Here is a 452,777-nt window from a genome sequence, read left to right on the forward strand (position 1 = left end):
CGTTCAATGTGGCATCGCGGTTTTTGCCTAGAATATGCGCCGCAGCGCCTTCTTCGATGCCGAGGCATCCGAAATGACGACCGGACCAAGGCGGAAAATCGCGGCCGCCATTTGAATGCCAGAGCATTGTCATGGGAAGCGCCGTCGCGCGCTTGAGCGAGATGAACAAGTCGCCCTCGACCGGTCTGGTTACCGCTGTCCATCCCAATACCTGATCAGCCATGTCGATGCCCACGACAAAGTCTTCATGGTTTGGAAACCAAGGGTATCGCGTTAGATCTGCGGAGCCTTCTCGCGCGGGGAAACTTTTCGGGTCCTCGCTGGAGGCTGGGTAGATCAGCCCGGATCGACCGCGTTTCGGATCGGATTCCTGTGGTGTTTCAGGCGTCATCCAGCGGGATTTGGGCGAGGTCCGAATTAGGCCGCCATTGGGTATTGAGATATTTGCGTGGTTGGCGACTGGAACTGAGCCGCTACCGCCAACGAAGGTATGTTTTTGGTAGACAAACGGATGGCTTGGGCGAAGCCAAAGTTCCTTGTGGACTTCTGCATCGTTAACGCGGTGGTCCAGACGCGCCGACAATCGATCTGGCAATTGGTCGGCGATTGACCAAGGCGCGTTGGCGGGCCAGCCGTGCAGGGGAGCCCCGTCTTTTTCCTGACCGAACGGAGCGCAGAAAAAGTCGCCTCCAAGCTTGTGCAAATGCGGCGCAAGCCCATCGGGAAGATCTTCGTCTACTCCGACCCATGGGGCGCGGTGCAGCGGCGAAATCTCGGTGCCATCGTCGAAAACAGTGAAGCATTTGATCATGCCGATGCTGGCGTCGAACGACAGCCGGATGCCATCTGTGCTTAGATTGATCATTTCATCGGGCATTGGGCTACCTGGCTGATACTCTGATCTCGGTCGGTTCGCTTGCTTTGTATCCGGTGGAGATTCCTTCAAACAAGAACGAATACGCGGCCGTTTTCGACCTTGGTTTGATAGGTGCCGAGCTTATCGCAAGCCGGGGCGCGCAGCGCGTTACCCGAGCGGTAGTCGAAAAGCCCGTTGTGCCTGGGGCATTCGATCTCGTAATCCATCACCAAACCATCCCCCAGATGAACGTGTTCGTGGGTGCAAAGACCGTCGGTGCAAAAGAACTCACCTTCGGGGCTGCGGACGATCGCAAAGGTCCGATCCGCGTGATCCCAGCGAACGACGTCTTCTTCTTCGACGTCATCGATTGCGATTGCTTCGATCCAAGGCATCTCGACCTCCTGCCAAATGAGTTAACCGTCACTGCTCCGATCAGGCACATGTGAATGCAAGTGTTCTTTGTAAGGCTGTGCGGTAGGTGGAAGCGTTCGTCTAAGCACATATTCCGGATCGCTCCGCTGCCGCATTACGGCCCCCATCATCTCGGTGTAGGCACCCCAGATCGAGGCGTTGGGGGCGGGAAGATCGTCCTTGATTTCCTCGTGCAACGCCGGAAGTGCGTAATATGGCACCATTGGGAACATGTGGTGTTCCACGTGGTAGTTCATGTTCCAGTAAAGCCAGCGACTGATCGGGTTCATGTAAACGGTTCGGGAATTCAGACGGTGGTCAATGACGTCTTCGGGCAAGCCGCCATGTTGCAACAGGCCTGTCATGACAAAATGCCAGCACCCGTAAACGCGTGGGCCGCCGATCAGCAGGATGGGGATTGTCGATTTCCATCCCATCCCGCCTGCAAGCATCAAGCCGGATAGCAGCAATACTGCCGCGTAGATTAGCATATGGATCCGGGCCCAAAACACGGCCTTTGGCCACTCGGTTTCGGGGATATAGTCCTGTTCATCGGGCGACAAATGCCCGAGCGCATTGCGAAACAATACGCGCAAAGACAACCAGGTGTCGTAAATTCCGATAAATGCGAGGGCCTTGAGAACAAGGTTGATCGGGTGCATCCAGGCGATTTCTGGGTCCCGACCCACGATCAGAGTGTCGGTGTGGTGTCGTGCGTGGCTCCATCGCCAGTTCACGGGGTTTCGCATGATCTGAAATGACGCGATATGATAAACGACATCGTTCATCCAGCGTGTGCGAAACGCGGTGCCATGCCCGCACTCATGCCAGCGGCTGTCGCAGGCCGAGCCGTACACCACGCCGTAAGCCAGCCAGAACGGGACCGCGAGCCAGCTTCCCCAGAAAAAGATGCCCCCGGCAGCAAGAATGATGTGAAGCCCGATCCACAGTGCCGTATCTCGCAGGGCAGGGGCATCCCGGCGTTTCATCAGGGATTTCATAGTTTTACGCGGGATGTCGCTGTGGTACCACTCCGCCGCTGCCAAGCCGATGTCGACGGCATTTTTACCGATCTCGCCGGTCAGGGAGTAATCTCGGACCGTTTTCGGTCGAGGCCTATGCTTAGGCGTCTGGGTCATCGGTCTGTGTGGCGTCGCATAATCAATTCCGGTTTTTCTGGGTGCTATGCACCGCTTGAATTGGGTGGGGCAGTGCTAGCGCGTTCGATCAATTCGACCGGAACGGGGGCCTCTGGTTCTCCTGTAGCCAATCCTGACGCGAGACGGTCAAGCAGCAGTTTGGCCGCGCGTTGCCCCAACAGGTGCCTGTTCTGACGGATCGTCGTCAACGCGGGCACATAGTATTCCGACATTTCGATGTCGTCGAACCCGACAACGGAAATATCGGCTGGCACGCGAACGCCACCAGCCTGCAACCCGGCGATCAGTCCAAACGCCACCATATCTGCCGAACAGAATACAGCCGTGGGCCGATCCTGCATCGCCAAGATGCGCGCGGCGGCCTCGTATCCGGATTCAAGTGAGAAATCGCCTCGGATGATCCATTCGGACGGTGCAGGCAGGCCAAGGCGTGCCCGTTCCGAAACCATGCCTTCCCGGCGCGCGGTTGTCAGAACATTCCCCTGGGGCCCTGTGACATGAGCGATTTTTTGGTGGCCAACGTCGTGCAGATGGCGGATCGCCAGCCGCGCACCTTCTATGTTGTCGCTCTTGATGACCGGAAAGGTCTGGTCTTCGACCCACTCACATAGGAAAACGATCTTTTCTTTTGCACCGGCCTGAATGCACCTGCTTAGGACTGTTTCCGACAACTGCCCATCCAGGGAAATCGCGCCATCGATGCGCCCATCAAGGAAGTACTCGGCCAGGGTGGAATCGTGAATCGGGTTGCTTTCTGTGTCTGTGATCAGCACCGCGTAACCGGTGCCCGCAAAAGCCTCGCTGATACCTGCAAGAATGCCGGAATAGAACGGTTTGCCCAAATTTGGGACAAGGGTCAGAACCGCATTCGCCCGCTGCATCCTGAGATTTCTGGCGGCCTGATTGACCCGGTAACCTGTGCTTTGGATCGCAAGCATCACGGCATCCTTGGTGGATTTTTTGACAAGGTCCGGATTGGATAAAACCCGGCTGACCGTAGCGGTGGAAACGCTGGCCTCGCGGGCGACATCCTGAATGGTTGCGGGTTTCTGGATCATGGGTCCTGGTTGCAAAGTGAGATTTCAGTTGACTCGAATCTCTGGTGCTGTCGATTATGTAATCGATTTCATCTCTTGAAAAGGGCGAATATCCAAAGATGTAATCGTTTGCAGACGCAAGAATCGCAACTCGGGGGAGTGCAATGATCCGCGCCGTCAAAGCTGCCAGAGGCAAGCCATTGACCTGGTGGACGGTTTGACCGCCACCGCTCAGTTTGACTATTCCGGCGCGCGGGTCACCGTAGTCGGAGCAAGCCGCGGCGGTATCGGGGCGGCCATCGCGCGCGCCTTCAAGGACGCTGGCGCCGAGGTCGAGATCACTGGGGTCGAGGCAGAATGCCTGCCCGAAGACGCTGCCCGGTTCCCATACACCCAGCTTGACGTGGTGGATACCGATGCAGTCGAGGCATTTGGACGAGAACGCGCCGAGCTGGATGTGCTGGTCAATTGTGCGGCGATCACGCGGCGCGGAGGGGAAATGGAGCCCGGCTTTTTCAGCCACGTGCTGGATGTCAATCTGGTCGGAACCATGCGTTGTGCGCGCGCCTTGCATTCCGCTTTGCTCGCGCGCCGGGGGCGGGTGATCAACATCGCGTCGATGTATGCCCGTTTCGGGTCTCCGCGTAACCCGGCCTATGGCGCCTCCAAGGCGGGTGTTGAGCAATTGACCAAATCCCTTGCAGTGGCCTGGGCATCAGACGGCATTCGCGTGAACGCCATCGCGCCGGGATTCATCGTGACCGAGCAATCGGCAAGGGCGAGGCAGGATCCGGAATTTGTCGATGCGATCGAGGCGCGAACACCAATGTCCCGGTGGGGGATTCCAGCAGATATCGTTGGCGCAGCGCTGTTTCTTGCCTCTGACGCCGCCGCATTTGTAACCGGCATCTGTATGCCCGTCGACGGAGGGTACTCGGTTGTCTGAAGGAGGGAACGATGTCTGACGTCTCGACCATCCGCGCTGCGGTGATCGGAACCGGTTTTATCGGAACGGTTCATGTTCAGGCCCTGCGCCGCCTTGGTGTCCAGGTTGCGGGCGTGCTTGGGTCGTCGGCAGAGCGCGGGAAAGAACGGGCCGCAGAAATCGGTGTGGCCAAAGCGTATTCGTCGTTGGACGCCTTGCTGGAAGACCACGCTGTGGACGTGGTTCATGTCACGTCCCCGAACCACGCCCATTTCCCACAGGTCATGGCGATCCTCAAAGCTGGCAAACACGTGATCTGTGAAAAGCCACTGGCGATGACCAGCGCACAATCGGCAGAAATGGTGGATATGGCGGCCGCGTCGGGGAAAATCTGCGCGGTGTGCTACAACATCCGGTTTTATCCTTTGAACCAGCAAGCGCATGGAATGGTCGAGCAAGGAGAACTCGGGCATATCCGCTTCGTGACCGGTCACTATCATCAGGACTGGCTGGCAAAGCCCACGGACTGGAATTGGCGGTTGCAGTCCGAAATGGGCGGCGCTTTGCGCTCGGTCGGGGATATCGGCACCCATTGGGTCGATCTGACGAGCTTTATCACTGGTTTGAAAGCCAAATCCGTTTTTGCTGATCTGACGACGTTTCTTCCTGAGCGACAGCGACCAACGGGCCCGGTTGAGACGTTTTCCAGTGGCGAAGGCTCGACCGAAGCTGTCGCCGTGGACACCGATGATGCCTCGGCGATCATGATCCGCTACGAGGGTGGTGCAAAGGGCGTGATGACCACGTCTCAGATCAATGTCGGGCGCAAGAACTCGCTGGTCTGGGATGTTGCCGGCAGCACCGCCAGCGCGGCGTGGAACAGCGAGACTCCGGATCACCTGTTCGTCGGGCATCGGGATGCCGCCAACCAGATTTTGATGCGTGATTTCACTTTGATGAATGCAACCGGCACGCGGGCCGCGACCTTGCCGCCCGGCCATGTCGAAGGGTTCGCGGACAGCTTTCTCAATTTCTTCCGCGCCGTCTACACCGACATCTGCGCGGGTAAACGCGGACCAGACAGCACCTGGGCGACGTTTGAAGACGGTCACTATGAAATGCGGTTCTGCGATGCCGTTGTGAAGTCTGCGCGCGAAGACCGCTGGGTCGATCTGGACGAGGTTTGAGGGAACGAAATGAAACTTGGACTACTGACCGCACCATTTGAAGATACGGAGCTGATGGATGTTGCCGCTTGGGCGTCAGGCAACGGGTTTGCGGCGTTGGAGATTGCATGTTGGCCGTCCTCCGGTGGCGAACAGCGTCGTTATGCGGGCACGAGCCACGTCAATGTCGACGGCCTGACGGTCGCGCAGGGCAAGGACATAGTGGATGAATTGACCGGCAAGGGCATCGAGATATCCGGTCTGGGATATTACCCCAATCCGCTGCATGTGGACGCTTCGCACCGCGATGAGGTGATCAAGCATCTGAAAAAGGTGATAACGGCAGCGGGTACCATGGGGCTTTCTGTCGTCAACACCTTTGTGGGGGGCGACAAAAGCCTGAATGTTGACGAAAACTGGGCGAGGGCGCAGAGCATCATCTCTCCGATCGTCGATCACGCCCGAGGGCAGGGTGTACGCCTGTGCTTTGAAAACTGTCCGATGATCTTCAGCTACGATGAATGGCCTGGCGGTCATAACATCGCCTATTCACCAAAGATCTGGCGCAGAATTTTCGAGGAATGGGGCGACGATGTCGGAATGAATTTCGATCCGTCTCATCTGATTTGGCAGTTTATCAATCAGACAAGGTTCATCAAAGAATTCGGGCCGCACATCGCGCACGTCCATGCCAAGGACCTGATGGTGGATCATGACGGGCTGTATGAACACGGGATCATGTCGGCAGGAATGGGATGGCAGGTGCCACGACTCTGCGGTCTGGGCGATGTCGACTGGTCCGACTTTTTCTCGGGCCTCTACCGGGTGGGGTATGACGGCCCCGTCATTATCGAACACGAAGACAGGCTGTTCGAGGGGACGGACGAAAAGATAAAACGCGGGTTTCTACTGGCACGCGACGTGCTGCAACCGTTCATCAAATAGAAGGGCGGAAAGCCCCGAGCGTATCAATGTTGTTCAAATGGGAGGTACTACTATGAAAAATCTACTCACAGGTGCGGCGACCATCGCCATTGCGGCTGCGTTCACGCCAGCGGCATTTGCTGCCGATTACACGATTGGTGTGTCCAATACCGTGCAAGGCAACGGATGGCGGGAACAGATGATCTGCGCCATGCGGGCTCAGGCCTTGGTTGAAGAGGATGTGTCGAATCTGATCGTCGCCCATCGCAATACCGATTCAGCCGGGCAACTGGAGGATATCAACAACCTGATCGAAGCTGGCGTCGATGCGATCGTCCTGAACCCGTCAAACCCGGACGCATTGAATTCGGCGCTGGATGCGGCGATGGAAAAAGGTATCGTGGTCGTTGCTGTCGATGCAGGCGTAACGGCGGACGGCGCATATATCCTGTCGAACAACCAGGAAGAATACGCCTATCTCGGCGCGAAATGGCTGTTCGAACAGTTGGGCGGCTCGGGTGACGTCGTCTATATGCGCGGCATTGCTGGGGTCTCGGCCGATACCGACCGCGACAACGGCTTCAAGCGCGCCTTGGCGGAATATGACGGCATCAATGTCGTGCACGAGGTGTTCACCGGCTGGCAGCAGGACCAGGGCAAGCAGCAGATTTTTGATTATCTGGCCACAGGTGTTCCGTTCGATGGTGTCTGGACCAGTGGAATTGACAACGTCATTGTGGATGCTTTTGTGGAATCCGGTGCGCCACTGGTTCCAATCGTCGGCGCGGATAATGCCGGGTTTGTCCAATACTTGACCGAAGTTGACGGTCTTCAGGGCGCTGCAGTCACCAACCCGGGGTCTGTCGGCGGGGCCGGGATCGCCTTGGCGGTCGACATTCTGAATGGCAACGCGCCTGACAATAAGACCGTTCTTGTAGATCCTGTGCTTTGGGAAAACGCTACGGACGAAGGCGTTGCCACCATTACCGCTGCGCAAAACCCGAACCTTGATCCCGAATGGCCGGTCTCGGTCACTGTTCCCGGCTGGACGGATTACACGATGGAACAGATCATCGAATGTAAGGGTCCGGGCGACAGCTGAGATCATTCGTAATTTGCAGGCATTCCCTCTGCCCGGTTGGGCAGGGGGTGGATTAAACTGGAATAGCGGGCACCGATGACCGAAACACATCTCCTCGACGCTTCAGGGATTGCCAAGAGCTTCGGTGCTGTCCGTGCTTTGACCGACGCCAATCTTTGTGTTTCCAAGGGCGAGGTTGTTGCCCTGATGGGGGCAAACGGGGCAGGGAAATCCACATTCGTGAAGATCATCACCGGTGCTTTGAAACCGGATAGCGGTGAGGTGCTGATCCGCGGGCAATTGGCGCGCGTCGGTAGTCCGGCAGAGGCGCGGAAGTCGGGTCTCGTCCCTGTGTATCAAGAGCCCTCGCTGATCCCCGATCTGGATGTGGCCGATAACCTGCGTCTGACGGACACCCCGCTTGAGCCGTTCAGGCATTGGGTCAGCGAACTCGGGATTGAACAGCTGAACTTGTCGGACATGATCGGCGAATTGCCTCTGGCCACGTTGCGCATACTCGACCTCGCGCGGGCGCTGGCATCCGAGCCTGATGTGGTTTTGCTGGATGAGATGACGGCCGCACTGCCCACAGATCTGGTTGAGAGGGTTCTGAGCGTCGTGCGTTCGCAAGCAAACCAAGGCATGGGCGTCATCTACGTGTCGCATAGGTTCAGCGAAATTTCTGAACTGTGTGACCGGGCCTCGGTCTTGCGGGACGGGATGACCGTCGGTGATTTGACAATTGAGCCTGGCGTCGAAGAGCGGGCAGTGGAACTGATGCTGGGGCAAAAACTGGACCTGGGCGATCGTGGAGATTCTCATGCCAACGCCGTCGCGCGCGATAAACCGCGCCTGTCCGTCAGGAACCTCGCGATTGCACCGAAAGTGTCGAATATCTCATTCGACCTCTTTCCGGGCGAGGTGCTTGGCGTGGTCGCGCTTGAGGGGCAGGGACAGGATGAGATGTTCGAGTGTCTGGCCGGGTTTCTGCCGCCAACCGCGGGTGTGATCGAGGTCAATGGCTCGCAAGTCGGGTTCAGGCATCCAGCGGACGCCATCGAAGCCGGATTGACCTTTGTTCCGGGTGATCGCGCCGATGCGCTATTGGCGCAACGCTCGGTCAAAGAGAACATAGCCCTGCCATTTTCAGCGCGTTTGCGGGATTGGGGCCAACTGAAATTGCGACAGGAACGAGACCGCGTCGACTACGCCATCGAGAAGCTACAAATCGATACGCGCGCTCAGGGTGAGGTTCAGCGACTATCGGGGGGAAATCAGCAGAAAGTAACCATCGGCCGGTGGCTCGCCACGGGTGTCGAGACATTGTTGCTGTTCGACCCGACCCGCGGGATCGATGTTCGGACGAAGCGCCAGATTTACCCTCTGGTGCGGGAACTGGCGCAAAACGGGGCCTCGGTCCTGTTTTACACCTCAGAGCTGGAAGAGGTTCCGCTGGCTTGTGACCGGGCGCTGGTCATCTTCAACGGTCGCGTCGTGGACGTCATCGACGCAAATGATGCGGATGAGCAGACCTTGCTGCGCGCAGCCTATGGCCTGACGGAAAATGAGAGCGCGGCGTGACTAAGATACTTCGCAAAAATTCCTGGCTGCTCGGTCTTGTCGTGTTGCTGCTGGTTCTGTTGGTTCTCACCAAACTCATACAACCCTCTTTTGGCGCGTCCGGCCTTGAGAGCATTGCGCGCGCCGCGCTGCCCTTTGCCTTTGCGACGGCTGGTATGGCTGTGGTGGTGATTGTTGGCGGGATTGATCTGTCGGTTGCGTCGATGATGGCGGTTTGCGCTGTTTCTGCTGCTGTGTTGATGGAACGGATGGCGGGCCTTCCGGCTATCGTGATCGTGTTGGGCATTGGCTTGGCGATGGGGTTGATCAACGGCGCCCTGATCGTATTGACGCGCGTCCCTGATATCGTGGTAACGCTGGCGATGCTGTTTGTCTGGGAAGGGACCGCTCTTTTGATCCTCGAAACTCCGGGCGGATCGACAACCGGCTGGGTCCAGCAGAGCATTCGCGGCAGTATCATTCCCGGCCTACCCAGCGCTCTGGCAATAACGATCGGTTGCATTGCGTTGGTGTGGCTACCCCTGCGGCGATCCAAACTTGGCATTTCAATCTACGCGGTCGGATCGGACGAACGCGCGGCGTTCAGGTCGGGCGTCGCTGTAGGTCGCGTGAAAATTGTCGCCTACGGAGTTTGTGGGCTGTTCTGTGCCTTCGGTGGCCTAAGCCTCGCGGCATTGACCGGGATCGGCGAGCCGGTGCCCGGACCCTATCTGCTGGCATCTGTTGCAGCCGTTGTTCTGGGCGGCGTCGTTCTGGGCGGCGGGCGCGGCGGGTTGCTTGGACCGATTGTCGCTGTGTTCATCCTGCGAATTGTTCGTACGATCCTGACATTTCTGGCCGTGGACCCCAACGTCACGACCATCATCGAAGGTACGATCATGGTCGCCGTCGTGTTGCTTGGCACCGCGGCCTCTGCGCGAGGTGCGAGACGATGAGTATGGCCGTGAATGACCCAACCGTAGTTCGCATCGGTCGATACTTGCGCGACAATCCCGTGATACCGCTTTTGGTCTTTTTGGTTCTGCTGATCGCCGTTTTGGAGTTTATGCGACCCGGAATAGTCACTCCATTCCGTGCAGGGCGCGACGGGCTGATATCGACCTTTTGGGTCGGCAATCTGATCAAGTTTGCAATACCGCTTGCGATGCTGGCTGCCTGTCAGGTTCTGACCATGCTGACAGCCGGGATCGATTTGTCGGCAGGTATAGTCGCGACCGTCGCGGCCTTTGTCTGTGCAACCCTGACGTCACTTTGGGGCGTGACCCCGGCGGTGCTGGTTGCGTTGGCGTCCGGTTTGGTTGTTGGAGTGGTCAACGGCCTTGGGGTCGGACTGGTGCGGGTGCATCCGCTGATCATGACGCTGGGGACCGGGCTGATCGCCACGGGGTGTCTGCAGGTGTATCAGCGGCTGGTGATCAATGCCGGCTCCGAGATCCCTGCGTTTCTGACATGGCTTGGAACCGGGCGCACTTTGTCCATGCCCAATGGGTTGTTTCTGTTCGTACCTTTCGCGTTGTTCATCTTCTGGCTGATGCGGTTTACCGGATTTGGCAGATTGCTGTTTGCACTGGGCTCGAACGAAAACGCGGCCAAGCTTTCGGGCGTCAAATCCTGGCAGGTCTATCTTGCACTTTACGCTCTGTCCGGAGTGATCGCAGCAGTCGCCGGATTGCTGTATCTTGGAATGATCCGGCAAACGTCGCTGAGTCTGGCCAATCCGCTTTTGCTGCCCTCGGTCGCGGCTGCGGTGATCGGCGGTACTTCGATCTTCGGAGGACGCGGGAGTTTCGCGGGCGCCATCGTGGGCGCGTTGATCATCAGGGTTCTCGATACGATGCTGACGCTGATGCAGATGCCCGAAGGCGCCAGAACAGCCCTGTTTGGTCTGATCATTCTCGCAGTGACCGCCATTTATGTCAGGATCACGGGAAACCGGTAGAACGGAGGAAGCCCATGTTTCGGATTGTTGGAATTAGCTTTGACCACATGCATATGGGCGATCTTCTTCGCATGGTGCATGATCACCCCGACGCGGAAATTGCCGCGATATATGATCCTGATGTGTCCAAGATGGCATCGGCGATCGAGAATTTTGACCTTCCGCAAGACCGGGTGTTTACCGATTTCGATGCCTGTATGGCAGCCGGTCCCTACGATATGGCCATTCTGTGCGTCGCCACAGCGGATCACGCCACGTACACCGAAAAACTCGCGGCACATAATCTGCACGTCTTTGTCGAAAAACCATTCGCAGCTTCGTCCGAGGATGCGCGCCGCATGATCGCCGCGATGGAAGGGACCGGGAAGCAGCTAATCATCAACTGGCCATTGCGGTGGGTGGAAAGCCACGTCACTGCCAAGCGCCTGATCGACGAAGGACTGATCGGCGAGTTGCGAGAGGTGCATTTTTACGATGGCAACCGCGGCCCGCTGTTTCACCTTGCCGACAAGGTCGAGGTTAGCCCGGAAGAGGTCGAGCAGCAGAAACCAAACTCTTGGTGGTACAAGAAATCGTCCGGTGGTGGATCGTTGCTGGACTACCTGGGTTACGGGGCAACGCTTGGAACCTGGTACTTGGAAGGCGAAGCACCGATCGAGGTGACCTGCACGGTCGATGAAACCCCCGGCATCGAAGTCGAGCAGCATGCCATCGCTGTCTGTCGCTATGCGCGTGGCCTGTCCAAGATGGAAACCCGGTGGGGGACATTCACCGACCCCTGGACCACGCAACCGCAGCCCACCTGTGGGTTTGTCTTTGTCGGAACAGACGGAACGATCTCGTCCCCTGACTACGCAGATCACCTTACGGTTCAGACCCGCGCGCGACCGGAGCGGCACAAGATCGTCGCCGAACCGCTGCCCGAAGGGGAGGCCAATGCGATTGAATACGCCCTGGGCTGCATTCGTCGCGGTGAAACAGTCGCGGGGCCTTTGAGCCCACAACTGTGCCTGACGGCACAAAGGATCGTTGATACCGCTGTGCAGTCGGCCGCTGAAAAACGCACTCTGGAGTTGCTGCCATGAGCGAAGATGCCGCCGACACAGACACTTACGCGTTGAAATCCAAGGATTTACCGGAAATCGACGCGCCCGAGGTCGACTACCAACCGCCAAACCCTCGATCCTATCGTCCGCGGATCGGTATGATCGGGACCGGTGGCATTTCAAACAGCCACCTTGATGCCTATCGCTCGGCAGGTTGGGACGTTGTGGCGCTTTGGAATCGAAGCCGGGCAAAGGCAAAAGAAAAGGCAGCGGAGTTCTACCCAAATGCCCGCATCGAAGACAGCTATCAGGACCTATTGGATGACAGCGAAATCGACGTCATCGACATCACATTGCCAACCGACATTCGTGCGCCAGTGATCGAGGCGGCCCTGAAAGCAGGCAAACATGTGCTGAGCCAGAAACCCTTTGTGTCCGACCTGAAAACCGGAACAGCTCTGGTTGAACTGGCTGACCAGCACGGCGTGAAACTTGCCGTGAATCAGAATGGACGCTGGTCGCCGCACATGGCCTGGATGCGCGAGGCGTGCCGCGCCGGTCATGTCGGAGACGTGCAATCGGTTCACACTGCCATTCACTGGGACCATGGCTGGACGGCGGGGACGCCATTTGACGAGATTGAGGATCTGATACTTTACGACTTCGGAATTCACTGGTTCGATTTTGTCTCAACTATTGTCGGGGATCGGGCGAGGTCCGTGTTCGCCAGCGCCTCTTGCGCGCGGGGTCAGGCCAATAAAGTGCCGCTTCTGGCGCAGGCAGTGATCAAATTGGATCAGGGGCAGGCCAGTCTTGTGTTCGATGGCAGTACGCAACACGGGCCGATGGATACGACTTACATTTCCGGCACCAAAGGCAGCATCTGCTCGACAGGACCTGATCTGGGACAGCAATCTATCACCTTGACGACTGCAGACGGGTCGGCCCGCCCAACGTTACGCGGTACGTGGTTCAACGACGGGTTTCAGGGGGCAATGGGTGAATTGCTTTGCGCCATCGAAGAAAACCGCGCACCCGACAACTCGGCCCGAAACAACCTGAAGTCACTGGCATTGACCTTTGCCGCGATCCAGTCGCAGCGCAGCGGCCAACCGGTCGCGATTGACACGCTGATGTAAGTTCCTTGCGCTTCGGCACGGTAATCCCAAATGCACGTCTTAAGGCGAACAGGGCGACCGGAGGCGGTTTATTCGGTACCACTGTCCCGCCTGCGGCCCAGCGAAGATGCCAACTCGGGCCGGTAACGATCCAGGATACTGTCGCGCAATGTGACAAGGACCAGTTTGCGTTGAGGAGACGCCTTGGCATCCAGAGTCACCAAATCCGGTGCGCGGTATCGCTCGACATCAGGGACGGGCAGAAGCGTAAAGCCCAGCCCGGCGGAGACGCACTCCATGATGGCCTCCAGGTTATCAAGCACAACGGTCTTGGCCTGCGACGGTCGTTCATGGCGGATCATGACATGGGCAATCAACTTTCCAATTCCGGTGTCTGGCATGAAGTGAAAAAACACGCCTTCGGACAGCAGTTTGGGTGCTCCTTGGTCAAGGAGGTCTTTGTGCGCTGCAAAGACCAGCGGTTCTTTCCGCAAAACCTCCGAGGCCAGTTCGCTGGGCAAGCCGTCCGCGTCGGTGATGATCGCCGCGTCCAGCAACCCGGTCAGGACTTTCTGTTGCAAGTTGGCAGACAAACCGGTCTCGAACTCGAACGAGGCATGGGGCAATTCGCGAGTGGCGGTTTGAAGGAATCCGGGAAGCAGGCGAACTGCCGCAGTTGTCACGAAGCCCATACGGAATTTACCGGCCAACCCGCCACCTTGCCGACAGATTTCCACAAGATTGTCTTCGTGTCGCAGTAAAGGAACCGCTTCTTCGACAATTGCGCGCGCGATTGGTGTCAGGCGTGGTGGTCTGACCGAGCGATCGAATAGCTCGGTCCCTAAGGCTTCTTCCAATGATTTCATCTGCATAGACAGCGCCGGCAATGTCATTCCCAGCTGTTCTGCCGCATCGCTGAAAGATTGGACGCGCGAAATTTTGACGAGGCTTTTCAGAGATCGTGTCTGCATAAGTTCAGTATAATTGAATAAGATATAAAGTTTAAGTTTGTTTTTCTGAATAACTACTTCTGCTATCCTGGCATTATCACGCCTTCGTGAAGTGTTTGTTGGGAGTTCCTGTGATGTCTCGTCGATTGCTCGAAGCAGCCAAGGACCTTGCGCCTGAGTTTGAAGCACGTGCTGCCCACTGGGACAAAACCCGCAGCTACTGCTGGAGCAACGTCGCGTCCCTGACCGACGCCGGGATCATGGGCATGACGATCCCGAGGGAGTTTGGCGGTCAGGGGGCAAATTTTTCCGAGGTTGTCGAGATTGTCGAAGAGATCGCAAAGGTCTGCACATTGACGGCTCGCATCGTTGTCGAAGCGAACATGGGCGGTATCAGCGCGGTCATGGCCTATGGTACTGAGAAACAGAAAGCATTCTGCGCGCGTCATGTTCTGGCAGGGGACAAACCAGCGATCTGCATTACCGAACCGGATGCGGGCAGCGCCGCGACAGACATGCAGACAACAGCCCGCAAGACCGGAGACACTTATGTCATAAACGGTCGCAAACACTGGATCACGGGCGGCGGCGTTTCGAAACTGCACCTGATTTTTGCCCGGGTGATCGATGAAAACGGCGACGAGTTGGGTATTGGAGGGTTTATCGTCTTTGCCGATCCGTTGAACGCTTACCTGCCCGACGGGTTTGAGGTCGTGGGCCGAGAAAACACATTGGGTCTGTGCGGTATGCCCGAGGCGGAGTTGAAGTTCACGAACCTCGAGGTACATGAGGATTGGCTACTGCAACCACCTTCCGGGCTAAGGCGCGGGTTTGCAGATTTGATGGCGGCGTATAACTCGCAAAGGGTGGGTGCGGGTACGATTGCGATGGGCGTGGCAGCGGGTGCGCTGGAACGTGCGAAACAGTATCTGCGTGAGCGCGAGCAGTTCGGTAGACCTCTGGCCGAGTTTCAGGGGTTGCAATGGATGGTGGCTGACATGGATACGCAGGTCCATGCAGCACGTCTTATGTTGCACGACGCCGCAAAATCTACTGGCGGAAGCCAAGGAGAATTTCCCGACATGGCCAAGGCAGCGCGCGCCAAGCTCTTTGCGTCAGAGATGGCAATCAAGGTCGTGAACGACGCGCTTCAGATGTTTGGTGCGCGCGGCTACAGTGACCGGGAACCACTGGAGCGTATGTACCGCGATGTTCGGATGTTCACGATCGGCGGCGGAACAGCGCAGATTCTGCGCAATCAGATTGCCAGTTCGGTTTTGGGGATCAAAAGCCTGCAAACGAGGGACGGGTATCTGGCGCAGGCAGTTTCTAGGCAAAACCTCGCTGCTGAATAATGCCTGTGGCTCAGCGCACGTCGCGGTGCCACGCGATATTGCCGAACCGATAGTTCAGGCCGGTTGCGTCGGGCTGAGGTCGTTCTGGTAACCGAACAGTGCAGGCAGTCCGCCTGTATGTATCATCACCACCTTTTGCCCTTGCTCGATCTGCCCATGCTCAACCAAATCAAGCAGGCCTGCAAAAGTCTTGGCGGTGTAGACGGGATCAAGGAAAATCCCTTCGGTCCGCGCCATCAATTCCAGCGCTGCCCGGGTCTTTGGACCCAGTTTGCCATAGCCGGGGGCCAGTGCTTTGTCCCAGGTCAGGACATCAGGCACAACCATCGCCGGATCACTACCCAATAGATCTGACAGCAACTCAAGGACTGTCACCATCCGGTTTTGCTGCAACTGGCTGTTTCGACGAACACAGATGCCAAAGACCGGGGCGGACACGCCCGAAGTTCTAATGCCCGTCAGCAGACCCCCGTGCGTCGCCCCGCTACCGGACGGGACAACGACGGCGTCGAAATCCTGCATCTGCTCGCAAAGCTCTTGCCCTGCGGCAACGTAGCCAAGCGCACCCAGCGGCGGGTGGTGCAGGCCCAGATGAATGACGTAAGGGGTGCGACCTTGTGCTTTCAACTCCTCGGCCCGGGCGTGCAGGGCTGCGTCCGCTCCGGCTTCGTCTTCGCCGACGGGATAGCTCATGTGTTCGGCCCCGAGGATCTTGGCCAATAACACGTTGCCGGATTGATAGTATTCCACCCCCATATCCGGGACACGCTCTTCCAATTGCAGGACAGATTTCATTCCAAGCCGCGCGGCGGCGGCTGCAGCGGACCTGACATAGTTGGATTGAACCGCCCCGGTAATCAGGATCGTATCCGCACCCTGAGCCTGCGCCTCACCAAAGTAGAACTCAAGCTGCCGCGTTTTGTTGCCGCCAAAGCCGAGCCCGGTCAGGTCGTCCCGCTTGAGCCACAGGTCGATCCCCAGCTTTTCTGACATCCGGTCCAACCGCTCAATCGGCGTGGTGCCGGACATGAAGTGGGCCCTTGGAAACTTGGAGAGAAGATCTTTTGACATCGTTTTCGACCTCTGAAATTCAAGCGACAAGGTATGCGCGTTGAAAAAGCACAAAGCAGGCCGCCAACGAGATTACGCGGATCGCAGCCCTGACAAGGGGTTGGGGCAGGTGCGATCTGACCGCGCGCCCGATCAAGCTGCCGACAAATGCGATGCCCACAAAACCCCAAAGCTGGGACCCAAAGGGAACTGATTGCCAGTCAGAAATCCCGTGCAACAGAAACGCAGACCCATAGGCGACAAGCGCGATGGGTTGAACCAGAACGGCCACGTCCCGGGCTTCAAAGCCTCGCGCAATCAGCCCAAAGACCATCAGCGGCCCGGGTGTTGCAGCCCACACCGTTGCCAGGCCGGATAGCCCGGACACTGCCCCAAAACCGGTCGCACCAATCGCGTTCCGCATTGGAAGAATGGTCGTGATCACGCCAACCAGCAAAAGCAAACCGGTCAACGCCAGAACGAAGGATTCACTGAGCCACGGGTAGACCATCAGGCCGGCAACGATTCCGAGCAGGCAACCGAATATCGCCGTAGATAATGTGCGCCGCTCAGTCGTCACGACGCTCCAATCCGTTGCAACAACAGAAACGATTGTATTCAATAGCAAAAGTGCGGGAACCGCTGTTGTAGTTCCCAACAGGATCATCATCGGCGGACCGGCCAGAATGCTGAATCCGATGCCAATTCCAACCTGTAGCAGCGCACCCAGAAGAACGGCGACCATCAACAGGGACAATCCCAGGGACATATCATACATCTCGTGTCACGCTCATCCCCTTAGCTGACCAAAACGCCCAAACAAACGTCTAGTTCGGACTTGGGCGAAAAGCGAGCGCTGCGATTGCTGTGGATGATCAAGCCCAAGGCATGATGCCACCGTAAGGTGCCCGTGCTGACACCGCGTGGGCCATCTGCGCCAGCGTCGTCAGATCAAAGACCGGCAGCCTAAGCTCTTCCTGAATCCGTGCGGCATAGGGCGGCAAATCCGTGCATTCCAATACCAGCGACCTGATTTCTGGTGCCTCACGTTTCAACTGATGCGCGGCCTGCAACACTTCGGCCTCGACCAGATCCGTATCCATGCGCGTTCGAGTGTTCCGTAAGATCACTTCGGCGAATTCCTCGGTGTCTTCCAATCCTTTCACGGCGACGGGAACGTTTGCGGCCCCAACGCCTTCGAAATGCCTGGGCGTCAGCGCCGAAGCATCTGCGGTCAAGACACCTACGGGCGCATTGGCCCCGGTCATGTTGAACGCCAGCGGCACTTGTATCAGGCTCGAGGCGAACACCGGGACCGAGACGCAGGCTGCCAGTTCCTTTTGAAACAAGGCGAGGAAACCGCAACTGCCCGTGATGGCGCGCACGCCCTCGGCTTCCAGCCTTTGAGCGCCCTTGATGAAAGGCTGCAGCAGTTCGGGTCTGGGGTCGTTCAACAAGTCCGGCACGGTCACGCCGTCGATCATTTCGTACAGTACGGGGAAGGGCAGGCTGGACGGGTTCTTGATGTGGCCAGGCGGTTTGGGGAAGTAGCTTTCCAAACACAATACGCCGATGGAGGCACCGCAAATATTTTGTCCACCATCATAAATCGGCATGCCTTTTCCTTCCGTTAACAAGTCCTTGGCGCGAATAGAACGCCTAAAACCGATCCAGCGAATACGGATCAAGTTCAATATTGAGTCGTCGATCTGACAGAAGATCGGCCACAAGCTCTCCGGTTTTTGGGGCCATCATCAATCCGTAGTGGGAATGCCCGAAAGCTGCGTAGAGACCCGACTTGCCGTTCACCTGACCAATCGCTGGAAGACTGTCGGGAAAGGAGGGCCGCCGCCCCATCCAAAAGCGCGCGTCCTGCGTGTTCAGGTCCGGCATCATCGCCTTGGCCTGTCGAGTCAGCAGCGCCTTTTTACGCGGGTCTGGCGGTGCGTCAATCTCTGCAAACTCTGCCGTCCCCGCGACTCTGAGGCCATCCAGCATGGAACTGGCGACAACTTTTGCCTCAACGTCCATAACCGAATTGCTAAGTGAGCTTTGGGCATCCGGGAACTCGACGTGATACCCGCGCTCGGCCACCAAAGGCACTTTGATCCCCATCGGCTTTAGCAGATTGGCCGACCATACTCCGGCTGCCATGACGATATGTTGCGCCTGTATCGTTTCGTCCGAGGTCGTCAATTCCCAACGGCCATCCGCGCTTTGCGACAGGGACCTGACCTCCGCTTTCACGATCTCAGCGCCCTGCGCTTGTGCTTTCTTGGCCAATACAGCGCCAACGCGCCCCGGGGAGAGTATGCGCGCCTGTCCCTTGATCAGCACGGCGGCTTTGAACTCTTCGGACAATGCCGGTTCGATGCGACGAAGCTCGGCGCCATTGACACGCTCGATTTGCGCACCTTTTTCTTCGCGGATTTGATAGTCCAATCCGCCGAGGTTTGCATTCTCGGAACGGCGGAACGCGTGCACATAATAGCTGTCGGTGATCAGGTCTTCGTGCCCGGTCCCGTTCAAATGCTTGCGGTACAATTCGATGGAGGGGCGGCACAGCATCTCCATTGCGTCCGACGTTTTCCGAACCTTGCTTTCGTTCGAATTGCCCAGGAACCGCAGGCCCCAAGGGATCATCTTGGGCCAAAAGGCGCTGCGCACCGATAACGCGCTTTTCGGGTTCAAAAGCATTGCGGGCAGTTGCTTCCAAATACCGGGCATGGCCTGCGGGATGATCGACCATGGCGACACCACGCCCGCATTCCCGAACGAGGTTTCCTGCCCCGGCTCGCCTCGGTCGATCAGGCGCACGGGAATACCGCGTTCCTGAAGCGACAGGGCGCAACAAATGCCGACGATCCCTGCGCCGATAATGGTCACGTGTTCTGTCATCGCATCAGGCCGGAGAGTGGGTGCGATTGCGGGCGATCAGTTGGGTGACGATAACGGGTGCAGCCACCGCGAGCGCGATCAGATCAGCGGTCAGGCTTGGCGCAACAAAGATCACACCAGCGATGGCCATCAGGATACGTGACACCATGTTCAGAGGTTTCAGCCAATAGCCGACCACCGCTGCGGACAGGGCAACGACGCCCGCGATACAGCTTGATGCGGTGTAGGTGAACTCCCACAGATTGAACCCGGTCGAAGACACGAACAACAGGACCGGCGCATAGACAAACGCCATCGGTGCGATCACCTTGCCCAGCCCGAGCGTGAAGGCCGACAAGCCGGTTCGGAACGGGTTCGAGTTGGCGATGGCCGCCGCCGCATAAGCGGATGTACAGACAGGCGGCGTAATCTCGGACACCACGCCGTAGTAGAGCACGAACAGGTGGCTGGCGATTGGCGGGACGCCAAGCTGAGCCAGCGCAGGCTGCGCGACCGAGACCAGCATGATGTATAGCGCCGTGGTCGGGATGCCCGCGCCCATCAGGATGCAGACGATGGCAATGAAGACCAGCGAGATGAACAGCTGCAGGTCTTCCATCGCAAACAGCTGGAAACTGCCGAACGAGATCATGTTGTAAAGATCTGACGCCAGATTACCCGCGCCCTGCGTAACCATAAAGCCAATGCGGAAACCGATGCCGGTGGTGTTGATAACACCGACCACGATGCCGACAGCAGCGGCAGCGGCACCTACCGCCAGCGAGTATTTTACACCCAGTTCAATCGCTTGCAGCATCTCGGGCACTTCAATGCGTTTCTGCGGATTTAGTGTTGCGATCAGCGACAGGCTGCAAAGTATGGCTGTCATGGTCAGATCAAAGCCGCCGTCCGAGAACTTCCAAAGCACAAAGGCCAGGAACGCAGCCGCATAGATCAGCGTTGGTGGCTGTTTCAGCCGCGACATGCCCGCGATGACCGCCAGTGATATGCCGCAGAACGCCGACATGAATGGGGTATAGCCGGTGAACAGCACGACAAGCAGCCCGATCAGTGGGACGATATTGGCCCAACCCTCGGCCCACACTGCCTTGAGCTGCGGCAGTTGCTCTTTCGCCAAGCCTTTCAGGTTCAGCTTGCGCGCCATCAGGTGCACCACGGCGAAAACGCCGACATAGTGCAGGATCGCCGGGAAGATCGCCGCGATGACGATGGTGGTGTAGGGCACCTCGAGGAACTCGGCCATGATGAAGGCAGCGGCTCCCATGATGGGCGGGGTGATCTGGCCACCGGCCGAGGATGCGGCTTCGACCCCACCTGCAAAATGGCCGGGGTATCCAAGGCGCTTCATGTTGGGAATTGTCAGCGCGCCGGTTGAAACGGTGTTGGCCACCGAGGAACCCGAGATCGTGCCGAAGAAGGCCGAGGATACCACCGACACTTTTGCCGGACCGCCAGTGTAGCGTCCCGCCAAAATAGTAGCGTTGTCGATGAACAATTGCCCCAATCCGGTGCGCTGCGCGATCACGCCAAACAGCACGAAATGGAACACGATGGTGGAAACCACCCAAAGCGTGACGCCATAGATGCCTTCTTGCGGGAAGTACATCGACGACACGAAGGTTTTGAAGTTCACGCCGGGATGTTGCAGCAGGCCGGGGAAATACGGTCCCAGCAGGGCGTAGGAGATGAATACACAGATGATCAGCGGCAGCACCCAGCCCAAAGTGCGTCGCGCGATGTCCAACACCAGCAGGATGATGATTACACCTAATATCACGTCATAGGTGTTGGGGTTGCCCATGCGGAACGTCTGTTCCTCAATCCCCAGAAACGGAATGCCGCGCCAGGCAACGCCAACATAGAGGGCAGCAACGATCCCCAGCGCCATGAAAACCAGGTCATAAAGAGGGATGTTGCCGATGCGGAACCGGCTGACCTTAAGCGCATAGAGGCTTTTGGCGCCGATAACCGGGATTGTCGCGTAGACCAGAATGAACAGTAGGGCCAGATAGATGCCCATATGCCAATGGTCGGCGGGCAAGCCGAACCCGGCAGTGAAGAATTCATAAAATGCAAGGATCAGGGCAACGACGCGCAGTACCTTGCCCGCAGTGGGCGTGACCTGCCGTACGGCGGCACCTTCGTCGAACTGTTCTTCGATGGCCGCAAGTTCTTCGGCCGTCAGTTCGTGGTCATCAAGTTTCTGGGTCTCGGACATGATGGCCCCCTGATTTCGCATAGTTCCAGAGTGCGGTGCCCCGGAACAGGGGGCACCGGCGATACGGTTCTGTCAGTAGCGGTTACTGAAGAAGGCCAGCTTCTTTATAGAACTTTTCGGCACCCGGATGCAGCGGGACACCCAAAGCCTCAACGCCGTCCAAGGCCGTTTCAGCCGTAATCTGCTTGCCTTTGGCGTGGCCATTGTCCAGCAGCTTGCGTGTATTGTCGTTCCACAGTGCCTTGGTCAGACCATATACCAGATCATCGGACAGTTCTGACGAGACAACCAGCATCGCACTGACCGCGGGGGTCTTGGTTTCACCGTCGATGCCTTCATAGACGCCGCCCGGAATGGTCGAGGGGATATAGGCCGGGATGATCTCGTTGATCTTCGCCATATCTTCGTCGGTGAAAGAATGTAGGTTCATGCCCTTGGTAGACGACAGCTGAACCATCGCGGCAACCGGCCAGCCAGCTGCGTAGAAATAGGCGTCAAGCTGACCGTCGGCCAGACGTTCGGCGCTCTGGCTGTTGTTCAGTTCGGCCTCGTCCATGTTGTCGCGGTTGACGCCCCAGGCGTCCAGCATCTGCAACACGGCAACCTGTGTGCCCGAACCGGCCTGCGCGATACCGACACGCTTGCCTTCCAGATCGCTTAGATCGTTGATGGTCTGACCAGCGGGCAGAACCAGATGCAGATCTTCGGGGAACAGGTTCGCGACGATGCGCAGGTTGGGGTGAGGCTTGCCGTCGAATTTGCCCTCACCAAGGTACATCGAGCGGGTCACGTCGGCTGCGGCGAGACCGGCCTCAAGCTCTCCATTTTGTACTGCGGCGTTGTTGAATACCGATGCGGTGGTGGATTGCGCAATCGCAATCAGACCCGGAACACCGCATTGGCCACCTTCTTCACAGGGGCGCGAACCCGGAGGGGCCGAGATACCGTTTGCAATGGTGCCGCCAATGGGGAAATAGGTTCCACCAGCACCACCGGTGCCGATGCGGAAAAAGGTCGGATCCTGCGCCAGCGCCGGGGCGGCCAGCGCGCCAGCCAAAGCCAGACCAGTCAGGCATTTCACTAGTTTCATCGTCGTCTCCGTTGTTGGTTCGTGGGATTCGGTTTGACCGAACCTCGATCCCAAAAGCGTAAAGACAAATTTCATAAAAACAAATTTGTTATATTTCACAAAACTAAAGTTCGGCTTATAGGTTGGGGATGAACCTAACGCAGCTCACAGTCTTTCGCGAGGTGATGGAAACCGGCTCGATCTCGCAGACGGCCCGAAAGCTGAACCGTACCCAGCCAGCAATCAGTCTGGCATTGAAAAACCTTGAAAGAACCCTTGGCCTGACTTTGTTCGAGAGAAAAGGCAGGCGTCTGGTTCCGGTGCCCGAGGCACATTACCTGTTGGCTGAAACGACAGGTATTCTGGACCGCCTTGCAACGATTTCCAACACCATGGAGGGGTTGATCAAAGGGCACTCGGGCAGCCTGAACATTGCAACAATGCCGGGGCCCTCGGCCTTTCTGTTCCCACGCTTCATCAGCCGGTCGGTCGGAGAGAGCCCGGATATCCGCATAACCTTGTCGACGCGCAGTTCACCACAGATCATGGAACTGGCGGGGACGCAGAATATCGATTTTGGGTTTGCTGATTTTGACTTTTCGGTTGGCAAGGAATCTCAATACTCTGTCGAGGTGATTCAGGCCGACTGTTTCTGTGCGATTGACCGGGAAAGCCCGTTTGCCTCGCGTGAAAGCATCTCGATCTCTGATCTCGACGGGGTTCCGATGGGCGGTCTGCACGAGACGCACCCGTTCCAGCACAAGATCCGAAGTAAATTTCAGGACGTAGCCGCCAGCTACAATTCGACAGTAACCTGTCAGTACTTTCTGCCTCTCATCCCTTTCGTAAGTTCCGGCCAGTGTTGCACGATCGTGGACCCTTTGACGGTTGCGACCGAGCGTGAACTGAAGTTGTCGGCGGGCAAGGTGGTGTTCCTGCCTTTCGAAGACCCTCTCAGGTATGAATATGCGATACTCGAGCCGGAACATCGGCCACCGTCCCAATTGGCCCTAAAGATCAAGGCAGGCTGGAGGGCTGAGATCCTGAAGATGCTTAAGGACGTTGAGGCTCATCCAAGTGTCAAAATGGCTGCAGAAGAGAGTGACGCCTGAAAATATGAGGACCAGGCTTTGGCCGGTTCGAGTTGATTCAGATGCGTGACCGTTTTCCTGCCCTCAAAAACCGCATGTGATCCACCCTTGCCGCATCGGCGTCTAAACGTGCAGGGTGGTTCGACGTTGGGGCACGGGGAATCATCATCGAATGGCGGATCAGTCCAACAGCACCGCAGTATTTCTGACGGGTAGTCTGATGCGGCATGTGGTGCGCATGTCACTGACCACCAGCATTGGCTTGATGGCCATCTTCGCCGTCGATTTCGTCGATATGGTTTTCATATCGATGTTGGGCAATGATGCCCTGGCCGCAGCCGTCGGGTATGCGGGAACGTTGCTGTTCTTTACCAACGCCGTGAATATCGGCCTGTCCATTGCAGCGGGTGCCCTCGTCGCGCGTGCGCTTGGCGCAGGACGGTCGGACGAGGCGCGGAAATATGCTTCGAGCGTGGGCGTTCTTGGGATCAGCATCGGCATTCTGGTGTCGTTGCTTGTTCTTTTTAACGTCGAGTTCCTTTTGTCTCTGTTGGGCGCGCAGCAAGAGGTTCTGCGGCTGGCGGTCCGGTATGTTTCGATCATTTTGCCAACCATGTGGGTCATGTCAGCGGCGATGACGGCGATGGCGGTGCTGCGGGCGCATGGCGACGCGCGCCGATCGATGATGGCCACGATCTACGGCGGTGTGGTCAATGCGGTGCTGGATCCGATCCTGATCTTTGCTGTCGGGCTTGGGTTGGATGGGGCCGCCATTGCCTCGGTCCTGGCGCGGGTTACGATGCTGGCGGCGGCGTTAATACCGGCGTTGCGCGTGCATCGTGGGTTCGCGCGCCCGTCCGTAAGGCAGGTCGCGCAGGATTTCCGGGCGGTGAAAACAATCGCGATCCCTGCGATTCTGACGAATGTAGCCACGCCAATCGGCAATGCCATCGTCGTGCGCGAGATTGCCGAATACGGCACCGACGCGGTAGCAGGCATGGCGGTGATCGGGCGCCTGCTTCCGGTTGCTTTTTCGGTCATTTTTGCGCTGTCCGGCGCAATCGGACCGATCATTGGTCAGAATTTTGGCGCCGGACGATACGACAGGGTCCGATCTGCGTTCTTGGCCGGGATCAAGTTCACAGGCACCTATGTGCTGATTATGGCCGCGGTCTTGTTTCTGCTGCGAGTACCGATCGCGGACCTGTTTGACGCGCAAGGCGAGACGCGGACCCTGATCTATCTTTTCTGTGGCCCGCTGGCGCTGGCCTCATTCTTCAACGGCGTGATTTTCGTCACCAATGCCAGTTTCAATAATCTGGGCCACCCGGTCTATTCGACCTGGATCAATTGGGGGCGGCATACCGTCGGAACCTGGGTGTTCGTCGTGATTGGTTCTCATCTTGCCGGGGCCCAGGGGGTCCTGCTGGGGCAGGCATTCGGGGGTGTCATCTTTGCGATAGTCGCCTGGTTGCTGGTGAACCGTGTGGTGGCGCACCTGTCGCGCCCAAGTCCGGCCGAACCATTCACCGAACAAGGTCGCATTCATTCGCTTTTCGGACGTCGTGGCTGGTGAAAACCAGCGCCGCGACGACGCGCAAACACAGGTTGGCTCAAAACCGTTAACAAAACTGTCATTTTGATATAACCTTGCAGTGTTATTGCAAATTACGAGCCGGTTAGAGTTGTGAGTCAGACGATCTATGAGAAATACGGCGGGTTCAAAACCATCAGCCGTATTGTGATGACCTTCTACGAAATGGCACTGGATTCCGATGAGATCGGTTTTCATTTCGAAGACATTGATCTGCCCCGATTGATCGACCACCAGACCAAGTTCGTGTCCTCTCTGGTGGGTGGTCCGGCGTCGTTCAGCGATGACCGGATCGAGGCGGTGCATCGACACCTCAATATTTCGCACGCGCATTTTGACGAGATGGCGGCATTGTTCAGCGAAGCTCTGGAAATGCACGGGATGTCCGAAGGAGATATCGACATTGCCCTTGCAGCCATCGAGTCGAAACGGTCCATCATCGTCGCGCGGGACGCCGCATGAGCATTCTGGCCATCAACGAACACCTTCTGCGCGCAATCGGAGTAGGGGTCGCGGTGCTACGCGCGTCCGATCTGACATTTGTGTTTCACAATGGACCATTTGCCGATTGGTTCGGTACCCCGACCGAAGGGCAAACCCTGCTGGACCTGCTGCCGGATCTGGATGCCAAGGAACTGGATGACGTCAAGCAGTCCGGTCTGCGCTATTCCGTTGAATTGCAGATCAAACCCAAGCGCCGGACACTGATTTTTGCCACATCGGTCTCATTGGCCAATGGGCTCGAGGAACAGGTGCTGGTGGTGGAATGCCAGAATATCACCCGCATCCGCGAACTTGAAAGCATGATCGACAGCTACTCGACCATGGTTGAACGGAACACGCGTGAGCTGGAGCGCGAAAAAGAGCGGGTTGAGCGATTGCTGCTGAACCTAATGCCGCGCGCTGTGTACGAAGAGTTCAAAACCTTCGGGGTTGTCACGCCCCAACTGTTCGATCAGGTCTCGGTCGTGATGCTGGATTTTGTTGGTTTCACCGATTTTGCCGCCAAGACCGATCCGACGGTCACGTTGAGCGAATTGAACGACATCTTCACAGCCTTCGACCGGATCGTTGAGCAGTTCGGGTGCGAGCGGATCAAGACCATCGGGGACGCCTATCTGGCTGTTTCGGGCATGCCGGACGCAACGCCGGATCACGCCACCGCCGTGGCCCATTGCGCTGTCAGATTCCTGCGATACCTGGAACGACGAAACGAAAGCCATCCGCATAAGTGGCAGGCTCGGATTGGGCTGGGCATGGGGGCCGCAGTTGGGTCGGTCGTCGGTATTCAGAAATACGTCTATGACGTCTTCGGACCCGCGGTCAACATTGCTTCACGTTTGCAAGTCTTTGCGAATCCGATGAAAATTGTGGCACCGGAAGAGATGAAATACGCCCTGATCGATGAGTTTCAGATCACTGATCTGGGCGCAGTTGATATCAAGGGGATGGGGCAGATGGAGTTGATCAACGTCACCTCACGCCTGACCACGCCGAAGCCCAGCCGGGTGTTCTAGGCCAGATCACTCGTCCGGTGCGACCAGTCCTAATCCGCGCAGGTAGATTCCGATTCCGGATTCCAGCAGATCTTCGGGCGGAAATGGGGATGTGGCCCCGGTGTTGCGGGCGTAAAGCTCGACCACCCCGTGACTCATCGCCCAGATATGGGCGCTGAACATCGAAGCTGGGGGCCGCTTTTCCGGGGGAATGTGGCGCGACAGGTCGGCGGCAGCTTTCTCCAGCACTTCCTTCGCCCGGTTGGCCGCCATTGCCAGTTCAGGAGTGCGGTTCAACGAAATGCCGCTTTCGAACATCGCGATGTAATGTCCGGGATGCTTGCGGGCAAATGCCAGATAGGCCCGCCCGGTTGCCTCGAACGCGGCGAGCGCAGAGGGTTGCCCCTTGTTATGTGCGAATTGCATCAGGTCGGCGAACATCTCGAACCCTTGCCGCGCGGCTTCGGCGATCAGGTCTTCGCGCCCGTGGTAGTGTCGGTATACCGCCGCAGGGGTGACCCCGGCGGTCTTTGCGGCCTCGGACAATGTGAACCCGGTCGGGCCTTTCTCTTCGATCAGGGAAAGCGCGGCTTCGATCAGAGCCTGCTTCAGATTTCCGTGGTGATACCCGCGCTTTGACATTCCGGCGTTAGCTACCTTTTGCTAGAGGCCAACAGATAGACCAAAGATGGGGGCGCGTCCAATTTGAGAAAAGTGGTGAGGCATCAATACCCTATGACTCCCAGATATCCGGGCCACCGCAAATTGCAGGATCCGGGGCGCCCAGGGCCTTTTCGTCCTTCTCGTCATAGTCGAGCCGGGTCAGAACGGTCCGAATGGCGGCAAGCCGCGCGCGTTTCTTGTCGTCCGAGCGTACGATCGTCCAGGGGCAATGTTCCGTGTGGGTGCGGGTCAGCGTCTCGGATATGGATTGCGAATACTCATCCCACTTTTCCAGACCGGCAATGTCGATCGGGCTGAGTTTCCACTGTTTCAAGGGATCGCTCTCGCGCGCTAGAAAGCGGTTCAACTGCTCGGCGCGACCGACATTCAGCCAGAATTTGAACAGTTCGATACCATCATTCACCAGCCCGGTCTCAAGTGGCAGCACCTGACGGAAGAACCGTTCGCGTTCATCGGGCGTGCAAAACCCAAAAACGTTTTCTACGACCCCGCGATTGTACCAGCTGCGGTCGAAAAACACGATTTCTCCGGCAGATGGCAAATGTTGAACGTAGCGCTGAAAGTACCATTGGCTGCGTTCCGCATCTGATGGTTTGCTGAGCGCGACGTTGCGCGCCCCGCGTGGATTCAGGTTCTCGCGAAATCGTTTGATCGTTCCGCCCTTACCAGCAGCGTCGCGGCCTTCGAATACGATCGCCACCCGTCGACCGGTTTTTTTGATCCACGATTGCATTTTGACCAGTTCGATCTGCAACGCTTCCATTTGCGCGGCATAATCCTTGGATTTCATCTTTTCCGGGTAGGGGTAGGTCGGGTTGACGATATCGCCTTTCTTTGCGTCCTCGATCGCTGTGCGAACAGATTTGGGGGCGTCGTTGCGAAAGTAGCTTTCGATCGCGCCAGTTTGAGAACGGGTCATGGGCGGCCTCGCAATAAAATCCGTAACTTACTATGGATTACAGACAGGTTTAACGCAAACCTGCGCGTTGTGCCGCGCGGTCAATTGCTGCGGCAACCCCGGGCGCTGCGACGACCTGCGGCATATGGCCGATGCCGTCCAATTCGATCAGTTCAGCGCCCGGGATCTGTTCGGTCAGCGGTTGCGAATGCCAGTCCACGCCCACGGTTGTGTCCGCAGTGCCGTGGACGATTTCCGTAGGGACCGAGATTTCCCCATATCGCGGCTGAAGCTCGGTGACCTCGGCCAACAGGTTTGCGCGTTGTTTGGCATTAGCATGCATGGACGCGCGCCTTTGGGTCAGGCCGGGACCGAAATGCTCTGCATACCCTTCTGGCGTTTTCTGAGGTGCAAACACCGCATCAAGTGTCTTATCAACAAACCAATCCGGCACAAAGGCCGAGATCAGAGGCAGGGCGAGGGCGTTGCCAGCACCCGTGGCGGCGATGGTGTTGAACGCATCCAATGGTGTCTCCCATGGGATCGCAGCAGGCGCTATCAGAACGAGGCCTGACAGATCCTCAGGACGGGTCACAGCCCAAGCAAGCGCAACCGAACCGCCATAGCTTTGACCCGCGACAATAGGCTTGTCCGCGCCAAGTTTCGCCGCCGCCGCTTGCAGGATTTCTGCTTGTTCAACAATCGTTTCTCCGTCCGGGTTAAAGCTCTCAGAATAGCCCAGACCGGGACGATCAAAGACGATGACGCGGTAGGTTTTGGCCAGTATCGGTGCCAGCGCAAAAGTCATGTCGCGAGTATTGCCGCTAGAGCCGTGGATCAGCACAACATCCGGTCCTTCGCCCATCACAACCGCATGAACCGCGATACCATCGATATCCAAAAGCTGGCCGTCGGGCGGGAATGCGGCTTCGGTCCGGGTTTCTGTCCTGGCAGCGCGCCATGATGCAGCGATCCAGATTATCGCGAGAACAATCAGAAGGATGAGGCCGAAACGCACCATCGCGACTCAGGCTCTCAGATCGGTCATGTCTACGCCGATGCGGTCTATGTCGAACGGCGTCGTTTCATAGATCTCGCTGATCCAGTTGCCATAGAGCAGATGCCCATGGCTACGCCAGCGGTTCTGCGGCATCTGCGAGGGATCGTCATCCGGGTAGTAGTTCATCGGCACATTGATCGGCGTGCCATTGGCAATGTCGCGATCATATTCCTGTTTTAACGTATCGCTGTCATATTCAAAGTGGTTGAAGATATAGAGCGCCCGGTGCGCCTGATCTTCGATCAGACAGGGGCCAACCTCATCACTGCCCAGCAGCGTATTCAGGCCGTCGGTTGCGTCAATCTCGGCCTGTTTCATTTCGGTCCAGCGGCTGACAGGAATTACGCAATCATCAGAGAAACCGCGCAAAAACGGTGACGCAGGAGCAAGGTTGCGGTGTCGGAAACAGCCAAAGGCTTTGGCATCCAACATATGCTTTTTGACGTCGTGAAAGTGGTTGATCATCGCCATTCCACCCCAGCACACGCCAAAGGTCGAATGCACGTTGGTCTGGGTCCATTCGAACACTTCACGGATCTCTTCCCAATAGGTCACATCCGCGAAATCCAGATGTTCGATAGGGGCACCGGTGATGATGAGACCGTCGAACTTTTCGTCCTTCACCTCCTGAAACGGGCGATAAAACTCGGCCATATGCGCGGCGGCGGTGTTCTTGGTCTGATGCTCGGTCATGCGGATCAGCGACAGCTCGATTTGCAACGGCGTTGCACCGATCAGGCGAGCGAACTGGTTCTCGGTCTGTATCTTTTTGGGCATCAGGTTCAACAGACCGATCCGCAAGGGGCGGATGTCCTGACGGGCCGCGTGATCCTCGGCCATGACCATAACACCCTCGCGGCTCAGGACGTTAAAGGCAGGCAGGTCAGAGGGGATCTTGATAGGCATAGGGTCACGCTGATGAAGGTGTTGCGGAATTCTGGAACTTAGGCCCGGCTGGCGCGGTTCTCAAGGGCACGTTCGATCACGTCATCGAAATCGACGGAATCGCGGACATTGCTGATGTCATCCGCCGAAACGGTCAGGCCCCAATTCGCAGCCATCGCTTCATATCTGGGTTTGCGATGGGCAAGGGCACGGGCATAGGTCCAGCGAATAAAGTCGTCCGGGTTTACCTCGGCGCTGGCGAAGCCATGCTGTTGTAGATAGTCGGCCCAGACCCGCTCAAGAAACTCGGCCTGATAGGACATCGGTTTGGGGGCTTTGTCGAACCGGCGGATCAACTCGGCAGTATGCGCCTCGTCGCCTTCGATCCAGATCATCAGTGTATGGCGGGACAATTCGGTCAAAATCTGGTCGTTGGGATCGTTCGGGTCCACCCATTCGCAGATCGACCCGCCAGTGTCGCAGATAAAGTTCGGGTATTGGTACAGGCGCTCGGCGCGGTCGATGAAGTATTTGGTGTCCAGTAACGCATGTATTTCGGCAAGCCGGAACTGTTCCTGCCGCCGTCGATACTCGGCGATCTCCAGCCCGCCCTGATCGGGATTGCCGGGCTTGCCCAGATAGGTCGAGACCGGCGTGAGGTTGTTGAACGAGATGTTCGAGCCGATATAGATCGAATCCGACAAAAGAAGATCGCGCAGAAACGGCACTTTCATCGCCTCGGTCTTGGCGTTGTCAGTGATGTATTCACCCATATAGCGGGTGCCGATGCGGTAATCGATGGAATAGTGAAACCAGTCTCCGGCATCGCGCAGGATGTTGGAAACATAGGTCTTGCCCAGACCGGACATGCCGAAAAACAGCACCTTCTTGCGCGCCGCGTCGCGCCAGTCCTTTGCCGAGGAATAGATCATGTCTCGCCGTCCCTTGTTTTGCCCTAGCTAAAACGGGCCGAACCCGGCGTCAATCGCGTCTGGTGGCGCGGTTGAGGATGATCAGCCCGATGGCAAGGACGGCGAACCCGGCAAAGGCGCTTGGCGGCAGGGATTCGTCGCGCACAACACTGCCCAAAAGGATGGCAACCGGAGGTATAATCAGCGTGACCAGCATGAGGTTGCCGCTGCCCGCCAGGGCAAGCACGCGGTAATACAGCAGATAGGCCCCCGCGGTTGCGATGATCGCATAGTAGGCAATCGCCGCCCAGGTTTGCCAAGGCAGCACCAGATCGGGGACGCCATCCACCGACAGCGTCAACGGTAGCATAACGATGGTCGAGGCCGTCAGCATACCGGCGGCTGCAATTTGCGGTGGCAGGTCCCCAAGGTAGAGACGGGCCCAAACGGCGGCAAAGGCGTAGCACAGGGTGCCCGAGAGGATCGCCAGCTGACCCAGGCTGCCCGGATTCAGGGCGGTGAAGTTTCTCAGGCCAATGGCGATCGCCACCCCTAGAAACCCAAGACATATGCCCAAAAGACGCATCGGGTTGAGGCGTTCGTCCTGAAAAAACAGCGCGGCGATCAGAACTCCGAACACGGCAGTTGCAGCATTCAAGATCGAGGTCAGACCCGTTTCCACATAGAGCTGCCCCCAGGCCATCAGCGAAAACGGCAGGACATTGTTCAAAAGCCCCATGACAAGAAATGCCCCCCAGACGCGCGGGTCGCGGGGGATCGGCAGCCGTTTGGCAAATATATAGACCCACAGAACCAGCGTGGCCCAGAACACGCGATGCAGTACCGAGGTCATGAACGGGATCGTGTCCAGCGCGATACGGATGGACAGGAAAGAGGCGCCCCAGATTACGCCCAACAGGGTCAGCTCGGCCCAGGCGCGAGGTGTTAGTGTTTTTTGCGTCGTCATGAGGTTTTCATGTCATGCCGCATTGCGCAGAGCGACCCGTTTCATGCGAAAAACCCCGCCGGTTGGCGGGGTTCTCAAAATCGCATTCGTGCGGGCGATCAGTCCAGAGCGTAGGTGATCTGAAGTCCGACGCTCCATGCGCTGTTGCCTTCGAACGTGGCGCGGTTGTCCGGTCCGGTTCCGTTTGCGGTGGCATCACCGATATCGGTATAGCGGATACCGCCCGAGATTTTCGCCTTCTCAAGCGAATAGGTGCCGCCCAGGCCAATGCTCCAGAAACCGTCGGTCGGGCCGAGGTTCGAAACCGAATTGCCTTGCGACGATTCATACCCAAAGGTCACGGCGCCCGAGAACTCTTCGGTGAATTGATAGCCAAGGCCAAGCGAGTAGGTCCAGGTGGCCTCTTCATAGTCCACAAGGTTGATGCCGGTCAGGCCGGTGTAGACCGGCGGCGCGTAAACGGTTTGCGGCCAATCGACCCAGCGAACCGATCCGAACAGCAGCGTTCTTGGCGCGACACCGGTCTGGAAATCCAGGTTGACCGACTGCGGGGTCACGACCTCGGTCGAGGAATCGGCGCTTGCGCGGGTCACTGTCGGGAACGGGGTGAATGCCAGCGAGTCATTGGCTTCGGACTGCGACAGATCATGAGTGATCTTCGAGTTGTAAGTTAGCGCCACGCGGGCAGCGATGTCGGGTCTTTCCCAAGCAACCCCAACGACATAGCCAAAGTCGATTTCCGCATCGGTTTCGACCCGGTACCCGCCCTGCGGGAACGGCGTAGATCCGGCACCTGCAATCGGAACCGAAACGCTGGCTTTCAGACGTTGAGCGCGGACACCGCCTATGACGCTGAAGCCGCCATCGAACTTGTAGCGCAACAACGCGGTGATTGCGTCCGTATCGGCCTTGGCGCGCAGAACGTCGGTGGTTGCGCCGGGCAGACCCTGCAGCGCCAGAACGTTCTGAGACAGCGGGTAATTCGCGGCATAGGCGATGTCTGCTCCGAACGGCTGGTCATAGACAAGCGCGAAGTCCAGTTCTTCGGTCAACGCAGTCTTGTACGCCAGGTGGGGCGTCCAGAAATCGTTGGTTACATCGCCGGAATCGATCGTCTCACCAAAAGTGGGGCTGACCGGTATCTGATCCTGCATGGATCCGCTTACGTCGGGATCGGTGTATCCCAGACGGAACTGCACCACCGAACCTTCTTCAAAAAGGATGTTGACGCCCTGACCACTACGATCAAGACCACCCGCTTGCACCGTGGTTGCCCCGACACACACAGCGCACGCTTGTAACAGCGTTTTTTTCATTTCCTCTCCCTTTCACTGTCCGATCGCCTGTTTGTTACGCTTTGTGCGTACATCCGGCTTCGTTACCGGGTTGTTACTTTCTTAAACCTTAATTAATCGTCAACCTGTGACCGAACGTTACCTCGGCGACGTGTCTTGGCTGAGTGTTGCCGATTGGCTACGTTTTTCCGACAGCACGTTTAGAAAGATCCCCGAGAAAATCACGAACGCGCCCAGCAGGGTCCAGTGATCCAGCGGCTCGTGATAAAGCAGCATGCCAATGATTGCGATCGTTGGAAGGCGCGCAAAGTCGAACGGGACAACAACCGTTGCCGGAGCAATTACCAGCGCATTGGTAATGCAGAAATGCGCCAGCAGACCAGCCAGCCCGACCAGCAGAAGATAGGGTGCGGTCGCTGACGTCGGAAAGGTAATCTGACCATCCAGACCCGAGGCGAAGAGACCAAGCCCGGCCTGCATGACGGTCAGCCAGAACAGGATGCAACCGGTGCTGGCAAACCGGGTGAGAGATTTCGTGGTAATTGTTGTTAATGCGAAGAAAATGGCCGACGCGGCGGCCGCGAACATACCGGCCCCCAATGGTACCGCACCGGGGCGCGTGACGATCAGAACCCCTGCAAAACCAATCAGCGCCGAGAGTACGCGCACCGAGGTCAGACGCTCTTTCAACAGCAGCGGTGAAAGCAGGATGACCCAGATCGGCTGGGTGAATTCCAAGGCAAAGACCTGCGCCAGAGGCAAGACGGCGACAGCATAAAACCAGAGGTTTTGTCCGGCGAAATGCATGACATTTCTGATGCCATGCAAACCCAACCGTTGGGTCGAAACCTGGTGCCAGGTTCCCGACAGCGTCAGAACAAGCGCAACCACGCAAATGCCCACCAGGCTTCGGAAAAACATGATTTCGAACGTATCATGCGTCACGCTCAGCTCGCGCCCGGCAACGGCCATGGCCGAAAACGACGCAATCGCCCCGGTCATCCACAGCGCCGCTTTACCGATCTGCGCTTTGTCGCTCATGTTTTCCCCAGCAAGGATCGCCGATTAATATTCTGCTTTCGAACAGATTTCTTAAACAAATCAAGAAAAAAAGACCGGGCAAAAGCCCGGCCTGTATCATTCCCACTCAATCGTGCCCGGAGGCTTGGAGGTGATGTCATAGGTACATCTGTTGATGCCTTTGACCTCGTTGATGATGCGGGTTGCGGTCTCACCCAGGAATTCATGGCTGAAGGGGTAATAATCGGCGGTCATGCCGTCTACTGACGTTACGGCACGAAGTGCGCAGGCATAGTCATAGGTTCGGCCATCACCCATCACGCCCACGGTTCGCACGGGCAGAATCGCGACAAATGCCTGCCAGATGTCGTCGTAAAGACCGTGTTTGCGAATCTGATCGATATAGACCGCGTCCGCTTCGCGCAGAATGTCCAGCTTTTCGCGCGTGATCTCGCCGGGGCAGCGGATTGCAAGGCCGGGGCCGGGGAATGGGTGGCGGCCGATAAAGCTGGCGGGAAGCCCAAGTTCGCGACCCAGCGCGCGGACTTCGTCCTTGAAAAGTTCCCGTAGCGGCTCGACCAGCTTCAGGCCCATTTTTTCGGGCAGTCCGCCGACATTGTGGTGCGACTTGATCGTCACCGATGGCCCGCCTGAAAACGAGACGGATTCGATCACATCCGGATAAAGCGTGCCTTGGGCCAGAAACTCGGCCCCATCTATTGTGTCCGCATGTTTCTGGAACACGTCGATGAACAGTTTGCCGATGATCTTGCGTTTGGTCTCTGGATCGCTTTGGCCTTCCAACTCGCCCAGGAACAGCTCGCTTTCATCCGCGTGGATCAATTGGATATTGTAATTGTCTCGGAACATGCCGACCACTTCGTCGGCCTCGTTCTTGCGCAATAGGCCGTGATCGACAAAAACACAGGTCAACTGATCGCCAATCGCCTCGTGAATCAAGATCGCCGCGACCGAGCTGTCGACACCGCCGGAGAGCCCGCAAATGACTTTCTTGTCGCCAACCTGGTCGCGGATGGACTGGATCATCTGCTCGCGATAGGCACCCATGGTCCAGTCGCCGGTGAACCCGGCCAGCCTTACAAAGTTCTCGTAGAGTTTTGCGCCGCGCGGGGTGTGATGCACCTCGGGGTGGAACTGAACAGCGTAGAAATGGCGATTTGCGTCGGCAGTGATCGCATAAGGCGCGTTTGGCGATGTGCCGAAAACCTCGAACCCGGGCGCAATTTCGCTAACGTGGTCGCCGTGGCTCATCCAGACCTGTTCGTCACCATCGGTGAACCAGCCATCCAGAATGTCTAGCCGCCCTTTGGGGGTTACGAAGGCGCGACCGAACTCGGCCGTGCCGTGCCCGCTTTCGACCTTGCCACCCAACTGGTGCATCATCACCTGCTGACCGTAGCAGATGCCAAGGATCGGAACCCCGTAGTCAAATATTTCCTGCGGTGCGCGCGGTGAACCGTCTCGGGTCACGCTGTCCGGGCCGCCCGAGAAGATCACGGCGCGTGGTGCCAGCTTGCGCACGAAGTCCATCGTGACGTTCTGATAGGGGTGAATTTCGCAATAGACATTCAGTTCGCGCAAGCGACGTGCGATCAGCTGCGTCACCTGGCTGCCAAAGTCGATGATCAGAAGGCGGTCATGGGTGTCTTGGGTCATGCGGTCGCTTTATGCCGCCTATGGCGACAGCGCAAGGGTTTTGCAGACGCTGCAAAACAGTTCGTTTTTTTGTTACACTATTGGCATTGTTTGAGTGATTGATGGGTGGGTTGTTATGCCTGAACAAACCGGCTTTGGCCTTGGCGGGACGCAAAAGGTTCTTCGTGACCGGCATCCTGTGCAGAACCATGCGGGATCCTCGAAAAGACCGAAATGCGGGTGTGGGTCCTGGCTGAACCACTGGAAGATCTATACCGGCAACGATAAGTCGAATCCGTCCTGTTCTTACATGGGGTGTTCGTCCCCGGGGAAGCACGGGGCGCATGTCCGGTTTGTTAAGATCGACAAAACCAGGAAAGACCGGAAGGGGAACTTTGTCCCCAAGCCCTATGGGCAGTCATTTATTGTTCCAATGTGCGAAAAGCACAATAACCCCAGGTTCAAAGGGGCTTTCTTCATTGCCAAAGACCGTTGGGCTGTCGACGACAAGGCGCGCGAAGAATGTAAGACAGCGACTTATCGCCTGAACCGTCAGAACTATTTTCGGATGAAAGTGATATCGCTGTCCGGGAAGCCGAAATGCGGCTGTCCCAGCTATTTTCAGCACTACCGCAATGTCAGCAAAAGCGGCCGCAAGAAATGCGTCGCGATGGAATGCGGGGCGAATGCCAGCCTTGCCGTCGCGATGAAGTCGCAGGATGGGCGAACCGATTACGACAAATGGATGGCGCCAGTTTGCAGAAAGCACGCAAAATCGGGGCTGGAAATCTACATCAAACGCCAGGCAGACGTCGTCACACCGAAAAAGACGGATGAGTGCGGCTGACGGCGGGGCATGTCGCTTTTATGTTCCAATGGCCGTTATCTTCCATTGGTCACACAGGTGGACAGGGTAAACAGTAGTCAATCTGGAATACCTGAACACGGGGAACACACATGGCTGAAGCATCAGCACGTCGCCGGAGTCGCGGTGGGGGCGGGGCCGCCCGTAGGGCCGAGCGCACCGCCGTCGTCATCGAAACCGCGAAATATATCGAGCGCAACATTCCAAATTTCGAGGTCCTGAACGAAGAGGCCCTGGAATTGATCGAAGCCAACGCGGAAACCGTGCTGGCCGAAGTTGGCGTCAATTTCGTCGACAATTCCGGCGCGCTTGAACGTTGGCGCGAAGCGGGTGCAGATATTGACGGCGAACGGGTGCGCATTCCGCGCGGTCTGGCACGGCAATTGATCAAAACCGCTCCATCCCAATTTACGCAGCACGCGCGCAACCCCGAGAAGTCGGTGGTGGTTGGTGGCCGTAACATGGTTCTGGCCCCGGTCTATGGCCCGCCCTTCGTGCGGGATGCGCAGGGTGGACGCCGCTACGCGACGATGGACGATTTCAACAAGTTCGTGAAATTGGCTTATATGTCCAAATGGTTGCACCACTCGGGCGGCACCGTGTGCGAGCCGACCGACGTTCCGGTTAACAAGCGCCATCTGGATATGCTGATGGCGCATATGACCCTGTCCGACAAACCCTTCATGGGATCGGTGACCGAGCCCAGCCGCGCGCAGGATTCGGTCGAGATGTGCGAGATCCTGTTCGGCAAAGAGTTCGTCCAGGAAAACACGGTGATGACCTCGCTGACCAACATCAACTCGCCGATGACATTCGACGATGTGATGATGGGCTCGCTGGAAGTCTATGCGCGCAATAATCAGGCGTGCATCATCTCACCCTTCATCGTCGGTGGTGCGATGGCACCGGTGTCCGTTGCGGGTACGTTGACGCAGGTTCTGGCCGAAGTTCTGGCGGGCGTTGCCTACAGTCAGCTTGTGCGCCCCGGCGCCCCGGCAATCTTTGGTGCGTTTGTCTCGTCGATCGACATGAACTCGGGCGCGCCCACATTCGGCACGCCCGAGGCCGCGTTGATCACCTATGGCGCGGGCCAGTTGGCACGTCGTCTGGGGCTGCCATACCGCTCGGCGGGATCGTTCTGCGGTTCGAAACTGCCCGACGCGCAAGCGGCCTATGAGACTGCGAACTCGCTGAACATGGGTCTGATGGCGGGCGTGAACTTCATGCTGCACTCCTGCGGCTGGCTCGAAGGTGGCCTTGTGGCCGATTTCGAAAAGTTCGTAATGGATGCCGATCAGCTCGGTGTGCTTCATGGGCTGGCAAAAGGCGTTGCATACGACGAAAACGCGCTGGCGTTGGATGCCATTCGCGAGGTCGGGCCGGGCGGTCACTATCTTGGATGCGACCACACGCAGGCGAACTTCAAGGAGGCGTTCTGGAAGTCCGAGCTGTTGGACTACAAGCCGTTCGAAACCTGGGAAGAAGAGGGCGGTCGCGACACCCGCACGCTGGCGACCTCGCGGGTCGAACATCTGCTTGCGAACTACAAACAGCCGCAGATCGACCCGGATACCAAGGCAGCACTGGACGCTTATGTTGCCGAGAAGAAAGCGTCCATGCCGGATGCGTTTACCTGATCACTGAAGGCGCGCGGCGCGGCTGGCATAGTACAGCTGCGCCTCGCCAATCAGGGCGATCATCAGATCCAGATGGCGCACCAGCGAATACGCGGCGTCATCCTCTTGGCGCTGCGCGTTGAGATCCCGCTCAAGCTCCATCAAGCGGATCAGTGCAGCGCCTGAAGCGGGCAAAGATCCATAGCCCAGAACACGTTGCAGGTGCCGGTCGCGGTCGTAATCCTGCGCCCCGATCTTTGCAGCCCGGGTCAACAGGCGTGGGCGGCGGAGGGTCGCGATCATTGTCATCAAGTCCTGCACGTTGTGTTCCTTTCCATTCGATGTCGTTGGGAAAGGTGTGACACAACTTTAACGGGTGTTGCTTCGCGTCACTTCGCGCCGAACGTTGGCTTCACGACTGTTTATCTTTTTGAATCAAATCTGGTCCTTGTCGTCTGTGATTAACGAACAAGTAACAAAACCGATTCTAGTTAGAATTGGTTAACTAAAAATCCGACGACGAACAGAGACGGTTTGTTTGGTCGACAAGGGCGAATAATGATGGAAAACAGCATGGCTTTCACTGTTCCTGCATGGGTCCCGGAAGGGGCGCAGCGATATCTGGATCACACCGAGTCCGGCAGATCCATACGCGATATCGCAAGGTCGGTAGGATGCCATGCCTCGACCATCCTCAGACAGATCCGCCGGATCGAAATGCGCCGGGATGATCCCCTTGTCGATGCGGCCTTGCAATCGCTGGCGCAGACGCATTTCCCGTCCGCTGGGAGATCGGCCATGCCTGTGCAAAGCAATCGGCAAGCGGAGGAGGCGCAAACTCCGGGCGAGGTCGAATTCGACCGCGAGGTTCTCCGCATCCTTCGCCGCCTGTGCGAGACGGGGGCGGTTCTGGCAGTTGCCGAGGATATGGACAAGGCCGTTGTCGTGCGTGACAGCGGTGACAATGGCACAGCACGAACCGCCGTCGTGGATTGCTCGATCGCGCAGGCTATGGCGTTGAATGACTGGATTAGCTGCGACAACCCGGGCCGAGTATCGCGCTATCGCATTTCGACATCGGGACGAGCGGCGCTGAGCGTTCTTGTGGCCAAATCCGAAAACCAGGCGCGGTCGCGTAGTGAATTCGGCATGGCCGAAGCGCCCGCGGCGTTTCAGCCTTGCGCTGCGGATACCTCGGGCGATCAACGGCAGCGGCGGGTGCGCTACAGCGCCGCTGAAAGCCCCCTGATCGCCTTGTCCCGGCGGCGGGACCGTCAGGGCAATCCGTTTCTGGATGAGTCCCTTGTCGCGGCAGGCGAGCGATTGCGCGAAGATTTTGAACTCGCGCAAATCGGACCTCAAGTCGCGCAGAATTGGGAGCGGTTTTTGACCGGCGGTGGTCGGAGTGGCAGGGAACCGGATGCATTTTCTGGTCAGGGGTCGTCTGATGCGCGCGGACGCGTGGCGTGCGCGTTGTCCGAACTTGGCCCCGGGCTAAGTGATGTGGCCCTGCGCTGTTGTTGCTATCTAGAAGGGTTGGAGCTTGCGGAGAAGCGCATGGGCTGGTCAGCGCGGTCAGGAAAGATCGTTCTACGGATCGCGCTGCAGCGGCTGAAGAGGCACTATGAGGATCAGGCCGAGCGGGACCGGATGATCGGCTAGTGGATTTACGTTCTGCCATTGGTTTTCATTGCGGTTTTGGTGGCAAGTGATAATCAGTGGTTATGAATTTTACCCTCAGACAGTTGCAATATTTTCAGGCGGTTGCTGATCAACGGAATTTTGGTCGCGCCGCGCAGGTCTGCCATGTCTCGCAACCGGCCTTGTCGGTTCAGATCAAAGCTTTGGAGGATGTTATGGGCGGGCCGCTGTTCGAGCGGCAAGCCCGCGACATTCTGCTGACGCCATTGGGTCGGGATGTTCTGGAGCGCGCAAGGCAGGTTCTGAATGCGGCCAGTGGGCTCGACCGGTTTGCGCGCGACCATTCGGGTGGTCACAGATCATTGTCGATCGGCATCATCCCCACAGTTGCGCCGTATTTGCTGCCCGGAGTTCTGGCAGGGCTTCGCGCCGGAGATGTCTCGCTAAGGGTTCAGATTCGCGAGGCCCCAACCGAGCGGCTTTTGTCTCTGCTGCGCACGGGTGAGATCGACGCGGCGGTTCTGGCTCTGCCATCCGGAAGCAATGATCTGTACGAAGAGCCACTGTTCGAAGACAGGTTTCTGCTGGCTGGAAGTCCGGACCGTGTGGCGCGGATGGGATTGAACCCGGATGCGCTGCGCCCGGTCGACCTGAAGACCGCACAGTTGATGCTGCTTGAAGACGGCCATTGCCTGACGGATCAGGCGCTTGAGGTCTGTGGCAAGGACCGGACCAGCGGTCAGATCAATATGGGCGCTTCATCTTTGGCAACATTGTCACGTCTGGTGGCCGAAGGCTTCGGCCTGACCCTGATGCCCGAACTGGCCGCGAGATCTGAGACCGAGGCGGTGCCGGGTTTGCGGCTGTTGCGCTTTGGCGCGCCTCAGCCCTCGCGCACCATCGGTTTGGCGCGCCGCGCCTCGACAACGGATGAAGGCTGGTTCGCCGGGCTGGCGCAGGTGATCCGCGAAGTTGGAGAAGGGATCGTAAGCACGGCGCGGGTATGAAACGGCCCGCCAGTGGCGGGCCGGAACAGGAGCGTTAGGGGCTCAGGCCAGCGCAGGCTCGCGCGCCTCGTCCAGATGCTTCATCAGGTTTTCAGGCGACGATACGCCATAGGGATCCTCGGGGCAGTTGTCCATCAGACCAGGCTCTTCGAACCATGCTTCGACAACACCATCATTGACGATGGCCGCATAGCGCCACGAGCGCATGCCAAAACCCAGATTGTCCTTGTCGACCAGCATGCCCATCTTGCGCGTAAACTCACCCGAGCCGTCCGGGATCACCTGGACATTTTGCAGGCCCTGATCCTGCGCCCATTTGTTCATGACAAAGCTGTCATTGACCGACATGCAATAGATCGCGTCGATACCTTTGGCTGCGAAATCGGCATGGCCATTTTCGAATCCGGGCAGCTGATAAGTCGAACATGTGGGGGTAAATGCGCCGGGCAGCGAGAACAGAATCACGCGTTTGCCTGCGAAATAGTCGGCAGTGGTCTTGTCTTCCCAACGGAAAGGGTTCGGACCTTCAATTGCTTCGTCGCGGACGCGAGTGTGAAAAGTAACTTGTGGAAGCGTCGTGCCGGCTTTCATGAATAAACTCCTGTGATTCACATGTATTCCGGGCGCTAGTTAAAACGATTCTAAATCACCTTCAACAACGGAAATTCTGCGCACGCAAATACTCTGAAAGCCATGCAGTGCGTTAAGAAAATTGCAAAAAAGTAAAATTTTGCATACGGTTTTCTGCGTTCGCAAAGAACCTGCACATGGCGGCTATGCGCTGCTGCTATGGAGACATCGAAGAAACTGTGTTAGGCACGAATAAATTGACCCAAAGTCAGGAAAGCCGCCCGTGCGTGATCTGAAAATTCCCGAGCAACGTCATCCTGAAAAGGCTCATCGCCCAGATAATGCCCAACCCAAAAAGCCCAAATGGATACGGGTGAAGGCGCCTGGCGGCAAAGGCTATGCCGAAACGCATAAGATCATGCGTGAGAACAATCTGGTCACCGTCTGCGAAGAAGCCGGGTGTCCCAATGTTGGCGAGTGCTGGAGCCAGGGCCACGCCACCATGATGATCATGGGCGAAATCTGCACTCGTGGATGCACCTTCTGCAACATTGCCACCGGCCGTCCGGATACGCTGGATGTGTTCGAGCCCGGGCGTGTGGCGCATGCGGTTGAAAAGCTGGGCCTGAATCACGTCGTTATCACCTCGGTCGACCGCGATGATCTTGAGGACGGCGGTGCCGAGCATTTTGCGCAGACGATCCGAGCGGTACGACACCGTTCGCCCAAAACAACCATCGAAATCCTGACGCCTGATTTTCTGAAATGTGATCCTTCGGTTTTGGAAACAGTGGTCGAGGCAAGGCCGGACGTTTTCAACCACAACCTCGAGACGGTGCCGGGGCTCTATCCGCAGGTCCGTCCGGGCGCGCGGTATTTCCATTCGCTGCGCCTTTTGCAGCGCGTGAAAGAGATGGACCCGTCGATGTTCACCAAATCCGGCATCATGGTCGGTCTGGGTGAGGATGAGCAGCAGGTCCGGCAGGTGATGGACGACATGCGTGCCGCGGATATCGATTTCCTGACCATTGGCCAGTACCTGCAACCCACGCCCAAGCACCACGGTGTCGACCGGTTTGTCACGCCCGAAGAGTTCGCGGCCTATGAAAAGGCGGCGTTCGGCAAGGGCTTTTTGATGGTCTCGGCGACCCCGCTGACGCGGTCGTCCTATCACGCGGGCGATGACTTTGCCCGCCTGCGGGACGCGCGTCAGGCAAAGCTGAACCAAAGGTGACACCGCAGGATCTGGCGTGGCTTACGGCGCGCCGACAGGAACTGCACCAACACCCTGAGCTGTCCGGGGCCGAGCAGGCCACCGCTGCGACCATACGCGATTTGCTGCGCGACTGCGCGCCGGATCGTATCCTGACCGGTATCGGCGGGCATGGAGTGGCTGCGATCTTTGACGGTGACCAGCCGGGGCCGATGGTGGCGATCCGCTGCGAGTTGGACGGGCTGCCGATTCAGGAGGTCTCGGACCTGCCTTATGCTTCAAAGCGTCCTGGCAAAGGGCACCTTTGTGGACATGACGGGCATATGGTCATGGTTCTTGGCGTTGCCCGCACCTTGGCAACGGCTCGACCAGCAGCTGGATCGGTCGCATTGATCTTTCAGCCTGCCGAAGAAATCGGCAAAGGCGCCATAGCCTATCGTGACGATCCGCAGTTCCTTTCGATTGCACCGGATTATGTGTTTTCACTGCACAATTTGCCGGGGCTGGAGCTTGGGGCGGTTGAGCTGTGCGAAGGCCCCGCCAATTGCGCCTCGCGCGGGATGCGCGTTGAATTGACCGGCAAGACCTCTCACGCAGCCGCGCCGCAGGATGGTGTTTCACCGGCGCAGGCTTTGGCCAGGCTGATTCCCGCGATGGCCGATCTGGGGCAGGGTGGCGCGCTGGATGAAGCCTACGCGCTGACAACCGTGACCCATGCCAGTCTGGGCGCGGCGACCTTTGGGGTGGCTCCTGGTCAGGCGACGTTGTGGGTGACGCTGCGCACGGTCACGGACACGCGCATGGCCGACCTTGTCCGTTCGGCCGAGGCGCTTGTCATGCAGGAGGCGCAAATTGAAGGTCTTGGCGTAACCATAGAATATGATGACACCTTTGACGCCTGTGCCAACAGTTCTGTAGCGGTTGAAATGCTGAAGAACGCGTGTTTGGCGCAAAACGTCTCATTGCGACTGTCTTCTAAGCCCCAACGGTTCTCCGAGGATTTTGGCCAGTTCGCAAAAAGTGCCGAAACGGCGATGTTTTGGCTGGGGGCCGGTGTAGATCACCCGCAATTGCACAACCCGGACTATGACTTCCCCGATGCCTTGATCCCTGTGGGTACCGGGATTTTCCTGTCTGCGATTGCGCAGGTGCTTGGGCCGCTTAGTCCTCGATAAATCGAACTTTGCCAATGAACGGCAGGTTGCGATTGCGCTGCGCGTAGTCGATGCCGTAGCCAACGACAAATTCATCAGGGATTTCAAACCCGATCCAATCCGAGCGGAAGTCGACTTCGCGCCGACTGGGTTTATCCAGCAAAGCGATGGATTTCAGACGTTTGGGTTTGCGACTGCACAGCAATTTGGTCACGTGGTTCAGCGTATGCCCGGTATCGACGATATCTTCGACAACCAACACATCGCGCCCTTCAATTGCGCCCCGTAAGTCTTTGAGAATGCGAACTTCTCGGCTGCTTTCCATCGCGTTACCATAGGATGATGCCTCAAGAAAATCGACCTCAATCGGCAGGTCCAGCTCGCGCACCAGATCGGCGATGAACACGAAGCTGCCGCGTAACAGACCGACGACAACCAGTTTGTCCGTCTCTCCGAATTCGGCGGTGATTTCCCTGCACAGCTCTTCGATCCGGGCCGCGATGGCCTTGGCCGAGATCATCTCATCTATCACATATGCGCGGTCGCTCATCACTGCCCCCTTGATCTTTGGCGCGCAACATACGACATGACGCGCCATTGTCACCTCAAAATGCCCGAAGTCATGCCAACTCATTCCGAAACCAGACATCTGCCCTATACCGCCCAGCAAATGTACGATCTGGTTGGTGATGTGGCGAAATACCCCGAGTTTCTGCCCTGGTGCGCGGCAGCACGGATCCGACGCACCTATCAGGCCGGTGAGGGCAAGGTGCTCGAGGCGGATCTGGTGATTTCCTTCAAGGTCTTCCGCGAACGCTTCGGCAGCCGCGTAACGCTGTTTGATGGGCAAAAGAAGATCGACACCGAATATCTGGACGGCCCGTTCAAATACATGCGTTCGGACTGGCAGTTCGAGGACGCGCCCGATGGCGGTTGCAACGTGTCCTTTCACGTTGATTTCGAGTTCAAGAACGCGGTGCTGCAAGGCATCATCGGCGTTGTTTTCAACGAAGCGATGCATCGGATTGTCCGTGCCTTCGAACAGCGGGCAGCCGCACTTTACGGCTGAGGGTTTACCCCCGCTCCGCGCGCGCTAGACTGCGCCCCATGACCGATCTTACCTCAGCATTGGCTGCATTCGCCGCAGGCCCCGTTTCAACAACGGCGCAGGTCCGTATCGTGACCTCTCTGTCCGCCCTGGACTGGCTCGCCGTTGGGCGTGCGGGCGTGGATGAGCCCGTATCGCGCATAATCCGTGATCTGGTCCTGTCCGAAGGCGGGGCCGAGCAGGCACAACTGTTCGGTGGCGGTGCCGCACCGCTGCGGGCGGCGGCTTTGGTGAACGGAACCGTATCGCATGCGCTGGACTATGACGATACGCATTTTGCCCATATCGGCCACCCGTCGGTCGCCGTGTTTCCAGCGGTACTTGGTATCGCTGCCTATGAAGACAAACCCATCGTCGACGTGCTTGAAGCGGCGTTGATCGGCATGGAACTGTCCATTCGAATGGGGCTCTGGCTGGGGCGCGGCCATTACCAGTTGGGCTTCCATCAGACCGCCACGGCGGGCGCATTTGGTGCCGCGGTTGCGGCGGGCCGAGTTATGGGCTTTGACAGCGATCAGATGCGCAAGGTTCTGGGCCTGACGGCCACATGCGCTGCGGGTCAGAAAGCGCAGTTCGGCACAATGGGAAAACCATATAACGCGGGTCTGGCGGCCTCGAACGGGGTTGAGGCGGCGCTGCTGATCCGCGAAGGCTTTGCACCCAATGCAAACGCCATCGAGGGCCCGTTTGGGTTCGGCGCAACACACGACGGGGCAAACGACACAGATGCTGCGCTGGATGGGCTGGGAGAGGGCTGGGTATTCGAGCAGGTCAGCCATAAGTTTCACGCCTGCTGCCACGGGCTGCACGCCGCGCTCGAGGCGGCGCGCGATCTGGATATCGCCGAACCCGAAGTGGCCGAGATCAGGATCAAAACGCATCCACGATGGATGAGCGTGTGCAACCAATTGGCGCCAACCACCGGGCTGGGGGCTAAGTTCTCGTACCGTACCGTGATTGCGATGCAGGCGCTGGGATATGACACCGCGTTGCCCGATAGTTTCTCGGATGAGGTCTGCGCAGACCTACGCCTGCAATCCCTGCGCGACAGGATCACGGTTCAGGCGGATGACACCTTGTCCGAGACGCAGGCACATCTGTCTCTTTTGCGCCGCGATGGCGCACGGCGCGAGGCCGATCACGATCTGATGACACCGCTTTCGCTTTCCGTACGCGAAGACCGCGTGCGCGAAAAGGCATCAAAGCTGATTGGGGGCGATACGTCGGACGCCATTTGGTCGATGCTGCGCACCGGCGGGCGCGCAGCGGATCTGGCCGCCCGGATGAGCGCCTAAGCTACGCGCCAGTGCAGCGGGAAACCGGGATCGAATACGGTGACAGGACCGTCGCCGGATTCGATTTTGGTCGGGTAGTTCACCGGTTCGCCCTTGGTCAGCGTGATCGTCCCGTCGTTCACCGGCAACCGATAGAAGGCCGGGCCGTTCAGCGATACAAACGCTTCCAGAGTGTCCAGCGTGTCAGCGCGGTCGAACATCTCGGCAACCAGAGACATTGTGTTGGTCGCCGTAAAGCATCCCGCGCAACCGCAGGCCATTTCCTTGTTGTCGTCGGTATGCGGGGCGCTATCGGTGCCAAGAAAGAACCGGCTGTCGCCCGATGTTGCTGCTGCAACAAGGGCCAGGCGATGCTCTTCGCGCTTGGCGACTGGCAGGCAATAGTAATGTGGTTTGATGCCCCCGACGAGGATGTGGTTGCGGTTAATGATCAGGTGATGCGCCGTGATGGTTGCGCCCAGATCGGTCTCGTTCGCCTTTACATAGTCAACGCCGTTTGAGGTTGTGATATGTTCCATCACAACGCGCAGACCGGGTGTCGTCCGGCGGATCGGATCCAAAACACGATCGATGAACACGGCCTCACGGTCAAAGATATCGATCTCGGCATCCGTGACTTCGCCATGAACGCACATCGGCAGGCCGATCTCGGCCATCTTTTCCAGCACCGGTCGCACATTGTCGAAATTGCGTACACCCGAGGCTGAATTGGTCGTCGCCCCGGCCGGGTACAGCTTGACCGCTTTGACCAGACCGCTCGCATGGGCGGCGGCGACGTCTTCGGCGTCGGTATCCTCGGTCAGGTACAAGGTCATCAATGGCTCGAACGTCATACCCTCGGGCAGAGCGGCCAGAATGCGGTCGCGATAGGCGGCAGCCTGATCGCCCCGCACGACGGGCGGCACCAGGTTCGGCATGATGATCGCGCGGCCAAAATGGCGCGCGGTTTCGGGCAAGACGGCCTGCAACATTGCGCCATCACGCAGGTGCAGGTGCCAGTCGTCGGGGCGGCGGATCGTCAGGGTATCGGTCATGGCCCCCGCTAGCACAGCCATTGCCAAAGACCAACCGGGGCTGTCCTTCCGAAAGAAAAAACTTGTCAACCTGCCGGATCGCCGTAGCTCTGACCGGGGGTGAGGGCTTGACGACCATGCGGTTGCATGACCTGTTAACCGGAACAGAGACGAGAGACCCATGTCACAGCCAGATTCCATCGACGCGGTGCAGCAAATGCTTACAGAACAGGGCTATGTTTGTGGCCGCGCACTGGCGACAGTTGTCTTCCTGTCGCTAACCCTGGGCCGACCCTTGTTCCTGGAGGGCGAAGCAGGTGTTGGCAAAACCGAGATCGCCAAGGCACTGGCCGCCGGGCTGAATCGCCGCCTGATCCGGTTGCAGTGTTACGAGGGGCTGGATGCCTCCTCGGCGGTGTACGAGTGGAACTTTCCGGCGCAGATGGTTGCCATTCGCACAGCCGAAGCTTCGGGCAACGCCGACCGCGGGGCCTTGCAGACCGAGCTGTTCTCGGATGACTACCTGATCGAACGCCCGCTTTTGCAAGCGATGCGCCCCGATGAAGACGGCGCGCCGGTTTTGCTGATTGATGAGCTTGACCGCACCGACGAACCGTTCGAGGCGTTTCTGCTCGAAGCGCTCAGCGACTTTCAGGTTACGATCCCGGAACTTGGTACCATCTCAGCGCCCCAGCCGCCAATTGTCATCGTGACGTCAAACCGCACGCGCGAGGTGCATGATGCCCTCAAACGCCGCTGCCTGTATCACTGGGTCGACTACCCGGATTTTGACCGCGAGATCGATATCCTGCGCGCCCGTGCGCCCGAAGCAGCCGAGGCGCTCAGCCGTGAGGTCGTAGCCTTTGTTCAGCGCCTGCGCACCGAGGATCTGTTCAAAAAACCGGGTGTCGCGGAAACGATCGACTGGGCCAAATGCCTGCTGGCGCTGGACGTGCTCAACCTGAGCCCCGAAGTGATCGGCGATACTCTTGGTGCGGTCCTGAAATATCAGGACGACATCCAGAAACTTCAGGGGGCCGAGGCCAAGCGCATTCTGGACGAAGCCAAGGCCACGCTCGAACCCGCGTGATGCTTCTTCTGTTCAAAAATACCTCGGGGGTATGGGGGCAGCGCCCCCATGAAGGTTGATGGCCGAGCAACTCCCGCTGGACATTCCCGACACTCCCAAACTGGCACAGAACATTACTCATTTCGCCCGGGCGTTACGCAAGGCCGGTTTGCCGATTGGCACCGGGCGAGTCGTGGACGCGATTCGGGCGGTTCAGGCCGCAGGCTTTACCGAAAAGCGCGATTTCTACTGGACTCTGCATGCCTGTTTCGTCAGCCGCCCTGAGCACCGAACGGTATTTGCGCAGGTCTTTCGCCTGTACTGGCGAGATCCACGCTATCTGGAACACATGATGGCGATGATGTTGCCTGCCATTCGCGGCGTGCAGGACGAGCGGCAAGCAGATGCCGCCGAGAAACGCGCCGCCGAGGCGCTGCTTGACGGTGTCGAACGGGACCAGCCCGATGTCGCTGAACAGGAGGGTGAAACCGAGATCGATATCGACGCGACCCAGACCGCGTCGTCCGAGGAGCGCCTGCGCAGTCTCGACTTCGAACAAATGAGCACCGATGAGGTCGCGCAGGCCAAACGTATGCTCGCGCAGCTGACTCTCCCGGTTCAGGCCATCCCTTCACGTCGTGGGCAAGTCAGCCATCTGGGCCACCGTATCGACCGAGCACGTACCCTACGCAACGCCATGCGTCAGGGCGGCGAGCTGCATCACATCGCCCTGCGTCAGCCGAAACCGCGCTGGCCCAATCTGGTGGCGCTCTGCGATATCTCGGGATCGATGAGCCAATACAGCCGCATCATCCTGCATTTCCTGCACACGGTTTCGAACGCCAAAGGTGCGGGCTGGGCCAAGGTTCACGCGTTCACCTTCGGCACTCGCCTGACCAATATCACCCGCCATCTGCACCAACGCGACGTTGACGCAGCACTGTCAGCAGCAGGGGCCGAGGCGCAGGATTGGGAAGGTGGAACACGGATCGGCGATTGCCTGCATCAGTTCAACCGCGATTGGTCGCGCCGCGTCATGGGGCAGGGGGCGGTTGTCCTGCTGATCACCGATGGGTTGGAGCGGGGCGCGCCCGAACAGCTTGAGAAGGAGGTCGAACGCCTGCACTTGTCCTGCCGCCGATTGATCTGGCTGAACCCGTTATTACGCTGGGATGGCTTTGCGCCCCGGGCGCTGGGGATCAAAACGATGCTGCCGCATGTCGACAGTTTCCGCGCCGGGCACTCGATTGAATCGCTTGAAGATCTGGCCGCCGTCATTTCTCAGCCCGACGACCAGGGGCAGAAAGCGCGGTTGATGACCGCGCTCTCCGATTGAGCCTCAGGAAAGTTGCTCTTCGTTGCACTTGCGGGCCATTTCCATGGCCTTGTAGGTGCCGGTCAGATCGACGGTGAAGGCGAAATCCTTCTCGGGGAACACGATCATGACTTCTTTCTTAGCGAGATCATCGGCAAACTGAGGATCATCCGACAGCACATAGCCGCCCGAATAGCCCTTGGTAATGTTGCCTTTCATGCCAGTGGCTTCGCCGACATAGATGTTTTCGCCCAGCAGAATGGCAACTGCCTCTTTCTCGCCGCGCTTGATATCAGTTTTGGCTTTGGTGAATACACCAACATAGCCGACGCCGCGATCCTCGGTCAGGCCCATCTGGACAACGTTCTCGGCGTCATCGACAGCTTCGATCAGGCAGGATTTCTTGTCTTCGTCGATAAAGACCTTCCAGCCCTCGACCTCGCCATAGCGCAGAAATGTGTCCGCCGAAACAGCCGAAGCAGCGGCCAGGCCGAGTGCGGCAGCGATTGGGAAAATGCGTTTCAACTCTTTGTCTCCGTTTGAAAATATCAGGGGGTCATGCAGATGCAGCCGCGTCTGCCCGTGCAGGCTAGAACCCGGATCAAACATAATCAATGCTTTATCTGTTTGAATGTGAAATGGGCTGAAAACCCGCATTACCGCTGCCATTTTGCTATTCGCGCATCCCCGATACGAAAGGGCCGCTTTTCATTGCCACAAAGCTCCCTATGTTTGATTGCAACACCGTCAGAGGTCTCGATGAACAGATTCGACAGCAGCCCGGAAACCGCGCTAGATTGGTATCGCAACGGCAAAGGGGCAGCCCTTGCCACCGTTGTGCAGACCTGGGGCAGCGCCCCTCGGCGTGTGGGCTCGCAACTTGTGATTGGGGCGGATGCGCAGATCGAAGGTTCGGTGTCGGGCGGGTGCGTCGAAGGGGCAGTGATCGTCGAGGCACTGGAAGCGATCGAAGAAGGTGAGGCACGTCTGCTGGAATTTGGTGTCAGCGACGAAGACGCCTTTGCTGTGGGTCTGGCCTGTGGCGGTACCATTCGGGTGCTGGTCGAGCCGGTGGGCAAGGTGCTGCCCGAGGCGATGCTGGCCGAACTGGTCGCTGCCAGGGCTGAACGTCAGCCAATTGCCTACGAGGTCAATGTCGAAACCGGCCACCGTGCCCTGCGCCGCAATGCCTATGCCGACCGCCTGCGGATGGACCGGTCGGGCTTTGAGGACGATGGTCAAACTTTCGTGGCGGTCCATAACCCTCCGTTGCGGCTGATCGTCGTCGGCGCAGTTCACATCGCTCAGGCGCTGGTGCCGATGGCGCGCATTGCAGGCTATGATCCGGTCATTGTGGACCCGCGCGAAACCTTTGCTTCAGCCGCGCGCTTTCCGGGGGAAAAGATTCTCACTGACTGGCCTGACGAAGCCGTGGCACAACTGGGATTGGATTCGCGTACAGCGCTGGTTCTGCTGACGCATGACCCTAAACTGGACGACCCCGCATTGCAGGCCGCCCTGAATGCCAACGTGTTCTACCTCGGCGCGCTGGGGTCTACCCGCACCCACGCCAAACGGATCGAACGTATGGCAGAGGCCGGATTCACCGACGCGGAAATCGCCCGGATACACGGCCCGATTGGTTTGGATATCGGCGCAGCGGATCCATCCGAGATCGCGGTCGCGATTCTGGCGCAGATGACCGCCGTGTTGCGGGGCAAGGCGTGAAATTCGGCGCGGTCCCGATCGCGCAAGCCGAGGGCGCGATACTGGCGCATTCGGTCAAGCTGGGCGATCGTAAGTTGCGCAAAGGTTTATCGCTGACGGGTGAGCACATCGCGTTGATGGGGCAGGCTGGCCTGACCGAGATCACCGTCGCGCGGCTGGAGACCGGCGATTGTCACGAAGATGAGGCCGCCCAACGTCTGGCTTCCGCATTGGTGCCGGATCCCTCTGCGGCCAACCTGCGCGTGACCGAAGCCTTTACCGGACGTGTGAACCTGCTGGCAGAGGGGCCCGGCGTGGTCGTGCTGGATGTCGCTGCTTTGGAAGAGTTCAACCGCGTCAACCCGATGATCACCGTCGCTACAGTTCCGCAACATCAGCAGATGAGCGCAGGCGGTATGGTGGCAACGATCAAGGTGATCTCGTACGCGGTGCCCGGCGCCGACGTATCACGGGCGGCAGAGCTGGCACGCGCCGCGATCCGGCTTGCAACGCCCGTGGTCAAGTCTGCGGGTCTGGTTGTCACGGATATTCCCGGTGGTCCGCCCAATGAAAAGGGTATCGCTGCGATCAGGGGTCGAATTGAGGCGCTGGGGATGCACCTGACGGATGTAAAGGTCGTTGCGCATCGCTCCGAAGTTCTTGCGCGGGCGCTGACTTCTCTCCAGGGCGAGGTGGCGATGATATTGACCGGATCGGCGACCTCGGACCCGCACGATGTCGCGCCCGAGGCAGTACGCATCGCTGGCGGCAAGGTCGACCGATTTGGGATGCCGGTCGACCCCGGAAACCTGCTGTTTCTGGGATCGTTGCAGAACCGTTCCGTGATCGGTCTGCCCGGTTGCGCTCGGTCGCCGGCGCTGAATGGGGCGGATTGGGTTTTGTCCCGAGTCGTGTGCGGGATCGAAACCTCGGGCGATGACATTTCAGCGATGGGTGTCGGTGGGCTGCTCAAGGAAATTCCGTCCAGACCGCAGCCGCGCGCCAGAAAACGCATATGACGCAACGGCACTTTTGCCCTTTGTGCCAATCAGTACATGTTCTGAGTGTTTGACCGGGAAGCTGCGGAAATCCCGGACAAAAAATTTGTTCTCAAAGAATAATTACCGTGTTTAACTCGACCCCAAGGGAGAAACACAAAAATCGGGAGGAGCTTATGACACAGGTCTCAATGACCGTGAACGGGAAATCCGTGAGCGGTGATGTCGAGGGCCGGACATTGCTGACCAGCTTTCTGCGGGATCACCTGTCGCTGACGGGAACGCATGTGGGATGCGATACAGCGCAATGTGGGGCGTGCGTTGTCCATGTGAATGGGCAGGCGGTCAAATCCTGCAACATGCTGGCCCTTGAGGCCGATGGCGCGGATGTGGGCACGATCGAGGGGCAGGCGAATGCTGATGGCTCACTGAACGTAATCCAGCAGGCATTTCAGGATCACCACGGGCTGCAATGCGGGTTCTGTACCCCGGGCATGGTGATGAGTGCTGCGGCATTGCTGAAAGACAATCCGCGCCCGACCGAAGCCGAGATCCGCAAATATCTGGAAGGCAACCTGTGCCGCTGCACCGGCTACCACAACATCGTCAAGGCGATCATGGCCGCATCGGGCCAGGACACCAGCAGCATCGCTGCCGAATGATGCCACTGCGGGCGTAAGAGGAGAGACGCCCGTGGGATGAAAAAGGGTGCATCAGCATCCGTTTATGGGAGGAGAACAAGCAATGCCCAAAGACAGTGGCATCGGAGCCAGTTCCAAGCGGCGCGAGGACGTGCGCTTTCTGACCGGAGCGGGCAATTACACCGACGACATCAACGTACATGGCCAGGCCTATGTACATTTTCTGCGATCAGATATTGCGCATGGACGGATCAATTCCGTGGATACAGCGGCCGCCGAGGCCATGCCCGGCGTGGTCAAAGTTTTCACCGGCAAGGATTTCGAAGGCGTGGGCGGCATGCCCTGCGGCTGGGAGGTGACCGACAAGCACGGCGCACCCATGCAAGAGCCGCCGCATCCGATACTGGCTCAGGGTAAGGTGCGCCATGTGGGCGATCCGATTGCCGCCGTCGTGGCCGACAGTCTGGAACAGGCCCGCGACGCGGCTGAGGCAATCGAGGTCGACATCGAAGAACTGACCGCTGTGATCGATATGAAGGCTGCGGCGCAGGATGGCGCGACGCTGGTCCACGACGATCTGAAGAATAACATCTGCTATGACTGGCAGTTGGGTGAGGCCGACGATGCCAAGGTCAATGAGGTGTTTGCCAATGCGGCGCATGTCACGACGCTGGATCTGGTGAACAACCGTCTGGTCGCAAACCCGATGGAGCCGCGGGTGGCGGTGGCCGAATACGCCCGCGCAACCGAGGAATATACGCTATACACCACGTCGCAGAACCCGCATGTGATCCGGTTGCTGATGTGTGCCTTTGTGTTGGGCCTGCCCGAGCACAAGGTCCGCGTCGTCGCGCCGGATGTGGGCGGTGGATTTGGCACAAAGATTTTCCACTATGCGGAAGAGGCGTTCTGCACCTTCGCCGCCAAGGCGTGTGGCCGTCCGGTCAAATGGACCTCAAGCCGGTCCGAGGCATTCATGTCGGATGCCCATGGCCGCGATCATGTCAGCAAGATCGAATTGGCGCTGGATGCGGACAATAACTTCATCGGTCTGCGGACGAATACTTACGCCAATCTGGGTGCGTATCTGTCGACTTTCTCCAGTTCGGTACCAACCTGGCTGCATGGCACGCTGATGGCGGGCAACTACAAGACGCCGGTCATTCAGGTGAATGTGAAGGCGATGTTCACCAACACGGTGCCAGTTGATGCCTATCGTGGCGCAGGTCGTCCCGAGGCGACGTTCCAACTGGAACGCGTGGTCGACAAGGCCGCGCGCGAGCTTGGGGTCGATCCGATCGCGTTGCGTCGTCAGAACTTTATCACACAGTTCCCATACGACACGCCAGTGGCTCTGACCTATGACACCGGCAACTACAATGGGACAATGGACAAGCTTGAAGCCGCTGCAGATATGGCTGGCTTTGCCGCGCGTCGTGCGCAAAGCGAGGCGAATGGGAAACTGCGCGGTCTCGGCATAAATTGCTATATCGAAGCTTGTGGCATTGCGCCCTCGAACATCGTCGGAATGCTGGGCGCGCGCGCGGGGCTCTATGATGCAGCGACGGTGCGGGTGAACGCGACCGGTTCGATCAGTGTCATGGTTGGTGCACATAGCCACGGGCAGGGGCATGAGACCGCCTTTCCGCAGGTTGTGGCCGACATGATCGGCATCGATGAATCAATGGTTGAGATCGTGCATGGCGACACCTCGAAAATTCCGTTTGGCATGGGCACCTATGGCTCGCGCTCGCTGGCGGTCTGTGGCTCGGCTATGGTCAAGGCGACCGAAAAGGTGATCGAAAAGGCCAAGCGGATTGCAGCCCACCTGCTGGAAGCGTCCGAGGCGGATATCGAGTTGAAGGACGGTCAGTTCAGCGTTGCCGGCACCGACAAGTCGGTGGCCTGGGGCGACGTGACCCTGACGGCCTATGTGCCGCATAACTATCCGCTGGAGGTCGAGCCAGGGCTGGAGGAAACCGCGTTCTATGACCCGGCCAACTTCACCTTCCCGGCAGGGGCCTATGCCTGCGAGGTAGAGGTTGATCCGGAAACCGGTCAGGTCAGCATCGAGAAGTTCACGGCGGCGGATGACTTTGGCAACATCATCAATCCGATGATCGTGGATGGTCAGGTGCATGGCGGTATCGGTCAGGGTATCGGTCAGGCTCTGCTGGAGAACTGCGCCTATGACGAAAACGGCCAGCTGCTGAGCGCGTCCTATATGGATTATGCGATGCCGCGTGCGGACGATGTGCCGTTCTATGCCGTGGACCATTCCAGCCAGACCCCCTGTACACACAATCCGCTAGGCGTGAAGGGCTGTGGCGAGGCTGGTGCGATTGGATCGCCACCTGCGGTGGTCAATGCGGTTCTGGACGCGCTGAACTCGGGCGGCAAGGCGGTGGATCACATCGACATGCCGGTGAGCCCGTCGCGCGTCTGGGCGGCGATGAATGGTTGAGGCGTTGGCGTGCGAGGGGCCAGCCCCTCGCGCTCCCCGGAGTATTTCCAAAAAGATGAAGGGCGGATCGGTGCCTTTCGGAAAGGAAGAGCGAAATGTACAATTTCGAGTTTGAGAAACCCTCGACCATAGCTGACGCGGTTGCGGCGTTAGGCGGCGAGGATGCGCAGGCGTTGGGGGGCGGGCAGACCCTGATCCCGACATTGAAGCAGCGATTGGCGGCACCGTCTTCGCTGGTGTCCCTTGGTGGGATTCCCGAGATGCAGGGCGTATGTATCGAGGATGACGGTTCGGTTTCGATCGGCGGTGCGACGACCCATGCGTCGGTCGCGTCTGAGGCTGCTGCCAGCTATCCGGCGCTGGCGGCGCTGGCCGGTCAGATCGGTGATCCTGCGGTGCGCAACCGGGGCACCATTGGCGGGTCGATTGCCAACAACGATCCGGCGGCCTGTTATCCGGCAGCCGCGCTGGGGTCAGGGGCGGTTATTCGGACCAATAGCCGCGAGATCGCGGCGGATGACTTTTTTGAGGGAATGTTCAGCACCGCACTCGATGAGGGTGAGATTATCACCACTGTCCGGTTTCCAGTGCCGCAGACGGCAAGTTATCAGAAATTCCTGCAACCGGCCTCGCGTTTTGCGCTTGTCGGTGTGTTTCTGGCGCGGTTCGCGGGTGGTGTTCGTGTAGCGGTCACCGGTGCAAGCGAGGACGGCGTATTCCGCTGGACCGAGGCTGAGCAAGCGCTGAGCAACGCTTTTGGCCCTGATGCCCTGATGGATTTGCACGTAAACCCGATGAACATGATCGCGGATCTGCATGGTAGCAAGGACTATCGCGCACATCTGGTCAGCGTCATGACCAAACGGGCTGTTCAGGCCTGTATGTGATGTCTTTTGCAGACCTCTGGCACTTAGCCGGGGGTTTTCCTGATCTTAGGTGGTCTTGACGGTTGCCAATAGGCTCCGCTGTCTTCGCGCGCCTTCAGATGGCGTTCGGCCCGTTGGCGCGCGGTTGGGCCGCCAGATGTCGTGATGTGTCCCAGCAGACATTCCAGCACCGCCATCGCACCGGAAAAACTGGAGAAATGGTGCAGCGACCGCGTGCTGATCGGCAGGATCACGTCGGGCGAAAGGCCCGGTGCGATCACGTCGCTGTCGGAAAGCAGGACGATCGCAAGGCCCTGTTCCTGCCCAAAGCGTATGGCTTGAATGGTGTCGGCAGAATAGGGGTGAACAGTTATTGCGAACAGGCAATCCGCATCGTCTGCATCCAGCAGATCGTCCGCAGCTGTTCCCACATGCCGCGGAATGAGTTGAAGGCCGGGATGCGCCATGCGCCCGGCATAGTGAAAATAGTAGGCGAGCGCGTAGCTTGCGCGCGAGGCGGTGATGAAACAGCTTTTTGACCCCATAATGAGTTGGGTTGCCTGTTTGACCTTGCCCGGCTCGAGCATGCGAAGCGATCGGGTCACCACGTTCAGTTCATTCCTTGCGTGGTTCGCCTGCGCAACACCAAGGGTATCTTCCTGCCGCATACTGTTCAGCCAGTCCTGATTAAGCCGGTCCTCACCGTCAGTAACCAGCGCGTCACGAAAGGGAAGGCGAAAGGCGTCATACCCGTCGAACCCCATGCGCTGCGCGAGGCGAACCAGAACATTTGAACTGACGCCAATTTTTCCAGCCGTTACGCGAATGGGGTCGAGGCCGAAATCGCCCGGGTGATCGATGATGTACTTCGCTGCTGCCTGCAATTGGGACGGCATCGCGTCGATCCCGCGGCGCAGGCGATCGGTCAATTGATTTAGGCGTTGTGTCATGTGGGTAAAAAAACAAATGTTCTGAAAATAACAAGTTGAAAACGCTCTGCGAGCGAGTAGATCGGTTTCAGATCTAGAAAGAACTTCACATGACCGATTTGAATGACACTCAAGGTATCAAGACGCGGCCCGCGTACGTTCTGGTTGCCCCGAATGGCGCAAGGCGCGGGCGCAAAGATCACCCGGAATTACCGGTGACAACCACGCAAATTGTAGCCACTGCAGATGCTTGTCATGCAGCAGGGGCGCAGGGCATACATCTGCACGTGCGCGATGATCAGGGGCAGCATTCGCTGGACGCCGGGCGCTATCTTGAAACGATCGCTGAATTGCGTCGCGTGGTTCCGACGATGGACGTGCAGATCACGACCGAAGCCGCTGGTGTGTTCGACGTTGACGCTCAATTTACCTGCCTTAAGACTGTGCAGCCGAGTTGGGCGTCGATTTCTGTGCGTGAGATTGCGCGGCGACCCGAACTTGCCGCGCGCGTGTATGCGCTGTGCGAGGATCAGGGCACGCGTGTGCAGCATATCCTGTATGATGCGACCGACGCCGAATTGTTGGCGCAGTGGCGCAAAGATGGGGTTGTCGCACCGTCTCAGGTGGATCGCTTATTGGTTCTGGGGCGCTATGCCGAGGGGCAGGAATCGGCGCCAGAGGATCTGGATCGATTTCCGGCAGAGGCCTCGCCCTGGATGGTCTGTGCTTTTGGGTCGCAGGAACATGTCTGTCTGCACCGGGCGGCGCAGCAAGGCGCAGATGTCCGGGTCGGGTTTGAAAACAGCCTGACCGGCCCAGATGGACAGCAATGGGCAGATAATGCCGCGTCGGTCGCGGCCTTGGTGGCCCGGATGAAAAGGAAGCCAGAATGAGTCACGTTTTTCCACGCCATGCCAAATCGAACCTGCCTGTCGCAGCTGGAGGGGATGGGTGTTACCTGATCGACGATCAGGGTCGTCGGTTTCTGGATTGCGGCGATGCGGCGGTCTCGTGCCTGGGGCATTCGAACCCGGCCGTCATCCAAGCCGTTCAGGAGCAAGTTGAAAAGATCGCATTTGCGCATACCGGGTTCATGACCTCAGAACCGGCCGAGGCGCTGGCCGGTCTGTTGATCGAACATGCGCCCGGAGATCTCGATCGGGTTTATTTCGTCTCGGGCGGGTCCGAGGCGACTGAGGCGGCCATCAAACTGGCGCGGCAATATTATCTTGAAATCGGACAGCCCGAGCGGCGGCATGTGATTGCACGGCGTCAAAGCTATCACGGCAATACTCTGGGCGCGCTGTCTGCCGGGGGCAATGCGTGGCGGCGGGCGCAGTTTGCACCGATGCTGATTGAAATGACCCATATCGCCGCTTGCTATGAATACGCTGAAAAACCGGATGACGAGAGCAGCTTTGACTATGGCCAGCGCGTTGCAAACGAGTTGGAGACCGAGATTTTGCGCTTGGGCCCCGACACGGTCATGGCATTCATGGCAGAACCGGTTGTTGGGGCGACTCTAGGGGCGGTTCCGGCGGTCGGGGGGTATTTCAATCGTATCCGTGAAATCTGTGACCAGTACGGGGTCTTGCTGATTTTGGACGAGGTCATGTGCGGCATGGGACGCACGGGGCATTTGTTCGCCTGTGACCATGACGGCGTCTCGCCGGATATTTTGTGTATCGCCAAAGGGTTGGGGGCTGGTTACCAGCCGATCGGCGCGATGCTTTGTACGGATGCAATCTATGACGCCATTCGCGATGGGTCGGGATTTTTTCAGCATGGGCATACCTATATCGGCCACCCGGTTGCCACCGCAGCGGCGTTGGCGGTCGTTACGGAGCTGACCGAAAAGAACCTGCCAGCTCGTGCAGGCGCGATGGGGCAGAAATTACAGTCCGCGCTTGAAGCCGCCTTTGGGCAACATCCCAATGTCGGCGACATTCGGGGGCGGGGCTTGTTCCGGGGGATCGAACTTGTCGCGGATCGGGATAGCAAAACGCCGTTTGACCCGGCAAAAGGCGTGGCTGGTCGCATCAAAAAAGCCGCTTTGGATGAGGGACTGATCTGTTATCCGATGTCCGGAACGCGGGATGGCAAAAACGGTGATCACATTCTTTTGGCACCACCGTTCATCATCGAAGACGAGCAGATAGATGAGTTGGTGACCAAGTTGAAGCGTGCATTAGATGCTGTGATCTAACGAAAAAGGGCTCCTGCCAAACGGCGGAGCCCTTTTGCAATGAATGCTGATCGATTTACTTCTGAGGAAGCGGGCCGATCATCATGATCATCTGTCGACCTTCCATCTTGGGCATGTTCTCGACCTTGCCCAAATCCTTGATGTCTTCGGCCACACGCTCCAGCAGCTCACGGCCCAGGTTTTGGTGCGCCATCTCACGACCGCGGAAGCGCAGGGTGACTTTGACCTTGTCGCCTTTTTCCAGAAACTTGAAGACGTTCTTCATCTTGACGTCATAGTCATGGGTGTCGGTGTTGGGCCGGAACTTGACCTCTTTCACCTCGATGACTTTCTGTTTCTTGCGCGCTTCGCTTTCGCGTTTCTGCTGTTCGTATTTGAACTTGCCGAAATCCATGATCTTGCAGACCGGCGGGTTCGCGTTTGGCGAAATCTCAACCAGATCGAGGCCGGCATCAGCGGCGAGTTGCATGGCTTTGGCGGGATGAACCACCCCGACATTGTCACCATCGGCGCCGATCAGGCGAATTTCGGGGGCACGGATTTTATCATTTACGCGCGGTCCGGTATCTCTCTGCGGTGGCGCGTTATGGGGTCTGCGGGCTATGGGTTCATTCCTTTGATGATTGCAGAATTTCGAGCCCGGAATTTAGACCGCCACGCGCGCTGATTCAAGCGGCATAACGGCCAGATAGCCCGAAATTCCCGGGTTTTGTCAGGGGTTTTGCGGTGGCCGGACCAATTTGAGCCCAGCCACAGAGCCCCTTCAGCCGACAAAGGCTTTTTCGACCACGAATTCCTTGGGTTCGGAATTTGCACCTTCGCGCAGGCCGAAACCTTCGAGAATCTCTTTGATGTCGTGGTTGAAGGCCAGCGAACCGCAAACCATTGCGCGATCCGTATCCGCCTTGATGCCACCCTCGATCCCCAGATCGGTGAACACGGTACCATCTTTCAACAGCTCGGTGATGCGGCCCATCTTGGGACTGTCCTCCCGGGTTGTCGTCGGGTAATAGCGGATCTTGTCGGCGAAACCTTCGCCCATCAGTTCGGCCAGCAGTTCATCCTGACGGATATTGTCGATCAACTGACGGCCATATTCCAGTTCCGCCACTTCGCGGCAGGTGTGGGTGATGATGACCTCGTCGTAATCCTCATAAGTCTGCGGTTCGCGCAGCAGCGAGGCAAAGGGGGCAAAGCCGGTGCCGGTGGCAAAGAACCACAGGCGTTTGCCGGGCAGCAGGGCGTCATGCACCAGCGTTCCGACCGGCTTGGGCCGCAGAATGATCTGATCCCCGGGTTTGATGTGCTGCAATTTCGAGGTCAGCGGGCCATCTTGAACCTTGATCGAGTAGAACTCGAGCTCTTCGTCCCAGGACGGCGAGGCGATCGAGTAGGCGCGCAGCAGCGGCTTGCCGTTGTCACCCAGCAGTCCGATCATCACGAACTCGCCCGAGCGGAACCGCAAGGATGCGGGGCGCGACACCTTGAAGGAAAACAGGCTGTCGGTCCAGTGTTTGACGTCCGTCACGGTCTGGGCGTCGGGCAGGACGGGGGCCTTTACGGCGGTTGCTTCGGTCACGGATTTCATCTCTGTCATCGTTTCACTGCCGGTCTGCTTAACCGACATCTCCGTTTAATCTTTGATCCAGGTCAGGAAAAGGGGCAGATTGCCCCTTTCGTGTCACAAGCTGGCGATTGGCGGGATCAGCCGCGCAAGCGGGCCTGATAGTTGTGTTCTTTCCAGTCGGCGCGGGCAAGCCACTGATCCTCGGGCTGGCGGTCGGCCAGCGCGTGGTCAATTTCGACTTCGTCGAACCCGCTGCGTCGCGCCATGGCGTATTGGTCGGCAAGCACGTGCCCTTTGGCGCGCAGGCGGCCGGTATAACCCTTGAGCCGCAAAACCCGCGCAATGGTAAAGCCACGGCCATCGGCTGATGACGGGAAATCCACCCGCACCATCTGGGCACTGCCCAGGCGGTCAATCAACTCGTCAGGGTCGGTATCCGAAGCCACATCCAGCGCGACCACATCATTGGCGGCATCTTCCAGCGTGACATAGCCGTCGGTCCAGTCATCGGGGGCAAACCCCTCATCCGTTACGATTACGTTCATGTTTTCTCTCCGGCGCGCACCATCTTGCCATCGACAAAATGAATGCCGCATTCTTCTTTGTTCTGATCGCGCCAACGTCCGGCGCGGGGGTCTTCGCCCTCTTTGACCGGCGAGGTGCAGGGCGCACAGCCGATCGAAGGGTATCCTTTGGCCACCAGCGGGTGCCGGGGCAGGTTGTTCTCGTCCATATAAGTGCGCACGTCTTCGGGCGCCCAATGAGCCAGCGGGTTGACCTTGATCCGGCCGGTACCGTCCTCGACCTCAAAGAACTCGAGCGCGGCGCGGGTGCCGGACTGGAACCGTTTGCGGCCGGTCACCCAACCTTCATACCCCGCCAGTGCCTTTTGCAGCGGGAAGGTTTTGCGCAGGTTGCAGCACGCATCCGTATCACGCAGTTGCAGCGCGCCGTAAGGGTCGTCGCGTTCGATATCTTCATCCTCGGCGCGGATGATGTGAACATTCTTGAGGCCCAGACGCTCGCTCACATCTTGCTGATACTCCAGCGTTTCCGTGAACAGCATTTGCGTGTCCACGAACAGTACAGGGGTCATCTTGTCGACAACCGCTGCCATGTGCAGCAACACAACCGATTCCGCCCCAAAGCTTGAGACCAGAGCAAGCGCGTCGATCTCTTCAATGGCACCGTGCATCACATCGTGGGCGCTGTGATGGCGGAACCGGGCATTCAGCGCCTCGACCCGTTCGGTCAATTCTGCGCGGTCTTTACCCAGTTCCGTCTGGATCAGATCAAGCGGCATTCGCCTGCGCCTCGGGGTAGAGAGCGGCCTTGAAGGGGGCCATGCCAACACGGCGGTAGGTCTCCAAAAAGGTCTCTTCGGCGCTTTCGCGTTGCACCAGATAGGTGTCGACGATGCGTTCGACGGCGGGCACGATTTCGTCATAGGCAAAGCCCGGTCCCGTGCGGTCACCGACAGCTGCGGTTTCAGTCGCGTCACCGCCCAGCGTGATCTGGTAGTTTTCGACGCCTGCGCGGTCCAGACCCAGAATGCCGATATGTCCGACATGGTGGTGTCCACATGCGTTAATGCAGCCCGAAATCTTGATCTTCAGGTGACCGATATCATGCTCAAGCTTCAGCTCATCGAAACGGGTCGCGATTTCCTGCGCGACCGGGATCGAACGCGCCGTCGCCAGCGCGCAGTAATCCATGCCGGGGCAAGCGATGATATCACTGATCAAACCGATATTGGCGGTGGCCAGTTCGTATTCCTTCAGCTTGGCATGGATCGCGGGCAGGTCCGATTTGTGGACATGCGGCAGGATCACGTTCTGCTCATGGCTGATACGCAGCTCGTCATAGGCGAACTCTTCGGCCAGATCGGCCATGACGCGCATCTGCTCGGCAGTTGCATCACCCGGCGTCTGGCCGTGCTTCTTGATCGAGATCGTCACGATCGCATGGTCCGCATCCTTGTGCGGCGCGATGTTGGTGTCGACCCAAGACCGGAAGACCGGATCGTTGGTATAGGCGCTTTCGAACGACGCAACCGAACCTTCGCGGAAGGCGGGGGGCGCAAAGTGACCCTTGATCTCTTCCAGCAGGTTCATGTCTGCGCCCTTGAACTGCGGGCGGACCTGCAGGAAGCGCTCGTTCACCTTGGCGCGGATAGCGTCGATGCCATGCTCATGCACGGTGATCTTGATACGTGCCTTGTACTTATTGTCGCGGCGTCCGATCTGGTTCCACACGGAGACGGTGGCTTCCAGATACGCCAACAGATCGTCAAAGGCGACGAATTCAGACAGCTCTTTGCCGATCATTGGCGTGCGGCCGAGGCCGCCACCGACGATGACGCGAGCGCCCAACACGCCGTCACGCTCGACCAGTTGCAGGCCAATATCATGCGCCTTGATCACGGCGCGGTCATTTTCGCTGCCGGTGATCGCGATCTTGAACTTGCGCGGCATGAACTGGAATTCCGGGTGGTCAGTCGACCACTGGCGCAGCAGTTCCGCATAGGGGCGCGGGTCTGCGACCTCATCCGCGGCGGCACCGGCGAAGTGGTCGGCGGTCACGTTGCGGATGGTGTTGCCCGAGGTCTGGATGGCGTGCATGCCAACTTCGGCCAGCGCGTCCAGCATGTCCGGCACGTCATTCAGTTTCGGCCAGTTATATTGGATGTTCTGGCGGGTGGTGAAGTGGCCATAGCCCTTGTCCCACTTTTCCGCCAGCAGGGCGAGCTGACGCATCTGCGCACTGGACAGCGTGCCGTAGGGAATGGCAACCCGCAGCATGTAGGCGTGCAGTTGCAGGTACAGGCCGTTCATCAGCCGCAGGGGTTTGAATTCATCTTCGGTCAGTGAACCGTCAATACGGCGCTCGACCTGCGCACGGAACTGGGCGTTGCGTTCTGCCAGGAATGCTGTGTCGAACTCGGAGTAGCGATACATGTCTAGCTGTCCTTAATTGCAGCCCCGAACCAAAAGGGGCCTTGATGGGGAGATAGAGGGCCAGTGATCAGGCCCGGGGCTGCGGGGAGGATTCCTGTTTGCCGTGGGCATAGTTGGACGGACCAGTCCGGCGGAAATCCTCCCGAAAATGGGTGGGTTCAGGGCCGTTGTCGCCGGCGATCGCATCCGCCAGATAGGCGCCGACGATCTTGTTGGCCTGACGCGCCGCGTCCAGCAAGCGAACCTGCGCGTGTGCTTCATCGGTGATCAATTCTGCGTCGGATAGATCCCGAGACCAGCGGTCATCCTCGGTCTGATAGATCACGTCGCCTTCGAGAAGATCATTGGCGGTGACAACTTTGGGGGTAAAAGCGCGGGCCATCAGGCAAGCTCCTTGTTGAATTCTGTCGCGGCCAGGGCCGCTTCGCGCGGGGCAAGGCCGTAAAATGTCAGGGCAGGGCCGTCGAGTTCGGCGGCAGCCAAGTCGGTTGGCAACCGACCGAGGGTCGTCGCCACAACGCGTTGATCAGGGCGCGAGGCGTTTTCCACCAGTGTGACAGGTGTCGCGCGGTCGGCACCGTGCATGATCAGACGTCCCTGGATGAAGCGGGCCGATTTCTTGCCCATGTAAATCGCGGCCACCGATCCGGCCTGCGCCAGTGCGGTCCAGTCGTGATTAGCAAAGCCTTTCATGTCGTGCCCGGTCAGGAAACGCACCGACGCATTGCGGCCGCGACGGGTCAGGCTTTGGCCTATTGCGGACACGGCAGCCGAGGCAGCGGTGATGCCTGGCACGATCGACCACGAAATGCCTGCGGCCTCGACGGCCTCGATCTCTTCGTCGAGCCGGCCAAAAACCGTCGGATCACCTGATTTCAGACGAACGACGCGCTGACCCTTCAGGGCATGTTCGACCAGCAGGGCATCGATGTCGCTTTGTTTCCAGGACGGTCCAAAACCAACCTTTCCCACGTCAACCAGCGTTGCGCGCTTACCGGCCAGCAGCAGAACCTCATCGCTGATCAGTCGGTCATGCATTACGACATCGGCCTGCTCGAATGCCAGCAGGGCCTTGACGGTCAAAAGCTCTGGATCGCCGGGGCCTGCGCCGACGAAATCGACGTGGCCGGTATCACCTGTTGTTCTTGAACGCAGCATTTCTGGGTCTCGGGGTTTGTTTGACTTGCACTCCAATATAGGAAATATTCCCGCATATGCGCCATATCGCGCGGAAAATAAGAACGTTTGTTCCGGTTTTTGAGGAAAGTGGAACGACGGTTTTGAAAGATGAGGGAAATTGGAATGTCGGTGCGAATAGACGCCACAGATCAGAAAATTCTGGCCGAGCTGCAACGCGATGCCAGTCAATCGCTGGACGAAATAGCGGCTCGCGTCGGCAGTTCCAAGACGCCCGTCTGGAATCGCATTCGCAAGTTGAAAAGCGCCGGTGTCATCGGACAGCAAACCGTCTTGCTGGACGCCGAGGCGCTGGGGTTCGAGGCGACGTTCTTTGTGTTGATCCGCACATCCGAGCACGAGGCCGAATGGCAACGCAAGTTCCTGAAAGCGCTGCGTGACCGCCCCGAGGTACAGGAGGCGCACAGGTTGGCCGGGGATATCGACTATATCCTGAAAGTTAGGGTGCAGAATGCCCGCGCATACGACGCGTTTTATCAGAACCTCATCTCAGAGGTTCGGGTCCACAACGTGACAGCACTTTTGTCGATGGAAGAGATCAAGTCGACAACCATGCTGCCACTGACATCGCTGGCGGGCAGTTAAGCGTTGGCTCTGGCCCGCGTTTGAACCTCAAGCCGCGTCAGGCCGTGAAAATGGTAGCTGTCGGAATAAACGGCGGGCTGTGTCAGGCGCAAATCTGGGCATCGTTCGAACAGGATGGGCAGTGCGGCACGCATCTCCAGTCGTGCCAGCGGGGCACCGACGCAGAAATGCAGCCCGGCCCCAAAACTCGTGTTCATCGCGATCGGTCTGGTCGGATCAAACCTGTTGGGCTCTGACCAGACCGCCGGGTCGCGATTGGCCGCGCCCAGCAGTAAGGCAACCTGTTCCCCGCGCGCGAAGCGGTGGCCAAAAACATCAACCTCTTCATAGGCATAGCGGGTAAACATGTGCAACGGTGGGTCGTAGCGCAGCACCTCTTCGACCGTCTGATCAATGGTGTTTTCTGCGAGTGAAGGCATATTGCTTGAGCTGCTCAACAGCGTCTTCACCCCGTTCCCCAGACTATGCACTGTCGCCTCATGACCGGCGTTCAGCAGCAGGATGCAGGTCGAGATCAACTCGTCGCGATTCAGTTTCTCGCCATCCTGTTCGGCTTGTATCAGACGGGTGATCAGGTCGTCGCGGGGGTTCTTGCGACGCTGGTCGATATAGGCTGTCAGAAAATCGGTGAAGTCCCGCGACGCCTGCGCGGCGGCATCCTCGGTCTGACGGGTGCGACCGGTCTGATACATGGCGACCATCGCATGCGACCAGCGCAACAGATCCGGGGCCATCTCCTCGGGCACGCCTAACAGACGGCAAATGGTTATGACCGGGACCTGGGTGCAATAGGCGGAGAGTAAGTCAAATGGCGCTGTCGGGAATTCGTCGATCAGGTCGTGGCACAGCCGCGTAGTATCTGGCTCCAACGCCGCAATCGCGCGCGAAGTGAACGCCCGCAGCACAAGCGAGCGCAGCCGCGTGTGGCGAGGCGGTTCCAGTTCCAGCATGGAATGCGCTTCGACCGCCAGCCAGGGCGCCAGATGTGTCGGGCCGGGCGCGGCAAGCTCGGGCGGAACTTCGCGCCCGAACCGGCGATCTCGCAACAGTGCGTACACCGCCTGGTGCGATACCGCAGCGGCCATTCCGTAGTCCTCCCAAAAGAACAGATCGCCATGGCTGCGCGCCGCGTCGTAGAACGGGTAGGGATCCTGTACAAAAGCTGGGTCGGTCGGAGATTGCGTCAGTTTCTTCATGTGTCGCACACTTGCCATCGGGCGCAGTGAATGCAAGACCCTTGGTCATGCAACGTGTTTTGGTCATTCTGGCTTTCCTCTGTGCGGTCGCGCTGTTGTCAGCGGCTGTCTGGACCTATGGGTATCGTCAGGCTTTGACGCAGCTGAGCGACAAGGCCGAAGCCGATCTGGAACTGGCAGCCGACCGGCTGAGCACTCAGATGCAGGTCTATCAGGAACTGGCGGTTCTGATGGCAGATCACCCGGATCTGGATGAGCTGGACACTCCAACCCGCCAGCGCGCGGCCGAGGCCGTCTTGTTGGACGTGGCCGATAAAACTGCTGCGGTGAACGTGATGTATCTGGATCGAAACGGTCATGTTTTGGCCGCCGCACAGCCTCTGCCTCGCTCGAATTTGGCTGGTCATCCGGCCTTTGCCCGCGCGTTGCAGGGGGCGATGGGCAGCGCGCATGGAGCATTTCCCGGCAGCGGAGAGAGGACCTATTCTTACGCTGCCCCATCTTTTGGTCCAGACGGGCAGGTCCAAGGCGCGCTGATGGTGGTGGCCGATGTACAGGATGTGGAACAAACCTGGCGCGGCAGTACCGAGGCTGTGTTCTTCACAGATGCCGACGGGGTGGTCTTTATTTCGAACCGGTCCGACCTGCTGTTTTGGAACCGTGCGGACGGGCAACAGGGTCTGACGCCTCCGGGTGGTAACACGGTTGATTTTTCTTCGGATATGGTTGGTCCTCACGAATTGTGGAGCATGGGCTGGGGACGCTACCTGCCGCAGCGCGCGCTGCATCTGATGCTGGATTTGCCGGTGATCGACATGACGGCCGAAGTGCTGGTTGATGTCGCCCCGGCGCGCCAGTTGGCCGGATTGCAAGCGGCGACGGTTGCAGCGCTTTGCCTTGCGTTTGGCGCGCTGCTGTTTCTGGCCACCGAACGCCGGCGTACATTGGCGCAGGCCAATGCGGTGCTGGAAAGTCGTGTGGCCCAGCGTACCCGTGCCTTGACGGTCGCCAACTCGGCCCTGCGTCGCGAGGTTACCGAGCGTGAGGAGGCCGAAGCGGCACTGAAACAGGCCCAGGCCGATCTGGTTCAGGCCGGTAAGCTGAGCGCGTTGGGCAAGATGTCAGCAGGGATCAGTCACGAACTGAATCAGCCGCTGATGGCGATCCGGCAGTTTGCCGACAACGGCTCGGCCTTTCTGGCGCGCGGGAATGAGGGCAAGGCGGGAGAAAACCTGGGGCGGATCTCGGATATGGCTGCGCGTATGGCGCGGATCATCAAGAACCTGCGCGCCTTTGCCCGCAACGAAAGCGAGCCGATGGGGCGGGTCGATCTGGTTCAGGTCCTGAACTCGGCCGTTGAACTGATCGAGACCCGATTGCGGTCCGAAGACGTTGCTCTGGACTGGACGCCACCAAAGGCTCCGGTCTGGGTGTGGGGGGGCGAGGTGCGACTGGTTCAGGTGTTCGTCAACCTGATCAGCAACGCCGCCGACGCGATGGCGGGAAGAAAAGATGCGCGTGTGACGATCACGCTGTCCGATCAGGGCCGGCCAAAGGTGTCGGTCCGCGACACCGGCCCCGGTATCGAAGACCCGGACCGTGTGTTCGAACCGTTCTATACCACCAAATCGGTCGGCAGTTCCGAGGGGATGGGCTTGGGCCTGTCCATTTCCTATGGTCTGGTGCAGAGTTTCGGGGGTGACATTCGCGGTTCAAACACACCCGATGGCGCCGAGTTCACGGTCGAGCTTGACCCCTGTCCCAAGGAAAAAGCCGCATGACCCGCAAGGTTCTTTTGGTCGATGATGATGCTGCGGTACGAGAAGCGTTGGCACAGACGTTGGAGCTTGCGGAATACGAGCCCGTGTCCGCTGGGTCTTTCGTGGCCGCAAAGGACCATATTCGCCGCGATTTCGACGGGGTGATCGTTTCGGACATCAGGATGCCGGGTCGGGACGGCTTTCATCTGTTGACCTACGCGCGCGAGACTGACCCGGAATTGCCCGTCATCTTGTTGACCGGTGAAGGCGACATTCCGATGGCGGTCCAGGCCATGGGGCAGGGTGCTTTCGATTTTCTGGAAAAACCTTGTGCGGCAGAGGATCTGTTGGCGGTCCTCAGGCGCGCGCTGACGGCACGATCCGAGGTGTTGGGGCAAAGGCGGCAAAAGCGGGAACTGGAACGCGGCGACCCGGCCGCGCGTCTGTTGTTTGGTTTGTCGCAAAAGGCCGCCGACCTGCGCACCCGCGTACGCTCGGTCGCGCCGACACGCGCCGAGGTGCTGGTGACCGGACCGGTCGGCAGCGGGATCTCGAAAGTTGCCGAGGTTGTCCATCTGATGTCGCCGGACGGGCAGGGACCCTTTGTCAAACGACCCGCTGCTGGGCTGACAGCCAGTGACCTGACGCAAAGTTGCGAGGACGCGGCTAGGGGGTCCTTGTTTCTGGACGAGGTATCGTCGATGCCCGACGCCACCCAGTTCGCGGCGCTGGATTTGATCGAGCAGGGTGCGCCGGCGCGGATCATTGCCGGGTCAACCGCTGATCTGTCGGCGTTGTCGGAGAGCGGTCAGTTCAACGCGGATCTGTTTTATCGGCTGGATGTCATGCGTGTGCGCATTCCCTCGCTAGCGGAACGGCCCGAGGATATTCCGGTGATTTTCCGCCACTATGTTGCGCAGGCGGCGGAACAGGCGGGGATCGGCGTTCCAGAAATCTCATCGGATCATCTGGCGGCTTTGATGGCGCAGGATTGGCCGGGCAATGCCCGATCGCTGATGTCGGCTGCCATGCGCTTTGTGCTGGGCATGCCCGAAGAGGCCTCAAAGGCCAGTGATTTGGGCCTGAGCGAGCAAATGGCACAGGTCGAGCGGTCGCTGCTGATCGCAGCATTGGGACGGCATAACGGCAAGGCATCAGACGCGGCCAAGGCGCTGAAGCTGCCCAGAAAGACGTTTTATGACAAGCTCGCGCGTTATCACATCAGACCAGAGAATTATCGCCGATAGGTGCTCCCGCCGGTTTACCTGCATTGTCATGCAGGACACCGTTGGGCCGGGCAGCCCGCCGGTGCGGGCTGCGGTCGGCGCTTGCTTTGCCAGTACCGATTCGCCGCATTGATTCGATAAGTGTGCGAAATTTCGCACACGGGCTGGTTTTAGCTGTGCGGATTTTCGCACAGAATTCGGCAGCGGATTCAGAATGATGCAAAATTGTCCGATAAGGTGTTGTTTCTAAACGATAATAAGTCTTATCCGACTTTCCCAAACAAATCGTTGAGGCAAGACCGGCGATTCGTTTCACTTCGCCCAATGCTCACCATCACGAGCGTTCCTTAGTGATTTCAAAGACGTCTGGGAGGAAGAGACAAATGAAATTCCTGACTACAGCCGCCACTGCGCTGGCGCTTAGCGCGACAGCCACCGCTGGCTTTGCGGCCTGCGATGACGGCGAGATCGTCGTCAAGTTCGCGCATGTGACCAACACCGACAAACACCCCAAGGGTATTGCCGCCTCGCTGCTTGAACAGCGCGTCAATGACGAGATGAACGGCGTCATGTGCATGGAGGTCTATCCGAACTCGACACTCTACAATGACGACAAAGTGCTTGAGGCGATGTTGCAGGGCGACGTGCAACTGGCCGCACCGTCGCTGTCTAAGTTTGAGAAGTTCACAAAGCAGTTCCGTCTGTTCGACCTGCCGTTCATGTTCAAGAACATCGATGCTGTGGACGCGTTCCAGGCCTCGGTTGACGGTCAGGCGATGAAAGACAGCATGCAGCGCCGCGGCCTGCAGGGGCTGGCCTTTTGGCACAATGGCATGAAGCAGATGTCAGCCAACAAGCCGCTGGAAACCCCAGCGGATGCGGATGGTCTGAAATTCCGCGTGCAGTCCTCGGACGTTCTGGTGGCCCAGATGGAAGCCATCGGTGGCAGCCCGCAGAAGATGGCGTTCTCGGAAGTTTATGGCGCGCTGCAGCAAGGTGTCGTGGACGGGCAGGAGAACACCTGGTCGAACATCTACGGCAAGAAGTTCTTTGAAGTGCAGGACGGTATCACCGAAACCAATCACGGCATCATCGACTATCTGGTCGTGACATCGGTCGACTGGCTGGACAGCCTGGACCCCGAAGTACGCGACCAGTTCCTGACCATTCTGGGCGAGGTTACCGAGACCCGGAACAAAGAAGCTTTTGCCGTGAATGAGGCTGCCAAAGCCTCGATCACCGATGCGGGCGGCATCATTCGCGAATTGAACCCGGAACAGCGTCAGGCTTGGGTCGATGCGATGAAGCCGGTCTGGGACAAGTTTTCCGATGACGTAGGTCAGGACAAGATTGACGCCGCGCAGGCGATCAACGCCGGGTTCTGATCCCGGTTCAGGCCACGCGTCCGGGGACTGGGGAGTTATCGACGCGTGGGCCGGGCGGGCCGTAAAATGGCCCGCCACCTTAACTCTCATCAATATCGACTCTCATTACAAATTGCGGGGACAGAGAGATGTCTGGTGCGAATTCCGGCCAGGGCGGGCTGGTCGACCATATCGAAGAGACGATGATCGCGTTGCTGTTGGGTTTGATGACGGTTGTCACCTTCGCCAACGTGATCGCGCGGTTCGTTTTCAACTCTAACATTCTTTGGGCGCTGGAGTTGACGGTTTTCACCTTCGGCTGGCTGGTGCTGCTAGGGGCCTCGTACGCGGTTAAGAAACACGCGCATCTGGGGGTGGATGCCATCCTGAACATGCTGGCCCCGGCACCGCGTCGCATTCTGGCGCTTATTGCGGTGGCTTGCTGCCTGGTGTTTTCGCTGCTGCTGCTCAAGGGGTCCTATGATTATTGGGCGGTCTTTGCCGATCTGCCGCCCACCTCGGGCCGCTGGTTCCCCACCGGCTTCGATACCGGCGCGCGCAGTCAGAGCTTTTACGAGGTCGACGACATCCCGATGGTCGCGCCCCTGCGGTTTCTGGAGGACCTGATCAACTACGGCGAGGGGTACGAGAAGCTGCCCAAGGTTATTCCGTATCTGGTGCTACCGGTTTCGATGTTGCTGCTGGTGATCCGCTTTGCACAGGTCGCTGTTCAGATCTGGCGTGGCGAGACCGACCGCCTTGTGGCCAGCCACGAGGTCGAGGACGAGATTGAAGAGGTTCGGGCCCAACAAGGAGGGCACAACTGATGGACGTCGTACTTCTTTTCTCGATGGTCATCGGCCTGCTGCTGATCGGGGTTCCGATTGCGGTCGCGCTTGGCCTCAGTTCGACCCTGTTTCTGTTGATCTATTCCGACAGTTCGCTGGCGTCGGTCGCGGGAACACTGTTCGAAGCCTTCGAGGGGCACTTTACCCTGCTGGCGATCCCATTCTTTATCCTTGCGTCATCGTTCATGACAACAGGTGGCGTGGCGCGGCGGATCATCCGGTTCTCGATTGCCTGTGTCGGGCATCTGCCCGGCGGTCTGGCGATTGCGGGCGTGTTTGCCTGTATGCTGTTTGCGGCGCTTTCGGGGTCATCACCGGCCACCGTGGTTGCCATCGGTTCGATTGTGATCGCTGGCATGCGTCAAGTCGGTTATTCGAAAGAATTCGCCGCCGGTGTGATCTGTAACGCGGGCACGCTGGGCATTTTGATCCCGCCCTCGATTGTGATGGTGGTCTATGCCGCCGCGGTCGAGGTCTCGGTCGGGCGCATGTTCCTTGCGGGCGTCATCCCGGGCCTGATGGCCGGGCTGATGCTGATGGTCACGATCTATGTCATGGCCAAGGTCAAGAATCTGCCCAAGGGCGACTGGAAGGGCTGGGGCGAGGTCTTCACTTCGGCGCGCGAGGCCGGTTGGGGCCTGTTCCTGATCGTGATTATTCTGGGCGGTATCTATGGCGGGATCTTCACCCCGACCGAGGCCGCAGCGGTTGCCGCTGTCTATGCGTTCCTGATCGCCAGCTTTGTTTACAAGGACATGGGGCCGCTCAGCACCGATGGGGATGCGCAGAACATTCCGCTGATCAAGAAACCCTATGCGCTGGTCACGGCCTTTTTCCACCCCGATACCAAGCACACGCTGTTTGAGGCTGGTAAGCTGACCGTTACGCTGCTGTTCGTGATCGCCAACGCGCTGATCCTGAAACACGTGCTGACGGACGAGCAGGTGCCGCAGCACATCGCCAGCGCCATGCTGTCGGCGGGTCTGGGGCCGGTGACTTTCCTGATCGTGGTAAACGTGATCTTGCTGATCGGCGGTCAGTTCATGGAACCCTCGGGACTGCTGGTCATCGTGGCGCCACTGGTGTTCCCGATCGCAATCGAACTGGGTATCGACCCGATCCATCTGGGCATCATCATGGTGGTCAACATGGAGATCGGGATGATCACGCCTCCGGTCGGGTTGAACCTCTTTGTCACCTCGGGCGTGGCCGGGATGCCGATGATGGGCGTAGTCAAGGCGGCGCTGCCGTTCCTGGCGGTCCTCTTCGTCTTCCTGATCATGGTGACGTATATTCCGTGGATCTCGACCTTCCTGCCCAATACGTTCATGGGGCCCGAGATCATAACGAACTAGCCTGTGTAAATGGGTGCAAGCCGGGCGTTTTTCAGCGCCCGGTTTTTTTGTGTCTTGAATTTACTTAATGGCCTCTTATCTCAGGCGCTGAGGACGACCTCTCCACAATGGATGATCATTCGGGACGACCCGAACTGACATGAGGTGCCTCAATGTCCTGGATATATCTGTTGTTTGCCGGCCTGCTGGAAATTGTCTGGGCTGTTGCGATGAAGCAATCGGCGGGGTTCACACGTCTGTGGCCGACATTGGTGATGGGCGTGTCGATGATCGGATCGTTCGGTCTGCTGGCTTTGGCGATGCGCGCTTTGCCATTGGGCACGGCCTATGTGATCTGGACCGGAATCGGAGCCGTCGGTGCGTTTCTGGTCGGCATCACGTTTTTGGGTGAGGCCGTGACCGCCGCACGTGTCTTTGCGGCGGCCCTGATCGTGGCAGGAATGATCACGATGAAACTGGCCTGAGCTTTCAGACGCTCTCGAGCGCGGAAATAATGCCCGAGAAGTCGGCAGCCTTGAGGCTTGCGCCGCCAACCAATGCGCCGTCGACATTCGACACGCCAAAGATCTCGGACGCGTTCGAAGGTTTCACCGAACCGCCATAGAGCAAGCGGACCGACCGGCCCACGCCCTCGCCGAACCGGCGTTCGAGGCGGGCGCGGATGAAGTCGTGTACTTCACCGATCTGATCCAGCGTTGGCACCTTGCCGGTGCCGATGGCCCAGATCGGTTCATAGGCAACGACCAGGTTCTCTCCGGTCGATTGATCGGGGATCGATCCGGACATCTGACCGCCAATGATGTCCAGCGTGTTGGCGGCCTCGCGCTGTTCAAGGCTTTCACCGACGCAAATGATTGCCGTCAGCCCGGCATCCATCGCGGCGCGGGCCTTGGCCCGGATTGCTTCGTCCTGTTCGCCATGATCCTGACGGCGCTCGGAATGGCCAAGGATCACATAGTCCGCGCCCGCATCCTTGAGCATGTCGGCGCTGATGTCACCTGTATGCGCACCCGACGCTTCTGCGTGGCAATCCTGGCCACCGGTCGCAATGCCGCTGTCTGCAAGGCTAAGCCTGGCCCGATGCATCAGCGTCGCTGGGGGGCAGATCAGGATATCGATCGGCGCTGAAGGATGCGCTTTGGAGAGAAGTTCCAACTTGGCCAGCGCGGCCCCGGTTCCGTTCATTTTCCAGTTGCCCGCTGCAAGTTTGCGCCGCATCTTCGCCTCTCTGATATAGTGGTATGTCCCGTTCCAGTTAACATCCCCGACAGACGCTTACAATTCCGCTTGCGAAGCCCGGAGCGGACAGGCAGGTAATGCGCGCAACAAACGGGCGCGACATGATCGAAAACCTCAACCTCCGGAAACTTGATCAACGGGATCGGGCCGAACTGGCCAAACTGGCGCAAAGCGTGCGGGATGTCGGGTTTCTGACCGTCAGCGAGACGGGGCTGGATGCGGATCGGATCAATTCGGTATTCGATGCGTATCGCGCTTTTTTTCGGTTGCCCGAAGCAGAAAAGCGCATTGTCGACATGTCCCGGACCGGAGCGAACCGGGGCTGGGGCGCCAAGCAGTCTGAGCAGGTCGATCCGAATGCCAATCCCGACTTCAAAGAGGTATTCGACTGCGGTTTTGAGTTGCCGGCCCATCACTCATATGCAGCGCGTGGGTTAAGCGTCTATGCCCCGAACCTTTGGCCCGATAGCCCGGTGGGCTTTCGCGAGACGATACAAGCTTACTATGCAGATGCCTGCGGCGTTGCCATGCGTGTGCTGCGTTCCATTGCGGTGGCGTTGGGCAAAGACGCGGGCAGCTTTGACCGGGCTTTTGATGCGCCGATGGCGCTGTTGCGCGGCAACTATTACCCGAAAAGGCCGTACTGGGCCGGAGAGAAAGATTTCGGGATCGCGGAACACACTGATTATGGCTGTCTGACGCTGCTTGCAACCGATGGAGCACCGGGGCTTGAGGTCCGTATGCCGGACGGGTCATGGCAGTCGGTTCTCGCCGCGCCGGGCCGGTTCGTTATCAATTTTGGCGAAATGCTCGAGTTCTGGACTGCGGGGCAGGCCAAAGCAACGCTCCACCGCGTCAAAGGCGGCGCGCAAGAGAGGTTGTCGATCCCGCTATTCTTCAACCCGTCCTATGACACGAACGTGGCCCCGCCAGATACCGGCCAGATGATCGCGGCCGGCGAACATCTGACCCGCCGGTTCAATGAGACCTACGTTCATCTGAAAAAGGCGTCTTAGCGCTGGGGTGCAAGGCTTTCGTCGAATTTGATGGATTCACCACAGCCGCACGCATCAACCACATTGGGATTGCGGAACTTGAAACCGGATTCCAGCAGCGAGACTTCGTAGTCGATCTCGGTCCCGAACAAGAACATCTGCGCCACTGGGGCAATTATGACCCGGGCACCATCCTGTTCGACAACCTCGTCATTGGGGTCTGCCTGATCGACATAGTCCATGGTGTATTCCATGCCTGCACATCCGCCCTTCTTGACGCCAATGCGCAGACCGGCATGGCCGCCTGATTGCATCAGGCGAACAATCTGCTCGGCGGCCTTGGGTGTCATGGTCACGGCCTGCTTGCCGGGAATGCCAAACATTAAGAGACTCCGTTTTCTCGCGCTGACACCTAATCTAAGGCCGACAGCGGGCAGGCTCAAGAGAGGGGCGGCCAAAGCACGCAACAATTCTGCGAGGATACGCGCCGTTCGACTTGCCTCAAACCCGTGAATGACCATAGCCTGCCAAAAGTTTCGAACCCTTTTCAATGACCAAGGTGGAGTGATGATGGCTATCCTAAAACGAGCGTTTAACGCCTTTGCGGCCGCAACTGTCGGGCTGGTGGGCCTGACACAACCCGTGATCGCAGAAACCGAGCGGCACCCCGTTAATTGCTCGACCGCGGAGGGCGATTTGCGCGCTATCGCAGCCGAGAAGAAACATGCGGAAGATCAGCAGGTTGAAAGCGTTATCTCTATCACTCCGGCTGGTGCGCTGCTTGGATTGGCGACAGGGACCGAGAACAAGCGGCTCAAGATGCTGTCTGGCGACTATATCAAGCAGCTGGACGACCGCGCGGCAGAGATCAAATCGACCTGCAACGTGAATTAGCGCGCAGCATGGTCGGGATTTTGGCATCGATCCAGCCCAAGATGCGGCTCTTGCCAAAGAAAATGGACCGCCCTCGGGCAAGGGCGGTCCAGGATGGGCCAAGCTTTCATGGGGGCGGCTTGTTTATAGGCCCATGCAGTTCGCGTAGTAGGTGACTGTCGCGGGCCAGTCCGAGAAAACGCCCTCGACGCCTACATCCTGTGCCAGCACGTGCAGCAATTGGTAATACATGCTGTCATCCGCTGTCACATCCGCAAGCGACTGGAAGTACCAGCCACCGCCGGTTGACAGCGGCCCTGAGCGTTCCAGCGTCCAGGTGATCAGTTTCAGACCGGCCTCTTTGGCTTGCTTCGCCCAGACCGAGGGAACAATCTCACCGTTTTCCGCCGTGACCAGCATCCACATCGGCGGCGCGATATAGTTGACACCTTTGGCTTGTAATTCCTTGAAATCATGCGGAAAGGTCGCCGGGTCGTTGGGGGCGAAGCCATCAATATTGTATGAGTCGTCCAGGAAAACGGCCTGCTTTCCGAACTCTGGCTCGGCCTCGATCCAGTACAAAACATCATCAAGGTTGAAGCTTTGCGCCCAAACATCCGAGGCGGGGATACCGGCGGCCTTGTATTCGTCAACCAGCTTTTGCGCATAGTCCTGCTGGCTGAACCCGTTGAACGGCATTTCAACCGATGGCGATTTCAGCTCAGGCGTAAATTTGACCCCCAGATCGCGGAACAGTGCGATGGATTCGGCGTGGGTCATGGTGCGGGCGTCATCCACAAACAAGGTGGTGCGCCAGCCCGCGACACCTGCCTGATAGTCTTGCGGAGTTGTGGCGGATTTGTCGGCACTGTCCATTTTTGGGGTCAGCGTTCTGAACTGTGCCAGTGTCAGGTCAGATGTCCGGCATTCGGCCTGTGCCTCGGTCTCTCCTTCGGCGGGCGCGAATGGAACCACGCAGGTATCAGCCAGATCGCTGGTCAGAATATTTGTCGTTGTATGAAGGTCGTTCTGCGCGTGGCGGCAGACCAGTTCGTGATCCTTGGTAAAGGTCACGTCGCATTCCAGAATTCCGGCCCCCATACGCGCTGCTGCAACGTTGGATTCGACCGTATGTTCCGGGAACAGCAACGGCGCGCCGCGATGGCCGATCGAAAACTCCGAGGCTTTCGGAGTCTGAGCGGCGCAGGCTTGCAGCGTCGATTTCAGCTCACCCTCGGGCAGTTTGTCGATCAAGTATGCCGGGCGCGGGCCATAGCTGATCTGTGGGGCGACACCGTTGGCCACAGCGATCGTGGGCAGCAATAGGGCGGCGCAAAAGGTTGGTAAACGCATCATAATCTCCGGTCAGTCTGCGAGGGCGTTCTGGCCCAGCAATGTGACGTCCCGAAAACGGTTGCGTAACAATCAACACACTGTTTTGTAACAGCGAAGCGAATTCTGTGGATAAGTCTGGATTACATGAAGCCCAGTTCAAGCCGGGCTTCGTCCGACATCATTTCCATGCCCCAGGGGGGCTCCCATGTCAGTTGGACGTCAACCTCTTTGACGCCAGCAACAGGTTCAACTGCCTCGACGATCCAGCCGGGCATCTCACCCGCAACCGGGCAACCCGGTGCGGTCAGGGTCATGATGACCTTCACGGCGTTCTCATCGCTGATCTCGATGGTGTAGATCAGACCCAGATCGTAGATATTGACCGGAATTTCGGGGTCAAAGACCGTGCGGCAGGCGTCGACGATCGAATCGTACAACGGGTGTTCGATCGTTGAAGGTGCAATCAGGGGCGTGCCTTCAAGATGTTCGCTGGGGTGAGTCATTGATGCCTCGGGTCTGTTACCTGACGGATTATATAGGGAAAGCATCCACCAGCGTCCAGAGGTGCGGTGGCGCCTTGTAGCAGGCACCAACCGCGCTTAGTCGTTTATGTCACGGTCGAAGGTTTTTACCTGACCGTGGGGTGAGGCAAACATCCGGCGCAGACACAGCCATGCAGCCAGCGACAGTATTGCAAAGATCAGCATCAGTGCCGGTAGGACAGGCGTTACGCCCGGGATCAGCAGCAAGATACCGGTGATGGCCGCGCCGATCGCAAAACCCAGAAAGATGAAACCCGGCAGCACCACCTCGAGGATCGCCAGAACCAGCGCTGCCGCCAGCCAGATCCACCAGGTCAGCCAGTAGGGATCGGCCATTACTTGTTTCCTTTCAGCATGTTGAAGGCGTTTCCGAAAGCTTCGATCGCGTTGGCAGGAACAACGATGGTCTGTGATCCCGATCCGCCGCCGAGCGCGTTCAGCGATTCAACCTGTTTCAGGGCGACTTGGTATTGCGCGGCCTCAAGGCCGTTGTCCTGAATGGCCTTGGCGACCACTTCGGTGGCATAGGCCTCGGCTTCGGCCTGAATGCGGCGGGCCTTGGCGGTCTGCTCGGCGGCATAAAGCTCGGCATCGGCCTGAAGCTCGACGGCGCGTTTCTGGCCCTCAGCCTCGGTCACCTGCGCGCGGCGCGCGCGTTCGGCGTTGAGCTGTTGCAACATGGCGTCACGGGTGGCCTGATCCAGATTCACGTCCAGAATTTCGGCGCGCGTCACCTCGATGCCCCAATCATCAACGGCGGTCTCGACACTTTCCTGGATGCGTTCGATCAGTTGGGCGCGGTTGGATTGCACCTCGTCCAGATCCATTTTGCCGATCTCGGCGCGGACGATACCGGCCACAGTGGTGGCAATAGCGCCGTCAACGTCGCGGATACGGTACACCGTCTTTTCGGGTTCCAGAATGCGGTAAAAGACCGAGGTGTCGATCTGCACCAGAACGTTGTCCTTGGTGATGGCGTCCTGTGTCGCGTTAGGAAGCTGGCGTTCCAAAATGGATATCTTATGGCGTGCAACATCCAGAAACGGAACGATAAAGTTGATGCCAGGGCCAAGAACCGAGTGCAACCGGCCGAACCGTTCAACCACGTATTTCTCGGATTGCGGTACGATTTTGATGCCTTTGAAAATGACGGCGATAATGAAGGCCGCCGCAAGCAAATATATAATGTTCGAAGTAAGCAGGCCGATAATCTGTTCTTCGGTCATTTCTGTCCTCTGTTATTGTGTACTGTGGTATACATGTGGGGATTGAGTCGCCCGATTTCAACTCTGGTATGGCGTGCGGTGCTCGCGATGCAAACTTTTGGGACCGCCGACGCGGCCTTAATTGGGCGCTGTGACCGCTTTGCACCCTGTTTCGACGCCCCGCAACGTGTGTCTGACGGGTTGCAATGCCCGGGCGGATCAGGCAAATGCTGCCCGGTTCCGCGACCCGAGGCGTATAGATGACCGACCGTTTCTCGTTTGATCTGAAAGCAACCGATGGCAAGGCCCGTACAGGAGTGATCCATACGCCGCGCGGGGATGTGCGCACACCTGCCTTTATGCCTGTGGGCACCGCAGCCACGGTAAAGGCAATGATGCCCGAAAGCGTGCGCGCCACCGGTGCTGACATCCTGCTGGGGAACACATACCATCTGATGCTGCGCCCAACGGCCGAGCGGATTGATCGTCTGGGTGGTTTGCACAAGTTCATGAACTGGGAGCGGCCGATCCTGACCGACTCGGGCGGGTTTCAGGTGATGTCGCTGGCCGGGTTGCGTAAGCTGACCGAGAAGGGCGTGACCTTCAAATCGCACATTGACGGGTCCAGCCACGAACTGACGCCGGAACGGTCGATGGAGATTCAACGGCTTTTGGGGTCGGACATCGTCATGTGTTTTGACGAATGCCCGGCACTGCCTGCCGACCGCGACCGCATCGCCGAGTCGATGCGCCTGTCGATGCGGTGGGCGGAACGGTCGCGCGAGGCATTCGGCGATCGCCCAGGCCATGCGCTGTTTGGCATCATGCAGGGCGGGCTGGAGCAGGATCTGCGCGAAGAAAGCGCTGAGGCCCTGAAATCCATCGGGTTCGAAGGCTATGCCGTCGGTGGTCTGGCCGTGGGCGAGGGGCAGGAGGCCATGTTCGGCTGCCTCGACTATGCGCCCGATTATCTGCCGAGCGACAAGCCGCGCTATCTCATGGGTGTCGGCAAACCCGATGATATCGTCGGTGCCGTTGCGCGCGGGATCGACATGATGGACTGCGTATTGCCGTCGCGTTCGGGCCGAACCGGGCAAGTGTTCACGCGTCACGGTGTTGTGAACATCAAGAACGCGCGCCACGCCGACGATCCGCGCCCGCTGGACGAAAGTTGTTCATGCCCGGCTTGTTCGAACTATTCCCGCGCCTATCTGCATCATGTTTTCCGCTCGAACGAGATGATCTCGGGCATGCTACTGACCTGGCACAATCTGCATTACTTCCAGGAAATCATGCAGGGAATGCGTGACGCCATCGCGGCCGGAACGTTCGCAGATTGGCAGGCCAATTTTCATGCGCAGCGCGCTCAGGGCGATATCGAGCCTTTGTAGGCCGGTGACAAAATTTTCGAATTTTGCTAGTCTCAGCGGATTAGATCAGTGAATTTGCGTGTGTCAGGAGGATATTGTGCCTCGCTTGATTGTTTTGTTTTCCATTTTTTTCGCCCCGTTCGCATATGCAGATGTCTGGACGTTTGAAACGCCGTCCGAAAACATCCAATGCGTTGTCGGCCACGGACCATCATCGTCGGATATCGAATGCAGAATAATCGAACGTCACGGTGCCCCGGCCTTGCCGCGCCCGGCAAACTGCGCTTCGGATTGGGGTCACTCTTTCCTTATGTTCGACACTGGCCCGGTTCAGATGCTGTGCCAGCCGCTCAGCCGCGATCGCAGCGGTTATGAGCGAGCCGAATATGGCGTGACCGGAGAGTTTGGCGGCTTTGTCTGTCACTCGTCCCGAAATGGACTGGATTGTCGCAACCGGGACGGGCACGGGTTCTTCCTGTCTAGGGCGGTTCAGAGGGTATTCTGACGCGATGAAGGCGAACTCTGTATCGCTGTGACATAAAATCGGTGGATATGTTTGCGCGACGCCTTGCAGTCGCCTGTGCCTCGGGTCATTCTGATCCGCGAATGATGATGGTGAGGTTGAAATGTGGTGCAAACCGCCCCACCTTTGCCGTCCAAGACAGGAGACAGCCAATGGTTGCCTGAACAGGGACCTGCGCCGTCTTGCCAATGATAAGGATTGAGCATGCAAGAGCCTCTGAATTCCTCGTACCCCGTCCTGCCGCTGCGCGACATTGTGGTGTTCCCGCATATGATCGTGCCGCTGTTCGTGGGCCGTGACAAATCGGTCCGCGCGCTGGAAGAGGTGATGCAGGATGACAAGCAAATTCTGTTGTCCAGCCAGATCGACCCCGGCGTCGATGACCCGGAAATTGACGGTATCTACCGGTCCGGCGTTCTGGCCAATGTGCTGCAACTGCTGAAATTGCCCGATGGCACCGTCAAGGTGCTGGTCGAGGGGCAGGCGCGGGTACAGATCACGGAATTCCTTGAAAACGAAGATTTCTTCGAAGCCCGCGCCGAGTATCTGACCGAGATCCCGGGAGACGTGACCACAACCGAGGCGCTGTTGCGAACCGTCGCGGACGAGTTCGAACGCTATGCCAAAGTGCGCAAGAATATCCCCGAAGAGGCTTTGGCCGCCGTTGGCGAGACCACCGAGCCAGCCAAGCTTGCCGATCTGGTCTCGGGCCATCTGGGCATCGAGGTCGAACAAAAGCAGGAACTGCTTGAGACGCTTTCGGTCAGCGAGCGGCTGGAAAAGGTCTATGGGCTTATGCAGGGCGAAATGTCGGTTCTGCAGGTTGAGAAAAAGATCAAGACCCGCGTCAAGTCGCAGATGGAGAAGACCCAGCGCGAGTACTATCTGAATGAGCAGATGAAGGCCATTCAGAAGGAGCTTGGCGATGGTGAGGACGGCAGCAACGAGGTTGCCGAACTGGAAGCCAAGATCGCCGAGACCAAACTGTCGAAAGAGGCGCGCGAGAAGGTTGAAGGCGAGCTGAAAAAGCTCAAGAACATGTCGCCCATGTCTGCCGAAGCAACGGTTGTGCGCAACTACTTGGACTGGATTCTGGCTCTGCCATGGGGCACCAAGTCCCGCGTTAAAAAGGATCTGGGCCGGGCGCAGGACATTTTGGACGCCGATCACTATGGGCTTGAGAAGGTCAAAGAGCGGATCGTCGAATATCTGGCGGTTCAACAGCGTTCGAAAAAGCTGAAAGGCCCGATCCTGTGCCTTGTTGGCCCTCCGGGCGTGGGTAAAACCTCGCTGGGTAAATCGGTTGCCAAAGCCACGGGGCGGGAGTTCATTCGCATCTCGCTGGGCGGCGTACGCGATGAATCCGAAATTCGAGGCCACCGCCGGACTTATATCGGTTCGATGCCCGGTAAGATCATTCAAGCGCTGAAAAAGGCAAAGACCACCAACCCGCTCATCCTGCTCGACGAGATCGACAAGATGGGACAGGACTTCCGTGGCGATCCGGCCTCGGCAATGCTCGAGGTGTTGGATCCGGAACAGAACAATACGTTCATGGACCACTACCTGGAGGTCGAATATGACCTTTCGAACGTGATGTTCCTGACCACCTCGAACAGCTATAATATGCCCGGCCCTCTGCTGGACCGGATGGAAATCATCCCGCTGGCCGGCTACACCGAGGACGAAAAGCGCGAGATCGCCAAGCAGCATCTGATCAGCAAACAGATCAAGAACCATGGCCTGAAGGCCAAGGAATTTGAGCTGACCGATGAGGCGTTGCAATCGATCATCCGTACCTACACTCGTGAGGCAGGTGTACGGAACCTTGAGCGTGAGATTGCCAAAGTGGCGCGGAAATCTCTGACAAAGATCATCAAGAAAGAGGCGGAAACTGTTGAAGTTACGCCGGAAAATCTTGATGACTTCCTGGGTGTGCCAAAGTTCCGCTATGGTCTGGCCGAGCAGGACGATCAGGTTGGAGTTGTCACCGGTCTGGCCTGGACTTCGGTGGGCGGCGACCTGCTGCATATCGAGGCTCTGAAACTGCCCGGCAAGGGGCGGATGAAGACCACCGGCAAGCTGGGTGACGTGATGAAGGAATCCATCGACGCGGCGTCGTCCTACGTGCGGTCCATTTCGCCTCAGATCGGAGTGAAACCCCCGCAGTTCGACAAGATCGACATCCACGTGCATGTGCCCGATGGCGCCACGCCCAAAGACGGCCCATCAGCCGGTCTGGCGATGGTGACGTCGATCGTTTCGGTCCTGACCGGCATCCCGGTGCGCAAAGATATCGCCATGACTGGCGAGGTCTCACTGCGTGGCAACGCGATGCCGATTGGTGGTTTGAAAGAGAAACTGCTGGCAGCTCTGCGCGGCGGCATCAAGACGGTTCTGATCCCCGAGGAAAACGAAAAGGACCTGGCGGAAATCCCGGATAACGTCAAGGAAGGTCTCGAGATCATTGCCGTCAAGCATGTCTCGGAAGTTCTTGAGCATTCTCTGGTCCGCGAGCCTGAACCGATTGAGTGGGACGAGGCGGCCGAAGAGGCCGCCGCAGCAGCGGCCAAAACGTCTGAAAGTGCCGGTCCTTCGGCCACGGCGCACTGACCTAAGCTGAACTCTTCAATAGCTGAACACATCAAAAGGCGGGGTATTCACCTCGCCTTTTTCTGAGGGCATTTCGGAGCGAACTCATTTAGGCGACAAACGTTCTCGTTAAATTTAACATACTACACTTCGGAATTGAAAAGCCTTTTCATCGCGGAAAAGAAAGAAAGTCGGGAACTAGACGGGCGAAGAGAATTTAGCCAGTTTCTAGTTTTCCTGTCCAATTGTACGTCATTGGCCAAAAGGCCTCTGATCAAATTGCCAAGACGATCTTGATCTATTGAGACTATGTCAGAAACGTCACCGCTGAAATCGGGCTTGTCTGCAAGTTCGCCACGTTCAAGTCGGCCATAGTCGTATTCCGGAAAAACGATCCCATAACGGTGACGGAGTTCGAGCGATCCGATACTATTGTAGTTTGCATAGTCGCGTATCGCTGGCTGCAATTCTGGTTTTGGAAAATCGCCGCTTTTCTCAACTACGCGTAGCGCTTGTATTATGCTAGAAGTTTGCTTGTTAAAGATATCATCTTGATCACTAAAGAACCTTCTTCGAAATTGTTGCAGGAATAGCATACTTTCGGCGGATATAGATTCATTACTAGTTTTGCGCGTGGACAGCGGAAGGTCCTCAAGCGCGATTTTAGGCACAGCCTGAGACATGAAGTCTGAAAAGATATCCTCCCCCACCAGGAGTTTCCTGTCGAACAACCGGACTGAAATCTTGGAGTCGGGAAACGTGGCGGCATAAGCGTCCGGTATCTGGTGAAACCCCATCGCAACGGGTGGATGAACAAGCGAAGATGCTTTCAGTCTCTGCTACACTCCCGAAAGGTAGTAGTTCGAAGGAGACCGAACATATCCAATGAAACTTAAATCCTCGACTTTAAATCGCCTAAAGAGCTTAGCGAGCGTTTCGAGCCAACATTGCTTGCTTCCAACCGCCCATAGGTACTCAGAAGAGAGGATGAGGTACTTTGCTCTTCGATTTGAGATTTGCCATTCTAGTTGGTTGAGAAAGGCCGTAACCCGGGCGTTGTGTTCCGCTTCGGTAAAACGTCGAAAACTTCGTGGTCCGACATCGTATGGGCGTATAGCACCCGCCAGGAGACCGTGATTAAATCCTTTCCCTATGCCCGGGTCAGGAATTGGATAAAGAATACCATGTTCAAAGAGCCTTTCCTTTGTATCAAAGAGCTGGTTTTGAAGAGCCGTGCTGCCGGTTTTCGGCATTCCTATGTGGACTATTGTTTTCATGCGCGAAAGGTTATTACATCTTTGAATTCGCAGACCTTCTGAGCCACGTCTTCATTTGATCGCGAGATCAAATAAGCGGAGCAAACATGTTGGCCAAGAGCTGCATTAATTGCTGGCAATTTGTTATTCGCAGACTGAAAGCGATTTGCGTAATAAACTACTTGTCTTTCGTCAGTTTGTCACTCTGAATCAAAGTGTTCCGATTGAATGGTGGGTGATAAGAGATTTGAACTCCTGACATCTTCGATGTGAACGAAGCGCTCTACCACTGAGCTAATCACCCGTGAGGCGGGGTCTTACAGGCTCTGACCATTCGCTGCAAGGGGGGTGAGCATGATTGATGGGCGCAAATCCCTGCATCAAAAGCAGGGGCGGCAGGAAAAATTCGAAAAGCGGAAAAAACTTGAAAACGCCGCTTGACGCTGCCCGAGCGTAGCCATAATACACCCCAACGTTCCATCGGGAACGGGCAGCGGGCGGTTGTAGCTCAGTTGGTTAGAGTACCGGCCTGTCACGCCGGGGGTCGCGGGTTCGAGCCCCGTCAACCGCGCCATCGCTGCAATCCTTGGTCCAGGGCAAAGGCCACAAAAAAAGATGCGCGGTTGTAGCTCAGTTGGTTAGAGTACCGGCCTGTCACGCCGGGGGTCGCGGGTTCGAGCCCCGTCAACCGCGCCATTTTTCCCAAAGATTGCCCAGCCTCAATGCCTCTGCGATTTGGCTTCGGTGTTGGCTGTCAGTAGGTGTCGGCAATAAACCGTTCGTTCACACTTTGTTCTAACTTTTTTGTTGGAGACTCAGCGCGGCTCGCCTATTTCTAGGGAACTTGTTTGTTGGGGGCCGAAATGGCTGAGCTGAAGAATATCGAGGTACGCGGCGCGCGGGAACACAACCTCAAGAACATCGACGTAGATATTCCACGCGATCAGCTGGTCGTGATCACTGGCCTGTCCGGATCGGGCAAATCTTCGTTGGCTTTCGATACGATCTATGCCGAAGGGCAACGCCGCTATGTCGAAAGCCTGTCGGCCTATGCGCGGCAGTTTCTGGACATGATGGAAAAGCCCGATGTGGATCATATCAGCGGGCTTTCTCCGGCAATTTCGATCGAGCAGAAGACAACCTCGAAGAATCCGCGCTCGACGGTGGGGACCGTCACCGAGATTTACGACTACTTGCGTCTTTTGTTCGCACGCGCGGGTACGCCCTATAGCCCCGCGACCGGCCTGCCGATTGAGGCGCAGCAGGTGCAGGACATGGTCGACCGCATCATGACGATGGAGGAGGGGACGCGTGGGTATCTGCTTGCTCCCATCGTGCGTGACCGGAAGGGGGAATATAAGAAAGAGTTCCTTGAATTGCGCAAGCAGGGTTTTCAACGCGTCAAAGTCGATGGCGAGTTCTACGAGCTGGATGAACCGCCCACGCTGGACAAGAAATTCCGCCACGATATCGACGTTGTCGTTGACCGTCTTGTTGTTCGCGAGGGTATGGAAACCCGTCTGGCCGACAGTCTGCGCACGGCATTGGATCTTGCGGACGGAATTGCGGTTCTGGAAACTGCGCCGCGCGAAGGTGACGCCGAACGCATTACGTTCAGTGAGAATTTTGCCTGCCCTGTCAGCGGCTTCACCATCCCCGAGATTGAGCCGCGCCTGTTTTCATTCAATGCGCCGTTTGGTGCTTGCCCGGATTGTGACGGGCTTGGGGTCGAGCTGTTTTTTGACGAACGTCTCGTAGTGCCTGACCAGACGCTGAAACTGTACGACGGTGCTCTGGCCCCGTGGCGCAAAGGCAAGTCGCCCTATTTCTTGCAAACCATTGAAGCCATCGCGCGGCATTTTGAGTTCGACAAGAACACGCCGTGGAAAGATCTGCCCAAGAAGGTGCAGCAGGTATTTCTGCGCGGCTCGGGCGATGAGGAGATTCAATTCCGCTATGACGAAGGCGGGCGGGTCTATCAGGTCACGCGCAGTTTCGAGGGCGTTATTCCCAACATGGAGCGGCGCTATCGCGAAACCGATAGTGCGTGGATTCGAGAGGAGTTCGAGCGCTATCAGAACAATCGCCCCTGTGGTACCTGCGAAGGCTACCGCCTGCGCCCCGAGGCGCTGGCAGTAAAGATCGCTGGGCTACACGTGGGGCAGGTGGTCGAGATGTCGATCCGCGAGGCGCTGGCCTGGATCGAGGACGCGCCGAACCATCTGAGCGCTCAAAAAAACGAAATCGCGCGGGCAATTCTGAAGGAAATTCGCGAGCGACTCGGGTTCCTGAATAATGTGGGATTGGAATACCTTACGCTGTCACGTTCAAGCGGAACGCTGTCTGGTGGCGAAAGCCAACGCATCCGCTTGGCCAGTCAGATCGGTTCGGGGCTGACCGGGGTTCTCTACGTTCTTGACGAACCCTCCATCGGGTTGCACCAACGCGACAACGACCGTCTGCTGGGGACGCTCAAAAACCTTCGGGACCAGGGCAATACGGTTATCGTTGTAGAACATGACGAAGAGGCCATACGCGAGGCTGATTACGTCTTTGACATTGGTCCCGGCGCAGGGGTTCACGGCGGGCAGGTGGTCAGCCATGGCACGCCCGAGGTGATTGCCGGCGATGCGGCCTCGATCACCGGGCAGTATCTGGCAGGAACGCGCGAAATTGCGGTGCCTGCGGAACGCCGCAATGGCAAAAAGCATAAGGTCACAGTGGTCAAGGCAACCGGGAACAACCTAAAGAACGTCACGGCAGAGTTTCCTCTGGGCAAGTTTGTCTGCGTTACAGGTGTTTCTGGCGGTGGCAAGTCCACCTTGACGATCGAGACGCTGTTCAAAACCGCTTCGATGCGTCTGAATGGCGCGCGGCAGACGCCAGCGCCCTGCGAAACGATCAAGGGGCTGGAACATCTGGATAAGGTCATCGACATCGACCAGCGTCCGATCGGGCGGACTCCGCGTTCGAATCCAGCGACTTACACCGGGGCCTTCACCCCGATCCGTGACTGGTTTGCCGGACTGCCCGAGGCCAAGGCGCGGGGGTACAAGCCCGGCCGGTTCAGCTTTAATGTCAAGGGCGGTCGGTGTGAGGCCTGCCAGGGCGACGGTGTCATCAAGATCGAGATGCACTTCCTGCCCGACGTCTATGTCACTTGCGAGACTTGCAAGGGCGCGCGGTACAACCGCGAAACGCTTGAGATCAAGTTCAAAGGCAAGTCGATCGCGGATGTGCTTGATATGACGGTGGAAGACGCGCAGGAGTTCTTTAAAGCCGTGCCCTCGATCCGGGATAAGATGGATGCTCTGGCGCGGGTCGGATTGGGTTATATCAAGGTTGGCCAGCAGGCGACGACCTTGTCGGGGGGTGAGGCGCAGCGGGTGAAGCTGTCGAAAGAGCTCAGCAAGCGATCGACCGGGCGGACGCTGTACATTCTGGACGAACCGACCACGGGTCTGCATTTCGAAGATGTGCGCAAGCTGTTGGAAGTGCTGCATGAATTGGTCGATCAGGGCAACACCGTTGTGGTGATCGAACACAATTTGGACGTTGTCAAAACCGCAGACTGGATCATCGATATCGGTCCCGAGGGCGGTGATGGCGGAGGTCAGATCGTGGCCGAAGGAACGCCCGAAGACGTGGCGCAGGTCGAGCGCAGCCATACAGGGCGATATCTGAAGCCAATGCTGGATGGGCGCGCCGTAGCCGCCGAATAGATTTTTACGTCTGGTTTCGTCCGGTTGATCACAACGCTTGCGGTTCAATCGTCCGGAAAAGTCAGGGCGTTCTGTCCCAGCGGTTCCAGCATCCTGGAAACTGCGTCCGCCGGAACATCGCCGCCGGAATACTTCCAGTTCGGATTGCGATCCTTATCGATGATCAGGGCGCGGATACCTTCCATTATGTCTCCGTGCTCCATCGACCGGTATGTGAATCTGTATTCCATGCCCAATGCGGTCCGCAAACCGAACGCTGGTCCACGCAATCTGCCCAGCATTTCGATTGTGCATGCCATTGAAAGCGGGGAGTTTCGATGCATGGTTGCCAGAGATTGGGCGGCGAATTCGGTATCCAGCGCGCGGAGGGCGCCCATGGCTTCCGCCAAGGTTTCGCCTTTGAAACAGTGGTTTATGTCGTCTTGCATACCCGCAAGATCGCCATCCGGTGGTGTTTGCGCATGCTCTGCGATGAAATCCGCTTGGCCGGACGCTTCGAGTATCTCGATCAGGTCTGGCCATTCGGACTGAGGCACAAAGTGATCCGCAAACCCGGCCAGTATTGCGTCTGCCGCGCCCATTCTGTGACCGGTTGTCCCCAAGTATTCGCCCAGACGTCCGGGTGCCTGCGCCAGCATCAACGTACCCCCGACATCCGGGACCAGCCCGATTGCGCATTCTGGCATCGCTATCCGAGAGGTCTCGCCCACGATCCTGTGGCTGCCGTGGCACCCGATGCCAACACCACCGCCCATCGTGAACCCTTGCAAGAAGGTGATCACGGGTTTGGGGTATTCGTAGATCAACGCGTTCAGGCGGTATTCATCGCGCCAGAATTGTCGACCGTAGGCAAATTCGCGTTTCATGCCTCTTTCATAAAGCTCGGCAATATCGCCACCGGCACAAAAGGCTTTGTCGCCCTCGGCGTCCATTATGACCAGATCGACTGCATCATCCTCGCGCCAGTTGCGCAATGCGCTGTCGATGGCCATGCACATATCATAGCTCAGCGCGTTCAGGGCCTTGGGGCGCGTCAGTGTGATGCGTCCGGCGCGTCCGGTCGTGCGAATGTCGATGTCGGGCATGGGATCCTCAGCGATGGGTCAGCATCTGTCGCGCAACGATCACGCGCATGATTTCATTTGTGCCTTCCAGTATCTGATGCACGCGCAGGTCGCGCACAAGCTTTTCGATGCCATAATCAGCAAGGTATCCGTAACCCCCGTGCAATTGCAGGCACTGATCCACGACCTTTGATCCGGTTTCGGTGACAAACTTCTTGGCCATAGCGCAGAACTTGGTCGCATCCGGCGCCTGGTTGTCCAGTTTCCACGCTGCCTGCCGCAGAAAGACTCGCGCGGCCTGAAGTTCGATCTCCATATCCGCCAGACGGAATTGCAGCGCCTGAAACTGATCAATGCTCTGCCCGAATGCCTTGCGTTCGGACATGTATTGCAGCGTCGCATCCAGACCCGCTTGCGCGGCGCCCAAAGAACACGAGGCGATGTTCAGGCGACCGCCATCCAAACCCATCATGGCGTATTTGAAACCGTCGCCTTCGACGCCAAGCAGATTGCCGGACGGGATTTTACAATCATCGAATTGAACTTGCGCGGTAGGTTGGCTTTTCCACCCCATTTTCTGCTCCAACGCACCAAAGCTGAGGCCCGGGGTGCCGTCTTCGACATAGACCGTCGATATGCCCTTGGGGCCGTTTTCACCAGTCCGCACCATGCAGATATAGGCGTCAGAATATCCACCGCCCGAGATAAAGGCCTTGGTTCCGTTTAGAGTGAACCCCTCATTCGTTCGTTCGGCCCGGGTTTTTAGCGCCGCAGCGTCCGAGCCCGAACCCGGCTCGGTCAGGCAATAGCTGAGGACAGTGTTCAGACCCAGCACGTCCGGCATGATCCGCGACTTCAGGTCGTCATCCGCGAAACTGTCCAACATCTTGGCGCACATGTTGTGGATCGACAGAAATGCCGCGACCGAGGGGCAGGCCATCGACAGGGCCTCGAACACCAGCGTCGCGTCCAGCCGGGAAAGCCCGGACCCTCCGCCATCCTCTGATACGTACAGCCCGCCGAACCCCAGCTCTCCGATCTTGGGCCAAAGTTCTTTCGGGATCGTGCCATCGGTTTCCCACTGGCGGGCGAATGGGGCGATGTGGTCCTGTCCAAAGGCATAGGCCATGTCGAATATGGCTGTCTGTTCCTCGGTCAGCGCGAAATCCATGGCGGGCGATCCCTGTTGGCTGTGGAATTGAACAAGTGTTTTATTCCGCAATTCTTACAGAAGTTTTGCAGCCCGGCAATTGGTAGTAAGCGCTGTTGGCAATTACAGGTCGGCGTGAAATTCCCCGATCAGATGTTCGACCACGGCCTTACCGGGGTCCGCGCCGCGGGCTGCAGCCTCGGCATAGACGCGTCTTTGCCGGGTCGCCGAGGTGCCGTTTTCGGCAATCTGACGCAGCCGGGCCAGTTCGGTCATGGTGCCCAGGGCTTCGGCATCTTCGGCCAGCATGCCCATCAGTTCGCCCATCAGATCCGCCATCGGTGTGATCGAGCGGTCGCCGAAATCGATCAGACCTTCGCCCACGCCATAGCGTTGTGCACGCCAACGGTTTTCGCCGATCAGAAAGCGGTCATATTGCCGCCAACGCAGATTGCGGTCCTTGAGACGGCACAGCATCCGGGTCAGCGCCTGCGTCAATGCGGCGAGGGACAGGGTATGCTCCATCCGGGGCTGCACATCCATGATCCGCGTCTCAAGCGTTGGAAAGCGATGCGACGGGCGCAAGTCCCACCAGATTTTCGAAGTATCCTCGATCACCCCAAGTTCGACCAGAATTCCGGTCGTTCGCTCATATTCCGCCCAACTTCCGAAAATGGGCGGCAGACCGGTTCGGGGCAGGTTGTCGAACACAGTCAGGCGATACGAAGAAAGCCCTGTATCCTCGCCATTCCAATACGGGGACGAAGTGGACAGGGCCAGGAGATGTGGCAGGAAATAGGCCAGTTGCGGTATCAGATCAGCGCGCAATGCGGGGTCCTCGACCCCGATGTGTACATGCATGCCGCAGATCAGCATACGGCGCGCGACACCGCCCAGCGCATGTTGCAGCGCGTCATAGCGTTCTTTCCGGGTGTGGGTCTGGTCCTTCCAATTGGCAAACGGATGGCATGAGACCGCGATGGGGGCAAGATTGTACTCGGCGGCGCGTTGGGCGACGCAGGAACGCAGCCGCTTCAGGTCTTCACGCGCGCTTTTGATCGTTGCGTGGGGGCGGGTGCCGACCTCGATCTGGCATTGCAGAAATTCCGGGCTGACCTGACCCTGAAAATCGGCTTGGCAGGCCTCCATCAGCGCATCCGGGGCCTCGGCAAGCTGCAGACTGTCCTGGTCGACCAGCAGATACTCTTCTTCGATGCCCAGCGTAAATTCTTGCTGCATGGTGTCCCCCGTCGTTCAGGTTGGACCAGTGAATACGGAATTTTTCAGTTTGCCAAGGGTTTGGCACGGTACCGCTTGCGAAGCCCCGGCAAGCGGGGGTATGGATCGCGGCAACAACAACTCTTGGGAGCGGACCGCGTGAAACCCAGAAAATTCCCCCGGATTAACGCCATTCTGGATCGATTTGGCGTCAAGCTGATCGACAAGGTGACCGAGCGGGACGAGCGCGCGCGGCTGGAAGCCTTTGAAGCGGCAGGTGGCCTGACCCGTCCTGCCTATGCCCTGTCCCCGGGCATGGAAGAGTTCGACCTGACGCAACTGACGGCGGAGTATCAGCAACACGCAGCCGCGCTGGAGGCGCTGAAAGACCCCGCGCGCAATCAGACCGGATATCGGATCGGCAATGGCTATTATGACAGCCCGGATGCGGATGCGTTGTACCTGATGATCCGTCGATTTCAGCCCAAGCGCGTGATCGAGGTCGGCTGTGGCAACTCGACCCGCGTGACACGACAGGCTATCATCGACGGCGGCTTGCAGACCCGGATCACCGCGATCGACCCTTACCCGCGCGCCGATATTGCGCATGTTGTCGATGCCTTCGAACAAAAACGTCTGGAAGAGGTCGATCCTGCGCTGTTCGACCAGCTTGAAGCAGGTGACGTCTTGTTCATCGACTCAAGCCATGTCGTGCGGATGAGCAACGATGTAGCCCATCTGTTCTGCCGGATCATCCCGACGTTGAAACCCGGAGTGGTGATCCATGTGCATGACGTTTTTTTACCCTATGAATATCCCAAGCGTTTCTTCTATGACTGCCCCGGATGGGCCGAACAGTACATGCTGCATGCGTTGCTTCAATCTGGTTCGTTTTCAATGCTTTGGCCCGGATACTATCTGCAACAGGCGCGACCTGAAGCTGCTGAATCTTTACCCTTTCTGAACGAGGGTCGGGCGCAAAGTATCTGGGTGCAGGTCAAATAACTCTGATCCCAAAGTGATCCGCTATCAGCAACCTGCCGTACCCCTTTCCATAACCAACCGGAGAGGAGAAGACAGTTATGTTTCGCCGCACATTCATGGGCGCCGCCGCCGCCATGGCGTTTGCACTGCCGCTCAAGGCCCAGGCCGCAGATATCGTCGATACCGCAGTATCGGCAGGATCATTCAACACACTGGTCGCCGCCGTCCAGGCTGCAGGCCTTGTCGACACGCTGAAGGGTGATGGCCCGTTCACCGTATTCGCACCCACGGATGAGGCCTTTGCCGCTTTGCCCGAAGGCACGGTTGAAACGCTGCTGAAGCCCGAAAACAAGGACCAGCTTGTGTCGATTCTGACCTACCACGTTGTCCCGGCCAAGGTGATGTCCGGCGACATTGCAGGCAAGCGCGCGAAAGTTCTTACAGTTCAGGGTGACCGGCTGAGCGTGAATGCCAGAAACGGCGTCAAGGTGAACGATGCAAAGGTGATTCAGGCCGATATCGAGGCCAGCAACGGCGTCATTCACGTGGTCGATGCAGTCATCCTGCCCGAATAAATTCGTCATGACCCCCTGACGACAAAGCCCCGGTCCAAATGGCCGGGGCTTTTCTTGTTGGATCCGGTCTGGATCAGACCAGACGCACTTGGGTTCCGACCTGTACCAGCGGATAGAGTTCCTCGACATGCTGGTTGTAGAGGCCGATACATCCCGATGAGCTTTGGCGGCCGATCTTTCGGGTGTCGTGGGTGCCATGAACCAAATAGGCCGGCCATCCCAGATACATCGCGCGGGTGCCCAGCGGGTTGCCCGGGTCGCCACCCTCCATCCGTACAGGCAGGGATGGGTCGCGTTCGCGCATCGAGGCGGTAGGCGTCCAGCTTGGATTCTCGGTCTTGCGGACCACTTTGGTGTAGCCGCGCTTGGTCAGTTCCTCGCTCATCGGAACCGAACTTGGGTACAGCTTATAGGTGCCGTCTGGTGCCCAATAGTGCACCGCGCGGCTGGTGATATCGGCCAGCAAACATCCGACACCGATCTCGTCGAAATGATCCTGCCAGTTCTGCTGCGAGAACGAAGAGGTGTTCCGGCGTACCGGCAGTTGCGTACTGATTGCCTCTTCGTCTTGCGGAAATGCATCAATGCTTTGCGCCCGGACAAGGGCAGGGGTCGCCAGCAGGGACGTCACGCCCAGCAGGGCAGAGCGGCGGGTCATGCGGGAATTGGACAAGGCTGCCTCCGAAGGAAAATCTGCTCGTAATCTGTAGTTGGCGGCAAAATATTATTCCGCGCCTTGTTTTACTAGGGGGCGGAGGCTGAATTTCTCGTGATTGCGTGTGCTAGGCTGTATTTTGCAATAGGCCCGACCCCAAAACGGGGCCGGGCCTTTGTGATTTCGATGGCGATCGATCAGTCCATTGCCTTGAAGTTGAACTCGCCACCTTCCTTGATGCCCGACGGCCAGCGTGCGGTCACGGTTTTGGTGCGGGTATAGAACTTGAAGCTGTCGGGTCCATGCTGGTTCAGGTCACCAAACATGGATTTCTTCCAGCCGCCAAAGGTGTGATAGGCCAGCGGAACCGGGATCGGGACGTTGATGCCAACCATGCCGATGTTCACGCGGCTGGCAAAGTCGCGCGCCGTGTCACCATCGCGGGTGAAGATTGCGGTGCCGTTTCCGTATTCGTGATCCATTGCCAGTTTCAGGGCTTCTTCGTAGGAACCGGCACGAACCGTGCTAAGGACCGGACCAAAGATTTCCTGCCTGTAGATGTCCATGTCGGGCGTGACGTGATCGAACAGGTGCGGGCCGACGAAGAACCCGTTCTCATAGCCTTGCATGCTGAAATCGCGGTTGTCGACGACCAGCTTTGCGCCTTGCTCGACACCCGAATTGATCAGGCCCAGAATGCGTTCCTTGGAGGCTGCAGTCACGACCGGCCCCATGTCGACATCGTCACCGGCGGTATAGGGACCAACTTTCAGCTTTTCGACCCGTGGGATCAGCTTTTCGATCAGCGCGTCTGCAGTTTCTTCACCAACCGGCACCGCAACCGAAACCGCCATGCAGCGTTCGCCTGCCGCACCGAAACCGGCGCCAACCAGCGCATCTGCGGCCTGATCCATGTCGGCGTCAGGCATGACGATCATGTGGTTCTTGGCGCCGCCAAAGCACTGCGCGCGTTTGCCGTTCGCCGTCGCGCGGCTGTAGATGTACTGCGCCACCGGGGTCGAACCAACAAAGCTGATGCCTTGGATGATCTCGCTGTCCAGAATGGTGTCGACGGCCTCTTTGTCGCCATTCACAACCTGGAACACGCCTTTGGGCAGACCGGCCTCGACGAACAGTTCCGCCAGCATCAGCGGCACCGAGGGGTCACGCTCGGAAGGTTTCAGAACCACAGCGTTACCGCAGGCCAGTGCCGGGCCGACGTGCCACAGCGGCATCATGGCCGGGAAGTTGAACGGCATGATCGAGCCCACAACGCCAAGCGGCTGACGCATCGAATACATGTCGATGCCCGGACCGGCGCTGTCGGTGTACTCGCCCTTCAACATTTGCGGCGCACCGATGCAGTATTCGATCACTTCCAAACCGCGCTGCAAGTCGCCCTTTGCGTCGGGGATGGTCTTGCCGTGTTCACGGCTGAGAACCTCGGCCAGTTTGTCCATGTCGCGATTCATCAGCGCGACCATCTTCATCATCACGCGCGCACGTTTCTGCGGGTTGGTTGCACCCCATTCGACCTGCGCGGCGGCAGCGTCTTCGATGGCCGCAGTGGTTTCGGCTGCACTCGCCATCGGGCACTTGTACTGCACTTCGCCGGTCGCCGGGTTGAAGACATCATCGAAACGGCCGGATGTGCCCGCCACCATTGAGCCGTTCAGGAAATGGGTCAGATCGTTCATTTCAAACTCCTCTGGAATATTTGCGCGCAGAATAGAGTTGCAAAAATGGCTTGAACAGAGGCATCTTCTCAAAGATGTTTTGCAAAAATGCAAAGGCGGTTAAGTGAATCCAAATTGGGACGACATGCGGGTGTTTCTTGCCGTCGCGCGCGAAGAAAGCCTGTCGGCGGCGGGGCGGTTGCTCAAATTGGATCCGGCAACGGTTGGTCGTCGGATTTCCCGGCTCGAATCCGATCTGAAGGCGACGCTTTTTACGAAATCGCAACAGGGATACGTTCTGACCTCGGTTGGGGAACGGCTTCTGGATCACGGCATGCAAGCAGAAGAAGCGATGCGCGCGGCAGCCGGGGCGATGGCAGGATCCTCGAAAACGCTGAGTGGGCAGATCCGCATCGGCGCACCCGATGGCAGCGCGAATTATTTGTTGCCGCAAGTCTGCGGCAAAATCAGTGATGCCAATCCCGATCTCGACATTCAAATTCTGGCGCTGCCTCGCGTCATCAACCTGTCGCGGCGCGAAGCCGACATGGCGGTTACGGTCAGCATTCCCACTGGCGGTAAACTGCTGGTGCAGAAAATCTGTGATTACAAGCTGCACCTGGTGGCAACAGCCGAATATCTGAGCGCTCACGACGACGTGCGCTTGGTTTCGGACCTGAAGGGCCACCGAATGATCGGGTACATACCAGACATGATATTCGATCGCGAGTTGGACTATCTGGTCGATATAGGTGTCGACCGTGTCGCATTGGCATCAAATTCGGTCTCAGTGCAGCTGCGTCAGGTCAGCTTTGGAACCGGTATCTGCGTCGCGCATGACTTTACGCTTCCGTTTCACTCGAACCTCAGAAAAATCCTGACGGATCAGGTCAGTCTGACCCGCAGTTTCCACCTGGTGCGCCATCAGGGAGATCAGCGAAACGAGCGATTGAATCGATTTGCTCAGGCTTTGACGCATGGCCTGCGCGAAGAAGTCGCACGGCTGGAAGCCCAAGCTTCACCTTGACAGGTACCGGCATTCCGGCAACCTTTTGGAAAACAGTACGTTATTTCGGAGGTTTTTTTGTATGCTTGTTCAAGCCATTCTTAAATCCAAGGCGACAGAAGGCGTGGTGACGGTCGAGCCGACCGCGACGGTTTCGGAAGCTGCGAAAATTCTGGCCGAAAGACGTATCGGGACGGTTGTTGTCTCCAAAGACGGTGGGCAGACGGCAGAAGGGATATTGTCGGAACGCGATATTGTTCGCGAACTGGCGGCGAGCGGCAGCGGGTGCCTGACAAAAGCTGTCGAAACATACATGACGCATGACCTGATAACGGCGACGTTGCAGGATACGGTGCAGGACGTTCTGTCGCAAATGACCGAAGGCCGTTTTCGTCACATGCCGGTGCTGGAGAATGGCCAGCTGGTCGGCATCGTGACCCTTGGTGACGCCGTCAAAGCGCAGTTGGCCGAACTTGCGATGGAAAAAGATGCGTTGGAAGGCATGATTATGGGGCACTGAGACCCCAACGCGTCGTGACTGCCTCTTGCGCCAGCGGTGAAGTTATGTTTGCTTGCGCAGAAATTTTGTTGCGCGGGAGCACCTGATGCGCGTTGGATTATATCCCGGAACCTTTGATCCCATAACTCTGGGCCACATTGACATCATTCGCCGCGCCGCAGCGCTGGTGGACAAGCTGGTGATCGGTGTTGCAATCAACCGGGACAAGGGACCGCTGTTCACGCTCGAAGAACGCGTCGGCATGATTGAGGCCGAATGCGCGCACCTGTCGGATCAGACCGGGACTGAAATCGTGGCGCACCCATTCGAAAATCTTCTTATCGACTGCGCGCGCGACGTGGGCGCTCAGATCATCGTGCGCGGTCTGCGCGCGGTTGCAGACTTTGAGTACGAATTTCAGATGGTTGGCATGAATCGTGCGCTGGACAACTCGGTCGAGACGGTATTCCTGATGGCTGAGGCCAAGCATCAGGCGATCGCGTCGAAACTGGTCAAAGAAATTGCGCGGCTTGATGGCGATGTGTCGAAATTTGTCACCCCCAGCGTCAATGCAGCTCTGCGCGAAAGACTGGGTTAGCGATCACCGCCAGAAAGCGAGCCAATCGAGGAAATCGTAGAGTTTCTTGCCCAGAAACAACAGATGTTCGGTGCCGACCAGGGCAACGTCCAGCATCACGCCTCCGAGGATGAGAACACCAAGCCATATGGCGATTTGATTGGTCATCGGTTGCCCTGAACGAAAATGCCCGCCCAGATAACCTGAGCGGGCAAACGGGTTCAAGCAGAGTCGGTCAAGTCAGTTAAGACGACCCATTGCAACCGCGACATCTGCCATTCGGACCGAGAAACCCCATTCATTGTCATACCATGCCAGAACGCGCACCATGCGGTTGTCAACAACGCGGGTCTGGTCCGGCGCGAAGATCGAGCTTTCTTCGGTATGGTTGAAATCGGTGGATACCAGCGGTGCCGGTTCAAAACCCAGAACGCGCTGCATCGGGCCTTTGGCGGCCTCTTCAACGATGGCGTTCACTTCTTCGACGGATACGTCGCGCGATGCGCGGAAGCTTAGGTCAACAGCCGAGACATTCGGGGTAGGTACGCGGATGGCCGATCCGTCCAGGCGGCCTTTGAGGTTCGGCAGAACCTCACCCAGTGCCGCAGCGGCCCCTGTCGAGGTCGGGATCATCGACATGGCAGCAGCGCGGGCGCGGTACAGATCGCTGTGACGGCGGTCAAGAGTTGGCTGGTCGCCGGTATAGGCATGGATCGTGGTCATGATGCCGTGTTCGATGCCGATACCTTCGTCCAATACCTTGGCAAGCGGAGCCAGGCAGTTCGTGGTGCACGAGCCGTTCGAGACCATGTTGTCATTGGCGGCCAGGGTGTTGTGGTTCACACCGAACACGATGGTTTTGTCGACATTCTTGCCGGGGGCCGACAGAAGAACCTTACGTGCGCCACGTTCCAGGTGGGTCTTTGCCTTAAGCCCGTCGTTAAACTTGCCGGTGCATTCCAGAACGACGTCGCAGCCTTCCCAGTCCAGTTCATTCATATCGTAGGTCGAGAACATCTCCATCGGGCCACGGCCCAGATCCATGGTGCTGCCTTCGATCGAGATATCGCGCGGGAAACGTCCGTGGATGCTGTCATACTTCAGCAGATGCGCCGAAGTTTCCAGTGGGCCGGTCGCGTTGACCTTGATCACCTCGATGTCGTTGCGGGCCGAGGCCGCAATATGCGACAGCGTACAGCGGCCAATACGGCCAAAACCATTGATACCGACCTTGATGGTCATGTGACGTCTCCAAATCCGCTTGCTTTACCGCGCATATAACGGCGAAACCGGAATCTCAAAAGGGCAAAAACGGCATATTTTTAAGGTGTTAGCGCAAACCTCGTCCGGTTGCGCTAACGCTTGCGCTAGCCGTTGGATCGGTTAGGGTCCGATAGCGACGGATGAAAAGAAAGGAAGCGCGATGAGTGGTCTTTTGGCCCTTTTGGACGATGTGGCAGGGATCGCCAAAGTTGCAGCCTCATCCGTTGACGATGTTGTCGCGGCTGCGGGCAAAGCAGGGGCAAAGACCGCAGGTGTTATCATCGATGATGCCGCCGTGACGCCGAAATACGTGCAGGGATTTGCCCCGGCGCGCGAGTTGCCAATCATCTGGCGCATCGCGCGCGGCTCGATATTCAACAAGATCATCCTGCTATTGCCGGTGGCTTTGCTGTTGGCGAATTTTGCACCCTGGCTGATTACGCCTTTGTTAATGATCGGCGGGTCATATTTGTGTTTTGAAGGTGCTGAAAAGATCTTTCACGTGCTGTTTCCCCATGGCAGCCACGTCATCGACGAGGACATGAAGATCAAAGACCCAGGCCATCTGGAAGAACAGAAGGTCAAGGGCGCGATCAAGACCGATTTTATCCTGTCGGCTGAGATCATGACCATCGCTTTGGCCGCGATCGAGGCCCCGAATATCTGGATGCAGGCGGCGACACTGGCGGTTGTGGGAATTGGGGTGACGGTCGCCGTTTATGGATCGGTGGCTCTGATCGTGAAGATGGATGATGTGGGTTTGTACCTTGCGCAGAACGCACCGACGCCGGTCGGGCGCGGATTGGGCAGGGGCCTTGTCCGGGCGATGCCAGGTGTGATGAAAACGCTTTCTGTTGTTGGCACAGCTGCAATGTTGTGGGTCGGTGGGTCTATCGTCATTCACGGAATGGAGGTTTTGGGCTTTGGCTGGTTGGGGCACCATATCCACGACTGGGCCTATGCCATCGGTCATTCGGTCGCGACGCAATGGGTCGCGGCCGTGGAGTGGATATCCAAGGCCACAATGGACGGAGTCTTTGGTCTGGCCTGGGGATTGGTGCTGATACCGGTGGCGACGAAGGTGATTGGGCCGTTGATCTCAAAGTCGTCTCACTCAAACGGTTCTCACTGATTCACAAACGGAGCATCAAGGTGGATGCTGATCAACCCATCATTCGTCTTGTAGCAAAACGCCGTAAAACCAAGGCATCCGGTCTAACGAGCGGCGGGTTGTCTTCGATGTTGTCGGCACTCAGCATCGCTGCGGAAGAAATGCCGTTTGACAAGGACGAGCTGTTTCGGTTCCTGCACGTTCGCATTCACACTGCGCGCTCTGCGCGGCGTCGAGCAAGCTGGATCGGTGGCCGGATTTTTAACGCTTTGTCCGGTCAGTCTGCGGAGTACGTTCCGTTGACAGGTACGCATCTGCGACAAGCTTTGTCTTGCATCGGATTGCAAGCACCGGAGCAGGTGTTGGTTCAGGGGCGCTATGAGTTGCGATTGGATTACGCCGAGCGCGCGTATGATCGGCTTAAGACAGAGGCAGGTAAATCCAATTGAAAAGGGCGGCCAAAGCCGCCCTTTGCTTGATGCTAAGTGCCGTGGCTCACTGCCCCAACAATTCCTTGACCTTGGCAACTGTCGCCTCAGACGTGATGCCGAAATGCTTGTAAAGCTCGCCTGCGGGCGCTGAGGCGCCAAAGCTGGACATGCCGATGAAACCGGCTTTGGCTTCGCGGCCACGCTCGCCCAGCAACCAGCGGTCCCAACCTCCGGCGCGGACGGCGGCCTCGATGCCGACGCGGACGGGGCCACCGGGCAAGACGCGCTTGCGATAGGCTTCGTCTTGTTGCGCAAACAGTTCCATGCAGGGCATCGAGACGACGCGGGTGCCGATCCCTTCGGCCTCGAGCATCGCCTTTGCTTCCATAGCCAGCGATACCTCGGAGCCGGTTGCGATCAGGATCGCCTGACGTTTGCTTTCGGCTTCGGCCAGAACGTAGGCACCTTGAGCGACCAGGTTCTTGGTCTTGTGATCCTTGCGCACCGTCGGCACGCCCTGACGGGTCAGCGACAGGACCGAAGGGCTGTCTTTGAAGGTCAGCGCCAGTTCCCACGCTTCGGCGGTTTCGACCGTATCAGCAGGGCGGAAGACATAGGTGTTCGGCGTCGCGCGCGAGATCGCCAAATGTTCAACCGGCTGGTGAGTCGGTCCGTCCTCGCCCAGACCGATCGAGTCGTGGGTCATCACGAACACGCTGGGCACTTTCATCAGTGCAGCGAGACGCATGGACGGGCGGGCATAATCGGTGAAGGCCATGAACGTGCCGCCATAGGGGCGGATGCCGCCATGCAACGCCATGCCATTCATCGCCGCGGCCATGCCGTGCTCGCGAATGCCATAGTGAATGTAGCGACCCTTGCGGTTTTCCGGCAGGAAGACGCCCATATCAGCCGACTTGGTGTTGTTCGATCCGGTCAGGTCGGCCGAGCCGCCTACGGTCTCGGTCATGATCGGGTTCACGACGTTCAGAACTTTCTCGGACGAGGCGCGGGTGGCCAGCTTTGGCTGTTCCTCTGAGATCTGTTTCTTGAAGGAACGGATCGCTCCGGCCAGCTTCTTGGGGGTGTCAAACGCGTAGGCGCGGTTGAATTCGGCCTGCTTGCGCTCGGACAGTTGTGCAAAGCGCTCGTCCCAGGCCGCACGCTCGGCTGCACCACGGGCCCCGATGGCTTCCCATGCGGATTTAACATCTGCCGGAATGTGAAACGCCTCATGCGGCCATCCATAGCCTTCTTTGGCGGCTTTCAGTTGATCCTGATCGGTCAGTGCACCGTGACCTTTCGAGGTGTCCTGAGCGGCGTGACCCAGCGCGATATGGCTTTCGCACGCAATCATGGTTGGCTTGTTCGACTTTTTCGCCTGGACGATGGCGGCGTCGATTGCCTGCGGATCATGTCCGTCGATCTCGATGACCTGCCAACCGGATGCGGCAAAACGCTTCACCTGATCAGTGCGATCGGCCATGTCTACCGTGCCGTCGATGGTGATGTTGTTGTTGTCCCAGAACACGATCAGTTTGCCGAGTTCATGACGTCCGGCCAACGTAATCGCCTCTTGGCTGACGCCTTCCATCAGGCAGCCGTCGCCTGCGATCACGTAAGTATAGTGGTCGACGACCTTCTTGCCGTAATGCGCGCGCTGGATTTCTTCGGCCATGGCGAAGCCAACGGCGTTTGAAATGCCCTGACCCAGTGGCCCGGTCGTGGTCTCGATCCCGTCAACCAGGAAGTTTTCCGGGTGACCCGCTGTTTTTGCGCCCAACTGGCGGAAGTTCTTGATCTCGTCCAGTGTGACGTCAGCGTGGCCGGTAAGGTAGAGCAGCGAATAGACCAGCATCGAGCCGTGACCAGCCGACAGGATGAACCGGTCGCGGTCCGGCCAGTTCGGCGCGGAAGCGTCGAATTTCAGGTGCTTTTCGAACAGGACGGTCGCGACATCGGCCATGCCCATAGGCATGCCGGAATGGCCGGAATTGGCGGCGGCGACGGCATCAAGGGTCAGGGTGCGGATGGCCGCCGCTTTGTCCCAGTGTTCGGGGTTTGCATTGCGCAGCGCAGTCAGGTCCACGGGCGTTGTTCCTTTGGATTACAAGCAGATTGTGGGCTGCATACCATTCACCCCCCAAAGTGCAAGCGGAACCGGGCCAAAGGGCTTCAGACCGCTTCAAGAGCGCGGCCCAAGTCTTTGAAAGCAAACAGTGGGTATTTTCCGCAACATTCCGTTAGACTAAGGCTGAGAGCCGCCGTCCGTGATTCGGTCAGGCGTGCAGCAGAACGAACCTTGGTTAAGAGGTGACAGGGGCATGAGCCAAATCGAGGAATTGCAGCGCCGTATAATGGCGGCAATGGAACGGATCGGGTCTGGGGTCGAATTGTTGGGAACCGCGAGCCGGCCAGAAGGCGAAGACGGCTTGCGGGCGGCGCTGGAAGATGAGCGCGTAGCCAACGCGCAATTGGAAGAACGCCTGAAATCGCTCAAGGATCGCCACGATCAGGAAATCGACGCGATGCGCGCGGATCTGGATGGCTTGCGGGCCCAACCGACACAGAACGCCGAAACGGATCAGTTGCGGGCGCAATTGGCCGAGGCAACCGCGCAGCTTGCGACGGTCGAAACTGCCCGCGCGGATTTGGCCGAGGCCAAGGCCGCATTGGAAAACAGCAGCGAAGTCGAGGAGTTGAAGGCTGAGATCGAGCGGCTTGCTCCTCTTGCGAACCGTGCCGGTGCACTCGAGGGTGAACTGTCTGCGCTACGGGCCGATATGGCGGACACGGAACGGCTGGGTGACTTGAACGCCGAGCTTGAGATGTTGCGCGCCGAACGTGCCAGCCATGGCGCAGCGATGTCTCGGTTGGATGATGATCTGCAACGTTTGCGCAAGGCAAATGACGAATTGCGCGGTGCCGTTGAGGAATTGCGGGCGGCGGCTGAGGCGGGCGTGCCCGACGCGGATATGCTGAACCGCGCCACCGCCGCCGAACTTGAAGCGACGCGTGCGGCGCAGGCATCGGACGCAGCCGAAGCGCGTGCGGTTCTTGCGCGGCTCGAGCCATTGCTGACGCAGGCCAATCTTGCGGAAGGAGAGGTAGAATAATGCCCGAATTGACGATCAATATCGGTGGGCGGGGATTTGATGTGTCCTGCCGCGAAGGGGAAGAGGAATTTCTGCAAGCCGCCGCCAAACTGTTGGATGACGAGGCGCAGGTCCTGTCCGATCAGATGGGTCGGATGCCGGAATCGCGAATGCTGCTGATGGCTGGCCTGATGCTGGCGGACAAGACTGCAGGTCAGGAAGAGCGTGTGCAGGCGGCCGAAGCGCGCCTGGCCGACGCCGAAGCCGAACTCAACCGACTGCGCAACGCGCCGCAACCCGAGCCCGAACGGATCGAGGTCGCGGTCGTGCCGCCTTCGGTTACTGACACTCTGGCTGAGATGGCCGCACGCGCCGAAGCGATGGCTGCGGTTATCGAAGAAAAGGCAAAAGGATAGGCGGTATGCGCATCGTCCTGACCACAGCTATTTTCGCAGCTATAGGATCGGTTGCGGCGGCCGAAATCGATATCTTGTCGGTGACCTTCACCTGCGAAAACAATACGCAGGTGCCAGTGTCCTATTTCAACGCCGCAGATGGGTCGGGTGCTGCGGCGATGCTGATCGACGGCCAGCTTGTGGCGATGCGGCAGGCACCAAGCGGGTCCGGTATCCGCTATCTCTCGGAAGGAGGGGTAGGGACGTACACTCTGCGTTCGAAGGGATGGGACGCTTCGATTTCCTATCAAGGCGAAAGCAGCACAGCCCCCGAACAGCTTGTGTACGGGGATTGCACCAGCAAATAGGTCGATCAGGCGTTGGCTTCGCGGATCTTGTCGGCGGCGTCCTTGTCATAGCCGACGCCGTTTTCGTCAAACAGCGTATCCAGTTCACCCGACAGGGTCATTTCGGTGATGATGTCGCATCCACCGACGAACTCACCTTTGACGTAGAGCTGTGGCACGGTCGGCCAGTCGGAATAATCTTTGATGCCCTGCCGGATACCTTCGTCAGCCAGAACATTCACATCAGCATAATCGACGCCCATGTAGTTCAACACTCCGGCGACGCGGGACGAGAAGCCACACTGGGGCATCTCTTTGGTGCCTTTCATGTACAGCACTACATCGTTGGCTTTGACGGTTTCGTCGATCTGGGTTTTGACGTCAGTCATGTCGCGTTTCCTTTGCTCTTCGGCATCATCGCTTTGGCGTAGTCTTTCGGATTCTTGGGAATATTGGTCTGCGCCGAGCCAATCGCACCGTCGTGTGAATTGTAGGAGGAATGCAGAAGGTGTTTTCCCCGCCCGGGAGGCGATCCTCGTCTTGTATTGCGTCTAGCCTTTGAATGGTTCCACGCTATGAGCGCGATCAGCAAAGCAAAGACAGAAACCGCAATTAAGATGATGATCGCGTGTTCCATATTACTCCGGCACTTTGGTCGTCAGCGCCAGCGCGTGCAGCTCACCATCTGGTCCATCCATCTTGCCTTTTAGGGCCGCATAGACCGCGCGTTGCTGTTGCACCCGGTTCTTACCTCGAAAGCTTTCGTCCACGACCATGGCGGACATATGCACGCCATCGCTGCCGCCAACCTGAATTTCCGCGTTGGGAAAGCTCTCGCGCAGCAGGGTTTCAATCTCGTGGGCGCTCATCGGCATGTAGGTTCACTCCTGAAGGTCTTTCCCAAGATTTAGAGCGCCGGGAAGGGGCGCGCAAGGTGCGGCGGGCGCAACTGAAACAAATCCTGCACCCGGTGTCGCATGCAGGATATTGTTTCGGGGACTTCGGCGCACATCGACCGTCAGGCGACGGCCTGAGCAAAGCTGCTGCGGAACGTGTCGGTCAATTCGGCAAGCGGCGCCTCTGAGCTGCCGATCTTCACCGCATCGCCGGTAAACCGCCCGACCGAAACCAGGGGCACGCCAACCTGACCGGCTGCGATCATCAGTGCCTCTGCCTGATCAAAGTTGCATGCGACCAGATAGCGGGCCTGATCCTCGCCGAACAGAAACTCGGTCGCGGCATCATCAAGCTGCACTCCGACGCCCGCAGCCTCAGCCAGTTCGAACGCGGCCAAAGCAAGCCCGCCGTCGCCAAGATCGGTGCAGGCCTTGATCATGTTGCGGTTGGCGCGGATGAACTCGCCATTGCGTTTTTCAGCGTCCAGATCGACATGCGGCGCGTCACCGTCTTCGCGGTTGAACACTTCGGCGAGCAGGGCGGACTGGCCAAGATGGCCATTCGTTTCCCCGATCACCAACGCGACATGACCTTCGCGCACTTCGTTGCCGATGATTTCGTCCGTGTGTGTCAGCAGACCAACCGCGCCGATTGTGGGCGTTGGCAGGATCGCCTGACCGTCTGTTTCATTGTAGAGCGACACGTTGCCGGACACGATGGGCATATCCAGCGCGGCGACGGCTTGACCGATACCCTGAATGGCGCCGACGAATTGACCCATGATCTCGGGCTTTTCGGGGTTGCCGAAATTCAGATTGTCGGTTGTGGCCAGCGGTTTGGCCCCAACAGCGGTCAGGTTGCGGTAGGCTTCGGCCACCGCCTGCTTGCCGCCCTCGATCGGGTTTGCGCGTACATAGCGCGGGGTGACATCGCTGGTGAAGGCCAGTGCCTTGTCGGTGCCGTGCACGCGGACCATGCCAGCGCCCAGTCCCGGTGTGCGCGCCGTGTCAGCCATAACCATAGTGTCGTATTGTTCATAGACCCATTGCTTGCCGGCATAGTTGGGTGACGCCAATAGCGCGCGAAGCCCGTCAATCGGGTCAATCTGCGGGACCTCGTCCAACTCGCCAGCTTCGGGCGTGGGTTCCCACGGGCGATCATATTCAGGCGCGGTCGACGAGAGTTTCGAGAGGACCAGATCCGCCTTGACCTCACCATTGTGGACGATCAGAAAGCGGTCTTCGGCGATGGTTTCGCCAACGATAGCAAAGTCCAGGTCCCATTTTTCGAACACGGCGCGGGCCTCGGCCTCAAGCTCGGGCTTGAGGACCATCAGCATGCGTTCCTGAGATTCTGACAGCATCATCTCATACGCGGTCATATTCTCTTCGCGTTGGGGTACGTTTTCCAGATCCAGACGCACGCCCAGACCGCCCTTGTCGCCCATTTCAACGGCAGAACAGGTCAGGCCCGCAGCGCCCATATCCTGGATCGAGATCACGGCACCGGTCTGCATCAGTTCGAGCGTCGCCTCCATCAGGCGCTTTTCGGTGAAGGGGTCACCTACCTGAACGGTGGGGCGCTTTTCCTCGATCGTGTCGTCGAACTCGGCCGAGGCCATGGTCGCACCGCCGACGCCGTCGCGGCCGGTTTTGGCGCCCAGATAGACGACGGGCATGCCGACGCCCGAGGCGGCCGAGTAGAAAATCTTGTCGCTGTCGGCCAGACCAGCGGCAAATGCGTTAACAAGGCAGTTGCCGTTATAGGCAGGGTGAAACCGCACTTCGCCCCCGACGCAAGGTACGCCGAAACAGTTGCCGTAGCCGCCGATGCCTTCGACCACGCCGTTGACCAATTGCCGGGTCTTGTTGTGGCCGGGCTCGCCAAAGGACAATGCATTCATCGAGGCGATGGGCCGCGCGCCCATGGTGAACACGTCGCGCAGGATACCGCCCACGCCGGTGGCAGCGCCCTGATAGGGCTCGATATAAGACGGGTGATTGTGGCTTTCCATCTTGAACACCACGGCTTGCCCGTCGCCGATATCCACCACGCCTGCGTTTTCACCGGGGCCGCAAATCACCTGGGGTCCGGATGTGGGCAGAGTGCGCAACCATTTCTTGGACGACTTGTACGAACAATGCTCGTTCCACATGGCCGAAAAGATGCCGAGCTCGGTAAATGTCGGCTCACGCCCGATGATCTCGAGGATCATGTCGTATTCGTCGGGCTTAAGCCCATGTGCGGCAATCAGATCCGGGGTGATGGCGGGCTCTTGCATCGTCTGTCCTTGTCCAGGGTGGCCGAATTTGCGGGCCTTTTACGGCAAGGGCGCGCCGGGGGGAAGGGCCAAGACAGCGCAAGTCAGCGCACCGCCCTGACCGATGCAAAAAAGAACCGGGCGTTTGCCCGGTTCGATCTTTGTTTATGCAGGGCCCTGTTCCGGGTTGGTCTGCGCGCTTGCGGCCGCCCCGACCGCCGCTTTCTGCTGATCGGTCAGGTTCTCGGACTCATCCAGTCCCGGGATCGCGACGCGGACCTCGCGGCGGGCAAAGTCGATGCCGTTTTCCTTGAATGCCGCCTTGACCCGGTTGAAGATTTCCTTGCGCAGGGTGAACTGCTTGCCCGGTTTGGCCATGAACTTGCCGCGGATGATCATGCCCACATCGTCAAAGTCGAACACGCCCTGCGATTTGAACGGTTGCAGGAAACCATCCTTGTGGGTCTCGTCCTCCATCATCTCGGCACCGATCTTTTTGAAGATCTTCTTGACCTTGTTGGGATCGGTATCGAAGGGCACGGTGAACTTCAGCTTCATGATCACCCAGTCACGGCTGTAGTTGGTCAGCTTCTGAATCTCGCCATAAGGGATCGTGTGAACCGGCCCGCGATGGTGGCGCAGTTGCATCGAACGGATCGAGATTTTCTCGACCGTGCCGGTAGTACCACCCACATCGACATATTCGCCAACGCGGAAGGCATCGTCGATCAGGAAGAATATGCCGCCAACGATATCCGACACCAGTTTCTGCGCACCAAAACCGATGGCCAGACCCAGAACACCGGCACCCGCCAGCAGCGGAGCGATATTGATCCCCAACGCACCCAATGCCAGCAGGGTGAAGATCACCGCAATCGTAACCTGAGCGGTGACGCGCAGCAGCGGCAGGACCGTGGTCAGACGCGACCCGCCTGCGCCACCGCCTTCGCCGGCCTCTTCATCGGGGCTTTGTTCCGATGCGGTTTGTTCTTTCGCCAGACGACGGTTGATCCACAGCGAGACAAGCTCGTTGATGATGTAACCGATCGCAGCGATGATGAAGAACTGAATCAGCTTGCTGCCAGATTCAGCACTGCCGCCCGCGATTTCCTGAACATCGAGGTCCCAGGCCCGGGCAATCATCAGGATCACGAAGATACCGGCAACGACCCGTCCAATACGGATATAGCTGCGTTTGGTCGATTTATAGGCGCGCTCGGCCACCGGCCCCATGCCTTGCATGGGTGGCTGCAGATGGCGCACCAAACCACGGATCAGCGTGTCCAGAGCGGGCGCGCAGAGCAGCCAGAACATCGTTGCAAAATGTGCGCCATTAACCAGCAAAGCGAGAGTCGAAGGATGGCGTTGCGCCACCAGAAACTCGACCAGCAACCAGATCACCGCCGACACGCCGATCGCGAAATAGGGGTAGTAGCGGGCCACTTCCTCATCGAATTTGGTGTGATCGGGGTCGGTGCCCAGCATCATCTGCGACAGACCTTCGCGCGCTTTCCAGGCGATCACGGCGATGTAGATGTGAATTCCCGCATTCAGCCAGAAGCCGATACGCGTTTCACCACCGGTGATCCCGTTGAGCCGGTTAAAGTGCAGCAGGAACAAGGTGAAACCAATAAGGATCAGCAGTCCGATAATGTTGCGATGCAGGTACTTTGCCCAGTGATCGTCGATGTTGACCAGACGGTAGTGCGGCTTTTTGGGCGCAAGCACGAAACGCGAAGCGGCCGCACCCAGTCGCGGGATCCAGATCAAATAGAAGACAAACGGCGCGGCATATGTGATTTGCTCTGGTGTCAAAAGGCCGCGACCGACTGCACGAATGACAACATAAAAGACAACGAGCCCGGCGATTTCGCGGCAAAAACGTCCAAACAGATAGCGGACAGCGCCCCAAAGATCGTTCTCGTCTTCGGCTTCGCTCTGTACGTGCCAACGGCGCGTGAGCAATTCAAACAACTTTTCCGCGACCAGGCCAACAACCAGAACACTCAGAACCAGGCCCATCAAGGTAAACGCGCCGGCTGTTCCGAAAGTTCCTGTGAAATTGCTTACAGCCTCGACCTGCGCGTGGAAGATATTTGGAACGGTCATAATGACCTGGGTCCACGAGGTCACCATTTCGGCCCAGATCTCATTGAGCTCGGTAATCGGGTCCTCGCGCTCTTCGGCTTCAGCCGCGTTTTTCTCGGCGACGGCATCCAGGCGTTCAAGAAGAATGGACCGGACCTGATCGTCGGACATGCGCGCAACCAGATCATCGACCTGTTCGGGGGTCAGATCCTCGGGGATTGAAACGGTTGCTGATGTTGAACTGTCCTGTGCGAGTGCCGGTAGTGCCAGCAAAATCGCTGAAACCAGCGCCAGAACAAGGCGGAGTGGGTGGAACATGGATTTGCCCTCAAATACGAAATTTTGATCGTTTTTTCCGCATCATAGGAGCAGCGACGCAAATTTGACAGCGTGTTGTGCGGGAAAAGGCAAAAAACCAAAAAAAAGGCCGAGCACTAAGCTCGGCCATAGTCCAACAGGGAGGTATGAAGATGATGAGCGTTTCAGCATCACCGCCTTCGAGTGCTCATTTAGGGATCACTTTGTTAACGATCAAGGGGTTTTCATTAAGTTTGATACATGTCCGCTATGCGAATTTTGCATAGCTAGATTTTCCCCATTTGCCTCAACTGCTTACGGTGCAGGATGATCTCGTCCTGAACGAAGTCGCGAAAGGCGGCAATACGCTTGGAATGGCGCAATTCCTCGGGGTAGGCGAGGTAAACGGGGACATCCGCGCCGCTGATATCGGTCGGCACATGTACAAGATCGGGGAAGTCCTCGGTCACGTAGTTCGGAAGCACGCCGATACCCAAGTCATGCAGCACACCCTGCAGAACGCCGAAATAGTTGTTCACGGTCAGCAGCGAGCCCGGGTTGTAGGTCATCAACTGCCGTACCAACGCCGCGCTGGCCGAAACCTGCGCTGCCGATGGGGTTTGACAGATCAATCTGTGTTTGGCGATATCCTCAAGCGTTTCTGGCGGGCCGCCATGTGTGTCCAGATAGGTGCGGGTCGCATAAAGTTGCATCTGAACCGTCATCAGCCGTTTGCGCACCAGATCGGCCTGGCTGGGCTCTTTCATGCGGATGGCCACGTCGGCCTCGCGCATCGGCAGGTCCAGCACACGCTCTTCAAGCATGAGGTCGACGTTGATGTCGGGGTATTGTTCGTAAAGCTTGGGCAGGCGCGGGGCCAGCCACAGGGTGCCGAACCCAAAGGTCGTGGTGACGCGAAGAACGCCAAAGACCTCATCCTCGCTGTCGCGGATGCGGGCGGCGGTGGCATCCAGACGTTTGGACATGGCTTTGGTGGCATCGAACAGCAACTCGCCCTGTTCGGTGAGAATCAACCCGCGCGCATGTCGGTGAAAAAGGGTCGCGTCCAGCGATTCTTCCAGGGCGCGAATCTGGCGGCTCACGGCGGATTGAGACAAGTTTAGCTTGTCACCCGCATGCGTGAGGCTGCCCGCATCGGCAACCGCGTGAAATATTCTGAGTTTGTCCCAATCCATCGACGCAACTTTCGTTATCCGTTTGCAGCCCTATATGAAAGACGTAACAAATTCCACATTCGAACCGGCGAAATCGTTAGATAATAGGGGAAAATGCTATACAGGTCAGCAATCGTGACCTAAAATGAATAAATATAGAGCACACTAATCCGACGAGGGGAGACGTCAGATGAGTCAGCCAAAAGTATCCCTGAATGACAGGTTCGATCTGTCGAAAAGTCCGGTTCTGATGAACGGCACGCAGGCACTCGTGCGCCTGATGCTGATGCAAAAGGCACGCGACACGGCGGTGGGGTTGAACACGGCGGGTCTGGTGACCGGGTATCGCGGATCGCCGCTTGGGGCGGTGGATCAGCAGATGACCCGCGCCCAGAAGCAGCTTGCCGAAAGCGACGTTACCTTTCAGTTCGGATTGAACGAAGATCTGGCGGCAACGGCGCTATGGGGCAGCCAGCAAGCCGGTTTGCGCGGAGACGGCAAATTCGATGGCGTCTTTGGTCTGTGGTACGGCAAAGGTCCCGGGGTCGATCGGTCCGGCGATGTAATGCGTCACGCCAATATGGCGGGAACCGCCGAACATGGTGGCGTGTTGGTCGCCATGGGCGACGATCATACCGGGGAAAGCTCGACCGTGCTGCACCAGTCTGAATGGTCGCTGGTTGACATGTACATGCCGGTCGTCAGCCCGGCTGGCGTGCAGGAAATTCTGGATTACGGCGTTTACGGCTTTGCCCTCAGCCGGTTTGCCGGGGTCTGGGTTGGTCTGAAGACCATGAAGGACACGATCGAAGTGACCTCGGTTGTTGATGGTGCGATCGACCGGATGCAGCTGATAACACCTGATTTCGACATGCCCGAAGGCGGCCTGAATATCCGGCTAGGTGACACTCCGCATCTGCAAGAGGCGCGGGTGATCGACTATAAGCGCTTCGCGGCAGAGACATTTTCACACGCGAACAAGCTGGACAGACGGATCTGGGGCAAGCCCGGGGCCAAGATCGGCATTGTCGCGGCGGGCAAGAACTGGCTGGATCTGGTTCACGCGATGTCGCTGCTGAACATCGACGCGAACGAGGCCGAGCGGCTGGGGATAACAACCTACAAAGTTGGCCAGACTTTTCCCTTGGATATGAAAGGGTTCCACGACTGGGCTGAAGGGCTGGACCTTATCGTTATCGTTGAGGAAAAGCGCAAACTGATCGAGGTTCAGGTCAAAGAGGCGATCTTTGACGATCGGCGCGGCCGGCGGGTCTATGGCTGGTACAAGGGCGGCGCGGGCACTTTGCATCGCGAGGAACTGTTCCCGACACGCGGCGCGCTGGACCCGATCATGATCGCCGAAAAGCTTGGCGATATTCTGATCGAGGAAGGGCGGGATACCGACGGAGTGCGGGCCGGTCTGGCAAAACTGTCCGAGGCGCGTCGCGCCGACAACGCCGAAGAAATAGCCGAGCGTCTGCCCTATTTCTGTTCGGGTTGCCCGCATAACAGCTCGACCAAGGTGCCGGAAGGCAGCCGCGCCTATGCCGGGATCGGGTGTCACTACATGGTTCAGTGGATGGATCGCGAAACCACCGGCTTCACACAAATGGGCGGCGAGGGCGCGAACTGGATCGGCGAAGCTCCTTTTTCGACAACAGAGCATGTGTTTCAGAACCTCGGCGACGGCACTTATAACCATTCGGGTGTGCAGGCCATCCGCGCGGCGCTTGCGGCCGGAACCAACATCACCTTCAAGATCCTGTTCAACGATGCCGTCGCCATGACCGGCGGACAGGAAAACGACGGCGACCTGTCAGCCGAGCGTATCGTGGCCGAGGTTACGGCCATGGGCGTGCAGCATGTCGCGCTGGTCTATGATGAAAAGGAAGATGTGAACCTAAATGCGCTGCCATCAGGTGTTGAAGCGCATGAACGCGCTGCGCTGATTCAGGTTCAGAAAAAATTCCGTGAAATTAAGGGTGTATCGGTCATTGTTTATGTTCAGACCTGTGCCGCAGAAAAGCGCAGGCGACGCAAGCGTGGTACATTTCCTGACCCCGACAAGCGTGTGTTTATCAACCCGGACATCTGCGAGGGCTGCGGAGATTGCGGCGAACAGTCGAACTGTGTCTCGATCGTTCCGAAAGAAACGGAACTGGGCCGTAAGCGGGCGATCGATCAGTCTAGCTGCAACAAGGATTTCTCGTGCGTGAACGGGTTTTGCCCGTCTTTTGTAACTCTGGAAGGCGCGCAAATCCGCAAGGAGGCGACAACTCAGATTGACCTGCCGGATCTGCCTGACCCGGTGCTGCCCGAAATCGATGGGACGCATAACGTGGTGATCACGGGTGTAGGTGGCACCGGTGTCGTCACGCTTGGTGCGATTCTTGCACAGGCGGCGCAGATCGACGGCAAAGGGGCTGGCATGATGGAAATGGCCGGGCTGGCGCAAAAGGGCGGAGCGGTGCATATCCATTGCCGGTTGGCGAATTCACCGGACGACATAAGTGCCATTCGGGTCGCAACAGGCGAAGCGCATGCATTGATCGGGGGCGATCTTGTGGTGTCTGCCGGGGCTAAGACTTTGGGCCTGACCGAAACCGGACGCACAGGCGCAGTGGTCAACAATCATGAGATCGTAACCGGAGATTTCACCCGTGACACTGAGTTCAGAATTCCCGGCGACCAGTTGGAACTGGCCTTGCAAGCCAGGTTGAAGGATCGGTTGGACCTGTTCGATGCCAGTGCCTTGGCGCGCGTCGTGATGGGGGATTCGATCTATTCCAACATGATGGTTCTGGGCGCGGCGTGGCAGCGCGGTCTGATCCCGATCCGACATTCAGCAATTCAGCAGGCGATCGATCTGAACGGGACTGCGGTCGAACGCAACAAGCGGGCATTCGAAGTGGGCCGCTGGGCCGTTTTGCATCCCGACGCGGTGACTGGAATTTTGGGTCAGAACATAACCGAACTCCCGAAAACACTGGACCAGATTATCGCCTTTCGCGCCGATCATCTGGTGCAGTATCAGGGCAAGGGGCTTGCGAAACGATATCGTAAGATGATCGACGCCATTGAGGACGAACAAGTCCGCGAAGCCGCTGCAAAAGGGTATCATAAGCTGTTGTCCTACAAGGATGAATATGAGGTCGCACGTCTGTTGATGCAAACTCGTGACATGGCGCAGGCAGAGTTCGACGGCGACTTCAAAATGACTTTCCATTTGGCGCCGCCGTTTCTGGGGGGCAAAGAAGTAAATGGGCGTCCGCCAAAACGCGCGTTCAGCGAAAGGTTCCTTCGGGCTTTCGGACTCTTGGCACGGTTCAAGATGCTTCGCGGCACGCCATTTGACCTGTTTGGCTACAGTGCCGAACGCCGGATGGAGCGCGCCCTGATCACGCAATATGAAACGGACATGAAACAGGTTTTGCCCAAGTTGAACGCTGATACGCGCGATGCCATCACGGCGCTGGCCCGTTTGCCCTTGGACATTCGCGGTTTTGGCCCGGTGCTCAAGGCGAATGAGGCAAAAGCTGCGAAACGGCGCGAGGAACTGCTTGCAGTCATTCGCGATGGTGGCCCCGACATGCGGGCTGCGGCGGAGTGAAGCGTTACGCGCCTGTAATGTTTTTTGGGTAAATCTGTTACCTAAGTTCTGAATGCAGGCAGCAAACCGGAGAACCTGATGCCCTCGCGCCGCCACGTCGCACGTGACATTTCCTATGCTCATTCCGCCGAAACCAAAGGTGGGCGAATGGTCATAAAGCTGATGGAGAACACGACCGGGCGTCTGTGCCTGATCAAACGCGCCGACGGGTACGAACGCGAGGTGGCCAATGGGCGCGACTTCTGGGGCGTCATGGTCGACCGTTACGGGCTGTCGCTGGATGTTGTCGGTGGCGCACTGTCGAATATTCCCAAGGACGGCCCGCTGATCCTGATAGCCAATCACCCTTACGGGATTCTGGACGGGCTGATGATGGGCCATATCCTGTCTCAGACGCGGGGCGATTTCCGTATTCTGGCCCATCGCGTTTTCCGCAAGGCCGAAGATCTGAACCGGATCATCCTGCCGATTTCGTTTGATGAGACCAAAGAGGCGATGAAACTCAACCTCGCAACGCGGAAGACGGCATTGAACTATCTGGGTGAGGGGGGTGCCATAGGTATTTTTCCAGGTGGCACCGTGAGTACAGGTATCAAGCCTTTCGCCCACCCAATGGACCCCGGCTGGCGGGGATTTACGGCGCGGATGGTGGCGAAATCGAATGCGACGGTTGTGCCGGTATTCTTTGACGGCCACACTTCTCGGTTATTCCAGATCGCCAGTCACCTGCACAACACGTTGCGCATGGGCCTTTTGATCAAAGAGTTCAAGAAACGGGTCGATACCCCGGTCCGCGTTGTCGTTGGCGACCCGATCGGGCGCGATGTTTTGGACCCGTTGTCCAAAGACACGCGCAAGATGATGGATTTCCTGCGCAAAGCCACGTATGAGCTGTCTCCAACGCCGTTGAAGTCCTATGACTACGGCTATGAATTCGAGGAACGGCATCGCGCCTGAAGGGCAAATGGCAGTAGGTATCTTTGATTCCGGATTGGGCGGGCTGACCGTCCTGAACGCCGCGCAGAAACGTCTGCCGGACGTTGATTTTCTGTATTTTGCGGACAGCGCACATGCGCCTTACGGCGTGCGTGACGCCGAGGATATTTTTAACCTGACGCGCGCAGCCGTGCGGGATCTTTGGGATCGCGGATGCAATCTGGTGATTCTGGCCTGCAACACAGCCAGCGCTGCGGCGCTGCGGCGGATGCAGGAAGAAGGCGTGCCCGAAGGCAAGCGGGTTCTGGGCGTCTTTGTTCCTTTGATCGAGGCGCTGACTGAACGGCAGTGGGGCGACAACTCGCCTCCGCGCGAGGTCGAGGTGCAGCACGTGGCGCTGTTCGCCACCCCTGCCACCGTGTCCAGCCGGGCCTTTCAGCGTGAACTTGCGTTCCGGGCGATTGGTGTGGATGTCGAGGCGCAGGCCTGCGGCGGTGTTGTCGACGCCATCGAGGACGGCGACATGATTTTGGCCGAGGCGTTGGTGCGGTCTCATGTGGACGCTCTGAAACGCAAGATGCCGGAACCGCAGGCGGCAATCCTTGGCTGTACGCATTACCCGTTGATGGCTGAGACCTTCCAGCAGGCGCTGGGGGCTCAAGTCACGGTCTACAGCCAGGGGGACCTGGTGGCCGAAAGCCTTGCGGATTACCTTGTCCGTCATCCAAATATGCTGGGTGAGGGCGAAAGCGGCTACCTGACGTCCGGAAAACCCGGTGTCGTCAGCGACCGCGCAACCCAGTTCCTCCGACGACAAATCACCTTTGAGGCTGCCTGACTTAGGTCAAGGACGGCCATCTACCGCTTCCCTATCCAAAGACCGTCGCATCGGCGGTCGTGACATGTGACATACAAGTGAAAGAGGTCTGACATGACCCATAAAATCGCAATTCTGGGCGCATCCGGGTACACCGGCGCCGAACTGGTGCGGCTGATCGCCGAGCACCCGAACATGGAAATCACCGCCCTTGCCGCCGAGCGTAAAGCAGGCATGACCATGGCGCAGGTTTTTCCGCATCTGCGGCATCTGAACCTGCCGGTGCTGTGCAAGATATCTGAGATCGACTTTTCCCGGATCGATCTGTGCTTTTGCGCGTTGCCGCACAAGACCAGTCAAGAGGTGATCAGCGCGCTTCCGAATACGCTGAAAATCATCGACCTGTCGGCGGATTTCCGGCTGAGCGATCCCGACGAATACCAAAAGTGGTATGGCAATCCGCATGCCGCGCTGGCGCATCAGGAAGAGGCTGTATATGGCCTGACCGAGTTCTATCGGGACGATATCCGCGACGCGCGGCTGGTTGCTGGCACAGGGTGCAACGCAGCAACCGGGCAATATGTGCTGCGGCCTCTGATCTCGGCGGGCGTGATCGATTTGGACGACATTATCCTTGATCTAAAATGTGCGGTTTCGGGCGCGGGACGGGCGTTGAAGGAAAACCTGCTGCATGCGGAACTCAGTGAAGGCGCAAACGCCTATGCGGTTGGTGGCACACATCGGCATTTGGGGGAGTTTGATCAGGAATTCTCAAAGCTTGCGGGTCGGACGGTGCATATTCAATTCACCCCGCATCTGATACCGGCGAACCGTGGAATTCTGGCGACGTCTTACGTCAAAGGCGACCCGCAAAGCGTCTATGAGACGTTGCAGGCAGCATATGCGGAAGAGCCCTTCATCCAGGTGCTACCTTTTGGTGAAACGCCTTCGACCCATCATGTGCGGGGCTCGAATTTTTGCCATATTGGCGTGGTTGGTGATCGGATCGAACGCCGTGCCATCGTGGTTGCGGCTTTGGATAACCTGACAAAAGGTAGCAGCGGGCAAGCCTTGCAGAACGCCAACCTGATGTTAGGTGAACAGGAAACCCGGGGGCTAATGATGGCTCCGCTATTCCCGTGAGGACGGTATGAAAACGCTCAAGAAACGTCGTCGAGTACAGGTCATTTTGCTGGCCGTTGTGGCCTTGGTTCTGGCGACGGTATTGATTGGGTACGCCATGCGCGATGGCATCAACTTTTTCCGCTCGCCAAGCCAAGTGATTGCTGAACCGCCTAAACCGACCGAGGTGTTTCGCATCGGTGGTCTGGTCGAGGAAGGCTCGATCGTGCGCGGGCAGGGCGAAACCGTGCGTTTCGTCGTGACCGATGGCGGCGAGAGTGTTTCTGTCGCCTTTACCGGGGTTCTGCCCGATCTGTTCTCGGAAAATCAGGGTATGGTCGGCACGGGCAGCTATGTGAACGGTGTCTTTGAAGCTACTGAAATTCTGGCGAAACACGATGAAACCTATATGCCGAAAGAGGTTGTGGACGCGTTGAAAGAACAGGGCGTGTACAAAGAGAACACCGACGGCTGAAAACCAGTCATGAAAGCGACTCGAAAGGGCGTTGCGCGCAATAGGCGGGCAGCGCCCTTTGTCTTATGCCAGACTTAACGGCTTTGCCTGACGGTTTGCCTTGCCAAGCAAAGGGAAGCGCCATGAAGACCGTGCAGCAGATTGCTCGTGAGATCGTTGACCGCGAAGGCGGGTTTGTGGATGACCCGGACGACCCCGGCGGTGCCACGAAACATGGCGTGACCATTCACACGCTGCGCCGGTTGGGAATGGATTTGAACCGCGACGGCGCGGTTGACCGTGCGGATGTTCAGGCTTTGACGCGGCAGCATGCGGTTGAGATTTTTGTAGAGCATTACTTCGAAAAACCTCGCATCGGATTGGTCCCCAAGACTTTACAGCCGTCGTTGTTCGATATGTATGTCAATGCAGGCGCGCAGGCTGTTCGAACACTTCAGGCTTTGCTGTGTGAGATGGGTTTTGATGTAGCAGTTGACGGCGCGATCGGTCCCCAAACCGGGGCGGCAACACATGCAGCAGCAGACCCGATTCCCGAGATACTGAGGGATGCGTATGGCGTCGCACGACGCAATTATTATTTCCGGCTGGCGGACGGACGACCACCGCTGCGTAAATTCGCGCGGACCCGCGCTGGCGGCAAGGGCGGGTGGATAAAGCGCGCGGAAGAGTTTCTGTCGCCGAAATATCACCTCAGCCAGGCAGAGTTCAGCAAACGGGTGTCGGCATGGGATTGATCTCGGGGATTCTGGGACTGTTGTTTGGCGGCGGACGGAACGTGGTCCGCGACACTGCCGAGGTGTTTCGCGAAAATGCCGATACGGCAGCGGCGCGGTCTGTGGCCTTGCGCGAACAGGCGATGATTCAGTTCGGTGCCGAGTTTCAAGCGGCGCATAAGGGTGGATTCGATCGGTTCATGGACGGATTGAACCGTTTGCCGCGCCCGGCGATGGCATTGGCAACGCTGGGGCTATTCGCGGCGGCGATGGCGGACCCGCTTTGGTTCGCCGCTCGGATGCAGGGCATCGCATTGGTGCCCGAGCCGCTTTGGTGGCTGCTGGGTGTGATCGTGTCGTTCTATTTTGGCGCGCGCCATCAGGCCAAGGCACAGGACTTTCAGCGCGAGGTCGGCGCAACGTTGCTGCACGCACCGACGGTCATGTCCAATCTGGACGCGCTTGAGGCGATGCGCGCTGACACCCCGACACCTGCTGCCATGCGGTCGGAGCTAACAGACCCAAACCCGGCTTTGGATGACTGGAGGCGCAAGCGAAAGGGCATTGCCGCGACATAATGTGCGCCGTCAACAGGCGAATGTGAATGGCGCAGGCTGCGTGCGGGCGATATATACGGGGCATGATTACCGAGCTCGGCCATTTCGCACTGATCCTAGCCTTCCTTGTCGCCATCGTTCAAAGCGTGGTGCCCCTGATCGGGGCTGCCAATCGCTGGGCAGGATGGATGGCGTTTGCTGAACCGGCAGCGATTTCGCAGTTCTTGCTGACGGCGTTTTCGTTCGGAGCGCTGGTCTGGGCCTTCACTTCATCCGACTTTTCATTGCGGATCGTGGTGGAAAACAGCCACTCACTGAAACCGATGCTCTACAAGATCAGTGGCACTTGGGGAAACCACGAAGGGTCCATGTTGCTTTGGGTCCTGATCGTCACGATTTTCGGCGCAATGGCAGCATTTTTTGGCGGCGGCCTGCCGCCAACGCTCAAGGCGCGGGTGCTGGCTGTTCAGGGAGCAATCGGGGTGGCGTTCTTTGCCTTCATCCTCTTCACCTCGAACCCTTTTGACAGGTTGCCGGTCCCCCCGTTCGACGGACGCGATCTGAACCCCTTGCTGCAGGACCCCGGCTTGGCCTTCCATCCGCCATTCTTGTATCTGGGCTATGTTGGGCTGAGCATGGCCTTCAGCTTTGCTGTGGCTGCGCTGATTGAAGGGCGCGTTGATGCGGCTTGGGGGCGTTGGGTGCGGCCCTGGACGCTTGCAGCCTGGATATTCCTGACGATCGGTATCGCGCTGGGATCGTGGTGGGCCTATTACGAGCTTGGCTGGGGCGGGTTCTGGTTCTGGGACCCGGTCGAGAACGCAAGTTTCATGCCATGGCTTCTGGCCGCCGCGCTGTTGCATTCTGCAATCGTCGTCGAAAAGCGTGAGGCTCTGAAAAGTTGGACCATTCTGCTGGCCATCATCGCCTTTGGCTTTTCGCTGATTGGCACTTTCATCGTGCGGTCGGGGCTGCTGACCTCTGTTCACGCCTTCGCGAATGATCCCGAGCGCGGGGTCTTTATCCTTGTCATCATGGTGATCTTCATTGGCGGTGCGTTGACCCTGTTCGCCGCACGCGCGCAGGCAATGGAGGCCAAAGGCGTCTTTGGTGTGGTCAGCCGCGAAAGCGCGTTGGTGTTGAACAACATCCTTCTGGCTGTCAGTTGCTTTGTCGTGTTCTTCGGAACCATGTGGCCGATCGTGGCCGAGATGGCCTTCGGCCGGAAACTCTCGGTCGGCGCGCCATTCTTCAACGCCGCTTTCACGCCGTTCATGATCGCCTTGGGGATCGCCTTGCCGATCGGATCGATGCTGCCGTGGAAGCGCGGCAGGCTGGGCCGTGCGGCTTGGTCCTTGCGCTATGCGTTCGTGCTTGCGGTTGCATTGGCGGTTCTTGTCTGGGTTCTGCAATCGGGCCGCAGCGCCCTGGGGCCGGTAGGCCTTTTCCTGGGGGCGTGGGTCACGTTTGGCGCCATTGTCGACCTTTGGGGTCGTACCGGCCGCTCGGGCAGCGTTGCGCGTTTGTTCCGATTGCCGCGCGCCGACTGGGGTAAGGCCGTGGCCCATACCGGTATGGGCGTCACCATGTTCGCCATTGCCGGACTGACCGCGTGGGAGGTTGAGGATATCCGTGTGGTCCAGCCCGGTCAGCCATTCCAGGTGGTGCAGTTCACATTGACGCTGCAAGACGTGCGCAGGGTTCAGGGGCCGAATTACTATTCGACAATGGCGGATGTAAGCGCCGAGCAGGGCGGCCTGCACGTCGCAACACTGCATCCCGAAAAACGTGAATATCCGGTGGCGCGCATGCCCACGACCGAAGCGGCCATCGACTACCGTTTCTTGCGTGACCTTTACGTCGTGATCGGCGATCAACAGGCTGACGGGGGCTGGGTGATGCGCACCTATATCAAACCGCTTGCCAACTGGATCTGGGGCGGTTGCATCCTGATGGCATTGGGCGGCGCGCTCAGCCTGTCGGATCGGCGCTTTCGTGTGGCAGCTGGTGCGCGCAAGTCGCCCAAGACCGGAGTGCCAGCGGAATGAAATGGCTTGCCTTCATCTTGCTTTTGCTTGCGTCCCCGGTCCTTGCCGTGCAGCCGGATGAGGTTCTGGACGACCCGGAATTGGAAGCGCGCGCGCGCGATCTCAGCGCCGAGCTGCGCTGTCTGGTCTGCCGCAACGAAAGCATTGACGAAAGCAACGCAGAACTCGCCCGTGATCTACGCATCCTGCTGCGCGAGCGTCTGGTGGCGGGTGACACCGACCAGGAGGCCGTGGATTTCATCGTCGCCCGGTATGGCGAATATGTCTTGCTTAAACCGACAACCTCGGGCGCGAATATTCTGCTCTGGCTTGCAGGCCCTGTTATGTTGCTGATTGCCGGAGCAGTCGGGTTCAGCTTTGTTGGTCGGCGCGCGCGGTCGCAAATCGCGGGCGAGGCGGATCGGTTGACCAAACAAGAGCAGGATCGTCTGAGGCAAATTCTGGAAGACTGACGCCCAGTTAGGCTTTCCCTTGGTTGGGATTTGCGTCAGGGTCTTGGACGACTCTGTGCAGGCGAGGTTTTTCATGGAATACGAAACCGTCCATCTGGACATCACCGATGGTCTGGCCGTCCTGACCCTGAACCGGGCGGACAAGATGAACGCGCTGACCACACGCATGCGCGCCGAGATTACCCATGCAATGAAACACGCGGGCCAGAACGCCCGTGCCGTCGTGTTGACTGGTGCGGGGGCGGCGTTCTGTTCGGGCCAGGACCTTGGAGATGCCTCAAGCACGGGCAAGATCGACCTGGGACGCGCTCTCAGGGACGAATACGAACCGATGTTGGAGTCGGTCTATGACTGCCCGGTACCGACCATTGCGGCGGTTAACGGACCGGCAGCTGGGGCAGGGGCCAATCTTGCGCTTTGCGCCGATGTGGTGATCGCCACCGAAAGCGCGTATTTCCTGCAGGCATTCGCCCGGATCGGCCTGATCCCGGATGCGGGCGGTACTTGGTTCATGCCGCGTCAGATGGGGTTTGCCAAGGCGATGGGGGCCGCGCTGTTCGCCGACAAGATCACCGCCCGACAAGCCGATGATTGGGGGCTGATTTGGGAGGCCGTCGCAGATGACGATTTCGACGCGCATTGGAGAAAACGCGCCACCTATCTGACCAGTGGACCGACTGCTGGGTTCGCGGCAATCAAGCAGGCCATTCGCGGCACTTATGACCGGACCTTGCCGCAGCAACTGGCAGCCGAAGCGGATTTGCAGGAAAACTGCGGACGCACCCGGGACTTTGCCGAAGGCGTCGTTGCATTTCTGGAAAAAAGGCCCCCGAGATTCGAGGGCCACTAAGCGCTGATAGCGTCAAGCGCGGCGGCGACGCCTACCGCGCCGTTCGGGCTGGGCAGCAGTCTCTTCGGTCCCGTCGAATTCGGATGAGAACGGGCCCAGCGCAGATGTGATCTGGTCCAGCGACGGGCGCGTGCCGCTAGGGGCGCTGTCCAGCGCCGCACGCATTTCGCGCAGATGCGCAGGCATGGTTCCGCAACATCCACCAATGATCGTCGCTCCGGCGTCGCGCGCCATGACGGCATACTGACCCATCAGCTCGGGCGTGCCGTCATAGTGAATGTGACCGTCAACATATTTCGGGATACCTGCGTTGCCCTTCGAGATCAGGGGACGCTCGGTGCCTTGTGCCGAAAACCCCAGCACCGTTCGCAAAATATCCGAAGCGCCGGTGCCGCAATTCGCTCCGAACGCGACCGGCGGGTTTGGCAAGGTTTCGACGATCATTGCCAGATCAGCCGAGGTCACGCCCATCATCGTGCGGCCTGCGGTGTCAAAACTCATCGTGCCGCACCAGGGCATGTCGGCCAACGCGAATGCTTCGGCCGCGGCGCGAAACTCTTCGGGGGCACTGATGGTTTCCAGCCAAAGAACATCGACGCCGCCCTCTTTCAGCGCTTCGGCCTGTTCGTGGAACATCTCGACAGCTTCGGAATGCGACAGGCTGCCGACCGGCTCCATGATTTCGCCAGTTGGACCCACCGATCCGGCGACGATGACGGGACGCCCGGCCTGATCCGCGACCTCACGGCCTAACTCGGCGCCGATCCGGTTCAACTCTCCGACGCGATTCTGCGCGTCGTGCAGTTTCAGTCGGGCGGATGTTCCGCCGAAAGTGTTGGTCAGAAACAGATCGCTGCCAGCGTCGACCGACCCTTTATAGAGGGCGCGGATCTTGTCTGGTGAGTCTACGTTCCAAAGCTCGGGCGCATCGCCTGATTGCAGACCCATGTTGAACAGGTTCGTTCCTGTCGCCCCGTCTGCCAGAATGGCATCTTTCGACTCCAGAAGTTTGCTGAGCGCGTTTGTCATTGAGCTATTCCAATATTGGCCAAATGGGCCGAAAATACAGAGACGCCCCGTGTCTCATGACCGGGGCGTCAAATCAAATTCATAAAACTCATGAAGATCATGAGGTCGCTTTCAAGTGCCTCAAATGTCGGCCTCGGCCATGACCTGTTCTTTGGCTTCGACCAGAAGCTCGGCCATCTTTTCGCGAATCTTGGCCTCGTCTGCCAGATCACCCAGATAGCTTTTGACCGCCTCGACAACGTCGTTTTCGCTGACGTTTTGAAGGTCGGTATGGACAAGTTCCTGCCCGTATTTTCGCGCCTGTTCGACGGTTTCGCCTTTCAGGGTCGAGGCCCAGACGGCCATGAACCGGTTGCGGCGCATCCGGGCGATGAATTGCATTTTCTCATCATGCGCAAATTTGTTCTCAAACGCGGCTTCACGCTCGTCAAATGTGGTCATTGGTTGGGGACCTCTTGGGTTACACATCGTTTCCTGATGATATGACTGTACAGCGCTTCCGGTTCAAGGGATTTGCGCTGCGTCAAACTCCTTTGGTGCGGTGAACTTGCGGGAAGGCGGGGCTTGCACTATGAGGGCGCCAACGGAGAGGGACTCATTTCCTCGCCCCGGACTGGAAAGGTCGCTTATGGCGCGTCGCAAGAAAATCTACGAAGGCAAAGCCAAGATTCTGTATGAAGGCCCCGAACCGGGCACGATCGTGCAGTATTTCAAGGATGACGCCACCGCGTTCAACGCCGAGAAAAAAGACGTGATCGACGGCAAGGGCGTGCTGAACAACCGCCTGAGCGAGTTTTTCATGAACGGTCTGACACAGATCGGCGTACCTAACCATTTCATCCGTCGCCTGAACATGCGCGAACAGCTGGTGCGCAATTGTGAGATCGTGCCGCTGGAAGTGATCGTTCGGAACTATGCTGCGGGGACAATGTCCAAACGTCTGGGCATTGCAGAAGGCACTCAGTTGCCGCGCCCGATTGTTGAATATTGCTACAAGGACGATTCTCTGGGTGATCCTCTGGTCACGGAAGAACATATCGCCGCCTTCGGCTGGGCCAGTCAGCAGGACATGGACGATATCCTCAGCCTGGCGCTGCGCGTGAACGATTTCATGAGTGGCGTGATGCTGGCTGTCGGAATTCGACTGGTGGATTTCAAGATCGAGATCGGGCGGGTTTTCGATGGTGACTATCAACGTCTGATCGTCGCGGACGAGATCAGCCCGGACAGTTGCCGCCTTTGGGATATCGAGACCGGTCAGAAACTGGACAAGGACGTCTTCCGCCGCGATCTGGGCAGCTTGACGGATGCCTATTCCGAAGTCGCGCGTCGTCTTGGCGTTCTGCCAAAAAGCAATGTGGCCAAACCGACGCTGATCAATTGATACGGGCCCGCATTGGCGTGGGTATTGGAACAGGTCTGGCGGGGCATCCCGCACGCAAAGAAACGGGCTGGCAATCGGTCCCAGAGTGGAGTTCTCGAATATGAAGGCACGGGTGCATGTGATGCTCAAGAACGGGGTGTTGGACCCGCAGGGCGAAGCGGTGCGGCACGCGTTGGGTGCGATGGGCTTTGATCAGGTCGAAGGTGTCCGTCAGGGCAAGGTGATTGACCTGGAACTGGCCGAAGGCGCGACCGAGGCAGACGTTACCCAGATGTGCGAAAAGCTCTTGGCCAACACGGTCATCGAACGCTACGAAATCGAACTGGTCTGACCCTTTTTCCGGAGGCCCCGCCATGCGCGCTGCTGTTATCGTATTCCCAGGGTCCAATTGCGACCGCGACCTTGCCGTTGCTTTCGAACAGGCCGGTTTTCAGGTCGATATGGTCTGGCACAAGGATGCCTCGCTGCCCGAGAGCGTTGACATTGTCGGGGTTCCGGGCGGGTTTTCCTATGGAGACTACCTGCGGTGCGGGGCTATTGCGGCGCAATCACCGATCTGCAAAGCAGTCGTCGAACATACAGAACGTGGCGGCTATGCCTTTGGGGTCTGCAACGGATTTCAGGTTCTGACTGAAACCGGCATTTTGCCCGGTGCATTGCTGCGCAACGGTGGGCTGAAATACATCTGCCGGACGGTTGGACTGAAAGTTCAGACCAGCAACAGCGCCTTTACCGAAGGGTACAACGCGGGTGATGTGATCGACATTCCGATCGCGCATCATGACGGCAACTATTTCGCCGATGACGAAACGCTCGCGGAACTGAAAGATCAGGACCGCATCGCCTTTACCTATACCGAGAATCCCAACGGCTCGCGCGAGGATATTGCAGGCATTCTATCGCACAACCGCCGCGTGTTGGGGATGATGCCGCATCCTGAACGGGCGGCGGATTCAGGCCATGGAGGCACCGATGGGGCGGCGCTCTTCCGCGCATTGTCGGGTGTGCTGACGCCGGCGTGACTTGAGGTCACGGTCGCGGGCGCGTAGCGTCGTGGGATGAGTTCAGACGCTAAATCAGACGGCTCCGGTCTCCTGAACCGGCTCCGCGTGTCGCCACTTGGCTGGCGCCTACGTCTGGCTATTGTCGCGTTGCTGGTCGTTACGGTTGCAACGGTCTGGGTCACCAACAGCCTTTTGACCAGCCGGTTCACCGAATCAACGCGCAACAGGGCCGAGCTACGGCTGGCGCTATATTCCGGCAACTTGCTGAGCGAACTGCGCCGCAATGCGATCGTGCCGCAGTTGCTGTCACGCGACCCCACTTTGATCTCGGCATTGCAGTCGAGTGACTATACACTGTCCAGCCAACGTCTGATTTCGTTTGTCGAGGAGATCGGCGCCGCGTCGCTGGTGTTGTTGGACAAAGACGGGCTGACCCGCGCAGCAACAGACAGAAATCGTTTGCAGGAAAGCCACCGCAATACCGCGTATTTCATTGATGCGATCCGCTCGAACGCGACCATCTTTTCAGTGATCCCACGGGAATCGGGCGGTTACAGCTTTGTCTATTCGCGACGGATCGACGCCAATTCCGAGATGCTGGGTGTGATCGTTGTCGAGGTTGATCTACAGAAATTCGAGCGTGCTTGGGCCGGAATCTCGGACGCGGTCATGGTCACCGACAGCACCGGCACGATCATCCTGTCCACCGAACCGCAGTGGCGCGGGCTCGATGAAAGCGCCGCATTGCTGCGCCAACCCCCACAGGGCGCGATTCAGCGCGCGATCCGTGCCACCACGGATTGGACCGCCTTGCCCCCCGATGCCTATCTACAGGGCGAGGCGGTGATGCGAATGGAAACGCGAATTCCGTTTCGAGGATGGCAGATGACGTCGTTCACCACCTATTCCTCGATCCGGGAGCGGGTGAACAGCGTTTTGGCGCTGGAAATCATGGCTTTTGCGATTCTTCTGGCGCTGGCCTTCTATGCGCTCAGCCGCAGAGCCACGTCGCGCATGACGCTGTTCCAACGCGAGTCGGCGGAGCTTCGCGCATTGAACGCAAGGCTACAGCGAGAAATTGCTGAACGCGAACGGGTTGAAAAGACGCTGGAAGTTGCCGAGCAGACGCTTGCTCAGAGTTCCAAACTGGCGGCACTGGGCGAGATGTCTGCTGCGGTCAGTCACGAGCTGAATCAGCCGCTGGCGGCGATGAAAACCTACCTCGCCGGGGCGCGTCTTTTGCTGCGCCGGGACCGTTCGGAAGAGGCGCTGGCCAGCTTTGGCCGCATCGACGGTCTGATCGAGCGCATGGGCGCGATCACCCGGCAGCTCAAATCCTATGCGCGCAAGGGGGCGGATGCGTTTTCCCCTGTAAATCTTGGCGAAGCGCTGGCCTCAAGCCTGTCGATGATGGAACCTCAGTTGCGGCAGCGCCATGTAAAGATTACCCAGATTTTGCCCGAAGAACCTGTTATAGTGATGGGGGATCGGATGCGAATTGAACAGGTTATGGTCAATCTCTTGCGCAATGCGCTGGACGCCACCAAATCTGTCGAAGAGCCGGATGTCGAGATCATCCTCGCGGCAGGCGATACTGCGGTTCTGACGGTTCGGGATAACGGCTATGGAATCGAAGATATCGAAAACCTGTTCGAGCCGTTCTACACCACCAAGCGACCCGGTGACGGGGTCGGGCTGGGGCTTGCCATCTCGTCGGGGATCGTGAACGACCATGGTGGACGGCTGACCGCACGCAATGGACAGCATGGGGGCGCTGTGTTCGAAATGCAGTTGCCGATACTTGGAAGCGACGGCCTTGAGGCCGCGGAATAACGAGGAATGACTATGGCACAGGCCATGAAGATCGCCATTGTGGATGACGAACAGGACATGCGCCAGTCGATCAGCCAGTGGCTGGCATTGTCCGGATACGATACCGAGACCTTTTCGAGCGCTGAGGATGCGCTCAAGGTTTTGGGCCCCGAATATCCCGGGATCGTGATTTCGGACATCAAGATGCCCGGCATGGACGGCATTCAGCTGTTGAAAAAACTGATGGGGGCCGACAGTACGCTACCGGTTATCATGATTACCGGTCACGGCGACGTACCGATGGCGGTCGAAGCCATGCGTGTCGGGGCGTTCGACTTTCTTGAAAAGCCGTTCAACCCGGATCGCATGTCAGAACTCGCCAAACGTGCCAGCAACGCGCGGCGTCTGACGCTGGACAACAGGGCCCTACGGCGCGAGCTATCGGGCGGTACGCAGATCATGAACAAACTGATCGGCGCCAGCCCGGTGATGGAGCGTCTGCGAGAGGACATTCTGGATCTGGGTCAGGCCGACGGTCACGTCCTGATTGATGGCGAAACCGGCACCGGCAAAACGTTGGTGGCACATGCGCTGCACGCTGTTGGTAGCCGGGCGGGCAAGAAGTTTGTCCTCGTGTCCTGCGCCGCATTGGAAGAGGACGCGTTGTCGAAACGCTTGTTTGGCCCGATGATGCCCGAAGACACGCAACTGCCCGCGATCGAAGAGGCGAGGGGCGGCACGCTGGTCCTTGAGGATGTCGAGGCGCTAAGCGACACGTTGCAGGCCCGTCTGCTGAGCGTGATGAATGAACAGGGGACACCCGCAGAAACACGGATCGTCGCAATCTCAAACCTGCAAGAAGCTGGCAAGACCAGTGAAGATGTTTTGCGCCCCGACCTGTTCTATCGCCTGGCCGCGCTGCGCATCACCATGCCGCCGCTGCGACAGCGCGGAGAAGATATTCTGACGCTGTTCACGCGCCTCAGCGAGCAGTTTGCCGAAGAATACGGATGTGACTCGCCGCAGGTCAGTGCTCAGGAAGCGGCACAACTGCTGCAGGCCCCGTGGCCGGGCAACGTGCGTCAGTTGATCAACATTGCCGAGCGCGCCGTTTTGCAGTCGCGCCGAGGCTCCGGCACGATTGCATCGTTGCTGATGTCCGATCACGAGGAAATGCAGCCGGTCATGACGACCGAGGGCAAACCTCTGAAAGAGTATGTCGAGGCGTTTGAACGGATGCTGATCGACAACACGATGCGCCGCCACAAGGGCTCGATCGCGTCTGTGATGGATGAGCTTTGTCTGCCGCGTCGGACTTTGAACGAGAAGATGGCCAAATACGGATTGCAGCGCTCGGACTATCTGTAAGGGCAGAGAGGGGGCCAGCCCCCTCTTGAGCCGTAGGCTCGATTCTCACGCCGGGACATTTTTGGCCAGATGAAGGGATTCTGCGTCGCGTTCTGATCGCGCGATGCAGTTTGCCCATTGTCTTTTCCACAAGACTGCTTTTATTGTGTCCGGACGGGTCGGGCATTTTTTTGCGCCCATAAGTCCCGAATCTTTGAGTTTCGCTGCATCGCCACATGTGATGAACACCCCGATGGCTTTGCAGACCGATTGTGCCCCACGCGGGCAACAGAGCACCTGAGCCCGACCAACGGGCGAAAGGAATAAATGGGCAGGTTGCGCATCGCCGCGCCTGTCGGAGAAGAACCGCGATGACGCGCGCGCAACGATTGAGACAACGGGCAGGGGGCCACAGCGCCGAACCCTGCCGCGCGCCGTCCGATATCGCCCTGACAAGACACCACCCCAAAAGCGCCTGTCCACCCGGACGGGTCAGGACGACGCGTTTGGCGCGGTGCACCAAGGACACATGGCTAAGAAAATGCTTATCGATGCCACCCACGCGGAGGAAACCCGCGTCGTGGTGGTCGACGGAAACAAGGTCGAGGAGTTTGACTTTGAATCCGAAAACAAACGTCAGCTTGCCGGAAATATCTATCTAGCAAAAGTTACGCGGGTCGAACCCTCGTTACAGGCGGCATTTGTGGACTACGGCGGAAACCGGCACGGGTTCCTGGCGTTCTCGGAGATCCACCCCGACTATTATCAGATACCGGTTGCAGATCGCGAAGCGTTGATGGAAGAAGAGCGCGCTTACGCTGAGGCGATGAAGGCGCGGGACGAGGCGGAAGAGGCCAAGCCCAAGAAACGTCGCTCGCGCTCGCGCAGCAAAGCTGCCGATGTGAAATCCAACGACGCGGTGGAAACGCTTGATGTGGCATCCGAACCGACGGGCATGGAAACCATCGATCTGGACGACGGCGACGAAAACGACGACGCCTCGGTGCCGGAAGGTACGTCTCCGATGGAGATGGTTGCTGAAACACCGGTGGAAGAGCCTGTCGATACCCCAGAGGACGCAGGCGAAGACGCGGTAAGTGAAGATCAGCCTGAAGAAGCTGCCGCCGAAGTTGTCGAAACTTCGGAAGAAACTGAAGCGGAAGCAACCGAAGAACCTGCCGCTGATGAGGTCGCGCAAGCTGAGACTGCGGACGACGAATCTGAACCTTCGGAAGCCGTCGAAACCACGTCTGAGGATGCTGAGGCATCGGACGATGAGGGCGACGACGAGGCAGAGGGCGAGCAGGCCGGATCGAAAGCGTCGGACAAGGACGAGACCATCGAATCCGTCGCTGACGAGGATGACAGCGAAGACATCCGTCCACCGCGCAAGCCGCGCCCGCGCCGGTACAAGATTCAGGAAGTGATCAAAGTCCGCCAGGTCATGCTGGTGCAGGTCGTAAAGGAAGAACGCGGCAACAAGGGCGCCGCTCTGACCACCTACCTGTCGCTGGCAGGCCGGTATTGCGTTCTGATGCCGAACACCGCCCGGGGCGGTGGTATCAGCCGCAAGATCACCAATGCTGCCGACCGCAAGAAACTGAAGGATATTGCCGCCGAGATTGACGTTCCGACCGGAGCAGGCCTGATCGTGCGCACCGCAGGTGCAAAGCGCACCAAGTCCGAGATCAAGCGGGATTATGAATACCTGCAGCGTCTGTGGGAGCAGATCCGCGAGCTGACGCTGAAATCCATCGCGCCGGCAAAAATCTATGAAGAAGGCGACCTGATCAAACGCTCGATCCGCGATTTGTACAATCGCGATATCGACGAAGTTCTGGTCGAGGGCGAGGGCGGGTACCGCATCGCCAAGGACTTCATGAAGATGATCATGCCGTCTCATGCCAAGAACGTGAAACGGTATGAGGATGGATTGCCGCTATTCGCGCGCTATCAGGTGGAAAGCTATCTGGCAGGGATGTTCAACCCGACGGTTCAGCTGAAGTCCGGTGGCTATATCGTGATCGGCGTGACCGAAGCGCTGGTGGCAATCGACGTGAACTCGGGCCGGGCGACCAAAGAAGGCTCGATCGAGGAAACCGCGCTCAAGACCAACCTTGAGGCGGCCGAGGAAGTGGCCCGTCAGCTGCGCCTCCGCGATCTTGCGGGGCTGATCGTCATCGACTTTATCGATATGGACGAGCGCAAGAACAACTCGGCGGTTGAAAAGCGTCTGAAAGAAAAGCTTAAAACCGACCGGGCGCGCATTCAGGTTGGTCGTATCTCGGGTTTCGGCCTGCTGGAGATGAGCCGTCAGCGCCTGCGCCCCGGCATGATTGAGGCGACGACGCAACCGTGCCCGCATTGCCACGGAACCGGTTTGATCCGGTCGGACGACAACATGGCCTTGTCGATCCTGCGTCAGATCGAAGAGGAAGGCACTCGCCGTCGCTCGCGCGAGGTATTGGTACGTTGCCCTGTCAGCATCGCAAACTTCCTGATGAACCAGAAGCGCGAACATATTGCGCAGATCGAACAGCGCTATGGCCTGTCGGTTCGGATTGAAGGCGACGTGCATCTGGTCAGCCCTGATTTCTCGATGGAGAAATTCAAGACCGCCAGCCGCAATGTGCCCGAAGCGACCGCTCCGGTCGTGTCCGTGGATGCGTCGCTGATGGACCTTGTTGACGCTCCGGAAGACGAAGAAGAGGTCGCGGACGACGCCGGTCAGGCGGAAGAAGAGGCCAAGCCCAAGCGCAAACGTCGCCGCCGTCGCCGCAAGAAGAATTCCGGAAACGGAGAGACAAACGACGCTGCAGCGACGGACGGCGAGACCGCGCCAGAAGAAGCGGCCGAGGATAGCCAATCCGCCGAAGAGAACCCCGAGGCGGGAGAAGAGGCAGAGAAACCTGCCAAACCCAAGAAACGCCGTGCGCCGCGCCGCCGCAAGAAAGACGCCGAGGCCGAAGAGGCCGAAGCAGCGCCGCAAGAGGCCGATCCGGTTCAGGCTGAAGCTTCGGAAGAGCAAGCGGAGGCCAAGGCCGAACTGGTGGTCGAGCCCGCGCAGGATAGCGTTGCTGAGACTGCGGATCAGCCGGATGAACCAGTTGCCGAAGAGACGACTGCGGCAGCCGAGGAACCAGTAGCGGTCGCCGAGGAGGTCGCGGAAGCACCCGAGGCAACCCAAACAACGGAAGAACCGACAGCGGAAGAACCCGAAGTGGCGCAGGCCGCAGACGCGGCGGACGTTACGCAGGCGGCGGAAGAACCCGAGCCGGTCGACGCGCCAGCGGAACCCGTTCTCGAGACCGTCACCGAAGAACCGGAACCAGCACCCGCCAAGCCCAAGCGGCGCGGTTGGTGGTCATTGGGTCAATAATCTGATCAGAAACAAGAAAAGGCGGGCTTTCATGCCCGCTTTTTTCTTGGTGCCGCGGGACGTTATCCGGATTTCCGGATCACATAGACTTGATGGTCCGCTGCCTGCTCCTGCGAGACCAGTATGTGCCCGGCCTCGGCGCAGAAATGCGGCACGTCGACAATCGCTGCAGGATCATCCGCCAAAACGCGCAAGACAGCCCCTGCAGGCAAGGATTTCAGGCGTTTTCGCGCTTTCAGGACGGGCAGTGGGCACAGCAGCCCAAGCGCGTCGAGTGTTTCTGTCGGTTCGCTCATGTCCTTGGGGATAGGTGTTGCGCCCGGGACTGTCCAGCGGGCAACCACGAGGATGTGACCGTTTTGCCCCGTGACGAAGCCCGCGCGATACCATATGTGCAGATCCATGTTCGGAATTGATATCATCGATGCGGGCCTGCTGCCTGCCATGCTCATCGCCATGATCGGCGGGTTGATCAGCTTTCTGTCGCCCTGCGTGCTGCCCATCGTGCCGCCCTATCTGGCGTATATGAGCGGCGTGACGATCAACGAGATGCAGGACGAGGCACGCGCGCGGCGAAAGGCAACGCTTTCGGCGCTGTTTTTTGTGCTGGGACTGTCGACGGTCTTTTTGCTGCTTGGGTTCACGGCCTCGGCGTTTGGGGCGTTTGTGCTGCAAAACCAGGTTCTGTTCGCTAAATTGTCCGGCGCGGTGGTCATTGTCTTTGGTCTGCATTTCCTGAACGTGTTCCGTATTCCGCTGCTGGACCGCGAAGCCCGTGTGGAAACCGGTGATTCTGGCGGTTCAGTGTTTGGCGCGTATATTCTGGGACTTGCTTTCGCCTTTGGATGGACCCCGTGTATCGGGCCGCAGCTGGGTGCGATCCTGTCTTTGGCAGCGTCCGAAGCGTCAGTCGCACGCGGAACGTTGCTGTTGGGCGTCTATGCGGCGGGTCTGGGTATTCCGTTTCTGCTGGCAGCCATGTTCCTGAACCGCTCGATGACCGTGATGAACCGGATCAAGCCCTATATGGGCACGATCGAGAAAGTCATGGGGGGCTTGCTGCTGTTTGTCGGTATCATGCTGGTCACCGGGCTGTTTACGGAATTCAGCTGGTGGCTGCTCGAGACTTTTCCGGCTTTGGCAACGCTTGGTTAACGATCCGGCGATTTAGTTGGGCCGCAGAGGGTGCGGGTCTTACCATGGCCGTCGCGCTGCGCTAACCTGCGGGACAAAGGCCAGGGCATGAGCAGTCAGAAACGCCATCCGCAGATTTTCAAACGCCGGGTTTTCTATATTCCCGGCTTCGACCCGTTTCCGCCGCGCCGCTATCGTGAGCTCTATCGGAGCGAGGGCCGCGCCCAGGCCGAGATTTCAGGCTATTCCGTTAGTGTTGCGGGCCGGACCGGGCCGGGGCCTTATGGTTGGCATGTCACGTCCTTGCAGGAAGATACTGAAATCCAGACGGAATTCGAGGTTCTGGCCTGGTCGGATATCGTGCGGGACAGCATGGCGCAATCTATCCCGGCGACCTTTTGGCAACTGGCTCGAACCGCGTGGATCTACGGATCGACCGGAACGCTCAGCCGTTTGGTGCGCCTGCGCAAAGGACCCGTTATCGCCGCGCTATACCCGGTCGCAATGCTGCTGTTGCAACTGTTGGCGGCGGTGTTGGTTCTTTGGGTGGCGACTGCGTTACTGACACCTCTTCTTGGGGCGCTGGCTTTTGTGCCGGGGGCGCTGACCGCTTATGGTTTGTTGGTTGGGTTTCGCCGTTTCGATAACCGGCTCTATGCTTATTACCTGATGTTGGACTACGCACATTCTGCCCACCTATATGGCGCTATTTCTGCGGAACTCAACGAACGCCTGAAGCAGTTTGCAGACCGGATCGAACAGGCGCTTGCTACGGATGTGGACGAGGTGCTGGTCGTCGGCCACAGCTCGGGCGCACATCTGGGGGTAATGGTCCTTGCGGATGTTTTGCGCCGAGGCGCGGTTTCCGGTCACAGACCCGCGTTATCATTTTTGTCGTTGGGGCAGGTCGTGCCAATGGTGTCGTTCCTGCCAAAGGCAGACCGACTGCGGTGCGACCTTCGCGATCTCTCGACCAACCCGGAACTCACCTGGGTGGACGTTTCCGCGCCCGGTGACGGTTGCACCTTTGCCTTGTGTGATCCGGTCGGGGTCAGCGGCGTGGCCGGTCCGGATCAGCGATGGCCTCTGATCCTGTCCGCAGCCTTCACCCAGACCTTGTCGACAGAGCGATGGAACACACTTCGCTGGCGGTTCTTTCGGCTGCATTTTCAATATCTTTGCGCGTTCGACCAACCCGGAGATTATGACTATTTCCGGATCACGGCAGGGCCGCTGACTCTGGGTCGGCGTTTTGAAGGGCGCGCGCCCTCACGATCGCGGATCACGCATGCGGTGTCCAAATACAGGTCGGTGCAGGTATGAAGCCGCCCAAACCAACGCCGCGCGCTGATAAGGTGTCGTTGCTGAGATATGCCAAGCTGTTCCGACAAGATCTGCTGTCGGCCCAACCGCAACGCCTGTACCGCGCCTGGATGGCCGAATTTCGCACGCCGTTCTTTCGGTCCTACATGATCAACCAGCCCGAGTTGATAGATGTGGTGCTGAAACAACGCCCGGACGCCTTTCCAAAATCCAATCGGATCAGCGAAGGGTTGCGCCCTCTGTTGGGAAATTCGGTGTTCCTGACCAATGGTGCGCAGTGGAAACGGCAGCGGCGTGTCATCGACCCGGCCTTCGCGGGCGGACGCCTGAAAGATACATTCCCCGCCATGGTGGGGGCGGCTGATCAATGCGTCGCGCGTTTGGGGCAAAACAGCGCTGCTGAGATTGAGGTCGAGGAGGTCACCAGCCACGTCGCGGCCGACGTGATCTTTCGGACCTTGTTCTCGGTCCCGATCGAACATGAAATCGCCGCGCAGGTCTTTGATAAGTTCAAGGCCTACCAACGTGAACAACCATTGCTGAACCTTGCTGCCTTTTTGCCATTGCCGCAGTGGGTACCCCGCTTTCATTCTCGGAAAACCCGCGAAACAGCGCGTGATATTCGCGATCTGATCGGGCGTCTGACCCGGGACCGGGCTGATTTGATTGCGGCTGGACAGGCCCCCGACGATCTGGCGACCAAAATCATGACAACGCCCGACCCAGAGACCGGACGCTGTTTTGACACCGACGAGATGATAGACCAGGTGGCGATCTTTTTTCTGGCAGGACATGAAACCAGCGCCTCAGCGCTGGCCTGGTCGCTGTACCTGTTGGCGCTCTATCCTGAATGGCAGGACAAAGCGGCGGCCGAGGCGCAGGCGGTGGGCACACCGGATTTTGCCTCGCTGTCGCAACTCCAAATCTGCCGCGATGTGTTTCGCGAGGCGTTGCGGCTGTACCCTCCGGTGCCGATGATGGTGCGCGAAACGACCTGCCCCGAGACCTTCCGCGGTCGGGCAATCGGAAAGGGGGCACAGATTGTGCTCAGCCCCTGGCACCTGCACCGGCACGAGCGTCTGTGGGACCGCCCGGACGAATTTGACCCCGCGCGCTGGCAGACCAAAAACGGCAGGGCGTGCCAGAGGTCGGCCTATATGCCGTTCTCGGCCGGTTCCCGCGTGTGCACAGGTGCCGGATTTGCCATGGTCGAGGGGCCGCTGATTCTGTCGCAGCTGTTGCGCCGCTTCCGCTTCGAAACAATACCGGGTCAAAACCCGGTACCGGTCGCGCATCTGACTGTCCGCGCAAAGGATGGGATTTGGTTGCGCCACAGTGGGCGCTAACAATCTACCATCCTCGAAAACCTTGCTGTATTCGGGTGGGGAAAGCGGAATCATTTTTTGAACGGGATTGACTCATGTCCAATGCAGAACAACGCGCGCAGATGACGAATGGCGCAGGATTTATCGCAGCGCTGGATCAAAGCGGCGGGTCGACGCCCAAGGCTTTGGCTTTGTATGGGGTTGATGCGTCACAATATGGATCGGACGAAGAGATGTTCGGTGAGATCCAGAAAATGCGCGCCCGTATCATTCTGGCAGATGACTTCACAAAGGACAAAGTGATCGGTGCGATCCTGTTCGAACGCACTCTGTCCGAAGAGATCGAGGGTCGCAAAGTCGCGGACTACCTATGGTCGGTTAAGGGCATCGTTCCGTTTCTGAAGATCGACAAAGGTCTGGAAGACACCGCTAATGGCGTACAGGTGATGAAACCGATCCCCGGACTGGCCGATACTCTGGCCAAAGCCGATGGCGTGTTTGGCACCAAGGAACGCTCGGTCATTCATGAGGCCAACGCCGAAGGGATCGCAGCGGTCGTGGCGCAACAATTCGACGTGGCCCGCGAAGTAACCGACGCAGGCATGGTTCCGATTGTCGAGCCCGAGGTCAACATTCATTCCGAAACCAAGGCCGAGGCCGAGGAAATTCTGAAGACCGAACTTCTGAAAAACCTGGATCAGTTGGCAGAAGGGCAGGAGGTTATGCTGAAGTTGACCATCCCCAGCCAGGCCAACCTGTACGACGAAGTCGCCGATCATCCGCGCGTGCTGCGGGTTGTGGCCCTGTCGGGTGGTTACTCCACCGAAGAAGCCTGTGATCTGCTTGGGCAGAACGGCAAAATGATTGCATCGTTCTCGCGGGCGCTGACCGAAGGGTTGTCGAAACAACAATCGGATGCCGAGTTCAATGCAGCCCTAGGCGGCAATATCAACAAAATCCATCAGGCCTCTGTCTGAGCCTAAGTCGGCTTGATGAACGAGCGGCGCAAACGCGCCGCTTTTTCACGCATGGTGCAGCCATGGGCGTGGTCGTTGACCAGCCCCATGGCCTGCATGAACGCAAAAACCGTTGTTGGCCCGACGAATTTCCAGCCACGTTTCTTTAACTCTTTCGACAGGGCCACCGACTCGGGTGAAGTCGATACGGTTTGTGGCTCCGGCGCTGTCTCGGCTTCATATCGCCAGACAAATGCTGCCAGAGATCCTTCGGCGCGCACAAGTTCCTGCATTCGGCGTGCATTGTTTATGACGGCTTCGATTTTTCCACGATGACGGACGATACCTGCATCCTGCAAAAGCCGTTCGACATCGGCCTCGGTAAATGCCGCGACCTTGTTATGGTCAAACTGGCAGAATGCCTTCCGAAAATTCTCGCGCTTGGACAGAATGGTGCGCCAGCTTAGCCCTGACTGAAAGCTTTCAAGGCACAGTTTTTCAAACAATCTCTGATCGTCGGAAACGGGATAACCCCATTCATTGTCGTGATACTCAAAGAACTCAGGCGCGGATCGGCACCAGACGCAGCGTGGCTTGCCATCTGGTCCGAGAACGGTATCGGTCATGCGTGTACCCCTTTTGTTCCGGTCAGATTAACCGTCAGACACCCGACAGCGCAAGAGGCGTTCAGCGTTCTCGATACCAGTTGAGAATGAACACCCGAATGGCAGAGGCTAACCCTGTTTCCGGGTCCCGGTCGACATCGATTTCGGCTGCCAACACATTGATTGGGATGCCTTTTTGTTTTGCGATGTCGCGAAACGCGCCCCAAAACTCATCTTCAAGCGACACGGATGTCCGGTGCCCTTTGAGGGTCAACGAGCGTTTGACCGGGCGGCCACTCATTCGTCGAGCTTGTGACCATCAAGATCACGGCGCTGTTTGTTCTGCTGCTGCTCTGCCATTTGTTTCTCGCCCTTGGTGCGCCCAAAGGTGACAGCGTTCTGGTCGGCGCGGGCCTTTTTTTCTGCCCGCGCCTTGTCTTTGCGAAACCGGTTCAGATTGACCGGCTTGCCCATCAGTCTTTGGGCCCGATCATGTGTTCCGGGCGTACCACGGCGTCGAAGGTTTCCTCGTCAACGAAGCCAAGTGCGATGGCTTCTTCCTTGAGGGTCGTGCCGTTCTTGTGGGCGGTCTTGGCGACCTTGGTGGCGTTGTCGTATCCGATGGTGGGCGCCAGTGCCGTGACCAGCATCAGCGATTCTTTCATCAGCTTGTCGATGCGTGGTTCGTTAGCCTTGATGCCCAGCAGCATCCGTTCGGTAAAGCTGTCGGTGGCGTCGCCCAACAGCTGGATCGATTGCAGCAGATTGTAAGACATCATCGGGTTATAGACGTTCAGCTGGAAATGCCCCTGCGAACCTGCAAATTTCATCGCTGCATCATTGCCCATCACATGCGCGGCCACTTGGGTCAGCGCCTCGGCCTGGGTCGGGTTGACCTTGCCGGGCATGATCGACGATCCCGGTTCGTTCTCGGGCAGGATCAACTCTCCAAGACCCGAACGCGGGCCAGAACCCAGCAGGCGGATGTCATTGGCGATTTTGTAGCAGCTGCCGGCAATTGTCGCCAAGGCACCGGACAGGAACACCATGGCATCATGCGCGGCCAGCGCCTCGAACTTGTTGGGCGCTGTCACAAAGGGCAGGTCGGTGATATCGGCCATGTTCTTGGCCACGGCCTCGTCCCAACCGTTATGCGTGTTCAGACCGGTGCCGACGGCTGTGCCACCCTGCGCAAGTTCGTATATACCGGGCATCGAGGCCTTGACCCGGGCGATTCCTTGTCGGATCTGATGTGCGTAGCCGCCGAATTCCTGCTCAAGCGTCAGCGGGGTCGCATCCTGCGTATGGGTACGGCCGATCTTGATGATGCCTTCGAATTCTTTCGCTTTCTGTTCCAGTGCGCTCGCGAATTTCTCGAGACCCGGCAGCAGCACGTCCCGCACGCTCATCGCCGTTGCGATGTGCATCGCGGTGGGGAATGTGTCATTCGAGGACTGACCCATATTGCAATGATCGTTCGGGTGAACCGGGTCTTTCGATCCGATTTCGCCACCCAGAATCTCGATTGCGCGGTTGGCGATAACCTCATTCGAGTTCATGTTCGACTGTGTGCCAGATCCGGTCTGCCAGACCACCAGCGGGAAGTTGTCGTCAAACTTGCCTTCGATGACCTCACCAGCCGCCTGAATGATTGCATCGGCGATTTTTGCGTCCAGCTTGCCAATCGCCTTGTTTTCCATGGCGCAGGCTTTCTTGATCACACCCAGCGCACGAACGATCGCCACTGGCTGTTTTTCCCAGCCGATCGGAAAGTTCATGATTGAACGTTGCGTCTGCGCGCCCCAGTATTTGTCCGCAGGGACTTCTAGCGGGCCAAAACTGTCGGATTCGGTGCGGGTCTGAGACATTGGTCACTCCGTTTGGTATGCAGTCGTATGCCGTTTAACCTCGGTGCGGTTACAAAGCAACATGCCACTTTCGCGCACCATAAACTCTGACCCGTCAAAGGTATAGACGAGGGACAGCGTCAAATAATCGACGTTAGCGAAAACAGTGCCATTGTGCCTGACCGGGCTAGAGTTAAGATAAGAGAGCAACCGCGACGGAGTCTTTCATGCGCGCATCCTCCTTTGACCGCCCTTTGCATGTCATCGCATCCGCGCTGGCCCTGGTTTTCTGTCTTCTCGTCACCGTTGGGGCCGTACAGGCAGCGGATATCGCACCTTTTGTCGGCGATTATACGGGATCGGCGGATGTCGTCGATGCGGACGGCACCGAAACGCCTCGGGATATGAGTGTGTCAATCCACGAAACCCGCGGTGGGTTCAATGTAAGCTGGTCGACGACCACCTATAAAGGCGACGGTCGCGTGAAGGAAGAAAAGTACTCGGTCGACTTTCAGTCTTCGGCCAGGCCCGAGGTTTTTTCGGCGGCGATGAAGCGCAATGTGTTTGGGCATGAGGTGCCGTTGGATCCGATGGCCGGAGAGCCGTTTGTTTGGGGCCGGATCGACGGCGACACGTTGACAGTGTTCTCGCTGTTCATCGATGAAAACGGTGGGTATGAATTGCAGCAATTCGACCGGACCCTGGCCGAGGGTGGGTTGAATCTGTCCTTCTCGCGCTTTCGCAACGGCGAAAAATCGCGATCAGTCCAGACATTCCTGAAGAAAGAATAAACCCCGCACCGGGCGGGGTTTGCGTTATTTGCGGAAACTGTCCAGCGACACCACATCGGCGTCGTGATGAGGTTCATCCTCCTCGGGCTCGACCTCGATGCTTTCTTCGGGGATGAAATCCGCCTCATCCTCGTCTTCGGGGCTTTCAAAGCGCAAGCCGAATTCAACCGACGGGTCAACGAAGGTCTTGATCGCCATATAGGGAATATACAGCGGTTCCGGCGCGTCGCCGAAGTTCAGCGTGATCGAGAATCCTTCGTCACCGACTTCAAGGTTCTCGAACCAATGCTGCATGACGATTGTCATTTCTTCCGGGTAGCGGTCGCGCAGCCAATCGGCAATGTCCACCCCTTGTTGCTGCGTGTCGAAAGTGATGAAGAAATGATGCGCGCCCGGCAGGCCGTTTTGGGCAACACCCGTCAGCACGGTCTTGATCAGACCGCGCATGGCCGTGTGCATCAGGTTCCCATAGTCGATGTCTTGCGACATGTTTGATCCTCGAAAGTGGTGGCTCTCAGCATAAGGGATTTGAACGGAAACGAAAGGCTGGGATGCGGGTGATTGATTACAAAATCTCAAACACCAGCCCGGCCAAACTCATCACGATCAGTGTCACCGCTAAACCGGATTTCAGATGGAATATCAACAGGCTTGCGGCCAGTGTCAGCACAAGCGCGCGCGCATCCAGCGTCGAAAGCTCGGGCAGGGGCATGGATACCGGACCCCAGACCCCGGCATTCACGTTGCCGAAAAGAACGTTCATGCCGAACCACACGGACAGGTTGAGAATCACACCCACCACAGCAGCTGTAATACCCTGCATCGCCGCTGCCAGACGCGGGCGCGCGGCGATTTTGTCCAGATAGGGACCGGCCAGAAAAATCCACAGGAAACAGGGAACAAAGGTTGCCCACAGAGCAACAGCCCCGGCGGCAAAGCCCAGCGCCGTGCCGCCCGATTGCTGGCCTGTCAGCATCGCAACGAACTGTGTGACCAGGATCAATGGGCCGGGTGTCGTCTCGGCCAGACCCAGTGCGTCAATCATCTGATCGGTGCTGATCCACTGATAGGTGTCGACCACGGTCTGCGTCATGTAGGCCAGCACCGCATAGGCTCCGCCAAATGTCACCACGGCAAGACGTGCAAAGAACCACCCCAGATCCGCCAAAAGAGACTGCCCCGCCAGTTCAAGCGCCAGAAGCGGTGCCAGCCAGAGTGTCAGCCAGATCGCCGCCGTCCGCACCGGTCGCGCCAAAGCCGGAGAGCCGGATTGTACCGGAACCTGCGTGTTTTTCGCAGTCGCATAGCCCCAGGTGGCCGCCGCCAGAATGATCAAAGGAAACGGAAGGTTAAGCGCAAAGATAGCTAGAAAACCCAATCCGGCGATGATCTGGTAACGTTGCTCGGTCAGCGCCTTTCGGGACAGATTGCGCACTGCCTGAATGACGATGACAATCACCGTCGCCTTGATGCCCAGAAACCCGGCCTGAACCAGAGGCAGTTCGCCATAAGCCGCATATAGCCCGACCAGTACCGCGATAACGAACGCACCCGGCAGCACGAAAAGAGAGCCCGCGATCAGACCGCCGACAACGCCCCTGAGCCTCCAGCCCGCATAGGTCGCCAATTGCATCGCCTCGGGTCCCGGCAATAGCATGCAGAGCGACAGAGCGCGCAAATAGGTCTGTTCATCAAGCCAGTGTCTGCGCTCGACCAGTTCCTGGTGCATAAGCGAAATCTGGGCCGCCGGGCCGCCAAATGACAGTAATCCTATGCGCCCGAATACGCGGCAAAGCTCTTGCAAGGATGTGCTCATTGGCCATGTCCCGCCGGCCAGTCATGGCTTTCCTCGAACCCATCGCGCGCCCAGCGGTAAAGCGCGTCGTAGAGGTGCAACCCGGCGGAGAGTTGCTGCTGGTCATCTTTGTACTGGCGCGACAATCCAACCGAAATCGCCAGAAGACCCGCCGCCTGCGGGGCATCTTCATGCTGATTGGTGTCTGCAGCGCGGATGATCGCGGCCATACGGTCCAGTGGTTTCGATCGGATGCCGAACGCGTCCAGCATTGTATCAAACGTGCAGCCGTCGTCCCGGTGGCCAAAAAACGCGTCACCCACATCAAATGGCGTAGCGCCGAAATTGTCGGCCACGCCCTGAACTTCGGTTGGCGCGACAAACAGAAACCGCGCCTTTGTGTCTACGAAGCGCCTGATCAACCAGGGGCAGGCGATGCGGTCGATCTTAGGGCGATGCCGCGTCACCCAGAGCGTGCCGCCATCGACCGGCGCGGGCAGGGCGGTGAGGTCGGCAAGCAAAGCGTCCGGTGAATCGCGCCAGGCAAAATGCCCGCCCTCAAGAAATTCCGCGCTGCACCCGTCGGCTTGCAGCCAGGACACCACGCCCTGGCTCAGTTTCTTGCCTTTCTGGCAGATGATCACGCCCGACCCGGACCCGATCAGGTACTTGAGCCCGCCGATATCGTCATGCGAATGCCGGATCGATCCCGGAATGATCCGTGGATCATCTGCGAAATCCGGCGGCGTCCGTATATCGATCAGAACCGGCGCGTCGGGTGTTCCGATCAGCCGGGCGAGTTGTCGTGGTGTAATAGCGTTGGGCGCAGCCATGGCATGTCTCCTGCGTGTCTTCGGATCCATGCGAAACTTGGGCTTTCGCCTCACGGGGTGTTCGCAAGCTTACCCCATGAGGGTGTGCTAGCGCGGAACCAAGGGATGGGTCAAGCTTGCGAAATTTCAAGCTATGACCAATCCAGCCGTTGTCCGGTCATGCAGACCGGTAGAGTATCCTGTGGAAACTGCCCCAGCTGTTCGAATAGCGAGATAAAGTCGAACTGATTATACGCCTCGACCATCTTGTCGCCCTTGAACCGCGCCATGACCTGCCCCGTGACCTCGAGCGGGGCGCCGTTGTCGGCGCGAAAGGTGCGCACGTGCAGGATCGCGGATACCCAGTCGTCGTGTTCTACGATTTTGGGCAGATCGACCTTGATCTCACCCAGAATGTGCCGGAAGGCCATCACCAGATCACGGAAATCATCGGCACCGACCTGCATCTCCGGAATAAGACCTTCGGCCATCGTGTCAGGGGCAAAAAACTGATCAATCGCTTCGGTGTTGCCGTTTTCCCAAACTTCCGAATACCACGCGCGCAGTGTGTCTGTATTAGTCATCCCGACTCTCCTGTCCTGTCAGGGCAGGATGCGCATCAAACGTGAACAAACTCTGAACACGCGTTAAATTGGCGGAAAACATCAGACATAATTTTGGAAATGCAGGTTTCTGTTGCCAGGTACCTGCGAACCCCGCCTTACGCGGCTAGGCGTAAGGGCTTAAGTTTCGGTCTTGTTACTGCTTACGCAGCAACTGCAACCGGAGCACGATTGTCGTTTGCAATTGTACTATTTTCGCCGGTAACGGTGGCAGACAGCCGAGACAAAGCTAACCCCTTTAGACGTTCGTCGATCCTATTTCGGCCCCATGATCTTCAAACGAAAGATTTTGGTGGAGCCGCCGGGTACCGCCCCCGGGTCCGATCCGCTTATTACGAGCGCGTTTATGTCCATAGTCCCGAAGGACATTACCTATATAGGTGAGCAAGGGGCAGGATGCAAACTGGGATTTCTGGGTTACGTTTGCATTCAAAACAATGGTTTACGCGGCTCTGTTGATGTTCGCCAAAATAAGCCAAAGCGCAAGTGCCAATTCGATTCCGCCAAATGTCACTGCTTTGACCAGCGGCGGGTTGTCCAGAACGACGGAAACAAACCGACCCAGCGCCGCGCCCGCGTAGACGACACCCAGCATTGCGTAAGCCATCGGATGGTTCAGCCACAGCACCGCCAGACCGGTCACCACGAACAGCCCGCCGACCGAGGCGCGCATTTCGCTCAGCCCCATATTGCTGTCAGTTGGGGCCAAATCCAGCGCTTGTGCGGTAAAAGCGGGGGCCAAAAAGCCGAACAGTCCGAACGCAATTGTCAGCGCGGCGGCCATTATGTTCAGCGTTGATACCATCTGTGCTCCTCCGCTCAGGCGGCGTAGGCCGCATCAAAGAACTCCCGTTCCAGTTCAACCGCGCGATTGAACAGGCGCGTCACTTCGGCCTGCGCGGATGGGTCCAGTGTGGGCCAAACTGCATCCAATTGACCACGCAGATATGCGACGACGCCCTCGAACCCTTCGCCCGCATGTAGCGTGATCCATTCCGCAAACCAGAACGGCAGGTCAGGCGAGGGCGGATTTACCGGTGTGGCCCAAGTCAGATAGACCCATTCGGCAACCACCAGCACCGCCAGCATGTTCTCATACCGGCCCGAGGCGGCGGCTTCGGCCATCAATTCCTGAAACGCGCGTGTCTCGGGGGCCGGGTCCGAGATCGGCTGGGTGCCCATCGCCTCCATCGCGCGTAGGAAATAGGTGTTCTCCGGGCCGGTGATAACCGCCAGAAACTGCGCAGCGGGCACGCTGTCAGCCAATGTGGGAGCCTGCGCGATGGCGCTGGCCAGCAGGCGGACAAATCCATCAACAAATTGGTAATCCTGTTGCAGATACCATCGCATCTTACGCGCAGGCAGCGTACCGTCGGCCAGTTCGCGGGTGAAGTCATGGGCGGTGGCAGCCTGCCAATCCTGCAATTTGCCAAGTCGCAGAATTTCGGTCGGGCGGGCGCTGTCCAGCATGCGGAGACTCCTTGGTTTTTCCTGCGCAGACAAAGCCTGTTTCGGGACAAAGCGCAAGGTCAACATGCCTACGGTATCAAGCGGGTTTGCGGTGGCGTTCGGCCACATCAGCGGCCAGTTGGCGCGTATATGTCTCTAACTCGGCCAAAGCCGCGTCAACCGTAACTGCATCGCGGGCTTCGAGCGCGTCGGCGATTTTGCCATGCAGCACAATGATCGCCTCGCGAGAGCGGGCGGTGAAGGTGATCATGTTCATCAACGGTTGCATCGCCTCGACGGCACCTGCCAGTTGGTAGGACAGCACGGGATTGCTTGCTCCGTCCACCAAAGCGCGATGAAAATTCACGTCCGAGGCGCAGAATGCCTCGTCCGTAAGACCGGGCTGCGCCTGTCTGTGGATCTCGGCCCGCATGGTCGCCAGTTGATCCGCAGTCCTGCGCTGTGCGGCCAGCACGGCACAGGCGCGTTCCAAAGCAAAACGCGCCTCGCAAGCCGTGTCGAAACTGACTGCATTCATCGACAGCAACAGGGTCGACGTCGTGATTTGCTGGGAATAGGCGTCCTCGAAACTCAACCGGTTCACGAACGCACCGCCGGTGGCGCCACGCTGCGTGCGGATCAGAGATTGCGCCGCAAGGCGTTTCAACGCTTCGCGCACGGTTGGGCGCGAAACCTGAAACTGATCCGCAAGCTCGGCCTCGGAGGGCAGGCGTTCATCCACGATCAGATCCCCCGAAACGATCGCGTCGCGGATGGCATGCGCAATCTGTGCCGACAGATCAGAGCGGTTCCGGGGGTCGATTTTCATATTCACGGGCCTGCAGGTCAGATTTTATTTGTCTGACATTTAAAAGTCTGACATTTGAAAAGCAAGGACCGAGTCGGGAGGAAAGCATGAGTCGCGCCGTTCTACGCAGTGCCGTGTGGCTGGGTTTTTACGCCGCGATCCTGTGGGCGTGGTGGATCATGTTCTCGATGAGCCGCGAAATGGACCTCGACTGGCTCGGTCGCCCCGGGCCGATGGGACAGGCCATGGCCGCGATGGATCCGCGGATGGACATGTACATGCCGATGGCGGAGTTCGGTCCGCTGTTCTGGATGTGGGCGATCATGATGGCGGCGATGATGCTGCCAACGCTGGTGCCAACGTTGCGCAGCTATGACGACCTGATCCACAGCGCCGACGGAACCCGAGCCGGCTGGGTTGGCGTTCTGACGGGGTATTTCGTCGTGTGGGTCGGTTTTGCCGCAGCGATAACCGGGTTGCAGCTGGCACTGTTATTTGGCGGAGCGGTTGACATGTTGGGGATCGCAAAATCCCCCTGGCTGGCGGGCACGTTGTTGATCGTTGTAGGCGCGTTCCAGTTCAGCCGCACGAAAGAGGTCTGCCACGGGGTCTGCCACGCGCCGATGACCTATTTCCTGGGGCACTGGAAAACCGGCTTTGCGGGTGGTTTGCGAATGGGATTGGGTCTGGGCGCGTATTGCGTCGGCTGTTGCTGGGGCTTCATGGCGCTTGGATTTGTCGGCGGGGTCATGAGCTTGCTGTGGATGGGCCTGGCGACGTTGTTCATGGTTCTCGAGAAACTCCCCCAGATAGGTCACGCAGTAACACGCCCGATGGGGTTTGTATTGATCGCAGGCGGAGCAATTCTGCTAGCGCATCACATTATTTACGGAGGATAACGCAATGGCAAAAAACAGAAAACCTGATGCCGACAAGCTGCCGGTGAGCCAGCGGATCGACAGCCGGATGCCGAACCCGAAACGGCGCGAGATGAGCCCAACGGACTGGGCCATCAAGGGTGAACTGATCCTGAACTGTTCCTGCGATGTGTTTTGTCCCTGTGTTGTGTCCTTGGGCGCGCATCCTCCGACCGAAGGCCACTGCCATGCCTGGATGGGCGTGATCATTGATGAAGGCCATTACGAGGGCGAGGACCTGTCGGGCCTGAATGTCGGCCTTCTGGTCGATATCCCCGGTCGAATGGGGGAAGGCCAGTGGAAAGTTGCGGCCTATGTGGACGAGCGCGCCAGCGGCAAAGCCTATAACGGACTGCTCCAGATCTTCAGCGGACAGGCAGGGGGCACCACCGGATTGTTTACCATGCTGGTCAGCGAGATCATCGGGGCCGAGCGTGCTCCGGTGCAGATCGAACGTGACGGCACCAAGCGCCGGATTGTCATCGGGCGGAAAATTCAGGGCGAGATCGAGATGCTGGCAGGTAAAGATCCGGAACACCCGGTGATGGTGTCGAACTCGAAATACTGGATGGGTCCGGACATCATCGTTGCGCGCGGCACCAAGTCCAAAGTGCGAGACTATGGCCGCGTCTGGGACTTTGGCGGCAAATCCGCAGAAATCTGCCCGATCAATTGGCACGGACCAAAATAAGCTAATGTTATCGGGATATTGCCCGGAAAAGATCAATCTGCCTGAAGGACGTTGAGATGGCAGTCATCACTCCCAACCGCCGCGTGCGGAAAACTCCGTTTACCCCGGGTGTCGAAGCAGCGGGCGTCGGCGGCTACACCGTCTATAACCACACGCTGCTGGCGACGTTCTTTGAAAGCGTTCAGGCCGATGCGGCGCATCTGAAACAGCATGTTCAAGTCTGGGACGTGTCCTGCGAACGACAGGTGCAGATCAAGGGGCCGGACGCGCTGCGCCTGATGAAGATGCTCAGCCCGCGTGACATGGATAAGATGCGGGCGGATCAATGCTATTACGTCCCGGTCGTCGATCATCTGGGCGGAATGCTGAACGACCCGGTGGCGATCAAACTTGCGGATGATCATTATTGGCTGTCCGTTGCCGACGGAGATCTTTGGCAATTTGCCTTGGGACTTGCCATCGCGTTGGATCTGAATGTCGAAATTATTGAACCTGATGTTTCGCCGCTTGCAGTCCAAGGGCCGAAGGCGGACGACCTTATGGCACGGGTTTTCGGCGAAGACGTGAGGGACATTAAATTCTTTCGCTACAAACGGTTGCGCTTTGAAGATAAAGAATTCGTCGTTGCGCGATCTGGTTGGTCGAAACAGGGCGGTTTCGAGATCTATGTCGAAGGGTCAGAATATGGCATGCCGCTTTGGGATACGCTGTTTGCCAATGGTGCGGATCTGAATGTTCGCGCCGGCTGCCCCAACAATATTGAGCGCGTCGAAAGCGGATTGCTTAGTTTCGGGTCCGACATGCGCCGCGAGAACACGCCTTATGAATGCGGTCTGGCACGGTTCTGCAATTCACCATCGGATTATATCGGCAAGGCGGCGCTGGCCGATCAGGCCCAGAACGGACCACCGCGCCAGATCCGACCTTTGGTGATCGAAGGAGAGATCGGGCCTTGCACGGGGTCCTGGCCCTTGATGGCGGGCGGTGGTCAGGTCGGGCAGGTGGCCTCGGCCGTGTTCTCGCCCGAGTTTGGGGTCAATGTGGCGATCGGCATGGTGGATCGCGCTTACTGGGATCCCGGCACACGTATCGAATTGATCACCGAACACGGCATGCGATGGGCAGAAGTGCAGAAGGAATTCTGGCGCTAGCCCGAAATGACACACCAAACCCGGTTTAAGGAGACGAGATTATGTTCAAGGCGTTAGTTGTTGAGAAAGATGAGGAAAGCGGTCTGGCAAATGCGGCGATCAAGGAATTGTCGGCAGACGATTTGCCAAATGGAGAGGTGACGGTCGCTGTTGAATACTCAACCGTCAACTACAAGGACGGTCTGTGCATGTCGCCCAAGGGGGGTGGGCTGGTGCGCAGCTATCCTCATGTGCCGGGGATCGACTATTCGGGGACGGTCGAGGCATCCTCGGATGATCGCTACAATCCCGGTGACAAGGTTGTTTTGACCGGCTGGCGCGTTGGCGAGGCGCATTGGGGAGGCTATTCGCAGAAGGCCAATGCATTGGCCGATTGGCTGGTGCCGTTGCCGGACGGGTTGACCACGCGACAGGCGATGGCGGTCGGTACTGCAGGTTTTACGGCCATGTTGGCCGTCATGGCGCTGGAAGATCACGGATTGGCCCCTGGACACGGACCGGTTCTGGTCACGGGGGCCGCAGGGGGTGTCGGGTCGGTCGCAACGGCCATTCTGGCGCATCTGGGTTACGAGGTCGCAGCGGTCACCGGGCGCCCTGAAACGGGCGACTACCTGAAATCGCTGGGTGCAACCACCATCGTGCCGCGCGAGGAGCTGAACGAAACGACCAAACGCCCGCTTGAAAGCGAAACCTGGGCTGGATGCGTCGACGCCGTTGGTGGCGAGATGCTGGCCCGCGTTCTGGGTCAGATGAAATACGGCGCTTCGGTCTCGGCAGTTGGTCTGGCAGGCGGGGCAGGGTTGCCAGCTACGGTCATTCCGTTCCTGCTGCGTGGGGTGAACCTTTTGGGGATCGACAGCGTGATGCAGCCCTATGAAAACCGGGTTCGCGCCTGGCAGCGGGTGGCAACCGATCTGCCTATGGACAAGCTAGAGGCGATGATTCAGCCTGCGGCATTGGACGATCTGCCGAAACTGGGGGCCGATATCCTGAAGGGTCAGGTCAAGGGCCGGGTCGTGGTCGACCTGAACGCCTGAACCCGAGATGCCGGATGACGGTCGGGCAGGGTCCGGCCGTCGCGCCAAGCCGACCGGCGCAAAAAAGAACGTCCAAACCTCTGGTCTTCGTCACAATTCGCAATCATGATTGCTATACAACCCAATTCCGATGGCTTATGACCCACCGGAACAGCACCTGAAGACGGGGAGTGAGCAGAATGTCTGACGATTTCGAACTGGACACCGATGATCTGAAACGCCGCATGGACGGCGCGATGGCCAACCTCAGAACCGAATTCGCCTCGTTGCGGACCGGGCGCGCCTCGGCCTCGATGCTCGAGCCTGTCATGGTTGACGCCTATGGTTCGATGACGCCGATCAATCAGGTCGGAACGGTGAACGTGCCCGAACCGCGGATGGTCACGGTAAATGTCTGGGACAAGTCCTTGGTCGGCAAGGTCGAAAAGGCGATTCGTGAAAGCGGGTTGGGGATCAATCCTCAGCTGAACGGAACGATCATCATGCTGCCGATTCCCGAACTGAACGAAGAGCGCCGCCGCGAACTTACAAAAGTTGCCGGGCAGTATGCCGAAAGCGCCCGCGTTTCGATCCGCAATGTGCGCCGCGATGGCATGGACCAGATCAAGAAGGGCAAGGCGGACGGCTTGTCCGAAGACGACCAGAAGCTGTGGGAGAGCGAGGTTCAGGACCTCACGGATGAGATGATCAAATCGGTGGATGAGGCGCTGGAAACCAAACAAGCCGAGATCATGCAGGTCTGAGAGCGTCTGATGCCAAAGGATCCCGATACCGAAACGCTGCAAGGCCCAAGGCACGTTGCCATCATCATGGATGGCAATGGCCGTTGGGCACAGGCCCGGGGACGTCCGCGGTTGTTCGGCCACCACGCCGGAGCGCGCAAGGTGCGCGAGGTGGTCGAAGCCTGCCCGCGATTGGGGATCAAATATCTGACGATCTTTGCTTTTTCGACTGAAAACTGGAAACGGACGCAGGTCGAAGTCGCCGGTCTGATGAGCTTGTTCAAGCGCTATATCATCAAGGAAACCCAGACCCTGAAGGACAACGGCATCCGGGTTCGTTTCATCGGCGATCGGGTGCGCCTGGACAGCAAACTGACCGGGCTGATGGACACGCTGGAACAGGAAACCGAGGGTAACGATCTGGTTCACCTGACAGTTGCGCTGAACTATGGCGGTCGGGACGAGGTCGCGCGCGCCACGCGCCGTCTTGCACGCGACGTTGCTGAGGGTCATTTGCATCCCGATGAGGTGGATGAGGAAACGCTGCCAAAATACCTCGATACGCGCGTTTTACCCGATCCTGATCTGGTCATTCGCACCAGCGGCGAAGCGCGGATTTCGAACTTTCTTTTGTGGCAGTCCGCTTATTCGGAATACGAGTTCATCGATACGTTGTGGCCGGATTTCACCGCCGCTGAACTGGAACGCCTGTGCCGCAATTTCGGTGCGCGGGATCGCCGGTTTGGGGCTGTTCCGGCATGAGCGATGGCCGATGGTCTGATCTGACTGCGCGGGTTCTCTCGGCGGCGGTTCTGGTCGCCGTTGGCGCGGTTGAAGTCTGGCTGGGCGGCCTTTGGTTCGAGGCGTTCGTCGCCGCTGCCTGCGCCATCATGACTTGGGAACTGGTGCGCATGGTCGATCCGCAGCGCAATGGGATCGCCTTGCAATTGGCTATTCTCACTGCCGTTGCGGTGGTGATCAGTTACCATTTGCCGTCGGGTTACAAGTTGCCGATCTTGTTGGTCCCGGCTGTGGTCGGGGCGGCGCAAATTACGCAACATCGCGGTCTGTTTGCAGCCTTTGCCATCTGGATCGCCGCGTCCGGGCTGGGCTTTATCACGATCCGAGAAAGTATGGGCTTTGGCTGGATGGTCTGGCTGATCGCGGTGGTTGTTGCGACGGATGTGGCCGGGTATTTTGTTGGAAAATCTATCGGAGGCCCTAAATTCTGGCCAAAGGTCAGCCCGAAGAAAACCTGGTCCGGAACGGCCGGAGGATGGGCAGCGGCAGCTTTGGTAGGCGCGATTTTTGCCTATCACGCCGGATTCGGAATTCTGTTCGTTCTTGTCTCGGTGGTGACGTCAATGGCCAGCCAGGCAGGGGACATCGTGGAAAGCGCCACCAAGCGAAAGTTGGGGGTCAAGGACAGTTCGTCCCTGATCCCGGGCCATGGCGGGTTCCTTGACCGGTTCGACGGTATGATGGGGGCCGCGTTTTTTGTGCTGATCGCTGGGCTGGTTTACGCGCCAGGGGGAATGTGATGCGCAAGGTTTCCATTTTCGGTGCAACCGGATCAATCGGGCAGAACACCATCGACCTGATTGCGCGTGATGCCTCTGCGTATGACGTCGTCGCACTTACCGGCGGCTCGAACATCGCGCAACTGGCTGAGGATGCCCGAAAGCTTGGCGCACAGTTGGCTGTCACCGCGCATGAAGATCGGTTGCAGGACTTGCGCGATGCTCTGTCCGGCAGCGGGGTCGAGGTTGCAGCAGGGCAGGCTGCCCTGACCGAAGCCGCAAGTCGTCCCGCCGATTGGGTCATGTCGGCCATTGTTGGATCAGCCGGGCTGGCACCCGGGCTTGAAGCGTTGAAACAGGGCGCAACACTGGCACTGGCCAACAAGGAAACGCTGGTCTGTGCGGGTCCCCTGGTGCTCGAGACCGCGCGGGCGCACAACGCGCGCCTTTTGCCTGTGGACAGTGAGCATTCGGCGGTGTTTCAGGCTCTGACAGGTGAGGACATGACCGCGGTCGAGCGGATTGTCATCACCGCCAGCGGCGGTGCGTTCCGCGATTGGCCATTGCCTGATCTGGCCCGCGCGACGGTCGAACAGGCCTCGAGCCATCCGAACTGGGACATGGGGCAACGAATCACGATTGACAGTGCATCCATGTTCAACAAGGCGCTCGAAGTCATAGAGACCAAAGAGTTTTTTGGCGTGTCGCCTGAAAAGATCGAGGTTTTGGTACATCCGGAATCCATCGTGCACGCCTTGGTCGGTTTTCGGGATGGCGCCTTGATGGCCCATCTGGGGGCGCCGGACATGCGTCACGCGATCGGGTATGCGTTGCACTGGCCGGAACGCCGCGATTTGCCGGTGCAAAGACTGGATCTGGCCGCCTTGGGTCAATTGCGCTTTGCAGCGCCTGACGAGGCGCGTTATCCCGCGCTGCGCCTTGCGCGCGAGGTTATGGCGCGCGGTGGGCTGTCAGGAGCCATATTCAACGCCGCCAAGGAACGCGCGCTTGATCTTTTCATCCAGCGCCAGATCGGATTTCTGGACATGGCCGACACCGTTTCGGCGGTACTCGAGCGATTTGAGGGCACAGATAGCCTTATTGACGCCGAATTGACCCTTGATAACGTCCGGCAAACGGACCATCTGGCACGTCATTGGGTCGATGAAGCCGTACTGAAAAGAGCAGGATAAGTTTTTTGGACATTTTTTCTCTGATCCCACAGTTTGGCGGGCTGCTGTACACGATTGCGGCCTTTGTTGTGGCGTTGTCCGTGATTGTCGCGGTGCATGAATATGGCCACTACATCGTGGGGCGTTGGTCCGGCATCCATGCCGAAGTGTTTTCGATCGGGTTCGGCCCTGTATTGTGGAGCCGAATGGATAAACACGGGACCAAATGGCAGATCGCCCTGTTACCGTTCGGAGGCTATGTCAAGTTCTTGGGCGACGCCAATGCCGCGTCCGGCAAGGACGAAGACGCGATGGCAGAGATCCAGGAACAAAGTCCCGAGGAACTGCGCCGCACCATGCACGGCGCGCCGTTGTGGGCGCGGGCCGCAACTGTTGCAGCGGGACCTGTGTTCAACTTTATCATGTCCATTCTGGTGTTTGGGCTGATTTTCTGGTCGCAAGGCGTGTCGCGCGAACCGCTGACCGTCGATACGCTCAAGCCGCTTCCCGGGACCATCCAGGGGTTGCAGGATGGCGACGAGATCATCGCTGTGGCCGGTATCCCGACGCCAGACTACGACAACGCCGTCACCTGGTCCGACTTCACCGATGCGCTGCCGGTCGAGCCGGTGCTGGATTATACGGTTGTTCGCGATGGCCAAACCCTTGACGTTCAGGCGCCTTGGCTGTTTCCGCCGCTGATCCATCAGGTCGCGCCACGCAGCGCGGCCATGGATATCGAATTGCAAGCGGGCGATGTGATTACCGCCGTGGACGGAGACCCGATCTTTGCATTTGAGCAGCTCAAGGAAAAGGTTGAGGGATCGAATGGCCGTGCGCTGCTGCTGAACGTCTGGCGAGACGGATCCGAGCTTGAGTTTGCGCTGGTTCCACGCCGCACGGACGAACCAAAGCCGGATGGCGGCTTTGTCACCCATTGGCGCATGGGGATTGTTGGCGGTATGATGTTGGAACCGGCGACCGAACCTGCTGGCCTTTGGGACTCGTTGACTGGTGGCGTCAGCCAGACCGTTCGCATTATCGAGGGCTCTTTGTCCGGCATGTGGCACATGATCACCGGCGCGATCAGCACCTGCAACATATCGGGACCGATCGGGATTGCGGAAACGTCGGGTGCGATGGCCAGCCAGGGCGCCCAGAACTTTATCTTCTTCATCGCTGTTCTGTCCACGGCGGTCGGGTTGCTTAACCTGTTCCCGATCCCGGCGCTGGATGGTGGGCATCTGGTGTTCTATGCCTATGAGGCTGTCGCCGGGAAACCGCCCAGTGACAAAGCATTGCGGGTTCTGATGGCGATTGGCATCACGCTCATTCTGTCGCTCATGATATTCGCGCTCAGCAACGATCTGTTCTGCTAAATAAGGCAGGCGCGGCACCGCAAGGACGCAAAATTGCCTCAATTCAGGGTTACGGTGTGTACCGAGTTTAATCGGGACACGCCTGCGATGACCAAAGCCCTTAGAAAATCCTATCAGAGTTTCAGCACGCTTTTTGTACTGAATTGGGACATGCTGCTCAGCTTCGGCATCACGGCTTTGGCGATGGCGCTTGGCGCCTATCTCGTCGGTTTGTGATTCTTCCCAACAGCGATGCGAATTATGAAAGCGGCCCGTCGGGCCGCTTTGCCGTTTTGCGCTTTTGACAAGACCCCTCAATCCCGCTACTCAGCACGTAAAGTCTGAAAATTCTGGGTAGTGAAAAAAATGAATGACAGCAGGGGCACGGGCACATTCTGCGGCTCTGACAAGCCGCGAGGCAATATTTTGTGGCAGGCACTAACGTTCTTTTTTCTCTTTGCAACAGTGGGTTTTGTGGCAGCGCCACAGGTCGCGCAGGCGCAGACCTATACGATTAATTCGTTCGAGGTTGAGGGAAATCGCCGCATCGAAACGTCGACGATTATCGCGCGAACGGGAATCGAACCCGGGCAGACGGTTACTGCCGGGCAGTTGAACGACAGTTTTCAACGTTTGCTTGACAGTGGTGTTTTTGAAACAGTCGATCTGACGCCGCGTGGTTCTACGCTGGTGATTTCGGTCGAGGAATATCCGACGATCAACCAGATCAGCATCGAAGGAAACCGCCGGATCAAAGACGACGTGCTGCTCGAGGCGATTTCGTCACAGCCTCGCCGTGTCTTCACACCGCAGGTCGCGGAAACGGATGCGGACCTGATCGCTGATATCTATTCGGCGCAGGGACGGGTTGCCGCAACGGTTATCCCGCGCATCATCCGCCGCAGCGACAACCGCGTCGATCTGGTGTTCGAAGTTGCCGAGGGTTCGGTGATTGAGATCGAGCGCGTCAGCTTTGTCGGCAACCGTGCCTATTCTGACCGGCGCCTGCGTCGGGTTCTGGAAACCAAGCAGGCCAACATTCTACGGACATTCCTGCGCGGTGATACGTTTATTGCCGATCGGATCGAGTTCGACAAACAGGTGATCCGCGACTTCTACCTATCACGCGGCTATGTCGATTTCCGTGTCAACAGCGCAAACGTTGAATTCACGCGCGAACGGGATGCGTTCTTCCTGGTGATGAACATCACCGAAGGGCAGAAGTTCTCATTCGGACAAATCTCGACCGTCAGCGAGATACCGGGAGTTGATCCGGCTGCCTATCAGGCGGCGCTGAAGATCAAACCGGGCGTTACCTATTCTCCGTCGCTGGTCGAAAACTCGATCGCGCGTCAGGAACGTCTGGGCCTCAAGCAAGGCGTCGACTTTTTGCGGGTTGAGCCGCGTGTGACGCGCAATGACCGTGATCTTACGCTGGACGTTCAGTTTGTACTGACCCGTGGGCCGCGCATTTTTGTGGAACGGATCGATATCGAAGGCAACACGACCACGCTTGACCGCGTGATCCGCCGTCAGTTTGATACAGTCGAGGGTGACCCGTTCAATCCCCGCGAAATCCGTCAAAGCGCCGAACGTATTCGTGCGCTTGGGTTCTTTGCGGTGGCAGATGTCGAGCCGCGTGAAGGATCGACGCCGAGCCAGGTCATCGTCGATGTCGACGTTGAAGAACAGCCAACCGGATCGCTGAACATTGGCGGTAGCTACTCGGTCTCGGACGGTTTCGGGGTTGCGATCGGCCTGCAGGAAAGCAACTTTCTTGGCCGGGGCCAAACCCTCGGGCTGTCGCTGTCTACGGCTCAGGATTCCGAACGGTATACGATCAATTTCACCGAACCATACCTGCTGGGCCGTCGACTGCAGTTCGATTTGGGGCTGGGTTTGACGACGACAAACTCCAGCTTTGCCAGCTATGACACCAAAAGCGTGTTCTTCAATCCGCAGCTCAGCTATCGGATTGGCGAGCTGTCTTCGTTGCGGTTGCGCTATGGTTGGGACCGCAGCGAAATGACCCAGCAAAACAATGATGTGAACGGTGCGGTGATTTCGTCAGAGATCGATCAGGGAAAGCGCACGTCCAGCACGCTGGGTGTGTCTTACGTCTATGACAGCCGCCTGGGCGGGTTGAACCCGAATGCCGGTGTTCTGTTCGAAGTCGGTGTGGACGCGGCCGGATTGGGTGGCGACAACGAGTTCGTCAAGACCACCGCCCGTGCCATCGCACAGCAGCGTGTTCTGAACGAAGAAGTCGTCCTGCGCGCGACACTGGAGCTTGGCGCACTGAACTGGACCGGGAACGACTTCAGCCGCACCATTGACCGCTTTGTTCTGGGGCCGAACACTTTCCGGGGTTTTGAGCCTGCGGGTCTGGGACCGCGCGATCTGTCAGAAGGTCAGGACGATGCGATTGGCGGTAACTACTATTGGGTGGCACGGTTCGAATCCGATTTCCCTCTGGGTCTGCCCGAGGAATTCGGCCTGCGGGGCGGTGTGTTCTATGACGTCGGAAACCTGTACAACATCAGTAACGTGAACACGGCTGGTGCGGACATTGTCGGGGCCGACGGATCGATCCGGCACGTCCTGGGTGTCTCGGTCCTGTGGACCACACCATTCGGACCGCTGCGCTTCAACTTCTCGAAGGCCCTCAAGAAAGAGGACTTTGACAAAGAGCAGAACTTTGACCTGACCATTCAGGCCAGGTTCTGATCTTCGGATGGAGAACAGATTCAAGCTGTTCATGCAGGGCCCGATCCGGGCCCTGTGTGTTTTGTTGGGGTTATGGGTCGCATCGCCGGTAATGGCGCAACAGTTGGGTGTGCCGCAATCGACGATCCTGACGATATCCAGCGACCGGCTGTTTGCCGAATCCCAGTTCGGCCAGCGTGTGTTTCGTGAAATCGAAGCCGAAAGCGCCCTTTTGGCGGAAGAAAATGAGCGCATCGTCCAGGAACTCAGCGATGAAGAGAGGGACCTGACGGAAAAACGCGCCGAACTTGACGCCGAAGCGTTTCGACCTCTGGCCGAAGCCTTTGATGAAAAGGTGCAATCCCATCGCGAAAGCCAGCGCGCAAAGCTGGACACGCTGGCCCGGCGCTCTGAACGGTCGCGCGCGATGTTCATCAATCTGGTCGAGCCGGTGCTAATCGACCTGTTGCGCGATACCGGCGCCTCGGTGATCCTCGAGCGGTCGGACGTTTTCCTCAGCCCCGATGCGCTGGATATTACCGATACCGCGATTTCCCGGATCAATGCCGCGATTGGCGATGGCGAGGAATTGCAAACCGAAGACGGTGAATAGGTTGCCTTGCCCTTGAAGGGCAGTATTGCTAACCACGCCAGTAAGAAACATCAGACACAGGACTTCTGCTTATGACCACGGAAACCCAGAGTGCCGACATTCAGCTGATTCAGCGGATATTGCCGCATCGCTACCCGTTTCTGCTGGTCGACAAGGTGGTTGATATTTCGGGCTATCACTCTGCTGTCGGTATCAAGAACGTCACCATGAACGAGCCGCATTTTCAGGGCCATTTCCCTGGCACTCCGATCATGCCCGGTGTGACAATCGTCGAGGCCATGGCACAGACCGCTGGCGTGATGTTGGGCGTTGGCATGGATGTCATCGACAGCGATCTGCTGATCTATTTCATGAATATCGACAAATGCAAATTCCGCCGCAAAGTCGTGCCCGGCGATGTGCTTGAGATGCATGTGGAAACCGTGCGCGGCAAGAAGGGCGGAAAGATCTTCAAGTTCAGCGGCCGTGCAACGGTCGATGGCGAGGTGGCCGCCGAAGCCGAGTTTTCGGCCTATGTCGACTGGGACATGGAAAAAACGACATGAGCAGCATTCACCCCAGCGCGATAATCGAAGACGGCGCGCAAATCGGGGCTGACTGCAAGATCGGTCCTTTTTGTTTCGTCGGTCCTCAGGTTCGGCTCGGGGACCGGGTGGAGCTGAAATCGCACGTTGTGGTAACCGGCGATACCTCGGTCGGAGAAGACAGCGTCGTGTTCAATTTCTCGGTCATCGGGGAAATTCCGCAGGATCTGAAATTTGGCGGTGAAAATACGCGGCTAGAGATCGGTAAGCGCAATCGTATCCGTGAGCATGTGACGATCAACACCGGCACTGATGGTGGCGGTGGCGTAACGCGGATCGGTGACGATTGCCTGCTTATGGCGGGGGTACATGTGGCCCATGACGTGCAAATTGGCGACCGCGTCATCATGGTGAACCACTCGGGTGCGGCGGGCCATTGCGTTGTTGGTGATGACGCGATCATCGGTGGCATCTCGGGATTGCACCAGTTTGTGCGCGTTGGTCGCGGGGCGATCATCGGGGCCCTGACCATGGTGCCAAAAGATGTCATTCCCTACGGTTTGGTTCAGGCCGCGCGCGGCGAGCTGGACGGCCTGAACCTTGTGGGCCTGAAGCGTCGCGGCGTCTCGCGCGAGGATATATCTGCGCTGCGCGCCGCCTTCCGCGAGCTGTCCGAGGGTGACGGTACCTTTATGGATCGCGTAGACCGGCTTGAAGGCGCAGAAAGCGATTACGTCCGCGAGATTCTGGACTTTGTCACCGGCGCGTCGGATCGGTCGTTCCTGACGCCAGGGAAGTAACGGCATGCTGGCTTTGATCGCGGGTACGGGCGCTTTGCCGGACGAGGTGGTGAGCCAACTGGACGAGCGCCCGCTGGTGTGCGCACTGGAAGGGTTTCAACCCGACACTCTGACCCCGGATATTGTGTTTCCGCTGGAGCAGCTCGGCAGTTTTATCGCCGACCTCAAGGCGCGCGGGGTGGATGAAATTTGCATGGCGGGTGCGGTGCGCAGACCTGCCGTTGATCCTGCGCGGATCGATGCGGCAACGATGCCGCTGGTTCCGATCTTGCAGCAGGCCATGATGTCCGGTGATGACGGCGCGCTGCGGGCGGTCATCGCTATTTTCGAACAATCGGGCCTGACGGTGCGCGCCGCGCACGAGATCGCGCCCGGGGTTCTTCCACCTGTTGGATGTTTGACGCAGGCGCAGCCGTCCGGGGCCGATCAGGCCGACGCGGACCGGGCTGCGGGTATCCTGCGTGCGATTGGGGCCGCCGATATCGGTCAGGCGTGTGTGGTCCAGAAAGGGCAGGCTTTGGCGGTTGAAGGGATTTATGGCACTGCATGGATGCTGCAATCCCTGACCCAGCGCCCCGATGCTGGTGGTGGCGTGCTTGTCAAGGGCCCGAAGCCCGATCAGGACCGCCGTGTAGACCTGCCCACCATCGGCCCGGACACTGTGACCGAAGCGGTCGCGGCCGGTCTGACAGGCATCGTTATCGAAAAGGGCGGCGTCATCGTTTTGGACCGCCAGCGCGTGGTGGCAGAATGCGAACGGTTGGGCCTGTTCCTGCTTGTGCGTGAGCGGGCCGTCTGATGCGTGTCTTTCTGGTCGCCGGAGAACCTTCGGGCGATCGGCTGGGCGGCGCGTTGATGGAAGGCCTGAAAACACTGGTCCCGGATGTCGAGTTCGACGGTGTCGGTGGCCCGCTGATGCAGGCGCAAGGGCTGGTCAGTCGCTTTCCGATGGCCGAACTCAGCGTTATGGGGCTGGTCGAGGTTCTGCCCAAGTTCTTTCACCTCAAGCGTCGTATCGCCGAGACGGCTGAGGCCGTGCTCGACACGCAGCCGGATGTCTTGATCACGATTGACAGTCCCGATTTCTCGCTGCGCGTGGCCAAGATCGTAAAAGCGGGCAGCAAAATCCGCACGGTCCATTACGTCGCTCCAAGTGTCTGGGCGTGGCGACCGGGCAGGGCGGACAAGATGGCAAAGGTCATCGATCACGTTCTGGCGCTGCTGCCGTTCGAGCCGCCGTACATGGAACGCGCCGGCATGGAGTGCGACTTTGTCGGTCACCCGGTCGTCAATGAACCCGTTGCAACTGACGAGGACATACAAGAGTTCCGGCAGGCCCATGGGTTGGGGCAAAGCCCGGTTATTCTGGCGCTGCCGGGATCGCGTCGGGGCGAAGTCGATCGGCTTGCGCCGGTATTCGGTGAGGCTCTGCGTCTGTTTCTGACTGGTCGACCCGAAATGCGGGTGGTCGTTCCTGCCGTCGCTCACATGGTCGAGACCGTGACCGATCACGTGCAGAACTGGCCGGGCTCTCCGGTCGTTGTCGATCCGCGCAATATCCCTGCAGATCTGGCGGTTCAGCAGAAACGCGCAGCCTTTGCTGCCGCGGAATTGGCCTTGGCCGCATCGGGCACCGTATCGCTTGAACTGGCCGCGCAGGCGACACCGATGGTCATCGCCTACAAGCTCAGTTGGCTGACCCAGAAAATGGCCGAACGAATGGTCAAGCTGGACACGGTGACTCTGGTCAATCTGGTATCCGACACGCGGTCGGTTCCCGAGCGTTTGCTGAACGATTGCGTCCCCGACAAAATCGCAGCCGCGCTCAAAGATGTGGCGGCTGATCCGGAGGCGCAGCGCGAGGCGATGACCATGACAATGGACCGCCTGGGACGCGGTGGAGAAGCACCGGGTTTGCGCGCAGCCAAGGCGGTGCTAAAACGACTGCCAAGCCAACATGATTGAGCATATCCTGTTCGCCGTGTCGGCCGGGATCGTGACGATCTCGACCAATCTGGACAATCTGGTTGTCTTGTTCGGCCTGATCATGGTGATGGAAACACGGCGCGCAGTTGCGGGGTTTGTTGTAGCGCAGGTGATCATCCTGACTCTGGCAATGGTGATCGCCAGCGGACTTGATCAAACCGGGTTTCTGCGGTGGGTCGGCTATCTTGGGATCATACCCATGTCTTTGGGCCTCTACGGTATCTGGCAACAGCTTTCAGGTGCCGAAGGCCGTAAACTGCCGGATACGGGTGCGATAACATCGACCGTTGTGCTGTTTCTAAGCTTGTCGTTCGACACTTTGGCAGCCATGACGCCACTATTTGCGGATTCGACCCCGGCATTTCGTTTGACGGCCTTGATCGGAGCTTTCTCTGCACTCGCGGTTCTGAGTGCGGTGGCAGCCTGGGGCGCACCGCGTGCGCAGGTTCTTGGGCCGCGATTTGCCCGACTCGACAGGATTGCGCCTTACATCATGGTGTCAGTGGGGCTGTATATTCTGGTCAACAGCCCAACGGACGTTCTTTAGCCTGGTATTCCGGCTTCAGTAACCGCGCCAGATCCAGCCGCCGCCAAAGATGCGGCTGCCCTCATTGGCGTAGAACACACAAGCCTGTCCGGGCGAGATACCTTCTTCGGGCGTCAGCAATTCAACCTCGGCCGTCGTATCGGACAAGGGACGGATGATCGCCTCGCGCGGGGGGCGGGTCGATCGGACTTTGACCGACAGGTGCCATTCGTCTAGCGAAGTGAACGGCGCATCGCCCAGCCAGTTGATCTCGCGCACGGGGATGGTCCGCGTGGCCAGCAATTCCTTGGGGCCGACCACGACCTGTTTTTTGTCCACATCCAGCTTCACCACATAAAGCGGCTCACTCAGGCCACCGATGCCCAGACCACGGCGCTGTCCGATTGTGTAGTGAATGACGCCATTGTGCTGGGCCAGCACCCGACCATCTGCATGCACGATCTCGCCGGGTTCGGCAGCGCCGGGACGCAGCTTTTCGATCACGCTGGCATAGTTGCCGTTGGGCACAAAGCAAATGTCCTGACTGTCAGGCTTGTCGGCAACCGCCAGACCGTATTGCGCCGCCATCTCACGTGTTGCGTCCTTTGAGGGCAGGTGGCCCAGAGGAAAGCGCAGATAGTCCAACTGCTCTGGCGTGGTCGAGAACAGGAAATACGACTGGTCGCGATTGGCGTCTTCGGCGCTGTGCAACTCAGGTCCGTTTGCGCCCATCTTGCGCTGAATGTAATGACCGGTCGCCATGCAGTCAGCTTCAAGGTCCTTGGCGGTTTCCAGCAGGTCCTTGAATTTCACGCGTTCATTGCAACGAATGCAGGGGACGGGTGTCGCGCCAGCCAGGTAACTGTCGGCGAACTCGTCGATCACGGCGTCCTTGAAGATGTTCTCGTAGTCCAGCACGTAATGCGGAAATCCACGTTCCTCGGCCACGCGGCGCGCATCGTGGATATCGATCCCGGCGCAGCACGCGCCTTTCTTGGCCAGTGCCGCGCCGTGGTCATAAAGCTGCAGCGTCACGCCGACCACGTCATAGCCCTGTTCGGCCAGATAGGCCGCAACGACTGAACTGTCGACACCACCCGACATGGCAACAACCACCCGCGTTTCCGAGGGCGGTTTGGCAAAACCAAGCGAATTGAGTTTGGTCTCGGCAGCGAGGGCCATGGCGATTCCAGTCCGGGTTAAGAAAGACCGGCAGAATATAGGAAAATTCTACACACTCTCAAGGGGTGGTTTCACCTCCTTTTAAGTAGGCTGGGGGCAGCTTTGTCGCAGTTGAAAAAGGGGCGAGAGATGTATTTGCACAAAGTGGAAGGACCGCGGTCAATTACATTACCGGACGGAACCATCCTGACGCGCGCTGATTTGCCGTCTGCCGACACAAGAAGATGGGTCGCGTCCCGAAAGGCGCTGGTCGTCCGGGGGGTGCTGTATGGGCTGATCACCTTGTCGGATGCCAAGAAACGCTATGGCATCAGTGATGAAGAGTTCAACACCTGGGTCGCAGCCGTGGCCGAGCACGGTGTCGACGCTTTGAAGGTCACCACATTAAAAAAATATCGACAACTTAAAGAAGAGCGTGAATAAATGATTCAACGGTAACGTCAGATTAACCATTTTTATTCAGGCTCAATTCAGTTGAAGAACTTGACCCAAATTGGAGCAGTAATATGCGAATACTTCTTGTCGAGGATGATCCAACAACGTCCAAAAGCATCGAACTGATGCTAACTCATGCAAATTTGAACGTTTATGCGACAGATCTTGGCGAAGAAGGCATCGACCTGGCAAAGCTCTATGATTACGATCTGATCCTGCTGGATCTGAACCTGCCCGACATGAATGGTCACGAGGTTCTTCGCCAGCTTCGCATTGCGCGCGTGGAAACGCCGATTTTGATTCTGTCCGGCGCAGATGACACGGAAAGCAAGATCAAAGGTTTCGGCTTTGGTGCCGACGACTATCTGACCAAGCCCTTCCACCGAGAAGAACTGGTGGCCCGTATCCACGCTATTATCCGTCGTTCCAAGGGTCATTCCCAATCGGTCATTCACACCGGACGGGTTGCAGTCAACCTGGATGCCAAAACGGTCGAGGTCGAGGGCAAGACTGTCCATCTGACCGGCAAGGAATACCAGATGCTCGAATTGTTGAGCCTGCGCAAAGGGACGACCCTGACAAAAGAGATGTTCCTCAACCATCTTTACGGCGGCATGGACGAACCGGAACTCAAGATCATCGACGTGTTCATCTGCAAGCTGCGCAAGAAACTCAGCAACGCTACGGGTGGCGAGAACTATATCGAAACGGTCTGGGGCCGGGGATATGTTCTGCGTGATCCGCAGGCGGCGGCAAACTCGGAAACTCGTTTGGCCGTTGGCGCCTGACTGAAACACTGCCGCCGTTGGTCCAGGGCGGCACCTCCACTCACGGTACAGCACAACACTGGACCTCGCTTCGGCCTCGCCCTATCACTGGGTTTCAGAACGACGTGACAGGGCGAGGCCATGAGCGAAATTACCCCCGTATCCGAGCTGACGCAGGATGAGGCCCGCGCCGAGTTAGAGCGGCTCGCCCATGTCCTGCAACGGGCCAATCGACTATATCACGCAGAAGATGCGCCCGAACTTTCGGATGCGGACTACGACGCGTTAAAACGTCGAAACGCCGATATCGAGGCGCACTTTCCGGCACTGAAGCGCAGCGACAGTCCGACCGATCTAGTTGGTGCGCGGGCGGCTGACGGGTTTGCCAAGGTCTCTCACGCGGTCCGGATGATGTCGTTGGGCAATGGTTTTGACGATACCGATATCGCAGATTTCGACCGTTCAATTCGGAAATATCTGGGGCTGAGTGACGACGCGCCGCTCTCATACACCGCCGAACCCAAGATCGACGGCCTGTCCCTTTCGCTGCGCTACGAGCAGGGCGTTTTGGTCCAGGCGGCGACGCGCGGCGATGGAGAGGTCGGCGAGAATGTCACCGCCAACGCGCGCACTGTTGCGGATATTCCGCAGCAGATCGAGAACGCCCCGGACATCCTGGAGGTGCGCGGCGAGGTCTATATGTCGCACGCGGATTTTGACGATCTGAACGCGCGCCAAACGGCAAGCGGCGGCAAGACCTTTGCCAACCCGCGCAACGCGGCTGCGGGGTCGCTGCGTCAGCTGGATGCCACAATCACCCGCTCCCGGCCTCTTCGGTTCTTTGCCTATGCGTGGGGAGAGCTCTCGGCGCCAATCGCGACCACACAGATTGATGCCATCGAACGTTTGCACGCCTTCGGGTTTCAGACCAACGAGTTGACGCGAAAATGCGACTCGGTCCCAGAAATGCTGAACCATTACCGCGATATCGAAGCGCAGCGGTCGACCCTCGGATATGATATCGACGGCGTTGTCTATAAGGTCAACGATCTTGCCTTGCAGGCGCGGCTTGGCTTTCGCTCGACCACGCCGCGTTGGGCGATCGCCCACAAGTTCCCCGCTGAATTGGCCTGGACCCGGTTGGACGGGATCGACATTCAGGTAGGGCGCACCGGAGCACTTAGCCCGGTTGCACGGTTGCATCCCGTCACGGTCGGGGGTGTGGTCGTCTCGAACGCCACGCTGCATAACGAAGACTATATCGCGGGCCGCGATGCCAAAGGCGGTGTGATCCGGGGCGGCAAGGATATCCGCGTCGGGGACTGGGTGCAGGTTTACAGGGCCGGAGATGTCATTCCCAAAGTGGCCGATGTTGACCTGACGAAACGTCCGGATGACAGCGCACCCTATGAATTTCCGACGGCTTGTCCCGAATGTGGTAGCGACGCCATTCGCGAGGACGGCGATGCGGTCCGGCGCTGCACGGGTGGGCTGATATGCCCGGCTCAAGCCGTTGAAAAACTGAAGCATTTTGTATCGCGCAAAGCCTTTGATATCGAGGGTCTGGGTGCCAAGCAGATCGAGATGTTCCATGGTGACACGGCTCTTCCGATCAATACCCCCGCCGACATTTTCACTCTGCACGAGCGCGACGCAAAAAACCTATCGCGGCTCAAGAACCGGGACGGGTGGGGTGAAACATCGGCCAGCAATCTGTTCGCGGCCATCGACGAAAAGCGGAAGATCGAGTTTGGGCGCTTACTGTTCGCCTTGGGCATTCGCCATGTCGGTGAGGTTGGCGCGCGGGACCTTGCGCTGCACTTTCTCGATTGGGATGTGATGGCGCAAGCGATTGACACGGCCCGTCCAGCGGCCCTAGCCCAACGACGCGCAGACGCCGCGGAAGAGGCCGAACGGCAAACCGCAACGCAGGAAGGTCGCCGCGCTCGGGTGAAAGAGGCGCGGGACGTCGCCATTGCCAATTCCGATGTACCTTCGGCCGCTGTTTCGGCCTGGTCGGACCTGATTGGCATTGACGGGATTGGCACCACATTGGGCCTTTCCCTGTCGGACGCATTTGCAAACGCTGATGAGCGCCGGGCCTTCGATGACCTCCGGCAGCACCTGACGATCATTGCGCCGGATCTGCCAGCCGCTGACAGCCCGGTTGCGGGTAAAACGGTTGTGTTTACCGGAACGCTGGAAAAAATGACCCGGGCCGAGGCAAAGGCAAGGGCCGAGGCGCTGGGGGCAAAGGTGTCGGGCTCGGTCAGCCAGAAGACCGATCTGCTGGTGGCAGGTCCAGGTGCGGGCTCCAAAGCAAAAAAGGCGGCGGATCTGGGGATTGAAACGCTGGACGAAGATGGCTGGCTGCAACTGATCGGGGATGCATGAGCAGCCGTCCGGAGATCCTGTTTCCGCTGTTTGCGGGCCTCGAGACGCTGGACGGTGTAGGCCCCAAAACCGCGCAATTGTTTGGGCAATTGGGGGTCGAAACACCACGGGATGTTCTGTTTGCGTTGCCTTACGCGGTGATTGACCGGCGGCGGCGAGACACGATCAAAGGGGCTGATCTGCCGACGACGCTGACTGTTGAGGTTACCGTCGGCCCGCATCGTCCTTCTCGCAATCGGGGCGGGGCTTACCGCATTCATGTTGAGGATAGCCAGGCGGATTTCCAGCTCGTGTTCTTCCACGCGCGCGGTGACTATCTGAAAAAGATCCTCCCGCAAGGATCGTGCCGTGTGGTTTCTGGTAAACTTGAATTGTTCGACGGTATGGCGCAGATGGTTCACCCGGATCATGTTGTTGCCCCAGCGGATGTCGCCGAACTGCCAGAGTTTGAACCCGTCTACCATCTGACCCAAGGGGTGACACAGAAAACCGCGTACAAGGCGGCGCAAAGTGCGCTGGACCGCGTGCCCAACCTTCAGGAGTGGATTGACCCCAACCAGATCGCCCAGAAAAGCTGGCCGGGTTGGGCGGCGGCGGTCCGCGATGCGCACCATCCGCAAGGTGCGGATGATGTCGCGCCATTTGACCCCGCAAGGGAGCGGCTGGCTTATGATGAGCTGTTCGCGCATCAACTCACCCTTGCGTTGGCCCGGCAGAGGGAAAAAAAGGCGCGCGGAATTGTCAGTGTTGGAACCGGGGCGTTGCAGGGGCGAGTACTGCAATCCCTGCCGTATCGACCGACCGGAGCGCAAGAGCGCGCGATCCAGGAAATCACTGCTGATATGGGCTCAAATACGCGGATGAACCGTTTGTTGCAGGGTGATGTGGGTGCGGGCAAAACGCTGGTGGCGTTCATGGCCCTGCTGGTCGCGGTTGAGGCCAAGGGGCAGGGAGTCATGATGGCCCCCACCGAGATCCTTGCCCGCCAACATCTCGAAGGACTGCGCCCGCTGGCCGAAGAGGCTGGCGTCGTTCTGGAGATTCTGACGGGCCGCGATAAGGGGGCCGAGCGAAAAGCCAAGCTTGCCGCGCTGGCGCGAGGGGACATTCACATTCTGGTCGGCACGCATGCCGTGTTCCAAAGCGATGTTGAGTTTCAGGATCTGCGTCTCGCGATCGTTGACGAGCAGCACCGTTTCGGTGTGCGTCAGCGGATGGAGCTATCCGAAAAAGGGCAGGGAGCGGATGTTCTGGTCATGACCGCCACACCGATCCCGCGCAGTCTGGCGCTGGCGCAATATGGTGACATGGACGTATCGGTGCTGGATGAAAAGCCGCCGGGTCGTAAGCCGATCAAAACCGCTATCATCAGCACGCAGCGCATGGACGAGGTGGTCGACCATCTGCGGCTTGCGATCGGTGAGGGAAGGCAATGTTACTGGGTCTGTCCTTTGGTGGACGAATCCGAAGTCTCGGACCTGACAGCGGCCGAGGAGCGGTTCAAACGGCTGCGGGCCTTGCTGGGCGACGGTACTGTCGGGCTGGTGCATGGCCAGATGCCACCGGCGGAAAAGGATGCCGCGATGGCAGCGTTTCAATCCGGGCAGACCAAGGTGCTGGTCGCAACAACAGTGATCGAGGTCGGTGTCAACGTGCCGAACGCCACGATCATGGTGATCGAGCGCGCAGAAATCTTCGGCCTAGCGCAGCTACATCAGTTGCGTGGTCGGGTCGGACGTGGCGAGGAAGCCTCGACCTGCTTGTTGATGTATCAGCCGCCGCTAAGTGAAGGCGGTCGCAAACGTCTGGAGGTTCTTCGTGAAACCGAAGACGGGTTTCGCATTGCCGAAACCGATCTTCAGATGCGCGGCGCCGGAGACCTGATCGGAACCGCGCAGTCGGGCCTGCCAAAGTTTCGGATTGCTGATCTGGAACGGCAGGCCGGATTGATGGCTGTAGCGCAATCTGACGCGCGGAATCTGCTCTCCGGTGACCCGAAACTCACCTCTGAACGGGGGCAAGCCGCGCGTGTTCTGTTATGGCTGATGAAGCAGGATCAGGCGATCCGTTTGATATCAGTGGGTTAGACAGAAAGTTCCGGTGAGTTCACAAATGTTCTCAAAAAGTTCTTTACCGACTCGGGAAAATATGAGAACAAAAGGTCAACAAAGGATTAAACCCTGACCGGAGGTGAGACCATGCTGACCCAAATCAAGACCGCATTCAGCCGTTCGCAAGCCACGATTTTGCAAGACGCTGCGGGTGCCGTGTCCTTGGTTGTGATGCTGGTGGTTGCCCTTCATTTGCCGCTGGGGTTCTAAGCCTTTCTGCCTGCGATCTCGTGCCGTTCAACCCGCGTATGTCATCCCCATTTCAGTCAAGGGTGACCTGCCTGTCCCAAACCCCTTGAGGGGCCTGCCTCGGCCCCGCGCGGAATTCCGGATCCCACGCGAGAAACGCAATACCTGCCGCCGCCCTTTCCGCCCGGAAGGTGCGGCGGTTTTTTCTTACAATTGACCCGTCTTCATGATCTCAAGGATCGCTGAAAGCACGGAATTGACTGCGACAGAGGCCAGGATCATGCCCATCACGCGGCTGATGATGGCAGCGCCCGAATGGCCGATCAGCCGAATGATCGGCTCGGCCAGCAGCATCAAGACAAAGGCAATCGCGATGACCAAAAGCATGATCAGCGCGGTGATACCCTGATCCGCAGCGCTAAATCGGTTGTTGTCGGTCAAAATGACGATCGCCAGCATCGCACCGGGCGATGCAAGCGAGGGCACCGCCAACGGGAAGATCGCTGGATTGGATTGGTGAATCTTGTCTTCCTGATCTTCTTCGGCCTGGCGCTGCTCGATATCCTGCTTGCTTTCGCCAAAGATCATTGTCAGCGCGAACAGAAACAGGATGATGCCGCCGGCAACCTGAAACGAGTTAAGGCCAATATCCAATGCCTCGATCAGCAGCTGTCCGAAAACAAGGAAGAACAGCAAAACTCCGGCGCTGATGAATGCTGCAAGTAATGCCGTACGACGGCGGGCAGAAGCCTCGATACCGGCGGTAACGGCGATGAATACCGGGATCGTGCCGATCGGGTCAATCACCACCCAAAGGGTCACGAAATGTTCAAGCAGATTGTTCAAACCGCGACCCCCTCAGGACTTTCGCGCGAGGTTATTCGGCGTCCGTACAAAAGGCCAAGGTCAGGCGCAATTGGCCTGTTCGGCTTGTCCCATCGCCTCGGCGGTGGCCTCCAACGCCAGCAGGATTGAGGCGTGACGGTTCTTGTAATCCCGCGCGGGCATCAGAACTTCGAGCCCGTCAAAGGGCGCATCCGGGGCAGGGCCGTCTTTCTTCAACATGGCAGCGAGCTGATCGCGGGCGGCCTCCACCTGTTGACGCGTCGCTCCGATAACTGCGTCACCAACGACAGAGGCTGACGCCTGGCCAAGCGCGCAAGCTTTAACATCCTGTCCATATTCGGCAACCTTGCCGTCGCGCAGCGTTACATCGACCGTCACCGTCGAGCCGCACAGAGGCGCGCGCTTTTTGACGGTGGCATCGGGGTTTTCCAGACGATCCAGATGAGGAATATCCGCCGCCAGCGCAAGAATGCGCCCGGAATACAGCTTGATCAGGTCAGTTTCGCCGGACATGGGTTTCCCTCGGTAGCGGTTCCCAATACATAGTGACCAAACCCGGCGATGCAAAAGGTTTTTTGGAATGGCACAGACAGTCGCGTTCGACCCATCGACGCTGAAATTCAACGAGGCGGGTCTGATCCCAGCCATCGCTCAGAACGAGAGCACGGGCGAGGTTCTCATGATGGCCTGGATGAATGTCGAGTCGGTTTCGCGCACACTTGAATCGCGGCGGGTAACCTATTGGTCGCGCTCGCGTAAGTCGTTCTGGGTCAAAGGCGAAACCTCGGGTCACGTGCAAGAACTGGTCGATTTCCGGGTCGACTGCGACCGCGACTGTCTGTTGGTCTTGGTGCGTCAGCAAGGGCCTGCCTGTCACACGAACCGGCGCTCTTGCTTCTACACCGCTGTTCGCGAAGGCGAAGAAGTCGAATTGATGAAACCGATGGAGTGAACATCCGGTGCGTGGTAGTTAACGTGCTTCGTCGCTAAGGGGTGGATTTGGCTTTGATGCCAATCATTCGCCGGATATCATCAGGGCTGGCACCTTCTTCACGGTATTTGGCGATCGCGCGCGCATCGTCGCGTTTGGCCAGACGCTTACCCGCCTCATCGCGGATCAGGCGATGATGCGTGTACTGCGGGGTCGGAAGGCCAAGCACCGCTTGCAGTAAGACGTGAATTCGCGTTGCCTCGAACAAATCCTTCCCGCGCACGACATGCGTGATGCCCTGATCGGCATCATCCAGCACTACCGAGAGGTGATATGACGTCCCCATGTCACGCCGGGACAAGACGACATCCCCGATGGTCTGCGACAAATCCTGGGGCGACAGTGAGATCGTCCCAGTCTCACCGTTTGGACCTGACCCTAATTCGTGAAACCCCGGCGCGCGGGCCTGAACCAATTGTGCTGCCTTGGCGATATCGAGCCGCAGCGGAATATCGATTGGCCGCGCCCTGCTAGCAGGATCGCCGTGTTTCCAACGTTCCCGGCAAGTGCCGGGGTAAATGAGACCATCAGGACCATAAAGCGGCGCACCTTCCTGCGGTGCACTGGCTGCCGCGGCGATGTCTTTTCGGTTACACGTACAAGGGTACAACAGACCCTGCGCCCAAAGCTGATCCAAGGCGACCTGATAGGCAGGCAAGCGGTCCGACTGGCGCATGACAGGCTTGGGCCAACGCAGGCCCAGCCATTCAAGATCATCATAGATCAGATTTTCCCACTTTGGGCGCGCGCGGGATTGATCGATATCTTCGATCCGCAGCAGGAACTCTCCGCCCTGTTCACGCGCCAAATCATGGGCCAGGATCGCCGAATAGGCGTGACCCAAGTGTAGTGGCCCGGTTGGAGACGGCGCAAAACGGGTCCTGAAAGTCACGCTTTTTCAATCACGTAAACGTCTGATCTCATGTCCATGCCGCGCAGGTGGGGGCCGTTCTCGCGAAACAGAAGACGGGCATGCCCCATGTCCAGCCAATCACCCAAACGCGTGGTATAGCTGCGTTCTGTAAGCGTCAGGTCATTGAACGAAAACGCCAGCAGACCTTTCTTTGGCAAGGCGTGCATCAACATATCCAGTGTTTCCGGCGGTGCGGCACCTGTGCCGATCACACCAATGGCTGTAATCACCGAATAGGAACTTGACTTGACCGGAGCAGGGTCAGTGATATCGAACTCGGTCAGGGTTCGGTATACGCCCTTAGCTTCAGCCCCTTGCAACATCTCAGAGGTCGGGTCCATGCCATCAATCACCCGATACCCGACAGTGTGCAGAGCTTCTCCGGACAGACCCGTGCCACAGCCATAGTCCAGAATAGGGACATCCGCCTGCGGTTTTTTCGACCACAAGGCCTCGGCCACGCGTCGCGGTGTCACATAGCCTTGCCCGCCAACCTCGTCGTCATACGAGGTTGCCCATTCGCGGTAATGGTCCTGCGTTTCCTGCACAGACCCAAGCCCATAGACATCCTTGAGAAATTTTTTGCTCATGCAAGCATGTTAAGCGGTCGCAGGGGTCATCGTCCAGCCAGCCACTCGGTCCAAGCCGCTTTGGCGCGATCGGTATAGGCTTTGTAGCGGTCCTTGCGCCCACGACGCCCGCCTTTCAGGCCCTCAACGGGGCGGAACAGGCCGAAATTTACGTTCATCGGCTGAAAGGTTTTTGCCTCGGCACCGCCGGTGATGTGGTGGATCAAGGCCCCCATCGCGCTGTCCTGGGGAAGCGGTGGAAGGGGGCGATCCTGAATCTCAGCCGCAGCAAACCGCCCGGCCAGCAATCCCATCGCGGCGCTTTCCACATAACCTTCGACCCCGGTGATTTGGCCGGCAAAGCGTATGTTGGGACGCGATTTCAGACGCATCTGCGCGTCCAGTAGTGTCGGAGAGTTGATGAATGTATTGCGATGAATGCCGCCCAACCGGGCAAAACTGGCATTCTCAAGCCCCGGGATCATGCGAAACACATCGGTCTGCGCACCGTATTTCATCTTGGTCTGGAAACCCACGATATTGAAAAGTGTGCCCAGAGCGTTGTCGCGCCGCAATTGCACCACCGCATAGGGCTTGTCGTCCGGATTGTGCGGGTTGGTCAGGCCAACTGGTTTCATCGGTCCATGGCGCAGCGTTTCGCGGCCACGTTCCGCCATAACCTCGATTGGCAAGCAGCCATCGAAATATCCTGCGGTTTCACCTTCATGAAATTCGGTCTTGTCTGCCGCCAATAGGGCATCAATGAACGCCTCGTATTGATCACGGTCCATCGGGCAGTTCAGATAAGCAGTGCGCTCTTCCTCGGTCTCGCCCTTGTCATAGCGCGATTGCATCCACGCCTGGCTCATGTCGATGCTGTCAGCATAGACGATCGGTGCAATCGCATCAAAAAACGCTAGCGCTTCGGCCCCGGTTTCGGACTGGATCGCAGCGCCCAGATCAGCCGAGGTCAGCGGACCTGTGGCAAAAATCCATTGACCGTCTGACGGCAAAGACGTGACTTCTTCGGCGGTAACCGACACGCGCGGGTGAGCGTGCAGCCTGGCCGTAACCGTTTCGGCAAAAGGATCCCGGTCAACCGCCAACGCGCCGCCAGCGGGCAAGCGATGTGCGTCTGCTGTGGACATGATCAGCCCGTTTGCGGCGCGCATCTCCCAATGCAGCAAGCCAACGGCGTTCTGTTCGTCATCGTCCGAACGGAACGAGTTCGAGCACACCATTTCTGCCAGATTGCCGGTCTGATGCGCAAACGTGCCCACCTTGGGGCGCATTTCGTGGATAACGACATCCACACCCAATTCAGCAGCCTGCCAGGCGGCCTCGGACCCGGCCATTCCGCCGCCGACGATATGCAATCTCTGTGTCATGAGACGCCACATAGGGCAGGGCGCGTGAATGCGCAACGTGGGTTTGCGGTGTTATTTCAACGACGCGAATATCTGGGAAGTCTTGGGGTCGCCGCTGCGGGAATGTCGACGCCGGTGAGAGAAACCAGCTTGGAGGGACCTTCCGCCCACGGCGACCCAAAAGTGTCTTTCAGGCCATGGCCTTGTCCCACCTTTGCCACAGTGTCGCCGCTTTGAAAAGTGAAAAATTGCGAACAGTTTGTAAAATTGTGCCGAATAATCGCTTCATTGCTGCCAATTTGGAGGCCGTTTTTCGATGAATGCGTTTATTCCTTCTTCGGTATCGCGATGCAGCATATTCTGCGCCATTACCTCGGCGGTATAGGCATATGCCTGATCGGTGGGCAGTTGAAGTTGTTGATAAAACGCCTCTTTCCCGACTTTGACGGCCGATCCCAACTTGTTTGCCAGTTGTTCGGCCAGCGCCTTGGTTTCTTCTTCTAGCCTGGTTTCCGGTACGACGCGATTGATCAGGCCAAGCTCGGCGGCGCGCTCGGCCTGGATGAAATCGCCAGTTGTCAGCATTTCGAACGCGAGTTTGCGCGGGATATTGCGGCTGAGCGCAACCATCGGTGTCGAACAGAACAGGCCAATATTGACACCGTTGACCCCAAACCGGGTTCCTTCTGCGGCGATGGCCAGATCGCAGGTCGCAACCAATTGGCAACCTGCGGCGGTGGCAATGCCGTGGGTCTGGGCGATTACTGGCTGAGGCAGGGTTTGTATCGACATCATCATTTTGGCGCAGCGGTCGAAGAGGTCCTGAAAATAAGCTAGCCCTCGGTCGTTTGCCTGCCGCCCGTTTGTCATCTGTTTCAAGTCATGACCTGCGCAGAATGCCTTGCCAGCACCCGACAGGATCACCGCGCGAATCGACCGGTCGTCGCGCAGCGCGTCGAGTTCCGCTTGCAGAGCACCAAGCATCTCGTCGCTGAGGGCATTGAGACGCTCGGGCGCGTTCATCGTCAGGCGGGCGACGGCGCCCGTGTCGTTACGTTCCAGAATTGCCATATTGCCCTCCCGCTGGCTGTGGGCCAACTCTAGGGCGGCACGGCAAGGAGGAAAAGCATGTCATTGGCGCTGACGAAAAAAGAATTGTCTGACTATCTGGTGCAGGTCTTTCCGCAGGTCCACGCGGATTTCGTCATCGAGGACCTGACCGAGACGTCGATCACCGTGCGCCTTGTTGTAGCCGAGCGTCACTTGCGCCCGGGCGGTACCATCTCGGGGCCTTCGATGTTTGGACTGGCGGATGTAAGTGTCTATGCCATGGTTCTGGCCCGCAAAGGCCGTCAGTCTCTGGCCGTCACCACCAATAGTTCGGTCGACTTTTTGCGCAAACCCGTTGGTGGTGCTGATATGATCGCCAAATGCCGGTTGCTGAAACTCGGGCGCAGCCTGGCTGTGGGGGACGTACTTATGTACTCGGAAGGATATGACGAACCAGTTGCGCGCGCCACTATGACCTATTCGATCCCGCCCGAAGGGTCGGCTGCGGCAAAGTTCGGATAAAAAAGGCCGGGGACAAGCCCCGGCCCAGGAAGAGGTCCCAAAAAATGGGACTGGGGATAACTTAGTTCATCCAGAAATATCGGCTGGTTTCGCCGCGCGATTGAAACCGCGTCAGCCCGACGTCGCGCAGCAGGCGATCATCCAACCGGCCGAGGTTCACGCGACTGCGGCGGCGTTGCTCCCATTTGGTGACCGTCGCTGCAAACTGCACGGCCAGCGCTGCGATTAGCGGCAGCCGGGGGCTGTCGGTCAGCAGGGTAAGGGCGGGTGTGTGCATTGCGCGTGTCATCTTGGGTATCCTTTCAAATTGTATTGACACAAAGCGTAGATGTTCGGTACAAGGCGTTGATACATTCAGGATTGTGTCAAAATCAAAGGAAGAATTGTAATGGATACAATTTGGCCAGAGGCGCTGCCGAAATCCAAAAGTCCTAAATATGCCATTGTGGCCGACACGATCCGAAAAGCGATAGATAACAACATGCTGGAGGTTGGAACCAAGCTGCCTCCGGTGCGTGAACTTGCGTATCAGTTACAAATCACGCCAGGTACGGTCGCGCGTGCGTATACAATCCTGACGGATGAGGGATTGTTACAAGCCGAGGTCGGGCGTGGTACATTTGTCGCCCCGCCCAAATCTCCGGTTCCGGATGATGTCTGGGCGCGAGAGCTGCATCTGCAGGATGACAAATACGATGCCAATGTCAGCCTTTTCAGCCCAAGGCTGGCGGATGTGGGGCAGGTGTCTCTGATCCGCGAATGTCTGCAAAAGGTGTCTCAGGCCAATCCGGGCCTGTTTCTGAACTATCCGACACGCGACGCTTACCAGCCGATGCGGCAATCGGTGGTCGATTGGTTGTCGGACCTGCAGTTGGGGCCTTTGACACATGACGATATCGTGCTGACACACGGAGGACAGAACGGCTTGTGCCTTGTGTTTCAGACGATTCTGCACGGTCCGAAGCCCGTCGTTCTGGTCGAAGACCTGTCCTATGCCGGATTTCGCCGGGCCGGGGAATTGATGCGGGCAGACATCGTGGGCGTGAAGATGGACAATTGGGGTTTGGACCCCAAAGCGATGGAGCATTTGCTGCGGCAGACACCGGCGCAGGCGGTTTGCGTTTCGCCCGAGGTGCAAAACCCGACCGGCTCTCATACACCGCTCGAACGCCGCAAAGAGATCGTCGAGGTCGCCCGGCGCTTTGATGTGCAGATCATCGAAGACGATTGCTATCGCATGGGCGACGCCCGCGAACCGAGCTATCGCGCACTTGCACCAGAACGTGGATGGCATGTGTCATCGATTTCGAAAATCCTGACGCCAGCGCTGCGTGTCGGATTTGCCATCGCCCCGCGCGAGCGCAGCGTCGATCTGCGCCGCTCTGCCGAGTATGGGTATTTCGGCCTGGCCCAACCGCTGGCCGAGGTGACACGGCTTTTGTTGTCTGACCCACGGACACGGGAAATTGCCCGGGATGTGCGCGTCAGGATGGGGGAATATGTTCGGGTGGCGGTGAACGCACTGGGTGGTTTCGACCTGAATTGGGCGCCGGATGTCCCCTTTGTTTGGCTCAGCCTGCCCTCGGGATGGCGCGCGGGGTCTTTCACACGTGCAGCCGAGCGTGAGGGGATACAGTTGCGGTCCGCCGATGAATTCGCCCTGCGCGACGGGCGCGCGCCGAACGCCGTTCGAATTGCGATGAATGGCCACGTATCGCTGGAGCGTTTCGAGGACGCGATGCAGCGGCTGAGGGCGCTTTTGGACAACCCGCCGGAACAGATCAGCGTTTGATCGTCAGCTCAAAGGGGTAGGGTCACCAAAGAACCCGGCCAAGTGCGCGATCTGTCCGGCCTCGTTCAATCGCACAAAATCGTGCCCGGCGACCATGACACCGCCGTCTTGACCGATCATATGCCAGGTGAAGTGAACGACGTCATGGTGATTTGAGGGTTCGCTGGTCAATTCAACGCGCCCGCCAGAACCCTGCAACACCTCTCCGATATGATCACAGAGGTTGGAACGCCCACTCACCTCCGCAGTTGGATCCACATATTGCCCGTTTTCCGCGAAACACCCGGTCAGCAGAGCAAGACGTTTGACTGCATCCTCTTCTTGCCAGGCCAGCCCATAGTCCGCGATTGTCTTTTGCCAGTTCATTTTGCAACTCTCCGTTGGCCCGCGTATCCAATGGCAGTATAGCGGTCTTTGTGACATGCGCGAAGGCCCGCAAATTATGGGGTAAAATAATACCTATTTTGTAACATGTTGATTTGACACGTTAAAAACATGATCACATGTATTGACCCGCAAAACCAGTAGGTCTAAACCCCGTGCATCGAATTCGGACCGGTCTGCATTCAGGCCGGTCTTTCACATCAAACAGGACTATCCTGCCATGAAAACCTTTTCTGCAACACCTGCAGACATCGACAAGAAATGGATCCTGATCGACGCCGAGGGCGTTGTTCTGGGCCGTCTCGCCTCGATCGTCGCCATGCGCCTGCGTGGCAAGCACAAAGCGTCGTTCACCCCGAACATGGACATGGGCGACAATGTTATCGTGATCAACGCTGACAAAATCCAGATGACCGGCAAGAAGCGCGAAGAGAACTTCTACTGGCACACTGGCCACCCGGGCGGCATCAAGTCGCGCACCAAGCAGCAGATCCTCGAGGGTGCACACCCCGAGCGCGTCGTGACCCAGGCGGTCAAGCGCATGCTGCCGGGCAACCGTCTGGCGCGCCAGCAGATGACCAACCTGCGCGTTTACGCCGGTGCCGAGCATCCCCACGAGGCGCAAGCGCCCGAAGTTCTGGACGTGAAGTCCATGAACAAGAAAAACACCCGGAGCTAATGACCGATGGCTGATCAGATCAATACTCTCGAAGAGCTGAGCGCCGTCGCAGGCGTTGAAACCGTGGCTGAAGAAGTTGTTGCACGTGAACCCGTGCGCGACGAGCTGGGTCGCTCGTATGCCACCGGCAAGCGTAAAGACGCTGTTGCCCGCGTGTGGATCAAGCCGGGTTCCGGCAAGGTCACCGTGAACGGCAAAGATCAGGACAAGTATTTCGCGCGTCCCGTTCTGCAGCTGATCCTGCGCCAGCCGTTCCAGGTTGCCGGTGTCGAAGGTGAGTTCGACGTTGTTGCAACCGTTAAAGGCGGTGGCCTGACCGGTCAGGCCGGTGCGGTCAAGCACGGCATCTCGAAAGCGCTGCAACTGTATGATCCCAACCTGCGTGGTGCTCTGAAAGCCGCTGGTTTCCTGACCCGCGACAGCCGCGTTGTGGAACGTAAGAAATACGGTAAGCGCAAAGCGCGTCGTTCGTTCCAGTTCTCGAAGCGCTAATCCCGCTGCTGGATCGAAGAAAAAACAAACGGCCGCAGAATGTTGCGGCCGTTTTTTTATGTACAACGAAGGGGACCGATCGGTCAGGGCGTGATAATGACCTTGCCGTCGCTCTTCTTCAGCGCGTCAGCCAGATCTGGCACCACCTCGCGAAGGGTCAGACGTTCTGAGATATCGGTCTTCCAGCGGCCGTCGGCAAATCGCGCCTGCACCTCGCCGACCACGCGCATCTGGTCAGTTGGTGGCGTGGACATCATCCACTCTGTCAGCCAGAAGCCCTCGATCCGTTTGCTCATGAATATCAGCTGGCCGGTCTGTGTGAGCGTTGGCAGGTCAGGGCTCAGTTTTCCATAACACACCCAGCGCGCGCGATTGGGCATCGCGCAGAAGATCTGTTCGGACAGTTGATCCGCCACCGCATCAAGGAACACGCGCGGTTTCAGGTTGGCGCTGATGGATGCGAATTTCTGAGCAACATCAGGGTCCGTTGTCACCAGAACCTCGGCAGCGCCCAGGTTCTTTAGGGTGTCGACCGTTTCGGCCCGACGGACCAACGCAATCGGGCTCAACCCTAGATCGCGTCCAAGACTACACATCAGCTTGCCCAATTGGCTGGTCGCAGCAGAGACCACAAACGCATCCCCGTCGCCGCGCGCGATATCGACCATCGCCATAGCGGACAACGGGTTGACGATTTGCGCCGCACCATCCTCATCCGAGATTTCAGGGCGCAATGGGATGCACATCTGGGCCGGTGTCAGGGCATATTCCGCCCATGCGCCCGAGCCAGAGGCGACAAAAGCCACGCGTTGGCCCAACAGTGCCTCGACCCCGTCGCCCGTTGCAACAACATCGCCGCAGCCTTCGAAGCCTGCGGGCGCGCCTTTGACCCGGGGCTGGCCATATTCGCCTTTGATGAAGTGGATGTCGGATGGGTTTACCGAAGCGGTGCGCAAGCGGATCAGGACTTGTCCCGGGCCGGGTTTGGGCACCGGTATTTCAGCCGCCTCCAACCAGGCGGACGCGTTGTCCAGCGTGGGACCGGATGCTGATCCCGAATAACCATCCTGCGTCTGAATGACTGCGAACATTGTGGCTGGTAGGTCTGTCATGGGTTTATTACCTGTTTTCTTAACGACGCCGACTCAGCCGAGCTAAAGCGGGCCGCCCCATCGGACGGCCCCGCGTTCATCATTGCTGCGTCAGCAGTGTGCGCAGTTCCTGGATTTTCTGCACGACCGTTTCGGGCGCGGCTTTGATCTCATCCAGTATGGCGACTGCCTGGGTTTTGATGTCTTGCGACAGGGTGCTCTCCTCTACGGCTGCGACCATGGTGTCATAGTCGAATTGTTGCGCTGTCAGCTTGCCGTCTTCAACCCATGAATTGAACAGGTCCTGACCCTGATCCACAAGCGAGGCAACCTGATCGCCTGCCTCAGATGCGGCTTCGTTTGCCTGATCCGCCACGGACGAGGCGGCTTCGCTGGCCTGTTCGGTCACCGAAGACGCTGCCTCGGACGCTTGTTCAGCGACTGCGTTAGCAGCGTCCGCTGCCTGCTCAGTTACCGCATCAGCGGCATCACTTGCGGCTTCTTGCAGGGCCGAGGCCGCTTCGCCTACTGCGTCGCCAGCATCCTGTGCTGCGGTCTCCAACTGCTCGGCCGGGGTGGGTTCGGGCTGATTCAGATAGTAATACGCGCCGACGCCAATCGCGGCGACGATAACAATAAGCAATACACGGGACATGAGGGTCTCCTTCTCAAAAAGATATGCGCCCGAGATGGGGTGAATCAATTGAGTCGAAAAGGGGGAAAACCGGGGTATTTCGGTCATTTAACGGGCATGAGCCAGCCGACGCTGATAGCAACCATTCAGGATGGCGGGTTCATGCCGCTTAACGTCCCGCGCGACAAAACCTGTTGCCGGACAAAGGGCGTGAACCAGCCACAGGATCATGAACCGCAGCCGGCAAGCAGGGGTTCATGGCGTCGGGTTCAGCGAACCCGCAGCTTTCATTGCATTGATCAGGGCATCGACCGGTTCAGGGGTGGAAAAGGCGCGTCTTTTGACGGCCTCCAAAGGGAAATTGGGCCAGGTTTCATTGTAGACGCTGGCAAGCCGGCGCGCTTCTGCTTGTTCCCCATTCTCCCAGTGTGAGGCCATGAGATAGGCGGCAGAGATTGGGCCGAACGGTCCCCCGCGTGAAATGGTCGTCTCATAGGTCTCGATTGCGGCTGCATAATCACCAGTGTGAAACTGGGCCGACCCAAGCGCGTTCTCGAAGACAAGGCCGCCGCTGGATTTGGCCAGCTCTCGGAAGTGGTCTGCCTGTCCAAGGAGCTGATCGAACTGTGAAGTGTAGAGCAGGATCAACGCATCGAATTCCGCGATGTGGGCATCCATCGGCCGCAGTTTGACGGCCCGATCCGAAAGCGTCAGCGCGGAATCATAGTTGCCTAACCCAAGTTCCAACCACGCCCGCGCGGACAATGCCCAGGCATCGCTGGGGGCAAGCTCCAGCGCGCGGCGGCTGTTTTTGTCAGCAGCTTGCAAAAGCCTTTCCGTGTCGGGTTTTTCCGGCTGAAGAATTGCAAACATCGTCTCGATCTGAGCCGAACCGGCATAGCCGCAAAAATAGTCCGGGTCCCGCTCAATCGCGGTTTCAAATATCTGCAATGCGGGGCGCAGTCTTGCCAAGGTGACGACCGGAAAGATCAACTCACGTCCAGCGTTGCACAGGTTGATCGCCTCGATGCGCGCGGGGGCTACATCATAGATCATCGGACGACCCATTTCTGATTTTTCAGATGAGGAACGGAGCCAAAAAAAGGTCCCTACCAGCACCGCGCATAGCGCCAAAGAAACTGTTAATAACAACGCGGCGGGCAGGGGTGCTCGCTGCCCATTCCCGGCGGTTGTCCGGCGTTCAAAAACTGGAACATAGCTGCCAACCGGCAGCGATATGACAACCGGATCGGAGGTACCAACCCCTTCGTAATACGCGTCAAGCTTTCGGCGAACGCGACCGGCATCGACCCTGACGACACCCTCGCGTCTGGACAAATCCTCGACATCGTACCCGTAAACGTCCATCGCGATTGTCTTCGCGCGAATGTTGTCGGCGCGACCTGAAATCGCTTCGGTGACAACATAGGTCAGAAACGACCGCATCCGGGACGATCCGCGGAATTCATCGGATCCCAGCACGCTTTGCAAGGCGGTTTCGATCTCGGAATTCGAGGCCGATCCCGCGCCATCCTTTCGTGTGTCACCTTCCGCCGCTGTCACGAACTATCCTTTCGTCACAGGGATTTGACCCCGTGTTGCTACGGTAGCATGCGCGGTTTTACCTTCAAGACATATTCTTCGCAGCGCATGCTTGGTGGGCAAGTTTATGGAATTTGCTGCCCATGACCGAGGATGACTTTTTCGATGCGCAATTTCCCAGATCAGCATCCCTGCTGACCGAAATGCGCGCCGCTGACACGGAACTCGATCGGATCTGCAAGGATTATCGCGATCTTTTTGCAGAGCTGTCTCGACAGCGGCAATCAGCTGACGTTCCGCCGTCCCGCTATATCGCGGATTTGGCGGAAAGCCTGTCGGATCTGCGTAGCACGATCGAAAGGCGGCTGCGCAGTCGTGAAACCCAAATGGCCGGCAAGTTTAACCAGATTGGAGAAACCTGACATGTTGTTAAATCGTATCCTGCCCGCGCTTCTATTGTGTGCGAGTCCAAGTCTGGCTCAGGACAGCCCAATCATTCACGATGGCGAGTTTGAGTATCTACGCGCCCAGTTCGGAGACGCGTGGGATGCGCAAGACGCGGAAATCGACGCCAGACTGGCCGAAATACGCGAAGCGAATGGCGGGAAGCCTCCGAATTTCCTCTATATTCTGATCGACGATATCAGCTTTGGTCACATGGGGGATCGCAAGCTGAACTACGTCACCGGGATCGAAACGCCGAACATCAATCACTTTGCAACCGAGGGGCTGTCGCTGATGCGTATGTATACCGAACCCTCGTGCACGCCGACCCGAACCGCGATGCTGACAGGGCGTCATCCGGTGCGCGCAGGTGTTGAAGAGGTCAAGGTTGCGCTAGTTGGTGAAGGCCTTCCAGCCAGCGAAGTAACTCTCCCCGAAATACTGAAAGAAGTCGGCTATTCGACCACGCATGTTGGCAAGTGGCATCAGGGTGATATCGAAGAAGCCTATCCGCATAATCAGGGTTTCGACTGGGCCGCATTCCCGCTGCATCAACAAGTGCAGCTTAGCCTCATGACCCCCGAGGCGATGCGGTCCAACAACATGTTGGGTTACGTGCCAGAGGGCCAGAACAACCAGTTTCAGATCGATGAACGGTTCAAGCCGTATGGTCTTGTCACAGGCGTTGAGGCCGTCGCCGGCGGAACGGCGTCAGAGGTAGAAATGGCCGCAGGCGAAATCTGGACGCAGGCCAAATATGAAGAGATGAATGAACGATATCAGCGACAGGCACTGGAACAGATCGAACGTGTGGCCGCTGACGATGCGCCGTTTTTCCTGCAGTACTGGCCCTTGTACCCGCTGAACTTCGTCTATGCGGATCAGGCGATATCCCGAAATGGCGGGTTCCACGCTGACAAGCTGCAATTGCTCGACGGTTGGATCGGGGAAGTGCTGGCCAAGCTGGACGAAACCGGTGCGGCTGAGAACACCATCGTCATCGTGATGGCGGATAACGGCCTGATGTATCACTACGAGGGCGTCTCGGGCCTTAATCAGTTGATCTATCGCGGCGGCAAGACGCAGCATCTGGAAGGCGGTGTGCGCACCGATGCGTTTATCCGCTGGCCCGGCGTGATCGAGGCCAACAGCGCCGCCGGCGACATCTTTCACGTCTCGGACATTTACACCACAATGGCACGCATTGCCGGTGCGACAGACTACATCCCTCGTGATCGTGTGATTGACGGCATCGACCAGACGGCACTGCTGTTGAACGGCGAAGGCAATGGGCGGCGCGACTATGTGTATGTCTACGAAGGTCCTGTTCTCAGGTCGGTTGTCAAACAAGAGTTCAAAATGCATCTACCAGCGCCGGGCCAACCGGGCGCGGCAGCCCCGACCTATAACATCTACCGAGACCCGCGCGAGGAACACCCGCTGGTAGGATACTCACTTTGGGCCGGTGCTTCGTTTCAGGACATGATCAAACGTCACCAGAAAACGATCGCAAAATACCCGCATTCCGAGATTGCGAAGGGCATTCCATATGGGGGAATCGACAACCTGCGCCCGGAGTCAGAACTGACCCGCGATGTCTTCATGAGTTGGCAGTAAGGACAAACAACACAAAGCGTAAAAATATGCTAATGTTTCAATGTGAGGGGCTTGGCGCATGAGTTATTGCACGTCGCCCAGCAAAGGGATGAGGGGTTTGGGATGAGGATTTCCAAGGTACTGGTTTTGTCGGCAAGCTGTCTGGCGACTGCCGTGTCGGCTCAGGATGAGCCCATTCAACACGATGCGGAATTCTATATTCTAAAGGCTCAGCACGGCCCGCAATGGGTTCAGGATGATGCCGCAGTAGATGACGCATTGGCTGCGTTCCAAGAAGCCAATAACGGCAATCCTCCCAATATTGTCAGTGTTCTGATCGACGATCTGGGGTTCGGCGACATGGGGATACCGGAGCTGAACGCCGTGCGCGGGTATGAGACGCCAAACATCAACGATTTTTCCGACGAAGCCATGCGCATGGTACGCATGTACACCGAACCGTCTTGCACTCCGACGCGGGTCGCGCAGATGACAGGGCGTTTGCCGGTTCGCATGGGCATGGGGGACACGACGGTCGACATCGCTGGCTTTGGTTTGCCCGCAGACGAGGTGACGCTTGCGGAAGTTCTGAAGCAGGCGGGGTATGCCACAAGCCATGTCGGCAAATGGCATATGGGCGACATTGCCGAAAGCTGGGCGATGAATCAGGGCTTCGACTATGCCCAAATGGCAGTGCATCAGCAGGGGCAGCTGACGATTTTCAACGACGACGCGATCAAGGAACAAGTCTCGGTCGCGATCCGCGACTATGATGACAAATACACGTTGGACGACTGGTTTCGCCCCGATGCCTCGGCGATGATGACGGTGATCGAGGGTGAGGCAGGCGGGCCGATACGCGAAATCCGGATGCAAGAAGGCGAGCGTTGGAACGCTGCCAAATACGATGAAATGAACGAAGCTTTCCAGAACAAGACACTGGAAGAGCTGGAGCGGCTAAGCGGCGGCGCGGAACCGTTCTTCCTGCAATACTGGCCGATGATCCCGCTGGACAACACACGCGCTGGTCGCAGCGGACCCGAAAGCGCCAATGGCGGGCTTTATGTGGACAAGATGCAGCTGCTGGACCAGTGGCTGGGCGATCTGTTTGAGAAGATGGAAACGCTGGGACTGGCCGACAATACGATTGTCATCGTCATGGGCGACAACGGGCACTTTACCAAATACGCACCGCAATCTGGCTTTACGCCGATGATCTATGCTGGCGGCAAGGGCGATACCACCGAAGGTGGCGTGCGCGTGGATGCCTTTATTCGCTGGCCCGGAATGATCGAGGCCGATGGGATGCTGAACAGCATCATCCATGTCTCGGACCTTTACACAACGCTGGCGCGGTTTGCGGGGGCTGATCAGCACATTCCTCGCGACCGTCTGGTGGACGGGGTCGATCAGTCGGCAGCCCTGTTGTTCGCCGATGAATCCAAAGCGCGGCGCGATCACGTGATCATCTATTCGGTCGCAAAGCCCGAGGCGATCGTGAAAGATCAACTCAAGCTCAAACTGCCTGGGCCGGGGGAAAGTGCAATTCTTGCTAAGTTCTTCGATCTTTATAGAGACACCCGCGAGGAATATTCGGTTTCAACAGAAGTTGGTTCTTGGGGTGGGCAGGAGTTCGTACGCATCCTGGGACGCCACAAGGCGCGCAAAGAGAAATTCCCCGATACGCCCCCAGCTTATGGAGTGCCGTATGAGGGGATCGAGAACATACGCCCTGAGACCCAGAAAGCCGTCGAGGCTTTCGCAGTCAAACGCCAAGCGCCACAGCAATAGGACCGTGTTCGCCGGGTTTTAGCTACAGATACTGGGATTGACCGCATGTTTGGAACCATCGTTTTCGCTCTTGGCCTGATGGTCTCGCTAGGGATCGGCTTCGTCTATTTCCGCGACCTCGGGGATGTCTCGCAAATGCTATTGAAGGTTAAGCGCGAGAATATGGTGCGTTTCATCCGCAACGAATATCGCCTGATTGCAGTCGGGCTGGGCGGGTTTGTGGTGGCAACGCTGGCTCATTTTATATTCGGCGGCGCGCCAACCTGGCTGTGGGTCGTATGCGCTGTGCTGGTCGTGTTCCTTTATGGGTTTCCATATGTCTGGGTTCACCTTGGACTCCGCAATCAATTGAATGACGCATATTACGTCTCGATTGATGAGGCGCGGAAATTTGTCGGTCCCACCGCTCCGGTCATCGTCATCGACAACAACGGCCATGCCCGCGCGCATCCCGATGCTCAGATCATGCGGCCGCATCTGGCCGGGGATGCGCAGGGGTTGGGCGGCGAGGACGTGGTAATGACCTATTGCGCCATGGCCAATCTGGGGCAGGGCTATACGCCCCGGATCGAAGGCAAGCGTCTGAACCTCGAGGTTTTGGCCCAGCACGGCAACAACCTGATCCTGCGCGACAACGACACGGGCGAGCCCATTCAGCACATCTATGGCTTTCGCGAGGCCGACCGAGACCCGAACACTGACGGACCTGCCTGTCCGATCCGGCCCGAGGCACAAATGACCCCGTGGCCCACCTATCGAATGACGTTCCGCGGGTTTCAAAAGGCTTTCCCGAATGGCGAGGTCTATCTGAACAGGCCTTCGCCAAATCCGCTGTTGCGACTGTTGGACATGGGGACCGAAATAACTTTTGGCTGGGGCATCGGTCGTCAGCATCAGGAAGACGCGCCGGTCATGGATAACATGGATCGTTCGGACAATCGGCTGCCGAACAAAACCTATGTCTGGGGGATCAGCATCGGGCAAGACGCTGCCTGCTGGACCGATGATTTCGTCGTCGACAACAATTGGATCGTGAATGCCCGCGTCGGCGGGCGCGACGTCGTTGTCAGCCTTGATCCGAAATACGAGAGCCTCGGCGTTTGGTACAATGACAGCGGGCAGCCGGTGTCCCACTGCGATTTCTGGGGAAAGTCTGACCGCGGGCAGTTGCAACGGGTCGAAACCTTGCGGGCTGGGGTTTTCTGGCACGTCTGGTCCGAGTTTTTTCCAAACTCTGACATCAACCGCGTCGGCAACAGCGCAGCGCAATCTGAGGAAACCGCTGCATGAACTGTTTTCGCGCGGCGGAACAAAGGACGTATTCAATGGTTCTGATGAAGCTCAGGGCAATGTATTTTCAGGGAGTTAACTAATGGCTACGGCAACAAAACTTGGAACCGCCTTGGGGTTGGCTTTGACAACCGGGATGGCGACATCCGCATTGGCGCAGCAATCCGACTGGTCTTATGAGGCGTCGATCTATCTGTTTATGCCCGAGACGGACGTCTCGCTGGGAACACCTCGCGGCACGTTGAGCGGGACCCTTAGCTTTTCCGACGCACTCGAAAATCTGGACCTTGCTTTTATGGGGGCCTTTTCCGCCTCGAATGGGCGTTGGCTGGTTTTGGCAGACTACAACTATACCGATTTGTCATTCAGCAACGATACGCCGGGTCCGGCCAGTTCCGGCCTGGAAACCTCGTTCACGGTTCAATACCTGAGCGGCTATGTCGGCTATCGCGTTTACGATGCACCAACCGTTAGCGTCGATCTGGCTGGCGGTTTCAGATGGTTCAGCACCGATACCGAATTTGACCTACGGCCCGATACCGCGCCCGGGCGTCGGACGACCGCAGATGACAGCTGGACCGACCCGGTCATCGGCGCACGCGCTCGCGTGCAGTTTTCGGACAAATGGTCCGGGACCGGGTTTGTTGACTATGGGGGCTTCAGCAGCGACAGCGAAACCTGGCAGGTCTTACTGACCGCAGATTATGCGATCAACGACCGGTGGTTGCTGCGAGGCGGATATCGGTTCATCTCGTTCGATCACGAGATCGACGGCAATGACTTCAAATTCGAACAATCCGGCCCCCTGTTTGGCGCCACCTACCGCTTTTGAACGGGCGTTAGCGCTGAGTTGCCGGCGCTGAAGCGCAAGACGCGCGACTTACTGACGCCGCAAACCGAAATAGCCTCGAATCTGCGCAATAACAGTTTGTTTGGAGTGTTAGTGGCGGAGAGACAGGGATTCGAACCCTGGGTGGGCTTGCACCCACAACGGTTTTCGAGACCGCCCCGTTCGACCACTCCGGCACCTCTCCGCGGGGGTCTGTGAGGGGGGGATTTAGTGAGGATTGGGCAGGGGTGCAAGCAGAAAATTCCCGATTCCGGCCTTGCCGGGATTTTCCATTGCCTGCGGGCGGAAAACACCTAGGCTGACAGGCATGACCTACTTAGCAAACCGTCTGTTTTGGCCGGGCCTGTTAGGCCTGATCGCCGCCTGTCTGACAGCGACCGCCGCCTTATCGTCCAACCGGGACCGGATCGAGGCGTTTTTGACCACAACCGGGTTCGACGTAGCGCTTGAGAGCATCGCGCTGTCCTCGGCCTCGGCCCCAAGGATGTTGGGGATTGATCCCGAAGGTTTTGGTTCGGATTGGGCGCGCCTGACCGAAGAAGTGTTCGATACCGCCGAAATGCACGAGACTGCCGTAGGCATTCTGGAGCAAACTCTCAGCGACGAAGCGTTAGGCCATGCAGTTGAGTTTTATGCCTCGGACCTCGGCCAACGTTTGGTGGTCGCCGAGAACGCCGCGCATATGGACGAGGACGATGCCGCAAGGCAGGAGGAGGGGCAGCGGATTGTCTCGGACCTGATCAAGCAGGGGTCGCAGCGTGTCGAAAGCCTGAAACGGATGAACCGTGCGGTTGATTCAAGCGGCACGTCGCTCAGGGCGTTGCAGGAAATTCAGCTTCGGTTTCTGTTGGCCGCAAGCGCCTCGGGCGTGATCGATTTGCAGTTGGGCGGCGATGAGCTGCGCGAGTTGATGAAGCTGCAAGAGCCTGAGATGCGCCGCGTGTTACAATTGTCCGCTCTGGCAGGAGCTGCGCAGACATATCAGGAGTTCTCTGACGCGGATGTAGACGCCTACGCCACCGCGCTGGAACACCCGCTGATGCAAGAGGTGTATGAACTGCTGAATGCCGTCCAATACGAAATCATGGCAATGCGGTTCGAGGTTCTGGCGGCCCGGATGGCTGAATTGCGACCCGCGCAGGATATCTAATGCGATTACTGGCCCTTGCCATTTCAGGTTTTGCGCTTTGTGCGGCGCCTCTGGCGGCCAATGAACGGGTAGCGCGCCTGATGCAGGCGATGCAGGTGCACGAGGTCATGGCGATCATGGGGCAGGAGGGGCGCGCGCAAGGCGATGAGCTTAACGAAAGCGTACTGAACGGCACCGGGGGCGCCTATTTTCGCGCCCAGGTCGCGGAGATCTACGACCCTGACTGGATGCAAGAGCGGATAACGCGCACCGTCGGAGAAAAAATGGACGACGGCCAGTTGGAAAAAGCCGCCCTGTTCTTCGAAAGCGAATTGGGACAAACAATTGTCGCGCTCGAAAACTCCGCTCGAAACGCCCTGAGGGACGACTCAGTTGACGAATTGGCGCGTGAAACTTACCTGGAATTTGACCGAGACACTGCGTTCTTCAAGCTCATCGACGAATACGTGCAGATCAACGATCTTGTCGATTTGAACGTTCAGGGATCGCTAAGCGCTGACTACAACTTTTATCTCGGCATGTCCTCGGGCCAGGCGTCGCCTGTCGATGCGGATGCCATTCTGAACCAGCTTCTGACCCGGAAACCCCAGTTGGCCGAAGAAACCGAGACCTGGATCTATGCCTTCCTAATCATGGCCTATCAGCCGCTGAGCGAAGCGCAGATGCGCGAGAACATCGCGTTCTCGCGGACCGAAACCGGGCGCGCGCTGAACGAGGCGCTGTTCATCGGGTTTGACGACATGTTAGATGCAATTTCCTATCGCTTGGGTGAGGCCGTCGCCCACGCCATGAACGCTTCGGATTTATGACCCGAAAAGCGGTTGACTTTTGATCGCAATATTTGGATAAGCCCGCATCCCGGCCGGAATCTCCGCGCCGGGTATCGTTATTATTTGACTTCAGGGTTCGCCCGAGGTCGTCACACAGCCCGAAAAGGGCGCGCTGTTCGAGGTGGCTTCGGCCGACAACACCCGATTGGGGACCACAGAACGCGGTTAGACAAAGGAAAGACGCATGTTTGCGGTCCTCAAGACTGGCGGCAAGCAGTACAAGGTTCAGGCGGGCGATGTGCTCCGTGTTGAAAAGCTGGCTGCCGACGCAGGTGAAACAGTTCAATTCAACGATGTTCTGATGCTGGGCGGTGACGCTCCGGTTGTTGGCGCACCTTTCGTTGAAGGCGCAGGCGTACAGGCCGAAGTGATCGAACAGATCAAAGGTGACAAGGTCATCAAATTCGTCAAGCGCCGTCGTAAACACAGCTCGAAGCGTACCGTTGGCCACCGTCAGAAACTGACTCTGGTCAAGATCACCGACATCCTGTCGTCGGGCGCTGACAAATCGGGCATCAAAGCTGCAACCGGTTCGGTTTCTGCGGCGGCTGTCGAAGCGGCTGCGCCCAAGAAAGTACCGGCTAAGAAAGCTGCCAAAGCCGAAGCTCCTGCTGCTGACGCAGGCGCGGACGATCTGAAGAAACTGTCCGGTGTTGGCCCCGCGCTTGAGAAAAAGCTTCTCGAAGCCGGCATCACCACCTTTGCCCAGATCGCGGCATGGACGGATGATGACGTAGCTGCTATGGACGAGAAACTGTCGTTCAAAGGCCGGATCGAGCGTGAAGGCTGGATCGAACAGGCCAAAGAACTGGCTAAAGGCTAAGGAGAGAGAGAATGGCACATAAAAAAGCTGGCGGTTCCTCCCGTAACGGTCGCGACTCAGCAGGTCGCCGCCTTGGCGTGAAACTCTATGGTGGCCAGGCGGCCATCGCGGGCAACATCATCGTACGTCAGCGCGGCACCAAGTTCTGGCCGGGCGAAGGCGTAGGCATGGGCAAGGATCACACCATCTTTGCAACTGTCGATGGCGCCGTTAAGTTCCATAAGGGACTGAAAAACCGCACCTTTATTTCGGTCCTGCCAGTGGCGGAGGCCGCAGAGTAAGCCGAAACCCAGAAGGTTTAAGAAAATTTCATGGGGGACCGGCAGAAAATGCCGGTCCCCTTTCTCGTTTTAACGCAGTTGTGAAGCCACGAAGCAATGACAGTCGCGACCACCAGTTTCCTGATCTTTGCCGCCAGTCAGGTCGGCACGCCGGGACCGGCCAATATGGTCCTGCTGGGTACTGGCGCGCGCTATGGTTTTCGGGCGGCGCTGCCATTTGTGGCGGGCGTCATTCTGGGCAAGCAATTGATCATCTGGCCGGTTGGTTTCGGACTGATGCAGATGGCAGAGCAGGCGCCGATGGTTTTTGCGGTGCTGAAATATGCCTCTGCCGCTTATATTTGCTGGCTTGCTTGGAAGATCGCCAACCTGAGGCTGTCGCGTGAAAGTGCCGGGGGCAAGGTTCCGGGGTTCTGGGCGGGGCTGATCGTGCATCCGCTCAATCCCAAGGCCTGGGCCATGATTATCGCCGGGTTTACCGGCTTTGTCGCCGCAGGGACGTCAAGCTTTAACGCCACGTTAACAATCGCTCTCTGTTTATTGTTTTGCCAAGTGATTCTGCACCCGATCTGGACATTTGCTGGGGATAGAATTGCCCATGCGGTTGAAGGTCGGCCTGCGGAAAAATATCTGATGTGGACGTTAGCGAGTGTCACTGTTGCGTCCGTACTTTTTGTGTTGTTCGGAGGAGGAACGCACTCATGAAACTTGAGACAATAATAAACCAGCCGGTCATCGAAACCGAGCGGTTCGATCTGCGCCCGTTGCGTCGGTCGGATATGGGTCTCATCGAACATTATGCAGGCGATGAGCGCGTTGCGCGTATGACCACGTCGATCCCACATCCGCTGCCGCCCGGCTCGGTCGAGGCGTTTGTGGCACGGTCGATGTCGGAAGACCGGGACGAGGACGTCTGGGCATTGGATGCCACCAAGGATGGCGGTCCGGAGCTGATCGGCTTGATCTCGCTTGAACGGCTGGATCGCAACCAGTCCGAAGTAGGCTATTGGGTCGCGCCAGTCTATTGGAACACAGGTGTTGCATCGCTGGCGGTCGAAGCGTTGGTACTGGCGAACCCGCTTGAAAACTCGACCATGTTTGCCAGCGTGTTTCAGGACAACCCGGCCTCGGCGCGGGTGCTCACGCATTGCGGGTTCCAGTATTTGGGTGATGCCGAAAACTATTCGGTGGCGCGCGATGCGAATGTGCCCACCTGGACGTATAGCAAAAAACTCTGACTTGTGGCCGATGGGGCCTTTGCAGTAGGGGACACTTATGAAATTTCTCGATCTTGCAAAGGTCTACATCCGGTCCGGGGCCGGAGGTAACGGCTGCGTCAGCTTCCGGCGCGAAAAATATATCGAATACGGCGGCCCCGATGGCGGGGACGGTGGCAAAGGCGGGTCTGTCTGGGCCGAGGTTGTGGATGGGCTGAACACCCTGATCGACTTTCGTTATCAGCAGCATTTCTTCGCCAAGAACGGTCAGCCCGGCCGCGGTCAACAGCGCACCGGCAAGGATGGTGACGACATCATCTTGCGCGTGCCCGTCGGCACCGAGGTTCTGGACGAGGACGAAGAGACGGTCATTTGCGATCTCACCGAGGTCGGGCAGCGGTATCTTCTGGCCAAAGGCGGCAATGGCGGCTTTGGCAACCTGCATTTCAAATCCGCGACCAACCAGGCCCCGCGCCGGGCAAACCCGGGGCAGGCGGGCATTGACCGCACCATCTGGCTGCGGCTGAAACTGATTGCGGATGTGGGCCTCTTGGGACTGCCCAATGCCGGGAAGTCTACATTTCTTGCAGCGACGTCCAACGCACGGCCGAAGATCGCAGACTATCCGTTTACCACGTTGCACCCAAATCTGGGTGTTGTTGGTGTAGATAACGTGGAATTTGTCGTGGCTGACATTCCCGGACTGATCGAAGGCGCGCATGAAGGCCGGGGGATCGGGGACCGTTTTCTCGGCCATGTGGAACGCTGCGCGGTTCTGTTGCATCTGGTCGACGGCACATCCGAAACCGTGGCCGAGGACTACCAGACGATCATCACAGAGCTTGAGGCGTATGGCGGGGAACTGGCCGAAAAGCCAAGGCTCACCGTGCTCAACAAGATCGATGCGTTGGATGCAGACGACCTGGCGTTGAAAACGGCCGAGTTGGAAGATGCGGTGGGCGGCCCGGTGATGACCATGTCTGGTGTCGCTCATCAGGGCGTGACTGAGGTACTGCGCAGTTTGCGCGCTCGGATCGACGACGGCCGGGTCCGCCAAAAGCCCTCTGAGGAGGCCCAGCCTTGGCAACCCTGACGTCCGCCAAACGCCTTGTCGTCAAGATCGGGTCGGCGTTGCTGGTCGATCGTGAAACAGGGTTGTTGCGATCGGATTGGTTGCGCTCTTTGGCGCTGGATGTGGCCTGGCTGAAAGGGCAGGGCACAGACGTGATTCTGGTCTCGTCCGGGTCCATCGCCCTGGGCCGAGGCGTGCTGAACCTGCCGATGGAGGCTCTGGCACTCGAACAATCTCAGGCCGCCGCTGCGGTCGGGCAAATTCGACTGGCACGGGCCTATGAAGAGGCTCTGACGCCGCACAAGATCAAGACAGCGCAAGTTCTGGTGACGCTTGAGGATAGCGAAAACCGGCGGCGTTACCTGAATTCGCGCGCAACGCTGGAAACTCTGCTGGGTTTGGATGTGGTGCCGATCGTCAATGAAAACGATACGGTGGCCACGGACGAAATCCGCTATGGGGATAATGATCGCTTGGCGGCACAAATCGCGGTAACGGTCGGCGCCGATCAGCTGGTGCTGCTTTCGGATGTCGACGGTTTCTACACCGGCAATCCGAACGAGGACAGCACCGCGACCCGCTATGATGTGATCCGCGAGATCACGCCCGAGATCGAAGCGATGGCGGGCGATGCGGGCTCTGGCTTGTCAAAGGGCGGTATGAAGACCAAGCTGTTGGCCGCCAAGATGGCAACAGCAGCAGGGTGTGACATGGCAATTACCGAAGGGTCGATCCTGAACCCTTTGAAATCGCTGGAAAATGGCGCGAACAGCACCTGGTTTACGGCGACGCTGGACCCACATGCGGCACGCAAACGCTGGATCTCGGCCATGAAACCGCGTGGTGAAATAGTCGTCGATAACGGCGCGGCACGGGCTCTGGCAAACGGCAAGAGCTTGCTGCCAGCGGGGATCGTCAAGGTCACCGGAGATTTCGGTCGCGGCGATCCTGTTGCTATTCTGGATCCTGAAGCACGGCGGCTGGCGCAGGGCCTGAGCCGTTATACCGCGCAGGAGGCGGACGCGATCAAGGGGCGCAAATCCTCGGAAATCGAGGCGACGCTGGGTTATCCGGGCCGGGCTGCGCTGATCCACCGGGACGATCTGGCGCTGTGACGGCGTGATTTGATAAGTTGGAACAAGAAAGGCAGATGAGATGAAGGACTTTGACACCATTCCCGCCCTGATGGCCGATCTTGGGAAGCGGGCCAAGGCTGCGTCTCAGGACCTTGCTTTTGCGACTGCAGAACGCAAACACGCCGCGCTGATTGCTGCGGCTGAGGCCGTGTGGACCAACCGCACCCAGATCATTGAGGCCAACAAAAAAGACCTGGAGTTCGGCCGCGAAAAGGGCCTGAGCCCGGCGATGATGGACCGGCTGATGCTGGACGAAGCGCGCGTTCAGGGCATGGTCGATGGGCTGCGCACAGTTGCCGATCAGGCAGACCCCGTGGGCGAAGTTCTTGCCGAATGGGACATGGCCTCGGGGTTGAATATCCAGCGGGTCCGCACTCCGCTCGGTGTCATTGGCGTGATTTACGAAAGCCGCCCGAACGTGACAGCCGATGCGGGGGCGCTGTGTTTGAAATCCGGCAATGCCGTGATACTGCGCGGCGGGTCCGAGAGCTTTCATTCCTCCACGGAAATCCACGCCTGTCTGGTCGAGGGGCTGAAGGCTGCGAACCTGCCCGAAGATGCGATCCAACTGGTTCCGACCCGCGATCGTGCAGCGGTTCAGGAGTTGCTGACCATGACGGATTACGTGGACGTGATCGTACCGCGCGGCGGTAAGGGCCTTGTGGGGCTGGTCCAGCGCGAGGCACGCGTGCCGGTGTTCGCGCATCTTGAAGGGATCGTGCATATCTACGTCGACAAGGACGCTGATCCGCAGAAAACGCTGGACGTGGTGCTGAATGCCAAGACGCGTCGCACCGGTATCTGCGGGGCCGCCGAATGCCTGCTGATCCATCAGGATATCGCTGACACGCTGGGGCGCGATCTGATCGCAGCACTTATTGCGGCCGGCGTTGAGGTACATGCCAATGGTACATTGGCGGTGGAAGGAAGCCACGCGGCCACTGAAGCGGATTGGGGCAAGGAATTCCTCGACAGCATCATTGCCGCCAAACCCGTCGCTGATATCGACGAGGCGATCGCGCATATCCGTCAGTATGGCTCGAATCACACCGATTGCATCATGACCGAAGACCCCGCAGCAGCGGCCCGGTTTTTTGAGCGTCTGGACAGCGCAATTCTGATGCACAACGCCTCGACCCAATTCGCGGATGGCGGAGAGTTCGGAATGGGGGCAGAGATCGGAATCGCTACCGGCAAAATGCATGCGCGCGGCCCGGTTGGCGCCGCGCAGCTGACAAGTTTCAAGTACCTTGTGCGGGGAAACGGAACGATCCGAGATTAGAACCGAAGAACAACGCGGGTTGGGGCCGTTTCAGCTGCAACCCGCCGCCCGAGTGCGCTTGCAGCCTGCGGCAGTAACGCAAACTGGACCTGAGCGGGCGTGATCTTTTGGGGAAACCGGCCTGTGGTCACGTTTTTCCACAAATCGCCATCAATATTCAACTTGCCTGCGTTACCGGTGACGACCCAACCATCGCCCTGCGCCTCGACACTGGCCTGACCGCCCATGGGCATGGCGTTTTCGCAGCACATTAGCGCCAGAAACACCAACTTTACCTGATCACGCGGAATGGCTTCGCTCAGCGGCCAAACCACGCGCAAACGCCCGGCCTTTTCAACGTCTTGCAACAGGCCGTTAACCTCGGTCCGCCCCAGCGGCTGATCGCTTGCCGCCCCGAAAGCCACGCGAAAGAACCGGATTTTGGCTGCGGCGCTTGCCACACTGCCGGTGATCAGGTCCATCTCGGGGCCTTGCATCGACCCCACCATCTCCAACAGTTCCAATCCGTTGGTAATCGCCCCGATAGGGCTGATCAGGTCGTGACAAATCCGGGACCCGACCAGCTCGGTCAGGTTGACGTCTGTGCCGCCCATGCGTACCTCCTGCTGCATCTGCCGCCGGACCGGAGCCCATGCATGACAGACCTCAATGCCATTCTTGCACCGGGCATGTATGTCCGCCACCCGGATTTCCCCGACTGGGGCGTCGGACAGGTCCAGTCCAACATCGCAGGTAAGATCACCGTTAACTTTCGCGAGCAGGGGAAAGTGGTGATTGACGGGACACGCATTGCCCTGGTGCCGGTCTTTGATCCGTGAAACTGGTTTAGGAAAGGTTAACAACCTTGACCAGAGTCGAGTTGTTGCCTTGCCCCGGAAATCTGGGGTATCAGCGCACGACACGAACAACGGACAACCCGAATGCCCGACCCAGGCCCATCCTTCACTATAAAGCTCGCCGAAACCGACGCTGAACTCAAAGCCGCGCAACGGTTGCGCTATGACGTGTTTGTGCGCGAGTTGGGCGGCGGTGGAGAGATGGTTGATCACGAGGCAGGTCTGGAACAGGACCGGTTCGATCCGGTGTTCGATCACATGCTGGCCTATGACGACGCTACTGGCGAAGTCATCGGTGTTTACAGGCTGTTACCGGGCGAACGTGCAGCGGAAATTGGACAGTTTTACTCTGAGGACGAGTACGATCTGACGATTCTGAAACAATCCGGGCGCAAACTGCTGGAGCTTGGCCGATCCTGCCTGCACCCGGATTATCGCGGTGGCACGGCGATGTATCACCTGTGGAACGGGCTGGCGGCCTATGTCGCAGAACGCCAGATCGAGGTGTTGTTTGGTGTGGCCAGTTTCCACGGCACCGATGTGCAGGCGCTGGCGCAACCGCTGTCGATGCTGCACCACAATCATCTGGCCCCTTCCGACCTGAGGGTCCGCGCGCAGCCCGACGTGTTTCAAAGCATGGATATCGTAGCGCCCGAAAACCTGGATCGTCGCGCCGCGATGGTGCAGGTGCCCGCGCTGATCAAGGCCTATTTGCGGCTTGGTGGGTTCGTAGGCGAGGGCGCTTTCATCGACCACGCCTTCAACACAACTGATGTTTGCCTGATCCTGGACACCAAACGCATGAACGAACGGCAACGGCGCATTTATGGCGGAGCGTAACGCTGTGAGTCAGTCATCTTGGCAGAGCGACGAAGCGCCCGATCCCATCGAACTGGGCTTCTTAGGGTGGTTGCTTGTCTTCCTGCGCGGTATTCCTTTGGCGACGCTTGTCTTTGGCGGGCTGTTTATCCTGTTGCTTATCCGGCTGGTCGAACGTCCTTTCTTTGGCGTGCGTCGTCCGATTACCCCTTTCATTGCGCAATTTGTGTGTCGGAACGCTTTTCGCATTTTGGGCATTGTCTTCCGAACCTCTGGCGAGTTGATGCGGGAACGCGGGGCCGTGGTTGCGAACCACACATCCTGGCTGGATATCTTCGCGCTCAATTCGCGAAAACGGGTTTATTTCGTTTCCAAAGCCGAAGTGGCGAACTGGCCCGGCATCGGCTGGCTGGCCCGTGCAACAGGAACCGTGTTCATCGAACGGAACCCCAAAAAGGCGCAAGAACAAACCCGCATATTCGAAGAGCGGCTGAAAGCCGGGCACAAGCTGTTGTTCTTTCCCGAGGGAACGTCGACCGACGGATTGCGTGTTTTACCTTTTAAAACAACACTTTTCGCCGCGTTCTTTGCAAGAGAGTTGCGCGATTTCATGTATGTGCAGCCGGTTTCGGTTGTTTTTCACGCGCCTGAAGGGCAACCGGATCGGTTCTACGGATGGTGGGGTGATATGGATTTCGGGCCGCATCTTTTGAAAACCCTGGGCGCACGCAAGCAGGGCTCGGTCGAGTTGATTTACCACGCGCCGGCCAAGGTCAGCGACTTTGCGAACCGCAAGGCGCTGGCCGCGCATTGCGAACAGGCCGTACGCCACGCTCATTCGCTCGCGCGGCTTGAAAAATAAGGGCATTAGGCCCTTGCGCAATAGGAAAACCTGCCGTATACGCGCGCCATTCAAACCCGCAGGCGGGGTTTGGGCTTTGTAGGGGAGACATCCCTATCTGGCCCGCCGGTTGGAGCATCCGCTTCTTTCACCCCCGCCGAGGCGTAAACCGGAAAAGGAAAATAGCATGGCTCTTCCCGAGTTCACCATGCGTCAGCTGTTGGAAGCTGGCGTTCACTTTGGTCACCAGACACAGCGTTGGAACCCCCGCATGGGCCCGTTCATCTACGGCTCGCGCAATGGCATCCACATCATGGACCTGACCCAGACCGTTCCGATGCTGGACCAGGCTCTGCAGGCCGTTCGTGACACCGTTGCAAAGGGTGGCCGCGTTCTGTTCGTTGGTACCAAGCGTCAGGCAGCCGGCCCGATCGCAGAAGCTGCTGAAAAGTCGGCTCAGTACTACATGAACCACCGCTGGCTGGGCGGCACGCTGACCAACTGGAAAACCGTTTCCCAGTCGATCAACCGTCTGAACCAAATCGACGAAGCGATGGAATCGGGTGCCGAAGGCCTGACCAAGAAAGAGCGTCTGGGCATGGAACGTGACCAGGGCAAACTGCAGGCATCGCTGGGCGGTATCCGCGAGATGGGCGGCGTTCCTGATCTGCTGTTCGTCATCGACGTCAAAAAAGAAGCGCTGGCGATCGCAGAAGCCAACAAGCTGGGTATCCCGGTTGTGGCTGTTGTCGACACCAACTGCTCGCCCGACGGTGTTGATTACATCATCCCCGGCAACGACGACGCAGCCCGTGCAATCGCTCTGTACTGTGACCTGGCCGCACGTGCTGCTCTGGACGGTATGACCGCTCAGATGGGTGCTGCTGGCGTTGATCTGGGTGCGTTCGAAGAAGCTCCGGTTGAAGAAGCCGTTGCAGAAGAAGCCCCCGCCGAAGCAGAAACACCAGCCGAAGCGTAAGCTGCCCGTCACGTAAATGACATATGGGGCAGGGTAGACCTGCCCCAATTCCGTTTGAATTGAGGAGAGCCTAAAGATGGCAATCACAGCAGCAATGGTTAAAGAACTGCGCGACGCAACCGGCGCAGGCATGATGGACGCAAAGAAGGCACTGACCGAGACCGAAGGCAACATGGACGAAGCCGTTGATTGGCTGCGCACCAAAGGTCTGGCCAAAGCGGCCAAGAAATCGGGCCGTACCGCAGCCGAAGGTCTGGTTGCTGTTCACGTAAATGGCGGCAACGGTGTTGCTGTCGAAGTGAACTCGGAAACCGACTTTGTCGCCAAGAACGCTGAATTCCAGGAAATGGTCGGCAAGATCACCTATGCAGCCGAAGGCGTCGACGATGTCGAGGCTCTGCTGGCGGCTGATCTGGGCGGTAAAAACGTTGCAGACACCCTGACCGACAAAATCGCCACCATCGGTGAAAACATGTCGGTGCGCCGCATGTCGAAACTGTCGGGCGACACCGTTGTGTCCTACGTCCACAATGCAGCCACCAATGGCATGGGCAAGATCGGCGTTCTGGTCGCTCTGTCGGGCGGTGACGAAGCGATTGGCAAGCAGGTTGCGATGCACATCGCAGCTGTAAACCCGGCGGCTCTGTCCGAGGCGGACATGGACCCGGCCGTTGTCGAGAAAGAAAAACAGGTTCAGATGGACATCGCCCGCGAATCCGGCAAGCCGGAGCAGGTGATCGAGAAGATGATCGAGGGCCGCATGAAGAAATTCGTCGCAGAATCGACTCTTTTGAACCAGCAATTTGTCGTGAATCCTGACCTGACCGTTGAAGCGGCAGCCAAGGAAGCAGGCGCGACCATCACCGGATTCGTCCGCATGGAAGTTGGCGAAGGCATCGTTGTCGAAAAAGAAGACTTCGCAGCAGAAGTTGCCAAAGCCGCCCAAGGCTAAGACAAAGTCACGACCCCCAGTGGGTCGTGAACGCTCAGCCGGTCACGGAAACGTGGCCGGTTTTTTTGTTTTTTGTCAAACGACTTGAACGATTTTAGGACGTATTGAAATGAGGGACCCCGCATGATGGGGATGGACAGGGTCCCTCAAATTTCCGACTGACAGACGCGGACGAATAGACGCCTCTCATTCAGAGTGACCGGAGAGCTTTGGTATTGCAAAGATCCAATCAAATCGTTCCCTGGCTAAAGCCACCACTCACGGAACAGTATCAATTTGCGATTTTTTGCGCGGAAAGGGAAGTAATGTTTTCCTTACCTATGGTAAACTGACGCAATTTAGCGTCAAAAAACCGTTACGCTTCCATGACAAACATCTGATTCTGCAGTGATGCCTTCAACACGGCCTGCGCCGTGGTTTCGACGCTCAGAGCTTCACGTGCAAGGCGCAGATGCTTTTCAACGGTGGCAGCAGTCAGCCCCATCAGCAGCGCGATATCCTGCGTCGTCTTGCCGTCGCCGACCCATTGCAGCGCCTCGCGTTGCCGCTTGGTCAGGGCGCGGTTTGGCGCACTGTATGGCAGCGTCAGGATCTTCAAATGCGCCATGTTGTTCATGAGCAGGATGTCTTCTCCGTGCGCGTCCCAGACAGCGTCAATTTCGTCCTGGGTACGACCACCGATACAGGCCATCGAGATCGCGCCCTTGGATCGCACGGAAACCGAGTTGAAACTGACCGTGAATCCAACGGTTATGTTTTTGGATCTGTTGAATTCATATACTTGTCGTTCCTGCTCGGTCATGGTGCCGGTCGACATCATCTCTTGGATCATTCGCCAACTGGCCGCGCCCTCATTTTGAAGCGCCCATTTCAGCATGGGCGCATGGAAATACAGGCCGGAATGCAGGAACCCGTTCAAATAGTCGTTGCAGTGGTTGGTCAGGATCACAAAGTCTTCGGGGTCCCCCAAAGACGTTTCTGTACGGTATTGCGTGTGACCGTACAGAAGGCGGTCGAACCCGTATTTCGCCATTTGGCGACAGTGGGCATCCCAAAGCTCTTCCAGGGTTTTGGTGTAGCTGATGAAGTTGAGGTATTCGTTCAAGTTCAAACGGTATCCTCCCCAGAAAGATGGTCTGCAAGCGCGTCCATGGCCAGGACGTAAACCTGTCCACCGAACCCGCAGATTTGTCCGATGCAGACGGGCGCGATATACGAGTGATGGCGAAACGTTTCGCGCGCATGAATGTTTGACAGATGGACTTCGACTACGGGCAGGTTTACCGCCGCGATCGCGTCCCTTAGGGCCACGGAAGTGTGGGTATAAGCGCCGGCATTCAAAACGATCCCGTCCTGCGTGCCACGCGCCGCATGGATCGCGTCGATCAGCGCACCTTCGTGATTGGATTGCACATGCGTCACGGTCTGACCCTGCGCCTCGCCGTGCGAGACACAGCGATCCACGATCATGTCCAGCGTCGTATGGCCGTAGACCTCGGGCTGCCTGGTGCCCAAAAGGTTCAAGTTCGGGCCGTTCAGAACCAATATTCTCGTCATCTTCAATCCATCCCCGTTACGTTGTGATAAACCCGAAACGAGGGGGCGTCCACCCGACTATTTGTTCACGAAACAAAGTTTCGCCGAGAATGTTCTGCGATTGCATCAAGTGAGATTGTTCCAGTACTCAGGGCGCTCCCATCGTGACCACGACTTTGCCCAGGACCGAGCGTTCTTCGAGCAATCTCAACGCTTCACCGGCGCGTTCCAATGGGAACCTTGCGCTGATCCGGGGCCTGATTTTCCCGGCCCGGTACATCGCAATAAGCTCGGCCATGTTCGCGGCGTGCCCTTTGGGATTCCGAAACACCGACGCGCCCCAGAATACGCCGACGATCTGGCACCCTTTGAGCAATGTCAGGTTCAGAGGGATACTGGGAATGCCAGCGGGAAAACCGACCACTAGAAACCGTCCGTTCCACGCCATCGCGCGCAACGCCGGTTCTGCATAATCGCCACCGACCGCATCATACACAACGTCCACGCCGTCGCCGCCTGCAATCTGCTTGATGGCTTTCGAAAGGGATTTCTGAGCGTCACGGTCCAACGCGCGCGGGTAAATAATCGTTTCATCTGCACCGATATCTTTACAGAACGCGGCCTTGTCGTCGGACGACACCGCGGCGATTACCCGCGCACCTGCGGCCTTCGCCAGTTCGATCGCAGCTGACCCGACACCTCCGGCGGCCCCGAGAATCAGCACTGTCTCACCGGGTTTCAGATCGGCTCTGTCCTTGAGCGCGTGATACGATGTGCCGTAGGTAAAGATGAAGCAGGCCGCCTCTTCATAGGGCATTTCATCTGGGATTTTCACTGCAGTGTCGGCCTTCAGCGTCAAATGAGTGGAAAATCCTCCTTGCCCGACCAATGCAAGCACCCGATCGCCCGCTGAAAAGTGCCGAACTTTTTCACCAACTGCGATCACGTCGCCCGAAACCTCGCCGCCGGGGGCAAAGGGGCGGGGTGGCTTCATCTGATAGAGATCGCGGATCATCAGCCCATCAGGAAAATTCACGCCCGCAGCACGGACGCGCAACAGGATCTCGTCCGGCGCGGGCACTGGGTCGGGCAGGGTGGTCAGCTCTAATGTATCGGGACCGCCTTTTGTGACGCTGAGTAATGTCTGCATGTGCCCATTGCCTCTTGCTTTGCCAGATGTGAAGTCGTTGGATTGCAGGCAACCGTTGTCAAAAGACATGCCAGATGCAACCCCTTGGACAAGGTGCCTGGGGGTTAGGAGAACCCATGACGCCCGAATCCCTGTTTTCGTTGCCCGGAAAAACCGCCCTCGTGACCGGAGGTGCAACCGGGATCGGCCGGATGGCGGCCGAAGCGCTTGTACGCGCAGGGGCTCATGTTCTGATTGCATCGCGCAAGTCGGATGCGTGCAAAGCGGTTGCCACCGAGCTGAATGCGCTGGATGCGCCGGGGACTGCGGAGGGTTTCGCGGGTGATGTGAGTACGGAAAGCGGCGTAGATGCGCTGGTTGAAGACGTCAGAAGCCGTACGCAATCTCTTGATATTCTTATGAACAATGCCGGAATCGCTTGGGGCGCGCCGCTCGGGCAATTTCCGCACGCGGCATGGGACAAGGTCATGTCAGTGAACGTTTCAGGCGGTTTTGACCTGACCCAGAAATTGCTGCCTTTGCTCACGAAATCAGCGACGGATGACGACCCGGCCCGCGTTGTAAATGTGGGCTCTGTCATGGGCGAGGTGCCAATGGGCGATGGCGCATACAGCTATTCGGCGTCCAAAGCAGCCGTTTTGCATCTGACCAAGATCATGGCGAAGGAACTCGCGGGGCGGCGGGTCACGGTCAACGCGCTCGCGCCTGGCCCGTTTGTGTCCCGGATGACGGAATTTGCAACAGGCGACGCGGACAAACGTGACAGGGTCGGGCAATCTGTTCCGCTCGGTCGCGTTGGACGACCCGAAGACATCGCAGGTTGCCTGCTGTTTCTTTGCGGTCGTGGCGGAAGCTATGTTACCGGTGCGGTCATTCCGGTTTCCGGCGGAATCAACGTTCAGACCGGCGGCGATATTTTTGCTGCGGCGAACTGAGCGTTTCCGAGAAGGGTTGAGCCGTGGAACACGAAAAACAATCATTTAGTATCAGCGATGTAAAAGAGTATCTTGATGCTCATCTCGAAGGGTTTTCTGGCCCGCTTGAGGTTCATAAATTCGCTGTAGGACAATCAAACCCGACCTATCTTTTGCAGACACCGGATCAATCCTACGTGCTGCGGCGCAAACCGCCGGGTGTACTTTTGAAGTCCGCTCATGCGGTAGATCGCGAATATCGGGTACAATCCGCACTGGCTGGAAGCAATGTGCCGGTACCCGAAATGTACCTGTTGTGCGAGGACGACTCGGTCATCGGCTCCGATTTCTATGTGATGGAATATCGCGAGGGCCGGGGCTTTACCGATCCAACCATGTCGGGCGAAAGCAACGCGACACGCACCGGCATCTTAGACGAAATGAACCGGGTTCTGGCCGAGCTGCACTTGGTGGACATTGACACCGTCGGTCTGTCTGACTTTGGGCCGCCGGGCAACTATTTCGAGCGCCAGATTTCCCGTTGGACCGGACAGTACAGGGCTTCGGAAACCGAAAACGTCAAGGAAATGAACCTCTTGATTGAACAGCTTGAGGTTCAGCTGCCTGCCGATGACGGACAGCGGACACTGGTTCACGGGGATTATCGGATCGACAACCTTCTGTTTGCCAAAGACGGAACAGACTGTGTTGCGGTCCTCGATTGGGAATTGTCCACGATCGGCCATCCCTACGCGGATCTCGCTGCCGTCATCATGCAGTGGCAGTTGCCTCCGGGGAACGAGGGCCGTGGTCTGGCGGGTGTTGATCGCGATGCGCTTGGGTTGCCGTCGGATCGGGCGTTCATCGAGCAATATTGCGCGCGTACCGGTCGTGCGGGGATAGAGAATTTCGGCTTTTATCTTGCGTTCAATTTCTTCCGGATGGCTGCGATCTTGCAAGGAGTTTACAAACGGTCGCTGGACGGCAACGCGTCGGACCCGGTCCGGGCCCAGGCCTTTGGAGCTTACGTTCCGGTATTCGCCCGGCACGGATTAGACGCGTTGGGTCATTCCTAAGCTCGGCGGAAATCACTTGGGTTGTTTTAGTTCAAGTTCGAGATTGCCAAGGCTGTTCTTGCCAAAGAACATCTCGGGGCCAGCAAATATTGTGGGTACGCCGAATACACCGCGACGCACAGCGGCTTTGGTTTGATCTTTCAGAGTCTGCTTGATCTCGGGGTTGGTCGCCGCCTCGCGGATTTTTCTGGCGGGCAAGCCCGCTTCATCGACGACATCAGTCAGGACGTTCAATTCGTCAAGCTTTTGACCATGCACCCAAATGGCATCAAAAACTGCGTCTATGTATTTGCTTTCCCATGGTTTACCTTGCGCAAAGCACGCGCCACGCATGGCGAATTTCGTATTCAGCGGAAAATGCGGGCTCATGTGGAAACTTATGCCTCGCCGACGGGCGTATCGGTGTAGATCATGCGTAAGATAGGCCGTTTTCTGACGGTTCTCGGAAAACGCTTCAAACGGGCTTTGGTTGTGAGTCGCCTTGAACACAACACTCAGCAAGACCGGATTAAAACTCAACTCGGCTTCACGCCGTTTGGCCAGACCCGGTAGAACCTTATGGGCAAGAAAGGCGTTCGGGCTGCAAAAATCGTAAACGAATTCAATTTTCTTCGCCATCTGTCCGCTCCATCATTGCAGGCATCCAGGGCGGGAATCAAACCCACCCAAGGTTGAGTGTGCCGATACCATAGCAGCTTGCCCGGTTGGTAAACGAAAATCGTTTGCTACCTTCGGATTTTTCTGTTGTTCCTCGTTTTTGCGCTGCAAGATCGGATCCAGGGTTCAGCAACCGGGACACAAGATGAAATTCGACACAGCGCGATTGGCTCGCATTCAAATCTGGATGCAACGCTATGTAGATCAAAGAAAATACCCCGGATGCTCGGTGTTGGTTAACCAAAATGGGAATGAGGTTTTCTTTCATTCTTGCGGATTGCGTGACGTCGAGAACGGCTTGCCGTTCGACCGCGACACAATGGTGCGAATCTATTCGATGACAAAACCCGTCACCTCGGTCGCATTGATGATGTTGGCCGAGCGCGGATTGTTCCACCTGGACGCACCGTTATCGGATTTCCTGCCCGGGTTCGACGCAATGCGGGCGCTGGTGCCCGAGGCGACTTCGATCGACCAAACCGAACCCGCACCGACACCCACGTTGCACCAGTTGCTGACGCATACCAGCGGTCTGAGCTATCCGTTCAATCCGGGAATTTTGCCGCAAGCGATGGACGCTCGGGATCTGATCTTCGCGCCCGACCAGGGTCCGTTGAGGGAACGGGTTGATCTGTTGGCCACATTGCCTCTGGCCTTCCAACCTGGAATGCGTTGGGAGTATTCCGTTGGCATTGACGTCATCGGACGTGTGATCGAGGTCGTGTCGGGCCAGCCACTGGACCGTTTCTTTGCCGAGCAGATATTTGAACCACTTGGGATGCACGAAACCGGGTTTTCGGTGCCGACAGGGGCAGGGGCCCGGTTTGCCTCGCTCTATAGCCCGTTAGAAGGCGACGCGATGGCGCTGAATGCTGCCAAATCAGGCTCCGATACATTAAGGTTGGTCGACAGCGCAGGCTCCTCGCCTTTTGAACATGCAACCACCTTTTCCGGTGGCGGTGGACTTGTCAGCACGATTGACGATTTTGCGTCCTTTTCCGAAATGCTGCGTAACAAGGGCGCGACGGCGGCGGGTCGGTTGCTGGGGGCATCGACCGTCGATTTCATGATGCGCAATCACTTGCCGGGTGACATCGCTTCGATGGGACCGCAGAGCTTTGCCGAGCAGCCGATGGATGGCACAGGGTTTGGTACCGGCGGCGCAGTTATACTTGATCCGGCACGGGCGCGCGCACCGGGGTCGGTGGGTGATTTTGGTTGGGGTGGAATGGCGTCGACCTATTTCTGGATCGACCGCAAACACGATATGTCGGTCGTTTTCTTTACACAACTTTCGCCGTCCAGTTCTTATCCTTCGCGGGCCGAGCTCAAGGCATTGGTTCACGGGGCGCTCATTGAATGATCCTTTCGCAAATGCTAGGCGGCTGTCGCGGCAAGCGGAGACAGAACCATGACCGAAGCGGAACGTATCCTGTTGGATTTGCTCAATATCGAAGCGCTGGAGGTCGATCTTTTTCGCGGCGCCGGTTCGGGAGGCGAAACACCGACCCGGATTTTCGGAGGTCAGGTCATCGCACAGGCTCTCGCAGCCGCATACCGAACCGTTGATGATCGGCTGTGCCACTCGTTACACGCATATTTCATCCGTGCAGGCGATCCGTCCATTCCAGTGATATATCAGGTTGACCGGGCCCGGGACGGCGGGTCATTCACAACCCGTCGCGTGGTTGCGATTCAGCATGGCAAACAGATTTTGAACCTCTCCGCATCATTTCATTGCCAGGACGAAGGCTGGGACCATCAGCATCCGATGCCGAAGGTTGTCGGTCCGGACAATCTGGCGACCCGGAATGAACTGCGCCACAGTTATCTCGACCGGGTGCCCGAGAAGTTTCATTCAGAGCTGCTGCGGGAACGCCCGATCGAAGTCAGCGAGATCGAACCACTGGATTTTCTGACCCCGGACGTGGCCGACGACAAACATTACCTGTGGTTCCGCATGACGGCCGCGGCGCAGGCTGATCCGGTGATGCAGCATCTGCTGCTGGCTTATGCCTCGGATATGGATTTGCTGAGCTCGGGCCTTCGACCACACGGCCTCAGCTGGTTGTCGGGACAGGTTGACGGTGCCAGCCTTGATCACGCCATCTGGTTTCACGCACCGATGCAGTTTCAGAACTGGCATCTTTACTCCATGGAATCTCCGTGGACCGGGCAGGGGCGCAGCTTTAATCGCGGCTCAATCTATTCTCAGGACGGAACGCTGGTGGCGTCCATCGCCCAGGAAGGTTTGATGCGAAAGCGGAAGACGCGTTAAAGGTCACCGCTATATTGTTGATTTAGCGATGACATTCCGTCCAGCCATCGGTCATAGTCGGCGGATTTGAACTGCATATAATCCAGAACCTTTTCGTGAGGCAGCACCAGAAAGCGTTCGTCACTAATGGCTTCAAAGCAGGCTTGCGCGATGTCTTCCGGGTCGAGAATGCCATCTATGGCGGCAACCGAATCCTCGTGACCGCTGATCATATCCGTACGCACAGCCTGTGGGCACAGAACTGAAACGCGAATACCTTCGTCTTTGTAAGTCAGTGCCAGCCATTCGGAAAAGCCGACAGCGGCGTGTTTGGTCACTGCATAAGGTGCTGCGCCGGGTTGGCTCAGCAATCCGGCAGCGGAAGCTGTGGCCAAAAAGTAGCCGCCACCGCGCGCGACCATGCGCGGTATCACGTGTCTGGCCGCCCAGACATGCGACATCACGTTGATCTTCCAGATCCGGTCCCAATCCGCGTTCGGCACCTCAAGCCCGCCAAGCGTCAGAATGCCGGCGTTTGCACAGAACAGGTCAATTGCACCGATACGGGCTTCAGCGGCTTCAATCATCAAGCGCGTCGAATCCTCGCTGGACACATCACACTCAATTGCATGGCCACCGATTTCTTCGGCTACGGATTGAGCGCTCACGATGTCGATATCCGCACAGACGATCTGCGCACCTTCGGTTGCAAAGCGCTGCGCCAATGCTTTTCCGATGCCACGAGCGGCACCGGTAACAACAACAGTTTTACCGCTCAACTGCATGAAAAGGCGATCCTTTTAGATTTTCGTCGGCCGTCTGGGTTAACGCCTTCGCACAAGTCTTAATTACATAATACCGATTATGCGGATTGCTCCGCCACTTAATAGAACGCCTGCAATCCTGTTTGCGCGCGCCCCAAGATCAGCGCATGAACGTCATGCGTCCCCTCGTAGGTGTTTACAGTCTCCAAATTGATCATGTGACGCACGACCTGAAATTCCAAAGAGATTCCGTTCCCGCCGTGCATGTCGCGCGATTGCCGTGCGATCTCCAGTGCTTTGCCGCAATTGTTCCGTTTGATCAACGAGATCATCTCGGGCGCGGCTTCCGCCTGATCCAGCAGACGCCCGACACGCAAGCTGGCCTGCAAACCCAGAGCTATCTCGGTCTGCATGTCAGCCAGTTTGCGCTGAAACAGCTGTGTCTGCGCCAAGGGCTTGTTAAACTGCTTGCGGTCCAATCCGTATTGCCGTGCCGCGTGCCAGCAGCTTTCTGCTGCGCCCATGACACCCCAACTGATGCCATACCGAGCGCGGTTGAGACATCCGAATGGACCCTTCAAACCCTGTACATTTGGCAGCAATGCCTCTTCGGGCACCTCGACGTTATCGAGAACGATCTCACCTGTGATCGAGGCGCGAAGGCTCAGTTTTTTGTCGATCTTCGGCGCGCTCAGCCCTTTGGTGCCTTTGTCCAGGACAAACCCGCGGATCTTTCCATCATGCGCGTCGGATTTGGCCCAGATTACAAACACATCGGCGATCGGAGAGTTCGAAATCCACATCTTGCTGCCATTCAAACGATAACCGCCATCGATTTTCTGGGCCCGGGTCTTCATTCCTGCCGGATCTGATCCCGCGTCCGGTTCGGTCAGACCAAAACAACCAATCCATTCGCCGCTGGCCAGTTTCGGAAGGTATTTGCGCCTTTGATCCTCGCTTCCATAGGCGTGAATCGGGTACATAACCAGCGAGCTTTGTACTGACATCATTGAGCGATAGCCCGAGTCGACCCGCTCGATCTCGCGCGCGACAAGGCCATAGCCGACATATCCGGCCCCTAGCCCACCGTATTCCTCGGGGACTGTTATGCCCAGCAGGCCCATCTCACCCATTTCGCGGAAGATCTCGGGGTCGGTTTCTTCGTTTTCGAAGGCCTCGGTTACGCGCTGCTGCAGCTTTTCCTGCGCGTAAGCGCGGGCGCTGTCGGAAATCATGCGCTCGTCTTCTGCCAACTGGTCCACAAGACGAAACGGATCGTCCCAGGTAAACGCGCCAAGTTCCGGGGCATCCTTGGCGCGCAGCATCGGTTTTTGATCAGGAGCGTTCATGGCATTTCTCCGCAAATTCGAGAGGTTTGCTGAAACCTACCCGGACCCGAGCGCAAAAAACAGCAAGACTTTATCAAGAACGCATGACCAATTCGCATAGCGATATGCGGGAATGGGCACCCTGCCCCGCAATGCATTACCCCAGCGCGTAGCCCGCGCCCCGGACCGTGCGCACCGGATCGTCGCCGCCATGCTGCGTCAGCGCCTTGCGAAGACGGCCAATGTGGACGTCGACCGTACGCGTATCCACATAGATGTCGCGCCCCCAGACCCGATCCAGCAATTGCTCGCGGCTCCAGACCCGGCCTGGTTTTTCCATGAAGGTGCTCAGCAAGCGAAATTCGGTCGGACCCAGTTTTAGCGGCTTGTCATTGCGACTGACCTTATGAGTTTCCGAATCGAGAATGATATCGTCAAACTCAAGCCGCAATCCTACGGTGGCTGGACGAACGCGCCGCAGTTGCGAGCGCACGCGGGCCATCAGTTCGACGACCGAGTATGGCTTGACCACATAGTCATCCGCGCCCGTTTCCAGACCGCGCACCTTGTCGACCTCTTCGGACCGCGCCGACAGCATGATGATCGGGATCGACCGGGTGTCTGGTCGCGTCTTCAGCCGTCGACACACCTCGATCCCGCTGAGATTTGGCATCATCCAGTCCAGCACAATGATATCCGGGCAGTCTTCATCGACCAGCAGCAGGGCTTCGTCACCGTTGGCGGCCTTGGATACGCTGAACCCTTCGGCTTCGAGGTTGTAGGCCAGCACTTCACGCTGTGCCAATTCATCCTCTACCACAAGCACGGTTGGTTGATCGGCGGACATCTTCGGTTACTCCTAGGCCGTTTGCGATGTCACGTCCGCCTTGGGACGTGCATCTGCGGGGCGCTCTCCGGTGACAAGATAGACGACCTGTTCAGCGATGGATGTCACGTGATCGCCCATCCGCTCGATGTTCTTGGCGATGAAATGCAGATGCATACAGGACGAAATGTTACGCGGGTCTTCTGCCATGAAGGTCAGGAACTCACGGAACAGGCCATTATACATCTGATCAACCTCTTCGTCGCGATTGATGACATCCGTCGCCAGTTCCGCGTCGCGTTGAATATAGGCGTCCAGAGCGTCACGCAGCATCCGTTCAACCTCGCGCGCCATGCGGCGCAGGGCTGCTGCGCTGCCGCTGATTTCACCCGCATTGACCAATACCGTGGTTCGTTTGGCGATGTTTTTGGCGTAATCGCCGATCCGCTCAAGGTTTCCTGACACTTTCAGGACCGACAGCACAAGACGCAGGTCGCTGGCGGTTGGTGCGCGCAGCGCAATCAGTCGTGCGGTTTCTTCGTCGATCAGCTCTTCCAGGGCGTCGATGGCTTTGTCGCCGCGCCGCACCTCTTGCGCCAATTCCTCGTCGCGGGTTTCCAGCGAGCGCGCCGCGCCGATGATGGCGGCCTCGACCAGCCCGCCCATCTTCATGATATGCGCCTGAATGGCCTCGAGGTCGCGGTCGAAGGCGGATGCAATATGTTGTTCGGTCATATCTGAATACCTGTGTTCAGCCGATGCGGCCGGTGATGTAGCTTTCGGTGCGGGGATCTTCAGGGTTGGTAAAGATCTGCCCGGTCTCACCAAATTCGACAAGGTTGCCAAGGTGGAAGAACGCGGTCTTCTGGCTGACCCGCGCGGCCTGCTGCATCGAGTGGGTCACGATCACCACCGAATAGCGCGAGCGCAGTTCATCGATCAGTTCCTCGACCTGCGCGGTTGCGATCGGGTCCAGCGCCGAGCATGGCTCGTCCATCAGCAGAACCTCGGGCTCGGTTGCCACAGCGCGCGCGATGCACAGGCGCTGCTGCTGGCCGCCAGACAGGCCGGTGCCTGGGGCGTCCAGACGATCCTTGACCTCATCCCAGATCGCACCGCGGCGCAGGGATTTTTCCACGATTTCATCCAGTTCCGCCTTGTTCTTAGCAAGGCCGTGGATGCGAGGGCCGTAAGCGACGTTGTCATAGATCGACTTCGGGAACGGGTTCGGCTTTTGGAACACCATGCCCACCTTGGCACGCAGCTGTACCGGGTCGACGCGCTTGTCATAGATGTCTTCGCCGTCCAGCAAAATGTCGCCCTGCACGCGGCAGATATCGATCGTGTCATTCATTCGGTTCAGACAGCGCAGGAACGTGGACTTGCCGCAGCCCGAGGGGCCGATGAAGGCGGTCACGGTCTTGTCTTCAATCTCGACATTCACGTCCTTGATGGCGTGGGTGTCGCCGTAATAGACCTGTACCTTCTTGGCGCTGATCTTGATGTCTTTGGAGTCCACGTTTCTCTCCACTCGTGTCATGTCATTCATGTTAGCCCCCTTTTACCAGCGGCGTTCAAAGCGGCGGCGCAGGATGATCGCGATGATGTTCATCGTCAGCAGGAAGATCAAAAGAATGATAATCCCGCCCCAGGCTTTTTCATAGAAGCCAACATCCGCCCGGGCCGCCCAGGTATAGATTTGCGCCGGCATCGCCGAGTTCGGCTCGGTAAATCCGGCAAGGAACCCGTCGGGGTAGCCGCGCGCCACAAAGCCAACCATGCCGATCAGCAGCAGCGGCGCGGTTTCGCCGAGCGCCTGCGCCAGACCGATAATGGTTCCGGTGAGAATACCGGGCGCGGCCAGCGGCAGAACGTGGTGGAACACCGCCTGCATTTTCGAGGCCCCTACCCCCAGCGCTGCATCGCGGATCGACGGCGGTACCGCCTTCAGCGAGGCTCGGGTCGAGATGATTATGGTCGGCAGCGTCATCAGAGTCAGCACCAGTCCGCCAACCAACGGCGCCGATTGCGGCAGGTGCATGAACTGGATGAACACGGCCAGACCAAGGATGCCGAACACGATGGAAGGCACCGCCGCAAGGTTTGAAATATTTACCTCGATCAGATCGGTGAACCTGTTCTGCGGCGCAAATTCCTCGAGGTAGATCGAAGCTGCCACGCCGATGGGCAACGACAGGGCCAGCACAACCAGCATCATGAAGAACGACCCGACGACCGAAGCGCCGATGCCAGCGCCACCCGGGTTGTCGACGCCCGAATCCGAGCCGGTGATGAAGGGCCAGTTGAACGCCTGCTTGATAATTCCGGCCTCTTTCAAGGCATCAACCAGATCCAGGTCGCTTTTCTGCAAAAACCGGCTGTCCTGCATGGAGTCGCGAGAAACACGACCCTTGAAGTACCCATCAACCCGGCTGGAAGCCGCCAGATCGAATTCGATCGGCTCACCGATCTTGTCGGGATTCGCTTTGTAGAATTCGCGGATCGTGCCGCCGATCTTGCCCAGAATCCGTTCGATCGCGGCTTCATCGAAATCCACACTGATCCCGCTTTCTGCAAGGTCTTCGTTCAGTTCTGCAATGAAGAGGTTGGAATAGGCCTTGGTCTTGAACATCGTCCCTTCGGCTTCTTCGAACTGTGGTTCAGTCAGCGTGAACTCAACGCTGACCACGGTGCGCGTGAACGCGGGTATCCCCTGCGACAGGATCGAGGCGAACAGCACCAACAAAAAGAATAATCCGGTGGCGATGGCCACAATCCCATAGGCGCGGAAACGCTTTTCGGCGTTGGCGCGTTTGCGGGTATGTGCGTCTGAGGCCATCAGAGAGCCCGAGCGGCGGTCCGCTGCGGGCGTTGGCATGCTGGCGTCGGTCATTCGTACTGCTCCCGGTATTTGCGCACGATGTAGAGGGCAAAGATGTTCAGGCCCAGTGTGAGGATGAACAGGGTCATGCCAAGGGCGAAGGCAACCAGCGCCTCGGGTGAGGCAAAGTCGGCGTCGCCGGTCAATTGGCTTACGATCTTGGCGGTGACGGTTGTCATGGCTTCGAACGGGTTCAGGCTCAGGCGGGCTGCGGCCCCTGCCCCCAGAACCACGATCATCGTCTCACCAATGGCGCGCGATGCGGCCAGAAGGATGGCTCCGACGATCCCCGGCAACGCAGCGGGCAGAACAACCTGACGGATGGTTTCCGATTGGGTGGCCCCAAGGCCATAAGACCCATCGCGCATGGCCTGCGGCACCGCATTGATAATGTCGTCGGACAGCGAAGACACAAACGGGATCAGCATGATGCCCATCACCAGGCCGGCGGTCATCACAGCGGTGCCCGCCTTCATCCAGCCCAGACCGTCAGCACCGAAAACGCCCAGTAGCAGCGGACCAACGGTCAGCAGCGCAAACAGACCGTAGACGATGGTCGGGATACCGGCCAAAACCTCGAGCATGGGCTTGGCGATCGAGCGGACCCGAGGCGATGCATATTCACTCAGGTAGATCGCGGCAAACAGACCGATCGGCACAGCCACCAGCAAAGCGACCAGCGAAATGTAGAACGTGCCCCAAAGCAGTGGGATGATACCCAAAGCCGACGATCCCCCACGGCCCGAAAAGCTGGGCGACCATGTCAGGCCAAAGAAGAACTCGGATGCCGGGTAGAGCTTGAAGAACTCCCAGGTGTTGAACACCAGCGACAGGACGATGCCAACAGTTGTCAGAACCGCGACCGAAGCAGCGGCAAGAAGAAGCATACGAACGCCCTGTTCGACCACATTGCGCGCCCGATATTCGGCTTGTGTCTGCCACCAGCTGATCACGGCACCGATCAAAGCGACAAGAATAACCCCAGCCGACATGATGGCATAACCGGTTGCATTCATTGCCCTGTAACGCTGCGCCGCGTTCAAAATAGGCTGTGTGATTTCAGCCGTCACAACCTGCCCGGCATCTTTTAGCAATTGGGTGATCTCGGCGATGTCGGCTTTGGGGTTTGCGGCAGTGGCTTCGGTCAATTGGCCCTGCGCCACCGCGTTGTCTAACCCGCTGGCCGTGCGGCGTACTTCGGCCATAACAAGGCTGCGCGACGAACCCTCCTTGATGGCAGAGTCGGGCACCATCTCGGATACCTGAGAATTCACGTATAGTGGCTGAACCAGCAACCAGACGATCAAAAGGCCGATCGCAGGAACCACCGTCTTTAGCGCGACGTTCGCGCCGTAAAAGGTTGGGAGAGAATGCAGGTTCCGGCTATCGCCCCCGGCGCTTTGCAAGGCGCGCGCACGCCCAAGCACGTATCCGACTGCAGAGACCGTGACAACGATCAGAAAGAGCCAAATTATCGGCATAACACCCCCACGGGTCTTGATCAGGAATTCAGAAGTACTTGGGGGCGACACGCCTGGCCGCCCCCAATCATCGGACCAATGTCAGGATTAGCTGCCCGAGCCAAGCGTCTCTTCGTTGGCAATCGCTTCCTGTGTCTGTGCCAGCTCAGGATCAGCAACCAGGCCATAGTTGGCCAGCGGACCCGATCCACCCGCGATTTCGTCATGGGTGAAGAACTGAGCGTATTCTTTCAGGCCAGGGATCACGCCGATATGCGCTTTCTTGACGTAGAAGAACAGCGGGCGCGACACGGGGTATTCACCCGAAGCAATGGTCTCGGTCGACGGAGCGACATCACCCATGGTGGCAACCTTCAGTTTGTCGGTGTTGTTCTCGTAGAACGCCAGACCAAACACGCCGATGCCGTTGGGGTTGGTGTCGATACGGGCCAGAGTTTCAGTATAGTCGCCATCGATGTCGACCGACTTGCCGTCTGCGCGCACATCCAGGCATGCGTCTTCGGCGTCGTCCTCGCTCATACCGCCTGCAACCATGGCCTCCATGGCGCCGGTTGCTTCACAACCTGCCAGCAGAACCTTGTCTTCGAATACTTCACGGGTGCCGTGCTTGGTACCGGGGATGAACATGGCGATTTCAACATCCGGCAGATCGCCGTTGAACTCGGCCCAGCTGTTAAAGCTGTTGTCGACCAGCGCACCGTCCTTCATGACTTTCGAGCCGATGGCGTTGTAGATGTCGGCGGGCTGGAACGCGGTGAACGCGGGGCCGGATTGCTGGCTGGCAAACACGATGCCGTCGTAGCCGATGCGGACTTCCATGATGTCGGTTACGCCGTTTTCGGCGCAGGCTTTGATCTCTTTTTCGCGGATGGCGCGGGATGCGTTTGCAACGTCGATGGTGTTTTCGCCAACGCCTTCGCAGAAACGCTTCAGACCGGCCGAAGAGCCGCCCGATTCCACAACCGGTGTCGGGAAGTCGGTGTTTTCACCAAACAGTTCGGCAACGATGGATGCGTAAGGCAGAACGGTCGAAGATCCAGCAACCTGAACGTTGTCACGAGCAGCAGCAGTGGTCGCCGATACGGCAGCAATCGCCAGCGCAGAAGCCGACAGTTTTACAAAGGACATCTCAGTCTCCTTGAAAGTACATTATGTGATCACCCCCATGATGATCTTGACGGCACCCCTAAGGACCGCGCGTAAGCCTTTTGTGACAGGTTCGTAACGGTTTTATGACAACGTGGAGATTTCTTAATATTATTTAAGTTGACGCCACGGTGGTCTTAGGCGCTGCCGGATCAGCGCGGCAGGATCACGGTAAAGACCGTTCCCTTGCCAAGCTCACTTTCCACCCGCAATCGTCCACGATGACGGTTTACGATATGCTTGACGATCGCCAGCCCCAGCCCGGTCCCGCCCAGTTCGCGCGACCTGTGACTGTCGGCGCGGTAGAACCGTTCGGTCAGACGCGGCAGGTGAACCGCATCGATTCCCGGCCCTTTGTCGACGATCTGCACGCGAACCGCAGGACCGCGCATTGCGGTGTCTCGCTCGGATGGCTGAACGCGCACATCGACGCGCCCGCCGCTGCCACCGTATTTTATAGCGTTTTCAATAAGGTTGGTGAAAACCTGACGCAATTGATCGCTGTCACCGGGCAGCATCACCGGATCGTCAGGCGCGTCCAAAGACAGCGTGACCTCAGCATCATCCGCCAGCGGGCGCAGCGTGTTCAGCGTCGACTGGATCAGCCCCGACAACTCCAGTTGCTCTTTCGGGCGCACGCGCTCTTCGCTTTCGACGCGGTTGAGCGACAACAGATCGCCAACAAGGCGGTTCATCCGGTTGGCTTCATCCGTCATGATTTGCAGAAACCGGTCGCGGGCGGCCTCGTCGTCCCGGGCGGGGCCGCGCAGGGTTTCGATGAATCCCATCAGCGCTGTCAGAGGCGTCCGCAGTTCATGGCTGACATTGGCGACAAAATCGCGACGCATGTGATTGGCCTGTTCCAGATGGGTCACATCCTGAAACACCACCAGAACAGCGCCGCCGGACACCGCCCCGACACCGTTCATATATCTGCATTCGACATCAAAAGTGGTATCCTGCGCCCCGTCTTTCGACAGGTGCCGGGTCCTCGTCGGCGCCTTGTCACGCAAGCTTTGCTCGATCGATTCGATAACCTGAGGCTGCCGCAGAAAAGTGGCAAAGTGGCGCCCCTGAATACTGTGTCCCAGCAGGGTCTTGGCGTCCGTGTTGGCCGCAATAATCCGCTCGGTCTGATCGACCATCAGCGCAGGCAGCGGAATGGCCGAAACAAATTCTTCGATCAGCTCGGTAGACATGATGCGGCCTTTGCTGGCTAACCGCCTGTTGAAACCGGCACCAACCGATCCCGGAACCTGCGCATATTGTCCTGATAGTGCAATGCACTGAGCGTCAGCTTTTTTACAGTTGCATCATCCAGTTGCCGAACGACCTTGCCGGGCGAGCCCATGACCAGAGAATTGTCGGGAATTTCCTTGCCTTCGGTAATCAGCGCCCCTGCTCCAATCAGACAGTTCTTACCGATTTTCGCACCATTGAGAACAATCGCCCCCATGCCGATCAGGGTGTTTTCACCAATTGTGCAACCGTGCAGCATAACCTTGTGGCCGATGGTGCAGTTCGGCCCGATCGTCAGCGGATAGCCAGCGTCGATATGCATGACGCAATTCTCTTGAACATTGCTGCCCGCACCCACCCTTATCTCTTCGTGATCCGCGCGGATGGTGCAACCAAACCAGACCGAGGCACCCTGCTCGAGCACCACTTTGCCGATGAGATTTGCGTCCGGCGCGACCCAGGTGTCTTCGTGGATCTGCGGGGCATCACCGCCCAGAGCGTAAAGGGTCATGACAAGGCCTCGAATTCGTTTTGCAACTTGCGAACATGCTCTTGCAGCTTCGGTTGCTGGATGCGGCGCATTCTTTCGGCGCTGACGATTGCCTTGAGTTTCTCTTCGGTCGCATCGAGATCATCATTGACCAGAACGTAGTCGTAGTAACCCCAGTGACTGATCTCATCCCAGCTCTTCTGCATCCGTTTGGCGATCACGTCGGCACTGTCCTGCCCGCGACTTTCCAGTCTGCGGCGCAATTCTGGGATCGAGGGCGGCAGGATGAAGATCGACAAGGCGTGTTTGCCGAGATCGGAATTGCGAATCTGCAGATCGCCCTGCCAATCCACATCGAACAGGACATCCCGACCGTCATTGATAGACTCGCGCACCGGCGCGATGGGCGATCCATAGAAATTCCCGAACACATGCGCGTGTTCCAGCATCTGGCCGTCAGCGACCTGTTGCTTGAACGCGTCTTCTGACAGGAAATAGTATTCACGCCCATGTTCCTCACCCGGGCGCGGCGCGCGGGTTGTGGCCGAGACCGAGAACTCCAGCCCGCTGTCCCATTGCATCAACCGGCGGGCCAATGTGGATTTCCCCGCACCCGAAGGCGAGGACAGAATGATAAGTAGGCCCCGGCGATCTGCCATGTTGTTGTTCCCGTCTCTATTCCACGTTCTGCACTTGCTCGCGCATCTGATCGATTACGGCCTTCAACTCAAGCCCAACCGACGTCAGATCGGCGTTTTGAGATTTCGAGCACAGCGTGTTGGCCTCGCGGTTGAACTCTTGCGTCAGAAAATCGAACTTGCGCCCGACCGGGCCGTCTTGTGTCAACAGCGTGCGCGCCGCATTGATATGCGCCTTTAGCCTGTCGAGTTCCTCGGTGATATCAGCCTTGACCGCAATCAGAGCCAATTCCTGCGCGACACGGTCCGGGTCCGCACCCTGAGTGTTGTCCAGGACGCGCGCAAGGTTTTCGCGCAGAGACTGCCCCATTTCGTCGCGTCGTTGCTCGGCCAGTACCGACGCGCGACCGGTCAGCGTCTCGACACTGTCCAATTGCGCGTTCAGGATTTCGGCCAATGCCTGACCCTCGGTCTTTCGCATGTCCAGGAATGCGTTCAGCAATGTGGCAAATTCCGACCGGAGTTGTTCTACCAGCGGCGCCGCATCGTCCGCCTCGGCGCTAGCTTCGACCATTCCCTTCAATGCAAGAAGGTCGCTGGCTTTCGATGGTGCTAACGTCAGACCCTGATTTGTCGCCAGCGCTTCGGTCTGCGCAAGGGCCTGCAAGGCCGCCTGCATCGCCGGGACGTTCAGGCTTAGATCCGACGCAGTCTCTTCCCGGCTCAGCCTGAGGGACAGGGTCACGTTGCCGCGCGCAAGTGCCTTGGACAGGTCTGACCGAAGCGCCGCCTCGAGCCCGGTCAGCCAATCTGGCACGCGCAGGCGCAGGTCCAGCCCCTTGCCGTTGACGCTGCGCAGCTCCCAACTCCAGCTATGAGGGCCATGCGCCCCTTTGCCCGAGGCGAACCCGGTCATGGATTTGATCATGCCTGCCCTTTCAAATCTGCCTTCCGCACCTAATGCCATCCGCCAGTCGGGGGCAAGACCTCGCTTATTCGTCAATTCATATGCGGAAGTTAACCAATCGTTAAAGAATTCCTCCAAAATTGTATTAACCCGTGCCAATCTTTCAGACACAAGGTCTGGAAGGCCGGTGATCTGCCCAATAGTTGGCATTTTACGAAAATCGCGGCTGATCGGCGTTAGGGTGATGAAAATGAAAAGCTTTTTTGGAATTGGTTCCAGCTCGGGTTTTGGAAAGATCGTCGCAATGGACCGCTTTGACAGTGGGCGCAGCCTGTCCCCGATCCGTCAGGCCGAAGCGTATTGGACCGCGCTGCTGGATGGCAGCGAGGTTCCGATGCGTTCGCAAATTGATCCACGCGGACTTGAGAATATTCTGGAATATACCTTCATTCTCGAACGGATCGCGCCGGGACTGGCCCGCTTTCGGCTGGCTGGCAGCCACCTGAACAAGATTGCCGGCATGGAAGTTCGTGGCATGCCCGTGACCGCGTTTTTCGAACCCAGCGCGCGCAGCGACATGACGGAACATCTGAATCGCGTGTTTTCCGAACCTGCGGTGGCCGAATTGAGCCTTGTCTCGACCGGCAAGATGGGCCGGGCGCGGATGCAGGCGCGGATGTTGTTGCTGCCGCTGAAAAGTGATTTGGGCGATATCAGCCGCATCCTTGGCGTCTTTATCGGTGACGGCGCGATTGGCGCAACACCGCGCCGCTTTAGCATCGCGGATACACGTATCAAGGCGGTGCGCGAGGTTCAGATGCAGCCCCAGCTGCGCGAGCACGCCGGGTTTGCCGAAGATCAGACCCAGTTCAGACCCTCAGCCTCGCATCTCAGACTGGTCTCATCGCGCGACGACTGATCCAAAGAAAAACGGCGGGCACTGGGCCCGCCGCTTTCAAATTCTGTGCTCCGACGATCAGCTTGCGGCGCGTTTTGCCCCGTTTCGGCGCAGGTTCGTCAGCTCTTCGGCGACCAGGAAAGCCAGTTCCAGCGACTGTGTTGCGTTCAGGCGCGGATCGCAGGCCGTATGATACCGGTCCGACAGGTCTTCTTCGGTCACCGCACGTACACCGCCGGTGCATTCGGTGACGTCCAGGCCGGTCATCTCAAAATGAACACCGCCCGGAATTGTCCCTTCTGCCTGATGCACGCCAAAGAAATCGCGAACTTCACGCAGGACTGAATCGAACGGACGGGTCTTGTAGCCCGTGGCCGACTTGATCGTGTTGCCGTGCATCGGATCGCAGACCCAGGTCACAGTGGCGCCTTCTTCCTTGACGGCCTTGATCAGGCGCGGGAGATGCTCGCCCGCATTTCCTGCGCCAAAGCGCGCGATCAAGGTCAGGCGACCTTCTTCATTTTCCGGGTTCAGCTTGGACATCAGAACCTTCAGGTCTTCCGCTGTCGTGGTTGGGCCACATTTCAGGCCAATCGGGTTTTGAACGCCACGGCAGAACTCGACATGCGCACCGTCGGGCTGACGCGTGCGGTCGCCGATCCAGATCATGTGCCCGGAACCGGCAAGCCAGTTGCCTGAAGTCGAGTCCAGACGCGTCAGCGCCTCTTCGTATTCCAGCAACAGGCTTTCATGGCTGGTGTAGAACTCGACGGTCGAGAACTCATGCGTCGTATCCGCAGTGATCCCCGCCGCGCCCATGAAGTCGATCGTATCCTGAATGCGGTCCGCAATCTCGGAATACTTCTGAACATCCTGCTCGTCGGTAAAACCAAGCGTCCAGGAATGAACACGGCTCATATCGGCGAAACCGCCGGTCGAGAATGCGCGCAACAGATTCAGCGTCGCCGCGGCCTGGGTGTAGGCCTGTAGCATCTTGGCCGGATTCGGAATGCGCGCTTCGGGCGTGAATGCCAATTCGTTGATGATATCGCCACGGTAGCTGGGCAGTTCCACACCATCGACCACTTCGGTCGGCGCGCTGCGCGGTTTGGCAAACTGGCCCGCCATGCGACCGACCTTCACCACAGGCACTTTGGCACCATAGGTCAGCACCATAGCCATCTGCAGCATGACTTTGAATGTGTCGCGAATTGCGTCTGCGCTGAACTGTTCAAAACTTTCGGCGCAATCCCCACCCTGCAAAAGAAAGGCTTCGCCGCGACCGGCGGCACCAAGATGTTGCTTGAGACGCCGTGCTTCGCCAGCAAAAACCAGCGGGGGATACTGCGAAAGCTGAGCCTCGACTTTGGCCAGCGCGGCCGCGTCGGTATAGTCGGGCATCTGAACTCGGGGCTTGTTGCGCCAGTTCGATTTTTGCCACTCGGTCATAGCTTTGATCTCCGCTGAGGTAATTCAGGCTGTCTCTATACAAAAAGCTTTGAAGAGTGACCATATCCGATTTGCGCCTCTTGACGCCGCAAACAAGCTTTGAGCATGGTTGCGGCCACATCAGCGACCGGGGATGTTTCCGGCCAGCACCGAATCAAGGACAATTCGCCATGCAAGAGCAACGCCAAGTTGTCACTGTGGACAGCGATACCACAAAGCCGAAGCACTTTGTTTTCGTCTTGCTCGACAAGTTCTCTCTGCTGTCCTTTGCCTCGGCACTGGACAGTCTGCGCATCGCAAACCGCATGGCCAATCGCGAGCTGTACCGCTGGACGCTGGCGGGCGAAGGCGGAGATGTCGTGCAATGTTCGGCGGGGACCACATTCAAGCTGGACAGCGATTTGCAGGAATTGCAGCGCGATGACGTGGTTCTGATCTGCGGCGGAGTCGACGTGCAGGCGGCAACGACCAAGCGTGCTCTGAACTGGGTCCGGCGCGAAGCGCGCAAAGGGCTGAAGATCGGCGGCTTGTGTACGGCGGCCTATTCGTTGGCCAAGGCAGGGTTGCTCGACGGCAAGCGTGCCACGATTCACTGGGAGAACTCGGACAGTTTCTCGGAAGAATTTGACTCGGTCGAATTGACCAAGGCGGTATTTCAGATCGACGGAAACCGCATGACAACCGCCGGTGGAACGTCTTCCATCGACCTGTTGCTGAAACTGATCGCAGATGATTATGGCGAGGAATTGGCCAACGCCGTCGCGGATCAGATGATCTATTCCTCGATCCGAACCGATCAGGACACCCAGCGCCTGTCGACGCCGACCCGCATCGGGGTCCGCCATCCCAAGCTGAGTCAGGTCATCCTGATGATGGAAAAAAACATTGAAGAACCGATCTCACCGTCGATTCTGGCCAAGGATGTGGGCATGTCGACCCGGCAACTGGAACGTCTTTTCCGCCGCTACCTGAGCCGCTCGCCCAAGCGCTATTACATGGAACTGCGCCTGCACAAAGCGCGCAACCTGTTGATGCAGACCGACATGAGCGTCATCAACGTGGCACTCGCCTGCGGCTTTGCCAGCCCGTCGCATTTCTCGAAATGCTACCGGGCCCATTACAACACCACGCCCTATCGTGAGCGTGGCGCGCAGGCCGGGCGTTTGTCGGTCTAAAAGATCAATAAAGTTTAAACAGTTCTTCGGAGCTTGTGTTCATGTTGAACCGCAGAACCAACACGCCATCTTCGCGCTCGTGGACAAGCGCATAGTAGAAGAAATAGCTGTTTTTGTCGTTCCAAAACGCGCGCATTTCGTGGGAAAAGCCATTGGAAAGCTCAACACGCTCCATAATGGCAGTGTCTGTCAGATAATAGGGCACAGCGTCACGCAGTTGATTCTGTATGACCCTCAATTGTTCGGGCGTGAATTCGTCGGCTCCGCCCAAACGCAGAACGACATTCGTAAACTCGCGATTTTTTATCTTCTGTTCAATGTAGTTCTCGTAGTCCTCGTAAGAGCTGAAAGCTTCGTCTGCGAAGGCAGGTAACGCACCGAGCGCAAGTAACATCTTGGCAAGAAATAGTTTCACAGAATTCTCCGTTGGATTGTCGTAAATCCGTTCTAGGGTTGCGGCGACATCCTGTAAACCGCGCCCCGCCCCACAGAAATGAACCAGATCGACCCGTCCGGTGCCTCAACAATGTCACGGACGCGTTCAGTTTCACCGCCCTTTATCTGTTCAATTTCACGCAAGGGCTGACCGGTTAGCCTTGCGATGTAATCGAACTTTAGCGAGCCGACAAAAAGGCTGCCCTTCCACTGCGGCCAGAGCTTGCCGGAATAAACCAGCAGACCGGAAGGGGCGATGGACGGGTCCCAATAGTGCCGGGGCTGTTCCATGCCCTGCTTCGTTGTCCCTTCGCCGATCTTTTGCCCCGAGTAATGGACGCCATAAGAAATGACAGGCCATCCGTAGTTCGCCCCTGGACGCACCATGTTCACCTCGTCGCCTCCGCGCGCACCGTGTTCGGACACCCACAGCCGACCGCGCGCATCCAAGCCTGCGCCCTGCGGGTTGCGATGACCATAGCTCCAGATTTCAGGACGCATGCCGGGCTGGCCGATAAAGGGGTTGTCCGCCGGGACCGTACCATCTCGGTTGATCCGAATTACTGTTCCCATATGGTTCGACCGGTCCTGCGCCTGCGGTCGGTCACCTCGGTCACCAATTGTAACAAATAGCGCACCATCCGCCGCCTCGACCACGCGCGAGCCGAAATGCCGACCGCCGCTGCCGCCCGGAATGGCCTCGAAAATCACGCGCAGATTGGTCAACCGGTCGCCGGATTCGGACAGGCGGGCAACTGCAACGGCAGTTCCGGCACCACCCTTCTGAGGCTTGGAAAAAGACAGAAATACCTCGCGGCTTGTTCCGAAGTCCCGCGCGACGGTCACATCGAGCAGACCGCCCTGCCCTTTGACGGCTACTTTGGGCACACCTTTGACGCGGTGCGATTTACCATCTTTGATGTACAGCAAGTCCCCATCACGCTCGGTCACCAGAAAACTGCCATCAGGCAAAAGACCAATGGCCCATGGTGTATCCAGACCCTTTACCATCGGCGTTACCTGAATCGGCCCAACCGAGGTTTCAATGACTTGGGCATTGGTCAATCCGCCCCAAAGCAGAAGGATCGCAAGGGTGCAGGTTCTCAGCATGGTAACACTCCCAATTTTTGGCCCAATTTTCTGGTCCAAACCGCTGGTGATGCCGCCAGATCGGCAACAAATCCATTAAAACAAATAGGATTGCTGCTTGGGAAAGCACAGTTGCGTTAGCACTTTTCTTTTCCGGGCAGCTTGCCTAGGGTCGTGCCCAGAACGAAAACGTTCAAAACAGGGAGTAACCAAATGAAAAAGCTGCTTACTGCAACCGCAGCAACCGCTCTGCTGGCCGGTACCGCCATGGCCGACGACGTAAAACTGGGCATTCTGTTCGGCTTCACCGGCCCGATTGAATCGCTGGCGCCTGCGATGGGCTCGGGTGCGGAATTGGCGATGGCCGAGGTCACCGAATCCGGCAAACTGTTGGATGGTACGTCCGTCACCGGCACGCGCGCTGACACTGGCTGCATCGACAACGGTCTGGCAACATCGAATGGCGAACGCATGATCGGCGACGGCGTCGCGGGCATCATTGGCGGCGATTGCTCGGGTGTGACGGGTGCGATTTTGCAGAACGTCGCGATTCCGAACGGCATGGTCATGATTTCACCTTCGGCGACGTCGCCGGGCCTGTCGACCATGGAAGACAATGGCTTGTTCTTCCGCACGGCACCGTCGGATGCGCGTGAAGGTCAGGTCATGGCTGACATCCTGAACGACCGCGGCATCAGCTCGATCGCTTTGACCTACACCAACAACGATTACGGCAAAGGCCTGGCCGACGCGATCCAGTCGTCCTTTGAGGCTTCGGGTGGCGAAGTGACCATCGTTGCCGCGCACGAAGATGGCAAGGCGGACTATTCGGCCGAAGTTGGCGCGCTGGCATCAGCTGGTGGCGACATCCTGGTTGTTGCGGGCTATCTGGACCAAGGTGGTTTGGGCATCATCCAGTCTGCCTTGGACAGCGGTGCGTTTGACACCTTCGGTCTGCCCGGCGGTATGATCGGTGACTCGCTGCCCGCAAACGTCGGTCCTGACCTGAACGGCTCGTTCGGTCAGATCGCAGGATCAGGCGGCGAAGGTGCCGAGAAGTACTTTGCCATGGCCGAAGCGGCCGGTTTCGACGGCTCGTCGCCCTATTCGCCTGAAGCCTATGACGCCGCTGCGCTGTTCATGCTGGCGATGCAGGCAGCGGGCTCGGCCAACCCGGCCGACTATGGTTCCAAGATCATGGACGTTGCCAACGCTCCGGGTGAGAAGATCTATCCCGGCGAACTGGCCAAGGGTCTGGAACTGCTGGCCGCAGGTCAGGAGGTTGACTATGTCGGTGCATCCGGCGTTGAACTGATCGGCCCCGGTGAAAGCGCGGGATCCTACCGTGAGATCGAAGTAACCGACGGCGAAAACAAGACCGTCAACTTCCGTTGATCAGACGCGAACAGTCATAAAAACAAGCAGCCCGGGCCTTGTGTCCGGGCTGTTTCAATGACAAAAGGCCGCACCCTGCTTGGGGATGGGACTATAACGCCTAAAAATTGGCGGCTGGGGGAGAAAAATGATCGTCGTCGAAGACGTGCACAAGCATTTCGGCGGGTTTCATGCGGTGGATGGGGCATCGCTGGAAATCCAAAAAGGGTCAATCACCGGACTGATCGGGCCGAATGGCGCGGGAAAAACCACTCTGTTCAACGTGATCGCAGGCGTTCTGCCGCCCACCTCGGGCCGCGTTTTCATGGATGGCGAAGAGATCACCGGCCTTCCGCCGCACGATTTGTTCCACAAAGGTTTGCTGCGCACGTTCCAGATTGCGCATGAGTTTTCGTCCATGTCGTGCCGCGAAAACCTGATGATGGTGCCCGGCGCGCAATCTGGGGAATCGCTGTGGAACACATGGTTCGGACGCAAGCGCATCGCCGATGAGGAACGCGCGCTGAAGGCCAAGGCCGATGAGGTGCTGGAGTTTCTGACCATCGAACATCTGGCCGACCACAAGGCCGGTCAGGTCTCGGGCGGTCAGAAAAAGCTGATGGAACTGGGCCGTACCATGATGGTCGACGCCAAGATCGTGTTTCTGGATGAGGTCGGCGCGGGTGTGAACCGCACTCTGCTTATGACCATCGCCGACACGATCCTGCGCCTGAACAAGGAACGCGGCTATACGTTCGTGGTCATCGAGCATGACATGGATTTCATCGGCAAAATTTGCGACCCGGTCATCTGCATGGCCGAAGGCAAGGTTCTGGCCGAGGGCACTCTGGACGAGATCAAAGCCAACGAGCACGTGATCGAAGCTTACTTGGGCACCGGCCTGAAGAATAAAGACAAGCTGGAGGCGGGCGCATGAGCGACAACCCCTACCAGGACGACAAGGGCAACAAGGACGCTTCGATCACCAATACGCATGGGGTTGGCACCATGACCCCCGCCCACCGTAAAAGCGGTCAGACGCATCGAGTTGAAGGCGGGCCCTTTTTGATTGGCGACACCATGACAGGCGGTTACGGCAAAGGACCGGACATCCTGCACGACTGCACCATAGCGGTCGACAAGGGTGAGATCGCGGTAATCGTCGGCCCCAACGGCGCGGGTAAGTCTACCGCGATGAAGGCAGTGTTCGGGATGCTGGATGTTCGCCAAGGGTCCGTGCGGTTGGATGGTGAAGACATCACCAATCTCAGCCCACAAGACCGTGTGGTGCGCGGAATGGGCTTTGTACCCCAGACCTCAAACATCTTCACCTCGATGACGGTGGAAGAGAACCTTGAGATGGGCGCTTTCATCCGCCGCGATGACATCAGCCAGACGATGGAACAGGTCTATGACCTCTTCCCCATCCTGCGTGACAAGCGCAATCAAGCCGCCGGAGAGCTGTCGGGCGGTCAACGCCAACAGGTCGCCGTGGGCCGCGCGCTGATGACCCAGCCCAAAGTGCTGATGCTGGACGAACCCACCGCCGGCGTCTCGCCCATCGTGATGGATGAGCTGTTCGACCGGATCATCGAGGTTTCCCGCACCGGGTTGCCGATCCTGATGGTCGAACAGAACGCCCGTCAGGCGCTGGAGATAGCGGACAAGGGATATGTGCTGGTTCAGGGACGCAACGCCTATACCGGCACGGGCAAGGAACTGCTGGCCGATCCCGAAGTGCGCAAGAGTTTCTTGGGAGGGTGAGGATGAAAGTTCTGTTCCTCACAGCACTTCTGTCGGTCGTTTCCGGTGGGGCCACAGCAAAAGAAATCACAAAGTGTAAGATGGATTACACGTGTGCCAATATCGATGCTTGTCAGTCAACCAAGACGGGTCAAGGTGTTGATTTTGAGTTTGTACTTTTGCCCGACAACGAGCTTCGTCTTGATCTCGGAGATGGTGGGTTGCCGTTACTGAAAGTCCAGCAAGTGACCGACGACCTGATGACAGCACATGGCTGGGATTCCGATCGCTCAGCCTCATACACCTTCAGCTTATTCGCTGATGGGATTGTCGCTTACACGACCCACGTCTTTGTGGGCAAAGGTATAAGCCTGACCGGCCTTGGCCGCTGCGAGGTAAATGGCTAATGGACTTCCTCAACGCCCTTGTGGCGCTCTCCAACTTCGTCCTTGTTCCCGCAATCGCCTATGGCAGCCAGTTGGCGCTGGGCGCTTTGGGGGTGACGCTGATTTATGGCATCCTGCGGTTCTCGAACTTCGCCCATGGTGACACGATGGCTTTTGGCGCAATGATTGCCGTTTTGGTCACGTGGGGCCTGCAGGCTGCCGGGGTTAGTTTCAGCCCGTTGCCGACCGCTCTGCTGGCCCTGCCCTTTGCCATTCTGGGCTGTATCGTTCTGGTGCTGATCACCGACCGGCTGGTTTATCGGTTCTATAGGGAACAAAAGGCCAAACCGGTCATTCTGGTGATCGTGTCGATGGGCGTGATGTTCATCATGAACGGGCTGGTGCGGTTCATCATCGGACCGGATGACCAGCGCTTCTCGGACGGAGCACGCTTCATTGTCTCGGCGCGGGACTTCAAGGCGATGACCGGGCTGCGCGAGGGGCTGGCGATCAAGACCTCTCAGGGCATTACCGTGATCGTGGCTGTTGTCGCCGTGGCGCTGTTGTTCTGGTTCCTGAACAAAACCCGCACCGGTAAATCGATGCGCGCCTATTCGGATAACGAGGACTTGGCGCTGCTGTCCGGCATCAACCCCGAGCGTGTGGTGATGATCACATGGATCATCGTCGCAGCACTGGCGACCACGGCGGGTGTGCTTTACGGCCTCGACAAAAGCTTCAAGCCGTTCGTCTATTTCCAGCTTCTGCTGCCTATCTTTGCCTCGGCCATCGTCGGTGGCCTTGGCAACCCGATTGGGGCGATCGCGGGCGGGTTCATCATCGCGTTCTCAGAAGTCACCATCACCTATGCCTGGAAAAAGGTGCTGACCTATCTGGCACCGGAAAGCCTTGAACCATCCGGATTGGTGCAGTTCCTGTCCACCGATTACAAATTCGCAGTCAGTTTCGTCATCCTGCTGATCGTGCTTCTGTTTAAGCCCACGGGCCTGTTCAAGGGGAAAGTGATATGAGCGAGACGGTCAAAAATACGCTGCTCTTTGTCGTCGTCGGCGCGCTGATCTTGCTCACGGGATTCATGCAAAGCTGGAACGCTGCGATCCTGATCCTGAACATGGGTCTTATCTCGGCCATCATGTCGATTGGGGTGAACCTGCAATGGGGTTTTGCCGGCCTCTTCAACGTCGGTGTCATGGGCTTTGTCGCGCTTGGCGGACTGGCGGTTGTGCTTGTCTCGACTCCACCGACGCCCGGCGCCTGGTCAAGCGGCGGTTATGGTGTCATCCTGGCGCTGCTGCTGGGGGCTGCAACAGTGGTTGCGGCCGTGATGGTGGCGCAGAAGATGCCCAAAGGGCGTACTCAGACCCTTGCGATCATCGGGATTTTGATCGTCGGTTTCTTTGTCTACCGCGCCCTTTTCGATCCAAATGTCGCCGCAATCGAGGCGATAGATCCTGCCATTGCCGGCAACATCGGCGGCCTCAATCTACCAGTTCTGCTTGCGTGGCCTGCCGGCGGGTTGTTGGCCGCAGGTGCAGCTTGGCTGATCGGTAAAACTGCGCTGGGTTTGCGCTCGGACTATCTCGCGATTGCCACTCTGGGCATCGCCGAGATCATTATCGCGATCATGAAGAACGAGGATTGGTTGGCGCGTGGCGTCAAGAATGTCTATGGCATTCCGCGCCCCGCGCCGGTGGTCGGCTATGAGGTGGATCTACAGCAGGACCCCTCGTTCCTTGCGCGTGCCGATTGGCTTGGGCTCGACCCTGTAATCGCGTCGACCCTGTCGGTAAAGCTGGGATATTCGCTGCTGTTTTTGATCGTCCTGCTGGCGCTGCTGTGGATGGCGCAGATGGCGCTGAAAAGCCCCTGGGGCCGTATGATGCGCGCCATTCGCGACAATGAGGTCGCGGCCGAGGCGATGGGCAAAGACGTCACCCGTCGTCATCTGCAGATCTTTGTACTGGGCTCAGCTGTATGTGGCATTGCAGGCGCGATGATGACCACGCTGGACGGTCAGTTGACGCCTGGTACGTATAACCCATTGCGCTTTACTTTCCTGGTTTGGGTGATGGTGATTGTTGGCGGCTCGGGCAACAATTTCGGCGCGGTTCTTGGCGCTTTCCTGATCTGGTTCTTGTGGGTTCAGGTAGAGCCAATCGGTCTGTGGCTGATGAGTCTAATCACAGCCGGATTGCCCGATGGCAGTGCGCTGAAGGCCCATCTGGTAGAGAGCGCTGCACATATGCGCCTGTTCACCATGGGACTGGTTCTGCTGCTTGTGCTCAGATTCAATCCAAAAGGTCTGATTCCGGAAAAATAGCCCGCATTCAGAGGGGAATTTTGGGAACCGCGCCTCAGAAACGGCGCGGTTTCTTGCCTGAAAGGTAAATATTTTGTAAACGCCGGGGTCACCACTCACCTAACCGAAGCGTCCCGCGATCATTGCATCATGGGTGTCTCTGGCGGGATTGGGCGAAGTCTCTTGTTAACCATTGCAGGACGTTAGTGAACCCGATGAAACTCAGTATCAAAACCGTATTGATCGCGCTGCCACTTGCCGCGACGCTGGCCGGTTGTATCCCAACCCCCGAAGATCTTGAGACCACTCCGGTCAAAGTGCAGACGCCAAAAGGTGTGGTGACCTGCCAGTTGTACCGGCAAAACCGGGTAACGTGGGACCGAGCAATCGACTTCCCGGCAACCAAGATGTCGGTGCCCGAAGCGGATGGTTATTGCCGACAGGAAGGTCAGCGCCGTCTGAACCAGTGACCGTCGGAGCGCCTTGCCGTTGTGTGCAAGGCGTCCTTTCCAGGCGATCAGCGGTTCTTGAACAAGCTGCCCAATATGCCCCGGACCATGCGGCGACCGGTCGTGCCTTTCAATTCCTTGATCACCGCTTCGCTCATGGCTGATGCGAACGTGTCCTTGCGCCGGGTGATCCGAGCCGAAGACCGCCCGACCCGGCTGCCGGAAAACCGTCTGGCGGCGCTGAACTCGCGTTCCATCGGGGACTGGCTGGCCAGAACCTCTTCGGTTTCCGCCTGCTCTGCGGCTTGCGCTGCTGCTTGGGCACGGGCTTGAAGGATTTCATAGGCGGATTTGCGGTCTACCCGTTCACCATATTTCGCAGCCATCTCGGACGCCGCCACAAACGCCTTTCGCTCGCTCGCTGTGATCGGCCCGAGTTGAGACCCGGGTGGCCGGATCAACGTCCGTTCGACCACCCCCGGTATCCCATTTTTCTCGAGCATCGAGGTTACAGCCTCGCCCACACCAACCTCGCGAATGGCTGTTTCCGTGTCGAAGGCCGGGTTTTCGCGATAAGTTTCGGCGGCCAGTCGCAGGTTCTTGCGATCCTTGGCGGTGAATGCGCGCAGGGCATGCTGTATCCGGTTGCCCAACTGGCCCAGAATATCTTCGGGGATGTCGGCCGGGTTCTGCGTGATAAAATAGACCCCGACCCCCTTGGAGCGGATCAGGCGCGCGACCTGCTCGACCTTGTCCACTAGAACTTTTGGGGCATCATCGAACAGCAGATGCGCTTCGTCAAAAAAGAACACCAGCTTGGGTTTGTCCGGGTCGCCAACTTCGGGCAGTTCCTCGAACAGTTCGCTGAGCAACCACAGAAGGAACGTTGCATACAGGCGCGGCGCGCCCATCAGTTTGTCCGAGGCCAGAATGTTCACCATCCCCTGCCCGTTTTCGTCCACACGCATCAGATCGGACAGATCGAGCGCAGGTTCGCCGAAAAGATTGGTGCCGCCCTGGTTTTCCAATACCAGCAGGCGACGTTGAATCGCACCGATCGAGGCGGTCGATACATTGCCATAGCGCAGTGACAGCTGCTCTCTGTTCTCGCCGATCCAGACCAGAAGAGCTTGCAGGTCCTTGAGGTCCAGCAACGGCATGCCTTCCTCGTCCGCGACGCGGAAAGCTATGTTCAGGATGCCCTCTTGCGCCTCACTCAGTTCCAACAAGCGGGACAGCAGCAGCGGGCCCATTTCGGTAACAGTCGTACGAACCGGATGGCCCTGATCCCCGAACAGGTCCCAAAAGGTCACCGGGCAGGCTGCGTAGGAAAACGCATCAAAGCCGATCCGGGATGCCCGGTCCTGAAACGCCTGATGCAGCTTGTGATCTGCACTGCCGGGTTTTGCGAGCCCCGACAGATCGCCTTTGACATCAGCAAGGAAAACCGGAACGCCAGCCTGCGAAAACCCCTCGGCTAGGATTTGCAGTGTCACGGTTTTGCCCGTTCCCGTGGCCCCGGCAATCAGACCATGCCGGTTTGCGTAATCCAGCGCCAGACCCTGTGGCTGACCATACTCGGTTCCGCCACCGCCAACGAATAACTTGTTTTCCATCTGATACCTGTCCCAACTTCTACCGATCTGTCCAAAGCATACAAAGTTAACCTTTGGGTGCGATAGTCAATCTGCTTTCCAAGCGGTGTTCCGGGCGGAAAGCGACTTCCTCCCTGTCGACTGGCCGTGCCTTCGGGCACGGCTCTTTTTGCGTCTTTGATGGTTTATCGAAGGAAATGCATCACTTTTTCAGGTTAACAGTTGACCACTGGGTTCGCCTTTCGTAACGTCGCGCCATAACTAAGTCGGCCAGTCCGACGGGGAGAACCAAAACGTCAAGGGAGCCGATGTACCGGCTCCCTTTTCTGTTGTGTTGACGCATTGAAACTCCACTCAAACGGCGGAAATCCGACAATTTAAACTTTGGTGCGTCGGTTTGAACCTGACAGTCTCAAGCAAGGATGATAGACGGATCAAAAAGCTGGATCAGCAACACGAGGCATTCATGATCAAGAACCTTCTCACCTTCAACGTCGTCGCCGCAGCGTTGTTCAGCAGCGCGGTTTTCGCACAAGAAGCGGCCCAAGAAGAGCAGACCGAAGCACAGGTCCCGCAAACCGAAGCCGGGTCCGATCTGGATCTGGGCGAAGAAGGTCCGCGCGTTGGCGAGCAATATGTCAAAGAAGAAAGCGGCGATTGGAATATCACCTGCCTGAAAACCGAAGATGGCAACGATCCCTGTCTTCTACGCCAGGTTCTTTTGGGCGAGGAGGGTCTGCCCTTTGCAGAGATTTCCGTCAACAAACTGCCCGAGGGAAACGCGGCTGTTGCCGGTGCAAGCCTGATCGTACCACTTGAAACCATGCTTCAGGCACAGGTTGCTCTGTCCATCGACGGCGCACCGGGCAAGCGTTACGACTATCACCATTGCAACCGGGTCGGATGTGTCGCGCAGCTAGGCTTCACCCAAGGCGATATTGACGCGATGAAAGGTGGCACCACGGCGACTATTTCTCTGGTGTCAATTCTTGCCCCCACTCAGTTGCTCGAGACTGAAATGTCCTTGGCGGGCTTCACCAGTGGCTTTGACAAGTTGATACCGCTCGAGAACTGAACCGAGCGGAAACAAATGCGCCGCTGGTTCCAACCAGCGGCGTTTTTTTGGGCGTTACCACGCTTCAGACGCGTTTCAGTGCCAGAACAGCATTCAACCCACCAAATGCGAAGGCATTGCTAAGTGCGACGTCGATTTTCGCATCGCGCGCCTCGTTCGGAACCACGTCCAGGGCACATTCGGGGTCGGGTTCTTCATAGCCGATTGTCGGCGCAATGACCCCGTCGCGCAGGGCCATGATACAAGCCAACAACTCGACCGCGCCGGTGCCGCCGATCAGATGACCATGCATCGACTTGGTCGATGAAATCATCAGATCATCGGCGTGTTTGCCAAATACATCTGCAACAGCCGCGCATTCGGTCTTGTCATTGGCCGCGGTGCCCGTCCCGTGCGCGTTGATATAGCCAACGTCGCTGGCGTTCAGCCCGGCATCCGCCAGTGCCCCGGCCATCGCGCGCGAGGCGCCCTGTTTGCTGGGCATCACGATATCTGCCGCGTCCGAGGACATTGCAAAGCCGACCACTTCGCACAGGATGTCAGCGCCGCGCGCCCGAGCGTGATCATATTCTTCAAATACGAAGACGCCAGCACCCTCGCCTTGCACCATGCCGTTGCGATTGGCGCTAAAAGGTCGGCAGGCGTCTTTGGACATGACGCGCAACCCCTCCCACGCCTTGACGCCGCCAAAGCACAACATCGATTCCGAACCGCCAGTGAGCATCGCCGGCGCGGCGCCACTGCGGACCATTTGAAACGCCAGCGCCATGGCGTGGTTCGACGACGCGCAAGCGGTCGAAACAGTAAAACTGGGGCCCTTGAGGTTGTGTTCCATCGACACATGGCTTGCCGCTGCGTTGTTCATCAGCTTGGGCACGACAAAAGGATGCACGCGGTTCTTTCCGTCCTCATAGACGGACCGGTAATTGTCATCCCAGGTCGAAACCCCACCACCAGCTGTCCCCAGAACCACCCCAGAGCGCGCGGCCACGTCGCCGTGAAATTCGATCCCGGATTGCTGGATGGCCTCTTTCGCGGCGGTCAGCGTGAACTGCGTGAACCGATCATACAAGGTCATCTGCTGGCGGTTGAAACGGCCTTCAGCCTCAAACCCGCGCACCTGCCCACCGATTTTGATAGCCAGTCTCTCGACATCACGAAACTCCAGTTCAGAGATTCCGCAACGCCCCTCGCGCATGGCTTCCAGCGTATCGGGCACCGAGTGGCCCAGTGAGTTGATTGTACCGGCCCCGGTAATGACGACGCGCTTCATGAGATTATGTCAGACCTTTTCCGACACCAGCTTTTCGATACCCGCGATGATCTTCGCGACATTCGATATGTCAAAATCACTGGCAGTTGGCTCATTCGCATTGAACGGCACCGAGATGTCAAACTCTTCTTCGATGGCGAAAATGCTTTCGACCAGGCCCAGGCTGTCGATACCCAGATCCTCGAGGGTGCTGTCGGGTGTGACATCCGATGGCTCCAGCACGGCCTGCTCTGCAATGATTGCGATGACGCGGTCGCTGATGCTCATATCGTTCCCCTGATTGTCGCGTTGGGGATGATTTAATCGCTCGGAGGCTGTTTGGAAACAGCCTTTTTCAAAGCCGCTACGTCGCTGGCCAATCGGGGCAGACGACGCTGCGCTTTGTATATCTCGGTATGGCTTTCCATTTTGATGCCGGGATAGCCCATAATGACACGTCCGGCAGGAACGTTGGACAGTATCTTGGTGCCGCCGCCCGAGATCACGCCATCGCCGATGAAAATGTTGTCTACAACCCCGGTCTGGCCACCCAAGACCACGTTGTTGCCTATTTCAACCGAACCGGAAACACCTGTCTGGCCGCATAGCAGACAGTCATTTCCGACCCGCGTGTTGTGGCCCACATGCACGAGGTTATCCAGTTTCGACCCGCTGCCGATCACCGTGTTGCGGATCGTGCCATTGTCGACAGTGCAGTTTGAGCCGACCTCGACATCATCTCCGATCTCGACCGCGCCGAGCGAGTGGATGCGCAGCCAGCTTTGCGCCTTGGCCTCGCCCTGATCCCCAAGGGTTTTGCGGGCATTTTCGGCCCCTGACACTTCGGGTGTCACAAAGCTGAAACCGTCCCCTCCGATACGCGCTCCGGGTTGGGCGATGAATCTGTCACCGATCTGACACCGCGCGCCGATGCTGACCATTTCGCGCAATACGGCGTTTTCACCGATTGAGGCATCCATGCCGATCACACAATGCGACCCAATTACCGAGCCTGCCCCAACCCGCGCACGCGCACCGATCACGGCCAGAGGTCCAATTGATACGTCAGCACCAATCTCCGCGGTGGGGTCTACAACTGCCGACGGGTGAATGCCCTCGGCGACACCCTGCCCCCGGTCCAACATCGACGTTATCCCCGCCATCGCCATTCGGGGACGTTTCACAAAGATCGCGGCATCTAGGCCAAGGGCCTTCCAGTCCGCTCCTTCCCAAAGAACAGCGGCCCGTGCGCCGCCTGTTGAAAGAGCCTCGGCATACTTTGGTGCCATGGCCATTGCCAGATCGGTTGGCCCCGCATCACCAGGCTCCGCTGCGCGCAGTATCGTCAGATCGGTTTGTCCCTCGGCTTCGGCACCAAGAGACTGAGCGATTTGCTGAATAGTGAACTGCATGTCGGGCTTCCTTATTGCAGGATTTGCCCCAGTGATTACCCCTGAACGTCCGGCAGGACCACCCCTGCCTTCTGCAGCGCGTCCCAGATTTTTTGATCCCGTTTGTAAACGTCGCGACGATACTGGACCTCACCCTTGGGGCCGATATACGCCGTGCGGTAGATCAGATGCACCGGAACCGGTTTCTCCAGATTGACCTTGGTCTCTTTGCCGGTGTTCAGGACACGATGGAAAAATGCCTTGGGGTCCTCTTCCTGCCGGGCCAGCAGCGCATAAGCGAACTCAAACGGTTGGGCCAGTCGGATACAGCCATGAGAGAAAGCCCGCACCTCACGCGCAAACAGACTTTTCTGTGGCGTATCATGCAGATAGATGTTGTGCTTATTGGGGAACATGAACTTTACCAGCCCCAGTGCATTGCTCTTGCTGGGGGGCTGGCGCATCGAAAACGGGAAATTTCGCGCGGTGAACTGATTAAAGTCCACCGCCCCGCGGTTCACCTGACGCCCGCGCCGATCCGTGATCTGGATGTGACCCACCGCGTTCGGGTTCGCGCGCAGCTTTGGCAGGTATTCCTTGGTGATGATCGAGCGTGGCACATACCAGCTTGGATTGATCACCATATGCTCCATCTCATCCGAGAACTCGGGGCTGCGGCGGTCATGTACGTTCTTGCCGATGACCGCGCGAGTTTCAAATGTCACCCGACCATCGTCGACGATTTTGGCCGAGAAATCGGCCTGATTGACCAGAACATGCCGTTCGCCGCGCTCCTCCGGCAGCCAGCGTTCCCGCTCTAACGCCACCAGAACGGCCTTCAGCCTGTCCGATGCCGGGCGATTCAATTCGGTGATGGTGCCCTTGCCAGCAACACCATCTGCTTCAAGTCCGTGCGCTGCTTGGAAAGCCTGAACTGCCGCGACCAACGCGTCGTCAAAATCGGGACTCGCCGTGGGTTTCAGATACCCCATCGTAACCAACCGATTGCGCAACTTTACGACGTTCGCACCGGAGTCACCCCTCTCCAGTTTGGTGACGGGCACAGTCGCCCCCCAACCGCCTTGGGCGATCAGATCCTGAAGGGCCATCTTCTGCTTCATCAATGCGCGGTATTGCGGCGAGTCCGGACCAAGCTGTTGGATATAGCCCCCAGGATGACCCGCGACGAGGCGCTGCAAATGGTCTGCTGCCGGACGCCGCTCGACCTCACGCACAAGCCCATCGTCGATTTGCGATGGCCTGACAGTTCCGGCCTGCAAGTCGCTGGCATATTTCACAAAAACCCGGCTCAACTGCGCCTCAACCGCACCCAGGTCGCGCGTGGTTCGCGCCTGTTCCATCTGGTCGATGAGGGACTGTACGTCATAACGCGCCGCAGGCAGACCGTGGCGATCGGTATTCGACAACGCCTGAACCAAAGCTGCCCGACGCGCTTTGTGTTCGGGCGCGGTTCCGACCCAAACGGGCTGATAAGCGTTCTGGCGGTAGTACGCCGAAATAGCCGGGTTCGATGCGGTGTTTTCCGCCAGCGCCATCTGGAACGCGGTCGAACTTGTGTCCCCCTTGGCAAAGGACGCGGACAAGGCAAAACCCAGCGCAAAGAGGAAACGGGTACTGGTACGGGCAACAGGCGACATGAGATGACCTTGGTTATTCAATGACTTGAGCGCCTCAAACAGGGCGTAAGGGAAATAATGTTCGTTCACTGCAGACTTGTCTATTCACAAATGTATCACCAATCCGCATCTTTTGCGCGCTGATGCGCGTTTGCATCTCGCTTTTGGGCGCCTGCTCACTTTCGTGACTCGTCTGCGTCAATTGCGCAAAAAACTGCCGAAAATTCCCCCTTGAAAGCACCTGAGCGAAACACTGCTTGGCTCACGAATCCGGCTGTGTCATAAAATCCGCATCTGGGATGGGAAAAAATTAAGACAGCATGCGTAACATCGTGTGCAGGCAGGAACAGTACGGGACGAAACAAAAATGACCAAGAGCAGTAGTTCGGGTTTGACCCGACGTGCCCTATTGGGCGCATTTGCCGCTACGGCAGTGATCGCGGCACCGACTTATTCCAATGCAGCAGGGTTTCTTCGCGGCGGTGGCGATATTCGTCGTATCCGCATGTATTCCGGACGCACCGGCGAACGGATCGACATGGTCTATTGGGTCGATGGAAAATACATCAAGGACGCCGTCAAGGAAGTGAACCACTTCATGCGTGACTGGCGCAATGATCAGGTCATGAAGATGGACCTGCGGACGATCGACATCATGGCCGCCTCGCACAATCTTCTGGATGTCAGCGAGCCCTACATGCTGTTGTCGGGCTATCGTTCACCAAAGACCAACGCGATGCTGCGGTCGCGGTCTCGCGGCGTGGCGCGGAATTCGCTTCACATGAAGGGACAGGCTGCGGATCTTCGGCTGGGGTCTCGGTCGGTATCTCAGATGGCAAAGGCCGCCATGTCTTGCCGCGCGGGCGGCGTGGGCCAGTACTATCGCTCCAATTTCGTGCATATGGATTGCGGCGACGTCCGTACATGGCGCGGCTGAACGGCACCAGATACGTCCCAGACAACAACTGCCCAGTTCCAACAAGACATTGCCGCGCGTTTAGCGCGGTGAAACATATACTTTATTTTTCTTTCGTAATCGCTCAGGCTGCAGATGCTCTGGGACCGCGATTGAGTTGATCACTCTGCGGCTCATAAAGCCAAGCTTTGATGATTTAACGATTGCGATGCCATGAAAATATTGTCTTTCAAACCTGGTCATGACGGTACGATTGCAGGCATAGACACAACTTCACGACGATTGCTGTTTTCATATGAGGCCGAAAAGGGCGGCTTCCCACGCAATGCCGCCGTAACACCGGATACTTTTATTGACGCAGGCCTCTGGTTCAACCAACTACCGGACGGGATCGCGCTGAGTGGCTGGTCCATACCGCAATCGGATCATGCCACCGTCTCGGGCGCAGGATATCGCGGCGTTGGTCCGGGGTCAGAGCAATTCAGAAAGACGACATTTTTCGGCAAGACGCTGGACTATTATTCCTCGACGCATGAGCGGTCGCACTTGTGGGCAGCCTACGCACTATCGCCATTCCCGCAGGGCGAACCCTGCTATGCCCTGGTATGGGAGGGCGTGTTGGGCGATTTCTACGAGATCGACAGCGCTTTGAATATTCACCATCTGGGCCAGGTTCTCAGCGCACCTGGTCACAAATATGCGTCACTATATGACCTGGCCGACCCGGCCTACAGGCCATCCGATGGTTCGTTCCGCAAAAGCAACGCCGGCAAACTGATGGCGGCAAGTGCCATGGGTGATGCGAGCCGTGTGGACAGGGATGCGGATGCGTTGATCGAAGCCATACTGGACTGGGATTCCGATACGAAGCCGCTGAAAAAAAGCGACTTTTCTTCTTCGCGCTTTTTTAACATAGGTACAGATAGTTCGCAGTTTTATGATCTGGCAGCCAGATTCTCGGATGCTCTGTTTGATCGGTTCCACCGATTTGCCGAGGCAAATTTGACAAACGGGTATCCGTTGCTGATTTCCGGCGGCTGTGGATTAAATTGCGACTGGAACACGCGCTGGAAGAACAGCGGTTTGTTCCGCGATGTTTTTGTGCCGCCCTGTACCAGCGATTCCGGCAGCGCGATCGGGACCGCCGTGGATGCGATGCGGCACTATACTGGGCAGGCAAAACTGGACTGGGACGTGAACTCCGGACAGTCGTTCATCGACGATCAGATCGATCTGGCGGATGTCAGCATGTCAGAGTTGAACCTATCGGACGTCGCGGCCGCCTTGCGTGAGGGTGCAGTTGTCGGTTGGGCCACTGGAAACTGTGAGATCGGACCGCGCGCGTTGGGGAACCGATCAATTCTTGCCGCACCGTTTGATGCTGCAACTCGAACCCGGTTGAACCGTATCAAGGGACGGCAATCAAATGCGCCGATCGCACCGGTTTGCCTTGAGGAAGACGTGTCAGAGCATTTCGATTGGGACGGCCCATCGCCCTACATGTTGCATTTTCAAAGGGTCACCGACCCCAGATTGAAGGCGGTCGAGCATCTGGACGGGTCGGCACGTGTGCAAACCGTGAACCGGCAACAAAACGCGCGGCTTTACATGTTGCTGCAAGAATACAAAAAGCTCTCTGGTGTCGGAGTGCTTTGCAATACGTCTCTGAATTTCCAGAACTCTGGATTCATCAACAGAACCAGCGACTTGAACCGCTACGCGCGCTCGGCCGGGTTGGATGCATTCGTGGCCGGAATTTCATTTTACCGGTTCAAATAGTGGCTGCGAAGTCTCTCGGACTATTACAAAAGGCCCCCTAACCCAGGAACACAGACCTCTGGACGCAGCATTGAGGATGGCGCACCTGAGAGGATTCGAACCTCTGGCCTCTGCCTTCGGAGGGCAGCGCTCTATCCAGCTGAGCTACAGGTGCGTTGAGCGTTAGCTATCGTTCTTCGAAACGGCGTGCAACTGAAAATGCGCTGTAATCAGTTGGTTTCCGACCGGTTCACGCGAACAGGTCGTGTGCCAGTTCCAACGCATCGATCAACGTGTCGACCTCGTCCCTCGTGTTGTACAAACCAAAGCTGGCGCGGCAGGTAGCGGTCACGCCAAGGTGGTCCATCAAAGGCCCGGCACAGTGGTGGCCAGCACGCACGGCAACACCTTTCTTGTCCAGAATGGTCGAGACGTCATGAGCGTGCCCTGCCCCATCCAGAGTAAAGCTGAATATCGCTGCTTTGGTTGCAGTCGTGCCCTGCACCTGAAGCCAGTTCAGACCGGCAAACCGCTGCATGGCATAGTCGCGCAATCCCGCTTCATGCGACGCGATCGCGTCCATTCCCAGTTCCATCATGTAATCCAGCGCAACGCCCAGACCGATCGTCTGAACAATACCGGGCGTTCCGGCCTCGAACTTCATCGGCGGGTCGTTGTAGATGACCTGTTCTTTCGAGACCTCTTTGATCATGTCGCCGCCACCGATAAAGGGGCGCATTTCGGCCATGCGGTCAGATTTGATGTAAATCGCGCCCGACCCTGACGGACCATACAGCTTGTGGCCCGTGATGGCATAGAAGTCGCAGCCAATATCCGGCACGTCGACCGGCATGTGAACCGCACCTTGGCTGCCGTCGACCAAAACCGGCACCCCCTTTGCATGCGCCCCTTCCGTGATGGTTTTGACATCGACAACGGTGCCCAGAACGTTCGAGCAATGGGTGACAGCAACCAGCTTGGTGCGCGGGCCGATGGCGTCGATCACGGCCTGCGGGTCCAGATGACCGGTCGCATCGACATCCACCCATTTCAGCACGACACCTTGCCGTTCGCGCAGGAAATGCCAGGGCACGATATTGGCGTGATGCTCCATGACGCTCAGAACAATCTCGTCCCCTGCTTCCAGTCGCGGCATCGCCCAGCCATAGGCGACCAGATTGATCCCTTCGGTGGTGCCAGAGTTCAGGACGATCTCATCCTCATTGGGCGCGCCCAAAAAGCGGGCGACTGTTCCGCGAACGGCCTCGTACTTCTCCGTGGCGAGGTTGGACAGATAATGCAGCCCGCGGTGTACATTGGAGTATTCATGCGCGTAAGCCTGTGTCACTGCATCGATCACAGCCTTCGGCTTTTGCGCCGAGGCGCCATTGTCCAGATATGTCAATGGCTTGCCATTCACCTCTCGGGACAGGATCGGGAAATCTGCACGGATTTTCTGAACATCATACATTGGCGGGAATTCCCAGCATCGGCCCACCGACAAGAGACAGCAGGACAGTGACAACAACGGCGATGGCCAGCGCCGACAGCACAATCACACCCAACGCCTTTAACGGAGAACCAAAGCGATGAGCCTGATCGATGAAATGAACGGTGATGTAGAGGCCCAGCAAGAACACCGCAACAGCCACAATGGTAAGCAACCCGGGCATGACGATCAGCACGACGATATTGGCTGCCTGCACCAAGACGCGCAGGAACTGCAACCACACCATGACGATCATAATGTCATCGAATGACGCGGTTCCGCCCAGCTTGCGACCGACCTGATAGAAGGCCGCGATGCTCAGGATCAGACTGCCGCCGACAACAACAAAAAAGACCACCAAAGAGTTGCCAATTCCTTGCAGATCCGGGTCCTGGATTGGGGCCAGAACGTTGGACAGAACGTGCATCAGCGCATTCAGAACAACGGCCAAAGCCAATCCCAGCCACAAGGTTTCGCGGCCCGGTTTCAACGCCAGCAGCTGACGCGCTGCCAGGGCGGGGTTTGTCACTGTCGTAACCATCAGGGAACGCAGGTTAATCTCAGTCATGCGGTGCGCCCTTCTGCTCGGATCAACCCTGACATCCAAAACCACAAAAAGACGATGAACCACAAGAGGCCCGTAGCGGTTTGTGTCGGTCCCGGCCCGATAAACCCTGCCACCAGCCCGTTCAACAGGATTAAAGGGGCCGAGGCCAACAAGGCCCAGAACAGCGACAGGCGCGCACCGAACCAGTCCCCCTTACCGCCAAGCGCGCGGGCAATCAGATGCGTCAGGCCAGCAATAAGGTAAAGCACAAGCGGCATGCAGATCAGCCAAGCGAACAAGCCGCCTGCCAATAGTGCATTCAGTTCCTGTCCGGTTACGTAGGCTTCGCGAGACAGGCGCGGCGTGTCGGCGACAAACACGATGGCACAGCCGATCATGACGAAAGCCAGCGCGCGATCCTCGCGCTGGCCCATGTCAAGAAGCCGCCCGACAACACGGCCTGGGCCGCGATACGTGGCCACTATGTCCTGTGTGACAGGCATCAGCGGCGGCGTGCCAGCCAATCTTGCAGACGCGAGACGATCACACCGGCCAGTTCCTCATCCTCGATCTCTTCCACCGCTTCGGCCAGAAACGCCAGCGTCAGCATGTCGGTGGCATCATCGGTCGGAACGCCGCGCGAGCGCAGGTAAAACAACGCCGTTTCATCAATCGCGCCCGAGGTCGATCCGTGTGAACACGCGACATCGTCGGCATAGATCTCAAGCTCGGGTTTGGCGAGAAACTGGCTGTCATCGTCCAGCAACAGCGACTGGCTGATCTGATAACCATCCGTCTTCTGTGCGCCTTCCTTGACCAGGATCTTGCCCTGAAACACGCCCGTTGCACCGTTGCGCAGCACTTTCTTGAACACCTGACGGCTTTCGCAGTTTACCGCGTCATGCGTGACAAAGACCGTGTCATCGTGATGGAAATCCCCGTCGCCGACGCAAGCCCCGGCAACATGCGCAACTGCATCGTCACCGGTCAATTCAACGACCTGTTCGTTGCGCGTCAGAACACCGTTCACCGTCAGCGTGAAGGATTTGTAGACAGATTCCTGCCCCATCCGAGTGAACATGTGCGTGGCCGCCCGCCGCTGATGGTCGCGGCCTTGCGCCCGAATGTGATGCAAAGTGCCATGATCGGCGATATCGATCTCCATGCACTTGTTGAAGCGCGATGCAGCAGGACCGTTTTCAAGGATCGTCGCCTCAGCACCGCTTTCGACCCGCACGATATGATGCAGGATCGCATCCGAGGTCTCGGACGCGTGGCGATAAATAAGGCTGATCGGTTTCGACGGTTTTCCGGTCACATGGATCGCCACACCGTCAGACGCAAACGCGGTGTTCAGCGCGGCCAACGGACGCTGCACCGGGGTCTGACCTCGTGCCTCAAGAACGCCGTATAACTCTTTGGCCCAATGAATATCTTTGCAGCAGATGTCCTCAAGCCGGTCAATTGTGACACCTTCCAGCTTAAGATCATCCGATTGTTCAGGGCTGAACACGCCGTCGATGAACACGATCTTCAGACGATCGAATTCATGGAACATCATTGGCTCATCGGTCTGAAACAACGCGGCCGAGGGGGCCTCGGCCGAGACCAGCGTGTCAGGACGGGTGTATTTCCAATATTCATCCCGCCGCCCGGGCAGGCCCATTTCACGTACCCGGACCAGAGCGGCCTCGCGCGCTTTGCGCGTGCACCCGGCATCAGGCATGGTCAGCGCTGCCAACCTTTCCTCGGTCGCCGTCTGTTTTGCTTGGGGCAAAGCCATCAGTTCACCTCGGCCAGAATGTCGGCATAGCCATTGTGTTCGACCTCCAGCGCCAGCTCGGGACCACCGGATTTCACGATGCGGCCATCGGCCATGATGTGAACGACATCGGGTTTGATGTGATCCAGCAGACGCTGATAGTGCGTGATGACAAGGAAACTGCGGCCTTCGTCGCGCAGGGCGTTCACACCTTCCGAAACCAGCTTCATCGCATCAACATCGAGACCCGAGTCCGTCTCGTCGAGGATACACATTTTGGGTTCCAGCATGGCCATCTGCAGGATTTCATTGCGCTTTTTCTCGCCGCCCGAGAAACCAACGTTGACCGGGCGCTTGAGCATATCCGCGTCGATCTTCAGCGATTTGGCTTTGGCGCGGATGATCTTCAGAAAATCTGCCGCCGACAGTTCGTCCTGGCCGCGCGCCTTGCGTTGAGCGTTCACCGCGGTGCGCAGGAACGTCATGTTGCCAACGCCGGGGATTTCAACCGGATATTGGAATGCCAGAAACAGGCCCGCCGCAGCGCGCTCTTCCGGTTCCAGTTCCAATAGGTCCTCGTCATCCAAAGTCGCCGAGCCATTGGTCACTTCGTAGCCATCGCGGCCCGACAACACATAGCTGAGCGTCGATTTCCCCGACCCGTTCGGCCCCATGATCGCATGCACTTTTCCAGCCTCGACCGTCAGGTCCACGCCCTTGAGAATTTCCTTCTCTTCTTCCTCAAGTTTGACGTGCAGGTTTTTGATTTCCAGCATTTTTTGTCCTTCTGCGTATCGCACGGGACCACCCGGCCCCCAATTTTCATATTCAGGAGAGTGCAGGCTTATCCCACCGAACCTTCAAGGCTGATTGCCACCAATTGCTGCGCTTCCATCGCGAATTCCATTGGTAGTGCTTGCAGGACGTCCTTGCAGAACCCATTGACGACCAGCGCCACGGCTTCTTCCTCGTCCATGCCGCGCTGACGGCAGTAGAACAGCTGATCGTCGTCCACCTTGGACGTCGTCGCCTCGTGCTCCACGCGTGAGGAGTTGTTGCGGACCTCGATGTAAGGCACTGTATGTGCGCCACATTTGTCACCAATCAGCAAACTGTCGCACTGCGTATAGTTGCGCGAATCCTTGGCTTTGGGGTGCATCGACACCAACCCGCGATAGGTGTTCTGCGCCTTGCCCGCACTGATGCCCTTGGACACGATGCGCGATTTGGTGTTCTTGCCCAAATGCACCATCTTGGTGCCGGTGTCGGCCTGCTGATAGTTGTTGGCAATCGCGATCGAATAGAACTCACCCTGACTGTCATCGCCACGCAAAATGCAGGACGGGTATTTCCAGGTCACTGCAGAACCGGTCTCAACCTGCGTCCACATCACTTTGGACCGGTCGCCCCGGCAATCGGCACGCTTGGTCACGAAGTTGTAGATACCGCCTTTGCCGTTCTCGTCCCCGGGGAACCAGTTCTGGACAGTGGAATACTTCACCTCGGCGTCTTCCTCGATGATGATCTCGACGACGGCGGCATGCAGCTGCGCGGTATCGCGCTGCGGAGCGGTGCAGCCTTCCAGATAAGACACGTAAGAGCCCTTGTCGGCGATGATCAGCGTGCGTTCGAACTGTCCGGTGTTCTCCGCGTTGATGCGGAAATAGGTGCTCAGTTCCATCGGGCAACGCACGCCCGGCGGGACATAGACGAAAGATCCGTCCGAAAAGACAGCCGAGTTCAGCGTGGCGTAGAAGTTATCCGAGACCGGAACAACGGTACCAAGATACTTCTTCACCAGTTCAGGATGTTCGCGGATCGCCTCGGAAATCGAGCAGAAGATGACACCGGCCTTCTTCAGCTCTTCCTGAAACGTTGTGCCAACCGAAACCGAGTCGAAAACGGCATCCACCGCAACCTTGCGACCTTCCGCAGGAGCGTCCTCAGCGCCTTCAACGCCAGCTAGAATCATCTGTTCTTTCAGCGGGATACCCAGCTTTTCGTATGTGGCCAGTAGTTTGGGATCGACCTCGTCCAACGACTTCGGTTTCTCCTCCATCGATTTCGGACGGGCATAGTAATACTGATCCTGAAAATCGATCTTGGGATAGCTGACCATAGCCCAGTTGGGCTCTTCCATCTTGGTCCAGCGCTCGAACGCGGCCAGACGCCATTCGGTCATCCATTCGGGCTCATCATTCTTGTCCGAGATCAGACGGACGATATCCGGGTTCACGCCTTTGGGCGCGTATTCCATCTCGATATCGGTTTCCCAGCCATATTTGTAGGTTCCGACCTCGCGCACCGCGTCAACGGTTTCCTGATCGACACCTTCTTTTACCTGGGTCTGGTCCAAAGCGGCCATAAGACACCCTCCGTCAGATCACGCGGCACGCGCGCGATGCTTTTTCTGTTTTTCAAGCCACGTTTCGGCGAAACGCAGCACATCTTCTTCCGTCGTCTCCGGGCCAAGCGATACGCGGATCGCGCTGGCTGCGGTCACTTCGTCGTAGCCCATTGCGCTCAGCACGGCGCTGGCTCGCACCTTGCCACTGGAGCAGGCCGAGCCCGCGCTGATCGCGAAACCTGCCAAATCCATCTGCATGACCTGTGTTTCGCCTTTCCAGCCCGGAGTCGCAAAGCACAGCGTATTGGGTAGGCGTTCCCGCCCTTTCCCGACAAAAATAGTCGCTTCCGATCCAGCCTCAAGTGCCTTTTCTAGAATATTTCTAAGTTCCGCAACCTTTTCCCAAACACCATTGGCAAGATCTGCTGCCGCCGCTTGAGCAGCGGCTCCGAACCCTGCGATTCCAATGACATTTTCCGTTCCGGACCGGCGGCCCATCTCTTGACCACCGCCTTTGATCTGCGCGGCCAGATCGGTGCCACGTTTCATCACCACTGCCCCAATGCCTTTAGGACCGCCCAGCTTATGAGCCGAGACCAGAGCGATTTGCGCACCCAGCCAGTTGAACGCCACCGGAAGCTTTCCAAACGCTTGTGTGGCATCCGTGACCGCCAAACCCGAGGGCAGTTCCTGTACGACGCCGGTTTCAGAATTGGCAAGCTGCAAGACCGCGTTTGAAGGGTCTGAAATTGCGACCAAACCATCAGCAGAAACCGGCAAAACCTCGTTTGTCCAAGCTCTTACGGCGTCATGCTCGATCGCTGCACCTTGCAAGTCGCGCCCGCTCAGCACCAGGGCAGCCCCTTCGGTCGCGCCCGATGTAAAAACCACATCGGCACCGTCTGCGCCGAATGCACTCGCTACTTGCGCTCGTGCCTTTTCGATCAACGCCTTGGCCGCGCGCCCTTCGGCGTGCACCGAAGATGGGTTGCCGCACACATCCATTGCCGCAAGCATAGCTGCCCTGACCTCGGGCCGCAGCGGCGTGGTGGCGTTATGATCAAGATAAACACGTTTCATGGATTCATCTTTTTAGGCAAGTCAGCAAATGCGGTGTTGGTCCCATGGTTTTCCATCACCTCAGTCGTCCACCACGGCAAACAGGTTGGGGACCGCAGGGCAAGGTGCCAGATCGTTGCGGATCACGTCCGACAGGCGGGTTTGATGCAGGAACACATAGACATGTGCGCTGAGCCCTTCCCACAGACGATTCGTAAGGGATTGCGCACGGCTGCCCGACGATCCGCCCGAGGCACCTGCCCCTTTGTGCATGGCGTCCACAGTTTCGTCGACCGCCGACAAGACCTCGACCACGCGAATGTCCGATGCCGCACGCGCCAGACGATACCCGCCACCCGGGCCACGCACCGAAGCGACCAGATCGGCACGCCGCAGTTTGACAAACAACTGTTCCAGGTAAGGAAGAGAAATGTCCTGCCGCTCGGAAATCTCGCCCAGTGTGACCAGCTTATCCGCTGGCTGCAAAGCGATATCTGCCAGAGCAACCATTGCATAACGGCCTTTGGTCGACAGCTTCATCTTCTATCCCCACGGCAAGATTGGCGCGAAAACATTGACGCCGCCGCAGCCAGTGCGTATCTCCCACTGACAGCGCCATCGCGCAATGTGATTGCAATTAGAACCGTTCTAAAGTGCCCGAGGATAACCGTCAAGTATATCCGGGTGCCGACGAGAAAAAGACAGGACCAAAGCCCATATGCCCGAGGTGATTTTTCCCGGACCCGAAGGCCGCCTGGAAGGCCGCTACCACCCCCAAAAGGAAAAAGACGCACCGATCGCCATCGTTCTGCATCCGCACCCTCAGTTCGGCGGGACCATGAACAACAAGGTGGTCTATAACCTGCACTATGCGTTCTACAACATGGGTTTCACCGTGTTGCGGTTCAACTTTCGCGGCGTTGGTCGCAGCCAGGGCGAATACGATCAGGGCGTAGGTGAGCTGAGCGATGCAGCCTCGGCGCTGGATTACCTGCAATCGATGAACAACAACTCCAAGCACTGCTGGGTCGCCGGTTTCTCATTCGGCGCGTGGATCGGCATGCAGCTGTTGATGCGGCGCCCCGAGATCACCGGGTTCATCAGCGTTTCGCCTCCGGCCAACATGTACGACTTTTCGTTTCTGGCGCCCTGCCCGTCTTCGGGCCTGATCATCAACGGGAGCGCCGACCGCGTCGCGCCGCCTGCAGACACCACTGCTCTGGTCGGCAAGCTGCACGAACAAAAAGGCATAACCATCACCCATAACGAGGTCGAGGGCGCGGATCACTTCTTCCAGGAACGGCACATGGACACCTTGATGACCGATGTGACCGATTATGTGAAACGCCGCCTGACCGAGACCACACGCTGATGTCCGATACCATTACCACCCTGGCGTCCAAGCTTGCCGAAGACACGATGAAGGTAATGGACGAAACCGGCGAGGATCGTTTCTTTGTCGAGGTTGGCGAAGTTCTTGGTGCAGCCTCCCAATCTCTGGAAGAGGCATTTCTGACCGAAATTCGTGTGCGCATGGCAGAGCGCAAGGCACGGCTATTCGTTGTCGAACGCCTCAGCCGGCACAGGTCAAAGGTCAAGGCGATCGAAAAGAAATAGTCGCCCGCCAACATTGAAGTCAGGCACAAAAAAAAGGAGCTGTGCAGCTCCTTTTTTTGTGGTTTCGGCCGGGCTGGCGTTTAAGCCGGAATACCCAATAGCCGCTCGACACTCTGGGCTGCATCCATGTCGACGGACCCCCCGTCTGCAAGCCACCCCAACGCCGCGATCAGAACCGAAACCACAATGACGGTCTTCGCAAATGTCGTCATTTTAAATAACTCATAAATCAGAAAACAATTAACACGAGACCCTGTTACACGCATTCTGGGACTTCGAATAGTCGGGTTTACCTGACCTTTGCCGAAACAACGTACTCTGGCCGCGGCCCGAATTTCCTTGCCCGACCGCTGATTTGGGTGTTCAAGCGACACGTAAGTTTGCGTCAGGAATCCCGCCGTGCCCAAGACATATCTGATCCTACTGCTTGCCGTGGCAGCAGAAACCATCGGGACCACAGCCTTGCAAGCCAGCCAGCAATTTACCCGGTTCTGGCCGTCAGTCCTTGTTCTGGTCGGTTACGGGCTGGCGTTCTATCTGCTGGCATTGACTCTCAAGGTGATGCCGGTTGGCATTGTCTATGCCATCTGGTCAGGTTTGGGGATCGCATTGATAGCGCTGATCGGGTATCTGGTTTTTGGTCAGCGTCTCGACTGGCCCGCGATCATAGGTCTGGCGATGATCTTGGGCGGAATTCTGGTTATCCATCTGTTTTCCGCAACAGCGGGCCACTGAACGCGCGATAGGGCTGGTATCTTTGGCCATGCCGCGTTATGCGCCGGGCCAACTTCCCGTTCAAAGGCTGACCTCTCATGGACCTGCGCAACATCGCAATCATCGCTCACGTGGACCACGGTAAAACGACTCTGGTAGATGAGCTGCTCAAACAATCCGGCGCATTCCGGGAAAACCAGGCCGTGGCCGAGCGTGCCATGGACAGCAACGATCTGGAGCGCGAGCGCGGCATCACCATTCTGGCAAAGGCCACCAGCGTCGAATGGAAGGGCACGCGCATCAATATCGTCGACACCCCCGGCCACGCCGATTTCGGTGGTGAGGTCGAGCGGATCCTCAGCATGGTTGACGGCGTCGTCCTGCTGGTGGACGCGGCCGAAGGTCCGATGCCGCAAACCAAGTTCGTGACCTCCAAGGCTTTGGCGCTTGGGCTGCGTCCGATCGTAGTGCTGAACAAAGTCGACAAACCTGATGCCGAACCCGACCGGGCGTTGGACGAGTGTTTCGACCTGTTTGCAAATTTGGGCGCCGATGACGACCAATTGGATTTTCCAGCCATGTACGCCTCGGGTCGTTCGGGCTGGGCGGATATGGAGTTGGACGGACCACGCAAAGACCTGACCGCCCTGTTCGATCTGGTGGTCGACCACGTACCCGCCCCGCAGCAGGCCGAGCGCAAGGACGAACCCTTCCGTATGCTGGCCACCACGTTGGGCAGCGACCCGTTCATTGGCCGCATTCTGACCGGCCGCGTGGAAAGCGGAACGCTAAAAGCGGGCGATAGCCTCAAGGCGCTCAGCCGCGATGGGACATTGATCGAGAATTTTCGCGCCTCGAAGATTCTGGCCTTCCGAGGTCTGGCACAACAGCCCATCGATGTGGCCGAAGCCGGTGACATCGTGACCATCGCAGGTATGAGCAAGGCCACTGTTGCCGACTCTCTGGTCTCACCCCAGGTCGACGAAGCCCTACCGGCGCAACCGATCGACCCGCCGACCATCACAGTGACCTTCGGCATCAACGACTCGCCTCTGGCCGGTCGGGACGGCAAGAAAGTTCAATCGCGCGTCATCCGGGATCGTCTGATGAAAGAGGCCGAATCCAACGTCGCCATCCGCATCAGCGACACCCCCGGTGGCGAAGCCTTCGAGGTTGCCGGCCGTGGCGAATTGCAAATGGGCGTTCTGATCGAAAACATGCGTCGCGAGGGGTTCGAACTCAGCATCTCGCGCCCGCAGGTACTGTTCCGCGAGGAAGACGGGCAGCGTCTAGAGCCGATCGAAGAGGTCACCATCGACGTTGATGATGAATTCTCGGGCTCGGTGATCGAAAAGATCACCGGCGCGCGCAAGGGCGAGCTGGCCGAGATGCGCCCCGCCGGTGCAGGTAAGACGCGGATCATCGCGCATGTGCCCTCACGTGGGCTGATTGGCTATCATGGCGAGTTTCTGACCGACACGCGCGGCACCGGGGTTCTGAACCGCGTGTTCCATGGCTGGGCTGCGCATAAAGGCCCGATCCCGGGACGCCGAGCAGGCGTTCTGATCTCGATGGAAAAAGGCCAGGCCGTGGCCTATGCCCTGTGGAATCTGGAAGAGCGCGGCCGGATGTTTGTCGGCCCCCAGGCGGACGTCTATCAGGGCATGGTGATCGGTGAGCATTCGCGCGACAACGATCTAGAAGTGAACCCGTTGAAGGGTAAGAAGCTGACAAATGTTCGGGCAAGCGGCTCGGACGATGCAGTCCGCCTTACGCCACATGTCCAGTTTTCACTGGAAGAGGCAATCGCCTATATCGATGACGATGAACTGGTCGAGGTCACGCCGAATGCAGTTCGCTTGCGCAAACGTTATCTCGACCCCCATGAGCGTAAGCGTATGTCCCGCGCCGGATAATTTTGTTTCCAAGTCGCAAACAATGCCATGTTTGTGACATTTTTGCGCCCCTGCCGAAAATTCGCACTAATCCCAAACCCGGCCTCGCGCCGGGTTTAACTTTTGTTTTTGTTGCGAGTTCTACCTGAAGAAGAGTCAATTTACTGTCGATCACCTTTGGCCAATCTTGTAAATCCGGCCGCAGAAAGGTCTATTTATGTCCAAACTGTGACGTTGTTCACTGCCAACTAGAATCACAGGGTCTATAAACAGACCGAGTTAGTAAAGAGTATCAAGGAGCAGCGCTATGCGCATCAAGTCCAATATCTTATATGCAGCCTTTGTTTCCGCATCGTTGCCATTCATCAGCGCAACGTCCGCCAGTGCGATGTGCACCGTCGCGACAGCGAAACAATCCGTATCAGCCAACACGCTGTGCGCCTGTGATGTCGTCAGCTCTCGGATGCTGAAATACATCCAGCGTCGGGCGGATTTCGAGAGCATCCTGGAAAAGACGTTGATCGAGTGCCCCGGTTTTGCGGCGGTTCTGACCGACTTCCCAACCGCTTCGATCGGCCTGGCCGAACAGCGCTCTGGTGACGGATCGGCGGACGAAAGCACCGAACGCGAAGATCCTCCTGGAACAGATGATACACCAGAGGATAACCCGCCGAACGATAACCCGCCGAACGATAATCCGCCGCGGGACAACCCTCCCAAGGACAACCCTCCCAAGGATAACCCACCGAAGGACACTCCTCCGAAGGACACGCCTCCAAAAGACACACCTCCGAAGGACACGCCGCCGAAGGACACGCCGCCGAAAGACACACCTCCGAAAGGTGATTACCCATCGCCCAAGGATCTTCGTGAAGACGCCAAAGCTAAGGCCGCCGAAGCCAAGGTTGTCCGCGAACTGGCCAAGCAATACGCCGAGGACGCCAAACGGTTCAAGGAAGAGGGTTACATCGAAGGCGCACGCGAAAGAAGAAAGGCCGCCAAGGAACTGCGTGAAAAAGCACGCCGGCTCCGCGAAGAGGCCAAGGAACAGCGCGAAGCCGCGAAGGAAGCCAGAGAGAACAACAAAACGCGCAACGAAGACGACATGGGCCGGTAATCTAGACCGACTGAGTAGTCTTACTTGTGAGCAAAAACGAAACAGGGCGGCGCATTTGCGACCGCCCTTTTTCATTGGCGCATCTGGCCGATTGTTCTCTGGAAAAAATCAGCTGCGACCGTATACGCCTACCCAGTTCCGAGGCTGCTTGGGGTCTTGCATCCGAAGGAACAGGTAGCGGGTCGCATTCCAAGGTTTGATGCGATTCGTGAGGTTATCAAGAACAAGATCGCCCTGGCTGGAACGATAAACCAAAACGGCGTGTGGGTTCTTGCGATTGTCCAAAACCGTGGCCAGCAACAATTTGCGCGGATCGATACCGGCCTGAATCAAATCGCGTTTCTTCAAAAGGGCGAAGTCTTCGCAGTCGCCCCCCATCGAGGTTGGCAATGCCCAGAACTCTCGCGTTTTGTATTGCAACTGATCTGTGACTTCGCGTGTGGACCGATTGACCCTATTATTGATCTGTTTGACCAGTCGCAATTCCTGACTGCTGGACAGCGACACGGACGCCTTATGAGCGCAGGCCCAGGAATACTGGCGGCATAGCTGTGCTGCGCCCGAGGGCGGCGGCGAGGCGGAGACGCCAGCGATAAAGGCTGACCCGGTGGCTGACGCTGTAGAACCGAACAGAAGCGAACTGCCCAGCACGGCAGATGCCACGACGGTACGCCAGCGGAGTGATACAGCGCGCTTTGACAAAGCGTTCAGTGTGTTCGCAACGGTTTTCATGCCTGTCCCTCGATCCTGTGACATCCCAGAGATTGGCGTACTCAGGACCATAACCGGTTTTTGGAAACTATCCGTAAACCCGGGCCAATACGCAATCTCAGGTCAAAGTGATGGGGAAAAACGGCGGAATTTCGTCACTTTTGGTGGCCATTTCCGTGCAACAAAGTGGCAACGCAGAACACAATTGCCATTGCGTAAAGGGCAAAAGCGTGGCCTGCTAGAGGGTAACCATTTGTAAATAAACTGCTTTTTGAAACGCTCACTCAGTTCGCCCACGAACCAAGACTTGACCGGGGCGCCTCGTCATCCCAAGCGCCATGACCCTACGTAACGTGCGGAAGTGATTCTTATTCGGTGATTTCGACCACGACCAATTCCCGCTCGCTGGCACCCCGAGCGTGGTCCAAAGCCGCCTGATATTCTGCCGAGTTGTAGCACTCGACCGCCGCCTCGACAGATGGAAACCGCGCAACCACATTGCGCGGCCGTTCCTTGCCTTCAAGCTGAACATACCGCGCTGCGCGGGCGATAAACTTGCCGCCATGTGCGGCAATCGCCGGGCCGGCCAACTCGGCGTATTTTCCATATGCTTCGGCATCGGTCACCGAAACATGCGCGATCCAGAGTGCTGCCATCTTATCCTCCCAAAACCTGCTCTGCGGCTTTTATTGCGGCCTCAGCGTTCGAAGCATCCCGGCCACCGCCCTGCGCCATATCGGGTCGACCGCCGCCGCCCTTGCCACCCAGTTCTGAAACAGCGGCGCGGACCAGATCGACGGCCGAAACCTGGCCCGTCAGATCGTCGGTCACCCCTGCTGCAACAGCCGCCTTGCCACCTGTATCCGCGATCAAAAGCACCGCGCCCGAGCCGATGCGGCTTTTGTGTTCGTCGATCAGCGCAGGCAAGTCCTTGCCCGAAACGCCAGACAGCGCCTGAGCCAAAAAAGCGACGCCATTGACATCCCTTGCCTCGCCGCCGCCGCCCTGCCCGGCGCCTCCGGCCATCGCAAGGTCCCGACGTAGTTGCGCGACTTCGTTCTGGAGCGCTTTCCGCTCATCCAACAGGGATCTGACCCGGTCGACCACGGTTTCCGGCTGCGCCTTCAGCTCAGTGGCAACCTGCGCCAAGCGATGATCCTGCGCCGACAGATAGCGGAACGCTTCGTCGCCAGTCAGGGCTTCGATCCGGCGGACGCCAGCGCTGCTGGCGCTGTCGCCCAGAACAACAAAGGTCCCGATGTCGCCGGTTTGGCGGACGTGGGTTCCGCCACACAGTTCGATCGACCAGGTTTCACCATCCTGACCCTTGCCGGTCGGTGCCTTACCCATCGAAACAACGCGCACTTCGTCGCCGTATTTCTCGCCAAACAATGCCTGCGCACCCAGTTCGCGTGCATCATCGGGTGTCATGATGCGAGTCTCAACGCTCGAGTTCTGGCGGATGAAGTCGTTGACCTGACGTTCAACTGTCTGGATCTCGTCCGGTGTCAAACCTTTCGAATGACTGAAATCAAACCGAAGCCGGTCGGCAGCGTTCAACGATCCGCGCTGCGCGACGTGATCGCCCAACGTTTCACGCAGGGCTTCGTGCAACAGATGGGTTGCCGAGTGATTTGCGCGTATGGACGTTCGGCGGGCGTGATCTACTGCAAGCTCGACCGCATCGCCTTTGGACAATGTGCCCTGACTGACGATGACACGATGTGCATAGACTTTGCCCTCGGCAAACTTGCGCGTGTCATCGACCTGCGCGACGTCCTGCATATTCTCGAGGCGCCGGATTTCGCCGGTATCACCAACCTGACCACCCGCTTCGCCGTAGAACGGCGTCTGGTTCGTAACAGCCCAGCCGCTGCCCCCGGCGTCGATCTTGTCGACCAGAGCACCATCAACCACCAGCGCCAAAACCTGGCCCTCGGCCTTTTCGGTGTCATATCCCAGGAAATCGGTCGCACCGGCCGTATCCAGAACGTCAAACCAGACAGCCAAGTCTGCGGACTCGCCAGAACCCGCCCATGCGGCACGCGCCTTTGCCTTTTGCTCGGCCATTGCCGCGTCGAACCCGTCGGTATCCACGGTCCGGCCCTTCTCGCGCAGGGCATCCTGTGTCAGATCAAGGGGAAATCCGTATGTGTCATAGAGTTTGAATGCGGCATCGCCCGGCAGAGCTGCGCCGTCAGGCAGGTCCGAGACTTCGTCATCCAACAGCTTCAGGCCACGATCGAGTGTTTGCTTGAAGCGGGTCTCTTCCAACAGCAGAGTTTCTTCGATCAGGGCCTGCGCCTGACCCAATTCGGTGTACTGCGCGCCCATCAGTTGTACCAATGTGGGCACCAACCGATGCATGACCGGATCTTTCGCACCCAGCAGATGCGCGTGGCGCATGGCCCGGCGCATAATCCTCCGCAGCACATAGCCGCGACCGTCATTGGACGGCATCACCCCATCCGCAATCAGAAACGATGTCGAGCGCAAATGGTCGGCAATGACCCTATGATGGACATTCTGATCCCCATAGGGGTCGACACCAGTTGCGTCGGCCGACGCCTCGATCAACGTCTTAAACAGATCGGTGTCGTAATTGTCGTGGCTACCTTGCAGAAGCGCGCCGATCCGCTCCAGCCCCATGCCCGTGTCGATCGACTGCATGTCGAGTTCCACCATCGAGCCGTCTTCGAACTGTTCGTTTTGCATGAAAACGATGTTCCAGATCTCGATAAACCGATCCCCGTCCTCTTCGGCAGATCCCGGAGGGCCGCCCCAGATGTGATCACCATGATCATAGAAAATCTCGGTACAGGGACCGCAGGGGCCGGTCGGGCCCATCTGCCAAAAGTTGTCGTGGGTTGCGATGCGGATGATCCGGTCTTCGGGAACCCCGACCTTTTTCCAGATCTCGAACGCTTCGTCATCGGTGTGGTAGACGGTCGTCAGCAACCGGTTCTTATCGATGCCGAATTCCTTGGTGATCAATTCCCATGCAAACGGGATCGCCTCGGGCTTGAAGTAGTCACCGAACGAGAAATTTCCCAGCATTTCAAAGAAGGTATGATGACGCGCGGTGTAACCGACATTGTCCAGATCGTTGTGCTTGCCGCCTGCGCGTACGCATTTCTGAGCCGTCGTAGCGCGCTGATAGTCGCGCGTTTCGACACCGGTGAACAGGTTCTTGAACTGCACCATGCCCGAGTTGACGAACATCAATGTCGGGTCATTGCGCGGGACCAAAGGGCTGGACGCAACCACTTCGTGCCCCTGCTTGGCAAAGTAGTTCAGAAATGTCGATCGGATGTCGTTCAGCGTGGGCATAAGGCTCTCTCGGCGCGCAGTCGTTGTGGTCAGCAAAGGTTTAGCCGCACCCCCGGGGAGTGTCCACAGCATTGGCCGGTCTGAGACGAAACAAGGCGGTCCCAAGAGACCGCCCTGTTCCAGGTATTCTCAGCACCTTCGGGGTGCCGGGGGATTTCTGCTGTTCCCGTCAGCGTGCGTTAAGCTTCGAGGATGTCGTCCTCTTCCGCTTCGGGCGGCATTTCAAAGTCCAACCCATGGGCGGCGCGGATCTTATCCTCGATCTCCAGCGCGGCACGACTGTTGTCGCGCAGATATTGCTTGGCATTCTCACGACCTTGCCCGATCCGCTCGTCGCCATAGCTGAACCACGAGCCCGATTTCTCGACCACACCGGCCTTGACGCCCAGATCCAGCAGCTCACCCATTTTGGAAATGCCTTCGCCATACATGATGTCGAATTCCACCTGCTTGAACGGCGGCGCCACCTTGTTCTTGACCACCTTCACGCGGGTCTGGTTGCCAACAACCTCGTCCCGGTCCTTGATCGCACCGATGCGGCGGATGTCCAGACGGACCGAGCTGTAGAATTTAAGTGCATTACCACCGGTGGTGGTTTCGGGGCTGCCGAACATGACGCCGATCTTCATCCGAATCTGGTTGATGAAGATCACCATGCAGTTCGAGCGGCTGATTGATCCTGTCAGCTTGCGCATCGCCTGGCTCATCAGACGGGCCTGTACGCCCACATTGCTGTCGCCCATGTCGCCTTCAAGCTCGGATTTCGGCGTCAGTGCCGCAACCGAGTCGACCACGACCATATTCACCGCCCCCGAGCGAACCAGCGTATCGGTAATCTCAAGCGCCTGTTCGCCGGTATCGGGCTGCGAAATCAGCAACTCGTCCAGATCGACGCCAAGTTTACGGGCATATTGCGGATCCAGTGCATGTTCTGCGTCCACGAACGCACAGACACCGCCGCGCTTTTGCTGTTCAGCAATACAATGCAGCGTCAGCGTGGTCTTACCTGAGCTTTCAGGACCGTAGATCTCGACAATCCGCCCCATCGGCAAACCGCCGATTCCCAGCGCAATGTCCAGCCCCAGCGAACCGGTCGAGCTTGCATCGATGTCCTGCTTGGCATCCTCGCCCAGCTTCATGATCGAGCCTTTGCCGAACTGCCGTTCGATTTGTGCCAGCGCGCTGTCGAGCGCCTTTTGCTTGTCTGCGTTTTTCTTGTCGCTCATCGTCAGAAGATCCGCCATTGTCCTGTCGCCTTCCCTTTTGTCACACCCTTGAACGGGCGGCAATCGCTGCTTTGTTCGCCTCTTGTTCCTTATGGGACCAAAAAGAGAACATTTCAACAAAAACTTACAGAACTTACAGTTCTTCAATTGTGTTAAAGAGTCGTTTACGACAATCTGAATTCCAGAAATAGCCGCAGGTTCAGGACTAAATGCTTGTTTTTTATGAAGAGCGCCTTGCGTTTCTTTCGGTTCCCAAAACCGGCAGCACAGCGTATCAGGCCGCGCTTCGCGATCGTGCGGATCTGGTGATTGCCAACCCTCCCGAGTTGAAACACGCAACAGTTCGCCGCTTTGATCGGTTCTTTCAGAACATGTTCCGCAAGATGTTCAACACCGAGATGGAGATCATGGGTGTTGTGCGCGAACCGGTCGACTGGCTGGGTAGCTGGTACCGGTATCGCAGCCGCCCAGAACTGCTCGGCCATGCGAACGCAACACACGACCTGAGTTTTGACGACTTTGTTCTGGCCTATCTGTCATCGCCCCGCCCCGCTTTTGCGGATATCGGCAGTCAGGTCGAGTTTTTTCAGCCCCGCAGCAACGGCAAGGCGGCGACGTATCTATTTCGTTACGAAAACCAAGACCAGATACTCGCGTTCCTGCAGGACCGGCTGAACTGTTCGATCAGCCTTCCACGCCTGAACGTCTCGCCCGAACGTTCCCTGGATCTAAGCGATACTGTTCGTCAAAAATATCTGGCCGCGCACGCGGACGAGTTCGAATTGCATGAGGCGGCGAAATAGCACCTCAGCTGAGTTGTTGAAACACAGCCTCGGTCAATTGCGTCAGTGAGAACGGCTTTGGCAGAAACGCGGAGTTCGGGAACTGCGGCCCTGAATCTCCAAAAGCCCCTTCAGTGTAACCGGACATGAAAATCACCCTCACATCAGGGCGCGTCAGCAATGCCTTGCGCACCCAGGTCGGGCCATCCATGCCGGGCATGACAACATCTGTGACAAAGACGTCAACGGTCAGGTTTTCATCCTCAAGCAATCGCAATGCCTCTTCGGCTGAATCCGCTTCGAGGACCGTGTAACCCTTTAACCGCAGCGCCCTGGTGGCGAAGGCGCGAACAGGCGCTTCGTCTTCGACCAGCAGTACAACGCCCTCACCCTGACGCGGGCCCTGCTCGGGCGGCATCTCAGAAGGTTCGGGGGCCGGGGAATTGGACTGCGCACAGACCGGCAGGTAAACCGAAAATTCAGTTCCGTGGCCCTGAATACTGTCGACGAAAATGAACCCGCCGGTCTGTTTCACGATACCATAGACGGTGGACAGGCCCAGACCGGTCCCTTCGCCGGTCCGCTTTGTTGTATAGAACGGTTCGAACACCTTCTGCAGCTTGTCAGCAGCGATGCCGAGGCCGCTGTCGATCACTTTGACGGTCACATACTCTCCAGGCTGAACCGTCGCGCGATCGCGCGTGATCGGCTGATCCAGAACCAGAACTTCGGTCTCGATCCTGATTTCCCCACCCTCGGGCATCGCGTCACGGGCGTTGACGACAAGGTTCATCAAGACCTGTTCAAGCTGTCGTTTGTCGGCTCGTACAGGTTTCAGCACCGGATCGTGGCTGAGATTAAGCTGGACCTTTTCGCCAACGAGACGATTCAGAAGGTGGATCAGATCGGAAATCGTGTCGCGCAAATCAAGCACCTCGGGGCGCAGGTTTTGCTTGCGCGAGAAGGCCAGCAACTGACTGACAAGGGCAGCCGCGCGGTTGGCGTTCTGGTTGATCTGCACCAGATCCCCATAGTTAGGGTCGTTTTGGTCGTGTCGCAGCAGCAGCAGGTCGCAATGACCAGAAATTGCCGTCAGCAGATTGTTGAAATCATGCGCCACACCGCCCGCCAACTGCCCCACGGCCTGCATCTTTTGTCCCTGCACGAACTGAGCTTCCAACGTTTTCAACTCGGTCGCGTCGTTCAGAACTGCTACAAGCACGACTTGATCATCGCTGACAAGCCTCGAAAGGGTCACTTGTACAAAGACCTCCTGATCCTTGCGGGACAGACGCAGAAACTCTGACTGCGGCGGCAGGTTCTGTTCGGCCGTTTGCGCAAGCCAATCTTCGATCGGCTGACCAAGACCGTGCATAATATCTGCTATATCCGTTCTGCCGGACAGGTCCTCGCCCACCAGCCTTGCCGCCAAGGAATTCATTTCCAGAACTCGGCCCTTCGGGGAAAGGCACATGATCGGAACCGGCAGATCTTCGGTCGATCCACCGATATGCGAGCCCGCGCAGCCATCCAATGGCAAAATGACAAGATCACGTTCGGCGCCGCTGCGCTGCAACGTCGAAGCCACCGACGGGCGCGAGCCGTTGCGTGTATGCACGGGCACTATGCGACCTTCGCGGTGCACATCCTGCGATATCACGTCGGTCAGCTTCGCCGGACGCTGCCCCAACAACTGCTCGGCTGCGTCATTGATATCCAGAACGATATCGTTTCGACCCAAAGACAGCACCGGCACAGAAACCGATTTCCAACGGGGTTCGATCTCGGGACCGATGCGCCAGAAAAACAGATCGCCTTCAAGGGCGGTAACACTGAAGGGGATCACCCGGCCCCGGGTGACAACGTCGTCCCGCGCGCCACCCTGCCCCTGGGCCTGTGATTGCAAGCGTAGTAATATCGCAGGCGGGTTGGCAAAATGAGTTCGAAGGCAACGATCCAGCCGTGTGCCCTGCCCGGCGCGAAACCGCGTTCGGGCGTTCTCGTTTGATACAAAGATTTCACCCAAGGAATTGGCAACGAAGCAGGCGTCGGCTTCCTGTTCGGCAAGCGCGGACAAAGCTTGGTGTATCCGGCGTTCGGACAAACCGCTGATCACTGAGAACAGGCTGAAGACGACAAAAACTGCAAAAAAGCTTAGGCCCACCGCTAAGATCCCGGAATTCCAACCGGCAGGGACCATGTTGAAAACCGGCAGAAGGCACAGAAACGCCGCGACAACCGCAAGAACCGCAATACGTTGCCATCCAGTCCGCCCGGGGCGTGACGGTTCAAACGGAAATTCAAAAGTTTCAGACATAAATTGCTCGGATTAAGGTCTTTTTTGCCCAGTCATGAGCATTATTAGTTAACGACCTATTAACCTAACAAGAGTGTTTTTCTATTTTAGGTTGTGGCGCCTATTTTTCTTTCGCCAGATGAGCCGAATAAAACCCGTCAGTCCCCTGCGATACCAGCCATTGCTTACGCCACTTCGACCGCCAATCGGGGTTTTCGGACAGAAAAGCATCAACAATCGCGTCATTTTCGACGTTCAGCATTGAACATGTCGCGTATGCCAGAAGGCCGTTGGCAGTAACCAAAGGCGCAGCGTCGAGAAGAATCTGCAACTGGGTCCGCCCAAGGTCGGCCAATTTGTCGCGGGTCAACGCCCATTTCCCAGCGGGCGCGCGCCGCCATGATCCGCTGCCTGAACACGGAACATCTGTCAGAACCACGTCAAAAGCAGCAAGTGATGTCAGCCGATCTGTCGTGACAACTTCGATCCGAGCCCCGGCGCGTTCCGCCCGTGCGGGCAGGTCACGCATTCTGGCGGGGTTGGCGTCATGGGCAAAGACCTCAATATTCTCGGCCCGTGCTGCCAGAGCCAAAGCCTTGCCACCACCCCCTGAACAATAATCCAACACGCGCATGCCGGATCGCAGAGGCACCGCTGCCACAACCGCCTGACTTGCGGCGTCCTGCAGCTCTACGATGCCAGTGCGATATGCCTCACTTTGCGCCACCCGTCGCGCGCCTTCGGTGACTTCCAACGCCGTATCGCAGGCCGGATGTGCGTGCGCCTTAACCCCATCCTGTTCCAATGACCGAATGGCCTGCGCCCGATCCGCCTTGCTAAGGTTGACGCGTATATGAACCGGCGCGCGCGACCGCAGCGCGTTCGCTGCGGCTTGGGCTTCTGCGCCCAGCGAGGATTGGAATTCGGGCCAGAGCCAGTCGGGAATGTCCAGCTGCTCGGCTTCGGACCTAAATTCGCGCGGGGTTTCGTCGGCGCGCAGCACATTCGGTGCATGACGATCTCCGGTAAACAACTCGGCAGGATCAGCACCTGCCGAACGTTGCGCGCCGATCATCAGTCCGCGCCCGGTATCCGCCCCGCCCAAAGCCGCGAAGGAGAGGCGACACCGCAAGGCGTCGAACACATGATCCCGGATCGCCGCGCGGTCTTTGGACCCTGCAAACCGGCTGCGCCTTGCCCAACCGGTCAGAGCCTTCTCGACCGGCACGCCTGCCAAAATCTCGTCCAGAATGTCGATCGAAGCCTGAACGCGCGCGGCGGGTGTCATATTGCTATCCGGTCCCAAAGGGCGGTCCAATCAATCGACCGGACCCGCCTGTTTTTCGATCGATCACATGACCCGGTAGTTCGGGCTTTCTCGGGTGATCTGGACGTCATGCACGTGGCTTTCCTTCAGCCCGGCACCGGTGATTTTCACGAAGTTGCAGTTGCGGCGCATTTCGTCGACTGTAGCACATCCGGTATAGCCCATGGCTGCGCGTAGACCGCCAACCAGTTGGTGAATCACCGCGCTGGCCGAACCTTTGTAGGGCACCTGCCCTTCGATCCCTTCGGGCACCAGCTTGTCACTGGCTGCGTCCTTCTGGAAATATCGGTCTGCCGATCCGCGCGCCATCGCTCCAAGACTACCCATACCGCGATAAGATTTGAACGAACGGCCCTGATACAGGATCACCTCGCCCGGGCTTTCATCGGTGCCCGCGATCATCGATCCGACCATCGCACAAGACGCCCCTGCGGCAATCGCCTTGGCAAAATCGCCCGAGAATTTGATACCGCCATCCGCGATGACCGGAACGTCTCCGGCCGCTGCCGCACAATCCATGATCGCCGTCAATTGAGGCACCCCGACGCCCGCAACCATCCGCGTGGTGCAGATCGAGCCCGGCCCGATTCCGACCTTGATTGCGTCGGCACCGGCATCAACCAGCGCACGTGCTGCGTCACCGGTCGCCACGTTACCAGCGATGATCTGAACCTCGTTCGACAAAGATTTGACCCGCTTCACGGCGTCCAGCACGCCTTGCGAGTGGCCGTGTGCGGTATCGACGACGATGATGTCGACGCCGGAATCCACCAGTTGCTCGGACCGTTCAAAACCCGCATCCCCAACCGAAGTTGCCGCCGCCACGCGCAGGCGGCCAAGATGATCCTTGCAGGCGGTGGGGTTCAGAACGGCCTGCTCGGTGTCCTTCAGCGTCAGCAGGCCGGTCAGCTTGCCTTCACCATCGACGACCAGCAGCTTTTCGATCCGGCGCGCGCGCATCAGGCTTTTGGCCTCCTCCAGATCAGCGGGCTCCTGTAGCATCGCCAGATTGTCCGAAGTCATCATCGCCATGATCGGCGTATCGTCCGACGTGGCAAAGCGCATATCGCGGTTGGTCACGATGCCGACCACGCGACCGATGTCGTCAACCACCGGAAACCCAGTGAAATTGTAGCGCTCGACCAAGGCCTTCGCATCAGCCAGCGTCTGATTGGCGCGCAACGTAACCGGATTGTAAACGATGCCCGATTCGAACCGTTTGACGCGACGCACTTCGCGCGACTGCTCTTCTACCGAAAGATTCTTGTGTACGACGCCGATGCCACCGGCTTGCGCCATGGCGATGGCCATCCGGGCCTCGGTCACCGTGTCCATCGCCGAGCTGAGCAAGGGGATATTCATGCTGATGGCCCGCGTTACACGCGTGGTCGTATCCGCCGTTGCAGGCAGCACCGAAGATGCGCCTGGAACAAGAAGAACGTCGTCAAAGGTGAGTGCCTCACGAATCTGCATCTGACTACCCCATGCAAAAGCCCGTTTGGCGGTGACCCTATTGCATGGAATTGCCCCGAGGAAAAGCCCCAGCCGCCAAGTTGTTGTCCTCCGTGCGCGGATGCCGCGCCGGAAAACGACGCAAGCTGTGCAAATCGTGCCGCTGACAGCCCTTTCCCTTTCTGCGCAAAGCCATATCTTGCGCGCAACACGCGCGAACACAAAAAGGCAGGCCTCAATGACCACCGACCCTCTTGTCGTCTTTACCCCGTCCGGCAAACGCGGCCATTTTCCGGTCGGCACTCCGATACTGACCGCCGCCCGGCAGTTGGGCGTCGATCTGGATTCGGTTTGCGGTGGGCGCGGGATTTGCTCAAAGTGCCAGATCACGCCCAGCTATGGCGAGTTTCCCAAGCACGGCGTGACGGTGTCTGAGGACGCGCTGAGCGAATGGAACGCGGTTGAACAGCGCTATGACGACAAGCGCGGGCTGAAACCGGGTCGGCGTCTGGGCTGTCAGGCGTCGGTGCAGGGCGATGTGGTCATCGACGTCCCACCTGAAAGTCAGGTGCACCGGCAGGTCGTCCGCAAGGCCGCCGCTGCGCGCGCGATCACCATGGACCCGGCAACGCGTCTGTATTTCGTGGTCGTCGAAGAACCTGACATGCATTCGCCCACTGGCGATCTGGAACGGCTGGAACGCGCCTTGCGCGAACAGTGGAAGATTGACGCGATCACCGCCGATCTGTCCCTGATGTCCAAGCTGCAACCCGTCCTTCGCAAGGGCAAGTGGGAGGTTACGGTCGCCGTTCACAAAGGCCACAAGGATGAGGTTTCAAAGATCGTCGAGATTTGGCCCGGCCTGCATGAAGGCGGTCTCTATGGTTTGGCCATCGACCTCGGTTCAACCACCATCGCGGCCCACCTGACCGATCTTGAAACCGGTGAAGTCAAAGCGTCTTCGGGCCTGATGAACCCGCAGATCCGCTTTGGCGAAGACCTGATGAGTCGTGTCTCTTACGCAATGATGAACCCCGGCGGAGACGCCGAGATGACCAAAGCCGTGCGCGAGGCGATCAACGACCTGACAACCTCGATCGCGGATGAGGCCGGAATTGATGCCTCGCTGATCGTGGAAACCGTGTTTGTCTGCAATCCGGTGATGCATCACCTGCTGCTGGGTCTGGACCCGGTCGAGCTGGGGCAGGCTCCGTTTGCGCTGGCGACATCGGAAAGCATGTCCCTGCCCGCGCGCGACATGGACCTGACCACTATGAACCCACGTGCGCAGGTCTATATCCTGCCCTGTATCGCCGGTCATGTGGGGGCGGATTGCGCCGCGGTTGCCTTGTCCGAAGAGCCCGGCAAGTCAGACGATCTGGTTCTGATCGTCGATGTCGGCACCAATGCCGAGATCCTTTTGGGCAACACGCACCGAGTGCTTGCATGCTCGTCGCCTACTGGTCCGGCGTTTGAGGGCGCCCAGATCAGTTCGGGTCAACGCGCCGCGCCCGGTGCCATTGAACGAATTGAGATCGACCCGGTCACCAAAGAGCCCCGGTTCCGCATCATCGGGTCCGACAAATGGTCCAACGAAGAGGGTTTCGATCTGGACGTCGCGACAACCGGCATCACTGGCATCTGCGGTTCGGGCATCATCGAAGCGGTGGCGGAGATGCGCATCGCGGGATTGCTCGACGAAAGCGGCCTGATCGGATCGGCAGCCCAAACCGGCACCGAACGCTGCGTACCCGAAGGGCGCACCCATTCCTACCTGATCCACGATGCCAGCGCCGACGGCGGGCCCCGGATCACGGTGACGCAAGGCGACATCCGTGCCATCCAGCTGGCAAAATCCGCGCTCTACGCCGGTGCGCGCCTGCTGATGGACGAAATGGAAGTCGACAAGGTCGATCGCGTGGTTCTGGCTGGCGCGTTCGGCGCGCATATCTCGACCAAACACGCGATGGTTCTGGGAATGATTCCCGACGCGCCGCTCGACCGTGTTTCTAGCGCCGGGAACGCCGCAGGCACCGGGGCGCGGATCGCGCTGTGCAACATCGGATCGCGGGCCGAGATCGAACGCGTTGTGCGCGAGATCACCAAGGTTGAAACCGCCATCGAGCCAAAGTTTCAGGATCACTTCGTCGCCGCCAATGCGATTCCGCACAAGACAGACCCGTTCCCGGAACTCGGTCAGGTCGTCACGCTGCCTGCGCCGTCGTTCAACACCGGTGGCGGAGACGAGGAAAATTCAGGTCGCCGTCGTCGCCGGCGATCGTAATGACAGACTGAGAAAACCTAAGCGGTTGTCTTGCAATGATCGTCCTGAACTGATTGGATCGGTTCAGGGCCTCATTCCGACTATTGTCGTGAATCCCTGTATCAGTGCCAGTGGGCAAACCGGCAAAGGCTGCCGCTTTTGCCTGCCCGTTTGACGGTTCCGAGGCCATCGATTCCCCCCTAATTTTGAACGCCAAGGAAGGTCGTTGTCCGATGCCTTTTCCAAATCCCCCGTATGATGGAACCTGCCTGTGTGGAGCCGTCCGGGTTCACGTCAGTGCACCACCTCTTTTGACATTTGCATGCCATTGCAGCGATTGTCAGAAACTTTGCGCTAGCGCCTATTCACTCACGACCATGTTTCCGCGCGACAGTTTCACCTGTACGGGTGAGTTGATCAAAGGTGGATTGGGCAAGCCCGGACGCGCGCATTTTTTCTGTAAGTCCTGTAAATGCTTTGTGTTTTCTCTGATCGGCGACCCTGCACAACGGGCCAACCTGCGAACAACAATTTTGAACGATGCGGCGTCCTTCGCTCCGTTTGTCGAACTCATGACAGACGAAAAGATGCCGTGGGTGAACCTGCAAACCGCACACAGTTACCGCAAGTTCCCTCAGACCCAGGAAGAGTTACAATCGCTTATGAATGCCTATGGCGATCGCTGACGGTGTTTGCTGTCGTGGTCGCGAAATTCTGCCCCCAACACCAGGTTACCGACCGGGGTGGCGAACACACGGACCACCTCTGCCGAAACAAAAAAAGAAGAAGATTCCGGATAGATGCCGATGTTGTGATATAAGAAATGCACATTATTTTGGCGGGAGGATGTCGTGGACCAACAATTGCACGACTGGCTAAGCGCCCTTGGCTTGGAACGTTACGCGGCGACTTTTGAAGAGAACGACGTCGACCTTGAAACGTTGAGCCATCTGAACGACGAAGACCTGAAAGAGCTGGGCTTAAGCCTTGGGCATCGGCGCCGCCTGCTTGCGGCGGTGTCGCCAACGCAGAAGGCAAAAGCCAAAGGCGCGCTTGCTGATTCCGAGCCCGAACGACGACTGCTTACCGTGTTATTCGTTGATATTGTGGATTCCGTGGTCCTGTCCCGCGAACTTGACCCCGAGGAGATGCGCGATCTGATCAAGCGGTATCAATCTGCCGTGGTGTCGGCCGTGCTGCGCTATAACGGATATGTTGCCAAGTTTCTCGGCGACGGCATTCTGGCCTATTTCGGATGGCCCGAAGCGCATGAGGACGAGGCCGAGCGGGCTGTCAGAACCGCAAAGGACGCATTCGCAGCCATTCGGGAAATACGTGCGCGCGACGGGACCCGCCTTAAGGCGCGTGCGGGCGCAGCAAGCGGAGAGGTTGTGATAGGCACCATCGTGGGCGACGTCATGAACGATGACGCCGCCGTCATCGGCGCGACCCCGGGCCTGGCGGACCGTCTACAGCGCCTGGCGCGCCCGAACGAGATTGTCGTTGGTCCGTTAACCCGCCAGCTTCTGGGCCGCCGTTTCGAGGTCGAGGATCTTGGTCAGAACGTTCTGAAAGGGTTTGATGAACCGATACAGGTTTGGCGCGTAGGCGACGAATCGAAGGCCGAAACCCGATTTGAAGCGTCGCAGTTCGAAGGCTCGACACCTCTGGTCGGTCGGTCCGCCGAGTTGCGGGTCATTCGTGATGCCTGGACCACCGCCAAGTCGGGATCCGGTCAGGTGATTTCCTTGTGCGGCGATCCGGGGATCGGCAAATCCCGACTGCTCGAGGAAATGCGTCGCGAGATCGCCGAAGATCGGCGCTTCGGCTATCGCTATCAATGCTCTCCGCACCACACCAACAGCGCGCTTCATCCTGTGATCGCCGGTCTGCGCAGGGTCGCAGGGATCGCGGAACAGGACACCGACGCCGCGCAGTTGGAAAAACTGGAAAACATCCTGGGCCTGACCGATTACCCGCTGGAAAAAAGCATACCATTGATTGCCTCGCTTCTTCGGGTGCCCACCCAGGGTCGATATGACGAATTGGACCTGCCGCCGGTGCAACTGCGTCGCGCGATAAACAGCTGCCTCGTCGATCAGGTCCTGGGCATGAGCAAACAGCACCCAATCATTATTGTGTTCGAGGATATTCACTGGGCCGACCCAACAACGCTTGAACTGCTTCGCAAACTGTTCGCAGCAATTGCCGACGCGCCAATTATGGTTCTGCTGACTTATCGGTGCGAATTCTCACCCGACTGGCATGATTTTGAGCACTGGCAAGAACTATCCCTCAATCGGGTCGGGCGTCGTCAGTCGCTGCGTATCGTAAATGCTGTGGCCAGCGACATCCTGGACGAAGACGTCGCGGCGCAGATTGTCAAACGCGCCGACGGTGTGCCGCTTTATATCGAGGAATTGACCAAGGCCTTTCAGGAGGCTGGGCCTGACTATAAGGACGCCCCTCCGGCGACGCTTCAAACCTCGCTCTCGGCGCGTCTGGACAGGCTGGGGGCCGCCAAGGCGCTGGCGCAGGTCGGGTCGGTCATCGGGCGAGAATTCGACCACGAGGACATTATCGGTCTGGCACAGGACCTGAATCTCGACTGCGATGGCGAATTGGAAAAACTTGTGGATTCGGGACTGGTCCAGCGGCGCGGCGTCCCGCCAGCGGTTTGTTACATGTTCAAACACGCTCTGGTTCAGGACGCAGCCTATTCGACATTACTGAAAAGCCGGCGTCACGAACTGCATCGCGCCTTTGCCGACCTGCTGGAACGCAAGCGTTTCAAACGACCGGGCGAGACCGCCGGGATCGTCGCCCACCACGCCTTTCTGGGTGAGGACTGGCAACGTGCTTTCAGCGAGTTTCGTCGGGCCGGAGAAGATGCGGTGGAACGATCCGCGCTGCGCGAAGCCGCTGGCCAATTTCGACGCGCGTTGGAGGCGCGCAACGAAATAGGTCAGGAGATCGAAACTGCGTCCGACACGATTGACGTGCAATTCGCATTGCGAAACGTACTTTGGGCATTGGGCCAGTTCGGCGCAATTCTTGCCCCGCTCGAAGAAGCAGAAAAGCTGTCCATCATGCTGAAGGACAACGTTCGGCTCGGCTGGGTTTCGGTCTATCGCGGTGCCAGCCTTTGGCAGGTCGGCCGTTCGGCCGAGGCTAAGGCTGCTGCAGAACGCGGACGAGACATCGCCCGTGTCGCGGGTGACCTGCCGTTGGAGGCAGCATCGAATTTCTATCTCGGCTGCGCCTACGTAACTTCGGGCGAATTGGGAACAGCGGAAAACTATTTTGAACGCGTCGTCGCATTGCTGCCCGGCGATTTGGCGCTTGAAAAATGTGGACTTCCATTTGCACCAGCCATCATCGCACGGTCTTGGCTGGTTTGGTCATATGCCGAACGCGGAGCCTTCAAAAACGCCGAACAAAACGCAAAACAGGCCGAAGCACTTGTAGATCGCCAGGATAACCCGTTCAATCGGGCCCATATCGGCTATGATATTGGTTACTATCAAATTATCCGGGGTGACATTGACGGCGCACTTGAAACTCTGGGTGATGCCAGCGCAACCATCAACACCTGGGGGCTGACCTACCTTTCGCCCTTCACGAATGGCTTTCTGGGCTATGCCGAGATTTTGTCTGGTGAGGTTCAACAAGGCGTCAAGCGTCTGGAACAAGCCTGTGATTTGTACAACGACATCGGTCTTGGCCTATTCAAGTCACTTGTGTCCGCCCAATTGGCCCTGGGCTATCTCAAAGCGGGTCGCCGCGAGGATGCAATGGCGCAATTGACCCGCGCCTTGGACATCGCCCGCAGCCGAGGCGAGCGCGGCCACGAAGCCTTTGCCTTGTTTGTCATGGGAGAAACGTCAAACGGTGCCGGACATGGCGGAGATTTTGACGCCATCAAATGTTACGAAAGCGCGCTCAAACACGCCAACTCACTCAACATGCGCCCGCTCGCCGCACAGTGTCACCTCAGGCTCGGCCAGGTCCGAGAGCGACTGGGGCTTTCTGATTTCAAAGACGATCTGAATCAGGCCCGTCAATTGTTGGGTGAAATCGGTAACTTAGGCGATGAGCTGAGCTGAACAGGATCTGTTCAGCGCACGACTTCTTTTTCTACCTTGACGGTGTCGAGGATCCTTTCTGCGGAATGGCGATCGTCCGTTTGGACGTTGGCCGACGCGCTTTAAATTCACGCAAGGCTCAAGGCTTGAGTGTAGAAAGCGGTGCCTGCAAATCAGCCAAAGACCCTGAAAATCTGTTCAAGTATTTCTGGTGAAACTGATGTGGTGCCCAAGGAGAGACTCGAACTCTCACGCCCGTGAAGGCGGGGGATTTTGAATCCCCTGCGTCTACCATTCCGCCACTTGGGCCACGATCATTGGATTACCGTCACCAGTCGGGAAGGTCCAGAGGCAAAAATCAACCTTACCCCAGTTTGTTTTGCCTCTAACAGTTGACGGTTAAACACCTGCATGGTTTGGCTAGCATCAACATTGAATTGGAACCCTGCATCAGATGCTACGATCCCTGTATGACTGGACCATCCGTCTGGCCGAACATCCGCGCGCTCTTTGGGCGCTTGCGGTCGTGGCCTTTGTTGAAAGTTCGTTTTTTCCGATTCCACCGGATGTGCTGATGATCCCGATGATCATCGCGCGGCCATCTCGGGCGTGGTTGATTGCGTCCGTCGCGTTGGTGGCCTCGGTCCTGGGCGGGCTTTTGGGATATGCAATCGGCGCGTTCTTTTATGAAAGCATCGGGCAACCCATTCTCGAGTCGATGGGCAAGGCGCATGCCATGGAAGAGTTCAACCATCGCTTTAACGATTTCGGGTTCTGGGCGGTTCTGGCGGCCGGGGTGACCCCCTTCCCTTACAAGGTGATCACCATCATGTCCGGCTGGACGGGAATGCCGCTTGGGACGTTCATTGCCACTTCGATCCTGGCTCGTGCACTGCGCTTTTTCCTTGTCGCCGGTTTGCTTTGGGGATTTGGCGAACCGATCCGGGAATTCATCGAAAAACGTTTGGGACTGATGTTCACCCTCTTCATCATCTTGCTGTTTGGTGGGTTCTTGGCGGTTAGATATCTATGACGAAACGCAACCTTCTAATACTCCTCGCCACAGCCGGATCAACGGCACTTTTGCTGGGCGCGCTGGCTTTTCAGCATCTTGGCGGGTTGGCGCCGTGCAAGATGTGTATCTGGCAGCGGTATCCGCATGCCGCTGCGATTGGACTGGGAGTATGCGCCTTTGCCTTCCCTGGTGTTCGCTTTCTTCCCCTACTGGGCGCGATTGCAGCGGCGATCACCGCTGGGATCGGCGTGTTCCATGCCGGTGTCGAACGCGGATTGTGGGAGGGTCCTTCGACATGCACCTCGGGCGACATCGGTGGTCTGTCGCAGCAAGACCTTTTCGATCAGATCATGTCCGCCCCGCTGGTGCGTTGCGACGAGATTTCGTGGGAGATGTTGGGCCTGTCCATGGCGGGCTGGAACGCGCTGTTCTCGGCCGGTCTGGTGCTGCTATGGCTTGCAGCCTGGCGCGCACGCTGAACGTTACTAAGCGTCCAGCTCGGCATCCCAATACAGGAAGTCTATCCAGCTTTCATGCAGGTGGTTCGGCGGGAACTTGCGCCCGATATTGCGCAACGCTTCGGCATCCGGCTGGCGCGGTGGCTTGTTCAAAGACATGCGCGCCTGTCGCAGCGACTTGGACCCTTTGCGCAGATTGCACGGGCTGCACGCCGCCACTACGTTCTGCCAGCTAGTGACCCCACCTGCAGCGCGCGGCACCACGTGATCAAAGGTCAGGTTGTCGCGGCTGCCGCAGTACTGGCATTTGAATTCGTCCCGCAGAAATAAATTAAAGCGCGTGAAGGCCACGCGCTTTCTGGGTTTTACGTAATCCTTCAGGACAACGACCGAAGGTATTCGGATCTCGGTACTCGGACTGCGGACAACCTCGTCATATTCAGCGACTATGTCGACCCTGTCCAGCCAGGCAGCCTTGATTGCTTCCTGCCAGGGCCACAGGGACAAAGGGTAGTAGGACAAGGGGCGATAGTCTGCGTTCAAAACCAATGCCGGATGATGCTTGAGCGCACCGGTTTCCCTGACAAATTCGGTCCTGAAGTCTCCATCCATATCAGAATCGCTCCTCGCTCTGCTCTGCCTGTTTTGACATCAGAGCGGGGAACACCCGCCCCGGCCTTAATCTAACTATATATCGTGTTAAAACTCTGACAAGCCCTGAGTTTCCACAATATCTCGGTCACTGGTTAAGCCCAAAGCGTAACAGTGGCGTGACAGTTATCCACAGGTTGCAACGGTTTTGTCAGCAAGCTATGGCGAGATTTATGTCCTGGTTCATCCGCTTCAACAAACCCTACGACGTGCTGCCGCAATTCACCGATCGCGCGAATGCGGATTCGCCGCGCAGCACCCTGTCAGATTTCATCGATCTGCCGGATGTGTATCCCGCCGGGCGTCTGGACCGTGACAGCGAGGGGTTAATGTTGCTTACCGATAACGGGCGGCTTCAGGCGCAGATATCGGACCCAAAGCACAAGATGGCCAAGACCTATTGGGTTCAGGTCGAAGGCATCCCGGACGGCGCAGCGCTCAACGCATTGCGGGACGGTGTCGAGTTGAAGGATGGCCCGACGCGGCCGGCCAAGGCGCGGTTAATAGACGAACCCGAGGGGCTCTGGACTCGTACCCCACCCATCCGGGTGCGCCAAACGGTGCCCGACAGCTGGATCGTGCTTACGCTCCGCGAAGGCCGAAACCGACAGGTCCGCCGCATGACCGCAGCGGTTGGGCACCCCACCCTTCGGCTGATCCGCGCGCGCATCGGCGATTGGACGCTGGACGGACTGGAACCCGGCGCTTGGGACAGCCTGCCCATGCCAGCCCTGAGCACCTCTGTGCAGCGAAAACGGGACCGGCGTCCGCGTCGATGACGACCAAGGCCCGATCTGCTAAACTAGGGTTATGAAACTGACGCCCGAAATACCTGTGCCCTCGGCCATTCTCGAGGCGGCTCTGTATGTCGACGATCTGGACGCAGCCGAAACTTTTTACGGCGAGGTTCTGGCGCTGAAACGCATCCAGCGCGTCGAGGACCGGCACGTGTTTTATCGCATCGGCCACTCGGTTCTGCTGTTGTTCAACCCCGATCAGACCGAACAACCGCCAACCAACCCCGACCTGCCTGTCCCGCCTCACGGCGCGCGCGGCCCTGGGCATGTGTGCCTTGTACTCGCCCGCGAGGAGATCGCCGTCATGCGCAAGCACTTGCTGGATTGGAACATCCCCATAGATGCCGAGTTTGAATGGCCCAACGGCGCGCGGTCGCTATATGTGCGCGATCCGGCGGGCAACTCGGTCGAGTTTTCAGAAGGCCGATTGTGGGACTAACCGTCTAGCGCAGGGGCAGTTTCTCACCGCCAATTACACGGTAAATCTCGCTAGACGTCACCCCAACCTCGCCCAGAACGGCCTGAAACCTGGCCATATGAGGTGTTGCGAAATGCGCCTCGAGCGCGGCCTGATCCTGCCACTCTTCGTAGACGCGAAAACAGGTTTTGCGCCCCAGAATCTGACTGAACTCATAGATCAGACATCCGGGTTCTTGCACGGTTTCCGCAACCATTTCCAGCGCAGCTTTGACCGCTTTTTCAACGCCTTGCGGCGCGACCTCAACTGTTCCTGTCACGATCAGCATGACACGTCCTTTCTTAGCTCATACCGCTTGGATACCCGGTTCACAGGTGTTCCATCTTGAAGCTGAACGCCATAGGCCACCGAGTAATCCCGAAAACCCATCTTTTCATAATAGCTTAGCCCCAGAACGTTATCCGCACGAATGGTGGCGTTAATGGCATTGAAACCAAGCGATCTTGCGACCCTCTCGGTTTCGGCAAACAAGGCACGCCCTGCTCCACGCAGCGTCGGTGATCGTCGTGTAAAAGTAGCCACATCTGCACAATCCTCGGGCAAGGCATCATATGTACCCAGCCACTGAAATCCAGCCACATCTCCGGTGTCGTCCAGAGCAACATGGCAACATAGCTTGTCTGCCCCGTCCATATAGCAGAGAGCGAACTGCGCCTCTGAAAAGGGCGTCTCATGCGCCGTGGTTCCGCCTGCGGCAATGATCTGGTTGAGGATCGCGCAAGCTTCGGCCACGTCTTCGGGCATCATGGGACGGATGGTGATCATCGACTACAAGCTCAGTTTATCGCGCATAAAGGCCAGCGCCACGCTTAGCCCGTCGGGTGCGATCCCGTGGCCCGTGCCTTTCATCACGTGCGCGTAGACCTCTTTGAATCCAGCCTCCTGCAAGGCTTCGGCGGCTTCGGGCAAAGATTGCGGGGGAACCACGTCGTCCACGTCGCCATGCACAAGCAGAATCGGCATCCGGCTGACCACTTCCTCTGCCAGCATGTCCGGTTCCAGCAAACGGCCTGAAAAAGCCACGATGCCCGCCACCGGGTCTTCGCGGCGAGGTGCGACATGCAGGCTCATCATCGTGCCTTGCGAGAAACCGAACAAGACAACCTGTTCGGGCAAAACGTCCTCGTCGACCATCAGCGCGTCCAGGAAGGCGTTGAAGTCCTCGACCGCCATTTCCATGCCGCGGCGCGCCTCTTCTTCCGATGATCCGTCGATCCAGGGGATCGGAAACCATTGAAAGCCGTTTGGCATTCCTGGGATCTGTTCGGGCGCATCAGGAGCGACAAACAGCGTGTCGGGCAGATGTTCCCCCAAAGGGTCGGCCAATCCCAGCAAATCGGCCCCGTTTGCGCCATAGCCATGCACGAACACCACAACCGAGCGTGTATCACCCGAAACCGGCTCTTTCCTGAGCGCGTTCAAAACCCGTGTCATCTGATCCCTTCTCTGTCTTTTGCGACCCGGTAATAGGCCCAGAGCACCCGCGCGGCAACCGACCGCCAGGGCGACCAGGCCTCAGCCATTTGACGCAGTTCTTTGTCCGTGGGCCGTTCGGGCAGGTCATACAAAACGCGCGCGGCCTCTTGCAGCGCAAGGTCTCCGGGCGCAATCACGTCGGCCCGACCCAGCGAAAACATCGCATAGATTTCAGCGGTCCAGACGCCAATCCCGGGCACTTGTGTCAGGATGGCGACAACTTCGTCATCCGGGGCACTGCGCAACGCCCTGTAGTCGATACGCGCATCGGCCAGCGCGCGGGCATAGCGGATTTTCTGTCGGCTCAGACCGACGGTGCGCAGGTCGTCATCGCTGGCCCACATGATCTTGCGCGGTCCTGTGAGCTTTGCCTCGACCATCCGCTTCCAGATCGCATTGGCCGAGGCGACACTGACCTGCTGACTGACGATCGCACTTAGCAATTGGGCGAACCCATCAGGCTTGCGCCGCAGCGGTAATGGACCTGTCTGTTCCATCGCATAGGCCATGCGGGGGCATGTTTCCGCTAGCCAGTCCGCCCCTTCGGCAACACAGTCAGGCGTTTCGATGATGCGTCCGACAGACATGTGTGCTCCGGCGGTTAAAGATGCGCTCACGTTAGGTTGCTTTGCCGCAGATGCAACCCGCTTGTACGACGGGCTTTTCACGGATACGGATGAGCCCATGACAATGACCTCCGCCACCCCTGACAACAACCGGGCCAAACGCAACGTTGCCGTTTTGGTCGCGGCGCAGGCTGTTCTGGGTGCGCAGTTGCCGATAATCTTCATTATTGGCGGTCTGGCAGGGCAATCGCTGGCGACCAACGCCTGTCTGGCCACGCTGCCGATCTCGCTACTTGTGTTGGGATCAATGCTGTCGGCAACGCCCGTTTCAGCCATCATGCAGCGCTGGGGTCGTCGGGCGGGTTTTCTGATCGGGTCGACTGCGGGGGCCTGCGGGGGCGTGGTTGGCGCCTATGGGCTCTTTCTCGGATCATTCCCGATCTTTCTGCTCGGCAGCCTGCTGACCGGCGTCTACATGAGCGCGCACGGATTCTATCGATTTGCCGCAGCTGACACCGCATCGGATGACTTCCGCCCAAAGGCGATCTCTTATGTGATGGCAGGTGGCCTTGCTGCGGCCGTCATCGGTCCTCAGATCGTAAAACTGACTTCAACCGCCTATGTGATTCCGTTTCTGGGCACCTATATCGCCGTCATTGCACTCAATGTCATTGGCGCGGCTCTGTTCTTCCTTCTTGATATTCCAACGCCCGAGCGGCCAACTGCGAATACCCCCAAAGGGCGCAGTCGGTGGGAGCTGCTGAAAACCCCCCGCATCGCCGTCGCCGTCATCTGCGCGATGGTATCATACGCCCTGATGAACCTTGTCATGACGTCGACCCCACTAGCTGTTGTCGGCTGCGGTTACACCGCCAATGACGCAGCGGATATTGTCACCAGCCACGTGCTGGCAATGTATGTCCCCAGTTTCTTTACCGGCCACCTGATCGCCCGCTTCGGGGTCGAGAAAATTGTGGCGCTTGGTCTGGCAATACTGGCGACAGCTGGTGTGGTCGCCCTGCAAGGGGTTGAACTTGGAAACTTTTTCGTCGCCCTCGTGCTGCTTGGCGTCGGTTGGAATTTCGGCTTCATCGGAGCAACCAGTATGCTGGCCGCCTCGCACGACGTTAACGAACGCGGCCGTATGCAGGGTCTGAACGACCTGCTGGTGTTCGGTGGGGTCACCTTCGCCTCGCTGGCCTCGGGCGGTTTGATGAACTGCTCGGGCGGATCACCGATCGAAGGGTGGACTGCCGTCAATCTCGCCATGATCCCGCTGCTGACACTTGCAGGCGGCGCGTTGTTGTGGCTGGTGCTGAGGCCGTCGGATACCCAGACTGCCTGATCAGGTTACCAGCGTCCTGTCGCCGCCACGCGCATCAGGGATAGCCTGCGGCGGAGTTCTCCCTGCTTCAGTGCGCCCGCTGCCACAAGTTGTGGATTTGCCAACGCACGCCGCAGCGCCCATTCGGCCTGCCAACCTGCAAACAGCGCCGGTTGCGCGGCCTTTGAGACACGCGCACCCTCAGACCGTGCAGATTGCAACCGATCCAACGCCTTTTGCGCCAGTGCCTGCACACCGGCCAGAGTTCCATCAAGCAGAGGGATGCGGCCGCGCGTCTCAAGATCGGGTATGGCGCGAAACCAGTTGGCTACGCCCACCGCATAGCCGAAATCTCGCACCACATCTTCGTCCGCCGATCCCAATGCCTGCGCGGAAACCACCAGCAGCGTACCTGAGCTATGGTTGATGTAGGCATCGAAATGGGCCTCATCCTCGAACGGATCGCGGTAGATATCCCAACGCCTTACGGCGACATATTCATCCAACATCGCGGCGAGATGCGGAGACAATACGCGCGATAACGGCGTTACAACTTCGTGCCGTCGAACGGTTGGACCGTTGGCGATCTCCTGCAGAGCATCGCGCCACCATTGCAGGCGCATTTCCGCGATCATCGCCTCTTGCGTGACCCAGGGCGCGCGCGCGACCTCGACATTCAGCGCGTGGATCGGAAACAACACTGCTCGTGCTGCAACCGGGGCTGCCATCGCCGCCATGAATCGATCAGGGTCGGCACGATGTACCAGCGCGGCACAAGCTTTGACGTCGTCGTCGAACTGCACGGGCTACTCGGCCGCTGCGGACTGCGGTCCGCAATCGCGCACCAGTTTCCACTGAATGGCCTCTAACAATGCCTCGAACGACGCGTCGACTATGTTGGCACTGACCCCCACAGTGGACCAGCGCCGCCCCTGCCCGTCTTCGCTGTCGATTATGACGCGAGTCACCGCTTCGGTACCGCCCTGGGTGATCCGCACTTTGAAGTCCACCAGATGCATGTCATCCAAAATGCGGGAGTATTGCCCGAGATCCTTGGCCAACGCCTTGGACAGCGCATTCACAGGCCCCCGGTCACTGCCGCTGTCATCCATAGACTCGCTCACCGACAGCTTTTTCTCTCCGTCGACTTTCACGACAACAACAGCCTCGGACAAGCTGACCATCTTGTTGTACTTGTTCTTGCGCCGCTCGACCGTCACTTTATAGCGCTTGACCTCAAAGAACTGCGGCAGCTGCCCCAATTCGTCCCGCGCCAGCAATTCAAAGCTGGCCTGAGCGGTGTCATAGGAATAGCCTTCGGCCTCGCGCTCTTTGATCCGGTCAAGAATACGCCCCAACGCAGGGTTCCCTGCTTCGACCACAAGCCCCGCATCGGTCAGGCGCTTACGCAGGTTGGATTGACCTGCCTGGTTCGACATTGGAATGATCCGCGCGTTGCCTACACTTGCTGGGTCTACGTGCTCATATGTCGTGGGATCTTTCAAAATCGCGCTGGCATGCAGCCCTGCCTTATGGGCAAAGGCCGAGGCCCCCACATAGGCCGATTGCTTGCTGGGGACGCGGTTCAGGATGTCATCCAGCATCCGGCTGATGCGCGTCAGCCCTGCCAGCGCCTCGGGATCGACCCCGATCTGGTAGGTCGAGGCATAGGGTTCTTTCAACAGCAAGGTCGGGATCAGCGCGGTAAGATTGGCATTGCCGCAGCGTTCGCCCAACCCGTTCAACGTGCCCTGAACCTGCCGCGCGCCCGCATCAACCGCCGCCAACGAGCAGGCAACGGCATTTTCCGTATCGTTATGGGTATGGATCCCCAACTTGTCCCCGGGAATACCGGCGGCGATCACCTCGGACACGATCCGCCCGACCTCGGCCGGCAAGGCACCGCCATTGGTGTCGCACAGCACCACCCAACGGGCACCCGCATCAAGGGCGGCCTGACAGACCTTCAACGCATAACCTGGGTTTTCCTTGTAACCGTCGAAAAAGTGTTCAGCATCGAACAACGCCTCACGCCCCTGGGCGACGATATGCGCGACCGAGGCGCGAACATTCTCGACATTCTCATCCAGTTCAATCCCCAACGCGTGCGTTACGTGATAGTCATGCGATTTACCGACCAGGCAAACCGCCCGGGTCCCGGCATTCATCACCGCAGCCAGCACGTCGTCATTGTCGGCAGATCGACCCGAACGTTTGGTCATGCCAAACGCCGTCAAACAGGCCGACGTCTTGGGGGCACTCTCAAAGAACGCGCTGTCGGTGGGGTTTGCACCGGGCCAGCCGCCTTCGATATAGTCAATTCCCAACGCGTCCAACGCCTGCGTGATCTGGACCTTCTCAACAGTCGAGAATTGCACGCCCTGCGTCTGCTGCCCATCGCGCAGCGTGGTATCGTATAGGTAAAGACGTTCTTTGGTCATGTTCTGGCTCTTTGGCTTGACTTGTAGGTGCGGCGAATGGATCAGCGTCAGATGTTTTCGAGTTTGACGGGATCAAACCCGGCACCCGGCACCAGTTCAATCGAATCCTTGCTCATCCGAACCTCAAGACCGGCGGCAAGGAAGACGGATTTCAAACGGTCCACCTCGGAAAAATCCTTGCTGATCATGGCTGCGGCGCGTGCGGCTGCCAACTTTTCCTCGTAAGAAGAAAAGTCCGCTTCGGCGCTTTCGGCCCACGCCCCGAGGTCCTCAGACAGCAGCCCCAGCACCCGCGCACTTGCCAGCAATCCGGCACCATCGCCATCGGCGGCAAGACGATGCAACTCGGCGATGGCACCCGCTGTGTTCAGATCGTCCGCAAGCGCGTCAATTACCGCGGGTGCCGCGCTGGCGGCGGGCTCGATGCCCGCTGTCAGCGCCCGCCATTTGCGCAGCGTCGTCTCGGCGTCCCGCGCCTTCTTGGCTGTCCAATCCATCGGCTTGCGGTAATGGGTCTGCAAGAAAACGAACCGGATCACCTCTCCCGGAACGCCCTCTTCCAACAGATCATGCACAGTGAAGAAGTTGCCCAATGATTTGGACATTTTCTTGCCTTCAACCTGCAACATCTCATTGTGCATCCAGTACCGCGCAAACTCTCCATTCGGATGCGCGCAACTACTCTGGGCGATCTCGTTTTCATGATGCGGGAACATCAGGTCGTTGCCGCCTCCATGAATGTCAAAGCTGTCGCCCAGCAGTTCATAGCTCATGGCCGAGCATTCGATGTGCCAGCCCGGACGCCCCCGGCCCCAAGGGCTCTCCCAACCCGGCAAATCATCAGTCGATGGTTTCCACAGAACAAAATCCATCGGGTTCTTCTTGTAAGGTGCGACCTCGACACGGGCACCGGCAATCATGTCATCGACAGACCGGCCTGACAGTTTTCCATAGCTCTCTTTCCAACTATCCACCGCAAACAGCACATGCCCCTCGGCCGCGTAGGCGTGACCCTTTTCGATCAACCCCTCGATCATCGCGATCATCTGAGCGATGTATTGTGTCGCGCGCGGCATCTCGTTCGGCTCCAGCGCACCCAACGCGCCCATGTCGTGCAGGTACCAGCCTATGGTCTCGTCCGAGCGCTCCTGAACCAACTGCTCCAGCGATCCTATGGCCCCGGCCTGCTTGCGGGCCAATGCGGTCGCGTTGATCTTGTCATCCACATCGGTGAAATTGCGCACATAGGTCACATGATCGGCGCCATAGACATGCATCAGCAGCCGATAAAGCACATCAAAGACCACAACCGGGCGCGCGTTGCCCAGATGGGCCCGGTCATAGACCGTTGGACCACAGACATACATCCGCACGTTTTCAGGGTCGATCGGCGCGAAATCCTCTTTCGCCCGCGTCCTTGTGTTGTGCAGTTTGATCGTCGTCATCAGGTCATGCTCCTAAAACAGCAGTTACGTCTCGCGTTGGCGCGGGCTTAGCAACTTGTCTCAGGGATGAAAACGAAAGAAACCGGCCCGCTTGATGGATCAGTAGGTAATGCAGCAAATAATGATGCAGGTCATCGGGTTCATGAGCCATCGCATATCACGTGCGGCGACCTGAGCCAAGACTTGAGTTCAATTCATTCGGGCGGCACTGTGCACGGCATGAGCCGCGAAACCGTCAACACCATCTGCGCCCGATTGCCTGGCGCTGACCTGTCCGACCCCTGGGGCGGCGGGCACGACGCATGGAAGGTCGGTGGCAAAATGTTCGCCTGTATCGGGTCCGCCGGGGATGGCGTTTCCGTCAAAACCCCGGATATCGAAACCGCTCAAATGCTGATCGACGCCGGCGTGGGGACCAAGGCCCCGTACTTTCACCGCAGCTGGATTCGGCTGCCTTGGGATACCGACCCCGAAGAAATGCAGCACCGCCTGATCGCGTCTTATGACATCGTACGCGCGTCGCTGACGAAAAAAGTTCAGACGCAGTTGCCGCCGCGAAGTTGATTGACAATTCTTTGCCGCTCTGTCCCATTTCCGCCAATGGGCTTAAGGGAGACGCGCCATGAAACTGTCGCATCGCATTACCCATCTGACCGGCGGCGGTCCGGATGGCTGGGACGTATTCTACCGCGCGCGTCGGATGATTGCCGAAGGTCACGCCGTCACCGAGCTGACCATTGGCGAGCATGACATTCAGACCGATGCCGAGATCTTGAATGCAATGGATGCCTCGGCCCGTGGCGGTCACACCGGTTATGCCATGGTCCCGGGCACTGACTTGCTGCGTGACACCGTGGCGGCGAGGCTGCAAATCCGCACCGGTGTGGCGACAACCCGCGAAAACGTCCTGATCACGCCGGGCGGTCAGGCGGCCCTGTTTGCGGCGCATCTGGCCACATGCAACCCAGGTGATGTGGGCCTCTATCTGGACCCCTACTATGCCACGTACCCAGGCACGATTCGCGGTGCCGGCGCTGCAGCCAGAGCGGTACAAACGCATGCTGAAGACGCATTTCAACCGCGTGCCAGCGACATAGACGCCGCAACAGACGGTGCCGTATCGCTTTTGATCAACACGCCGAACAATCCGACCGGGGTGGTCTATTCACACCAGACCTTGCAGGCTATCGCGGATGTCTGTCAGCGACGGGACCTCTGGCTGATCTCGGACGAAGTGTATGACACCCAGGTCTGGGAAGGTAGCCACCTGTCCCCGCGCGCGTTGCCGAACATGGCCGAACGCACGTTGGTCGTGGGCTCGATGTCAAAGTCGCATGCCATGACAGGTTCGCGCTGCGGCTGGATCGTTGCCCCAGCCGAGGTCATCGACCATCTGATAAACTTGGCGACTCACACCACCTATGGCGTGCCCGGTTTCATTCAGGACGCCGCCAGTTTTGCCCTGAATGCCGGGCACGAGATGGAAGAGAGAATTGCCGAGCCCTTCCGCCGCCGTCGCGCATTGGCAAAGCGGGTTCTGGGCGCGCAGCAAACCGTGACCGCGATCCCTTCGCAGGGGGCGATGTATCTGATGCTGGACATTCGTGCTACGGGCCTGAGCGGCGAGGCATTTGCCAACGCGCTGCTGGATCGGCACGCCATCGCCGTGATGCCCGGGGAAAGCTTTGGCACAGCTGCCGCAGGGCATATCCGTGTGGCGATGACAATCGACGACGACAGGTTCGCAAGCGCTGTCCAAACCGTTTGCGATTTTGCTGCTGAGTTGGCCATGAACAAAGGGGCGGCGTAAGCGTCAGAACCGGAAGGTCGTCCGCAAATTGAAAACGTTGGTCTGGATCTGCCCGTTGGTTCGCGTCGGGGTGTCAAAGTCCTGACGCAGCGCCTCGCCGCTGATCACGAACCTGTCGTTCAATGGGTAGGCGATGCCAATCCCATAGACAGCCGCCGTATCGCTATCGCCCGAAGTATCGGCGCGCGCGGTGCCCACAACGACATAGCCAAGCGCCGGGCCGAAATCATAGCCGCCGCGCAGTTTCAGACGTGAGATGCTGTCCAGACTCCCCTCACCTTGCCCCAGATCAAGGTTGAGACGGTTGTATTCCAGCTCACCACCCAAAACAAAACTGCCGAAATCATGGTCATAGCCGATATGCGGGCCAAAGACCGAATCGCTACCGCTCACACCATCCGGCCCGTCTGCATCTGCATAGCCAAAACTGAATCCCACATAGGGGCCGGTCCAATCCTCGGCCAGTGCCGGGGCAGCCCCCGTCAGCATCAATACGACCAGTATCGCCTTTGTTGGTGTCACACAGACCTCCAAACAGATGACGCCGGAACCTTTTTGGCGGCTCCAGCACAGCGTCGCACATGCCCCCACAACAGCAAACAACAAAACATGTATTCAATTAACTATGCATATCTTAACAGATTTCTATCATAACGGGAAAAAACATTTCTTCACGCGGTCTTGCGCAGTTCATCGTGAAAGTAATGTCCGAAAACGCCAGAAATAAACTCTGTTCCAGGTCGCAAACAGGACAGATATTGTCGTGCGCGGTTGGAAAACTAGCGACAGGTTATCGAGGGAACCGATGCAAAACGAAGTCTGGAAAGTCCAACTGATCAGCCGGACGATTGGTGCTGATCGGGGTCGGGCAGCGCGCGGTCGGCCTGCGCGCGGTTGAATCTTGCGCAAACCACCAAACCAGCCCTTTGTTCCGGACCAACTTCATGAATGATCAATCCCGTACCTCTTCCCGCAGCGGTGGGCGCTCTGCCCGTCGAGCCGCGCGCGCGTCTGCCCTACCCGAGCATCTGCGCCCTGTCCGGCCCGGCATGTCCGGCGGCGCTCTCAAGGTTCTGACCGACACGCAGGTACAGCAAATCCACCAGGCGGCGTTGACCGCCCTTGAAACTATCGGCCTAGCGGACGCCCCGCAAAGCGGTATCGACTATCTGGTCGGTGCCGGTTGTACCTTGGGCGATGACGGTCGAATCCGGTTTCCGCGCGCGCTGGTCGAGGATACTTTGGCAAAGGCGAACCGCTCGGTCACGTTGTACAGCCGCGATGGCAAGACCGATCTGAATCTTTCCGGCAGTCGCGTTCACTACGGAACCGCAGGGGCCGCGGTCAGTATGGTGGATGTGCAGGGTAACGCCTATCGCGACTCGACCGTACAAGACCTGCACGACGCGGCGCGTATCTGCCAAGAACTTGATAATATTCACTTTGTTCAGCGCCCGATGGTGTGCCGCGACATTGCCGACAACCTTGAAATGGACCTGAACACGATCTACGCGGCCTGTTCCGGCACGTTCAAACATGTCGGCACGTCCTTCACGGAACCAAGTCATGTCCCCCCGGCACTCGAAATGGCTTACATGATTGCAGGCGGTGAGGATAAATACCGCGAGCGGCCATTTGTTTCGAATTCGAACTGTTTTGTCGTGCCACCAATGAAGTTCGCGACCGAAAGTTGCGAAGTGATGGAACTTTGCATCAAGGGTGGGATGCCGGTTCTTTTGCTGTCTGCCGGGATGGCCGGGGCCACTGCACCGTCGACGATTGCCGGCGCGATTACGCAGGCAACGGCAGAATGCCTTGCCGGTTTGGTTTACGTAAATGCCGTAAGTCCCGGTGCGCCCGCGATTTTTGGCACCTGGCCCTTTGGGTTGGACCTTCGAACCGGAGCCATGTCAATCGGTTCGGGCGAACAGGCCCTGCTGACCGCAGGCTGCGCCCAGATGCACCAGTTCTACGACCTGCCTGGCGGCGCGGCGGCCGGCGCGTCGGATTCCAAGATGCCCGATATGCAGGCCGGGTGGGAGCAGATGTGTTCCAACGTGATGGCCGGGCTGTCTGGTGTGAACATGGTCTATGAGGCTGCGGGCATGCACGCCTCACTGCTTGGATTCTGCTTTGAGAGCCTGATCCTGGCGGACGATCTGATCGGACAGGCGCAACGCTGCGTCCGTGGGATCGAAGTTACCGATGAAACACTGGCGCTGGACCAGATGGCCGAGGTCTGCATCGGCGGGCCGGGTCATTATCTGGGAACTGACGCCACGCTCAGCCGGATGCAGGCGGACTATGTCTATCCGACATTCGGCGATCGCACTTCGCCTAAGGAATGGGCAGAACTTGGAAAGCCGGATCTGCTTGCCAAAGCTGCTGCGCGAAAGGATGAGATTCTGGCGAACCCTTCTACGGCCAAGTTCGACCCTTTGCTGGACAGCGAACTTCGGGCGAAGTTCAACATTCACTTGCCATCGTAAGCACTTGAAAAGGCGGCCCGTTACGAGACGAGCCGCCTGTTGTTGCAGCGTTAGCCGTTATTCGGCGGAAGCAATCCCGCCTCTTGCGCCACAGCGATTTCATCCGCGTCCAAGGCGCCGTCACCATTTGCATCCATTGCCGAGAACCCGTCGGTATCGACCTCGGGCAAAACGGCCTGTACCTCTTCGATGGTCAGAACGCCATCTCCGTTGGTGTCCGCACTGGACTGCGCCAGTGCGAGTGCGGGCAGGCCAAAAGCGATTGCGGAAATGACGGCCAGTTTTTGCGGTTTCATGAGTGTGCCTCCTGAGTAGATTTCAAAGTTTTTTTGTCCGGACAGGGCACAGACACACGCAATTGCCTGTCTCAGTCACCCCATGTGAGAGAGGATCAGGAATTCGCGCCATTCTCCGCGTGTTTGTCCGAGTCGCATCCGCAATCAACCGCTGGGCGAAATGGCTGTTCGAGGTGTCGGCGAAACTTGCCCGACGCTTGATCACCGATCCGGCAAGCCTTTGCCTGAAACCGCGACTCGGATGACCAAAAAAAGAAAGGGGGCCGAAGCCCCCTGTCAGTTTCGCCTTCCAGGCTCTTTTCGTTGACCGCCCGGTGTTTTTTTGCCTGCGGCCTGGACTGCGCATGGGGCGAGCGCACCCGCCCCCTGAAAGAGTGGGAGGGAGCAAATATTCCGCCCCACCCTGTTTGCGGCCAACACGGGCATGTCGACCGGATGGACCAAGGCAACTTAGGTAAGTCTTTGCGCCTTGAGCCGTTGTTCGTCGGGACCCGAGATCCGGGGGGAAATCGAGGTCCCTGCGCCCCGGGGTGCCGGGGCGGTATTCTCAGCTACACCCGCTTGTCGCGCCGCAGGTGTTGCATTTCATGCAGGTGCCGTTGCGCACCAGCGTGTAATTTCCGCATTCACCGCACGGGTCACCCTCGTAACCTTGCATCTTGGCCTTGGTGCGGGCATCAATGCTGGTCGCGACGGCGGTTTCAGCTGGGGCGTCGAACTGCGCGGCGGTTTCCGCCATGCCGGTCACATCTGCTTGCCCGCCATTCAGAACCATCAGATCCTGCGGCAGACGCTTGCGCAGATAACCGGTCGAGCTGATTTGTTTCAGCACTTCCAGAGACTTTGTTGCAGCACTTTCGCTGATTTCGGATACGTTCGCGACACCCTCATCCTCGCCGCGGCCCAAATCGTCAAAGGTCGCGCCTTCGGGCTTCACATGGGCCAGATCAGTGCGGTCCAGATAGGACACGGCCAGTTCGCGGAAGATATAATCCAGGATCGACGTCGCGTTCTTGATCGAGTCGTTGCCCTGCACCATCCCCGCCGGTTCGAACTTGGTGAAGGTGAAGGCATCCACGAACTCTTCCAGTGGAACGCCATATTGCAGGCCAACCGAGACCGCGATGGCAAAGTTGTTCATCATCGCCCGGAAGCCTGCACCTTCCTTGTGCATGTCGATGAAGATCTCGCCCAGCTTGCCATCTTCGAACTCACCAGTGCGCAGATAGACCTTGTGGCCACCGACGATAGCCTTTTGGGTATACCCCTTGCGGCGATGCGGCAGTTTCTCGCGATGGCTGCGGATCATTTCCTTGACCACAACCTTCTCGATTACCTTCTCGGCCAGAACGACAGCCTTTTCCTGTGTCGAACCGCTTTCCAGAACTTCCGCCGCCTCGTCGTCATCCTCGACCAGCGCCGCAGCCAGAGGCTGCGACAGTTTCGAGCCGTCACGATAGAGCGCGTTTGCCTTCACACCCAGCGACCAGCTAAGTTCATAGGCCTTCTGGCAGTCCTCGATGCTCGCATCATTCGGCATATTGATCGTCTTCGAGATCGCACCCGAGATGAAGCTTTGCGCCGCTGCCATCATGGTGATGTGGCTATCAACCCCAAGGAAACGCTTGCCTTTCTTGCCGCACGGATTGGCGCAGTCGAAGATCGAATAGTGCTCTTCCTTCAAGTGCGGCGCACCTTCCAGCGTCATGGTCCCGCAGACATGGTCGTTGGCCGCATCGATATCCGCCTTGGTAAAGCCCAGATGGCGCAGCAGGTCGAAGGTCGGATCATTCAGCTTGGTCGCCGGAATGCCCAGAACGCCGGTGCAGAAGTCTTCGCCCAGCGTCCACTGGTTGAACACGAACCGGATGTCGAAGGCGCTTTCCAGCGCGGCATCCACCTTGGCCAACTCGTTTGGGCCAAAGCCATGGCCGGTCAGCGAGGTGTGATTGATCCCCGGCGCGTTGCCGATGGTGCCGTGACCAACAGCGTAGCTGACGATCTCTTCGATCTGAGACGAGGAATAGCCCAGCTTTTCCAAGGCCGACGGCACCGAGCGGTTGATGATCTTGAAGTAACCGCCACCGGCCAGCTTTTTGAATTTAACCAGCGCAAAGTCCGGCTCGATCCCCGTGGTGTCGCAATCCATCACCAGACCAATGGTGCCGGTCGGTGCGATCACAGTGGCCTGCGCGTTGCGGTAACCGTTCTTTTCACCGAGGCTCAGTGCCTCATCCCAGGCTGACATGGCGAGATCAACCAGACGTTTGTCTGGGCAATTGTCGTGGTCCAGAGGCACCGGCTTGACCGCCAGTTTCTCATAGCCTTCGGTCACGCCCTGCGACGCACGGCGGTGGTTGCGGATGACGCGCAGCATATGATCCGCGTTGCGCTCATAGCCTTTGAAGGCACCCAGCTCACCTGCAATCTCTGCCGAGGTCGCATAGGCCACACCGGTCATGATCGCGGTCAGCGCACCACAGATCGCCCGCCCCTCATCCGAGTCGTAGCTGTAGCCCATGTTCATCAGAAGGCCGCCGATGTTGGCGTAGCCCAGACCCAAGGTGCGGAAGTCATAGGACAGCTGAGCGATTTCCTTGGACGGGAATTGCGCCATGGTCACCGAGATTTCGAGCGTCAGGGTCCACAGACGCGAGGCATGCATGTAGTCGGCCGCCTGGAACTCACCATCCTTCAGGAAGGTCAGCAGATTCATCGACGCCAGGTTACAGGCCGTGTCATCGAGGAACATGTATTCCGAGCACGGGTTCGACCCACGGATCGCGCCGTCTTCGGGGCACGTGTGCCATTCGTTGACGGTGTCGTGGAACTGAATGCCCGGATCAGCACAGGCCCATGCCGCATGGCCGACTTTCTCCCACAGATCGCGCGCCTTGACGGTCTTGGCGACCTTACCGTCAGTCCGGTTGATCAACTCCCAATCCGCGTCTTTTTCAACGGCGGTCAGGAACGCATTGGTCACACGGATCGAGTTGTTCGAATTCTGACCCGAGACCGAGCTATAGGCTTCCGAATCCCAGTCCGTATCGTAAGTCGGGAACTCGATGCTGTCGTGGCCCTGCTTGGCGTAATCCAACACGCGTTTGATGTAAGTTTCTGGGATCGCGACCTTTTTCGCCTCACGAACAGCCTTTTTCAACGCATCGTTCGAATTCGGATCATAGGCATCATCCGCCGACCCATCCCAAGACCGGATGGCCTCGAAAATGCCGTTCAGCATCTTCTCGTGCATCTTCGATCCGGCAACGATCGAGGCCACTTTCTGTTCTTCGAGCACCTTCCATTCAATGAACTGCTCGATATCGGGGTGATCGGCGTCCACGATCACCATCTTTGCTGCTCGACGGGTTGTCCCGCCTGATTTGATCGCGCCAGCGGCGCGGTCGCCGATTTTGAGGAAGCCCATCAGGCCCGAGGATTTGCCGCCACCCGACAGCGCCTCGCCTTCTGCGCGCAGATGGCTGAAGTTGGTCCCGGTGCCCGATCCATACTTGAACAAACGTGCCTCACGCACCCACAGGTCCATGATGCCGCCTTCGTTCACCAGATCGTCATCAACGGACTGGATAAAGCACGCATGCGGCTGCGGATGTTCGTAGGCGGATTTCGACTTGGTCAGCTTGCCGGTTTTGTAGTCGACATAATGGTGCCCCTGCGCCGGGCCGTCGATTCCATATGCCCAGTGCAGGCCGGTGTTGAACCATTGCGGCGAGTTCGGTGCGGCGCGCTGGGTCGCCAACATATAGCGCATCTCGTCGAAATAGGCGCGCGCGTCGTCCTCGGTCGAGAAATAGCCGCCCTTCCAGCCCCAATAGGCCCACGCGCCCGCCAGACGGTCAAACACCTGCTTCGACGAGGTTTCTCCATCAAATTCAGCGCCATCAGCGGGAACCGAACGCCACAGGAATTCAGGAACGTCTTTTTCTTTTACCCTCTTCAGCTTTGACGGAACGCCAGCCTTACGAAAGTACTTTTGCGCGATGACGTCGCTGGCCACCTGGCTCCATTTGGCGGGAACCTCAATCTCGTCCAGGCGAAACACAATGGTCCCATCGGGATTGCGGATTTCCGAGGTCGCGGACACAAAGTCCAATTCGGCGTATGCGTCCTGCCCCGGTTTGGTGAACTTTCTTTCAATCTTCATATCCGCTGCCCCAGCTTCAATCCGTCCAAATTCTAGTCTCAGGCACAAAATCTTGAGTGGCGAGGTGCCGCTCGCCTTGCCTAGCCAAGTTCGAACACAGGAAGACCGTCGCTGCCTTTAACAGCGCAAAACCGTACAATCCGGTCGCACGTCTGAATGGTTTGTTGTCCGTCCCTTGCCCGGCGCCACCCTGGATGTCCTACCAGATATAGTGTCGCGCCCCTCGGCCCATACAATCTGACGTATGATGCCATAGTTGGTCAACGACCTTTTTCAGAGTTTTTTGAAATCTTTTTTGTTGACCGCCGTTCCAAAATCGGCGGAAAACCGCCGCGAACCGATTCCTCCACAGCCAACCACCGCGCGCAGCGCCTTACACCCGGCTTCGAACCAGAGAGAATATTCGTTTCCCTCGGCCACCTTAGCGGCCAGAGATCAACCAGTTCAGCGTTTACGAAAAGTTCAGAGAATCATCGCCTCGGCTTTGGTCCGCGTGCCATAGTTGAAACGAGGAACACTCATTCACCTGGGAATCGGTTTCGGTATGCGTCTGTTGCGTTCAATTCCTGCTCTGGCCCTGATCGTGTCCTGCACATCACAGGACAGCCCATCCGGATCACGCAGTGCGCAATTCGCCGAGTATCCCAAAAAGATGTTCAATTCGTTTCAAACAGACTGCGCCGGGCCGGGAGAAGATTACGTATACACTGGCAAAGGCAGCTTTGAATGCCGCGAGCATCTTTCGCCCGAAGCGACAGCTTTTCTGATTCTGTCTTATGACGGCTACCCGCAAAAGCTGCCGCAAATCGTGACCCGTCTGGAATCAACCAAAAATCAACTTGGGTATCGCGTGGACGCAGATCTTTTCTTTCTGGTTCCGCAACAAGATGGCGGAACGCTGAGAATCCCGGTGCAAAGCGAAACGCTGGATCAGGATTTCAGTCGGCTCTACGCCAGATATGGCGGAACGCCGATCTAAGAAGAAGTGGTCGGGGCGGCAGGATTCGAACCTACGACCCCCTGTACCCAAAACAGGTGCGCTACCAGACTGCGCCACGCCCCGGACCGTGCGCATTCCTAAACGCGCCGATCTGATTTGAAAAGCCCTAACAGGGCCAAACTGCAGGACCTTGCGAAAAAACTTCATGACGCAATTGCGTTCCAGGGCCGATACCGTAACGGCGCGCCAGCCCGGCATTGATTTCGAGCACGGTAAATACCGAATCGCCGCCCTCGATTGGGGTAAGATCCCCCGGTACCGCACCTTCATGCACATGGGTTACGGTCCCGGCGCGATCAGTAAAGATCATGTCTAGCGGGATAAGCGTATTCTTCATCCAGAACGCGACCCTTTGCGGGGGGTCGAACACGAACAGCATCCCTGCCCGCGCGGGAAGTTCCTGACGAAACATCAAACCGCGCGATCTTTCCGCTGGCGTGATTGCCAATTCGATATCAAACCGAACTTGGGCCTGATCGTTGCGCAATTCGACCCGGTCAGCCCGGCACTCGGCGCGGGCCGCGGCGCTGAAACACACCATCAGGATCGCAAGCGCCGGGAAGAACTTCTTCATTGCATGAGGCTCAGCCGTTCAGGGCTGCCTCCCAGGCCAAAACCTGAGCAGCCATCCGGCCCCGTTTACCATCGATGACCCGCATCGCCAGCGCTTCGCCCGGTTGCAGATCGGCCAACCCGGACCGGCGCAGGACCTCGATATGCAGGAATACATCTTCGCTGCTACCAAAGACATTCGCGAATCCGAACCCCTTGCCCTTGTCGAACCACTTTACGCGGGCCGCCTCAAGTGGTGCCTCGGAAATCACGCCCGGATCAAGCTCGGCGAAGTCGGCCAGCATCATGGTGTCGGCGCGTTCCGGTGGGTCGACGCTGACCACCTCTACCGCCTGCACACCACGGTCGGTGCGATGGGTCATGATCTCGATCCCGGCGCCATCAGCGACCGAGCTCTGCCCGAAGTTGCGCAGGACGTTTACGTGCAGCAGAATGTCCGGACCACCTTCGTCGGACACAACAAATCCGTACCCCTTAGCGGGGTCGAACCATTTAACGTGTCCACGGACGCGATACATGCTGTTCAGATCTTCTGGCACTGTTTTCCCATCACGATATAGCGCAGTTCGTCAGGGGTTCGTTGTTGATGCAAATGGCTCGCAAATTCAAGCCGAAAAAGTTCTTTGATTCTGGGCTGTTGCATTTCACGATACGCGAGTGTCATGGATTTAACCTCTGCACTTGCCATTCCGAGTCCGGCGAGTTCCGGGTCCAGCGAAACCGGTCATGCAACCGGAACGCACCATCCGCCCAGAACTCGAATTCAACTGGCGTCAGCCGATAGCCACCCCAGAATTCGGGGCGCGGCGGGTTCGGGCCAAGTTTAGCGGTCACCTTCGCCACCTCGGCCATAAGCGACGTTCGACTGTCCAACGGCTGCGACTGGTGCGAAGCCCACGCCCCTAACCGGCTTTTCAGAGAACGCGAGGCGTAATATTCATCCGCCTGCGGCCCGTCTTCCCGGGTGATTGTACCACGAACGCGAACCTGACGCCGCAACGTTTTCCAATGCATCACAAAGGCGGCCTTGTGGGCATCATCCAATTCGCCTGCCTTGGCACTGTGATAGTTGGTATAAAACACAAAGGCTGCGGGTTCGATATCCTTCAACAGCACCATGCGGACATTGGGCATACCTTCGGAATCGACGGTTGCCAGCGCAATCGCATTCGGATCATTCGGTTCCGTTTTCTCAGCTTCTTCCAGCCACCGACCCGTTATTTCAAACGGATCAGCGCCAGCAAAAATGCCACTACGCTCGTTCATTTCCATCCCCTGGAAACAATTGTTAACGACACTAAGGCGAGAACCCGCTGCGAGCAAGAGCGCATGGCCTTGATGCAGGGCAATCAATGGCATAAACCAACCGAACATAACGCGACGACATGCGGAGAAACAAACATGTCAAATCAGTTGATGGCCGGAAAACGCGGCCTCATCATGGGACTGGCCAATGATAAATCAATCGCATGGGGAATCGCCCGAGCGCTGTCCGACGCCGGAGCCGAACTTGCCTTTTCATATCAAGGCGACGCGCTGAAAAAACGTGTTGACCCGTTGGCCGAGAAACTGGGCAGCGAGATTGTTCTTCCGTGTGACGTCAGCGACGAGGCATCGATAGATGCCCTGTTCACTTCTCTGGAAGAAAAATGGGGCAAACTGGATTTTGTGGTCCATGCGATCGGGTTCTCGGACAAGAACGAATTGCGCGGTCGCTACGTCGATACCAGCCGGGCGAATTTCAACCTGACCATGGATGTGTCGGTTTATTCGTTTACCGCCGTGATGCAGCGCGCCGAAAAGATGATGGCCGAAGGTGGCAGCGCCATCACGCTGACCTATTACGGGGCCGAGCAGGTCATGCCCCATTACAATGTCATGGGTGTCGCCAAAGCGGCGCTGGAAGCATCGGTGAAATACCTGGCCGAAGATCTGGGCAAGGATGGTATCCGCGTCAATTCGATCTCAGCGGGGCCAATCAAAACATTGGCCGCCAGTGGCATCGGTGATTTCCGCTATATCATGAAGTGGAACGAGTACAATTCGCCCCTGCGCCGCAACGTGACCATCGACGATGTCGGCAAATCGGCACTGTATCTACTGTCCGATCTCAGCAGCGGCGTCACGGGCGAGAATCTGCACGTGGATTCGGGCTACCACATCGTCGGCATGAAAGCCGTCGACGCGCCGGACGTGGAAAAAGGATAACAATCGATGAGCGCCAAAGACCGCCTGCCCCACGAAAAAGGCTTTCACATAAGCTGGGACCAGATCCACCGGGATTCCCGCGCTCTGGCCTGGCGGCTGGATGGACAAGGCCCGGACGACGGGGCGTGGCGCGCCGTGGTTGCCATCACGCGCGGCGGAATGGCCCCCGCCATGATCGTCAGCCGCGAGTTGGATATTCGCACCGTGGACACGATCAGCGTGCGGTCCTACCACCATCAGGAACAAGGCGAGGCCGAAGTTTTGAAAGCCCCCGATGCCGACCTGATGGGCGACGGTACCGGCGTTCTGATCATCGACGATCTGGTCGACAGCGGCAAAACGCTCGAACTGGTGCGCGACATGTACCCGAACGCCCATTTCGCGACGGTGTATGCCAAACCCAAGGGCCGACCGATGGTTGATACATTCATCACCGAGGTCAGCCAGGACACCTGGATCTTCTTCCCATGGGATATGGCGCTGCAATATGTCGAACCCTATCGGGGCACAGACTGACACCCGGGCTTCATCTGTTCAAAAATACCTCGGAGCGCGAGGCAGAGCCTCGCAAAAAAACCGCATGAGCAACACTCGCACCGCCGCCACCTTCCCTCCTCCGGTGATGGAGGCCCGACGCTGGCTAGACGGTGTAATCTTTCCCGACGACCGCCCGCTGATCAATGTCAGCCAAGCCGCGCCGGTCGATCCACCGCCGCTGGCACTTCGGCAAGCGATGGCAGAATTCGCCATAAACGAAGACAGCGCGCATCTATATGGTCCCGTTCTGGGCAACACCGATCTGCGCGCGGAATTGGCGGGTCAGATCGGCGAGCACTATGCCGCAAATGTAGCGACCGATCAGGTTGCCATAACCTCGGGCTGCAATCAGGCGTTTTCTGCTGTGGTGTCGGCGATTACCGATCAAGGGGATGAGATAATCATACCAACCCCTTGGTATTTCAATCATAAGATGTGGCTGGACATGGCCGGCGTCAAAGCTGTTGACCTGTCGACCGGCGATGATCTTTTGCCCGATCCGGAAAAAGCCCGCGCTTTGATCACCAGCAAAACGCGCGCCATTTCGCTGGTGACGCCGAACAATCCCGGCGGAGTAGAATACCCTGCCGATCTGGTACGTGCCTTTTTTGATCTTGCGCGCGAGGCTGACATCCGCCTCCTCGTCGACGAAACCTATCGCGATTTCGACAGCCGCAGCGGTCCTCCGCACGATCTTTTCCAGCAGGAAAACTGGCAAGAAACGCTTGTTCATCTGTATTCTTTTTCCAAGGCCTACCGGCTGACCGGGCATCGCGTAGGGGCAGTTGCCAGCAGCACCGCACTTCTGGCCGAAATGGAAAAATTTCTGGACACAGTAGCGATCTGCCCCAGCCAGATCGGGCAATTCGCCGCCCTGTGGGGGATGCAGAACCTGTCGCAATGGGTGGCGGGTGAGCGTGACGAAATCCTTGATCGCCGCGCAGCCATTGCCGAGGGCATGCCGAAGCTGGAAACCAAAGGTTGGCGCTTGCTGGGCTTGGGTGCGTATTTCGCTTATCTCGAACACCCTTTCGACCTGGCCTCGGATCAGTTGGCACAGCGTCTTGTGCCAGAGGCAGGCATACTGCTGCTCCCGGGCACCATGTTCATGCCTGCGCGTGACCCCGCCGGCAAGCGACAGGTTCGCGTGGCATTTGCCAATCTCGACCGTGCAGGAATCGCGCAGTTGTTTGATCGGCTGTGTGCACTGCCCTTCTGACCTTGCCCCCCGGCGATGCGCGTCGTATTCAGGGCCGCAACCAACAGGGCAGCACCTGCCACCACATAACACAGAGGGCGCCATGGCCGCAGGCATGAAAAACCTATCAAAGACCTTTGTCTGGATACTCATGGGCCTTTTGATGCTGGGCCTTGCTGGGTTCGGCGCGACCAGCCTGACCGGTACGGTCAGAACCGTGGCGCAGGTCGGCGACGAAAGCGTCTCGGTCGACAAATATGTCCGCGAATTGCAGCGTGAAATTCGCGCGGTCGAGGCGCAGACCGGGCAGGCAATGCAGATTTCAACCGCACATGAACTTGGGCTGGATCGGCAAGCTTTGTCGCGACTGGTGGCTCTGGCCGCTCTGGACAACGAGGTCGGGCAGCTTGGCATCTCGATTGGCGATGAAAACCTGCAACGTGAAATCGTTCAGATCCCGGCCTTTCAGGGCGTTGACGGCACCTTTGATCGCGAGGCGTATCGCTTTCAACTGGATCAGATTGGTCTGAGCGACACAGATTTCGAATCGGATCTGCGTAAGGAAAACGCCCGCACCATCGTTCAGGGTGCTGTCATGAGCGGTGTCGAAATGCCACGCAGCTTGACCGAAGCACTGGCCAACTATGTGCTGGCCCGGCGCAGCTTTACTGTCGCGACGCTGTCTGCGGACGCGCTTGAAACACCAGTTGCTGCACCGACGGATGCGCAGGTGCAGTCGTACTACGACGAGAACACCGATCAATTTACCCTGCCTCGCACCAAGAAACTGACCTATGCGATCCTGTCGCCTGACATGCTGCTGGATACGGTTGAGGTTGACGCCGATGCGGTGCAACGTCTCTACGATCAGCGCGCCGAACAGTACCAGCAGCCAGAACGGCGCTTGGTCGAACGTCTGGTGTTTCCCGACGATACCGCCGCGACCGAGGCGCTGGCCCAGCTAGAGGTCGGCGGGACCACGTTCGAACAATTGGTCCGAGCGCGCGAGCTTGAGCTAAGTGATGTCGATCTGGGCGACGTGACCCGCGAGGATCTGGGCGAAGCCGCCGATGAGATTTTTGCGGCCGAGATCGACGACGTCGTCGGCCCGCTGCCCTCGACATTCGGCCCCGCGCTGTTTCGGATAAACGGATCGCTGGCCGAAAATATCGTGACCCTGGAAGACGCCGAACCGGAACTGCGCGAAGAGCTTGCTGCCGATCAGGCTCGCCGTCAGATCGAGGCTCAGTCCGAAGATATCAACGATTTGCTGGCCGGGGGCGCAACTCTTGAAGAGCTGGTTGGCGAAACCGACATGGAACTGGGCCAGATCGACTGGACCCAGCAAAGCGATCAGGGTGTGGCCGCCTATGACGGTTTCCGCTCGGTTGCCGAAGCTGTTCAGGATGGCGATTTCCCCGAAGTCGCGTTTCTTGAGGACGGCTCGATCTTTGCCCTGCGCCTGAACGAAGTTCTCGCCCCACGGCCCGAGCCGTTGGACAGCGCCCGCGACCGCGTCATCCAGGCGTGGACGCAGACCGAAGTTGCAAAAGCCTTGGAAGCGCAGGCAGGATCTGTTCTGACCCAGTTGGTAACTGATGGCGATTTCACGGCAACCAGTCTGCCCTTCCGTGTCGAGAACGCGCTGACCCGCACCGCTTTTCTGGAAGATGTACCCGCTGATTTCATGACTCAGGTGTTCGAAATGGAACCGGGCGACATTCGGGTTGTCCCCGGCGACAGCACTGCTCTGATCGTTCGTCTGGACGAGGTTCTTCCACCGGCAGAAACCGACGAGCAGCGACAGATGCAAGACGCACTGGCAGCGCAATTGAATCAGGCGCTGGCGCAGAACATCTTTGATGCCTACGTGCTTGATACGCAGACCCGCGCGCGTCCGGTGGTGGATCAACAGGCACTGAACGCCGTGCAGGCAAGTTACTAACCGAGAGCGTCCATGGCCCTGACCCCCGATTTCGACAATTTCGCGCGCGCCTACGAAGCAGGCGAAAATCAGGTTGTCTTTACCCGCCTTGCCGCCGATCTGGATACGCCTGTATCGCTGATGCTCAAGCTGACCGGCGCGCAAAAGGACGCGTTTATGCTGGAATCGGTCACCGGTGGCGAGGTTCGCGGACGTTATTCGATCATCGGGATGAAGCCGGACCTGATCTGGCGCTGCCAAGGAGAAGCTTCGGCCATCAACCGGTCGGCCCGCTTCGACGCCGAAGGGTTCGTGCCGCAAGACGGTAACCCGATGGACAATCTGCGCAGCCTTCTGGCCGAGTCGCGCATCGCCCTGCCCGACGATCTGCCGCAAGCCGCCGCCGGTCTGTTCGGGTATCTGGGCTATGACATGGTGCGCCTGGTCGAACACCTGCCAGACGTGAACCCGGACCCGCTGGGCCTGCCGGATGCCATCTTGTTGCGCCCCTCTGTTATCGCCGTTCTGGACGGCGTTAAGGGTGAGGTTACCGTTGTTTCGCCTGCCTGGGTGGCCGACGGACAATCGGCAAAGGCAGCCTATGCCCAGGCAGCAGAACGCGTCATGGACGCGGTGCGCGATCTGGAACGCGCGATGCCTGCCGAAACCCGCGATCTGGGTGAATCGCGCGAAGTCGCGCCTCCTGAATCGAACTTCACCAAGTCCGGCTATATGGAAGCTGTTGAAAAGGCCAAGGAATATATCCGCGCCGGAGACATCTTTCAGGTTGTTCCCGCGCAGCGCTGGTCGCAGGATTTTCCGCAGCCGCCATTTGCACTTTATCGATCGTTGCGGCGAACCAACCCTTCGCCGTTCATGTTCTATTTCAACTTCGGCGGCTTTCAGGTCGTGGGCGCCAGCCCCGAAATTCTGGTGCGCGTCTTTGGCGACGAAGTGACCATTCGCCCCATCGCCGGCACCCGTCCCCGCGGTGCCACGCCGGAAGAGGACCGCGCCAACGAAGCCGATCTGCTGACCGACAAAAAGGAACTGGCCGAGCATCTGATGCTGCTTGATTTGGGGCGGAACGATACCGGTCGCGTGTCGAAAATCGGGACCGTCCATCCAACGGAAAAGTTCATCATCGAACGCTACAGCCACGTCATGCACATCGTATCAAATGTTGTCGGTGAACTGTCCGAGGACAAAGATGCACTGGATGCGTTTTTTGCGGGCATGCCCGCAGGCACGGTTTCGGGCGCACCCAAGGTGCGTGCGATGGAAATCATTGACGAGCTGGAACCGGAAAAGCGCGGCGTCTACGGCGGCGGTGTTGGCTATTTCAGCGCCGGTGGCGACATGGACATGTGCATCGCGTTGCGCACAGCCATTGTGAAGGATCGCAAACTTTATATTCAGGCAGGCGGCGGCGTCGTCTATGACAGCGACCCCGAGGCGGAATATATGGAAACCGTGCACAAATCCAACGCCATACGACGCGCGGCGGCAGATGCTGCGCGGTTCACCGGCAACGGAAATGGATGAAAACGGGCGGCAGTTGTACCGCCCTTGGACCTAGTATTCCAGCGCGTTGGCGCCCTGTTCGACCTCGCTTTTCATAACGGCCGAGATTGGTGCCATCGCGACGCGGTTGCCGCGATCCTCAAGCCCCCACAGCAACAGGGCCGAGATCGTCTCGGGGCGCAAGCGACCCATCATCACAACCGCGCCTTCCTGCCCGGCGCGAAACGCCGCCTGATCCAGGAAGCGGCGCATGACCTTGGCATCCTGACGCGCGCCGTCGAAATCGCGGAACACAACACTTGAAGGCACGCCGTTGCGCGCAGCAAGTTTCTGCACGGTATTCAGACCGCTGTCCTGCGTCACCAGACCGCGTCCGGTATCGCCTGCGATTGCAGCGACCTGATCGGCCAGTTTGCGGTTGCCCTGGATACCGGTATCGACACCTTCGAGAATTCCAACCGTCTGATGCAACGTGTCCAACCATACGGACAGCGACACCTCTGCATCCTGTGCATTTGCAGCCTGATGCATATCGACAAGCGCCATGACCTCGAAACCGGCCTCTCGGTGGCGGGCCATCTTTTCGGCGGCGTCCGGGTCGGTGGGGCTGACAGCAAAGCTGATGGGATAGGGAAAATCCTTCAAAGCCTCAGCGCCATAAGCGCCTTCGTCATCAATCAGAATGATCGACATCAGCGGCTTGGACTCCGGGTTATCGAAATCGGCGGCATATTCCTCAATCGGCTTGCCAGAGGATTCAGGCTGCGCTTCGGCTTGCTCTTCAGGAGGATCGTCGCGTTCGGTCAAAGGAATTACACGCTTGCCCACCAGAGTTCCGGATGGGCCCGATTGTTCTGTCGGAGCTTCGGGCAAGGTCAGGATACGAGGCTGGTTTCGGGGCAGAGTATCCTCGTCCCCCTCGACGGCGCTGGGATTATCCTCGACCGAAACGTCCTCTTCCACCTCGGGTTGCAGCGCGGCGACCTGGGTGTCCGGTGCGTCAGATGGGGGCTCGGGCTGTGGGTTCGGCTGTAACTCTGGTGCAGGCGCTTCCACAACCTCTGGCGCTGGGGCTTCGGCGACTTCTGGTTCGGGTGCTGGTCTCGGCTCGGGTGGCTGAAGGCTGTCCGCCGTCAGGCCGGGTGCTGAATCCTCTGTCGGCGCGGATCCGACAGGGGCTGGTTCCGAAGAAACTATCGCCGTATCCGGCGCAGCCACTGCCGCAGGTACGTCAGCCGCAGAGGGGGCTTCGATCTCGGCCGGCAGCGTAACGGCTTCAGGCAGTTCATCCGGTTGCACTTCGATTCCGTCCAAACCGGCCAACGTGTCGGACTCAGCCTTCGGTTCGGTCGGCGATTGCGCGGGCCGCTCGACCAGATCGGCGTCCTTGCCCTGAATCTTGACATCTTCCGAAGAAGAAGGCGTAGCTGGAGCGTCCGCAACGTCGGGCGCGGTCGCAGCGACTTGCGGTTTGCCGGTCAGCGGTGTGTTCAGCGACAACACCGCACCAAGGGCCAGAACCGAAACTGTCCCGGCGATCATTCCACCGTAAAATCCGCCCATCGAAAACCTGCCTCTCGCGTTGTTTCCTGCCTCACATACCCCTGCGCCATCTGGTGCGGCACTCACTTGCGCGCGTCCCGGACGGATGTCCTCTTGACGCTGCCCTGCAAGCCTGAGCATGTATGTCCCGACATTATACCGTGGCCCGGGGCTGCATCGCCAGCCTGAAATGCCCAAGTGAAGATAAGAGCTCAAATGCTGCTGCTGATCGACAACTATGACTCGTTTACCTACAACCTGGTACACTATCTGGGCGAGTTGGGGGCCGAAATGGTCGTCCGACGCAATGATGCGCTGGACGTGCAGGAAGCGATGGCGATGAATCCTGCCGGGATACTGCTCAGCCCTGGTCCGTGCGATCCCGATCAGGCCGGAATTTGCCTTGCCTTGACCGAAGCCGCTGCTGAAACGCAGACACCCCTTATGGGCGTCTGTCTGGGTCATCAGACAATCGGCCAGGCGTTCGGAGGCAAGGTCGTGCGGTGCCACGAGATCGTGCACGGAAAGATGGGCACGATGAATCATAACGGCAAAGGCGTCTTCGCCGGGTTGCCCTCGCCGTTTGAAGCGACCCGCTATCACTCACTGATCGTCGACCGTGAGACGCTGCCGGACTGCCTTGAAATCACGGCGGAATTGCAAGATGGCACCATCATGGGACTGCAACACAAAGAACTGCCAATCCACGGCGTACAGTTTCACCCCGAATCCATCGCTTCCGAGCATGGGCACGCCCTGCTCAAGAACTTCCTGAACGAAATGAAAGTCCCCGCATGAGTGACGCCCTGAAACCGCTGATCGGTGCTGCGGCCGACCGACCATTGACACGCGCCGAAGCGGAACATGCCTTTGACATTCTGTTCGAAGGAGAGGCGACCCCCAGCCAGATTGGCGGGCTTCTGATGGCGATGCGCACACGGGGCGAAACCGTTGACGAGTTCGCCGCTGCGGCTGCTGTGATGCGATCAAAATGCCACGCGGTCAAAGCGCCCGACGGCGCGATGGACATCGTTGGTACTGGAGGAGATGGCAAGGGCACCCTGAACATCTCGACCGCAACGGCCTTTGTGGTCGCGGGTGCTGGGGTCACGGTGGCGAAGCACGGCAACCGCAATCTCAGCTCGAAATCCGGGGCCGCTGACGCGTTGGGGCAACTGGGCATCAACGTTATGGTCGGCCCGCAAACCGTTGAAACAGCTCTGCAAGAGGCGGGCATAGGGTTCATGATGGCCCCGATGCATCATCCCGCCATCGCGCATGTCATGCCGTCGCGGCAAGAGTTGGGTACACGCACGATATTCAATATTCTGGGGCCGCTGACCAACCCCGCCGGGGTCAAGCGTCAGTTGACCGGGGCTTTCAGCCGCGATCTGATCAGACCGATGGCGGAAACCCTGGGTTTGCTGGGGGCGGAACATGCCTGGCTGGTGCACGGTTCGGATGGAACCGACGAGCTAACCATCACCGGCGTCAGTTGGGTGGCCTCGGTCGAAGATGGAACCGTCAAAGAAACAGAACTGCACCCCGAAGATGCGGGCCTGCCCGTTCACCCGTTCGAGGACATTATCGGCGGTACGCCCCAAGAAAACGCTCAGGCCTTCCGCGCGCTTCTGGACGGTGCGCCCTCGGCCTATCGCGACGCGGTCTTGCTGAATTCGGCGGCTGCCCTTGTTGTGGCAGACGCCGCCGCGGACCTTCGCGAAGGGGTCCAGTTGGCGGCCGAGAGCATCGATAGCGGCAAAGCCAAAGACAAGATTACCACCTTGGCCCGCATTACACAGGAAGCCGAATGACCGAGACCGTACTCGACAAGATCAAAGCCTACAAACTGGAAGAAATCGCGGCAGACAAGGCCGAGAAGTCTTTGGAAACGTTGGAGTCTGAGGCCAGCAGCGCGCCTGAGACACGCGGGTTTGCCGAGGCGCTGCACAAGGCCACTCGCAGTGGCTATGGGTTGATCGCCGAAGTGAAAAAGGCCAGCCCCTCCAAGGGTTTGATCCGGGCTGACTTCGATCCGCCGGCCCTGGCCAAAGCCTATGAAGATGGCGGCGCGGCTTGCCTTTCGGTTTTGACGGACACGCCTAGCTTTCAGGGCGCGAAAGACTATCTGACCGCAGCGCGCGAGGCGACGGGACTGCCGGCCTTGCGCAAGGATTTCATGTATGACCCCTATCAGGTTGTCGAAGCGCGCGCGCTGGGTGCGGACTGCATCCTGATCATCATGGCCTCGGTGAGCGACGCGCAGGCGGCCGAGTTGGAACAAACCGCATTTGATTGGGGCATGGACGTTCTGATCGAGGTGCATGATGAGGCCGAGTTGCAACGCGCAACCGATCTGAAAAGCCCCTTGATCGGGATAAACAACCGCAATCTCAAGACGTTCGAGACCACTCTTGATACAACCCGCCATCTGTCCAAGCTGGTTCCTGCTGATCGAACCATCGTGTGTGAAAGCGGGTTGAGCACGCCTGCTGATCTGGCCGATATCGCCCGCTATGGCGCACGCTGTTTTCTGATCGGTGAAAGCCTGATGCGGCAGGATGATGTCGCGGCGGCGACCCGCGCGCTGCTTGCCAATCCGCTTGTACCCGGAGTGATGTGATGCCACTGACCCATTTCGATGCACAAGGCCAGGCGCATATGGTAGATGTGTCCGACAAAGACGTGACCGACCGCGTCGCCGTCGCTGCCGGACATGTCAAGATGGCATCGGAAACGTTTGAAATCATATCGGAAGGTCGCGCCAAGAAAGGCGATGTACTGGGCGTTGCCCGCCTTGCCGGGATCATGGGTGCCAAGAAAACGCCGGATCTGATCCCCCTTTGCCATCCTCTGCCAGTCACGCGCGTTGCTGTCGATCTGACGCTGGACCCACAGCTTCCGGGTGTCCAGATCGAGGCTACGGTCAAGACCACCGGTCAGACCGGCGTCGAAATGGAGGCTTTGACCGCCGTATCAACCGCTGCCCTGACCGTCTATGACATGATCAAGGCGGTGGACAAGGCAATGGAAATCGGTGGCATCCGCGTTCTTCTGAAAGACGGCGGCAAATCAGGGCGTTACGAGGCGGAATGATTACCGTCGAGGATGCCCGCGCGCTGCTTTTTGATCTGGTGGATCGTCTGCCCGTCGAAGCGGTCCCTCTGACCGATGCTGCAGGTCGGGTTCTGGCGCAACACGTGTGCGCGCTGCGCGACCAACCCCCGTTTGCGGCATCTTCGATGGATGGGTATGCCGTAAAGGCCACCGAGGTTGAACTGCACGCCATGTTCAAGGTCATCGGAGAGTCGGCTGCTGGCAATCGCTTTGCTGGAGCCGTGGGTCCCGGACAAGCGGTTCGGATTTTTACCGGAGCGCCGGTACCCGATGGTGCCGATTTTGTCGTCATTCAAGAAGACGCCGATCGGCGGGGCGACTTGCTGACCATTACCGAAGAGCCAGGCGCCAAAACAAATATCCGTCCCGCCGGGGTAGATTTCAAAGCCGGAACAGAAATCACAGCACCGCGCCTTTTGCGCGCTGAAGACGTGGCATTGATGGCCGCCATGAACATCGCAACGGTGCCGGTCACACGCAAACCAATCGTTGCGCTAATATCGACCGGCGACGAACTGGTGATGCCCGGAGACACCCCTGGCCCCGATCAGATCATCGCGTCAAATACGTTTGGTCTCAAAGCGTTGCTGGAAGATGTTGGGGCACATGTGAGGGGGCTGCCGATCGCGAATGATACGGTTTCATCACTTGAAACGGCGTTCGGTCTGGCCGAAGGGGCTGATCTGGTTGTGACAATCGGCGGCGCTTCGGTTGGTGACTACGATCTGGTCAAGGACGTCTCGCAGGGGCTTGGGATGGAACGCTCCTTCTACCAAATCCGCATGCGACCCGGCAAACCTTTGATGGCCGGACGGATCAATGGTTCGGCCATGGTCGGTCTTCCGGGCAATCCGGTCAGCGCCATGGTCTGCGGCTATCTGTTTCTGGCCCCGATGATCCGTCGAATGCTGGGTATCGCGGAGGCCCTGCCCCCGTTTCGAACGGCTCGGTTGGCCGAAGCGATCGGCGAAAACGGTCCGCGCGAGCACTACATGCGCGCCTTTGTGGATGACACCGGCATCAAAGCCTGTGCGGATCAGGACAGTTCGTTGCTAAGCGTACTGGCGCAAGCAAACGCACTTTTGCTGCGCCCACCCCATGATCCGGCACGTCCGGCAGGCGATAGTGTTTCGTATCTGCCGATCTGATTGAAAAGCAAACTCGTTGACACAAAACGTGAACATGCGTAGAACAAAAAGAAACGCATAAGCGACGAGGTGTGAGCGATGCTAACCAAGAAGCAGTTGGATTTGCTGGAATTCATCCATAAACGCGTGCAAGCGGACGGTGTTCCCCCCAGTTTCGATGAAATGAAGGCCGCTTTGGACCTAAGGTCCAAATCCGGTATTCACCGATTGATAACCGCGCTCGAGGAACGCGGCTTTATCCGACGCCTCGCGCATCGCGCCCGCGCCATCGAAATTGTCAAACTGCCCGAAAGTTTGGGTGGTGAGCCGACAGCGGGCTTCAATCCGCGCGTGATTGAAGGCGATAGACCCACTGGGCCGCGTCCGGCAAATTTCGAACCCGTCACTGTCGACGCGATGGAACTGCCTGTCATGGGTCGCATCGCAGCTGGTGTCCCGATCGAGGCGATCAGCCATGTCTCGCACCGGGTCGCGGTGCCCGGGTCGATGATTTCGGGCAAGGGCGAACACTACGCGCTCGAAGTGCGCGGGGATTCGATGATCGATGCGGGCATCAATGATGGCGATGTGGTGGTGATCCGCGAAACCTCGGCGGCAGACAATGGCGACATTGTTGTGGCTCTGGTCGAAGATCAGGAGGCCACGTTGAAACGGTTCTTCCGTCGTGGCCACGCCATTGCGCTTGAGGCTGCCAACCCCGCTTACGAAACCCGCGTTCTGCCCGAGGACAAGGTCAAGGTGCAGGGCCGTCTGGTTGGTCTGATCCGCAGTTACTGATCCACCCTGCCCGGCGACCACAGACGCCGACCCGAGATGTCAGCGCTTGTGACAATGCGCCCTTTGTCCAGCGCCAGACTGCCGGTTTTCATGAGCGATTGTGCATCATAGAACACGCAGTCTCCGGTCAGTTTCAAAGCGACCGGAGAGATCACGATCTGGTGCGCCGCGCATTCATCGAACCCCTGCGCGGCGCGCTTGCCAGTAATGTGAACCATTTCCTTACCGCCGATCAGGAATCTCTTTATCGGATCGCCCTCACCGGGCCAGCGCGTTGCTGCCAAGGGTTGATCCACACTGTCGCCGTCGTTTTCCAACCAGACCGAGGCGACAAAACCGCTGCCCTTGCTTTTGCTCAGGGCACGACCCTGTTCCGTCATGGCACCGATCAACCCCCCGCTATCGGCCACCAGAACCTCGGGCCGATGCCCCTGCCCCCAAAATGTCATAACCAACGCGGCTGGTATCAGGCCAACCCAGCGCGCACGGCCCTGCCATAGAATGATCCAAAGCAGGCTGAGGGCCAGAACAGGCAGCAGAAATTCCGGTGGGCTGACCACATAGCCTTGCGCGCCATCCAGCCCCGACACCCGATCTGCGACCATCAGAATCCAGCTCAAACCGACGCCCATCACCTTGAGAGCCATCCAGTCCAGCCCAAACGGAGCCAGCAACGCGGCCACCACAGCCGCAGGCACCACAAGCGTTCCCATGACCGGAACGGACAAAAGGTTTGCGATCAACCCATAGTGCGACATTGTGTTGAAATGCGCGGCCCCGATTGGTGCGGTGGCGAGGCCGGCGATGGCCGAGGACAGAACAACACCAACCACCGGCTTCATCCATTTGGGTCCGGGCAAACGTCCGAAATCGCGCAGCGCCCCAAAGACAGCGACCAGCGCGGTTGTTGCCGCGAAGGACATCTGGAAACCCGGGCTTAACAGCGACTCGGGCCGTAAGGTCAGTACGATCACCGCAGCCAGGGCCACTGCGCGCAAGGATATCGCCCTGCGATCCACCAGAACTGCGCCCAGCATCACCGATACCATGATAAAGGCGCGTTCGGTCGCCACGTTTCCGCCCGACAACGCCAGATAGATCATGGCCGCAAACAAAGCCAGCACCGCCGCAATTTTGCGAACCGGTAAACGCAACGCCAGAGACGGAATTGCTGAAAGACCGATCCGAAATGCCACAAAGACAAACCCGGTCAGCAAACCCATATGGAGCCCCGAAATGGCGAGCAAATGCGCCAGGTTCGATGCGCGCAGCGCGTTCAGCGTCTCTTGCTGCATGCCGCTGCGATCTCCGGTCGTGACCGCGGCGGCAAACCCTCCAACCTCGCCGGGCAGAACCCGGCGAACATGGTTCGAGATTGCCATGCGCCAACTGGTGACACGCACACCATCTGCACCACTTTCAGCCGAGGCGGCGGTCAGAACCGGCACCCGCGTGTATCCCACCGCGCCAAGGCCCTGAAACCAGGCATGGCGGCGAAAATCGAACCCTCCCGGCTCCACAGGCCCCTGTGGTGGAGACAAATGGCCGGTTGTCATGATGCGTTGGCCAGGCTTCAGTTCGGCGTCGCCACCGTGCAGGGACAACCGGACCCGATACGGCCGTTCGCCCTTTGGTATATCTTCCAGCCGCACATGATCCAGTGTCACCCGCAGCGCGTCCGAAGCTGAACGGTCCAGCGCAACGACGCGCCCTTCGATCGGCCCATAATACCGCCAGCTCAGCACCGGCTCGGCCACGGAATGCGCCCGGGTTCCGGCCAGAAGAAAACCAGCCGCGACCAAAGCCAGAGCGATTGCAAGTGGACTCCATGCGGCGTTCAGCGTTCGGGCCAGAAACCCTGCGGAAATCAGAGTCGAAACCACAAACGTATATGTCATCGCATCGGGTTCGAACCTGAGCCCAAAATACAGACCGATACCAGATGCGAGGCAAATCGGAGCCCAGACGAACAGATGCCCACGCTGTTGCAGCAACGCGACCTCGACCCGTGCCAGAACACCCATGGTTGCCCCCGTCCTTCGGGCTCGTTAGACAGGCCTCAACTCTATGCCCGTCGCGGTTACCAAAAGGTTAATCAACACAATGTCCGACCAGGTCGTCACCCGTTTCGCCCCTTCGCCAACAGGTTTTCTGCATATCGGCGGCGCGCGCACCGCGCTGTTCAATTGGCTCTACGCCCGCGGGCGCGGCGGCAAGTTCCTGCTGCGGATCGAAGATACCGATCGCGAACGGTCCACACCCGAAGCAACAGCCGCAATACTGCAAGGAATGCAATGGCTTGGGTTAGATCACGATGGCGATGTCATCAGTCAGTTCGAAGGCGCTGAACGTCACGCCGAGGTGGCGCGCCAACTGTTGGCAGAGGGCAAGGCTTACAAGTGTTTTTCGACCCAGGAAGAGATCGCTGCTTTCCGCGAACAGGCCCGGGTCGAGGGGAAATCCACCCTGTTTCGCAGCCCTTGGCGCGATGCCGACCCCGCGACGCACCCGGATGCGCCGTTTGCGATCCGCATCAGGGCTCCGCAAGACGGAACCACGGTGATCCGCGACCAGGTACAGGGCGATGTCACCATTCGCAACGACCAGTTGGACGACATGATCCTGCTGCGCTCGGACGGTACGCCCGTTTACATGCTCGCGGTTGTGGTGGACGATCACGATATGGGTGTAACCCACGTGATCCGGGGCGACGATCACCTCATCAACGCTGCGCGTCAGATGATGATCTACCAGGCGTTGGATTGGGACGTGCCGGTCTGGACGCATATCCCGCTGATCCATGGACCTGACGGCAAGAAGCTGTCGAAACGCCACGGCGCGTTGGGCGCGCAGGAATATCAGGCGATGGGCTATCCGGCCGCCGGAATGCGCAACTACCTTGCGCGTTTGGGCTGGAGCCACGGTGACGATGAATTCTTTACCGATCAGCAAGCAAAGGAATGGTTCGATCTGAACGGAATCGGCAAAAGCCCGGCCCGGTTCGACCTCAAGAAGCTCGAGAATCTCTGCGGTCAGCATATTGCGGTTTCAGACGATGCTGCGCTGCGGCAGGAAATTGGTGGTTATTTGGCGGCTGCCGGGCATGCGGCGTTGAGTCAAACACAATCCAGTGATTTGGAACGTGCGATGTATTGCCTCAAAGACCGAGCCCGAACGTTTCCAGAACTGCTTGAAAAAGCACATTTTGTCCTGACACATCGCCCGGTGACCCCTGATGAGAAGGCGGCAAAAGCGCTTGAATCTGTATCCGACGGTATACTGAACGAATTGACGCCGCAGTTGCAAAATGCTAGCTGGTCACGAAATGGACTGGAGGAAACCCTCAATTCGTTCGCAGAAGCGAAAGGGGTAAAGTTCGGCAAACTGGCAGGGCCACTAAGGGCTGTATTGGCAGGGCGGGCTGTGACACCTTCGGTTTTTGACATGATGCTTGTGCTTGGGCGCGATGAAACCTTGGCGCGGCTTTCTGATGCAGTGGAATCAACCTGATCTTCACAATCGGGTAACGCTGCTCCGCTAACACCCGGACTGCGCATCCTTGCGCAGCCGTTGCCCGCAAAGTCGGACAGCGATTCGACGCGTGATGAATGAGGAAGGGACAAAATGACCGATAGCAACAAGACCGCCACTCTGACTGTCCACGGCAAGGAATACGAGCTTCCAATCCATTCGCCAACCGCTGGTCCCGACGTTGTCGATATTCGCAAGTTATACGGCGATGCTGGTGTCTTTACCTACGATCCCGGCTTTACCTCGACCGCAAGTTGCGACAGCACGATCACCTATATCGACGGCGACAAAGGTGAGCTGCTTCATCGGGGTTATCCCATCGATCAGCTGGCCGAAAAGTCTCATTTCCTCGAGGTCTGCTATCTGCTGCTTTACGGAGAATTGCCTGCGGCCAAGGATCTGGAGCAGTTCGAGACAACAATCACCCGCCACACCATGCTGCACGAACAAATGCAGTATTTCTATCGCGGCTTCCGTCGCGACGCGCATCCGATGGCGATCATGGTGGGTGTCGTTGGCGCGATGTCGGCCTTCTATCACGATTCGACCGATATTCACGATCCGCGCCAGCGCGAGGTCGCTTCGCACCGCCTGATCGCAAAAATGCCAACGATCGCGGCCTGGGCTTACAAGTACCATACCGGTCAGCCCTTCGTGTATCCGCGTAACGATCTGGACTATGCGTCGAACTTCCTGCGCATGTGCTTTAGCGTTCCGGCCGAGGAATATGAGGTCAACCCGATCCTCAGCCGCGCAATGGATCGCATCTTCACTCTGCACGCAGATCACGAACAGAACGCATCGACCTCGACCGTGCGTCTGGCGTCGTCGTCAGGGGCCAACCCGTTCGCCTGTATCGCTGCCGGCATCGCATGTCTGTGGGGACCGGCCCACGGCGGCGCGAACCAGGCCTGCCTGGAAATGCTGGAAGAAATCGGCAGCGTCGATCGCATCCCCGAATACATCGCGCGCGCCAAGGACAAGAACGACCCGTTCCGCCTGATGGGCTTTGGCCACCGCGTCTATAAGAACTTTGACCCGCGCGCCAAGGTGATGAAGCAATCAGCGGATGAAGTTCTGGATCTGCTGGGAATCGAGAACAACCCCAAGCTTCAGGTCGCCAAGGAACTGGAGCGCGAAGCGCTGGAAGATCCGTATTTCGCCGAGAAGAAACTGTTCCCAAATGTCGATTTCTATTCCGGTATCATCCTCGAAGCGATGGGCTTCCCGACCTCGATGTTCACCCCGATCTTCGCGCTGTCTCGGACTGTCGGCTGGGTCAGCCAATGGAAAGAAATGATCGCAGATCCGCAGAACAAGATCGGTCGTCCGCGTCAGCTCTATCTGGGCGAGACCGAGCGCGACTATGTGGATATCGAAAACCGCTAAACCGCAGGTTATCCAAAACACTAAGGCCCCGGATCGTTCGGGGCCTTTTTTTGTGGCGACCTTCGACGGTGTTACCGAATTGTTGCCCCCGCAAGCAAAAATTACGCTCCGAGGCCAAGCGTGCTTTCCGTTGCGGTATGCGATGCCTAAGGTCGCCGCATAATCCTAGTCTCATGTTGCGATGATGTTCCGGCTTTTTGTTCCCGCCGTTCTGGCCGCCCTGCTGATATCCGGCCCCGCCTTGGCGCAGGGGTTCGCGGAAAGAGCGTTCGAGAAAATTCAACGCGAAAATGCCGCCGGGTCGCTGGCGGTCATGGGGCTTGCCGGTATCCCAGACGATTCAGCCAGTGCCATCTCGTTGCAGTCCAATACTGGCGACCGCGACTATGACTTTAAGTCGGCCCAGCTTGGCGGGGGGTTCCGGCTTTCCGAAGGGGTTCCGATCTATCTGGAGGGATATATCGGATATGCGCGTTATGATCCGGTGCTGTTCTTTTCCGGAACCGGTGAGACGACCAGATTGCCGCTGAAATGGACCAGTGCGGCGGTCACGGGTGGAATAGGCTATCAGTTCGATCTGGGGGAGCGGTGGAAGATAACGCCGATGGCCCATATTTCGATTGGGCGCACGCAGACTGACGCCTCGGTAGCGACGCAGGTGATTGCCAATCGGTTGGGAATCGAGCGCGACTTTGTAAAAAGCGGTGGTCTTTGGGCCGGCGGAGCTGGTGGATCGCTGACGCTGGATTATGCGCGCCCGTTGTCGAATGACCGCGAATTCGAGATGAGCATTCGGTACACCCATATCGAATATTGGCCGATCGGTGATGACGAAGACCTTCTAATTCAATCCACCGCCGCCAATGCCGTTCTATGGACCCGCTATCGATTTCCTACGGGCAAGCGCATGTTCGGACGTCCGGTTCGCTGGGTCGGTGACTTTTCCTATTCCTACCTGATCGGTGATCAATCGCTGGTTCTGGGGACCGACTGGCTTGCACGGGTCGGAGGAGGGATTGAGGTCGATCTGTCCGATACCTGGGTCCCCTGGGTCACCACGACGCGCCTTATGGTACGGTATTACGGCAGCGATACGGTGAACGGCTATACCGTCGGGATCGGCATAAGTTTCTGACAGATTTCAGAACAGACGCATCTGTTCACCGGGTTGAGGTGGAACGCTGAACAGATCAGTCCGCAAAGGCGCGGATTTGATGCGCAGACCCAACCGCTTGCAAGCCGCCTTGAAACGTTGCGCGATGACACTGGCATACTCGCCCTCGCCTCGCATCCGGTGGCCCCAACGCGGATCATATTCTTTGCCGCCATGCATGTCGCGCAGACGCGCCATGACCTTGTCTGCGCGGCCAGGTTCGTGCTCAGCTAACCAAGCCTTCCACAAGTCCGAGACCTCGCGCGGTAGGCGCAGCATGATCCAGCTGGCCGCATCCGCACCCGCCTGTTTGCCCGCTTCCAACAAATGCTCGACCTCGTGATCCGTCAATCCGGGAACGATGGGTGAGGTCATGACGCGCACCGGCACCCCTGCCCCGGTCAGCCGTTCGATCATACGCAGCCGCCGCTTTGGCGATGGTGCGCGCGGCTCCATCCGTCGCGACAAACCTGCATCGAGCGTGGTCAACGATATTCCGACCCGCACCAGCCCCTGCTTCGCCATTGGCGCCAGAATATCAACGTCGCGCTCGATCAACGAACCTTTGGATACGATACCGACCGGGTGGCGAAACTCTTGCAGAACCTCCAGACAGGACCTTGTGATTTCGCGATTTTTCTCGATTGGCTGATACGGGTCCGTATTGGTTCCCAGCGCGACCGTCGCCACCTTGTAGCGCGGTTTCGACAGTTCGCGCCGCAGGATTTCGGCTGCGTTGGGCCGGGCAATCAGTCGGGTTTCAAAGTCCAGCCCTGGCGACATCCCCAGATAGGCATGCGTCGGTCGCGCGAAGCAATAGATGCACCCATGCTCACACCCCCGGTACGGGTTGATTGAGCGATCGAAAGGCAGGTCCGGCGACTTGTTATAGGTGATCAGGCTGCGGGCAATTTCATCCCGAACTTCGGTACGTAGAACCGGTAGATCTTCCTCCAGATCCCAACCGTCTGGTGCATCAAAGGTGGCAAACCTCTCAAACCGCCCGCTTTCGTTCGAGGCCGCACCGCGCCCCGGGGTTTCTGCCCGAACGGTCATTTGTTTCCCTTTTGTTCTCATCTCTCCCTTGTAGGCGCGGCAGCGAAATTTGGCAAGCTCGGCCAGCGCCGGGAACCTAAGGGGAAGATGAATCTTGCACAGAAAAATCTTGCAAATATTTCCACTGCAAAGATTGAATATCTATTCTAAACGTCGGTCCCGGAACGACCGAGGTCGCAATCGTGAAAGTAGACCTGCGACGAAATGGTCAAAACGGAAAAAATGCCACTTTGGGCCGCGCGCCCACTCAGCACAGGGAATCGCCCCATGTCCGATGAAGAAGACATCGTCCTGTCGGAACTCAATGACGAAGAGCTTGTCGAACAGATGTTCGATGATCTCTATGATGGCCTGAAGGAAGAGATCGAAGAAGGTGTGAACATCTTGCTGGAACGCGGATGGACGCCCTACGACATTCTGACCAAGGCGTTGGTCGGTGGCATGACTATCGTGGGCCACGATTTCCGCGATGGTATCCTGTTTGTGCCAGAGGTTCTGCTGGCCGCCAACGCGATGAAAGGCGGCATGGCGATCCTCAAACCGCTGCTGGCAGAAACCGGAGCGCCGCGTGTTGGCAAAATGGTTATCGGCACCGTCAAAGGTGACATCCACGACATCGGCAAGAACCTTGTGTCGATGATGATGGAAGGCGCGGGCTTCGAAGTTGTCGATATCGGCATCAACAACCCGGTTGAAAACTATCTTGAGGCGCTGGAAACCGAACAGCCTGACATTCTGGGAATGTCGGCCCTGCTGACCACGACGATGCCCTATATGAAGGTGGTCATCGACACGTTGGTCGAACAAGGGCTGCGCGACGACTATATCGTTCTGGTTGGCGGCGCGCCTTTGAACGAAGAGTTCGGCAAAGCGATTGGCGCAGACGCATATTGCCGCGACGCAGCCGTTGCCGTGGAGACGGCCAAGGATTTCGTTTCGCGCAAGCACAACCAATTGGCAGGCTGATCAACTCAGCTGATTGCAAGACAAGGCCGCCCGTCACCGGGCGGCTTTTTTTGTTCACGATTACGTAACCTTACGGGAATAAGGTAACGGCTGGTTTGCACACCGTTCGGCTGCATGTTAGCTGGCTGCGCGTTAACCAGTTTGTTTAGGATTCCAATGCCCACGACCTTTAATGTACTGTTTCTCGGCAATCTTACCCTGATCGATCCGACCGAAGGCAATGCAACGGCAGAAAACGCCGGTGCGTTGGTTGGTCAGACCTTTGGCGGCCCGGGCGATCCCTTGTTGAACAACGCCTTTTCGTGGAGCCCTCTGGGCAATCCCGGAGGCACCTACAACAACGACAACACGGTCGAGAACGACTCTTTCCAGATCAACGGCACGTTCAATCTGACCTTCGACGCAGCCGTGGCGTACAATGCTACGATCACCTATGTCGATGGAACAACAGCTGATATCTCGGCGGTTATCGCGCAAGATACATTTGGCAATACCTTCCTTGTACCGGAGTTTTCGGCCAACGCAGATCAGGCAGCGCTCGAGGACAAGGGCATCCAGTCGCTGACCCTCAACAGCGTGCTGACGGACACCGCGACCGGTCTGACTGCCAATCGGCAGGAATGGAACATCGCAACCTGTTTCACGACGGGGACACTTATCGATACGGACAAAGGCCCGGTTCCGGTTGAACACCTCTCAGCGGGCGCCAAGGTCAAAACCCTGGACAACGGATTACAAACGCTCCGCTGGGTTGGATCCCGTACAGTGCGCGCCGAAGGGGCCTTTGCCCCGGTCCTGTTCAAGGCGGGTGCGCTGGGTAATTCGCGCGATCTGCTTGTGTCTCAGCAGCACCGGATGTTGATCCGGAACTGGCGGGTCGAGCTTCATACCGGCCACGCCGAGGCGCTTGCGCCCGCGAAGCAGTTGATTAACGGTCGCGACATCGTACTTCAGCCCGGCGGATTGGTGACCTATTTTCACCTGTTGTTCGATCGACATGAACTTGTCTGGGCCGAAAATTGCCCAAGCGAGAGCTTTCACCCCGGCGTTCTGGGGATGAGCAGCCTGGATGCGGAAACCCGCCGGGAAGTCCTGACTTTGTTTCCCGAACTGAAAACCCACGGGCTTGTCGCCTACGGCCCCACCGCAAGACCGTCGCTGCGCATGTACGAAACCTACGCGTCGGTGGCCTGATACGGGATGTCGGTAGCAGGCTTGCCAGTGGCCGGAAATCGGCATTTGATGAGGCAATCCCTGCCGGATCGGACCCATGCAACACAGCACACCGCCAGATGACGCAAGCCTGACAACCGACGGCTATACGGAACAAAACCGGCCTGGCCGCATTCTTTTGCTGGCTTGTGGGGCGCTGGCACGCGAAATCCTTGACCTGAAAAAGCGCAACGGCTGGGATCACATGTCGCTGACCTGCCTGCCCGCAATCCTCCATGTATACCCGGAAAAGATCACACAGGCCGTCGAAGAGGCCGTGGCCAAGCACCGCGCTCAATTCGATAAGATATTTGTCGTCTATGCAGATTGCGGAACCGGAGGGTTGCTGCAACAGGCCTGTGAACGGTTGGGCGTCGAAATGATCAAAGGCCCACATTGCTATTCATTCTTCGAAGGCAATGACGTCTTTGCCAGCCATCAAGAAGACGAGACAACTGCTTTTTATCTCACCGATTTTCTGGCGCGGCAGTTCGACGCCTTTGTCTGGAAGCCACTGGGCCTGGATCGGCACCCCGAGCTGCGCGACATGTATTTCGGCAATTACACCAAGTTGGTTTATCAGGCCCAAACTGACAATCCGGAGCTTACGAGACGCGCTCAGGAATGTGCCGACCGGATGGGCCTGGCGTTTGAGCGTAGGTTGACCGGGTATGGCGATCTGGCGACCACGTTGTCAGATTGGGCGACGCGCACCAAGCCCCAGGTTTAAGCCTGCGCCAGCGCGACCTCGCGAATACGTTCCACCATCGCACGCAATCCGTTCGATCGTTGGGCCGACAAGTGATCGTTCAGGCCCAGCCGTGCCAGCTCCGCCCCCGCGTCCACTCCTGCGACTGCTGCAACGGGCAGCCCGTTATAAAGGCGCCGCAACACGGCGATCAGCCCGCGTACGATCAGGGCATCGCTGTCGCCATCAAAACGAAAAGTTCCACCTTCGATCACGGGATGTAGCCATACCTGACTGGCACAGCCATTCACCTTGGTCGCCGGTACTTTGAACGCCTCATCCAGCGGCGCCATCGCTTTGCCCTGGTCGATCACATGGCGATAGCGGTCTTCCCAATCTTCCAGGAATTCGAAATCCTCGACGATCTCTTCAAAGGCGGGTGTGGCCATGACGGGGCGTATCCTTACATTGCGCGATCACAATTGTGACTATGCCGGGCTTTACCCGCTGTCCAGCCCCAGCCGTGGCTTTTCAAGCCGCGGAATTTGCGTTAACCCGTTGCAAGTCAAGTTGCGCAAAGTGTTGGGTCCATGCACAAAACTCTATCTGTTCTTCTGGTTTCCGCCCTCGCCCTTTCCGCTTGCAGCAGTTGGCGCGATTCGCGTGCAAACCCGACGAACTGGTTTGGCAGCAGTACTAGCAGCGATGCGCCCCCGTCACCCGATGATGCAAACGCGTTGCTCCCCGACCAGGGAGATGAGGGTGGCGTCGGGCTGTTTTCCCGGCCCGAGGCCGAGGACACAAGCATTCCAATCACGGTCGTTGACGAGTTGCAGATCAATCCGACACCAACAGGCGCGATCATCTACGCCTCGGGGACCGCCACACGTCAGGGAGCCTTCAACGCCCGCCTGGTTCGTGTGGAAAGCGAGGAAAACGCCAAGAACGGGGTGTTGGAATATACGTTTCGCGTGAGCTACCCGGTCTATGCCACGGCGCAGGGAACACCGCGATCTCGTATGGTGTCGGACGCGGTTGGTGTCAGTCGAAAGCAACTGGACGGGATACGTCTGGTCCGCGTGGTCGGACAGCAGAATACGCTGGAATCACGCCGCCGCTGAGGCAACCTTACAGAGACACGACGCGCACGACCTGCCCCTTGGCGGCTAGCGCAATCTTACCGTCACACAGTTTCAGCGCGTCCTCGCCAAATACCTCAAAGCGCCAACCGGACATGGCTGGCAACTCGCGCTCACCCGCTGCGATTTGATCCAGATCTGCACTGGTCGCGATCAGTTTGGCCGCAACGCCCGAACTTTCTGTTTTTGACTTCAACAACACGCGCAACAGATCAGCCAGCGCCGGGTTGACCTTCAGCTTGTCGCGGCTGTTGTCGATCCTGGGCAGCTTGTCGGCGGGGCAATTCACCCCACGTTTGACCGCAGCCAGAATACCGTCCGCGATCACACCTTTGCGCGCCTCACGCAGCAGCAGGCGCGACCCACCCAGATCAGAGGGCGATTTGGGCTTGATCGAGGCCATCTCGATCAGCGCATCATCCTTGAACACCCGGTTGCGCGGGACGTTGTTTTCCTGCGCATAGGATTCTCTGAATTGCGCCAGTTCCCGCACAACCGCCATGAACTTGGCCGAGTTAGTCCGGGTTTTGACCCGCCGCCATGCGTCCTCGGGGCGAATGTCGTAGGTTTCGGGTCGGGTCAGAATGCGCAACTCCTCGGCGACCCAATGGCTGCGGCGGGTCTTCTCCAGCTCGGCCGCGAGGTATTCGTAGATCTTCCGCAAATGCGTAACGTCTGCCAGCGCATAGGTTTTCTGCGCTTCGGTCAACGGGCGCCGCGACCAGTCAGTAAAGCGTGAACTCTTGTCGACGCCTTCCTTGCAGACCTTGCGCACCAGCGTTTCATACCCCACCTGCTCGCCGAACCCGCAGACCATGGCGGCGACCTGCGTGTCAAACAACGGGGATGGAAACACACCGGCCTCGACCCAGAAAATTTCGAGGTCTTGGCGGGCCGCGTGAAAGACCTTGACCACGTCTTCATTTCGAAACAGCTCGTATAGCGGATCAAGCGACAGTTCTTCAGCCAGCGGATCAACCAGCACAGCGCTGTTTTCGTCATCCGATGGAAAAGCCAGTTGAACCAGACAAAGCTTTGAATAATACGTCCGCTCACGCAGGAATTCGGTATCTACAGTGACGTAGGGATGTTGCGAAGCTGCCGCGCAGAATTCGGCCAGCTCTTGCGTCGTTGTCAGGGTTCTCATGCGCCGTGCTGTTCTTGCTCTTGTCTATTGGTGACTGCCCGTCTGTTTTTCCTCTTCCCGAGCGTTAGAGGCGACCATAGGCCGAATAATAGGGGCGTGTAAATCACCCCACAGCTTTAAGGCAGCAGAACCGGGGTCTTGTCACCAAGGGCAAAGCGCTTCAATACCGCCGGATACAGCTTGTGTTCCTGCGTCAGCACCCGTGCTGCCAGAGTGTCCGGCGCATCTCCGGCCTGCACAGGAACGCGGGCCTGCCCTAGTATGGGGCCATTATCCAATGCGGCGGTTACCTCGTGAACTGTACAGCCATGCTCGGCATCACCCGCTTCGATTGCCCGGGCATGTGTGTGGAGCCCCTTGTATTTTGGCAACAGTGACGGGTGGATGTTCAGCATCCGGCCCTGAAAACGCGTTACGAAACCTGCGGTCAGAACTCGCATGAAACCGGCCAAGCAAACAATATCGGGTTCTGCATCTTCAAGGGGATTCAGAAGCTCGGCCTCAAACGCGGCACGATCCCCCTTGAAAGGCCGGTGATCTACGGCAGCGATGGGAATACCCCGATCAGCAGCCTTTTTCAGCCCCCCCGCGTCCGGGTCATTGGACAGCACCAGACAGGGCCGCGCCGGGTGTTCGCCGGTCATGCTGTCAACCAGAGCCACCATGTTCGACCCCCCGCCTGACAGCAGAATGGCGACGCGTTTGTGGCTCACAACAGGCGGCCCGAATAGGTGACACCCGGTGTAGACGTGACTGATCCGATGCGCGCGACGGTCTCGCCCGCATCCGACAGCAGACCAATCAACTCGTCGGCGCGGTCCGCCGCGCAGACGACGCTCATACCGATGCCGCAGTTGAAGGTCTTCAACATTTCGGCCTCGGCAATACCGCCGGTTTCAGCCATCCAGGCGAATACGGGTGGCAAAGTCCAGGTGCTCAGATTTATCTCGGCCCCCAAAGCATCGGGCAACACCCGAGGCAGATTCTCGGTCAAACCACCGCCGGTTATATGTGCCAGCGCATGCACACCCCCTGCCCGGATCGCCGTCAGCGCGGGCTTCACATAGAGGCGCGTCGGGGTCAGCAAGGCCTCACCCAGCGTTCCGTCACCAAAGGGCGACGCCGCATCCCAGCCCAGCCCGGACATCTCGACCAGTTTGCGCACCAGCGAATAGCCGTTCGAATGCACCCCGTTCGAGGCAAGACCCAGCAGCACGTCGCCATCCTGAACTCCGTCGGGCAAGGCCGCGCCCCGCTCCATCGCGCCAACCGAGAATCCGGCCAGGTCAAAGTCACCATCAGGATACATGCCCGGCATTTCTGCCGTTTCGCCGCCGATCAGCGCACAGCCCGATTGCGCGCATCCCTCGGCAATCCCTTCGATGATCCGCGCGGCGGTATCGGTGTCAAGCTTGCCAGTGGCGAAATAGTCCAGAAAGAACAGCGGCTCGGCCCCCTGACAGATCAGGTCATTGACGCACATCGCCACCAGGTCAATACCAACACCATCGACAACGCCGGTATCAATCGCGATCCGCAGCTTGGTACCGACCCCATCTGTGGCCCCGACCAGAATCGGGTCCGAATAGCCTGCGGCCTTGAGGTCGAACAGTGCGCCAAAACCGCCCAGGCCACTCATCACTCCAGGACGGTTTGTGCGTTTGGCGGCAGGTTTGATCCGGTCAACCAGAGCGTTCCCCGCATTAATATCCACGCCCGCATCGGCATAGGTGATTCCGTTCTTGCCCGCTGTCATGACTGGCCCCCTGAGAATGCTTTGAGCGCGGGTTAGTCGATTGTGCGGACTGTTGCAACGGTCAGGCTTGACGCGGGGCGTGATCGTGATACCCAAGGCGCTCAGGCGGGCCTGTAGCTCAATTGGTTAGAGCAGAGCGCTCATAACGCTTTGGTTGGGGGTTCGAGTCCCTCCGGGCCTACCAAAATCCGCTTTTTTGACGATCTTTCGTAGAATTGTTCACCGCAAATGCTGAAAGGCGCAAGGCTTACTGCACACGGCAGATCATCCGGCCCTTTCTCAACGCGTGCTCCGCACATAAGAGAGGGGCTGGTCAAAACCCCCTCGCCCAGCCCCTCTCACACCGCCTTTCACTCTCTAGCATTTGCGAGTCGGCGATGTTCTGTTGCGCGGACCGCGTGACCTCGGACCCAAGCCCGGATGCTGCGGTCTAATCGCGCTATTTCTTTGGCGCGACTTTGGTCAGCGCCTTTTGTGCGTCGGCCATGGCCTTTTGCTTGTCGGCCAATTTCTTGTGCGCCGGACCCATTTTTGTCAGTAGTTTGGCAAGCTTGATGTTCGCCTCGGCCACTTTTGCGCCGCCACCTGTGGCGAGGTTGGGCGGGCTGGCGAGAACGGCCTGGGCCTTGGTGATTTCAACCTGCAACTTGATCAGGTCCTGTTGCGCATCGGTCCAGGCCTTGATGCTGTCAGCTACTTTTTTCGCCGCCGCTTTGATTTTCTTTTCGTCAACCATTCTCTTCTTCCCATCAATGTGTTCGAATCTCGATGGAAAGGAATTTCCGACATTTTGCAGGAAAAAGAAGTAACCTTCTTCACAGATGCAAACCGCTGCATCAAAGGTCACTCAAAACCAGGCAGGAAGATCGGGGATTCGTGAATTCGATCCGCGAATGTAGGTTATCTTGCGACGACAATGTCCGCGCAAAGGCCGCCCAGTTTTTCGCTTTTGCCCAACCTCAAGGTTCCGCCATGCGCGCGCGCGATATCTGCGACAATGGCCAGTCCCAGCCCGACACCGCTGCCTTGATTCTGGTTGCGCGCGGGATCGAGCCGGGTGAAGGCCTTGACCGCTTCGGTCCGTTGGTCCACCGGGATTCCGGGGCCATCATCTTCAACCCGAATACGCAGGGATTTGGGGGTCAGCTTCAGGCCGACCTCGGCGCGCGCGCCATAGCGAACGGCGTTTCCGATCAGGTTCTCGACCGCCCGCCGCATCGCGGTCGGGCGCAGCGAGGCAGTCCCCTCGCCCTCGACCGAGACCAGTTCGACGTTCTGGCCCGCCCGCAGCGCGTCATCGGTGATTTCGCGCAGCCAGGGTTCTGGGGCGATGGTTTCAGGCGCGCCTTCTGCTGTGCCGCGCGAAAACTCGAGAAACGCATCCAGCAACGACTGCATTTCATCGACGTCCTTGACCAATAGCCCGGCCTCATCCTCGGGCAAAAGAGACAAGCCCAATTTAAGCCGCGTCAACGGCGTGCGCAGGTCATGGCTGACACCCGATAGCATCAAGGTGCGCTGTTCGATCTGCCGTTCGATCCGGGTTCGCATATCCAGAAACGCACTTCCTGCGGCGCGCACCTCGATTGCACCGCTGGGAGAATAGGGTACCACCCGCCCCCGCCCAAATGCCTGCGCCGCCGCTGCAAGGCGCGTGATCGGTCGCAACTGGTTACGCATGTACAGAAAGGAAATCGTTGTCATCAGGAAGGCGAAGAAAACCATCGTCACGATCAACTGGTGCGGCGCTGCCGGAGACAGCCGCCGACGATCAAACGTCAGTTCGAGCACGCCCAGATCGGTATTCAAATACAGTCGAACGGTCTGACCGCTTGGCAAGGCGACATCGAGAAAATCGGGCAGCTTTTCCCGCAGCTCGAACTTCACCTGCGGTGCAATGAAATCGTACCAGCGCCGCCCTCCGATATCGGGGACTTCGTTTGGCGCAAGAAACCGGGCGGTTATTTGCAAGGCAGCCAGATCCGGGCGTACCGCCGCCAACGCCTGCTGCTGGGTTTCCGATCCCTGCATCGCATCCGTGATCAGCGTCACCTCTCGCGCAGATGCGAGTGTCATTTGCGCAGTCACATCTTCAAGATGTTTCTGCAAGAACGCCACGGCGACCACCAGCAGCACAACAATCACCGGTAGCACCAGAATCAACGCCGCCCGGGCATAAAGGCTGCGCGGCATATATGGTTTGAGCCATTGCAAAGACATGCGCTAAACCTAGCGGGCCGCCCGGGTAAGAGAAAGAGGTCAGAATGCAGGCTCCCGACGAATTCGATCCACAACCAGGGCGGGCCATGTCGCTTGCACCAGGCCTGCGCCAGATATTGGCACCAAACCCGTCACCGATGACCTATCGCGGCACCAATACCTATCTGGTCGGCGAGCGCGATATCGCTGTGATTGATCCGGGCCCTGCAAGCGAGACCCATCTGACGGCAATTCTCGATTCGCTGCGCCCCGGACAGCGCATCAGCCATATTCTGGTCACCCACAGCCATCTGGATCACTCGCCGCTGGCAGCGCCATTGTCCCGGCGTACCGGCGCGCCGATTCTGGCCTTTGGCGGGCCGGACGCCGGGCGCAGCGCGATCATGTCCCGGCTAGCCAGTCAGGGCTTGGCAGGTGGTGGTGAAGGGATCGACGTCGATTTCCGACCGGACATAGAACTGGCCGACGGTGAAATCGTTGAGGGCGAAGATTGGTCGCTCGAAATCATCCATACGCCCGGGCACCTGGGCAACCACATTGCGCTGGCCTGGGGTGACATATGCTTTACCGCCGATCACGTGATGGGTTGGGCCAGTTCGCTCGTTTCCCCCCCGGACGGAGATCTGACCGACTTCATGGCCGCCTGCCACCGTCTGCGCGCGCGCGATTGGGCGATCTTTCACCCCGGCCACGGGGCGCCAATAACCGATCCTGCGGCGCGTCTGGATTGGCTGATACAACACCGTTTGGGGCGCGAAAACCAGATAGTGTCCACGCTAGAACACGGTGCAGCCACAGTTGCGGACCTGACACGCAAAATCTACGCGGACACACCCGCAACGCTGTTGCCAGCCGCCGAACGCAACGTGTTCGCGCATCTGGTGGACCTGACCGGACGCGGGCTGGTTGCACCGGAACCCGAACTGTCTGTGACCGCCACGTTCCGATTGGTGCCATGAACCAAAGAATTTTTGCGCCCGATGCGCTTCCCCTCTGGACGAGTAGAATCCGGGTTGTTATACGCCCCCTCAGTTCCGGCGTAGCTCAGCGGTAGAGCAGTTGACTGTTAATCAATTGGTCGTAGGTTCGATCCCTACCGCCGGAGCCAAAATCCCCCAATCAGCCCCTGAAAACGCAGTCGGGAACACCGACCAAATCGGCTGATAATTTTCATCCAAAAAACTCATCGCCCCTCTGGACGCGGGGAATTCGGGTTGCTATACGGCGCGAACCGTTCCGGCGTAGCTCAGCGGTAGAGCAGTTGACTGTTAATCAATTGGTCGTAGGTTCGATCCCTACCGCCGGAGCCAATTCCCCAAACTATCCCATCAACACATCCGAAAAATCCGCGCGCAGTTGCCGTTTCAGAATCTTGCCGGTCGCGTTCAGAGGTAAGGAATCGACAAAAACGACTTTGTCAGGCACCTGCCAACTGGCGATCTTTCCGTCAAAGAATTCAAGCAGTTCGTCTTCGGACGGATCCTCTCCTTCGGCCTTGACGGCGACCAGAAGCGGGCGTTCATCCCATTTCGGATGCGCCACCCCCACGACTGCGGCGGTCGCTAGCTTGGGATGCGCCACGGCGATGTTCTCCAGCTCGACCGAACTGATCCATTCGCCCCCTGATTTGATGATGTCTTTCGAACGATCGCGGATGGTCATGTACCCGTCGGCGTCCAGCGTGGCGACGTCGCCGGTAGCGAACCAGCTGTCCGTCAGTATCGCCTGATCCTGCATCTGGAAATAACTGTCCAGCACCCAGTGTCCCCGCACCATCAGATCGCCCTGTGTCTCTCCGTCATGGGGAAGATCGTTGCCGTTGTCATCGACGATCTTAAGCTCGACCCCAAACGGTGGTCGGCCCTGATTTTCTCGCAGCCTGTGCTGCTCTTCCAAGGGCAGATCGCAGTGCTTGGCCAGTGGATGATTCGCGGTTCCCAGCGGGCTCATCTCGCTCATTCCCCAGGCGTGAATGGTATCGACTCCATAGGTTTCGCGGAACGTTTCGATCATCGACGGAGGGCAAGCGGCACCGCCGATCACGGTGCGACCCAGACTGGTCAGTTGCGACCCGGAACTGGCGGCGTGCGCCAACAGGCCCTGCCAGATCGTGGGCACGCCCAAAGCGAGTGTCACGCCATAGGTGTCGATCAAGTTGACCAGCGCCTCGCCATGCAGACCGGGGCCCGGTAGGACCATGCGCGAACCCGACATAGCGCAGGCATAGGGCGATCCCCAGGCGTTGACGTGGAACATGGGCACCACCGGCATCACCACATCCATCGCTGAAAACCCGATCACATCGCGGGTGTTCGAGGCAAAGCTGTGCAAGACGGTTGAGCGGTGCGAGTACAATACGCCCTTGGGGTGGCCCGTTGTGCCGGACGTGTAACACAGGCTGGACGCGGTGTTTTCATCAAAAACCGGCCATTCGAACGCGGCATCGCCCGTGGCCAAAAGCTCGTCATAGAATTCGACGCCCGGCACTTGTGAAACCGCCGTTTCGTCACGTGGACCCAATAGAACGAAGTGCTGAACTTCAGTCAGATGCTCACGAAGACCAGCGACCAGGGGCAGAAAGGTCGCATCAAAAAACAGCACCCTGTCTTGCGCGTGATTGATGATATACGAGAGCTGCTCGGGGAACAGGCGCGGGTTGATAGTGTGACACACAAAACCGGCACCGGAAGCTCCAAAGTAGATCTCAAGATGTCTGCGGTTGTTCCAGGCCAGGGTTCCGACGCGATCCTGCGGTTGCAGACCCAGCGCGGTCAGCGCTGAGCCCAGCCGACGCGCGTTATCCGCAACATCAGCCCAATTGGTTTCTGTCACCGTTCCATCTGTTTCGACTGAGATGATCTCGGTCTGTCCGTGATAGCGTTCGGCATGGTCAATCAGTGACGAAATCAGCAGCGGCTGCGTCATCATCTGTCCCAGCATGGGCATTCTCCCTTCGTCGGCGCGGCACGAATATGGCCGGCGTCGTTTTTGTTGCGCTCTGCTTTGAGGCGCAGCGCAACACCTCCCTTGGCAGCAAGCCTGCCAAGGAATCAATTGTCTGACAATAAAAGAATGCGTTGCCGCAGCTTTGGATCAATCGCGTTGTCGCAAAGCGTAGGCGACCAAAGCGGCGGTCGAGCCATCCTTGCCCTCTGCGCTGACATCACCATCCACGATCGGACCTAGCGAAGTCGCCAGTTCCTTGCCCAGTTCTACGCCCCATTGATCGAACGAGTTGATGCCCAACAAGACGCCTTCGACAAACACGCGGTGTTCGTACAGGGCAATGATCTGACCCAGTACAAAGGGTGTGAGTTTCGGATAGATCAGCGTCGTCGAGGGGCGGTTTCCTGGGAAGACACGGTGGCGGGCCTGCCGATCCAGCTCGGCACCCTGCCAGCCTTTGTCGGCCACACGCCCCTGCGCCTCCTCCAGCGAGCGACCGCGCATCAGCGCTTCGGACTGGGCCAGACAGTTGGCCAACAGCAGACGATGGTGATGGGCCAGTTCGGGCTCGAACCCTTCGGCGGCGACCATGAACTCGCAAGGGATGGTGTCTGTACCCTGATGGATCAGTTGGTAAAAGGCGTGCTGACCATTGGTGCCCGGCTCGCCCCAGACGACGGGCCCCGAGGCCATCGTCAATGCGCTGCCATTCATCGCCACGGATTTGCCGTTGGATTCCATTTCCAACTGCTGGAAATAGGCAGGCAGCCGCAAAAGGCGCTGGTCATAGGGCAGAACCGCACGGCTGGCATGACCCAGAACCTGACGGTGCCAAATACCGACCAGCGCCAGCATCACGGGCATGTTCTCGACCCAGTCGGCCGAGCGGAAATGTAAATCCATCGCCTGACCGCCGCGCAGAAACGCGTCAAACGCGTTCGAACCGACCGCGATCATCACCGGCAAACCAACCGGCCCCCAGACCGAATAGCGTCCCCCGACCCAATCGGCGAAGCCAAAGACGCGATCGGCCGGGATGCCAAATGGGCCAGTCTTGTCCAAGGCGCTGGACACAGCCGCGAATTGCTGTTCCGGATTGCCGCCGCCGTCCTGCATCCACGCGCGCGCAGTGCGCGCGTTGGTCATCGTTTCGATTGTCGTGAAGGTTTTTGAGGCAACAATCACCAGCGTTCGCGTCGGATCGAGCTGTCGCAGCGTGTCCGCGATATGGGCGCCATCCACGTTCGAGACGTAATGCACCCGAGGCCCGTCATGGTACGGAGACAGCGCCTGCGTCGCCATAACCGGGCCCAGATCGGACCCGCCGATCCCGATATTCACCACATCGGTAAAGCTGCCCCCTGCTCCTTTGATCGCACCGCCGCGCACCTCTTCGGCAAAAACGCGCATCCGCTGCAACGTGTCCAGAACGCCCGGCATGACATCTTGCCCGTCCACCTCGACTGCATCGCCATCCAGATTGCGCAGCGCGGTATGAAGGACCGCACGGTTTTCCGTTTCGTTGATCTTTTCGCCCGCAAACATCGCAGCACGGCGTCCGGCAAGATCGGCCTGTTCGCAAAGCTGGATCAACGCCGAACGAATCTCTGAATCGATGGACGTTTTCGAGTAGTCGAACAACATGTCCCCGGACGTAGCCGAGAAGCCCTGCGCACGCTGTGGATCAGCGTCAAACAGGTCCAGAATGCGTCGGTCGGCGTGTTTGGCGGCCAAAGATTTCAATACGTCCAATTGCATGACACTCACTCCGCCCAATGAACCGTCATGCCGCTCAGCACGGCCGCGATCGGGGCCTCTTCGGGCGGCAGGCTCATGGCGCGATCCAAGGCATCACGCTTGGCCGCGCCAAAGATGATCAAATGTTTCGACAAGGCACCGTCCAATACCGGCGCTGTCAGTGTGATGCGCGGTTCCGGCTGTACATCGGTCCGCGCAACGGCCAGCGTCGGCGCGTGGCTGTCCAGCGCGGCGTCCAGTCCCTGCATCCCCGGAAACAGCGAGGCGGTGTGCATGTCTTCACCCATGCCCAGCACCAGTACCGAAAGCGGCAGTACTGGTGCGATCAGCGTTTCGATTTCGGCCAGAGCCTCGTCTGGTGCGCGCCCCGGGACATAAAGCGGCACATATTCGGCGACCGATGCGCGGTTTGTCAGCAACCGCTTTCGGATCAGTTTTTCGTTCGAGCGATCATCGTCGCTTGGCACGCAACGCTCGTCCGTCGGCAGAACGCGCACCCGGTCCCATGCCAGATCCGCCGCGCACAGCACGTCAAACATCGGCCCCGGCGTCGTACCGCCCGGCACCGCTAGCGCGATCTGTTCATCATGCAGCAATGCGGCCTCGATCTCGCCAGCCAGCGCGTTTGCCACGTCAATGGCCAACATGTCGCGATCTGCGTATTCCTTGATATTCATGGCTTTATTCCCTGCCACTGGCGACCATCCCGTTTCATCAGCAGCTCGGCGTCGCCCGGCCCTGTGCTGCCGCTGTCATATGGTTTGGGCACATCGCCCCGCGCCTGCCATCCGGCGATGACAGGATCTGTCCAGGCCCAGGCGGCCTCGACCTCATCTCCACGCATGAACAGCGTCTGGTTGCCTCGGATCACGTCCATGATCAGTCGTTCATAGGCGCCCGGAGGGTCCTGATTCTCGGGGCCCAAAGCGTCAGCAAAGCTCATATCCAAAGGCACATCGACCAAACGCATGCCACCTGGCCCCGGCTCTTTGATCGTGACCTTGAGGGTAATCCCCTCGTTCGGTTGCAACCGGATCGACAAGACGTTCGCGTGGCGACCCGCTTGTTCGCCAAATATCGAATGCGGTGCGTCCTTGAACATCACATTGATGACCGAGGATCGTGCCACCAACCGCTTGCCCGTGCGCAAATAGAACGGTGTTCCCGCCCACCGCCAATTGCTGACATGGGCCCGAAGCGCCACGTAGCTTTCGGTGGTCGAACGCGGATTGCCGGCGATCTCTCGATACCCCGGGCCCAAAGGACCAGCCGAGAACTGACCACGCACGATATGGTGCGGCTCAACCGGATCCAGCGCGCGGATAACTTTAAGCTTCTCGTCTCGCACCGCGTCCGGATCGAACTTGGCGGGCGGTTCCATCGCGATAAGGCACAACAACTGCATCAGATGGTTCTGCACCATATCGCGCATGGCACCCGAATGCTCATAATACGCCTCGCGCCCGTCAATTCCGACGGTTTCGGCCACGGTGATCTGTATGTGATCGACGTATTGGCTGTTCCAGAGCGGTTCGAACAGCATGTTCCCGAACCGGACTGCCATCAGGTTCTGGACGGTCTCCTTACCCAGATAATGGTCAATTCGGTAAATCTGGCTTTCATCAAAATGCGCGGCCAGGGTCGCATTCAGCGTCCGTGCGCTTTGCAGATCGTGCCCAAACGGCTTCTCGACCACGATGCGGGTGTTTTCGTTCGCGATAGCATTGTCGCGGATCCGTTCGGTCAAGGGGCCAAACAGTTCTGGCCCTACCGAGAAATAATAGGCGCGCACGCGATTGTCGCCCAGCACCTTGGCAAGCCGATCCCAGCCCGTGTTCGAATGCGCGTCCAGCCGCAGGTATTCGAGCCGATCAACGAACGCTGCCAGCATCGAGTCGTCCACCGTTTTCTCGTTTGCCCTCAGAGCCTGACCAACGATTTCGCGATACGAAGCCGAGTCGAGTTCACCGCGCGCGATTCCGATGACACGCGCCGTCTCTGGCCATTGCCCGGCGCAATACCGACGGAACATAGCCGGCAGGATCTTGCGCTGCGCCAGATCGCCGGTTCCGCCGAAAATGACCAGATCGAACGGGTCAACTGGGATGACACGAGAAACCATGACCTGTCCTTACCCTGCCCCATTCCGCATGTCCAATGTTAGCGCAACCATATGCCAGTTTTTCTGCGTCTTCAAAACTCTGTCAGAATTGGCGCGTCAGCCTTCCCTATGGCGCGGCAACGGACTACATCAGTCGGACCGCTGCTAAGAAACCGGATACCGGAATGAAAGACAACGCCGCTCAGGTCGCCAATATCGGCAAGTTTCAAAACAAGTTGGTGACAGCCGATGGCCAAACAAGGGCGAGTGTCGCACTGACCAATCCCGAAACGCTTTGGTTCAACACTGGGACGCTGTGCAACATTGAATGCGTGAACTGCTACATCGCCAGCAGCCCAACCAACGATGCGCTGGTCTACATCACCGCGTCCGAGGTCGTCGATTATCTGGACCAGATCGAAGCACGGAACTGGCCCATCCGCGAGATCGGTTTTACCGGGGGTGAGCCTTTCATGAACCCTCAGATGATCGAAATGACGCGGGCGGCGCTCGAGCGTGGCTACAAGGTCCTGATCCTCACCAATGCGATGGCCCCGATGATGCGCCGTAAGTTGCGCGACGGTCTTCTTGAACTGCACCGCGATTATGGCGACAGGCTGACACTAAGGGTTTCGGTCGATCACTTCCGCCCTGAATTACATGACGAAGAACGCGGCAAAGACAGCTTTGCCAAGACTTTGATCGGGATGGAGTGGCTGCGGGACAACGGCTTCAAAATGGCGATTGCCGGGCGCACAGTTTGGGGTGATACCGATGACGAAAGCCGCGCCGGATACGCGGCTTTCTTTGCCAAACACGGCTTTGACATTGACGCGCATGACCCCGGGATGACCGTGTTGTTCCCCGAAATGGACGAAACCGTTGAGGTGCCAGAGATTACGACCGCCTGTTGGGACATTCTGAACAAGTCCCCGGATGCAGTGATGTGCGCCAGTTCGCGCATGGTGATCAAGCGCAAAGGCGCCGAGAAACCAGCAGTTCTTGCCTGCACCCTTCTGCCCTATTCGCCGGAGTTCGAGATGGGACATTCGCTGGCCGAGGCTGAAGCGGACGTACACCTGAACCACCCGCATTGCGCCAAATTCTGCGTGCTGGGTGGGGCAAGTTGCTCAGCCTGATCAGTTCAGCTCGGGGGATTTCCAGAATTTCGTGCCTGACGCCCCAGCCGAGACACGCCAACCTTTCTTGCCAAGAACGAAAAAGGACCGCCCATCGGTAAAGTGAATGGATTCGCCGCTGCGCTCTTCGCCGTACATGGCGCCGGTTTCCGCCGTCGCGTCGTAGCCATGTTCGATGAATTTCTCCAGATCAGCCTGGGTTTCGAACAGGATCACGAACTTGGTCTCGAACCCCCCGATGCCGAGGGCGGCACCGACCCCACCGGTGCCCATGTTCATGTAGGTGCGCTGGTCCGTTTCCAATGACACGGCCACACCACGCCCATACCCGGCTGAGACCGGAAAAACCGTGACCTTGCGAGAGTCGAAGACCGCATATCCTGCGCTGACATCATACAGCGATTGCGCGTCGGGATTCTCTGCCAGCAATTGGGTAAGAACCTGGTCAGCCATACCGTCCAGCTTGGCGCGCGTTTCTTCCGGGGTGGCTTCGTTCGTCACCAAATCAGCGGTCGAGGTGATGGTTCCCTCGACCACCTCTGCGCCTTTTTCAACGGTGTTGCCCACGGATTCAGCGCCTTTACCAATCGCTTCGGCTGCGATTTCTGCACCTTTCTTGAATTTGTCAAAGACGCCATCGGCGAGGGCTGACCCGCTGATCAAAAAGACAGAGGCGAACAACAAAGCGCGGGGCATGGGGTGATTCCATTTGTGACCAAAGATCTGGTCGACACCATAGCCCAAGCACAAGGAAATTTAATGCATCTCAATCATTACTGACCATGAACCCGGCCAGAAATTCAATTGACCCGGAACTCGCCCACCATATTGCGCCATTCCCCGGGCGCGATCATCTTGCGATGGGTGAATTTGACCGAGTGCAGCGGACCTTCGATCTCGCGCTGCCAGAATTCGATGAATTTGAACAGTTTCGGATGGTCAGGTGCGAGATCGTAGTCCTGCCAGATGAACGTGTTCAACACGTGAATATAGTCGGGCATATGGTAGAAGAATTCCGCCGTCGTCAGCCCGTACCCCTTGAGCATCAATTCGGTTTCGTTTTGCTCCATGCAGACCTCCAAATTCTTGCAAGGTCTCTGCAGGGTAACACGAAAACACCCTAACCCTTAGTTAACAATATGTTACTGGGATGTTACGGGTGTTTTTCGCGTGCATAAAGGTTGGTTGCTTGCACCTTATGTGCCAGGTCTGATAAGATGCATCCACAAGATATAGACCCAGAACAAGACACGGGCAGTTTACGTGAGCGATACGCCAGAAATCCCTGAAAACATGGATGAAACCCCGCCCGAGCGCCCCGTTTACGACGGCCCGACGGTCTCAATCGAATCCGAAATGCGCACGTCCTATCTGGACTATGCGATGTCGGTCATCGTCAGCCGCGCGATCCCCGATCTGCGCGACGGGCTGAAGCCGGTGCACCGGCGCATCCTGTATGCCATGCACGAAACCGGGAACACGCACGACAAAGCCTATCGCAAGTCGGCCCGCCCGGTTGGCGATGTGATGGGTAAATACCATCCACATGGCGACAGCGCGATCTATGACGCACTGGTGCGGATGGCGCAGGATTTCTCGATGTCCCTGCCCTTGCTGGACGGTCAGGGCAACTTTGGCTCGATGGATGGCGATAACCCGGCGGCCATGCGGTATACCGAAGTACGGATGGACAAACCCGCCGCGTCCCTGCTTGCCGATATCGAAAAAGAGACGGTTGATTTTCAGGACAACTATGACGGCAAGGACAAAGAACCAACTGTTCTGCCTGCGCGTTTCCCGAACATGCTGGTCAACGGTGCCGGTGGTATCGCCGTGGGCATGGCGACCAACATCCCGCCGCACAATCTGGGCGAAGTGGTCGATGCCACACTGGCACTGATCGACGACCCGGACCTGACGTCCGAACAGTTGATCGAATACGTCCCCGGCCCCGACTTCCCGACCGGCGGTGTCATGCTAGGCCGGTCCGGCGCGCGCAAAGCGTATCTGGAAGGGCGTGGCAGCGTCATCATCCGTGCGAAGACCCGCGTGGAAGAGCTGCGCAAAGACCGCTACGCCATTGTCGTGGATGAAATTCCCTATCAGGTGAACAAGGCCGCGATGATCGAAAAGATCGCCGAAGCGGTGCGCGAAAAGCGTATCGAAGGCGTCGCCCACGTTCAGGACGAATCCGACCGCAACGGTGTGCGCGTGGTGGTCGAACTCAAACGCGACGCAACGCCCGAGGTGGTACTGAACCAGCTCTATCGTTTCTCGCCGATGCAGACATCCTTTGGCTGCAACATGCTGGCCCTGAACGGTGGCCGCCCCGAACAACTGACCCTGCGCCGCTTCCTGACATCCTTCATCGACTTCCGCGAAGACGTTGTCGCCCGCCGCACAGCCTACGACTTGCGCAAGGCGCGCGAACGCAGCCACATCCTGTGTGGTCTGGCCGTGGCCGTGTCGAACGTAGACGAAGTGGTTGCCACGATCCGCTCGTCTGCTGACGCCGCCGAGGCGCGCGAAAAACTGATGACCCGCCGTTGGCCTGCGGCCGAGATCGAGGGCTATCTGCGCCTGATCGACGATCCTCTGTCCAAGATGAACGACGACGGCACCTATAACCTGACCGAGGTTCAGGCCCGCGCCATCCTCGACCTGCGCCTGCAACGCCTGACCCAGATTGGCGTCAAAGAGGTCACGGACGAGCTGGAAGAACTGGCTGCCAAGATCAAGGAATATCTGGATATCCTATCCTCACGCGAACGCATCATGTCGATCATAGGCGATGAACTGCGCAGCGTCCGCGAGCAATTCGCCGTTCCACGCCGCACCGAGATCGTCGACTGGTCTGGTGATATGGAAGACGAGGACCTGATCGAGCGCGAAGATATGGTCGTGACCGTCACCTCGGGCGGCTATATCAAACGCACACCGCTGGCTGATTTCCGTGCTCAGAAACGGGGTGGCAAAGGCCTGTCGGGGATGCAGACCAAGGAAGAGGACGTCGTAACCAACCTCTTCGTTGCAAATACCCATACGCAGTTGCTGTTCTTCACAACCGACGGGATGGTCTACAAGCTGAAAACGTGGCGCCTGCCGCAGTCGGGGCGCACCGGCAAGGGCAAGGCCATCGTCAACATTCTGCCGATTCCGACCGGGGTCTCGATCGCCGCAATTATGCCGGTCGACGTGCCGGATGAAGAATGGGAGAACCTGCAGATCGTCTTCGCAACCAGCGCGGGTGACGTGCGCCGAAACCGCCTGTCGGATTTCACCAATGTCCGCCGCAACGGCAAGATCGCGATGAAGCTGCCCGAAGGGGTGGAACTGGTAAACGCGCGCATCTGTTCCGAGGATGAGGACGTGATGCTGGTGACCAATTCCGGCCGTGCAATCCGTTTCCGCACCACCGATGTACGCGTCTTCAATTCGCGCGAATCCACCGGTGTGCGGGGCATCCGACTGTCCAACGGCGACCGCGTGGTATCGATGTCCGTGATCCGCCATTTCGAAGCCAGCCCCGAAGATCGCGTCGCCTATCTGAAGATGCGCCGTGCTGTTGCGGGGCTGACCGACGAGGACTCTGGCGACGAAGACGAGGCAACTGCAAGCAGCGACTTCAGCCAAGAGAAATACGCCGAGATGTCGGCCGCCGAAAACCTGATCCTGACGATTACGGCAGGTGGTGCGGGCAAGCTGAGCTCGAGCCATGACTACCCGGTGCGCGGACGCGGCGGCATGGGCGTTGCGGCCATGGACAAAGCGATGCGCGGCGGAGAGCTTGTGGCCTCGTTCCCGGTCGAGATCGACGACCAGATCATGCTGGCGACGTCCAAGGGCCAGTCGATCCGGGTGCCAGTGGACGGCATCTCGTTCCGGTCCCGCAGCGCGGGCGGTGTGAAAGTGTTCAACACCGGTAAAGGCGAAGAGGTCGTGAGCGTCGCATGGATCGCAGATCAGGGCGACGAAGAAGCCGAAGAGTAACGGATCGTGCATGAAACCTGAGGCGGTTACGCCTCGGGTCTAATTCGATCTTTCAGTCGTTCCGCGCAACGAAGCTGACTTTTGAGAGCACTGGTAGTGCACTGATTACGCCAGAAGGTCGGAGGTTGGGGATAGTCAGTCGGCGATCACAAGTCGTACTTCATATAGACCAAATAGGGTTCGAACTCGGGTGGGTTCGCGTTTTCAGGATAGCGCGGAATGTATTGAAAACCGTGTTTCTCATACATTGAGAGCATTGAACGATTGCCTCTAGCTGTATCCACGAAAATTGTTCGACACCCCATGGCCTTGGCTTCTGCAATGCGCATCTCGAACAGACGTCTCCCAAGTCCCTGTCCTTGTACTTCAGGCCTGACAAACATGCGTTTCATTTCGACGGCGTCCTGCCTGATCAGCCGCATTGCACCGCAGCCCAGTAGTTGCCCATCTTGGTCACGAGCCAATGCCAGACGCCCATCTGGTGGCAGCATCTCATCAAGATGGTCGATAGAACTGCGTGCCAAATCTTCGGGTGCCAGGACTGGTCCACCGGCAGCTTCAAACGCCTTAAGGACGACGCTGTAATAGTCGAGCAACAACTCCTCGAATGCCGCCACGTCAGGCACTTTGGAAACAAAAGAAACATCGGAGATCATAGTAGGTAGCCCCATCCGCTGCTCAAAAACTGTCGCACTTTGGTTTCGATTAGGCAACTTTTACCATGCTAAGCGAGAACAGAACCAATGCCCGCTCAGGCACTCATTGCAGACATTGCACAATTTTCAACCGGATCGATCGTCAAACTAAATCGGCCTCGCTGATCCCTTCAACAGCCGCAGCGCTAAAGTCCGTATAGTGACCCAAATTTCTGTTCCAAATACACCAACAATGGTTCCGGACCCGGCTCCATTCCGCTTGCGCGCTGGATGGTTTCACGGGGGGCATACAGCCCTCCATGTTGTTGCAGATTCTCGCGCAACCAGCCTGTTGCCCCGCTCGTATCGCCTTGGGCCAGTTGCTGGTCCAGATCAGGCACAGCTACCCGCAGCGCCTGATACAAACACCCTGCATAGACGTTGCCCAGAGAATAGGTCGGGAAGTAGCCGAACAGGCCGACCGACCAATGCACGTCCTGCAAACAACCATTCGAAGGCTTGTCGACGGGGTATCCGAAATCCGCCTCAAACCGATCATTCCAGGCAGCTTCCAGATCGCCGACCTGCAAATCACCTGCCATCAGCGCGCGCTCAAGATCGAAGCGCAGCATGATGTGGAGGTTGTATTGCACCTCGTCCGCCTCGGTCCGGATATAGCCGTTATGGACGCGGTTTACCGTCGCGTAGAACGTATCTGCATCGGCGATTCCGAAATCGCCGAATACCTCGGTCATCCGGGTAAATAGCCAGCCCGTGAACGCGCGCGAGCGGCCGAGTTGGTTCTCGTAGATCCGGCTCTGGCTTTCGTGAACCCCCATCGACACGCCGCGCCCCAACGGGGTCAGCGCATAGGCCGCGTCGATACCCTGTTCGTAGGCGGCGTGGCCGACCTCGTGTATGGTCGAATAGATGCAGTTGAACGGGTCATCCTCGGCGGTGCGTGTGGTGATACGCACATCGGACCCGCTGCCCGAGCTGAACGGATGCACCGCCTTGTCCACCCGCCCCCGGTCTAGGTCATAACCGAAGGCAACCGCCAGTTTCTGCGATAGACGCATCTGGTCTTGTGCATCGAATCTGCCGCTCAGCGCCGGTGGTTCCGGGCGATCCAGAACGGCTGCGCGCAGATTGACCAGTCGCGGGCGCATTTCGTCGAAGATCCCGGCAATTTGCGCGCCGGTCGTATGGGGCTCGTAGTCCTCGACCATGGCGTCGTAGATGTTGCCACCCTGGGCCAGCGCTTCACCCTCTTGCCGCTTCAGAGATACGACCTCTTGCAGCACCGGCAGGAAGGCCGAAACATCCTCATCCGCGCGTGCCTGCGCCCATTTCCCCTGCGCAGCCGAGGTCACTCGGGCAATCGCCGTTGCCAGGTCGGCTGGAACTTTTACGGCACGATCATAGGCCCGGCGGATTTCCCGTAGCTGTGCCTTGCCAACCTCGTCCTGCGGGGCTGCCTGATCAAGCCACTCTGCCACTTGTTTGTTTGCACGGCGGGAATGCAGGACCGCCTCGATGGCTGCCATCTCTTCGGCCCGTTGCGGCGCGGCGCCGCGCGGCATCACCGTTTCCTGATCCCAACCGAGGCGTCCGGCAATCTGCCCCAGGGCCGAGGTTTCGCGCTGATAGGCCATCAGGTCGTCAAAAGCTGTCATCTGGATCATGCTCCACGGATCGAGGTTGCGATTGGATAGGCGGTCAGAAAGCGCGCGCGCAGGATCAAGGTCCAGACTACGACGGCCAGGAACTGATGGACGATCGCGATTTGCCACGGTGCGCCATAGACCACGGTCAGGATGCCAATGACCACCTGCACGGAAATCGCAGCAAAGGCGGCGTTGAAAGCGAACCGCGTTTGCGGGTGCGCGCTGGTGCTGCCACGCCGCCAGACCACGACGGCAAAGGCGAACAGCAGATAGCCAACGCAGCGGTGGATGAACTGTACCAGACCCGGGCTTTCAAAGTAGTTGCGCCAGATCGGCTCTAACGCGGTGGCATCGGGCGGCAGCAACTGCCCGCCGATCAGGGGCCAGTCGGTGTAAGACCGCCCGGCGTCGATCCCGGCGACCATGGCGCCGATGAGTATTTGCAAAAAGGTGAAATGCAGCAGCCCGGTCGAGAGCGAGAACAGCCGCGCCTCTTTCGCGCGACGGGCCTGCATCAGGTCACGCTCTTGCCGGCCCAATTCAAAGATATACCAGGCCAAGAAGCCGAGAATGACGAAGGCCAGCCCCAGATGCACGGCCAACCGATAGCTGGCGACGGCAATCATGCCCTCACCCTGCGTAACGCCCGAAGCAACCATCCACCAGCCGACAGCACCTTGAACGCCGCCCAAGATGCCGGGGATCAACAACTTTCCGGTCCAGCCTGTCGGGATCTTCCGAGCAACCAGAAAACCAAAGAATCCAACAGCCCAGATCAAACCGATCACGCGACCCAGTTGGCGGTGGCCCCATTCCCACCAGTAGATGAATTTGAAATCATCCAACTCCATCCACTGGTTCTGAATGCGCCATTGGTCGATCTGGCGGTATTTCTCGAATTCGGCCTGCCAGTCGGCCTCGGTCATCGGCGGGATGGCCCCGGTGATCGGCCGCCATTCGGTTATCGAAAGACCGCTGTCGGTCAGGCGGGTCAGGCCGCCAACGGCTATCATGACGACGACCAGCGCAAACAGGATCATCAGCCAGACGCGAATGGCCGACCGCGCGCCACCACGCCCGCGATCAATCATACCCGGCTGAATGCTCTGTTGTTTTTCCGTGTCTGAGACGTCTTCGAAGATGCTGCGCTTACCGCTCATGCTGTCCTCTTGTGCCTTGGATTTCGTCGCAAGCTAGGGTGAAGGGACGCCGAGGTCCACCCTCAGCCCTTCTCCTTCCAGCGGACCATCTGCCGCATGATCCCATGGAGCATTTGTACGTCCGCCCGCGTCATCCGCATCCGCGACCACAGGTTGCGCAGATTGGTCTTCATGCCTTCGGCTTTTTCAGGCGGGTAGAAGAACCCAGCCTGTTCCAGCCGGTCTTCATAGTGTTCGACCAATTTCTCGACCTCGATACCTGTGGCCCAGTCACCTTTGCCCAAATCGGTGGCCTCGTGCACCACGTCTCCGGTCTGTCGCATCCACTCATAGGCGGTCAGCAGCACGCACTGCCCAAGATTGAGCGAGGCGTATTCTGGGTTCACCGGCACCGAGATGATCGCATTTGCCTTGGCAATATCCTCGTTCTCCAGCCCGGCCCGTTCTGGCCCGAAGAGAACCGAGACATTCTCGCCCGCCGCGACCTTCTCGGCGGCCAGCTGCATGGCGCGTTCTGGGCTGTAAACGGGCTTTGTCAGGCCGCGCTGGCGCGCCGTGGTGGCAAAGACAAAGGTGCTGTCGGCAAGCGATCCGGCGAGATCGTCGAACAACTGCGCCTCGTCCAGCAAACGCCCGGCCCCGCTGGACATCGCCACAGCCCTGGGGTTCGGCCATCCGTCCCGAGGCGCAACGATCCGCATCCGGTCCAGACCGAAATTCCACATTGCTCGCGCGGCGGCACCGATGTTCTCACCCATCTGCGGGCGCACAAGCACGAAGGACGGTTGGGATTTATCGCTGGGCATGGCTTACTCCGAAAGTTCCGCCTGCTCTAATAGCCGCTTGGCGGAAGGGCAAGGCGCCGCTGCCGGTTCCGTCCGCCAATACCGGCTGGGCTGGCAATAAAGTTTGCTTCCCTGCCGCAATCCGCTAAACCCCGCCAAAGACCAAAAGCCGAAGGATGCGCCAATGGACACCCCCGAGCAGCCGCAGATTTACCTGATTACTCCACCAACCATCGCGCTAAGCACCTTTCCCGATCAGTTGGCCCGTGTACTGGACGGGGCCGATATCGCCTGCATTCGCCTGGCGCTGGCCGGCAGCGACGAAGATGCGATCTCACGCGCTGCGGATGTCTGCCGAGAGGTGGCGCATGCGCGCGACGTGGCGCTGGTGATTTCGAACCATGTTCTGCTGGCGCAGCGTTTGGGGCTGGACGGGGTGCATTTGGATGACGCCGCACGCTCGGTCCGGGCGGCGCGCAAAGAACTGGGCGCAGATGCGATCGTCGGCAGCTTTTGCGGCGCGTCCAGCCATGACGGCATGACCGCGGGTGAGGCTGGTGCGGACTATGTCGCATTCGGCCCTGTCGGAGCGGCGTCGCTGGGCGACGGCACATGTGCGGAACAGGACCTGTTTCAATGGTGGTCCGAAATGATCGAGGTTCCCGTGGTGGCCGAAGGCGGGCTAAGCGCGGACCTGATCAGCACCATCGCCCCGTTCACCGATTTCTTCGGCATCGGTCAGGAAATCTGGTCACAGGATGACCCGCTGGCCGCACTCAAGACACTGTCGGACGCGATGTGAGCGTTAACCCTTGCACCCACGTCAGGGCTGCGGCATGAGTTCGGCATGAACCAGAACAGTGATATCCTGTGTATCGGCTCGGTCCTGTGGGACGTGATCGGACGTTCGGCCAGTGCCATGCGGCAGGGATCGGATGTGCCCGGGCGGATCACGCGCCTGCCGGGCGGGGTCGCCCTGAACATCGCGATGACGCTGGTGCGTTTTGGGATGACCCCGACGCTGCTAACTGCAGTCGGCCGCGATCCTGAAGGCGATGAACTGGTGCATGCCTGTGTACGGCTCGGGTTGGTGACGGACCATATCTATCGCTCGCAAGACCTGCCGACTGACCGCTACATGGCAGTCGAAGGGGCCAATGGTCTGATCGCGGCTATCGCGGATGCCCACTCGCTTGAGGCTGCGGCGTCCAAGATCCTGCGCCCGCTGATGCAGGGCCCCTTGGGATATGAAAACACGCCTTACGAAGGCCCGATCGCGCTGGACGGAAACCTGACGCTGGACCTGCTGGAAGAGATTGCCCAAAGCCCCGCCTTTGCCCGCGCCGACTTGCGGGTTGCCCCCGCGTCACCGGGCAAGGCCGAACGGCTGCTGCCCTTCCTCAAACACGCCCGCGCAACGCTATACGTCAACCTGGAAGAAGCCGGGTTGCTGTGCCGGAGCGAATTCGCCGATTCTGCGTCTGCCGCCAAGGGGCTGCTGGATCGTGGTGCGCTGCGGGTGTTGGTCACAGATGGCGGAAATTCCGCCACCATTGGATCGGCCTCGGGCATCCTGACGCAAACGCCTCCATCCGTACTGGTCACGCGCGTGACCGGCGCGGGCGATACTTTCATGGCGGCCCATATTGCTGCCGAGACCAGCGGTGCAGACGATGAAACCGCACTCACCCGCGCCCTAAAGGCCGCGGCCACCTATGTTTCCGGAGATACTCCCCTGTGATCGACATCCAATATTCCACCGAGGTCCAGACTGCAAAAGAGACAGGTCAACCCATTGTCGCGTTGGAAAGCACAATCATCACCCACGGCATGCCCTACCCTCAGAATATCGAGGTCGCGGCACAGGTCGAACAGGATATCCGCGACGCCGGTGCGGTTCCGGCGACGATGGCCGTGATCAAAGGCAAGCTGCATGTGGGTCTTGAGCCGGACGAATTGAGCGCACTGGGTCAGGCCCAGGGCGTCGCCAAACTGTCGCGCGCCGACATGGCTGCCTGCATGGCGACCGGTGGCACTGGTGCCACCACTGTGGCGGCAACCATGATCGCAGCGCAGTACGCTGGCATCGACGTCTTCGCCACCGGCGGGATCGGCGGTGTACATCAGGGGGCCGAGACCTCGTTCGACATCTCTGCCGACCTGCACGAACTGGCACAAACTCCGGTGACGGTGGTGGCCGCTGGGGCCAAGGCGATTCTCGACCTGGCGAAAACCCTTGAGGTGCTGGAGACCCTCGGCGTGCCCGTCATCGCCCACGGGCAGGATGAGTTTCCCGCCTTCTGGTCTGCGAAATCCCCCTTTGCCGCGCCCCTGCGCATGGACAGCGCCGACGAAATCGCAAAAGCCCACGCAACCCGGCGTGCGCTTGGATTGCCAGGCGGGCAGCTTGTGGCCAACCCGATCCCCACGGCGGACCAGATCCCGGCCGAAGAGCTTGCCCCGATCATCGCCGCCGCGCAGCGCGACGCAGACACCCATCGGATCACTGGCAAAGGTGTGACGCCCTATCTGCTGCAACGGATCTACGAGCAGACCCAAGGCCGCTCGTTAACCGCAAATATTGCGCTGGTTCGCAACAATGCGCGGCTGGCGGCGTCGATCGCCATCGCTCTGGTCAAAGACAAGGCATGACGCTGCCCTATTGTACCAAGCGCCCGGACTGATTAACTAATTCCGCAAACCACTCAGGATCGCCTGCTCAGCACAGCCATGAACACACCGTTTGACGAAGAACCCAATCGCCGGCCCGGGCTGTTCGCCGGTCTACGCGCGTCGTTTCTGACCGGGATCGTCGTCATCGCGCCCGTCTGGCTGACCGTCTGGCTGATCTGGTCGGTTGTAGGGTGGATCGATAGCGCGGTTCTACCGCTGGTACCGCAACGCTTTCAGCCGCAGGAATATGTCGGCATAAACCTGCGCGGCGTCGGCGTTGTCATTTTCTTGATCTTCACGGTCATCGTTGGCTGGATCGCCAAGGGCATTCTTGGCCGGTCGCTGATCCATTTCGCGGAAAGCCTTGTGGATCGCATGCCGGTTGTCCGGTCGGTCTATTCCGGGATCAAGCAGATTTCTGAAACCGTCTTTGCACAGACCGAGCGTTCGTTCGAAAAGGCCTGCCTGATCCAATATCCGCGCCGGGGCATCTGGGCCATCGGTTTTGTCTCAACCACGGCCCGGGGTGAGGTGAGCGAACGCGCCGAAACAGGGGGCGAATTGCTGAGCGTCTTTGTCCCGACAACGCCCAACCCGACATCCGGCTTTCTGCTGTTCTTTCCGGCCGAAGATGTGATCCTGCTGGACATGTCGATCGAAGACGCCGCCAAACTGGTGATCTCGGCGGGTCTTGTCTACCCCAATGACAAAGACCCGACGCAACCGCCTGAATGATCAGCCAAACATCGTTGGCAGGTCGACGGTACTTCGCTGACCCAGATCAGATTTGTGGTCGCGTAGAAATTGATGCGCTGCCGCCTGCCCTGCCTGTTTCAGCCGGTTCAGAATGACTGGATTTGGTACCGTTTTGGTGGCCGCGGACAAGTCGTTCATCAGTTCATCATCCGCGATCATGTGAACCAGAACGCGGCTCATCTCGCCCGCTTTCAACTTGCCCTCCTGCAACAGTCGTTGGACAAAACTGATCGCACGCAACTCGCGAAACAGCGACGAGTTGAAGCTGATCTCGTTGATACGGTTCTGGATTTGCTGAGGGGTCTTGGGCACCTCATCCCGTTCCAGCGGGTTGATATTCACGATCACTACGTCATCGGGCAAGCCGCCCCCAAACAGAGGGTAAAGCGCCGGGTTCCCGGTGTAGCCGCCATCCCAATAGGCTTCTTTTCGCCCCGATTTCGGGTCATGGATTTCAACGGCCTGAAACAGATTGGGCAAGCAGGCCGAAGCCAGAATGGCATCGGTCGAAATCTCGTGACCTGTAAACACCCGGATCTTGCCGCTGCGCACGCAGGTGGCGCACACAAACAGCCCCGGGCCATCGTCGGCGCAAATTTCGTCGAAATTGAAGTTGTCCACGACCGGCTCAAGCGGATTGCGGTAAAACGGACCATAAGCATAGGGCGAAACCAGCCGCGACCACGCATCCGCCATGGAAAACGGCACCGAATACTCGATCGCCTGCGCAATATGCGCCGGCTCAAGCCCGCGCATCCAGTGGGCAATGCGCATATCGCCTACTGCGCCCATACGTTTCCACAACCCGTTCAGTGTTTCGCGCGCGCCCTCGCGCCCGGCGCGCACCATGCCCGATTTGAACGCTGCGCCGTTCAACGCCCCGGCCGAGGTTCCGGTAATCGCCGCAACCTCGATATCCTCTTCATCCAGAAGCCGGTCCAGCACACCCCAAGTAAATGCGCCATGCGCGCCGCCACCCTGCAATGCCAGATTGATCCGTTTCATGGCCATGCCCCTTCATCTTTTCCCAAATACTCCGGGGGTTTGGGGGCAGCGCCCCCAAGCAACCTCACAACGCCGTCCAACCACCATCGACCGAGATCGTTGTTCCAGTAATCTGCGCCGCTGCGTCCGAGCACAGGAACACTGTGGTTCCGCCCAGTTGCTCGACCGTCGCAAATGCCTTGGATGGCTGCCGTTCCAGCATGACGTTTTTGATGACGTCCTCGCGGCTCATATCGTATTCCTTCATCGTGTCTGGGATTTGCGCCTCGACCAGTGGCGTCAGCACATAGCCTGGGCAGATCGCGTTCACCGTAATCGGCTCTTGCGCGGTTTCCAGCGCCACAGTCTTGGTCATACCCACAACACCGTGCTTCGCCGCCACATAGGCGGCCTTGTAGGGCGAAGCCGTCAGCCCGTGCGCCGAAGCGATGTTGACCACACGCCCCCACCCGGCGGTGCGCATTTTCGGCAAAGCTGCCGCCATAGTGTGATAGGCCGAGTTCATGTTGATCGCGATAATCGCATCCCATTTTTCGACCGGGAACTGATCGATGGGCGAGACATGCTGGATACCTGCATTGTTCACCAATATGTCGCAGGCCCCCGCCTGTTCGATCAGCGCGCGGCACTCATCGCCCATGGACATATCCGCCTTGATATAGCGCGCGTTGGTGCCGGTCTCTTTGGCAATTTCGGCGGCAAGGGCGTGATCCTCATCCCGATCGGTAAAGGAATTCAGCACCACGTCGGCCCCCGCCTTGGCCAATTCACGCGCGACACCCAAGCCGATGCCGGAATTGGATCCGGTGATGATTGCAGTTTTTCCCGTCAGGCTCATCTTGTCTCTCCTACAGAGTCAGGTTTGTCGACACAGTGCCATGCTGCACCTGCAAAGAAAACGGGGAAACATCACCTTGACTTGCCAGCTTACGCAGGGGCCGCCTGAACCAAAAAAAACGCCCGCGCGAAGCGGGCGTTAAGTTATTGAGGCAGGTTTCATACAGGCAAGAAACCTATCGAGCAGTGCAACCTTTATAAGCAATTCCGTGCCGTCATCCAAGCTAAAAGTTTGATAATATGAAAAATCATGGCTACGGTGAATCCCAACAAAATAAGGCCAGAGCAGGATTGTTTCCAAAATGCGCCCCCTTTATTCACGCCCCGCACAGCGTCTGATCGCGGGAATCGCCGCAATTTTTCTGGCCTCGACTGCCCATGCAGATTCGGCCCATGGCATAGCTATGTATGGCGACCCGGCCCTACCACCGGATTTTGTGTCCCTACCCTATGCCAACCCGGATGCTCCAAAGGGCGGCAAGGTCGTCTTTGGCAATACCGGAGGGTATGACAGTCTGAACCCCTTTGTTCAGAAAGGCACCTCGCCCTGGCAGTTGCGGTTTTGGACGCATGAAGGGCTGATGGGGCGGTCCTGGGACGAACCTTTCACTCTTTACGGGTTGTTAGCCGAATCGGTTGAGACCGCGCCGGACCGCTCGTGGGTCGAATTTACTCTGCGCGAAAACGCCCGATTCTCGGATGGCAGCCCGGTCACCGTCGAGGACGTCATCTGGTCATATGAGACGCTTGGAACCGAAGGCCATATTCGGTATCGCGGGCTGTGGGGCAAGATCGACAGTATCGAACAAACCGGACCGCGCAGCGTCCGGATTACCTTTAACGAAGAAGATCGTGAGCTTGCTCTGATCGCGGGCCTGCGCCCGATCCTGCAAAAAGCTCAGTGGGAGGGTAAGGATTTTGCCAACGCCTCCTTGCAGGACATCCCGGTTGGAACTGGCCCTTATGTGATCGATGATTATGAGGCAGGTCGATACGTGAACCTGCGCCGCAACCCCGATTACTGGGGGGCCGATATCCCGTTCCGGCGCGGCACGATGAACCTGGATGACATGCGGATCGAGTTCTACGGCGACGGCACAGTTCTGTTCGAAGCCTTCAAAGCCGGAGAGCTTTCTGCCGTACGTGAGTTCAATGCTGACAAATGGGACGGCCAATATGGCTTTCCGGCGGTCCAGCGCGGCGATGTAATCAAAACCGAGATTCCGCATCGCAAACCCTCGGGCATGACGGGTTTTGTTATGAACACCCGCAAAGCGCCCTTTGACGATTGGCGCGTACGCGAAGCGCTGACGCTGGCTTTCAATTTCGAGTTCATCAACGACACGATAACCGGCGGCGCGCAGCCCCGGATCACCTCGTATTTCTCGGGCTCCGATCTGGCGATGCAGCCCGGACCGGCTACAGGTCGCGTCAGGGAATTGCTGGAACCTTACTCAGATGACTTGCTGCCCGGAACGCTCGAAGGCTATACGCCGCCCCAGGGCGACGGTTCGGCCCGCAATCGGGCCAATATCCGCAAAGCCTCCAAACTGCTGGCCGAGGCCGGATGGACCATTCAGGACGGTGTGCTGCGAAATGACAAGGGCGAGCCGTTTTTGATCACGGTCCTTCTGCAGCAAGGAGACACCGACAATCACACTGCCATCGAGATTTATGCCCGCGCGCTGGAGCGTTTGGGCATCCAGGTGATGACGGAAACCGTAGATAGCGCTCAATATGCGGGCCGCACGTCTGCACTGGATTTCGACATGACCAATTTCCGTCGCGCGCTGTCTCTGTCGCCGGGCAACGAACAACGGCTGTACTGGGGAAGCGAGAACGCTGATACGCCGGGAACACGAAACCTGATGGGCGTGGCATCGCCCGCCGTTGACGGGTTGATCGACGCCATGCTGACCTCGGAAGACCCCAATGACTTTGTGGCCGCCACGCGGGCGCTGGACAGGGTTCTGACAGCCGGGCGCTATGTTATCCCGATCTGGAGTTTTGATGTCGGGCGCATCGCCCATGCAAAAGAGCTAAAATTCCCGGACACATTGCCCATCTACGGCGATGGGCCGGAATATATGCCGCAGATGTGGTGGTACGAAGACTAAGCCGTTGATCGGCCCGCAACGTTCGTTCTCGGATGGGGAGGCGTGGTCGTAATCCGCTTTGTCGCAGGCAAATAGCTGCCACTGAGCGCAAGACACCCCTCCGTGACGTGGCGTAAAGTACGCTGCGCGTTGGTTTCGGCGGAAATCAGCACAGTCGACGAATGCCCAAGACATGGTATGAGAATGCGCAAGATCCTCAAAATCTTGCCTCTACCACAATAACTGCGACTTTGAACAAACTTGACACAAGGGGTTTACTGGCTCGTGGGTAATTGGTTACGTTGCATGCAAGGAATGGAATAATTCAAGGCAAAGAAACGCTTATTTTACATGGCAGATAGCGGTTATCCGTTGTTCAAAGCCTTCGTAAAAACGGACCAACCGCCACTCACTTTCAAGCTGGTCCGTCTGCCCGTTGCGGTCATCCGCAGCGGGTTTTTTGTTACCAAACCTGACCCATTCAGCCTGCGACATTTTGTCATGTGCGCTGCGACATGTAGGCATTCGTAGGCTTGTACCGGGGAGAGCAATCCTGAAACGTCACCAAAGGAAGGCTCGCAGATGCTGAACTGGGCTGATCTGACACAAGACTGGAGCGCATGCTACGCGCGCGCGAAACGCAGGTTCCCGAACTTGCGGGACAAGGACATGGCGCGTATGCGAGACGACCGCAAGCGGTTCGAGGCGTACCTGGCCGAGCGCCATCATCTGACCGTGAACGAAGCCCGGGAAGAGCTTGAGGATTTCCTGTTTACCGAAGGGCTCAACCGCGAAGTCAACCTGGCCTTAGGCAAGTGACGTCACCCACAGGATTGTAGCATCTTCGTCGCTGACCGAAACGACGTTGTGCCCCATGCTGGCATCATAATAAGCGCTGTCGCCCCGGCGCATTTCGACGGGTTCGTAATATTCCGTATAAAGCCGCACGACACCGGTCAGCACATACAGAAACTCTTCGCCATCATGGCGCACCCATCCCTCAAACTCGTCCATTGATCGCGCGCGCACCCGGGCACGATAGGGCAACATCTGTTTGTTGGTCAGGGTCTCAGCCAGCAATTCATGCTCGTAGGTGGCGGTTGCATGTGCAGTACCATCACCCACCTTGGTCACGGCCATGCGCCCCAGCACCTGACCCCTTTGCGGCTGTGTGAACAGTTGAGGCACCGAAATCTCAAGTCCCGTCGCCAGCTTTTTCAGCGCGTCATAAGTTGGGGACATTTGCCCGTTTTCGATCTTGCTGAGCGTTGATCGCGCCAGCCCCGCCTGCGTGGCGGCCTGTTCAAGCGTCCAGTTACGTGCCTTGCGCAGTTCGCGAACGCGCGCACCAAGGTCAAGGGGCTCGACATGAGCAGGCTCGCCACTGTCGCGCGCGATGCGGATCAGGGATTTGGGATCACTTGTCGTCATGGCCAACTCTATAGGGCCAGCAGCACGCGCTTGCAACGCGGCTGCCGCCGCGCTAGCCAAGACGCATGCTATCCATTTTCGATCAGGGCCCACCAGATCCCTGCCCCACCCCGTTCAACATGGCGGCGCATGTCCTACGCCATGCCCCCGCTTTGGCAGACAAGACGGCCTTGTCGGTTCTGTCCGCAGGCGGGTCAGAGGACTGGAGCTATGGCAAACTGCAGGCCGCCATTCTGTGCACCGGAACCGGATTGCTGAAAGCGGGTCTGAAACCCGGTGATCGGGTGTTGATGCGGCTAGGCAATGGCGTCGAGTTTCCAATCGCCTATCTGGCTGCCATTACGGTCGGAATTATCCCGATACCGACCTCATCGCAACTGACGGAACCCGAAACCGCGCGGATCATTGACGACCTGTCGCCCACGGCTGTCCTGCGGGACCTCGGCATAGCCTGTGCACCTCATCCGCATCAGATCGGATTGGAGCAACTGGCCGAGATGCGGAACTTGCCCCCTGCCGCCTTTGCGATGGGGGATCCAAACCGGCTGGGCTATGTGGTCTACACCTCTGGCACCTCGGGCAAACCCCGTGCGGTGGCCCATGCGCATCGCGCGATATGGGCGCGGCAAATGATGGTTGATGGCTGGTACGGGCTGCGCCCTTCGGATCGTCTGTGTCACGCTGGGGCGTTCAACTGGACCTATACGCTGGGAACCGGGCTGATGGATCCCTGGGCCATCGGCGCGACTGCCCTGATCCCGCAACCAGGTACCGATCTGGACGCGTTGCCTGAGCTTCTGAAAGAAAACCAAGCCACGATATTCGCCGCCGCACCGGGTGTGTTCCGCAAGATACTGCAACGGCCAGACCTGCCGGACCTGCCCGATCTGCGCCACGGGTTGTGCGCGGGTGAGAAACTGTCTCGCCATCTGCACGAAGAATGGACCCGGGTGACGGGCACCGAACTCTACGAAGCCTATGGTATGTCCGAATGCTCGACCTTTATCTCGTCGAGCCCGACTCATCCAACCCGTAGCGAGGCACTGGGCCAGCCACAACCGGGCCGAAGGGTCGCAATCCTTGGTCCTGACGGACCGGTTCCGCAGAGTCAGGAAGGCACCATCGCTGTACATCGCGACGACCCGGGCCTGATGCTGACCTATCTCAACGCTCCGGGCGAGGCCGCCAGCCGAATGCAGGGCGACTGGTTCCTGACCGGCGATCAGGGCGCAATGACCGTTGAGGGACAGATCACGTATCTGGGCCGCGACGATGACATGATGAATGCCGGCGGCTACCGCGTCTCTCCGGTCGAGGTCGAGTCGGTGCTGGCCCGATACCCTGGCATTTCGCAGGTCGGCGCAGCCGCGGTCGAAGTCAAACAAGACACATCCGTCATCGCCGCCTTCTATACCGGGCCGGAAAAACTGGACGAGGCAGCGTTACGCGCCTATGTGTCCAAAAATCTGGCGCGCTATAAACAGCCGCGCGCCTTTGTTCACCTGTCCGCGCTTCCCACCGGAGGCAACGGCAAACTCCTGCGCCGGGCCCTGCCGGCCTATTTCAAGGCACCATCCGAATGACCCAGACCGTCAAGCTTGATATCATGTCCGACCCGATCTGCCCGTGGTGCTATATCGGCAAGACCCATCTGGACAAGGCGCTGGCCGAAGTGCCCAACCATCCGTTCATTATCGAATGGCACCCATTTCAGCTGAACCCGGACATGCCCGCCGACGGAATGGACCGCCGCGAATACCTCGAGCGCAAGTTCGGCGGCAAGGACGGTGCCGTGCGCGCCTATGCGCCCGTGGTCGAACATGCCGAAAACGCCGGTCTCAAGATCGATTTCGACGGCATGCAGCGCACGCCCAACACGCTCGACGCCCATCGCCTGATCCATTGGGCGGGAATTGAGGGCAAACAGAGTGCGGTGGTTGACGCGCTGTTCAACGCCTATTTCGTCGAAGCGCGGGATATCGGCGATCATGAAGTTCTGGGCGACATCGCAGACAGTGTTGGCATGGACGCGGCCGTTGTGCAGAAATTGCTGAAATCCGATGCGGATCGTGAAGATATCAGCAAGCGCGACAACCATTCTCGCGAGATGGGGGTGACCTCGGTGCCAACTTACATCGTTGCCAATCAGCATGCTGTACCAGGCGCTCAACCTCCTGAATTATGGGCAAAAGTGATCAGTGAGATCATGTCTCAAATTGAGGCCTCCTCCGCAGAATAGCACATATACCTGTGCGTTTTCCCACCTAGCCCGACCGCGCTTGCCGTGATAGCGCAGTTGGGAAGGAGCCCCCATGACCAAGCACATGTCACGCGGCGAATTCATCGCGCTGATCGCGATGATGTTTGCCACTATCGCGTTTTCGATCGATTCCATGTTGCCTGCGCTGCCCGAGATCGGCGCGCAGCTCAGCCCGGATGATGTCAACAAAGCGCAGTTAATCCTGACCTCTTTTGTACTGGGTATGGGGATCGGGACATTTTTTACCGGCCCCCTTTCTGACGCGGTTGGCCGCAAACCGGTCATCTATGGTGGTGCCGCGCTTTATATTCTGGCCTCGGCGGTGGCATGGGCCAGTTCCTCGCTGGAATTGGTACTGGCCGCTCGCGTTGCGCAGGGCCTTGGTGCGGCAGGCCCGCGCGTCGTCGCAATGGCCATCATTCGCGACCTTTATGCAGGGCGCGAAATGGCGCGGATCATTTCGATTGCTATGCTGATCTTTACGCTGGTTCCGGCTGCGGCCCCAATGCTGGGCGCGGGTGTGATCGCACTCGTTGGATGGCGCGGAATCTTCGTCTCGTTCATCCTGTTTGCCGTGCTCATCATCATTTGGATGACGTTGCGCCTGCCCGAGTCACTGGCCCCGGAAAATCGTCGTCCGTTCCGCCTGCCGCTTATGATCTCTGCCGTGCGTGAAATGATGACACATCCCACCGTGCGCATTTCGATCGCGGTGCAAACGCTGTGCATGGGTCTGCTGTTCACCATGCTGACGATGGTGCAGCCAGTGTATGACGTAATCCATGACCGCGCCGAGAGCTTTCCGTTCTGGTTCGGGTTCGTGGCGCTGCTGTCGGGTTCGGCAAGCCTGCTGAACGCTGCGGTTGTGGTCCGGCTTGGCATGCGCCGCATCGTGACCTGGGCGCTGGGTGGACAGATCGCGATCACAACGACGATCATCTTGTTGAACCAAACCGACCTTTCGCCGGACGCGTCCTTTGCGCTGTTCGTTTTCTGGCAGACGACGTTGTTCTTCATGGCTGGCATGACCTTGGGCAACCTGAACGCCATCGCGATGGAGCCGATGGGGCATATCGCGGGCATGGCGGCCTCGGTAATCGGGTCGATCTCAACTGTTCTCGCGGCCGCGATTGCAGCGCCGGTCGGGCTTCTGTTCGATGGTTCGATCACCCCGTTGGCTTTGGGCATATTGACCATGAGCACCCTTGGCTTTGGCCTGATGCTGCATATGGGAAGGGTCGAAAACCGACTGCTTGCCTGACCTGTCCACACAGGCTGAATCGCGCTATCCTGCCCTCGAATTCAAGGGGGGCACCATGAGCTACGACTATGATCTGGGGACATATTCCTGCCCCGTCACAACATCATCGCCCGAAGCGCAGCTTTGGTTCGATCGAGGTTTGATCTGGACATACGGTTACAATCACGACGAAGCCGTCGTCTGTTTTCAGCGTGCCCTCGAACATGACCCCGAGTACGCGATGGCGCATTGGGGCGTGGCTTATGCGGCAGGTCCAAACTACAATATTCCGTGGGAGTTGCAGGACGACCGGGGCCGTGCCAAATCTCTGAAGATCGCATATGACGCCATGCAGTCGGCGTTGTCGCTTTGCGATCGCTGCACGGCTGTCGAGCAGGCTCTGATCCGCGCGCTGCCCGCGCGCTATCCCCAACGTGACCCGGTCGAGGATATGCATCAGTGGGACTATGCCTTTGCCGATGCCATGCGCGCGGCCTTTGCCGGGCAGCCCGACCACCTGGATCTGCGTACGATCTATGTTGAATCGCTGCTGAACCTGACCCCCTGGCAAATGTGGGACCTGAAGACCGGGCAACCTGCGGAAGGTGCCGCCACGCTTGAGGCGCAAAAGGCGCTTGAGGACGTGATGACTGATGATCCTGCGTCCATGACGCATCCGGGCCTTCTGCATCTTTACGTGCACTTGATGGAAATGTCGCCGACGCCGGAAAAGGCGCTGAAAGCCGGCGATGTCCTGCGCACATTGGTTCCCGACGCGGGACACCTTGTGCATATGCCCACGCATATCGACGTTCAGTGCGGGCACTATCACAACGTTGTTCATTGGAACGAAGTGGCTTCGATTGCCGATCTGAAATATTTCGAACGCGAGGGCGCGCTCAACATCTACACGGGATATCGGCAGCACAATTACCATTTCGCTATCTACGGTGCGCTGTTCCTGGGGCAGATCGAACCCGCCCTGTGCGCCAACAAAGGCATCTGGGACACAACGCCCGAAGAGATGCTGCGCATTGAAAGCCCGCCTATGGCAGATTTCTTCGAAAGCTACATGTCCATGGGACCGCACATCCTGATCCGTTTTGGGCGGTGGGAAGAGGCGAAGGCACTGGAATTGCCGGAAGACCCCGATCTCTATCGCACGCTAACGGCGACCACCCATTACGCGCGCGCGCTTGCATACGCCGCAACGGGACAGGTGGCCGAGGCCGAAGCCGAAGAGCAACTGTTCCTCAGCGCCAAGGCATGCGTCCCCGAGGCGCGCCTGCTGCACAATAACCGTGTTATCGATCTGCTTGAAATCGCAACAGAAATGCTGCGTGGCGAGATCGAATACCGAAAAGGTAACTTCGAGCTGGCATTCGGGCATCTGCGCCGCTCGGTCGAATTGGACGATACGCTGCCTTATGATGAGCCCTGGGGCTGGATGCAGCCGACACGCCACGCATTGGGCGCGCTGTTGTTCGAACAGGGGCATGTGGCCGAGGCCGAGGCCGTTTATCGCGAAGACCTCGGGTTGGGCGGTTCGCTCGGCCGCGCGTCGATACACCCGGATAACGTCTGGAGCCTTAAAGGCCTGCATGATTGCCTAAAGAAGCGCGGCGAAGAGGTTGAAATAACACAGATAAAACAAAGGCTGGACCTGGCTCTGGCACGTGCCGACAGAGCCGTTGCGGCCTCGTGTTTCTGCGCGCAAGCCGCGATGACGGTCGCCGAATGAGACTGCGCATTGTTTTGGTAGCCGCCTTTTTCGGAAACCCGGTTTTTGCGGATCGCCAAAGTTTCCCGCCGATCGACGAAGCAGCGCAGGATCCATCCGTCGCCGCCTTTCGTGCCGATCTGCTAACCAAGGTACGGGATCGCCAGATCGACGCAGTGATTTCGGCCAGTTGCGATGACATCGAGCTTGGCCAAGACAGCGGACTGGACGCGTGGCGCGCCACTTTGACCTCTGGTCCCGACGCCCCAGCCGAGGACGCGACGGTGCCACCCTCGGCCGGGCCGGACGCTATCTGGACGGCGCTGGAAGACACGCTTGCGCAACCCGGTTACTTCGATGATCAGGGCGAATTCTGGATGCCGCATCAGTGGCAGATTACCCTGCCCGCCTCACTTGACCCCGGCTTGGCTTTTTTTGTCACCGGCGAGAATGTCACCCTTCGCCAGAGCGCGTCCCGCGATGCGCCGGTTGTCGGGCTGATAAGCCATGAGATCGTATTAATCCCTGCGTTCCAGCCCGGTCTCGACTATCAGCGGGTGTTACTTACTGACGGAACTCCAGGCTATATGCACAGGGACTTTTTGTGGTCGATGACCGGCTATCGAGCGGCTCTGGTGAAGTCGGATGCAGGCGACTGGCAGCTATGTACCTTCGTGACCGGTGACTAGGCTTTGGCTTTTTTCTTCTGGGCGACCACTTTCTCGGCCAGATCACGGGCAATGGCAAATGCACCCTTGATCTTGTCGCTGTCCTTCTTCCAGTCGCGCCGGACGACAATCTTGTTGTCTTTGACCTTGGCCAATCCGCGCTGGTTTTGAATGAATTCCACCAACCCTTGCGGAGACGCGAATTTGTCATTGTGAAACTGGATCGTCGCACCTTTCGGCCCGCCATCCAGCTTGGCTATCCCGGCGCGTTTGCACATCGCCTTGATACGCACGACCAGCATCAGGGTGTTGACCTCTTTCGGCAGCGATCCGAACCGGTCAATCAGCTCGGCGGCAAAGCCCTCCAGTTCAACCTTGGTCGAAAGCGAAGACAGGCGACGATAGAGACCCAGACGCACGTCCAGATCGGGCACGTAATCCTCGGGGATCAGAACCGGCACACCCAGATTGATCTGCGGCGCCCATTGATCGTCGGCATCCGACAGCCCCTCCATCTCACCGGCTTTGATCTTGGCAATCGCCTCTTCCAGCATCGATTGGTAGAGCTCATAGCCCACGTCCCGCATCTGGCCGGACTGTTCCTCGCCCAGCAAATTGCCCGCGCCGCGAATGTCGAGGTCCTGAGAGGCAAGCGTAAAGCCCGCGCCCAGCGTATCGAGCGAGCCCAGAACCCGTAGACGTTTCTCGGCCGTCGCTGTCAGTTTTTGGCGCGGCTTGGTGGTCAGATAGGCATAAGCGCGGGTTTTCGACCGCCCTACCCGGCCCCGGATTTGGTAGAGCTGCGCGAGACCGAACATATCCGCCCGATGCACGACCATGGTGTTCGCGGTCGGAATATCCAGCCCGCTTTCCACAATCGTCGTTGCCAGCAACACGTCGTATTTTCCGTCGTAAAACGCGTTCATGCGGTCATCGAGTTCGCCCGCCGCCATTTGCCCATGCGCGACAACGTATGTCAGTTCCGGCAGTTGCTCCTTCAGGAATTCTTCAATCTCGGGCAGATCCGAGATGCGGGGCACGACATAGAAACTCTGCCCGCCGCGGTAATGCTCGCGCAGCAATGCCTCGCGGATGGTGACCGCGTCGAACTCGCTGACATAGGTGCGGATCGCCAGCCGGTCGATTGGCGGCGTGCCGATGATCGACAGATCGCGAACACCGGTCAGCGACAATTGCAGTGTGCGCGGGATCGGCGTTGCCGTGAGGGTCAGCACGTGAATGTCGCTGCGCAGCTGTTTCAGACGTTCCTTATGGCCTACACCAAAATGCTGTTCTTCATCGATGATCAGCAGGCCCAGGTTCTGGAACCGGATCCCTTTGGCCAACAAGGCATGGGTCCCGATCACGATATCAACCGTCCCACGCGCCAGCCCGTCGCGGGTCTGTTGCGCCTCTTTTGCCGAAACGAACCGGGACAATTGCCGCACCTCCAGCGGAAAGCCCCGGAACCGTTCCCTGAACGACGCCGCGTGTTGACGCGCCAGCAGCGTGGTCGGCGCGACAACAGCCACCTGCACACCGGACATGGCGGCGACGAAGGCCGCGCGCATGGCGACTTCGGTCTTGCCAAAGCCCACATCGCCGCAGATCAGACGATCCATCGGCGCGCCGGAATGCATGTCTTCCATGACTTCGTTGATAGCCCGCAATTGGTCGTCGGTTTCCTGATAGGGGAAGCGGGCACTGAACTCCTCCCACGCATGCGGAGGCGGGTCCATGATCGGGGCCTTGCGCAGCGCCCGTTCGGCAGCGATACGGATCAGCTTGTCCGCCATCTCGCGGATGCGCTCTTTCAGCTTGGCTTTCTTGGCCTGCCATGCGCCACCACCCAAACGGTCCAACAGCCCTTCGTCATGACCGTATTTCGACAGCAGTTCGATGTTTTCGACCGGCAGATACAGCTTGGACTGTTCGGCATATTCCAGCAGCAGGCATTCGTGTGCCGCTCCGGCTGCGGTGACGACCTCCATCCCCATGTAGCGGCCAATGCCGTGGTCGACATGCACCACCAAATCACCGGGGGACAGCGATTGGGTTTCGGTCAGGAAATTTTCAGCCTTGCGGCGTTTCTTGGGCTGGCGGATCAGACGGTCGCCCAACACGTCTTGTTCTGCGATCACTGTGAGGTCGGGGGTTTCAAACCCATGCTCCAGTGCCCAGACCGCCAGGTGCAGCCCACGTTTGCCAACACGGGTGCCGTCTGGGACCGGAATGGCCTCGGCCAGACCTTCATCTTCGATCAGACCTGTCAGACGTTCCCGCGCGCCTTGGGAATAGGATGCAATCAACACCGGTCCATTGGACAATTTGTCGGTGATGTGACCGGCCAGAGCGCCAAACAGACTGATACTTTCCTGCTGGCGTTCGGGCGCAAAGTTCCGCCCGATCCGCCCACCGGCGTCAATCACACCGGGCCCGCTGGACTGAGGCAGCGGGCTAAAGTGCAAAACGCGCCGATCCCCCACAGCCTGTTCCCATGCGGCATCATTCAGATACAGCAGGCCCGGCGGGGTCGGTTTGTAAACCGTATCCATGCGCGAGCGGTTTTCCAGCGCCAGCCGCCGTGTTTCATACTGATCCTCTATGGACTCCCACCGCGCCAACCGAGCAGGTGTGACCTGATCATCCAGCGAGATCGTCGCGCCCGGCAGATAGTCGAACAGCGTTTCCAGTTTCTCATGAAAAAACGGCAGCCAATGCTCGATGCCCTGATGTTTGCGGCCTGCGCTGACTGCCTCATATAGCGGATCGTCTGTACCGGCCGCGCCAAATTCAATTCGATAGTTCTGGCGGAACCGGGTGATGGCGGCGTCATCGAGAATGACTTCGGACACCGGGGCCAGTTCGACCATGTCCAGTTTTTCGGTCGTGCGCTGCGACACCGGGTCGAACCGGCGGGCACCGTCCAGAACGTCACCAAACAGGTCCAGCCGCACGGGACCCGAATCCCCCGGCGGGAAGATATCGATGATCCCGCCACGGATCGCGTAATCGCCGGGCTCCATCACCGTCGGGCTTTGCGTGAAACCCATCCGCACCAGAAAATTCCGCAACGCGGTTTCGTCCACACGGTGGTCAACGCGCGCAGTGAACGCGGCCTCGCGCAGCACATCGCGGGCCGGAACCCGTTGCGTCGCGGCGTTCAGCGTGGTCAACAGCACAAACTGCGCCGGCATTTGATGCACCAGCGCCGCCAACGTCGCAACACGTGCTGCCGAGATATCGGCATTGGGCGACACCCGGTCATACGGAAGGCAATCCCAGCCCGGAAAAACGAAGACGGGCATGTCAGGTGCAAAGAAGGCCAGCGCCGCGCGCATCGCCTCCATCCGCTTGTCATCACGGGCGACGTGGCAGACGCGGCCGGACTTCGCGACCTCATTCAGAACAAGCTGTGCGTCAAACCCCTCGGGGGCGCCGCCAACCGTCACGTGGTTCGGAGCCTTCATCGCCATGCCTTTCCGATATTACCAACCCAGAACGCCGATAGAAAAATTCTGATACATCCCCCAGAGCGAGGTGACCAGTATCGAGATCATCCCGATGATCTGTGTGTAGAACCGGCACCGCGTCAGGGTTTTGGATACGATTTCCAACGTTGGCTCGGTTTGCCGCAACCTTTTGGCAGCAAGGATGTTGATTGCGGTGACGAAGCTGAGCGGAAACAACAGCAAAAACACCGCCTGGGCAAACTCAACGCCATAGTGAAAACCCAATGTCGCCAGACCGGTGAAGAAAAAACAGCACAGGGCGAATATGACCAGCCCCGAGACATCCATGACATACAGCAACCGGTTGGAGTTGATGCGCACGATATCCAGCAGGTCTCGTTCGTTCTGTCCACCCACGCGACGCGCGCGTACAACCAGATCATAAGGCACGCCCAGGACCCAGTGGCTGACAGATGACCACAGCACGGCAAGCGCTATCCAGAACCACAGATTCGAAAAGCTGCGCATGTCGATGAGTTCGAAGATCGAAGAGTATATGTCCAAGCGTCAGCCCTTTATTCACCGCCATCAGGGGGGTTCGTCGTGCCGACGCGATCAATGCTACCCTTGAGACTGCATCGAATTCATGCCACCCAATGCGCAAATGTTCAAGGAGAGCGCGCCATGAAACCGACCATTGCCCCCTATCCCCTGACCCGGTTTCGCCGCGCGCGCCAATCTCCGGCGATCCGGGGACTGGTTCGCGAAAACACCTTGACCACGGATGATCTGATCTGGCCTGTCTTTGTGCGCGATGGTGAAGGTATCGAAGAACCCGTACCCTCGATGCCGGGCGTTATGCGCCGGTCGGTTGATCTGATTGAAAAAGTTGCTGTCGACGCGCAGGCGCTTGGTATCCCTGCGATCTGCATTTTTCCCTACACCGATCCGTCGCTCAAGACCGAGGACTGCGCCGAGGCTTGGAACCCCGACAACCTGTCCAACCGCGCCATTCGTGCGATCAAGGCGGCAGCGCCAGACATCGCCGTGATGACCGATGTGGCACTGGATCCCTATAACATCAACGGGCATGATGGCTATGTGGTCGATGGCGAGATCGTGAACGATCAGACAATCGAAGCGCTGGTAAAAATGACGCTGGCGCAGGCCGAGGCCGGGGCCGACATCATTGGCCCCTCGGACATGATGGATGGCCGCATCGGCGAGATGCGGCGCGCGCTTGAGACCGCCGGGCACCACAATGTCATGATCCTGAGCTACGCCGCCAAATATGCCAGCGCTTTCTACGGCCCGTTTCGTGATGCAGTTGGGGCGTCAGGTGCTTTGACCGGGGACAAGAAGACCTATCAGATGGACCCCGCAAACTCGAACGAAGCCCTGCGCCTGATCGAGCGTGACCTGACCGAAGGTGCGGATATGGTGATGGTGAAGCCCGGAATGCCCTATCTGGACATTTGCCGCCGGGTCAAAGACACCTTTGGCGCACCCACCTATGCCTATCAGGTGTCTGGTGAATACGCGATGGTACAAGCGGCGGCGCAAAACGGCTGGATCGACGGCGAAAAGGTGATGTTGGAAAGCCTGTTGGCGTTCAAACGCGCCGGATGCGACGGGATCCTGACCTATTTTGCTCCGCAGGTTGCGCGGCTGTTGAACGGGTAAGGCACCGCCTTCCCGCGATTTTTCGCCGATTGCACCGGGCGCTGGCCCAGCTTTCCCGTGACATGTGGGCGCATTCGGCGTATTCTTGCACATAAGATCGGGAACACCCGACATATCAGGCAGTTATACAGAGTAAAAACATGAGCAGTTCCAATTCTCCCCGACTGAACCGTCGCGGCTTTGCGCTTGGCATGGCCGGTCTGACAATGACCGCCGCTTGCGGCAACGGAGTTGGCAATTCCAACGCCGCAACAATCGACGCCCGCGTCGATGCGACGCTGAACGAAATGTACACCAAGTACCCAAACACGGTCGAAATCGGCAACAAAGCAAACGGCATGCTGGTAATGCCGCTTATCACCGAGGCCGGGTTCATCTTTGGCGGCGGCTTCGGTCAGGGCGCGCTGCGCATCCAGGGTGCGACGGTCGACTATTATTCAGCCGTCAAAGGCAGCGCCGGTTTGCAGATCGGCGCCCAGCAATATGCGCATGTCCTGTTCTTCATGACCGAGGATGCGCTAAACGAATTCCGCCGCTCGAACGGTTGGACCGCTGGCGCCGACATCGGTTACGTGGTCGATGCAACGGGCAGTACTCTTTCGACCTCAACGACAACCCTGCGCAGCCCTGTTATCGCGGCGATATTTGGTCAGGCCGGTATGCTGTTCGGCGCGACGGTCGAAGGCACAAAATACACCCGCATTATTCCCTGATTTCGAATACCACTCCCCCCGCTGCCGAGCCCCGCCGTTCAACACAGCGGGGCTCGGTGCTTTTGGGGGTCTGATGCAGTTTCCAACTGCAATGGCCTTTCGGTCCGGGCAGCGTTCCTTTAGTCTCTGGCGCAATTGATAAACGCAGGAATTGTGGGGCAGGAATGGGTCTGGTTTTTCGCTGGCTGGTACGAATTGTGACGGGTCTGATCCTGCTGACACTGGCGGCGGTCGGTCTGGTCTATTTCCTGGCCAGCCAATCCTTGCCGGACTACAACCAGACCGTTGAAGTCAAAGGGCTTACCGCCCCTGTCGAGATCGTCCGCGACACCGCAAATGTCCCGCATGTTCTGGCGCAAAATGACCCGGATGTGTTCTTTGGGCTGGGCTATGCACACGCACAAGACCGGCTGTGGCAGATGACCGTGCTGCGCCGCACCGCGCAGGGCCGATTGTCCGAAGTTTTTGGCCAACGCACTGTGCCGGTCGACAAGCTGTTACGGCGTCTTGATTTGTACGGTCTGGCGCATCGCTCGGTCGAGGTTCAGGACGATTACACCAAAGCCGCGCTGCGTGCCTATTCCGCCGGCGTGAACGCGCGTCTGGATGAAATCAATGAAATGGCACTGGGACGCGGCGCGCCCGAGATGTTCCTGTTCAACGCGCCCGTTTCTCCGTGGCAACCGGGCGACAGCCTTGCCGTGATCAAATTGATGAGCCTGCAATTGTCCGGACACCTGAAGGACGAGGTGCTGCGCGCGCGAACCTCTCTGATCCTGAACGATCAGTCGCGTCTGATGGACATTCTGCCCGACGTGCCCGGCCCAGGTATCGCTGCCCTGCCCGAATACGCAGCACTGTTTCCCGGTCTGCCCCGCTATGCCTCGGGCGGCGACATGCCGGACACGCCACTTTCGCCATTTCCGGAACGCGGTCTGGCGGGGGCCTCGAACGCCTGGACAGCCGCGCCATCGCGCTCGGCCAGCGGCGGCACGTTGCTGGCCAACGATCCCCATTTGGGCTTCACAGCGCCCGGGATCTGGTATCTGGCCCGGTTGGAACTGGCCAAGGGTGGCGTGATCGGCGCTACCATTCCGGGGGTCCCGGCGGTCATGACCGGTCGCAGTGACCGGCTGGGCTGGGGGCTGACATCGTCATACCTTGACGATCAGGACGTTCACATCGAACAGTTGAATCCCGAAAACCCCGAAGAATACCTGACGCCCGATGGGTACAAGCCGTTCCGGGAACGTCCATCGATCATCGAAATCAAGGATGCCTCTCCGATCACGCTAAAGCTGCTATGGACAGACAACGGGCCGGTGCTGCCCGGTACGCACTACGACCTTGAGACGATAACTCCGCCCGGCCATGTTGCGTCTCTGTCCTGGACCGCGCTCAGCCCGCGCGATACGTCGATGACGGCGTCGATGGCCTTGATGCAGGCCGATACCGTGCGCGAGGCCATCACGATCGCCGAGGATTTCATCGCGCCCTCGCAGAACCTGTCGCTGGTCGACAAGGACACAATCGGCCTGAAGCTGATCGGTGCAATGCCGGACCGCGATCTGAACAACCAAAGCCGCGGGCGTATCCCGACGCCGGGCTGGCTGGCGCGAAACCGGTGGCAGGGCCGCCTGCCCTATGCCGACAACCCCGAATTCGTCGCCCCAATTGGCGGCGTTCTGGGCAACACGAACAACAAGATCATCGACCGCCCCTTTCCGTTGCACGTGTCCTATGAATGGGGCGATACCCAACGTGTGCAACGCTGGGAACGCCTGATGCAATCCCGCGAGGTCCACACCCGCGACAGCTTTATCGAGGCGCAACTGGACACGGTCAGCTTTACCGCGCGTTCGCTTCTGCCACTGGTCGGAGCGGACCTTTGGTTCACCGGCGAATCCGCATCCGAAGGCACGCCCGAACGGCAACGCCGGATCGCGCTGAGCCTTTTGGCGAACTGGAATGGTGAGATGAACGAACACCTGCCCGAGCCGCTGATCTATGCCGCCTGGCTACGCGCGTTGCAGATCCGTTTGATCTCGGATGAGCTGGGGCCGCTGGCGAAAGAGTTCAAACATGTCGAGCCGCTGTTCATCGAGCGGGTCTACCGCGACATCGACGGCGCTTCGGTCTGGTGCGACGTTCAGCAAAGCGCGCCTGTCGAGACCTGCACCGACATGGCGCGGCTGGCGCTGGATGATGCGCTGATCTGGATTTCCGAACGGTATGGCGGCGCGCTGGAATCCCTACGCTGGGGCGATGCTCATCAGGCCACGCATGATCACCTTGTTCTGGGAAAGGTTCCCGTGCTTCGGTACTTCGTGAATATCCGCCAATCGACCAGCGGCGGCGATAATACGCTGCTGCGCGGGCGCACATCGGGCGAAGGACCCGACCCGTTCCAGAACGTTCACGGCGCGGGCTATCGTGGCGTGTATGACTTTGCCGACCCGGACAGTTCCGTCTTTATCACTGCCACCGGGCAATCCGGTCATTTTCTGTCGCGCTATTATGATGATCAGGCTCAACTATGGCGTCGGGGAGAATATATTCCAATGTCTCTGGATATCGGCTTGGCCCGGGCTGCGGCAGTCGGTGTGACGGTACTGACACCCCGGTAAGCGGATCGGCAATTCCTCGCCCCTTTTTACACCTCGCGTGGACGAGTCCGCGTTGCTTGGCATAAGTTACGGCAAGACGACCAAGGGGGTACTCAAATGGCCAGCGTTCGTGACGTGCTGAACAATCTCGCTCGCGACTATGCCATCGCCTGGAGTTCGGGTGATCCTGCGGCCGTCGCCTCGTTCTTTGCTCCGGATGGGCAGATTTCCATCAATCGTGGCGAACCCGTGCAAGGTCGTGAAGCGATCGCAGACCTTGCGCAAAAGCTTTTCAACGACATTGGCGACCTTGAACTAAGGTGCGATATGTTGCGCTGGGCTGGCCCGCATGCGATCTTTGTCTGGACGCTTGAAGGGCAGCATTCTGAATCCGGCAACCGTGTTGTCTCACGCGGTTGGGAAGAATGGGAACTGGGTGGCGATCACAAGATTCAGTCATCGCAGAACTGGTTCGATGCCGAAGATTTTCAGCGTCAAACAGTGGGAAGCTGATCGTCAGAGCCCTTGGAATTGAGCCGCCTGCTTATCGGTCCAAAGAACGGTGATCTGGAAACCTTCTTCGTCCTGCTCTTCCGACCGCACGACATCCTGACGAAACAGCCACGCCCGCTTGTCGCCTTCGGCAAAGCTCAGATGCAGCTTCTTCTCGTGTCTGGCACCCTGCAATTGCGTGGCGATTTCTGCGAGCAGCGGGTCCACGCCTTCACCAGTCACAGCCGATATGGCGAAGATGGACGGGTCACGGTCTGCCCGGGCCAGCACCGCCTCGCGGTCATCCGCGCCCAGCAAGTCGATCTTGTTCCAGACCTCTAGCCGGGGGCGATCCTCGTCCACACCCAATGAGGTCAGAATCGTCTCGACATCCTGCGCCTGCGCTTCGGTCTCTTCGTGACTAATGTCGCGCACATGCACGATCAGGTCCGCGCCCAGAACTTCTTCGAGCGTGGCGCGAAAGGCGGCAACCAGTTCGGTTGGCAGGTTCGAGATGAACCCAACCGTGTCGGACAGAATAACCTCGGGTCCGTCCGACAATTCCACCCGCCGCATGGTCGGGTCGAGCGTGGCGAACAGCATGTCCTTGGCCATCACCTCGGCCCCGGTCAGGTTGTTGAACAACGTGGATTTGCCGGCATTGGTATAGCCAACCAATGCGACGATCGGATACGGCACCTTGGCCCGCGCGGCCCGGTGCAGGGTCCGCGTTTTGACGACCTTCTGCAACTGCCGTCGCAGGCGTACAAGCTGTTCATCGATCGCACGTCGGTCAGCTTCGATCTGCGTTTCACCGGGACCGCCGACAAAACCCAATCCGCCGCGCTGGCGTTCAAGGTGAGTCCACGCGCGCACCAACCGCGTACGCTGGTAGCTGAGCGCTGCCATTTCAACCTGCAACACACCTTCGCGGGTGCGAGCGCGGTCGCTGAAAATTTCCAAAATCAACCCGGTCCGGTCGAGGATCTTAACCTTCCACGCTTTTTCCAGATTGCGCTGTTGAACAGGCGTAACCGGCCCGTCGATCAAAACCAGTTCAACCTCGTGGTCGTGAAACCGCGCGCCCAGTTCTTCGATCTTGCCGCTGCCGAACAGCAACCCGGCCTGTGCGCGTGGCAGGCGCACAACTTCGGAGCCGATCACGTCAAGATCGGGCAAAGCAGCGGCCAATGCCACCGCCTCGGCCAGCGCCGGTTCGGGGACACGGCGCTGTTCGTCTGATTTGATTTCGGGATGCAGCACCCAGGCTCGGGTGCGCGTCCGTTCATGTTCCATCAAGAGGCGTCTTCGCCCTCATACAGGCTGATCGGCTGCGACGGCATGATGGTCGAAATCGCGTGCTTGTAGACAAGCTGCGACTGTCCGTCGCGGCGCAACAAGACGCAGAAGTTATCAAACCAGGTGATAACACCCTGCAATTTTACGCCGTTGATCAGGAAAATCGTGACCGGGACCTTTGCTTTCCGTACATTGTTCAGGAACGCGTCCTGAAGGTTTTGTCTGTCCGAAGCCATATTATTATAATCTCGCCATTGTTCTTGCTACGCGCTGCGGACCAACGCGCTCCCTCTGGCGGAGTATGGAGTGGCGCGCGCAGATATTCCAGACGAAATTTTACGCAACGACACCAATGACCTGTTGTCCGGTCAATCGCGCCACAACGACGGAGTGATCAGCGCGATGATCGCCAGCGTCTCCAACCGTCCAATCACCATCGCGGCGCACAGTGTCAGTTTTGCGGAACTCGACAGGTCGATCAGGCGAATTGGGGTATCCGTCGCCAGTTCGATCAGCGGTCCCGTGGTGCTGAGGGCCGCGACGCTCAACAACATCGCCTGCTCGAACCCGACCCCCATAGCAGCCAGCAGAACATCGAACACCGCCAGCGTCAGAGCGAACAGCATAAAGAAGATCCACGCGATAAAGGCGCCGTCACTTTGTATACGGCGATTTCCGCCACCCTCTCCGCTGACCGAGGATGGATAGATCAGCCGGTCGATCTCGCGCCGCCCATTGAGGTAAAGTGCAAACACCCGCAGGAGTTTCACCCCGCCTGCGGTTGTCGCGACACCACCTCCGATCAGTGCCAGCCCCATCAGGATCAAACCGGGGGTCCCCAAACCCGACAGTTGCTGCGCATCGTTCCAATTGGCACTTTCGAATCCGGCTGTGGTCAGGAACGCCATGACGGTAAAGAACATGCCCCAGATCACATGCAAAGCCTGCCCCATGGTGATCTCAAGCCCGAGCTCAGCGACCCCCGCCAGCACCCGGAAGAACAGCAAAGCCGCAACCGCAAGAACGATGATCAGCCCGATACGAAACTCTGGATCCTTATCCAGACGTGCATAGCCGCTTGTCGCGGTGTCGGCTGAAAACGTCAGGCGAGACAGAGCGAAGAAAAGAAACAGGAACAGGATCGCCTCTCCCGTGATGCCTGCGGTCGAACCTTCCAGACCTCCGACCGGCGAAATGCCCGACGTCGCCATCGTCGACATGGCGTGACATACGGCGGTCAATCCCTGTTCGCCGGCAATCAGCAGCAGTATCCAAATGATCCCCGTCAACCCGGCATAAACCGGAGCCAGAGTGCGCGTTACCCGGATCAGCAGGCCGCGAGGGTCTGTTTTTTCGCTTTGCGCCACACCCGAGACAGGGCGGCCCGGTTGGCCTCGCGCGGTGACCTCGAACCCGCCCAAAGACAAAGGCGCCAGAATAGCCGCGGCGGCGATCCACATCAGCAATCCACCCATCCAACCGACCAGTGCACGCCACAGATGTAGCGGAGCAGACAGTCGCGCAGGATCGGGAAAAAGATCCGCGCCAGTTGTCGTGACCGCGCTGACCATATCGAAATAGGCATTCAGAAAACTGGTTGTCCCCAGCGCATCATGAAAGGGAACGGCCAGAAACAGCGGCAAGATCGTGAACGAGGCCAGCATGACCGCCAATTGACCAAGCGTTCCGCGGCGCGGCACACGGTTCATCTGGGCCACAGCGATCAATGTGACGACAAATATCCCCAGCAAGCCCGAGTAGAAGAACGACCGCGACGTGTCGTGGTCGTCCAACGCCAGCGCATAGATCGCAGGAATCCACATCGCAAACGAGGTGATCCCCCAGATCATCAGCAACAGCGGCAAGCGCCGTAATACCCCGTGCTGTTGTGTGCGCAGCCGGTTCATCAGAAAAAGTCGATCGAAACCTGCATCAGACGCTCAACTTCGGGCACGTCCTTGGCCAGCGCAAAGATCGATACGACGTCCTTTTCGTCGATGCGAAGGCTACCGGTGGGACGCAGCACCTCGTCGCCCTTGCGCACCGCGCCTACCAGCGCCCCTTCCGGAAAGTCGATATCCCGCAGCCGTTGCCCGGCCATCGGAGAGGTCGACATAACCTCGGCTTCGATCACCTCGGCTTCGGCGTCGCCGATCGAATAGACCTGACGCACACGCCCATGGCGGATATGGCGCAGGATCGAGCTGACGGTCGTGGCGCGCGGGTTGATATAGGCGTCGATGCCCAACGGCCCCATCAGGGCAACCATGCTGGGGTCGTTGATCAGAGCGATGGCCAACGCGCAGCCTTCGCCCTTGGCCCGCACGGCGGCCAACATATTGGTGCGGTCATCATCCGTCACCGCAAGCATCGCGTCGGCCCGGTCGATCCCGGCCTCGTTCAGCAACGCTGAATCCAGCCCGTCACCGTTCAATACGATGGTGCGTTCCAAAGCCTCGGCAGCGATCTCGGCGCATCGCCGGTCCCGCTCGATCACCTTGGCGCGCACCCGGCTTTCGCGTTCCTCCAGGGCGCGCGCGACCTCCAGCCCGACATTACCACCGCCGACGATCACAACGCGGTCCTGCTTGCGCTGCGCCTTGCCGAACACTTCCATCGTGCGGTCCACATCCTTGACGCTGGTGAACACATAGCATTCGTCGCCGACAAACAGCTGGTCTTCGGATTCAGGTGCAAAGAGGGACCCCTCGCGCCGCACACCCACCACGATCGAACTGAGGGTCGAGAACAGATCCGTAAGCTGACGCAACGGCGTGTTCACGATGGGGCAGTCTTCCTCGACGCGAATACCCAGCAATTGCGCCTTACCGTCCATGAAAATCTCGGTATCAAAGGCGGATGGCGCGGACAGTCGACGCATCGCAGCAGCGGCGACCTCGCGCTCGGGGCTGATGACCACGTCGATGGGCAGGTGATCACGGCGGTAGAGGTCAGAGTGGATCGCCTGAAGGTAGGATTTCGACCGCAAACGGGCGATCTTGCGCTGGATCGAGAACACCGAATGCGCCATCTGACAGGTGACCATGTTCACCTCGTCTGAATGCGTCGCAGCGATGATCATATCCGCATCCCGCGCCCCGGCCCGTTCCAGCACATCCGGATAGCTGGCGAACCCGGCAATACCCTGAACATCCAGTGTTTCGGTCGCGCGCCGGACCAGATCGGGATTGTTATCCACAACGGTGACGTCGTTCAACTCGCCCGAAAGGTGCCGCGCAATTTGCCAGCCAACCTGGCCTGCACCGCAAATTATGACCTTCATGTCCCTGGCCCTTCTGCCTGAATTCTTTGAATGACAGATGCCCCCAAAGCGGTCAATTGAATTGTCATGACCCCATGAATGCGGCAAGGTAAGTGTATGAAAACAGTACTGCCCCTGCTTCTTTGTCTGACGATGCTGTCTGCCTGCGGGCCGCTTTCGATGTATTATCGCGAGGGTGAAAGCGTCGCGCGTATGCAATCCGCGACAACCGAATGCCGGGTCTCAGCGCTCAAGGATGTGCCGGTGAACAACCAGGTGCGTCAAAGCCCTCCGGTCTATTGGCCGGGACGGTCCTATTGCGACAGCCGGGGCCGGTGTTATCGCACGCCCGGTTGGTGGCAGCCGGGGAACATCTACACCGTTGATGCCAACAAGGGGCTACGCAACAACGTCGAGGCGCAATGCATGGCCAAAAAAGGCTTTCGCCCGATCAGCCTGCCGCCCTGCCGAAGCGCTGTGAAGTCGCGCGTGCCTGCGGTGCGCACAACCACCCTGCCACCGATCAGCACCCAATCCTGTTTCGTGAAGTTCAAGGATGGGTCGTTCCAGATCATCACGCCGGGACAGGCTGGGTAAGACGCGTCAGGACTCTGTGCGGCGCCGACGCGCAAGCCATAAGTGGGCAAGGATTGCAGCGAGGTATATTCCGATCACGGCCGTAAGCATCCCGGCCTCGCTCGTGCGCCACAAAACAGCCAGCAGCACAGGTGTTCCCAGCAGGTTCCCCGCATTCCCCATCTGCGCCATCGCACCATAGCTGAGCGCCTGTGTTTCCGCCGTGTCGTTCAGGTGCGGCACTGCGGCAAAACTGCCCCCCTGCACCAATCCCAGCACCGCAAACAAAGCGATGCAGACAACAGGTAGCGGAGCACCGGCAAACCCCGCAACCAGCGCAGCTATTCCCAGGGCAAAGCCAATGTTGACCACGGTGACACTCGGCAGTGCATTCAACAGCAGCGGAACCACAAGCCATGATAAGACGATCCCGGCCAGAGGCATCAGACCCGCAATCGTGCCGCTGATCTCTGCGGGCAAGCGACCGGGAAGGATGGCCAGCAAGGACACAAAGGTCAGAGTGTAAAAGAACCATCCAATCGCCGGGGCCGATACATGGGCCGAGCCATAGGTTCGCGCATGCACGCTCAGTACCGCGTTCCACCCCAACGTAAGATCGCTGCGGCTATGCGGTTCGATCCGAATGCGGCTAGCTGCAACCAGGCCAGCAATCAGAACCATCAGCAAGCCATGCAGTGCAAAATACGGCGACAACCCGAACCGTGCGACAAAATCCAACCCGACCCAGGCGTTGGCCGCGAAGGCAACGCCGAAAAATGTGCTCCACAATACCATCGCGGAGTTGCGCGCCCGACCGGTTGTGATCTGAGCGATCAGAGTGGGCGCCGCGACAACGATTGCGAGATGCGAAAAGCCCTCGATCACCCGGCTGATCAGCATGGGGTAAAAGCCCGGCCCCAATGCCTGAAACAGCGAGATGAGCCCACCCAGTACAAGACCCGAAATCAACAGACGAACGGGTCCGATCCAACCAGCAAGCGCACCGGACAAAGCGCCCAGGACAGCACCCATCAAACTGATGATCGACAGCAGCCAGCCAATCGCATCGGCGTTATCGGAATAGCGCAGCGCCACTTGGGCGAAAGGAACGGCGATCTTGGCAAATTGCGTGGCCGCCCCGAGCCCTGCGGCCCAAAGTAGAAGAACCTGAAGGAAAATGCGCGCCGACACAGACATAAGCCGCTTTTAGCGAGAGCCGTCAGACGTTGGAACGCATAAATTATGCGTCCCCTACCCGCCTACCGCTGACCAATCTGACCGGCGTGCCATCAGACAGGTACAACCTCTCCCATACGATCTGGCCGGCGCTGATCCGAATTTGGTCATGCACCGCCTCGGAGGTCAGAAAAGATTTCGGCGTCGGCGTATGCATGTCCCACCAACCTTCTGCATCCAGTTCCGCCTCGGCAGACTGGATCTCATCGGTGGCAAACTGCCAGAGCGAAACACCCAGCAATGCGGACTGGCTGGTTTTCCAGTCTCGCGCCCGACTCGCCGAATAGGCCAGACACCTGTGGCTGCTTTCCTCGACCAGATGCAGACAGTCGGCCGAGTGCATGACAAGCCGCTTGAGCACAGCGTCGTCTGATCTTGTCGGACCAAAGGCTGAAAACGCAGATTGCTGCGTGGCCGGGGGCGGCGTTTGAGTTCCGTTCTCCCATCGTGACACCGTCGTCTGATCAACCTGCAATATGTCTGCCAGCGCGGCTTGTTTCAGCCCCACCGATCTGCGCAGGCGCCTGAGGCGCTTGCCAAACGCCGGAAACCCCTGCGGATTAAGGCGGGGTTTCCCTCGCGATGGAGAGGTCTTTTCCAAACCGTCCTCCCGGACTGCCGAAAGGTCAGAAATCCCGGCAGATCACTCTGCCGGTTCCGGCTCGTCAATCTGTGCGACCCGCGCACCGGATTTGTTCGAGGTCACAACGCCCAGCGACTTCAGTTTCCGGTGCAATGCACTGCGTTCCATGCCAACAAAGCTGGCGGTTCGACTGATATTGCCGCCGAACCGGTTGATCTGCGTCAGGAGGTACTCGCGCTCAAAAGCCTCTCGGGCCTCGCGCAGCGGCAGCGTCGCCAAAGCGCCTGACAGAACGACGCGACCGGATTCGTCCGATTTCTCTTCGTCACTTGGCAACTCGCGCGCCTCAACCGGACCAGTGCCGTCGCCAAGGATCAAAACACGCTCGATCAGGTTCTTGAGTTGGCGCACGTTTCCGGGCCATGTCATCGTCTGAAGCAATGCGATGGCCTCATCCGTCAACTCGCGTATCGGCAAGCCCTGAGTTTCATTGCACATTTCGATGAAATGTTGCGCCAGAACCGGTATATCTTCACGCCGTTCCTCCAGCGAGGGCACGGCGATCGGTACAACGTTCAGACGATGATACAGTTCCTCCCGGAATCGATCCGCTGCGATTTCTTCTTCAAGATCGCGGTTGGTCGACGAGATGACCCGCAAATCAACGCGAACCTTGTCGGACCCGCCGACTCGCTGGAATTGCTGATCCACCAGAACCCGCAGGATTTTCGACTGTGTTCCAAGCGGCATATCGGCCACTTCGTCGAAATAGATCACTCCGCCATGTGCCTCTTCCAACAGGCCGGATTCGATGCCGCGTTCGGCACTTTCGCGGCCAAACAGAACCTCTTCGACGCGCTCAGGCTCGATCCCGGCGCAGTTCACGGTCACAAAGGGCGCGTTGGCGCGGTTGGAATGCGCGTGAATGTAGCGCGCGGCGATTTCCTTGCCTGATCCGGCCGGGCCGCTGAGCATCACGCGCCCGTTCGACTTGGTCACCTTGTCCAGATTGCTTTGCATCGCGCGGAACGAGGCCGATTTGCCGATCATATCGGAATTGCTGACCTCTTTGCGCTTGAGCGAGGCGTTCTCGCGGCGCAGACGCGACGTTTCCATCGCGCGGCGGATCACCACCATCAACTGATCAATGTTGAACGGCTTTTCGATAAAGTCATACGCCCCCTGCTTGATCGCCGCGACAGCGATTTCAATGTTGCCGTGGCCCGAAATAATCACCACCGGAACATCGGGGTTGTCGCGTTTCACCGCTTTCAGAATATCGATCCCATCCATGCGGCTGTCTTTCAGCCAGATGTCCAGGATCAACAACCCAGGGGGTTCAGCATTGATTGCAGCCATGCAGTCGTCAGAATTTCCAGCCAACCGGGTGGAATAGCCTTCGTCCTCTAGAATGTCGGACACCAGTTCGCGAATATCGCGTTCGTCGTCTACGATCAGAATATCGCTCATCTTTAGCCTGCTTTCAGTTTGTTTATTTTAAGTGCCTGTTTCTTTGACGCAGCGGTTGAGGTCGGATCGACCCCGGGCAAACGAATGACAGCCATCGCGCCGAAATGGTCCTGTCCGTCAAAAACGGGCGCGTCTTCCAAAGTCAGCGCTCCGCCATGTTCTTCGATGATCTTCTTGACGATGGGCAGGCCAAGGCCGGTGCCTTCGTCTCGGGTGGTCACATAGGGTTCAAACAGCCGTGCCCGATCTTCCGGAAGGCCGATGCCGTTGTCGGCGATGGTAATCAACGTCCCAGAATCGTTTCCGGAAACCGCCACTTTGATCTGCGGTACCAAATTGTCCGGTGCGCCCTTTTCTTTCAGTGTTCCAATCGCTTCGCCTGCATTCTTGATGAGATTTGTGAGCGCCTGGTTCAACATGGTCGCATCGACGTCCACCGGCAGTGGATGGTCCGGCAAATCCGCATCGATCTGAACATCCGGCTGTCCGGCCTGCTGCAACAACACGGCTTCGCGCACCAGATTCACAATGTTTTCTTCATGCCGTTCCGGTTCGGGCATGCGCGCGAATTTCGAGAATTCGTCCACGATCCGCCGCAGGTCGTTGGTCTGGCGAACGATAACATCCGTCATGGATTCCAGGCTGTCACAATCTTCCTCATCCAGTTTGCGCGAGAACTTTCGCTTAATGCGCTCGGCGCTCAATTGGATCGGGGTCAAAGGGTTCTTAATCTCGTGGGCAATCCGACGGGCCACGTCGCCCCAGGCCGCCATCCGTTGGGCGCTGACCAGATCGGTGACATCATCAAATGCCACCACATAGCCCTCTAGACCGCCATCTTCGCCGCGACGGGTCGCCATCCGTACCAGCAGGTTTTCTGCGCGGCCTTTGCGGGTGACCTTGATCTCACCCTGCACGGCCTCCTGGCCGCTTTCCTTCAGGCTTTCGAACAAGGGCAGAAACTCGGGCACTGCAATGCCGATGGCCAGCTGGCTCTCACCCCGCGACCAGTCCAACAACCTTTCGGCGGACCGGTTCACAAAGGTCACGCAGCCTTCGGAGTCAACACCAACCACGCCCGAGGTCACCGAACTGAGCACCGAATCGAACAGCCGCCGCCGCCTTTCGATCTGCCGGGTGTTCTCCAGCAGCGTGTCGCGCTGGCCTTTCAACTGACGGGTCATCTGGTTGAAGTACCGTCCGAGCATAGCGATCTCGTCGTCGCTGGCCTCTTCGATGACCTGGACGCTCAAATCCCCGGCTCCCACGCGCTGCGCGGCAGTTGTCAGCCGTCCGACCGGGCGCGACAGTCGTTCGGCAAACCACATCCCCAGCGAAACCGCGGCCAAAATGAGGATCACCGCAAAGCCCAGGTACAAGAGGCCAAACTCGAACAGGACCCTGCCCCGTTCGCTTTCTAGCTGACTGTAGAACTGCGCGGTTTCCTTGGTGTCGTCGAGCAGCGTCAGCAGATCCCCGTCGACCTCGCGGCTGACATAGAGGTATCGGTCCGCATAGGCCTGCAACGGCACCAGCGCGCGAAATTCGCTGTTGTCCCAATCGTCGATGATGGCAAGTCCGGTATCGTTGGCCTTGACGATCTGCTCGGGTGTCGGTTCTTCGTAGTCAAATAGGTACGACCGGTCTCCGCGCGCGCGAATCTCACCGCTGCCATCGATGACATAGGCTTCGCGCAGACCGCGCTGAATCTGGGCCTGCCCTTGCGCGAGAACTTCGCGAAGTTCCGCATCCGAGATATAAAAATCCCGCGCGCGCGCATTGTCCAGAAACCGCGCCAGAACCGAGGCATCCTGCGTTAGGCCCTGTCGGTGTTCCTGCTCATAAGCTTCGGCCGCTGTCAGCGACGACCCGACCACCTGCCGCACCCGGTCCGAGAACCAGCCCTCAAGGCCGATATTTACGGTTAGACCGGCAAAGATCGCCACCGTCACCGTCGGCACCAATGCCAACAGCGTGAACGCTCCGATCAGTCGCAGGTGCAGGCGAGACCCCGCTGATTTGGCCCGCCGCGCGGCGATCAGACTGCCCAACTGGCTGAGAACCAGCGCCGCAACGACCAAAACATAAACCAGATCGGCCAACAGAATCAGCCGCAATGTGGGCGCCGTTGCCCCCAGATCGAATGGTCCAATAACAAGATAAGTTGCCAGCGTCAGGATGGGTCCAAGAACAACCAGTCCGAGGCTGCCAATATTGCGCAATCTCCGTGACTTGCGCCACCGATTGATCGATAGGATCGGCCGGTTCTGTGCCCGGGTTGCCACCGTCTGCCCTCATACTGATGTGCCGCTTGCGCGGCTAACCGCCATATGTCGTGGTCGTTGGCCGGGACGAACCCGGATGCCACGGTTTGTGTGGCGATATTACATCAGTTTGCGGCGACGTGTCACCTGAATATCGAGATCGGTGATCTTTTTACGCAGCGTATTCCGGTTAATCCCCAGCAAATCAGCACATTTTGCCTGATTACCGCCGGTCGCATCCAGGGCAATCTCGATCAGGGGTGCCTCGACCTCGCGCAGAATGCGCTGGTAGAGACCTGGAGGCGGCAGAATGTTCCCGTGCAGATCAAAATACCGACGCAGATGGCGCTCGACCGAGGATGACAGCTTTTCGCGATCTCCATCGCCCAGTACTGGCTCGGCCTCGGGCTGCGAACCCAGTGCCATTTCAACCTCAAGCTTCGAGATTTCGTCGGTTCGGCTGGTCAGACTTAGCCGCCGAACCGCGTGTTCCAGTTGTCGCACATTTCCGGGCCAGGAATAGCGACGGACCAGTTCAACCGCATCGGGGCTGAGCCAGCGCTTTGCACCGCTATCACGCTCTTCCCGGGCCAGAAAGTGATCGACCAACAGGGTGATATCATCGACACGCTCGCGCAGGGCAGGCACATGGATCGTCGCGCCGCAGAGACGATAATAGAGGTCCTGTCGAACCTTCCCGCTTTCCATCGCGTCGGTCAGGTCCGACTGGCTGGTTGCCATGAACCGCGGCACGTGATCGCCGGGGGTATCCATCATCCGCACAATCCGGGCCTGAATTTCGTCGCTGATGTCCGAGATTTCGTCGATCAACAGCGTTCCGCCCCGCACCCGTGCCATCACGCGCGCAGGGCCCTCAAGATCGCTCAGATCGGCAGCGGTTGCCGTGACAAAAGGTAAGGTCCGGCGATCCGAAAAATCGTGAATAGCCCGCGCAATCAACGATTTTCCGGTTCCGCTTTCACCGGATATCATCACCGACAGGTCCGTGTTCATGACGCGCGCAACCAGACGATACAGCGCTTGCATGACCGGCGTTCGCCCAACCAATGGCAGTTCATCAGGCCGGTCGCCGCTCTCGCGGTTCATTTCAGGCTGAACGCGCGATTTCTGGTCCAGCGCGCGGGCTGTACGCTTCATCAGGTCCGGTAGATCGAAGGGTTTTGGCAAATAGTCATAGGCGTCCGCCTCGGCCGCCTGAATGGCCGTCATGATCGTATTTTGTGCCGAGATCACGATCACTGGCAAACCGGGCCGGTCCTGCGCGATCTTTGGCAGCATCTCAAGCCCGTTCCCGTCCGGCATGACCACATCCGAGATCACGACGTCCCCTTTGCCCTCGCCAACCCATCGCATCAACGTGGTCAACGAAGAGGTGGCGTGCACCTTGCAACCGGCGCGGGTCAGTGCCTGTGTCAGTACGGTGCGGATCGTGCGGTCGTCGTCGGCGACCAGTACTGTGCCATCCATCAGATGCTCTCCTCGGTGCTATTTTCTTTCGGTGCGCGGCGCAGGGACAACCGAAACACGGTCTTTCCCGGCACCGAATCCGCAGTGATCCAACCGTCGTGGTCGGACACGATCTTGCTGACCAGTGCCAACCCCAGACCGGTTCCGTTATCCCGGCCAGAGACAAAGGGATCGAAAATGTCGCTGCGGATCTTGTCGGGCAGACCCGGACCATCATCAATGATCTCGATCTGCAATGGCAGCGAGTGGCCCGATCCGTCGCTGCGGCGCAGGCGGAAAGAATGTTCGAAATACGTCCGCAGACGGATCGTGCCACCGTCGGTTCCGGCAGCCTCGGACGCGTTCTTCAGCAGGTTCAGTACGACCTGCAAGAACTGATCCGGGTCGCCATAGGCCAGCGGCAGCGACGGGTCGTAGTCCTCGACGATCGTCATATGCGCCCCGAACCCAAGCAATGCAGAACGCCGAGCGCGATCCAGAACGTCATGGATATTGACCGGTTTGAATTCTGGCTGAGACAGGTTTCCGAATTGCTCGACTTGTTCCAGTAACTTCACAATCCGGCGGCTTTCAGCAACGATAAGATCAGTGAGTTCCAAGTCTTGCGCCGGAATATTCATGCTGAGCAGCTGCGCCGCCCCGGTAATTCCGGCCAGCGGGTTCTTGATCTCATGCGCCAGCATCTCTGCCATGCCGATGGCGGATTGCGCGGCCGATTTCACCGAGTTTCCACGCGTCATGCGCCCGGACAGCTCGCGCGGTGAAACCATCATGATCATCGACCCGGAATGTCCCATCAGCGGTGCAATCTGCAAGGCACATTGCAAGGGTGCGCGATTGCCCGATCCGACATCGACGTCGTTGACAAAAAGCGGCGCGCCCTGTTGGCGAGCGCGCAGGAACGCAGCCTCCAGCGGGGCGTCCACGGCGATCTGGTCCCACACCGGCTGCCCGATCACAGATTTGCGCGAGGCGTTCAGAAACCCCTCACCGGCAGAATTCACGTCCGAAATCCGGTCTTCTGCATCTATGATGAAAGCCGGTACGGGCAGCGAGGCCCAGATATTCTGGTCCGATGTCATGCTGCGACCTCATGCTCGGGCGATAGTGCGTGTTCCAACAGACGCAGCACGTCTTCGGTATCGCGTGAGGTAAGAACTGATCTTCGCAAGGGCGCGGGCGTGCTCGCCTCGTCCATGTACCAGCCCAGATGTTTGCGCGCGACGCGCAGGCCCAGGTCGGTCCCATAAAACGCCAGCATTGCCTGATAGTGCGCCCGCACCATATCAACCAAGTCGGCTCCTGCCGGAATCTCGGGCGCGTCCGAGCCGTACAATTCGTGGCACATCTGAGCCAGAAGCCACGGCTTGCCCTGCGCACCGCGCCCGACCATGACACCGTCAGCCCCGGACTGGTCCAGCGCGGATCGGGCGGCGGGTGTATCAACGATGTCTCCGTTGGCGATGACGGGCACCGAGACCGCCTGTTTCACGGCGCGGATCGCACTCCAGTCGGCGCGGCCCTTGTAGAACTGGCATCTGGTGCGACCGTGGATCGTGACCATTTGAATACCCGCGTCCTGCGCGCGCTTGGCCACCTCGGGGGCGTTCAGCAACGTGTCGTCCCAACCCAATCGGGTCTTCAGCGTCACGGGGACGTCGACGGCGCTGACAACCGCTTCGATCAATGTCAGGGCATGATCCGGCGTCTTCAAAAGCGCCGAACCGGAATAGCCGTTCGTCACTTTCTTGGCCGGGCACCCCATGTTGATGTCGATCACGCGTGCGCCGCGATCCGCAACCTGCCGCGCCGCTTCGGCCATCCAATGCGCCTCGCGCCCGGCCAACTGTACGGCGGTGTTTTCCACATCCGCAGACAGCTCGGCCCGTTCGCGCACACCGGGTTTGGCCTGCACCATCTCTTGACTGGCCACCATTTCGCTGACGACCATCCCCGCGCCAAAACGCATGACGAGGTCGCGGAACGGCCGGTCGGTGATTCCGGCCATGGGTGCCAGCAGCACCGGAGGGGTCAGGTCCTTGTCAGCAAGACGCAGGGTCAACGTGCTTAATCCTTGAGCAATTGAGGTTCTGATATCGAAATAGCAGCATGTGAACAATAAAATGGCGGCATTCAAGCCTGCAAAATCATCATATGCCTATTTTTTAGGCAACTGACTTGGGGTCATTGCCTCTGCATTCACCGCACCCTAAACAACCTCCAACATCAAAAGGATCGCCCACACATGACCACCGCCGCCATCATCGTCGCCGCAGGCCGCGGACACCGCGCCGGAGGAGACGTGCCCAAACAATGGCGCAGCCTGGCTGGTCGGCGGGTGGCAGATTGGACGATTGAGCAGTTTTCAGGGCGTGTGGATCACGTCGTTCTGGTCCTTTCCCCTGACGATCAGGATGCCTGGGCCGAGTTTCAGGAGACCCCCCTGATACTGGCTCAGGGCGGCAGCGACCGCGCCGCCTCGGTACGCAGCGGGTTGGATGCCTTGGCGGGCAAAGGTGTTGAACATGTCCTGATCCACGATGTTGCCCGCCCTTGCGTTAGCGCGCGCGTGATCGATGACGTTCTGGACGCGCTAAGGACCCATCCAGCCGCTGCACCCGGGCTTGCGATCACGGATGCGCTCTGGACCGGAGACGGGTCGGTTGTAACCGGGGTCCAGGACCGGACGGGCTTGTTTGCAGCGCAAACGCCGCAGGGCTTTCACTATGACGCCATCGTTGCGGCCCACGCAGCACATTCCGGCGGTGCTGCGGACGATGTCGAGGTTGCCCGCGCTGCGGGGTTGGACGTGGCCATCGTACCTGGCGATGCGGACAACCTGAAAATCACCCGGCCCGAGGATTTTGCCCGAGCCGAAAGTATCTTGGGAAAAGGTATGAATGTAAGACTTGGCAATGGCTATGACGTGCATCGCTTTGGCGAAGGCGACCATGTGATCCTCTGCGGCGTGAAAATTCCGCATGGCCGCGGGCTGCAAGGGCATTCGGATGCGGATGTCGGAATGCACGCCGTCACCGACGCGATTTATGGCGCACTTGCACAAGGCGACATTGGCCAGCATTTTCCACCCTCTGATCCGCAATGGAAAGGCGCGGCCAGCGAGATATTCCTGCGCCACGCGGTCGAATTGGCGTCGTCGATGGGATACCGCATATCGAACATTGACTGTACACTGGTCTGCGAGTTTCCAAAGATCGGCCCGCATGCGCCAGAGATGCAACAGAAAATGTCTGAAATCATGGGCTTGAGCGCCGATCAGGTCTCGATCAAGGCCACCACATCGGAACGTCTGGGCTTTACCGGCCGCAGCGAAGGCATTGCCTCGCTTGCGACAGCCTGTTTGGTGGCGTCATGACGCTGGCGCGCTTGATCGGCACAGTATGCGGCGTCGGGTACCTGCGCCCTGCCCCGGGAACCTGGGGATCGCTGGTCGCGCTTCCGTTGGCTTGGATACTTCATGTGATCGGTGGCTTCCCGCTGCTTGTGCTGGCAACACTCGCAGCCTTCGGCGCGGGTCTCTGGGCAACGCGGGTCATGACCGAAGGATCCGACAACCATGACCCGTCAGAGATCGTCATTGATGAGGTCGCAGGCCAGTTCATTGCAATCTGGGCGATCTCTTATCCTGCCTGGGCGCACGGTATCGCCATAACCGCGCTCTGGCCCGGCTGGATTGCCGGGTTTGTGCTGTTCCGTCTGTTTGACATCACCAAACTTGGCCCAATCGGCTGGGCCGACCGTCGTGGCGACCCGATGGGCGTGATGCTGGACGACGTGATTGCCGGGGCCTTTGCAGCAGTCGGGGTGCTGCTGCTGGCCGGGCTTGCGCACGGGGTTCTGGGGGCATGAGCGCGACTGATGTCCTGAACCGCGCCAAGGCACAGCGAACAATGATCGCAACGGCAGAAAGCTGTACCGGAGGCATGGTTGCGGCTGCACTCACCGATATCCCCGGCAGTTCGGCCGTGGTCGACCGCGGCTTTGTCACCTATACCAACGCCGCCAAACAGGACATGTTGGGGGTGCGCGCCGATACGCTCGATGCCCACGGCGCAGTATCCGAACAGGTCGCCCGCGAAATGGCCGAGGGCGCTTTGCAGAATTCCAATGCACAGCTTTCGGTTTCGGTCACCGGAATCGCAGGTCCCGGCGGTTCCGAGTTCAAGCCGGAAGGCCGCGTGTGTTTTGGATTGGCAGCAAAGGGCCGAGCGACCCGCACCGAAACAATCGAGTTTGGTGCCGTCGGGCGTGACACCGTGCGTAAGGCGGCCCGAGACCATGCGCTGAACCTGCTGTTGGACGCCCTTTCACAACCCGCACAAAATTAGGGCATACCCGCCTGATCGCTGCAAGAATAATCGTCACTTGAGAAAAAGCCGCCAAAACAGGCGGCTTTTTGTGTCTATGCCTCTTTTTTCCTCAACGCCTCTCCGCTTCAACACCCGCAAAACCACTCACGCAACATCGTTTGGCACAGATTTGCGCCAGACGACACAGTTTTTCAGGGAAAGGAGACCGGCCCATGAACGGAGCCGACACAGCCTGGATCATCGTCGCAACGGCATTGGTCCTGTTCATGACATTACCGGGGCTTGCCCTGTTCTATGGCGGCCTCGTGCGGGCGCGAAACGTACTGAGCGTGTTCATGCATTGCTTTTCCATTGCCTGCCTGATGAGCATTCTCTGGCTGGTCGCAGGGTACTCGATCGCGTTTGGCCCAGGTGAAAGCGGTCTGTGGGGCGGGCTGGGCAAAGCGTTTTTGAACGGTGTCGACGCAGACAGCCTTGCAGGCACCCTGCCCGAGATTCTGTTCTTTGCCTTCCAGATGACCTTTGCCATCATCACGCCTGCCCTGATCGTTGGCGCCTATGTCGAACGCGTGGGTTTTGGTTTTGTCCTGACTTTCTCGGCCCTGTGGATGCTGCTGTGCTATGCGCCTGTAGTTCACTGGATCTGGGGCGGTGGCATTCTGGCCGATGGCGGCATTCTGGGCGAAGTCGGCGTTCGTGACTTTGCCGGGGGCATTGTTGTGCATGAAACCGCAGGTCTGGCTGCGCTGATCATCGCGGTTGCTCTGGGACCGCGCCGCAATCGCACAACGCCACCGCACAACCCCGGCTATGTCATGGTCGGGGCCGCGATGCTGTGGGTCGGCTGGTTCGGCTTCAACGGCGGCTCGCAACTGGCGGCTGACGGCGGCGCGGCAATGGCGATGACGGTCACGCACCTGTCCGCCGCGACCGCCTCTCTGTCCTGGGCCCTGTGGGAGAAGGTGCGCTTTGGCAAAGCCTCGATGGTGGGTCTGGTGACCGGTACCATCGCTGGTCTGGCCTCGATCACCCCGGCCTCGGGCTTTGTCGGCCCGGTGCAGGCGCTGATTATCGGTGCTGTCGCAGGCATATTGTGCCAAGAGGCAGTTTTCGTGATCCGCAACAAGCTGAACATCGACGACACGCTGGACGTGTTCGCCGTTCACGGTGTCGGTGGAATCTTTGGGACGCTCATGATCGCCCTGTTCGGCCTTGGCACCTGGACCGCGCAACTGGGGGGGCTGCTGATCGTGGGTGTCTTTACGGCAGTTGTCACGTTTGTGTTGGTCAAGGTGGTTGCAATGATCACCCCGCTTCGCGTAGATGCCGAGACTGAAACAAACGGGCTCGATCTTTCGGTACACGGAGAACGCGCTTACGACATGAGCAGCTGAGCCCACCTTGGCTGCTGCGCCCGCGAGGGCAAAGCGGACCCTTCGGGGTCCGCTTTTCTTTTTTGCCCCTCTCGACTCTGGGCCGACGCTCAGGCTATCAGCCCGCAACGTCTTTCAGCCCCGAGGTTTGCGCCATGATCCCCAGTTCCTTTCCCGACAGCACCGAAATCGCCCGTCTGACCGCGCGCATGCTGCTGGAGATCAAGGCCGTCCATTTCAACGCGCGCGAGCCGTTTACATTGGCCTCGGGCCTGCCCAGCCCAACCTATATCGACTGCCGCAAACTGATCTCGTATCCGCGCATCCGCTCGACCCTGATGGATTTTCTGACTGTCACCGTCATGCGCGACGCAGGCTTTGAGGCGTTTGACAATATCGCAGGGGGCGAAACCGCCGGTATTCCCTTTGCCGCGATGGTTGCTGAACGCTTGGCCCTGCCGATGACCTATGTGCGCAAAAAACCCAAAGGCTATGGCCGCAACGCCCGCATCGAAGGCGCGATGAGCGAAGGCGAGCGCGTCCTGCTGGTCGAGGATCTGACCACCGATGGCGGGTCGAAACTGTCTTTTGTGGATGCGATCCGCGAAACCGGCGCGACTTGCGGGCACACGGCGGTGATCTTCTACTATGGCATCTTTCCCGACACGGAAAAGACGCTGGGCGACCATGGCATCACGCTGCACAGCCTTTGCACATGGTGGGACGTTCTGGCCGAGGCCAAGGCGCAGAAAGCCTTTGATCAGGAAACACTTGACGGGGTTGAAGCGTTTCTGAACGACCCGCGCGGTTGGCAGGACGCCAATAAAAGCTGAATTTACCACTGTGAGTGATTTGGGGATAAGTCAGGCAGAATCAGCCCGACCGCAACAATATGTGGTGACTTTTGTCTAGAAACCCACATAATACACCAAATCCTTTGCGTATATCAGGCCGTCTCAAAAGTTATCCCAAGGCTTTATCCATAGTTAGCCACAGGTATTTCCAGATAGCCGCCACGCCGAAATAGCGTGTAAGAACACCGTGGGCAGCGGGGACAATATGAACGAGATCAGCAGCATCGAGCAGGCAGCGGCGCAGATTCAGAATGCCGAGACAATGCCGCATTCCATTGAAGCGGAACAGCAGCTTCTGGGTGCGATCCTGACCAATAACGATCTGTACGACCGGGTGGCGTCGATTATCGGGGCCGAGCATTTCTTTGACCCGGTCCACGCCCGTATCTACGAGGTCGCCGCAGCGCGCATCGCCAAAAATGCGCTGGCCTCTCCTGTGACGCTGAAATCCTTCATGGCCGAGGACGAGGGCCTGAAGGAACTGGGCGGCCCGGCCTATCTGGTCAAGCTGGCCGGCGCGTCGATCAGTGCCTTTGCGGTGCATGACTATGCCCAGATGATTTATGATCTCGCCATTCGGCGCGAATTGATCCGGCTGGGTCGGGATATTTCCGACAAGGCCGCTCGCGTCGATGTCAGCAGCGAGCCAAAAGAACAAATCGTCGAGGCCGAGCAACAGCTCTATCAGCTATCCGAGCAGGGCCAGACCGAACAGGGTTTCCAATCCTTCCTCAAGGCGGTCACAGAAGCCGTCAACGTCACCAACGAGGCGTATCAGCGCGGTGGTGGCATGGCGGGGATTTCCACCGGTCTGGCCGACTTGGACAAGCAATTGGGAGGGCTGCACCCATCCGACCTGATCATTCTGGCCGGACGCCCGTCGATGGGAAAAACCTCGCTTGCGACTAACGTCGCGTTCAACGTGGCCAAAGCCTACAAACGTGGCACCAAACCTGACGGTTCTGAGGGTGCGATTGACGGTGGCGTGGTCGGGTTTTTCTCGCTTGAGATGAGCGCCGAACAGCTTGCAGGCCGGGTTCTGGCCGAGGCCTCGGAAATTTCCAGCCACAAGATCCGTCAGGGTGACATGACCGAGGCCGAGTTCCGCCGTTTCGTGGACGCGGCCAAGGAATTGGAAGCCTGCCCGCTATTCATAGATGACACCCCCGCCCTCCCGATCTCTCAGCTCGCCGCGCGCGCGCGGCGGCTGAAGAGAACGCATGGGCTGGACCTGCTGGTCATCGACTATCTGCAACTTTGCCGAGGTATGGCCGATAATCGCGTCAACGAAATTGCCGAGATTTCGATGGGCATGAAGGCGATCGCAAAAGAGCTGAACATCCCGGTGGTGGCCCTGTCCCAGCTGTCGCGTCAGGTAGAAAGCCGCGACGACAAGCGCCCTCAACTCAGCGACCTGCGGGAATCGGGCTCGATCGAACAGGATGCGGACGTCGTGATGTTCGTGTTCCGCGAGGAATACTACAAGGAGCGTGAAAAGCCCGGCGATCATGAGCTGGAAAAGATGGAAGAGTGGAAGCAGGCAATGGAACGCCTGCACGGTAAAGCCGAGGTCATCGTCGGCAAGCAGCGCCACGGCCCCATCGGAACGGTCGAATTGTCGTTCGAGGCGCAGTTCACCCGCTTTGGCAATCTGGTCAAACCCTGGCAACAGGGTGGCGAGATCGAAGGCTACTGAACGATCACAAATACACCGTAAACACGTTCAACACCAAAGGGCATTCGCTTTATTGGTGTTGGTCATGCGTTGTGCTAATCTAAATTTGCAAATGCGGCGCAGACCGCTGATTTTTGTCGAGGCGACCAGCACGTGCCAGCCATTATTTCGGAAATCAGGTATCGCAACGGGCCTGGGTTCAGCCCAGACGACGACTATATCGAAATCCGGGTTCCAACCGGCACCGACGTCTCGGACCTGACGGTCGACGTCTACAACCCGAACGGAACCGTGCGCAGCTCGACCGATGTCAGCGACGGCACGATGACGACAGTTGGCAACTTCGACTATTACGTCGTGAATGCGCGGATCAACCGGTTTGGGGCCATATCGCTATCTGACGATGGCACTGTTTTGAGCTTTGTGTCATTCGACGCCGAAGTTACCGCGACCGAGGGTCCTGCGGATGGCACGACCTCGACGCAGGTGGGTACCAATGGCGACGACTCGACATCATCGCTCAGCTCAACGGACGGGGTGAATTTTGTCGTCGATCCGGACCCAAGCCCCGGTGCCCCCTGTTTCGCTTCGGGCACCCATATCCAGACAATCAATGGTCCCGTGCCCGTCGAAGAGCTGGCACCGGGTGATCAGGTTGTGTCGGCAGATGACACCGTTCACATTCTGCGACTGCGCCTGTCCCGTGCGGTTCGTCTGTCCGAATTGATACGGCTGCCGCACCTGCGCCCCGTTCGCATTGTGACCGGGGCCTTTGGGCAAGGATTGCCGCGTCGGGACCTGATGGTATCGCGCCAACACCGGATGCAATCCGACTCGCCCATTGCGAAACGCATGTTTGGCACACGTAATGTGTTGATCTCTGCGATCCGATTGACCGACTTGCCCGGTGTTTTTGTGGACACGGACGTCACGCAGGTTACCTATCACCACCTTATCTTTGACCAGCATGTGATCCTGCTGGCCGAAGGAGCACCCAGTGAAAGCCTGTTCACTGGCCCGCAGGCGCTTGCCTCGATGCCAGCCGAAGCGCGTGCGGAGCTTAAGCTGCTGTTTCCGGATATCGCGGAAACGCTGACTCAGGTTCCAGCTTGCTACATTCCCGATGGGCGTCGGCAAATGAAACTGATCTCGCGCCATGTCGACAATAACAAACCCTTGTTGGGACACGGGTCCGACCGGCATCGGCCGACCGCCTGACGGGGATCAACGATGATCGCAACAGTGCGGCATTGGAGGCAACAGGTTCACAATCTGATTGTTCAAGTTACTCCGTCCTTCCAGCGCGCGGCGCCTTGATACGTTTGGCTGTTTTGCCACAACTCGGCAAATGCGCGCCCGAATGCAGGGGATTTCGCCGCGTACCCTCTTGACCTCAGTCACCCCAATGTCATGAACGGGCCATGAGTACTGCACATCTGACCATCAACCTACACGCCCTGACGCAAAACTGGCGTGCGCTGGATGCAAAAACGAATATTGAAACCGGCGCCGTGGTCAAGGCTGACGGCTATGGTCTGGGGGCGGGACCCGTTGCAGGCGCGCTGGCCGAAGAAGGTGTGCAGAAGTTCTTTGTCGCCGTAGCCGAAGAAGGCGTCGCCGTGCGTGAGGCCGTCGGCCCAGAACCGCTGGTGGCTGTGTTCTCCGGACACATGAAGGGTGACCATGACCTGCTGCGTGACCACGACCTGACGCCTCTGATCAATTCGCCTCAGCAATATAAGCGCCACCATGAGGCCCTGCCCGATCACGCGTTCGGCATCCAGTTAGACAGCGGCATGAACCGTCTGGGGCTCGAGCCCGCCGACTGGGCCGCGTTGCGGTCCGAGGCGCTGGCCAAAGACCCGGTTGTCGTGATGTCACATCTGGCCTGCGCGGATGAGCCTGACCACCCGATGAATCGTCAGCAATTGCAGTGCTTTAAGGATATGACCGACGGCGTATCAGCACCCAGATCTCTGGCAGCTACCGGCGGCACGTTGTTGGGCCCCGAATTTCACTTTGACTTCTGCCGACCCGGTATTGGCCTCTACGGTGGAATGCCCTTTGCAGGGGCGAAGCCGGTCGTCACCGTCGATCTACCGGTCATACAGGTACGGTCAGTCGAAGTTGGTGAGACCGTGGGCTACGGCAACAGCTGGACCGCGCGCCGCCCGTCGCGCATAGCAACCGTGGCCGCAGGCTATGCCGATGGGCTGCATCGCGCCATTGGCGGCGGCATCGATACCTTTGCTGGTGATCAACCCTGCCCGGTGGTAGGACGTATCTCAATGGACCTGATCACCGTGGATGTTACCGATTTGCCCTATGACCCCGACCGACTGCGCATCCTGAACGGCCATCAGACCGTTGACGATCTGGCCGAAGCTGCCGGAACCATCGGCTATGAAATCCTGACCTCGATGGGCCGGCGGTTTTCGCGGGGATATGTGGAATGAGCCCTGTCGCGCTGCCCGGCGGATTGGGACGGGCAATCCTGAACATGTTGGCGACCTTTGGCCGTGTTGCGCTGTTTGCGGTGGACGCGATCTCGCATATCGTCCGCCCGCCCTTTTATCCGCGCGAGTTTCTGATTGCACTGCTGAACGTCGGCTGGCTGTCGCTGCCCGTCGTCGGCCTGACCGCCATTTTCACCGGCGGCGCGCTGGCGCTGCAAATCTACGCGGGCGGCGCACGTTTCAACGCCGAGGCCGTGGTGCCCCAGATCGTCGCCATCGGCATGGTGCGAGAGCTTGGCCCGGTACTGGTCGGCCTGATGATTGCCGCGCGGGTGACCTCGTCCATCGCGGCCGAGATCGCCACGATGAAGGTGACCGAGCAGATCGATGCGCTGGTCACTCTGTCGACCCACCCGATGAAATACCTGACCGCCCCGCGCGTTCTGGCGGCGCTGATAACCGTTCCGCTGCTGGTCGCGGTCGGAGACGTCATCGGCATCGCAGGCGGTTATACGGTCGCCACGCAGAACCTGGGCTTCAATCCGGCGGCTTATCTCAAGAATACCGTGAATTTCCTTGAGGCGCGCGACATCGTCTCATCCATGGTCAAAGGCGCGGCTTTTGGCCTGATCGCGGCCATTATGGGCTGCTATTACGGGATGAACTCGGGCCGGGGCGCGCAGGGTGTGGGTCGTGCCACCAAATCCTCGGTCGAGTCCGCCGCCATCCTGATCCTCGCCGCCAATTTCGTTCTGACAGGGGTGTTCTTCTCGCTATGATCCGGATGGAGAATGTACACAAAGCCTTTGACGACAATCATGTGCTGCAGGGGATGAACCTTGAGATTTCCAAGGGCACGTCGATGGTCATCATCGGCGGCTCGGGCACCGGCAAATCTGTGGCGCTGAAATGCATTCTCGGCCTCATCAAACCCGATAGCGGCATGATCTACGTGGACGGCAAAGACGCCACCAAAGGCGACCGAGACGCGTTTTTGGCCCGCTTCGGCATGCTGTTTCAGGGGGCCGCCCTGTTTGACTCGCTGCCGGTCTGGCAAAACGTGTCCTTCCGCCTGCTGCGCGGCCCGTTGAAACGCCCCGCCGAATACGCGCGCGAGATCGCCATCGAAAAACTGCGCCGCGTGGGCCTGAAATCCAACGTCGCCGACCGTTACCCTTCGGAACTGTCTGGCGGGATGCAGAAACGTGTCGGCCTGGCCCGCGCCATCGCCGCCGAGCCCGAGATCATCTTCTTCGATGAGCCCACCACGGGCCTCGACCCGATCATGTCCGGCGTCATCAACGACCTGATCCGCGCGATCGTGACCGAGATGGGCGCCACCGCGATGACCATCACCCACGACATGAGCTCGGTCCGCGCGATTGCCGACAACGTGGCGATGCTGCATGACGGCGTGATCCAGTGGACCGGGCCTGTGGCGCAGATGGATAGCTCGGGTGATCCTTATGTGGAGCAGTTCATCAGCGGGAGTGCTGAGGGGCCGATTGAGGCGGTGCGGTGATCGAGCGGGTCGCTTCGCTTATTGCCATTTTCGGTTGGCCTTTGTGTTGGATATTTGCGATTTACGTTGCGGTTCGCAGCTGTTCCCGATTCAAAGTGCTTTCAATGTTCATCATTATAGTTGTGTTAGATCTGTTATCAATTTTGTGGGTACAGATCAGCTTGACGGATTTGTTGACCTTAGTGTTCTCAAGCTGGATCCAAGTCAGCATTTTTCAAGCAAATTTGTGGGCAATCGAAAACATATTTGTTTTTATTTCAGTCTCCTCGCTTGTTATCTTTCAAAGCCGAAATTTAGGGCTAAATTGGCTCTCTAAGTCTTTGGGAATACTATTTGTCTTGATGGGCCCGCTCATTACATGGTTTTACGTGATGGTGCGCTTTCACTGACCCCTTAGATCTTTAGGTTTGGGCAATGAGCTTAGTTATCTTCATCTGACTGGATCTAATGACCCTCCGCATCGCCACCCTTTCCCTCCTGATCCTCTACCCCATCGCGTGGTTCGCCCCGCTGATGCGAGCGGGTCTCCTCCCGATCTTCGGGCTATCAGAGATCAGCGTCATCACCGGGCTCCAGTCGCTGTGGAAATCCGACATCTTCCTTGCCCTGGTCGTCACCGTCTTTGCCCTGTTCGCGCCCTACGTCAAAACGATCGGCACCGCGCTGGTTCAGTGGAACATGCTGGACCCCCGCGTTCAGCCAGCGCTCAACATTATGGGCAAACTGGCGATGGCCGACATTTTCCTGATCGCGCTCTACATTACTTTGGCCAAGGGTATCTCATACGCCACCATCGAAACGGCGTGGGGATTGTACCTGTTCACGGGCTGCATTCTGGTCTCGATCGCGCTGGGTTACATTACGGAAATGACATCCAGTTCACGAAATTCTCAGACCTAATTGATTGAAATCATTAATCTGAGTATCATCTTTAGTATTCGAGCAGCAAAGTTTTTTGTAACGCACCGGTCCCTGGCGGATCACAATGACTGTTTGATGTGTTCCTCCGCTTCGGCCCGGCCTGTACCGGTTTTTGAAGGAGATGCACGTCTATGTCCGGCCTCCATACTCTTACATTGCAATTTCAGAATGCCTTTATTCGACTGACTTTTTTCCTAATCTGTGCGGCAGCTTTTCTGGCCGTCACTGCAACCATGCTTTCCGCGCTCGACGTCCTGCCGTGGCTTTCCATGCAGGCGGGTTTTGGGACCGAAACACTTGATGCAGGAATGTACATCCAGATCGGGCTCACCTGCCTGATTCTGATGCTCGCATTCTACCTTCCCGCAAATGCACGCATGATGGCGTTGGAGAACAACCATCGCAAATTCGCCCTGAACATGCGCGATATTGTCGATGCCTATCAGGTCGCCCATGCTGCCGATCGCAGCGGTGCGTTTTCCCTGGGCTCGGAATTCGACGCCGTGAAGGAACGCATGGCCTTTCTGCGCGACCACCCAGACCTGCAGGCGTTGGAACCGCAGATTCTGGAGCTTGCCGCCCAGATGAGCCAGGTCAGTCAGGACCTGGCCGAAACCTACGGCGATGCCAAGGTCGCGCGGGCGCGGATGTTCCTGCAACAGCGTCAGGAAGAGATTGAGCAGTTCCAGCATCGGATCGAGGATGCCCAAACGATCCAGCACGAGCTACGCCAGTGGACGCGCGATATCGAGATCGAGGAATCCATCGCCAAGTCGCAGCTCAGACGCCTGCGCGATGAATTATTCGAACTGTTGCCGGAACTGTCCGCTCAATTGCAAACCCCCTCGGATGACAAGGATCCAAGCGCATCCAGCGTCATCGCCATGTCGCCTCCGCGCGCCGCTGAGTAGGCGCATCCGCGCCCGTCGGGGGCGATGGCCCGCAGGGCCTGAGCGCACGACGCCCCACCGGCGGAGATGAAAGCCCGCAAGGGCTTGAAGAACCGCCCATCCTCGGGCACGAATTGCGCCATGGCTAAGACAACCGCATTCACCTGCTCCGCCTGTGGCGCATCACACTCACGTTGGTCCGGGCGCTGCGACGCCTGTGGCGAATGGAACACCATCACGCAGGAAACGCCCCTTTCGGCTGGCCCCGCAAAGAAATCCCTCGGTGGCAAACGCGGCCAGTCCATCGCACTCACGGACCTCGCCACCGAGGAAATCCCGCCCCCCCGCACCCTCTGCGGGGTCGAAGAACTCGACCGGGTGCTGGGCGGTGGTCTGGTCCCCGCTTCGGCCCTGCTGGTGGGCGGCGACCCAGGCATCGGCAAATCCACCCTGCTGCTGCAGGCAGCAGCTCGGTTCGCGCGAGAGGGTGTCAAAACCATCTACGTTTCTGGCGAGGAAGCCAGCGCGCAGGTCCGAATGCGCGCGCGCCGTCTGGGGCTTGAGGACTCGCCGGTCCAATTGGCAGCCGAGACCAACCTGCGCGACATTCTCACCACCCTGGAGGCCGAGAAACCGGGCCTGGCCATCATCGACTCGATCCAGACCATGTGGGCCGACAATGTGGACAGCGCTCCCGGGTCGGTCAGCCAGGTGCGTGCCGCTGCGCATGAGTTGACGACCTTTGCCAAGCGCCATGGTGTGTCGATTATCATGGTCGGCCACGTCACCAAGGAAGGCCAGATCGCAGGCCCCCGCGTGGTCGAGCATATGGTCGACACAGTGCTATATTTCGAAGGCGAGCGCGGCCACCAGTTCCGCATCCTGCGCGCGGTCAAGAACCGCTTTGGCCCCGCCGATGAGATCGGTGTTTTCGAGATGACGGGCAAAGGTCTGGCCCAAGTCACCAACCCGTCCGCACTCTTCCTGTCCGAACGCGGCACGCCCAGCCCCGGATCGGCGGTGTTTGCCGGTATCGAAGGCACCCGCCCTGTTTTGGTGGAATTGCAAGCATTGGTTGCCCCCTCGCCCCATTCGCAGGCCCGCCGCACCGTTGTGGGCTGGGACAGCGGGCGTCTGGCGATGATCCTTGCGGTGCTTGAGGCACGCTGTGGCATTCCCTTTGCAGGGCTCGATGTCTATCTGAACGTCGCTGGGGGCCTGAAAATCAGTGAACCTGCCGCTGATCTGGCAGTGGCCGCCGCTCTGCTCAGCGCCCGCGAAGACACCGCCCTGCCCGCAGATACGGTCGTTTTCGGAGAAATCTCGCTATCCGGGGCACTTAGACCCGCCCCACAGACCGAAAACAGGTTGAAAGAAGCGCAAAAACTTGGTTTCACGGCGGCAATTGCTCCGGCGGGTGGCAAAACCGGCACTGTGGCAGGTCTGACACTCACCCGACCCTCTGATTTGGTTGGGTTTGTTGGCGAAACCTTCGGAGCAGGTTAAAGTCGCGCCTTGAGGGGCAGAAAAGAACAGGCGAGGGCCATGGAAGGTTTTACAATAATTGACGGGGTCGTTGCCCTGATCGTCGTGGTGTCGGGCATTCTTGCCTACTCTCGCGGGTTCCTACGCGAAGTCCTTGCCATCGCCGGCTGGGTTGCAGCTGCGGTTCTGGCGTTCATTTTCGCACCGCAAGTGGTTCCGCTGGTCAAGGAGATTCCGGTCGTTGGGGATTTCTTGCGTGACAGCTGCGAACTATCGGTCATCACCGGCTTTGCGGCGGTGTTTGCGGTCGCACTGATCGTGGTCAGCATATTCACCCCGCTCTTTTCCTCGCTTGTGCAACGGTCCGCTTTGGGCGGATTGGATCAGGCACTGGGCTTTTTCTTTGGCATCGCGCGCGGCATCCTTCTGGTCGCCATCGCGTTCTTTGTCTACGACACCGTGATGACCGGCCAATCCTACACGATCGTTGACGAAAGCCGGTCGGCCAAGGTGTTCGAACAGTTCAGCGACCGGATCGAAGAGCAGAACCCAGAAGAAGCACTGGGCTGGGTGACCGCACAGTACGAAGAGCTGGTCGCAAGCTGCACAGCGGACAGCGCAGCCGATGCCGAGACACCGCAAGCGGACAGCACCGAAGGCACCGCAAGCGAATAACCGGCGGTTCCATCATTAGATTGCCAGAGAATGCCCGGCCAGCGCCGGGCTTTTTTCTTAGACGAACCCCTCGCCGCCGCAGACTGCACAACGGATTGTCTTGAGACCGAAACAGCCGTCGCAACGCGCCCTGTTTGGGTTGCCTTGTAAATCCCGACCCTTGATTACTTCGCCGGTACCTTTGCAAATCTCGCAGGGTGCGCGACCCATCCCCCGGCATCTATGGCACCGTCGCTTGACTGGCTCGTCCTTCTTCGGTCCTGGCTTGTTTTGCCACATCTGTTGTTCCCCACCCCGGATTTCCGGCCATTGATGTGCGACCATCGCTGGGTCATGACAGCACATGCCCTGTGCTTTGTCACCTACAGCAAGGGATTGTTGCCAATTTCGCAACGTGACTGCGGCAAAAGGTGAATGTGATCCTTTGATGACAAGGGCTGCGTAAGGCAGTATGTGAGGGCCGGAACAGCCACGGAATCGGAGCGTGTGAACCTTGCCCGTACCCAAGTATGTCATTTGCGGTTGCTCAAGCGACACACGGCAAGCTCGTCGATCCCGATTGCTGAATCAAATCAGAACATCATCGTCATAGAAATTGGAGCCCGTACATGTGTGGGATTTTGGGAATCGCAAGCCGGACGCATGATGTGTTTGCGGAAATCTATGACGGGCTGCTGATGCTGCAGCACCGGGGTCAGGACGCCTCGGGCATCGTCACATATTCGGGTGAGTTCTTTCGCGAAAAGAAAGCCAACGGGCTGGTCAAGGACGTGTTTAACGCCAATGACGCCGAGACGCTGCTGGGCAAGGTCGGGATCGGTCACGTGCGCTATCCCACAGCCGGTTCGTTGAGCGCGTCCGAGGCGCAACCATTCTTCGTGAATGCGCCGTATGGCATCTATCTGGTCCATAACGGCAACATCACAAATACCGAAGAGCAGCGTGAGAAAGTCACGGCAAAATACAGCCGCCACCTGCGGACAACCTCGGATTCCGAGGTACTGCTGAATGTATTGGCCGACAAGGTTGCCGACGCGATTAAGGTCAACGGCAACGTCGATCCAATCCGCAATCTGTTTGCCGGCGTGAAGATGACGATGGAGCGTGTGCAGGGTGCCTATTCGGTGATCTGTCTGGTCGCCGGTGTCGGCATGCTGGCCTTCCGCGACCCGCACGGCATCCGCCCCCTTTCGGTCGCCAAACGCGAAGCTCCGGGTGATGGCGACGACTATGCATTTGCCTCCGAGGATGTGGCCTTCGGCATCAACGGTTTCGAAAAGCTGCGCGACCTGCGCCCTGGTGAGGCGATCCTGATCGACCTTGACGGGAACATGCACGAGTTCCAGGCGGTCGAAGGCAAGCTGACGCCCTGCATTTTCGAGTATGTCTATCTGGCCCGCCCGGATTCGCTGTTGGATGGCGTGTCTGTCTACAAAACTCAGATGCGTATGGGGCAAACGCTGGCAAAGCAAATTCAGGACTCGGGCCTGCAGATCGACCGGATCATCCCCGTCCCCGATAGCGCCCGCCCCGTTGCGCTTGAGGCTGCCAAGATCACCGGCATTCCCTATCGCGAGGGGCTGGTAAAGAACCGCTATGTTGGGCGCACATTCATCATGCCCGGACAGGCCGAACGACAGAAATCGGTGCGCCGCAAGCTGAACGCAGTTCCGCTGGAATTCGACGGGCACAATGTGCTTTTGATCGACGACTCGATCGTGCGTGGAAACACGATCAAGAAGATTGTGCAGATGTGCCGCGAAGCTGGTGCCAAGAAAGTCTATATCGCCAGCGCGTCACCGCCTGTGAAATACCCCAATGTCTACGGCATCGACATGCCAACCCGGCATGAACTGATCGCCAATGGCAAAGAGATCGAGGAAATTCGCGAGGAACTGGGGGCAGACGCTCTGTTCTATCAAAATCTCGACGATCTGATCTGGGCCGCCAAAGAGGGCAATCCGGAGATCGAAGCCTTTGACTGCTCGTGCTTTGACGGCAATTACGTCACCGGGTTGGAAGAGGAATATCTGGACAGTTTGGAGAACAGCAGCCGGGTCAGCAAGAAACGTGAAGACATGCAAGTTGTGGGTGGATCGTGGAACGCCGCCAAACTGGCGTCGGGGTAACGCGAATCGGTCGCTGATCAGCGGCAGCTGAGAGACAAAAGTTGACGCCAAGGCAATTGAGAGAGGCGGTGAAATTCCGCCGACGCATGGGATAGGAACCCGCCGCAATTGCAAGGACTTCGCCCCGTGCATAGCCAGCGTCACGATTCCGAGACGCTAGGGGGCTTTTCCTCACCGACGCTGTTTGATAGCCCGCGCGCCTGACACCACTCAGCTTAAGGGGTCGGGGCCATACCCTGACCGCAATCCATGTCAAACACCGCTGTCAAAAGCGCGGCCACGCAGAAGGGCGCGCTTAAGAAAAACACTGTCTCGGTCCTTGGGGTTTTTGGCTCCAAATCTGAAATGCGCGCCTTGATGCGCCTGGCCTCGGGCCGGGTAAAAGAGGTCAGACTCGGCAGTCGCGTTGCCTCTGGCAAGGTCATGGCAATTGATGAACACGGCGTCATGCTGCAACAAAGCGGGCAGACACGACGGATTGCAATTCCCGGAAGTTGATCCGGGCTTGACGCCCTTCGTTCTGGCGTTCAAACCGCGCCTATGACCGATCAGATCAAAATCGCCCTCATCACAGGCGCTTCTCGTGGGTTGGGGGCTGCGCTGGCAGAGGCCCTGTCGCCCGAGTATCACATCGTTGCCGTCGCGCGTACCACTGGTGGACTGGAAGAACTGGACGACCGTATCCAGGCCAAAGGTGGCTCTGCCACATTGGCCCCGATGGACATCACGGACCCTGACGCCATGGCGACCCTGTGCAGGGGCATTCACGACCGCTGGGGCAAGGTCGATCTGTGGCTCCACACCGCGGTCCACACCTCTGCCCTGACGCCTGCACATTTCGTGGATCCCAAGGAATGGACTAAGGCTGTGAATACCAACGCTACGGCCACCTCAGTTCTGATTCCATATGTCGCCCCGTTGCTGGGCGAAACCGGCCATGCAGTGTTCTTTGACGACCCCAAAGCGGGCGAGAAGTTCTATGGCATCTATGGCGCGACCAAAGCGGCACAGATGGCCCTGGCACGCAGCTGGGCGGTCGAGACAGAACGAACCGGTCCGCGCGTATCGATTGTGGAACCGGCACCGATGCCGACGGCAGTACGCGCACGCTTTCACCCCGGCGAGGATCGTGACCCGCTGACCAGTCCAACAGATGAAGCCGCACGTATTCTGGCTATGCTTTAGGAATGGCCCCTTGGGCCATACCTCCGGCGGCAAAAATTTTTGGCGAGATGACGCGGTCGGATCAGGCGATATGAACGCCGTTGCGCCCGGCCAGATCGACAAAGAACTGCCAGGCCACACGGCCCGAACGCGCGCCACGGGTCGCCTGCCATTCGATCGCTTCGGCCCGCAGAGTCTCTGCGTCAACTGAGATGCCGTAGGCCGTGCAATAACGGTCGATCATCGCCAGGTATTCATCCTGATCGCAGGGATGGAAGCCCAGCCAAAGGCCGAACCGATCCGATAACGAGACTTTTTCCTCGACCGCCTCGGACGGGTTGATGGCGCTGGAACGTTCGTTCTCGATCATATCCCTTGGCATCAGGTGGCGACGGTTCGAGGTGGCGTAGAAGACGACGTTCTCGGGACGGCCTTCGATACCGCCGTCCAGCACAGCCTTGAGCGATTTGTAGTGCTGGTCATCGTGGCTGAAGGACAGGTCATCGCAGAACAGAATGAACCGATGCGAGGACGCGCGCAGGTGGTTCAGCAAGCGCGCGACCGAGCCCATATCCTCGCGTTGAAGCTCGACCAGCTTCAGGTCCGGGTGTTCGCTTTGCAGCGTTCCGTGAACCGCTTTGACAAGGCTGGATTTCCCCATCCCGCGCGAGCCCCACAGCAACGCATTGTTGGCCTTGTACCCAGCGGCAAATCGGTGCGTATTGTCCAGCAGCGTATCGCGAGAGCGATTGATGCCGACCAACAGGTCCAAATCGACGCGGTTGACCTGAACAACCGGTTCCAGCCTGTCCGGTTCCACGTGCCAGACAAAGGCCGGGGCCGCGTTGAAGTCGGGCGCAGCCAAAGGTGCCGGGGCCATGCGTTCCAAAGCATCTGCGATACGGTTCAGGGCTTGGTCGTCCATCGGCTCCTCCGGTCGGTTTCGGGGGTTCAAACCACGTTACGGTTGTCGCAACAAGAGCCTTCAATAAAAAAGGCGCGCCATTGCTGGCGCGCCAACTGCAATGCGTCGAAAGGTTATTTCTGGTCTTCTTCCTGCATCATTTCCGCATCGGCCTCAGCCTCTTCATCATCGTAGTAGCCATCAGCACGCAGCTGTTCTTCGCGCTTTTTCTCGACACGGGCAACAAGGAAGATCGACACTTCGTAGAGGCCGTAGACGACCGTGAAGAGAATGATCTGTGTGATTACGTCCGGTGGCGTGACCACGGCGGCCAGCACCAGAATGCCGATCACGGCATATTTTCGAACTTCACCCAGCCCCTGCGCGCTCACCAACCCGGCTTTGCCCATCAGCGTCAGCAAAACTGGCAACTGGAAACACAAGCCAAAGGCCACGATGAACTTGATCGTCAGGTTCAAATACTCTTGCGCCGAACCTTGGAAAACGACGCTCAACGGTGCAGCCTGAGCCCCTTCGGAAACAGCTTCGCCTTCTGCCCCAAACTGTTGGAAACCCAGGAAAAAGTCATATGCAAGCGGCGTTACAACATAAAAGGCAAAGCTCGCCCCCAACAGGAACATAAATGGCGAGGCCAACATGAAGGGCAGAAACGCGTTCTTTTCCGAACGATACAGACCCGGCGCAACAAAGCGCCACATCTGCATCCCGATATAGGGAAATGCCAGAATGAACCCACCCAGCAGCGAGACTTTGATCGCGACAAAGAACCCTTCCTGTGGCGAGATGAAGATTAACCCACAATCCTGTCCGCGCTCGGTCAAAACTTCGCACAACGGCCGCGTCAGAAAGTTGAAGATCGGCGTAGCGACCGTAAAGCAGATGATCATCCCGATGAGGAAGGCCACAACAGAATGAATCAACCGCGTTCGCAGTTCCGCCAGATGCTCGATCAATGGGGCCGAGCTGTCCTCGATCTCGTCCGTTTTGCTCATGACTTGCTTTCGGTGTTCAGCGCGGCTTCGGCCTCTTCGGCCTTGGCAAGCGCGTCAGCGGCTTCCTTGGCTTTGCGCTCGGCTGCCGAGCGCGCAGCGGTTGCCTGGATCTTTTTCGCTTGCTCAGCGCGTTCCGCGGCGAGCTTGCCGGTTTCGCTTTCCGGGTCAAACTTCGTTGGGTCCAAAGATTTGGCCACATCCCGCGCCGCCTCGTTGACGCTGTCCATGGCGCTACCGACCGGGTTCGCCGCAGCGTTCAGGCCCTTTTTTATCTCGTTCACGCCCGCCTGATCCGCAGCCTCGTTCATGGCGCTGCTGAATTCACGCGCCATGCCGCGCGCCTTGCCGACAAAGCGACCGATATTGCGGAACAACACCGGCAGATCCTTGGGCCCCACGACGATCAGGGCCACGATGCCAATGACCAATAGTTCGGTCCAGCCCAGATCAAACATCTGCGCTTAGACCTTGTCTTTGTCAGTCTCGGGCGTGACATCCTTGGCCACTTCGGCGGCGTCTTGCTCTAGCTCGTCAGCGCCCTCCTTGACGCCACGTTTGAACGACGTGATGCCCTTGCCCACTTCACCCATCAGCGAACTGATCTTGCCGCGGCCAAACAGCACCAGCACCACAACGGCGATCAGCAGCAGACCGGGAAGGCCGATATTGTTAAGCATGTCTTGTCTCCTTCTACGTCGGCGCAGCGCGCCGGGAATATGATCTGGCCCCGTGTCTACGCCCGGACGCGCATCAACAAAAGTGCGGCAGGTCCTTTCACCACTCAAATTTGAGCAGATCGCGCATTTTCTGCGGGCTGGTTTTTCTCAACTGACAGGTTTATGTCAGTTGCAGAGACATAAAAGCTGGGCATCGAAACCTGGTCAACGGAGACTCACATGACCCAAGTAGCAGAATTTGTCACTTTCGCCCTCGCCGACGGCACCACGGCCGAAGACTTCGTCAAGCTTAGCCAAGCGTCCGAAGCGTTTGTTCGTGCCGCGCCCGGCTTTGTTCATCGTCACCTCAGTCAGGGCGATGATGGGTGCTGGACGGATTGTGTGGTCTGGCAAGATATGGATGCCGCTCAGAATGCGGCAGCCAAGTTTCCCCAGCAAGAATTTGCGCCCGCTCTGATGGCGGCCATCAAACCCGGCAGCGAAAAGATGCGCCACGAGAATGTACTATGGAACATGACCACATAACCAATGTCGGAACAGACCGTCATGCGCCGCACTGACCGTCTGTTCGACATCATACAGATCCTGCGCGACGGTAAACTGCACCGGGCGCAGGACATCGCGGACCGGCTCGAAGTGTCGGTTCGCACGATCTATCGCGACATGGACACCTTGGTCGCCTCAGGTGTCCCAGTCGAAGGGGAACGCGGCGTCGGCTATATGGTGCGCGACCAGATAACGCTGCCGCCATTGAACCTGACAACGGCTGAATTGGAGGCGCTGAACCTCGGCATGGCAATCGTGGCCGAGGCCGCCGACCCCGATCTCAAGGCTGCGGCAGAGTCCTTGGCAAACAAGGTTGATGCGGTGCTACCGACACAGGTCATCGCCGAGGCCGATACCTGGAAATTTGCCGTCTACCCCTTTGCGGATGCCGCCCGTGGCCTGGCGCACATGGCCCCCATCCGCGCGGCAATCAAATCCCGCCAGAAACTGCGTCTGTCCTACCGCCGTATCGACGGCGTGATGACCGAACGCACTATTCGCCCGTTGCATATGGAATACTGGGGCCGGGTCTGGACCCTGACCGCGTGGTGCGAGTTGCGCGATGGATTCCGCGTCTTCCGCATCGATCTGATCGAAGCGGTGTCCGCCCTGCCCGAGCTTTTTGCTGATGAACCCGGAAAACGCCTGAGCGATTACGATCCGCACGCGTGATCCGACCTTCATCTGGCCAAAAATATCCGCGCCGGTGGCATGGCCCGACGCGGGCCATTCGACTCACTTCAAATAGGGTTCGGGATCAACGGATTCGAAGCCCTTGCGCACTTCGAAATGCACATAGGCATTGTCACCCCCGCGCAGCGCCGCAATTTTCTGCCCGCGCCGCACCCGGTCGCCTTTCTTGACCGTGATCCCTTCGACATTGGCATAAACGGTCAACAGATCGTTTGCGTGCCGCACCACGATGATCGGCACCTGATCCGCATCTGCCGTAACAGCGGCAACGGTGCCGCCGTCCGCAGCCTTTACGGATGTGCCGGGGGAGGCCGCGATATCGATGCCTTCGTTCTTTCCCTTGTCATAAGACCGGATGATCCTGCCTGACACCGGCAGCGCCAAAGCTGACGACCCACTGTTGGTTGGTGCTTCGGCCGTGACATCCGGGGCGGGCGCGGCCTCGGCCAGAGGCTTGACCTTTTCATCCGGCAGAGGCTGCGTCGCACTGGGTGGCGTCGGAGTCGGCGAGCCCTGCCCTGGCTGCGTGATTGCGGCGGTCGTTGCGGCGGCAGGCGCTGCACTGCGTGTCGGCGCGGCTTGATCCTTGATCGGGATCAGCAGGAACTGCCCTTCGCGGACCATGAAGTCCGAGCCCAACCCGTTCCATTCCGCAAGCGACTCGACCGGTACCTGATACAGGCGTGAGATCGTATAGGCCGTCTCGCCGCGCTTGACCTTATGCCGAATGGGTTCCGGCCCCGACGGCGCGGGTGCTGCCGCAGGCGCAGGCTGAACCGGTTCCAAAGTTGTGGTGCGTACGCCCCCTGTTTCAGGTGCCGCGTCGATTGCCGAGCCTGCCAGTGTGGCAATATCCACATTGCTGCCTCCACCAACGGACCGTGGCAGCGCCAGGACCTCTCCGTCGCGCAGGGCATCATCGGCCTGAAGGCCGTTGAAGCGGGCCAGTTCCGCTGCGGGAAGGCCGACCCGATTGGCCACATCGGTGACCCGATCGCCGGATCTTGCCACAGCAACCTGATAGTTCGGATAAGTGATGACGCCGCGTGCATCCGGAGCGGGGCGGCTGGTGGTCGCCGCCAGCGCAGCGTCTGCGGTCGAAAATCCGCCGACATTGCCGCGCAAGTCGTAGTCAAAAGGCCCTTCGCACCCGGCCAGAAGGGCAATGGTGGCTGCGCCCACCACGTATCGGCGCATGGCTGATCTTGAAACTGCTCTCATCATTCTGTCCTCAACACCTGCCCCTGTTTTCCGGGGTTCTGGCGCAAATATCGTAATAAACCTTTACGCCTCGTCCTTTCCAAGTCCTTCAAGCAAAGGCACGAAACGGACGGGCAACAATTCGTCATAGTCCAGACCGTCCTCGGTGCGGGTAACCCGGATCAGGGTCTGCACCGCGTCCGACTGGCCCACGGGTAGCACCATGATACCGCCGATTTTAAGCTGCGCCAAGAGCGGCCCGGGCGGATCTTCCGCAGCTGCGGTCACAATGATGCGGTCGAACGGGGCCTGTTCGGGCAGCCCGAACGACCCGTCCGACAGCATGGCGGTCACGTTGGTCATCCCCAACTCGCGAAACAGTTCGCCTGTTTCGCGCACCAGACGCTTGTGCCGTTCGACCGTGTAAACCCGGCGCGCAAGCTTTGACAGGATCGCCGCCTGATAGCCCGAGCCTGTACCGATCTCCAAAACGGTGTCACGCGGCCGCACTTTCAACGCCTGCGTCATCAACCCAACGACCGAGGGCTGGCTGATCGTCTGCCCGCAGGCTATCGGCAGTGGCGTATCCTCATAGGCACGCTCGGCGAACAGGCCTTTGACGAACAGGCCACGGTCCACCTGCTCCATCGCTGCCAGCACTTGCGCATCTGTCACCCCGCGCGAGCGCAGAGAGAACAGAAACTGCATGGTCTTTTCCGGGTCCAGTCCGCTCATTCGATCGCCTTCAGCGCGCCAAGCATATCATGCGCCGTCAAATCCGCCCGCATCGGTGTGACCGAAATATAGCCATCCAGGTTCACTGCCGCATCGGTGCCGGGCGCTGTCGGGTTGTGCTGATACCCCCCCTTGATCCACAGGAAACGCCGACCGGACGGAGAGCTATGCGGTTCGACCGCGAACCGCGTGTCCCGACGATACCCTTGCGGGGCGACGCGCGTTCCCAGAACCTCGTCGGCCGGAACCGGTGGGAAGTTCACATTGTAGAACAGTCGATAGTCTTCTTGCCCGCTGGGCGTTGCATCCAGAATGCGCCTGACCAGATCGACCCCGTGCTGCGCCGCGGCCTCGAACGGATTGTCCAGATCGGCGTTTCTCGGCCCAAAATACTGGGACAACGCAATCGCCGGAACACCTTGAAGCGCCGCTTCCATTGCGCCGCCTATCGTACCGGAATATAACGTATTTTCTGCAGAATTGTTGCCTCGGTTCACACCGGACAAAACCAGATCGGGTCGGCAATCCTTCATGACTTCGTGCAATCCGGCCAGAACGCAATCCGCTGGCGACCCTTCGGCGGCAAAGCGACGTTCGGCCAGTTTCGCGACCATGAACGGGTGGGTATAGCTGATGCAATGCCCTACGCCCGATTGCTCAAATGCGGGGGCGACAATCCAGACCTCGCCATCGCGACCTGCCAGTTCCCCGGCAATCGCCTCGAGCACGGCCAGGCCCGGCGCGTTGATGCCGTCATCATTGGTCAGAAGAATGCGCATGATTTTGCCCCAGCCCCAAGTTTTTCCCTTGATAGACCCGCCCTCGCGCTGCGGCAAGCAATGCCCAACCGCATTCTGAGGCTTTCGCGCACCACTTGGAAGGAAATCGGCAGGTCCGCGCGTCAGGCCGGAAAGACAAAGCACCGGTCGCGGCGCACGGTCAGCCACATGACACGACCCGGTTGAGGCACAAACACATTCGGAACAGTCGCTTTGAGGACCGAGCCATCATGGTCCATCCGAAATTCGACAAGGCTTTCATTGCCCAAGAAACGAGCGCGCTCGACCACTCCGCGCGCGGCAACGCCGTCCGTCGCGGTTGGTAGCGGTCCTTTGCCGTTGCGGTCGAAATCAAGGCGGACATGTTGCGGCCGGAATACAATTTCAACTTCGGTGTCGTCGGATACACCCGGCGCCAGAAACTGACCAAAGGGCGTCTCGGCCAAGGCTCCATTCACTTTGGAACGCAATACATTGACATCACTGAAGAAAGATACTGCGGCCTTGTCAACCGGACGGGTGAAGACGTTGTACGGTGCGCCTTGTTGCACGATCTTTCCGCCGCGCATCAGGGCGATTTCGTCTGCCATGCGCATCGCTTCTTCGGGCTCATGCGTCACCAGCAGTACCGCTGCGTCTTCCTCTTTCAGGATCGCCAGCGTTTCATCACGGATTCCGTCACGCAACCGGTTATCGAGGCCCGAGAACGGCTCGTCCATCAACATGATCCGCGGCCGAGGAGCCAGTGCGCGCGCCAACGCCACGCGCTGCTGCTCGCCCCCTGAGAGTTGGTGTGGAAACCCATCGACGTAACGCATCAGGTCGACGCGGTTCAGAAGCTCTTCGACCCGGGCGCGTTTTTCGTCCTTACCGCCTTTGAGCCCAAAGCCCACATTGTCTGCTACGCTAAGGTGCGGAAACAGGGCAAAATCCTGAAACATCAGGCCGATCTCGCGTCGCTCAGGCGGCACCCGGAACACCGTGTCGCAGACCAGCTTGCCGTCAACAAAGATCTCGCCCGCGCTTTGCATCTCGACCCCGGCAATCATGCGCAAGGTGGTAGACTTGCCGCAGCCCGACGGCCCAAGCAGACAGGTCACCTGCCCGGCCTGAACCCTCAGCGAGACGTCATCAACGACGGTCCGCCCCTCAAACCGGGCCACAAGATTGCGGACTTCCAGACGAGGAGGCGTTGCGTTCATTGTCACTGATGGACCCCGATTCCATTCCCGATCAATTCCATCGGGCTTGGACGGGGATAACAACCTCGTCCGTCCGGCGCAAGGGATCAGCAGCAGCTGGCTGGGGCACTTTCACCTTGGTCCAAAAACGGGCTATCCCCGCCGCAGCCTTCAAAAATCCCATAATGGGTGGCGAAGTCGCCGATAAAGTCGAAATGCCGGGCAAAGCGGGTGTCATGCAGCATCATCCAGGTGTTGCCGCAAACAGGGAACACTTTGCCCGTTTCGATCGCATGGTGGTCATCCAGCACGAACTCATGCGGGGCGTGCGGTATCGTGCCTTTGTAGATGACGGCCTGACCGTAATCCTCACACGCCGCTTCCAGTGCGGGCAGCTTGAACAGCCGACACGTGGCGGAAAGGAACCTGAGCGGTACAACGCGTTGCTCCAGCACCGGGTTTTCGATGGTCAGCGGACGATGCGTCACCTTGCGTGGATCACCAAAGCCCGCAGCGCGTGACAGTGTCAGAAAATCGTTCCAATACAGCGCACCCGACAGGCACTCGCCGTACAGAACCTCATCTTCAGCCATCGCCTGCGGTACCCGGCGATCCGCATAGACGTCCGAGAAATACATCTCGCCCCCGTCCTTCAACAGCCGATGCGCCCCGCGCAAAACCGCTGCTTTGTCCGTGGCTAGATTGATCACGCAGTTCGAGACGATTATGTCGAATGAGCGCGGTTCGAGATCCAGCTCTTCCAATTTTTCGATATAGCCATGGTGAAACTCAACATTGCTTTTTGAATGCCCAAACGCCTGAGCATGATAGTCTTGGTGCGCACGGGCGATGTCCAGTTGCTCGGGCGTCATATCGACACCGACGACGCGCCCCGTTTCACCCACCATGGCGGACAGGGCATAGACATCGCGCCCCGCGCCACAGCCCAGATCCAGAATGTGCATCCCTTCCAGATCCAAAGGCGCAATCAACCCGCAACCATAGTAACGTGTCAGTACATCATCATGAATTTTCGACAGAATTTTCCTGACATGGTCGGGCATGTCATCCGGCGTGCAGCAAGCGTTGGTCTGCAAATCCGCGCTGCCCTGCAGCACTTCGCCATAGTAGTTTTGCACAGCCTCGTGTTTCATCGGGCATCCCTTATCTGAACGGTCGGTCCGTAACTGGTTCGGCATCGCACATAGCGCAATCGGGGCCAGTATGACCTGACAAAAGCGTGAAAGTTTGCTCGATCGACTTAGCCCAACAGTTCGAAATCAACTTCAGCACGTACGCGCCCGTTGACCTGAACCTCCAGCCGGTGCGCGCCGGGGATCAGGGTAAAGGTGCTGGCATTCGCTTTAAGCTTGTGGGACTTCTTCAACACCAGTTCACCCCCCTTCAACGCAGCCTGTTTCAGTTTGTGAACCTTGGCTGAAACCTTGCCGCCAGGCCGTATGAAATGGATGATGTAGTCCACAAGAACCGGCTGGTTCTGTTCCCCCTTAAGCGCAACCTCGAACTCCAGCACGCCACCGATGCGCGCTTCGCCACACAAAGCGATCGACGCTGAAATCTCGGCCTCGGGTTCATATCCCAACATCTTCATTGCGCGCGGATGGCCAGATTTGACCAACCCCCGAACAGCGTGAGATGTCATCCACGTCAACTCATCCCTGTCCTGTTGCCCGCCGTCCCGCCAACCTTGCAGGCGGTCCAGTACCAAATCGGGATCCTTTTTGGTGATATCATTCAAGTGATTGGCCACGGACCGCGTCACATATCGCGATCGGTCACTATGCAAACGATCCAGCAGCGGCAACGGGTCAGACAGGTCCAGCGAGACCGCCTGCCCCCAAGGCAGTCTGGGCCGGGTTCCTTCGCTGACCAGACGGCGCACGTGATAGCTGGAATGCCCGCACCATGCCTGCATCCGCACCATCACGATTTCGGGGTGGTGGTTCAGGAAGGGACGAATTGCCCATTCCATCGAAAACCTCTGTGTCAGTTCCTCGAGCACATCCAGCGCCAGTTCGGGGTGGTCCAGCCCGACCGCGACAACCCAATCGCCGAGCGGTGCGAAAATGAAATCGCCGAAATCATCATCCGACTTGCCCGGATCCAGAGGCGGTGGCAGTGCCCGCAGCAGCAAAGGCGCAATCGCAAGCAGGTCCCCGGGTACTGCCTCTTGCAGACATTCGGCGATCCAGGCGATCCGCTCTTTCAGCTCAAGTTCAAGCAGCCGTGACATGACCCGAGCCTCAAAGGCTGGCCCATCAAATCCCGGGTCCGCCGCAGAGAACAATCCCGACAGATAGCCTGTCTTTTCGACGTTAAACAGCTGATCTTTAAGCGAAAAGCTTTGTGCCATGGTCACATCGTCAGATTGGTTGCGCCACCGTCCAGAAGGATATTCTGCCCGACGATAAACCCAGCATGTTGCGAACACAGGAAGGCGCACGTCGCCCCGAATTCCTGCCGCGTACCGTAACGGCGCACGGGAACCGTCGCAGCGCGCGCGGCCTTGGCTTCGTCGATCGAAATCCCCTGTTGCGCCGCGACGCCGCTATCCAGCGAAACCGCTCGGTCCGTGGCATGTATGCCGGGCAGCAGGTTGTTGATCGTGACCCCATGCGGCGCCACCTGCCGGGACGTGCCGGCGACATAGCCGGTCAACCCGGTTCGGGCTGCGTTTGACAGCCCCAGTGCAGGGATCGGCGCGCGCACCGATTGCGAGGTGATATTGACCACTCGGCCCCAGCCCCTGTCGATCATTCCCGGCAACAACGCCTTCATGAAGGCGATCGGTGTCAGCATATTCGCGTCCAGCGCCTTGACGAAGTCTTCTCGACTCCAGTCCGACCACAATCCCGGCGGTGGGCCACCAGCATTTGTCACCAAAATATCAATGCCTTGCGCGGCCTCAATCACCTGTGTCTGACCGTCGGCAGATGTTACGTCGCAAGCGACGGTCCGGACTTCTATGCCATGTTCAGAGCGCAGACGCACGGCTTCAGCCTCCAAGACGTCCGCCCCGCGCGCGTTCATCACCAGATCGACCCCGGCTTGGGCCAGCGCTTCGGCACAGCCCAAGCCCAAACCTTTGCTGCTGGCACAAACCAGCGCACGTTTTCCTTTTATTCCCAGGTCCATACTGATCCTCCCTGTCTTTGCAGCACATCTAGCACCGGCCCATCAGGGAAGACCAGCGACCGTTCATGGATCAGTAAAAGAACTCTTCCCGTACGATCTTGCCATCAGCAACGTGATACACAGCAACCTCTTTCATATCAAAGGTTTCACCGCTTTCCTTCACCTTTCCGCTTACCTCGAAGATCACGGCAAAACGGTCGTCACCATGCGGGAACGGATCGCTGATCGACCCACCCGAAACCTCATGCGCGCTTTCCCACCATTCATGCTTGCCCCGGATCGCGTCGCGGCCCTTGGTCTCACGACCCATGCCCATCGTATCCGCAGCCTCGACCGAGACCGCATCGGCAGCATAAAGCTTGTCCAGGTTTTCCTTGGCCCGATTCTCACGGCATCCGGCGACCAGTTCGTTTGCAATTTCTTTCAAATCCATTGATCCACTCCATCTTTTGTTCACTATATGTTCTTATTGCCATAAGCGTACGATTCGAACCAGCCCCTTTGTCTTGCCTCTGCAGGATTCCCCGCCTATACGCGCGAATATGCTTGATACCTCGAACCAACCCACCCTGCCGCCCGAGATCGCCCGGCGCCGGACATTCGCCATCATCTCGCACCCGGATGCGGGCAAGACGACGCTGACCGAAAAGTTCCTGCTTTACGGGGGCGCGATTCAGATGGCCGGTCAGGTGCGCGCCAAGGGTGAGGCGCGACGGACACGCTCGGACTTCATGCAGATGGAGAAAGATCGCGGTATCTCGGTTTCGGCCTCGGCGATGTCCTTTGATTACGGAAACTTCCGCTTCAATCTGGTGGACACACCCGGCCACAGCGATTTCTCGGAAGATACCTATCGGACGCTAACCGCCGTAGACGCCGCTGTGATGGTGATCGACGGCGCAAAAGGTGTGGAAAGCCAGACGCAGAAACTGTTTGAGGTCTGCCGCCTGCGCGACCTGCCGATCCTGACCTTCTGTAACAAGATGGACCGCGAGAGCCGGGATACGTTCGAGATTATCGACGAGATTCAGGAAATGCTGGCCATCGACGTAACGCCAGCCGCATGGCCGATTGGTGTAGGACGCGATTTTATCGGCTGCTATGACATGCTGCGCGACAGGCTGGAACTGATGGACCGCGCCGACCGCAACAAGGTGGCCGAAAGCATCCAGATCGACGGTCTGGACGACCCGAAACTGGCCGAACATGTGCCCGAACATCTGCTGGAGAAACTGCTGGAAGAGGTTGAAATGGCGCGCGAATTGCTGCCCAATCTCGACCCGCAGGCGGTGCTTGAAGGTCACATGACCCCGATCTGGTTTGGCTCGGCGATCAACTCGTTCGGTGTGAAGGAGTTGATGGAAGGCATCGGGGCTTATGGCCCGCAGCCGCAGGTTCAGTCGGCCGAACCCCGTCAGATCGCCCCGGACGAGAAAAAAGTCGCGGGTTTTGTCTTCAAGGTGCAGGCCAACATGGACCCCAAGCACCGCGACAGGGTTGCATTCGTGCGCATGGCCTCTGGCCATTTCAAGCGCGGTATGAAGCTGACCCATGTGCGGTCGAAAAAGCCGATGGCGATTTCCAACCCTGTACTGTTTCTGGCGTCAGACCGCGAACTGGCCGAAGAGGCCTGGGCCGGTGACATCATCGGCATCCCCAACCACGGCCAATTGCGCATCGGCGACACTCTGACCGAAGGCGAGGCGATCCGGGTAACGGGCATCCCCTCCTTCGCGCCGGAACTGTTGCAAGGGGTCCGGGCCGGTGATCCGATGAAGGCCAAGCATCTGGAGAAAGCCCTGATGCAGTTTGCAGAAGAAGGCGCCGCCAAGGTGTTCAAGCCCTCAATCGGCTCGGGCTTCATTGTGGGCGTCGTCGGTGCGCTGCAATTCGAGGTACTCGCCAGCCGGATTGAGATGGAATATGGGCTGCCTGTTCGGTTTGAGGCGTCTCAGTTCACTTCTGCCCGCTGGGTGAGCGGCGACAAGGCTGCAGTCGAAAAATTCGTCAACGCCAACAAACAGCACATCGCCCATGACCATGATGGCGACATCGTCTATCTGACACGCCTGCAATGGGATATCGACCGCGTTGTCCGCGACTACCCCGAGTTGAACCTGACAGCGACGAAGGAGATGATGACATAACGCCCCGCGCCTCTCACCCTGCCCGGCCCCGGCGAAATCGATGGCGCATGGCATGACGCAAGGCAGGCCGACTTGGGGAATTGTGTGCACAACCCGCGCGCCACTTGACGAAATTCTGGGGTTTGCGGCCTACCACATCGACCTTGGCGTCGACCGTCTGCACCTGTTTCTGGACGAGCCCAACCGGCGCGCGGTACGGGTGTTGCGCAAACACCCGAAGATTGAGATTCGGGTTTGCAACGAAGAATTTTGGCAACGGCGCCAGATCGAAAGGCCCGAAAAACATCAGGTGCGACAATCCCATAACGCGACCTTCATCTATCGCCAGACCGATCTGGATTGGCTGCTTCATATCGACATTGATGAGTTTCTGTGGCCGCGCGCTCCAATAAAGGATGTCCTGGCTGATGTACCTGCAGACGTACCTTCCGCACGAATTCGTCCGATCGAAGCGCTGTCGGGCGACGACGACATGTACAAGGCGTATATCCCGTCAGGTCCGGACCGCGCCGCGCTTGTCGAAACGCTCTATCCCAATTTCGGAGGGTTTGTCCGGGCCGGATTTCTTGGTCACGTTCAGGGCAAGCTATTCGTTCGGTCCGGTCTGAAATATGTCAAAGACCGCATCCACAATATTTATCAGAGCAATGAGCTGCTACCCACCAATCTAGAGCTGCCCGAGATCGAGCTTTGCCACAGACACGCACCCGATTGGGAGCATTGGCAAGCACATTACCGGTTTCGTCTGGAACGCGGGTCCTACCAGCCCGGAAAGTCGCCCAACGTCCCCAGACAATTGGGAGGGTTGACCATCCACGAGTTGCTCAGCTGGATCGAAGCGGAACAGGGCGAACCCGGCCTGCGTGCCTTTTATGACGAATTGAGTGGGGCCGAGCCCGAGGTTCGTGCACGGCTGAGCAAGCACGGCCTGCTTCGGCACAGGCCATTGAAACTGGACGAAAAAGTAGCGAAACACTTCCCCGGAAGCACCTGAATTGTTGCGGGAATTTGCGGCCAAGCGGCAGTTTCGTCGGGTTAAGACCTCTTCATTTGACCCTGTCCCACGATTTTGTTATGTCCCGCCCAAGCCGCACCGCGCAACTTGCGCGTGGCCATCCGGGCCCGGCACTTTTTTCAGACGCGCGGGCCAGGTCTAGTGTCCGCAACTACCGGACATACATGACAAAGTTTAACGAACTGAACCTGAACCCGAAGGTCCTCAAAGCCATTGAGGAAGCCGGATACGAAACCCCCACTCCGATCCAGGAAGGTGCGATTCCCCCTGCGCTGGAAGGTCGTGATGTTCTGGGCATTGCCCAGACAGGCACCGGCAAGACCGCCAGTTTCACTCTGCCGATGATCACGCTGCTGGCCCGTGGCCGAGCGCGTGCGCGGATGCCCCGGTCGCTGGTGCTGTGCCCGACACGGGAACTGGCCGCACAGGTGGCCGAGAATTTCGACACTTACGCCAAAAACGTAAAGCTGACCAAAGCGCTGTTGATTGGCGGCGTCAGCTTCAAGGAACAGGACGCGCTGATTGATCGCGGGGTCGATGTTCTGATCGCCACTCCGGGCCGTCTGCTGGACCATTTCGAACGCGGCAAGCTGCTGCTGACCGGTGTGCAGATCATGGTGGTGGACGAAGCCGACCGGATGCTGGACATGGGCTTTATCCCTGATATCGAGCGCATCTTCTCGCTGACGCCCTTCACGCGTCAAACGCTGTTCTTCTCGGCCACGATGGCGTCCGAGATCGAACGGATCACCGACACCTTCCTGTCCGCCCCTGCCCGGATCGAGGTTGCCCGTCAGGCCACCGCGTCCGAGACCATCGAGCAGGGCGTCGTCATGTTCAAAGGCGGTCGCCGCGACCGCGAAGCCAGCGCCAAGCGCAAGGTTCTGCGTGCCTTGATCGACGGCGAAGGCGACAAATGCACCAACGCAATCATCTTCTGCAACCGCAAGACCGACGTAGATATTTGCGCGAAATCGCTGAAGAAATACGGCTATAACGCCGCTGCTATCCACGGCGATCTGGATCAGTCGCAGCGTATGAAAACGCTGGATGGGTTCCGCGATGGCTCACTGCGGTTGCTGGTAGCATCAGATGTCGCCGCGCGCGGGCTGGATATTCCTTCGGTCAGCCATGTGTTCAACTTTGACGTCCCAGGTCATGCCGAGGATTACGTTCACCGGATCGGTCGAACAGGCCGTGCCGGGCGCGAAGGTAAAGCGATGACCATCTGCTCGGGTCGCGATGAAAAGGCGTTGGATGCGATCGAAAAGCTGATCCAGAAAGACATCCCGCGCATCGACAATCCGGTCAAAGACGAGCCCAAACCCGAAAAGCCGAAGTCCGAGAAGAAGTCAAAAGCGCCTGAGGCCAAGAAAGGCGAGCGCAAGAAGGACAAAGAGACCAGAGGCCGTGACCGTCGCGGTGATGCGGGCCCTGCGGTCGTGGGTATGGGCGACCATATGCCCAGCTTCATTGCGCTCAGCTTTGATGAACGCCGCGCAGGCTAGATCGCCAGAACCAATACCAAAATTGACAGACCCAACAGCGTCATGCCGGCGACTTCGCGCCGGGTGACGGTCTCGCGGAAGACCAAAATCGACGCCAGCAGGCTGAAAATCAGTTCCACCTGCCCCAGCGCCTTGACATAGGCCGCGTTCTGCAAGGTGAAGGCAAGAAACCAGCAGAAGGACCCGCCGAGGCTGGTGAGACCGACAAACACTCCGGTTCGGCGTGTCTCCCAAACTGCGCGCAACTCGGCCCTGTCACGCCACAGCAACCACAGCCACATGCAGAGAAATTGGAACGTCACCACCGCCGCCAGTGTGACAAGCGCCCGAAACCAGGCGTCGATATCGCCCAGTTGCAGAGACGCACCGCGATAGCTGACTCCTGAAAACGCGAACAGAACGCCCGATCCCAGACCCAGTTGTGACGCGCGATTGGTTAGATGCCGCCACCACGCACCCTGCCCGTCTGGCGCCTTCGACAGCACTAAAACCGCAATCAATCCAAGCAGAATTGCCACGAAAGCCCCGGCTGAGACTTGATCGCCAAGGATCAGAAAGCCTACGATCGCAGTCTGGATCACTTCGGTTTTCTTGAACGTGATCCCAACCGCAAAATTGCGCTGTTTGAACAGGGCCACGACACAGATTGTCGCTAAGATTTGCGAGGTTCCGCCGATGACAACAAACAGCCAGAACAGGCCGGGCAAGTGCGGCAGTGCCATCCCGCCGCCCCAAAGCGCTACCATCAAGCCCAAAAGGGCAAGCGGTGCCGAATAGGCAAACCTGGCAAACGTAGCGCCCGCCGCAGACAGCTTTATGGTGCTGAGCGATTTTTGCAGCATGAACCGCACAGTCTGGAAAGACGCGGCAGCGATGGTGACGGGAATCCATAAACTCATGATCCCCGTTTTGTCGTTAAATCAGGACTTTGGCCAGAGCGGATGCGCAACCGGGTCTTTGGCACGCCACAAGTATTCGCGAAAAATTTGCCCGTAAGACCGGTAAACATAGGCTTCATTGCACGCCAGATACCGATCTTTGCCAGACCAATAAAGTGCTGGAAGTCGATACCAAGGGGCCGCTGGATGCATATGATGTACGACGTGCAAGTTATTGTTCAAAAACAAAAATGCCAACAAGCCCTTGTCCTCGACAATAACGGTTCTGGCACGCGACTTTTCATGTGCGCGGTGTTCCAGAAAGGTGCGGATCTTGACCAGCCCCAGACCCAGATAAGCCGACAGCACGAAGGCCCAGATCGGCATCGCAGACACCGTAACGACCCACAAAACCACAAAGACACCAGGCATATGCAGTGCCCACGCCAGCAGGATTGCCCGATCCCCTCGCCGTGCACCCTGCCATTCATCCCCGAAAAAGGCGATCTGGCTGATGGCGGGGCCCAACAGAATACGCCCCAGCAACGTGTTGTTCGCCGCATAGAGGCGCTTTCGCCATGCGGGCAACGATGCCCAGACCAATGGGTCCAGATAGTTCGACTCGGGATCGTCATAGGGATCGGTCAGGTTCGAATCCAGATGATGCGCCAGATGCAAGTCGCGAAACCGGTTGAACGGGATGAACAGAGTCAACGGCAACGCCATGATGGCCTCGTTCAGCCATTGCGCGCGGAACGGGTGGCCGTGCAAAGCCTCATGCGTCAACGATGAATGCAGTGCGGCGACCAGCGCCATCGCTGGTATTGCCGCCCAAAGGGACCCCTCTGCCAACCAAAAAACGACGCCCAGCCATGCTGCATAGCAGGCCGCCATCAGGCCAGCGGTGATCCATTCTGTGGATTTGGGGGACGTGGGCTCAACCATTTCGGCCCCACGAAATACCCGCCCAGATGCGTTCATAGGCCACGTACATGGTCAAACCGATGGCCGTGTTCACCACCGCCAACGCACCGCCCACCGCAGCAGAACCGGTGGCGATCAGGCCCACCAAAGTCATGACCGCCAACCCCATCGCATTCCATACGACAGCTTTCACGACCGATCTTCGTCGCGTTTCCATTCCGGACCCCATAATTATTGCTTTGTTAAAAACGTTACGGACAATCGCGGGAATTGAGAATTCTGAATATGATTAACAAAATTCATCAAATGTGATATTTTTGAACACATGACTGAAAAAATTGACAAACGCGACCGGGCGTTGCAGTTCCGGCAACGTCTGACCCGCGCGATGGAGGACAGAAATGTAAGCCAAAGCGCATTGGCCCGCAGCATTGGCGTGGACCGTTCGACTGTCTCACAATTGCTAACGGGTTCAGGCGCGCGCCTGCCAAATGCGCATGTTGTCGGCTCGTGCGCCTCGGCGCTGGGAGTTTCGGCGGATTGGCTGCTCAGCCTGTCCGACCGCCCTGAAAGCGCGGCTGAATTGTTGGCAAGCTCGCTGTCTTTGACCAAGGCCCCGCGGGCGCTGGTGGACGAGCGAATCTTTGAATGGCACCGCGAAGCCGCCGGTTACAAAATCCGCTATGTTCCCGCGGCCCTGCCCGACATGCTGAAAACCCGTGCCGTGCTGGAATGGGAATATGCACCGCATCTTGGACGCACGGCGGATCAGGCCATCGGCGCCTCTGCTGACCGGCTTGCCTGGATGCGCAGCGCGCAGTCGGATTACGAGATCGCCATGCCTATGTATGAAATCCGCAGTCTTGCCCAGGCAACCGGCTATTATGAGGGTTTGGCGCAGGAGGTTCGACTTGAACAGATCGACCACCTGATCGAGCTGTGTGAGCAGCTTTATCCGCGCCTGCGCCTCTATCTGTTTGACGCAAAACGGCTTTACAGCGCCCCGATGACCATCTTCGGCCCCATGCTTTGTGCGTTCTACGCGGGTGGGCACTACATGGCGTTCCGCGACCGCAATCGAATCGAAGTTTTTTCTCATCATTTCGATACGTTAGTGCGCGAAGCTGACCTGACCGCCCGCGATGTTCCGACCCATCTTCGGCAATTACGGGCCAAGATTTCAGGCGGCTCCGAAGTGGCGGATGCCAATCCAGCCATCCTGTAGTATGATCGCCATGCGTGAACATTCGGGCAATCCGCCCCAGACAAGGAGGATGACAGTAATGGACGCACTCAAAGCCGCTCAATATGCGCGCGCGCTCTATACCGCCCACGGAGACCGCGCCGAGGCCGAAGCCGCCCAGAAAATGCGTGAATGCGAGGCGGCCGGGAACCAGCAGCAAGCGCAGGACTGGCAGGCTGTCCGCCAGACCATTCGCCAGATTCGCGGACCGAACCAAGGTTAATGACTAACTGACCCCAAAAACCAGGCCAGGCGCGACCCTACGGTTGCGCCTGAACGCGCGGAATTTTGGGCCCGAGACTTTTCCCCACAATATACAGGATTTTGGCTTGGGTTATCCCCAGCCTTCTCCCCCGAAACCGGTTTGCCTTTGGACCCTTGGGTGCGCCAGCCTTGGCCCGTCACTTGTCACAATGCGAATCGAACTTGATGAAATCCGCAATCAACATCCTGCAACCCGAACACCGGGCGCTGAAAACAACCGTGCTGGTTCTGGACGAATGCAGTACGCTGAGTTTCGCCTCGGTCGTCGATCCGATGCGGGCCGCGAACCGGCTTGCGGACCGCCCCGCATTTGACTGGGACTATGTAACCGCCACAGCGGATCCGGTCCGGCTTAGCAGCGCTTTGCTGGTGCCCGGTATTCCGCTGGCCCGTCTTGATCGCTGCGACCTGATGATCGTCATCGCCGGGTTCCAGTCGGTACGACACGCGACACCGGCGCTGTTGACCGGATTGCAGCGTATTGCCGACACAGGTGCAGCTATGGCCGGAATTGATGGTGGGCAATGGCTGTTGGCCGAGGCAGGGCTTTTGGATTCACATGCCGCAGCACCGAGGCAAGAGGATCACACCGCCTTTGCCACCCGGTTTCCCAAGATTGAGCTGAGTTCCGAACGCTTTACAGCCTCGGGCAGCCGTCTGACAGCGGGCGGCGCGGTACCGATTGTCGAGTTGATGCTGCACATCATGTCCAAGCGCATGGGCGCTGGATTTGCCGCCCGCGTCGCCAGCGTCTTTGCGCAAGACATCACCGTCGCACCATCCGAAACCAAGCCAAACGTGCAGCACCGCGATACGCCGCTGACCGAGCAAGCAAACTCACTTATGGCTGCCGCGCTGGACGATCCGCTGCCACTGGTGGATATCGCGGAAACACTGGGCACCAGCCCGCGCACTCTGCAACAGCAGTTTCGCCTGCGCTTCAACACCACGCCACAGGACCACTATCTGCAACTGCGACTGGCTGAGGCCCGGCGGCTGGTGACGGATACCGACATGTCGCTGCTGGACGTGGCGGCGGCCACCGGGTTTGCGTCGCAATCCAGTTTCGCCCGCGCATTCCGCACCGCGCACGGCTTGTCCGCGCGGGATCTGCGGCAGGATAGCGGCCAACCCACGCATCACTGACACTCACAACCTTTGTGAACTTCGCGGGCGGGTAAATCCCGCCAGCCGGGCTAGTAGGGCATCGGAAAGGCTTTGTGCGCTGCCGCGATGTCGGCCAGCGCCGCGTCCGGCAGTTCCATCTCGACCCCGTCCAGAATGTGCTGCAACTGCGCTTCTGTCGTGGCACCAAAGATCGCGGACATCATGAACGGCCGGGTCCGGCACCAGGCCAACGCCATATGAACCGGGTCGAGACCGTATCGTTCAGCAATACTCAGATAGGCAGAAACCGCGTCAAACACGCGATCAGATTTGCGCCCTCCCATATTTGGCACCAGCGACATTCGGGACCCTTCGGGCACGGCACCGCCTTGATATTTCCCAGTCAGAAACCCGGCGGCCAAAGGGGAAAATGCCATCAGGCCCACCTCTTCGAACAGGCACAACTCGGCCAGATCGGTGTCGAAAAGACGACAGAGCAATGAATACTCGTTCTGGATCGACGCCACACGGGGCGTACCCATCTCATCGGCCAATCGCACCCATTGGGCCGTTCCCCAGGCACTTTCGTTCGATAGACCGAAGGCGCGGATGTTGCCCTTGTCGACCTGCTCCTGCAACGCCTCAAGGCAGGCTCGCATGTCGGCGATCACCGCATCCCGGTTCCCGCCCGAGGGGTCATAGTGCCAGTTCTGGCGAAACATGTAGCTGCCGCGATTGGGCCAGTGAAACTGATAGAGGTCGATGCAATCGGTTTGCAACCGACGCAACGAGCCCTCGATGGCCTGCGGAATCGTTTCGCCCGAAATTGGTGCGCCGTCGCGTGCGTGCATGAAGCCTTCGCCGGAATGCTTGGTCGCCAGAACATAGTCGCCCCGACGCGCGGGGTCGGCGGCGTTCCATGTGCCCAGAATCTCTTCGGAACGACCGATGGTCTCTTTCGAGACCGGGTTGACCGGATACATCTCGGCGGTGTCGACAAAATTGATTCCGGCGTCCAGCGCCATATCCATCTGTCGGTGCGCCTCGGCCTCTGGTGTCTGGGTTCCAAAGGTCATTGTGCCAAGGCATAAATCAGACACCATGATGCCGGTACGGCCTAAAGGGTTCATTTTCATACTAAAAACTCCTGAACTCCATGGGCGAAACACCTAGGATTCCGCCTTCTTCTCCCACCGGCCGGATTCTTCGGACCAATATTGCGCGGAACACCCTGCCTCGGTCAGCGCTTTCCACTGCCCCCTCGCCTGCTGCACCGCCGTGTCGTCGTTGCCGTCAAACAGAATGCAGACCCGCTCCAGCGCCGCCACTTCGTCAGGCGCCACCGTTGCACCGTCCACCGCCATAACGCAGGTCGGCTCATTTGCGGCCTGCATTTGCGAGGTCAACAGAACGGGCTGCGCCGCGTCATGCGGTCCACCGTCCCGACCATGCGGTAGGAACCCGTCCTCGGGTCCTAACCACAGTTTCTCGTCCAACCAATCCAGCCGCGCAGGATCGGTGCCGCGCACTGCGATCCGCCAACCGGCCTGCCGGGCTTTGTCCAGCAACACCGGCAGCGTGCGCTCCAGCGGTTGTCGCGTCAGGTGATAGAAGTAGACGGCCCCCATCAGGTCACTCGAAATTGTCCTGTACAAATCGGCTGAGGGCGCGGACACCCCATCCCGTTGCCCCTTTGGGAGCATAGGACGTCTCGGACGAGACCGACGCGACACCGGCGATATCCAGGTGAATCCAAGGCGTATCCTCTTTGACAAACCGTTGCAGGAATTGCGCTGCGGTGATCGATCCCGCTGCCCGTCCGCCGACGTTCTTCATATCGGCGATGCGCGATTTCAGCAGATCGTCATAGGGCTGCCCCAGCGGCAACCGCCATGCGCCTTCGTCTTCGGCTTTGGCAGACTTGAGGAACGCGTCGCAGAATACGTCGTTGTTCGAGAACACGCCAGCGTTCTGATGTCCCAGACCGATAATGATTGCTCCGGTCAGCGTCGCCAGATCGATCATGCCGACCGGGCTGAATCGATCCTGCGCGTACCACATCACGTCACACAGAACCAAGCGGCCCTCGGCATCGGTGTTGATGATCTCGACCGTGTCTCCCTTCATCGACTTGACCACATCCCCAGGCCGGGTCGCATTGCCCGACGGCATGTTTTCGACCAACCCGACAAGCCCCACGACATTGGCCTTTGCCTTGCGTTTGGCCAGCGCGCGCATGGTGCCTGCAACAACACCCGCGCCACCCATGTCCATGGTCATGTCTTCCATGCCGCCCGCCGGTTTCAGCGAGATGCCGCCGGTGTCGAACACAACGCCTTTGCCGACCAGAGCCAGCGGCGCGTCATCCACATCGCCGCCTTTCCACTGCATCACGACAACTTTTGACGGGCTGACCGAGCCCTGCCCGACACTCAGCAGCGTACGCATACCCAGTTCGGCCAGCTTGTCCTCTTCCAGAACCTCGACCTCAAGCCCCAGATCCCGCATCTCGGACAGGCGGTTGGCAAATTCGGTGGTGGTCAACACATTGGCCGGCTCATTGGTCAGATCGCGGGTCATGTGAACGCCATCGGCGATCGCATACAGCGGGGCAAAAGCGGCCTCGACCTCATCGGGTTTGTTGTGGCTGATGGTGATGGATCCGAGCGCGTCAGCCTCTTTGCTCTTGTGCGCGTCGAACTCATAGCTGCGCAGCACCATACCCAGCGTCAGATCTTCGGTGCGGACTTGATTTCCCGCCATGACCAAAACATCCTTGTTGCCCGCCAGCTTCGCCAGCTTTGCCCCAGCCTTGCGCGCCTCGTCGGGATCGGGACGGCGCGGTAGGATCAGGATGTCCAGCGCCTCGGCCTCGGTTCCCGTTGGCCAGGCCAGCGAGATCACGTCGCCGGTCTTCACCTTGGCAAACCTTTCGCTTTCGACCAGCCGGGCCAGGGCCCCTTTTGTCAGACGATTGGCGCGTCGCGCCGCCGGGCCCAATTTGCCTTCAGCAGGGATGATCACCGCGACACGTCCGGGCGCTTGCGCGATCTCGTCCAGATCGAATGGTTGAAAACGGACCGGTCTGAGGCTGCTCATATCATGCTCCTGAAAAATGCGTTGCCCAAGACCTAGCCCGCACTGCGGCAGTTGACCAGATAGCAGTTTTCCCCGACCCGCAATTGCATTAAGGTCGCCGCAAAATAACCGGCAGGCTCGGGGGAAGAAGTTTGAGACCAATCGGCAGGCATAAGCCGTCGCGCATCTACGCGTGCCGGGACGCTGCACAGGCGATTCCCGCAAGGTGTCGAAATTCGGAGGGTCCTGCGTGATCCTCGACCGTTACTTCGCCCGCCGCTTCCTCCAGAGTTTTTTCGTCATAGGCGGTATTTTTCTGACGCTTCTGATCTTGATTGATCTGGTGGAACAGGTGCGCCGATTTGATGACGCCAACCTGTCGTTTGGCCAGTTGTTGCAGATCACGTTGCTCAACACGCCTGCCGCCATCAGCGAGATGCTGCCGTTGCTGGTCATTCTGGCAACAATCGCGTTGTTCGTTGGACTTGCCCGCAGTTCCGAGCTGGTGGTGACCCGCGCCATTGGCCGGTCCGGTATTCGCGCCCTTGTCGCCCCTGCATTTTTGGCGCTGGTGATCGGTGCGCTGGCGGTTTCCATGTTGAACCCGATCGCAGCGGCCACATCGGAAGAGGTTCAGCGCCTGTCGGACAGGTACCGAAACAACGGCGATTCGACCCTTTCGATCAGCCGAGAAGGACTGTGGCTGCGTCAGGGCACTGCCACCGGGCAATCCGTTATTCACGCCAAAAGCATGTTGGACAGCGAGGCATTCGGCCTGAGCGACGTGACCATCACGGCCTTTCTGCCCAACGGCAAACCAACCGAGCAGATCGCTGCCGAGACGGCGGTGCTGGAAGATGGGAACTGGGCGCTGCACAACGCAAAGGTCTGGACCATCCAGGATGATCTGAACCCCGAGGCCAATGCCATCAACCACGAGGTACTGAAACTGCCGACCTCGCTGACCCGCGATCGGATTATCGACACTTTGGGCCAGCAGGATTCGGTGTCGATCTACGATCTGCCACAATTGATTCGCGATCTGCGCGAGGCTGGGTTTTCGACGAAACAGTACGAGGTCTGGCTGCAGGTCGAACTGGCCCGGCCGCTGTTTCTGGTGTCGATGGTCCTGATCGGTGCAGCCTTCACCATGCGCCACGTACGGTTTGGTGGAACCGGAGTTGCAGTGTTGTCTGCGGTCTTGCTGGGGTTCGGCATCTATTTTGTCCGCAACTTCGCTCAGATACTGGGTGAGAACGGGCAACTGCCGATCATGGTCGCAGCCTGGGCTCCGCCCGTTGCCGCGATCCTGCTGTCGCTTGGCCTGTTGCTGCACGCGGAGGACGGCTGATGCGGTCGTTGCTTTCGCTGCTATTGTCCAGCGCCCTGATCCTGTCGCTGCCCGCGGTGTCTCTGGCCCAGTCTGATGCGCCAGATGCAGAACAGTCGCCTGCCGGGCAGGACCAACCAGCGTTGCTGGTGGCTGACACGATCTTTATCACCAAGGACCGCAAGCTAGTGGCCGAAGGGAATGTCGAGGCCTATCAGGGTGATGTCAAACTGACCGCACAAAGTGTCGTCTATGACCGTGAGACCGGATCGCTGACTCTGACCGGGCCAATCCGGATTGATCAGGCGGGGCAGTCAACGCTGCTGGCCGATTCTGCCGAACTGGATGACGGAATTCAGAACGGGTTACTGACCGGTGCGCGAATGGTTTTCGATCAACAGGTTCAGATCGCCTCGGTTCAGGCCACGCGCGCGGCGGGTCGGTATACGCAATTCAGCAAGGTGTCCGCTACCTCGTGCCATGTCTGCGCCGATGGGCGGCCCCCATTGTGGCAGATCCGGGCGCGCAAGGTCACGCATGACCAACTTGAACGCCAACTTTATTTCGAAGGCGCGCAGTTCCGCATTCTCGACCTGCCGGTGTTCTACTTTCCGGTTCTGCGTCTGCCCGACCCTACGCTCGAAAGGGCAACGGGATTTCTGGTACCGTCGATCCGTACAACCTCGCAACTGGGCACGGGCCTGCAGGTGCCCTATTTCATTCGGATTGGCGACCACAAAGACCTGACGCTGACGCCCTATGTCTCATCCAAAACGCGCACATTGGGCTACCGATACCGGCAAGCCTTCAAACGCGGAGACATCCGCCTGCGTGGTGCCTTCACCCGCGACGATCTGCGTCCCAACCAGGACCGGGGGTATTTTTTCGCGGATGGGCGGTTCAGCCTCGGCAAAGGCTATAGGCTGAAATTCGATATCCGAACCACTTCGGACGATTCATACCTTGCCGATTACGGCCTGCCGGATTTCGACCGCTTGCGCAGCGAAATATCGGTCGAACGGATCCGGCGAGATACAGCGTTCAAAACAGGGTTTATCCATTACAAGTCGCTTCGTGACAGCGAGCCGCAGGACGAGATCCCCTCGCGCGTGTTCGATCTGAACTACCGCAAACGATATTTCCCGAAATCGGTGGGCGGAGAGGTTCGTCTGGCCTTCATCGGCCATGCGCACCAGCGCACCAGCGACGAAGATATCATTGGTCGCGACGTGGCCCGCGCCACTTTTGACGCTGCCTGGCTACGTAGCTGGACATTTGCGACGGGCCTACGGGCGGACGCGCGACTGGGTGCCTCGATCGACACGTTCAACATCTACGACGACAGCAACTATCCCGACAATGTCACGCGGTCGACACCTCGCGCGGCGTTGACGCTGCGCTACCCAATGGTGCGGCGCGAACAGAGCGGTGCAACCCAGTATCTGGAACCAATTGCACAAATCGGCTGGGCCCATGTGACAAACACCGACGTTCCCAACGACGAAAGCACCTTTCAGGAATTCGATCAGGGCGATCTGCTGTCTCTGTCGCGCTTCCCGGCGGAAGACCGACGCGAAGACAGTGCCACCGCCGTGGTGGGCCTGAACTGGGCCCGCTATCACACCGACGGGTGGGAGGCGCTGGCCACCGTCGGACAGGTTTTCCGCACCAGCGCGGACCCGGATTTCACGCTGTCTTCTGGCTTGCAAGGCACATCATCGGATTTGCTGCTGGCCGGTCAACTACGCAATGGCAAAGGGCTGACTGTCGCTGCGCGCGGATTGTTGAGCGGTGATCTGAGCTTTACCAAAGCCGAATTCCGCACCGCCTGGACAAATGGTGACACCGGTGTGTCGGGCAGCTATGTCTGGCTCAAACCCGATCCGGTGGAAACTGGTGGGGATGAGATCTCGGAACTTTTGGTGACCGGGCGCTACCGGATCAACGAAAACTGGCTGACACGGGCGAACGCGCGCTATGATTTTAGTGCATCCGAACCGATCCGCGCCGGACTTGCCGTTACGTACAGTAACGAATGTGTGGAATTTAATGTGACCGCCAGTAGACGATTTACATCCACATCAAGTATTGATCCTACGACGGAATTCGGCTTTAGCGTGGCCCTGACCGGGTACTCTGTCGAAAGCGATGGTGAGAAGTACAAGAAAAGATGCAGTTGATCTTAGGTTTCACACAAATGGTCCGCCGCGCGCACCGCGTTTCGATTCTGCCGATTCTGGCGGCGGCCTTGCTGCCATTCATGCCCGCGCAAACTCTCGCTCAAGGACTGTTCTCACCAGCGATCCGGGTCAATCAAGACATTGTGACCTGGTACGAACTGGAGCAGCGGCAACAGTTTCTCGAACTGCTTGGCGTTCCGGGCAGTGCCGAGGACGAGGTGCGGAAAGCCCTGATCGATCAACGTCTGCGCAAACAGGCGATGCGCGAAGCAGGTATTGAACCCGCACCCGAGGACATTCAGAACGGCATCGACGAATTCGCCGCCCGCGGCAACCTGAGCGCCGAACAGTTCCTGAAACTGCTCAATGACGCCGGGGTTTCGCAGGAAACGGTACGCGATTTCATTGGCGACCAAGTCGCCTGGCGCGATTTCATCGGGGCGCGCTTTGTCTCGCAGGCCCGCCCCTCCGAGGAAGAGATCGACCGCGCGCTGGGTCAAGGCGGCGGCGGCGGTCTTCAGGTGCTGCTGTCAGAGATCATCATACCGGTCACGCCGCAGACATTGCCACAAGCCGAAGCACTGGCCGAAGATATCTCTCGCGTTACCGGTCAGGATGCTTTCGCCTCAGCCGCTGCGCAGTATTCTGCGGCCGAGACCCGAACCAATGGCGGTCGGCTCGAATGGCTGTCGCTGACGAACCTGCCACCCGCGTTGCAACCCGTCATCCTGGGGTTGGAAAATGGCGAGATCACAGATCCCCTGACGCTGCCAAACGCTATTGCCCTGTTTCAGATGCGCGGCATCCGCGAGGTCGCGTCGGGCGCACCGACCTACTCCAAGATCGATTATCTGCAGTATTACATCCCCGGCGGGCGCAGTCCCGAGGCTTTGGCCGCCGCGGCCAAGCTGAAAGAAAGCGTGGATACCTGCGACGACCTCTACGGAGTCGCCAAGGGCCAACCGCCAGAAGTTCTTGACCGCAAGTCCGTCAGCCCTTCGGAAATCCCGCGCGACGTGGCGCTGGAGCTGGCAAAACTCGACCCCAACGAGGTGTCGACCGCCCTGACCCGTAACAATGGCCAGACGCTTGTGTTCCTGATGATGTGCAACCGAACCCGTGTATTGGGTGAGGATACCTCGCGCGTGGATGTCGCCAACGCGCTGACGCAGCAGCGGTTGCAGGCCTTTGCCGAAAGCCTGCTGGAACAGCTGCGCGCCGATGCCATCATCATCGAGCAATGACACGCCCCATCGCGCTCAGCTGCGGTGAACCGGCCGGGATCGGGCCTGAGATCGCTGCAAAGGCTTGGGACACGCTGCGCGACGCCTGCCCCTTTGTCTATATCGGCGATGCCCGGCATCTGCCGGATGGCACCCCCGCCCAACAGATCGAACACCTGAGCCAAGCGCAGGCAATCTGCGCCCAAGCCCTACCCGTTCTGCAACAGGACTTTGCCGCACCGGCAACGCCCGGCCAATTGAATCCGACCAACGCACCATGCGTTATCGATGCGATTGAAACAGGTGTGTCGCTGGTGCAGTCCGGCAAAGCCTCTGCCCTGTGCACCGCACCCATCCACAAACAGGCCCTGATTGATGGCGCCGGATTTTCCTATCCCGGCCACACCGAATTTCTTGCGGCTCTTGCAGGACGCGGGCGTGTGGTGATGATGCTGGCCAGTGATCAACTGCGTGTCGTACCTGCCACCATCCACATTCCTCTCGCGCGCGTTCCGGCCGAACTGACACCGGATGTGTTGCGCGAGACGATCGCCATCACCGCAAGCGGTCTGCAAACGCAATTTGGGATCGTGCATCCCCGAATTGCGGTGGCCGGATTGAACCCGCACGCAGGTGAAGGCGGCAAAATGGGTAGCGAAGAAATGGATTGGATCGCCCCGCTATTTGCTGACCTCGATCCCGATGGATACACGGTGACCGGACCGCACCCCGCGGACACCCTGTTTCATGCCGCCGCGCGCAGCCGGTATGACGCCGCGATCGCCATGTACCACGATCAGGCCCTGATCCCGATCAAGACGCTTGATTTCGACCGTGGGGTGAACGTGACTCTGGGCCTGCCCTTCGTCCGGACCTCGCCGGATCACGGAACCGCGCTGGACATCGCCGGACAGGGCTGCGCGAACCCGACCAGCTTGATCGAGGCCCTGAAGCTTGCGCAAACCATGGCGCGGTCGCGCTGATGCTTCGTCTGGTCAAAATTATCCACGCCAGAGGAAAAAACCTATGGCGCGCGTCCACAAATACACGCCACGGTAACGCATGAGCGCCATCGACTCCCTCCCCCCTCTGCGCGAAGTGATCGCGACGCATCAGCTTTCGGCCCGAAAATCGTTGGGCCAGAACTTTCTGCTCGATCTCAACCTGACGGCCAAGATTGCGCGACAGGCGGGCGATCTGACCGAATGCGACGTATTGGAAATCGGGCCCGGCCCCGGTGGCCTGACCCGTGGTCTACTGTCCGAAGGCGCGCGCAAGGTTGTTGCAGTGGAAAAAGACACCCGCTGCATCGCTGCGCTGAACGATATCGCTGCCGCGTATCCCGGAAGGCTTGAGGTGATCAATGGCGACGCGTTGGAAATCGACCCGCTGGCACATCTGACGCCACCGATCCGGATCGCGGCCAACCTGCCCTATAACGTCGGCACCGAGCTTCTGGTGCGCTGGCTTACGCCGCCGGAATGGCCACCGTTCTGGAAGAGCCTGACCCTGATGTTCCAGCGCGAGGTTGCCGAACGTATCGTCGCCCAACCCGGCAGCAAAACCTATGGGCGCCTCGCAATTCTGGCGCAATGGCGAGCCGATGCTCGCATCGCCATGTCCCTGCCGCCCGGCGCCTTCACCCCGCCGCCCAAAGTCTCGAGCGCCGTCGTCCACCTGACCGCCCTGCCCGAGCCCCGTTACCCGGCAGATGCCGCCACCTTGTCGCGCGTTGTTGCGGCGGCGTTCAACCAACGCCGCAAGATGCTGCGCGCCTCGCTAAAAGGTGTGGCACCCGATATCGAGGATCGCCTGATAGCAGCCGGTATCAAATCCACCGAACGCGCCGAGCAAATTTCGCTGGAAGCCTTCTGTGCGCTCGCCAGGCAAATCCACGGCTAACAAAAAACCCCGGCCAATTGCCGGGGTTCTTCTAGCTCGTTCTGGAGAAAACTCTATTCCGCCGCCTCGGGGGCATCGCCGTCGCCAGCGGCCTGCTCGGGCGCGGGCTTTGGTTTGCGCGTGCGCGGGCGGCGTGCGGGTTTTTCCTTGCGCTCTTTAGCTTCTGGCGCAGCAGGCTCGGCGCTCTGGCTTTCCGGTGTCTCGACCAGCCCGCTTTCAGGCTGAACCGGCGCTTCTGCGTCAAAGCCCATCACATCCGGCTGCGGAGCTTCGGCCGGGTCGGCCTGACGCACGGCCTCGCGCTCCTGGCGTTCGGCACGCTCGCGGTCCCGCTCGGCCTGGCGTTCACGGTTCTGCCGCTCCTGCTCTTCCCGGCGGGCTTCGATTTCACGCTGCGCTTCGCCGAGCAGCCGAAGGTAATGTTCGGCGTGCTGTTGAAAGTTTTCGGCGGCCACGCGGTCATTGGACAGCTGCGCATCGCGCGCAAGCTGATTGTATTTATCAATGATTTGCTGCGGGGTACCGCGCACCTTGCCTTCGGGACCCGAGCTGTCGAAAACGCGGTTTACGACGTTGCCGCCCGAAGGACGATTGCGGTTATTCTTGGCCCGAGAACGGGATTTCGAGGATCTCATTTTACTTTACGTCAGCCTTGTCAATTCGCTGTCTGTCGACCCGTATCTCACGTCACTTTCAGGCGTTTGCCATGACGTGTCGTCGACTTTTTGGGCTTGGCGTCAGGGGTACGCTGAAACAGCGTCAGCCTCTCCGACTACCCTGAGTAAACATGTCCTGAGGGTGCAGACAAGGGGTTTGTGAGACTTTTCGCAGGTTTTTTACCTCAACCGGCGCTTTTACGCCTCACCTTTTGAATTCAACCCGGCAATCTGGCCCTGACGACCCTGTCGCGACCGTCCAGGTCAGGGATCACGCGGATATCGTAGAGGCCCGCTGCGTCGAATAGCGCCGATACCGCCGCACCCTGTGTTGGGCCGATCTCGACCAGGATCCGCCCGCCCGAGGTCAGAAAGTCCGGCGCTGAGGCCGCGATGTGACGATACGCCGCCAATCCGTCGCCCTCGTCCGTCAGGGCCATACGCGGCTCGTGCTCGCGCACCTCGGGCGACAGGTCCCGCATTTCCTCCCGCGAGATATAGGGCGGATTCGCCACGATCAGGTCGAATTCGCCTTCGACCGCAGCGAACCAATTGGACTGATGAATATCCGCGCGATCCTGCACATTGTGCTGTACCGCGTTTGCACTGGCCTGAAGGCAGGCGGCTTCGCTCAGATCGACTCCCATTCCGGTGGCACTCGTGCGTTCGGCCAGCAATGTGATCAGGATACAGCCCGAGCCGACACCCAGATCCAGCAGGTGATCGAAAGGTTCGCTGAGCGCGGCCTCGATCAGCGCCTCGGTCTCGGGGCGCGGATCCAGCACGTCTCGGCTGACGCGGAAGCGGCGGCCATAGAATTCGCGTTCACCCAGCAGGTGCGACACCGGCACACGAACCGCGCGCAGCGAGATCAGGGTATCGTAGCGTTCGGCAATGTCGGGGGCCAACTCTTCGGGTGCGATCAGCGTCACGCGGCTGGCTTCAATCCTGGCCGCATGGGCCAGCAGTACGCGGGCATCCCGCGCCGGATCGGGCACGCCCGCTGCGCGCAATCGGGCCGTTGCGGCAACCATTGCCTGAGCGGCTGTCAGCGCGGCGATCATTGCGCCATCTCGGCCAAAAGCCGCGCCTGATCATCAGCGGTCAATGCGTCGATAACCTCATCCAGATCGCCTTGCATCACCTGATCCAGCTTGTAGAGCGTCAGGTTGATGCGGTGATCGGTCATGCGCCCTTGCGGAAAATTATAGGTCCTGATCCGTTCCGACCGGTCGCCCGAGCCCACCTGACTGGCCCGATCCGCCGAGCGTTCGCTGTCGATCCGCTGACGCTCCTGATCATAGAGCCGCGTCTTCAGCACCTGCATCGCAATCTCACGGTTGCGGTGCTGTGATTTCTCGGAACTGGTCACCACCAAACCGGTGGGCAGGTGAGTGATCCGCACCGCCGAGTCGGTGGTGTTCACATGCTGCCCGCCTGCACCCGAACTGCGCATCGTATCGATCCGCAGGTCATTCGCGTCGATCTGGATGTCCACATCCTCGGCCTCGGGCAGCACCGCCACGGTCGCTGCCGAGGTGTGAATGCGCCCGCCGCTTTCGGTTTCGGGCACGCGCTGCACCCGGTGCACACCGGATTCGTATTTCATCCGGGCAAAGACATTGTCGCCCTTGATATGGGCCACGACCTCTTTGATACCGCCCAGATCCGAGGCCTGTTCCTCGATGATCTCGAACCGCCAGCCCCGCGCTTCGGAATAGCGTTGGTACATGCGCAACAAATCACCGGCAAACAACGCCGCCTCATCCCCGCCCGTACCGGGACGGATTTCCAGCATCGCGGGGCGGGCATCGGCCTCATCCCGTGGTAGCAGGGAGAGTTGCAACGCATGTTCGGCCTGCGGAATGCGCTCCTGCAGGTCGGGGATTTCCTCTTCGGCCAGTTCTTTCATGTCTGGATCGGCCAGCATCGCTTCGGCTTCGGCCAGATCACCCACCAATTGCCGCCACGCCATGATCTGATCGACGACGGGCTTGAGGTCCGAATATTCCTTGGCCAGCGCCGCGATGTCCCCGCCCGAAGCGCCATCGGCCATGGCAGCTTCGAGGTATTGGAATCGTTGCGTGATCTGTTCAAGGCGTTCTTCGGGGATCATCCCGGCGGTGTCTCTCATCCGGGGGCTTTGGTCAAGGGCCGACGGTGTGCTACGTTGATAGGTATGAAACGAATTGTTCTGGCCCTAACCCTGCTCTCGACCCCCGCCTTCGCCGATGTTGTCGGTCCAGGAGGCAAGGTTCAGGATTGTTATTGTACGGACAAATCCGGCACACGTGTGGAACTCGGCGAGATGATCTGCCTGCAAGTCGATGGACGCATGTTCATGGCCCAGTGCCAGATGTCGCTGAACGTGCCGATGTGGCGCGAGGTTCAGGAAGGGTGTTTGTCGTCGTGGTTGTCGCAGCCTAGGTCTGAATCAGACGTGCCTAAAACAAGCGTCGGCACAATGTGATTGACTACAAATCAGACCATCTACTCAGGTTGCACTTTTTTCGCTGATACAGTTTGCCCACAAATGCTAAAATGGTTCCGGCAATCGCAAATATAACAGCGAGCCGTACAATTTCGGCAATACGGATTTCAATCGTGAACACGAACGCCAACAAGACGCAGCCTGCGATTGCAAAAACGAAGCAGAAGAGAAATAAATACACGTAGGATAAAGGAGATTCCCAATAGGGAAAGTGCCTTGGTTCGAAACCCAATGCTCTCAGATACCTGATGATTATGACAACATCACCAGGGTCGCTAAGCCCAGCGGCTTCCATCTCTGCCTGAGCGTTCCCGAATTTCCGCTCGTAGTCGTTCAATCTGCTGATCCTAACCCTCGTTGACACTCAAAGATTTACATCTGCTCCAACCACCGCTCAACCCGCGCCTTGTTCACCCCAAAGTCCTTCCGCCCGAAGCGCGAGCGCGCGTAAATACGCAACGTATCACCGTCCTGTTGCACTGTGGTGTAGTCAGGGAAACCGAGCACTTTGGTGCGGGTGATATAGGTGATCATCCCCTCATCGACCGAACCGGCCAGAACAGTAGTGCGCGGGGTCGCTCGAATGATGGCGTCCAGGCGGGCGAGACTGTCGGGGCCGGTTTCGACAACCCGCACCACTCCGTTTTTCATGTCTCGCACGTCCCCTAGCGGGGCAACATGCCACCGGGTTGGATCGGATGGGGCCAACCGCACGTAAGCCCCGGCCAACAAAACGAGCCCGATAATCAACCAGAGAACCATCTTTGCCATCTCTCTTGCGCCCTTTCCGGGAAGACTATCCGGAACGGAGGTTTCGACAAGGCAAATCGCGCCGCGTTACCGCGCCGTCACTCAGGGCAGAATGCACAGCAGTTCGAACAGGATATTCGCCGCGGTCAAAGCCGTGTTGCCTGAAGGATCATAAGGCGGAGACACCTCGACCAGATCGCACCCGACGACCTTGATGCCGTGCAATGCATGGATCAGTTGCAGCGCCTGCGGGGTGGTCAGCCCGCCAATCTCGGGTGTGCCTGTGCCCGGCGCATATGCCGGATCGAGGCTGTCGATGTCATAAGTGACATAGACGGGATGATCGCCAATTGTCTTGCGGATCTGCGCACCAATCTCGGTCAGGTTCTGTTGCCACAACTCCCACGCGGGGAACTGACGGAAACCCCAGTCCTGCGCCTCGGTAAAGTCAGTGGCAGCATAGCCCGAGCCGCGGATACCGATCTGAAAGGTTTTGTCCGGCAGGATCAGCTTTTCCTCATAGGCGCGGCGAAACACCGTTCCATGGGTCTCTTTCTCACCGAACATTTCGTCATTCACATCCGCATGGGCATCGACATGGACCAAGGCAACCGGCCCGTGCTTCGCTGCCACCGCCCGCAGGATCGGCAGCGTGATCGAATGATCGCCGCCCATCGCGACCGGGATCACGGCCTGATCCAGAATGCCGTCATAGCTGTCTTTGATGATCTTCAGACTGTCCGCCAACGAAAACGTGTTGATCGCCAAATCCCCGATATCGGCGATGTGCAGGCTGTCGAAGGGCGCAGCTTTGGTTGCCATGTTGTAAGGCCGGATCATCGCGCTTTCGGACCGGATCTGTTTCGGCCCGAACCGCGTGCCCGACCGCCAGGACGTTCCGATATCCAACGGGATACCCAGAACCGCAACATCCAATCCCGCAAGCGAGGCCGCCTGTGGCAAGCGCATGAACGTGTTCGGACCGGAAAACCGGGCCAGATCGTTGCCACTGATGGGCTGATTGAAATCGTTCATTTGCGTCTTAGCTCCCGTCCTGCCTGATCACCTCAACAAGCCAATACCGGAGATATGGCTAACCAAAGGTTAAAGTCGGGCTCAGGTCAGTTTGTTCCACCCCAGAAGACAGATGATCTGCGTCGCCACATGCGCACCCGCAATCGCTGTCGCACCTGAAGTATCATAGGGTGGTGAGACCTCGACCACGTCCCCGCCTTTGATGTTGATCCCGGCGATGTCGCGCAAGATGATCTGCGCCTGGATCGAGCTTAGACCGCCCCAGACCGGTGTGCCGGTGCCGGGGGCAAAGGCCGGATCAAGACCGTCGATGTCGAAACTCAGGTAGACCGGACTGTCGCCCAGAATACCCTTGATCTTCTGCGCCACAGCCGCTGGGCCCGCTTCATAGACCTCGCGCGCGTCGATGATGTTGACGCCCAGAGTGTCCTCATTCGTCGTGCGGATACCGACCTGAACCGAGCGTTTGGGGTCGACGATTCCCGATTTCACCGCCTTGTAGAACATGGTTCCGTGATCCACGCGGTCCATATTGTCGTCCGCCCAGGTATCCGAATGCGCATCGAATTGCAGCAATGACATCGGTCCGTATTTCTCGGCATAGGCTTTCAGGATCGGAAAGCTGATATAGTGATCTCCTCCCAGTACGACCGAGGCGACATCGGCTGCCAGAATCGTCCGGATGTGGTCCGTCAAAGTATCGGGAAAATCAGGAATATTGGCATAGTCAAAGGCAAGGTCCCCGTAATCGGTGATTGCCAGTTCGCTCAGCGCTTTGAACGGCCAGCCATACGGTTCGTCCGGCGATTGCAACGTGCTGGCCTCGCGGATGGCACGTGGGCCAAGGCGGGTGCCGGGCCTATTGGTCACTGCCTGATCGAAGGGCACACCGGTGACAGCGATATCAACCCCGGTCAGGTCCTTGGTATACAAACGCCGCAGGAATGAAGTCGCCCCGCCAAAGGTGTTCTCGTACGAGACGCCTTTGAGGTCCGCGTTGGTAAACGCCTCATCGACGTAGTTTTTCGAATCTTCCAATGACATTGCGTCTCTCTATCTGTCCAAAGGTTGTGCGATTTCGACAAGGCGCGCAAAAAACGATGCCCCCACCGGCGCGATGTCGTCGTTGAAGTTGTATTTCGGATGATGAAGGCCCGGGCCGTCGCCCTGCCCCAGAAACAGATAAGCACCCGGTCGGGCCTGCAACATGTACGAAAAATCTTCGGCCCCCATATCGCGGCTCATGTTGTCAACCACACGCTCGGCACCGGAAATCTCACGGGCGACGTCTGCGGCAAAGGCCGTTTTGTCCGCGTCGTTTATCGTCGCTGGATAACCGATCTGATAATCCAGTTTTGCTTCAACCCCGTACGAGGCGGCCTGCCCCTGCACGATCTGCTCCATCCGCTGGACCACCATTTTCTGCACCGAAGGATCAAAGGTGCGCACAGTGCCGTTCAGATAAGCGGTATCGGGGATCACGTTATTGACCGTACCGGCATGGATTTGGGTGACCGAGACAACCAGATCCTCGACCGCATAGTGGTTGCGGCTGACGATGGTCTGAATGGCCTGAGCGATCCCACAGGCCGCCATTACCGGATCCTTGGTCTGGTGCGGCAGTGCCCCATGGCCACCCAGTCCCTGAACGTGGATATCAAACGTGTCCACAGCCGCCATGATCGGGCCTGCCGTAGTGTGAAACGCGCCTTCAGGATTCCCCGGATCGTTGTGAATACCGTAGATCTGAGCGATATCGAACCGCTCCATGATGCCTTCTTCGACCATGACGCCTGCACCGCCGCCCTCTTCTTCGGCAGGTTGAAAGATCAGCGCGACCCGGCCGCTGAAGTTCCGCGTTTCTGCCAGATAGCGCGCAGCGCCCAGCAACATCGTCGTGTGCCCATCATGGCCGCAAGCATGCATTTTGCCCGGGTTTCTCGAGGTGTAGTCCAGCCCTGTTTCCTCAGCAATCGGCAAGGCGTCCATATCGGCCCGCAAACCGATTGTCGGGCCATCCGCCTGCCCATTGATGATCGCAACCATTCCGGTTTTCGCGATCCCTTCGTGCAGTTCATCGACCCCAAATTCTCGCAAACGTTTTGCAACAAAAGCTGCGGTTTCAAAGCACTCGAATTCCAGTTCGGGGATTGTATGCAGATGCTGCCGCCATTGCTCCATATCGGCAGTGAACTCGGCAATTCGGTTGACGACGGGCATATAGGGTGGACTCCTGATCCGGACTGCGGGATGGATGCATCTGACACCGGAATGAAAGGGTTCGCAATGGTCGAAAGCTCTCTGATCCACGATACGGATGCGGGTATCGAGCGCCTGTTGGAAATCATGCGCCGCCTGCGCGACCCAAAGACCGGTTGTCCCTGGGATATCGAGCAGGATTTCGGCACCATCGCGCCCTATACCATCGAAGAAGCCTATGAGGTCGCCGACGCGATCGAGCGCGAAGCCTATGACGAATTGAGGGGTGAACTTGGCGATCTGCTGTTCCAGTCCGTCTTCCACGCGCAGATGGCAGAAGAGGCCGGGCATTTCACGTTTCAGGACGTGGTGCGCACCATGTCTGACAAGATGGTTGCGCGCCATCCGCATGTATTCGGCGACGAATCCCGGGATAAATCCGCAGATCAGCAAACCGTGGACTGGGAGGCGATCAAAGCTGCCGAGCGTGCGGGAAAGGAACAAAAGGGAGCGCTGGACGGAGTGGCGGCCAACCTTCCTGCCCTATTGAGGGCGCACAAGCTGCAAAATCGCGCCGCGCGCGTGGGGTTCGACTGGCCCGATGCCAGCCATGTCCTTGCCAAGATCACGGAAGAGGCCGCCGAACTGGAAGAAGCGCGCCATGCCAAGGACCCCGATGCGCTTGAGGATGAATTCGGCGACCTGCTGTTTGTCATGGTCAATCTGGGCCGCCATCTGGGCATCGAACCTGAGGCCGCTCTGCGTCGCACCAACGCCAAGTTCACCCGGCGTTTCGAACAGGTTGAGGCACGTCTCGCCGCCCGTGGCAAAACGCCCGCGCAAAGCGATCTGGCCGAGATGGACGCGCTGTGGGACGAGGTAAAGACCGACGAGCATCGGGCCAATGGCAAACTCCCGCCGGTGGATGCGCCGACGGATGCCTGAAACCGCTGGACAAGTGGGAAAACAGTTGCGAGTGTCCGCGCTTCGAGACCCCGGAGGCACAGCATGACCGCCCGCAAAATTATCATCGACACCGACCCAGGACAGGACGACGCCGTCGCCATCCTTCTGGCATTGGCCAGCCCCGAAGAGATCGAGGTTCTGGGCATCACGGCTGTCGCCGGCAACGTGCCGCTGGAATTGACGGCCAAAAACGCACGGATCGTCTGCGAACTCGCGGGTCACACGCATATCCCGGTCTATGCAGGATGCGACCGCCCCCTGAAACGGGATCTGGTGACAGCCGAACATGTGCATGGGAAAACCGGCCTCGATGGGCCGGTCCTGCCCGACCCGAACATGGCGCTGGCAGACGGACACGCGATCGATTTCATCATCGACACGCTGCGCGCGCACGAGCCGGGTACAGTGACGCTCTGCCCGCTGGGACCGCTGACCAACATTGCCACGGCCTTTGAAAAGGCCCCCGATATCATCGATCGGGTCCAGGAAATCGTGCTGATGGGCGGGGCCTATTTCGAGGTTGGCAACATCACTCCGACCGCAGAATTCAACATCTATGTCGACCCGGAAGCCGCTGATATCGTGTTCAGATGCGGCGCTCATATCGTCGTCATGCCGCTGGACGTTACTCATGACGCCCTTGTCACCCCGCACCGCAACGACGCCTTCCGCGCACTTAACAGCGAGGTTGGTCATGCCGTGGCCGAAATGACCGATTTCTTCGAACGGTTCGACAAGGAAAAATACGGATCCGAGGGTGCGCCTTTGCACGATCCCTGCGTCACCGCTTATCTGATCCAGCCCGAGCTATTCAAAGGCCGTCACGTCAACGTTCAGATCGAAACGCAATCGGAACTGACCCTTGGCATGACGGTTGCCGACTGGTGGGGCGTGACCGATCACCCTCCGAATGCACTGTTTATCGGAGACGTTGACGCAAATGGCTTTTTTGCCCTGCTGACCGAAAGGCTGGCCCGTCTATGACCGCTGCACTTCGCCTAGCGCGCCCGGACGATATTGACCGTCTGATGGCGCTTGTCGCCGCGTTTCATGCCGAATCCGGCATCGAACAGGACCATGACATGCGGCGCGATGCGTTGTCTCCGCTGCTTGAAGGTATCCCTCATGGCTGCATCTATTTGATCGGACCGGGCCGCGCGCCACTGGGTTACATCATCCTGACATTCGGCTGGTCGGTTGAATTTGGCGGCATGGATGCGTTTGTCGACGAAATCTATATCCGACCCGCCGTGCGCGGGCGCGGGATTGCGACCGAAGTGCTACATGATTTGCCAAAAGCGCTGGCAGATGCCGGGCTGACCGCTCTGCATCTCGAGGTCGACCGCACCAACGCGGCCGCACAAAAGCTGTATCTTCGGTCAGGCTTCAAAGCGCGCGACCGCTATATGCTGATGAGCAGAACGCTCTAGCGGGACTCGCCGCGGAAAATCAGATCCGGGTTGTACATTTCCCGTACCGGATCATCCTGCGACACTTCCTTTCCGGTGATCGGATAGGTGCCAGGTTCGGTGCAGGCGGCCAGAATTCCAAAGGAAAACAGGGAAACGACGAGAAGGATTCTTGAGGCAGACATCGCGCTCTCCTTTCTGCAACGCAGGCAGGATAGCAAATTTGGACGCGTTTATATATGAACAAGTTCACACATAAGCATGCTTGCAAAGGTGTTTTTCACCAGTTCTACCAATTTTTAGTAATTGTTCACTTTTGGGCAATTCTGCTTCATTCCCCGCTCCATCCTGCTGAATTGCTTTGGGACACGCTTGGGATTTGGCAATGCTTTCAACTGATCGGTTACGTTTTCGCCCGTGTACCACGATTGGAACAATAGCTCTTTGATGTCGTCATCCAGTACCTGATTGGCCACCTGATAGGTGCACAGGCATTCCTCCATCGTGATCTGCCCGCTGACATCACTCGCAACCATTTTGGCGCAAACCGCCGGGGCCGGTGGTCCTGCCCAGGCGGTCAGAGGTAGGATCAGCAGCGCAGCTGCACCAGAGAAATGATTGAATATGGTCATCTGATTACCCTCAACTTTGAATATCGAAACTCATGAGCTGCTGAGAAGTTGACCTCATTCAGCCACTGCTCGGCAAGTTTAGCGCGAAACGGGCGTCAAATCACGCAGAACGCGGAAGCCTCTGGAATCGGACCTACTATCCTCGCGGGCTCGTCCTCGACCAGCGACGCGGGACAAGTCCATTGCTGCAAAGTACACACCCCCGCGCGTGACCCGCCGGCTACAGAAAGGGCTAAAGGAATTTCTTAGATAGATACTCGATTTGGACCAACCGTCGTATGTTTCAGTCCAGCAAGACGAAGTTATTTCCATGACGTTCCCCGACATATGCCGCAAGCCCCAGGCATTGGCGGCATCAAGAGCATCAACCGGAACCGGTTTCCCGCGCGAGGCGAGGTCAGGGCGTTTCTCACCAAGCATTACTTCCGTCGCACTGCCAAGAAAATTCACCTGATCTGTCGTAACTTCCTCGCCCTGCGCAAATGGGGTTTGCGTTCCGGCTCGCGCGGCGTATTCCCACTCTGCTTCAGTTGGCAATCGATACACGTCCGCACCGACTTTGCTGTTGAGCCATTGAACGTACGAAATGGCATCCAAATAGGAAACAGTAATGACCGGGTGCTTTCCAACGATCTTGGCACGCGGTGCGTCTTTCTGAAGGATATAATCCTGCGGCAAGTGTCCACCGCAACCGCCATCTTCGACGCATTCCATCCATTCATCGTAGGTGACCTCATTCCGGCCCATGGCGAATGGCACGTCGATCTCAACGGAATGAACAGGACCTTCATGATGGGCGATGTATGGATCATCGGGCGTTGCAAGGCGGATATTTCCCAATTCCCAATGCACGTTATAGCGCGATTCCCCCGGTGGCCCGCCCATAAGGAATTCACCCAGCGGTACCACGATCATCTCGGGGCAAACATCGCATTCCTCAAAAATCTCGAATGTGGAGACTTCGGTGCCGTCCGCCAGCCGATATTCCGCCCTTGCAGGATGCGAAAAAAGCTGCATCGCGGCAGCGGCAATCAAGTGTTTCCTCCGCAAAGTATATCGTCCGATATCAAATGACTCGGAACAATTTAGGATAGTTTACATCCCAAGGAAAACAACCAAATGACGAAAGATGATAGAAAGAGCCCGGCCTCAATAGCAGGGGCCGGGTTTGTGTTTTCGAATTCTACAGAATTATCGCTTTAGGATCGACGCGCCTGCGTATTCCGCGATTTCACCCAGCGATTCCTCGATACGGATCAGTTGGTTATATTTGGCCAGCCGGTCCGACCGCGCCAGCGAGCCGGTTTTGATCTGACCGCAATTCGTTGCCACAGCCAGATCGGCAATGGTCGCGTCTTCGGTCTCGCCCGAGCGGTGCGACATCACGTTGGTATACCGCGCACGATGGGCCATATCGACGGCCCGCAGCGTCTCGGTCAGCGAACCGATCTGGTTCACCTTGACCAGCATCGAGTTTGCACAGCCGCGATCGATCCCTTCGGCCAGACGTTCGGGGTTGGTCACGAACAGGTCGTCACCCACCAGTTGGACTCGGTCACCGATGGCGTCGGTCAAGGCCTTCCAGCCGTCCCAGTCATCTTCGGACATTCCATCCTCGATCGAAATGATCGGGTAGTCGTTGACCAGCGCCGCCAGATAGGCTGCGTTTTCTTCCGAGGTCAGCGTTTTGCCCTCGCCGGACAGAACGTATTTGCCATCCTTGTAGTATTCGGTTGCCGCGCAATCCAATGCGAGGTGGATCTCGTCGCCCGGCTTGTAGCCCGCTTTTTCAATGGATTTCAGAATGAAATCCAACGCTTCGCGGGTGCTGGCGATGTTGGGGGCAAATCCGCCCTCATCCCCGATCCCGGTGCTGAGACCTGCTGCTGACAACTCTTTCTTCAAGGTGTGGAACACTTCGGAACCCATGCGCACCGCTTCGCGAATGTTGCTGGCTGCAACGGGCATGATCATGAATTCCTGAATGTCGATGGGGTTATCGGCGTGTTCGCCGCCGTTGATGATGTTCATCATCGGCACCGGCAGAACGCGGGCCGAGGTGCCGCCTACGTAGCGGTATAGCGGCTGCGTGGTGAAATCTGCCGCCGCCTTGGCCGTCGCCAGAGAGACCCCCAGAATGGCGTTGGCACCCAGACGGCCTTTGTTCTCGGTTCCGTCCAACTCGATCATCGCGGCGTCGATGGCCACTTGCTCGGTCGCGTCAAAGCCCACCAGTTCTTCGGCAATCTCACCGTTCACGGCGGCGACGGCCTCGAGCACGCCTTTGCCCATATAACGCGACTTGTCGCCATCGCGCTTTTCAACCGCCTCATAGGCTCCGGTCGACGCTCCCGAAGGTACCGCCGCGCGGCCCATGGTGCCGTCTTCCAAAATCACGTCCACCTCGACCGTCGGATTGCCCCGGCTGTCCAGAATTTCGCGTGCGTGGATGTCGATGATCGTGCTCATGAGGCCCGTCCCTATGGCTGCATTCAGTTGCAGGCGTCATAGCAGCAACCGGCGAAAAGTAAACCGGTCACGTTATCGCTAACACGTATATTTTCCTGCCTTTAGGGCTAACAGCCAGCTGTTTGCGCCAACACCGATCAGGCGACAGCCAGTTGCCTTGCCAAACGACGTTCGCGGACAAAGGTGTAAAGACCCGACCCGATGATCAACGTGGCCCCTGCCAGGGTCATGGCGTCTGGGCGTTCATTGAACATCAACACGCCTGCAATCATCGAGAACACGAGGCGCGTATATCGGAATGGCATCATCGCCGAGGCCTCGCCCACCCGCATCGCTGCGACGATGCCATAGTAACCCAACATGCTGAAAATAACGGCAGCCAGATACGGTACGACCTGCGCAGATTGCACCGGTGTCAAAGACTGCCCAGTGGCGATCATCAGTACAGTCCCGGCCACGATTGCGGCAATATAGGCTTGCATCGCAACAACGGTGGACGCCACACGCACATCCAGTTTGCGCGTGATCAGGTCACGTGCAGCGATCAAAAAGACCGTGGCGACGACCAACAGAGTTTCCGGCTGGAACCCCTCGAGGCCCGGACGGATGATCATCAAAACGCCGATGAAGCCAACACCAATGGCGCTCCAACGCCGCCAACCGACGGTTTCGCCCAGAAACAGCGCAGCACCCATTGTCACCGCCAGCGGTAGGGCCTGAAACACCGCTGCGACGGTGGAGAGATCGATCAGCGATAGCGCGGTCACGAACAACACCGCGCCTACCCCCTCGGCCCCGGCGCGCGCAAGCGGCAAGAGCGTCCATGCCGCGGGGTCAAAGATCCGTTTTCGGGTGGCCACCGACAAAATTGCAAAGGTCAGGCCGCAAACAACGCCCAAAGCAATCAGAATCTGCCCGGTCGGTACGGTGACCGACAGGTGCTTGATAAACATGTCTTCGATCGCGAAAGCTGCCATCGATCCGACAAGCAGCAGGATGCCGTTTACGTTGTTCATGCGTATTTCCATTGGGACAGGTCGGCAAAATCCGAGCCCTCATGTCAGCAAAACAACAACTTTCCCGACATCGCAAGCCCGATTGCGACAGCTTCGATGAAGTGCCGTGATACGGTCAATCGCGGTTCCTGATGGGTCAGTCCTTGTCCAGCGGGACGCCGTAGAGTTCCAGCCGATGACCTTTGAGCTTATAGCCCAGCTTGGCCGCGATCTTTTCTTGTAGTGCTTCGATCTCGGGATCGACAAACTCGATGACCTCGCCCGACTGCATGTCAATCAGGTGGTCGTGGTGATCCCGCTCGGCGTCTTCATAGCGCGCGCGGCCATCGCCGAATTCAAGGCGTTCAAGAATCCCGGCCTCTTCGAACAGTTTTACTGTTCGGTAGACGGTGGCGATCGAAATCCCCGAGTCTTCGGCCGAGGCACGAGCATATAGTTCCTCAACGTCCGGGTGGTCCTCACTTTGTTGCAGCACATGCGCGATGGTACGGCGCTGACCTGTCATACGCAGGCCCTTGGCCTCGCACCGGGCGATAATCGTGTCGGACATTGTTACCCTCGGAACTGTTCGGTTCTCTGTCTTAATATGTCTGACGCGCTTGCGCCACATCAGAATTAAGGCAATTCAGGCAACACGCTGAAGGTCGGCCCAGATCGGAAGGTGGTCTGAGGCGATATGCGCCGGTCGCGCGTCATGCACCCCATGTCCACTGGCCTGCAACCCCTGCCCCAACGCGATGCGATCCAGCGCCCCTAGCGGTTGCGCGGCCGGAAAGCTGGGAACAGGTGGCAGGAACTGCATGTCCGGCACCAGATGGTCCAGGACCGGCTGCCGGGACCATTCGTTGAAATCTCCGGCCCAGACCGTTGGCATGCTGTCCAGATCAGAATCGCATCGACGGATATGCGTGATCTGCTGTCGGCGCGAGGCGGGCAGCAAACCCAGATGCATACCCATCACCCGCAAGGGCCCGATCGGGGTGTCGAATTCCACGCGCACCGCACCGCGCGGTTCGAACCCCGGAAGGTCGTGATGGCCGGTCTGGCGTACGTTTATCGCGTCTCCGCGCCAGATCACCGCGTTGCCGTGCCACCCCAGGCTGCCCGCGCCCCCGAGATCGACGATCTGCCAGCCAGCTTCATCCAGCATGAAATGCGGCAGCGCTGCCGGGCGGGGAGGCAGCCTTTTGTCCGCCTCTTGCAGCACCACAATATCGGCGCGCAGCCCTGCCAGCACCTGCATGATGCGTTGCGGCTGGCGACGAAAGTCCAAACCGACACATTTCTGGATGTTGTAGCTGGCAATGCGAAGGGTTGGTGAGGATGTCATGGCGCTCGGGTCAATATGCGAATTCCAACAGTGCCACGCCCAGCGCCCAGTGCAACCCGATTTTCCCGTAACTTTGGCAAACAACGCTGATTGGGATCGCAAACGGAATTCTGAAGAGGATTTAACCCTAAAGTGCTGTGTGTGAACGTAAATCGCGTGTACAGAACGGACAGTGCCGTTAAAGTGCCCCTGAACCGAACCCGAGGATCCACCGTGGATACAACTTTTGCCATTCTTGTAATCGCCGACATCTCGGGCAGCACACCGCTGTACAAGGCGGTTGGCGATGGCGAGGCGCAACGGTTGATCCAACTGGAACTGGACCGACTGCGGCGCGTTCTGCGCGAGCATGGCGGCACGCAGGTTGGACAGAAAGGCGACGATGTACTCAGCTATTTTCTGGACCCCGACGCCGCGCTGAATGCCGCACTGAACCTGATCGAGGGGTCTCCTGAAACGTCGCTATCGGTGCATGTGGGTGTGCATTGCGGCCCGATCGTGATTGCCGAAAAGGGTGTTTATGGCGAAGCGGTTAATGTCACCGCCCGGCTGGCCACCGCTGCCAATCCCGGTGAGGCCTGCGTCAGCGACGGGGTCGCAGAGATGTTGCAGGGCGATCTGCGCCGGATGCTGAAACCTCTTGGGCGGCTCAACCTCAAAGGGTTGACGGAACAGTTCATGGCGCATTCGCTGATCAGCCCGGCGATGGACCCGTTCACGCAGACCCGACTGCCCCTTTCTTATGGTCGGACCGAAGAACACTGGAAAAGCGCCGAGAGACTGACGCTGGTTCTCAGCCACGAAGATCGCTCGTGGCGCTGCCATGACAATGGTGAGCTGACGATTGGCCGGTCGCCGGATTGCGATGTCATCCTGACCCAGCCCTGGGTATCACGCCTGCACGCGGTGCTGAGCATGAAGGACGGCAAGCTGATCCTGTCTGACCGCAGCACCTCGGGGACCTATGTCAAATCCGAGGCTGGCCGGGAAATCCAGCTCAAACGGGAATCGGTGATGCTGGCGGACAGCGGGCTGATCTCGCCTACTCTGCCTATCGAGCATTCCGAAGCCTGTTTGCAATTCGAGATTCTGGGCCGCCGTCAGGTGCCGCAGAACGTGGCCTGAACCACCTCATTCTCGGCTGGCGGGCGGGTCAGGTCTACGGCGTCGGGCTGGCTCTGGTATGGATTTGCCAGAACGGTGTTCAATCTATGGAACGGCCCGAAATCGCCCGCTACCGCGGCCTGGATCATCTGCTCGACCCGGTGATTGCGTGGGATAAAGGCCGGGTTGACGGCCAGCATGACCGCGTCAGGGGATTGTTCTTGTTCAAGTCGCGCGCGCCAGCCCTCGGCCCACGTATCGAATGCCGTTGGATCAATGAAATGATCACGCGCCGCGTCGCTGCCCAGCGCCCGGAACGTGTTGGTAAAGTCAGCCTGGTTCTGCGCCATGCGGGTCAGAAGGTCCGAGATAAGCGCTAGATCGCCCTCTGCTGCCGTCGCCAAACCAATTTTGGCACGGAATCTCTCCAGCCAGTTTTCCTGCAACAGATCGGGCATGGCGTGAACGATTTCGGTCGCCTCTTCAACGGCGGCATCCTTGTCATCCATTTGCTGGATCAAAGCGGTCGCAAGCTGCGCAATGTTCCAAACGGCAATCTCTGGTTGGTTCGAATAGGCATAGCGCCCCATCTGATCAATCGAACTGTAGACCGTGTTCGGATGATAAACATCCATGTAAGCACAAGGGCCATAATCGATGGTCTCGCCCGCGATCGAGCAATTGTCGGTATTCATAACCCCATGAATGAACCCGACGCTCATCCACTGCGCAATCAGACGGGCCTGCGCGTCCCGGACAGATCGCAACAGACCCATTGGGCCGTCAGCGTCCGGATAGTGTCGCGCGATGGCATAGTCTGTCAGCATTCGCAATCCATCCAACTGACCCCGCGCCGCAAAGACCTGAAACGTGCCGACCCGCAAATGGCTTTGCGCGACGCGTGTCAGAACCGCGCCGGGCATCGGTCCCTCACGCAGCACAATCTCACCGGTCTCGACAGCGGCCAAAGCGCGCGTGGTCGGGATACCAAGCTCATGCATTGCCTCGGATACCACGTATTCGCGCAAAACCGGCCCCAACCAGGCGCGCCCGTCCCCCTGGCGCGAGAACGGTGTCGGGCCCGAGCCCTTCAACTGAATATCGCGGCGCACCCCATCGGTGCCGACCGTCTCGCCCAGCAAAACCGCGCGGCCATCACCCAATTGCGGGTTGTAATGCCCGAACTGATGACCGGAATAAAGCTGCGCCAGCGGTTCTGCCCCGTCCGGCAGCGTGTTCCCCGCAAACGCTTCGGCCATCTCGGCAACCTCTCCCGGCATTACCCGCAGCACACGGGCCAGATCAGCATTAAACGCAATCAGACGCGGTGCGCGGACGGGAACCGGGGCCTGTCGCGCATAAAACAGGTTCGGCAGTCGGGCATAGCTGTTATCAAACGGGATTGTCAGGGTCATGCGCCAAACATATGGCCTATTCGCGCGATTGCCATAGCGGATCAGCGCGGGTCATGCATAATCGCGAGGCGACTGAAGGACAGCCCATGACCCCGCAACAGATCATCGACCACCTGAGCCTGCAACGCCACCCCGAGGGCGGTTGGTTCCGCGAGACCTGGCGCGCCGACAATCCCGGCCGCGCCACCGGCACCTGCATCTATTTTCTACTGCAAGCCGGCGAAAGCAGCCATTGGCACAAGGTGGACGCAACCGAGATCTGGTTATACCACAGCGGCGCGCCGCTGGTTCTGTCGCTCAGCGCAACCGATGACGGCCCGGCAACCAATCACCTGCTGACACCAGACTTGGCCAGAGGAGCGCCGCAACTCATTGTCCCAGTGGGCCACTGGCAAGCCGCGCGCAGCACCGGCGCGTTTACTCTGGTCAGTTGCACCGTTTCGCCCGGCTTTGAATTTGACGGGTTCGAACTCGCAGAACCCGGTTTCGACATTCCAACGGAGTGACCAGATGGACCACCGCGCCCTGATCGCTTCGATCCCGGCCGAAACCAAAGACAGGCTACAACGGCGCTCGGACACAGCGGGCCTAAAGCAACTTTTGCTATATTTTGGCGCCTTGGCCCTGACCACTTCCGGTATCGCCCTGCACGTTCCATTTTGGCCACTGTTGATACTGCCTCAGGGCCTTTTGCTGGTGTTCCTGTTCACGCTCAGCCACGAATGCACACACAAAACGCCGTTCAGATCTGGTTGGCTGAACGACGCAATCGGCCACCTCGTTTCGGTCCCGATCTGCCTGCCCTTCACCTGGTTTCGCTATTTCCACCTCGCCCATCACAAATGGACGAACCACCCAACCAAAGACCCCGAACTTGATGGCAAACCTCGGCCTGAGAGCTGGCGCAGCCTTGCCGTCTACCTTAGCGGTTGGCCCTATTGGACAAGCATGGCGCAGGTATTGCTCGACAACGCAAAAGGGCGGATCAGTGCCGAATACCTGCCCCGCCGTCAGTATCGCGCAATCAGGACCGAGGCGGTCGCACTGCTTACACTGTACACTTTGGCGGCAGTAAGCCTTTTCTACACGCCCGTTTTGTTCTGGATCTGGTTACTGCCCGCAATCGTGGGCCAACCGTTCCTGCGCCTCTACCTTCTGGCAGAGCATGGGCTATGTCCTCCGGTCGCAAATATGCTGGAGAATTCGCGCACCACATTCACCAACCGGCTGATACGGTTTCTGGCGTGGAATATGCCCTACCACGCAGAACACCACGCCTTTCCAAACGTGCCTTTTCACCAATTGCCAGCGTTTCACCGCTGGACACAGGATCACCTGCAGTCAACCTCAGAAGGTTATGGCCGGTTCACCACAGATTACGCACGATCGCTCCGGCGTTAGATCCGCCTCTCCATCTGACCAAAGATATCCCGGGAGTCGCCTCGCTATGAGCGCAGCGCCCTTAACCGCTAACCACAGCGCCCCGCGCTGGAGATGACACGACCCCTCCCCCAACCAACGCGCTGACACCGGTAGTTCCCGGGCATGAGGTCGGCAGACCGCGCGCCACGCGCACGGCCAGATAGGCGAATGCCTGCGCCTCGAGCATATCACCGTCCAGACCAACGGCCTCGACCGGTTCGACCGGGCAATCCAGCGCGACCCGCAGCATCTCCATCAGAACGGGGTTGTGCCGCCCTCCACCGGTGACCAGCACGCGGCTGGGTGGTTTCGGACAGTACTCCATCCCCTGCGTTACGCCGGCTGCGCACATGGCGGTCAGGGTGGCGACGGCATCCGCATCGCTGAGTTCCTGCACCAGTTCGATCATCTGGGCGAAGTCGTTCCGGTCCAGAGACTTTGGCGGCATCCTGGAAAAGAACGGTTCCGCCAGAAATAACTCAAGCGCACCGGTCTCGACGGTTCCGCCACGCGCAACTGCACCATCCTGGTCCATCGCCTGACCCAACCGCGATTGCATCAGATCGTCCACCGGCGCATTCGCCGGGCCGGTATCGAACGCCAGCAGCGCGCCCGGCTCTTCGGGTCCACCGAAGGTCGGATCGACATAAGTCAGGTTCCCAACGCCACCGAGATTCAGAAAGCACAACGGCTCTTGCGCTTCGATCCATTTGGCACAGGCAAAATGGAAGAACGGGGCCAGCGGCGCGCCCTCACCCCCAAGCGCGACATCATCGCTGCGGAAATCCCAAACTACGGGCAGCCCCAGCGCCTGCGATAGACCCAGCCCATCGCCCACCTGCAACGTCCCGCGACCACGCGGTTCATGGGCCAGCGTCTGACCGTGGAAACCAATCAGGTCCACCTCTTCGAACTCCGACAAAACCTCGGCATGCGCACGCGTTACCAACTCGGCCGAGATATCGACGTCCGGACCGTGCCACTGACCCAGTGCAGCACGCAGCGTTGCGCGCTCCTCATCCGAATAAGCGCGGTATCCGCTTGGACCAAACCCAAAGATCGTTTGCCCGTCAGTCTCGATCACCGCTGCATCGACGCCGTCCAAAGACGTGCCCGACATGGCCCCTAACGATCGAAGCACACCTGATTTGCTGATGACCCTGCTCACACTGTCCTCATTGTTTTGATCGCCCGCCGTGCCGGGTGTTTCGCACAACCTGCACGGTAACGCGAAGCCAAGGCAAGACACATCCCGCGCGAGCCGCGTTTTTCTTGGAAAAGGTGGCTTTTCCTTGCCTCTGACGCCGCCTATACAGTGCCCCGCAATAGTAACCCCGAGGGCACGATATGACCTACCACCCCAAATCGGATTTCATCGCCACGATGATCGAGCGCGGCTTTCTCGCCGATTGCACCGATTATCAGGGCCTTGACGACGCGCTGATCAGTGGGGTGCAAACTGCTTATATCGGTTATGACGCGACCGCGCAGTCGCTGCATGTGGGTCACCTGATGAACATCATGGTGCTGCGCTGGTTGCAAAAGACCGGCCACAAACCGATCACCCTGATGGGTGGCGGCACCACCAAGGTGGGCGACCCCTCATTCCGCTCGGACGAGCGCCCCTTGCTGGGTCCCGAACAGATCGACGCAAATATTGCGGGCATGAAGCAGGTGTTCTCGAAATACCTGTCTTATGACGACAGCGAGACCGGCGCACTGATGCTGAACAATGCCGAATGGTTGGACGGTCTGAACTACCTCGATTTCCTGCGCGATATCGGGCGGCATTTCTCGGTCAACCGAATGTTGTCGTTCGAGTCTGTGAAGTCGCGACTGGATCGCGAGCAATCGCTCAGCTTCCTCGAGTTCAACTACATGATCCTGCAGGCCTATGACTTCCTCGAACTGAACCGCCGTTATGGTTGTGTTCTGCAGATGGGAGGCAGCGACCAGTGGGGCAACATTGTTAACGGCATCGACCTGACCCGCCGGGTGCTGGATCACGAGATCTATGGACTGACGACGCCCCTTCTGACCACCAGCGATGGCCGCAAGATGGGCAAGTCGCAGGGCGGCGCGGTTTGGCTGAATGGCGACATGCTGAGTTCCTACGAGTTCTGGCAGTTCTGGCGCAACACCACCGATGCGGATGTGGGCCGGTTCCTGAAGATCTTCACCGAACTGCCCGTCGACGAGTGCGACCGTCTGGCCGCGCTGGGAGGGGCCGAGATCAACGAAGCCAAGATCCGCCTCGCCAACGAAGTGACCGCCTTGTTGCATGGGGCCGAAGCCGCAGCAACCGCAGAGGCAACCGCGCGCGAAGTGTTCGAAAAGGGTGGAGTTGGAGGCGATCTGCCAACGCTCACATTGTCCGACGCAGAACTGCCGATCTCGATCGTTCAACTGATCGTCAAATCGGGTCTGGCCAAGTCGGGCAAAGAGGCCAAGCGCCTGATTGCAGAAAACGGTGCCAAGCTGAACGACGCGCCGCTGACCGATGCCGGGCTGATGATCGACGCGGGCGCACTTTCGACGCCGATCAAGCTGAGCGCCGGGAAAAAGCGTCACGCGCTGGTGCAGCAAGGCTGACCTGTCGGTCACTTACGTAAAACAACGGCCATCCTCTTTGGGATGGCCGTTTTCGTATTACGCGTCGTTGCCGGTGCGTTTCAGATTCGCGGCATCAGCGTTTTCCGCCTTTGCCGCCACCTTTACCGTCACCGCTCTTTCCGCCGCCTTTACCGTCGCCGCCCTTGCCGCCACCTTTACCGTCGCCGCCCTTGCCGCCACCTTTACCGTCGCCGCCCTTGCCGCCGCCTTTACCGTCGCCGCCTTTGCCGCCACCTTTACCGTCGCCGCCCTTGCCGCCACCTTTGCCGTCGCCGCCCTTGCCACCGCCTTTACCGTCGCCGCCTTTACCGTCGCCGTCACCCGGGTCGCTGCCCCCATCGCCAGGATCGCCGCCATCACCGGGGTTGTCGTTCCCGGACCCCCCACCGCCCGCGTTGTTATCGCCTCCACCCGAGTTGTTGTTGCCAGTGCCTGTTCCACCACCAGACGCATCGGATGAGCGGTCGAAATCAGATCCATCGGAGTTCCGGTTTTCACCCGCATTCCCCGAGCCAACAGCGTTTGAAAGGCTCGCCGTGGGCAGATCTGTCAAAAGACTGGCCAGCCCCGGGCATTGTGCGGCGGTTACTTGAAGTGTCGTTTCAAAGTCCGACCGGCTTTGCAGACGATCCAGAAAGCTGGGCGTGACTTGCGCGCAATCACACAAAGCGGCGTAATCGCCTGCGTTTGCAAGATCCCGCGCCGTTTTCCAGTTGCAGGTTTCAGGCGCCGCTGCTGCGCTGCCAACCATAAACACACCCATGACCGGCGCGGCCATGATCGCGCCCAACCTCTGCTTTGAACTCTTTGACATCTCACTACCTCCTGAGTGATGTACACCCAACCACTTCCGGTTGTCTGAACCCGACATGGCCACCCAGCATGAAGCGATTGTTAAGTCTTGCTGAGCTTTCCTTGAGGATCGCTGGCGCGCAAAACCTGTGGACAGACCGCCCGCGATGGGTTTAATGAACGAGCGTTCATATCCTTGGAGGAAGTCCACGATGCGCATTTCCAATACAGCCGCAGTCGTCTCGGGCGGTGCGTCGGGTCTGGGCGAAGCGACAGCCCGTCACTTTGCTGCCGAAGGTGCGCAGGTCACCATTCTGGACCGCGAAACAAAGCGCGGATCAAAGGTCGCCGCCGAGATTGGAGGCAATTTTGTCGAGACCGACGTGACAGACGCTGACTCGGTCGCCGCAGCCATTGCCGAAGCCAAGCAAAACATGGGCCAGATCACCGTGGTGGTAAACTGTGCCGGCATCGCCTATGGCATCAAGACCGTCGGCAAGGATGGCCCGCATCCTCTGGACGCGTTTCAACGCACCATCGACATCAATCTGGTTGGAACCTTCAACCTTTCACGTCTGGCCGCCGCCGAGATGGCAAAGAACAACCCCGATCCAGAGGGCGCGCGTGGGGTGATCATCAACACCGCCTCGATCGCCGCGTTTGACGGCCAGAAAGGTCAGGCAGCCTATGCTGCATCCAAGGGCGGAGTTGTCGGAATGACACTGCCCATGGCACGCGATTTGGCGTCGAGCGGCATTCGGGTGATGACCATCGCTCCGGGCATATTCATGACCCCGATGCTTGCCGGCCTGCCGGAAGAGGTGCAACAGCAACTCGCAGCCGATGTTCCCAACCCGCCGCGATTGGGTGACCCGCACGAATACGCCCGACTGGCCGCGTTCATTGTCGAGATGGGATACCTGAACGGAGAGGTTATTCGCATCGACGGTGCGCTGCGTATGCGCTAGACCAATCACATGACCGAACGCGAGAAAATGGAGGCCGGGACTTGGTATTGCTGCCTTGATCCCGAACTTGACGCCATACGCGCAGAGGCCCGCCGCGCTGTCTACGCCCACAATACAAGCGACCCCGACGCGCGGGGTGGCATGGCCCCGGCCCTGCGTACGCTCTTGGGCAATCCCGGCTCAGAATGTCTTCTAGAGACGCCCTTTCATTGCGCCTATGGCATCAATATCCATCTGGGCGAGCGCGTGTACTTCAACTCTGGCTGTGTTGTGCTGGATACCGCGCGCGTCCAGATCGGCAACGACACGATGTTTGGTCCACATGCGCAGATCTATTGCGCACAACATGCCAAAGACGCGGCCAAGCGCGCCCGGGGATTGGAAATCGCCCTGCCCGTCACGATCGGCAACAACGTCTGGATTGGTGGCGGCGCCATCATCCTGCCCGGTGTGACGATTGGCGACAATGCGATCGTCGGCGCTGGAGCTGTGGTGACCAAAAACGTTCCCGAAGGACAGACGGTTGTCGGCAATCCGGCGCGTCCTGTCCGATCCTAGGCCCCTTCGGCCTTTTCTTCGAGGGTCAGCCACTCCTCTTCCGCAGCTGACAGCTTATCCTGCCGTTCGACCAGCGCTTCGGTTGCCTTCTGGAATTTGACCGGCTCCCGGGTGAACAGTTCCGGGTCGGACATCAACTCTTCCAGTTTGGCTATTTCGGCTTCAAGCCGATCGATCTCGGCCGGCAGTTTTTCCAGACGGTGTTTTTCCGAGAATGAAAGGCCCGTCTTCCGCTTTGCTTCCTGCTTTATTTTCGGCTTGGTTGCCTTTGATTTTGCTTCACTTTTTTCAGCAACGTCACCTCGTTGGGTGACATAATCCGTCCAGCCGCCCGCATAAACGGTGGCGCGGCCATTACCCTCCATCGCGATGGTTGTGGTCGCAACGCGGTCCAGAAAATCGCGGTCGTGGCTGACCAGCAGCACGGTGCCGTCGAAGTCATCCAGCAGCTCCTGCAACAGATCCAGCGTTTCAACGTCCAGATCGTTTGTCGGTTCATCCAGCACCAACAGGTTTGACGGCTTGGCCATCAGCTTGGCCAAGAGCAGACGCGCCTTTTCCCCACCCGACAGAGATTTGACAGCGGCCCGCGCCTGCTGATCGTCGAACAGGAACTCCTTGAGATACCCGACCACGTGCTTTGGCGCACCCCGCACCATGACCTGATCTGCCTTGCCCGAGACCCGCATTTCGGGATCGCCGGTGAGGCTGTCCCACAAGGTCATCTCGGGGTCCAATTGTGCGCGCGCCTGATCAAACACGGCAACTTCGAGGTTTGTACCCAGCGTTACCGTGCCTTCATCCGGCGTCTCGCGGCCCAACAACATATTCAGCAAGGTCGTCTTGCCGACACCGTTCGGGCCAACAAAGGCCACTCGATCACCGCGCTGCACCAGCAGATCAAAGCTTCGCACAATCTGCTTGTCGTCAAACCGTTTCGCCAACCCTTTGGCTTCGATCACCTTGCGCCCGGATTTGGAGCTCGCGTCCAGCGACATCGCCGCCGTTCCCTGCCGCTTGATCTGACTGGCACGTTCGGCCCGCAGCGCCTGCAGCGCGCGCACTCGGCCCTGGTTGCGCTTGCGGCGGGCGCTGATGCCCTCGACGGCCCAGCGCGCTTCGGACTTGATCAGGCGGTTCAGCTTGTGGCGTTGCTGATCCTCCTCGTCCCAGGTTTTGTCGCGCCAGGCCTCAAAAGCTTCGAACCCCTGTTCCTGCCGCCGCACCATACCCCGGTCAATCCAAAGGGTTGCGCGTGTCAGGGCGCGCAGAAACGCGCGGTCGTGAGAGATTAGAACAAACCCCGCGCGGGTTGCGCCCAACTCATGCTCGAGCCAGGCGATCGCTTCGATATCCAGATGGTTGGTGGGCTCGTCGAGCAGCATCAAATCCGGTGCCTCGGCCATGAGCTTGGCCAGCGCCGCCCTGCGCCGCTCACCGCCCGAGGCGGTTTCGACTGCGCGTGACGGGTCGAATTTCAACCCCTCACCGGCGCGTTCGACCTTGTACAACTCCCCGGGTTCCAACTCACTGGCAGCATAGTCACCCAGTGTGGCAAAGCCCTGCATGCTGGGGTCTTGTTCCATATAACCCAAGGACTTTCCTGGGGGGATGACAATGTCGCCCTGATCGGCCTCGACCAAACCGGCCATCACCTTCATCAAGGTTGATTTGCCCGAGCCATTGCGCCCGACAAGCGCGACACGATCACCGGGCTGCACCACAAGATCGAGATCGGAAAACACCGGATCGCCCCCAAAGGTCAGGGAAATACCGGACATCTGCAACAAAGGAATTCTCGCCATGCCCGCCAGCTAAACCGGCTAGACGAACGCGTCAACGCCCCGGCTTCACCTTTTCTGAAATACTCAAATCACCCGACTACCGCCCGTAGCAGACGTTTGCGGGCTGGGGGAATCGCGCCAATTTCAAGTCCGGTAAACACGTGCAGCGTGTTCATGTGCCGATCGACGACCGCATGGTCGCTGACCCAGCCCCCCATCATCAGATAGGTGCGCAGCAACGGCGGCATCCTGAGCATGGCCTTCTTCGCATCGGGCCGACGGCGCAAGCGCGCGGCAAACTTGAACACATCCGGCGCCTTGACCCTTGGTAGCCAGCGCTTCGGGGCCAGATGCCGATGCTTGAGCATGGCGAATGCATCCAGATATTCTTCGGTTTCGGTCCCCGCGAAAGACGAGCAACCAAACAGCATCTGCACATCGTTCTGGTCGACAAAGGCCGTCATCGCCCCCCAGGCAACGCGCAGAATATCCGGGTCGGTCCAGTCCGGATGAACGCAAAAGCGCCCCATCTCGACCATCCGCCCACCAAAGCCCTGCAGCGCGGAAAGGTCGTAGTAGCGGGCAGAGTAACTGTCTGCGATCTGTGTTCCGCTTTCGATGGTTAGCATCCGAAAACAGCAAACCAACTGCCCACCCTCGCGCATATCCTCAACCAGAATATGCGCGCACAGCGCATCGAACTCATCCCGGTCGAGTTGATCGGTGGCAAAGGCACGTGTTCTGAGGTTCTGGGCTGCCGCGATATCACGCGCCGACTGCGCCAGCCTGGCGCGATAGCGGCCCCGGTTCAGCACTTCGGCATTCAACACAGTTGCTCTGACCATGGTCGCATACTCCGCAGTTGCCGACCCGCTTGTCTCTGCCACGTCCCTAGCACAAAGATTGTGACCGTCACGTGAAGCTGCAAGACCAATCAGAGATTTAGTTGTTGACGCCGGGGATATTCGCCGGGTTGAAGTTGCCGATATTGCCCAGCAGCTGCCGCAGGAATCCTTTGTCCTGAACACTGGAATCCGTCACACGCCGGTCAAGCGGCACGACAATACCATCTTCAAGGCCAAAGCGTTCGATATTGCGCACGACCCCCCGCTGATCAAAGCTGATGGCCACCAGCTCGCGCGAAACGACCTCGGGCCGTTTGGGACCGTAATGACGGACGCGCGACGAAACATAGTAATAGTCCGAATCCCGCACCACACCAGACGAGGTCGGCGCGCCGATAGCCTCGATCACGGTATCGCGGGTATCAACACCAACCTTGATTTCCGCCAATTCCTCGGGCGGCGGAATATATCCGTGTTTCTTGACGATTGGGGTGCATGCGACCGCGGCCAGGATGCTGCCAAATGCCAGCAGTCTGATCATCGGTTTTATGTTGTTCTTCACCTTCAAAACCTACACCCTCTTGTCTTGGCCGCGCGCGACTTCTATCCGATTACAGAAACCGCTGCCGTGGTTCAACACAAAGAAAGGGTCAAAAATGACCACACCTTCCCCCTTGCGCGTCGCGGATCTTTCGCAGAACGCCGCCACGTCGTTCGAACTGCGCCCCGGAACCGCCGAGCTGGACGTGTTGAAACAAGACCTGGGCTTGCTGGGTCTTCGCAAGCTGTCCTTTGTGGGGTCTGTGCAGGCGCAGGGTAAGCGCGACTGGGTTCTGACAGCCAAGCTTGGCGCAACCGTCGTTCAACCCTGCGTGATCTCGTTGGAGCCGGTGACAACCCGGATCGAAGCCCCGGTGCGCCGGGTCTTTCTGGCCGATTGGGACGAACCGGACGAACCCGAGTTTGAGATGCCCGAAGATGACGAAACCGAAGCCCTTGGCGCTGAAATCGACCCATCTGCGGTCATGGCCGAGGCGCTTTCGCTGGCCTTGCCCCAATATCCTCGAAAGGACGGCGCTGAGTTGGGACCGTCAGATTATACCGAACCCGGAAAACAGGCGATGACCGACGAGGACGTCAAACCATTCGCGGGGTTGGCGGAATTGCGCGATGCATTGAAAAAAGACAAGTGACAGAGGTTTGATTTCCTGTCATAGCAGGCGCTCAGAAAAATCGCTTGAACATGCCGAGAATCGCAGTATTTTCGCGCGCTCATCGGAATTTGGGTTGGACAACGTGGGGCATGTACCCTAAACGCGCGTCAAACCACGAGAAAAACGAAGAATGAAACCCGGCCCACAGCGAATCTGTTGGCCCTTAAATAGACAAAGGTTGAGACCATGGCCGTCCAACAGAACAAAGTTTCCAAGTCGCGTCGCAACAACCGCCGCGCACACGACGCTCTGGTTGCTGCAAACCCGAACGAATGCCCCAACTGCGGTGAGCTGAAGCGCCCGCACCACGTCTGCGCGTCCTGCGGCCACTATGACGATCGCGAAGTCGTCGCGCAGGCCGACGAAATCGACCTGGACGAAGACGCGGCCTGAACCTGATCGGACGCAGGCCAAGGCATGACGGATCAGCCCACGCAAACCGGACGGATCATCATCTCGGTTGACGCGATGGGCGGAGATTCGGGTCCCGCCACCGTTGTCGCGGGCATAGCCAAATCTGCGGACAAGAACCCCACGATCGGGTTCGTCCTGCACGGGCCGGAAACCGTACTGCGCAAACTGGTTGCCAAACGGCGTGTCCTTGAAGGGCGCGTCGTTTTTCGTGATTGCCCTGACGTGGTCACGATGGAGGACAAGCCCAGCCAGGTGGTGCGCAATGGCAAGCAGACCTCGATGTGGTCTGCTCTGGAATCGGTCCGTCAGGGCGAGGCCCATGGAGCCGTCTCCTGCGGCAATACCGGCGCGCTGATGGCGTTGTCGATGATGCGGCTGCGCAAATTGCCGGGCGTGAACCGACCGGCGATTGCAATTCTGTGGCCATCGCGCAACCCGCAGGGCTTTAACGTCATGCTGGATGTGGGCGCGGATGTGCGCGCCGATGCCAAGGATTTGCTGCAATATGCGCTGATGGGGGCCTCGTACTCCCGGAACGGCATGGCGCTGGCCCGCCCCCGGATCGGCTTGCTGAATGTCGGCACCGAGGAACACAAAGGCCGTGCCGAGTTGAAAGAAGCCCACGCGATGATCACGGATTTCGCTGAACAGGCGAACTTCGAGTTTGTGGGCTTTGTGGAAGGCAGCGACATACCGGGCGACAAGGCGGATGTCATTGTAACG

The 452,777-nt window shown here is 58.5% G+C and carries 444 protein-coding genes, 10 tRNA genes, 1 other RNA gene and 1 pseudogene (2 of these 456 cut by a window edge); 240 read left to right on the top strand and 216 right to left on the bottom strand.

The window, feature by feature from the left end; all coding sequences use genetic code 11:
• The 4 genes from ACR0JA_RS01900 to ACR0JA_RS01915 all read right to left on the bottom strand — a co-directional run.
• Positions 1–877, bottom strand: the 5' portion of a protein-coding gene (locus ACR0JA_RS01900; protein ID WP_480569189.1) for a hypothetical protein. The gene continues 179 nt to the left of window position 1, outside the view; the window shows 877 of its 1,056 coding nt (coding positions 1–877); it begins with the start codon at positions 875–877; its stop codon lies beyond the left edge, outside the window.
• Between the two features lie 65 nt (positions 878–942).
• Positions 943–1,251 carry a MocE family 2Fe-2S type ferredoxin gene (locus ACR0JA_RS01905; RefSeq protein ID WP_480569192.1) on the bottom strand — a complete coding sequence of 103 codons (309 nt, stop codon included), beginning with the start codon at positions 1,249–1,251 and terminating at the stop codon, positions 943–945.
• A gap of 21 nt (positions 1,252–1,272) precedes the next feature.
• Positions 1,273–2,259 carry a fatty acid desaturase family protein gene (locus ACR0JA_RS01910; protein ID WP_480569195.1) on the bottom strand — a complete coding sequence of 329 codons (987 nt, stop codon included), beginning with the start codon at positions 2,257–2,259 and terminating at the stop codon, positions 1,273–1,275.
• A 194-nt stretch (positions 2,260–2,453) separates the two neighbouring features.
• Entirely contained in the window at positions 2,454–3,488 is a 1,035-nt protein-coding gene (locus tag ACR0JA_RS01915; RefSeq protein ID WP_480569198.1) for a LacI family DNA-binding transcriptional regulator, read from the bottom strand.
• 196 nt (positions 3,489–3,684) lie between these two features.
• Between ACR0JA_RS01915 and ACR0JA_RS01920 the strand changes: the two genes are divergently transcribed.
• The 9 genes from ACR0JA_RS01920 to ACR0JA_RS01960 all read left to right on the top strand — a co-directional run bounded on the left by ACR0JA_RS01920 (position 3,685) and on the right by ACR0JA_RS01960 (position 13,268).
• Positions 3,685–4,413 (top strand): SDR family NAD(P)-dependent oxidoreductase, encoded by a 729-nt coding sequence (locus ACR0JA_RS01920; RefSeq protein ID WP_480569201.1) that lies wholly within the window; start codon positions 3,685–3,687, stop codon positions 4,411–4,413.
• Positions 4,414–4,424: 11 nt separating this feature from the next.
• Positions 4,425–5,579 (top strand): Gfo/Idh/MocA family protein, encoded by a 1,155-nt coding sequence (locus ACR0JA_RS01925; protein ID WP_480569204.1) that lies wholly within the window; start codon positions 4,425–4,427, stop codon positions 5,577–5,579.
• 9 nt (positions 5,580–5,588) lie between these two features.
• On the top strand, positions 5,589–6,503 hold the full coding sequence (locus ACR0JA_RS01930) for a sugar phosphate isomerase/epimerase family protein (protein ID WP_480569207.1): 915 nt from the start codon (positions 5,589–5,591) through the stop codon (positions 6,501–6,503).
• 52 nt (positions 6,504–6,555) lie between these two features.
• Entirely contained in the window at positions 6,556–7,584 is a 1,029-nt protein-coding gene (locus tag ACR0JA_RS01935) for an ABC transporter substrate-binding protein (RefSeq protein WP_480569210.1), read from the top strand.
• Between the two features lie 75 nt (positions 7,585–7,659).
• Positions 7,660–9,144, top strand: coding sequence for a sugar ABC transporter ATP-binding protein (locus ACR0JA_RS01940; RefSeq protein WP_480569213.1), 1,485 nt, complete (start codon positions 7,660–7,662; stop codon positions 9,142–9,144).
• Positions 9,141–10,079, top strand: a complete 939-nt coding sequence (locus tag ACR0JA_RS01945) for an ABC transporter permease (RefSeq protein ID WP_480569216.1) — start codon at positions 9,141–9,143, stop codon at positions 10,077–10,079. The genes ACR0JA_RS01940 and ACR0JA_RS01945 overlap by 4 nt, the downstream gene beginning before the upstream one ends.
• A complete protein-coding gene (locus ACR0JA_RS01950; protein ID WP_480569219.1) occupies positions 10,076–11,083 on the top strand; it encodes an ABC transporter permease in 1,008 nt (335 codons plus the stop codon). The genes ACR0JA_RS01945 and ACR0JA_RS01950 overlap by 4 nt, the downstream gene beginning before the upstream one ends.
• A 14-nt stretch (positions 11,084–11,097) precedes the next feature.
• Positions 11,098–12,168 carry a Gfo/Idh/MocA family protein gene (locus tag ACR0JA_RS01955; protein WP_480569222.1) on the top strand — a complete coding sequence of 357 codons (1,071 nt, stop codon included), beginning with the start codon at positions 11,098–11,100 and terminating at the stop codon, positions 12,166–12,168.
• Positions 12,165–13,268, top strand: coding sequence for a Gfo/Idh/MocA family protein (locus ACR0JA_RS01960; RefSeq protein WP_480569225.1), 1,104 nt, complete (start codon positions 12,165–12,167; stop codon positions 13,266–13,268). Before ACR0JA_RS01955 ends, ACR0JA_RS01960 begins: the two co-directional genes overlap by 4 nt.
• A gap of 68 nt (positions 13,269–13,336) precedes the next feature.
• On the opposite strand, the gene ACR0JA_RS01965 is transcribed toward ACR0JA_RS01960, so the two are convergent.
• Entirely contained in the window at positions 13,337–14,218 is an 882-nt protein-coding gene (locus tag ACR0JA_RS01965; RefSeq protein WP_480569228.1) for a LysR family transcriptional regulator, read from the bottom strand.
• Positions 14,219–14,331: 113 nt separating this feature from the next.
• On the opposite strand from ACR0JA_RS01965, the gene acdA reads away from it, so the two are divergent.
• Positions 14,332–15,552 carry a 3-sulfinopropanoyl-CoA desulfinase gene (gene acdA / locus ACR0JA_RS01970; RefSeq protein ID WP_480569231.1) on the top strand — a complete coding sequence of 407 codons (1,221 nt, stop codon included), beginning with the start codon at positions 14,332–14,334 and terminating at the stop codon, positions 15,550–15,552.
• Between the two features lie 54 nt (positions 15,553–15,606).
• Here acdA and ACR0JA_RS01975 read toward each other — a convergent pair whose 3' ends face one another.
• The 6 genes from ACR0JA_RS01975 to ACR0JA_RS02000 all read right to left on the bottom strand — a co-directional run bounded on the left by ACR0JA_RS01975 (position 15,607) and on the right by ACR0JA_RS02000 (position 22,808).
• Positions 15,607–16,623, bottom strand: a complete 1,017-nt coding sequence (locus ACR0JA_RS01975) for a D-cysteine desulfhydrase family protein (protein WP_480569234.1) — start codon at positions 16,621–16,623, stop codon at positions 15,607–15,609.
• A 19-nt stretch (positions 16,624–16,642) separates the two neighbouring features.
• Positions 16,643–17,371, bottom strand: a complete 729-nt coding sequence (locus ACR0JA_RS01980; protein WP_480569237.1) for a hypothetical protein — start codon at positions 17,369–17,371, stop codon at positions 16,643–16,645.
• A gap of 106 nt (positions 17,372–17,477) precedes the next feature.
• Positions 17,478–18,218 (bottom strand): aspartate/glutamate racemase family protein, encoded by a 741-nt coding sequence (locus ACR0JA_RS01985; RefSeq protein ID WP_480569240.1) that lies wholly within the window; start codon positions 18,216–18,218, stop codon positions 17,478–17,480.
• A gap of 43 nt (positions 18,219–18,261) precedes the next feature.
• The gene (locus tag ACR0JA_RS01990; RefSeq protein ID WP_480569243.1) at positions 18,262–19,488 is read right to left on the bottom strand and encodes an NAD(P)/FAD-dependent oxidoreductase; all 1,227 of its coding nucleotides are present in this window, start codon (positions 19,486–19,488) and stop codon (positions 18,262–18,264) included.
• 16 nt (positions 19,489–19,504) lie between these two features.
• Positions 19,505–21,718, bottom strand: coding sequence for a TRAP transporter permease (locus ACR0JA_RS01995; RefSeq protein WP_480569246.1), 2,214 nt, complete (start codon positions 21,716–21,718; stop codon positions 19,505–19,507).
• Between the two features lie 82 nt (positions 21,719–21,800).
• Positions 21,801–22,808 (bottom strand): TAXI family TRAP transporter solute-binding subunit, encoded by a 1,008-nt coding sequence (locus ACR0JA_RS02000; protein ID WP_480569249.1) that lies wholly within the window; start codon positions 22,806–22,808, stop codon positions 21,801–21,803.
• Positions 22,809–22,936: 128 nt separating this feature from the next.
• On the opposite strand from ACR0JA_RS02000, the gene ACR0JA_RS02005 reads away from it, so the two are divergent.
• From ACR0JA_RS02005 to ACR0JA_RS02020, 4 genes are all read left to right on the top strand, one after another.
• Positions 22,937–23,899 (top strand): LysR family transcriptional regulator, encoded by a 963-nt coding sequence (locus ACR0JA_RS02005; protein ID WP_480569252.1) that lies wholly within the window; start codon positions 22,937–22,939, stop codon positions 23,897–23,899.
• Between the two features lie 151 nt (positions 23,900–24,050).
• On the top strand, positions 24,051–25,454 hold the full coding sequence (locus ACR0JA_RS02010) for an MATE family efflux transporter (protein WP_480569255.1): 1,404 nt from the start codon (positions 24,051–24,053) through the stop codon (positions 25,452–25,454).
• 111 nt (positions 25,455–25,565) lie between these two features.
• Complete coding sequence (locus ACR0JA_RS02015) at positions 25,566–25,934, top strand: group I truncated hemoglobin (RefSeq protein ID WP_480569258.1); 369 nt, start codon at positions 25,566–25,568, stop codon at positions 25,932–25,934.
• Entirely contained in the window at positions 25,931–26,989 is a 1,059-nt protein-coding gene (locus ACR0JA_RS02020; RefSeq protein WP_480569261.1) for an adenylate/guanylate cyclase domain-containing protein, read from the top strand. The genes ACR0JA_RS02015 and ACR0JA_RS02020 overlap by 4 nt, the downstream gene beginning before the upstream one ends.
• Positions 26,990–26,995: 6 nt before the next feature.
• On the opposite strand, the gene ACR0JA_RS02025 is transcribed toward ACR0JA_RS02020, so the two are convergent.
• The 9 genes from ACR0JA_RS02025 to guaA form a co-directional block, all read right to left on the bottom strand.
• The gene (locus ACR0JA_RS02025; protein ID WP_480569264.1) at positions 26,996–27,610 is read right to left on the bottom strand and encodes a TetR/AcrR family transcriptional regulator; all 615 of its coding nucleotides are present in this window, start codon (positions 27,608–27,610) and stop codon (positions 26,996–26,998) included.
• A 91-nt stretch (positions 27,611–27,701) separates the two neighbouring features.
• On the bottom strand, positions 27,702–28,571 hold the full coding sequence (gene ppk2, locus ACR0JA_RS02030; protein WP_480569266.1) for a polyphosphate kinase 2: 870 nt from the start codon (positions 28,569–28,571) through the stop codon (positions 27,702–27,704).
• A gap of 49 nt (positions 28,572–28,620) precedes the next feature.
• On the bottom strand, positions 28,621–29,571 hold the full coding sequence (locus ACR0JA_RS02035) for an alpha/beta fold hydrolase (RefSeq protein WP_480569269.1): 951 nt from the start codon (positions 29,569–29,571) through the stop codon (positions 28,621–28,623).
• 6 nt (positions 29,572–29,577) lie between these two features.
• A complete protein-coding gene (metA, locus tag ACR0JA_RS02040; protein ID WP_480569272.1) occupies positions 29,578–30,516 on the bottom strand; it encodes a homoserine O-acetyltransferase MetA in 939 nt (312 codons plus the stop codon).
• Between the two features lie 38 nt (positions 30,517–30,554).
• Positions 30,555–31,427: an ATPase gene (locus ACR0JA_RS02045; RefSeq protein ID WP_480569275.1), complete on the bottom strand. Its 873-nt coding sequence runs from the start codon at positions 31,425–31,427 to the stop codon at positions 30,555–30,557.
• Positions 31,428–31,476: 49 nt separating this feature from the next.
• Positions 31,477–32,373 (bottom strand): DMT family transporter, encoded by an 897-nt coding sequence (locus ACR0JA_RS02050; protein WP_480569277.1) that lies wholly within the window; start codon positions 32,371–32,373, stop codon positions 31,477–31,479.
• A 98-nt stretch (positions 32,374–32,471) separates the two neighbouring features.
• A complete protein-coding gene (locus ACR0JA_RS02055; protein WP_480569280.1) occupies positions 32,472–33,689 on the bottom strand; it encodes an OmpP1/FadL family transporter in 1,218 nt (405 codons plus the stop codon).
• A gap of 117 nt (positions 33,690–33,806) precedes the next feature.
• Positions 33,807–34,709 carry a DMT family transporter gene (locus ACR0JA_RS02060; protein ID WP_480569283.1) on the bottom strand — a complete coding sequence of 301 codons (903 nt, stop codon included), beginning with the start codon at positions 34,707–34,709 and terminating at the stop codon, positions 33,807–33,809.
• 96 nt (positions 34,710–34,805) lie between these two features.
• The gene (guaA, locus tag ACR0JA_RS02065; RefSeq protein WP_480569286.1) at positions 34,806–36,365 is read right to left on the bottom strand and encodes a glutamine-hydrolyzing GMP synthase; all 1,560 of its coding nucleotides are present in this window, start codon (positions 36,363–36,365) and stop codon (positions 34,806–34,808) included.
• A 115-nt stretch (positions 36,366–36,480) separates the two neighbouring features.
• Between guaA and ACR0JA_RS02070 the strand changes: the two genes are divergently transcribed.
• Entirely contained in the window at positions 36,481–37,191 is a 711-nt protein-coding gene (locus ACR0JA_RS02070; protein WP_480569289.1) for a hypothetical protein, read from the top strand.
• Between the two features lie 110 nt (positions 37,192–37,301).
• Positions 37,302–38,846, top strand: a complete 1,545-nt coding sequence (locus ACR0JA_RS02075; RefSeq protein ID WP_480569291.1) for a trimethylamine methyltransferase family protein — start codon at positions 37,302–37,304, stop codon at positions 38,844–38,846.
• On the opposite strand, the gene ACR0JA_RS02080 is transcribed toward ACR0JA_RS02075, so the two are convergent.
• On the bottom strand, positions 38,847–39,134 hold the full coding sequence (locus ACR0JA_RS02080; RefSeq protein ID WP_480569294.1) for a DUF6477 family protein: 288 nt from the start codon (positions 39,132–39,134) through the stop codon (positions 38,847–38,849).
• 252 nt (positions 39,135–39,386) lie between these two features.
• On the opposite strand from ACR0JA_RS02080, the gene ACR0JA_RS02085 reads away from it, so the two are divergent.
• Entirely contained in the window at positions 39,387–40,487 is a 1,101-nt protein-coding gene (locus ACR0JA_RS02085; RefSeq protein WP_480569297.1) for a DUF6456 domain-containing protein, read from the top strand.
• Positions 40,488–40,549: 62 nt separating this feature from the next.
• On the top strand, positions 40,550–41,473 hold the full coding sequence (locus ACR0JA_RS02090; RefSeq protein WP_480569299.1) for a LysR substrate-binding domain-containing protein: 924 nt from the start codon (positions 40,550–40,552) through the stop codon (positions 41,471–41,473).
• A gap of 42 nt (positions 41,474–41,515) precedes the next feature.
• Here the strand turns inward: ACR0JA_RS02090 and ACR0JA_RS02095 are convergent, their stop codons facing one another.
• Positions 41,516–42,064: a redoxin family protein gene (locus ACR0JA_RS02095; protein WP_480569302.1), complete on the bottom strand. Its 549-nt coding sequence runs from the start codon at positions 42,062–42,064 to the stop codon at positions 41,516–41,518.
• A gap of 262 nt (positions 42,065–42,326) precedes the next feature.
• On the opposite strand from ACR0JA_RS02095, the gene lipA reads away from it, so the two are divergent.
• Together lipA and ACR0JA_RS02105 are read left to right on the top strand one after the other, a co-directional pair.
• Entirely contained in the window at positions 42,327–43,277 is a 951-nt protein-coding gene (gene lipA / locus ACR0JA_RS02100; protein ID WP_480569305.1) for a lipoyl synthase, read from the top strand.
• Positions 43,274–44,431, top strand: a complete 1,158-nt coding sequence (locus tag ACR0JA_RS02105) for an amidohydrolase (RefSeq protein WP_480569307.1) — start codon at positions 43,274–43,276, stop codon at positions 44,429–44,431. Before lipA ends, ACR0JA_RS02105 begins: the two co-directional genes overlap by 4 nt.
• Here the strand turns inward: ACR0JA_RS02105 and hpt are convergent.
• A complete protein-coding gene (hpt, locus tag ACR0JA_RS02110; RefSeq protein WP_480569310.1) occupies positions 44,418–44,960 on the bottom strand; it encodes a hypoxanthine phosphoribosyltransferase in 543 nt (180 codons plus the stop codon). The genes ACR0JA_RS02105 and hpt overlap by 14 nt on opposite strands.
• 72 nt (positions 44,961–45,032) lie before the next feature.
• Between hpt and ACR0JA_RS02115 the strand changes: the two genes are divergently transcribed.
• Together ACR0JA_RS02115 and ACR0JA_RS02120 are read left to right on the top strand one after the other, a co-directional pair.
• A complete protein-coding gene (locus ACR0JA_RS02115; protein WP_480571108.1) occupies positions 45,033–45,479 on the top strand; it encodes a type II toxin-antitoxin system RatA family toxin in 447 nt (148 codons plus the stop codon).
• A 38-nt stretch (positions 45,480–45,517) separates the two neighbouring features.
• Positions 45,518–46,813: an MmgE/PrpD family protein gene (locus ACR0JA_RS02120; protein WP_480569313.1), complete on the top strand. Its 1,296-nt coding sequence runs from the start codon at positions 45,518–45,520 to the stop codon at positions 46,811–46,813.
• Here ACR0JA_RS02120 and pyrC read toward each other — a convergent pair.
• Positions 46,810–47,847: a dihydroorotase gene (gene pyrC, locus ACR0JA_RS02125; protein ID WP_480569315.1), complete on the bottom strand. Its 1,038-nt coding sequence runs from the start codon at positions 47,845–47,847 to the stop codon at positions 46,810–46,812. The two genes, ACR0JA_RS02120 and pyrC, sit on opposite strands and share 4 nt — an antisense overlap.
• A 160-nt stretch (positions 47,848–48,007) precedes the next feature.
• Here pyrC and ACR0JA_RS02130 point away from each other — a divergent pair, with 160 nt between their 5' ends.
• A complete protein-coding gene (locus ACR0JA_RS02130) occupies positions 48,008–48,916 on the top strand; it encodes an AAA family ATPase (protein ID WP_480569318.1) in 909 nt (302 codons plus the stop codon).
• 58 nt (positions 48,917–48,974) lie between these two features.
• The gene (locus ACR0JA_RS02135; RefSeq protein ID WP_480569321.1) at positions 48,975–50,231 is read left to right on the top strand and encodes a vWA domain-containing protein; all 1,257 of its coding nucleotides are present in this window, start codon (positions 48,975–48,977) and stop codon (positions 50,229–50,231) included.
• 3 nt (positions 50,232–50,234) lie between these two features.
• Here the strand turns inward: ACR0JA_RS02135 and ACR0JA_RS02140 are convergent, their stop codons facing one another.
• The gene (locus tag ACR0JA_RS02140) at positions 50,235–50,735 is read right to left on the bottom strand and encodes a hypothetical protein (protein ID WP_480569324.1); all 501 of its coding nucleotides are present in this window, start codon (positions 50,733–50,735) and stop codon (positions 50,235–50,237) included.
• A 234-nt stretch (positions 50,736–50,969) separates the two neighbouring features.
• Here ACR0JA_RS02140 and ACR0JA_RS02145 point away from each other — a divergent pair, with 234 nt between their 5' ends.
• From ACR0JA_RS02145 to ACR0JA_RS02165, 5 genes are all read left to right on the top strand, one after another.
• Entirely contained in the window at positions 50,970–51,938 is a 969-nt protein-coding gene (locus ACR0JA_RS02145) for an XdhC family protein (RefSeq protein ID WP_480569327.1), read from the top strand.
• Entirely contained in the window at positions 51,935–52,936 is a 1,002-nt protein-coding gene (locus ACR0JA_RS02150; RefSeq protein WP_480569330.1) for a molybdopterin-binding protein, read from the top strand. Before ACR0JA_RS02145 ends, ACR0JA_RS02150 begins: the two co-directional genes overlap by 4 nt.
• A gap of 155 nt (positions 52,937–53,091) precedes the next feature.
• On the top strand, positions 53,092–53,577 hold the full coding sequence (locus ACR0JA_RS02155) for a (2Fe-2S)-binding protein (protein ID WP_480569332.1): 486 nt from the start codon (positions 53,092–53,094) through the stop codon (positions 53,575–53,577).
• Between the two features lie 82 nt (positions 53,578–53,659).
• A complete protein-coding gene (locus ACR0JA_RS02160) occupies positions 53,660–56,020 on the top strand; it encodes a xanthine dehydrogenase family protein molybdopterin-binding subunit (RefSeq protein ID WP_480569335.1) in 2,361 nt (786 codons plus the stop codon).
• Positions 56,021–56,115: 95 nt separating this feature from the next.
• Complete coding sequence (locus tag ACR0JA_RS02165) at positions 56,116–56,907, top strand: FAD binding domain-containing protein (RefSeq protein ID WP_480569338.1); 792 nt, start codon at positions 56,116–56,118, stop codon at positions 56,905–56,907.
• 23 nt (positions 56,908–56,930) lie between these two features.
• Here ACR0JA_RS02165 and ACR0JA_RS02170 read toward each other — a convergent pair whose 3' ends face one another.
• The gene (locus ACR0JA_RS02170; protein ID WP_480569341.1) at positions 56,931–57,836 is read right to left on the bottom strand and encodes a MurR/RpiR family transcriptional regulator; all 906 of its coding nucleotides are present in this window, start codon (positions 57,834–57,836) and stop codon (positions 56,931–56,933) included.
• An 89-nt stretch (positions 57,837–57,925) separates the two neighbouring features.
• Between ACR0JA_RS02170 and ACR0JA_RS02175 the strand changes: the two genes are divergently transcribed.
• Positions 57,926–58,708: a beta-keto acid cleavage family enzyme gene (locus ACR0JA_RS02175; protein WP_480569344.1), complete on the top strand. Its 783-nt coding sequence runs from the start codon at positions 57,926–57,928 to the stop codon at positions 58,706–58,708.
• On the top strand, positions 58,705–60,021 hold the full coding sequence (locus tag ACR0JA_RS02180; RefSeq protein WP_480569347.1) for an aspartate aminotransferase family protein: 1,317 nt from the start codon (positions 58,705–58,707) through the stop codon (positions 60,019–60,021). Before ACR0JA_RS02175 ends, ACR0JA_RS02180 begins: the two co-directional genes overlap by 4 nt.
• A 55-nt stretch (positions 60,022–60,076) precedes the next feature.
• Here the strand turns inward: ACR0JA_RS02180 and infC are convergent, their stop codons facing one another.
• The 7 genes and pseudogenes from infC to cobA form a co-directional block, all read right to left on the bottom strand.
• The gene (gene infC, locus ACR0JA_RS02185) at positions 60,077–60,667 is read right to left on the bottom strand and encodes a translation initiation factor IF-3 (protein ID WP_480571111.1); all 591 of its coding nucleotides are present in this window, start codon (positions 60,665–60,667) and stop codon (positions 60,077–60,079) included.
• 117 nt (positions 60,668–60,784) lie between these two features.
• On the bottom strand, positions 60,785–61,618 hold the full coding sequence (locus tag ACR0JA_RS02190; RefSeq protein ID WP_480569349.1) for a ferredoxin--NADP reductase: 834 nt from the start codon (positions 61,616–61,618) through the stop codon (positions 60,785–60,787).
• Positions 61,619–61,725: 107 nt separating this feature from the next.
• Entirely contained in the window at positions 61,726–62,133 is a 408-nt protein-coding gene (locus ACR0JA_RS02195; RefSeq protein WP_480569352.1) for a DUF934 domain-containing protein, read from the bottom strand.
• Positions 62,130–62,891: a phosphoadenylyl-sulfate reductase gene (locus ACR0JA_RS02200; RefSeq protein ID WP_480569355.1), complete on the bottom strand. Its 762-nt coding sequence runs from the start codon at positions 62,889–62,891 to the stop codon at positions 62,130–62,132. Before ACR0JA_RS02200 ends, ACR0JA_RS02195 begins: the two co-directional genes overlap by 4 nt.
• Complete coding sequence (locus tag ACR0JA_RS02205; protein WP_480569357.1) at positions 62,881–64,545, bottom strand: nitrite/sulfite reductase; 1,665 nt, start codon at positions 64,543–64,545, stop codon at positions 62,881–62,883. Before ACR0JA_RS02205 ends, ACR0JA_RS02200 begins: the two co-directional genes overlap by 11 nt.
• A gap of 67 nt (positions 64,546–64,612) precedes the next feature.
• The gene (locus ACR0JA_RS02210; protein WP_480569360.1) at positions 64,613–64,927 is read right to left on the bottom strand and encodes a DUF2849 domain-containing protein; all 315 of its coding nucleotides are present in this window, start codon (positions 64,925–64,927) and stop codon (positions 64,613–64,615) included.
• Positions 64,927–65,673, bottom strand: a pseudogene (gene cobA, locus ACR0JA_RS02215) (uroporphyrinogen-III C-methyltransferase); the annotation flags it as partial. The gene ACR0JA_RS02210 and the pseudogene cobA, both read right to left, overlap by 1 nt.
• Positions 65,674–65,847: 174 nt before the next feature.
• Here cobA and ACR0JA_RS02220 point away from each other — a divergent pair.
• Entirely contained in the window at positions 65,848–66,327 is a 480-nt protein-coding gene (locus tag ACR0JA_RS02220; RefSeq protein WP_480569363.1) for an Lrp/AsnC family transcriptional regulator, read from the top strand.
• On the opposite strand, the gene ACR0JA_RS02225 is transcribed toward ACR0JA_RS02220, so the two are convergent.
• Positions 66,324–67,523 (bottom strand): cytochrome P450, encoded by a 1,200-nt coding sequence (locus ACR0JA_RS02225; protein ID WP_480569365.1) that lies wholly within the window; start codon positions 67,521–67,523, stop codon positions 66,324–66,326. The genes ACR0JA_RS02220 and ACR0JA_RS02225 overlap by 4 nt on opposite strands.
• A 47-nt stretch (positions 67,524–67,570) precedes the next feature.
• On the opposite strand from ACR0JA_RS02225, the gene ACR0JA_RS02230 reads away from it, so the two are divergent.
• From ACR0JA_RS02230 to ACR0JA_RS02255, 6 genes are all read left to right on the top strand, one after another.
• A complete protein-coding gene (locus ACR0JA_RS02230; protein WP_480569369.1) occupies positions 67,571–69,304 on the top strand; it encodes a sensor histidine kinase in 1,734 nt (577 codons plus the stop codon).
• Positions 69,301–70,530, top strand: coding sequence for a sigma-54-dependent transcriptional regulator (locus tag ACR0JA_RS02235; protein ID WP_480569372.1), 1,230 nt, complete (start codon positions 69,301–69,303; stop codon positions 70,528–70,530). Before ACR0JA_RS02230 ends, ACR0JA_RS02235 begins: the two co-directional genes overlap by 4 nt.
• A gap of 362 nt (positions 70,531–70,892) precedes the next feature.
• The gene (locus ACR0JA_RS02240; RefSeq protein ID WP_480569375.1) at positions 70,893–71,894 is read left to right on the top strand and encodes a DctP family TRAP transporter solute-binding subunit; all 1,002 of its coding nucleotides are present in this window, start codon (positions 70,893–70,895) and stop codon (positions 71,892–71,894) included.
• A 128-nt stretch (positions 71,895–72,022) separates the two neighbouring features.
• Positions 72,023–72,700: a TRAP transporter small permease gene (locus tag ACR0JA_RS02245; protein ID WP_480569378.1), complete on the top strand. Its 678-nt coding sequence runs from the start codon at positions 72,023–72,025 to the stop codon at positions 72,698–72,700.
• On the top strand, positions 72,700–74,076 hold the full coding sequence (locus tag ACR0JA_RS02250) for a TRAP transporter large permease (protein ID WP_480569381.1): 1,377 nt from the start codon (positions 72,700–72,702) through the stop codon (positions 74,074–74,076). The genes ACR0JA_RS02245 and ACR0JA_RS02250 overlap by 1 nt, the downstream gene beginning before the upstream one ends.
• Before the next feature lie 152 nt (positions 74,077–74,228).
• Positions 74,229–74,540 (top strand): DMT family transporter, encoded by a 312-nt coding sequence (locus tag ACR0JA_RS02255; RefSeq protein WP_480569384.1) that lies wholly within the window; start codon positions 74,229–74,231, stop codon positions 74,538–74,540.
• A gap of 4 nt (positions 74,541–74,544) precedes the next feature.
• Here ACR0JA_RS02255 and tpiA read toward each other — a convergent pair whose 3' ends face one another.
• Positions 74,545–75,294, bottom strand: coding sequence for a triose-phosphate isomerase (tpiA, locus tag ACR0JA_RS02260; protein WP_480569387.1), 750 nt, complete (start codon positions 75,292–75,294; stop codon positions 74,545–74,547).
• Positions 75,295–75,392: 98 nt separating this feature from the next.
• Between tpiA and ACR0JA_RS02265 the strand changes: the two genes are divergently transcribed.
• On the top strand, positions 75,393–76,331 hold the full coding sequence (locus ACR0JA_RS02265) for an isopenicillin N synthase family dioxygenase (protein ID WP_480569390.1): 939 nt from the start codon (positions 75,393–75,395) through the stop codon (positions 76,329–76,331).
• Here the strand turns inward: ACR0JA_RS02265 and ACR0JA_RS02270 are convergent.
• The gene (locus ACR0JA_RS02270) at positions 76,328–76,693 is read right to left on the bottom strand and encodes a HesB/IscA family protein (RefSeq protein WP_480569393.1); all 366 of its coding nucleotides are present in this window, start codon (positions 76,691–76,693) and stop codon (positions 76,328–76,330) included. The genes ACR0JA_RS02265 and ACR0JA_RS02270 overlap by 4 nt on opposite strands.
• Positions 76,694–76,880: 187 nt before the next feature.
• Between ACR0JA_RS02270 and ACR0JA_RS02275 the strand changes: the two genes are divergently transcribed.
• Complete coding sequence (locus tag ACR0JA_RS02275; RefSeq protein WP_480569396.1) at positions 76,881–77,204, top strand: hypothetical protein; 324 nt, start codon at positions 76,881–76,883, stop codon at positions 77,202–77,204.
• A 123-nt stretch (positions 77,205–77,327) separates the two neighbouring features.
• On the opposite strand, the gene ACR0JA_RS02280 is transcribed toward ACR0JA_RS02275, so the two are convergent.
• The 4 genes from ACR0JA_RS02280 to ACR0JA_RS02295 form a co-directional block, all read right to left on the bottom strand.
• Entirely contained in the window at positions 77,328–78,539 is a 1,212-nt protein-coding gene (locus ACR0JA_RS02280) for a glycerophosphodiester phosphodiesterase family protein (RefSeq protein WP_480569399.1), read from the bottom strand.
• A 119-nt stretch (positions 78,540–78,658) separates the two neighbouring features.
• Positions 78,659–79,021, bottom strand: coding sequence for an SUF system Fe-S cluster assembly protein (locus ACR0JA_RS02285; RefSeq protein WP_480569402.1), 363 nt, complete (start codon positions 79,019–79,021; stop codon positions 78,659–78,661).
• A gap of 96 nt (positions 79,022–79,117) precedes the next feature.
• Positions 79,118–79,396: an NfeD family protein gene (locus ACR0JA_RS02290; protein ID WP_480569405.1), complete on the bottom strand. Its 279-nt coding sequence runs from the start codon at positions 79,394–79,396 to the stop codon at positions 79,118–79,120.
• Positions 79,396–80,286, bottom strand: a complete 891-nt coding sequence (locus tag ACR0JA_RS02295) for an SPFH domain-containing protein (protein WP_480569408.1) — start codon at positions 80,284–80,286, stop codon at positions 79,396–79,398. The genes ACR0JA_RS02290 and ACR0JA_RS02295 overlap by 1 nt, the downstream gene beginning before the upstream one ends.
• A gap of 239 nt (positions 80,287–80,525) precedes the next feature.
• Here ACR0JA_RS02295 and tgt point away from each other — a divergent pair, with 239 nt between their 5' ends.
• The 3 genes from tgt to lon all read left to right on the top strand — a co-directional run bounded on the left by tgt (position 80,526) and on the right by lon (position 84,771).
• Complete coding sequence (gene tgt, locus ACR0JA_RS02300; protein ID WP_480569411.1) at positions 80,526–81,656, top strand: tRNA guanosine(34) transglycosylase Tgt; 1,131 nt, start codon at positions 80,526–80,528, stop codon at positions 81,654–81,656.
• Positions 81,657–81,732: 76 nt separating this feature from the next.
• The gene (locus ACR0JA_RS02305; protein WP_480569414.1) at positions 81,733–82,140 is read left to right on the top strand and encodes a DUF6636 domain-containing protein; all 408 of its coding nucleotides are present in this window, start codon (positions 81,733–81,735) and stop codon (positions 82,138–82,140) included.
• Between the two features lie 222 nt (positions 82,141–82,362).
• Positions 82,363–84,771: an endopeptidase La gene (lon, locus tag ACR0JA_RS02310; RefSeq protein WP_480569417.1), complete on the top strand. Its 2,409-nt coding sequence runs from the start codon at positions 82,363–82,365 to the stop codon at positions 84,769–84,771.
• A gap of 122 nt (positions 84,772–84,893) precedes the next feature.
• Here lon and ACR0JA_RS02315 read toward each other — a convergent pair whose 3' ends face one another.
• Complete coding sequence (locus ACR0JA_RS02315; RefSeq protein WP_480569420.1) at positions 84,894–85,460, bottom strand: hypothetical protein; 567 nt, start codon at positions 85,458–85,460, stop codon at positions 84,894–84,896.
• A 775-nt stretch (positions 85,461–86,235) separates the two neighbouring features.
• Positions 86,236–86,310: transfer RNA gene (locus ACR0JA_RS02320), tRNA-Val, on the bottom strand.
• Positions 86,311–86,503: 193 nt separating this feature from the next.
• On the opposite strand from ACR0JA_RS02320, the gene ACR0JA_RS02325 reads away from it, so the two are divergent.
• The 3 genes from ACR0JA_RS02325 (at position 86,504) to uvrA (ending at position 89,728) form a co-directional block, all read left to right on the top strand.
• Positions 86,504–86,580: transfer RNA gene (locus ACR0JA_RS02325), tRNA-Asp, on the top strand.
• A gap of 45 nt (positions 86,581–86,625) precedes the next feature.
• Positions 86,626–86,702: transfer RNA gene (locus tag ACR0JA_RS02330), tRNA-Asp, on the top strand.
• A 167-nt stretch (positions 86,703–86,869) separates the two neighbouring features.
• Positions 86,870–89,728 (top strand): excinuclease ABC subunit UvrA, encoded by a 2,859-nt coding sequence (gene uvrA, locus ACR0JA_RS02335; protein WP_480569423.1) that lies wholly within the window; start codon positions 86,870–86,872, stop codon positions 89,726–89,728.
• A 44-nt stretch (positions 89,729–89,772) separates the two neighbouring features.
• Here the strand turns inward: uvrA and ACR0JA_RS02340 are convergent, their stop codons facing one another.
• From ACR0JA_RS02340 to ACR0JA_RS02350, 3 genes are all read right to left on the bottom strand, one after another.
• Positions 89,773–90,813, bottom strand: a complete 1,041-nt coding sequence (locus tag ACR0JA_RS02340) for an enoyl-CoA hydratase/isomerase family protein (protein ID WP_480569426.1) — start codon at positions 90,811–90,813, stop codon at positions 89,773–89,775.
• Between the two features lie 7 nt (positions 90,814–90,820).
• Complete coding sequence (locus tag ACR0JA_RS02345; protein WP_480569429.1) at positions 90,821–91,963, bottom strand: acyl-CoA dehydrogenase family protein; 1,143 nt, start codon at positions 91,961–91,963, stop codon at positions 90,821–90,823.
• Between the two features lie 102 nt (positions 91,964–92,065).
• Positions 92,066–93,181 carry a carboxylate-amine ligase gene (locus ACR0JA_RS02350; RefSeq protein ID WP_480569432.1) on the bottom strand — a complete coding sequence of 372 codons (1,116 nt, stop codon included), beginning with the start codon at positions 93,179–93,181 and terminating at the stop codon, positions 92,066–92,068.
• Between the two features lie 138 nt (positions 93,182–93,319).
• Here ACR0JA_RS02350 and ACR0JA_RS02355 point away from each other — a divergent pair, with 138 nt between their 5' ends.
• Both ACR0JA_RS02355 and ACR0JA_RS02360 read left to right on the top strand, forming a co-directional pair.
• Positions 93,320–94,165 carry a class I SAM-dependent methyltransferase gene (locus ACR0JA_RS02355; protein WP_480569435.1) on the top strand — a complete coding sequence of 282 codons (846 nt, stop codon included), beginning with the start codon at positions 93,320–93,322 and terminating at the stop codon, positions 94,163–94,165.
• A gap of 77 nt (positions 94,166–94,242) precedes the next feature.
• Positions 94,243–94,719, top strand: coding sequence for a fasciclin domain-containing protein (locus tag ACR0JA_RS02360; protein ID WP_480569438.1), 477 nt, complete (start codon positions 94,243–94,245; stop codon positions 94,717–94,719).
• A gap of 73 nt (positions 94,720–94,792) precedes the next feature.
• Here the strand turns inward: ACR0JA_RS02360 and ACR0JA_RS02365 are convergent, their stop codons facing one another.
• Complete coding sequence (locus ACR0JA_RS02365) at positions 94,793–95,377, bottom strand: L,D-transpeptidase (protein WP_480571114.1); 585 nt, start codon at positions 95,375–95,377, stop codon at positions 94,793–94,795.
• Between the two features lie 194 nt (positions 95,378–95,571).
• Positions 95,572–97,071, bottom strand: a complete 1,500-nt coding sequence (locus ACR0JA_RS02370) for a CoA-acylating methylmalonate-semialdehyde dehydrogenase (RefSeq protein WP_480569441.1) — start codon at positions 97,069–97,071, stop codon at positions 95,572–95,574.
• Between the two features lie 103 nt (positions 97,072–97,174).
• Between ACR0JA_RS02370 and ACR0JA_RS02375 the strand changes: the two genes are divergently transcribed.
• The 3 genes from ACR0JA_RS02375 to coaD all read left to right on the top strand — a co-directional run bounded on the left by ACR0JA_RS02375 (position 97,175) and on the right by coaD (position 99,153).
• Positions 97,175–98,077, top strand: coding sequence for a LysR family transcriptional regulator (locus ACR0JA_RS02375; protein ID WP_480569444.1), 903 nt, complete (start codon positions 97,175–97,177; stop codon positions 98,075–98,077).
• Positions 98,078–98,138: 61 nt separating this feature from the next.
• The gene (locus ACR0JA_RS02380) at positions 98,139–98,576 is read left to right on the top strand and encodes a CBS domain-containing protein (RefSeq protein ID WP_480569447.1); all 438 of its coding nucleotides are present in this window, start codon (positions 98,139–98,141) and stop codon (positions 98,574–98,576) included.
• A gap of 85 nt (positions 98,577–98,661) precedes the next feature.
• Positions 98,662–99,153, top strand: coding sequence for a pantetheine-phosphate adenylyltransferase (coaD, locus tag ACR0JA_RS02385; protein ID WP_480569450.1), 492 nt, complete (start codon positions 98,662–98,664; stop codon positions 99,151–99,153).
• A 3-nt stretch (positions 99,154–99,156) separates the two neighbouring features.
• Here coaD and ACR0JA_RS02390 read toward each other — a convergent pair whose 3' ends face one another.
• Both ACR0JA_RS02390 and gap read right to left on the bottom strand, forming a co-directional pair.
• Positions 99,157–99,300, bottom strand: a complete 144-nt coding sequence (locus tag ACR0JA_RS02390) for a hypothetical protein (protein ID WP_039530472.1) — start codon at positions 99,298–99,300, stop codon at positions 99,157–99,159.
• A 72-nt stretch (positions 99,301–99,372) separates the two neighbouring features.
• Positions 99,373–100,374: a type I glyceraldehyde-3-phosphate dehydrogenase gene (gap, locus tag ACR0JA_RS02395; protein ID WP_480569453.1), complete on the bottom strand. Its 1,002-nt coding sequence runs from the start codon at positions 100,372–100,374 to the stop codon at positions 99,373–99,375.
• 181 nt (positions 100,375–100,555) lie between these two features.
• Here gap and ACR0JA_RS02400 point away from each other — a divergent pair, with 181 nt between their 5' ends.
• Positions 100,556–101,527, top strand: coding sequence for a DUF808 domain-containing protein (locus ACR0JA_RS02400; protein WP_480569456.1), 972 nt, complete (start codon positions 100,556–100,558; stop codon positions 101,525–101,527).
• Positions 101,528–101,547: 20 nt separating this feature from the next.
• Entirely contained in the window at positions 101,548–101,955 is a 408-nt protein-coding gene (locus tag ACR0JA_RS02405; protein ID WP_480569459.1) for a hypothetical protein, read from the top strand.
• Positions 101,956–102,001: 46 nt separating this feature from the next.
• Here the strand turns inward: ACR0JA_RS02405 and tkt are convergent, their stop codons facing one another.
• The gene (gene tkt / locus ACR0JA_RS02410; protein ID WP_480569462.1) at positions 102,002–104,026 is read right to left on the bottom strand and encodes a transketolase; all 2,025 of its coding nucleotides are present in this window, start codon (positions 104,024–104,026) and stop codon (positions 102,002–102,004) included.
• A 235-nt stretch (positions 104,027–104,261) separates the two neighbouring features.
• On the opposite strand from tkt, the gene ACR0JA_RS02415 reads away from it, so the two are divergent.
• Genes ACR0JA_RS02415 through ACR0JA_RS02425 form a run of 3 tightly spaced genes read left to right on the top strand, consistent with a single transcriptional unit; the run spans position 104,262 to position 105,795 of the window.
• Positions 104,262–105,053, top strand: coding sequence for a hypothetical protein (locus ACR0JA_RS02415; RefSeq protein ID WP_480569465.1), 792 nt, complete (start codon positions 104,262–104,264; stop codon positions 105,051–105,053).
• Positions 105,053–105,448, top strand: coding sequence for a cell division protein ZapA (locus ACR0JA_RS02420; RefSeq protein ID WP_480569468.1), 396 nt, complete (start codon positions 105,053–105,055; stop codon positions 105,446–105,448). The genes ACR0JA_RS02415 and ACR0JA_RS02420 overlap by 1 nt, the downstream gene beginning before the upstream one ends.
• A 5-nt stretch (positions 105,449–105,453) precedes the next feature.
• Positions 105,454–105,795 (top strand): MliC family protein, encoded by a 342-nt coding sequence (locus tag ACR0JA_RS02425; RefSeq protein ID WP_480569471.1) that lies wholly within the window; start codon positions 105,454–105,456, stop codon positions 105,793–105,795.
• A 5-nt stretch (positions 105,796–105,800) separates the two neighbouring features.
• Here ACR0JA_RS02425 and grxD read toward each other — a convergent pair whose 3' ends face one another.
• The 6 genes from grxD to ACR0JA_RS02455 form a co-directional block, all read right to left on the bottom strand.
• Positions 105,801–106,163 carry a Grx4 family monothiol glutaredoxin gene (gene grxD / locus ACR0JA_RS02430; RefSeq protein ID WP_480569474.1) on the bottom strand — a complete coding sequence of 121 codons (363 nt, stop codon included), beginning with the start codon at positions 106,161–106,163 and terminating at the stop codon, positions 105,801–105,803.
• Positions 106,160–106,411, bottom strand: coding sequence for a hypothetical protein (locus ACR0JA_RS02435; protein ID WP_480569476.1), 252 nt, complete (start codon positions 106,409–106,411; stop codon positions 106,160–106,162). Before ACR0JA_RS02435 ends, grxD begins: the two co-directional genes overlap by 4 nt.
• 1 nt (position 106,412) lies before the next feature.
• On the bottom strand, positions 106,413–106,649 hold the full coding sequence (locus tag ACR0JA_RS02440) for a BolA/IbaG family iron-sulfur metabolism protein (protein WP_039530494.1): 237 nt from the start codon (positions 106,647–106,649) through the stop codon (positions 106,413–106,415).
• A gap of 143 nt (positions 106,650–106,792) precedes the next feature.
• The gene (purL, locus tag ACR0JA_RS02445; RefSeq protein ID WP_480569479.1) at positions 106,793–108,952 is read right to left on the bottom strand and encodes a phosphoribosylformylglycinamidine synthase subunit PurL; all 2,160 of its coding nucleotides are present in this window, start codon (positions 108,950–108,952) and stop codon (positions 106,793–106,795) included.
• A gap of 144 nt (positions 108,953–109,096) precedes the next feature.
• Positions 109,097–111,337 carry a mechanosensitive ion channel family protein gene (locus ACR0JA_RS02450; protein ID WP_480569482.1) on the bottom strand — a complete coding sequence of 747 codons (2,241 nt, stop codon included), beginning with the start codon at positions 111,335–111,337 and terminating at the stop codon, positions 109,097–109,099.
• A gap of 266 nt (positions 111,338–111,603) precedes the next feature.
• Complete coding sequence (locus ACR0JA_RS02455; RefSeq protein ID WP_480569485.1) at positions 111,604–112,512, bottom strand: LysR family transcriptional regulator; 909 nt, start codon at positions 112,510–112,512, stop codon at positions 111,604–111,606.
• Between the two features lie 169 nt (positions 112,513–112,681).
• Between ACR0JA_RS02455 and ACR0JA_RS02460 the strand changes: the two genes are divergently transcribed.
• From ACR0JA_RS02460 to ACR0JA_RS02505, 10 genes are all read left to right on the top strand, one after another.
• Positions 112,682–116,101, top strand: coding sequence for an indolepyruvate ferredoxin oxidoreductase family protein (locus tag ACR0JA_RS02460; protein WP_480569488.1), 3,420 nt, complete (start codon positions 112,682–112,684; stop codon positions 116,099–116,101).
• Positions 116,102–116,179: 78 nt separating this feature from the next.
• A complete protein-coding gene (locus tag ACR0JA_RS02465) occupies positions 116,180–117,058 on the top strand; it encodes a lysophospholipid acyltransferase family protein (RefSeq protein WP_480569490.1) in 879 nt (292 codons plus the stop codon).
• A gap of 7 nt (positions 117,059–117,065) precedes the next feature.
• Entirely contained in the window at positions 117,066–117,875 is an 810-nt protein-coding gene (locus ACR0JA_RS02470; RefSeq protein WP_480569493.1) for a glutamate racemase, read from the top strand.
• Positions 117,876–117,968: 93 nt separating this feature from the next.
• Positions 117,969–118,997 carry an N-acetyl-gamma-glutamyl-phosphate reductase gene (argC, locus tag ACR0JA_RS02475; RefSeq protein WP_480569496.1) on the top strand — a complete coding sequence of 343 codons (1,029 nt, stop codon included), beginning with the start codon at positions 117,969–117,971 and terminating at the stop codon, positions 118,995–118,997.
• Between the two features lie 7 nt (positions 118,998–119,004).
• Positions 119,005–119,451 (top strand): cytochrome c maturation protein CcmE, encoded by a 447-nt coding sequence (ccmE, locus tag ACR0JA_RS02480; RefSeq protein ID WP_480569498.1) that lies wholly within the window; start codon positions 119,005–119,007, stop codon positions 119,449–119,451.
• Positions 119,452–119,573: 122 nt separating this feature from the next.
• A complete protein-coding gene (locus tag ACR0JA_RS02485) occupies positions 119,574–120,185 on the top strand; it encodes a holin-associated N-acetylmuramidase (protein ID WP_480569500.1) in 612 nt (203 codons plus the stop codon).
• Entirely contained in the window at positions 120,176–120,742 is a 567-nt protein-coding gene (locus tag ACR0JA_RS02490; RefSeq protein WP_480569503.1) for a holin family protein, read from the top strand. Before ACR0JA_RS02485 ends, ACR0JA_RS02490 begins: the two co-directional genes overlap by 10 nt.
• 62 nt (positions 120,743–120,804) lie before the next feature.
• Positions 120,805–122,769: a heme lyase CcmF/NrfE family subunit gene (locus ACR0JA_RS02495; protein ID WP_480571117.1), complete on the top strand. Its 1,965-nt coding sequence runs from the start codon at positions 120,805–120,807 to the stop codon at positions 122,767–122,769.
• Complete coding sequence (locus tag ACR0JA_RS02500; RefSeq protein ID WP_480569505.1) at positions 122,766–123,221, top strand: cytochrome c-type biogenesis protein; 456 nt, start codon at positions 122,766–122,768, stop codon at positions 123,219–123,221. The genes ACR0JA_RS02495 and ACR0JA_RS02500 overlap by 4 nt, the downstream gene beginning before the upstream one ends.
• A 73-nt stretch (positions 123,222–123,294) precedes the next feature.
• Positions 123,295–124,071, top strand: a complete 777-nt coding sequence (locus ACR0JA_RS02505) for an enoyl-CoA hydratase-related protein (RefSeq protein WP_480569508.1) — start codon at positions 123,295–123,297, stop codon at positions 124,069–124,071.
• Positions 124,072–124,083: 12 nt separating this feature from the next.
• Here ACR0JA_RS02505 and bmt read toward each other — a convergent pair whose 3' ends face one another.
• Positions 124,084–125,100 carry a betaine--homocysteine S-methyltransferase gene (gene bmt, locus ACR0JA_RS02510; protein WP_480569509.1) on the bottom strand — a complete coding sequence of 339 codons (1,017 nt, stop codon included), beginning with the start codon at positions 125,098–125,100 and terminating at the stop codon, positions 124,084–124,086.
• Between the two features lie 120 nt (positions 125,101–125,220).
• Positions 125,221–125,541, bottom strand: coding sequence for a DUF1476 domain-containing protein (locus ACR0JA_RS02515; RefSeq protein ID WP_480569512.1), 321 nt, complete (start codon positions 125,539–125,541; stop codon positions 125,221–125,223).
• 187 nt (positions 125,542–125,728) lie between these two features.
• Between ACR0JA_RS02515 and purC the strand changes: the two genes are divergently transcribed.
• The 6 genes from purC to ACR0JA_RS02545 all read left to right on the top strand — a co-directional run bounded on the left by purC (position 125,729) and on the right by ACR0JA_RS02545 (position 134,026).
• Positions 125,729–126,484 (top strand): phosphoribosylaminoimidazolesuccinocarboxamide synthase, encoded by a 756-nt coding sequence (gene purC, locus ACR0JA_RS02520; RefSeq protein ID WP_480569514.1) that lies wholly within the window; start codon positions 125,729–125,731, stop codon positions 126,482–126,484.
• Positions 126,485–126,584: 100 nt separating this feature from the next.
• Positions 126,585–126,815 carry a phosphoribosylformylglycinamidine synthase subunit PurS gene (gene purS / locus ACR0JA_RS02525; RefSeq protein WP_170683997.1) on the top strand — a complete coding sequence of 77 codons (231 nt, stop codon included), beginning with the start codon at positions 126,585–126,587 and terminating at the stop codon, positions 126,813–126,815.
• Positions 126,816–126,837: 22 nt separating this feature from the next.
• The gene (gene purQ, locus ACR0JA_RS02530) at positions 126,838–127,506 is read left to right on the top strand and encodes a phosphoribosylformylglycinamidine synthase subunit PurQ (protein WP_480569517.1); all 669 of its coding nucleotides are present in this window, start codon (positions 126,838–126,840) and stop codon (positions 127,504–127,506) included.
• 36 nt (positions 127,507–127,542) lie between these two features.
• Positions 127,543–129,321, top strand: coding sequence for a sensor histidine kinase (locus tag ACR0JA_RS02535; RefSeq protein WP_480569520.1), 1,779 nt, complete (start codon positions 127,543–127,545; stop codon positions 129,319–129,321).
• A 12-nt stretch (positions 129,322–129,333) separates the two neighbouring features.
• Positions 129,334–130,668, top strand: a complete 1,335-nt coding sequence (locus ACR0JA_RS02540) for a sigma-54-dependent transcriptional regulator (RefSeq protein WP_170711441.1) — start codon at positions 129,334–129,336, stop codon at positions 130,666–130,668.
• Positions 130,669–131,176: 508 nt separating this feature from the next.
• The gene (locus ACR0JA_RS02545) at positions 131,177–134,026 is read left to right on the top strand and encodes an Rne/Rng family ribonuclease (protein ID WP_480569523.1); all 2,850 of its coding nucleotides are present in this window, start codon (positions 131,177–131,179) and stop codon (positions 134,024–134,026) included.
• Between the two features lie 62 nt (positions 134,027–134,088).
• Here ACR0JA_RS02545 and ACR0JA_RS02550 read toward each other — a convergent pair whose 3' ends face one another.
• Complete coding sequence (locus ACR0JA_RS02550; protein WP_480571120.1) at positions 134,089–134,322, bottom strand: sulfurtransferase TusA family protein; 234 nt, start codon at positions 134,320–134,322, stop codon at positions 134,089–134,091.
• Between the two features lie 106 nt (positions 134,323–134,428).
• Here ACR0JA_RS02550 and ACR0JA_RS02555 point away from each other — a divergent pair, with 106 nt between their 5' ends.
• The 4 genes from ACR0JA_RS02555 (at position 134,429) to ACR0JA_RS02570 (ending at position 138,785) form a co-directional block, all read left to right on the top strand.
• Positions 134,429–135,181 carry a cytochrome c biogenesis CcdA family protein gene (locus tag ACR0JA_RS02555; protein ID WP_480569526.1) on the top strand — a complete coding sequence of 251 codons (753 nt, stop codon included), beginning with the start codon at positions 134,429–134,431 and terminating at the stop codon, positions 135,179–135,181.
• 87 nt (positions 135,182–135,268) lie between these two features.
• Positions 135,269–136,483, top strand: a complete 1,215-nt coding sequence (locus tag ACR0JA_RS02560; RefSeq protein ID WP_480569529.1) for a hypothetical protein — start codon at positions 135,269–135,271, stop codon at positions 136,481–136,483.
• Positions 136,480–137,829, top strand: coding sequence for a cytochrome P450 (locus ACR0JA_RS02565; RefSeq protein ID WP_480569532.1), 1,350 nt, complete (start codon positions 136,480–136,482; stop codon positions 137,827–137,829). Before ACR0JA_RS02560 ends, ACR0JA_RS02565 begins: the two co-directional genes overlap by 4 nt.
• Before the next feature lie 74 nt (positions 137,830–137,903).
• Positions 137,904–138,785 carry a fructose bisphosphate aldolase gene (locus ACR0JA_RS02570; RefSeq protein WP_480569535.1) on the top strand — a complete coding sequence of 294 codons (882 nt, stop codon included), beginning with the start codon at positions 137,904–137,906 and terminating at the stop codon, positions 138,783–138,785.
• A gap of 2 nt (positions 138,786–138,787) precedes the next feature.
• Here the strand turns inward: ACR0JA_RS02570 and ACR0JA_RS02575 are convergent, their stop codons facing one another.
• The 4 genes from ACR0JA_RS02575 to fumC form a co-directional block, all read right to left on the bottom strand.
• A complete protein-coding gene (locus ACR0JA_RS02575; protein ID WP_480569538.1) occupies positions 138,788–139,390 on the bottom strand; it encodes a DNA-3-methyladenine glycosylase I in 603 nt (200 codons plus the stop codon).
• Between the two features lie 61 nt (positions 139,391–139,451).
• The gene (locus ACR0JA_RS02580) at positions 139,452–139,670 is read right to left on the bottom strand and encodes a ribbon-helix-helix domain-containing protein (RefSeq protein ID WP_480569539.1); all 219 of its coding nucleotides are present in this window, start codon (positions 139,668–139,670) and stop codon (positions 139,452–139,454) included.
• Positions 139,667–139,843 carry a DUF4169 family protein gene (locus ACR0JA_RS02585; RefSeq protein ID WP_480569542.1) on the bottom strand — a complete coding sequence of 59 codons (177 nt, stop codon included), beginning with the start codon at positions 139,841–139,843 and terminating at the stop codon, positions 139,667–139,669. Before ACR0JA_RS02585 ends, ACR0JA_RS02580 begins: the two co-directional genes overlap by 4 nt.
• Positions 139,843–141,237: a class II fumarate hydratase gene (gene fumC, locus ACR0JA_RS02590; protein ID WP_480569545.1), complete on the bottom strand. Its 1,395-nt coding sequence runs from the start codon at positions 141,235–141,237 to the stop codon at positions 139,843–139,845. The genes ACR0JA_RS02585 and fumC overlap by 1 nt, the downstream gene beginning before the upstream one ends.
• 206 nt (positions 141,238–141,443) lie before the next feature.
• On the opposite strand from fumC, the gene ACR0JA_RS02595 reads away from it, so the two are divergent.
• On the top strand, positions 141,444–142,007 hold the full coding sequence (locus ACR0JA_RS02595; protein WP_480569548.1) for a hypothetical protein: 564 nt from the start codon (positions 141,444–141,446) through the stop codon (positions 142,005–142,007).
• A 24-nt stretch (positions 142,008–142,031) separates the two neighbouring features.
• Here ACR0JA_RS02595 and ACR0JA_RS02600 read toward each other — a convergent pair whose 3' ends face one another.
• From ACR0JA_RS02600 to ACR0JA_RS02635, 8 genes are all read right to left on the bottom strand, one after another.
• A complete protein-coding gene (locus ACR0JA_RS02600; RefSeq protein WP_480569551.1) occupies positions 142,032–142,496 on the bottom strand; it encodes an SspB family protein in 465 nt (154 codons plus the stop codon).
• Between the two features lie 76 nt (positions 142,497–142,572).
• The gene (gene chrA, locus ACR0JA_RS02605; RefSeq protein ID WP_480569554.1) at positions 142,573–143,823 is read right to left on the bottom strand and encodes a chromate efflux transporter; all 1,251 of its coding nucleotides are present in this window, start codon (positions 143,821–143,823) and stop codon (positions 142,573–142,575) included.
• Positions 143,820–144,635 (bottom strand): chromate resistance protein ChrB domain-containing protein, encoded by an 816-nt coding sequence (locus ACR0JA_RS02610; RefSeq protein ID WP_480569557.1) that lies wholly within the window; start codon positions 144,633–144,635, stop codon positions 143,820–143,822. The genes chrA and ACR0JA_RS02610 overlap by 4 nt, the downstream gene beginning before the upstream one ends.
• A gap of 131 nt (positions 144,636–144,766) precedes the next feature.
• The gene (locus ACR0JA_RS02615; protein ID WP_480569560.1) at positions 144,767–145,198 is read right to left on the bottom strand and encodes an ester cyclase; all 432 of its coding nucleotides are present in this window, start codon (positions 145,196–145,198) and stop codon (positions 144,767–144,769) included.
• A 98-nt stretch (positions 145,199–145,296) separates the two neighbouring features.
• Positions 145,297–145,643: a transfer-messenger RNA gene (ssrA, locus tag ACR0JA_RS02620) on the bottom strand.
• A gap of 36 nt (positions 145,644–145,679) precedes the next feature.
• A complete protein-coding gene (locus ACR0JA_RS02625) occupies positions 145,680–146,042 on the bottom strand; it encodes a DUF4345 family protein (RefSeq protein ID WP_480569563.1) in 363 nt (120 codons plus the stop codon).
• Positions 146,043–146,056: 14 nt separating this feature from the next.
• Positions 146,057–146,707, bottom strand: a complete 651-nt coding sequence (locus tag ACR0JA_RS02630; protein ID WP_480569566.1) for a TenA family protein — start codon at positions 146,705–146,707, stop codon at positions 146,057–146,059.
• Between the two features lie 76 nt (positions 146,708–146,783).
• Complete coding sequence (locus ACR0JA_RS02635) at positions 146,784–147,515, bottom strand: FadR/GntR family transcriptional regulator (protein ID WP_480569568.1); 732 nt, start codon at positions 147,513–147,515, stop codon at positions 146,784–146,786.
• 86 nt (positions 147,516–147,601) lie between these two features.
• Here ACR0JA_RS02635 and ACR0JA_RS02640 point away from each other — a divergent pair, with 86 nt between their 5' ends.
• From ACR0JA_RS02640 to ACR0JA_RS02720, 17 genes are all read left to right on the top strand, one after another.
• On the top strand, positions 147,602–148,393 hold the full coding sequence (locus ACR0JA_RS02640) for a DUF2182 domain-containing protein (protein WP_480569571.1): 792 nt from the start codon (positions 147,602–147,604) through the stop codon (positions 148,391–148,393).
• Between the two features lie 4 nt (positions 148,394–148,397).
• Positions 148,398–149,102 carry a DUF1326 domain-containing protein gene (locus tag ACR0JA_RS02645; RefSeq protein WP_480569573.1) on the top strand — a complete coding sequence of 235 codons (705 nt, stop codon included), beginning with the start codon at positions 148,398–148,400 and terminating at the stop codon, positions 149,100–149,102.
• A gap of 56 nt (positions 149,103–149,158) precedes the next feature.
• Positions 149,159–150,253, top strand: coding sequence for a dimethylsulfoniopropionate demethylase (locus ACR0JA_RS02650; protein WP_480569576.1), 1,095 nt, complete (start codon positions 149,159–149,161; stop codon positions 150,251–150,253).
• Between the two features lie 41 nt (positions 150,254–150,294).
• Positions 150,295–151,290, top strand: coding sequence for an acryloyl-CoA reductase (gene acuI / locus ACR0JA_RS02655; RefSeq protein ID WP_480569579.1), 996 nt, complete (start codon positions 150,295–150,297; stop codon positions 151,288–151,290).
• Positions 151,291–151,469: 179 nt separating this feature from the next.
• Entirely contained in the window at positions 151,470–152,033 is a 564-nt protein-coding gene (frr, locus tag ACR0JA_RS02660; RefSeq protein ID WP_480569582.1) for a ribosome recycling factor, read from the top strand.
• 9 nt (positions 152,034–152,042) lie between these two features.
• Positions 152,043–152,774: a polyprenyl diphosphate synthase gene (gene uppS, locus ACR0JA_RS02665; protein WP_480569585.1), complete on the top strand. Its 732-nt coding sequence runs from the start codon at positions 152,043–152,045 to the stop codon at positions 152,772–152,774.
• A complete protein-coding gene (locus tag ACR0JA_RS02670; RefSeq protein WP_480569588.1) occupies positions 152,771–153,553 on the top strand; it encodes a phosphatidate cytidylyltransferase in 783 nt (260 codons plus the stop codon). Before uppS ends, ACR0JA_RS02670 begins: the two co-directional genes overlap by 4 nt.
• Positions 153,553–154,725: a 1-deoxy-D-xylulose-5-phosphate reductoisomerase gene (dxr, locus tag ACR0JA_RS02675; RefSeq protein ID WP_480569591.1), complete on the top strand. Its 1,173-nt coding sequence runs from the start codon at positions 153,553–153,555 to the stop codon at positions 154,723–154,725. Before ACR0JA_RS02670 ends, dxr begins: the two co-directional genes overlap by 1 nt.
• Before the next feature lie 5 nt (positions 154,726–154,730).
• Positions 154,731–156,083, top strand: coding sequence for an RIP metalloprotease RseP (rseP, locus tag ACR0JA_RS02680; protein ID WP_480569594.1), 1,353 nt, complete (start codon positions 154,731–154,733; stop codon positions 156,081–156,083).
• Between the two features lie 87 nt (positions 156,084–156,170).
• Positions 156,171–156,299: a hypothetical protein gene (locus ACR0JA_RS02685; protein WP_480569597.1), complete on the top strand. Its 129-nt coding sequence runs from the start codon at positions 156,171–156,173 to the stop codon at positions 156,297–156,299.
• 129 nt (positions 156,300–156,428) lie between these two features.
• On the top strand, positions 156,429–158,789 hold the full coding sequence (bamA, locus tag ACR0JA_RS02690; protein ID WP_480569600.1) for an outer membrane protein assembly factor BamA: 2,361 nt from the start codon (positions 156,429–156,431) through the stop codon (positions 158,787–158,789).
• Between the two features lie 7 nt (positions 158,790–158,796).
• A complete protein-coding gene (locus ACR0JA_RS02695; protein WP_480569603.1) occupies positions 158,797–159,381 on the top strand; it encodes an OmpH/Skp family outer membrane protein in 585 nt (194 codons plus the stop codon).
• A 71-nt stretch (positions 159,382–159,452) separates the two neighbouring features.
• A complete protein-coding gene (gene fabZ, locus ACR0JA_RS02700; protein WP_480569606.1) occupies positions 159,453–159,926 on the top strand; it encodes a 3-hydroxyacyl-ACP dehydratase FabZ in 474 nt (157 codons plus the stop codon).
• Positions 159,923–160,705, top strand: coding sequence for an acyl-ACP--UDP-N-acetylglucosamine O-acyltransferase (gene lpxA, locus ACR0JA_RS02705; RefSeq protein ID WP_480569609.1), 783 nt, complete (start codon positions 159,923–159,925; stop codon positions 160,703–160,705). The genes fabZ and lpxA overlap by 4 nt, the downstream gene beginning before the upstream one ends.
• A 4-nt stretch (positions 160,706–160,709) precedes the next feature.
• Positions 160,710–161,504, top strand: a complete 795-nt coding sequence (locus tag ACR0JA_RS02710; RefSeq protein WP_480569612.1) for an LpxI family protein — start codon at positions 160,710–160,712, stop codon at positions 161,502–161,504.
• A complete protein-coding gene (gene lpxB, locus ACR0JA_RS02715) occupies positions 161,504–162,670 on the top strand; it encodes a lipid-A-disaccharide synthase (protein ID WP_480569616.1) in 1,167 nt (388 codons plus the stop codon). Before ACR0JA_RS02710 ends, lpxB begins: the two co-directional genes overlap by 1 nt.
• Positions 162,663–163,238, top strand: coding sequence for a hypothetical protein (locus ACR0JA_RS02720; protein WP_480569619.1), 576 nt, complete (start codon positions 162,663–162,665; stop codon positions 163,236–163,238). The genes lpxB and ACR0JA_RS02720 overlap by 8 nt, the downstream gene beginning before the upstream one ends.
• Positions 163,239–163,253: 15 nt before the next feature.
• Here ACR0JA_RS02720 and mnmA read toward each other — a convergent pair whose 3' ends face one another.
• Positions 163,254–164,399, bottom strand: a complete 1,146-nt coding sequence (gene mnmA / locus ACR0JA_RS02725) for a tRNA 2-thiouridine(34) synthase MnmA (RefSeq protein WP_480569622.1) — start codon at positions 164,397–164,399, stop codon at positions 163,254–163,256.
• Between the two features lie 129 nt (positions 164,400–164,528).
• Here mnmA and sciP point away from each other — a divergent pair, with 129 nt between their 5' ends.
• The 5 genes from sciP (at position 164,529) to ACR0JA_RS02750 (ending at position 170,316) form a co-directional block, all read left to right on the top strand.
• Complete coding sequence (gene sciP, locus ACR0JA_RS02730; RefSeq protein WP_480569625.1) at positions 164,529–164,822, top strand: CtrA inhibitor SciP; 294 nt, start codon at positions 164,529–164,531, stop codon at positions 164,820–164,822.
• 83 nt (positions 164,823–164,905) lie between these two features.
• Positions 164,906–165,622: a response regulator transcription factor CtrA gene (ctrA, locus tag ACR0JA_RS02735; protein WP_480569628.1), complete on the top strand. Its 717-nt coding sequence runs from the start codon at positions 164,906–164,908 to the stop codon at positions 165,620–165,622.
• A gap of 120 nt (positions 165,623–165,742) precedes the next feature.
• Positions 165,743–167,995, top strand: a complete 2,253-nt coding sequence (gene ligA, locus ACR0JA_RS02740) for an NAD-dependent DNA ligase LigA (protein WP_480569631.1) — start codon at positions 165,743–165,745, stop codon at positions 167,993–167,995.
• Positions 167,992–170,082 carry an ATP-dependent DNA helicase RecG gene (gene recG / locus ACR0JA_RS02745; protein WP_480569634.1) on the top strand — a complete coding sequence of 697 codons (2,091 nt, stop codon included), beginning with the start codon at positions 167,992–167,994 and terminating at the stop codon, positions 170,080–170,082. Before ligA ends, recG begins: the two co-directional genes overlap by 4 nt.
• A gap of 111 nt (positions 170,083–170,193) precedes the next feature.
• Positions 170,194–170,316 carry a hypothetical protein gene (locus ACR0JA_RS02750; protein ID WP_480569637.1) on the top strand — a complete coding sequence of 41 codons (123 nt, stop codon included), beginning with the start codon at positions 170,194–170,196 and terminating at the stop codon, positions 170,314–170,316.
• Positions 170,317–170,502: 186 nt separating this feature from the next.
• On the opposite strand, the gene ACR0JA_RS02755 is transcribed toward ACR0JA_RS02750, so the two are convergent.
• Together ACR0JA_RS02755 and ACR0JA_RS02760 are read right to left on the bottom strand one after the other, a co-directional pair.
• On the bottom strand, positions 170,503–171,141 hold the full coding sequence (locus ACR0JA_RS02755) for a MarC family protein (protein WP_480569640.1): 639 nt from the start codon (positions 171,139–171,141) through the stop codon (positions 170,503–170,505).
• Positions 171,142–171,201: 60 nt separating this feature from the next.
• Positions 171,202–171,654 carry an iron-sulfur cluster assembly scaffold protein gene (locus ACR0JA_RS02760; protein WP_480569643.1) on the bottom strand — a complete coding sequence of 151 codons (453 nt, stop codon included), beginning with the start codon at positions 171,652–171,654 and terminating at the stop codon, positions 171,202–171,204.
• A 67-nt stretch (positions 171,655–171,721) separates the two neighbouring features.
• Between ACR0JA_RS02760 and hisI the strand changes: the two genes are divergently transcribed.
• Positions 171,722–172,093, top strand: a complete 372-nt coding sequence (gene hisI / locus ACR0JA_RS02765; RefSeq protein ID WP_480569646.1) for a phosphoribosyl-AMP cyclohydrolase — start codon at positions 171,722–171,724, stop codon at positions 172,091–172,093.
• 34 nt (positions 172,094–172,127) lie between these two features.
• On the opposite strand, the gene gluQRS is transcribed toward hisI, so the two are convergent.
• From gluQRS to ACR0JA_RS02785, 4 genes are all read right to left on the bottom strand, one after another.
• Positions 172,128–173,024, bottom strand: coding sequence for a tRNA glutamyl-Q(34) synthetase GluQRS (gluQRS, locus tag ACR0JA_RS02770; protein ID WP_480569649.1), 897 nt, complete (start codon positions 173,022–173,024; stop codon positions 172,128–172,130).
• On the bottom strand, positions 173,021–173,635 hold the full coding sequence (locus ACR0JA_RS02775) for a class I SAM-dependent DNA methyltransferase (protein WP_480569652.1): 615 nt from the start codon (positions 173,633–173,635) through the stop codon (positions 173,021–173,023). Before ACR0JA_RS02775 ends, gluQRS begins: the two co-directional genes overlap by 4 nt.
• A gap of 26 nt (positions 173,636–173,661) precedes the next feature.
• Positions 173,662–175,002 carry a methylenetetrahydrofolate--tRNA-(uracil(54)-C(5))-methyltransferase (FADH(2)-oxidizing) TrmFO gene (gene trmFO / locus ACR0JA_RS02780; protein WP_480569655.1) on the bottom strand — a complete coding sequence of 447 codons (1,341 nt, stop codon included), beginning with the start codon at positions 175,000–175,002 and terminating at the stop codon, positions 173,662–173,664.
• A 264-nt stretch (positions 175,003–175,266) separates the two neighbouring features.
• Positions 175,267–176,079: an enoyl-CoA hydratase gene (locus ACR0JA_RS02785; RefSeq protein ID WP_480569658.1), complete on the bottom strand. Its 813-nt coding sequence runs from the start codon at positions 176,077–176,079 to the stop codon at positions 175,267–175,269.
• Positions 176,080–176,109: 30 nt separating this feature from the next.
• Between ACR0JA_RS02785 and ACR0JA_RS02790 the strand changes: the two genes are divergently transcribed.
• A complete protein-coding gene (locus ACR0JA_RS02790) occupies positions 176,110–176,553 on the top strand; it encodes a PaaI family thioesterase (protein WP_480569661.1) in 444 nt (147 codons plus the stop codon).
• A 61-nt stretch (positions 176,554–176,614) separates the two neighbouring features.
• On the opposite strand, the gene ACR0JA_RS02795 is transcribed toward ACR0JA_RS02790, so the two are convergent.
• Complete coding sequence (locus ACR0JA_RS02795; RefSeq protein ID WP_480569664.1) at positions 176,615–176,842, bottom strand: DUF1127 domain-containing protein; 228 nt, start codon at positions 176,840–176,842, stop codon at positions 176,615–176,617.
• 99 nt (positions 176,843–176,941) lie between these two features.
• Here ACR0JA_RS02795 and ACR0JA_RS02800 point away from each other — a divergent pair, with 99 nt between their 5' ends.
• Positions 176,942–178,345, top strand: coding sequence for an aminotransferase-like domain-containing protein (locus tag ACR0JA_RS02800; RefSeq protein WP_480569667.1), 1,404 nt, complete (start codon positions 176,942–176,944; stop codon positions 178,343–178,345).
• A gap of 3 nt (positions 178,346–178,348) precedes the next feature.
• Here ACR0JA_RS02800 and ACR0JA_RS02805 read toward each other — a convergent pair whose 3' ends face one another.
• Complete coding sequence (locus ACR0JA_RS02805; RefSeq protein ID WP_480569670.1) at positions 178,349–178,711, bottom strand: nuclear transport factor 2 family protein; 363 nt, start codon at positions 178,709–178,711, stop codon at positions 178,349–178,351.
• A 238-nt stretch (positions 178,712–178,949) separates the two neighbouring features.
• Here ACR0JA_RS02805 and rplM point away from each other — a divergent pair, with 238 nt between their 5' ends.
• Together rplM and rpsI are read left to right on the top strand one after the other, a co-directional pair.
• Entirely contained in the window at positions 178,950–179,408 is a 459-nt protein-coding gene (gene rplM / locus ACR0JA_RS02810) for a 50S ribosomal protein L13 (RefSeq protein ID WP_039536983.1), read from the top strand.
• A gap of 6 nt (positions 179,409–179,414) precedes the next feature.
• Positions 179,415–179,900, top strand: coding sequence for a 30S ribosomal protein S9 (gene rpsI, locus ACR0JA_RS02815; protein ID WP_068331197.1), 486 nt, complete (start codon positions 179,415–179,417; stop codon positions 179,898–179,900).
• 83 nt (positions 179,901–179,983) lie between these two features.
• On the opposite strand, the gene ACR0JA_RS02820 is transcribed toward rpsI, so the two are convergent.
• The 3 genes from ACR0JA_RS02820 to ACR0JA_RS02830 form a co-directional block, all read right to left on the bottom strand.
• Positions 179,984–181,012, bottom strand: coding sequence for a zinc-binding dehydrogenase (locus tag ACR0JA_RS02820; RefSeq protein WP_480569673.1), 1,029 nt, complete (start codon positions 181,010–181,012; stop codon positions 179,984–179,986).
• Positions 181,013–181,091: 79 nt separating this feature from the next.
• Complete coding sequence (locus tag ACR0JA_RS02825) at positions 181,092–181,646, bottom strand: hypothetical protein (protein WP_480569676.1); 555 nt, start codon at positions 181,644–181,646, stop codon at positions 181,092–181,094.
• Between the two features lie 234 nt (positions 181,647–181,880).
• Positions 181,881–183,188, bottom strand: coding sequence for a tetratricopeptide repeat protein (locus ACR0JA_RS02830; RefSeq protein WP_480569679.1), 1,308 nt, complete (start codon positions 183,186–183,188; stop codon positions 181,881–181,883).
• 122 nt (positions 183,189–183,310) lie between these two features.
• On the opposite strand from ACR0JA_RS02830, the gene ACR0JA_RS02835 reads away from it, so the two are divergent.
• The 5 genes from ACR0JA_RS02835 (at position 183,311) to ACR0JA_RS02855 (ending at position 189,120) form a co-directional block, all read left to right on the top strand.
• A complete protein-coding gene (locus ACR0JA_RS02835; RefSeq protein ID WP_480569682.1) occupies positions 183,311–183,589 on the top strand; it encodes a hypothetical protein in 279 nt (92 codons plus the stop codon).
• Between the two features lies 1 nt (position 183,590).
• A complete protein-coding gene (locus tag ACR0JA_RS02840) occupies positions 183,591–185,228 on the top strand; it encodes a sulfatase-like hydrolase/transferase (RefSeq protein WP_480569685.1) in 1,638 nt (545 codons plus the stop codon).
• Positions 185,229–185,330: 102 nt separating this feature from the next.
• Positions 185,331–186,998, top strand: a complete 1,668-nt coding sequence (locus ACR0JA_RS02845; protein ID WP_480569688.1) for a sulfatase-like hydrolase/transferase — start codon at positions 185,331–185,333, stop codon at positions 186,996–186,998.
• Between the two features lie 45 nt (positions 186,999–187,043).
• Positions 187,044–188,288: a DUF3179 domain-containing (seleno)protein gene (locus tag ACR0JA_RS02850; protein ID WP_480569691.1), complete on the top strand. Its 1,245-nt coding sequence runs from the start codon at positions 187,044–187,046 to the stop codon at positions 188,286–188,288.
• A gap of 82 nt (positions 188,289–188,370) precedes the next feature.
• Complete coding sequence (locus tag ACR0JA_RS02855) at positions 188,371–189,120, top strand: outer membrane protein (RefSeq protein ID WP_480569694.1); 750 nt, start codon at positions 188,371–188,373, stop codon at positions 189,118–189,120.
• 112 nt (positions 189,121–189,232) lie between these two features.
• Here ACR0JA_RS02855 and ACR0JA_RS02860 read toward each other — a convergent pair.
• Positions 189,233–189,322 (bottom strand) — tRNA-Ser (locus tag ACR0JA_RS02860).
• 123 nt (positions 189,323–189,445) lie between these two features.
• On the opposite strand from ACR0JA_RS02860, the gene ACR0JA_RS02865 reads away from it, so the two are divergent.
• The 9 genes from ACR0JA_RS02865 to ACR0JA_RS02905 all read left to right on the top strand — a co-directional run bounded on the left by ACR0JA_RS02865 (position 189,446) and on the right by ACR0JA_RS02905 (position 196,929).
• Positions 189,446–190,288 carry a DUF2059 domain-containing protein gene (locus tag ACR0JA_RS02865; RefSeq protein ID WP_480569698.1) on the top strand — a complete coding sequence of 281 codons (843 nt, stop codon included), beginning with the start codon at positions 189,446–189,448 and terminating at the stop codon, positions 190,286–190,288.
• Positions 190,288–191,097 (top strand): DUF2059 domain-containing protein, encoded by an 810-nt coding sequence (locus ACR0JA_RS02870; RefSeq protein ID WP_480569701.1) that lies wholly within the window; start codon positions 190,288–190,290, stop codon positions 191,095–191,097. The genes ACR0JA_RS02865 and ACR0JA_RS02870 overlap by 1 nt, the downstream gene beginning before the upstream one ends.
• A 205-nt stretch (positions 191,098–191,302) precedes the next feature.
• On the top strand, positions 191,303–191,941 hold the full coding sequence (locus ACR0JA_RS02875; protein WP_480569704.1) for a 50S ribosomal protein L21: 639 nt from the start codon (positions 191,303–191,305) through the stop codon (positions 191,939–191,941).
• A gap of 11 nt (positions 191,942–191,952) precedes the next feature.
• Complete coding sequence (gene rpmA / locus ACR0JA_RS02880; protein ID WP_010440093.1) at positions 191,953–192,222, top strand: 50S ribosomal protein L27; 270 nt, start codon at positions 191,953–191,955, stop codon at positions 192,220–192,222.
• Positions 192,223–192,318: 96 nt separating this feature from the next.
• Entirely contained in the window at positions 192,319–192,927 is a 609-nt protein-coding gene (locus ACR0JA_RS02885; protein WP_480569707.1) for a LysE family translocator, read from the top strand.
• Complete coding sequence (locus ACR0JA_RS02890; RefSeq protein WP_480569710.1) at positions 192,924–193,460, top strand: GNAT family N-acetyltransferase; 537 nt, start codon at positions 192,924–192,926, stop codon at positions 193,458–193,460. Before ACR0JA_RS02885 ends, ACR0JA_RS02890 begins: the two co-directional genes overlap by 4 nt.
• Positions 193,461–193,497: 37 nt before the next feature.
• Positions 193,498–194,532, top strand: a complete 1,035-nt coding sequence (gene obgE / locus ACR0JA_RS02895) for a GTPase ObgE (RefSeq protein WP_480569713.1) — start codon at positions 193,498–193,500, stop codon at positions 194,530–194,532.
• A complete protein-coding gene (gene proB, locus ACR0JA_RS02900; protein ID WP_480569715.1) occupies positions 194,520–195,626 on the top strand; it encodes a glutamate 5-kinase in 1,107 nt (368 codons plus the stop codon). The genes obgE and proB overlap by 13 nt, the downstream gene beginning before the upstream one ends.
• 40 nt (positions 195,627–195,666) lie before the next feature.
• Positions 195,667–196,929, top strand: a complete 1,263-nt coding sequence (locus tag ACR0JA_RS02905; RefSeq protein WP_480569718.1) for a glutamate-5-semialdehyde dehydrogenase — start codon at positions 195,667–195,669, stop codon at positions 196,927–196,929.
• On the opposite strand, the gene ACR0JA_RS02910 is transcribed toward ACR0JA_RS02905, so the two are convergent.
• Positions 196,926–197,522 carry a histidine phosphotransferase family protein gene (locus ACR0JA_RS02910; protein WP_480569721.1) on the bottom strand — a complete coding sequence of 199 codons (597 nt, stop codon included), beginning with the start codon at positions 197,520–197,522 and terminating at the stop codon, positions 196,926–196,928. The two genes, ACR0JA_RS02905 and ACR0JA_RS02910, sit on opposite strands and share 4 nt — an antisense overlap.
• A gap of 42 nt (positions 197,523–197,564) precedes the next feature.
• On the opposite strand from ACR0JA_RS02910, the gene ACR0JA_RS02915 reads away from it, so the two are divergent.
• From ACR0JA_RS02915 to tsf, 5 genes are all read left to right on the top strand, one after another.
• Positions 197,565–197,747: a DUF3553 domain-containing protein gene (locus ACR0JA_RS02915; protein ID WP_480569724.1), complete on the top strand. Its 183-nt coding sequence runs from the start codon at positions 197,565–197,567 to the stop codon at positions 197,745–197,747.
• A 102-nt stretch (positions 197,748–197,849) separates the two neighbouring features.
• Positions 197,850–198,605, top strand: coding sequence for an L-ornithine N(alpha)-acyltransferase (gene olsB, locus ACR0JA_RS02920; protein ID WP_480569727.1), 756 nt, complete (start codon positions 197,850–197,852; stop codon positions 198,603–198,605).
• Entirely contained in the window at positions 198,592–199,446 is an 855-nt protein-coding gene (gene olsA, locus ACR0JA_RS02925) for a lyso-ornithine lipid O-acyltransferase (RefSeq protein ID WP_480569730.1), read from the top strand. Before olsB ends, olsA begins: the two co-directional genes overlap by 14 nt.
• A gap of 166 nt (positions 199,447–199,612) precedes the next feature.
• Positions 199,613–200,404 carry a 30S ribosomal protein S2 gene (gene rpsB, locus ACR0JA_RS02930; RefSeq protein ID WP_480569732.1) on the top strand — a complete coding sequence of 264 codons (792 nt, stop codon included), beginning with the start codon at positions 199,613–199,615 and terminating at the stop codon, positions 200,402–200,404.
• 76 nt (positions 200,405–200,480) lie between these two features.
• Complete coding sequence (gene tsf, locus ACR0JA_RS02935) at positions 200,481–201,356, top strand: translation elongation factor Ts (RefSeq protein ID WP_480569735.1); 876 nt, start codon at positions 200,481–200,483, stop codon at positions 201,354–201,356.
• 355 nt (positions 201,357–201,711) lie between these two features.
• On the opposite strand, the gene ACR0JA_RS02940 is transcribed toward tsf, so the two are convergent.
• The 3 genes from ACR0JA_RS02940 to ACR0JA_RS02950 form a co-directional block, all read right to left on the bottom strand.
• The gene (locus ACR0JA_RS02940) at positions 201,712–202,467 is read right to left on the bottom strand and encodes an autoinducer binding domain-containing protein (RefSeq protein WP_480569738.1); all 756 of its coding nucleotides are present in this window, start codon (positions 202,465–202,467) and stop codon (positions 201,712–201,714) included.
• Positions 202,464–202,913 carry a type II 3-dehydroquinate dehydratase gene (aroQ, locus tag ACR0JA_RS02945; RefSeq protein ID WP_480569741.1) on the bottom strand — a complete coding sequence of 150 codons (450 nt, stop codon included), beginning with the start codon at positions 202,911–202,913 and terminating at the stop codon, positions 202,464–202,466. The genes ACR0JA_RS02940 and aroQ overlap by 4 nt, the downstream gene beginning before the upstream one ends.
• A 127-nt stretch (positions 202,914–203,040) precedes the next feature.
• Complete coding sequence (locus ACR0JA_RS02950; protein WP_480569744.1) at positions 203,041–204,042, bottom strand: NADPH:quinone oxidoreductase family protein; 1,002 nt, start codon at positions 204,040–204,042, stop codon at positions 203,041–203,043.
• 116 nt (positions 204,043–204,158) lie between these two features.
• Here ACR0JA_RS02950 and ACR0JA_RS02955 point away from each other — a divergent pair, with 116 nt between their 5' ends.
• Positions 204,159–204,977: an SDR family oxidoreductase gene (locus ACR0JA_RS02955; protein ID WP_480569746.1), complete on the top strand. Its 819-nt coding sequence runs from the start codon at positions 204,159–204,161 to the stop codon at positions 204,975–204,977.
• A 23-nt stretch (positions 204,978–205,000) separates the two neighbouring features.
• On the top strand, positions 205,001–206,032 hold the full coding sequence (locus ACR0JA_RS02960; protein WP_480569749.1) for a phosphotransferase family protein: 1,032 nt from the start codon (positions 205,001–205,003) through the stop codon (positions 206,030–206,032).
• Positions 206,033–206,044: 12 nt separating this feature from the next.
• Here ACR0JA_RS02960 and ACR0JA_RS02965 read toward each other — a convergent pair whose 3' ends face one another.
• A complete protein-coding gene (locus ACR0JA_RS02965) occupies positions 206,045–206,650 on the bottom strand; it encodes a DsbA family protein (protein WP_480569752.1) in 606 nt (201 codons plus the stop codon).
• A gap of 184 nt (positions 206,651–206,834) precedes the next feature.
• On the opposite strand from ACR0JA_RS02965, the gene ACR0JA_RS02970 reads away from it, so the two are divergent.
• Both ACR0JA_RS02970 and ACR0JA_RS02975 read left to right on the top strand, forming a co-directional pair.
• Positions 206,835–208,052, top strand: coding sequence for a serine hydrolase domain-containing protein (locus ACR0JA_RS02970; RefSeq protein ID WP_480569755.1), 1,218 nt, complete (start codon positions 206,835–206,837; stop codon positions 208,050–208,052).
• 48 nt (positions 208,053–208,100) lie between these two features.
• Positions 208,101–208,967 carry an acyl-CoA thioesterase gene (locus tag ACR0JA_RS02975; RefSeq protein ID WP_480569758.1) on the top strand — a complete coding sequence of 289 codons (867 nt, stop codon included), beginning with the start codon at positions 208,101–208,103 and terminating at the stop codon, positions 208,965–208,967.
• Here ACR0JA_RS02975 and ACR0JA_RS02980 read toward each other — a convergent pair.
• The 12 genes from ACR0JA_RS02980 to ACR0JA_RS03035 form a co-directional block, all read right to left on the bottom strand.
• A complete protein-coding gene (locus ACR0JA_RS02980; RefSeq protein WP_480569760.1) occupies positions 208,964–209,731 on the bottom strand; it encodes an SDR family oxidoreductase in 768 nt (255 codons plus the stop codon). The genes ACR0JA_RS02975 and ACR0JA_RS02980 overlap by 4 nt on opposite strands.
• Before the next feature lie 98 nt (positions 209,732–209,829).
• On the bottom strand, positions 209,830–211,059 hold the full coding sequence (locus ACR0JA_RS02985; protein ID WP_480569763.1) for an acyl-CoA dehydrogenase: 1,230 nt from the start codon (positions 211,057–211,059) through the stop codon (positions 209,830–209,832).
• A 136-nt stretch (positions 211,060–211,195) separates the two neighbouring features.
• On the bottom strand, positions 211,196–211,885 hold the full coding sequence (phoB, locus tag ACR0JA_RS02990; RefSeq protein ID WP_480569766.1) for a phosphate regulon transcriptional regulator PhoB: 690 nt from the start codon (positions 211,883–211,885) through the stop codon (positions 211,196–211,198).
• 12 nt (positions 211,886–211,897) lie between these two features.
• A complete protein-coding gene (gene phoU, locus ACR0JA_RS02995) occupies positions 211,898–212,599 on the bottom strand; it encodes a phosphate signaling complex protein PhoU (RefSeq protein ID WP_480569769.1) in 702 nt (233 codons plus the stop codon).
• A 16-nt stretch (positions 212,600–212,615) separates the two neighbouring features.
• Positions 212,616–213,413: a phosphate ABC transporter ATP-binding protein PstB gene (gene pstB, locus ACR0JA_RS03000; protein ID WP_480569772.1), complete on the bottom strand. Its 798-nt coding sequence runs from the start codon at positions 213,411–213,413 to the stop codon at positions 212,616–212,618.
• Between the two features lie 12 nt (positions 213,414–213,425).
• The gene (gene pstA / locus ACR0JA_RS03005; protein WP_480569775.1) at positions 213,426–214,757 is read right to left on the bottom strand and encodes a phosphate ABC transporter permease PstA; all 1,332 of its coding nucleotides are present in this window, start codon (positions 214,755–214,757) and stop codon (positions 213,426–213,428) included.
• Positions 214,754–216,226, bottom strand: coding sequence for a phosphate ABC transporter permease subunit PstC (gene pstC / locus ACR0JA_RS03010; RefSeq protein WP_480569777.1), 1,473 nt, complete (start codon positions 216,224–216,226; stop codon positions 214,754–214,756). Before pstC ends, pstA begins: the two co-directional genes overlap by 4 nt.
• An 87-nt stretch (positions 216,227–216,313) precedes the next feature.
• A complete protein-coding gene (locus tag ACR0JA_RS03015; RefSeq protein ID WP_480569780.1) occupies positions 216,314–217,354 on the bottom strand; it encodes a substrate-binding domain-containing protein in 1,041 nt (346 codons plus the stop codon).
• Positions 217,355–217,524: 170 nt separating this feature from the next.
• Positions 217,525–218,571, bottom strand: a complete 1,047-nt coding sequence (locus ACR0JA_RS03020; protein WP_480569782.1) for a PAS domain-containing sensor histidine kinase — start codon at positions 218,569–218,571, stop codon at positions 217,525–217,527.
• Between the two features lie 17 nt (positions 218,572–218,588).
• The gene (locus ACR0JA_RS03025) at positions 218,589–219,122 is read right to left on the bottom strand and encodes a gamma carbonic anhydrase family protein (RefSeq protein ID WP_480569784.1); all 534 of its coding nucleotides are present in this window, start codon (positions 219,120–219,122) and stop codon (positions 218,589–218,591) included.
• Positions 219,119–219,760 (bottom strand): guanylate kinase, encoded by a 642-nt coding sequence (gene gmk, locus ACR0JA_RS03030; RefSeq protein WP_480569787.1) that lies wholly within the window; start codon positions 219,758–219,760, stop codon positions 219,119–219,121. The genes ACR0JA_RS03025 and gmk overlap by 4 nt, the downstream gene beginning before the upstream one ends.
• A gap of 16 nt (positions 219,761–219,776) precedes the next feature.
• Positions 219,777–220,667, bottom strand: coding sequence for a YicC/YloC family endoribonuclease (locus ACR0JA_RS03035; RefSeq protein WP_480569790.1), 891 nt, complete (start codon positions 220,665–220,667; stop codon positions 219,777–219,779).
• A gap of 229 nt (positions 220,668–220,896) precedes the next feature.
• Between ACR0JA_RS03035 and ACR0JA_RS03040 the strand changes: the two genes are divergently transcribed.
• Positions 220,897–221,565, top strand: a complete 669-nt coding sequence (locus ACR0JA_RS03040; protein ID WP_480569793.1) for a PAS domain-containing protein — start codon at positions 220,897–220,899, stop codon at positions 221,563–221,565.
• Positions 221,566–221,622: 57 nt separating this feature from the next.
• Here ACR0JA_RS03040 and ACR0JA_RS03045 read toward each other — a convergent pair whose 3' ends face one another.
• Complete coding sequence (locus ACR0JA_RS03045) at positions 221,623–222,993, bottom strand: class II 3-deoxy-7-phosphoheptulonate synthase (RefSeq protein WP_480569796.1); 1,371 nt, start codon at positions 222,991–222,993, stop codon at positions 221,623–221,625.
• 170 nt (positions 222,994–223,163) lie between these two features.
• Between ACR0JA_RS03045 and ACR0JA_RS03050 the strand changes: the two genes are divergently transcribed.
• Positions 223,164–224,168: a GlxA family transcriptional regulator gene (locus tag ACR0JA_RS03050; protein WP_480569799.1), complete on the top strand. Its 1,005-nt coding sequence runs from the start codon at positions 223,164–223,166 to the stop codon at positions 224,166–224,168.
• A 4-nt stretch (positions 224,169–224,172) separates the two neighbouring features.
• On the opposite strand, the gene ACR0JA_RS03055 is transcribed toward ACR0JA_RS03050, so the two are convergent.
• Positions 224,173–224,583, bottom strand: coding sequence for a hypothetical protein (locus ACR0JA_RS03055; RefSeq protein ID WP_480569802.1), 411 nt, complete (start codon positions 224,581–224,583; stop codon positions 224,173–224,175).
• A gap of 32 nt (positions 224,584–224,615) precedes the next feature.
• Positions 224,616–225,713, bottom strand: coding sequence for a PQQ-dependent sugar dehydrogenase (locus ACR0JA_RS03060; RefSeq protein ID WP_480569805.1), 1,098 nt, complete (start codon positions 225,711–225,713; stop codon positions 224,616–224,618).
• Positions 225,714–225,905: 192 nt separating this feature from the next.
• Here ACR0JA_RS03060 and ACR0JA_RS03065 point away from each other — a divergent pair, with 192 nt between their 5' ends.
• The 7 genes from ACR0JA_RS03065 to ACR0JA_RS03095 all read left to right on the top strand — a co-directional run bounded on the left by ACR0JA_RS03065 (position 225,906) and on the right by ACR0JA_RS03095 (position 231,985).
• Positions 225,906–227,087: an ABC transporter substrate-binding protein gene (locus tag ACR0JA_RS03065; protein ID WP_480569808.1), complete on the top strand. Its 1,182-nt coding sequence runs from the start codon at positions 225,906–225,908 to the stop codon at positions 227,085–227,087.
• Positions 227,088–227,214: 127 nt separating this feature from the next.
• The gene (locus ACR0JA_RS03070; protein ID WP_480569811.1) at positions 227,215–228,003 is read left to right on the top strand and encodes an ABC transporter ATP-binding protein; all 789 of its coding nucleotides are present in this window, start codon (positions 227,215–227,217) and stop codon (positions 228,001–228,003) included.
• Positions 228,000–228,830: an ABC transporter ATP-binding protein gene (locus ACR0JA_RS03075; RefSeq protein WP_480569814.1), complete on the top strand. Its 831-nt coding sequence runs from the start codon at positions 228,000–228,002 to the stop codon at positions 228,828–228,830. Before ACR0JA_RS03070 ends, ACR0JA_RS03075 begins: the two co-directional genes overlap by 4 nt.
• 2 nt (positions 228,831–228,832) lie before the next feature.
• Positions 228,833–229,216, top strand: a complete 384-nt coding sequence (locus ACR0JA_RS03080; protein WP_480569817.1) for a hypothetical protein — start codon at positions 228,833–228,835, stop codon at positions 229,214–229,216.
• Entirely contained in the window at positions 229,216–230,226 is a 1,011-nt protein-coding gene (locus ACR0JA_RS03085; protein ID WP_480569820.1) for a branched-chain amino acid ABC transporter permease, read from the top strand. Before ACR0JA_RS03080 ends, ACR0JA_RS03085 begins: the two co-directional genes overlap by 1 nt.
• Complete coding sequence (locus ACR0JA_RS03090; RefSeq protein ID WP_480569823.1) at positions 230,223–231,536, top strand: branched-chain amino acid ABC transporter permease; 1,314 nt, start codon at positions 230,223–230,225, stop codon at positions 231,534–231,536. Before ACR0JA_RS03085 ends, ACR0JA_RS03090 begins: the two co-directional genes overlap by 4 nt.
• A 194-nt stretch (positions 231,537–231,730) precedes the next feature.
• The gene (locus tag ACR0JA_RS03095; RefSeq protein WP_480569826.1) at positions 231,731–231,985 is read left to right on the top strand and encodes a hypothetical protein; all 255 of its coding nucleotides are present in this window, start codon (positions 231,731–231,733) and stop codon (positions 231,983–231,985) included.
• A 47-nt stretch (positions 231,986–232,032) separates the two neighbouring features.
• Here the strand turns inward: ACR0JA_RS03095 and ACR0JA_RS03100 are convergent, their stop codons facing one another.
• Positions 232,033–233,580 carry a helicase HerA-like domain-containing protein gene (locus ACR0JA_RS03100; RefSeq protein WP_480569829.1) on the bottom strand — a complete coding sequence of 516 codons (1,548 nt, stop codon included), beginning with the start codon at positions 233,578–233,580 and terminating at the stop codon, positions 232,033–232,035.
• A gap of 445 nt (positions 233,581–234,025) precedes the next feature.
• Between ACR0JA_RS03100 and ACR0JA_RS03105 the strand changes: the two genes are divergently transcribed.
• Positions 234,026–234,634, top strand: coding sequence for an invasion associated locus B family protein (locus ACR0JA_RS03105; RefSeq protein WP_480569832.1), 609 nt, complete (start codon positions 234,026–234,028; stop codon positions 234,632–234,634).
• A 64-nt stretch (positions 234,635–234,698) separates the two neighbouring features.
• Here the strand turns inward: ACR0JA_RS03105 and ACR0JA_RS03110 are convergent, their stop codons facing one another.
• Genes ACR0JA_RS03110 through ACR0JA_RS03125 form a run of 4 tightly spaced genes read right to left on the bottom strand, consistent with a single transcriptional unit; the run spans position 234,699 to position 238,935 of the window.
• Positions 234,699–235,907 (bottom strand): beta-ketoacyl-[acyl-carrier-protein] synthase family protein, encoded by a 1,209-nt coding sequence (locus ACR0JA_RS03110; RefSeq protein WP_480569835.1) that lies wholly within the window; start codon positions 235,905–235,907, stop codon positions 234,699–234,701.
• Between the two features lie 9 nt (positions 235,908–235,916).
• Positions 235,917–236,174, bottom strand: a complete 258-nt coding sequence (locus ACR0JA_RS03115) for an acyl carrier protein (protein WP_170711547.1) — start codon at positions 236,172–236,174, stop codon at positions 235,917–235,919.
• Between the two features lie 32 nt (positions 236,175–236,206).
• The gene (gene lpxD / locus ACR0JA_RS03120; RefSeq protein ID WP_480569838.1) at positions 236,207–237,298 is read right to left on the bottom strand and encodes a UDP-3-O-(3-hydroxymyristoyl)glucosamine N-acyltransferase; all 1,092 of its coding nucleotides are present in this window, start codon (positions 237,296–237,298) and stop codon (positions 236,207–236,209) included.
• Positions 237,299–237,333: 35 nt separating this feature from the next.
• The gene (locus ACR0JA_RS03125) at positions 237,334–238,935 is read right to left on the bottom strand and encodes a L,D-transpeptidase family protein (protein WP_480569841.1); all 1,602 of its coding nucleotides are present in this window, start codon (positions 238,933–238,935) and stop codon (positions 237,334–237,336) included.
• Between the two features lie 346 nt (positions 238,936–239,281).
• Here ACR0JA_RS03125 and mepK point away from each other — a divergent pair, with 346 nt between their 5' ends.
• Complete coding sequence (gene mepK / locus ACR0JA_RS03130; protein ID WP_480569844.1) at positions 239,282–239,851, top strand: peptidoglycan L,D-endopeptidase MepK; 570 nt, start codon at positions 239,282–239,284, stop codon at positions 239,849–239,851.
• Between the two features lie 192 nt (positions 239,852–240,043).
• Positions 240,044–241,609, top strand: a complete 1,566-nt coding sequence (locus ACR0JA_RS03135) for a carbamoyltransferase C-terminal domain-containing protein (protein ID WP_480569847.1) — start codon at positions 240,044–240,046, stop codon at positions 241,607–241,609.
• Between the two features lie 77 nt (positions 241,610–241,686).
• Here ACR0JA_RS03135 and ACR0JA_RS03140 read toward each other — a convergent pair.
• The 9 genes from ACR0JA_RS03140 to iscR form a co-directional block, all read right to left on the bottom strand.
• Positions 241,687–241,763 (bottom strand) — tRNA-Arg (locus tag ACR0JA_RS03140).
• A gap of 75 nt (positions 241,764–241,838) precedes the next feature.
• Positions 241,839–243,059, bottom strand: coding sequence for a cysteine desulfurase (locus ACR0JA_RS03145; protein WP_480569850.1), 1,221 nt, complete (start codon positions 243,057–243,059; stop codon positions 241,839–241,841).
• Positions 243,052–243,645 (bottom strand): YIP1 family protein, encoded by a 594-nt coding sequence (locus ACR0JA_RS03150; RefSeq protein WP_480569852.1) that lies wholly within the window; start codon positions 243,643–243,645, stop codon positions 243,052–243,054. The genes ACR0JA_RS03145 and ACR0JA_RS03150 overlap by 8 nt, the downstream gene beginning before the upstream one ends.
• Positions 243,642–244,127: a YIP1 family protein gene (locus ACR0JA_RS03155; protein WP_480569855.1), complete on the bottom strand. Its 486-nt coding sequence runs from the start codon at positions 244,125–244,127 to the stop codon at positions 243,642–243,644. The genes ACR0JA_RS03150 and ACR0JA_RS03155 overlap by 4 nt, the downstream gene beginning before the upstream one ends.
• On the bottom strand, positions 244,127–245,407 hold the full coding sequence (sufD, locus tag ACR0JA_RS03160; protein ID WP_480569857.1) for a Fe-S cluster assembly protein SufD: 1,281 nt from the start codon (positions 245,405–245,407) through the stop codon (positions 244,127–244,129). The genes ACR0JA_RS03155 and sufD overlap by 1 nt, the downstream gene beginning before the upstream one ends.
• On the bottom strand, positions 245,407–246,162 hold the full coding sequence (gene sufC / locus ACR0JA_RS03165; RefSeq protein WP_480569860.1) for a Fe-S cluster assembly ATPase SufC: 756 nt from the start codon (positions 246,160–246,162) through the stop codon (positions 245,407–245,409). The genes sufD and sufC overlap by 1 nt, the downstream gene beginning before the upstream one ends.
• A gap of 68 nt (positions 246,163–246,230) precedes the next feature.
• Positions 246,231–247,751 carry a Fe-S cluster assembly protein SufB gene (sufB, locus tag ACR0JA_RS03170; RefSeq protein WP_480569862.1) on the bottom strand — a complete coding sequence of 507 codons (1,521 nt, stop codon included), beginning with the start codon at positions 247,749–247,751 and terminating at the stop codon, positions 246,231–246,233.
• An 18-nt stretch (positions 247,752–247,769) separates the two neighbouring features.
• Positions 247,770–248,813 (bottom strand): cysteine desulfurase family protein, encoded by a 1,044-nt coding sequence (locus ACR0JA_RS03175; RefSeq protein ID WP_480569865.1) that lies wholly within the window; start codon positions 248,811–248,813, stop codon positions 247,770–247,772.
• Positions 248,814–248,873: 60 nt separating this feature from the next.
• Positions 248,874–249,332: a Fe-S cluster assembly transcriptional regulator IscR gene (iscR, locus tag ACR0JA_RS03180; protein ID WP_480569868.1), complete on the bottom strand. Its 459-nt coding sequence runs from the start codon at positions 249,330–249,332 to the stop codon at positions 248,874–248,876.
• 178 nt (positions 249,333–249,510) lie between these two features.
• Between iscR and ACR0JA_RS03185 the strand changes: the two genes are divergently transcribed.
• Together ACR0JA_RS03185 and ACR0JA_RS03190 are read left to right on the top strand one after the other, a co-directional pair.
• Positions 249,511–250,164 carry an alpha/beta hydrolase gene (locus tag ACR0JA_RS03185; RefSeq protein WP_480569871.1) on the top strand — a complete coding sequence of 218 codons (654 nt, stop codon included), beginning with the start codon at positions 249,511–249,513 and terminating at the stop codon, positions 250,162–250,164.
• Positions 250,164–250,409 carry a hypothetical protein gene (locus tag ACR0JA_RS03190; protein WP_480569874.1) on the top strand — a complete coding sequence of 82 codons (246 nt, stop codon included), beginning with the start codon at positions 250,164–250,166 and terminating at the stop codon, positions 250,407–250,409. Before ACR0JA_RS03185 ends, ACR0JA_RS03190 begins: the two co-directional genes overlap by 1 nt.
• An 80-nt stretch (positions 250,410–250,489) precedes the next feature.
• Here the strand turns inward: ACR0JA_RS03190 and ACR0JA_RS03195 are convergent, their stop codons facing one another.
• Entirely contained in the window at positions 250,490–250,621 is a 132-nt protein-coding gene (locus ACR0JA_RS03195) for a hypothetical protein (protein WP_480569877.1), read from the bottom strand.
• Between the two features lie 187 nt (positions 250,622–250,808).
• On the opposite strand from ACR0JA_RS03195, the gene ACR0JA_RS03200 reads away from it, so the two are divergent.
• From ACR0JA_RS03200 to ACR0JA_RS03210, 3 genes are all read left to right on the top strand, one after another.
• The gene (locus ACR0JA_RS03200; RefSeq protein WP_480569880.1) at positions 250,809–251,144 is read left to right on the top strand and encodes a DMT family transporter; all 336 of its coding nucleotides are present in this window, start codon (positions 250,809–250,811) and stop codon (positions 251,142–251,144) included.
• 77 nt (positions 251,145–251,221) lie between these two features.
• Positions 251,222–253,039, top strand: coding sequence for a translational GTPase TypA (gene typA / locus ACR0JA_RS03205; protein ID WP_480569883.1), 1,818 nt, complete (start codon positions 251,222–251,224; stop codon positions 253,037–253,039).
• Positions 253,040–253,325: 286 nt separating this feature from the next.
• The gene (locus ACR0JA_RS03210) at positions 253,326–254,135 is read left to right on the top strand and encodes a hypothetical protein (protein ID WP_480569886.1); all 810 of its coding nucleotides are present in this window, start codon (positions 253,326–253,328) and stop codon (positions 254,133–254,135) included.
• 108 nt (positions 254,136–254,243) lie between these two features.
• On the opposite strand, the gene ACR0JA_RS03215 is transcribed toward ACR0JA_RS03210, so the two are convergent.
• The 4 genes from ACR0JA_RS03215 to recA form a co-directional block, all read right to left on the bottom strand.
• Positions 254,244–254,867 (bottom strand): transglutaminase-like cysteine peptidase, encoded by a 624-nt coding sequence (locus tag ACR0JA_RS03215; protein ID WP_480569889.1) that lies wholly within the window; start codon positions 254,865–254,867, stop codon positions 254,244–254,246.
• Between the two features lie 347 nt (positions 254,868–255,214).
• On the bottom strand, positions 255,215–255,502 hold the full coding sequence (locus ACR0JA_RS03220; protein WP_480569892.1) for a DUF1330 domain-containing protein: 288 nt from the start codon (positions 255,500–255,502) through the stop codon (positions 255,215–255,217).
• 1 nt (position 255,503) lies between these two features.
• A complete protein-coding gene (gene alaS, locus ACR0JA_RS03225; protein ID WP_480569895.1) occupies positions 255,504–258,176 on the bottom strand; it encodes an alanine--tRNA ligase in 2,673 nt (890 codons plus the stop codon).
• Positions 258,177–258,355: 179 nt separating this feature from the next.
• Positions 258,356–259,420, bottom strand: a complete 1,065-nt coding sequence (gene recA, locus ACR0JA_RS03230) for a recombinase RecA (RefSeq protein ID WP_480569898.1) — start codon at positions 259,418–259,420, stop codon at positions 258,356–258,358.
• Positions 259,421–259,611: 191 nt separating this feature from the next.
• On the opposite strand from recA, the gene ACR0JA_RS03235 reads away from it, so the two are divergent.
• Positions 259,612–260,205 carry a gamma-glutamyl kinase gene (locus ACR0JA_RS03235; RefSeq protein ID WP_480569901.1) on the top strand — a complete coding sequence of 198 codons (594 nt, stop codon included), beginning with the start codon at positions 259,612–259,614 and terminating at the stop codon, positions 260,203–260,205.
• 4 nt (positions 260,206–260,209) lie between these two features.
• On the opposite strand, the gene ACR0JA_RS03240 is transcribed toward ACR0JA_RS03235, so the two are convergent.
• The 3 genes from ACR0JA_RS03240 to guaB all read right to left on the bottom strand — a co-directional run bounded on the left by ACR0JA_RS03240 (position 260,210) and on the right by guaB (position 265,280).
• Entirely contained in the window at positions 260,210–262,501 is a 2,292-nt protein-coding gene (locus ACR0JA_RS03240) for a hybrid sensor histidine kinase/response regulator (RefSeq protein ID WP_480569903.1), read from the bottom strand.
• Positions 262,502–262,601: 100 nt separating this feature from the next.
• Entirely contained in the window at positions 262,602–263,768 is a 1,167-nt protein-coding gene (locus tag ACR0JA_RS03245; protein WP_480569906.1) for an RsmB/NOP family class I SAM-dependent RNA methyltransferase, read from the bottom strand.
• 63 nt (positions 263,769–263,831) lie between these two features.
• Complete coding sequence (guaB, locus tag ACR0JA_RS03250; protein ID WP_480569909.1) at positions 263,832–265,280, bottom strand: IMP dehydrogenase; 1,449 nt, start codon at positions 265,278–265,280, stop codon at positions 263,832–263,834.
• A 217-nt stretch (positions 265,281–265,497) separates the two neighbouring features.
• Here guaB and ACR0JA_RS03255 point away from each other — a divergent pair, with 217 nt between their 5' ends.
• The 3 genes from ACR0JA_RS03255 (at position 265,498) to ACR0JA_RS03265 (ending at position 271,628) form a co-directional block, all read left to right on the top strand.
• Positions 265,498–267,543: an ASKHA domain-containing protein gene (locus ACR0JA_RS03255; protein WP_480569911.1), complete on the top strand. Its 2,046-nt coding sequence runs from the start codon at positions 265,498–265,500 to the stop codon at positions 267,541–267,543.
• A gap of 212 nt (positions 267,544–267,755) precedes the next feature.
• Positions 267,756–268,208: a GFA family protein gene (locus ACR0JA_RS03260; protein WP_480571123.1), complete on the top strand. Its 453-nt coding sequence runs from the start codon at positions 267,756–267,758 to the stop codon at positions 268,206–268,208.
• A 165-nt stretch (positions 268,209–268,373) separates the two neighbouring features.
• Positions 268,374–271,628: an ATP-binding protein gene (locus ACR0JA_RS03265; protein WP_480569914.1), complete on the top strand. Its 3,255-nt coding sequence runs from the start codon at positions 268,374–268,376 to the stop codon at positions 271,626–271,628.
• A 202-nt stretch (positions 271,629–271,830) separates the two neighbouring features.
• On the opposite strand, the gene ACR0JA_RS03270 is transcribed toward ACR0JA_RS03265, so the two are convergent.
• Positions 271,831–271,916 (bottom strand) — tRNA-Leu (locus tag ACR0JA_RS03270).
• A gap of 145 nt (positions 271,917–272,061) precedes the next feature.
• Between ACR0JA_RS03270 and ACR0JA_RS03275 the strand changes: the two genes are divergently transcribed.
• Together ACR0JA_RS03275 and ACR0JA_RS03280 are read left to right on the top strand one after the other, a co-directional pair.
• Positions 272,062–272,640, top strand: a complete 579-nt coding sequence (locus tag ACR0JA_RS03275; RefSeq protein WP_480569917.1) for a YqaA family protein — start codon at positions 272,062–272,064, stop codon at positions 272,638–272,640.
• Positions 272,637–273,101: a disulfide bond formation protein B gene (locus ACR0JA_RS03280; RefSeq protein ID WP_480569919.1), complete on the top strand. Its 465-nt coding sequence runs from the start codon at positions 272,637–272,639 to the stop codon at positions 273,099–273,101. Before ACR0JA_RS03275 ends, ACR0JA_RS03280 begins: the two co-directional genes overlap by 4 nt.
• A gap of 6 nt (positions 273,102–273,107) precedes the next feature.
• Here ACR0JA_RS03280 and ACR0JA_RS03285 read toward each other — a convergent pair whose 3' ends face one another.
• The gene (locus ACR0JA_RS03285) at positions 273,108–273,692 is read right to left on the bottom strand and encodes an HNH endonuclease (protein ID WP_480569922.1); all 585 of its coding nucleotides are present in this window, start codon (positions 273,690–273,692) and stop codon (positions 273,108–273,110) included.
• Between the two features lie 212 nt (positions 273,693–273,904).
• On the opposite strand from ACR0JA_RS03285, the gene ACR0JA_RS03290 reads away from it, so the two are divergent.
• Together ACR0JA_RS03290 and ACR0JA_RS03295 are read left to right on the top strand one after the other, a co-directional pair.
• A complete protein-coding gene (locus ACR0JA_RS03290) occupies positions 273,905–274,510 on the top strand; it encodes an rRNA large subunit pseudouridine synthase E (protein WP_480569925.1) in 606 nt (201 codons plus the stop codon).
• A 31-nt stretch (positions 274,511–274,541) separates the two neighbouring features.
• Complete coding sequence (locus ACR0JA_RS03295; RefSeq protein WP_480569928.1) at positions 274,542–274,967, top strand: VOC family protein; 426 nt, start codon at positions 274,542–274,544, stop codon at positions 274,965–274,967.
• A 4-nt stretch (positions 274,968–274,971) separates the two neighbouring features.
• On the opposite strand, the gene ACR0JA_RS03300 is transcribed toward ACR0JA_RS03295, so the two are convergent.
• The 4 genes from ACR0JA_RS03300 to ACR0JA_RS03315 are packed head-to-tail and all read right to left on the bottom strand — an operon-like array spanning position 274,972 to position 277,069.
• Positions 274,972–275,274, bottom strand: coding sequence for a putative quinol monooxygenase (locus tag ACR0JA_RS03300; protein ID WP_480569931.1), 303 nt, complete (start codon positions 275,272–275,274; stop codon positions 274,972–274,974).
• Positions 275,268–275,771, bottom strand: coding sequence for an N-acetyltransferase family protein (locus ACR0JA_RS03305; RefSeq protein ID WP_480569934.1), 504 nt, complete (start codon positions 275,769–275,771; stop codon positions 275,268–275,270). Before ACR0JA_RS03305 ends, ACR0JA_RS03300 begins: the two co-directional genes overlap by 7 nt.
• 3 nt (positions 275,772–275,774) lie before the next feature.
• Positions 275,775–276,440 carry an alpha/beta hydrolase gene (locus ACR0JA_RS03310; protein WP_480569936.1) on the bottom strand — a complete coding sequence of 222 codons (666 nt, stop codon included), beginning with the start codon at positions 276,438–276,440 and terminating at the stop codon, positions 275,775–275,777.
• Positions 276,437–277,069: a DNA-3-methyladenine glycosylase family protein gene (locus ACR0JA_RS03315; protein ID WP_480569939.1), complete on the bottom strand. Its 633-nt coding sequence runs from the start codon at positions 277,067–277,069 to the stop codon at positions 276,437–276,439. Before ACR0JA_RS03315 ends, ACR0JA_RS03310 begins: the two co-directional genes overlap by 4 nt.
• Positions 277,070–277,166: 97 nt before the next feature.
• Here ACR0JA_RS03315 and ACR0JA_RS03320 point away from each other — a divergent pair, with 97 nt between their 5' ends.
• A complete protein-coding gene (locus ACR0JA_RS03320) occupies positions 277,167–278,393 on the top strand; it encodes an MFS transporter (RefSeq protein ID WP_480569942.1) in 1,227 nt (408 codons plus the stop codon).
• Between the two features lie 5 nt (positions 278,394–278,398).
• Here ACR0JA_RS03320 and ACR0JA_RS03325 read toward each other — a convergent pair whose 3' ends face one another.
• Genes ACR0JA_RS03325 through cysS form a run of 3 tightly spaced genes read right to left on the bottom strand, consistent with a single transcriptional unit; the run spans position 278,399 to position 282,258 of the window.
• On the bottom strand, positions 278,399–279,175 hold the full coding sequence (locus ACR0JA_RS03325) for a squalene/phytoene synthase family protein (RefSeq protein ID WP_480569945.1): 777 nt from the start codon (positions 279,173–279,175) through the stop codon (positions 278,399–278,401).
• A 3-nt stretch (positions 279,176–279,178) separates the two neighbouring features.
• On the bottom strand, positions 279,179–280,813 hold the full coding sequence (gene cimA / locus ACR0JA_RS03330; RefSeq protein WP_480569948.1) for a citramalate synthase: 1,635 nt from the start codon (positions 280,811–280,813) through the stop codon (positions 279,179–279,181).
• A 47-nt stretch (positions 280,814–280,860) separates the two neighbouring features.
• Positions 280,861–282,258 carry a cysteine--tRNA ligase gene (cysS, locus tag ACR0JA_RS03335; protein WP_480569951.1) on the bottom strand — a complete coding sequence of 466 codons (1,398 nt, stop codon included), beginning with the start codon at positions 282,256–282,258 and terminating at the stop codon, positions 280,861–280,863.
• 219 nt (positions 282,259–282,477) lie between these two features.
• Here cysS and ACR0JA_RS03340 point away from each other — a divergent pair, with 219 nt between their 5' ends.
• Both ACR0JA_RS03340 and ACR0JA_RS03345 read left to right on the top strand, forming a co-directional pair.
• On the top strand, positions 282,478–282,822 hold the full coding sequence (locus ACR0JA_RS03340; protein WP_480571126.1) for an MmcQ/YjbR family DNA-binding protein: 345 nt from the start codon (positions 282,478–282,480) through the stop codon (positions 282,820–282,822).
• A gap of 58 nt (positions 282,823–282,880) precedes the next feature.
• Positions 282,881–284,068 (top strand): pyridoxal phosphate-dependent aminotransferase, encoded by a 1,188-nt coding sequence (locus ACR0JA_RS03345; RefSeq protein WP_480569954.1) that lies wholly within the window; start codon positions 282,881–282,883, stop codon positions 284,066–284,068.
• A 3-nt stretch (positions 284,069–284,071) separates the two neighbouring features.
• On the opposite strand, the gene ACR0JA_RS03350 is transcribed toward ACR0JA_RS03345, so the two are convergent.
• Positions 284,072–284,590 (bottom strand): outer membrane protein, encoded by a 519-nt coding sequence (locus ACR0JA_RS03350; protein WP_480569957.1) that lies wholly within the window; start codon positions 284,588–284,590, stop codon positions 284,072–284,074.
• Positions 284,591–285,012: 422 nt separating this feature from the next.
• Between ACR0JA_RS03350 and ACR0JA_RS03355 the strand changes: the two genes are divergently transcribed.
• Entirely contained in the window at positions 285,013–286,557 is a 1,545-nt protein-coding gene (locus ACR0JA_RS03355) for a trimethylamine methyltransferase family protein (protein WP_480569960.1), read from the top strand.
• Between the two features lie 50 nt (positions 286,558–286,607).
• Here ACR0JA_RS03355 and ACR0JA_RS03360 read toward each other — a convergent pair whose 3' ends face one another.
• Positions 286,608–286,853 carry an EF-hand domain-containing protein gene (locus ACR0JA_RS03360; RefSeq protein WP_480569962.1) on the bottom strand — a complete coding sequence of 82 codons (246 nt, stop codon included), beginning with the start codon at positions 286,851–286,853 and terminating at the stop codon, positions 286,608–286,610.
• Between the two features lie 547 nt (positions 286,854–287,400).
• Complete coding sequence (locus ACR0JA_RS03365) at positions 287,401–291,018, bottom strand: vitamin B12-dependent ribonucleotide reductase (RefSeq protein ID WP_480569965.1); 3,618 nt, start codon at positions 291,016–291,018, stop codon at positions 287,401–287,403.
• Between the two features lie 544 nt (positions 291,019–291,562).
• On the opposite strand from ACR0JA_RS03365, the gene ACR0JA_RS03370 reads away from it, so the two are divergent.
• A complete protein-coding gene (locus tag ACR0JA_RS03370; protein WP_480569968.1) occupies positions 291,563–291,997 on the top strand; it encodes a hypothetical protein in 435 nt (144 codons plus the stop codon).
• A 7-nt stretch (positions 291,998–292,004) separates the two neighbouring features.
• Here the strand turns inward: ACR0JA_RS03370 and ACR0JA_RS03375 are convergent.
• The 4 genes from ACR0JA_RS03375 to pdxH all read right to left on the bottom strand — a co-directional run bounded on the left by ACR0JA_RS03375 (position 292,005) and on the right by pdxH (position 293,857).
• Positions 292,005–292,081: transfer RNA gene (locus tag ACR0JA_RS03375), tRNA-Pro, on the bottom strand.
• A gap of 43 nt (positions 292,082–292,124) precedes the next feature.
• Positions 292,125–292,592: a DUF192 domain-containing protein gene (locus tag ACR0JA_RS03380; protein WP_480569970.1), complete on the bottom strand. Its 468-nt coding sequence runs from the start codon at positions 292,590–292,592 to the stop codon at positions 292,125–292,127.
• A gap of 10 nt (positions 292,593–292,602) precedes the next feature.
• The gene (locus ACR0JA_RS03385) at positions 292,603–293,130 is read right to left on the bottom strand and encodes a cold-shock protein (RefSeq protein ID WP_480569973.1); all 528 of its coding nucleotides are present in this window, start codon (positions 293,128–293,130) and stop codon (positions 292,603–292,605) included.
• A gap of 121 nt (positions 293,131–293,251) precedes the next feature.
• On the bottom strand, positions 293,252–293,857 hold the full coding sequence (pdxH, locus tag ACR0JA_RS03390) for a pyridoxamine 5'-phosphate oxidase (RefSeq protein ID WP_480569976.1): 606 nt from the start codon (positions 293,855–293,857) through the stop codon (positions 293,252–293,254).
• Between the two features lie 135 nt (positions 293,858–293,992).
• On the opposite strand from pdxH, the gene fabI reads away from it, so the two are divergent.
• The 5 genes from fabI to trpE all read left to right on the top strand — a co-directional run bounded on the left by fabI (position 293,993) and on the right by trpE (position 300,003).
• Positions 293,993–294,799, top strand: a complete 807-nt coding sequence (fabI, locus tag ACR0JA_RS03395; protein ID WP_480569979.1) for an enoyl-ACP reductase FabI — start codon at positions 293,993–293,995, stop codon at positions 294,797–294,799.
• A gap of 6 nt (positions 294,800–294,805) precedes the next feature.
• Entirely contained in the window at positions 294,806–295,315 is a 510-nt protein-coding gene (gpt, locus tag ACR0JA_RS03400; RefSeq protein WP_155147071.1) for a xanthine phosphoribosyltransferase, read from the top strand.
• Between the two features lie 64 nt (positions 295,316–295,379).
• Entirely contained in the window at positions 295,380–296,555 is a 1,176-nt protein-coding gene (locus ACR0JA_RS03405; RefSeq protein ID WP_480569983.1) for an aminotransferase, read from the top strand.
• An 82-nt stretch (positions 296,556–296,637) separates the two neighbouring features.
• On the top strand, positions 296,638–298,479 hold the full coding sequence (locus ACR0JA_RS03410) for a peptidyl-prolyl cis-trans isomerase (RefSeq protein ID WP_480569985.1): 1,842 nt from the start codon (positions 296,638–296,640) through the stop codon (positions 298,477–298,479).
• A 12-nt stretch (positions 298,480–298,491) separates the two neighbouring features.
• A complete protein-coding gene (gene trpE / locus ACR0JA_RS03415; RefSeq protein WP_480569987.1) occupies positions 298,492–300,003 on the top strand; it encodes an anthranilate synthase component I in 1,512 nt (503 codons plus the stop codon).
• Between the two features lie 30 nt (positions 300,004–300,033).
• On the opposite strand, the gene ACR0JA_RS03420 is transcribed toward trpE, so the two are convergent.
• Positions 300,034–301,545, bottom strand: coding sequence for a divergent polysaccharide deacetylase family protein (locus ACR0JA_RS03420; protein ID WP_480569990.1), 1,512 nt, complete (start codon positions 301,543–301,545; stop codon positions 300,034–300,036).
• A gap of 195 nt (positions 301,546–301,740) precedes the next feature.
• Between ACR0JA_RS03420 and ACR0JA_RS03425 the strand changes: the two genes are divergently transcribed.
• The 6 genes from ACR0JA_RS03425 (at position 301,741) to lexA (ending at position 306,566) form a co-directional block, all read left to right on the top strand.
• On the top strand, positions 301,741–302,322 hold the full coding sequence (locus tag ACR0JA_RS03425) for an anthranilate synthase component II (RefSeq protein WP_480569993.1): 582 nt from the start codon (positions 301,741–301,743) through the stop codon (positions 302,320–302,322).
• The gene (gene trpD, locus ACR0JA_RS03430; protein WP_480569996.1) at positions 302,319–303,338 is read left to right on the top strand and encodes an anthranilate phosphoribosyltransferase; all 1,020 of its coding nucleotides are present in this window, start codon (positions 302,319–302,321) and stop codon (positions 303,336–303,338) included. Before ACR0JA_RS03425 ends, trpD begins: the two co-directional genes overlap by 4 nt.
• Positions 303,335–304,147, top strand: a complete 813-nt coding sequence (trpC, locus tag ACR0JA_RS03435) for an indole-3-glycerol phosphate synthase TrpC (protein WP_480569999.1) — start codon at positions 303,335–303,337, stop codon at positions 304,145–304,147. Before trpD ends, trpC begins: the two co-directional genes overlap by 4 nt.
• A complete protein-coding gene (gene moaC, locus ACR0JA_RS03440; RefSeq protein WP_480570002.1) occupies positions 304,147–304,620 on the top strand; it encodes a cyclic pyranopterin monophosphate synthase MoaC in 474 nt (157 codons plus the stop codon). The genes trpC and moaC overlap by 1 nt, the downstream gene beginning before the upstream one ends.
• Positions 304,617–305,789 (top strand): molybdopterin molybdotransferase MoeA, encoded by a 1,173-nt coding sequence (locus tag ACR0JA_RS03445; protein WP_480570005.1) that lies wholly within the window; start codon positions 304,617–304,619, stop codon positions 305,787–305,789. Before moaC ends, ACR0JA_RS03445 begins: the two co-directional genes overlap by 4 nt.
• Before the next feature lie 78 nt (positions 305,790–305,867).
• The gene (gene lexA, locus ACR0JA_RS03450; protein ID WP_480570008.1) at positions 305,868–306,566 is read left to right on the top strand and encodes a transcriptional repressor LexA; all 699 of its coding nucleotides are present in this window, start codon (positions 305,868–305,870) and stop codon (positions 306,564–306,566) included.
• Here lexA and ACR0JA_RS03455 read toward each other — a convergent pair.
• A complete protein-coding gene (locus ACR0JA_RS03455) occupies positions 306,560–308,590 on the bottom strand; it encodes a ComEC/Rec2 family competence protein (RefSeq protein ID WP_480570011.1) in 2,031 nt (676 codons plus the stop codon). The two genes, lexA and ACR0JA_RS03455, sit on opposite strands and share 7 nt — an antisense overlap.
• Before the next feature lie 79 nt (positions 308,591–308,669).
• Between ACR0JA_RS03455 and gltX the strand changes: the two genes are divergently transcribed.
• From gltX to ACR0JA_RS03470, 3 genes are all read left to right on the top strand, one after another.
• The gene (gltX, locus tag ACR0JA_RS03460) at positions 308,670–310,076 is read left to right on the top strand and encodes a glutamate--tRNA ligase (RefSeq protein WP_480570014.1); all 1,407 of its coding nucleotides are present in this window, start codon (positions 308,670–308,672) and stop codon (positions 310,074–310,076) included.
• 114 nt (positions 310,077–310,190) lie between these two features.
• Positions 310,191–311,486 (top strand): citrate synthase, encoded by a 1,296-nt coding sequence (gene gltA / locus ACR0JA_RS03465; RefSeq protein ID WP_480570016.1) that lies wholly within the window; start codon positions 310,191–310,193, stop codon positions 311,484–311,486.
• A 184-nt stretch (positions 311,487–311,670) separates the two neighbouring features.
• Complete coding sequence (locus tag ACR0JA_RS03470) at positions 311,671–312,621, top strand: autotransporter outer membrane beta-barrel domain-containing protein (protein ID WP_480570019.1); 951 nt, start codon at positions 311,671–311,673, stop codon at positions 312,619–312,621.
• 6 nt (positions 312,622–312,627) lie between these two features.
• Here the strand turns inward: ACR0JA_RS03470 and ACR0JA_RS03475 are convergent, their stop codons facing one another.
• Complete coding sequence (locus ACR0JA_RS03475; protein WP_480570022.1) at positions 312,628–313,695, bottom strand: PA0069 family radical SAM protein; 1,068 nt, start codon at positions 313,693–313,695, stop codon at positions 312,628–312,630.
• Positions 313,696–313,962: 267 nt separating this feature from the next.
• Between ACR0JA_RS03475 and ACR0JA_RS03480 the strand changes: the two genes are divergently transcribed.
• From ACR0JA_RS03480 to ACR0JA_RS03490, 3 genes are all read left to right on the top strand, one after another.
• Positions 313,963–314,661, top strand: coding sequence for a corrinoid protein (locus ACR0JA_RS03480; RefSeq protein WP_480570025.1), 699 nt, complete (start codon positions 313,963–313,965; stop codon positions 314,659–314,661).
• Positions 314,662–314,817: 156 nt separating this feature from the next.
• Positions 314,818–315,855 carry a Hint domain-containing protein gene (locus tag ACR0JA_RS03485; protein WP_480570028.1) on the top strand — a complete coding sequence of 346 codons (1,038 nt, stop codon included), beginning with the start codon at positions 314,818–314,820 and terminating at the stop codon, positions 315,853–315,855.
• 76 nt (positions 315,856–315,931) lie between these two features.
• Positions 315,932–316,603, top strand: coding sequence for a DUF1638 domain-containing protein (locus tag ACR0JA_RS03490; protein WP_480570031.1), 672 nt, complete (start codon positions 315,932–315,934; stop codon positions 316,601–316,603).
• Here ACR0JA_RS03490 and ACR0JA_RS03495 read toward each other — a convergent pair.
• Positions 316,600–317,010 carry a SufE family protein gene (locus ACR0JA_RS03495; RefSeq protein ID WP_480570034.1) on the bottom strand — a complete coding sequence of 137 codons (411 nt, stop codon included), beginning with the start codon at positions 317,008–317,010 and terminating at the stop codon, positions 316,600–316,602. The genes ACR0JA_RS03490 and ACR0JA_RS03495 overlap by 4 nt on opposite strands.
• A gap of 288 nt (positions 317,011–317,298) precedes the next feature.
• Between ACR0JA_RS03495 and ACR0JA_RS03500 the strand changes: the two genes are divergently transcribed.
• Positions 317,299–317,682: a hypothetical protein gene (locus tag ACR0JA_RS03500; RefSeq protein WP_480570037.1), complete on the top strand. Its 384-nt coding sequence runs from the start codon at positions 317,299–317,301 to the stop codon at positions 317,680–317,682.
• A gap of 7 nt (positions 317,683–317,689) precedes the next feature.
• On the opposite strand, the gene rnd is transcribed toward ACR0JA_RS03500, so the two are convergent.
• The 3 genes from rnd to purM form a co-directional block, all read right to left on the bottom strand.
• Positions 317,690–318,847 carry a ribonuclease D gene (rnd, locus tag ACR0JA_RS03505; RefSeq protein ID WP_480570040.1) on the bottom strand — a complete coding sequence of 386 codons (1,158 nt, stop codon included), beginning with the start codon at positions 318,845–318,847 and terminating at the stop codon, positions 317,690–317,692.
• 116 nt (positions 318,848–318,963) lie between these two features.
• Entirely contained in the window at positions 318,964–319,560 is a 597-nt protein-coding gene (purN, locus tag ACR0JA_RS03510; protein WP_480570043.1) for a phosphoribosylglycinamide formyltransferase, read from the bottom strand.
• Complete coding sequence (gene purM / locus ACR0JA_RS03515; protein ID WP_480570046.1) at positions 319,557–320,603, bottom strand: phosphoribosylformylglycinamidine cyclo-ligase; 1,047 nt, start codon at positions 320,601–320,603, stop codon at positions 319,557–319,559. The genes purN and purM overlap by 4 nt, the downstream gene beginning before the upstream one ends.
• Positions 320,604–320,710: 107 nt before the next feature.
• On the opposite strand from purM, the gene ACR0JA_RS03520 reads away from it, so the two are divergent.
• Positions 320,711–320,787: transfer RNA gene (locus tag ACR0JA_RS03520), tRNA-Ile, on the top strand.
• Between the two features lie 255 nt (positions 320,788–321,042).
• Here the strand turns inward: ACR0JA_RS03520 and ACR0JA_RS03525 are convergent.
• Positions 321,043–321,450, bottom strand: a complete 408-nt coding sequence (locus tag ACR0JA_RS03525; protein ID WP_480570048.1) for a hypothetical protein — start codon at positions 321,448–321,450, stop codon at positions 321,043–321,045.
• A 53-nt stretch (positions 321,451–321,503) separates the two neighbouring features.
• Positions 321,504–322,823, bottom strand: coding sequence for an ATP-binding protein (locus ACR0JA_RS03530; RefSeq protein WP_480570051.1), 1,320 nt, complete (start codon positions 322,821–322,823; stop codon positions 321,504–321,506).
• 44 nt (positions 322,824–322,867) lie between these two features.
• On the opposite strand from ACR0JA_RS03530, the gene ACR0JA_RS03535 reads away from it, so the two are divergent.
• From ACR0JA_RS03535 to ACR0JA_RS03545, 3 genes are all read left to right on the top strand, one after another.
• Positions 322,868–323,782, top strand: a complete 915-nt coding sequence (locus ACR0JA_RS03535; protein ID WP_480570054.1) for an MBL fold metallo-hydrolase — start codon at positions 322,868–322,870, stop codon at positions 323,780–323,782.
• Between the two features lie 74 nt (positions 323,783–323,856).
• Positions 323,857–323,931: transfer RNA gene (locus ACR0JA_RS03540), tRNA-Asn, on the top strand.
• Positions 323,932–324,058: 127 nt separating this feature from the next.
• Positions 324,059–324,133: transfer RNA gene (locus tag ACR0JA_RS03545), tRNA-Asn, on the top strand.
• A 10-nt stretch (positions 324,134–324,143) separates the two neighbouring features.
• Here ACR0JA_RS03545 and ACR0JA_RS03550 read toward each other — a convergent pair.
• From ACR0JA_RS03550 to zwf, 4 genes are all read right to left on the bottom strand, one after another.
• Positions 324,144–325,763, bottom strand: coding sequence for a long-chain-fatty-acid--CoA ligase (locus tag ACR0JA_RS03550; protein ID WP_480570057.1), 1,620 nt, complete (start codon positions 325,761–325,763; stop codon positions 324,144–324,146).
• A 153-nt stretch (positions 325,764–325,916) separates the two neighbouring features.
• Positions 325,917–327,527, bottom strand: a complete 1,611-nt coding sequence (pgi, locus tag ACR0JA_RS03555) for a glucose-6-phosphate isomerase (RefSeq protein WP_480570059.1) — start codon at positions 327,525–327,527, stop codon at positions 325,917–325,919.
• A gap of 5 nt (positions 327,528–327,532) precedes the next feature.
• On the bottom strand, positions 327,533–328,204 hold the full coding sequence (gene pgl / locus ACR0JA_RS03560) for a 6-phosphogluconolactonase (RefSeq protein WP_480570062.1): 672 nt from the start codon (positions 328,202–328,204) through the stop codon (positions 327,533–327,535).
• Positions 328,201–329,649: a glucose-6-phosphate dehydrogenase gene (zwf, locus tag ACR0JA_RS03565; RefSeq protein ID WP_480570065.1), complete on the bottom strand. Its 1,449-nt coding sequence runs from the start codon at positions 329,647–329,649 to the stop codon at positions 328,201–328,203. The genes pgl and zwf overlap by 4 nt, the downstream gene beginning before the upstream one ends.
• 164 nt (positions 329,650–329,813) lie before the next feature.
• Here zwf and ACR0JA_RS03570 point away from each other — a divergent pair, with 164 nt between their 5' ends.
• The gene (locus ACR0JA_RS03570; protein WP_480570068.1) at positions 329,814–330,767 is read left to right on the top strand and encodes a radical SAM protein; all 954 of its coding nucleotides are present in this window, start codon (positions 329,814–329,816) and stop codon (positions 330,765–330,767) included.
• Here ACR0JA_RS03570 and ACR0JA_RS03575 read toward each other — a convergent pair whose 3' ends face one another.
• A complete protein-coding gene (locus tag ACR0JA_RS03575) occupies positions 330,768–331,463 on the bottom strand; it encodes a lipid-binding SYLF domain-containing protein (protein WP_480570071.1) in 696 nt (231 codons plus the stop codon).
• A 104-nt stretch (positions 331,464–331,567) separates the two neighbouring features.
• Positions 331,568–331,837 carry an usg protein gene (locus tag ACR0JA_RS03580; protein ID WP_480570074.1) on the bottom strand — a complete coding sequence of 90 codons (270 nt, stop codon included), beginning with the start codon at positions 331,835–331,837 and terminating at the stop codon, positions 331,568–331,570.
• A 193-nt stretch (positions 331,838–332,030) separates the two neighbouring features.
• Here ACR0JA_RS03580 and gyrA point away from each other — a divergent pair, with 193 nt between their 5' ends.
• Positions 332,031–334,757, top strand: a complete 2,727-nt coding sequence (gene gyrA, locus ACR0JA_RS03585; RefSeq protein WP_480570077.1) for a DNA gyrase subunit A — start codon at positions 332,031–332,033, stop codon at positions 334,755–334,757.
• A gap of 146 nt (positions 334,758–334,903) precedes the next feature.
• On the opposite strand, the gene ACR0JA_RS03590 is transcribed toward gyrA, so the two are convergent.
• From ACR0JA_RS03590 to ACR0JA_RS03605, 4 genes are all read right to left on the bottom strand, one after another.
• Positions 334,904–335,413 carry a GNAT family N-acetyltransferase gene (locus ACR0JA_RS03590; RefSeq protein ID WP_480570080.1) on the bottom strand — a complete coding sequence of 170 codons (510 nt, stop codon included), beginning with the start codon at positions 335,411–335,413 and terminating at the stop codon, positions 334,904–334,906.
• A gap of 185 nt (positions 335,414–335,598) precedes the next feature.
• Entirely contained in the window at positions 335,599–337,068 is a 1,470-nt protein-coding gene (locus ACR0JA_RS03595; protein ID WP_480570083.1) for a carboxypeptidase M32, read from the bottom strand.
• A gap of 5 nt (positions 337,069–337,073) precedes the next feature.
• Entirely contained in the window at positions 337,074–338,219 is a 1,146-nt protein-coding gene (gene ctaA / locus ACR0JA_RS03600) for a heme A synthase (protein WP_480570086.1), read from the bottom strand.
• A gap of 62 nt (positions 338,220–338,281) precedes the next feature.
• The gene (locus ACR0JA_RS03605; protein ID WP_480570088.1) at positions 338,282–339,025 is read right to left on the bottom strand and encodes an RNA methyltransferase; all 744 of its coding nucleotides are present in this window, start codon (positions 339,023–339,025) and stop codon (positions 338,282–338,284) included.
• A gap of 163 nt (positions 339,026–339,188) precedes the next feature.
• Here ACR0JA_RS03605 and ACR0JA_RS03610 point away from each other — a divergent pair, with 163 nt between their 5' ends.
• The 4 genes from ACR0JA_RS03610 to ACR0JA_RS03625 all read left to right on the top strand — a co-directional run bounded on the left by ACR0JA_RS03610 (position 339,189) and on the right by ACR0JA_RS03625 (position 342,412).
• Positions 339,189–339,806, top strand: coding sequence for a thiamine phosphate synthase (locus tag ACR0JA_RS03610; RefSeq protein ID WP_480570091.1), 618 nt, complete (start codon positions 339,189–339,191; stop codon positions 339,804–339,806).
• Between the two features lie 45 nt (positions 339,807–339,851).
• Positions 339,852–340,745: a PfkB family carbohydrate kinase gene (locus ACR0JA_RS03615; RefSeq protein ID WP_480570094.1), complete on the top strand. Its 894-nt coding sequence runs from the start codon at positions 339,852–339,854 to the stop codon at positions 340,743–340,745.
• A complete protein-coding gene (locus ACR0JA_RS03620; RefSeq protein ID WP_480570097.1) occupies positions 340,742–341,656 on the top strand; it encodes a pseudouridine-5'-phosphate glycosidase in 915 nt (304 codons plus the stop codon). The genes ACR0JA_RS03615 and ACR0JA_RS03620 overlap by 4 nt, the downstream gene beginning before the upstream one ends.
• A 78-nt stretch (positions 341,657–341,734) precedes the next feature.
• Complete coding sequence (locus ACR0JA_RS03625; protein ID WP_480570100.1) at positions 341,735–342,412, top strand: DUF502 domain-containing protein; 678 nt, start codon at positions 341,735–341,737, stop codon at positions 342,410–342,412.
• Here the strand turns inward: ACR0JA_RS03625 and ACR0JA_RS03630 are convergent, their stop codons facing one another.
• Together ACR0JA_RS03630 and ACR0JA_RS03635 are read right to left on the bottom strand one after the other, a co-directional pair.
• The gene (locus ACR0JA_RS03630; RefSeq protein ID WP_480570102.1) at positions 342,413–343,438 is read right to left on the bottom strand and encodes a patatin-like phospholipase family protein; all 1,026 of its coding nucleotides are present in this window, start codon (positions 343,436–343,438) and stop codon (positions 342,413–342,415) included. It lies immediately after the preceding gene.
• Between the two features lie 64 nt (positions 343,439–343,502).
• Positions 343,503–344,276, bottom strand: coding sequence for a 3-hydroxybutyrate dehydrogenase (locus ACR0JA_RS03635; protein WP_480570105.1), 774 nt, complete (start codon positions 344,274–344,276; stop codon positions 343,503–343,505).
• Positions 344,277–344,577: 301 nt separating this feature from the next.
• Between ACR0JA_RS03635 and ACR0JA_RS03640 the strand changes: the two genes are divergently transcribed.
• Together ACR0JA_RS03640 and ACR0JA_RS03645 are read left to right on the top strand one after the other, a co-directional pair.
• Positions 344,578–346,392, top strand: a complete 1,815-nt coding sequence (locus tag ACR0JA_RS03640) for an extracellular solute-binding protein (RefSeq protein ID WP_480570109.1) — start codon at positions 344,578–344,580, stop codon at positions 346,390–346,392.
• A 561-nt stretch (positions 346,393–346,953) separates the two neighbouring features.
• On the top strand, positions 346,954–347,190 hold the full coding sequence (locus ACR0JA_RS03645) for a hypothetical protein (protein ID WP_480570112.1): 237 nt from the start codon (positions 346,954–346,956) through the stop codon (positions 347,188–347,190).
• On the opposite strand, the gene ACR0JA_RS03650 is transcribed toward ACR0JA_RS03645, so the two are convergent.
• Positions 347,179–347,802 carry a helix-turn-helix domain-containing protein gene (locus ACR0JA_RS03650; protein WP_480570115.1) on the bottom strand — a complete coding sequence of 208 codons (624 nt, stop codon included), beginning with the start codon at positions 347,800–347,802 and terminating at the stop codon, positions 347,179–347,181. The genes ACR0JA_RS03645 and ACR0JA_RS03650 overlap by 12 nt on opposite strands.
• A gap of 65 nt (positions 347,803–347,867) precedes the next feature.
• Here ACR0JA_RS03650 and ACR0JA_RS03655 point away from each other — a divergent pair, with 65 nt between their 5' ends.
• The 5 genes from ACR0JA_RS03655 (at position 347,868) to ACR0JA_RS03675 (ending at position 353,711) form a co-directional block, all read left to right on the top strand.
• Positions 347,868–349,385, top strand: coding sequence for a class I adenylate-forming enzyme family protein (locus tag ACR0JA_RS03655; protein ID WP_480570117.1), 1,518 nt, complete (start codon positions 347,868–347,870; stop codon positions 349,383–349,385).
• Positions 349,382–350,041, top strand: coding sequence for a DsbA family oxidoreductase (locus tag ACR0JA_RS03660; RefSeq protein ID WP_480570120.1), 660 nt, complete (start codon positions 349,382–349,384; stop codon positions 350,039–350,041). Before ACR0JA_RS03655 ends, ACR0JA_RS03660 begins: the two co-directional genes overlap by 4 nt.
• Positions 350,042–350,114: 73 nt before the next feature.
• Positions 350,115–351,323, top strand: coding sequence for a multidrug effflux MFS transporter (locus ACR0JA_RS03665; protein WP_480570123.1), 1,209 nt, complete (start codon positions 350,115–350,117; stop codon positions 351,321–351,323).
• Between the two features lie 55 nt (positions 351,324–351,378).
• Complete coding sequence (locus ACR0JA_RS03670; RefSeq protein WP_480570126.1) at positions 351,379–353,043, top strand: tetratricopeptide repeat protein; 1,665 nt, start codon at positions 351,379–351,381, stop codon at positions 353,041–353,043.
• Positions 353,040–353,711, top strand: a complete 672-nt coding sequence (locus ACR0JA_RS03675; RefSeq protein ID WP_480570129.1) for an SH3 domain-containing protein — start codon at positions 353,040–353,042, stop codon at positions 353,709–353,711. The genes ACR0JA_RS03670 and ACR0JA_RS03675 overlap by 4 nt, the downstream gene beginning before the upstream one ends.
• On the opposite strand, the gene mfd is transcribed toward ACR0JA_RS03675, so the two are convergent.
• Complete coding sequence (gene mfd / locus ACR0JA_RS03680; RefSeq protein ID WP_480571129.1) at positions 353,708–357,160, bottom strand: transcription-repair coupling factor; 3,453 nt, start codon at positions 357,158–357,160, stop codon at positions 353,708–353,710. The two genes, ACR0JA_RS03675 and mfd, sit on opposite strands and share 4 nt — an antisense overlap.
• Positions 357,161–357,178: 18 nt before the next feature.
• Positions 357,179–357,706 (bottom strand): component of SufBCD complex, encoded by a 528-nt coding sequence (locus ACR0JA_RS03685; RefSeq protein WP_480570132.1) that lies wholly within the window; start codon positions 357,704–357,706, stop codon positions 357,179–357,181.
• 120 nt (positions 357,707–357,826) lie between these two features.
• Between ACR0JA_RS03685 and hemB the strand changes: the two genes are divergently transcribed.
• The 4 genes from hemB to ACR0JA_RS03705 all read left to right on the top strand — a co-directional run bounded on the left by hemB (position 357,827) and on the right by ACR0JA_RS03705 (position 362,657).
• Complete coding sequence (gene hemB / locus ACR0JA_RS03690) at positions 357,827–358,825, top strand: porphobilinogen synthase (RefSeq protein ID WP_480570135.1); 999 nt, start codon at positions 357,827–357,829, stop codon at positions 358,823–358,825.
• A 140-nt stretch (positions 358,826–358,965) separates the two neighbouring features.
• Entirely contained in the window at positions 358,966–359,538 is a 573-nt protein-coding gene (locus tag ACR0JA_RS03695; protein ID WP_480570138.1) for a lipid-binding SYLF domain-containing protein, read from the top strand.
• 164 nt (positions 359,539–359,702) lie between these two features.
• On the top strand, positions 359,703–362,165 hold the full coding sequence (locus tag ACR0JA_RS03700) for a penicillin acylase family protein (RefSeq protein WP_480570141.1): 2,463 nt from the start codon (positions 359,703–359,705) through the stop codon (positions 362,163–362,165).
• Positions 362,166–362,261: 96 nt separating this feature from the next.
• Positions 362,262–362,657: a nuclear transport factor 2 family protein gene (locus ACR0JA_RS03705; RefSeq protein ID WP_480570144.1), complete on the top strand. Its 396-nt coding sequence runs from the start codon at positions 362,262–362,264 to the stop codon at positions 362,655–362,657.
• Positions 362,658–362,660: 3 nt separating this feature from the next.
• Here the strand turns inward: ACR0JA_RS03705 and hflX are convergent, their stop codons facing one another.
• The 4 genes from hflX to trkA form a co-directional block, all read right to left on the bottom strand.
• Complete coding sequence (hflX, locus tag ACR0JA_RS03710) at positions 362,661–363,932, bottom strand: GTPase HflX (RefSeq protein ID WP_480570146.1); 1,272 nt, start codon at positions 363,930–363,932, stop codon at positions 362,661–362,663.
• Positions 363,932–364,171: an RNA chaperone Hfq gene (gene hfq / locus ACR0JA_RS03715; protein WP_010440340.1), complete on the bottom strand. Its 240-nt coding sequence runs from the start codon at positions 364,169–364,171 to the stop codon at positions 363,932–363,934. Before hfq ends, hflX begins: the two co-directional genes overlap by 1 nt.
• 132 nt (positions 364,172–364,303) lie before the next feature.
• Positions 364,304–365,842: a TrkH family potassium uptake protein gene (locus ACR0JA_RS03720; protein WP_480570149.1), complete on the bottom strand. Its 1,539-nt coding sequence runs from the start codon at positions 365,840–365,842 to the stop codon at positions 364,304–364,306.
• Entirely contained in the window at positions 365,842–367,218 is a 1,377-nt protein-coding gene (trkA, locus tag ACR0JA_RS03725; protein ID WP_480570152.1) for a Trk system potassium transporter TrkA, read from the bottom strand. Before trkA ends, ACR0JA_RS03720 begins: the two co-directional genes overlap by 1 nt.
• Positions 367,219–367,314: 96 nt before the next feature.
• Here trkA and ACR0JA_RS03730 point away from each other — a divergent pair, with 96 nt between their 5' ends.
• Positions 367,315–367,794 (top strand): hypothetical protein, encoded by a 480-nt coding sequence (locus ACR0JA_RS03730; RefSeq protein ID WP_480570155.1) that lies wholly within the window; start codon positions 367,315–367,317, stop codon positions 367,792–367,794.
• Positions 367,795–367,800: 6 nt separating this feature from the next.
• Here the strand turns inward: ACR0JA_RS03730 and ACR0JA_RS03735 are convergent, their stop codons facing one another.
• From ACR0JA_RS03735 to dusB, 7 genes are all read right to left on the bottom strand, one after another.
• The gene (locus ACR0JA_RS03735) at positions 367,801–368,970 is read right to left on the bottom strand and encodes an MFS transporter (protein WP_480570158.1); all 1,170 of its coding nucleotides are present in this window, start codon (positions 368,968–368,970) and stop codon (positions 367,801–367,803) included.
• 43 nt (positions 368,971–369,013) lie between these two features.
• A complete protein-coding gene (locus ACR0JA_RS03740) occupies positions 369,014–369,610 on the bottom strand; it encodes a helix-turn-helix domain-containing protein (RefSeq protein ID WP_480570161.1) in 597 nt (198 codons plus the stop codon).
• A 42-nt stretch (positions 369,611–369,652) separates the two neighbouring features.
• Complete coding sequence (ntrX, locus tag ACR0JA_RS03745; protein WP_480570164.1) at positions 369,653–371,062, bottom strand: nitrogen assimilation response regulator NtrX; 1,410 nt, start codon at positions 371,060–371,062, stop codon at positions 369,653–369,655.
• Positions 371,063–371,064: 2 nt separating this feature from the next.
• Positions 371,065–373,347, bottom strand: a complete 2,283-nt coding sequence (locus tag ACR0JA_RS03750) for a sensor histidine kinase NtrY-like (protein WP_480570166.1) — start codon at positions 373,345–373,347, stop codon at positions 371,065–371,067.
• 99 nt (positions 373,348–373,446) lie between these two features.
• Positions 373,447–374,814: a response regulator gene (locus tag ACR0JA_RS03755; RefSeq protein WP_480570169.1), complete on the bottom strand. Its 1,368-nt coding sequence runs from the start codon at positions 374,812–374,814 to the stop codon at positions 373,447–373,449.
• Positions 374,814–375,896 (bottom strand): two-component system sensor histidine kinase NtrB, encoded by a 1,083-nt coding sequence (locus tag ACR0JA_RS03760; protein WP_480570172.1) that lies wholly within the window; start codon positions 375,894–375,896, stop codon positions 374,814–374,816. Before ACR0JA_RS03760 ends, ACR0JA_RS03755 begins: the two co-directional genes overlap by 1 nt.
• Positions 375,893–376,876 (bottom strand): tRNA dihydrouridine synthase DusB, encoded by a 984-nt coding sequence (gene dusB / locus ACR0JA_RS03765; protein WP_480570175.1) that lies wholly within the window; start codon positions 376,874–376,876, stop codon positions 375,893–375,895. The genes ACR0JA_RS03760 and dusB overlap by 4 nt, the downstream gene beginning before the upstream one ends.
• 183 nt (positions 376,877–377,059) lie before the next feature.
• Here dusB and ACR0JA_RS03770 point away from each other — a divergent pair, with 183 nt between their 5' ends.
• From ACR0JA_RS03770 to ACR0JA_RS03850, 17 genes are all read left to right on the top strand, one after another.
• Positions 377,060–378,190: a bifunctional 2-C-methyl-D-erythritol 4-phosphate cytidylyltransferase/2-C-methyl-D-erythritol 2,4-cyclodiphosphate synthase gene (locus tag ACR0JA_RS03770; RefSeq protein ID WP_480570178.1), complete on the top strand. Its 1,131-nt coding sequence runs from the start codon at positions 377,060–377,062 to the stop codon at positions 378,188–378,190.
• Positions 378,187–378,684, top strand: a complete 498-nt coding sequence (locus ACR0JA_RS03775; RefSeq protein ID WP_480570181.1) for a phosphatidylglycerophosphatase A family protein — start codon at positions 378,187–378,189, stop codon at positions 378,682–378,684. The genes ACR0JA_RS03770 and ACR0JA_RS03775 overlap by 4 nt, the downstream gene beginning before the upstream one ends.
• Positions 378,681–379,163 carry a CinA family protein gene (locus ACR0JA_RS03780; protein ID WP_480570184.1) on the top strand — a complete coding sequence of 161 codons (483 nt, stop codon included), beginning with the start codon at positions 378,681–378,683 and terminating at the stop codon, positions 379,161–379,163. Before ACR0JA_RS03775 ends, ACR0JA_RS03780 begins: the two co-directional genes overlap by 4 nt.
• A 194-nt stretch (positions 379,164–379,357) precedes the next feature.
• Positions 379,358–380,539: an ammonium transporter gene (locus ACR0JA_RS03785; RefSeq protein WP_480570186.1), complete on the top strand. Its 1,182-nt coding sequence runs from the start codon at positions 379,358–379,360 to the stop codon at positions 380,537–380,539.
• A gap of 134 nt (positions 380,540–380,673) precedes the next feature.
• Positions 380,674–381,351: an orotate phosphoribosyltransferase gene (locus ACR0JA_RS03790; protein WP_480570189.1), complete on the top strand. Its 678-nt coding sequence runs from the start codon at positions 380,674–380,676 to the stop codon at positions 381,349–381,351.
• Positions 381,352–381,577: 226 nt separating this feature from the next.
• Positions 381,578–383,068 carry a replicative DNA helicase gene (locus tag ACR0JA_RS03795; protein ID WP_480570191.1) on the top strand — a complete coding sequence of 497 codons (1,491 nt, stop codon included), beginning with the start codon at positions 381,578–381,580 and terminating at the stop codon, positions 383,066–383,068.
• Positions 383,069–383,200: 132 nt separating this feature from the next.
• Entirely contained in the window at positions 383,201–384,265 is a 1,065-nt protein-coding gene (locus ACR0JA_RS03800; RefSeq protein ID WP_480570193.1) for a Hint domain-containing protein, read from the top strand.
• Positions 384,266–384,468: 203 nt separating this feature from the next.
• Complete coding sequence (alr, locus tag ACR0JA_RS03805) at positions 384,469–385,503, top strand: alanine racemase (protein ID WP_480570196.1); 1,035 nt, start codon at positions 384,469–384,471, stop codon at positions 385,501–385,503.
• Positions 385,500–386,282: an MlaE family ABC transporter permease gene (locus tag ACR0JA_RS03810; RefSeq protein ID WP_480570198.1), complete on the top strand. Its 783-nt coding sequence runs from the start codon at positions 385,500–385,502 to the stop codon at positions 386,280–386,282. The genes alr and ACR0JA_RS03810 overlap by 4 nt, the downstream gene beginning before the upstream one ends.
• Complete coding sequence (locus tag ACR0JA_RS03815; protein ID WP_480570201.1) at positions 386,279–387,025, top strand: ABC transporter ATP-binding protein; 747 nt, start codon at positions 386,279–386,281, stop codon at positions 387,023–387,025. Before ACR0JA_RS03810 ends, ACR0JA_RS03815 begins: the two co-directional genes overlap by 4 nt.
• Positions 387,026–387,472: 447 nt before the next feature.
• A complete protein-coding gene (locus ACR0JA_RS03820; RefSeq protein ID WP_480570203.1) occupies positions 387,473–387,925 on the top strand; it encodes a paraquat-inducible protein A in 453 nt (150 codons plus the stop codon).
• A 152-nt stretch (positions 387,926–388,077) separates the two neighbouring features.
• Positions 388,078–388,857: a DNA repair protein gene (locus tag ACR0JA_RS03825; RefSeq protein ID WP_480570206.1), complete on the top strand. Its 780-nt coding sequence runs from the start codon at positions 388,078–388,080 to the stop codon at positions 388,855–388,857.
• Positions 388,858–388,977: 120 nt separating this feature from the next.
• The gene (radA, locus tag ACR0JA_RS03830) at positions 388,978–390,342 is read left to right on the top strand and encodes a DNA repair protein RadA (RefSeq protein ID WP_480570209.1); all 1,365 of its coding nucleotides are present in this window, start codon (positions 388,978–388,980) and stop codon (positions 390,340–390,342) included.
• 39 nt (positions 390,343–390,381) lie between these two features.
• Positions 390,382–390,996 (top strand): CvpA family protein, encoded by a 615-nt coding sequence (locus ACR0JA_RS03835; protein WP_480570212.1) that lies wholly within the window; start codon positions 390,382–390,384, stop codon positions 390,994–390,996.
• 608 nt (positions 390,997–391,604) lie between these two features.
• The gene (gene purF / locus ACR0JA_RS03840) at positions 391,605–393,125 is read left to right on the top strand and encodes an amidophosphoribosyltransferase (protein ID WP_480570215.1); all 1,521 of its coding nucleotides are present in this window, start codon (positions 391,605–391,607) and stop codon (positions 393,123–393,125) included.
• Positions 393,126–393,374: 249 nt separating this feature from the next.
• Entirely contained in the window at positions 393,375–393,623 is a 249-nt protein-coding gene (locus tag ACR0JA_RS03845) for a hypothetical protein (RefSeq protein WP_480570218.1), read from the top strand.
• A gap of 42 nt (positions 393,624–393,665) precedes the next feature.
• Entirely contained in the window at positions 393,666–394,310 is a 645-nt protein-coding gene (locus ACR0JA_RS03850) for an SDR family NAD(P)-dependent oxidoreductase (protein ID WP_480570221.1), read from the top strand.
• A gap of 61 nt (positions 394,311–394,371) precedes the next feature.
• Here the strand turns inward: ACR0JA_RS03850 and ACR0JA_RS03855 are convergent, their stop codons facing one another.
• The 4 genes from ACR0JA_RS03855 to ACR0JA_RS03870 form a co-directional block, all read right to left on the bottom strand.
• Complete coding sequence (locus ACR0JA_RS03855) at positions 394,372–395,214, bottom strand: ATP-binding protein (RefSeq protein WP_480570224.1); 843 nt, start codon at positions 395,212–395,214, stop codon at positions 394,372–394,374.
• A 113-nt stretch (positions 395,215–395,327) separates the two neighbouring features.
• Positions 395,328–396,206, bottom strand: coding sequence for a twin-arginine translocase subunit TatC (gene tatC / locus ACR0JA_RS03860; RefSeq protein ID WP_480570227.1), 879 nt, complete (start codon positions 396,204–396,206; stop codon positions 395,328–395,330).
• Positions 396,203–396,661 carry a Sec-independent protein translocase protein TatB gene (gene tatB, locus ACR0JA_RS03865; protein ID WP_480570230.1) on the bottom strand — a complete coding sequence of 153 codons (459 nt, stop codon included), beginning with the start codon at positions 396,659–396,661 and terminating at the stop codon, positions 396,203–396,205. The genes tatC and tatB overlap by 4 nt, the downstream gene beginning before the upstream one ends.
• Positions 396,662–396,667: 6 nt before the next feature.
• Positions 396,668–396,883, bottom strand: a complete 216-nt coding sequence (locus tag ACR0JA_RS03870) for a twin-arginine translocase TatA/TatE family subunit (RefSeq protein WP_170328918.1) — start codon at positions 396,881–396,883, stop codon at positions 396,668–396,670.
• 219 nt (positions 396,884–397,102) lie between these two features.
• Between ACR0JA_RS03870 and ACR0JA_RS03875 the strand changes: the two genes are divergently transcribed.
• A complete protein-coding gene (locus ACR0JA_RS03875) occupies positions 397,103–397,408 on the top strand; it encodes a hypothetical protein (protein ID WP_480570233.1) in 306 nt (101 codons plus the stop codon).
• Between the two features lie 21 nt (positions 397,409–397,429).
• The gene (locus ACR0JA_RS03880) at positions 397,430–398,101 is read left to right on the top strand and encodes a helix-turn-helix transcriptional regulator (protein ID WP_480571132.1); all 672 of its coding nucleotides are present in this window, start codon (positions 397,430–397,432) and stop codon (positions 398,099–398,101) included.
• A 63-nt stretch (positions 398,102–398,164) separates the two neighbouring features.
• Here the strand turns inward: ACR0JA_RS03880 and ACR0JA_RS03885 are convergent, their stop codons facing one another.
• From ACR0JA_RS03885 to ACR0JA_RS03920, 8 genes are all read right to left on the bottom strand, one after another.
• On the bottom strand, positions 398,165–399,343 hold the full coding sequence (locus tag ACR0JA_RS03885; RefSeq protein WP_480570236.1) for a peptidoglycan DD-metalloendopeptidase family protein: 1,179 nt from the start codon (positions 399,341–399,343) through the stop codon (positions 398,165–398,167).
• A gap of 63 nt (positions 399,344–399,406) precedes the next feature.
• On the bottom strand, positions 399,407–400,057 hold the full coding sequence (locus ACR0JA_RS03890) for a protein-L-isoaspartate(D-aspartate) O-methyltransferase (RefSeq protein WP_480570239.1): 651 nt from the start codon (positions 400,055–400,057) through the stop codon (positions 399,407–399,409).
• Positions 400,054–400,836, bottom strand: a complete 783-nt coding sequence (gene surE, locus ACR0JA_RS03895) for a 5'/3'-nucleotidase SurE (RefSeq protein WP_480570242.1) — start codon at positions 400,834–400,836, stop codon at positions 400,054–400,056. The genes ACR0JA_RS03890 and surE overlap by 4 nt, the downstream gene beginning before the upstream one ends.
• 122 nt (positions 400,837–400,958) lie before the next feature.
• Positions 400,959–402,038 (bottom strand): ABC transporter ATP-binding protein, encoded by a 1,080-nt coding sequence (locus ACR0JA_RS03900; protein WP_480571135.1) that lies wholly within the window; start codon positions 402,036–402,038, stop codon positions 400,959–400,961.
• 86 nt (positions 402,039–402,124) lie between these two features.
• Complete coding sequence (locus ACR0JA_RS03905) at positions 402,125–403,171, bottom strand: methyltransferase domain-containing protein (RefSeq protein ID WP_480570244.1); 1,047 nt, start codon at positions 403,169–403,171, stop codon at positions 402,125–402,127.
• Positions 403,172–403,278: 107 nt separating this feature from the next.
• On the bottom strand, positions 403,279–404,391 hold the full coding sequence (locus tag ACR0JA_RS03910) for a hypothetical protein (RefSeq protein WP_480570246.1): 1,113 nt from the start codon (positions 404,389–404,391) through the stop codon (positions 403,279–403,281).
• Between the two features lie 2 nt (positions 404,392–404,393).
• Positions 404,394–405,173, bottom strand: coding sequence for an SDR family oxidoreductase (locus ACR0JA_RS03915; protein WP_480570249.1), 780 nt, complete (start codon positions 405,171–405,173; stop codon positions 404,394–404,396).
• 70 nt (positions 405,174–405,243) lie between these two features.
• Positions 405,244–405,606, bottom strand: a complete 363-nt coding sequence (locus ACR0JA_RS03920) for a SnoaL-like domain-containing protein (RefSeq protein ID WP_480570251.1) — start codon at positions 405,604–405,606, stop codon at positions 405,244–405,246.
• Between the two features lie 109 nt (positions 405,607–405,715).
• Here ACR0JA_RS03920 and ACR0JA_RS03925 point away from each other — a divergent pair, with 109 nt between their 5' ends.
• The 3 genes from ACR0JA_RS03925 to ACR0JA_RS03935 all read left to right on the top strand — a co-directional run bounded on the left by ACR0JA_RS03925 (position 405,716) and on the right by ACR0JA_RS03935 (position 409,843).
• Positions 405,716–407,320 (top strand): peptide chain release factor 3, encoded by a 1,605-nt coding sequence (locus tag ACR0JA_RS03925; protein WP_480570254.1) that lies wholly within the window; start codon positions 405,716–405,718, stop codon positions 407,318–407,320.
• Between the two features lie 52 nt (positions 407,321–407,372).
• Positions 407,373–408,314 carry a glycosyltransferase family 2 protein gene (locus tag ACR0JA_RS03930; RefSeq protein WP_480570257.1) on the top strand — a complete coding sequence of 314 codons (942 nt, stop codon included), beginning with the start codon at positions 407,373–407,375 and terminating at the stop codon, positions 408,312–408,314.
• Between the two features lie 185 nt (positions 408,315–408,499).
• On the top strand, positions 408,500–409,843 hold the full coding sequence (locus tag ACR0JA_RS03935; protein WP_480570260.1) for a DEAD/DEAH box helicase: 1,344 nt from the start codon (positions 408,500–408,502) through the stop codon (positions 409,841–409,843).
• Here ACR0JA_RS03935 and ACR0JA_RS03940 read toward each other — a convergent pair.
• Genes ACR0JA_RS03940 through ACR0JA_RS03950 form a run of 3 tightly spaced genes read right to left on the bottom strand, consistent with a single transcriptional unit; the run spans position 409,840 to position 411,862 of the window.
• Positions 409,840–410,742, bottom strand: a complete 903-nt coding sequence (locus ACR0JA_RS03940) for an EamA family transporter (protein WP_480570263.1) — start codon at positions 410,740–410,742, stop codon at positions 409,840–409,842. The genes ACR0JA_RS03935 and ACR0JA_RS03940 overlap by 4 nt on opposite strands.
• A 21-nt stretch (positions 410,743–410,763) precedes the next feature.
• Positions 410,764–411,666 carry a fatty acid desaturase gene (locus ACR0JA_RS03945; protein ID WP_480570266.1) on the bottom strand — a complete coding sequence of 301 codons (903 nt, stop codon included), beginning with the start codon at positions 411,664–411,666 and terminating at the stop codon, positions 410,764–410,766.
• Positions 411,659–411,862 (bottom strand): DUF2061 domain-containing protein, encoded by a 204-nt coding sequence (locus ACR0JA_RS03950; RefSeq protein ID WP_480570269.1) that lies wholly within the window; start codon positions 411,860–411,862, stop codon positions 411,659–411,661. The genes ACR0JA_RS03945 and ACR0JA_RS03950 overlap by 8 nt, the downstream gene beginning before the upstream one ends.
• A 108-nt stretch (positions 411,863–411,970) precedes the next feature.
• On the opposite strand from ACR0JA_RS03950, the gene ACR0JA_RS03955 reads away from it, so the two are divergent.
• From ACR0JA_RS03955 to ACR0JA_RS03965, 3 genes are all read left to right on the top strand, one after another.
• The gene (locus ACR0JA_RS03955; protein ID WP_480570272.1) at positions 411,971–412,870 is read left to right on the top strand and encodes a helix-turn-helix domain-containing protein; all 900 of its coding nucleotides are present in this window, start codon (positions 411,971–411,973) and stop codon (positions 412,868–412,870) included.
• A gap of 58 nt (positions 412,871–412,928) precedes the next feature.
• Complete coding sequence (locus ACR0JA_RS03960; RefSeq protein ID WP_480570275.1) at positions 412,929–413,111, top strand: hypothetical protein; 183 nt, start codon at positions 412,929–412,931, stop codon at positions 413,109–413,111.
• 206 nt (positions 413,112–413,317) lie between these two features.
• Complete coding sequence (locus ACR0JA_RS03965) at positions 413,318–414,298, top strand: GlxA family transcriptional regulator (protein WP_480570277.1); 981 nt, start codon at positions 413,318–413,320, stop codon at positions 414,296–414,298.
• 50 nt (positions 414,299–414,348) lie between these two features.
• On the opposite strand, the gene ACR0JA_RS03970 is transcribed toward ACR0JA_RS03965, so the two are convergent.
• Genes ACR0JA_RS03970 through ACR0JA_RS03980 form a run of 3 tightly spaced genes read right to left on the bottom strand, consistent with a single transcriptional unit; the run spans position 414,349 to position 417,358 of the window.
• Positions 414,349–415,395, bottom strand: a complete 1,047-nt coding sequence (locus ACR0JA_RS03970; RefSeq protein WP_480570280.1) for an aldo/keto reductase — start codon at positions 415,393–415,395, stop codon at positions 414,349–414,351.
• A gap of 33 nt (positions 415,396–415,428) precedes the next feature.
• On the bottom strand, positions 415,429–415,887 hold the full coding sequence (locus ACR0JA_RS03975; RefSeq protein WP_480570283.1) for a DNA polymerase III subunit chi: 459 nt from the start codon (positions 415,885–415,887) through the stop codon (positions 415,429–415,431).
• Positions 415,888–415,891: 4 nt separating this feature from the next.
• Positions 415,892–417,358, bottom strand: coding sequence for a leucyl aminopeptidase (locus ACR0JA_RS03980; RefSeq protein WP_480570286.1), 1,467 nt, complete (start codon positions 417,356–417,358; stop codon positions 415,892–415,894).
• A 229-nt stretch (positions 417,359–417,587) separates the two neighbouring features.
• Here ACR0JA_RS03980 and lptG point away from each other — a divergent pair, with 229 nt between their 5' ends.
• The 5 genes from lptG to rsmA all read left to right on the top strand — a co-directional run bounded on the left by lptG (position 417,588) and on the right by rsmA (position 423,972).
• Positions 417,588–418,688: an LPS export ABC transporter permease LptG gene (gene lptG, locus ACR0JA_RS03985; RefSeq protein WP_480570289.1), complete on the top strand. Its 1,101-nt coding sequence runs from the start codon at positions 417,588–417,590 to the stop codon at positions 418,686–418,688.
• Positions 418,688–420,847 (top strand): LPS-assembly protein LptD, encoded by a 2,160-nt coding sequence (locus tag ACR0JA_RS03990; RefSeq protein ID WP_480570292.1) that lies wholly within the window; start codon positions 418,688–418,690, stop codon positions 420,845–420,847. The genes lptG and ACR0JA_RS03990 overlap by 1 nt, the downstream gene beginning before the upstream one ends.
• Entirely contained in the window at positions 420,838–422,091 is a 1,254-nt protein-coding gene (locus ACR0JA_RS03995) for a peptidylprolyl isomerase (protein WP_480570295.1), read from the top strand. The genes ACR0JA_RS03990 and ACR0JA_RS03995 overlap by 10 nt, the downstream gene beginning before the upstream one ends.
• Positions 422,088–423,053 carry a 4-hydroxythreonine-4-phosphate dehydrogenase PdxA gene (gene pdxA, locus ACR0JA_RS04000; RefSeq protein WP_480570298.1) on the top strand — a complete coding sequence of 322 codons (966 nt, stop codon included), beginning with the start codon at positions 422,088–422,090 and terminating at the stop codon, positions 423,051–423,053. Before ACR0JA_RS03995 ends, pdxA begins: the two co-directional genes overlap by 4 nt.
• Before the next feature lie 79 nt (positions 423,054–423,132).
• The gene (gene rsmA, locus ACR0JA_RS04005; RefSeq protein WP_480570301.1) at positions 423,133–423,972 is read left to right on the top strand and encodes a 16S rRNA (adenine(1518)-N(6)/adenine(1519)-N(6))-dimethyltransferase RsmA; all 840 of its coding nucleotides are present in this window, start codon (positions 423,133–423,135) and stop codon (positions 423,970–423,972) included.
• Between the two features lie 53 nt (positions 423,973–424,025).
• Here rsmA and ACR0JA_RS04010 read toward each other — a convergent pair whose 3' ends face one another.
• The 3 genes from ACR0JA_RS04010 to prfA form a co-directional block, all read right to left on the bottom strand.
• Entirely contained in the window at positions 424,026–424,607 is a 582-nt protein-coding gene (locus ACR0JA_RS04010) for a DUF4167 domain-containing protein (protein ID WP_480570303.1), read from the bottom strand.
• A gap of 239 nt (positions 424,608–424,846) precedes the next feature.
• On the bottom strand, positions 424,847–425,692 hold the full coding sequence (gene prmC, locus ACR0JA_RS04015) for a peptide chain release factor N(5)-glutamine methyltransferase (protein WP_480570306.1): 846 nt from the start codon (positions 425,690–425,692) through the stop codon (positions 424,847–424,849).
• On the bottom strand, positions 425,689–426,744 hold the full coding sequence (prfA, locus tag ACR0JA_RS04020) for a peptide chain release factor 1 (RefSeq protein ID WP_480571138.1): 1,056 nt from the start codon (positions 426,742–426,744) through the stop codon (positions 425,689–425,691). Before prfA ends, prmC begins: the two co-directional genes overlap by 4 nt.
• A gap of 63 nt (positions 426,745–426,807) precedes the next feature.
• On the opposite strand from prfA, the gene ACR0JA_RS04025 reads away from it, so the two are divergent.
• Positions 426,808–427,098: a hypothetical protein gene (locus ACR0JA_RS04025; protein WP_480570309.1), complete on the top strand. Its 291-nt coding sequence runs from the start codon at positions 426,808–426,810 to the stop codon at positions 427,096–427,098.
• 4 nt (positions 427,099–427,102) lie between these two features.
• Here the strand turns inward: ACR0JA_RS04025 and ACR0JA_RS04030 are convergent, their stop codons facing one another.
• The 5 genes from ACR0JA_RS04030 to ACR0JA_RS04050 form a co-directional block, all read right to left on the bottom strand.
• Complete coding sequence (locus tag ACR0JA_RS04030) at positions 427,103–427,456, bottom strand: DUF6404 family protein (RefSeq protein ID WP_480570312.1); 354 nt, start codon at positions 427,454–427,456, stop codon at positions 427,103–427,105.
• Positions 427,457–427,491: 35 nt separating this feature from the next.
• A complete protein-coding gene (locus ACR0JA_RS04035; RefSeq protein WP_480570315.1) occupies positions 427,492–427,890 on the bottom strand; it encodes a DUF1499 domain-containing protein in 399 nt (132 codons plus the stop codon).
• A gap of 81 nt (positions 427,891–427,971) precedes the next feature.
• On the bottom strand, positions 427,972–428,904 hold the full coding sequence (speB, locus tag ACR0JA_RS04040) for an agmatinase (protein ID WP_480570318.1): 933 nt from the start codon (positions 428,902–428,904) through the stop codon (positions 427,972–427,974).
• An 81-nt stretch (positions 428,905–428,985) separates the two neighbouring features.
• Entirely contained in the window at positions 428,986–429,948 is a 963-nt protein-coding gene (gene speB / locus ACR0JA_RS04045) for an agmatinase (protein WP_480570321.1), read from the bottom strand.
• A gap of 9 nt (positions 429,949–429,957) precedes the next feature.
• Positions 429,958–431,124, bottom strand: a complete 1,167-nt coding sequence (locus ACR0JA_RS04050; RefSeq protein WP_480570324.1) for a M20 aminoacylase family protein — start codon at positions 431,122–431,124, stop codon at positions 429,958–429,960.
• Between the two features lie 66 nt (positions 431,125–431,190).
• Here ACR0JA_RS04050 and mazG point away from each other — a divergent pair, with 66 nt between their 5' ends.
• From mazG to ACR0JA_RS04065, 3 genes are all read left to right on the top strand, one after another.
• On the top strand, positions 431,191–432,048 hold the full coding sequence (mazG, locus tag ACR0JA_RS04055) for a nucleoside triphosphate pyrophosphohydrolase (protein ID WP_480571140.1): 858 nt from the start codon (positions 431,191–431,193) through the stop codon (positions 432,046–432,048).
• A 63-nt stretch (positions 432,049–432,111) separates the two neighbouring features.
• Positions 432,112–433,053, top strand: coding sequence for a nucleoside hydrolase (locus tag ACR0JA_RS04060; protein WP_480570327.1), 942 nt, complete (start codon positions 432,112–432,114; stop codon positions 433,051–433,053).
• A complete protein-coding gene (locus ACR0JA_RS04065; protein ID WP_480570330.1) occupies positions 433,050–433,499 on the top strand; it encodes a GNAT family N-acetyltransferase in 450 nt (149 codons plus the stop codon). The genes ACR0JA_RS04060 and ACR0JA_RS04065 overlap by 4 nt, the downstream gene beginning before the upstream one ends.
• Here the strand turns inward: ACR0JA_RS04065 and ACR0JA_RS04070 are convergent.
• The 7 genes from ACR0JA_RS04070 to ACR0JA_RS04100 all read right to left on the bottom strand — a co-directional run bounded on the left by ACR0JA_RS04070 (position 433,496) and on the right by ACR0JA_RS04100 (position 438,925).
• Entirely contained in the window at positions 433,496–433,663 is a 168-nt protein-coding gene (locus tag ACR0JA_RS04070; RefSeq protein ID WP_480570333.1) for a hypothetical protein, read from the bottom strand. The genes ACR0JA_RS04065 and ACR0JA_RS04070 overlap by 4 nt on opposite strands.
• Positions 433,664–433,777: 114 nt before the next feature.
• Entirely contained in the window at positions 433,778–434,110 is a 333-nt protein-coding gene (locus tag ACR0JA_RS04075) for a hypothetical protein (protein ID WP_480570336.1), read from the bottom strand.
• A gap of 78 nt (positions 434,111–434,188) precedes the next feature.
• Positions 434,189–435,145, bottom strand: coding sequence for a formylglycine-generating enzyme family protein (locus tag ACR0JA_RS04080; protein WP_480570339.1), 957 nt, complete (start codon positions 435,143–435,145; stop codon positions 434,189–434,191).
• A 156-nt stretch (positions 435,146–435,301) separates the two neighbouring features.
• A complete protein-coding gene (gene eno / locus ACR0JA_RS04085; RefSeq protein ID WP_480570341.1) occupies positions 435,302–436,579 on the bottom strand; it encodes a phosphopyruvate hydratase in 1,278 nt (425 codons plus the stop codon).
• A 137-nt stretch (positions 436,580–436,716) separates the two neighbouring features.
• Positions 436,717–437,595 (bottom strand): DMT family transporter, encoded by an 879-nt coding sequence (locus ACR0JA_RS04090; protein WP_480570344.1) that lies wholly within the window; start codon positions 437,593–437,595, stop codon positions 436,717–436,719.
• A 136-nt stretch (positions 437,596–437,731) separates the two neighbouring features.
• Positions 437,732–438,145 carry a Fur family transcriptional regulator gene (locus tag ACR0JA_RS04095; protein WP_480570347.1) on the bottom strand — a complete coding sequence of 138 codons (414 nt, stop codon included), beginning with the start codon at positions 438,143–438,145 and terminating at the stop codon, positions 437,732–437,734.
• A gap of 75 nt (positions 438,146–438,220) precedes the next feature.
• Complete coding sequence (locus ACR0JA_RS04100) at positions 438,221–438,925, bottom strand: endonuclease/exonuclease/phosphatase family protein (protein ID WP_480570350.1); 705 nt, start codon at positions 438,923–438,925, stop codon at positions 438,221–438,223.
• A gap of 213 nt (positions 438,926–439,138) precedes the next feature.
• On the opposite strand from ACR0JA_RS04100, the gene ACR0JA_RS04105 reads away from it, so the two are divergent.
• Positions 439,139–440,050, top strand: a complete 912-nt coding sequence (locus tag ACR0JA_RS04105) for an adenylate/guanylate cyclase domain-containing protein (RefSeq protein ID WP_480570353.1) — start codon at positions 439,139–439,141, stop codon at positions 440,048–440,050.
• Here the strand turns inward: ACR0JA_RS04105 and ACR0JA_RS04110 are convergent.
• Positions 440,026–441,444, bottom strand: coding sequence for a protein adenylyltransferase SelO (locus ACR0JA_RS04110; RefSeq protein WP_480570356.1), 1,419 nt, complete (start codon positions 441,442–441,444; stop codon positions 440,026–440,028). The genes ACR0JA_RS04105 and ACR0JA_RS04110 overlap by 25 nt on opposite strands.
• Positions 441,445–441,530: 86 nt before the next feature.
• Here ACR0JA_RS04110 and ACR0JA_RS04115 point away from each other — a divergent pair, with 86 nt between their 5' ends.
• Both ACR0JA_RS04115 and ACR0JA_RS04120 read left to right on the top strand, forming a co-directional pair.
• Complete coding sequence (locus tag ACR0JA_RS04115) at positions 441,531–441,950, top strand: cupin domain-containing protein (protein ID WP_480570359.1); 420 nt, start codon at positions 441,531–441,533, stop codon at positions 441,948–441,950.
• A 4-nt stretch (positions 441,951–441,954) separates the two neighbouring features.
• Positions 441,955–442,845, top strand: coding sequence for a fatty acid desaturase (locus ACR0JA_RS04120; RefSeq protein WP_480570362.1), 891 nt, complete (start codon positions 441,955–441,957; stop codon positions 442,843–442,845).
• A 61-nt stretch (positions 442,846–442,906) separates the two neighbouring features.
• Here ACR0JA_RS04120 and ACR0JA_RS04125 read toward each other — a convergent pair whose 3' ends face one another.
• Entirely contained in the window at positions 442,907–443,986 is a 1,080-nt protein-coding gene (locus ACR0JA_RS04125; protein WP_480571142.1) for an anhydro-N-acetylmuramic acid kinase, read from the bottom strand.
• Between the two features lie 227 nt (positions 443,987–444,213).
• On the opposite strand from ACR0JA_RS04125, the gene tyrS reads away from it, so the two are divergent.
• On the top strand, positions 444,214–445,458 hold the full coding sequence (gene tyrS / locus ACR0JA_RS04130; protein WP_480570365.1) for a tyrosine--tRNA ligase: 1,245 nt from the start codon (positions 444,214–444,216) through the stop codon (positions 445,456–445,458).
• Positions 445,459–445,552: 94 nt separating this feature from the next.
• Here tyrS and ACR0JA_RS04135 read toward each other — a convergent pair whose 3' ends face one another.
• The gene (locus ACR0JA_RS04135) at positions 445,553–446,293 is read right to left on the bottom strand and encodes a hypothetical protein (protein ID WP_480570367.1); all 741 of its coding nucleotides are present in this window, start codon (positions 446,291–446,293) and stop codon (positions 445,553–445,555) included.
• A gap of 190 nt (positions 446,294–446,483) precedes the next feature.
• Between ACR0JA_RS04135 and ACR0JA_RS04140 the strand changes: the two genes are divergently transcribed.
• Both ACR0JA_RS04140 and ACR0JA_RS04145 read left to right on the top strand, forming a co-directional pair.
• The gene (locus ACR0JA_RS04140) at positions 446,484–447,239 is read left to right on the top strand and encodes a 3-hydroxyacyl-CoA dehydrogenase (RefSeq protein WP_480570370.1); all 756 of its coding nucleotides are present in this window, start codon (positions 446,484–446,486) and stop codon (positions 447,237–447,239) included.
• A gap of 9 nt (positions 447,240–447,248) precedes the next feature.
• Entirely contained in the window at positions 447,249–447,797 is a 549-nt protein-coding gene (locus ACR0JA_RS04145) for a sugar O-acetyltransferase (protein WP_480570373.1), read from the top strand.
• Here the strand turns inward: ACR0JA_RS04145 and ACR0JA_RS04150 are convergent.
• The 3 genes from ACR0JA_RS04150 to ACR0JA_RS04160 all read right to left on the bottom strand — a co-directional run bounded on the left by ACR0JA_RS04150 (position 447,794) and on the right by ACR0JA_RS04160 (position 450,967).
• Positions 447,794–449,602, bottom strand: coding sequence for an ABC-F family ATP-binding cassette domain-containing protein (locus ACR0JA_RS04150; RefSeq protein ID WP_480570376.1), 1,809 nt, complete (start codon positions 449,600–449,602; stop codon positions 447,794–447,796). The two genes, ACR0JA_RS04145 and ACR0JA_RS04150, sit on opposite strands and share 4 nt — an antisense overlap.
• A gap of 68 nt (positions 449,603–449,670) precedes the next feature.
• A complete protein-coding gene (locus ACR0JA_RS04155) occupies positions 449,671–450,426 on the bottom strand; it encodes a GNAT family N-acetyltransferase (RefSeq protein WP_480570379.1) in 756 nt (251 codons plus the stop codon).
• Positions 450,427–450,523: 97 nt separating this feature from the next.
• Positions 450,524–450,967 carry an outer membrane protein assembly factor BamE gene (locus ACR0JA_RS04160; protein WP_480570382.1) on the bottom strand — a complete coding sequence of 148 codons (444 nt, stop codon included), beginning with the start codon at positions 450,965–450,967 and terminating at the stop codon, positions 450,524–450,526.
• 115 nt (positions 450,968–451,082) lie between these two features.
• On the opposite strand from ACR0JA_RS04160, the gene ACR0JA_RS04165 reads away from it, so the two are divergent.
• The 3 genes from ACR0JA_RS04165 to plsX form a co-directional block, all read left to right on the top strand.
• Positions 451,083–451,619, top strand: coding sequence for a YceD family protein (locus ACR0JA_RS04165; protein ID WP_480570385.1), 537 nt, complete (start codon positions 451,083–451,085; stop codon positions 451,617–451,619).
• A 207-nt stretch (positions 451,620–451,826) separates the two neighbouring features.
• Positions 451,827–452,033 (top strand): 50S ribosomal protein L32, encoded by a 207-nt coding sequence (rpmF, locus tag ACR0JA_RS04170; protein WP_008756996.1) that lies wholly within the window; start codon positions 451,827–451,829, stop codon positions 452,031–452,033.
• 24 nt (positions 452,034–452,057) lie between these two features.
• Positions 452,058–452,777: the 5' portion of a phosphate acyltransferase PlsX gene (plsX, locus tag ACR0JA_RS04175; protein WP_480570387.1), read on the top strand. 366 nt of this gene lie beyond the right edge of the window; 720 of the gene's 1,086 nt are visible here — the first part of the coding sequence; it begins with the start codon at positions 452,058–452,060; its stop codon lies beyond the right edge, outside the window.

The sequence above is a fragment of the Ruegeria sp. AM4 genome (assembly GCF_056540665.1).

Bases quoted from the DNA above. Each gene is read 5' to 3' on its own strand.
- ACR0JA_RS03035 (WP_480569790.1), bottom strand. From the start codon at position 220,667: ATGATCAAATCCATGACCGGGTTCGCCTCGGGCAAAGGGGCGCATGGC.
- ACR0JA_RS02540 (WP_170711441.1), top strand. From the start codon at position 129,334: ATGGCACAGGCCATGAAGATCGCCATTGTGGATGACGAACAGGACATG.
- pstA (WP_480569775.1), bottom strand. From the start codon at position 214,757: ATGACCGACGCCAGCATGCCAACGCCCGCAGCGGACCGCCGCTCGGGC.
- ACR0JA_RS02130 (WP_480569318.1), top strand. From the start codon at position 48,008: ATGTCACAGCCAGATTCCATCGACGCGGTGCAGCAAATGCTTACAGAA.
- ACR0JA_RS03810 (WP_480570198.1), top strand. From the start codon at position 385,500: ATGAGCCCTGTCGCGCTGCCCGGCGGATTGGGACGGGCAATCCTGAAC.
- ccmE (WP_480569498.1), top strand. From the start codon at position 119,005: ATGAAAACGCTCAAGAAACGTCGTCGAGTACAGGTCATTTTGCTGGCC.
- ACR0JA_RS02155 (WP_480569332.1), top strand. From the start codon at position 53,092: ATGACACAGGTCTCAATGACCGTGAACGGGAAATCCGTGAGCGGTGAT.
- ACR0JA_RS03470 (WP_480570019.1), top strand. From the start codon at position 311,671: ATGTTCCGGCTTTTTGTTCCCGCCGTTCTGGCCGCCCTGCTGATATCC.
- ACR0JA_RS03340 (WP_480571126.1), top strand. From the start codon at position 282,478: ATGAGCCGCGAAACCGTCAACACCATCTGCGCCCGATTGCCTGGCGCT.
- ACR0JA_RS02965 (WP_480569752.1), bottom strand. From the start codon at position 206,650: ATGGCGAAGAAAATTGAATTCGTTTACGATTTTTGCAGCCCGAACGCC.
- ACR0JA_RS03880 (WP_480571132.1), top strand. From the start codon at position 397,430: ATGCGCCGCACTGACCGTCTGTTCGACATCATACAGATCCTGCGCGAC.
- ACR0JA_RS02370 (WP_480569441.1), bottom strand. From the start codon at position 97,071: ATGAACGATCTGACCCATTTCCTGAACGGCTCAATGGTGGCGGGCACA.
- ACR0JA_RS02020 (WP_480569261.1), top strand. From the start codon at position 25,931: ATGAGCATTCTGGCCATCAACGAACACCTTCTGCGCGCAATCGGAGTA.
- ACR0JA_RS04145 (WP_480570373.1), top strand. From the start codon at position 447,249: ATGACCGAACGCGAGAAAATGGAGGCCGGGACTTGGTATTGCTGCCTT.
- pstB (WP_480569772.1), bottom strand. From the start codon at position 213,413: ATGAATGACATGACACGAGTGGAGAGAAACGTGGACTCCAAAGACATC.
- recG (WP_480569634.1), top strand. From the start codon at position 167,992: ATGAGCAGCCGTCCGGAGATCCTGTTTCCGCTGTTTGCGGGCCTCGAG.
- purQ (WP_480569517.1), top strand. From the start codon at position 126,838: ATGCGCGCTGCTGTTATCGTATTCCCAGGGTCCAATTGCGACCGCGAC.
- ACR0JA_RS02915 (WP_480569724.1), top strand. From the start codon at position 197,565: ATGACAGACCTCAATGCCATTCTTGCACCGGGCATGTATGTCCGCCAC.
- ACR0JA_RS02775 (WP_480569652.1), bottom strand. From the start codon at position 173,635: ATGAGCAAAAAATTTCTCAAGGATGTCTATGGGCTTGGGTCTGTGCAG.
- ACR0JA_RS03070 (WP_480569811.1), top strand. From the start codon at position 227,215: ATGATCGTCGTCGAAGACGTGCACAAGCATTTCGGCGGGTTTCATGCG.
- ACR0JA_RS02650 (WP_480569576.1), top strand. From the start codon at position 149,159: ATGGCAGTCATCACTCCCAACCGCCGCGTGCGGAAAACTCCGTTTACC.
- ACR0JA_RS02245 (WP_480569378.1), top strand. From the start codon at position 72,023: ATGTCTGGTGCGAATTCCGGCCAGGGCGGGCTGGTCGACCATATCGAA.
- ACR0JA_RS02625 (WP_480569563.1), bottom strand. From the start codon at position 146,042: ATGGTATCAACGCTGAACATAATGGCCGCCGCGCTGACAATTGCGTTC.
- ACR0JA_RS03755 (WP_480570169.1), bottom strand. From the start codon at position 374,814: ATGGATGGCACAGTACTGGTCGCCGACGACGACCGCACGATCCGCACC.
- ACR0JA_RS02870 (WP_480569701.1), top strand. From the start codon at position 190,288: ATGCGATTACTGGCCCTTGCCATTTCAGGTTTTGCGCTTTGTGCGGCG.
- ACR0JA_RS02170 (WP_480569341.1), bottom strand. From the start codon at position 57,836: ATGACACAACGCCTAAATCAATTGACCGATCGCCTGCGCCGCGGGATC.
- ACR0JA_RS03410 (WP_480569985.1), top strand. From the start codon at position 296,638: ATGGCCGCAGGCATGAAAAACCTATCAAAGACCTTTGTCTGGATACTC.
- ACR0JA_RS02750 (WP_480569637.1), top strand. From the start codon at position 170,194: ATGCTGACCCAAATCAAGACCGCATTCAGCCGTTCGCAAGCCACGATT.
- ACR0JA_RS04065 (WP_480570330.1), top strand. From the start codon at position 433,050: ATGACCGCTGCACTTCGCCTAGCGCGCCCGGACGATATTGACCGTCTG.
- olsA (WP_480569730.1), top strand. From the start codon at position 198,592: ATGGCGGAGCGTAACGCTGTGAGTCAGTCATCTTGGCAGAGCGACGAA.
- ACR0JA_RS02720 (WP_480569619.1), top strand. From the start codon at position 162,663: ATGATTGAGCATATCCTGTTCGCCGTGTCGGCCGGGATCGTGACGATC.
- ACR0JA_RS02825 (WP_480569676.1), bottom strand. From the start codon at position 181,646: ATGTCCCGTGTATTGCTTATTGTTATCGTCGCCGCGATTGGCGTCGGC.
- ACR0JA_RS03245 (WP_480569906.1), bottom strand. From the start codon at position 263,768: ATGACACCCGCCGCGCGCGTTCAGGCTTCGATCGACATTCTGGACGAG.
- gap (WP_480569453.1), bottom strand. From the start codon at position 100,374: ATGACCATCAAGGTCGGTATCAATGGTTTTGGCCGTATTGGCCGCTGT.
- lpxB (WP_480569616.1), top strand. From the start codon at position 161,504: ATGCGTGTCTTTCTGGTCGCCGGAGAACCTTCGGGCGATCGGCTGGGC.
- ACR0JA_RS03015 (WP_480569780.1), bottom strand. From the start codon at position 217,354: ATGTCCTTTGTAAAACTGTCGGCTTCTGCGCTGGCGATTGCTGCCGTA.
- ACR0JA_RS03300 (WP_480569931.1), bottom strand. From the start codon at position 275,274: ATGCTGATCGTGACAGGAACAGTTGAGGTCGCGCCGCAAGGCGTTGAA.
- ACR0JA_RS02000 (WP_480569249.1), bottom strand. From the start codon at position 22,808: ATGAAACTAGTGAAATGCCTGACTGGTCTGGCTTTGGCTGGCGCGCTG.
- ACR0JA_RS02840 (WP_480569685.1), top strand. From the start codon at position 183,591: ATGTTGTTAAATCGTATCCTGCCCGCGCTTCTATTGTGTGCGAGTCCA.
- ACR0JA_RS02885 (WP_480569707.1), top strand. From the start codon at position 192,319: ATGACAGTCGCGACCACCAGTTTCCTGATCTTTGCCGCCAGTCAGGTC.
- rnd (WP_480570040.1), bottom strand. From the start codon at position 318,847: ATGAGAACCCTGACAACGACGCAAGAGCTGGCCGAATTCTGCGCGGCA.
- fabI (WP_480569979.1), top strand. From the start codon at position 293,993: ATGTCAAATCAGTTGATGGCCGGAAAACGCGGCCTCATCATGGGACTG.
- ACR0JA_RS04075 (WP_480570336.1), bottom strand. From the start codon at position 434,110: ATGACCATATTCAATCATTTCTCTGGTGCAGCTGCGCTGCTGATCCTA.
- trkA (WP_480570152.1), bottom strand. From the start codon at position 367,218: ATGAAGGTCATAATTTGCGGTGCAGGCCAGGTTGGCTGGCAAATTGCG.
- ACR0JA_RS02470 (WP_480569493.1), top strand. From the start codon at position 117,066: ATGGCAGTAGGTATCTTTGATTCCGGATTGGGCGGGCTGACCGTCCTG.
- ACR0JA_RS04090 (WP_480570344.1), bottom strand. From the start codon at position 437,595: ATGAACAACGTAAACGGCATCCTGCTGCTTGTCGGATCGATGGCAGCT.
- ctrA (WP_480569628.1), top strand. From the start codon at position 164,906: ATGCGAATACTTCTTGTCGAGGATGATCCAACAACGTCCAAAAGCATC.
- ACR0JA_RS02970 (WP_480569755.1), top strand. From the start codon at position 206,835: ATGAAATTCGACACAGCGCGATTGGCTCGCATTCAAATCTGGATGCAA.
- ACR0JA_RS02340 (WP_480569426.1), bottom strand. From the start codon at position 90,813: ATGCCCGACATCGACATTCGCACGACCGGACGCGCCGGACGCATCACA.
- ACR0JA_RS02685 (WP_480569597.1), top strand. From the start codon at position 156,171: ATGACCAAAGCCCTTAGAAAATCCTATCAGAGTTTCAGCACGCTTTTT.
- ACR0JA_RS03065 (WP_480569808.1), top strand. From the start codon at position 225,906: ATGAAAAAGCTGCTTACTGCAACCGCAGCAACCGCTCTGCTGGCCGGT.
- ACR0JA_RS02255 (WP_480569384.1), top strand. From the start codon at position 74,229: ATGTCCTGGATATATCTGTTGTTTGCCGGCCTGCTGGAAATTGTCTGG.
- fumC (WP_480569545.1), bottom strand. From the start codon at position 141,237: ATGTCTCAGACCCGCACCGAATCCGACAGTTTTGGCCCGCTAGAAGTC.
- ACR0JA_RS03820 (WP_480570203.1), top strand. From the start codon at position 387,473: ATGACCCTCCGCATCGCCACCCTTTCCCTCCTGATCCTCTACCCCATC.
- ACR0JA_RS03045 (WP_480569796.1), bottom strand. From the start codon at position 222,993: ATGACCGAGTGGCAAAAATCGAACTGGCGCAACAAGCCCCGAGTTCAG.
- ACR0JA_RS02435 (WP_480569476.1), bottom strand. From the start codon at position 106,411: ATGGAACACGCGATCATCATCTTAATTGCGGTTTCTGTCTTTGCTTTG.
- ACR0JA_RS03785 (WP_480570186.1), top strand. From the start codon at position 379,358: ATGAACGGAGCCGACACAGCCTGGATCATCGTCGCAACGGCATTGGTC.
- ACR0JA_RS03925 (WP_480570254.1), top strand. From the start codon at position 405,716: ATGCTTGATACCTCGAACCAACCCACCCTGCCGCCCGAGATCGCCCGG.
- ACR0JA_RS02585 (WP_480569542.1), bottom strand. From the start codon at position 139,843: ATGGGCAAGCCGGTCAATCTGAACCGGTTTCGCAAAGACAAGGCGCGG.
- ACR0JA_RS03310 (WP_480569936.1), bottom strand. From the start codon at position 276,440: ATGACACGGGTTTTGAACGCGCTCAGGAAAGAGCCGGTTTCGGGTGAT.
- hisI (WP_480569646.1), top strand. From the start codon at position 171,722: ATGGCACAGACAGTCGCGTTCGACCCATCGACGCTGAAATTCAACGAG.
- hflX (WP_480570146.1), bottom strand. From the start codon at position 363,932: ATGGAACATGAACGGACGCGCACCCGAGCCTGGGTGCTGCATCCCGAA.
- ACR0JA_RS03905 (WP_480570244.1), bottom strand. From the start codon at position 403,171: ATGAAACACGAGGCTGTGCAAAACTACTATGGCGAAGTGCTGCAGGGC.
- ACR0JA_RS03405 (WP_480569983.1), top strand. From the start codon at position 295,380: ATGAGCAACACTCGCACCGCCGCCACCTTCCCTCCTCCGGTGATGGAG.
- ACR0JA_RS02845 (WP_480569688.1), top strand. From the start codon at position 185,331: ATGAGGATTTCCAAGGTACTGGTTTTGTCGGCAAGCTGTCTGGCGACT.
- ACR0JA_RS03795 (WP_480570191.1), top strand. From the start codon at position 381,578: ATGAACGAGATCAGCAGCATCGAGCAGGCAGCGGCGCAGATTCAGAAT.
- ACR0JA_RS03125 (WP_480569841.1), bottom strand. From the start codon at position 238,935: ATGTCGCCTGTTGCCCGTACCAGTACCCGTTTCCTCTTTGCGCTGGGT.
- ACR0JA_RS03735 (WP_480570158.1), bottom strand. From the start codon at position 368,970: ATGTCTGTGTCGGCGCGCATTTTCCTTCAGGTTCTTCTACTTTGGGCC.
- ACR0JA_RS02055 (WP_480569280.1), bottom strand. From the start codon at position 33,689: ATGAAAAAAACGCTGTTACAAGCGTGCGCTGTGTGTGTCGGGGCAACC.
- ACR0JA_RS03190 (WP_480569874.1), top strand. From the start codon at position 250,164: ATGTCCGATACCATTACCACCCTGGCGTCCAAGCTTGCCGAAGACACG.
- ACR0JA_RS02115 (WP_480571108.1), top strand. From the start codon at position 45,033: ATGCCAACTCATTCCGAAACCAGACATCTGCCCTATACCGCCCAGCAA.
- pgl (WP_480570062.1), bottom strand. From the start codon at position 328,204: ATGAATATCAAGGAATACGCAGATCGCGACATGTTGGCCATTGACGTG.
- ACR0JA_RS02485 (WP_480569500.1), top strand. From the start codon at position 119,574: ATGAAGACCGTGCAGCAGATTGCTCGTGAGATCGTTGACCGCGAAGGC.
- ACR0JA_RS04060 (WP_480570327.1), top strand. From the start codon at position 432,112: ATGACCGCCCGCAAAATTATCATCGACACCGACCCAGGACAGGACGAC.
- ACR0JA_RS03940 (WP_480570263.1), bottom strand. From the start codon at position 410,742: ATGAGTTTATGGATTCCCGTCACCATCGCTGCCGCGTCTTTCCAGACT.
- guaA (WP_480569286.1), bottom strand. From the start codon at position 36,365: ATGACCCAAGACACCCATGACCGCCTTCTGATCATCGACTTTGGCAGC.
- hfq (WP_010440340.1), bottom strand. From the start codon at position 364,171: ATGGCTTCGGACAGACAAAACCTTCAGGACGCGTTCCTGAACAATGTA.
- speB (WP_480570318.1), bottom strand. From the start codon at position 428,904: ATGAACGATTTCAATCAGCCCATCAGTGGCAACGATCTGGCCCGGTTT.
- ACR0JA_RS04120 (WP_480570362.1), top strand. From the start codon at position 441,955: ATGGACCACCGCGCCCTGATCGCTTCGATCCCGGCCGAAACCAAAGAC.
- ACR0JA_RS03020 (WP_480569782.1), bottom strand. From the start codon at position 218,571: ATGTCTACCGAGCTGATCGAAGAATTTGTTTCGGCCATTCCGCTGCCT.
- ACR0JA_RS03890 (WP_480570239.1), bottom strand. From the start codon at position 400,057: ATGAGCGGACTGGACCCGGAAAAGACCATGCAGTTTCTGTTCTCTCTG.
- purC (WP_480569514.1), top strand. From the start codon at position 125,729: ATGGCGCGTCGCAAGAAAATCTACGAAGGCAAAGCCAAGATTCTGTAT.
- ACR0JA_RS02235 (WP_480569372.1), top strand. From the start codon at position 69,301: ATGACCCGCAAGGTTCTTTTGGTCGATGATGATGCTGCGGTACGAGAA.
- ACR0JA_RS03240 (WP_480569903.1), bottom strand. From the start codon at position 262,501: ATGTCTGAAACTTTTGAATTTCCGTTTGAACCGTCACGCCCCGGGCGG.
- trpE (WP_480569987.1), top strand. From the start codon at position 298,492: ATGGCCCTGACCCCCGATTTCGACAATTTCGCGCGCGCCTACGAAGCA.
- ACR0JA_RS02980 (WP_480569760.1), bottom strand. From the start codon at position 209,731: ATGCAGTTGAGCGGTAAAACTGTTGTTGTTACCGGTGCCGCTCGTGGC.
- ACR0JA_RS03485 (WP_480570028.1), top strand. From the start codon at position 314,818: ATGCCCACGACCTTTAATGTACTGTTTCTCGGCAATCTTACCCTGATC.
- ACR0JA_RS02380 (WP_480569447.1), top strand. From the start codon at position 98,139: ATGCTTGTTCAAGCCATTCTTAAATCCAAGGCGACAGAAGGCGTGGTG.
- fabZ (WP_480569606.1), top strand. From the start codon at position 159,453: ATGACCACGGAAACCCAGAGTGCCGACATTCAGCTGATTCAGCGGATA.
- tpiA (WP_480569387.1), bottom strand. From the start codon at position 75,294: ATGCGGCGCAAACTTGCAGCGGGCAACTGGAAAATGAACGGAACCGGG.
- ACR0JA_RS03275 (WP_480569917.1), top strand. From the start codon at position 272,062: ATGCTACGATCCCTGTATGACTGGACCATCCGTCTGGCCGAACATCCG.
- ACR0JA_RS02350 (WP_480569432.1), bottom strand. From the start codon at position 93,181: ATGCAGCAAGAATTTACGCTGGGCATCGAAGAAGAGTATCTGCTGGTC.
- ACR0JA_RS01975 (WP_480569234.1), bottom strand. From the start codon at position 16,623: ATGTCAAAAGATCTTCTCTCCAAGTTTCCAAGGGCCCACTTCATGTCC.
- uvrA (WP_480569423.1), top strand. From the start codon at position 86,870: ATGGCTGAGCTGAAGAATATCGAGGTACGCGGCGCGCGGGAACACAAC.
- ACR0JA_RS02465 (WP_480569490.1), top strand. From the start codon at position 116,180: ATGCCCTCGCGCCGCCACGTCGCACGTGACATTTCCTATGCTCATTCC.
- ACR0JA_RS03835 (WP_480570212.1), top strand. From the start codon at position 390,382: ATGGAAGGTTTTACAATAATTGACGGGGTCGTTGCCCTGATCGTCGTG.
- ACR0JA_RS02455 (WP_480569485.1), bottom strand. From the start codon at position 112,512: ATGGATTGGGACAAACTCAGAATATTTCACGCGGTTGCCGATGCGGGC.
- ACR0JA_RS02265 (WP_480569390.1), top strand. From the start codon at position 75,393: ATGCGCGCAACAAACGGGCGCGACATGATCGAAAACCTCAACCTCCGG.
- ACR0JA_RS03945 (WP_480570266.1), bottom strand. From the start codon at position 411,666: ATGGTTGAGCCCACGTCCCCCAAATCCACAGAATGGATCACCGCTGGC.
- sciP (WP_480569625.1), top strand. From the start codon at position 164,529: ATGTATTTGCACAAAGTGGAAGGACCGCGGTCAATTACATTACCGGAC.
- bamA (WP_480569600.1), top strand. From the start codon at position 156,429: ATGAATGACAGCAGGGGCACGGGCACATTCTGCGGCTCTGACAAGCCG.
- rsmA (WP_480570301.1), top strand. From the start codon at position 423,133: ATGAGCGCCATCGACTCCCTCCCCCCTCTGCGCGAAGTGATCGCGACG.
- ACR0JA_RS03900 (WP_480571135.1), bottom strand. From the start codon at position 402,038: ATGAACGCAACGCCTCCTCGTCTGGAAGTCCGCAATCTTGTGGCCCGG.
- chrA (WP_480569554.1), bottom strand. From the start codon at position 143,823: ATGAGCACATCCTTGCAAGAGCTTTGCCGCGTATTCGGGCGCATAGGA.
- ACR0JA_RS03185 (WP_480569871.1), top strand. From the start codon at position 249,511: ATGCCCGAGGTGATTTTTCCCGGACCCGAAGGCCGCCTGGAAGGCCGC.
- ppk2 (WP_480569266.1), bottom strand. From the start codon at position 28,571: ATGACCCGTTCTCAAACTGGCGCGATCGAAAGCTACTTTCGCAACGAC.
- ACR0JA_RS03295 (WP_480569928.1), top strand. From the start codon at position 274,542: ATGAAACTGACGCCCGAAATACCTGTGCCCTCGGCCATTCTCGAGGCG.
- ACR0JA_RS03595 (WP_480570083.1), bottom strand. From the start codon at position 337,068: ATGACAGCTTTTGACGACCTGATGGCCTATCAGCGCGAAACCTCGGCC.
- ACR0JA_RS02285 (WP_480569402.1), bottom strand. From the start codon at position 79,021: ATGACTCACCCCAGCGAACATCTTGAAGGCACGCCCCTGATTGCACCT.
- ACR0JA_RS01910 (WP_480569195.1), bottom strand. From the start codon at position 2,259: ATGAAACGCCGGGATGCCCCTGCCCTGCGAGATACGGCACTGTGGATC.
- ACR0JA_RS03870 (WP_170328918.1), bottom strand. From the start codon at position 396,883: ATGCTTAACAATATCGGCCTTCCCGGTCTGCTGCTGATCGCCGTTGTG.
- ACR0JA_RS03260 (WP_480571123.1), top strand. From the start codon at position 267,756: ATGCCTTTTCCAAATCCCCCGTATGATGGAACCTGCCTGTGTGGAGCC.
- ACR0JA_RS03780 (WP_480570184.1), top strand. From the start codon at position 378,681: ATGAGCGCGACTGATGTCCTGAACCGCGCCAAGGCACAGCGAACAATG.
- rpsI (WP_068331197.1), top strand. From the start codon at position 179,415: ATGGCTGATCAGATCAATACTCTCGAAGAGCTGAGCGCCGTCGCAGGC.
- ACR0JA_RS03635 (WP_480570105.1), bottom strand. From the start codon at position 344,276: ATGAGCCTGACGGGAAAAACTGCAATCATCACCGGATCCAATTCCGGC.
- ACR0JA_RS03980 (WP_480570286.1), bottom strand. From the start codon at position 417,358: ATGAGCAGCCTCAGACCGGTCCGTTTTCAACCATTCGATCTGGACGAG.
- alr (WP_480570196.1), top strand. From the start codon at position 384,469: ATGAGTACTGCACATCTGACCATCAACCTACACGCCCTGACGCAAAAC.
- phoU (WP_480569769.1), bottom strand. From the start codon at position 212,599: ATGACCGAACAACATATTGCATCCGCCTTCGACCGCGACCTCGAGGCC.
- purL (WP_480569479.1), bottom strand. From the start codon at position 108,952: ATGCAAGAGCCCGCCATCACCCCGGATCTGATTGCCGCACATGGGCTT.
- ACR0JA_RS02515 (WP_480569512.1), bottom strand. From the start codon at position 125,541: ATGACCACATTTGACGAGCGTGAAGCCGCGTTTGAGAACAAATTTGCG.
- ACR0JA_RS03145 (WP_480569850.1), bottom strand. From the start codon at position 243,059: ATGTATGATGTTCAGAAAATCCGTGCAGATTTCCCGATCCTGTCCCGA.
- ACR0JA_RS03790 (WP_480570189.1), top strand. From the start codon at position 380,674: ATGATCCCCAGTTCCTTTCCCGACAGCACCGAAATCGCCCGTCTGACC.
- ACR0JA_RS02090 (WP_480569299.1), top strand. From the start codon at position 40,550: ATGAATTTTACCCTCAGACAGTTGCAATATTTTCAGGCGGTTGCTGAT.
- ACR0JA_RS03100 (WP_480569829.1), bottom strand. From the start codon at position 233,580: ATGGAAAACAAGTTATTCGTTGGCGGTGGCGGAACCGAGTATGGTCAG.
- ACR0JA_RS02070 (WP_480569289.1), top strand. From the start codon at position 36,481: ATGCCTGAACAAACCGGCTTTGGCCTTGGCGGGACGCAAAAGGTTCTT.
- recA (WP_480569898.1), bottom strand. From the start codon at position 259,420: ATGGCGGATCTTCTGACGATGAGCGACAAGAAAAACGCAGACAAGCAA.
- ACR0JA_RS02850 (WP_480569691.1), top strand. From the start codon at position 187,044: ATGTTTGGAACCATCGTTTTCGCTCTTGGCCTGATGGTCTCGCTAGGG.
- ACR0JA_RS02695 (WP_480569603.1), top strand. From the start codon at position 158,797: ATGGAGAACAGATTCAAGCTGTTCATGCAGGGCCCGATCCGGGCCCTG.
- gltA (WP_480570016.1), top strand. From the start codon at position 310,191: ATGACCGATAGCAACAAGACCGCCACTCTGACTGTCCACGGCAAGGAA.
- sufC (WP_480569860.1), bottom strand. From the start codon at position 246,162: ATGCTGGAAATCAAAAACCTGCACGTCAAACTTGAGGAAGAAGAGAAG.
- ACR0JA_RS04160 (WP_480570382.1), bottom strand. From the start codon at position 450,967: ATGATCAGACTGCTGGCATTTGGCAGCATCCTGGCCGCGGTCGCATGC.
- ACR0JA_RS03815 (WP_480570201.1), top strand. From the start codon at position 386,279: ATGATCCGGATGGAGAATGTACACAAAGCCTTTGACGACAATCATGTG.
- ACR0JA_RS02565 (WP_480569532.1), top strand. From the start codon at position 136,480: ATGAAGCCGCCCAAACCAACGCCGCGCGCTGATAAGGTGTCGTTGCTG.
- ACR0JA_RS02890 (WP_480569710.1), top strand. From the start codon at position 192,924: ATGAAACTTGAGACAATAATAAACCAGCCGGTCATCGAAACCGAGCGG.
- purM (WP_480570046.1), bottom strand. From the start codon at position 320,603: ATGACAGCGGGCAAGAACGGAATCACCTATGCCGATGCGGGCGTGGAT.
- ACR0JA_RS03210 (WP_480569886.1), top strand. From the start codon at position 253,326: ATGCGCATCAAGTCCAATATCTTATATGCAGCCTTTGTTTCCGCATCG.
- ACR0JA_RS03320 (WP_480569942.1), top strand. From the start codon at position 277,167: ATGACAATGACCTCCGCCACCCCTGACAACAACCGGGCCAAACGCAAC.
- ACR0JA_RS01905 (WP_480569192.1), bottom strand. From the start codon at position 1,251: ATGCCTTGGATCGAAGCAATCGCAATCGATGACGTCGAAGAAGAAGAC.
- ACR0JA_RS02610 (WP_480569557.1), bottom strand. From the start codon at position 144,635: ATGGCTGCGCCCAACGCTATTACACCACGACAACTCGCCCGGCTGATC.
- ACR0JA_RS03550 (WP_480570057.1), bottom strand. From the start codon at position 325,763: ATGCTGGGACAGATGATGACGCAGCCGCTGCTGATTTCGTCACTGATT.
- olsB (WP_480569727.1), top strand. From the start codon at position 197,850: ATGCCCGACCCAGGCCCATCCTTCACTATAAAGCTCGCCGAAACCGAC.
- ACR0JA_RS03105 (WP_480569832.1), top strand. From the start codon at position 234,026: ATGATCAAGAACCTTCTCACCTTCAACGTCGTCGCCGCAGCGTTGTTC.
- rpmA (WP_010440093.1), top strand. From the start codon at position 191,953: ATGGCACATAAAAAAGCTGGCGGTTCCTCCCGTAACGGTCGCGACTCA.
- purS (WP_170683997.1), top strand. From the start codon at position 126,585: ATGAAGGCACGGGTGCATGTGATGCTCAAGAACGGGGTGTTGGACCCG.
- ACR0JA_RS02295 (WP_480569408.1), bottom strand. From the start codon at position 80,286: ATGACCGAAGAACAGATTATCGGCCTGCTTACTTCGAACATTATATAT.
- gmk (WP_480569787.1), bottom strand. From the start codon at position 219,760: ATGGCAGATCGCCGGGGCCTACTTATCATTCTGTCCTCGCCTTCGGGT.
- ACR0JA_RS03370 (WP_480569968.1), top strand. From the start codon at position 291,563: ATGCGTCTGTTGCGTTCAATTCCTGCTCTGGCCCTGATCGTGTCCTGC.
- ACR0JA_RS02035 (WP_480569269.1), bottom strand. From the start codon at position 29,571: ATGGTGCGTTTCGGCCTCATCCTTCTGATTGTTCTCGCGATAATCTGG.
- mazG (WP_480571140.1), top strand. From the start codon at position 431,191: ATGGTCGAAAGCTCTCTGATCCACGATACGGATGCGGGTATCGAGCGC.
- ACR0JA_RS03730 (WP_480570155.1), top strand. From the start codon at position 367,315: ATGAAAACAGTACTGCCCCTGCTTCTTTGTCTGACGATGCTGTCTGCC.
- mepK (WP_480569844.1), top strand. From the start codon at position 239,282: ATGACCAAGAGCAGTAGTTCGGGTTTGACCCGACGTGCCCTATTGGGC.
- tsf (WP_480569735.1), top strand. From the start codon at position 200,481: ATGGCAATCACAGCAGCAATGGTTAAAGAACTGCGCGACGCAACCGGC.
- ACR0JA_RS02045 (WP_480569275.1), bottom strand. From the start codon at position 31,427: ATGATCTATTCCTCGGCAAAGGACTGGCGCGACGCGGCGCGCAAGAAG.
- ACR0JA_RS02120 (WP_480569313.1), top strand. From the start codon at position 45,518: ATGACCGATCTTACCTCAGCATTGGCTGCATTCGCCGCAGGCCCCGTT.
- ACR0JA_RS02075 (WP_480569291.1), top strand. From the start codon at position 37,302: ATGGCTGAAGCATCAGCACGTCGCCGGAGTCGCGGTGGGGGCGGGGCC.
- ACR0JA_RS03355 (WP_480569960.1), top strand. From the start codon at position 285,013: ATGAATGATCAATCCCGTACCTCTTCCCGCAGCGGTGGGCGCTCTGCC.
- moaC (WP_480570002.1), top strand. From the start codon at position 304,147: ATGCCACTGACCCATTTCGATGCACAAGGCCAGGCGCATATGGTAGAT.
- ACR0JA_RS02800 (WP_480569667.1), top strand. From the start codon at position 176,942: ATGGATACAATTTGGCCAGAGGCGCTGCCGAAATCCAAAAGTCCTAAA.
- ACR0JA_RS03645 (WP_480570112.1), top strand. From the start codon at position 346,954: ATGCTGAACTGGGCTGATCTGACACAAGACTGGAGCGCATGCTACGCG.
- rpsB (WP_480569732.1), top strand. From the start codon at position 199,613: ATGGCTCTTCCCGAGTTCACCATGCGTCAGCTGTTGGAAGCTGGCGTT.
- ACR0JA_RS02615 (WP_480569560.1), bottom strand. From the start codon at position 145,198: ATGACTAATACAGACACACTGCGCGCGTGGTATTCGGAAGTTTGGGAA.
- ACR0JA_RS01985 (WP_480569240.1), bottom strand. From the start codon at position 18,218: ATGCCGATTTATGATGGTGGACAAAATATTTGCGGTGCCTCCATCGGC.
- ACR0JA_RS03670 (WP_480570126.1), top strand. From the start codon at position 351,379: ATGAGCTACGACTATGATCTGGGGACATATTCCTGCCCCGTCACAACA.
- ACR0JA_RS02490 (WP_480569503.1), top strand. From the start codon at position 120,176: ATGGGATTGATCTCGGGGATTCTGGGACTGTTGTTTGGCGGCGGACGG.
- ACR0JA_RS02165 (WP_480569338.1), top strand. From the start codon at position 56,116: ATGTACAATTTCGAGTTTGAGAAACCCTCGACCATAGCTGACGCGGTT.
- ACR0JA_RS03095 (WP_480569826.1), top strand. From the start codon at position 231,731: ATGAAACTCAGTATCAAAACCGTATTGATCGCGCTGCCACTTGCCGCG.
- lexA (WP_480570008.1), top strand. From the start codon at position 305,868: ATGCTAACCAAGAAGCAGTTGGATTTGCTGGAATTCATCCATAAACGC.
- ACR0JA_RS02570 (WP_480569535.1), top strand. From the start codon at position 137,904: ATGTCCAATGCAGAACAACGCGCGCAGATGACGAATGGCGCAGGATTT.
- ACR0JA_RS02955 (WP_480569746.1), top strand. From the start codon at position 204,159: ATGACGCCCGAATCCCTGTTTTCGTTGCCCGGAAAAACCGCCCTCGTG.
- ACR0JA_RS03455 (WP_480570011.1), bottom strand. From the start codon at position 308,590: ATGGGTGTTCTGGCACGGGTCGAGGTCGCGTTGCTGCAACAGCGTGGG.
- guaB (WP_480569909.1), bottom strand. From the start codon at position 265,280: ATGCAGATTCGTGAGGCACTCACCTTTGACGACGTTCTTCTTGTTCCA.
- ACR0JA_RS02400 (WP_480569456.1), top strand. From the start codon at position 100,556: ATGAGTGGTCTTTTGGCCCTTTTGGACGATGTGGCAGGGATCGCCAAA.
- ACR0JA_RS03630 (WP_480570102.1), bottom strand. From the start codon at position 343,438: ATGAAACGGATCAATCTGGCATTGCAGGGTGGCGGCGCGCATGGCGCA.
- ACR0JA_RS02135 (WP_480569321.1), top strand. From the start codon at position 48,975: ATGGCCGAGCAACTCCCGCTGGACATTCCCGACACTCCCAAACTGGCA.
- ACR0JA_RS02145 (WP_480569327.1), top strand. From the start codon at position 50,970: ATGAACAGATTCGACAGCAGCCCGGAAACCGCGCTAGATTGGTATCGC.
- ACR0JA_RS01980 (WP_480569237.1), bottom strand. From the start codon at position 17,371: ATGTCCCTGGGATTGTCCCTGTTGATGGTCGCCGTTCTTCTGGGTGCG.
- pdxA (WP_480570298.1), top strand. From the start codon at position 422,088: ATGACACGCCCCATCGCGCTCAGCTGCGGTGAACCGGCCGGGATCGGG.
- ACR0JA_RS03580 (WP_480570074.1), bottom strand. From the start codon at position 331,837: ATGGAGCAAAACGAAACCGAATTGATGCTCAAGGGGTACGGGCTGACG.
- tatC (WP_480570227.1), bottom strand. From the start codon at position 396,206: ATGAGCAAAACGGACGAGATCGAGGACAGCTCGGCCCCATTGATCGAG.
- zwf (WP_480570065.1), bottom strand. From the start codon at position 329,649: ATGGTTTCTCGTGTCATCCCAGTTGACCCGTTCGATCTGGTCATTTTC.
- ACR0JA_RS02360 (WP_480569438.1), top strand. From the start codon at position 94,243: ATGTTTCGCCGCACATTCATGGGCGCCGCCGCCGCCATGGCGTTTGCA.
- ACR0JA_RS01960 (WP_480569225.1), top strand. From the start codon at position 12,165: ATGAGCGAAGATGCCGCCGACACAGACACTTACGCGTTGAAATCCAAG.
- ACR0JA_RS02865 (WP_480569698.1), top strand. From the start codon at position 189,446: ATGACCTACTTAGCAAACCGTCTGTTTTGGCCGGGCCTGTTAGGCCTG.
- ACR0JA_RS04070 (WP_480570333.1), bottom strand. From the start codon at position 433,663: ATGTCTGCCTCAAGAATCCTTCTCGTCGTTTCCCTGTTTTCCTTTGGA.
- ACR0JA_RS04100 (WP_480570350.1), bottom strand. From the start codon at position 438,925: ATGACATCCTCACCAACCCTTCGCATTGCCAGCTACAACATCCAGAAA.
- ACR0JA_RS02855 (WP_480569694.1), top strand. From the start codon at position 188,371: ATGGCTACGGCAACAAAACTTGGAACCGCCTTGGGGTTGGCTTTGACA.
- lpxD (WP_480569838.1), bottom strand. From the start codon at position 237,298: ATGCAGTTCACTATTCAGCAAATCGCTCAGTCTCTTGGTGCCGAAGCC.
- ctaA (WP_480570086.1), bottom strand. From the start codon at position 338,219: ATGAGCGGTAAGCGCAGCATCTTCGAAGACGTCTCAGACACGGAAAAA.
- ACR0JA_RS03215 (WP_480569889.1), bottom strand. From the start codon at position 254,867: ATGAAAACCGTTGCGAACACACTGAACGCTTTGTCAAAGCGCGCTGTA.
- ACR0JA_RS03855 (WP_480570224.1), bottom strand. From the start codon at position 395,214: ATGGACGACCAAGCCCTGAACCGTATCGCAGATGCTTTGGAACGCATG.
- ACR0JA_RS03345 (WP_480569954.1), top strand. From the start codon at position 282,881: ATGAAACTGTCGCATCGCATTACCCATCTGACCGGCGGCGGTCCGGAT.
- ACR0JA_RS03965 (WP_480570277.1), top strand. From the start codon at position 413,318: ATGAAATCCGCAATCAACATCCTGCAACCCGAACACCGGGCGCTGAAA.
- alaS (WP_480569895.1), bottom strand. From the start codon at position 258,176: ATGCCCACGCTGAACGACATCCGATCGACATTTCTGAACTACTTTGCC.
- ntrX (WP_480570164.1), bottom strand. From the start codon at position 371,062: ATGAGCGATATTCTGATCGTAGACGACGAACGCGATATTCGCGAACTG.
- ACR0JA_RS03535 (WP_480570054.1), top strand. From the start codon at position 322,868: ATGCAGGCTCCCGACGAATTCGATCCACAACCAGGGCGGGCCATGTCG.
- ACR0JA_RS01965 (WP_480569228.1), bottom strand. From the start codon at position 14,218: ATGCAGACACGATCTCTGAAAAGCCTCGTCAAAATTTCGCGCGTCCAA.
- ACR0JA_RS03025 (WP_480569784.1), bottom strand. From the start codon at position 219,122: ATGACCCTTTACGCTCTGGGCGGTGATGCCCCGCAGATCCACGAAGAC.
- ACR0JA_RS03175 (WP_480569865.1), bottom strand. From the start codon at position 248,813: ATGAAACGTGTTTATCTTGATCATAACGCCACCACGCCGCTGCGGCCC.
- hpt (WP_480569310.1), bottom strand. From the start codon at position 44,960: ATGAGCGACCGCGCATATGTGATAGATGAGATGATCTCGGCCAAGGCC.
- ACR0JA_RS03195 (WP_480569877.1), bottom strand. From the start codon at position 250,621: ATGACGACATTTGCGAAGACCGTCATTGTGGTTTCGGTTCTGATCGCG.
- ACR0JA_RS02230 (WP_480569369.1), top strand. From the start codon at position 67,571: ATGCAACGTGTTTTGGTCATTCTGGCTTTCCTCTGTGCGGTCGCGCTG.
- ACR0JA_RS02985 (WP_480569763.1), bottom strand. From the start codon at position 211,059: ATGAACGCTCCTGATCAAAAACCGATGCTGCGCGCCAAGGATGCCCCG.
- pdxH (WP_480569976.1), bottom strand. From the start codon at position 293,857: ATGAACGAGCGTAGTGGCATTTTTGCTGGCGCTGATCCGTTTGAAATA.
- ACR0JA_RS02795 (WP_480569664.1), bottom strand. From the start codon at position 176,842: ATGACACGCGCAATGCACACACCCGCCCTTACCCTGCTGACCGACAGC.
- ACR0JA_RS02555 (WP_480569526.1), top strand. From the start codon at position 134,429: ATGTTCGGAATTGATATCATCGATGCGGGCCTGCTGCCTGCCATGCTC.
- ACR0JA_RS02975 (WP_480569758.1), top strand. From the start codon at position 208,101: ATGACCGAAGCGGAACGTATCCTGTTGGATTTGCTCAATATCGAAGCG.
- ACR0JA_RS03080 (WP_480569817.1), top strand. From the start codon at position 228,833: ATGAAAGTTCTGTTCCTCACAGCACTTCTGTCGGTCGTTTCCGGTGGG.
- ACR0JA_RS03970 (WP_480570280.1), bottom strand. From the start codon at position 415,395: ATGAAAATGAACCCTTTAGGCCGTACCGGCATCATGGTGTCTGATTTA.
- gltX (WP_480570014.1), top strand. From the start codon at position 308,670: ATGTCCGACCAGGTCGTCACCCGTTTCGCCCCTTCGCCAACAGGTTTT.
- ACR0JA_RS03420 (WP_480569990.1), bottom strand. From the start codon at position 301,545: ATGGGCGGATTTTACGGTGGAATGATCGCCGGGACAGTTTCGGTTCTG.
- ACR0JA_RS03775 (WP_480570181.1), top strand. From the start codon at position 378,187: ATGACGCTGGCGCGCTTGATCGGCACAGTATGCGGCGTCGGGTACCTG.
- ACR0JA_RS01995 (WP_480569246.1), bottom strand. From the start codon at position 21,718: ATGTCCGAGACCCAGAAACTTGATGACCACGAACTGACGGCCGAAGAA.
- ACR0JA_RS02535 (WP_480569520.1), top strand. From the start codon at position 127,543: ATGAGTTCAGACGCTAAATCAGACGGCTCCGGTCTCCTGAACCGGCTC.
- ACR0JA_RS03695 (WP_480570138.1), top strand. From the start codon at position 358,966: ATGAGCAGTTCCAATTCTCCCCGACTGAACCGTCGCGGCTTTGCGCTT.
- ACR0JA_RS02505 (WP_480569508.1), top strand. From the start codon at position 123,295: ATGGAATACGAAACCGTCCATCTGGACATCACCGATGGTCTGGCCGTC.
- lpxA (WP_480569609.1), top strand. From the start codon at position 159,923: ATGAGCAGCATTCACCCCAGCGCGATAATCGAAGACGGCGCGCAAATC.
- ACR0JA_RS03040 (WP_480569793.1), top strand. From the start codon at position 220,897: ATGAAAAGCTTTTTTGGAATTGGTTCCAGCTCGGGTTTTGGAAAGATC.
- ACR0JA_RS01925 (WP_480569204.1), top strand. From the start codon at position 4,425: ATGTCTGACGTCTCGACCATCCGCGCTGCGGTGATCGGAACCGGTTTT.
- ACR0JA_RS02910 (WP_480569721.1), bottom strand. From the start codon at position 197,522: ATGGGCGGCACAGACGTCAACCTGACCGAGCTGGTCGGGTCCCGGATT.
- ACR0JA_RS03930 (WP_480570257.1), top strand. From the start codon at position 407,373: ATGACGCAAGGCAGGCCGACTTGGGGAATTGTGTGCACAACCCGCGCG.
- ACR0JA_RS02640 (WP_480569571.1), top strand. From the start codon at position 147,602: ATGAGTCGCGCCGTTCTACGCAGTGCCGTGTGGCTGGGTTTTTACGCC.
- ACR0JA_RS03915 (WP_480570249.1), bottom strand. From the start codon at position 405,173: ATGGACCTGGGAATAAAAGGAAAACGTGCGCTGGTTTGTGCCAGCAGC.
- ACR0JA_RS03115 (WP_170711547.1), bottom strand. From the start codon at position 236,174: ATGAGCATCAGCGACCGCGTCATCGCAATCATTGCAGAGCAGGCCGTG.
- pstC (WP_480569777.1), bottom strand. From the start codon at position 216,226: ATGCCGATAATTTGGCTCTTTCTGATCGTTGTCACGGTCTCTGCAGTC.
- ACR0JA_RS02905 (WP_480569718.1), top strand. From the start codon at position 195,667: ATGAAGGACTTTGACACCATTCCCGCCCTGATGGCCGATCTTGGGAAG.
- ACR0JA_RS02175 (WP_480569344.1), top strand. From the start codon at position 57,926: ATGACCGATTTGAATGACACTCAAGGTATCAAGACGCGGCCCGCGTAC.
- ACR0JA_RS02710 (WP_480569612.1), top strand. From the start codon at position 160,710: ATGCTGGCTTTGATCGCGGGTACGGGCGCTTTGCCGGACGAGGTGGTG.
- ACR0JA_RS04135 (WP_480570367.1), bottom strand. From the start codon at position 446,293: ATGTCAAAGAGTTCAAAGCAGAGGTTGGGCGCGATCATGGCCGCGCCG.
- ACR0JA_RS02050 (WP_480569277.1), bottom strand. From the start codon at position 32,373: ATGACGACGCAAAAAACACTAACACCTCGCGCCTGGGCCGAGCTGACC.
- typA (WP_480569883.1), top strand. From the start codon at position 251,222: ATGGACCTGCGCAACATCGCAATCATCGCTCACGTGGACCACGGTAAA.
- ACR0JA_RS03050 (WP_480569799.1), top strand. From the start codon at position 223,164: ATGCAAGAGCAACGCCAAGTTGTCACTGTGGACAGCGATACCACAAAG.
- ACR0JA_RS01935 (WP_480569210.1), top strand. From the start codon at position 6,556: ATGAAAAATCTACTCACAGGTGCGGCGACCATCGCCATTGCGGCTGCG.
- ACR0JA_RS03495 (WP_480570034.1), bottom strand. From the start codon at position 317,010: ATGGCCACACCCGCCTTTGAAGAGATCGTCGAGGATTTCGAATTCCTG.
- ACR0JA_RS04025 (WP_480570309.1), top strand. From the start codon at position 426,808: ATGAAACGAATTGTTCTGGCCCTAACCCTGCTCTCGACCCCCGCCTTC.
- ACR0JA_RS03380 (WP_480569970.1), bottom strand. From the start codon at position 292,592: ATGAAGAAGTTCTTCCCGGCGCTTGCGATCCTGATGGTGTGTTTCAGC.
- ACR0JA_RS01950 (WP_480569219.1), top strand. From the start codon at position 10,076: ATGAGTATGGCCGTGAATGACCCAACCGTAGTTCGCATCGGTCGATAC.
- ACR0JA_RS03845 (WP_480570218.1), top strand. From the start codon at position 393,375: ATGTCAAACACCGCTGTCAAAAGCGCGGCCACGCAGAAGGGCGCGCTT.
- tgt (WP_480569411.1), top strand. From the start codon at position 80,526: ATGACCGACCGTTTCTCGTTTGATCTGAAAGCAACCGATGGCAAGGCC.
- radA (WP_480570209.1), top strand. From the start codon at position 388,978: ATGGCTAAGACAACCGCATTCACCTGCTCCGCCTGTGGCGCATCACAC.
- ACR0JA_RS03665 (WP_480570123.1), top strand. From the start codon at position 350,115: ATGACCAAGCACATGTCACGCGGCGAATTCATCGCGCTGATCGCGATG.
- ACR0JA_RS02875 (WP_480569704.1), top strand. From the start codon at position 191,303: ATGTTTGCGGTCCTCAAGACTGGCGGCAAGCAGTACAAGGTTCAGGCG.
- ACR0JA_RS02195 (WP_480569352.1), bottom strand. From the start codon at position 62,133: ATGAACGTAATCGTAACGGATGAGGGGTTTGCCCCCGATGACTGGACC.
- ACR0JA_RS02010 (WP_480569255.1), top strand. From the start codon at position 24,051: ATGGCGGATCAGTCCAACAGCACCGCAGTATTTCTGACGGGTAGTCTG.
- ACR0JA_RS02635 (WP_480569568.1), bottom strand. From the start codon at position 147,515: ATGAAAATCGACCCCCGGAACCGCTCTGATCTGTCGGCACAGATTGCG.
- ACR0JA_RS03085 (WP_480569820.1), top strand. From the start codon at position 229,216: ATGGACTTCCTCAACGCCCTTGTGGCGCTCTCCAACTTCGTCCTTGTT.
- ACR0JA_RS03850 (WP_480570221.1), top strand. From the start codon at position 393,666: ATGACCGATCAGATCAAAATCGCCCTCATCACAGGCGCTTCTCGTGGG.
- ACR0JA_RS02205 (WP_480569357.1), bottom strand. From the start codon at position 64,545: ATGTATCGCTACTCCGAGTTCGACACAGCATTCCTGGCAGAACGCAAC.
- ACR0JA_RS02365 (WP_480571114.1), bottom strand. From the start codon at position 95,377: ATGACCCGCCGCTCTGCCCTGCTGGGCGTGACGTCCCTGCTGGCGACC.
- dxr (WP_480569591.1), top strand. From the start codon at position 153,553: ATGCGCAAGGTTTCCATTTTCGGTGCAACCGGATCAATCGGGCAGAAC.
- ACR0JA_RS02595 (WP_480569548.1), top strand. From the start codon at position 141,444: ATGCGCGCATCCTCCTTTGACCGCCCTTTGCATGTCATCGCATCCGCG.
- ACR0JA_RS03610 (WP_480570091.1), top strand. From the start codon at position 339,189: ATGGACACCCCCGAGCAGCCGCAGATTTACCTGATTACTCCACCAACC.
- ACR0JA_RS03825 (WP_480570206.1), top strand. From the start codon at position 388,078: ATGTCCGGCCTCCATACTCTTACATTGCAATTTCAGAATGCCTTTATT.
- ACR0JA_RS02440 (WP_039530494.1), bottom strand. From the start codon at position 106,649: ATGCCGATGAGCGCCCACGAGATTGAAACCCTGCTGCGCGAGAGCTTT.
- ACR0JA_RS02550 (WP_480571120.1), bottom strand. From the start codon at position 134,322: ATGAGCGAACCGACAGAAACACTCGACGCGCTTGGGCTGCTGTGCCCA.
- ACR0JA_RS03605 (WP_480570088.1), bottom strand. From the start codon at position 339,025: ATGCCCAGCGATAAATCCCAACCGTCCTTCGTGCTTGTGCGCCCGCAG.
- prfA (WP_480571138.1), bottom strand. From the start codon at position 426,744: ATGATCCCCGAAGAACGCCTTGAACAGATCACGCAACGATTCCAATAC.
- ACR0JA_RS03935 (WP_480570260.1), top strand. From the start codon at position 408,500: ATGACAAAGTTTAACGAACTGAACCTGAACCCGAAGGTCCTCAAAGCC.
- lon (WP_480569417.1), top strand. From the start codon at position 82,363: ATGCAAGAGCCTCTGAATTCCTCGTACCCCGTCCTGCCGCTGCGCGAC.
- sufB (WP_480569862.1), bottom strand. From the start codon at position 247,751: ATGGCCGCTTTGGACCAGACCCAGGTAAAAGAAGGTGTCGATCAGGAA.
- ACR0JA_RS01940 (WP_480569213.1), top strand. From the start codon at position 7,660: ATGACCGAAACACATCTCCTCGACGCTTCAGGGATTGCCAAGAGCTTC.
- ACR0JA_RS02545 (WP_480569523.1), top strand. From the start codon at position 131,177: ATGGCTAAGAAAATGCTTATCGATGCCACCCACGCGGAGGAAACCCGC.
- ACR0JA_RS03885 (WP_480570236.1), bottom strand. From the start codon at position 399,343: ATGAGAGCAGTTTCAAGATCAGCCATGCGCCGATACGTGGTGGGCGCA.
- trpC (WP_480569999.1), top strand. From the start codon at position 303,335: ATGACCGAGACCGTACTCGACAAGATCAAAGCCTACAAACTGGAAGAA.
- ACR0JA_RS03490 (WP_480570031.1), top strand. From the start codon at position 315,932: ATGCAACACAGCACACCGCCAGATGACGCAAGCCTGACAACCGACGGC.
- grxD (WP_480569474.1), bottom strand. From the start codon at position 106,163: ATGACTGACGTCAAAACCCAGATCGACGAAACCGTCAAAGCCAACGAT.
- trpD (WP_480569996.1), top strand. From the start codon at position 302,319: ATGAGTGACGCCCTGAAACCGCTGATCGGTGCTGCGGCCGACCGACCA.
- ACR0JA_RS02600 (WP_480569551.1), bottom strand. From the start codon at position 142,496: ATGTCGCAAGACATCGACTATGGGAACCTGATGCACACGGCCATGCGC.
- ACR0JA_RS03950 (WP_480570269.1), bottom strand. From the start codon at position 411,862: ATGGAAACGCGACGAAGATCGGTCGTGAAAGCTGTCGTATGGAATGCG.
- ACR0JA_RS02460 (WP_480569488.1), top strand. From the start codon at position 112,682: ATGAGTCAGCCAAAAGTATCCCTGAATGACAGGTTCGATCTGTCGAAA.
- eno (WP_480570341.1), bottom strand. From the start codon at position 436,579: ATGAGCACGATCATCGACATCCACGCACGCGAAATTCTGGACAGCCGG.
- ACR0JA_RS02220 (WP_480569363.1), top strand. From the start codon at position 65,848: ATGTCGGTGCGAATAGACGCCACAGATCAGAAAATTCTGGCCGAGCTG.
- cimA (WP_480569948.1), bottom strand. From the start codon at position 280,813: ATGACCAAAGAACGTCTTTACCTATACGATACCACGCTGCGCGATGGG.
- ACR0JA_RS03910 (WP_480570246.1), bottom strand. From the start codon at position 404,391: ATGGCACAAAGCTTTTCGCTTAAAGATCAGCTGTTTAACGTCGAAAAG.
- ACR0JA_RS03990 (WP_480570292.1), top strand. From the start codon at position 418,688: ATGCGGTCGTTGCTTTCGCTGCTATTGTCCAGCGCCCTGATCCTGTCG.
- ACR0JA_RS04115 (WP_480570359.1), top strand. From the start codon at position 441,531: ATGACCCCGCAACAGATCATCGACCACCTGAGCCTGCAACGCCACCCC.
- ACR0JA_RS02835 (WP_480569682.1), top strand. From the start codon at position 183,311: ATGACCGAGGATGACTTTTTCGATGCGCAATTTCCCAGATCAGCATCC.
- ACR0JA_RS04140 (WP_480570370.1), top strand. From the start codon at position 446,484: ATGCGCATTTCCAATACAGCCGCAGTCGTCTCGGGCGGTGCGTCGGGT.
- ACR0JA_RS03655 (WP_480570117.1), top strand. From the start codon at position 347,868: ATGCTATCCATTTTCGATCAGGGCCCACCAGATCCCTGCCCCACCCCG.
- ACR0JA_RS03235 (WP_480569901.1), top strand. From the start codon at position 259,612: ATGCTTGTTTTTTATGAAGAGCGCCTTGCGTTTCTTTCGGTTCCCAAA.
- ACR0JA_RS02275 (WP_480569396.1), top strand. From the start codon at position 76,881: ATGGCTATCCTAAAACGAGCGTTTAACGCCTTTGCGGCCGCAACTGTC.
- speB (WP_480570321.1), bottom strand. From the start codon at position 429,948: ATGTCATTGGAAGATTCGAAAAACTACGTCGATGAGGCGTTTACCAAC.
- ACR0JA_RS03285 (WP_480569922.1), bottom strand. From the start codon at position 273,692: ATGGATGGAGACTTCAGGACCGAATTTGTCAGGGAAACCGGTGCGCTC.
- ACR0JA_RS02200 (WP_480569355.1), bottom strand. From the start codon at position 62,891: ATGCCGCTTGATCTGATCCAGACGGAACTGGGTAAAGACCGCGCAGAA.
- phoB (WP_480569766.1), bottom strand. From the start codon at position 211,885: ATGTCCGCCGATCAACCAACCGTGCTTGTGGTAGAGGATGAATTGGCA.
- acdA (WP_480569231.1), top strand. From the start codon at position 14,332: ATGTCTCGTCGATTGCTCGAAGCAGCCAAGGACCTTGCGCCTGAGTTT.
- mfd (WP_480571129.1), bottom strand. From the start codon at position 357,160: ATGAAGGCTCCGAACCACGTGACGGTTGGCGGCGCCCCCGAGGGGTTT.
- ACR0JA_RS03090 (WP_480569823.1), top strand. From the start codon at position 230,223: ATGAGCGAGACGGTCAAAAATACGCTGCTCTTTGTCGTCGTCGGCGCG.
- ACR0JA_RS03360 (WP_480569962.1), bottom strand. From the start codon at position 286,853: ATGAAACCGCAAAAACTGGCCGTCATTTCCGCAATCGCTTTTGGCCTG.
- ACR0JA_RS03705 (WP_480570144.1), top strand. From the start codon at position 362,262: ATGGCCAGCGTTCGTGACGTGCTGAACAATCTCGCTCGCGACTATGCC.
- ACR0JA_RS03720 (WP_480570149.1), bottom strand. From the start codon at position 365,842: ATGAACCGGCTGCGCACACAACAGCACGGGGTATTACGGCGCTTGCCG.
- ACR0JA_RS02390 (WP_039530472.1), bottom strand. From the start codon at position 99,300: ATGACCAATCAAATCGCCATATGGCTTGGTGTTCTCATCCTCGGAGGC.
- ACR0JA_RS02180 (WP_480569347.1), top strand. From the start codon at position 58,705: ATGAGTCACGTTTTTCCACGCCATGCCAAATCGAACCTGCCTGTCGCA.
- ACR0JA_RS03615 (WP_480570094.1), top strand. From the start codon at position 339,852: ATGAACCAGAACAGTGATATCCTGTGTATCGGCTCGGTCCTGTGGGAC.
- ACR0JA_RS03625 (WP_480570100.1), top strand. From the start codon at position 341,735: ATGAACACACCGTTTGACGAAGAACCCAATCGCCGGCCCGGGCTGTTC.
- ACR0JA_RS03135 (WP_480569847.1), top strand. From the start codon at position 240,044: ATGAAAATATTGTCTTTCAAACCTGGTCATGACGGTACGATTGCAGGC.
- ACR0JA_RS03290 (WP_480569925.1), top strand. From the start codon at position 273,905: ATGTCCTGGTTCATCCGCTTCAACAAACCCTACGACGTGCTGCCGCAA.
- ACR0JA_RS03075 (WP_480569814.1), top strand. From the start codon at position 228,000: ATGAGCGACAACCCCTACCAGGACGACAAGGGCAACAAGGACGCTTCG.
- ACR0JA_RS04155 (WP_480570379.1), bottom strand. From the start codon at position 450,426: ATGGTCAGAGCAACTGTGTTGAATGCCGAAGTGCTGAACCGGGGCCGC.
- ACR0JA_RS03305 (WP_480569934.1), bottom strand. From the start codon at position 275,771: ATGATCACCATCCGTCCCATGATGCCCGAAGACGTGGCCGAAGCTTGC.
- ACR0JA_RS02820 (WP_480569673.1), bottom strand. From the start codon at position 181,012: ATGACAGACCTACCAGCCACAATGTTCGCAGTCATTCAGACGCAGGAT.
- ACR0JA_RS03315 (WP_480569939.1), bottom strand. From the start codon at position 277,069: ATGTCTGTCGGACGCATCATCGAAACGCCTGACTGTGTTGCCGAAGGG.
- ACR0JA_RS03150 (WP_480569852.1), bottom strand. From the start codon at position 243,645: ATGACTGAGATTAACCTGCGTTCCCTGATGGTTACGACAGTGACAAAC.
- ACR0JA_RS02345 (WP_480569429.1), bottom strand. From the start codon at position 91,963: ATGGATTTCGCGCTGACCGAGGAACAGACAGCCATATTCGACATGGCC.
- ACR0JA_RS02495 (WP_480571117.1), top strand. From the start codon at position 120,805: ATGATTACCGAGCTCGGCCATTTCGCACTGATCCTAGCCTTCCTTGTC.
- ACR0JA_RS04010 (WP_480570303.1), bottom strand. From the start codon at position 424,607: ATGAGATCCTCGAAATCCCGTTCTCGGGCCAAGAATAACCGCAATCGT.
- ACR0JA_RS03475 (WP_480570022.1), bottom strand. From the start codon at position 313,695: ATGACCGTTCGGGCAGAAACCCCGGGGCGCGGTGCGGCCTCGAACGAA.
- surE (WP_480570242.1), bottom strand. From the start codon at position 400,836: ATGCGCATTCTTCTGACCAATGATGACGGCATCAACGCGCCGGGCCTG.
- tyrS (WP_480570365.1), top strand. From the start codon at position 444,214: ATGACCTACCACCCCAAATCGGATTTCATCGCCACGATGATCGAGCGC.
- prmC (WP_480570306.1), bottom strand. From the start codon at position 425,692: ATGATCGCCGCGCTGACAGCCGCTCAGGCAATGGTTGCCGCAACGGCC.
- ACR0JA_RS02415 (WP_480569465.1), top strand. From the start codon at position 104,262: ATGAGCCAAATCGAGGAATTGCAGCGCCGTATAATGGCGGCAATGGAA.
- ACR0JA_RS02005 (WP_480569252.1), top strand. From the start codon at position 22,937: ATGAACCTAACGCAGCTCACAGTCTTTCGCGAGGTGATGGAAACCGGC.
- metA (WP_480569272.1), bottom strand. From the start codon at position 30,516: ATGCCTATCAAGATCCCCTCTGACCTGCCTGCCTTTAACGTCCTGAGC.
- ACR0JA_RS03590 (WP_480570080.1), bottom strand. From the start codon at position 335,413: ATGATCTCCGATGTTTCTTTTGTTTCCAAAGTGCCTGACGTGGCGGCA.
- obgE (WP_480569713.1), top strand. From the start codon at position 193,498: ATGAAATTTCTCGATCTTGCAAAGGTCTACATCCGGTCCGGGGCCGGA.
- coaD (WP_480569450.1), top strand. From the start codon at position 98,662: ATGCGCGTTGGATTATATCCCGGAACCTTTGATCCCATAACTCTGGGC.
- pgi (WP_480570059.1), bottom strand. From the start codon at position 327,527: ATGCAATTGGACGTATTGAAATCTTTGGCCGCCAAACACGCCGACCGA.
- ACR0JA_RS03920 (WP_480570251.1), bottom strand. From the start codon at position 405,606: ATGGATTTGAAAGAAATTGCAAACGAACTGGTCGCCGGATGCCGTGAG.
- ACR0JA_RS03155 (WP_480569855.1), bottom strand. From the start codon at position 244,127: ATGCCTGTCACACAGGACATAGTGGCCACGTATCGCGGCCCAGGCCGT.
- ACR0JA_RS03700 (WP_480570141.1), top strand. From the start codon at position 359,703: ATGGGTCTGGTTTTTCGCTGGCTGGTACGAATTGTGACGGGTCTGATC.
- ACR0JA_RS01915 (WP_480569198.1), bottom strand. From the start codon at position 3,488: ATGATCCAGAAACCCGCAACCATTCAGGATGTCGCCCGCGAGGCCAGC.
- ACR0JA_RS03760 (WP_480570172.1), bottom strand. From the start codon at position 375,896: ATGACATCGGACCAGAATATCTGGGCCTCGCTGCCCGTACCGGCTTTC.
- ACR0JA_RS01930 (WP_480569207.1), top strand. From the start codon at position 5,589: ATGAAACTTGGACTACTGACCGCACCATTTGAAGATACGGAGCTGATG.
- ACR0JA_RS03660 (WP_480570120.1), top strand. From the start codon at position 349,382: ATGACCCAGACCGTCAAGCTTGATATCATGTCCGACCCGATCTGCCCG.
- ACR0JA_RS02240 (WP_480569375.1), top strand. From the start codon at position 70,893: ATGAAATTCCTGACTACAGCCGCCACTGCGCTGGCGCTTAGCGCGACA.
- ACR0JA_RS04050 (WP_480570324.1), bottom strand. From the start codon at position 431,124: ATGCCCGTCGTCAACCGAATTGCCGAGTTCACTGCCGATATGGAGCAA.
- ACR0JA_RS02580 (WP_480569539.1), bottom strand. From the start codon at position 139,670: ATGAGTGGCCGCCCGGTCAAACGCTCGTTGACCCTCAAAGGGCACCGG.
- rplM (WP_039536983.1), top strand. From the start codon at position 178,950: ATGAAAACCTTTTCTGCAACACCTGCAGACATCGACAAGAAATGGATC.
- ACR0JA_RS02210 (WP_480569360.1), bottom strand. From the start codon at position 64,927: ATGGCCCGCGCTTTTACCCCCAAAGTTGTCACCGCCAATGATCTTCTC.
- ACR0JA_RS03280 (WP_480569919.1), top strand. From the start codon at position 272,637: ATGACGAAACGCAACCTTCTAATACTCCTCGCCACAGCCGGATCAACG.
- ACR0JA_RS02025 (WP_480569264.1), bottom strand. From the start codon at position 27,610: ATGTCAAAGCGCGGGTATCACCACGGAAATCTGAAGCAGGCTCTGATC.
- ACR0JA_RS02080 (WP_480569294.1), bottom strand. From the start codon at position 39,134: ATGACAATGATCGCGACCCTCCGCCGCCCACGCCTGTTGACCCGGGCT.
- ACR0JA_RS02500 (WP_480569505.1), top strand. From the start codon at position 122,766: ATGAAATGGCTTGCCTTCATCTTGCTTTTGCTTGCGTCCCCGGTCCTT.
- pyrC (WP_480569315.1), bottom strand. From the start codon at position 47,847: ATGACCGATACCCTGACGATCCGCCGCCCCGACGACTGGCACCTGCAC.
- ACR0JA_RS03110 (WP_480569835.1), bottom strand. From the start codon at position 235,907: ATGAAGCGCGTCGTCATTACCGGGGCCGGTACAATCAACTCACTGGGC.
- rpmF (WP_008756996.1), top strand. From the start codon at position 451,827: ATGGCCGTCCAACAGAACAAAGTTTCCAAGTCGCGTCGCAACAACCGC.
- ACR0JA_RS02670 (WP_480569588.1), top strand. From the start codon at position 152,771: ATGAGCGATGGCCGATGGTCTGATCTGACTGCGCGGGTTCTCTCGGCG.
- ACR0JA_RS04150 (WP_480570376.1), bottom strand. From the start codon at position 449,602: ATGGCGAGAATTCCTTTGTTGCAGATGTCCGGTATTTCCCTGACCTTT.
- purF (WP_480570215.1), top strand. From the start codon at position 391,605: ATGTGTGGGATTTTGGGAATCGCAAGCCGGACGCATGATGTGTTTGCG.
- mnmA (WP_480569622.1), bottom strand. From the start codon at position 164,399: ATGGCCCTCGCTGCCGAGACCAAACTCAATTCGCTTGGTTTTGCCAAA.
- ACR0JA_RS03770 (WP_480570178.1), top strand. From the start codon at position 377,060: ATGACCACCGCCGCCATCATCGTCGCCGCAGGCCGCGGACACCGCGCC.
- ligA (WP_480569631.1), top strand. From the start codon at position 165,743: ATGAGCGAAATTACCCCCGTATCCGAGCTGACGCAGGATGAGGCCCGC.
- sufD (WP_480569857.1), bottom strand. From the start codon at position 245,407: ATGGCTTTGCCCCAAGCAAAACAGACGGCGACCGAGGAAAGGTTGGCA.
- argC (WP_480569496.1), top strand. From the start codon at position 117,969: ATGACCCATAAAATCGCAATTCTGGGCGCATCCGGGTACACCGGCGCC.
- frr (WP_480569582.1), top strand. From the start codon at position 151,470: ATGTCTGACGATTTCGAACTGGACACCGATGATCTGAAACGCCGCATG.
- ACR0JA_RS03650 (WP_480570115.1), bottom strand. From the start codon at position 347,802: ATGACGACAAGTGATCCCAAATCCCTGATCCGCATCGCGCGCGACAGT.
- ACR0JA_RS02060 (WP_480569283.1), bottom strand. From the start codon at position 34,709: ATGAGCGACAAAGCGCAGATCGGTAAAGCGGCGCTGTGGATGACCGGG.
- ACR0JA_RS02805 (WP_480569670.1), bottom strand. From the start codon at position 178,711: ATGAACTGGCAAAAGACAATCGCGGACTATGGGCTGGCCTGGCAAGAA.
- ACR0JA_RS02420 (WP_480569468.1), top strand. From the start codon at position 105,053: ATGCCCGAATTGACGATCAATATCGGTGGGCGGGGATTTGATGTGTCC.
- ACR0JA_RS04110 (WP_480570356.1), bottom strand. From the start codon at position 441,444: ATGACCCTGACAATCCCGTTTGATAACAGCTATGCCCGACTGCCGAAC.
- ACR0JA_RS03960 (WP_480570275.1), top strand. From the start codon at position 412,929: ATGGACGCACTCAAAGCCGCTCAATATGCGCGCGCGCTCTATACCGCC.
- ACR0JA_RS03060 (WP_480569805.1), bottom strand. From the start codon at position 225,713: ATGCTGAGAACCTGCACCCTTGCGATCCTTCTGCTTTGGGGCGGATTG.
- ACR0JA_RS03365 (WP_480569965.1), bottom strand. From the start codon at position 291,018: ATGAAGATTGAAAGAAAGTTCACCAAACCGGGGCAGGACGCATACGCC.
- ACR0JA_RS03220 (WP_480569892.1), bottom strand. From the start codon at position 255,502: ATGGCAGCACTCTGGATCGCGCATGTTTCGGTGACCGATGCCGAAGCA.
- ACR0JA_RS03640 (WP_480570109.1), top strand. From the start codon at position 344,578: ATGCGCCCCCTTTATTCACGCCCCGCACAGCGTCTGATCGCGGGAATC.
- ACR0JA_RS02085 (WP_480569297.1), top strand. From the start codon at position 39,387: ATGGAAAACAGCATGGCTTTCACTGTTCCTGCATGGGTCCCGGAAGGG.
- ACR0JA_RS02225 (WP_480569365.1), bottom strand. From the start codon at position 67,523: ATGAAGAAACTGACGCAATCTCCGACCGACCCAGCTTTTGTACAGGAT.
- ACR0JA_RS02630 (WP_480569566.1), bottom strand. From the start codon at position 146,707: ATGCTGGACAGCGCCCGCCCGACCGAAATTCTGCGACTTGGCAAATTG.
- ACR0JA_RS04035 (WP_480570315.1), bottom strand. From the start codon at position 427,890: ATGGCAAAGATGGTTCTCTGGTTGATTATCGGGCTCGTTTTGTTGGCC.
- gpt (WP_155147071.1), top strand. From the start codon at position 294,806: ATGAGCGCCAAAGACCGCCTGCCCCACGAAAAAGGCTTTCACATAAGC.
- iscR (WP_480569868.1), bottom strand. From the start codon at position 249,332: ATGAAGCTGTCGACCAAAGGCCGTTATGCAATGGTTGCTCTGGCAGAT.
- ACR0JA_RS04125 (WP_480571142.1), bottom strand. From the start codon at position 443,986: ATGTCGGGCACGTCTTTGGACGGCGTCGATGCAGCGGTGATCGAGACT.
- cysS (WP_480569951.1), bottom strand. From the start codon at position 282,258: ATGACGACGATCAAACTGCACAACACAAGGACGCGGGCGAAAGAGGAT.
- aroQ (WP_480569741.1), bottom strand. From the start codon at position 202,913: ATGACGAGAATATTGGTTCTGAACGGCCCGAACTTGAACCTTTTGGGC.
- ACR0JA_RS02950 (WP_480569744.1), bottom strand. From the start codon at position 204,042: ATGCAGACATTACTCAGCGTCACAAAAGGCGGTCCCGATACATTAGAG.
- ACR0JA_RS02450 (WP_480569482.1), bottom strand. From the start codon at position 111,337: ATGTTCCACCCACTCCGCCTTGTTCTGGCGCTGGTTTCAGCGATTTTG.
- ACR0JA_RS03445 (WP_480570005.1), top strand. From the start codon at position 304,617: ATGATTACCGTCGAGGATGCCCGCGCGCTGCTTTTTGATCTGGTGGAT.
- ACR0JA_RS03425 (WP_480569993.1), top strand. From the start codon at position 301,741: ATGCTGCTGCTGATCGACAACTATGACTCGTTTACCTACAACCTGGTA.
- ACR0JA_RS03570 (WP_480570068.1), top strand. From the start codon at position 329,814: ATGAAAGACAACGCCGCTCAGGTCGCCAATATCGGCAAGTTTCAAAAC.
- uppS (WP_480569585.1), top strand. From the start codon at position 152,043: ATGCCAAAGGATCCCGATACCGAAACGCTGCAAGGCCCAAGGCACGTT.
- tatB (WP_480570230.1), bottom strand. From the start codon at position 396,661: ATGTTTGATCTGGGCTGGACCGAACTATTGGTCATTGGCATCGTGGCC.
- ACR0JA_RS02250 (WP_480569381.1), top strand. From the start codon at position 72,700: ATGGACGTCGTACTTCTTTTCTCGATGGTCATCGGCCTGCTGCTGATC.
- bmt (WP_480569509.1), bottom strand. From the start codon at position 125,100: ATGACAAACGCGCTCAGCAAACTTCTGGAGTCGAAAGATGCCATTCTG.
- acuI (WP_480569579.1), top strand. From the start codon at position 150,295: ATGTTCAAGGCGTTAGTTGTTGAGAAAGATGAGGAAAGCGGTCTGGCA.
- ACR0JA_RS01955 (WP_480569222.1), top strand. From the start codon at position 11,098: ATGTTTCGGATTGTTGGAATTAGCTTTGACCACATGCATATGGGCGAT.
- ACR0JA_RS03955 (WP_480570272.1), top strand. From the start codon at position 411,971: ATGACTGAAAAAATTGACAAACGCGACCGGGCGTTGCAGTTCCGGCAA.
- ACR0JA_RS04165 (WP_480570385.1), top strand. From the start codon at position 451,083: ATGACCACACCTTCCCCCTTGCGCGTCGCGGATCTTTCGCAGAACGCC.
- ACR0JA_RS03995 (WP_480570295.1), top strand. From the start codon at position 420,838: ATGCAGTTGATCTTAGGTTTCACACAAATGGTCCGCCGCGCGCACCGC.
- ACR0JA_RS02560 (WP_480569529.1), top strand. From the start codon at position 135,269: ATGAGCAGTCAGAAACGCCATCCGCAGATTTTCAAACGCCGGGTTTTC.
- ACR0JA_RS03875 (WP_480570233.1), top strand. From the start codon at position 397,103: ATGACCCAAGTAGCAGAATTTGTCACTTTCGCCCTCGCCGACGGCACC.
- ACR0JA_RS02645 (WP_480569573.1), top strand. From the start codon at position 148,398: ATGGCAAAAAACAGAAAACCTGATGCCGACAAGCTGCCGGTGAGCCAG.
- ACR0JA_RS02280 (WP_480569399.1), bottom strand. From the start codon at position 78,539: ATGATGCGTTTACCAACCTTTTGCGCCGCCCTATTGCTGCCCACGATC.
- ACR0JA_RS03530 (WP_480570051.1), bottom strand. From the start codon at position 322,823: ATGTCTTTGCAATGGCTCAAACCATATATGCCGCGCAGCCTTTATGCC.
- ACR0JA_RS02760 (WP_480569643.1), bottom strand. From the start codon at position 171,654: ATGTCCGGCGAAACTGACCTGATCAAGCTGTATTCCGGGCGCATTCTT.
- ACR0JA_RS02290 (WP_480569405.1), bottom strand. From the start codon at position 79,396: ATGGCCGATCCCTACTGGCTGACCTGGTGGATCTGGCTGGCGGCAGCG.
- ACR0JA_RS02790 (WP_480569661.1), top strand. From the start codon at position 176,110: ATGTCATTGGCGCTGACGAAAAAAGAATTGTCTGACTATCTGGTGCAG.
- ACR0JA_RS02190 (WP_480569349.1), bottom strand. From the start codon at position 61,618: ATGACAGAGATGAAATCCGTGACCGAAGCAACCGCCGTAAAGGCCCCC.
- ACR0JA_RS03480 (WP_480570025.1), top strand. From the start codon at position 313,963: ATGTCCGATGAAGAAGACATCGTCCTGTCGGAACTCAATGACGAAGAG.
- ACR0JA_RS04095 (WP_480570347.1), bottom strand. From the start codon at position 438,145: ATGTCCGACACGATTATCGCCCGGTGCGAGGCCAAGGGCCTGCGTATG.
- ACR0JA_RS02270 (WP_480569393.1), bottom strand. From the start codon at position 76,693: ATGTTTGGCATTCCCGGCAAGCAGGCCGTGACCATGACACCCAAGGCC.
- ACR0JA_RS02425 (WP_480569471.1), top strand. From the start codon at position 105,454: ATGCGCATCGTCCTGACCACAGCTATTTTCGCAGCTATAGGATCGGTT.
- ACR0JA_RS03675 (WP_480570129.1), top strand. From the start codon at position 353,040: ATGAGACTGCGCATTGTTTTGGTAGCCGCCTTTTTCGGAAACCCGGTT.
- trmFO (WP_480569655.1), bottom strand. From the start codon at position 175,002: ATGACACAGAGATTGCATATCGTCGGCGGCGGAATGGCCGGGTCCGAG.
- ACR0JA_RS02160 (WP_480569335.1), top strand. From the start codon at position 53,660: ATGCCCAAAGACAGTGGCATCGGAGCCAGTTCCAAGCGGCGCGAGGAC.
- ACR0JA_RS02575 (WP_480569538.1), bottom strand. From the start codon at position 139,390: ATGACCGATACCGTTCTCGGACCAGATGGCAAGCCACGCTGCGTCTGG.
- hemB (WP_480570135.1), top strand. From the start codon at position 357,827: ATGAAACCGACCATTGCCCCCTATCCCCTGACCCGGTTTCGCCGCGCG.
- ACR0JA_RS02095 (WP_480569302.1), bottom strand. From the start codon at position 42,064: ATGAAAGCCGGCACGACGCTTCCACAAGTTACTTTTCACACTCGCGTC.
- ACR0JA_RS03975 (WP_480570283.1), bottom strand. From the start codon at position 415,887: ATGGGGGCCGTCTACTTCTATCACCTGACGCGACAACCGCTGGAGCGC.
- ACR0JA_RS03575 (WP_480570071.1), bottom strand. From the start codon at position 331,463: ATGCCCCGCGCTTTGTTGTTCGCCTCTGTCTTTTTGATCAGCGGGTCA.
- ACR0JA_RS03255 (WP_480569911.1), top strand. From the start codon at position 265,498: ATGACCACCGACCCTCTTGTCGTCTTTACCCCGTCCGGCAAACGCGGC.